Source organism: Paenibacillus sp. JL3B1040, from assembly GCF_057063165.1.
Window position 1 is genome coordinate 1,843,946 of record NZ_CM169317.1, and the last position, 461,373, is coordinate 2,305,318.

The 461,373-nt window shown below is 53.3% G+C and carries 392 protein-coding genes, 4 tRNA genes, 1 other RNA gene and 6 pseudogenes (1 of these 403 running past the window's edge); 300 read left to right on the forward strand and 103 right to left on the reverse strand.

What is annotated here, in order from left to right; genetic code table 11:
- The 4 genes from ACZF99_RS08205 to ACZF99_RS08220 all read left to right on the forward strand — a co-directional run.
- A protein-coding gene (locus ACZF99_RS08205) for a TetR/AcrR family transcriptional regulator (RefSeq protein ID WP_483610700.1) crosses the window boundary here: on the forward strand, nt 1-344 show its 3' portion. It extends 238 nt beyond the left edge of the window; the window shows 344 of its 582 coding nt (coding positions 239-582); the start codon falls outside the window, past its left edge; its stop codon occupies nt 342-344.
- Between the two features lie 25 nt (nt 345-369).
- Complete coding sequence (locus tag ACZF99_RS08210; protein WP_483610702.1) at nt 370-1,338, forward strand: FAD:protein FMN transferase; 969 nt, start codon at nt 370-372, stop codon at nt 1,336-1,338.
- Nucleotides 1,339-1,405: 67 nt separating this feature from the next.
- Nucleotides 1,406-1,840 (forward strand): FMN-binding protein, encoded by a 435-nt coding sequence (locus tag ACZF99_RS08215; RefSeq protein ID WP_483610704.1) that lies wholly within the window; start codon nt 1,406-1,408, stop codon nt 1,838-1,840.
- Nucleotides 1,841-1,882: 42 nt separating this feature from the next.
- Nucleotides 1,883-2,680, forward strand: a complete 798-nt coding sequence (locus ACZF99_RS08220) for an EFR1 family ferrodoxin (RefSeq protein WP_483610706.1) — start codon at nt 1,883-1,885, stop codon at nt 2,678-2,680.
- A 75-nt stretch (nt 2,681-2,755) separates the two neighbouring features.
- Here ACZF99_RS08220 and shc read toward each other — a convergent pair whose 3' ends face one another.
- Nucleotides 2,756-4,681 (reverse strand): squalene--hopene cyclase, encoded by a 1,926-nt coding sequence (gene shc, locus ACZF99_RS08225; protein WP_483610708.1) that lies wholly within the window; start codon nt 4,679-4,681, stop codon nt 2,756-2,758.
- A gap of 187 nt (nt 4,682-4,868) precedes the next feature.
- On the opposite strand from shc, the gene ACZF99_RS08230 reads away from it, so the two are divergent.
- Both ACZF99_RS08230 and ACZF99_RS08235 read left to right on the forward strand, forming a co-directional pair.
- On the forward strand, nt 4,869-6,035 hold the full coding sequence (locus ACZF99_RS08230) for an alanyl-tRNA editing protein (protein ID WP_483610710.1): 1,167 nt from the start codon (nt 4,869-4,871) through the stop codon (nt 6,033-6,035).
- 81 nt (nt 6,036-6,116) lie between these two features.
- Nucleotides 6,117-6,500, forward strand: a complete 384-nt coding sequence (locus ACZF99_RS08235; protein ID WP_483610712.1) for an ATP-binding cassette domain-containing protein — start codon at nt 6,117-6,119, stop codon at nt 6,498-6,500.
- 282 nt (nt 6,501-6,782) lie between these two features.
- On the opposite strand, the gene ACZF99_RS08240 is transcribed toward ACZF99_RS08235, so the two are convergent.
- Nucleotides 6,783-7,994 (reverse strand): MFS transporter, encoded by a 1,212-nt coding sequence (locus tag ACZF99_RS08240; RefSeq protein ID WP_483610714.1) that lies wholly within the window; start codon nt 7,992-7,994, stop codon nt 6,783-6,785.
- A 260-nt stretch (nt 7,995-8,254) separates the two neighbouring features.
- Here ACZF99_RS08240 and hemE point away from each other — a divergent pair, with 260 nt between their 5' ends.
- The 8 genes from hemE to ACZF99_RS08280 all read left to right on the forward strand — a co-directional run bounded on the left by hemE (nt 8,255) and on the right by ACZF99_RS08280 (nt 17,602).
- Complete coding sequence (gene hemE / locus ACZF99_RS08245) at nt 8,255-9,316, forward strand: uroporphyrinogen decarboxylase (protein ID WP_483610716.1); 1,062 nt, start codon at nt 8,255-8,257, stop codon at nt 9,314-9,316.
- A gap of 56 nt (nt 9,317-9,372) precedes the next feature.
- Nucleotides 9,373-10,314 (forward strand): ferrochelatase, encoded by a 942-nt coding sequence (gene hemH, locus ACZF99_RS08250; RefSeq protein ID WP_483610718.1) that lies wholly within the window; start codon nt 9,373-9,375, stop codon nt 10,312-10,314.
- A 6-nt stretch (nt 10,315-10,320) separates the two neighbouring features.
- Nucleotides 10,321-11,745: a protoporphyrinogen oxidase gene (gene hemG / locus ACZF99_RS08255; RefSeq protein WP_483610720.1), complete on the forward strand. Its 1,425-nt coding sequence runs from the start codon at nt 10,321-10,323 to the stop codon at nt 11,743-11,745.
- A 182-nt stretch (nt 11,746-11,927) separates the two neighbouring features.
- Nucleotides 11,928-13,349: a CapA family protein gene (locus ACZF99_RS08260; RefSeq protein WP_483610722.1), complete on the forward strand. Its 1,422-nt coding sequence runs from the start codon at nt 11,928-11,930 to the stop codon at nt 13,347-13,349.
- A 35-nt stretch (nt 13,350-13,384) separates the two neighbouring features.
- Nucleotides 13,385-14,185, forward strand: coding sequence for a glycerophosphodiester phosphodiesterase (locus ACZF99_RS08265; RefSeq protein ID WP_483610724.1), 801 nt, complete (start codon nt 13,385-13,387; stop codon nt 14,183-14,185).
- The gene (locus ACZF99_RS08270) at nt 14,166-14,807 is read left to right on the forward strand and encodes a fumarylacetoacetate hydrolase family protein (RefSeq protein ID WP_483610726.1); all 642 of its coding nucleotides are present in this window, start codon (nt 14,166-14,168) and stop codon (nt 14,805-14,807) included. The genes ACZF99_RS08265 and ACZF99_RS08270 overlap by 20 nt, the downstream gene beginning before the upstream one ends.
- Nucleotides 14,808-14,809: 2 nt before the next feature.
- Nucleotides 14,810-15,637 carry a DUF92 domain-containing protein gene (locus ACZF99_RS08275; protein WP_483612607.1) on the forward strand — a complete coding sequence of 276 codons (828 nt, stop codon included), beginning with the start codon at nt 14,810-14,812 and terminating at the stop codon, nt 15,635-15,637.
- 15 nt (nt 15,638-15,652) lie between these two features.
- Complete coding sequence (locus ACZF99_RS08280; protein ID WP_483610728.1) at nt 15,653-17,602, forward strand: ABC-F family ATP-binding cassette domain-containing protein; 1,950 nt, start codon at nt 15,653-15,655, stop codon at nt 17,600-17,602.
- Nucleotides 17,603-17,837: 235 nt separating this feature from the next.
- On the opposite strand, the gene ACZF99_RS08285 is transcribed toward ACZF99_RS08280, so the two are convergent.
- Nucleotides 17,838-18,767, reverse strand: a complete 930-nt coding sequence (locus tag ACZF99_RS08285) for a helix-turn-helix domain-containing protein (RefSeq protein WP_483610729.1) — start codon at nt 18,765-18,767, stop codon at nt 17,838-17,840.
- 262 nt (nt 18,768-19,029) lie between these two features.
- On the opposite strand from ACZF99_RS08285, the gene ACZF99_RS08290 reads away from it, so the two are divergent.
- The gene (locus ACZF99_RS08290; RefSeq protein WP_483610731.1) at nt 19,030-20,424 is read left to right on the forward strand and encodes an MATE family efflux transporter; all 1,395 of its coding nucleotides are present in this window, start codon (nt 19,030-19,032) and stop codon (nt 20,422-20,424) included.
- A gap of 84 nt (nt 20,425-20,508) precedes the next feature.
- Here ACZF99_RS08290 and ACZF99_RS08295 read toward each other — a convergent pair whose 3' ends face one another.
- Together ACZF99_RS08295 and ACZF99_RS08300 are read right to left on the reverse strand one after the other, a co-directional pair.
- Nucleotides 20,509-24,720 carry an acyl-CoA dehydratase activase-related protein gene (locus ACZF99_RS08295; RefSeq protein WP_483610733.1) on the reverse strand — a complete coding sequence of 1,404 codons (4,212 nt, stop codon included), beginning with the start codon at nt 24,718-24,720 and terminating at the stop codon, nt 20,509-20,511.
- Nucleotides 24,698-25,198 (reverse strand): MarR family winged helix-turn-helix transcriptional regulator, encoded by a 501-nt coding sequence (locus ACZF99_RS08300; protein ID WP_483610735.1) that lies wholly within the window; start codon nt 25,196-25,198, stop codon nt 24,698-24,700. The genes ACZF99_RS08295 and ACZF99_RS08300 overlap by 23 nt, the downstream gene beginning before the upstream one ends.
- Before the next feature lie 312 nt (nt 25,199-25,510).
- On the opposite strand from ACZF99_RS08300, the gene ACZF99_RS08305 reads away from it, so the two are divergent.
- The 7 genes from ACZF99_RS08305 (at nt 25,511) to ACZF99_RS08335 (ending at nt 31,364) form a co-directional block, all read left to right on the forward strand.
- Nucleotides 25,511-25,867, forward strand: coding sequence for a DUF1048 domain-containing protein (locus ACZF99_RS08305; protein WP_483610737.1), 357 nt, complete (start codon nt 25,511-25,513; stop codon nt 25,865-25,867).
- A 1-nt stretch (nt 25,868) separates the two neighbouring features.
- Nucleotides 25,869-26,219 carry a DUF1048 domain-containing protein gene (locus ACZF99_RS08310; protein WP_483610739.1) on the forward strand — a complete coding sequence of 117 codons (351 nt, stop codon included), beginning with the start codon at nt 25,869-25,871 and terminating at the stop codon, nt 26,217-26,219.
- A gap of 13 nt (nt 26,220-26,232) precedes the next feature.
- Complete coding sequence (locus tag ACZF99_RS08315) at nt 26,233-26,553, forward strand: PadR family transcriptional regulator (protein WP_483610741.1); 321 nt, start codon at nt 26,233-26,235, stop codon at nt 26,551-26,553.
- Nucleotides 26,554-26,707: 154 nt separating this feature from the next.
- Nucleotides 26,708-27,469 carry an ABC transporter ATP-binding protein gene (locus ACZF99_RS08320; RefSeq protein ID WP_483610743.1) on the forward strand — a complete coding sequence of 254 codons (762 nt, stop codon included), beginning with the start codon at nt 26,708-26,710 and terminating at the stop codon, nt 27,467-27,469.
- On the forward strand, nt 27,470-28,219 hold the full coding sequence (locus ACZF99_RS08325) for an ABC transporter permease (RefSeq protein ID WP_483610745.1): 750 nt from the start codon (nt 27,470-27,472) through the stop codon (nt 28,217-28,219).
- Nucleotides 28,220-28,538: 319 nt separating this feature from the next.
- The gene (locus ACZF99_RS08330) at nt 28,539-29,852 is read left to right on the forward strand and encodes a transcriptional regulator (protein ID WP_483610747.1); all 1,314 of its coding nucleotides are present in this window, start codon (nt 28,539-28,541) and stop codon (nt 29,850-29,852) included.
- A gap of 546 nt (nt 29,853-30,398) precedes the next feature.
- Nucleotides 30,399-31,364 carry a MerR family transcriptional regulator gene (locus ACZF99_RS08335; protein ID WP_483610749.1) on the forward strand — a complete coding sequence of 322 codons (966 nt, stop codon included), beginning with the start codon at nt 30,399-30,401 and terminating at the stop codon, nt 31,362-31,364.
- Between the two features lie 160 nt (nt 31,365-31,524).
- Here the strand turns inward: ACZF99_RS08335 and ACZF99_RS08340 are convergent, their stop codons facing one another.
- The 6 genes from ACZF99_RS08340 to ACZF99_RS08365 form a co-directional block, all read right to left on the reverse strand.
- Entirely contained in the window at nt 31,525-32,307 is a 783-nt protein-coding gene (locus ACZF99_RS08340; RefSeq protein ID WP_483610751.1) for a hypothetical protein, read from the reverse strand.
- Complete coding sequence (locus tag ACZF99_RS08345) at nt 32,294-33,331, reverse strand: M42 family metallopeptidase (protein WP_483610753.1); 1,038 nt, start codon at nt 33,329-33,331, stop codon at nt 32,294-32,296. The genes ACZF99_RS08340 and ACZF99_RS08345 overlap by 14 nt, the downstream gene beginning before the upstream one ends.
- Nucleotides 33,332-33,373: 42 nt before the next feature.
- Nucleotides 33,374-33,748: a LapA family protein gene (locus tag ACZF99_RS08350; RefSeq protein ID WP_483610755.1), complete on the reverse strand. Its 375-nt coding sequence runs from the start codon at nt 33,746-33,748 to the stop codon at nt 33,374-33,376.
- Between the two features lie 84 nt (nt 33,749-33,832).
- Nucleotides 33,833-35,623 (reverse strand): oligoendopeptidase F, encoded by a 1,791-nt coding sequence (pepF, locus tag ACZF99_RS08355; RefSeq protein WP_483612609.1) that lies wholly within the window; start codon nt 35,621-35,623, stop codon nt 33,833-33,835.
- Nucleotides 35,624-35,877: 254 nt separating this feature from the next.
- Entirely contained in the window at nt 35,878-36,048 is a 171-nt protein-coding gene (locus ACZF99_RS08360) for a hypothetical protein (RefSeq protein WP_483610757.1), read from the reverse strand.
- Between the two features lie 41 nt (nt 36,049-36,089).
- Nucleotides 36,090-36,323: a hypothetical protein gene (locus ACZF99_RS08365; protein WP_059045925.1), complete on the reverse strand. Its 234-nt coding sequence runs from the start codon at nt 36,321-36,323 to the stop codon at nt 36,090-36,092.
- A 239-nt stretch (nt 36,324-36,562) separates the two neighbouring features.
- Between ACZF99_RS08365 and ACZF99_RS08370 the strand changes: the two genes are divergently transcribed.
- From ACZF99_RS08370 to ACZF99_RS08385, 4 genes are all read left to right on the forward strand, one after another.
- Nucleotides 36,563-36,760 (forward strand): cold shock domain-containing protein, encoded by a 198-nt coding sequence (locus tag ACZF99_RS08370; RefSeq protein WP_009222768.1) that lies wholly within the window; start codon nt 36,563-36,565, stop codon nt 36,758-36,760.
- A gap of 195 nt (nt 36,761-36,955) precedes the next feature.
- Nucleotides 36,956-37,933, forward strand: a complete 978-nt coding sequence (locus ACZF99_RS08375) for a helix-turn-helix transcriptional regulator (protein WP_483610760.1) — start codon at nt 36,956-36,958, stop codon at nt 37,931-37,933.
- The gene (locus ACZF99_RS08380; protein ID WP_483610762.1) at nt 37,930-38,352 is read left to right on the forward strand and encodes a VOC family protein; all 423 of its coding nucleotides are present in this window, start codon (nt 37,930-37,932) and stop codon (nt 38,350-38,352) included. The genes ACZF99_RS08375 and ACZF99_RS08380 overlap by 4 nt, the downstream gene beginning before the upstream one ends.
- A 13-nt stretch (nt 38,353-38,365) precedes the next feature.
- Nucleotides 38,366-39,262 (forward strand): hypothetical protein, encoded by an 897-nt coding sequence (locus ACZF99_RS08385; protein ID WP_483610764.1) that lies wholly within the window; start codon nt 38,366-38,368, stop codon nt 39,260-39,262.
- A 62-nt stretch (nt 39,263-39,324) separates the two neighbouring features.
- On the opposite strand, the gene ACZF99_RS08390 is transcribed toward ACZF99_RS08385, so the two are convergent.
- Nucleotides 39,325-39,972: a nitroreductase family protein gene (locus tag ACZF99_RS08390; protein ID WP_483610766.1), complete on the reverse strand. Its 648-nt coding sequence runs from the start codon at nt 39,970-39,972 to the stop codon at nt 39,325-39,327.
- A gap of 108 nt (nt 39,973-40,080) precedes the next feature.
- Nucleotides 40,081-41,274 carry an MFS transporter gene (locus ACZF99_RS08395; RefSeq protein WP_483610768.1) on the reverse strand — a complete coding sequence of 398 codons (1,194 nt, stop codon included), beginning with the start codon at nt 41,272-41,274 and terminating at the stop codon, nt 40,081-40,083.
- Between the two features lie 154 nt (nt 41,275-41,428).
- On the opposite strand from ACZF99_RS08395, the gene ACZF99_RS08400 reads away from it, so the two are divergent.
- The 5 genes from ACZF99_RS08400 to ACZF99_RS08420 all read left to right on the forward strand — a co-directional run bounded on the left by ACZF99_RS08400 (nt 41,429) and on the right by ACZF99_RS08420 (nt 46,508).
- Nucleotides 41,429-41,746, forward strand: coding sequence for a hypothetical protein (locus ACZF99_RS08400; RefSeq protein ID WP_483610770.1), 318 nt, complete (start codon nt 41,429-41,431; stop codon nt 41,744-41,746).
- Between the two features lie 91 nt (nt 41,747-41,837).
- Nucleotides 41,838-42,917: a tetraprenyl-beta-curcumene synthase family protein gene (locus tag ACZF99_RS08405; RefSeq protein ID WP_483610772.1), complete on the forward strand. Its 1,080-nt coding sequence runs from the start codon at nt 41,838-41,840 to the stop codon at nt 42,915-42,917.
- 58 nt (nt 42,918-42,975) lie between these two features.
- Nucleotides 42,976-43,947 carry a 6-phosphofructokinase gene (gene pfkA / locus ACZF99_RS08410; RefSeq protein ID WP_483610774.1) on the forward strand — a complete coding sequence of 324 codons (972 nt, stop codon included), beginning with the start codon at nt 42,976-42,978 and terminating at the stop codon, nt 43,945-43,947.
- A 495-nt stretch (nt 43,948-44,442) separates the two neighbouring features.
- The gene (gene ltrA / locus ACZF99_RS08415; RefSeq protein WP_483606585.1) at nt 44,443-45,828 is read left to right on the forward strand and encodes a group II intron reverse transcriptase/maturase; all 1,386 of its coding nucleotides are present in this window, start codon (nt 44,443-44,445) and stop codon (nt 45,826-45,828) included.
- 464 nt (nt 45,829-46,292) lie between these two features.
- Nucleotides 46,293-46,508 carry a DUF3906 family protein gene (locus tag ACZF99_RS08420; protein ID WP_483610776.1) on the forward strand — a complete coding sequence of 72 codons (216 nt, stop codon included), beginning with the start codon at nt 46,293-46,295 and terminating at the stop codon, nt 46,506-46,508.
- A 53-nt stretch (nt 46,509-46,561) separates the two neighbouring features.
- Here the strand turns inward: ACZF99_RS08420 and ACZF99_RS08425 are convergent, their stop codons facing one another.
- From ACZF99_RS08425 to ACZF99_RS08440, 4 genes are all read right to left on the reverse strand, one after another.
- A complete protein-coding gene (locus tag ACZF99_RS08425) occupies nt 46,562-47,935 on the reverse strand; it encodes an MATE family efflux transporter (RefSeq protein WP_483610778.1) in 1,374 nt (457 codons plus the stop codon).
- A gap of 102 nt (nt 47,936-48,037) precedes the next feature.
- Nucleotides 48,038-49,225: a putative glycoside hydrolase gene (locus ACZF99_RS08430; RefSeq protein ID WP_483610780.1), complete on the reverse strand. Its 1,188-nt coding sequence runs from the start codon at nt 49,223-49,225 to the stop codon at nt 48,038-48,040.
- Between the two features lie 182 nt (nt 49,226-49,407).
- Nucleotides 49,408-49,602: a hypothetical protein gene (locus ACZF99_RS08435; RefSeq protein WP_068786563.1), complete on the reverse strand. Its 195-nt coding sequence runs from the start codon at nt 49,600-49,602 to the stop codon at nt 49,408-49,410.
- 184 nt (nt 49,603-49,786) lie between these two features.
- Nucleotides 49,787-50,617 (reverse strand): YitT family protein, encoded by an 831-nt coding sequence (locus tag ACZF99_RS08440; protein ID WP_483610782.1) that lies wholly within the window; start codon nt 50,615-50,617, stop codon nt 49,787-49,789.
- Nucleotides 50,618-50,894: 277 nt separating this feature from the next.
- Between ACZF99_RS08440 and cshA the strand changes: the two genes are divergently transcribed.
- Nucleotides 50,895-52,463 (forward strand): degradosome RNA helicase CshA, encoded by a 1,569-nt coding sequence (cshA, locus tag ACZF99_RS08445; RefSeq protein ID WP_483610784.1) that lies wholly within the window; start codon nt 50,895-50,897, stop codon nt 52,461-52,463.
- A 69-nt stretch (nt 52,464-52,532) separates the two neighbouring features.
- Here cshA and ACZF99_RS08450 read toward each other — a convergent pair whose 3' ends face one another.
- Complete coding sequence (locus ACZF99_RS08450) at nt 52,533-52,634, reverse strand: sporulation protein YjcZ (protein ID WP_082691542.1); 102 nt, start codon at nt 52,632-52,634, stop codon at nt 52,533-52,535.
- 187 nt (nt 52,635-52,821) lie between these two features.
- On the opposite strand from ACZF99_RS08450, the gene ACZF99_RS08455 reads away from it, so the two are divergent.
- The 3 genes from ACZF99_RS08455 to ACZF99_RS08465 all read left to right on the forward strand — a co-directional run bounded on the left by ACZF99_RS08455 (nt 52,822) and on the right by ACZF99_RS08465 (nt 54,472).
- Nucleotides 52,822-53,628, forward strand: coding sequence for a YesL family protein (locus ACZF99_RS08455; RefSeq protein WP_483610786.1), 807 nt, complete (start codon nt 52,822-52,824; stop codon nt 53,626-53,628).
- Between the two features lie 75 nt (nt 53,629-53,703).
- A non-coding RNA gene (gene ssrS, locus ACZF99_RS08460) (6S RNA) lies at nt 53,704-53,893 on the forward strand.
- Between the two features lie 180 nt (nt 53,894-54,073).
- On the forward strand, nt 54,074-54,472 hold the full coding sequence (locus tag ACZF99_RS08465) for a DUF1499 domain-containing protein (protein ID WP_483610788.1): 399 nt from the start codon (nt 54,074-54,076) through the stop codon (nt 54,470-54,472).
- Between the two features lie 73 nt (nt 54,473-54,545).
- Here ACZF99_RS08465 and tpx read toward each other — a convergent pair whose 3' ends face one another.
- Entirely contained in the window at nt 54,546-55,067 is a 522-nt protein-coding gene (tpx, locus tag ACZF99_RS08470) for a thiol peroxidase (protein ID WP_483610790.1), read from the reverse strand.
- 109 nt (nt 55,068-55,176) lie between these two features.
- On the opposite strand from tpx, the gene ACZF99_RS08475 reads away from it, so the two are divergent.
- Nucleotides 55,177-55,791, forward strand: coding sequence for a rhomboid family intramembrane serine protease (locus ACZF99_RS08475; RefSeq protein ID WP_483610792.1), 615 nt, complete (start codon nt 55,177-55,179; stop codon nt 55,789-55,791).
- 105 nt (nt 55,792-55,896) lie between these two features.
- Nucleotides 55,897-56,808, forward strand: a complete 912-nt coding sequence (gene gltC, locus ACZF99_RS08480; protein ID WP_483610794.1) for a glutamate biosynthesis transcriptional regulator GltC — start codon at nt 55,897-55,899, stop codon at nt 56,806-56,808.
- Nucleotides 56,809-56,917: 109 nt separating this feature from the next.
- On the opposite strand, the gene ACZF99_RS08485 is transcribed toward gltC, so the two are convergent.
- On the reverse strand, nt 56,918-57,598 hold the full coding sequence (locus tag ACZF99_RS08485; RefSeq protein WP_483610796.1) for a zinc metallopeptidase: 681 nt from the start codon (nt 57,596-57,598) through the stop codon (nt 56,918-56,920).
- Between the two features lie 64 nt (nt 57,599-57,662).
- The gene (locus ACZF99_RS08490) at nt 57,663-58,070 is read right to left on the reverse strand and encodes a helix-turn-helix domain-containing protein (RefSeq protein ID WP_483610798.1); all 408 of its coding nucleotides are present in this window, start codon (nt 58,068-58,070) and stop codon (nt 57,663-57,665) included.
- 310 nt (nt 58,071-58,380) lie between these two features.
- Between ACZF99_RS08490 and ACZF99_RS08495 the strand changes: the two genes are divergently transcribed.
- From ACZF99_RS08495 to ACZF99_RS08505, 3 genes are read left to right on the forward strand one after another with little or no spacing between them, the layout of a single operon-like run.
- Complete coding sequence (locus tag ACZF99_RS08495) at nt 58,381-59,781, forward strand: ammonium transporter (RefSeq protein ID WP_483610800.1); 1,401 nt, start codon at nt 58,381-58,383, stop codon at nt 59,779-59,781.
- A gap of 29 nt (nt 59,782-59,810) precedes the next feature.
- Nucleotides 59,811-60,902: a DUF294 nucleotidyltransferase-like domain-containing protein gene (locus ACZF99_RS08500; RefSeq protein WP_483610802.1), complete on the forward strand. Its 1,092-nt coding sequence runs from the start codon at nt 59,811-59,813 to the stop codon at nt 60,900-60,902.
- Nucleotides 60,899-61,636 (forward strand): exonuclease domain-containing protein, encoded by a 738-nt coding sequence (locus ACZF99_RS08505; protein WP_483612611.1) that lies wholly within the window; start codon nt 60,899-60,901, stop codon nt 61,634-61,636. Before ACZF99_RS08500 ends, ACZF99_RS08505 begins: the two co-directional genes overlap by 4 nt.
- A gap of 25 nt (nt 61,637-61,661) precedes the next feature.
- Here the strand turns inward: ACZF99_RS08505 and ACZF99_RS08510 are convergent, their stop codons facing one another.
- The gene (locus ACZF99_RS08510) at nt 61,662-62,129 is read right to left on the reverse strand and encodes a M67 family metallopeptidase (RefSeq protein WP_483610804.1); all 468 of its coding nucleotides are present in this window, start codon (nt 62,127-62,129) and stop codon (nt 61,662-61,664) included.
- A 142-nt stretch (nt 62,130-62,271) separates the two neighbouring features.
- On the opposite strand from ACZF99_RS08510, the gene ACZF99_RS08515 reads away from it, so the two are divergent.
- Nucleotides 62,272-62,850: a TlpA family protein disulfide reductase gene (locus tag ACZF99_RS08515; RefSeq protein ID WP_483610806.1), complete on the forward strand. Its 579-nt coding sequence runs from the start codon at nt 62,272-62,274 to the stop codon at nt 62,848-62,850.
- A 71-nt stretch (nt 62,851-62,921) separates the two neighbouring features.
- Here the strand turns inward: ACZF99_RS08515 and cimA are convergent, their stop codons facing one another.
- Nucleotides 62,922-64,541, reverse strand: coding sequence for a citramalate synthase (gene cimA / locus ACZF99_RS08520; RefSeq protein WP_483610808.1), 1,620 nt, complete (start codon nt 64,539-64,541; stop codon nt 62,922-62,924).
- Between the two features lie 177 nt (nt 64,542-64,718).
- Between cimA and ACZF99_RS08525 the strand changes: the two genes are divergently transcribed.
- Together ACZF99_RS08525 and ACZF99_RS08530 are read left to right on the forward strand one after the other, a co-directional pair.
- A complete protein-coding gene (locus ACZF99_RS08525) occupies nt 64,719-66,038 on the forward strand; it encodes a DNA polymerase IV (protein ID WP_483610810.1) in 1,320 nt (439 codons plus the stop codon).
- 136 nt (nt 66,039-66,174) lie between these two features.
- A complete protein-coding gene (locus ACZF99_RS08530) occupies nt 66,175-66,417 on the forward strand; it encodes a ferredoxin (RefSeq protein WP_068786375.1) in 243 nt (80 codons plus the stop codon).
- A gap of 680 nt (nt 66,418-67,097) precedes the next feature.
- On the opposite strand, the gene ACZF99_RS08535 is transcribed toward ACZF99_RS08530, so the two are convergent.
- Nucleotides 67,098-68,000: a transposase gene (locus tag ACZF99_RS08535; RefSeq protein WP_483610812.1), complete on the reverse strand. Its 903-nt coding sequence runs from the start codon at nt 67,998-68,000 to the stop codon at nt 67,098-67,100.
- Nucleotides 68,001-68,339: 339 nt separating this feature from the next.
- Between ACZF99_RS08535 and ACZF99_RS08540 the strand changes: the two genes are divergently transcribed.
- Nucleotides 68,340-69,782: a L,D-transpeptidase family protein gene (locus tag ACZF99_RS08540; RefSeq protein ID WP_483610814.1), complete on the forward strand. Its 1,443-nt coding sequence runs from the start codon at nt 68,340-68,342 to the stop codon at nt 69,780-69,782.
- A gap of 1 nt (nt 69,783) precedes the next feature.
- On the opposite strand, the gene ACZF99_RS08545 is transcribed toward ACZF99_RS08540, so the two are convergent.
- Nucleotides 69,784-69,915: a hypothetical protein gene (locus ACZF99_RS08545; protein ID WP_483610816.1), complete on the reverse strand. Its 132-nt coding sequence runs from the start codon at nt 69,913-69,915 to the stop codon at nt 69,784-69,786.
- Nucleotides 69,916-70,117: 202 nt separating this feature from the next.
- Here ACZF99_RS08545 and ACZF99_RS08550 point away from each other — a divergent pair, with 202 nt between their 5' ends.
- The 6 genes from ACZF99_RS08550 to ACZF99_RS08575 all read left to right on the forward strand — a co-directional run bounded on the left by ACZF99_RS08550 (nt 70,118) and on the right by ACZF99_RS08575 (nt 76,286).
- The gene (locus tag ACZF99_RS08550) at nt 70,118-71,212 is read left to right on the forward strand and encodes a quinone-dependent dihydroorotate dehydrogenase (protein ID WP_483610818.1); all 1,095 of its coding nucleotides are present in this window, start codon (nt 70,118-70,120) and stop codon (nt 71,210-71,212) included.
- 50 nt (nt 71,213-71,262) lie between these two features.
- A complete protein-coding gene (gene yjbM, locus ACZF99_RS08555) occupies nt 71,263-72,078 on the forward strand; it encodes a GTP diphosphokinase (RefSeq protein ID WP_483610820.1) in 816 nt (271 codons plus the stop codon).
- Nucleotides 72,068-72,559, forward strand: coding sequence for a DUF309 domain-containing protein (locus ACZF99_RS08560; protein ID WP_483610822.1), 492 nt, complete (start codon nt 72,068-72,070; stop codon nt 72,557-72,559). Before yjbM ends, ACZF99_RS08560 begins: the two co-directional genes overlap by 11 nt.
- Nucleotides 72,560-72,647: 88 nt before the next feature.
- On the forward strand, nt 72,648-74,186 hold the full coding sequence (locus ACZF99_RS08565; protein WP_483610824.1) for an RsmB/NOP family class I SAM-dependent RNA methyltransferase: 1,539 nt from the start codon (nt 72,648-72,650) through the stop codon (nt 74,184-74,186).
- Between the two features lies 1 nt (nt 74,187).
- Nucleotides 74,188-74,961, forward strand: coding sequence for a pseudouridine synthase (locus ACZF99_RS08570; protein WP_483610826.1), 774 nt, complete (start codon nt 74,188-74,190; stop codon nt 74,959-74,961).
- Between the two features lie 512 nt (nt 74,962-75,473).
- Nucleotides 75,474-76,286 (forward strand): Cof-type HAD-IIB family hydrolase, encoded by an 813-nt coding sequence (locus tag ACZF99_RS08575; protein ID WP_483610828.1) that lies wholly within the window; start codon nt 75,474-75,476, stop codon nt 76,284-76,286.
- 63 nt (nt 76,287-76,349) lie between these two features.
- Here the strand turns inward: ACZF99_RS08575 and ACZF99_RS08580 are convergent, their stop codons facing one another.
- From ACZF99_RS08580 to ACZF99_RS08595, 4 genes are all read right to left on the reverse strand, one after another.
- Nucleotides 76,350-77,588, reverse strand: coding sequence for an MFS transporter (locus ACZF99_RS08580; protein ID WP_483610830.1), 1,239 nt, complete (start codon nt 77,586-77,588; stop codon nt 76,350-76,352).
- A gap of 138 nt (nt 77,589-77,726) precedes the next feature.
- On the reverse strand, nt 77,727-78,311 hold the full coding sequence (locus ACZF99_RS08585; protein WP_483610832.1) for a DUF2087 domain-containing protein: 585 nt from the start codon (nt 78,309-78,311) through the stop codon (nt 77,727-77,729).
- Nucleotides 78,312-78,455: 144 nt separating this feature from the next.
- The gene (locus ACZF99_RS08590; RefSeq protein WP_193415011.1) at nt 78,456-78,551 is read right to left on the reverse strand and encodes a sporulation protein YjcZ; all 96 of its coding nucleotides are present in this window, start codon (nt 78,549-78,551) and stop codon (nt 78,456-78,458) included.
- A gap of 124 nt (nt 78,552-78,675) precedes the next feature.
- The gene (locus ACZF99_RS08595) at nt 78,676-80,118 is read right to left on the reverse strand and encodes an RsmB/NOP family class I SAM-dependent RNA methyltransferase (protein ID WP_483610834.1); all 1,443 of its coding nucleotides are present in this window, start codon (nt 80,116-80,118) and stop codon (nt 78,676-78,678) included.
- 168 nt (nt 80,119-80,286) lie between these two features.
- On the opposite strand from ACZF99_RS08595, the gene ACZF99_RS08600 reads away from it, so the two are divergent.
- Genes ACZF99_RS08600 through ACZF99_RS08610 form a run of 3 tightly spaced genes read left to right on the forward strand, consistent with a single transcriptional unit; the run spans nt 80,287 to nt 85,996 of the window.
- Entirely contained in the window at nt 80,287-81,408 is a 1,122-nt protein-coding gene (locus ACZF99_RS08600) for a glycosyltransferase family 4 protein (protein WP_483610836.1), read from the forward strand.
- A 35-nt stretch (nt 81,409-81,443) separates the two neighbouring features.
- Nucleotides 81,444-82,796 (forward strand): metallophosphoesterase family protein, encoded by a 1,353-nt coding sequence (locus ACZF99_RS08605; protein WP_483610838.1) that lies wholly within the window; start codon nt 81,444-81,446, stop codon nt 82,794-82,796.
- Nucleotides 82,793-85,996, forward strand: a complete 3,204-nt coding sequence (locus ACZF99_RS08610; RefSeq protein WP_483610840.1) for an AAA family ATPase — start codon at nt 82,793-82,795, stop codon at nt 85,994-85,996. The genes ACZF99_RS08605 and ACZF99_RS08610 overlap by 4 nt, the downstream gene beginning before the upstream one ends.
- Nucleotides 85,997-86,039: 43 nt before the next feature.
- Here the strand turns inward: ACZF99_RS08610 and ACZF99_RS08615 are convergent, their stop codons facing one another.
- Entirely contained in the window at nt 86,040-87,086 is a 1,047-nt protein-coding gene (locus ACZF99_RS08615) for a YkvI family membrane protein (RefSeq protein ID WP_483610842.1), read from the reverse strand.
- Nucleotides 87,087-87,381: 295 nt separating this feature from the next.
- Between ACZF99_RS08615 and xpt the strand changes: the two genes are divergently transcribed.
- The 6 genes from xpt to ACZF99_RS08645 all read left to right on the forward strand — a co-directional run bounded on the left by xpt (nt 87,382) and on the right by ACZF99_RS08645 (nt 91,328).
- Nucleotides 87,382-87,954, forward strand: coding sequence for a xanthine phosphoribosyltransferase (xpt, locus tag ACZF99_RS08620; RefSeq protein WP_483610844.1), 573 nt, complete (start codon nt 87,382-87,384; stop codon nt 87,952-87,954).
- 101 nt (nt 87,955-88,055) lie between these two features.
- The gene (locus ACZF99_RS08625) at nt 88,056-88,388 is read left to right on the forward strand and encodes a hypothetical protein (RefSeq protein WP_178022909.1); all 333 of its coding nucleotides are present in this window, start codon (nt 88,056-88,058) and stop codon (nt 88,386-88,388) included.
- 481 nt (nt 88,389-88,869) lie between these two features.
- Entirely contained in the window at nt 88,870-89,085 is a 216-nt protein-coding gene (locus ACZF99_RS08630; protein WP_270406205.1) for a hypothetical protein, read from the forward strand.
- Nucleotides 89,086-89,163: 78 nt separating this feature from the next.
- Entirely contained in the window at nt 89,164-89,508 is a 345-nt protein-coding gene (locus ACZF99_RS08635; RefSeq protein ID WP_483610847.1) for a carboxymuconolactone decarboxylase family protein, read from the forward strand.
- A 122-nt stretch (nt 89,509-89,630) separates the two neighbouring features.
- On the forward strand, nt 89,631-90,449 hold the full coding sequence (locus tag ACZF99_RS08640; protein WP_483610849.1) for a MerR family transcriptional regulator: 819 nt from the start codon (nt 89,631-89,633) through the stop codon (nt 90,447-90,449).
- 177 nt (nt 90,450-90,626) lie between these two features.
- On the forward strand, nt 90,627-91,328 hold the full coding sequence (locus tag ACZF99_RS08645) for a B3/B4 domain-containing protein (RefSeq protein ID WP_483610851.1): 702 nt from the start codon (nt 90,627-90,629) through the stop codon (nt 91,326-91,328).
- Between the two features lie 64 nt (nt 91,329-91,392).
- Here ACZF99_RS08645 and ACZF99_RS08650 read toward each other — a convergent pair whose 3' ends face one another.
- Nucleotides 91,393-91,860, reverse strand: coding sequence for a YhjD family protein (locus ACZF99_RS08650; RefSeq protein ID WP_483610853.1), 468 nt, complete (start codon nt 91,858-91,860; stop codon nt 91,393-91,395).
- A gap of 160 nt (nt 91,861-92,020) precedes the next feature.
- Here ACZF99_RS08650 and ACZF99_RS08655 point away from each other — a divergent pair.
- Nucleotides 92,021-92,105, forward strand: a tRNA-Leu gene (locus ACZF99_RS08655).
- A 224-nt stretch (nt 92,106-92,329) separates the two neighbouring features.
- Nucleotides 92,330-95,224 (forward strand): glycosyl hydrolase 115 family protein, encoded by a 2,895-nt coding sequence (locus ACZF99_RS08660; RefSeq protein ID WP_483610855.1) that lies wholly within the window; start codon nt 92,330-92,332, stop codon nt 95,222-95,224.
- Here the strand turns inward: ACZF99_RS08660 and ACZF99_RS08665 are convergent.
- Both ACZF99_RS08665 and ACZF99_RS08670 read right to left on the reverse strand, forming a co-directional pair.
- A complete protein-coding gene (locus tag ACZF99_RS08665) occupies nt 95,206-96,060 on the reverse strand; it encodes a helix-turn-helix domain-containing protein (protein ID WP_483610857.1) in 855 nt (284 codons plus the stop codon). The genes ACZF99_RS08660 and ACZF99_RS08665 overlap by 19 nt on opposite strands.
- A 335-nt stretch (nt 96,061-96,395) precedes the next feature.
- Nucleotides 96,396-98,405 carry a hypothetical protein gene (locus ACZF99_RS08670; RefSeq protein WP_483610859.1) on the reverse strand — a complete coding sequence of 670 codons (2,010 nt, stop codon included), beginning with the start codon at nt 98,403-98,405 and terminating at the stop codon, nt 96,396-96,398.
- Between the two features lie 139 nt (nt 98,406-98,544).
- Here ACZF99_RS08670 and ACZF99_RS08675 point away from each other — a divergent pair, with 139 nt between their 5' ends.
- From ACZF99_RS08675 to ACZF99_RS08710, 8 genes and pseudogenes are all read left to right on the forward strand, one after another.
- On the forward strand, nt 98,545-99,492 hold the full coding sequence (locus tag ACZF99_RS08675; protein WP_483610861.1) for an AraC family transcriptional regulator: 948 nt from the start codon (nt 98,545-98,547) through the stop codon (nt 99,490-99,492).
- A 206-nt stretch (nt 99,493-99,698) separates the two neighbouring features.
- Nucleotides 99,699-101,378 carry an extracellular solute-binding protein gene (locus tag ACZF99_RS08680; RefSeq protein WP_483610863.1) on the forward strand — a complete coding sequence of 560 codons (1,680 nt, stop codon included), beginning with the start codon at nt 99,699-99,701 and terminating at the stop codon, nt 101,376-101,378.
- Nucleotides 101,379-101,448: 70 nt separating this feature from the next.
- Nucleotides 101,449-102,339, forward strand: coding sequence for an ABC transporter permease (locus ACZF99_RS08685; protein WP_483610864.1), 891 nt, complete (start codon nt 101,449-101,451; stop codon nt 102,337-102,339).
- A 13-nt stretch (nt 102,340-102,352) separates the two neighbouring features.
- Nucleotides 102,353-103,237, forward strand: coding sequence for a carbohydrate ABC transporter permease (locus tag ACZF99_RS08690; protein WP_483610866.1), 885 nt, complete (start codon nt 102,353-102,355; stop codon nt 103,235-103,237).
- Between the two features lie 79 nt (nt 103,238-103,316).
- Nucleotides 103,317-103,688, forward strand: a pseudogene (locus ACZF99_RS08695) (response regulator); the annotation flags it as partial.
- A gap of 453 nt (nt 103,689-104,141) precedes the next feature.
- On the forward strand, nt 104,142-104,387 hold the full coding sequence (locus ACZF99_RS08700; protein WP_483612613.1) for a helix-turn-helix transcriptional regulator: 246 nt from the start codon (nt 104,142-104,144) through the stop codon (nt 104,385-104,387).
- Nucleotides 104,384-106,099, forward strand: a complete 1,716-nt coding sequence (locus tag ACZF99_RS08705) for a sensor histidine kinase (protein ID WP_483610868.1) — start codon at nt 104,384-104,386, stop codon at nt 106,097-106,099. Before ACZF99_RS08700 ends, ACZF99_RS08705 begins: the two co-directional genes overlap by 4 nt.
- 22 nt (nt 106,100-106,121) lie before the next feature.
- Nucleotides 106,122-106,196, forward strand: a tRNA-Leu gene (locus tag ACZF99_RS08710).
- 306 nt (nt 106,197-106,502) lie between these two features.
- Here ACZF99_RS08710 and ACZF99_RS08715 read toward each other — a convergent pair.
- Nucleotides 106,503-106,673, reverse strand: coding sequence for a hypothetical protein (locus ACZF99_RS08715; protein ID WP_483610870.1), 171 nt, complete (start codon nt 106,671-106,673; stop codon nt 106,503-106,505).
- 16 nt (nt 106,674-106,689) lie between these two features.
- On the opposite strand from ACZF99_RS08715, the gene ACZF99_RS08720 reads away from it, so the two are divergent.
- The 5 genes from ACZF99_RS08720 to ACZF99_RS08740 are packed head-to-tail and all read left to right on the forward strand — an operon-like array spanning nt 106,690 to nt 113,088.
- On the forward strand, nt 106,690-108,141 hold the full coding sequence (locus ACZF99_RS08720) for a type 2 periplasmic-binding domain-containing protein (protein ID WP_483610872.1): 1,452 nt from the start codon (nt 106,690-106,692) through the stop codon (nt 108,139-108,141).
- 2 nt (nt 108,142-108,143) lie between these two features.
- The gene (locus tag ACZF99_RS08725; RefSeq protein WP_483610874.1) at nt 108,144-109,097 is read left to right on the forward strand and encodes an ABC transporter permease; all 954 of its coding nucleotides are present in this window, start codon (nt 108,144-108,146) and stop codon (nt 109,095-109,097) included.
- Between the two features lie 13 nt (nt 109,098-109,110).
- The gene (locus ACZF99_RS08730) at nt 109,111-110,040 is read left to right on the forward strand and encodes a carbohydrate ABC transporter permease (RefSeq protein ID WP_483610876.1); all 930 of its coding nucleotides are present in this window, start codon (nt 109,111-109,113) and stop codon (nt 110,038-110,040) included.
- A 45-nt stretch (nt 110,041-110,085) separates the two neighbouring features.
- Nucleotides 110,086-111,060, forward strand: coding sequence for an AraC family transcriptional regulator (locus tag ACZF99_RS08735; protein ID WP_483610878.1), 975 nt, complete (start codon nt 110,086-110,088; stop codon nt 111,058-111,060).
- Between the two features lie 30 nt (nt 111,061-111,090).
- Nucleotides 111,091-113,088: a glycoside hydrolase family 31 protein gene (locus tag ACZF99_RS08740; protein ID WP_483610880.1), complete on the forward strand. Its 1,998-nt coding sequence runs from the start codon at nt 111,091-111,093 to the stop codon at nt 113,086-113,088.
- 73 nt (nt 113,089-113,161) lie between these two features.
- On the opposite strand, the gene ACZF99_RS08745 is transcribed toward ACZF99_RS08740, so the two are convergent.
- Nucleotides 113,162-113,833, reverse strand: coding sequence for a GntR family transcriptional regulator (locus ACZF99_RS08745; RefSeq protein ID WP_483610882.1), 672 nt, complete (start codon nt 113,831-113,833; stop codon nt 113,162-113,164).
- Between the two features lie 166 nt (nt 113,834-113,999).
- On the opposite strand from ACZF99_RS08745, the gene uxuA reads away from it, so the two are divergent.
- The 3 genes from uxuA (at nt 114,000) to ACZF99_RS08760 (ending at nt 118,229) form a co-directional block, all read left to right on the forward strand.
- Nucleotides 114,000-115,076 (forward strand): mannonate dehydratase, encoded by a 1,077-nt coding sequence (gene uxuA / locus ACZF99_RS08750; protein ID WP_483610884.1) that lies wholly within the window; start codon nt 114,000-114,002, stop codon nt 115,074-115,076.
- Nucleotides 115,076-116,683, forward strand: a complete 1,608-nt coding sequence (locus tag ACZF99_RS08755; RefSeq protein ID WP_483610886.1) for a mannitol dehydrogenase family protein — start codon at nt 115,076-115,078, stop codon at nt 116,681-116,683. Before uxuA ends, ACZF99_RS08755 begins: the two co-directional genes overlap by 1 nt.
- Nucleotides 116,684-116,885: 202 nt before the next feature.
- Nucleotides 116,886-118,229 carry a GH1 family beta-glucosidase gene (locus ACZF99_RS08760; RefSeq protein WP_483610888.1) on the forward strand — a complete coding sequence of 448 codons (1,344 nt, stop codon included), beginning with the start codon at nt 116,886-116,888 and terminating at the stop codon, nt 118,227-118,229.
- Nucleotides 118,230-118,360: 131 nt separating this feature from the next.
- On the opposite strand, the gene ACZF99_RS08765 is transcribed toward ACZF99_RS08760, so the two are convergent.
- Nucleotides 118,361-120,925: a glycoside hydrolase family 3 N-terminal domain-containing protein gene (locus ACZF99_RS08765; protein ID WP_483610890.1), complete on the reverse strand. Its 2,565-nt coding sequence runs from the start codon at nt 120,923-120,925 to the stop codon at nt 118,361-118,363.
- A gap of 163 nt (nt 120,926-121,088) precedes the next feature.
- Between ACZF99_RS08765 and ACZF99_RS08770 the strand changes: the two genes are divergently transcribed.
- From ACZF99_RS08770 to ACZF99_RS08800, 7 genes are all read left to right on the forward strand, one after another.
- Complete coding sequence (locus ACZF99_RS08770) at nt 121,089-121,928, forward strand: helix-turn-helix domain-containing protein (RefSeq protein WP_483610892.1); 840 nt, start codon at nt 121,089-121,091, stop codon at nt 121,926-121,928.
- A gap of 272 nt (nt 121,929-122,200) precedes the next feature.
- Nucleotides 122,201-123,967 (forward strand): cache domain-containing sensor histidine kinase, encoded by a 1,767-nt coding sequence (locus ACZF99_RS08775; protein WP_483610894.1) that lies wholly within the window; start codon nt 122,201-122,203, stop codon nt 123,965-123,967.
- Between the two features lie 40 nt (nt 123,968-124,007).
- Nucleotides 124,008-125,591, forward strand: a complete 1,584-nt coding sequence (locus ACZF99_RS08780) for a response regulator (RefSeq protein WP_483610896.1) — start codon at nt 124,008-124,010, stop codon at nt 125,589-125,591.
- Between the two features lie 341 nt (nt 125,592-125,932).
- On the forward strand, nt 125,933-126,838 hold the full coding sequence (locus tag ACZF99_RS08785) for an ABC transporter permease (protein ID WP_483610898.1): 906 nt from the start codon (nt 125,933-125,935) through the stop codon (nt 126,836-126,838).
- Between the two features lie 2 nt (nt 126,839-126,840).
- Nucleotides 126,841-127,710, forward strand: a complete 870-nt coding sequence (locus tag ACZF99_RS08790; protein WP_483610900.1) for a carbohydrate ABC transporter permease — start codon at nt 126,841-126,843, stop codon at nt 127,708-127,710.
- Between the two features lie 19 nt (nt 127,711-127,729).
- A complete protein-coding gene (locus tag ACZF99_RS08795) occupies nt 127,730-129,313 on the forward strand; it encodes a type 2 periplasmic-binding domain-containing protein (protein ID WP_483610902.1) in 1,584 nt (527 codons plus the stop codon).
- A gap of 150 nt (nt 129,314-129,463) precedes the next feature.
- Complete coding sequence (locus ACZF99_RS08800; RefSeq protein ID WP_483610904.1) at nt 129,464-131,038, forward strand: glycoside hydrolase family 43 protein; 1,575 nt, start codon at nt 129,464-129,466, stop codon at nt 131,036-131,038.
- 106 nt (nt 131,039-131,144) lie between these two features.
- On the opposite strand, the gene ACZF99_RS08805 is transcribed toward ACZF99_RS08800, so the two are convergent.
- Nucleotides 131,145-133,463 (reverse strand): helix-turn-helix transcriptional regulator, encoded by a 2,319-nt coding sequence (locus tag ACZF99_RS08805; RefSeq protein ID WP_483610906.1) that lies wholly within the window; start codon nt 133,461-133,463, stop codon nt 131,145-131,147.
- Between the two features lie 296 nt (nt 133,464-133,759).
- On the opposite strand from ACZF99_RS08805, the gene ACZF99_RS08810 reads away from it, so the two are divergent.
- From ACZF99_RS08810 to ACZF99_RS08855, 10 genes are all read left to right on the forward strand, one after another.
- Complete coding sequence (locus ACZF99_RS08810) at nt 133,760-135,400, forward strand: type 2 periplasmic-binding domain-containing protein (RefSeq protein ID WP_483610908.1); 1,641 nt, start codon at nt 133,760-133,762, stop codon at nt 135,398-135,400.
- A gap of 68 nt (nt 135,401-135,468) precedes the next feature.
- Nucleotides 135,469-136,434, forward strand: coding sequence for an ABC transporter permease (locus tag ACZF99_RS08815; RefSeq protein WP_483610910.1), 966 nt, complete (start codon nt 135,469-135,471; stop codon nt 136,432-136,434).
- Nucleotides 136,435-136,453: 19 nt separating this feature from the next.
- Nucleotides 136,454-137,332 (forward strand): carbohydrate ABC transporter permease, encoded by an 879-nt coding sequence (locus tag ACZF99_RS08820; RefSeq protein ID WP_483610912.1) that lies wholly within the window; start codon nt 136,454-136,456, stop codon nt 137,330-137,332.
- Between the two features lie 273 nt (nt 137,333-137,605).
- Nucleotides 137,606-139,201: a response regulator gene (locus ACZF99_RS08825; RefSeq protein ID WP_483610914.1), complete on the forward strand. Its 1,596-nt coding sequence runs from the start codon at nt 137,606-137,608 to the stop codon at nt 139,199-139,201.
- Between the two features lie 11 nt (nt 139,202-139,212).
- A complete protein-coding gene (locus ACZF99_RS08830) occupies nt 139,213-140,994 on the forward strand; it encodes a cache domain-containing sensor histidine kinase (protein ID WP_483610916.1) in 1,782 nt (593 codons plus the stop codon).
- 195 nt (nt 140,995-141,189) lie between these two features.
- Nucleotides 141,190-142,536 carry an ABC transporter substrate-binding protein gene (locus tag ACZF99_RS08835; RefSeq protein ID WP_483610918.1) on the forward strand — a complete coding sequence of 449 codons (1,347 nt, stop codon included), beginning with the start codon at nt 141,190-141,192 and terminating at the stop codon, nt 142,534-142,536.
- Between the two features lie 78 nt (nt 142,537-142,614).
- On the forward strand, nt 142,615-143,541 hold the full coding sequence (locus tag ACZF99_RS08840; protein WP_483610920.1) for a carbohydrate ABC transporter permease: 927 nt from the start codon (nt 142,615-142,617) through the stop codon (nt 143,539-143,541).
- Complete coding sequence (locus tag ACZF99_RS08845) at nt 143,541-144,377, forward strand: carbohydrate ABC transporter permease (protein ID WP_483610922.1); 837 nt, start codon at nt 143,541-143,543, stop codon at nt 144,375-144,377. The genes ACZF99_RS08840 and ACZF99_RS08845 overlap by 1 nt, the downstream gene beginning before the upstream one ends.
- 81 nt (nt 144,378-144,458) lie before the next feature.
- Complete coding sequence (locus ACZF99_RS08850; protein WP_483610924.1) at nt 144,459-145,613, forward strand: glycoside hydrolase family 88 protein; 1,155 nt, start codon at nt 144,459-144,461, stop codon at nt 145,611-145,613.
- 18 nt (nt 145,614-145,631) lie between these two features.
- Entirely contained in the window at nt 145,632-147,248 is a 1,617-nt protein-coding gene (locus tag ACZF99_RS08855) for a glycoside hydrolase family 43 protein (RefSeq protein WP_483610926.1), read from the forward strand.
- 207 nt (nt 147,249-147,455) lie between these two features.
- On the opposite strand, the gene ACZF99_RS08860 is transcribed toward ACZF99_RS08855, so the two are convergent.
- Nucleotides 147,456-149,768, reverse strand: a complete 2,313-nt coding sequence (locus ACZF99_RS08860; RefSeq protein WP_483610928.1) for a helix-turn-helix domain-containing protein — start codon at nt 149,766-149,768, stop codon at nt 147,456-147,458.
- A gap of 175 nt (nt 149,769-149,943) precedes the next feature.
- Between ACZF99_RS08860 and ACZF99_RS08865 the strand changes: the two genes are divergently transcribed.
- The 6 genes from ACZF99_RS08865 (at nt 149,944) to ACZF99_RS08890 (ending at nt 157,527) form a co-directional block, all read left to right on the forward strand.
- Nucleotides 149,944-151,452, forward strand: coding sequence for an extracellular solute-binding protein (locus ACZF99_RS08865; protein ID WP_483610930.1), 1,509 nt, complete (start codon nt 149,944-149,946; stop codon nt 151,450-151,452).
- A 118-nt stretch (nt 151,453-151,570) separates the two neighbouring features.
- Nucleotides 151,571-153,124: an extracellular solute-binding protein gene (locus tag ACZF99_RS08870; RefSeq protein WP_483610932.1), complete on the forward strand. Its 1,554-nt coding sequence runs from the start codon at nt 151,571-151,573 to the stop codon at nt 153,122-153,124.
- 15 nt (nt 153,125-153,139) lie between these two features.
- Nucleotides 153,140-154,108: an ABC transporter permease gene (locus ACZF99_RS08875; protein ID WP_483610934.1), complete on the forward strand. Its 969-nt coding sequence runs from the start codon at nt 153,140-153,142 to the stop codon at nt 154,106-154,108.
- A complete protein-coding gene (locus tag ACZF99_RS08880; protein WP_483610936.1) occupies nt 154,108-154,983 on the forward strand; it encodes a carbohydrate ABC transporter permease in 876 nt (291 codons plus the stop codon). The genes ACZF99_RS08875 and ACZF99_RS08880 overlap by 1 nt, the downstream gene beginning before the upstream one ends.
- A gap of 56 nt (nt 154,984-155,039) precedes the next feature.
- On the forward strand, nt 155,040-156,167 hold the full coding sequence (locus ACZF99_RS08885) for a glycoside hydrolase family 88/105 protein (RefSeq protein WP_483610938.1): 1,128 nt from the start codon (nt 155,040-155,042) through the stop codon (nt 156,165-156,167).
- On the forward strand, nt 156,154-157,527 hold the full coding sequence (locus tag ACZF99_RS08890) for a glycoside hydrolase family 28 protein (RefSeq protein WP_483610940.1): 1,374 nt from the start codon (nt 156,154-156,156) through the stop codon (nt 157,525-157,527). The genes ACZF99_RS08885 and ACZF99_RS08890 overlap by 14 nt, the downstream gene beginning before the upstream one ends.
- 12 nt (nt 157,528-157,539) lie before the next feature.
- On the opposite strand, the gene ACZF99_RS08895 is transcribed toward ACZF99_RS08890, so the two are convergent.
- Complete coding sequence (locus ACZF99_RS08895; protein WP_483610942.1) at nt 157,540-158,322, reverse strand: glycosyltransferase; 783 nt, start codon at nt 158,320-158,322, stop codon at nt 157,540-157,542.
- A 230-nt stretch (nt 158,323-158,552) separates the two neighbouring features.
- Between ACZF99_RS08895 and ACZF99_RS08900 the strand changes: the two genes are divergently transcribed.
- The 3 genes from ACZF99_RS08900 (at nt 158,553) to ACZF99_RS08910 (ending at nt 160,203) form a co-directional block, all read left to right on the forward strand.
- Complete coding sequence (locus tag ACZF99_RS08900) at nt 158,553-158,675, forward strand: hypothetical protein (RefSeq protein ID WP_483610944.1); 123 nt, start codon at nt 158,553-158,555, stop codon at nt 158,673-158,675.
- 61 nt (nt 158,676-158,736) lie between these two features.
- Nucleotides 158,737-158,821 (forward strand) — tRNA-Leu (locus ACZF99_RS08905).
- 290 nt (nt 158,822-159,111) lie between these two features.
- Nucleotides 159,112-160,203, forward strand: coding sequence for a nuclear transport factor 2 family protein (locus tag ACZF99_RS08910; RefSeq protein ID WP_483610946.1), 1,092 nt, complete (start codon nt 159,112-159,114; stop codon nt 160,201-160,203).
- Between the two features lie 136 nt (nt 160,204-160,339).
- On the opposite strand, the gene ACZF99_RS08915 is transcribed toward ACZF99_RS08910, so the two are convergent.
- The 5 genes from ACZF99_RS08915 to ACZF99_RS08935 form a co-directional block, all read right to left on the reverse strand.
- Nucleotides 160,340-160,654 (reverse strand): DMT family transporter, encoded by a 315-nt coding sequence (locus ACZF99_RS08915; protein ID WP_483610948.1) that lies wholly within the window; start codon nt 160,652-160,654, stop codon nt 160,340-160,342.
- Nucleotide 160,655: 1 nt separating this feature from the next.
- On the reverse strand, nt 160,656-161,003 hold the full coding sequence (locus ACZF99_RS08920) for a DMT family transporter (protein ID WP_483610950.1): 348 nt from the start codon (nt 161,001-161,003) through the stop codon (nt 160,656-160,658).
- Between the two features lie 90 nt (nt 161,004-161,093).
- Nucleotides 161,094-161,678: a TetR/AcrR family transcriptional regulator gene (locus tag ACZF99_RS08925; protein WP_483610952.1), complete on the reverse strand. Its 585-nt coding sequence runs from the start codon at nt 161,676-161,678 to the stop codon at nt 161,094-161,096.
- Nucleotides 161,679-161,752: 74 nt separating this feature from the next.
- Nucleotides 161,753-163,657: a BglG family transcription antiterminator gene (locus ACZF99_RS08930; protein ID WP_483610954.1), complete on the reverse strand. Its 1,905-nt coding sequence runs from the start codon at nt 163,655-163,657 to the stop codon at nt 161,753-161,755.
- Nucleotides 163,658-163,780: 123 nt separating this feature from the next.
- On the reverse strand, nt 163,781-165,268 hold the full coding sequence (locus tag ACZF99_RS08935; protein WP_483610956.1) for an IS1182 family transposase: 1,488 nt from the start codon (nt 165,266-165,268) through the stop codon (nt 163,781-163,783).
- Nucleotides 165,269-165,504: 236 nt separating this feature from the next.
- On the opposite strand from ACZF99_RS08935, the gene ACZF99_RS08940 reads away from it, so the two are divergent.
- The 11 genes from ACZF99_RS08940 to ACZF99_RS08990 all read left to right on the forward strand — a co-directional run bounded on the left by ACZF99_RS08940 (nt 165,505) and on the right by ACZF99_RS08990 (nt 177,978).
- The gene (locus ACZF99_RS08940; protein ID WP_483612615.1) at nt 165,505-165,813 is read left to right on the forward strand and encodes a PTS sugar transporter subunit IIB; all 309 of its coding nucleotides are present in this window, start codon (nt 165,505-165,507) and stop codon (nt 165,811-165,813) included.
- Between the two features lie 16 nt (nt 165,814-165,829).
- The gene (locus ACZF99_RS08945; protein WP_483610958.1) at nt 165,830-167,059 is read left to right on the forward strand and encodes a PTS sugar transporter subunit IIC; all 1,230 of its coding nucleotides are present in this window, start codon (nt 165,830-165,832) and stop codon (nt 167,057-167,059) included.
- 21 nt (nt 167,060-167,080) lie between these two features.
- On the forward strand, nt 167,081-167,428 hold the full coding sequence (locus ACZF99_RS08950) for a PTS lactose/cellobiose transporter subunit IIA (protein WP_483610960.1): 348 nt from the start codon (nt 167,081-167,083) through the stop codon (nt 167,426-167,428).
- A gap of 24 nt (nt 167,429-167,452) precedes the next feature.
- Nucleotides 167,453-168,892 (forward strand): glycoside hydrolase family 1 protein, encoded by a 1,440-nt coding sequence (locus ACZF99_RS08955; protein ID WP_483610962.1) that lies wholly within the window; start codon nt 167,453-167,455, stop codon nt 168,890-168,892.
- A gap of 50 nt (nt 168,893-168,942) precedes the next feature.
- Nucleotides 168,943-169,518: a DUF6198 family protein gene (locus tag ACZF99_RS08960; RefSeq protein WP_483612617.1), complete on the forward strand. Its 576-nt coding sequence runs from the start codon at nt 168,943-168,945 to the stop codon at nt 169,516-169,518.
- A 36-nt stretch (nt 169,519-169,554) separates the two neighbouring features.
- Nucleotides 169,555-169,833, forward strand: coding sequence for a phosphocarrier protein HPr (locus ACZF99_RS08965; protein ID WP_483612619.1), 279 nt, complete (start codon nt 169,555-169,557; stop codon nt 169,831-169,833).
- A complete protein-coding gene (gene ptsP / locus ACZF99_RS08970; protein ID WP_483610964.1) occupies nt 169,818-171,533 on the forward strand; it encodes a phosphoenolpyruvate--protein phosphotransferase in 1,716 nt (571 codons plus the stop codon). Before ACZF99_RS08965 ends, ptsP begins: the two co-directional genes overlap by 16 nt.
- A 315-nt stretch (nt 171,534-171,848) precedes the next feature.
- Entirely contained in the window at nt 171,849-172,406 is a 558-nt protein-coding gene (locus tag ACZF99_RS08975; protein WP_483610966.1) for a sigma-70 family RNA polymerase sigma factor, read from the forward strand.
- A complete protein-coding gene (locus ACZF99_RS08980) occupies nt 172,393-173,604 on the forward strand; it encodes a DUF4179 domain-containing protein (protein ID WP_483610968.1) in 1,212 nt (403 codons plus the stop codon). The genes ACZF99_RS08975 and ACZF99_RS08980 overlap by 14 nt, the downstream gene beginning before the upstream one ends.
- Before the next feature lie 16 nt (nt 173,605-173,620).
- Nucleotides 173,621-174,592, forward strand: coding sequence for a DUF5643 domain-containing protein (locus tag ACZF99_RS08985; protein WP_483610970.1), 972 nt, complete (start codon nt 173,621-173,623; stop codon nt 174,590-174,592).
- Nucleotides 174,593-174,873: 281 nt separating this feature from the next.
- Nucleotides 174,874-177,978, forward strand: a complete 3,105-nt coding sequence (locus ACZF99_RS08990; protein WP_483610972.1) for a X2-like carbohydrate binding domain-containing protein — start codon at nt 174,874-174,876, stop codon at nt 177,976-177,978.
- A 189-nt stretch (nt 177,979-178,167) separates the two neighbouring features.
- On the opposite strand, the gene ACZF99_RS08995 is transcribed toward ACZF99_RS08990, so the two are convergent.
- The gene (locus ACZF99_RS08995) at nt 178,168-179,067 is read right to left on the reverse strand and encodes a LysR substrate-binding domain-containing protein (protein ID WP_483610974.1); all 900 of its coding nucleotides are present in this window, start codon (nt 179,065-179,067) and stop codon (nt 178,168-178,170) included.
- 242 nt (nt 179,068-179,309) lie between these two features.
- Between ACZF99_RS08995 and ACZF99_RS09000 the strand changes: the two genes are divergently transcribed.
- From ACZF99_RS09000 to ACZF99_RS09015, 4 genes are read left to right on the forward strand one after another with little or no spacing between them, the layout of a single operon-like run.
- Nucleotides 179,310-180,335 carry an ABC transporter ATP-binding protein gene (locus ACZF99_RS09000; protein ID WP_483610976.1) on the forward strand — a complete coding sequence of 342 codons (1,026 nt, stop codon included), beginning with the start codon at nt 179,310-179,312 and terminating at the stop codon, nt 180,333-180,335.
- 21 nt (nt 180,336-180,356) lie between these two features.
- Nucleotides 180,357-181,421: an ABC transporter substrate-binding protein gene (locus tag ACZF99_RS09005; RefSeq protein ID WP_483610978.1), complete on the forward strand. Its 1,065-nt coding sequence runs from the start codon at nt 180,357-180,359 to the stop codon at nt 181,419-181,421.
- Between the two features lie 40 nt (nt 181,422-181,461).
- On the forward strand, nt 181,462-183,147 hold the full coding sequence (locus ACZF99_RS09010) for an ABC transporter permease (protein ID WP_483610980.1): 1,686 nt from the start codon (nt 181,462-181,464) through the stop codon (nt 183,145-183,147).
- Nucleotides 183,144-184,520: an MBL fold metallo-hydrolase gene (locus tag ACZF99_RS09015; RefSeq protein ID WP_483610982.1), complete on the forward strand. Its 1,377-nt coding sequence runs from the start codon at nt 183,144-183,146 to the stop codon at nt 184,518-184,520. The genes ACZF99_RS09010 and ACZF99_RS09015 overlap by 4 nt, the downstream gene beginning before the upstream one ends.
- Nucleotides 184,521-184,672: 152 nt before the next feature.
- Here the strand turns inward: ACZF99_RS09015 and ACZF99_RS09020 are convergent, their stop codons facing one another.
- Both ACZF99_RS09020 and hxlR read right to left on the reverse strand, forming a co-directional pair.
- Nucleotides 184,673-184,858 carry a carbohydrate-binding protein gene (locus ACZF99_RS09020; RefSeq protein WP_483610984.1) on the reverse strand — a complete coding sequence of 62 codons (186 nt, stop codon included), beginning with the start codon at nt 184,856-184,858 and terminating at the stop codon, nt 184,673-184,675.
- Nucleotides 184,859-184,937: 79 nt separating this feature from the next.
- Nucleotides 184,938-185,294, reverse strand: coding sequence for a transcriptional activator HxlR (gene hxlR, locus ACZF99_RS09025; protein WP_483610989.1), 357 nt, complete (start codon nt 185,292-185,294; stop codon nt 184,938-184,940).
- A 219-nt stretch (nt 185,295-185,513) separates the two neighbouring features.
- Here hxlR and hxlA point away from each other — a divergent pair, with 219 nt between their 5' ends.
- Nucleotides 185,514-186,146, forward strand: a complete 633-nt coding sequence (hxlA, locus tag ACZF99_RS09030) for a 3-hexulose-6-phosphate synthase (protein ID WP_483610991.1) — start codon at nt 185,514-185,516, stop codon at nt 186,144-186,146.
- A 7-nt stretch (nt 186,147-186,153) separates the two neighbouring features.
- A complete protein-coding gene (hxlB, locus tag ACZF99_RS09035) occupies nt 186,154-186,711 on the forward strand; it encodes a 6-phospho-3-hexuloisomerase (protein ID WP_483610993.1) in 558 nt (185 codons plus the stop codon).
- Nucleotides 186,712-186,770: 59 nt separating this feature from the next.
- Here hxlB and ACZF99_RS09040 read toward each other — a convergent pair whose 3' ends face one another.
- Complete coding sequence (locus ACZF99_RS09040) at nt 186,771-187,682, reverse strand: helix-turn-helix domain-containing protein (RefSeq protein WP_483610995.1); 912 nt, start codon at nt 187,680-187,682, stop codon at nt 186,771-186,773.
- A gap of 157 nt (nt 187,683-187,839) precedes the next feature.
- Here ACZF99_RS09040 and ACZF99_RS09045 point away from each other — a divergent pair, with 157 nt between their 5' ends.
- The 11 genes from ACZF99_RS09045 to ACZF99_RS09095 all read left to right on the forward strand — a co-directional run bounded on the left by ACZF99_RS09045 (nt 187,840) and on the right by ACZF99_RS09095 (nt 200,052).
- Nucleotides 187,840-188,697: a sugar phosphate isomerase/epimerase family protein gene (locus ACZF99_RS09045; RefSeq protein WP_483610997.1), complete on the forward strand. Its 858-nt coding sequence runs from the start codon at nt 187,840-187,842 to the stop codon at nt 188,695-188,697.
- The gene (locus ACZF99_RS09050) at nt 188,691-189,707 is read left to right on the forward strand and encodes a Gfo/Idh/MocA family protein (protein ID WP_483610999.1); all 1,017 of its coding nucleotides are present in this window, start codon (nt 188,691-188,693) and stop codon (nt 189,705-189,707) included. Before ACZF99_RS09045 ends, ACZF99_RS09050 begins: the two co-directional genes overlap by 7 nt.
- 455 nt (nt 189,708-190,162) lie before the next feature.
- Nucleotides 190,163-191,188 (forward strand): ABC transporter substrate-binding protein, encoded by a 1,026-nt coding sequence (locus ACZF99_RS09055; RefSeq protein ID WP_483611000.1) that lies wholly within the window; start codon nt 190,163-190,165, stop codon nt 191,186-191,188.
- Nucleotides 191,172-191,948 carry an ABC transporter ATP-binding protein gene (locus ACZF99_RS09060; RefSeq protein ID WP_483611002.1) on the forward strand — a complete coding sequence of 259 codons (777 nt, stop codon included), beginning with the start codon at nt 191,172-191,174 and terminating at the stop codon, nt 191,946-191,948. Before ACZF99_RS09055 ends, ACZF99_RS09060 begins: the two co-directional genes overlap by 17 nt.
- The gene (locus ACZF99_RS09065; RefSeq protein ID WP_483611004.1) at nt 191,942-192,697 is read left to right on the forward strand and encodes an ABC transporter permease; all 756 of its coding nucleotides are present in this window, start codon (nt 191,942-191,944) and stop codon (nt 192,695-192,697) included. Before ACZF99_RS09060 ends, ACZF99_RS09065 begins: the two co-directional genes overlap by 7 nt.
- A gap of 109 nt (nt 192,698-192,806) precedes the next feature.
- Nucleotides 192,807-193,250 (forward strand): hypothetical protein, encoded by a 444-nt coding sequence (locus ACZF99_RS09070; RefSeq protein ID WP_483611006.1) that lies wholly within the window; start codon nt 192,807-192,809, stop codon nt 193,248-193,250.
- Nucleotides 193,251-193,447: 197 nt separating this feature from the next.
- Nucleotides 193,448-194,866 carry a beta/gamma crystallin-related protein gene (locus ACZF99_RS09075; protein ID WP_483611008.1) on the forward strand — a complete coding sequence of 473 codons (1,419 nt, stop codon included), beginning with the start codon at nt 193,448-193,450 and terminating at the stop codon, nt 194,864-194,866.
- A gap of 260 nt (nt 194,867-195,126) precedes the next feature.
- Entirely contained in the window at nt 195,127-196,479 is a 1,353-nt protein-coding gene (locus ACZF99_RS09080; RefSeq protein ID WP_483611010.1) for a citrate transporter, read from the forward strand.
- Nucleotides 196,480-196,538: 59 nt separating this feature from the next.
- Entirely contained in the window at nt 196,539-198,671 is a 2,133-nt protein-coding gene (locus tag ACZF99_RS09085; RefSeq protein WP_483611012.1) for a hydantoinase/oxoprolinase family protein, read from the forward strand.
- A gap of 21 nt (nt 198,672-198,692) precedes the next feature.
- Complete coding sequence (locus ACZF99_RS09090; protein WP_483611014.1) at nt 198,693-199,400, forward strand: hypothetical protein; 708 nt, start codon at nt 198,693-198,695, stop codon at nt 199,398-199,400.
- Nucleotides 199,390-200,052, forward strand: coding sequence for a GntR family transcriptional regulator (locus ACZF99_RS09095; RefSeq protein ID WP_483611016.1), 663 nt, complete (start codon nt 199,390-199,392; stop codon nt 200,050-200,052). Before ACZF99_RS09090 ends, ACZF99_RS09095 begins: the two co-directional genes overlap by 11 nt.
- A gap of 123 nt (nt 200,053-200,175) precedes the next feature.
- Here the strand turns inward: ACZF99_RS09095 and ACZF99_RS09100 are convergent, their stop codons facing one another.
- From ACZF99_RS09100 to ACZF99_RS09120, 5 genes are all read right to left on the reverse strand, one after another.
- Nucleotides 200,176-201,054: a carbohydrate ABC transporter permease gene (locus ACZF99_RS09100; protein WP_483611018.1), complete on the reverse strand. Its 879-nt coding sequence runs from the start codon at nt 201,052-201,054 to the stop codon at nt 200,176-200,178.
- Nucleotides 201,055-201,069: 15 nt separating this feature from the next.
- Nucleotides 201,070-201,927, reverse strand: coding sequence for an ABC transporter permease (locus ACZF99_RS09105; protein ID WP_483612621.1), 858 nt, complete (start codon nt 201,925-201,927; stop codon nt 201,070-201,072).
- Nucleotides 201,928-202,247: 320 nt separating this feature from the next.
- Nucleotides 202,248-203,891, reverse strand: coding sequence for a type 2 periplasmic-binding domain-containing protein (locus ACZF99_RS09110; RefSeq protein ID WP_483612623.1), 1,644 nt, complete (start codon nt 203,889-203,891; stop codon nt 202,248-202,250).
- A gap of 159 nt (nt 203,892-204,050) precedes the next feature.
- Nucleotides 204,051-205,691, reverse strand: a complete 1,641-nt coding sequence (locus tag ACZF99_RS09115; protein ID WP_483611020.1) for a response regulator — start codon at nt 205,689-205,691, stop codon at nt 204,051-204,053.
- The gene (locus ACZF99_RS09120; RefSeq protein ID WP_483611022.1) at nt 205,684-207,435 is read right to left on the reverse strand and encodes a sensor histidine kinase; all 1,752 of its coding nucleotides are present in this window, start codon (nt 207,433-207,435) and stop codon (nt 205,684-205,686) included. Before ACZF99_RS09120 ends, ACZF99_RS09115 begins: the two co-directional genes overlap by 8 nt.
- Before the next feature lie 201 nt (nt 207,436-207,636).
- Between ACZF99_RS09120 and ACZF99_RS09125 the strand changes: the two genes are divergently transcribed.
- The 11 genes and pseudogenes from ACZF99_RS09125 to ACZF99_RS09175 all read left to right on the forward strand — a co-directional run bounded on the left by ACZF99_RS09125 (nt 207,637) and on the right by ACZF99_RS09175 (nt 219,776).
- Nucleotides 207,637-207,912, forward strand: a complete 276-nt coding sequence (locus ACZF99_RS09125) for a hypothetical protein (RefSeq protein ID WP_483611024.1) — start codon at nt 207,637-207,639, stop codon at nt 207,910-207,912.
- The gene (locus tag ACZF99_RS09130; protein WP_483611026.1) at nt 207,860-209,512 is read left to right on the forward strand and encodes a PucR family transcriptional regulator; all 1,653 of its coding nucleotides are present in this window, start codon (nt 207,860-207,862) and stop codon (nt 209,510-209,512) included. Before ACZF99_RS09125 ends, ACZF99_RS09130 begins: the two co-directional genes overlap by 53 nt.
- Nucleotides 209,513-209,655: 143 nt before the next feature.
- A complete protein-coding gene (locus tag ACZF99_RS09135) occupies nt 209,656-210,897 on the forward strand; it encodes a hypothetical protein (RefSeq protein ID WP_483611028.1) in 1,242 nt (413 codons plus the stop codon).
- Nucleotides 210,898-210,941: 44 nt separating this feature from the next.
- Complete coding sequence (gene atzD, locus ACZF99_RS09140) at nt 210,942-212,045, forward strand: cyanuric acid amidohydrolase (RefSeq protein WP_483611030.1); 1,104 nt, start codon at nt 210,942-210,944, stop codon at nt 212,043-212,045.
- 51 nt (nt 212,046-212,096) lie between these two features.
- Complete coding sequence (locus ACZF99_RS09145) at nt 212,097-213,404, forward strand: nucleobase:cation symporter-2 family protein (protein WP_483611032.1); 1,308 nt, start codon at nt 212,097-212,099, stop codon at nt 213,402-213,404.
- A gap of 7 nt (nt 213,405-213,411) precedes the next feature.
- Nucleotides 213,412-214,365 (forward strand): oxamate carbamoyltransferase subunit AllH family protein, encoded by a 954-nt coding sequence (locus tag ACZF99_RS09150; RefSeq protein WP_483611034.1) that lies wholly within the window; start codon nt 213,412-213,414, stop codon nt 214,363-214,365.
- Nucleotides 214,355-215,920 (forward strand): acyl-CoA synthetase FdrA, encoded by a 1,566-nt coding sequence (gene fdrA / locus ACZF99_RS09155; RefSeq protein ID WP_483611036.1) that lies wholly within the window; start codon nt 214,355-214,357, stop codon nt 215,918-215,920. The genes ACZF99_RS09150 and fdrA overlap by 11 nt, the downstream gene beginning before the upstream one ends.
- Nucleotides 215,921-217,339 carry a YlbE family protein gene (locus tag ACZF99_RS09160; RefSeq protein ID WP_483611038.1) on the forward strand — a complete coding sequence of 473 codons (1,419 nt, stop codon included), beginning with the start codon at nt 215,921-215,923 and terminating at the stop codon, nt 217,337-217,339.
- A gap of 5 nt (nt 217,340-217,344) precedes the next feature.
- Entirely contained in the window at nt 217,345-218,334 is a 990-nt protein-coding gene (arcC, locus tag ACZF99_RS09165) for a carbamate kinase (RefSeq protein ID WP_483611040.1), read from the forward strand.
- Nucleotides 218,335-218,481: 147 nt separating this feature from the next.
- Nucleotides 218,482-218,724, forward strand: a pseudogene (locus ACZF99_RS09170) (multidrug ABC transporter ATP-binding protein); the annotation flags it as partial.
- Between the two features lie 74 nt (nt 218,725-218,798).
- On the forward strand, nt 218,799-219,776 hold the full coding sequence (locus tag ACZF99_RS09175; RefSeq protein ID WP_483611042.1) for an ABC transporter substrate-binding protein: 978 nt from the start codon (nt 218,799-218,801) through the stop codon (nt 219,774-219,776).
- A gap of 244 nt (nt 219,777-220,020) precedes the next feature.
- On the opposite strand, the gene ACZF99_RS09180 is transcribed toward ACZF99_RS09175, so the two are convergent.
- Nucleotides 220,021-222,093, reverse strand: a complete 2,073-nt coding sequence (locus tag ACZF99_RS09180; RefSeq protein ID WP_483611044.1) for an RICIN domain-containing protein — start codon at nt 222,091-222,093, stop codon at nt 220,021-220,023.
- A 390-nt stretch (nt 222,094-222,483) separates the two neighbouring features.
- On the opposite strand from ACZF99_RS09180, the gene ACZF99_RS09185 reads away from it, so the two are divergent.
- Complete coding sequence (locus ACZF99_RS09185; RefSeq protein WP_483611046.1) at nt 222,484-224,232, forward strand: methyl-accepting chemotaxis protein; 1,749 nt, start codon at nt 222,484-222,486, stop codon at nt 224,230-224,232.
- Between the two features lie 439 nt (nt 224,233-224,671).
- On the opposite strand, the gene ACZF99_RS09190 is transcribed toward ACZF99_RS09185, so the two are convergent.
- Nucleotides 224,672-225,514: a hypothetical protein gene (locus ACZF99_RS09190; protein WP_483611048.1), complete on the reverse strand. Its 843-nt coding sequence runs from the start codon at nt 225,512-225,514 to the stop codon at nt 224,672-224,674.
- Nucleotides 225,515-225,796: 282 nt separating this feature from the next.
- Here ACZF99_RS09190 and ACZF99_RS09195 point away from each other — a divergent pair, with 282 nt between their 5' ends.
- The 9 genes from ACZF99_RS09195 to ACZF99_RS09235 all read left to right on the forward strand — a co-directional run bounded on the left by ACZF99_RS09195 (nt 225,797) and on the right by ACZF99_RS09235 (nt 243,019).
- Nucleotides 225,797-228,247 (forward strand): glycoside hydrolase family 3 N-terminal domain-containing protein, encoded by a 2,451-nt coding sequence (locus ACZF99_RS09195; RefSeq protein WP_483611050.1) that lies wholly within the window; start codon nt 225,797-225,799, stop codon nt 228,245-228,247.
- 151 nt (nt 228,248-228,398) lie between these two features.
- The gene (locus ACZF99_RS09200) at nt 228,399-230,066 is read left to right on the forward strand and encodes a family 43 glycosylhydrolase (protein WP_483611052.1); all 1,668 of its coding nucleotides are present in this window, start codon (nt 228,399-228,401) and stop codon (nt 230,064-230,066) included.
- Between the two features lie 198 nt (nt 230,067-230,264).
- Entirely contained in the window at nt 230,265-232,712 is a 2,448-nt protein-coding gene (locus ACZF99_RS09205; protein ID WP_483611054.1) for a glycoside hydrolase family 2 TIM barrel-domain containing protein, read from the forward strand.
- A 37-nt stretch (nt 232,713-232,749) separates the two neighbouring features.
- Complete coding sequence (locus ACZF99_RS09210) at nt 232,750-236,439, forward strand: FAD-binding protein (protein WP_483611056.1); 3,690 nt, start codon at nt 232,750-232,752, stop codon at nt 236,437-236,439.
- 152 nt (nt 236,440-236,591) lie between these two features.
- Nucleotides 236,592-237,392, forward strand: coding sequence for a MurR/RpiR family transcriptional regulator (locus tag ACZF99_RS09215; protein WP_483611058.1), 801 nt, complete (start codon nt 236,592-236,594; stop codon nt 237,390-237,392).
- Nucleotides 237,393-237,557: 165 nt separating this feature from the next.
- On the forward strand, nt 237,558-238,562 hold the full coding sequence (locus ACZF99_RS09220) for an NAD-dependent epimerase/dehydratase family protein (RefSeq protein WP_483609489.1): 1,005 nt from the start codon (nt 237,558-237,560) through the stop codon (nt 238,560-238,562).
- 284 nt (nt 238,563-238,846) lie between these two features.
- Nucleotides 238,847-239,599, forward strand: coding sequence for a LytR/AlgR family response regulator transcription factor (locus ACZF99_RS09225; RefSeq protein ID WP_483611060.1), 753 nt, complete (start codon nt 238,847-238,849; stop codon nt 239,597-239,599).
- Nucleotides 239,586-240,866 (forward strand): ATP-binding protein, encoded by a 1,281-nt coding sequence (locus ACZF99_RS09230; RefSeq protein ID WP_483612625.1) that lies wholly within the window; start codon nt 239,586-239,588, stop codon nt 240,864-240,866. The genes ACZF99_RS09225 and ACZF99_RS09230 overlap by 14 nt, the downstream gene beginning before the upstream one ends.
- Before the next feature lie 98 nt (nt 240,867-240,964).
- On the forward strand, nt 240,965-243,019 hold the full coding sequence (locus ACZF99_RS09235; protein WP_483611062.1) for a serine hydrolase domain-containing protein: 2,055 nt from the start codon (nt 240,965-240,967) through the stop codon (nt 243,017-243,019).
- A gap of 113 nt (nt 243,020-243,132) precedes the next feature.
- Here the strand turns inward: ACZF99_RS09235 and ACZF99_RS09240 are convergent, their stop codons facing one another.
- Entirely contained in the window at nt 243,133-243,921 is a 789-nt protein-coding gene (locus ACZF99_RS09240; RefSeq protein ID WP_483611064.1) for a lipase family protein, read from the reverse strand.
- Nucleotides 243,922-243,982: 61 nt separating this feature from the next.
- Nucleotides 243,983-244,711 (reverse strand): sensor histidine kinase, encoded by a 729-nt coding sequence (locus tag ACZF99_RS09245; protein WP_483611066.1) that lies wholly within the window; start codon nt 244,709-244,711, stop codon nt 243,983-243,985.
- Between the two features lie 72 nt (nt 244,712-244,783).
- Here ACZF99_RS09245 and ACZF99_RS09250 point away from each other — a divergent pair, with 72 nt between their 5' ends.
- A complete protein-coding gene (locus tag ACZF99_RS09250) occupies nt 244,784-244,975 on the forward strand; it encodes a hypothetical protein (RefSeq protein WP_483611068.1) in 192 nt (63 codons plus the stop codon).
- Nucleotides 244,976-245,037: 62 nt separating this feature from the next.
- Complete coding sequence (locus ACZF99_RS09255) at nt 245,038-245,235, forward strand: hypothetical protein (protein WP_483611070.1); 198 nt, start codon at nt 245,038-245,040, stop codon at nt 245,233-245,235.
- On the opposite strand, the gene ACZF99_RS09260 is transcribed toward ACZF99_RS09255, so the two are convergent.
- A complete protein-coding gene (locus ACZF99_RS09260) occupies nt 245,228-246,178 on the reverse strand; it encodes an amidohydrolase family protein (protein WP_483611072.1) in 951 nt (316 codons plus the stop codon). The genes ACZF99_RS09255 and ACZF99_RS09260 overlap by 8 nt on opposite strands.
- 519 nt (nt 246,179-246,697) lie before the next feature.
- Nucleotides 246,698-248,161: an IS66 family transposase gene (gene tnpC, locus ACZF99_RS09265; protein WP_483606239.1), complete on the reverse strand. Its 1,464-nt coding sequence runs from the start codon at nt 248,159-248,161 to the stop codon at nt 246,698-246,700.
- Between the two features lie 196 nt (nt 248,162-248,357).
- On the opposite strand from tnpC, the gene ACZF99_RS09270 reads away from it, so the two are divergent.
- From ACZF99_RS09270 to ACZF99_RS09295, 6 genes are all read left to right on the forward strand, one after another.
- Complete coding sequence (locus ACZF99_RS09270; protein WP_483611074.1) at nt 248,358-249,923, forward strand: response regulator; 1,566 nt, start codon at nt 248,358-248,360, stop codon at nt 249,921-249,923.
- Nucleotides 249,920-251,710: a cache domain-containing sensor histidine kinase gene (locus ACZF99_RS09275; protein ID WP_483611076.1), complete on the forward strand. Its 1,791-nt coding sequence runs from the start codon at nt 249,920-249,922 to the stop codon at nt 251,708-251,710. Before ACZF99_RS09270 ends, ACZF99_RS09275 begins: the two co-directional genes overlap by 4 nt.
- A 192-nt stretch (nt 251,711-251,902) precedes the next feature.
- Nucleotides 251,903-253,252 carry an ABC transporter substrate-binding protein gene (locus ACZF99_RS09280; protein WP_483611078.1) on the forward strand — a complete coding sequence of 450 codons (1,350 nt, stop codon included), beginning with the start codon at nt 251,903-251,905 and terminating at the stop codon, nt 253,250-253,252.
- Complete coding sequence (locus ACZF99_RS09285) at nt 253,249-254,148, forward strand: carbohydrate ABC transporter permease (RefSeq protein ID WP_483611080.1); 900 nt, start codon at nt 253,249-253,251, stop codon at nt 254,146-254,148. Before ACZF99_RS09280 ends, ACZF99_RS09285 begins: the two co-directional genes overlap by 4 nt.
- Nucleotides 254,141-254,965 (forward strand): carbohydrate ABC transporter permease, encoded by an 825-nt coding sequence (locus ACZF99_RS09290; RefSeq protein ID WP_483611082.1) that lies wholly within the window; start codon nt 254,141-254,143, stop codon nt 254,963-254,965. The genes ACZF99_RS09285 and ACZF99_RS09290 overlap by 8 nt, the downstream gene beginning before the upstream one ends.
- A gap of 160 nt (nt 254,966-255,125) precedes the next feature.
- Entirely contained in the window at nt 255,126-256,619 is a 1,494-nt protein-coding gene (locus tag ACZF99_RS09295; RefSeq protein ID WP_483611084.1) for a diguanylate cyclase, read from the forward strand.
- Nucleotides 256,620-256,678: 59 nt separating this feature from the next.
- Here the strand turns inward: ACZF99_RS09295 and melA are convergent, their stop codons facing one another.
- Nucleotides 256,679-257,977, reverse strand: a complete 1,299-nt coding sequence (gene melA / locus ACZF99_RS09300; RefSeq protein ID WP_483611086.1) for an alpha-galactosidase — start codon at nt 257,975-257,977, stop codon at nt 256,679-256,681.
- Between the two features lie 255 nt (nt 257,978-258,232).
- On the opposite strand from melA, the gene ACZF99_RS09305 reads away from it, so the two are divergent.
- From ACZF99_RS09305 to ACZF99_RS09315, 3 genes are all read left to right on the forward strand, one after another.
- A complete protein-coding gene (locus ACZF99_RS09305; protein WP_483611088.1) occupies nt 258,233-259,099 on the forward strand; it encodes a helix-turn-helix transcriptional regulator in 867 nt (288 codons plus the stop codon).
- A gap of 423 nt (nt 259,100-259,522) precedes the next feature.
- Nucleotides 259,523-261,049: an ABC-F family ATP-binding cassette domain-containing protein gene (locus tag ACZF99_RS09310; protein WP_483611090.1), complete on the forward strand. Its 1,527-nt coding sequence runs from the start codon at nt 259,523-259,525 to the stop codon at nt 261,047-261,049.
- A 639-nt stretch (nt 261,050-261,688) separates the two neighbouring features.
- Nucleotides 261,689-262,714: a LacI family DNA-binding transcriptional regulator gene (locus ACZF99_RS09315; RefSeq protein WP_483612627.1), complete on the forward strand. Its 1,026-nt coding sequence runs from the start codon at nt 261,689-261,691 to the stop codon at nt 262,712-262,714.
- 12 nt (nt 262,715-262,726) lie between these two features.
- Here the strand turns inward: ACZF99_RS09315 and ACZF99_RS09320 are convergent, their stop codons facing one another.
- Nucleotides 262,727-263,686, reverse strand: coding sequence for a sugar kinase (locus tag ACZF99_RS09320; RefSeq protein WP_483611092.1), 960 nt, complete (start codon nt 263,684-263,686; stop codon nt 262,727-262,729).
- A gap of 252 nt (nt 263,687-263,938) precedes the next feature.
- On the opposite strand from ACZF99_RS09320, the gene ACZF99_RS09325 reads away from it, so the two are divergent.
- Nucleotides 263,939-264,595, forward strand: a complete 657-nt coding sequence (locus ACZF99_RS09325; protein ID WP_483611094.1) for a bifunctional 2-keto-4-hydroxyglutarate aldolase/2-keto-3-deoxy-6-phosphogluconate aldolase — start codon at nt 263,939-263,941, stop codon at nt 264,593-264,595.
- A 102-nt stretch (nt 264,596-264,697) separates the two neighbouring features.
- Here ACZF99_RS09325 and ACZF99_RS09330 read toward each other — a convergent pair whose 3' ends face one another.
- Nucleotides 264,698-265,948, reverse strand: a complete 1,251-nt coding sequence (locus ACZF99_RS09330) for an anaerobic sulfatase maturase (protein WP_483611096.1) — start codon at nt 265,946-265,948, stop codon at nt 264,698-264,700.
- Nucleotides 265,949-266,179: 231 nt separating this feature from the next.
- Here ACZF99_RS09330 and ACZF99_RS09335 point away from each other — a divergent pair, with 231 nt between their 5' ends.
- The 7 genes from ACZF99_RS09335 to pgmB all read left to right on the forward strand — a co-directional run bounded on the left by ACZF99_RS09335 (nt 266,180) and on the right by pgmB (nt 276,393).
- Complete coding sequence (locus tag ACZF99_RS09335; RefSeq protein WP_483611098.1) at nt 266,180-267,199, forward strand: response regulator transcription factor; 1,020 nt, start codon at nt 266,180-266,182, stop codon at nt 267,197-267,199.
- Entirely contained in the window at nt 267,196-268,998 is a 1,803-nt protein-coding gene (locus ACZF99_RS09340) for a sensor histidine kinase (protein WP_483611100.1), read from the forward strand. Before ACZF99_RS09335 ends, ACZF99_RS09340 begins: the two co-directional genes overlap by 4 nt.
- Nucleotides 268,999-269,023: 25 nt before the next feature.
- The gene (locus tag ACZF99_RS09345) at nt 269,024-270,538 is read left to right on the forward strand and encodes an extracellular solute-binding protein (protein WP_483611102.1); all 1,515 of its coding nucleotides are present in this window, start codon (nt 269,024-269,026) and stop codon (nt 270,536-270,538) included.
- Nucleotides 270,539-270,828: 290 nt separating this feature from the next.
- Nucleotides 270,829-272,178, forward strand: coding sequence for a glycoside-pentoside-hexuronide (GPH):cation symporter (locus ACZF99_RS09350; RefSeq protein WP_483611104.1), 1,350 nt, complete (start codon nt 270,829-270,831; stop codon nt 272,176-272,178).
- Between the two features lie 234 nt (nt 272,179-272,412).
- Nucleotides 272,413-273,963 carry a sulfatase family protein gene (locus ACZF99_RS09355; protein ID WP_483611106.1) on the forward strand — a complete coding sequence of 517 codons (1,551 nt, stop codon included), beginning with the start codon at nt 272,413-272,415 and terminating at the stop codon, nt 273,961-273,963.
- Nucleotides 273,964-274,001: 38 nt separating this feature from the next.
- Nucleotides 274,002-275,708 (forward strand): glycoside hydrolase family 3 protein, encoded by a 1,707-nt coding sequence (locus tag ACZF99_RS09360; RefSeq protein ID WP_483611108.1) that lies wholly within the window; start codon nt 274,002-274,004, stop codon nt 275,706-275,708.
- Between the two features lie 43 nt (nt 275,709-275,751).
- On the forward strand, nt 275,752-276,393 hold the full coding sequence (gene pgmB / locus ACZF99_RS09365) for a beta-phosphoglucomutase (RefSeq protein ID WP_483611110.1): 642 nt from the start codon (nt 275,752-275,754) through the stop codon (nt 276,391-276,393).
- A gap of 114 nt (nt 276,394-276,507) precedes the next feature.
- Here the strand turns inward: pgmB and ACZF99_RS09370 are convergent, their stop codons facing one another.
- Entirely contained in the window at nt 276,508-277,701 is a 1,194-nt protein-coding gene (locus tag ACZF99_RS09370) for an ROK family protein (RefSeq protein ID WP_483611112.1), read from the reverse strand.
- A 273-nt stretch (nt 277,702-277,974) separates the two neighbouring features.
- Between ACZF99_RS09370 and ACZF99_RS09375 the strand changes: the two genes are divergently transcribed.
- Together ACZF99_RS09375 and ACZF99_RS09380 are read left to right on the forward strand one after the other, a co-directional pair.
- Complete coding sequence (locus ACZF99_RS09375) at nt 277,975-278,610, forward strand: chromate transporter (protein WP_483611114.1); 636 nt, start codon at nt 277,975-277,977, stop codon at nt 278,608-278,610.
- A 13-nt stretch (nt 278,611-278,623) separates the two neighbouring features.
- Nucleotides 278,624-279,157, forward strand: a complete 534-nt coding sequence (locus ACZF99_RS09380) for a chromate transporter (RefSeq protein WP_483611116.1) — start codon at nt 278,624-278,626, stop codon at nt 279,155-279,157.
- Nucleotides 279,158-279,209: 52 nt separating this feature from the next.
- Here the strand turns inward: ACZF99_RS09380 and ACZF99_RS09385 are convergent, their stop codons facing one another.
- From ACZF99_RS09385 to ACZF99_RS09400, 4 genes are all read right to left on the reverse strand, one after another.
- The gene (locus ACZF99_RS09385) at nt 279,210-280,652 is read right to left on the reverse strand and encodes an erythromycin esterase family protein (protein WP_483611118.1); all 1,443 of its coding nucleotides are present in this window, start codon (nt 280,650-280,652) and stop codon (nt 279,210-279,212) included.
- 46 nt (nt 280,653-280,698) lie between these two features.
- Complete coding sequence (locus ACZF99_RS09390; RefSeq protein WP_483611120.1) at nt 280,699-280,902, reverse strand: helix-turn-helix transcriptional regulator; 204 nt, start codon at nt 280,900-280,902, stop codon at nt 280,699-280,701.
- A 36-nt stretch (nt 280,903-280,938) separates the two neighbouring features.
- Entirely contained in the window at nt 280,939-281,439 is a 501-nt protein-coding gene (locus ACZF99_RS09395; RefSeq protein WP_483611122.1) for a DUF6773 family protein, read from the reverse strand.
- 321 nt (nt 281,440-281,760) lie between these two features.
- Complete coding sequence (locus tag ACZF99_RS09400) at nt 281,761-283,008, reverse strand: helix-turn-helix domain-containing protein (RefSeq protein WP_483611124.1); 1,248 nt, start codon at nt 283,006-283,008, stop codon at nt 281,761-281,763.
- A gap of 137 nt (nt 283,009-283,145) precedes the next feature.
- Here ACZF99_RS09400 and ACZF99_RS09405 point away from each other — a divergent pair, with 137 nt between their 5' ends.
- Nucleotides 283,146-285,431 (forward strand): glycoside hydrolase family 3 C-terminal domain-containing protein, encoded by a 2,286-nt coding sequence (locus tag ACZF99_RS09405; RefSeq protein ID WP_483611125.1) that lies wholly within the window; start codon nt 283,146-283,148, stop codon nt 285,429-285,431.
- 269 nt (nt 285,432-285,700) lie between these two features.
- Here ACZF99_RS09405 and ACZF99_RS09410 read toward each other — a convergent pair whose 3' ends face one another.
- On the reverse strand, nt 285,701-287,239 hold the full coding sequence (locus ACZF99_RS09410; protein WP_483611127.1) for a sulfatase family protein: 1,539 nt from the start codon (nt 287,237-287,239) through the stop codon (nt 285,701-285,703).
- Nucleotides 287,240-287,361: 122 nt separating this feature from the next.
- Between ACZF99_RS09410 and ACZF99_RS09415 the strand changes: the two genes are divergently transcribed.
- The 11 genes from ACZF99_RS09415 (at nt 287,362) to ACZF99_RS09465 (ending at nt 302,428) form a co-directional block, all read left to right on the forward strand.
- Nucleotides 287,362-288,225, forward strand: coding sequence for an AraC family transcriptional regulator (locus ACZF99_RS09415; RefSeq protein ID WP_483611129.1), 864 nt, complete (start codon nt 287,362-287,364; stop codon nt 288,223-288,225).
- Between the two features lie 81 nt (nt 288,226-288,306).
- Complete coding sequence (locus ACZF99_RS09420) at nt 288,307-290,118, forward strand: sensor histidine kinase (protein WP_483611131.1); 1,812 nt, start codon at nt 288,307-288,309, stop codon at nt 290,116-290,118.
- Nucleotides 290,096-291,682, forward strand: a complete 1,587-nt coding sequence (locus ACZF99_RS09425; protein ID WP_483611133.1) for a response regulator transcription factor — start codon at nt 290,096-290,098, stop codon at nt 291,680-291,682. The genes ACZF99_RS09420 and ACZF99_RS09425 overlap by 23 nt, the downstream gene beginning before the upstream one ends.
- A 129-nt stretch (nt 291,683-291,811) precedes the next feature.
- Nucleotides 291,812-293,386 carry an extracellular solute-binding protein gene (locus ACZF99_RS09430; RefSeq protein ID WP_483611135.1) on the forward strand — a complete coding sequence of 525 codons (1,575 nt, stop codon included), beginning with the start codon at nt 291,812-291,814 and terminating at the stop codon, nt 293,384-293,386.
- A gap of 33 nt (nt 293,387-293,419) precedes the next feature.
- A complete protein-coding gene (locus ACZF99_RS09435; RefSeq protein WP_483611137.1) occupies nt 293,420-294,379 on the forward strand; it encodes an ABC transporter permease in 960 nt (319 codons plus the stop codon).
- A gap of 12 nt (nt 294,380-294,391) precedes the next feature.
- Nucleotides 294,392-295,297, forward strand: a complete 906-nt coding sequence (locus ACZF99_RS09440) for a carbohydrate ABC transporter permease (protein WP_483611138.1) — start codon at nt 294,392-294,394, stop codon at nt 295,295-295,297.
- A gap of 19 nt (nt 295,298-295,316) precedes the next feature.
- Nucleotides 295,317-297,329, forward strand: coding sequence for an alpha-L-arabinofuranosidase C-terminal domain-containing protein (locus ACZF99_RS09445; RefSeq protein WP_483611140.1), 2,013 nt, complete (start codon nt 295,317-295,319; stop codon nt 297,327-297,329).
- A 377-nt stretch (nt 297,330-297,706) separates the two neighbouring features.
- Nucleotides 297,707-299,470: a glycoside hydrolase family 2 protein gene (locus ACZF99_RS09450; RefSeq protein ID WP_483611141.1), complete on the forward strand. Its 1,764-nt coding sequence runs from the start codon at nt 297,707-297,709 to the stop codon at nt 299,468-299,470.
- 149 nt (nt 299,471-299,619) lie between these two features.
- Nucleotides 299,620-299,703, forward strand: a tRNA-Leu gene (locus tag ACZF99_RS09455).
- Between the two features lie 241 nt (nt 299,704-299,944).
- Complete coding sequence (locus ACZF99_RS09460; protein WP_483611143.1) at nt 299,945-301,204, forward strand: HipA domain-containing protein; 1,260 nt, start codon at nt 299,945-299,947, stop codon at nt 301,202-301,204.
- 405 nt (nt 301,205-301,609) lie between these two features.
- On the forward strand, nt 301,610-302,428 hold the full coding sequence (locus tag ACZF99_RS09465; protein WP_483611145.1) for an ABC transporter ATP-binding protein: 819 nt from the start codon (nt 301,610-301,612) through the stop codon (nt 302,426-302,428).
- 152 nt (nt 302,429-302,580) lie between these two features.
- On the opposite strand, the gene ACZF99_RS09470 is transcribed toward ACZF99_RS09465, so the two are convergent.
- Nucleotides 302,581-303,036: an NADPH-dependent FMN reductase gene (locus ACZF99_RS09470; protein ID WP_483611147.1), complete on the reverse strand. Its 456-nt coding sequence runs from the start codon at nt 303,034-303,036 to the stop codon at nt 302,581-302,583.
- 267 nt (nt 303,037-303,303) lie between these two features.
- On the opposite strand from ACZF99_RS09470, the gene ACZF99_RS09475 reads away from it, so the two are divergent.
- The 6 genes and pseudogenes from ACZF99_RS09475 to ACZF99_RS09500 all read left to right on the forward strand — a co-directional run.
- Complete coding sequence (locus tag ACZF99_RS09475; RefSeq protein WP_483611149.1) at nt 303,304-303,525, forward strand: hypothetical protein; 222 nt, start codon at nt 303,304-303,306, stop codon at nt 303,523-303,525.
- A 93-nt stretch (nt 303,526-303,618) separates the two neighbouring features.
- Nucleotides 303,619-304,686: an ABC transporter substrate-binding protein gene (locus ACZF99_RS09480; protein WP_483611151.1), complete on the forward strand. Its 1,068-nt coding sequence runs from the start codon at nt 303,619-303,621 to the stop codon at nt 304,684-304,686.
- A 59-nt stretch (nt 304,687-304,745) separates the two neighbouring features.
- A complete protein-coding gene (locus ACZF99_RS09485; RefSeq protein WP_483611153.1) occupies nt 304,746-305,726 on the forward strand; it encodes a FecCD family ABC transporter permease in 981 nt (326 codons plus the stop codon).
- Nucleotides 305,713-306,756, forward strand: a complete 1,044-nt coding sequence (locus ACZF99_RS09490) for a FecCD family ABC transporter permease (protein ID WP_483611155.1) — start codon at nt 305,713-305,715, stop codon at nt 306,754-306,756. Before ACZF99_RS09485 ends, ACZF99_RS09490 begins: the two co-directional genes overlap by 14 nt.
- A gap of 87 nt (nt 306,757-306,843) precedes the next feature.
- Nucleotides 306,844-306,955 (forward strand): annotated as a pseudogene (gene rpmG, locus ACZF99_RS09495) (50S ribosomal protein L33); the annotation flags it as partial.
- Nucleotides 306,956-307,093: 138 nt separating this feature from the next.
- Nucleotides 307,094-307,222, forward strand: a pseudogene (locus ACZF99_RS09500) (uS14 family ribosomal protein); the annotation flags it as partial.
- A gap of 215 nt (nt 307,223-307,437) precedes the next feature.
- Here ACZF99_RS09500 and ACZF99_RS09505 read toward each other — a convergent pair.
- Nucleotides 307,438-308,433, reverse strand: a complete 996-nt coding sequence (locus tag ACZF99_RS09505; RefSeq protein WP_483611157.1) for an AraC family transcriptional regulator — start codon at nt 308,431-308,433, stop codon at nt 307,438-307,440.
- Nucleotides 308,434-308,555: 122 nt separating this feature from the next.
- Between ACZF99_RS09505 and ACZF99_RS09510 the strand changes: the two genes are divergently transcribed.
- The 14 genes from ACZF99_RS09510 to rpsN all read left to right on the forward strand — a co-directional run bounded on the left by ACZF99_RS09510 (nt 308,556) and on the right by rpsN (nt 321,459).
- Nucleotides 308,556-310,025: a glycoside hydrolase family 1 protein gene (locus ACZF99_RS09510; RefSeq protein ID WP_483611159.1), complete on the forward strand. Its 1,470-nt coding sequence runs from the start codon at nt 308,556-308,558 to the stop codon at nt 310,023-310,025.
- A gap of 24 nt (nt 310,026-310,049) precedes the next feature.
- Nucleotides 310,050-311,438 carry a PTS transporter subunit EIIC gene (locus ACZF99_RS09515; protein WP_483611161.1) on the forward strand — a complete coding sequence of 463 codons (1,389 nt, stop codon included), beginning with the start codon at nt 310,050-310,052 and terminating at the stop codon, nt 311,436-311,438.
- A 24-nt stretch (nt 311,439-311,462) separates the two neighbouring features.
- Entirely contained in the window at nt 311,463-311,954 is a 492-nt protein-coding gene (locus ACZF99_RS09520) for a PTS sugar transporter subunit IIA (RefSeq protein ID WP_483611163.1), read from the forward strand.
- Between the two features lie 284 nt (nt 311,955-312,238).
- A complete protein-coding gene (locus ACZF99_RS09525) occupies nt 312,239-312,679 on the forward strand; it encodes an OsmC family protein (protein ID WP_483611165.1) in 441 nt (146 codons plus the stop codon).
- A gap of 61 nt (nt 312,680-312,740) precedes the next feature.
- Complete coding sequence (gene lpdA, locus ACZF99_RS09530) at nt 312,741-314,426, forward strand: dihydrolipoyl dehydrogenase (RefSeq protein WP_483611167.1); 1,686 nt, start codon at nt 312,741-312,743, stop codon at nt 314,424-314,426.
- A 214-nt stretch (nt 314,427-314,640) separates the two neighbouring features.
- Nucleotides 314,641-314,982 (forward strand): MarR family winged helix-turn-helix transcriptional regulator, encoded by a 342-nt coding sequence (locus ACZF99_RS09535; RefSeq protein WP_483611169.1) that lies wholly within the window; start codon nt 314,641-314,643, stop codon nt 314,980-314,982.
- 208 nt (nt 314,983-315,190) lie between these two features.
- Entirely contained in the window at nt 315,191-316,393 is a 1,203-nt protein-coding gene (locus ACZF99_RS09540) for a MalY/PatB family protein (protein ID WP_483611171.1), read from the forward strand.
- A gap of 244 nt (nt 316,394-316,637) precedes the next feature.
- Entirely contained in the window at nt 316,638-316,787 is a 150-nt protein-coding gene (rpmG, locus tag ACZF99_RS09545; RefSeq protein WP_128634965.1) for a 50S ribosomal protein L33, read from the forward strand.
- 10 nt (nt 316,788-316,797) lie between these two features.
- Nucleotides 316,798-318,003 (forward strand): GTP-binding protein, encoded by a 1,206-nt coding sequence (locus ACZF99_RS09550; RefSeq protein WP_483611174.1) that lies wholly within the window; start codon nt 316,798-316,800, stop codon nt 318,001-318,003.
- Nucleotides 318,004-318,097: 94 nt separating this feature from the next.
- Entirely contained in the window at nt 318,098-318,805 is a 708-nt protein-coding gene (locus tag ACZF99_RS09555) for a metal ABC transporter ATP-binding protein (RefSeq protein ID WP_483611176.1), read from the forward strand.
- Entirely contained in the window at nt 318,751-319,623 is an 873-nt protein-coding gene (locus tag ACZF99_RS09560) for a metal ABC transporter permease (protein ID WP_483611178.1), read from the forward strand. Before ACZF99_RS09555 ends, ACZF99_RS09560 begins: the two co-directional genes overlap by 55 nt.
- A complete protein-coding gene (locus ACZF99_RS09565; protein ID WP_483611180.1) occupies nt 319,604-320,701 on the forward strand; it encodes a metal ABC transporter substrate-binding protein in 1,098 nt (365 codons plus the stop codon). Before ACZF99_RS09560 ends, ACZF99_RS09565 begins: the two co-directional genes overlap by 20 nt.
- A gap of 49 nt (nt 320,702-320,750) precedes the next feature.
- A complete protein-coding gene (locus tag ACZF99_RS09570; RefSeq protein ID WP_483611182.1) occupies nt 320,751-321,173 on the forward strand; it encodes a Fur family transcriptional regulator in 423 nt (140 codons plus the stop codon).
- Between the two features lie 16 nt (nt 321,174-321,189).
- Nucleotides 321,190-321,459, forward strand: a complete 270-nt coding sequence (gene rpsN, locus ACZF99_RS09575; protein WP_483611184.1) for a 30S ribosomal protein S14 — start codon at nt 321,190-321,192, stop codon at nt 321,457-321,459.
- A gap of 458 nt (nt 321,460-321,917) precedes the next feature.
- On the opposite strand, the gene ACZF99_RS09580 is transcribed toward rpsN, so the two are convergent.
- The 3 genes from ACZF99_RS09580 to ACZF99_RS09590 are packed head-to-tail and all read right to left on the reverse strand — an operon-like array spanning nt 321,918 to nt 324,902.
- A complete protein-coding gene (locus tag ACZF99_RS09580) occupies nt 321,918-322,925 on the reverse strand; it encodes a CobW family GTP-binding protein (protein ID WP_483611186.1) in 1,008 nt (335 codons plus the stop codon).
- 29 nt (nt 322,926-322,954) lie between these two features.
- On the reverse strand, nt 322,955-323,956 hold the full coding sequence (locus tag ACZF99_RS09585; protein ID WP_483611187.1) for a TIGR03943 family putative permease subunit: 1,002 nt from the start codon (nt 323,954-323,956) through the stop codon (nt 322,955-322,957).
- Nucleotides 323,957-323,978: 22 nt separating this feature from the next.
- The gene (locus tag ACZF99_RS09590) at nt 323,979-324,902 is read right to left on the reverse strand and encodes a permease (RefSeq protein ID WP_483611189.1); all 924 of its coding nucleotides are present in this window, start codon (nt 324,900-324,902) and stop codon (nt 323,979-323,981) included.
- A 264-nt stretch (nt 324,903-325,166) separates the two neighbouring features.
- Here ACZF99_RS09590 and ACZF99_RS09595 point away from each other — a divergent pair, with 264 nt between their 5' ends.
- The 9 genes from ACZF99_RS09595 to ACZF99_RS09635 all read left to right on the forward strand — a co-directional run bounded on the left by ACZF99_RS09595 (nt 325,167) and on the right by ACZF99_RS09635 (nt 332,863).
- A complete protein-coding gene (locus ACZF99_RS09595) occupies nt 325,167-325,253 on the forward strand; it encodes a hypothetical protein (RefSeq protein ID WP_483612629.1) in 87 nt (28 codons plus the stop codon).
- 34 nt (nt 325,254-325,287) lie between these two features.
- Entirely contained in the window at nt 325,288-326,100 is an 813-nt protein-coding gene (locus ACZF99_RS09600) for an AAA family ATPase (RefSeq protein ID WP_483611191.1), read from the forward strand.
- A 221-nt stretch (nt 326,101-326,321) separates the two neighbouring features.
- Nucleotides 326,322-326,774, forward strand: a complete 453-nt coding sequence (locus tag ACZF99_RS09605; RefSeq protein ID WP_483611193.1) for a Fur family transcriptional regulator — start codon at nt 326,322-326,324, stop codon at nt 326,772-326,774.
- 234 nt (nt 326,775-327,008) lie between these two features.
- Nucleotides 327,009-327,752, forward strand: a complete 744-nt coding sequence (locus tag ACZF99_RS09610; RefSeq protein WP_483611195.1) for a class I SAM-dependent methyltransferase — start codon at nt 327,009-327,011, stop codon at nt 327,750-327,752.
- A gap of 62 nt (nt 327,753-327,814) precedes the next feature.
- Nucleotides 327,815-328,834: a FecCD family ABC transporter permease gene (locus ACZF99_RS09615; protein ID WP_483612631.1), complete on the forward strand. Its 1,020-nt coding sequence runs from the start codon at nt 327,815-327,817 to the stop codon at nt 328,832-328,834.
- Nucleotides 328,831-329,610: an ABC transporter ATP-binding protein gene (locus ACZF99_RS09620; RefSeq protein WP_483611197.1), complete on the forward strand. Its 780-nt coding sequence runs from the start codon at nt 328,831-328,833 to the stop codon at nt 329,608-329,610. Before ACZF99_RS09615 ends, ACZF99_RS09620 begins: the two co-directional genes overlap by 4 nt.
- A 16-nt stretch (nt 329,611-329,626) precedes the next feature.
- Nucleotides 329,627-330,700 (forward strand): methyltransferase domain-containing protein, encoded by a 1,074-nt coding sequence (locus tag ACZF99_RS09625; RefSeq protein WP_483611199.1) that lies wholly within the window; start codon nt 329,627-329,629, stop codon nt 330,698-330,700.
- A 35-nt stretch (nt 330,701-330,735) separates the two neighbouring features.
- A complete protein-coding gene (locus ACZF99_RS09630; protein WP_483611201.1) occupies nt 330,736-331,749 on the forward strand; it encodes an ABC transporter substrate-binding protein in 1,014 nt (337 codons plus the stop codon).
- 49 nt (nt 331,750-331,798) lie between these two features.
- Nucleotides 331,799-332,863, forward strand: a complete 1,065-nt coding sequence (locus ACZF99_RS09635; RefSeq protein ID WP_483611203.1) for a CobW family GTP-binding protein — start codon at nt 331,799-331,801, stop codon at nt 332,861-332,863.
- 66 nt (nt 332,864-332,929) lie between these two features.
- Here the strand turns inward: ACZF99_RS09635 and ACZF99_RS09640 are convergent, their stop codons facing one another.
- The 5 genes from ACZF99_RS09640 to ACZF99_RS09660 all read right to left on the reverse strand — a co-directional run bounded on the left by ACZF99_RS09640 (nt 332,930) and on the right by ACZF99_RS09660 (nt 337,553).
- A complete protein-coding gene (locus ACZF99_RS09640) occupies nt 332,930-333,928 on the reverse strand; it encodes a CobW family GTP-binding protein (RefSeq protein WP_483611205.1) in 999 nt (332 codons plus the stop codon).
- Nucleotides 333,929-334,048: 120 nt separating this feature from the next.
- Nucleotides 334,049-335,074 carry an SLC13 family permease gene (locus ACZF99_RS09645; protein WP_483611207.1) on the reverse strand — a complete coding sequence of 342 codons (1,026 nt, stop codon included), beginning with the start codon at nt 335,072-335,074 and terminating at the stop codon, nt 334,049-334,051.
- A complete protein-coding gene (locus tag ACZF99_RS09650) occupies nt 334,968-335,459 on the reverse strand; it encodes an anion permease (protein ID WP_483611208.1) in 492 nt (163 codons plus the stop codon). The genes ACZF99_RS09645 and ACZF99_RS09650 overlap by 107 nt, the downstream gene beginning before the upstream one ends.
- 9 nt (nt 335,460-335,468) lie before the next feature.
- Entirely contained in the window at nt 335,469-336,455 is a 987-nt protein-coding gene (locus tag ACZF99_RS09655) for a hydroxyacid dehydrogenase (protein ID WP_483611210.1), read from the reverse strand.
- A gap of 237 nt (nt 336,456-336,692) precedes the next feature.
- Nucleotides 336,693-337,553: a MerR family transcriptional regulator gene (locus tag ACZF99_RS09660; RefSeq protein WP_483611212.1), complete on the reverse strand. Its 861-nt coding sequence runs from the start codon at nt 337,551-337,553 to the stop codon at nt 336,693-336,695.
- 178 nt (nt 337,554-337,731) lie between these two features.
- Between ACZF99_RS09660 and ACZF99_RS09665 the strand changes: the two genes are divergently transcribed.
- The 3 genes from ACZF99_RS09665 (at nt 337,732) to ACZF99_RS09675 (ending at nt 341,082) form a co-directional block, all read left to right on the forward strand.
- Nucleotides 337,732-339,291, forward strand: a complete 1,560-nt coding sequence (locus tag ACZF99_RS09665) for a histidine kinase N-terminal 7TM domain-containing diguanylate cyclase (protein ID WP_483611214.1) — start codon at nt 337,732-337,734, stop codon at nt 339,289-339,291.
- 204 nt (nt 339,292-339,495) lie between these two features.
- Nucleotides 339,496-340,455, forward strand: a complete 960-nt coding sequence (locus ACZF99_RS09670; RefSeq protein WP_483611215.1) for a LacI family DNA-binding transcriptional regulator — start codon at nt 339,496-339,498, stop codon at nt 340,453-340,455.
- 102 nt (nt 340,456-340,557) lie between these two features.
- Entirely contained in the window at nt 340,558-341,082 is a 525-nt protein-coding gene (locus ACZF99_RS09675; RefSeq protein WP_483611217.1) for a putative ABC transporter permease, read from the forward strand.
- Between the two features lie 45 nt (nt 341,083-341,127).
- On the opposite strand, the gene ACZF99_RS09680 is transcribed toward ACZF99_RS09675, so the two are convergent.
- The gene (locus ACZF99_RS09680) at nt 341,128-341,829 is read right to left on the reverse strand and encodes an N-acetylmuramoyl-L-alanine amidase family protein (RefSeq protein ID WP_483611219.1); all 702 of its coding nucleotides are present in this window, start codon (nt 341,827-341,829) and stop codon (nt 341,128-341,130) included.
- 169 nt (nt 341,830-341,998) lie between these two features.
- Between ACZF99_RS09680 and ACZF99_RS09685 the strand changes: the two genes are divergently transcribed.
- Entirely contained in the window at nt 341,999-342,229 is a 231-nt protein-coding gene (locus ACZF99_RS09685; protein ID WP_483611221.1) for a YqzE family protein, read from the forward strand.
- 254 nt (nt 342,230-342,483) lie between these two features.
- Here ACZF99_RS09685 and ACZF99_RS09690 read toward each other — a convergent pair whose 3' ends face one another.
- Entirely contained in the window at nt 342,484-343,902 is a 1,419-nt protein-coding gene (locus ACZF99_RS09690; RefSeq protein WP_483612633.1) for an aminotransferase-like domain-containing protein, read from the reverse strand.
- A gap of 127 nt (nt 343,903-344,029) precedes the next feature.
- Between ACZF99_RS09690 and ACZF99_RS09695 the strand changes: the two genes are divergently transcribed.
- Nucleotides 344,030-345,004 (forward strand): DMT family transporter, encoded by a 975-nt coding sequence (locus ACZF99_RS09695; protein WP_483611223.1) that lies wholly within the window; start codon nt 344,030-344,032, stop codon nt 345,002-345,004.
- 69 nt (nt 345,005-345,073) lie between these two features.
- Here ACZF99_RS09695 and ACZF99_RS09700 read toward each other — a convergent pair whose 3' ends face one another.
- The 3 genes from ACZF99_RS09700 to ACZF99_RS09710 form a co-directional block, all read right to left on the reverse strand.
- Entirely contained in the window at nt 345,074-346,153 is a 1,080-nt protein-coding gene (locus tag ACZF99_RS09700; protein ID WP_483611225.1) for a hypothetical protein, read from the reverse strand.
- Nucleotides 346,154-346,314: 161 nt separating this feature from the next.
- Nucleotides 346,315-347,280: a YqhG family protein gene (locus ACZF99_RS09705; RefSeq protein WP_483611226.1), complete on the reverse strand. Its 966-nt coding sequence runs from the start codon at nt 347,278-347,280 to the stop codon at nt 346,315-346,317.
- A 9-nt stretch (nt 347,281-347,289) separates the two neighbouring features.
- The gene (locus ACZF99_RS09710; RefSeq protein WP_483611227.1) at nt 347,290-349,065 is read right to left on the reverse strand and encodes a DEAD/DEAH box helicase; all 1,776 of its coding nucleotides are present in this window, start codon (nt 349,063-349,065) and stop codon (nt 347,290-347,292) included.
- A 653-nt stretch (nt 349,066-349,718) separates the two neighbouring features.
- Between ACZF99_RS09710 and ACZF99_RS09715 the strand changes: the two genes are divergently transcribed.
- Entirely contained in the window at nt 349,719-352,310 is a 2,592-nt protein-coding gene (locus ACZF99_RS09715; RefSeq protein ID WP_483611229.1) for an adenosylcobalamin-dependent ribonucleoside-diphosphate reductase, read from the forward strand.
- 114 nt (nt 352,311-352,424) lie between these two features.
- On the opposite strand, the gene ACZF99_RS09720 is transcribed toward ACZF99_RS09715, so the two are convergent.
- Nucleotides 352,425-353,600, reverse strand: coding sequence for an ROK family protein (locus ACZF99_RS09720; RefSeq protein ID WP_483611231.1), 1,176 nt, complete (start codon nt 353,598-353,600; stop codon nt 352,425-352,427).
- Nucleotides 353,601-353,923: 323 nt separating this feature from the next.
- On the opposite strand from ACZF99_RS09720, the gene ACZF99_RS09725 reads away from it, so the two are divergent.
- The 13 genes from ACZF99_RS09725 to ACZF99_RS09785 all read left to right on the forward strand — a co-directional run bounded on the left by ACZF99_RS09725 (nt 353,924) and on the right by ACZF99_RS09785 (nt 370,317).
- Nucleotides 353,924-354,892 carry an ROK family protein gene (locus ACZF99_RS09725; RefSeq protein WP_483612635.1) on the forward strand — a complete coding sequence of 323 codons (969 nt, stop codon included), beginning with the start codon at nt 353,924-353,926 and terminating at the stop codon, nt 354,890-354,892.
- Nucleotides 354,893-354,987: 95 nt separating this feature from the next.
- Nucleotides 354,988-356,274: an ABC transporter substrate-binding protein gene (locus ACZF99_RS09730; RefSeq protein WP_483611233.1), complete on the forward strand. Its 1,287-nt coding sequence runs from the start codon at nt 354,988-354,990 to the stop codon at nt 356,272-356,274.
- A 14-nt stretch (nt 356,275-356,288) separates the two neighbouring features.
- Nucleotides 356,289-357,161, forward strand: coding sequence for a carbohydrate ABC transporter permease (locus tag ACZF99_RS09735; protein WP_483611234.1), 873 nt, complete (start codon nt 356,289-356,291; stop codon nt 357,159-357,161).
- A gap of 27 nt (nt 357,162-357,188) precedes the next feature.
- Nucleotides 357,189-358,007: a carbohydrate ABC transporter permease gene (locus ACZF99_RS09740; RefSeq protein WP_483611236.1), complete on the forward strand. Its 819-nt coding sequence runs from the start codon at nt 357,189-357,191 to the stop codon at nt 358,005-358,007.
- Between the two features lie 23 nt (nt 358,008-358,030).
- The gene (locus ACZF99_RS09745) at nt 358,031-360,493 is read left to right on the forward strand and encodes a glycoside hydrolase family 38 N-terminal domain-containing protein (RefSeq protein ID WP_483611238.1); all 2,463 of its coding nucleotides are present in this window, start codon (nt 358,031-358,033) and stop codon (nt 360,491-360,493) included.
- 21 nt (nt 360,494-360,514) lie between these two features.
- On the forward strand, nt 360,515-362,260 hold the full coding sequence (locus ACZF99_RS09750; RefSeq protein ID WP_483611240.1) for a class I mannose-6-phosphate isomerase: 1,746 nt from the start codon (nt 360,515-360,517) through the stop codon (nt 362,258-362,260).
- A gap of 299 nt (nt 362,261-362,559) precedes the next feature.
- Nucleotides 362,560-363,468, forward strand: coding sequence for an ABC transporter permease (locus ACZF99_RS09755; protein WP_483611242.1), 909 nt, complete (start codon nt 362,560-362,562; stop codon nt 363,466-363,468).
- 32 nt (nt 363,469-363,500) lie between these two features.
- Nucleotides 363,501-364,421, forward strand: a complete 921-nt coding sequence (locus ACZF99_RS09760) for a carbohydrate ABC transporter permease (RefSeq protein WP_483611246.1) — start codon at nt 363,501-363,503, stop codon at nt 364,419-364,421.
- A 94-nt stretch (nt 364,422-364,515) separates the two neighbouring features.
- Nucleotides 364,516-366,180: an extracellular solute-binding protein gene (locus ACZF99_RS09765; protein ID WP_483611248.1), complete on the forward strand. Its 1,665-nt coding sequence runs from the start codon at nt 364,516-364,518 to the stop codon at nt 366,178-366,180.
- Nucleotides 366,181-366,215: 35 nt separating this feature from the next.
- Nucleotides 366,216-367,199, forward strand: a complete 984-nt coding sequence (locus ACZF99_RS09770; protein ID WP_483611250.1) for a Gfo/Idh/MocA family protein — start codon at nt 366,216-366,218, stop codon at nt 367,197-367,199.
- Between the two features lie 17 nt (nt 367,200-367,216).
- Nucleotides 367,217-368,299 carry a Gfo/Idh/MocA family protein gene (locus tag ACZF99_RS09775; protein WP_483611252.1) on the forward strand — a complete coding sequence of 361 codons (1,083 nt, stop codon included), beginning with the start codon at nt 367,217-367,219 and terminating at the stop codon, nt 368,297-368,299.
- A gap of 160 nt (nt 368,300-368,459) precedes the next feature.
- Nucleotides 368,460-369,104 carry a GntR family transcriptional regulator gene (locus ACZF99_RS09780; protein ID WP_483611254.1) on the forward strand — a complete coding sequence of 215 codons (645 nt, stop codon included), beginning with the start codon at nt 368,460-368,462 and terminating at the stop codon, nt 369,102-369,104.
- 43 nt (nt 369,105-369,147) lie between these two features.
- The gene (locus ACZF99_RS09785) at nt 369,148-370,317 is read left to right on the forward strand and encodes a helix-turn-helix domain-containing protein (RefSeq protein ID WP_483611256.1); all 1,170 of its coding nucleotides are present in this window, start codon (nt 369,148-369,150) and stop codon (nt 370,315-370,317) included.
- Between the two features lie 47 nt (nt 370,318-370,364).
- Here the strand turns inward: ACZF99_RS09785 and ACZF99_RS09790 are convergent, their stop codons facing one another.
- Nucleotides 370,365-371,270, reverse strand: coding sequence for an RraA family protein (locus ACZF99_RS09790; RefSeq protein WP_483611258.1), 906 nt, complete (start codon nt 371,268-371,270; stop codon nt 370,365-370,367).
- Between the two features lie 279 nt (nt 371,271-371,549).
- Here ACZF99_RS09790 and ACZF99_RS09795 point away from each other — a divergent pair, with 279 nt between their 5' ends.
- The 4 genes from ACZF99_RS09795 (at nt 371,550) to ACZF99_RS09810 (ending at nt 375,742) form a co-directional block, all read left to right on the forward strand.
- Nucleotides 371,550-372,506: a carbohydrate ABC transporter permease gene (locus ACZF99_RS09795; protein ID WP_483611260.1), complete on the forward strand. Its 957-nt coding sequence runs from the start codon at nt 371,550-371,552 to the stop codon at nt 372,504-372,506.
- A complete protein-coding gene (locus ACZF99_RS09800) occupies nt 372,503-373,330 on the forward strand; it encodes a carbohydrate ABC transporter permease (protein ID WP_483611262.1) in 828 nt (275 codons plus the stop codon). The genes ACZF99_RS09795 and ACZF99_RS09800 overlap by 4 nt, the downstream gene beginning before the upstream one ends.
- A gap of 62 nt (nt 373,331-373,392) precedes the next feature.
- Nucleotides 373,393-374,733, forward strand: coding sequence for an ABC transporter substrate-binding protein (locus ACZF99_RS09805; RefSeq protein WP_483611264.1), 1,341 nt, complete (start codon nt 373,393-373,395; stop codon nt 374,731-374,733).
- A 25-nt stretch (nt 374,734-374,758) separates the two neighbouring features.
- Nucleotides 374,759-375,742 (forward strand): mannonate dehydratase, encoded by a 984-nt coding sequence (locus tag ACZF99_RS09810; protein WP_483611266.1) that lies wholly within the window; start codon nt 374,759-374,761, stop codon nt 375,740-375,742.
- Nucleotides 375,743-375,828: 86 nt separating this feature from the next.
- Here ACZF99_RS09810 and ACZF99_RS09815 read toward each other — a convergent pair whose 3' ends face one another.
- Genes ACZF99_RS09815 through ACZF99_RS09825 form a run of 3 tightly spaced genes read right to left on the reverse strand, consistent with a single transcriptional unit; the run spans nt 375,829 to nt 378,826 of the window.
- Complete coding sequence (locus ACZF99_RS09815; protein ID WP_483611268.1) at nt 375,829-377,217, reverse strand: mandelate racemase/muconate lactonizing enzyme family protein; 1,389 nt, start codon at nt 377,215-377,217, stop codon at nt 375,829-375,831.
- Between the two features lie 38 nt (nt 377,218-377,255).
- Nucleotides 377,256-378,032, reverse strand: coding sequence for an SDR family NAD(P)-dependent oxidoreductase (locus ACZF99_RS09820; RefSeq protein WP_483611270.1), 777 nt, complete (start codon nt 378,030-378,032; stop codon nt 377,256-377,258).
- Nucleotides 378,029-378,826, reverse strand: a complete 798-nt coding sequence (locus ACZF99_RS09825) for an SDR family NAD(P)-dependent oxidoreductase (protein ID WP_483611272.1) — start codon at nt 378,824-378,826, stop codon at nt 378,029-378,031. Before ACZF99_RS09825 ends, ACZF99_RS09820 begins: the two co-directional genes overlap by 4 nt.
- A 177-nt stretch (nt 378,827-379,003) precedes the next feature.
- On the opposite strand from ACZF99_RS09825, the gene ACZF99_RS09830 reads away from it, so the two are divergent.
- Both ACZF99_RS09830 and ACZF99_RS09835 read left to right on the forward strand, forming a co-directional pair.
- Nucleotides 379,004-379,897 (forward strand): RCC1 domain-containing protein, encoded by an 894-nt coding sequence (locus ACZF99_RS09830; protein ID WP_483611274.1) that lies wholly within the window; start codon nt 379,004-379,006, stop codon nt 379,895-379,897.
- 14 nt (nt 379,898-379,911) lie between these two features.
- Nucleotides 379,912-380,015 (forward strand): annotated as a pseudogene (locus ACZF99_RS09835) (arsenate reductase); the annotation flags it as partial.
- A 429-nt stretch (nt 380,016-380,444) separates the two neighbouring features.
- Here the strand turns inward: ACZF99_RS09835 and ACZF99_RS09840 are convergent.
- From ACZF99_RS09840 to ACZF99_RS09850, 3 genes and pseudogenes are all read right to left on the reverse strand, one after another.
- A complete protein-coding gene (locus tag ACZF99_RS09840; protein ID WP_483611276.1) occupies nt 380,445-380,630 on the reverse strand; it encodes a hypothetical protein in 186 nt (61 codons plus the stop codon).
- Between the two features lie 141 nt (nt 380,631-380,771).
- Complete coding sequence (locus ACZF99_RS09845; protein ID WP_483612637.1) at nt 380,772-381,482, reverse strand: nucleotide sugar dehydrogenase; 711 nt, start codon at nt 381,480-381,482, stop codon at nt 380,772-380,774.
- Between the two features lie 12 nt (nt 381,483-381,494).
- A pseudogene (locus ACZF99_RS09850) lies at nt 381,495-381,937 on the reverse strand (UDP-glucose 6-dehydrogenase family protein); the annotation flags it as partial.
- Nucleotides 381,938-382,714: 777 nt separating this feature from the next.
- Between ACZF99_RS09850 and ACZF99_RS09855 the strand changes: the two are divergent.
- The 4 genes from ACZF99_RS09855 to ACZF99_RS09870 are packed head-to-tail and all read left to right on the forward strand — an operon-like array spanning nt 382,715 to nt 386,732.
- Nucleotides 382,715-383,608: a glycosyltransferase family 2 protein gene (locus ACZF99_RS09855; RefSeq protein ID WP_483611278.1), complete on the forward strand. Its 894-nt coding sequence runs from the start codon at nt 382,715-382,717 to the stop codon at nt 383,606-383,608.
- A gap of 14 nt (nt 383,609-383,622) precedes the next feature.
- On the forward strand, nt 383,623-384,111 hold the full coding sequence (locus ACZF99_RS09860) for a radical SAM protein (RefSeq protein ID WP_483611280.1): 489 nt from the start codon (nt 383,623-383,625) through the stop codon (nt 384,109-384,111).
- A gap of 39 nt (nt 384,112-384,150) precedes the next feature.
- On the forward strand, nt 384,151-385,716 hold the full coding sequence (locus tag ACZF99_RS09865) for a B12-binding domain-containing radical SAM protein (RefSeq protein ID WP_483611282.1): 1,566 nt from the start codon (nt 384,151-384,153) through the stop codon (nt 385,714-385,716).
- A gap of 59 nt (nt 385,717-385,775) precedes the next feature.
- Nucleotides 385,776-386,732 (forward strand): glycosyltransferase family 2 protein, encoded by a 957-nt coding sequence (locus ACZF99_RS09870; RefSeq protein ID WP_483611284.1) that lies wholly within the window; start codon nt 385,776-385,778, stop codon nt 386,730-386,732.
- Between the two features lie 185 nt (nt 386,733-386,917).
- On the opposite strand, the gene ACZF99_RS09875 is transcribed toward ACZF99_RS09870, so the two are convergent.
- From ACZF99_RS09875 to ACZF99_RS09895, 5 genes are all read right to left on the reverse strand, one after another.
- Nucleotides 386,918-388,678, reverse strand: a complete 1,761-nt coding sequence (locus ACZF99_RS09875; protein WP_483611286.1) for an ABC transporter ATP-binding protein — start codon at nt 388,676-388,678, stop codon at nt 386,918-386,920.
- A complete protein-coding gene (locus tag ACZF99_RS09880; RefSeq protein WP_483611288.1) occupies nt 388,678-390,429 on the reverse strand; it encodes an ABC transporter ATP-binding protein in 1,752 nt (583 codons plus the stop codon). The genes ACZF99_RS09875 and ACZF99_RS09880 overlap by 1 nt, the downstream gene beginning before the upstream one ends.
- Nucleotides 390,430-390,610: 181 nt before the next feature.
- Nucleotides 390,611-391,645 (reverse strand): HAMP domain-containing sensor histidine kinase, encoded by a 1,035-nt coding sequence (locus ACZF99_RS09885; protein ID WP_483611290.1) that lies wholly within the window; start codon nt 391,643-391,645, stop codon nt 390,611-390,613.
- A 17-nt stretch (nt 391,646-391,662) separates the two neighbouring features.
- On the reverse strand, nt 391,663-392,337 hold the full coding sequence (locus ACZF99_RS09890; RefSeq protein ID WP_483611292.1) for a response regulator transcription factor: 675 nt from the start codon (nt 392,335-392,337) through the stop codon (nt 391,663-391,665).
- Between the two features lie 515 nt (nt 392,338-392,852).
- A complete protein-coding gene (locus ACZF99_RS09895; protein WP_483611294.1) occupies nt 392,853-393,755 on the reverse strand; it encodes a transposase in 903 nt (300 codons plus the stop codon).
- A 454-nt stretch (nt 393,756-394,209) separates the two neighbouring features.
- Here ACZF99_RS09895 and ACZF99_RS09900 point away from each other — a divergent pair, with 454 nt between their 5' ends.
- The 10 genes from ACZF99_RS09900 to ACZF99_RS09945 all read left to right on the forward strand — a co-directional run bounded on the left by ACZF99_RS09900 (nt 394,210) and on the right by ACZF99_RS09945 (nt 408,837).
- On the forward strand, nt 394,210-395,145 hold the full coding sequence (locus ACZF99_RS09900) for an ABC transporter permease (protein WP_483611296.1): 936 nt from the start codon (nt 394,210-394,212) through the stop codon (nt 395,143-395,145).
- A gap of 18 nt (nt 395,146-395,163) precedes the next feature.
- Complete coding sequence (locus ACZF99_RS09905) at nt 395,164-396,054, forward strand: carbohydrate ABC transporter permease (protein ID WP_483611297.1); 891 nt, start codon at nt 395,164-395,166, stop codon at nt 396,052-396,054.
- A 115-nt stretch (nt 396,055-396,169) separates the two neighbouring features.
- Nucleotides 396,170-397,855, forward strand: coding sequence for an extracellular solute-binding protein (locus tag ACZF99_RS09910; RefSeq protein ID WP_483612639.1), 1,686 nt, complete (start codon nt 396,170-396,172; stop codon nt 397,853-397,855).
- A 72-nt stretch (nt 397,856-397,927) separates the two neighbouring features.
- A complete protein-coding gene (locus tag ACZF99_RS09915; RefSeq protein WP_483611299.1) occupies nt 397,928-399,844 on the forward strand; it encodes a cache domain-containing sensor histidine kinase in 1,917 nt (638 codons plus the stop codon).
- Entirely contained in the window at nt 399,819-401,417 is a 1,599-nt protein-coding gene (locus ACZF99_RS09920; protein ID WP_483611301.1) for a response regulator, read from the forward strand. Before ACZF99_RS09915 ends, ACZF99_RS09920 begins: the two co-directional genes overlap by 26 nt.
- A gap of 288 nt (nt 401,418-401,705) precedes the next feature.
- A complete protein-coding gene (locus ACZF99_RS09925; RefSeq protein ID WP_483611303.1) occupies nt 401,706-403,979 on the forward strand; it encodes a helix-turn-helix domain-containing protein in 2,274 nt (757 codons plus the stop codon).
- 309 nt (nt 403,980-404,288) lie between these two features.
- Complete coding sequence (locus ACZF99_RS09930) at nt 404,289-405,197, forward strand: ABC transporter permease (protein ID WP_483612641.1); 909 nt, start codon at nt 404,289-404,291, stop codon at nt 405,195-405,197.
- Between the two features lie 15 nt (nt 405,198-405,212).
- On the forward strand, nt 405,213-406,112 hold the full coding sequence (locus tag ACZF99_RS09935; protein WP_483611305.1) for a carbohydrate ABC transporter permease: 900 nt from the start codon (nt 405,213-405,215) through the stop codon (nt 406,110-406,112).
- Between the two features lie 26 nt (nt 406,113-406,138).
- Nucleotides 406,139-407,779, forward strand: a complete 1,641-nt coding sequence (locus tag ACZF99_RS09940; protein WP_483611307.1) for a type 2 periplasmic-binding domain-containing protein — start codon at nt 406,139-406,141, stop codon at nt 407,777-407,779.
- Between the two features lie 23 nt (nt 407,780-407,802).
- Complete coding sequence (locus tag ACZF99_RS09945) at nt 407,803-408,837, forward strand: glycoside hydrolase family 88/105 protein (protein WP_483611309.1); 1,035 nt, start codon at nt 407,803-407,805, stop codon at nt 408,835-408,837.
- A gap of 102 nt (nt 408,838-408,939) precedes the next feature.
- Here the strand turns inward: ACZF99_RS09945 and ACZF99_RS09950 are convergent, their stop codons facing one another.
- Nucleotides 408,940-409,539, reverse strand: a complete 600-nt coding sequence (locus ACZF99_RS09950) for a TetR/AcrR family transcriptional regulator (RefSeq protein ID WP_483611311.1) — start codon at nt 409,537-409,539, stop codon at nt 408,940-408,942.
- Between the two features lie 173 nt (nt 409,540-409,712).
- Here ACZF99_RS09950 and ACZF99_RS09955 point away from each other — a divergent pair, with 173 nt between their 5' ends.
- From ACZF99_RS09955 to ACZF99_RS10050, 20 genes are all read left to right on the forward strand, one after another.
- On the forward strand, nt 409,713-410,471 hold the full coding sequence (locus ACZF99_RS09955) for an SDR family oxidoreductase (RefSeq protein ID WP_483611313.1): 759 nt from the start codon (nt 409,713-409,715) through the stop codon (nt 410,469-410,471).
- A gap of 98 nt (nt 410,472-410,569) precedes the next feature.
- Nucleotides 410,570-410,740: a hypothetical protein gene (locus tag ACZF99_RS09960; RefSeq protein ID WP_483611315.1), complete on the forward strand. Its 171-nt coding sequence runs from the start codon at nt 410,570-410,572 to the stop codon at nt 410,738-410,740.
- A gap of 146 nt (nt 410,741-410,886) precedes the next feature.
- Nucleotides 410,887-412,374, forward strand: a complete 1,488-nt coding sequence (locus tag ACZF99_RS09965; protein ID WP_483606049.1) for an IS1182 family transposase — start codon at nt 410,887-410,889, stop codon at nt 412,372-412,374.
- 224 nt (nt 412,375-412,598) lie between these two features.
- Entirely contained in the window at nt 412,599-413,090 is a 492-nt protein-coding gene (locus ACZF99_RS09970) for a nitroreductase family protein (RefSeq protein WP_483611317.1), read from the forward strand.
- A 232-nt stretch (nt 413,091-413,322) separates the two neighbouring features.
- Complete coding sequence (gene helD / locus ACZF99_RS09975; RefSeq protein ID WP_483611319.1) at nt 413,323-415,686, forward strand: RNA polymerase recycling motor HelD; 2,364 nt, start codon at nt 413,323-413,325, stop codon at nt 415,684-415,686.
- 198 nt (nt 415,687-415,884) lie between these two features.
- The gene (locus tag ACZF99_RS09980; protein ID WP_483611321.1) at nt 415,885-416,892 is read left to right on the forward strand and encodes a hypothetical protein; all 1,008 of its coding nucleotides are present in this window, start codon (nt 415,885-415,887) and stop codon (nt 416,890-416,892) included.
- Nucleotides 416,893-416,906: 14 nt separating this feature from the next.
- Complete coding sequence (locus ACZF99_RS09985) at nt 416,907-417,167, forward strand: helix-turn-helix domain-containing protein (RefSeq protein WP_483611323.1); 261 nt, start codon at nt 416,907-416,909, stop codon at nt 417,165-417,167.
- 143 nt (nt 417,168-417,310) lie between these two features.
- Nucleotides 417,311-417,640 (forward strand): hypothetical protein, encoded by a 330-nt coding sequence (locus ACZF99_RS09990; protein ID WP_483611325.1) that lies wholly within the window; start codon nt 417,311-417,313, stop codon nt 417,638-417,640.
- 411 nt (nt 417,641-418,051) lie between these two features.
- Nucleotides 418,052-418,522, forward strand: a complete 471-nt coding sequence (locus tag ACZF99_RS09995; RefSeq protein ID WP_483611327.1) for a DUF5680 domain-containing protein — start codon at nt 418,052-418,054, stop codon at nt 418,520-418,522.
- Between the two features lie 60 nt (nt 418,523-418,582).
- Nucleotides 418,583-419,572 carry a LamG domain-containing protein gene (locus tag ACZF99_RS10000; protein ID WP_483611329.1) on the forward strand — a complete coding sequence of 330 codons (990 nt, stop codon included), beginning with the start codon at nt 418,583-418,585 and terminating at the stop codon, nt 419,570-419,572.
- A 190-nt stretch (nt 419,573-419,762) separates the two neighbouring features.
- On the forward strand, nt 419,763-420,371 hold the full coding sequence (locus tag ACZF99_RS10005; RefSeq protein ID WP_483611331.1) for a uracil-DNA glycosylase family protein: 609 nt from the start codon (nt 419,763-419,765) through the stop codon (nt 420,369-420,371).
- Entirely contained in the window at nt 420,349-420,732 is a 384-nt protein-coding gene (locus tag ACZF99_RS10010; RefSeq protein WP_483611333.1) for a nuclear transport factor 2 family protein, read from the forward strand. The genes ACZF99_RS10005 and ACZF99_RS10010 overlap by 23 nt, the downstream gene beginning before the upstream one ends.
- Before the next feature lie 82 nt (nt 420,733-420,814).
- Nucleotides 420,815-421,486, forward strand: a complete 672-nt coding sequence (locus ACZF99_RS10015; RefSeq protein WP_483611335.1) for a GNAT family N-acetyltransferase — start codon at nt 420,815-420,817, stop codon at nt 421,484-421,486.
- Between the two features lie 263 nt (nt 421,487-421,749).
- On the forward strand, nt 421,750-423,255 hold the full coding sequence (locus ACZF99_RS10020) for an extracellular solute-binding protein (protein WP_483611337.1): 1,506 nt from the start codon (nt 421,750-421,752) through the stop codon (nt 423,253-423,255).
- A gap of 33 nt (nt 423,256-423,288) precedes the next feature.
- A complete protein-coding gene (locus ACZF99_RS10025) occupies nt 423,289-425,085 on the forward strand; it encodes a sensor histidine kinase (RefSeq protein WP_483611338.1) in 1,797 nt (598 codons plus the stop codon).
- Nucleotides 425,060-426,655 carry a response regulator transcription factor gene (locus tag ACZF99_RS10030; protein WP_483611340.1) on the forward strand — a complete coding sequence of 532 codons (1,596 nt, stop codon included), beginning with the start codon at nt 425,060-425,062 and terminating at the stop codon, nt 426,653-426,655. The genes ACZF99_RS10025 and ACZF99_RS10030 overlap by 26 nt, the downstream gene beginning before the upstream one ends.
- Nucleotides 426,656-427,212: 557 nt before the next feature.
- On the forward strand, nt 427,213-428,181 hold the full coding sequence (locus ACZF99_RS10035; RefSeq protein ID WP_483611342.1) for an ABC transporter permease: 969 nt from the start codon (nt 427,213-427,215) through the stop codon (nt 428,179-428,181).
- 18 nt (nt 428,182-428,199) lie between these two features.
- Nucleotides 428,200-429,117 (forward strand): carbohydrate ABC transporter permease, encoded by a 918-nt coding sequence (locus tag ACZF99_RS10040; protein WP_483611344.1) that lies wholly within the window; start codon nt 428,200-428,202, stop codon nt 429,115-429,117.
- 101 nt (nt 429,118-429,218) lie between these two features.
- Nucleotides 429,219-430,754, forward strand: a complete 1,536-nt coding sequence (locus ACZF99_RS10045) for an extracellular solute-binding protein (protein WP_483611346.1) — start codon at nt 429,219-429,221, stop codon at nt 430,752-430,754.
- A 27-nt stretch (nt 430,755-430,781) separates the two neighbouring features.
- Nucleotides 430,782-435,512: an S-layer homology domain-containing protein gene (locus ACZF99_RS10050; protein WP_483611348.1), complete on the forward strand. Its 4,731-nt coding sequence runs from the start codon at nt 430,782-430,784 to the stop codon at nt 435,510-435,512.
- Nucleotides 435,513-435,688: 176 nt separating this feature from the next.
- Here ACZF99_RS10050 and ACZF99_RS10055 read toward each other — a convergent pair whose 3' ends face one another.
- Nucleotides 435,689-437,266, reverse strand: a complete 1,578-nt coding sequence (locus tag ACZF99_RS10055) for an FAD-dependent oxidoreductase (protein WP_483611350.1) — start codon at nt 437,264-437,266, stop codon at nt 435,689-435,691.
- A gap of 229 nt (nt 437,267-437,495) precedes the next feature.
- Between ACZF99_RS10055 and ACZF99_RS10060 the strand changes: the two genes are divergently transcribed.
- The 5 genes from ACZF99_RS10060 (at nt 437,496) to ACZF99_RS10080 (ending at nt 440,950) form a co-directional block, all read left to right on the forward strand.
- Nucleotides 437,496-438,557, forward strand: a complete 1,062-nt coding sequence (locus ACZF99_RS10060; protein ID WP_483611352.1) for a Gfo/Idh/MocA family protein — start codon at nt 437,496-437,498, stop codon at nt 438,555-438,557.
- Nucleotides 438,554-439,393, forward strand: coding sequence for a Gfo/Idh/MocA family oxidoreductase (locus tag ACZF99_RS10065; RefSeq protein WP_483611354.1), 840 nt, complete (start codon nt 438,554-438,556; stop codon nt 439,391-439,393). Before ACZF99_RS10060 ends, ACZF99_RS10065 begins: the two co-directional genes overlap by 4 nt.
- Before the next feature lie 135 nt (nt 439,394-439,528).
- Nucleotides 439,529-440,122 carry a hypothetical protein gene (locus ACZF99_RS10070; protein WP_483611355.1) on the forward strand — a complete coding sequence of 198 codons (594 nt, stop codon included), beginning with the start codon at nt 439,529-439,531 and terminating at the stop codon, nt 440,120-440,122.
- 37 nt (nt 440,123-440,159) lie between these two features.
- Nucleotides 440,160-440,696, forward strand: coding sequence for a hypothetical protein (locus tag ACZF99_RS10075; RefSeq protein ID WP_483611357.1), 537 nt, complete (start codon nt 440,160-440,162; stop codon nt 440,694-440,696).
- A 38-nt stretch (nt 440,697-440,734) separates the two neighbouring features.
- Nucleotides 440,735-440,950, forward strand: a complete 216-nt coding sequence (locus ACZF99_RS10080; RefSeq protein ID WP_483611359.1) for a GNAT family N-acetyltransferase — start codon at nt 440,735-440,737, stop codon at nt 440,948-440,950.
- A 77-nt stretch (nt 440,951-441,027) separates the two neighbouring features.
- On the opposite strand, the gene murI is transcribed toward ACZF99_RS10080, so the two are convergent.
- The gene (gene murI / locus ACZF99_RS10085) at nt 441,028-441,807 is read right to left on the reverse strand and encodes a glutamate racemase (protein ID WP_483611361.1); all 780 of its coding nucleotides are present in this window, start codon (nt 441,805-441,807) and stop codon (nt 441,028-441,030) included.
- Nucleotides 441,788-442,486, reverse strand: coding sequence for an HD domain-containing protein (locus ACZF99_RS10090; protein WP_483611363.1), 699 nt, complete (start codon nt 442,484-442,486; stop codon nt 441,788-441,790). Before ACZF99_RS10090 ends, murI begins: the two co-directional genes overlap by 20 nt.
- Before the next feature lie 214 nt (nt 442,487-442,700).
- Here ACZF99_RS10090 and ACZF99_RS10095 point away from each other — a divergent pair, with 214 nt between their 5' ends.
- Together ACZF99_RS10095 and ACZF99_RS10100 are read left to right on the forward strand one after the other, a co-directional pair.
- A complete protein-coding gene (locus ACZF99_RS10095) occupies nt 442,701-443,528 on the forward strand; it encodes a VOC family protein (protein ID WP_483611365.1) in 828 nt (275 codons plus the stop codon).
- Nucleotides 443,529-443,632: 104 nt separating this feature from the next.
- On the forward strand, nt 443,633-444,175 hold the full coding sequence (locus ACZF99_RS10100) for a hypothetical protein (protein WP_483611367.1): 543 nt from the start codon (nt 443,633-443,635) through the stop codon (nt 444,173-444,175).
- A gap of 9 nt (nt 444,176-444,184) precedes the next feature.
- On the opposite strand, the gene ACZF99_RS10105 is transcribed toward ACZF99_RS10100, so the two are convergent.
- Entirely contained in the window at nt 444,185-444,895 is a 711-nt protein-coding gene (locus ACZF99_RS10105; protein WP_483611369.1) for a M50 family metallopeptidase, read from the reverse strand.
- A gap of 125 nt (nt 444,896-445,020) precedes the next feature.
- Here ACZF99_RS10105 and ACZF99_RS10110 point away from each other — a divergent pair, with 125 nt between their 5' ends.
- Genes ACZF99_RS10110 through ACZF99_RS10130 form a run of 5 tightly spaced genes read left to right on the forward strand, consistent with a single transcriptional unit; the run spans nt 445,021 to nt 451,913 of the window.
- Nucleotides 445,021-446,817 carry a TerB N-terminal domain-containing protein gene (locus ACZF99_RS10110; protein WP_483611371.1) on the forward strand — a complete coding sequence of 599 codons (1,797 nt, stop codon included), beginning with the start codon at nt 445,021-445,023 and terminating at the stop codon, nt 446,815-446,817.
- A gap of 18 nt (nt 446,818-446,835) precedes the next feature.
- A complete protein-coding gene (locus ACZF99_RS10115; RefSeq protein ID WP_483611373.1) occupies nt 446,836-448,182 on the forward strand; it encodes an ATP-binding protein in 1,347 nt (448 codons plus the stop codon).
- On the forward strand, nt 448,179-450,398 hold the full coding sequence (locus tag ACZF99_RS10120; protein WP_483611375.1) for a DEAD/DEAH box helicase: 2,220 nt from the start codon (nt 448,179-448,181) through the stop codon (nt 450,396-450,398). Before ACZF99_RS10115 ends, ACZF99_RS10120 begins: the two co-directional genes overlap by 4 nt.
- A 16-nt stretch (nt 450,399-450,414) precedes the next feature.
- Nucleotides 450,415-451,272, forward strand: a complete 858-nt coding sequence (locus ACZF99_RS10125; RefSeq protein WP_483611377.1) for a nucleotidyltransferase domain-containing protein — start codon at nt 450,415-450,417, stop codon at nt 451,270-451,272.
- A complete protein-coding gene (locus tag ACZF99_RS10130; RefSeq protein ID WP_483611379.1) occupies nt 451,272-451,913 on the forward strand; it encodes a pentapeptide repeat-containing protein in 642 nt (213 codons plus the stop codon). Before ACZF99_RS10125 ends, ACZF99_RS10130 begins: the two co-directional genes overlap by 1 nt.
- A gap of 95 nt (nt 451,914-452,008) precedes the next feature.
- Here the strand turns inward: ACZF99_RS10130 and ACZF99_RS10135 are convergent, their stop codons facing one another.
- Nucleotides 452,009-452,383, reverse strand: coding sequence for a GNAT family N-acetyltransferase (locus tag ACZF99_RS10135; RefSeq protein ID WP_483612643.1), 375 nt, complete (start codon nt 452,381-452,383; stop codon nt 452,009-452,011).
- Here ACZF99_RS10135 and ACZF99_RS10140 point away from each other — a divergent pair.
- Nucleotides 452,317-452,490 carry a DUF6886 family protein gene (locus tag ACZF99_RS10140; RefSeq protein WP_483611380.1) on the forward strand — a complete coding sequence of 58 codons (174 nt, stop codon included), beginning with the start codon at nt 452,317-452,319 and terminating at the stop codon, nt 452,488-452,490. The genes ACZF99_RS10135 and ACZF99_RS10140 overlap by 67 nt on opposite strands.
- A 198-nt stretch (nt 452,491-452,688) precedes the next feature.
- Here the strand turns inward: ACZF99_RS10140 and ACZF99_RS10145 are convergent, their stop codons facing one another.
- A complete protein-coding gene (locus ACZF99_RS10145; RefSeq protein ID WP_483612645.1) occupies nt 452,689-453,936 on the reverse strand; it encodes an RICIN domain-containing protein in 1,248 nt (415 codons plus the stop codon).
- A gap of 212 nt (nt 453,937-454,148) precedes the next feature.
- Here ACZF99_RS10145 and ACZF99_RS10150 point away from each other — a divergent pair, with 212 nt between their 5' ends.
- The 14 genes from ACZF99_RS10150 (at nt 454,149) to ACZF99_RS10215 (ending at nt 461,340) form a co-directional block, all read left to right on the forward strand.
- The gene (locus ACZF99_RS10150) at nt 454,149-454,655 is read left to right on the forward strand and encodes an N-acetyltransferase family protein (RefSeq protein WP_483611382.1); all 507 of its coding nucleotides are present in this window, start codon (nt 454,149-454,151) and stop codon (nt 454,653-454,655) included.
- 164 nt (nt 454,656-454,819) lie between these two features.
- Complete coding sequence (locus tag ACZF99_RS10155; RefSeq protein ID WP_483611384.1) at nt 454,820-455,389, forward strand: GNAT family N-acetyltransferase; 570 nt, start codon at nt 454,820-454,822, stop codon at nt 455,387-455,389.
- A gap of 78 nt (nt 455,390-455,467) precedes the next feature.
- Complete coding sequence (locus ACZF99_RS10160; protein ID WP_483611385.1) at nt 455,468-456,028, forward strand: DEAD/DEAH box helicase family protein; 561 nt, start codon at nt 455,468-455,470, stop codon at nt 456,026-456,028.
- 42 nt (nt 456,029-456,070) lie between these two features.
- Complete coding sequence (locus ACZF99_RS10165; RefSeq protein ID WP_483611387.1) at nt 456,071-456,310, forward strand: hypothetical protein; 240 nt, start codon at nt 456,071-456,073, stop codon at nt 456,308-456,310.
- A 55-nt stretch (nt 456,311-456,365) separates the two neighbouring features.
- A complete protein-coding gene (locus tag ACZF99_RS10170) occupies nt 456,366-456,491 on the forward strand; it encodes a hypothetical protein (RefSeq protein WP_483611389.1) in 126 nt (41 codons plus the stop codon).
- Nucleotides 456,492-456,606: 115 nt separating this feature from the next.
- Entirely contained in the window at nt 456,607-457,071 is a 465-nt protein-coding gene (locus ACZF99_RS10175) for a putative immunity protein (protein ID WP_483611391.1), read from the forward strand.
- Between the two features lie 75 nt (nt 457,072-457,146).
- Nucleotides 457,147-457,608 (forward strand): N-acetyltransferase family protein, encoded by a 462-nt coding sequence (locus ACZF99_RS10180; RefSeq protein WP_483611393.1) that lies wholly within the window; start codon nt 457,147-457,149, stop codon nt 457,606-457,608.
- A 147-nt stretch (nt 457,609-457,755) separates the two neighbouring features.
- Nucleotides 457,756-457,962 carry a hypothetical protein gene (locus tag ACZF99_RS10185; protein WP_483611395.1) on the forward strand — a complete coding sequence of 69 codons (207 nt, stop codon included), beginning with the start codon at nt 457,756-457,758 and terminating at the stop codon, nt 457,960-457,962.
- Nucleotides 457,963-458,096: 134 nt separating this feature from the next.
- Nucleotides 458,097-458,285 (forward strand): hypothetical protein, encoded by a 189-nt coding sequence (locus tag ACZF99_RS10190; RefSeq protein ID WP_483611397.1) that lies wholly within the window; start codon nt 458,097-458,099, stop codon nt 458,283-458,285.
- Nucleotides 458,286-458,625: 340 nt separating this feature from the next.
- On the forward strand, nt 458,626-459,045 hold the full coding sequence (locus tag ACZF99_RS10195) for a hypothetical protein (RefSeq protein WP_483611399.1): 420 nt from the start codon (nt 458,626-458,628) through the stop codon (nt 459,043-459,045).
- 125 nt (nt 459,046-459,170) lie between these two features.
- Entirely contained in the window at nt 459,171-460,061 is an 891-nt protein-coding gene (locus ACZF99_RS10200) for a pentapeptide repeat-containing protein (RefSeq protein ID WP_483611401.1), read from the forward strand.
- Entirely contained in the window at nt 460,061-460,477 is a 417-nt protein-coding gene (locus ACZF99_RS10205) for a helix-turn-helix domain-containing protein (RefSeq protein ID WP_483612647.1), read from the forward strand. The genes ACZF99_RS10200 and ACZF99_RS10205 overlap by 1 nt, the downstream gene beginning before the upstream one ends.
- Before the next feature lie 18 nt (nt 460,478-460,495).
- Entirely contained in the window at nt 460,496-460,975 is a 480-nt protein-coding gene (locus tag ACZF99_RS10210) for an AraC family transcriptional regulator (protein ID WP_483611403.1), read from the forward strand.
- Nucleotides 460,976-460,989: 14 nt separating this feature from the next.
- Entirely contained in the window at nt 460,990-461,340 is a 351-nt protein-coding gene (locus ACZF99_RS10215; protein WP_483611405.1) for a VOC family protein, read from the forward strand.
- The last annotated feature ends 33 nt before the right edge of the window (nt 461,341-461,373 follow it).

Below are 461,373 nucleotides of genomic sequence, written 5' to 3' on the forward strand. Positions count from 1 at the left end.
TTCAAGGGTTTCTGGCGCGCAATCAGGAGGGCATGAGGTCGCACCCGATCCTGAAGGAGTGGTATAACCGCGACGTGTTTGGTCGAATCGAAAAGCTGTATCGCGAAGAAAACGGCCAGAATGCCGTCGATTTCGTTTACGGCGACTCGCTTGAGCTGGTGAAACGGTGGCAGGCGGAAGGGAAGATACGGGCCGATATCGACAGCGGGATGATTATGGCGATGTTTGCGGGCATCATTCATATTGATACGCACAAGGAAGAGATCGGGCTCGATTATTTTCCGCAACTGCTGGATTATATGACGGAGTTTATCATGGACGGATTAACCCGTCGTCCTCGATAACGCAATGAACGAAAGGGGAGCGGCGATGAACGGCTCAATTTCAACCGAAGCGGTGGACACCGCAGGTTTGGGGATGGGAACCGGGTTGTTCCACAGAGCTTACGGCAAACATGCGCAACAAGCGCTTGAGGCGGTCAGTGCGGAAGCTCAGCGCTTGGAGCGATTGCTAAGCCGTTTCGTTCCCGGAAGCGACATCGCCAAGATCAACGGACTGGCGGGAGGAGGGCAGGCCGAACTTAGTCCGGAAGCGTTCGAGGTACTGATGCTGGCCCGCTGTTTTTCGGATCTTTCCCGCGGAACGTTTGACGTTACCGTCGGTCCGCTGGTTGAGCTGTGGACTGATAGGAATGCCGACGGGGTACCAGATTTTGAAAGGATCAGGGAGGCGGTTGCTCTGGTGAATGATGCGGATCTGCATTTGGAGCCGGCATCCCGGACGGCCGGACTTCGCCGTAAGGGCCAGTCCGTAGATCTGGGCGCGATCGGCAAAGGATACGCCAGCGACAAGCTGCTCGGAGTGTTCCGCCGTTTCGGCGTGGCCTCCGCATTCAGCAATCTCGGCGGGAACGTGGCCGTCCTGGGCGCCAAACCGGATGGTTCGCCGTGGCGCGTCGGCATCCGCCACCCGAGACGGGAACACCGCTTAATCGGCGCGGTTGACGTCGTTGACCAAGCGGTCGTAACGTCGGGGGACGATCAGCGTTATTTTATCGACGCCATGGGAATAAGGCGGCATCATCTTCTCGATCCGGCGACCGGGTATCCTGCGGATCGCGGCTTAATCAGCGTCACCATCGTCGCGGACAGCGCCGCGGCGGCCGACGCTTTGGCGACGACGGCGTTTGTGGCCGGGATCGAGCGGGGGCTGGCGATCCTCCGCGGCTTCCCCGGAGCGGAAGCCGTTTTCGTTGACCGACACCTCCAGGTATACGTTACATCGGGATTAAAGGATCGTTTTCTGGCGCTGGCGGGAACGGCCGTGGTTTTCATTTAAAGGCGAGTTCAAATGAAGTGCAAGCTCAGAAAGGCAGCTTTTCAGGACCGAGGGAGGAGGGGAAAGCATGAACGGAAAGGCCAACCCAAAAAAGCGGAAAGGAAAGATGATCATGTGGATCCTTGCGGTAATCATATTGCTTGCGGGAAGTGCCGGAGGCGCTCTTCTGTTTACGGCCGGAGAGCGGAGGGAAGGGAAAAATCTCCCGATCCGGACCGTGGATTTTCACAATCTGAAAGACGGCATATATATCGGGGAATACGAAGGCGGAAAGTACAAATGGAGAGCCAATCGGGTTCAAGTCAACGTGTCTACGGGGAAAGTGACGGATATCCAGCTGTTGATGCACAAGGAGAACCAATCGCCGGATTTTACCGGCAAATTATACGGCAGGGTGATCGCAACGCAGTCGCTGCAGGTAGACACAATCAGCGGGGCGACGATCACCTCCAAAGCGTATCTCAAATCGGTGGAGAACGCGCTTGGCCAAGCGCAGCCATAGGAAGCTATTGCGGTTCCCAAAGCGGAAGGGAGAGGTCATTTGATGATTTTTTATTTTACTGGAACGGGCAATTCGCTGTACGCGGCGAAAACGATTGCGAGCCGGCAAGGGGAGGAACTGATCTCCATCGCGGCGGCAGCCGCAAGCGGCAGGGACGTTTATGAGTACGACCTACGGGACGACGAGGTCATAGGATTTGTGCACCCGGTGCACGCTTGGGGCCCGCCGCCGATCGTGTTGGAATTCATCCGGAGACTAAAGCTGCGGAATTTTCGCGGAAATTATGTGTTTGTCGTCGCCACTTGCGGCGGAAGCGCGGGAAACGCGATGAAGGTAATGGCCCGCTCCCTGCGAGCGCAAGGATTTCCATTGAACGGCGGTTTTTCCTTAATTATGCCGAACAATTACATCATGATGGGGGACGTGGATTCCGAAGAGGTTCGGCGGGAGAAGCTGGCGGCGGCGGACAAAGTCTTGCAGGACATCAACGCTGCGGTCGCGGGGAGAGCGGAGGAGATGAAGGTCAGCCAAGGCCGGCTGCCCTGGTTGACGACGGGGCTGATTTATCCGATATTCGCGAAGAGCACCGTGAATACGGCGAAATTCCATGTTACGGATCGCTGCACCGGCTGCGGAATTTGCGCCAAGGTATGCAATTGCGGCAATATTCGGATGCGCAGCGAGAAGCCGGAGTGGGGGGAGAACTGCACGCAATGTTCGGCTTGCCTCCATTATTGCCCCACCCAAGCCGTCCAGTATGGAAAGGCCACCGGGAACAAAGGGAGGTACGTCAATCCTAACGTCAGCATCGCCGAAATTGGCAAAGGCAAGGTGCTTTAGCCAATTTGAGAACGGATGAGAATTTAAGCGGCTGCCGATTGCGCGGATATGAACGCGAAGGGGACGAAGACGCCGTTAAGGCGATGCGTCCCCGTATTTTTTCGCATAATGCGAGAGCGCCAGAAGCGGCCAGATATACCGGTAGCTGTGATAGTGGACGTAAAAATATCCCGGCAGCCCGGCTCCGGTCGGATAAACGGCCGTCCAGCCGTCCTCGTGCAGCAGTTCGATCAAGCGGGCGGCGCCCCGCTCCAGCGCGGGCGTGGGCCGGTCGTGCACCGCGGTCAGCGCGTCCAGCGCCCAGGCCGTCTGCGACGGCGTGCTGGCCAGAAGCGGAACATATCGCTCCGCTTGATCGCTGCGGCAGGATTCTCCCCAGCCGCCGTCGTCATTTTGAATGCCGAGCAGCCAGTCGGCGCCTTTGATGATGGCCGGGTGGTCGGCGGGCATGCCTACCGCAATCAATCCCGTCAAGGCCGCCCAGGTGCCGTAGATGTAGCAGATTCCCCAGCGGCCGTACCACGATCCATCCGCCTGCTGATGGCTTAGCAGCCAATCTCCCCCGCGCGCGACCCGGTCGTGACGAACGTCAAGATGGGCGAAGTTCCCCAAATACTCCAGCGTCCGTCCGGTCAGGTCCGCTTCCGAAGGATCGGTCGCTGCGGATTTCGCCCCTTCGATGGCCAGCCAGGTGAGCATGACCTTATCGGTGTTTTTTTCGAAAGCCGGCCAGCCGCCGTCGTTGTTTTGCATCGACCAGACCCAATTCAGCCCGCGGTTCCACGTTTCCAGGAAAACGGGATCGCCGTCGCGCAAAGCATGGATGGCACGCAGAGCGGCAGTGGTGTCGTCGACGTCGGGGACGATCGTATTCGTTTCGGAAAACCCCCAGCCGCCGGGAACGGCATAGGGATTATGGATTCGCCAATCCCCGGGGCGGCGGTGCTGGCGGTCTCGCAGGTAAGCGGCGGCTTGGCGGATGACCGGATGGGCAGGCGGGACCCCCGCTTCCTGAAGGGCATAGGAGAGGAGTGCCGTGTCCCATACGGTGGAAGGGGAGTTTTGGATCGTGGTGTAGCCGCCGGTGCTGCCTGCCCCGTCTCTAACCGTAAACCGCAGGTTGGACAGTCCTTCGACGGCGTTCCGGATAACCGGATGCTGCGGCTCGTAACCGAGGGCAAGCAAGGCGAACACCATCAGCACCGTGCAGCTCGCGTAGGTGTATAACGTCCCGTCGCCTTCGATCCGGTCGAGCAGGTATCGCTCGGCCTGCTTGACGGCGGCTTGGCGGATGCGCTGCGGCGTGCCGACCAGATGGCTGAGCGCCGACTGGATTTGCTCCAGCGGTTCCCGGCTCTCCCGGGACAGTGGAAGGCGTTCTTCATCCGCGTCGCGGTTCAAGTACAGCTCGCCAAGATCGGGCGTACGGGCGGTTCTGGCCCGGTAATTCCGCTCGGCCAGGATCAGCAGCGGCACGAGATGAACCCGCGAATAGCCGGAGAAGTCGTAAAAATTGAGCGGAAACGATTCGGGTAGCAGCAGGATCTCGAGCGGAATGAGCGACAAGGACTTCGGCCATTCCCTTTGCCCGGTGGCCGCCAGGATTGCCTTGGTAAGCAGGCTTTTTGCCTGTCCGATGCCACCTCGTTCCAGAATGTAGCGCTTCGCCCGCTGCAGCGGTTCGTCTTCCGCCCGGCTGTACCCGGAGTACAGCAAGGCGTAATACGCCTCGACCGTAGCGGACAGATGCCCCTCCTCGTCGTCCGGGTACCATCGCCAGCAGCCCTCCGGCTGCTGGGCGGCCAGGATGCGATCGTGCAGTTGCCGGATCAGCTCCTCCCGGCCCGCGTTTAATGTGCGAAAAAGGATAATCGTGCCTGCGTCCAGCGTGATGCCGTTTTCGAAGCAAAACCGCCAACTGCCGTCCGGTTGCTGCCGCCGGATGAGTTCCTCGGTTAAGCGTTGAATTTCGCTCTGGATGCCGGTGATGATTTGGCCCATCCCTGCTCCCTCCTTGTTCTCGTCACCCCATTATATGAGGGCGGCGGGAGGTGCATGATGCGCGGTGCCGGACGATTTCGCCGCATCCGGTTTGGGGGCCAGGCCGCAGCATCACGAAAGGGACTGCGGATTGCGGCGATTTTCCGGTATAGTAGAGGAAAGAACCGAAAAAGAGAGGAACGATGAGATGACGAAAAGACTTTATTTTGACGATGCCTATTTAACCCGTTGGACGACGCGCGTGCGGGACCGGTTGGAACGGGAGGACGGCGCTTACGTCGTGCTGGAGGAAAGCGCCTTTTACCCGCATGGGGGAGGACAGCCGAACGATACGGGGTGGATTGACGGCGTTCCGGTGCTCGATGTCATCAGCGAAAACGAAGCGGTGCTCCACAAGGTGGAACGATTCCCGGAAGCAAGCGAGGTTGTTTGCGAAATCGATTGGGAACGGCGTTTCGACCATATGCAGCAGCATAGCGGACAGCATCTGCTGTCGGCCGTCTGCCGCGAGCTATACGGGGCGATGACTTTAAGCTTCCACCTTGGCGCGGACTATTGCACAATCGACGTGGACCAGCCGGAGCTGTCGGCCGAGCGGCTTGCCGCGATCGAACGCGAAGTCAACCGGCAGATTTACCTGAATCACCGGATTACGAGCTACTTCGTGACGGGGGAGGAAGCGTCCCGGTTGCCGCTCGTGAAGCCGCCGAAGGTGAAGGACCGCGTCCGCATCGTAGAGACGGAAGGCGTGGAGTACAACGGCTGCGGCGGGACGCATGTCTCGGCGACCGGCGCGATCGGCATGATCAAGCTGCTGAAGACCGAGAAGCAAAAAGGAAACGTGCGGATCGTTTTCAAATGCGGGTTTCGCGCGCTCACCGAGTTTCAGGAGCAACAGCGGGCGTTGGGGTTGGTGACCGCCCGGCTGAAGACGGGCCGGGACGGCATCCTGGAGCGCCTGGACAAATGGGAAGACGAGCAGAAGCGGTTGCAGTTGGAATTGGACGCACTCCAAGACGCTTTGGACGAAGCGGCGGTCCGGGAACTGCTCGCCAAGCGGGACGGCGGCCTCATTGCGCAGATCTACGCGGACAAGCCCCTCAAAGATCTGCAAAGCTTGGCGCAGAAACTGACCGGCCAAATCGAAGCCCCGGTGCTGCTGGCAACGCAGTCGGAGCAGAAGATCGTGTTGGCCCATAGCGGCAGTCACCCCGTTTCCTGCGGGGCTTTCTTCAAAGAGCATCTGGCTGCGCATAACGGCAAGGGCGGCGGCAGCGACAAGCTGGCGCAGGCCGGGTTCGGCTCGTGGGAGGATGCGCTGGCTTTTTACGAGTTTGCCAAGCGTAGCTTGTAAGTTGAGGGGGGGGGCGACCTGAACGATAGGAGCACTTGAAAAAAACAACCATTTTTCGGAAGAATTGGAGACGTTGAAAAAGTGATTGAATTCACGAATGTTACCAAGTATTACGCCAAGCAGGGTTCACCAGCGCTGGATCAAGTAAGCCTGCGTATTGACGATAGGGATATCGTGGGCGTGATCGGCCATAACGGAGCGGGAAAAACGACGTTATTCCTGCTAGCGAACGGGCTAACCCGAATCAGCAAAGGCGATATTTTTCTGAATGGTTTTTCAATAAGAGAGCAAGGCGGATGCTGTGCGTTTTTGCGGGTAAAAGCCGAGCCAAGTCGGCCGGAATCGCATGCGTTTTGGAAAGCCGTAGCGCTGCGCCTTCTCCGATTTGGCGCAAAAAGTGGGACGGGTTTTCCGGGGATGCGTCAAAGCAAGTTAGTTGGAAATCCTCCATCTATTTTTGGATGAACGAGCGGGATTCAAACAACTAAGTGGAAAAGTTTCATCTATTTTTGGCGCAATAAGCTCAAAACCAACCATTTCCGCAAAAGGAAATGGAGGTTTTCCACTTAAGTTAGTCAATACGGCCGATTTGCGCGAAATTAACTGGAGGATTTCCACTTAGCGGTGCGAAATGACGCTATGACGCATGACGCCATGACGCATAACGCATAACGCATCGCACAACGCACACCCTACACCCCACACCCCACAACCCACAACACCGCCGGGAAGACGCCTCTGGCCGGCCTACTTGAACTGCGCCGCCTTCGGCTTGGCGTACAGTTTGATGCGCACCCACAGCGTGTTGATCAGCAGCAGAATGCCGGAGATGATGAACAGCCCCTCGATGCCGATGTATCCGGCGAGAAAACCGCCGATCAGCGAGCCCATCATATTGCCGAGGGCCAGCGTGCTGCTGTTGAAGCCAAACGCCCGGCTCTCCATTCCGTCCCGCGTGTAAAAGCGGATCAGCGCGTTCACGCTCGGCAGCAGCCCGCCCATGAACACGCCCATCAGGAAGCGGACGGCGATCAGTTGCCAGACCGTCTGCACGAACGCCTGCGGGATCAGCGTGGCCGCCGCCCCGATCAGACAAAATGTCAAAATGCGGTGCGCCCCCAGCTTATCGCTGACCTTGCCGAGGATCGGCGAGGTGATCATGTTGGAAATGCCGGTGACGGCGCTGACGAACCCGGCCCAGAAGGCTACGTTCGCCGCTTGGCCATGCAGCTTCTCCACGTACAGCGGCAGCAGCGACATCGGGCTCAGCATGGCGAATTGCAGCAGGAACGTCACGGCGAACAGCGCGGTCAACTGCGGCGTTTTGTTCAACTCCAGGAACCCTTGCAGGACCGATGGCTGGGGCGTATGCAACGCTTCCTCGCGGTCAAACTTTTCGCGTACGAACAGCAGCGCCAACAGCGAAGCGATAAACAACAGGCTGCCGGTAATGTAAAAAATCGGCCGAAATCCGATCCACTCCGCCAGCAACCCGCCGATCAGAGGGCCGAGGATGGTGCCGGCGACGTTGCCCGACTGGATCGTGCCCATCGCGAAGCCCATTCGCTCCTTTGGCGCCGTCCCGGAAATCAGCGCCACGGAGGCCGGATTAAAGCCGGAAATCGTGCCGTTGAGCAGCCGGAGCGCCAGTAGGTGCCAGGGCTGGGTAGCGAAGCCCATCAGCGTTATGACGATGGCCATGCCGAAGCCGGAGCGCAGCAGCATGATTTTGCGGCCGTACTTGTCGGCGAGCTTGCCCCAAATCGGCTGAAAAATGAACGATGTGGCGAAATTGGCGGCAAAGATCATCCCGGCCCACAGAGCGATCGCCCGTTCTCCTTGCACATGCAAATCCCGCGCCAGATACAGCGAGAGAAACGGCGTGAGCATCGTCATCCCGGCGTTGACCAGAAACTGTCCGAACCAAAGCACAATGAGATTCACCTTCCAGGTTTTCAATGTGCTTTCACTTCCTTTCGCGGGGTCTCTAGAATACTTCAAACAAAACAAAAGTTATACTAGTATATCACTATTGGAAAAGCCGGGTCTCGGACATTCTTCATGGCATCTTCATCCGATTGTCAAAGGTTCGCCATTCGTTCGGTCGTTGTGACAGTTGTTACTTACTTTTAAGTAGGGCATAATGTAAATTAGAATGTTTATAGTGTAGTTCATAGTTTTGATCAAAAAGGTTTCTATGAGTATTGGAGGCGTGCGGCTTGGTTTACAATGATCGCTTGATCCGGGCCCTGCGGAAGCAGGAGGTGGATCGCCTACCGGTTTGGTACATGCGCCAGGCGGGCAGGTATGATCCCGAATACCGGAAAATCAAAGAAAAGTACAGCTTATTGGAGATATGCCGGCAGCCGGAGCTGGCGGCGGAAATCACCATGATGCCCGTCCGCAAGCTTGGCGTGGATGCGGCTATTTTGTATTCCGACATCATGAATCCGGTTGCTTCGCTTGGCGTGCGATTCGATATCGTCAAGAACATCGGTCCGGTCATCGAACGGCCGATCCGTACGCTGGCCGACATCGAACGGCTGAAGCCGATCGACGTCCACCGGGATCTGTCGCATATTTTGAAAACGATCTCGCTTTTGGACCGGGAACTCGACGTTCCGCTGATCACATTTGCCGGCGCGCCGTTTACGATCGCCAGCTACTTGATCGAGGGGCGGCCGTCCAAGAGCTATATCCGCACTAAAGCGATGATGTACGGCGAACCGGAAGCTTGGTTTAAGCTGATGGACAAACTGGGCGATATGGTCGTCGATTACTTGCGGGCTCACGTCCAGAGCGGCGGCAAAGCATTCCAGTTGTTCGACAGTTGGGCAGGGGCGCTCGCACCCAAGGACTTCGAGAAATATGTACTCCCGACGATCACCCGTATTTTTGCCGAACTTCGGGATTTGGATGTACCGAAGATTTATTTTCCCGGCGTGAGTTCCGGAGAACTGCTGCCGACGTTGACCGGCATCGCTGCCGACGCCGTTGGCCTCGATTGGCGTGTGTCGATCGCGGAAGGCCGGCGCCGGACGGGCGGAAAGTTTGCGATGCAGGGCAATTTGGATCCCTATATTCTGACCGCACCGATGGAAGTCATTAAGCAGCAGGCGAAAATAATCATCGACGACGGCTTAACGGCCCCCGGATTTGTGTTTAACCTGGGACACGGCTTGTTCCCCGAGGCTTCCTTGGGCAAGCTGCGGGAGTTGACGGAATTCGTGCACGAATATTCTGCCGAAGCGATTCTGCATCAACCCGCACCGCGTGCGTAATGCTATATCCCATACAGGAGAGCAACCCAATTATCGACTAGAGGTGAACTGGAATCGTGAAATCGAAAATCGGAGTGTTGGTGATGTCTTACGGCACGCCGCAAAGTCTGGACCAGGTCGAGGCGTATTATACGCATATCCGGCGCGGCCATCCCCCCGCCGCGGAACAGCTCCAAGAGCTGGTCGATCGTTACGAGGCGATCGTAGGCGGGGTATTTCCGCTGCGCGCCAATACCGACAAGCAAGTTGCCGCTTTGCAGGAAACGCTGAACCGCATGAACGCGGACAAAGACACGGAGTTCGTTTGTTATCAGGGACTTAAGCATGCCCATCCGTTTATTGAGGACGGCGTGGCGCAAATGGCGGAGGACGGCATCCGCGAAGCGGTCGGCATCGTGCTTGCGCCGCATTATTCGATCATGAGCATCGGCGGTTACATCAAACGGGCGGAAGCCAAGGCGCAGGAGCTGGGGGTTGCGATGCGATTTGTGGAGAGCTATCATCTGCATCCAAAGCTGATTGAGGCTTTTGCCGCGCGGGTATCCGCCAAGCTGGATCAATTCGAGGAGGCCGGTGCCCTGCGGGACCAGGTTCGGGTGCTGTTCAGCGCCCACAGCCTGCCGGAGAAAATTCTGCAAATGGGCGACCCGTACCGGGACCAGTTGCTGGAGACGTCCCGAGCCGTCGCCGAGAAGGCCGGCGTGACGAACTGGCAGTTCACCTGGCAAAGTGCGGGGCGTACCGCCGACCCGTGGCTGGGGCCGGATATCCTGGACACGCTGAAAGACTTGAGCGAGGAGCAGGTGGAAGACGTGCTGGTCGCTCCGGTCGGCTTCGTGTCGGACCATCTGGAAGTGCTGTACGACTTGGACATCGAAGCCAAAACGATCGCCAAAGAGCTGGATATGCGGCTGGAGCGGATTGAATCGCTGAACACCGAACCTTTGTACATGGAGGCGCTCGGCGACGTCATTATCAAATCTTGGGAAAAGAGATGAGAGGACATGCGTGATTCTTCACGTCAGGTTGTCATAATCGGCGGGGGGCTGACCGGATTGTCCGCGGCCTTTTACGTTCGCAAGTTCTACAAGGAGCGGGGCATCACCCCGCAAATGACACTGCTGGAAAAAAGCAACGCCCTCGGCGGCAAAATCGAAACACTGGAGAAGGACGATTTTGTCATCGAGAAAGGTCCCGATTCCTTCCTGGCCCGCAAAACGGCCATGACCGACCTGGCGAAGGAGCTGGGGTTGGAAGGCGAACTGGTCTCGATGAATCCGGACGCCAAGAAAACGTACATCGTCAGCGGCGGCAAGCTGCATCCGATGCCCGCGGGTCTGGTATTGGGCATTCCGACCGAGCTTGGGCCGTTCCTGCGCAGCGGACTCGTCTCCTGGAGCGGCAAAGCCCGGGCGATGCTGGACCTGGTGATGCCGCCGCGGCCCAGTGAGGAGGACGAGTCGCTGGGGGCGTTCATCGAACGCCGACTCGGCGCCGAGGTGCTGGAAAATGTAACCGAACCGCTGCTCGCCGGCATTTATGCGGGCGACACCTACAAGCTCAGCCTGCAATCGACCTTCCCGCAGTTTGGCGAGGTCGAGCGGGCCTACGGCAGCTTGATCAAGGGCATGATGACCGGCAAAAAGCCGGTGGAGACGCACACGGGCACGAAGCGCAGCGCGTTCCTGACGTTCCGCAAAGGCCTGAAGACGCTGGTAGGCGGGCTGGCTTCGTCCTTGTCCGACGTGGACTGCCGCCTGGAGACCGAGGTGGTCGAACTCCGCCGTACGGGACCGGAGGCGTACGAAGTCGTATTGGCCTCGGGCGAGGCTCTCCCGGCGGATGACGTGATCGTCACTGTGCCAGCGTTCGCCGCCGCCGATCTGCTGCGGCCGCATGTCGATGTGGCCGCGCTGGACGCGATCAACTACGTGTCCGTCGCCAACGTCGTCATGGCGTTTGACCGCAAGGATGTCACCGGCCTGTTCGACGGTTCGGGCTTCCTGGTGCCGCGCAAGGAAGGCCTGAACATCACCGCCTGCACGTGGACCGGCATCAAGTGGCTGCATACGAGCCCGAACGACAAAATGCTGCTGCGCTGCTACGTCGGCCGTTCCGGCGACGAGGAGAAGCCGTTTCTGCCCGAGGAGGAGCTGACGGAGCTCGTCCTTGGAGACTTAAAGCGGCTGATGAACATTACGGCCCGGCCGCTGTTCACGGAGATTACCCGCCTGCCGAAATCGATGCCGCAGTATCCGGTGGGCCATCTGCAGCAGGTTGCCGAGCTGAACGGCCGGCTGGCGTCGTCGCTGCCGGGCGTTTATGCCACCGGTGCGGCCTTTTACGGCGTCGGCCTGCCCGACTGCATCAAGCAGGCGAAGGAGCTGGCCGAGCGGATGACGGAGAAATTGAAGGTCGCCCAGGTTTAAGCGGACGGCCGCTGCAAGACTCAATATAGGACTTCCTGACCCCTTGCCGGCAAAATAGGCGAGGGGTTCTATTTATTTGCGGAGACCTGATATAATAAAATCAAACGGTCAGCTTTTGAACACGAAGGAATCGACATCGAGCCTTCATCGAAACGATAGATCAGCGCACAAAGGAGTTTGTAATGTACCCACCAAGGTCGGAAAAAAACAAAAAGAAGCAGCAGGAGAAAAGGCGGCGGCAACACCGGATTTGGCTCCTGCTTAACTTGACTCTCATCACTTTAATCTTCGTGCTGGGAGCTTACTTTTATATGGAGGAACGCATCGGGCAAGCCGGTCCGAAAGCGGGAACCGAGCAATTGCCGGGCGTTTCGGGCCAACCGGCGCCGGATAAGGACGATTCGCGAGCCGGCGAGACGACGGATGCGCCGCCGGAGAATGGCGATCGCGCACAAACCGGGACGGAGAAGGAGAACGATCAGGATAACGGCGTAACGGGCGACGTTTTTCCGGGAGAAGATAACGATGACCCGGCCGGCGAGGGAGAAATCGGCTTAACCGATCCGCCGTCCGGAACGGATTTCGGCAAGGAGGAGAACGACGATGCGGAGCGGCTGCTGATTCATTTTGCGGGCGACACGATTTTTTCCGGCAAGGTTGAGGAACGGCTGGAAAAAGCGGGATACGAGCTTCCGTACGAATACGTCCGCGGGTTGTTTCAGAATGACGACTTAAGCGTCTTGAATCTGGAGACGCCCGTAACGACAGGCGGAGAGCCGGCGGAAGATAAGACCTTCGTGTTCAAGTCGCCGCCGAAGGCGATCGGACCGATGGCCCAGGCCGGCGTGGACGCGGTCAATTTGGCCAACAATCATATCCTGGACCAGGGCGTGCCCGGACTCCGGGATACGATGAAGGCGCTGCGGAAGCATAACGTGATGTATGTCGGCGCCGGCAAGAACAGCAAAGAAGCTTATGCCCCGGTCTATCTCGAACGCAAAGGGATCAAGATCGCCCTGTTCGGCTTCAGCCGGGTGGTGCCGGAGCCGGGATGGGTCGCGGGAGCGAACAAACCGGGGGTAGCCTCCGCGTACGCGCCGGAACCGGCGTTGAACGCGATTCAGGCGGCCCGCGGCAACGCCGACCTGGTGTTCGTCATGACCCATTGGGGCAAGGAGCGGACGACGAAGCTGGAGGACCATCAGCAGGAGCTGGCGCACGCGTTCATCGATGCCGGAGCTGACCTGGTCATCGGCGGCCATCCGCATGTGATGCAAGGACTGGAACAATACAAAGGCAAGTGGATTGCCTACAGTACGGGCAACTTTATTTTTACCAAGTCGAAGGATCCGAAAACGTGGGAGACCGCGGTGTTTGCCGCTTCATGCACGCGCGGCGGGGATTGCGAACTTAAGCTGATCCCGTATCGCACGGAGCTGGGGCAACCCGTGCCGATGAGCCCCGAAGACGGAAGCCGGTTGCTGAAGGAAATCGAGGGCTTTTCGCCGGGGGTCCGGATTTCGGAGGACGGTGAGGTGAGCGTCTCCAGGACGGGGATGGGCTCAATGCCCGGTATACCGCGACAGACGGATCGCCGCACGTAAGGGAAGTCCGTTTCCGACAGAAGGGAGGCGAGAGAGTGCGTAATCCATGCGTGGCCCATCGCGGCTTTTCCGGGATCGCCCCGGAGAACACGATGGCCGCGGTCCAGCTCGCCCTGCAGCAGGAAGATGTCCGCTGGATCGAAGTTGATGTACAATGTTCAAAGGACGGCGTGCCTTTATTGATTCATGATTTTACGCTGAACCGCACGACAAACGGCCGGGGACCGGTCAAGGACAAGACCTGGGCGGAGCTCCAAACGCTGGACGCCGGCAGTTGGAAGTCCGAGGCTTACCGCGGAGAACGCCTGCCGAGCCTCGATGAGTTTCTGGACGCGATCGCCGGACGGCTGCGTGCCAATCTGGAGATCAAGACCGAAGGCAACATGTACCCGGGCCTGGAGGAGAAGGTCATCTCCGCTGTCAAACGGCGGCATATGGAGCACGAGGTCGTGCTGACTTCGTTTGAACCAAGGGTACTGGCGAAGATCAAGGAGGTCGGCCGCGGCATTCGCACGGGTCTGATCATCGACGGGCGGCCGAAGGATTTGCTGCTGCGGCTCAAGCTGTTGCGTTGCTCGTTCTTATCGATTCATTATCGCTCGTTAACCGCCGAGTTGGCGGAAAAAGCGTTCAAGCATGGGATCGAGGTTATGGCCTGGACGATGGACGATGTCAAGACGCTGCGGAAGGTTGCGGCGCTGCATGCCGATATCCTGCTCTGCACGAACCGGCCGGATGTATGGCGGCAGGCGATCGGAAGCGGGAAATTTACAAACTCGATTGTGAAATCACAATCCCCTGGAGGAGAAAATGACGATGAACAAAATGATCGCTAATGTCTACTGCGTTGGGCGGAATTACCGGGCGCATGCCGAGGAACTCGGCAACGAGGTGCCGACCGAGCCGATGATCTTCCTGAAACCGTCGCATGCGGTGACGGCGATGGACGGACGGGGCCTTGCGCTTCCGGCCGACCGCGGATCGGTGCATTATGAAGCCGAGCTGGTGCTGCGCATCGCCCGCGATTACAAGCCGGGGATGACGGTGGACGATTTGGTGGACGTCATTGCGTTCGGGATCGATTTCACGCTGCGCGATGTGCAGAACATCGTCAGAGACAAGGGCAATCCGTGGACGCCGGCCAAGGGCTTCCTGCAATCGGCGCCGATCACGCCTTATCTCGCGTTCCCCGGTGCGGCGGAAACGGCGAACGAAGATTTCGTGCTGCGGAAGAACGGGGAGGTTGTGCAGCGCGGCAACATCAGCCGGATGATTTTCCCGCTGCAGCAAATCGTCGATTATATCGCCGAGCATTACGGTTTGGGCGAAGGGGACTTGATTTTTACCGGGACGCCTGAAGGCGTAGGCCCGGTTGTTCAAGGGGACAAGCTGGAGTTATCCTATGGCTCCCAGGTGTTGGGCAGTTGCACAGTCGCTTCCGGCCCGGCCGCAAAATGAATATGAATTGGATCGTAGGGGCGCTTTGCGCCCTGATCGTGTCTGGGGCGGCCTATAAGAAGCGATCGTTATCCCTGTCGGGAATGCTGGCGGCGTTCGTGATGGGCACGGTGTATTACGGCGCCGGCAATTTGTTCTGGTTTGGGATCTTGCTGCTGTTTTTCGTCAGTTCGTCGGTTTTCTCGCATTTTCGCGGCGAACGTAAGGCGGAGCTAGAGAAATCGTATGCCAAAAGCGGACGCCGGGACGCCGGCCAGGTGTTGGCGAACGGCGGGCTGGGCATGGTGGCCTGCCTTGGCAATCTGTTCTGGCCCGATCCGGCGTGGGCGTACTTTTTCGTCGGGACGATGGCCGCAGTGACTGCGGACACGTGGGCGACGGAATGGGGCGGCCTCAGCAAACGCGAGCCGCGTTCGATCCTGAACGGCCGCCGGGTTCCCCCGGGAACGTCGGGCGGGGTAACGCTGCTGGGCAGCACGGCGGCGCTGGCCGGTGCGGCGTGCATCGGCGGGGCCGCATGGCTGCTGCGGATGTGGACGGGGGACGACGCTTATTCCGAGGTAGGTCCCGCGTTGCTGGCGCTGGTGAAATGGGGGCTGATCGGCGGAATTTCCGGCTTGGCCGGAGCCTTCGCCGATTCCTGGTTGGGCGCGACCGTTCAGGACATGCAGCGCTGCACCGTGTGCGGCAAAGCGGTTGAGGTGGCGGAGCATTGCGGCCGGAGAACCGAGCATTTGCGCGGTTACCGCTGGATGAATAACGATAGGGTGAATTTACTCAGTTCCCTGGCAGCCGGGTTCCTGGCTTGGGGAATCGGGATGATAGGATAAAGTAGGGGTTAACGAATGAACATACTGACGGTGGAACAACTGACGAAAACTTATGGGGAGAAAGTGCTGTTTCAGGACGCTTCCTTCGGCATGGACGAAAACGATAAAATCGGCGTGATCGGCGTCAACGGGACGGGCAAATCCACGTTCCTGAAGGTCATCGCCGGCCTTACACAAGCCGATTCCGGCAAGGTCGCCATCAATCGGGACGTCCGCGTGACATTCCTGGCGCAAAATCCCGAATATGCCCCGGACATTTCCGTTCTGCGCGGCGTGTTCCAAGGCGGCGGACCTGAGCTTCAGGTCGTATCCGCTTATATGGAGGCCGAGGAAGCGCTGGAACGGGAGCCGGAAAATGCCGCACGGCAGGCGGAACTGGCGCGGTTGTCACAGGAGATGGACCGGCTGCAAACGTGGACGCTGGTCAGCGATGCCAAAAGCGTCCTGTCCAAGCTAGGCATTACCGACTTCGCCCAGCGTATGGGCAGCTTGTCCGGGGGCCAGCGCAAGCGCGTGGCGCTCGCTTCGGCTCTAATCCTCCCTTCGGAGCTGCTGATTATGGACGAGCCCACCAACCACATCGACAACGATACGGTCGCCTGGCTCGAGGCGTACTTGCAGAAACGGCGCGGCGCGCTGCTGCTCATAACGCACGATCGTTATTTTCTGGATCGCGTCTGCAACGTTATGCTGGAGCTTGATCGCGGCCGGCTGTTCCGTTATGAAGCGAATTACAGCCGCTTCCTGGAGCTGAAGAGCGAACGCGAAGAGCGCGAAGCCGCCTCCGAACAGAAACGGCAAAATCTGCTGCGGAACGAGCTTGCCTGGATCCGCCGCGGGGCCAAAGCGCGCTCGACCAAGCAGAAAGCGCGGATCGAACGGTTCGAGCAGTTGCAAGCGGCAAAGACGGAATATAAGAGCGATAATCTCGAAATCTCGGTCGCTTCCACTCGGCTGGGCCGCAAAATCCTGGAGATCGACGGGCTTCGCAAGTCGATTGAAGGCCGGCTGCTGATCGGGGAGCTGACTTACACGGCGGTGCCGGGCGATCGCGTTGGCATTGTGGGACCCAACGGGAGCGGCAAGTCGACGCTGCTGAACATGATCGCCGGGCGGATCGAGCCGGATGGCGGCGAAATCGTGCTGGGCCAAACGGTGAAGCTGGGGTATTTTACCCAGGAGCATCAGGAAATGGACAGCCAGCAGCGGGCGATCGAATATATCAAGGAAGCGGCGGAGGTGGTGACGACGGCGGACGGCACGCGGATTACCGCGGCGCAAATGCTGGAGCGGTTCCTGTTCCCGCCGGACATGCAGTGGACGCCGATCGGTAAACTGTCGGGGGGAGAGAAGCGGCGGCTGTATCTGCTGCGCGTGCTGATGGGCTCTCCAAACGTGTTGCTGCTGGACGAACCGACGAACGATCTCGACATCCAGACGCTGACGGTGCTGGAAGCGTATTTGGACGAGTTCCCCGGGGCTGTGTTTGTCGTCTCCCATGACCGCTATTTCCTCGACCGGACCGTAGACAAGATCATGGCGTTTGAGGGCGGCGGCGGAGTTGCTGTGCACGTCGGCGATTATAGCGACTATGAGGAGCGCACGCAGCAGGCGGTTGGACAAACTGCTCCGGATTCGCGCAAGACAGGCACCGATCGGTCTGACCGGAGCGACGCCGGACCGCAATCTGCTTCCGGCAGCCGCGACCCGGGCCGCGGAGAGAAGCTGAAGTTCAGCTATAACGAGCAACGCGAATACGAAACGATCGACGCGACCATCGAAGCGGCCGAGCAGCGCCTTGCGGCGATTTCCGGGGAAATGGAATCCGCCGCGAGCGACGCCGTCCGCCTGCAAGAACTGATGCAGCAGCAGCAGGAGGCGGAGGCCGAGTTGGAACGCCTGATGGAACGCTGGACGTATCTGAACGAGCTGGCGGAGAAGATCGAAGCCCAGCGGAATTCGTAAGCTGCGGAAGGATCACCATTGACCCTAGATCCCCGTGCGCCACTTCGGTAGTTTAATTCTTTGTTATTCAGGTGGCCCTTGCGTGAACCGATGCCGCGTTGGCCACCTCAAGTCATTATCGGGAGGAAATGTTGTGCAAAATACAATTTGGGGGATGAAGATGTAAATCAAATCATCCCTTATTGTTCATCCCCCGCCATTCCGCACCCTTCGCTTTCTATTGCACCCTTTGCCCCTAAATCTTCATATCCGCTTCTGGTTTTTCCGTTTCGGGCACGACCCAAATTTCCATGCCGGTCGTATCTGGTTCGTGGCTGGCATAACGCTCGATCGAAAAGGGCTTGATAGTAATGCCGTGATTCGGCAGCCAGGTGCCAAACAGGTACTGTTGAGCTTTGTACAAGGCGTCCATCACGAGATGCGTGAAATCTTCCGCCGCAAAAGAGCAAACGATGTATTCGCCTTCCGCAAGCGTCCAGGCGGTGAACCCTTCCGGGGGCTCGGCCGCGTGCGCTTCGGCTCCCGCAAAGTAACGATAATAGCCCGGATTCGTACCGGGATAAGCGACGCCAAGCTCGTCCCCGCCGGCTTTCAATTCGCGAATCCCCGGTTTCTTCTCGTGAAAATCGTCCCACAACAAGCCCAATGTATCGATGCCGGTTGCTCCGCTGCCGGGCAGCTGCCCCATCGGCTCTTCCACGGACAGACCGATAAAATATTCGGTCGCCGACGATCGCCGCCGCCCGATTTCGATCATGATGCCGTCGACGACCAAAGGGACATTTTCGTCAACCGTCGTGTAATTCAGCAGCAGTTGGGGTTTCGCGAAACGGTTCAACCCGACCGGATTGGCCCGGTATTCCTCCGGCGTAAGGCCAAACGCGCTTTTGAAGGACCGGGTAAAATATTCGTGGGAGGAAAAGCCGAAATCCAAAGCGACATCCATGATCCGCCGGTCATTCAAGGGCAGGGCTTCGGCGGCTCGGGCCAGCCGGCGCTGCTTGATGTATTCGCTGACGGGCTTTTTGATGAGCCGGCTAAACAGCCGCTGGTAATAAAACGGCGACAACGCCGCCATCCTAGCCAGAGCTTCGATCTGCAACTCCTCGGAAAGATGTTCTTCGATATAGTCGATCGTGAGTTGGATTTGTTCCCATGCGTGCATCCTGCGCACCTCCTTGTGATTAGATTAACATGGAAGCGGCAGTGGCGGCTTGACGCTCTCTGCTCTTTTTTAGCGAAGCGTTCCAGCGGGAGAGAGTAATCTATCTCTACCGATCTGTGCTATAATACTATCGAATGTTTTTTTGCAATGTGCTAGGCAGGTTCATAGTTCTCTCTGTAAACTCTTCGCCCGACGAAGGGTCTTTCTTTTTTTCGGTCGATGGACGGTTGCCTGCGAAATTTCATGAAAAAGAAGTGATAACGTGGCAAGTGCAGCAATAAGAGCAACAACGCGTCGCTTTTTGGATCGGCATTTTTCCGGCCAATCGATCGATTACCGGCAAATTATCGCACTCATTATCCCGATTTTGATCGACCAGGCGTTTATCATCGGCCTGAATCTGGTCAACACCGCCATGATCAGCTCCTCCGGGGTAGCGGCGGTGAGCGCCGTCAATATGGTCGATTCGCTGAATATTTTCCTGATCAACGTGTTTGTCGCCGTGGCGACAGGGGGGACTGTCGTGGTCGCGCAGTATAAGGGCAGCCGGAATGACGCGATGGTATCCAAGGCTTCCTCGGGATCCGTCTCCTCGGTCGTGCTGCTGGCACTTGCGATCAGCCTGTTGATCATCGCTTTGCATTCGCCCACCTTGAACCTGTTGTTTGGTTCGGCAGCAGCCGACGTGTTTCAAAATGCCAAATCGTATCTGATCGGCAGCAGCCTGTCGTTTTGCGGGATCGCGATCGTTGAAGCGGTGTGCGGGGTGCTGCGGGGGATCGGAAAATCGCGGGCCTCCTTGATGCTGTCGCTGATCATGAACCTCTCCTACGTCGCGCTGAATTTTATCTTGATCCAACTGGCGGACATGGGAATCATGGGAATGAACATCTCCGTCAATGTATCCCGCTATCTGGCCGCGGCCTGCGCCATTTATTATCTGGTCAAAATGGACGAGTCGCTGAGGGTTCGCCTGCGGGATATGCTGCAAGTCAACTGGACGATGCTCAAAAAAATTCTCTCAATCGGCATGCCGTTTGCGGCGGAGCAGATGTTCTTTAACGGCGGCAAAATACTGACGCAAATTTTCATCGTCAGCCTGGGCACCTACGCCATTGCCGCCAATGCGATCAGCGCTTCGCTGGCGATGGTGATTCAAATCCCGGCCAACGCGTTGTCCATCGCGATCGTAACCGTGGTTGGGCAATGCATCGGACGCCGGGAGATCGAGGATGCCCGGAAGCTGACGCGCTCGTTTCTGTGGCTCTCCTCGGCGACCTTCGTCGTGATGGGGCTCATCATCCTTCCGCTGTTCCATCCGCTGGTATCGCTGTTTCACCCGCCGGCGGAGATCGTGGATGATATCTTTACCATCGTGCTGATCAATACGATCGCGCAAATTCCGCTGTGGGCGATCAGCTTCATTACGCCTTCGGCGCTGCGGGCGGCCGGAGACGCAAAATATACGTCCGTCGTATCGATGTTGTCGATGTGGCTGTTCCGTGTCGTGCTCGGCTATATTTTAGGCGTCGTGCTGCCGTTTGGCGTCGTTGGCGTCTGGCTGGCCATGGACATCGAATGGGGGATCCGCGGATTGATCTTCCTGCGCCGCTTCCGCGGAACCAAGTGGTACCGGCATCGATTGGTGGAGGACTGACAACGGCCTTTACATAAAATAAACCTTTAAGCCTTACATCGCCCAAACATGGGCAGACCTAGGCTTAAAGGTTTTTTTACTAGCTCAGCACAGCACGCCGCTGGCTACCGACATCATCAGCTTGATGCGGTTGATCTGGTTCACTTCGCTGGCGCCGGCGTCGTAGTCGATGGCCGCGATGTTGGCGTCCGGATACATCTCCTTCAGCCCTTTGATCATCCCGCGCCCGGTGATGTGGTTTGGTAGGCAGGCAAATGGCTGAATGCAGACGATGTTGTTCACGCCGTGATCGAGCAGCTCCATCATCTCCGCCGTGAGGAACCAGCCTTCCCCCATCTGATTGCCGACCGATACCAAGCGTCCGGCTTTTTCCGCCAGCTTGTAGATACTCTCCGGCGGGGTTAAATAGCGGCTCGCTTCCAGCGCTTGTTTCATCGGCTTGCGGTACAGTTCGATATAGCGGATGACCATCGGGTTCACGAGGCCTAGCATTTTACTTTTGCCCAAGTGATCCGCCTTATAAATCGGATTGTATAAGCAATAGAACATGAAATCGAGGAAATCGGGCACGACCGCTTCGCCGCCCTCGGCTTCGATCACCTCCACGATCCGGTTATTGGCATCGGGATGGAATTTGATCAGGATTTCGCCGACGATGCCGACCCGCGGTTTGGATGCCCCCGTTTGCGGCAGCGCTTCGAATTCCGCGACCATGTCCCGGACATTTTTCTTGTATTCATGGAACGAAAACTCCTGCAGGGAATGCTTGCACAGCGTCATCCATTGGCGGAACAGCAGCTCGGTATCGCCGGCGTTCCGCTCATACGGCCGGAAGCGGTACAAGAGCCGCATCAGCAGATCGCCGTAGCAGGCCGCCGCGATCAACCGGTTGATCAGCTTTACATTCAGCTTGAAGCCCGGCTGATATTCCATCCCCGAGGCATTCAAGGAAATGACCGGGATCTGCGCCATTCCCGCTTCTTTCAGCGCCTTGCGCAGCAAAGCGATATAATTCGTCGCCCGGCAGCCACCGCCGGTTTGGGTCAGAATCACCGCCGTCCGGTTCGGATCGTAGTCTCCGCCCCGCAGGGCCGCCATGATTTGCCCGATCGTCACGATCGCCGGATAACAAGCATCGTTGTTCACGAATTTCAAGCCCTCGTCGGTAGTTTGCGCGCTGGCTTTCTCCAGCACCTTCAGCCGGTAACCGGCCCCGCGGAACACCGTCTCGAACAATTCGAAGTGAATCGGCGAGAGCTGCGGGGCAAGAATTGTATATTCGCTTTTCATCTCCTTGGTAAAAGCGGCCGGCGAAGCCGGCGCGGACGCCGTCCGGGCGGTAACCTGCGCCTGTTCGCGCTCCTTCATCGCCGCCAGTAACGAGCGCAGCCGGATGCGCGCCGCTCCCAAATTGCTGATCTCATCCACTTTAATTAAGGTGAAGGTCTTCTGGTGACGCTCCAGAATCTCCTGAATCGTATCCGCGGTGATCGCATCGATGCCGCAGCCGAACGAGGTCAACTGCACCAGCTCCAGGTCGTCCCGGCCGCTGACGAAATAAGCCGCGCGGTACATTCGCCCGTGGTACGTCCATTGATTGACGACAGGCAGGGGATGTTTGACGGCGCCAAGGTGGCACACCGCATCCTCCGTCAACACCGCCAGCCCCATCCCGGTTATCAGGTCGGCGATGCCGTGATTGATCTCGGGATCGCTGTGGTAGGGATGGCCGCAGAGCACGACTCCCTTGGCTCCGGCCTCCTCCAGCAGCTTCAGCGTTGCTTCGCCCTGAGCGCGGATATCGCTGCGAGCCCGCTCGGCCTCCTGCAGCCCCGCATCGACCGCCGCGTCCAGCTCTTCCGCCGGAATGTGCGCGAACGTGGCTTGCAGCGTCTTTTTCAAGGCCGGCACATGATCGATGTTCAGGAACGGACTCACCAGCGGGATGCCCTGCTCCTTCAACCGGTCCATATTGGTTCGGATGACCTCGGGATACGAGGCGACGACCGGACAGTTGAAATGGTTGTCGGCCGAAGCGTCCTCCTTCTTCTCATAGACAACGGCAGGATAGAAGATGAAGTCGACCTTGCTGCGAATGAGGCTTTCGATGTGGCCGTGCACCAGCTTGGCGGGATAACAGACGGACTCCGACGGAATCGTCTCCATGCCGGTTTCGTACAGCTTCTTTGATGATTTGGGCGACAGCACAACCTTGTATCCCAGCCGGGTAAAAAACGTATGCCAAAACGGATAGTTTTCGAATAGATTCAACACCCGCGGCAAGCCTACCGTCCCCCGGACCGCCTGCTCCGCAGGGAGCGGAGCGTAGTCAAACATCCGCTCGTATTTGTATTCGACAAGATTGGGGAGACCGGTCTTCGTTTTCTTCTGCGTCGCGCCGCGCTCGCAGCGGTTGCCGCTGACGTGGAAGCTCTTGTCGGGAAATCGGCTGATCGTCATCGCACAGTTGTTGCTGCATAAGGAGCAGCGGGCATGCGAGACCTCATAGGTGAACGAGTGCAGCTCCTCGCCCGGCAGCAGGCTGCTGCGGCCCGCTCCGTCATATTGCTCGCGGGCCAGCAGCGCGCAGCCGTAAGCGCCCATGATGCCGGCGATGTCGGGACGAACGACCTCCCGGCCGGTGAGCAGCTCGAAGGCGCGCAGCACCGCATCGTTGTAGAAGGTACCGCCCTGTACAACGATGCGCCGCCCGAGCTCCTCGGGATTGCGGACTTTGATCACTTTTTGCAGCGCGTTCTTCACGACGGAATAAGCCAGCCCGGCCGAAAGATCGGGCAGGGAGGCGCCCTCCTTCTGCACCTGCTTGACCTTGGAGTTCATGAACACCGTGCAGCGCGAGCCAAGATCGACCGGACGGACCGACTTCACCGCCGCGTCCGCGAACTCGGCGATGCCCAGCCCCAGCGCACCGGCAAAGCTCTCGAGGAAAGAGCCGCAGCCCGCCGAACAGGCTTCGTTCAACAGCAGGCTATCTATTGCGCCGCCGCGGATTTTGATGCATTTCATATCCTGCCCGCCGATATCGAGAATGAAGTCGACGTCCGGCAGGAAGCGGGCAGCCGCTTTATAGTGGGCGACCGTCTCCACTTCGCCGACATCGATGCGGAACGCCGCTTTCGTCAAACCTTCGCCGTAACCCGTGACGCAGGCGCGCGCGATATAACAGCTTTCCGGCAGCCGGGCGTACATTTCCTGCAGCGCTTCCGCGAGGGAAGCGAGCGGGCTCCCTTTATTGCCGCGATAAAACGTATGTAAGATTTGGTCCTCGGAACCGGTCAGCACCAGCTTGGTCGTGGTCGATCCGGCATCGATGCCGAGGAAGCAGGGACCGCTGTACCCCGCCAGATCCGCCCGGGCTGCGGTTGCCGCAGCGTGCCGCTTTCGGAAGGCGTCGTATTCCCGCTCGTCCGCGAACAGGGGGGCGAGCCGATGTTCGCCATCGGGCGCGGCCGTCCACTCTGCGGTCTCCATCCGGTTCAGCCATTCGCCGAGCGGACGCGAAGGTCCGCCCGCGCCATGCAGACCGGCGCCGATCGCCACGAAATACTGGGCATCGTCCGGGAATACGACATCGTCCGGCGCGAGTTGGAGCGTGGCAATGAACCGCTCCCGCAATTGCGGCAGGAACGTGAGCGGCCCGCCAAGAAAAGCCACCTTGCCGCGGATCGGCCGGCCGCAGGCCAGACCGCTGATCGTCTGCGTCACGATGCTCTGGAAGATGGAGGCGGCGATATCCTCGCGGCGCGCCCCTTCGTTCAGCAGCGGCTGCACGTCCGTCTTGGCGAACACCCCGCAGCGCGAAGCGATCGGGTAGATCGTCTCGCAGCGGGCGGCCCATTCGTCCAGTCCCGCCGGATCCGTCTCCAGCAGCGCGGCCATCTGATCGATAAACGCACCGGTTCCTCCGGCGCAGGCGTTATTCATCCGCTGTTCGATGCCGCCGCGCAAGTAAATGATCTTGGCATCCTCACCGCCAAGCTCGATCGCGGTGTCCGTCTCCGGCGCCAGCCGCTGGATCGCCTTCGTACAGGCGACGACCTCCTGCAGAAACGGAATGCCGGTCAGTTCGGCCAGCTTCAGCCCGGACGAACCGCTGATGCAAAGGCCGGCCTCCGCGCCGGGAAACCGGTCCATGACCTGCCGCCACAGCGCCGGCACCGCCGTACGGATATCCGAATAATGGCGGACGTACGCCCGGTGCACGATGACCTCTTCGCGTAACGCAACGATTTTGGCCGTGGTGGAGCCGATATCAAGTCCGATCTGCAGCCGCATGATGTTCCTCCGTCCCCGTTGCCATGAACGTTGTATCGAAAGCCGTGCTCTTCGCGACAAACTTGTCTCGGATCGTCTGCAGCGACTGCAGGAACACCAGCAGCTGTTCCTCGGGAAAATCGCCGAGAATCGCTTGAAAGACTTGGTTGCGTTTGGCGATCATGGCTTCAAGCACCGCTCGCCCCTTTGCCGTCAAATCGATCCAGCAGATGCGTTTGTCCTCACGGTCCCGAACACGGTCCAGCAGGCCGTCCTTGACCATTTTGTTGATGGCGATCGTATTGGCGCTGGAGGATAAGCCAACCTGTTCGGCAATTTGCGTCACCGTCGATTTCCCGTTCCGGTAAACCGCCAGCAGAATAAAAAACTTGCTGGGCAAAATCTGCTCCCCGTCGTTAAAAAACAACCGGCCCATGTTATGAGCAATGTCGAGCGTGGTCTCGCAGATTCCGTCGCACATTTCTTGAGGGTCCTTCATCGTCTTGTCTGCCTCCCCATCCAAATAAAGTTTTACGATAAAACTTTATACTCAAACCATATCATCGGGCGGGAGCGCAGGAATATAATAAATGTAATATAGACAAGAAAATCCGTTAACAAAATTTCGTTAGGGAACCGATTGACACTTCGGCTACTCGGTGTTACAATGTACCTGTAGTCAGCGATACTGAATAGCGAAAGCAAGAGCTTTCACCCGCTATTCGGTTCCTTTTTCCACCGGTACTAAGTTATACAGAATATTAGTCAGACAGAATAGCTTGGAAAACAATCGAGATAAAGGAGAAGAGCCATGAATTTTTGGGACAAAATCACAGGCAATGACATGACGAGAGAATTCAAAGGGTTTGAAGCGCGGGCTCAAAAGCTGCCGGCGGATTACCAAGCGGCATGGGAGGAAATTAAAGTGAATCTTTGGCAGCACTCCGACTTCACCGGTCGCAACCTCATGCCCATCCTGGACGGTGCGCTGAGTTGGCTTGAAGAAACGGCGGCGGACGGTCAGCGCGTTCAAGAGGTGCTGGGTGACGATATCCAAGGCTTCTGTTCGGCGCTGGCCGGAGAAGAAGGGGCCAAGTCGCTTCGTGACAAGTGGCGCGAGCAGCTCAACAAGAATGTCGCCAAAAAATTAGGGAAGCTGGAGGGATAACATGAATATTCAAGAAATGCTTCAAGGCAAAAAAGAATGGCGGGCCCACGTCGCGCGCGTTAAAGCACTCCCGCAGGATTATCAAATCGTCTATAACGAGATTCAGAAATATCTCTTTCGGGTCGGACCCGTTGAACTCAGTAATGGGATCGGCTTGCTCTCGGGGATTGTGGATTTGTTTGAGGAGGGCGCGAGTCTCGGGAAAGGAGTTCTCGAGGTGACGGGGCGCGACGTTGCGGCTTTCTGCGACGAACTCATCAAAGACTCCAAAACGTACACCGATATCTACGAAGACTCCGTTAACCACGCAATGAACAAGGCTATGAAAAAGGTGACCGACAAAACGAAATAAAAGGGTGTAAAACATGGACAATTTAACTGAAATGCTGAAGGGCTCGCTGGAAGGGTGCGTGTTGGAAATCATCAGCCGCCGTGAAACGTACGGTTACGAGATTACCCGGCGCCTGAACGAGCTGGGGTTTACCGAAGTCGTGGAAGGGACGGTTTATACCATCCTCGTGCGATTAGAGAAGAAAAACCTGGTCAATATCGAAAAGAAACCGTCGGATATGGGACCGCCCCGCAAGTTTTACACCCTGAATGAGGCTGGCCGTCAAGAACTCGCTTCGTTTTGGGAAAAGTGGGATTTCCTATCGTCAAAAATTAATGCTTTGAAGTCCAATTAAGTAAATGAGGAACCTGGATCCTACCGCAGACGATCCCGACTGAATGGCTGGTTACGAATGTGAATTTCCACCTTCGCTGTTCAGTTTTATTTTAGTCAGGTAGTAAGTGATACAGGTTACCAGTCATACTAAATAGCTGATGGGAGGAAACAAGATGAGCAAGGCAGCGATTTCCGTAAAAGGGTTACAAAAATCCTTTCAAGACAAGGAGGTCTTAAAGGGGGTGGATTTTGAGGTGCGGCGAGGCGAGATATTTGCCCTGCTGGGCTCCAATGGAGCGGGCAAGACGACGACGGTCAACATCCTCTCGACGCTGATGAAGCCCGATGGCGGGGAAGCAAGTGTTTGCGGCTCTGACGTCCAACGTCAACCGGATCATGTTCGCCAGAGCATCAGCCTGACCGGGCAGTTTGCAGCTATAGACGGCATGCATACAGGAAGGGAAAACCTGATAATGATCGCCAAGCTGCGGGGAGTTTCCCATCCCGCTCAAGTCGCCGACAATCTGCTTGCTAAATTCAGCCTGACCGATGCGGCGGGCCGCCGGGCGGACCAGTATTCCGGCGGGATGAAGCGCCGGCTTGACATCGCCATGAGCCTGATCGGGAGTCCGGCAGTCATTTTTCTCGATGAACCGACGACAGGACTTGACCCCGAAGCGCGGATTGAAGTCTGGAATACCGTCAAGGAGCTTGCCGGTAGCGGAACGACCATCTTGCTGACGACCCAGTATCTGGAGGAAGCCGAACAACTGGCGGACCGGATCGCCATCCTACATGGCGGAAAAATCATCACGACCGGTACCCTTGCCGAACTCAAAGAGATGTTCCCGCCAGCGAAAGTGGAGTACGTTGAGAAGCAGCCGACGTTGGAGGAAATCTTCCTCGCGATCATCGGCAAAAAGGAGGAGAAGTAAATGAAAAGCAAAACAGGGGTATTACTAGGACGTTTAATGCGCAATATCATGCGCAGCCCGGATACGATTATCACGGTAGCGATTACGCCAATTGCGATGATGCTGTTATTTGTCTACGTATTTGGCGGCGCCATAGAATCAGGTACGGACAATTACGTCAATTATTTATTGCCGGGAATCTTGCTGATGGCGATTGCATCCGGCATCTCTTACACGGCTTTCCGGCTGTTTGGGGATATAAAGAGCGGGTTGATGGCGCGTTTCATTACCATGCCGATCAAGCGCTCGTCGGTATTATGGGCTCATGTATTGACATCGCTTGTTTCCAATGCGCTTACTGTCGTGGTGGTTTTCCTCGTCGCGCTTTTGATGGGCTTTCGTTCAAGCGCCGGTATCCTGGAATGGCTCGCGGTAGCCGGGATCCTCGGGTTGTTTACGCTGGCGCTGACCTGGCTGGCGGTCATTCCCGGCCTGACAGCAAAGACAATGGAAGGGGCAACGGCCTTCTCGTACCCGTTGATCTTCCTGCCGTTTATCAGTTCGGCCTTCGTCCCTACCGAAACCATGCCTAAAATTGTTCGGGTGTTCGCCGAGAACCAGCCCGTGACTTCCATCGTGAATGCGATTCGGGCCCTCCTCTATGAAGGTACGGTGGGCAACGAGATCTGGGTCGCGCTAGCCTGGTGCGTCGGCATTATGATCATCGCCTACTTCTTCGCCGGCAGAGTTTTTAAAAGCAAGTTAGGGTAAGCCCAAATCGCTTATCCCAAGGCCGAAATTTGTATGATATCGTATGAATCTGGTTTCTTTTGAATAGATTGGAAGCTAAACAGAACTAAAAGCAAGTTTAGCAGTAGATAAGTTGTCCTTGCACTCCCCTCAAAAGGGGAAGGTAGGGACATTTTTTTATTTACGCTTTAGAAGTTTAATTGACCACAGTATGAAAAGAAGATATATTAATTTCATACATATAATTCCAGACATAATGATTATGAGGAATGTGTGGTGATGATCGATGAGTGCATCTACGATCCTGGAGGAAGTTCATTGTTTTATCCGAGAAAATGAATTGAATTTGACTCAATTCTCGACGAGGTTAAAAATTAACGCGGGAACGCTGAGCTATATATTAAACGGCAACCGAGCCTTAACCATCGATCATCTGGACCGGATTTCGGAGGTCATGGGCGTACCCAAAGGGCATTATTACGAGAAATATATCGAGGATTATCTTCAGGAACGGGACCCCAATTGGCGGAGAGTAGGCCCTTTTCTTCGGAAATGCGCGAAATTGGACAAGCTGGATTGCATACGAAGAACGGTAAGCCTGTTGTTGGATAATTTGGCGTACGCTACGTCCTTATTTGAGCTGGCCGAGGAGTTTTTTGAGAAGGAACTATACGGGGCCGCAGAGATTCTCTATGAAAATGTGGCGTTGAGCGAAACGAGGCAGTATTCCGAGCGGTTGGCTGTATGTCAGTATCGGTTGTTTAAAATCCGGATCGGAACGGACCAAGCCCATAACCTTAAAATCGCACACCAATTCGAACCGTTTGTGGATCGGCTGGATGAAGTCCTGCAACTGGACGCTCTCAAGGATTTGGCTAACCTATACCGCTCGCTTCGGGAGTGGGACCGACTTGAAGTGTTGGCCAAGGAGATGGAGCACAAAGCGAGTATTATATATTTCAGGGAAAGACGAGCGGAAGAGGAGTTTCAGAAAATACAAAAACGGCTTAGCAGGCCCGTTTTTTTATATATCGCCTATGCCAAACTATTGTGTGCAGCAGTATATGACGGCAGAGGAGACTATGCAAAGTCGATGGAATACACTTATCAATACGCTGACTTAAGCTGGGTACGAGAAACGGATTTGGATACGAAGTATTACGTAGATCAATTTCAAATATGGTCACGGGCTAATCTTTATGCTAATAAAATTATGAGTGGAGAAATTGAGGTATTATCTGAATACGTGGCGTATATTCTGGATAATCCGGATGAGATGATAACGGGGCTATCTAACATTATGTATGCCGCTAACCGGTATCATTTTGATGTTGATCACATCCTTCAAGAATTTCATTCTAAATTAGAGGAGTACGAACACTCTCAAAGGGATGATAATATAAGTATAGGCATTGTATACACCGATACTTACAACAAACTTCTCTATAATCTAACTTATTACTATATTCATAAAGATGATAGTCTAACTGGATTCAATTATTTAATGCGCGGGTTGGAAAATTCCGTTATAATTAATAAGAATGCTAACATCATTAAGTTTATGGTTTTATTTGAACAACATAGAAATGAAGCTCCAGAGGAAATTATCTTGAAATACAAAAATATCATTAGCGAGGTGTCTAGGGAAGTATGAAAATGATGATCGCCGCCTTAGCCGTTTTTCTATCCCTTGTATTTGTTTCTCCTAGCGTGGGTTCTGTTAATCACAACCCCATTACCACGTTCGATCAACATGGTGTATCCTAAGATAAAAAAACGCCTATTCGTTGAATTTAAACGAATAGGCGTTTTTTCAAGATGTCAAACACCCGCTGGCGGACGCTTATCACGATTATCCCCTTTGATCAGATCGTCGAGAACTGGAGAAGAGCTCGCCTCATTCACGGCCCCGGGCCACCCTGAATGAAAGGGATAATCGCGCAAAGGGCAGCATTAGAGGGATATCAAGGCCAAGGCACATCAGCAATCAACACCCGTTCTTGGACGCTTAACACGATTATCCCCTTTAATCAGTTCGCCGAGAACTGGAGAAGAGCACGCCTCATTCCAGGTTCCGAGCCCTCCTGCGAAGCGGTCAATGCCGTGATTGTACTGCCATCGGATTATGATGACGGGCATTGACTCTGCCGTTGCGGAACAGTTTACACTATATTAAAACCCGACAGGAGGAAAATGTTGAATGGTTGATTTAATCAAAATTAGAGATGTGTCAACCCAATATGATATATCTGCCCGAACTCTTCGCTATTATGAAGACATGGGCCTGATAAGCAGCACTCGCAGCGATGATTATGCTTACAGGATGTATGATGAAGTCGCTGTTAAAAGACTTGAGCAAATTTTGATTCTGCGCAAGCTAAATATTAGTATCAAAGATATACAGCGCATTTTTAACACTTCTGGTTCAGAGGTCGTTTTGGAGGTGTTAGGCAAAAAAGTTGATGATATCGATGGGGAAGTATCTCTTTTGCATGTGTTGAAAGAAATTGTTTTAGAATTTATCCGCCAGATTGAAAATGCCGATTTCGGTAAGGATTCCGATGTGAAGATGCTGTATGAAAAGGCGAAAGGAATTGAAAATCAACTTGTAAATGTAGATTATAACGGCAACCCTTCCAATGTGAACCGGTTGCTGGAGGCTGCGGAAAAACTGGAACGGGAACCGGACATTCTCATCGTTGAAATGCCCCCCTGCCGAATGGTGACTTCGGGGCTGCTGGAGGATGATAACGAGTTCAACCGATTTGACGCAATGTGGATGCGCCTTGGTTCTCGGATTGCCGACAAGATCAATCCTCGTGATTTTATGTATCATGACGATGAATTTAATAAAAATGTCTGGTTATTTTTAATAGAGGACTGGATGACCGAAGCTGACACCGAGGGGTATAAAATTATCACGTTCGACGGCGGCTTGTTTGCGGTAGCGATTGCGGAGAGTTGGGAATATAACGAATATGACCGCGTATACAAAGGTATAAAGGCATGGCTAAAACGGCAGGAACATCTTGAACTTGATGAAGGAGCCAACCGCCATCTGTTATACCACTTTGCAGGACCTCACTCGGCACAGATGAAGGAGTGGAATTACGGCAAGGTTCGTTATTTTGTGCCGATTAAATTGAAAGAAGAAAAAAACACTTGATCCGGATATAAAGTAGATCAACACCCGCTGGCCGGACGCTTATCACGATTATCCCCTTTGATCAGATCACCGAGAACTGGGAGAAGAGCACGCCAAATTCCGTGCTCCGGGCCTCCCTGAATGAAAGGGATAATCGCGCAAAGGCAGCATGAGAGGGACATCATGGCACATGTCTGATCACAATAACCTGCCGCAAATCGCGGGAATCGCCGTTCAGCTTGGTTTCGGCGGCGTTCAGTTGCGCCGAGCCGTCGCCGTCGAGGAAGATGCCGTCGACGAGTTGGCCGCCGGCGAGCGTCGCCTGGACGTCGGCGCGGAACGCCTCCGCCGTGCAGCGCGTAGGCGTGACGATCAGCCACAGCCGGCCGTCCGCGTCATAGGCGAGACCGGAGCGGAGCCGGTTCTCATCGGGATTCGGCAGGTGCTCGGCCTCCACCGCCGCCGCGCGCCAACCGGCGTCATCCTGCAGCTTCATGCTGACGCCGCCTTGGGCGAAGTAGCGGGAGCGATCCGTGACGGCGAGCTCGTCTGCCGCAGAAACCACCTGCACCGAGAAGCCGCCCGCAGCGCCGTCCCATACGAGCGTGCCGCGGGCGTATTTGGCGTTGAACCAGCCGGAGCCGTAAGCGCCTGCCTTGTCTTGAACCGGCTGGTCATGGTTCACCGCGATCGACAATATGGCGTCATTGTAGAAAAAGCCGCCGTTGATGCCGTACACGCGGTAACGCCCCAACGGCCGGTCGGCCGCCCGCAGCTCGATCCGCTCCGGATCGACGACCAAGGCATGCAGCTTGACGCCGTTCCTCGCGGTGAGTTCATGATATTCATAGTTGTGCGGGAGCAGGTAGCGGCTGCCCCAGCCGATCATCAGCAGAATGCCGAGAAAGATGGCCATGGCCGAAGCCGCGGCAATCCCCCAGCGCCGCCAATCAATCGGCAACATAAGCGGCCAACAGGCGGGTCGTATTAAGGATCGCCTGCTTATGGGTCCGTTCCATGGCGTGCGAAGCGTGCACGCCCGGTCCGATGAGCGCGGCGCGGATATTGTGGCCGCCGTGCAGCGCAGCCGAGGCATCGGAGCCGTAATGCGGATAGATATCGACCGCATGCGGAATGCCAAGGCCTCGGGCCAGCTCGATCAACCGGCTGGTCATTTCATAGTCGTACGGGCCGGTGGAATCCTTCGCGCAAATCGAGACGTCGGTCTCTTTGCAGCTCAGGTCGTCGCCCATGGCGCCCATGTCGACGGCGATCATTTCGTTCACGCCGTCCGGTATCCAAGATGCGCCGTGCCCGACTTCTTCATAGTTGGAGATAAGGAAGATAAGGTCATGCTGCGGCGTCCAGCCTTCGCGGCGGCTCGACTCGAGGAGCCCGAACAAGGCGGCCACGCTGGCCTTGTCGTCCAGATGGCGGGACTTGATATATCCGCTTGGCGTCACGACGGCGCGGGCATCAAACGAAATGAAATCGCCGACGGCAATGCCAAGCTTCAGCACATCGTCCTTATTTTCCACGAGCTCGTCGATCCGCACTTCCATGTTCTTCTCTTCGCGCTTGAACTCGCGCGCATCACTGTACACGTGAACGGAAGGGTGGGTCGAGAGGATCGTGCCGGTGTATACCCGGCCGCTGCGAGTGTGAATCTGGCAGTATTCGTTCTCGATACTGTGCATCATAAACCCGCCGACCGACGTGATCGCCAGCGTCCCGTTCGGGCGGACGGCGCGTACCATGGCCCCCAGCGTGTCGACGTGGGCGCTGAGCGCGATGCGCCGGGATGAATCGCGGCCGGGCAGGGTCAAGATGGCGCCGCCTTTTTCATTAAAGCTGCAAGGGACGCCCAACGCTTCGGCTTCGCGGTCGATCAGCGTCATGATGCCGCGCGTAAAGCCGCTGGGGCTTGGCGTATCTAGTAATGTTTTCAGAAAATTTAATATATAGGTTTCATTCGGTTGAATATTCATGGGAGACCTCCTTGGGGTTTGGGGCATGTGCTTCCGATTCGATTACGGCTGAATGGGATCTTCCTCTGCCGGACCGGCTCCATTATCGGTTTGCGTGTCGGTTTCGTCGGTTTTCTTCTTCTTGCCGCGTTCCGGCCTCTCCGGTTCCGGGAAAATATAGCCGGTCGCTTCTTGAATATGTACAAGCTTGGCATGCAAGCCTTTGACTTCGCGCTGCAGCCGGTAGCCGCGGTAAATGCCAAACGACCCGACGATGATGCCGCCGAGCAGCGTACTGCCGAGGATCAGCAAAATCAGCGGGAGGCTGACCGAGCCGAACAACAGATTCACCCGCACCGGATCGACGTTGATCACGGCAAACACGGCGGTAATCAAGGCGAAGATCAGCGCCAAAATCAGGGACCATTGAATCTTCATGAGGGTACACCTCCTTCTAGGACAGTATAAAATCCCTTGTCCGTTAAGGGCAAGGGATTTTATGGTAGCCATTGGTCAAGGACGTTAGTTCGTCAATTGCTCCATTTGCGCGATGACGTTCTCGAACACGCTCATCGCTTCGCGGATCGGCTGTGGCGAGGACATGTCGACCCCGGCTTTTTTCAGGATATTGATCGAATAGTCGCTGCCGCCGCTCTTCAGGAATCCGAGGTAACGATCCACCGCCGGCTTACCTTCCTCAAGAATTTGCTTGGAGAAGCTCGTCGCCGCGGAGAAGCCGGTGGCGTATTTGTACACGTAGAAGCTCGTGTAGAAATGAGGAATCCGCGCCCATTCCATCTCGATATCCCGGTCGACGACCATATCTTTGCCGTGGTATTTCACGTTCAAATCGTAATAAATCTCCGACAGTTCCTGCGGCGTGAGCGACTCGCCGGCTTCGGCGCGCTCGTGGATCAGCTTCTCGAATTCGGCGAACATCGTTTGCCGGAATAACGTCGTCCGGAACTGATCGGCGTAGTAGGTTAGCAGGTACAGCTTTTGCTTCGGATCGGTCGATTTCTTGAGCAGATAATCCATCAGCAGCGCTTCGTTGGTCGTCGAGGCGACCTCGGCCAGGAAGATGGTGTATTGTGCGTCCCGATATTTCAAGGCTTCGTCCGAAAAATAGGAATGCAGCGCGTGGCCCATCTCATGCGCCAGCGTGAACATGCTGTTCAGATTGTCCTTGTGGTTGAGCAGCACGTAAGGATGGGTGCCGTAAGCGCCCCAACTGTAAGCGCCGGTGCGTTTGCCCTCGTTTTCGTATACGTCGATCCAGCGATTGTCGAAGCCTTCGCGCAGCACCTTCAGGTATTCCTCGCCCAGCGGCTGCAGCCCTTCCTCGACCATGTTCTTCGCTTGCTCGTAAGAGATATCCCACTTGTATTCCTCTACGAGCGGGGCGAACAGATCGTACATATGCAGCTCGTCAACGCCCAGCAGCTTCTTGCGCAGCTTCATGTAACGCTGCAGGAGCGGGAGGCTTTCATGGACAGCGTCGATCAGGTTCGTGTACACTTCCTTCGGAATATTGTCGCCGTACAGGGACATTTCCAGCACGGAAGGGTATTTGCGCACCCTTGAATAAAACATGTTCTTATTCACATTTGCGCTCAGCGTGGAGGCAATGGTATTTTTCTGCTTGCGGTACGTTTCGTAGACGGCTTTGAACGCCCGTTCGCGCACTTCGCGGTTCGGGTTCTCCAGGAACTGGATGTAGCTGCCGTGGGTCAAATCGACTTCGTTCCCGTGTTCGTCCTTGATCTTCGGGAACTTCATATCTGCGTTGTTGATCATGCCGTAAATTTGCTGCGGCGCTTGCGATAAATTGCCGACCTGGGCGAGCAGCGCTTCTTCCGTTTTGCTCAGCACATGCGCTTTCTCGCGTTTGATTTCCTGCAAGGTGAACTTGTAATCCGCAAGCAAGGGATCGCTAATCAGCTTGTCGAGCTCCTGCTCCGGCATGGCCAGAATTTCCGGGGTAATAAAAGACAAGGCCTCGCTGACTTCCACGCTTAATTTTTTGGCTTTTTGCACCAGGGCCTGGTATGTAGGGTTCGTCGTGTCCTCATCGTGATTGAGATGGGCGTATACGTAAAGCCGCTCGATTCGCAAAGACAAATCGTCCTCCAGCTCGAATACGGCTTTGATGCTCTCGGCACTGTTCAGCTTGCCTTCGAATTCGGCGGCTTTGTCCTTCAGCGCTTTCAGTTCGTTGTAGGATTTGTCCCAAGCGGCTTGGTCGGGAAAAAGATCCTGCAGCTTCCAGGTATTCTCCTGCGGGACCTCGGTACGTTTCAATACAGTGCTCATCGGAATCCTCCTTTGGGTTGGGTAAGATGAAGATGCGGTTGCAGGCAGGCCTGTCGCGGCGCTGCCCGGAAATGCGGCTGCCAGCAGGCAGCCGGTCAGCAGCAGGGGGATCGCGCGTTGGATGCGCTTGGATCGCATACCGGAATACCTCCCATCATCATGTCGGGAGCCCTGGGCTTTGCCGGAACCGAAGGTCCGGCCGGCTTTGGGCATTTTCCTAGTATGACCGCCTGCTGCGGGAAATATAGGGGTCGTCAAGCAAGGAAGCTGTAAATCAACAGCCCAAACGCCACCACAATCAAAACGACGGAGGCCAAGGCAAGGCCGCGCCTAATGCGAGGCTCCAGGCGATCTTTATTCAAGATGACCACGGCGCCAAGCGCAAATGCGCAAATGATGAAAATCAGGAGGCTGGAACTATCCATAATCAATGCTCCGTTTCGTACTAAAATGGTCAGACGGCGGGCTAGACCTGCTTGAATGCGTTCATGATCTCATCCCATTCCGCCTCGTTGCCGGCATATTCCTCTTTGGGGAACCGGCGCTTCACCCAATCCATCAAGGCGGGGCGGCTGAGGAACGTATGCGACTCCTCGCCCCACTGGTCGGATATTTCGCGGAGAACGATGTATTTTCCTTGAACCTCTACCGTCATCATATTCCATTTGTCTTTTTTGTATATTTCGTGTTTTTTGATCATCTCTGGTGTTCTCCATTCTTTGGCTTTGCGTCCGCAGGTATGAAACCCGCGGAAATATGGTAATATTTTATGTAAAATGATAACTCACGCCCCCGAGGAAAGCAAATGAAACCGTACGTTTCGACGCGGGTTTTGGCCCGCGAAGGATTGGGCGAACTGGCACGTTGCATTGTCGGTGGGCATAGAGTATAATATGAGTATTCGTCAATGATGACGATTATTTTTAGGAGGTTGTTCATTTGAAAGGTACAGTTAAATGGTTTAACGCAGAAAAAGGCTATGGCTTCATCCAAGTTGAAGGTGGCGAAGACGTATTCGTACACTTCTCCGCGATTCAAGGCGAAGGATTCAAAACTCTAGAAGAAGGCCAAGCCGTTGAGTTCGAAATCACTGACGGCAACCGTGGTCCTCAAGCTGCTAACGTAATCAAATTATAAGATCACTTCCGTTTAACGGATCACTTATAAAGTTTGGTTCCAAGCGCGATAATGAAAGGCACAGCTCTTTATAGGGCTGTGTTTTTTTGTATACATAGGAAGTTAACCGCATGGTCGAACGAATTTCAGAATTGGTGACAATCCGTTGTCACCATTGCTCTGTTATAGTGAATTTAACGGGAGGGAACAAACGCGATGAAGCGGATGGACCGGATGATGGCGATCGTGCTGGCGCTGCAGCAGCGCCCGGAAACGGCGCAGTCCTTGGCGGACAAGCTGGAGGTGTCCAAGAGGACGGTGCTTCGCGATATGCAGGCCTTGACGGAAATCGGCATCCCGTTGGTTGCGCTGTCAGGGCCAGGCGGCGGCTACCGCCTTATGGACGGCTTCCGGCTGCCGCCGCTGCAGCTCGACGCCGGCGAGGCGCTGACCGTCCTGCTGGCCTTGGACGGCATGGGCAAATACGGCGGCAGTCCCTTCCGCGAGGCGAAATGGACGGTCGCCGACAAGATCCGTTCCGCTTTGCCCGAGCAGATGCTGGGGCAAATTGCTCCGCTGCTCCGGCATGTGGAGATGGAGGTGCCGGAGCGCGGCATCCAGGCGCCGTTCCTCAGCGCCTTGATGGATTACGCCGCCGGCGGGAAGTGGATTCGAGCGGAGTACCGCTCGATGAATTCTCGCCGGCAGTTGACGCTGAAACCCGTGCGCGTGTACGCCGCGCACGGGTTCTGGTATTGCGAAGCCGAGTCGCTGGAGCACGGGGAGAAGCGAACGTTCCGCGTCGATCGCTTCGTGGAGGCTGCCGAGACGTCTCCCCCACCGGATGCGGATGCCGATAGGGGAGCGGAAGCCAAGAAGGGGGATACCGCTGCGGCAGCCGACAGGGAAGATTTCCGGATACAGGTGAAACTGACGTACCGGGGATCGCTGCTGGCGGAGCAGGATCCGCATTTTGGCCAGGAGGTTCAGCAAGCCGGGGAGGAAGAATGGCGATTGGACTGCATCCTGCCGGGCTCGGAGTGGGACTGGGCGGTTTCCTATTTCTTCGCTCTCGGCATGGATGCAGAAGTTCTCGAACCTCAGACGCTGCGTGAGGAGCTTCATCGGCGGGCTGCGGAGCTGGCCGAGCTGTACCGGACTTCGTATGTGAAAGGATGGGAGGGATGCAATTGAAACCAAGAATGACGGTATTAACGATCGGTGTGGAGGATTTGGAGAGCGCGCTTCGATTTTACCGGGATGGTCTCGGCTGGGCGACGGACGGGATCGTTGGCCAAGAGTTCGAGCACGGGGCCGTCGCCTTTTTCGATTTGCAGGCGGGACTCAAGCTGGCGCTGTGGAAGCGGGAAGATATCGCACATGATACCGGCCTGACGCTCGATGCTCCAAGTTCGACGGAGTTTACGCTGGGGTATAATGTGGCCGCGAAATCGGAAGTGGATCAGGTGATGGAGCAGGCCAAGTCGGCGGGGGCCAAGATCGTCGTTCCGCCCCACGATACGTTTTGGGGCGGGTACTCGGGGTATTTTCAAGATCCCGACGGGCACTTATGGGAAGTGGTCTGGAATCCGGATTGGGTATTCGAAGCCTAAATGGGGAAGGGAAATGAGGAGTATGAAAGAGCGGGACGCGTTGGAACGAGCCGGTACCTTTATTTATTCACATGCCCGGCTGTTGGATCGCAAACGGTTTGCTTACCATTTTGAAGGAGGGGCTGCGGGGGAGGTGCTGGGTGCGCTTCGCCCGTACCAGAACGAGGATGGAGGCTTCGGCCATGCGCTCGAGCCGGATATGCGCGGCCCGCACAGCCAGCCGGTGGCCACCGAGACGGCGCTCCTGGTGCTGCGCGAGGTCGGCGGGTTGGGATCGGATCTGCTGGACGGGGTGATCCGCTATTTGCGGAGCATGACGCTTCCTGGCGGCGGTCTGCCGCGGGCGACGACGGAAGTGAACCGCTATCCGCACGCGCCTTGGTGGACCACCGAGCAGGATGGGGTTCCTTCAATCAACCCCACCGGCAGTATTGTCGGCATGCTGTTGGAGCAGCGGGAACGGACCGATTTTGTCAGCGAGGACTGGTTCCAAAGCCATATCGCCTTCCTGTGGGACAAGGTGGAACAGGGGCTTCCCGGCGATTATCACGATGCCGCGCAGTGGATCGCTTTCCTGCAGCATGTTCCCGATCGGGAGCGGGCGGCGCCGCATCGATCCCGGCTGGATGCGTGGCTGACGGGTCCAAACGGAATCGAGACCGATCCGCGGGCGGAAGGGTACGTCCACAAGGTGCTGGACTACGCCCCGACGCCGGACAGTTATGCGGCCAAACTCGTCTCCGAGCCGGAGGTGCAGCGGCATTTGGATTGGCTGCTCGACACGCAGCAGGAAGACGGCGGCTGGGCATTGACGTTTCCGGCGGTGAGCCCGGCCGGCGAGCAGGAATGGCGCGGCTGGCTGACCGTTGAGAATTTGAAGACGTTGAAGGCTTACGGCCGTTTGTCCTAGATTGGATCAAAAAGAGGCTCTTTCCGTTACATTGCGGAAAAGAGCCTCTTTGAGCTTCAAGCTTAATCGACGATCCGCAAAATATCGGCGACTTCCTTCCGAGGCACCGGCTTCGGCGAAATCGCCGGATGGCCCAGCGCGATCACCATGTTCACGCCGCGGTCGGCGGGAATGTCGAGAAATTCGCGGAGCTTGTCTTCCGCCAGCAGCACCGGTCCGGTCATTGGGCAGGTGGCGAGGCCTTTGGCGTGCGCGGCGAGCATCAGGTTCTGCGCGGCCAGACAGCTGCTCTTCAGGCCTTCCTCTTCCCAAACCTCGGAAGCGACGAAAGCAATCGGGTCAAAAATTTTCTCGCGGAACTTGGACGTATACGGCGTGGACAAACATACGATCAACGCCGGCGCGCCGGAAAAGGCGGTAGCGTAAGGACCGAACGATTTCACGAGCAGCTTGGCCTCTCGCTCCAGCCCTTGTTCCGCAGCGCGCGCTGCGGTTTCATGCAGGCGGTCCCAGGTGAAGTCCTCGATCTGTTTGATTTTGTCGGCGTTCATGACGACGACGAATTCCCAGGTTTGCGAATTCGTATCGCTGGGCGCATAACGGGCGCAGTCGATGAGATCCTCGATATCGGAGAGGCTGACGGCTTCTTCAGTAAATTCCCGGATGCTGCGGCGGGCTTGAAGGATGTCCCGGAACAAAGCGAACTCCATGCGTTTTCACCTGCTTTTTCATATTTAATACCAGGTACTATCATCTGATAATAACTATTATATAGGAAGACTTGTCCTTTGAACAGGGATAGCGTCGATCGAACTTTCTTAGGCTTTATGTTCGTGTTTCGAGCGGGCATTCTCGCCCGGTTCCTTCTGGAAATAGCGGCTGGCAAATCCGATGAACGCAACCAGCGAAGCGCCCATCGCCGCCAGGTAGAACGGCTGCCGGCCCAGTTGTTCGAACATCACGCCGCCGAAGGTCCCGCTGAGAAGCCCGGCCAAGCTGGACCAGACGATGGTGTACAACGCCATGCCGGTGGCCCGGAATTCGTCGGGAATCAGCCGGGTGAGCATGCGGATGGCCGTGACGTAGAAGATGCCGAACGTCACGCCGTGCATCGCCTGGATGGCGAGGATGCCGTAAGCCGATCCGGTCAGCCCCATCAGCAGGAACCGGACGGCGAACAGCAGGCTGGCCAGCAGCAGGAGCGGCAGCTCCTTATATTTCTCCCCATGGAAGCTAAGGTAGATGAATACGGGAATTTCCGACAGCGAGGAGGCGAGCATCGCCCAGCCGATGAGATTTTCACCTGCGCCGAGCTCCTTCAGACTGATCGAGATGAACGCCTCGTTCATCCGCATGCCGATCGCCAGGCAGAAAACGCAGCCGAAGAACCATAGCAGCTCTTTTTGCCGCAGGATCGCCCAAATGCCGGACAGATCCATCTTGGACACGGACGTCGGTTGGTCCTTCACGAACAGGATGAACACCAGCGCGAGTCCGGCGATGGCGATCGATACCCACATCGTATTCGAGGAGCCGACCCGGGCCAGCACATAACCGATGACCAGGGCAAAGAAGGCATATCCGAACGAGCCGAACAGGCGGATGGAGATGAAATGGATGCCATGCTGCTTGGCCGTCGAGATGACGATCGTGTCCGACAGCGGAAAAACGGGATAGAAGAAGAAGTAAAACACCGTAATGACCGCCATGATGACGGAAAACGAGGTGGAGGCGGACAAAATAAACGTCAACGCAATTTGGCCGACCAGCAAGAGAAGCAGGATCTTCTTGATCGTTCGGTAACGGTCGCTGGCCAGGCTCCACAGCAAATTGGATACGAGCGAGATCATCGGACCCAACGCGTACAGCAAGCCGATTTGGCTGGTCGTAAATCCAAGCTGGGCGTAAAATAGCGGGAAATAGGAGGAAACAAGGACACTTGTTCCGTATATTGTAAAGGTAAAGGCGCGCAGCCATCCGATATCGGTGCGGGCCGTGGTTTTCCGGTTCATCGGGTTTCGTACTCCGTTTCTGCAGTCAAATCGTTGTGCCTTTTTGGTCGGTATGCTTGCAAGTATACCAGAAAACAAGGGGGGCGGCGGCAACAAATTTACGTTCCGTTTGCCTAATCCCTTATACTGTTCTTATAAGGAGGAGGCTATCGTCATGAATGATTGTTTTGTTTACGATGCGCGGCTGGACATTCACGTGCCTGTGCTGGAGCGTCCCTTTGACGAATACGAGCTGGAGGAACGGCTGGCGATGATCGCCTATTGGGAGGAGATCCGCGGGCGGATCCCCAGCAAAGTCATGTTGCTGGAACGGTCGATCGAGGATATGCTGGGCGAAATGAGCAATGAGTCCGATTTCGAGCGCAGTTGCCGCCTCAACGGCGAAATCGCCGAGCTGGCCAGCCGGATCAACGACCTGCATATCTGGTACCGCACGACCCAGGAGGAGCCCTCCGTCAAAAGGCATTTGTGATTTTGTTTATTTGTGCTAAAAGTTGGATCATATTATAATATAGATTGGTTTTCAGATAGGCCGTATTTAACAACGCAGTGGAGGCAGGCCATTGATTGAACTTGAGCAAAGCCGAAACCAATTCCCGAAGGAACCGATTCGGCTGATGAGCCGGGTATATAAGTTTATTTTGCCGGATGTCCGTCAGCAGTTGGATAGCTGGAAGAAGGAAGCCGAAGCGATCCCCGACCCTGAGCTTAGGCGGCAGGCTTTGGCCAGCATCGCCACGAAAGAGTTCCATTGCCAGGGCGGCGCCGTCTATGCGGCCGCGAACTTGCCGATGCGCCACGTATTGATTCCACTCATCGTTGCATTTCAAACCATCAGCGATTATTTGGACAATTTATGCGACCGGAGCACTTCCAAGGATCCTGAGGATTTCCGGCTCTTGCACCAGAGCATGCTCGATGCGGTGAACCCTGGCGCCGCGCTGCGGAACTACTACGCCCTGCGCGACGAGCAGGACGACGGCGGTTACCTGCACCGGCTGGTCGGGACTTGCCAGGCGTATATCGCCGAGCTTCGCGGCTACTCGGCGGCGATGCCGTACGTCGTCGATTTAGTAGGACTTTATACCGACTTGCAGGTGTACAAGCATATCGATCCGCTGGAGCGCGAAGCCAAGCTGTTGGGCTGGTGGGCGAACCACGAGTATCGTGCGCCGCATTTGCGCTGGAACGAATTTGCGGCAGCTACGGGTTCAACCCTCGGGGTGTTTATGCTGTTTTTGGCGGCAAGCCACGACGAGCTGGACGAGAAAAGCGCAAAAACGATCCACGACGCTTATTTTCCGCATGTGTGCGGGTTACATATTATGCTGGATTACCTGATCGATCAAGCGGAGGATGAAATTGGCGGGGATTTGAATTTTTGCAGTTATTACGACAGCAAGGAAACGATGTTGGGCCGAATCACGTTGATCGTCGAGGGGGCGCGGCGGGATATCCGCACGCTGCCCGCTTCCTCGTTTCATAGAATGATCATTGAAGGCTTGCTGGCCCTTTATTTGTCCGACCCGAAGGTCAGCCAGCAGAACGAAATTCGCGAGGTTTCCAAACGGTTGATGCGCCGGAGCCCGCTGATGCGATTGTTCTTCTTCGCTAACAGCCTGTGGATTCGCAAGCATCTTTAGCATCTTTAGCATCTTGTGCAGAGTTCACTTACTTATAACCGAATTAGGAGGAATTATTATGTCAGCAGTTAAAAAAATCGCAGTGCTTACCAGCGGAGGAGATTCCCAGGGCATGAACGCGGCCGTACGCGCCGTCGTACGGAGCGGGTTGTTTTACGGCCTGGAAGTGTTCGGCATTCAACGCGGCTATCAGGGGTTGCTCAACAATGACATCTTCCAAATGGACATCCGCAGCGTCGGCGATATCATCCAGCGCGGGGGAACGATTCTCCAGTCCGCCCGCTGCCTGGAGTTCAAGACGCCGGAAGGCCAACAGCGAGGCGCGGAAATTTTGCGCGAGCACGGCATCGACGGCCTGGTCGTCATCGGTGGCGACGGTTCCTATAAAGGGGCCGAGAGGCTGAGCAAGCTGGGCATCAAAACGATGGGGCTGCCGGGAACGATCGACAATGACATTTCGTATACGGACTACACGATCGGGTTCGATACGGCGGTCGGCATTGTGGTGGACGCGGTCAACAAGCTGCGCGACACGATGTCCTCCCATGAGCGGGCTTCGGTCGTGGAAGTTATGGGCCGTCATTGCGGCGATATCGCGCTGCATGCCGGATTGGCCGCAGGCGCGGAAACGATCCTCGTGCCGGAGGTGCCGTTTGACTTGAACGAAGTGGCAGACCGCATGAAGCAGAACTTCGAGAAAGGCAAACGCCACAGCATCGTGATCGTGGCCGAAGGCGTCGGCAGCGGCGAGGATGTCGTGCAAGCGATCAAGCAACGCCAGCCTTCCGTAGAACCGCGCGCCACGGTGCTCGGCCATATCCAACGCGGCGGTTCGCCAACGCCGTTCGACCGCAACTTGGCCAGCCGTCTCGGCGACTTCGCCGTGCGCAGCTTGATTGCGGGCGAGTCGAACAAGGCCTGCGGCATGATCGGCGGCGAAATGGTGCTGACCGACATCGAGAAGGTGGTCGGCAACAAGAAGCCGTTTAATATGGAATTGTACGAGTTGGCGTCGCGGTTGTCGCAATAAATCGTTGGGATAGATCGCTAGACAAGAAGCCGAACCGGGTGTACTCCCGGTTCGGCTTCTTTGGCGTGTGCGCCCGGCATGGGCGATAACTAGGCGGTGAAAGTCCGCTACAGGCTTGGCAGTAGGAACTGTTAGCTGAAGGCAAGGGTGTCGGTCGCGAGGCCGAATCTGAAGGAAGCCGGAGGCAAACCCTCGGTCTGACGAACAGAAATCACATATAAGGCATGATGAGACGGACGAGCTTGCACGTCAAAGTAAAGTCCAATACTGCCCGAATCTCATCATGTAGATGTGGCAAATGGATGAGGGGAAAGTTATCGCCCTTACCCGGGGAGGTCTCACAGACGTGGAGTAGGAAGAAAAAAAAAATCCGAAACATGGAGTAAAGCTTGCTGTGAGAAGTCAGCAGACGCCATAGTACGCTTGCCGCGACGGCGAGCGGAAGGGCTGAACAATCGTAAGTCTTGAGTACAGACCGAAAGGAGAGTCGACGCGATGAAAGCAGAATACCGAAAGGGCTGCCGGCAAAGAGATAGCGTGGAACGCGAAGGGTATGCAGGAGTGCGGAGCATCGAAGCTCGGGAAGGTAGAGAAAGAGACGGTGCAACCGAACTGATGGAACGCATCCTGGACAGAGAGAATCTGAACCGAGCGTACAAACAGGTCAAGCGCAACCACGGAGCGCCCGGAATCGATGGGATGACTGTCGAAGCGGCACTGCCATGGCTGCGTGAAAACAGAGAGGAACTCCTACAAAGTATCCGGAATGGAAGTTATCGACCGAGCCCGGTACGGCGAAAGGAAATCCCCAAACCAGATGGAAGCGGCGTGCGAAAGCTAGGCATTCCGACGGTCGTAGATCGGGTGATTCAGCAAGCCATCGCTCAAGAGCTGCAACCCTTGTTCGAGCCGCGCTTCTCGGAAGGCAGTTACGGCTACCGCCCGGGGCGAAGCGCGCAGCAAGCCATTCGAAAAGTAAAAGCGTATGCGGAGCAGGGCTATGGACAAGCGGTCGAAATTGACCTGTCAAAATACTTCGATACGCTGAACCACGAGCTTCTGTTGAATCTCTTGCGCAAACAAATCCAGGACAAACGCGTCATTGATCTGATCAAGAAGTACCTGAAAAGCGGAGTCATGGAGAACGGCGTGTGCCGGGCAACGGAGGAAGGTTCTCCCCAGGGCGGCCCGTTGTCCCCGCTGTTGGCCAACATCTACCTGAACGAATTTGATCAGGAGATGGAAAGCCGAGGCGTGAGGGTCATCCGCTATGCGGATGACATCGTGGTATTGGCGAAGAGCAAACGAGCAGCCATACGGCTGCTGGAATCGAGCCGGACCTATTTGGAACAGAAGCTAAAGCTTCAAATGAACACGCAGAAGAGCAAGGTCGTCAGTGTTGTGGCGCAGAAGCACTTCAAATTCCTCGGATTTGCCTTGGGGAAGAACGGAAGGGGCATATACGTACGCGTACATCGTCAAGCGCTGACCAAGGCGAAGAAGAAGCTGAAAGAGCTAACGGGTCGAAGCCAAGGCAGGAATGCGCGGCAGGTGATGGAAAACGTAAAGGTCTACATTCGCGGATGGATCGGCTATTTCTACGTAGCGGATATGAAGCGGATTCTGCAAAACTGGAATGAATGGCTGCGAAGACGGATGCGGATGTACATCTGGAAACAGTGGAAGAGACCGAAAACGAAGGTGCAAAACCTGCGCAAGCTGGGGGTGCCGAAGTGGCAGGCCTACCAATGGGGGAACACAAGGCTGGGCTACTGGCGAATAGCCGGAAGCGCAGTATTGAATCGCTCTGTAACAAACGAAAGGCTCGCACAGGCGGGTTATTATGACTTCCCTGCCCAATACGAGCGTCTACGTCAATAGCACTCAATGCGATTGAACCGCCGTGTACCGAACGGTATGCACGGTGGTGTGGAAGGTCGGCTACTCAATTAATGGGTAGCCTCCTATCCGATTGAGGCAGGCTGTGTTCGCCGAAATAAGCCTCAGCCTTGTTTTGGGGAATTGTTTTGAGAGTTGTTATAGGGAAGTGTTGTAGGAAATGTTGTATTTTTTACAGCATTTTTCTACGGTTCCTGGGGCGGATGGCCACAATATTGCATAACGTACAACAATCCAGCCGCAACCAGTCGAATTCGCTCCAATTTGTTGTACGAAATACAACAATCAGCGATTTTTAAGGTGCTTTGTACCTGAAATGTTGTATGCAATACAACATTTGACGGTCTCTTGAGCGAAGAGTTCTTGCCTCTGCCTGACCAGGCTAGGCGAGCCCTCCGGCTTCTGCTACAATCGAACGATAGAGATGCTGAAGGGGGAAGCTAAGCATGTATCTGTATCGCTTGGAGGCCGACACCTCCGCCGGTCCGTTTGTGATCGTCATCGCGGCTGAAGGGGAGGCGCAGGCGTTTGCCGCGGCCGAAGCGCATGTGCAGCGGCAATTGCTGTCTGCCCCGGCGGTGACGGAGCTGTCGATCGTGGAGAAGAAGCGGATCGCGCCAGGGGCCGGCTACGTGGTGGCAGCCGGAAACGAGCAGCGTTAGCGCTGAAGAGACGAAGCCCGTGACCATCTATCGGTCGCGGGCTTCGTCGCATTTTATCGGGCGTCCGCCGGATGAACCTGACGGCTGGCGAAGCGGCGCTGGATCACCACCAGGCGATACAGGAGCAGAACGGCGGCAACAGCCAGGCCGGTGATGAGACCGATCCAGTAACCGTAAGGTCCCTGCGACGTGTAGTTGGCCAGGACGAACCCCAGCGGCAGTCCGATGATCCAGTAAGCCAGCAGGGAAATCCAGAAGCCGGGGCTGACGTCTTTATAACCGCGCAGCACGCCTTGCGTTGGTGTGGCGATGGCGTCGGAGATCTGGAAGAAGATGGCGTACACCAAGAAGTGCTTAATCAGCGAGACGACCTCCGGTTCGCTCGAGTAGAGCTGCGCGACGCCCTGGCGGAACAACATCAGCAGGACGGCGGTCGCGAGCGCCAGGCCCGCGGCGGTTCCGACGCCAAGGGCCGCGTATTGCCGGGCGTCCTTCAGCCGGGCGGCGCCAGTCTCGAAGCCGACGAGAATCGTCAGCGCCAGGCAGATGCTGAGAGGGATCATATAGAGCGTCGAGGCGAAATTGTTCGCCGCTTGATGGGCGGCGATCGTCAGCGTGTCGAATCGGCTCATCAGCAGCGTCACGGCGGCGAAGACCGCCGTTTCGAAGAAGATGGCGAAGCCGATCGGCACGCCGAGATTCATCAGCTCGCGCCATTTGGCCAGCGAGACGCGATGTAGCTTGCGGAAGACGCCGTACGAGGCGAACGGTTCCTGCCGATGCACGATCCACAAAGCGATGAGAAAGATGCACCAGTACGTAAAGGCCGTGGCGATCCCGGAGCCGATCCCGCCGAGGCGGGGAAAGCCGCCGTGTCCGAAAATGAGCAGATACCCGGCGCCCACGTTTAACGGAAGCGAGATTAGCGTGATCATCATCGATATCCGAGTTTGTCCGAGCGCGTCGATAAACGAGCGCAGCACGATATAACCGAACAAAGGGACAATTCCCGTGGAAATCGCGACCAGAAAATAGAAAGCGACATGATGCACCTTGGGTTCCAGATCCATCGTGTTCAGCAAGGGAGAGATCGAAAATGCCCCGGCGAGCAGCACAACCAGACTCACGGCCACAGACAGCCAGATCGCTTGGAGGACGTGATAGCCCACCTTGTCTCTCTGTCCGGCGCCAACCAGTTGCGAAACGATCGGCGTAATGCCCATCAGGATGCCGCTGAGTCCGGTTTGCACCGGGACCCACAGGCTTGAGCCGATGGCCGTGCCCGCAAGATCGGCCGGACTGGCGTGGCCGGACATCATCGTATCGAAGAAGGTCATCAGTGACATCGTCACCTGGGTGATGAGGATCGGGATCAAAATGCGTAAAAATTGCGCGTACTTTTGCTTTAAGGTATAGGTTTGATTCATAAGCCGACATAACTCCGATCATCAAAGGTTTGCGTCTTGAAGTCAAAAGCAGCCAAACCAAACCCGGGCATAAAGGCCCGGGTTTGTCGGCTTGCAGCTTGATTATTCATAAGCGACGCCGGAAGTATAACGGTTGGAGGCGTTCCATAGCAGAAACTCCTCCACCTTCATTTCCTTCAGCGCGCGAATTTGTTCTTCCACTTCATGCTTTCCGTATTTGATATAATGGCCGCTGCCCAGCCAACTGGCGGTAAAGTCCTGAATCCACGGCCGAATGATCGGCTGATCATCGCCCAGCTCGGCGAGCTTCGTCTGCGTATCCTGCACCGCGCCCTTAATCGTCTGGTAAGGGGCTTTGTCGGGATCCTTGGCGTTAAACCAGCCGGTCGTATAATGGCTGGGGTAGATCATTGGACATATCACATCGACGTTGTCGGAGATGCTCACGAAGTCCTGACCGATCCCTTCGGCCGCAGGCACCGATGCCGCGTACCCGAAGATATCAACGGAGACCCGGATACCCAACGGTTCCAGCTCCTCTTTGGCATATTTGACGAAGGAGGAGACGGCGTCGACGCGGCTCATCTCATTTTTTGCATAGCTTAGACTGTCCGCCCGTTTCTCGAAGCCTTCGGGGAAACGCACGTAGTCAAATTGAATTTCCTTGAAGCCAAGCTTGACCGCTTCCTTGGCGATGGCGATATTATAATCCCAAACTTCTTTGCTGTAGGGGTTCACGAAGCTGTCGCCCTTGCCGTTGCTCCACACGGATCCATCCTTGTGGCGGAACGAGAGCTCCGGGTGTTTCTTGGCCAAAATGGTATCCTTAAACACGACGATTCGGGCGATCGGATAAATATCATGCTTCTGCAAACGGGCCATCAACGCGTCGATGTCGCGAATGAACGGCTGGGGTTTCCCCAGTTTGTTGAGCTCCGGGTTATCCGTCTTGTACGTGATGTACCCCAGATCATCCTTGATATCGATAACCATCGCGTTCAGCTCGGTATTGTCGACGAGATCGACCAGTTGGTTCATGCGAGAACCCCCGGCGCTATAAGCCGTGACATAAATGCCTTTGACTTTGGGGGCATCGACCTGTGGGTCTACTTTCAAATCCGCAGGTTTGATAGGATTGTCCAGACGTCCTTCCGCTAGATTCGCCGAAAAGGTGCGAGCCACGGACGCCAGCATGGGGTTGGCCGGAACGTTCCCGGCGGCTTGCTCCTGCGGCGCGGCTCCGCTGCCCGTACTCAAGGCCAGAAGTAGTAGTGTCCAGATGATGTTCATGATATCTCTCCCTTGTTTGCACTCGCTATTCATTATATCGGAAGTAGGGCTTTCAGAAGGAACAGGAATGTCACAATTGGTAAAAAGTTTCAGAGATTCATAGCGGAAAAAAACGCAAAAAAGTCGTTTCCTTTGCCGGGGCAAAAGAAACGACTTCGTCCTGCATGAAAGCGTTACATATTTTAATGAAGAAACGCCGGGTTTTGATGCTCGCAGATGCTGAATTGAATAATCTCCAGCGCGTCCTGCGGTTCCAAGATGGTCAGGCCATCCCGGAGAAGGATCGTCGAATTCAGTTCCCTTTGGTTCAGAAAAGGCAGCATATCCGGAAACCATTTCTTGACGATCTGTTCCAGTTTTACCGTTTCCATTTCCATTTCCACATCCATCACCCTTTCCTTTCAGATTTATTCGCCGCGGAATCAATCCTAAATCGGAAAAGCAAAAAGCCTGTGAAATACGGGGTAAAGCTGAACCCTTATGAAGTTGCGTAGGAACCGCTGTGATTATTATAACAAAGAAGCGGCCGTTTGAAAACGCCGCTTCTTTCAGAGAAAACGTTTAACGGCGGCGGAACGAGCCCATCACCCCGACGGTTTCCACGATATTCACGAAGGCGGCAGGATCGGTTTGCTTAATGATTTCGCGTAATTCGGCCAGTTCATAACGGGTCGTGACGGTCATCAGCATATCTTTTTCCTTATGGGAAAAAGCGCCCTGGGTCTTCATCAGCGTCACCCCGCGAGGCAGCGTCAGCAGCCGTTCGAGCATCGCTTCGGTCTTGTCGGTGATGATGAACAACGTCACCTTGATATGGCTGATGTGGATCAAGTCGACGACCTTGCCCGAAATGTAGATGGATACCATCGAAGCCAAGGCCAAGTCCCAATTGCCTTCGAGGTAACCCATGGCCAAAATGACGATGCCGTTAAGTCCGACGATCACGTTGCCGACCGGAAAATCGCGGAAGCGGGTTACGATCGATCCGATGATGTCGAAGCCGCCGGACGATCCGCCGACGCGGAACGAGATGCCGCTGCCGATGCCGACCAGCACGCCGCCGAACACGGCGGACAACAGCGAATCCGACGACAGCAGCTTGTCCGGCGTCGGGATCAGGGCGATGAACCAGGTCGTGGCCGCAACGGATAAGATGCTTAGCCCGATAAACCGTCTCCCGAGCATAAACAATCCGGCAATTAATATCGGCACGTTATAGGCCAGATACATCGTGCTGATGCTGAGCGGAGAGAAGTAAGCGGTCAGCATCGCCAACCCCGAAACGCCGCCGCTGAGCAAATGGAGCGGCACGAGGAACAAATTGAAACCGGCGGCTATCATCGCGGCCCCAAGCACAATGACTGCCGCATTCCTGATTTCCTTGAACACCATCTTTCACCTCACGAAAATAAAGGAAGTATCCCAACCTGCTTGCTGGTATTCCATTTATGTTTTGTGCTATAATGTTTGAGATATTCTTGAGTAGGTACTCATTTCCATTTTTTAAGCTAGACCTATGCAAAATTTACAGGCGGATTGGACAGCCTATAAACGATTGAAATGGAGTTCAAAAGGTCAGTCTGATATGGCTTCGAACACCTTTTAAACGCTACTTAAGAATACCGTTAAGCCGGTGGAATGTCCACTAAATAGAAGGGGTATGAATACATTGAACACATTCGCAGATTTCGGCCTAGAGCCTAAAGTTTTGCAAGCTATTACCGAACTTGGATTTGAAGAAGCGACGCCGATTCAGGCCAAATCGATCCCGATCGCTTTGACGGGGCGCGATTTGATCGGTCAAGCTCAGACCGGGACAGGGAAAACCGCAGCCTTCGGATTGCCGCTCATCAACAAAATCCCGAAAGAAGAAGATCGAATCGTCGCGCTGATTATGACGCCAACCCGGGAGTTGGCCATTCAGGTCGCCGAGGAAATCGGCAAGCTCTCCCGCTTTAAAGGCACGCGTTCTCTTCCTATCTACGGCGGACAAGACATCGTACGCCAAATTCGCGCATTGAAGAAGAAGCCCCAAATTATTATCGGTACACCGGGCCGTTTGCTTGACCACATCAACCGGAAAACGATCAAGCTTGACGATGTGCAAACCGTCGTTCTCGACGAAGCCGATGAAATGCTGGACATGGGCTTTATGGAGGATATTCAATCGATCCTGAAGCTGGTACCCGAGGAACGTCAAACGATGCTGTTCTCCGCGACGATGCCTACGAATATTCAGAAGCTGGCCCAACAGTTCCTGAAAGATCCGGAGCATGTGTCCGTGATTCCCAAGCAGGTTAGCGCACCGCTGATCGACCAAGCTTACATCGAGGTGCATGAACGTCAGAAATTCGACGCTTTGACCCGTTTGCTGGACATGGAGTCGCCGGAGCTGGCCATCGTGTTCGGCCGGACGAAACGCCGCGTCGACGAATTGTCCGAAGCCTTGCAGAAGCAAGGTTATTCCGCCGACGGCCTGCACGGAGACTTGTCGCAGAACCAGCGCGACAACGTGATGCGCAAATTCCGCGACGGCAGCATTGACGTGCTGGTCGCAACCGACGTGGCCGCACGCGGTTTGGACGTCTCCGGCGTAACCCATGTCGTGAACTTTGACCTGCCGCAGGATCCGGAAAGCTATGTACACCGGATCGGCCGTACCGGCCGCGCCGGGAAAGAAGGGGCGGCCTGGTCTTTCGTTACGCCGCGCGAAATCGATCACTTGCGCTTCATCGAACGGATTACGCGTCATAAAATTGCCCGTAAGCCGTTGCCGAGCATTGCCGAAGCAATCGAAGGCAAGCAGCGCATTATTGCCGAACGTTTGATCGAGCTGGTGGAAAACGGCGAGCTGAACGAAAATAAAGGCATCGCCATCCAACTGCTGGAGCAATACGATTCGGTAAACTTGCTGGCGGCCGCATTTAAGCTGATCACGGGCGACAAGAACGAGAAAACCAACGTTGAGTTGACGCCGGAAGAACCGATTCGCGTGAAACGCCGCAATCCGGATATCCGTTCCAGCGGCCGGAAGCCGTCGGGTTACGGCAATCGCGGCGGAGGTGGCTACCGTCGCGATTCCCAAGGCAACCGCGGCGGTTACAATAAAAGCGGCGGCGGATATAACCGCGACGGCCGCGATTCCTACCGTTCCTCCGACCGCAAGCCGCGTACCGGCTCGGGCGGCGGAGAGCGCAAGCCTTCCAAATACAATGACAATTCCTCGTACGACAACTAAGATGGGTTTGTCATAATATTCCAAAAAAAGAAGACGGAGGGATCTCCGTCTTCTTCATTTTTTATTCAGTTACAGAAGGATCGTACGGCTCACGATAACGAGCAGAATGAACAATACCAGAATCGTACCCGTAGAGGTCCAGAAACCTCCGCCATATCCTACACCGGACATGTGACAACCTCCTTTGATGATGGTGATGTTTTGAATTTACGGTATATACTATGGCACAGGGGCCCCCTTAGATTAGACGCTTACCTATGGCGGCACAAATTAGGCGCTGGAACGAGCTGAACGAATCATGTATAGTTAATATAGGCGGAATTATTGCACTATACAATGCTTGAGAGGAGATCTTTACTTGGAATACAAAGGTTTAATGGGCGGATTTTACAAAATAACCGAATGGATCATGCGGATCGCCGGCAGCAACCTGTTGTGGCTGCTGTGTTCATCGCCGTTTATGATCGTGCTTGCGATGAAGCTGCTGCTGGTGCTGCAATCGCCAACCCCTCAGCCGGAGACGTTGACGATTTGGGTTATGGGCATTTTGGCACCGTTTACACTGTTTCCGGCAACGGCCGCTTTATTCTCCGTGACCCGCAAATGGGTGATGGGGGAGAGCGATTTAAGCATTATTAAGGTTTATTTCAAAGGTTACAAAGAAAACTATAAGCAAAGCATGATCGGCGGCATCTTTTATACGCTCTTGTTCGCGATTATGTACGTGGATTATGAAGTCTACATGAACCAGATGAACAATCTGCAGATGATCGGCATGGTGATGCTGTTCTTCCTGCTGATCCTGTCCCTGTCGCTGTTTAACTTCTTTTCGCTTGTTGCGCATTACCACCTGGGCTCGATTCAACTGATTAAGAACGCCATCCTGTTTACGATCCTGCGGCCGTTCCGGACGTTGTCCACGCTGATTTGCGCGGGGGTGCTTGGAGTTTTGACCCTGCGTTTCGGTTGGCTGATTTTCTTCGGCTTCGGCAGCTTGACCGCTTTCGTCGCGTTCTACAATTTCTTTATCGCTTACAACAAGATCCAGGAGAAGGTGGAACGGATGCGCCAGTCCGATGAGGCGCAAAATGGCGGCGGTTCCGCACAGGACGACGAGGATCTGTCCCTTGACCTTCCCGCGAGCGAAGAGAAAGAAAAGGATTGATCCTAAGGCCCGGTTTGCCGTGATCTTCCTTGCCCGGCGAGTTTACAATTGCTTAACGAAGCCGTATAATAGGTTTACGTCCTGCGATGTGCGTTTCGGTTTCAGTTATTTTGAACCAATGACGGTTATCTCGGGAGACCTACATTGCGCCGCCGCTGAAAGGCCCTATCCACGGGATGAGGGGACTTCAAAATCGTCGCTGCGGTCACCCACCTGCGGGTGCAGGTTCGAGATGACGTAATCGGACGGCATAGGCGGGTCTATGATCAAGCATGTGAATGGCACCTTGTGCCCTTTTCGTTAAGCGATAAGGGACAAGGTGCTTTTTTGTTTGCGCCGAAATGCTCAGGCTCGCTTTTGTTTGTTCGCCAAGAATGTTAAACTAAGAAGTAAGAAAACGCATACCCATATCCATGGGGCCAGGACCGTGAAGGAGGAAGGACCGTTGTCATTCAAGAGAACGCTAACCGGCATTTTCCGCAGCCAGGAAGGAACCAGCGACCGCGCGAAGATGCCCGAACTCAAAACCAGGTATTATCAATTATCCAAAGAGAAATGCTGGGAGGAGGTTTCCTCCACCCTAAAGAAAATCCCCGGCTATAAGGTGCTGCATGAAGTGCCGTCCGTCGGCGAAATTACGCTGGAGAAGCGGACCAGCTTAGGACGCGTGATGGATATTACGGTATCGATCGTATCTACCGGCCCGGTACGGAGTGCGATCGACATTTATTCGGCGACGCGCGGATCGATGGGGGACCTCGGCGCGAATTACCGCAACATCCTTCATCTCTTCTCCGTGCTGGACAAGAAGCTGGCGGCTTATAAAGTGTCCTCGAACTTGTAACATCCGTTAGGCAACGCCAAAAAAGCGAGCAGGGAGAAGCTTCTCCCACTCGCTTTTCGTTTGTGCCCGGCGTTTAGGAAAGCAGCGCTTTAACGGCAGCCACCGGTTTTTCGTAATCCGGATGCTCGGTCATTTCCTTCAATACTTCCACGTATTGGATTTTGTTGTCTTTATCCAGCACAAACACGGCACGCATGTCGAGTGCGAACTCTTTGATGAGCACGCCATAGGCTTTGCCGAAGGAGTTGTCTTTGTAATCCGACAAGGTGACGACCCGGTCGACGCCGGCGGCGCCGCACCAGCGGGCTTGGGCAAAAGGAAGGTCGGCGCTGACGGTCAGCACGATCACGTCGTCGCCAAGGCCGGCGGCCTCCTGGTTGAAGCGGCGGGTTTGCGCGTCGCAGACGCCCGTATCCAGCGAGGGAACGACGCTGATCAGCTTGATTTTGCCAGCGAAATCCTGCAGGGTTGCTTCTTCGAGCAGATTTTTATTCAAGCGGAAATCGGGTGCGGTATCGCCGACTTTGAGTTCCGGACCGATCAAGGTGATCGGATTGCCTTTAAATGTTGCTGCGTTTGCGCGTTCTTGGGCCATGTGTATTTCCTCCTAAATAGATGGATTTATTCATTCAAATTTAATTATAATCGTTTTAAAAAGAAAATGTCCAACATCAGGAAAAAAACAAAGACAAAGGAAGGTTCCGATGATATTTATACGATATGAAAACTGGAAAAGCTACCTGCGGTACTATCCCGTGACTTGCCTGCTCTTGGCCGCCAATATCATTATGTTCATCGTACTTGCGGTCACCGGGGGTTCGACGAATCCGTATACGCTGCTTAAGTACGGAGCCATGACCAATATTCCGGAGTTAGCCGGCGAGAGTTGGCGGTTGTTCGCCTCCATGTTTCTTCACCGGGGGTTCGACCACCTATTTTCGAACGCATTTGCGATCCTGGTGTTCGCGCCCCCGCTGGAGCGTCTGCTGGGCTGGTGGCGGTATGGACTGCTCTATTTGGGCAGCGGCTTGGTGGGGAACCTGATTAGCATGGGACTCCATCCCGTCGGTACGGAGATTCATATCTCCGTCGGGGCGTCAGGCGCCGTCTACGGGGTTTATGGCGCATTTCTGTACATCGCCTTGCTGCAGCGTCACGTGATGGATGAAAGCTCGCGAAAAACGCTGTACAGCCTGTTGATCATCGGCGTGATCTATTCGGTATTGGTTCCCCAGATCAACCTGGCCGCGCATCTTGGCGGACTCGTTGGCGGCTTCTTTATCTATGGGCTGATCATCCGCTTATTAAAACGGCGTTGAACCAAAGGAATGTAAATGGTACATTAAATTTAGAATATTAGGCTTGACTGTGTAATGTTCGATGTTCGATGTTCGGAGCACAGGCGAAATGGAGCGATCAGATTCGTGGAATTAAGACAACTGCAATATTTTGTGAAAGTGGCGAAAAAAGAGCACGTGACTCAGGCGGCCGAGGAGCTGCACGTCGCCCAATCGGCGGTAAGCCGGCAAATTCACCAGCTCGAGCAGGAGCTTGGCGTCAATTTGTTTATGCAGAAGGGCAGGAATCTCCATCTCACCGCTGTCGGACAGCTGTTCTGCAGCCGGGTGGAGATGATTCTGAAGGATCTTGACCGGGCCGTGAGCGAAGTGCACGAATTTCTCGATCCGGAGCAGGGGGAAATCCGTTTAGGATTTCCGAACAGTTTAGGCATCCATATGATTCCCAGCGTCGTGGCGGAGTTCCGCAAGCTGTACCCCAACGTGAAGTTTCGTTTCAGACAAGGCACTTATCCTACATTAATTCGCGATGTCGTGTCCGGGGAAATCGATTTGGCCTTTATTTCCCCGTTTCCGGAAAATCATGATCAAGTGACCGGGAACGTGGTTTTGACGGAGGATTTGGTGGCGATCCTCCCGCCGGGTCATCCTTTGGCCGGTGAGCAAAGCATCAAGCTGAACCAATTGAAGGACGAGAAGTTCATTTTGTTCAGCAAAGGGTATTCGCTGCGGCCGATCGTTTGGCATGCCTGCCTGGAGGCGGGGTTTACGCCGAAAATCGCTTTCGAAGGCGAAGAGACCGATACGATTCGCGGCCTGGTTGCCGCCGGGATGGGCGTCAGCCTGCTCCCGGAGATGGCGCTGTTTCAGAGCTTCACGCTTCAGCCGATCCGCGTGCGAATCTCCGAACCGAAGGTCACGCGCACGATCGGTTTGATCCATCGCGCAGACGAGAAGCTGCCGCTGGTGGCGCAATCGTTCCGTATGTTCTTGTTGGAATACTTTGGCCTACAGGTCGATACGCCGCCGAAGCAGTGAGCGAATAAAGATGTAACCGTTTGCGTTCTAGGCGATGAACCGCAAAAAGGCTGCACGATCCCGAGCCGAGGGGCTCGGGAACCGTGCAGCCTTTTTGGCGTTCTGCCGATTATTCGCGGTTGCTCGTAAAAATCAGAATGTAGCGCAGCAGTTCCAGAATGGAGATCAAAGCGGCCGCTACATAAGTTAAAGCCGCGGCATTCAGCACTTTACCGACTCCGCGCGATTCGTTCGGCGAAATAAAGCCCTGTTCGAGCATTACCTTGCGGGCCCGGCTGCTGGCGTTAAATTCAACCGGCAGCGTGACGATCTGGAACAAGACGGCGGCCGAGAAGAAGATAATCCCGATGCCGATCAGGTTCAGCGCGCCGAAGAGAAAGCCGGCCAAGAGCAAGAAAGGGGCGATCCCGGATGCGAAATTCACCACCGGGAACATCCGATGGCGCAGTACCAGCATCGGGTATTTCTGTTTGTGCTGGATTGCGTGTCCTACCTCGTGGCAGGCAACGGCGACCGCGGAGATGGAGCTCTCGTAGTACACCGGCTCCGACAAGCGGACGACGCGGTGAATCGGATCGTAATGGTCCGTCAAAGCGCCGCGCACCGGCTCGATCGGGACATCGTAAAGGCCGTTGGCGTCGAGCATGCGTCTTGCGGCGTCATGGCCGGTTAAGCCGTAGAGGTTCGATACCTTCGACCATTTGTTGAAAGTGCCTTTGACCCGAAACTGCGCCCACAGGGAGAGCCCGAAGGCAAGCAATATAGGGATCAACATCACGTCTGAATACATGAATCATTCCTCCATTAAGATTTAATTGTCAAGGAAGCGAACAGAGGTTGATTAGAAATACAAGTTAGGAAAAAGGTCCGTGGTTCATCAACAACCGAATGGCTTCCATGCAGGCCAGGCTTTGCGGCAACAGATTCGCGAATGCGCGTTTGGCCTGATTAGGCTGCATACTGGAAATGAGCGGTTCCAGTTCCTTCACCTCGCGTTCCAGCTGTTGCATATGAAGCTCCAGCGAACTCAGCTTCTCGGTCACTTGATCCTCGTGGGTTATCCGGTTCCACTGATCCAGCTTCTCGCGGATCTCTTCCAACGTATATTTCTCCTGTTTCATTTGATTAATACGTTCCAGCCGGGTCAAGGTTTCAGCGCTGTATAAACGATAGTTCTTCTGCGTGCGCTTCACCGGAGCGATAAGCCCGAGCTTGGTGTAATAATCGATCGTCCGCTCACTGACGTCGGCAGCTTTAGCCAATTCTCCGATCCGGTACAGTTTCTTTACTCCAACTCCATCACCTCTTTCGCCTGATCCAAGTGATTCCTTCAATATCTATTTTATTTATCCTCATGATACTTAACAACAAGCATACAGTCAAACGTTATGCTTTATTTTTTCTAGTAACTATAGGACAGTCTGGTTATATATCTAACATAATATGTTATATAATATGCGAACGATCTACTTTTTTTTCAAAAAACTATTGTCATCCCCTTGTATTTCGTCTTATAATCACATTAATAATTCATTTTGTGTAAGGAAACTTAACATTAGGGGAGTGTTAAAGATGAAGAAGAAGTGGCTTTACGGTGTACTCATTTTTCTCGCATCATTTGCTTTTCCGGTCTCGGTATTCGCAGCGGAGGGAGAGGTTACGGCTCCGGTCCTGGAGTTGGGCCTGAATTCGCTTTTCGTATTCGTTGCAGCCATGTTGGTATTCTTTATGCAAGCCGGTTTCGCTTTGCTTGAAGCAGGGACGGTACGGATGAAGAACGCCGGGCACGTAGCCGGCAAAACGGTCCTCACATTGGGGATTTCCGTTCTAGCTTGGTGGCTGATCGGCTTCGGGTTCGCTTTCGGTGACGGCAACAGCTTCCTGGGGACGACCGGCTTTCTGTTTGGCGGTGAAGGCGATATCGGTTCCTTCAGCGTATTCGCCGAGATCGGCGTCCCGTTGAATCTGATGTTCCTGTTCCAAATGGCGTTTGCGGCCGTTTCGCTGGCGATCGCTTGCGGCGGGATGGCGGAACGCGCCAAACTTAGCGTCTATATCATCTTCGGCACCATCTTTATCGTTCTGATTTATCCCATCGTCGCTCACTGGGTATGGGGCGGCGGCTGGCTTGGCAACCTGGGGATGCAGGACTACGCCGGTTCGACGGTAGTTCACCTTACTGGCGCTACGGCGGCTCTCGCAGCCACTATTTTGCTTAAACCGCGTCTTGGCAAATACAATAAGGACGGGAAACCAAACAGCATTCCGGGTCATAACCAAGTGCTGACGGTACTCGGCGTCATTATCCTGTGGATCGGCTGGTTCGGTTTCAACCCGGGGAGTGCATTGACTCCTTTGGGCGACGGATTCTTCGGTTATGTCTTGATGACGACCAACCTGGCCGCAGCGGCCGGTGCCGTTGCCGCACTGCTCATTTCCTGGGCGGTTATCGGCAAATCGGACATTCCGAGTATGCTGAACGGCGTTTTGGCTGCACTTGTAGCCATCACTGGCTCTTGTGCTTTCGTTGATGCTTGGGCAGCCGTCATTATCGGTGCGGTTGCCGGTATTCTGACCTTCTTTACGGCAAGATGGTTTGAACGCGCCGGATTGGACGATCCGATCTACGCTTTCTCCGTACACGGGATTGCCGGGGTATGGGGCGCCATTTCCACCGGTTTGTTCGCAACGCCGGAGTTGGTTGAGAAAACGGGCGTGGGCGACGCAGGATTGTTTTACGGCGGTGGCTTTGGGCAATTGGGGGTACAACTGCTTGGGGTTATCGGAACCTTCGCCTTCGTCCTGGTGCTGTCGTTCCTGATTCTCGGAATTATGAAATGGACGATGGGTCTGCGCGTTACCGAGGAAGAAGAAACCATGGGTCTCGACATCAGTGAGCATGGCACCTATGGCTATCCGGAACAAATGAACCTGTTGAACAAAAATACTTCATCCGGCATTCCTGCCGAATAATTGAAGACGGAAGAAAGGAAGTAGGGGTTATGAGTCATGACACGGCCATGAACAACGCAAGCTTAAGCGCGATTCGGTCTGCCGCGACTCCCGGTCTGCTGAAGGCGGCCAGAATCGATGAGCAGAACCGCTTGTACGGCAAGCTGTCGTCGATGCCGATTCAGGCGTGGAACCGGGAAGTCTCGGACCTCCATGATGCCGTCATGACCCAAGCTTGCCGATGCTGCGAAGAAGATTTAATCCGGGAGGGCTTCGGCCCTCCTCCTTCGCATTATGCCTTTATTGCTTTTGGGAGCGCAGGCCGGGCGGAACCGACGTTATGGAGCGACCAGGACAACGGATTGATCTACGGAGAAGGCGATCCGGAGCGGTTGGAGGCCTACTTTGAGCGCTTTAGCCGCAAGCTGTCGGAGATTCTCGAACGGGTCGGTTACCCCCCTTGTCCTGGCAATGTAATGTTGTCCAATCCGCTTTGGCGCGGGAATCTCGCTTCATGGGAGAGGCAATTGCTGGAATGGCGGGATATATTGGCCTGGGAACAGGTCCGGTATTTAATGATTGCCGCCGATATGCGCCATATCTGCGGCGATGCGAAGCTGTCGGCCGAATTGCGCAACTCCATGAAGAAGATCATGGAGGCGAATCAAGGCAGCGATCGCGACGTCGTGACGGCGATCCTGCGAAATACCGTCCGTCATAAAGCGGCGCTGAATATTCTGGGCCAGGTGATCACGGAACAAAGCGGCGAACATGCCGGAGATTTTGACGTCAAGTACGGGCTGTACATTCCGATCGTCAATGCCGTGCGTTATTTGGCTTTGCAATACGGGGTGGAATCCTCGTCCACCTGGGAACGGATTGCCCAATTGGTTCAGCTTGAGGCGGTTCCCAGCCGCTGGTTGGAATCCTGCAGTCGGGCGTTCGAGACGGCGGTGAAGCTCAGATCCCTTGTCCCGCCGGAAACCGAAAACGGGCTGTTGACGGGGACCCACTATCTGCCCCAAGAGATGTTAAAACAGAAAGAGCTCCGGCGCGAGCTGCGGGAATCTCTCGGCACGGTCAAGGTGATGTACCGCACACTTCAAAGGCTGCACCGGTATGCGGAAAGGAAATGGCTATGAAAGAACCGATGAAGGGAAACGGTGGTTTTTGGGATGCTTTCAAGGGCGGCGGAGTGTCGCCAAGGATCGCCTCGATGCTTGGCGCGCCAAGCGCACAGCAGATCGCATTCGTTCGTTCTTTGACCAAAGGGCAGCGTCGTCCGGAGACGCTTCATGTTCCGCTGACTGAATTGAAAACGGCGGTCTTCGACCTGGAGACAACAGGATTTCATTACCATTATGGTGATGAAATTTTGTCCTTTGGAGCCGTCAAGGTGGAGGGGGATCGGATCAGCGAAGAAGTGTATTATTCGCTCGCCAAACCGGCTTGCCAAATTCCCGAAGGGATCATCGAATTAACCGGGATTACGTCGGAGATGGTCCAGTCCGCCCCTACGCTGCTGGAGGCACTGCGCGAATTCATGGCTTTCGTCGATGACCGGGTGCTCGTCGCACACGGCAGCGCACACGATAAAGCCTTTCTGGACGTGGCGTTATGGAAAACAACCAAGGCCCATCTCGGGCACCGGGTGTTGGATACGATGATGATCGCCCGCAAATTGGAACCGGACCGCCGCATTTCGGGCGGGCTGGACGAATGGTTGGCGGTATATGGCATTCCGGTCACCCGGCGCCATCACGCGCTGGAGGACTCCAAGATGACCGCTCGTCTGTGGACGGCGTTAATTGATCGGTTGAAGGAGCAGGACGTTTTGACTTTGGGCGATCTGTACACCTTTTTGAGCAAAACGTAACTTTCGCCGCAATCGCAGTTTGAACTTATTCTCCGTCCTGTTCTTCCCGAAGCTTTACGGGGAGGAGGGAGTAATTCCCGCCATCGGATTGAATGCCATACGCTTGAATACTGAAGCCGCCCGGTCTGCCGGGCGGCTTATCGTTTGTCGGACTCGGCCGGCCGCCTATCAAGTAGAGGCGAATTTGGGCGGCGAAGTTCGGCAACTGCCGCAGATCCTCCGGCGAAGGCAGCGGCGGCGAGCCGGGGTGGGTATGGTAAAGGCCGATCAACTGCCGATCGAAGCAGCTTCGGACCCAGACGGCGGGGTCCAATTCGAAGGCATGCAGCGGTGCCTCGGAAAGATTGGTCACGGAAAGATAACGCTCGATGATTCCGGTGCGGCCGTCGAACGTTCCGAATAGCAGGCCGCACGCTTCATGCGGATGACGTTGAAATCCGTCCCGCAGCAACTCGTCCCGAATGGCCGGAGGCAATATCCAAACCTGATCCATATGGCCAGCTCCCGTCATTGAATTGAGATTCATGGCAGACCTTTTTCTCGATCCATTGTAACAAATCGTTAAAAAAGGGTACAATATTTACGGTAAACGTAATCTTAAAACCATTTGCAGACCTACAAAGGATGGACACGGGATGAAACGAAATCGATGGATAATCGCTGCGCTGTTGCTGCTGCTGGCTGTCGCCTTGCTGGATCGGGGCGGGCAGGAAGGCTGGTTTGCGGACGTCTTCGCGGGCTCTAAAGGGAAGGGCAACGAACCTTCCATCAGCGCGCTGGCGGCGCAGGGAGCGCCCAAACCCGGAACGGCAGCACCGGCTTTTTCGTTGCCGGGCCTGGACGGGAAGACGTATGAAGTCGGCGGCAAGCGGGACAAAGTGCTGCTGCTGAACTTTTGGGCTTCTTGGTGCGATCCTTGCAAGGATGAAGCGCCCGAGCTTAAGGCGCTTGCTGAGAAATACAAGGATTCGCTGGATATTTATGCCGTTAACGTAACGTTATACGACAAGCTGGATGAGGCTAAGGCGTTCGTCAAAAAATACGGCTATACCTTTCCCGTGCTATTGGATGAGAAAGAGGAGGTTTACCGTAAATTTAATGGCATTGCTTTCCCGACCAACGTGCTGATCGACGAACAAGGCGTTATACGGGACGTGATTGTTGGAGTCATTCCGCCGGAGGAACTCGAAGCCAAAATCAAAGGCTTGATTTAACGCGAACAAAGGCCCGAATCACCACGTCACACGGTGATTCGGGCCTGCTTGCTTACGGCGGTTATTTAATATTAATGGTTGACCAATCCCCAACCGGCGGAAGGAATTTCTTCGTAATCTTCGCGTTTCGTTTGCCCCAGCAAGGCGTAACGGATACTGTCGACGAGCGCTTCCCAGCTCGCTTCGATCACGTTGCTAGAGACGCCGACAGTGTTCCAGGAATTATGGAAATCCTGGGACTCGATCAGTACGCGAACCTTCGATGCGGTGGCGTCTTTGTCGTCCAGCACGCGCACTTTGTAGTCGGACAGATGCATTTCCTTCAAGCCCGGGTAATAGGTGATCAGCGCTTTGCGGAGCGCATTGTCGAGCGCGTTAACCGGACCGTTGCCCTCCGCTGCGGTATAGATGCTGGCCCCGTCAATCCTCAGCTTGACGAAAGCTTCGGATACGACCGGCCGGTCGGCGGTTTTCTCCACCAGCATTTTAAACGATTCGAACACGAACAGTTCTTTCAGATCGCCATTCGCCTGGCGCAGCAGCAGCTCAAGCGACGCGTCCGCGCCTTCGAATTGATATCCCTGATGCTCCAGCTCTTTGATTTTGGCGATGACCTGCTTGGTGTTTTCGTTTTCGGGATCGAAGTCGATACCCATCTCCTGCGCTTTGGACAAAATATTGCTTTGTCCCGCCAATTCGGACACGAGCACGCGCTGGCGGTTGCCGACCAGCTCGGGAGCGATATGCTCGTACGTCCGCGAATCGCGAAGGATCGCGGAGACATGAATGCCGCCTTTGTGGGCGAACGCCGCGTTCCCTACGTACGGCTGGTTGACCGGCATATGCACATTGGCGATTTCGCTGATGTAGCGGGCGGTATTCGTCAACTGCTTTAACCGATCGGCTTCAAGCACGTCGTAACCCAGCTTCAACTGCAGATTCGGGATGATCGAGCAGAGGTTGGCATTGCCGCAGCGCTCGCCGTATCCGTTCATCGTGCCCTGGATTTGCGTAGCTCCGGCGCGGACGGCGCTAATCGAGTTGGCGACCGCCAGCTCGCAGTCGTTATGGGTATGGATGCCCAGCTGAGCGCCGGGGATCGCTCCCAACAATGCACTGACGATATCGTAGACCTCATGCGGCATCGTGCCGCCGTTCGTGTCGCACATCACCAGCCAGTCGGCACCGGCTTCCTGCGCTTTGCGCATGACGGAAAAAGCGTATTCGGGGTTGTTTTTGTACCCGTCAAAAAAATGCTCGGCGTCAAATACGACCTCAAGCCCCTGGCGCTTCAGATAAGCGATCGAATCGAAAATCATCGCGAGGTTTTCCTCCAGGGTCGTTTGCAGGGCGGTATGCACGTGGAAATCCCAAGATTTCCCGACCAGGGTCGCCGCCTGGACGCCAGCTTCCACCATCCGGTTTAGATTGGCGTCATGTTCGGCCAAGCTGTCTTTCCGGCGCGTGCTGCCAAAAGCGGTAATCTTGGCCTGCAGGTGCAGTTCCTTGACCCGCTTGAAAAACTCGATGTCTTTCCCGTTGCTGCCCGGAATTCCACCTTCAATGTAATGGACTCCGAGCAGGTCCAGCTTTTTGGCGATCTTCAGCTTGTCGTCCGCCGAAAGGCTGATGCCCTCGCCCTGTGTACCGTCGCGCAAGGTTGTGTCGAAGATGGATATAGGCTTTGACATGATCGAAGTATCCCCCTTTAGCAATGGATGAGGGTGGTTAGCTCTCACTGCATGTTTGGTTTTTAATTAATAATTATAACACCTACATTTTAAATATAACACGCTTTTTTGCGAAAGGGGACGGGCTCATATTGACCGGCTCTGCGGGGAAAGGTATGCTGAACTTAAGAGTAACGTATGATAAACGAGGGGAAGAAAGTGAAAGATACCGCCGATTTTTACCCTGTACGGGGAAGGGTCGTTTTGCACGTCGACATGAACGCTTTTTATTGCTCGGTTCATGAGGCGGAAGAACCCGGCAAATACCTGAACCGCCCCACTGCGGTAGCCGGAAGTGTGGAGATGCGCAAAGGCGTGATCGTCACCTGCTCGTATACCGCGCGCAAAATGGGGGTTTCAACCGGGATGACCGTCAGCCAGGGGCTGAAGAAATGTCCCGAGCTCATCGTCATCCAGCCGGACTTCCACCTGTACCGCAAGTATTCCAGGGCGTTCATGGACATCGCGTATGAATACACGCCGCTCCTCCAGGCTGTTTCGATTGACGAATGTTATCTGGATATCACCGGTTCCAAGCAATTCGGAACCCCGCTCGAGATCGCGAACGAAATCCAGCGGCGGATTCGTCACGAACTGGGCCTCCCCTGCTCAATCGGGATCGCCCCGAACAAGCTGCTCGCCAAGATGGCTTCGGACATGAAGAAGCCCAACGGCATTACCGTCTTGCGCATACGCGACGTGCCTAAGCTGCTTTGGGATAAACCGTGCAGCGATCTGTTCGGCATCGGAAGGAAGACGGCCGATAAGCTGAAGACAATGCGGATTTATACGATCGGGCAGCTTGCGGCCGCGGATGAACGAAAGCTGATCGAACGCTTTGGGGTGGCCGGTTCCTGGATGAAGCGGGCAGCGAACGGGATCGACGAATCGCCGGTTAGCGATGAACGCGAAAAAAACAAGTCCATCGGCCATACAACAACGCTTCCGCGCGACATTAGCCGGATGGAGGATGTGCAGCGGGTGCTGTTGAACATCGCCGACCAGGTAGCGCGGCGGCTGCGGCGGCAAAACCTTATGGCGCAAACGATCCAGATTACGATCCGCACCCCGGACATGAAGACGATCACCCGCTCGCAGAGCCTGGATACGGTGACCGAGCAGGCGGAGGAAATCTACCGTGAAGCCCGCGAGTTGTACCGCCGCCATTGGAGCGAAGACAAGCCGGTTCGTCTGCTTGGGATTACGCTGCAAAATTTGGTTCCCAAAGAAGAGTCCGCGCTGCAGTTGGATTTGTTCGAATACGAACGCCAGCCCAAAAAAGAGTCGCTGACGCGCACGATGGACATGCTAAGAGACAAGTTCGGCGAAGACGCAGTACTGACGGCCGGCATGCTGACCGACGATCCGTCGGCTTTGATCCGCAATCATCGGATTCGCGGGACATCGCTGCAGACGGACTTCCTTCGCGAGAACCGGGACGATGCGGAAGGCCCCTGATCAGTCATGGATTGATCACGTTTTGGAATTGGAATAATACGGAAAACGCATTGAAATTGTAAACTATTTATATTATATTGGTCATGGTGATATAAAAAACACCGGACTCGTACCGTTTATTCAGGAGGCAGATAAGATGGCGAAATATACTTGGGTTGAGAAAGACACTTGCATCGCTTGTGGCGCTTGCGGCGCGACGGCACCGGATATCTACGATTATGACGATGAGGGTTTGGCCGAAGTCATTTACGGCGAAGACGGCAATCGCGGGGTTACGGAGATTCCGGAAGATTTGTACGACGATCTCCAGGACGCTTGCGACGGCTGCCCGACGGACTCCATCAAAATTGCGGATGAGCCGTTCAATAAAGAAGGCTAAAAGAAGGCTAAACTTTAGAATAACTGGAACAAGGAGCGCCCAACGCTGTATTGCGGGGTGCTCTTTTTTTGCCCAAGCTGCATGCCTCGCCCTCCGCTGCCCCGCTCCGTTGTCCCAGTCCGCTGTTCTCGGTCTGCTGTGTCTCGTTCCGCTGCCCCGTTCCGCTGGCCCGTTCCCCTGCCCCTTGTCTCGTCCCCTCTCTTTACGCGATTATCCCGTTTGATCAGGTTCTTGTTGGCAGTGGATAAAACGACAAGCTGGAGGATCCTTATTTAAGGAACTTTATAACTTTATTAAGGAACTTAATTTTAATGAAGAAGATCATACTTGGTGTGAAGAGGGAAGGTCTTTATGGGAAGAGAGAGTGTATGTCTTGCGAGAAGGAGAGCGTCTTTTATGGTAGATAGAAAAGTACGGGTAAGTAGATCGAAAGTTTCGAGTTAGTAGATAGAAATGTTTGAGTAAGATGAAAGGGGGAGTTAAAGAAGCGAGTTTTGGGTTTTGGAGATGCGAAACAGACCCGCGGGTAGGATAAGGTTAAAGTACGGTGCGGTGGAACGAGGAAACTGTAATCAGCCCCCTTCCGTTTGTTGCAATGCCGTACAGTTAATGTTCGCCGCGCGATTAAATTAAACGAAACGAAATGAATGGATCAAGCAAACTTCGTTCAAGCACCGTGATCAGGCCGCAGCCGCAAGGGGGAGATTCGCTTGGTGTGCGACCAGTTGACGGTAAGGGATCGCCGGTGTCGCCGCACACATGCGCAGCAATTTCCGGCGCATCGTCTCTTGCGCTCCAGACAGGCGCAGACGCCGACGCACGGTGTACTCGTTCAGGTACGCCTGCAAATGCTTTGCTCCCAAGGATACATAGGTACTCGTCAGCGATTTCCATGCCTCACGCACCACTTTCCGCAAGGGCAAATACAGCCGATAGGCCAGAGGAAACGACTGTACCGCAGATGTACGAACCTCCACATGTTCGGTGATGAACGAAGCGAGTTCGCGACGGTTAGCCCTTTGTCCTTCTCCTCTCTTCTGCGGCAACAGGTGGATCTTGACGTGCTCGGGCTCGCCCGATTCCGTCACGGTGCACCCCGCTACGACCGCCGTGGCATACGGATGCGGAAACTGATATCGGTGCGGATTGCATCCATACAGATCGCTGTTTACCTTCACGTCCCCTTTGAGCAGTTCCCGGGCATCGAACTCTCCGATGGCATGGCGTATTTTCTGAAGCATCAGCCAGGCGGTCTTGTAGGTGACCCGGATCACCTGGCACAGCCGCATCGCCGAGATGCCGTCGGGCAGCAGGAACAACTCCAGAGCCTGAAACCACTTCAACAAGGGCAGATGGGTTCCTTCAAATATTGTGCCGACCAAAGCCGACGTTTGATGCGCGCACTTTGCGCATTCGAACAAGGGAATGCGACGGGAGGTCAGACGGCTGCACCCAGTATGAGCGCAGCGCGGGCAGACAAAACCGTTTGGCCACTTCATCGCGATCAGCGCCTCCATGCAATCCTCCTCGCTATGAAAACGACTGCTGATTGATTGCAGCACCGTTTCGGCATTGACTTCCATGTCCGATTCCTCCTTCAAAAGAACAAAAGTGGCATACATGGGTTCCCTTTAATTGGATTATACCAAACACGCGTTCCCTTTTCAAGCTTGAATTTTGCCTGAGCCCTATCATTTTTTTCTCAATAGTTTCCTGATCGAAGGGGATAATCATGCAAAGCGTGGGGCAAAAGACACCAATCCACCAACGACACAAAGATACGAATGCTCGCTTTGGGACCTGTTAGGTATTAAGTAGCAAAATTGCGGATTTGGCGAATTTCAAGTTAGAATCGCTGCGCTCTCTGCCGATATAGTAAGTAAATAATGGCGATTTTTTGACCACCCTGTACGGAGGAAAAGATGGGGAACTCAGCATATCTCAAAAAATACGTGGAAAACCACCCGAACAATAAAATGGCCTGGTATTTGCTCGGCAAGGAATACGAAGCGAGCGGGCAAGCCGGGAAAGCACAGTACTGCTATATTCAAGCGGGGAACGTGTACGAAGCGTTCGAATCCAGCAAAATCCCGCTGCCGGAGGAGGTGCTGTCCGGTTATAAGGAAGGGCTGATGAAGGAGACGCACCGGCGGGAGAAGCGGAGCCGCTTCATGCGAAAATTCAGCCTGGCGCTGCTGATCGCACTGCTGATGTGGATTCCTTCGGCCCATGCGCCGGGGGATCGGCAGGCGACGGTACCCGTGTCGGTCGGCGCCGATCCTGGGGAGGCGCCGGCCGAAGTGCCGGAGCCCGCGGCGGACCCGGCGGGCGGAGGCCCTCCTCCGGCGGCGCCGGCCTTCACGGGGCCGGCGTTCACCGCCATCGGCTACGGCCGCGATCCCGCCGGGACGCAGGCGGAGGCCGTGGGCGGTTTGCTCGCGCTGCAGCGGCAAACCGCCGTTCCCCCGCTCCATGCCGCGGCGCTTGGCATGGAGCGGGCCGGCGACTGGCTGGTCTGGTCGGACGACCTGCCCGTCGTGTTCGGCTTGGAGCAAAGTCCGGACGATGGCCGGACGACGCTCCAAGCCTATGATCCGGCGGCATGCGAGTGCACGCCGCCGGATCCGGCCGCGCTGCAGCAGCGCGCGCGGGAGTGGATTCCCCAGCAGGAATCGCTGGGCACGCTGGCTTCGGCGATGATCCATTACAAGCAGGCTAAGGGGACCTGGCCTGCCAGCCTGCAGGATCTGGCCGGGCCGTACCCCGACAACTGGATCGCCGGGACCGATCCGACGATGGTGCAGGCGTTTGACCCGCTGCTTGCGCAGCTTGACGGCTCGGTTTTATCCTCGCAGAAGCCGAGCGGCGTGCTTACCACGGCCTTGGCGGAGGGAATGGCTCCGGGGCAGCGGCCGTTTTTTGCCGAGCCGTATGAAATTATCGTCGATACGAAGGAGCATGTACTGGCGGTGGTCAGCGGAAATGTATTGATTCGGAGTTATCCGGTTGGGCTTGGCGGCGAGCGGACGCCGGAGGGCACGTTTGCCATTTCGGAGAAAGTGGTGAACCCAAATGGGAAGGATGACGGGGAGTTTGGCAGCCGCGGCATGCAGCTGTCGGATACGAATTACGCGATTCACGGAACGAACGAGCCGGACAGCATCGGGAAGGACGAGTCGCTCGGCTGCATTCGGATGGGCCGGAAGGACGTAGAGGAGCTGTTCGATCTTGTTCCAAAGGGAACGAAGGTGAGGATCGGGAAGGGGATATTGCCGAAGCTGAACAACGTCCCGGCGGAGCGTTTCGCCCTGGGCGACAGACAGGATCAGACCAATCCCCACCGCACATACCATTGGCTGGACTAGTTTAGGTTACGATCAAAAGGACGGCAGTCACGATGACGAGCGCGGCAACGATGGATATCGACCAGATGAGCGCTTTCTTGTTGACTTTGTCCTTTTTTTGCTGGAGTGTAGGCGGTTTGCGTTTGGTTGACATGGATATTTCCCCTCTCTAACCTAGTCTTAAGCGATATTGGAGGTGCTTTCTCCCTTATTGTAATGGCTTTCATCGCAAAATTCCATCACCTTGTTGCTTCTTTCACATACCAATTAGGTTAAACTTTTCTTTTCCAACGGAAACGGCTAAACTGAGAATAGCAAATTCATGCAAAGCGTAAGATCGGAGTGAACGTAAAAACGTGTTGTATCGCGCATTGGGAAAACCGGTGTTTTTCCGGATGGATCCGGAGAATGCCCATCATCTTGTTATCGATGGATTACATACTGCCGCTGCCATCCCCGGAATGATTCCAATTTTGCGCGGGATGTACGGCGTGCCGGAATCGCCGGAGCTGGCGACGGAATTATTCGGAATTCATTTTCCTTCCCCGGTGGGATTAGCTGCCGGTCTTGATAAAAATGCCGATGCGGTGCCGGGTTTTTCCGCGATCGGATTTGGATTTATGGAAGTCGGCACGGTGACCCCGCTGGGGCAACCCGGCAACGACCGGCCCCGGTTGTTCCGCCTGCCTCCCGAGGAGGCGCTGATTAACCGGATGGGATTCAACAACCGCGGGACGGAGGAGATGGCGAAGCGGCTGCAGGCGCTGACGCGGCGTCCGATTCCGATTGCCGTCAACATCGGCAAGAATAAAACGACGCCAAACGAAGAAGCTTTTCGCGATTATGAGAAATGCATTTCGGCTTTATACGAATACGCCGATTTTTTCGTCGTGAACATCAGTTCACCAAATACGCCGGACCTGCGTAAATTGCAGCATGGAAACGAGCTCGCTTCGCTGCTGGCCGCCGTGACGGACCGAATGGCGGCCGAGGCGGAGCGGCACGGGAAATCGAAGGCGGTGCTGGTCAAAATCGCGCCGGACGTCAGCTTTGACGAGCTGGAATTTATGGTCGATACGATCCGAAACAGCGGGGTCTCCGGATTGATCGCCACGAACACGACGTTGTCCCGGGAAGGGATTACGCACCCGAACGCTCGGGAAGCCGGAGGCTTGAGCGGCAAGCCGCTTGGCGCGCGATCGACGGAGATCATCTCCCGCGTCTATCGGCAAACGGGCGGTCAGTTGCCGATCATCGGGTCGGGCGGGATTTTTACGGCGGACGATGCCTACGCCAAAATCCGGGCCGGCGCCAGCCTGGTTGAAATCTACACCGCGCTGATTTACGAGGGGCCGGAAATCAATCGCAAGCTGCACCGCGGACTGCGGGAACTGCTGCGGCGGGACGGATATCGCCATATTCCCGAGGCGGTCGGGGCGGACCATCGTTAAGCGGACCGGCTGAAATCAAGCCGGGGGGACAGAAGACAGGAGGCACAAGGATGGACAATAGAGATTGGGGAACATTTTTGCTTCCATATGAACAAGCCGTGGAGGAGCTGAAGGTCAAATTCAAGACGATGCGCTCCGAATTGAAAAAACGCGAAGAATATGCGCCGATCGAATTCGTGACCGGGCGGGTCAAGAAAATATCCAGCATCCTGGACAAGGCGAAACGTTTGAACGTGGCTTTGGAGGATCTGGAAACCGGGATCGAGGATATCGCCGGCATTCGCATCATGTGCCAGTTCGTGGAGGATATCCGCCGGGTGGCGGAATACATTCGAATGCGCAAGGACCTCAAGGTATTATACGAAAAAGACTATATTACCAATTATAAAGAAAGCGGTTATCGCAGCTTTCATATGATCGTGGAATATCCGGTGCAAACCGCGCTCGGCCAAAAGCAAGTGCTGGCGGAAATCCAGATTCGCACGCTGGCGATGAATTTCTGGGCGACGATCGAGCATTCCTTGAACTACAAGTACCGGGAAAGCCTCCCCGAGGAGATGCGGGGCCGCCTCAAAAAGGCCGCTGAAGCCGCGTTCGTGCTCGACAACGAGATGTCCAGCATCCGGCAGGAGATATTGGCCGCGCAGAAGAGCTTCGAGGACGACTCCAACATCGTATCCTCGGTGCTTACGTCGATTCATCAGTTATACTTTTACCATCTGGTTTCCGAAGCGATTGAGGCCCAGGAGCGGTTCAACCGGCTGTGGGAAGCGAAGGATTTCGAGGGGCTGAAGCAACTGATGGGTGAAGTGAAAGGCCTCATCAAGCAGCACAAAAAAGTGGAGGAGCCCGGGGATGAGTTATGAGCCGCTGTTTGTGGCGTACCTAGTGTACTTCAACCGGGACCGCGACTACTTCGAGTGCCATGAGGTGCTTGAAGAGCTGTGGCTGGAGCGGGGGCGTGATCCGCTGTACAAAGGGCTGCTGCAGATCGCCGTCGGCCTGTTTCATGCGCGGCGCGGCAACTTGTCCGGGGGGCGGAAGATGCTGCTGTCCGCACTAGACCGGTTGTCCGCGTACCCGGAACAGACGCTCGGCATCGATCTGGGGAAGCTGCGTCGGGACACCGAAGTGTACGTCAGGAAGTTGGACGACGGAGGAAAGCAGGCGTTTGCCTATTACGATCTGACGATCCGTATGCTGGACCCGGAGCTGGTACGCGCGGTTGCAGCAGCGTCGGAGAATATTGCCCCCAATTTCCCGCAGCGGCGCACGCCGCAGCGCGGAGCTAAGCATGAGGAACGACAACAGAAGCTTGCGCAGCGGGAATCACGTCAGCAAGGCTGATTTCGGCCCGCCCCCCCGGTGTTGGGGAGGCGGGCGTTTTGCGGCATGAAGCGATAATTGACCGATACGAAGGATGGATGGGACAGGCATGGCGGTACAACCACCGAAGGTATTTTTGGAACGCATGCGGGAGCTGCTGGGAACGGAATATGCTGCTTTTTACGCGTCTTATGACGATCCCCGGTTTGCGGGAATCCGCGTCAACACGCTGAAAATCGATCCGGCTGCCTTCAGGGAGGTTGCGCCGTTCGAACTGCGGCCGATTCCCTGGTGCAACACGGGATACTATGTGGAAGAGCGGAGCAAGCCGGGCAAACATCCGTATTATCATGCCGGGCTGTATTACATTCAAGAACCAAGCGCCATGGCGCCCGTGGAGCTGCTGGACGTGGTTCCCGGGGAGCGGGTGCTCGACCTGTGCGCCGCCCCGGGCGGAAAGTCCACGCAAATCGCGGCTAAACTGGGGGGCAGCGGCATGCTCGTAACGAACGATATTAATGCGGAGCGGACCAAAGCTCTAGCCAAAAATATCGAGCTGTACGGCGTCCGGAACGCGGTCGTGCTGGCGGAGTCGCCGGAGCGGATCGCGCGGGCGTTTCCGTATTTTTTCGATAAAATTCTGATCGATGCGCCTTGCTCGGGCGAGGGCATGTTTCGGAAGGACGAGGATATGGCCCGGCAGTGGGAACCGGAATGGGTTCGGAAATATGCCGGCATGCAGCGGGAAATCTTGAAATCGGCCGCGTCTTTGCTGGCGCCGGGCGGAAGAATCGTATACTCCACTTGCACGTTTGCGCCGGAGGAGAACGAGGCGACGATCGCGGATTTCCTGATGGAGCATCCGGAGTTCCGGGTTGTGCCGCTGGGGCCGGACCCCTGCATCTCTCCCGGGCGGCCGGACTGGCTGGCATGGCTGAACGAGCGGGGAGGCGGGCGGATGTATCCGCCGGAAGTCGCTGCGCAAACCGCCGGCTGCGGCCGGCTTTGGCCGCATCAGGTGGAGGGCGAGGGGCATTTTCTCGCCGTGTTGGAGCGGCAGGAGGGCGTCGAGCCTCGGGAGGAAACCGGAGGAAATGGGGCAAGCTCTCCGGATGGGGACGGCTCATTCCGGAGCAAACGGGATTCCCGTCACGGCCATCGGACCCGCCCCGGCGCCGGGCGCGTGCCCAATGGAGCGAACGAGCGGGAACTGCTGGAAAGCTGGCGTGTCTTTGCCCGGGAGCATCTCAACGAGGTGGAGCTGCCGGGGGAACCGCTGCTGTTTGGCGGGAACGTCTACCTGTCGCCGCTGGGGAAAGAGCGCCTTGACGGTTTAAAGGTGGTCCGTCCGGGCTGGTACGTCGGAACCGTGAAGAACGGGCGGTTAACGCCCGGACAGCCTTTAGCAACGGCGTTATCTCCGGCGGAAGCGGTTCGGGTGCTGGATTTGCCCGCATCGGACGGCGAAGCGGTCCGATATCTGAAGGGAGAAACGCTGCAGGTTGGAGCGGAGCGGATTCGCTGCCGCGAGGGCGCCAGCCTGAAGGGATATGTTCTGGTTACGGTCGACCGCTATTCACTCGGCTGGGGCAAATGGCAGGATGGGTTGCTGAAGAACGAATATCCCGCCGGGTGGAGGTGGACGTAACATGAGTACCGGCAAAAAAACGCAACGACTGGATAAAATTCTGGGCCATCTCGGCTATGGAACCCGATCGGAGATTAAAAAATACGTCAAACAAGGCCGGGTCGCGATCAACGGTGCGGTCGTCAAGGACAGCGGCATTCAGTGCGATCCCGGTGCCGATGTCGTGGAGCTGGACGGGGAGCGGATCTTTTACCGCGAGTTCGTATATTTGATGCTACATAAGCCGCCGGGCGTCATCTCGGCCACTGAGGATACGCGGGAGAAAACCGTGCTGGATTTGCTTCCGGCGGCGTTTCGGGTGTTTTCCCCGTTTCCGGTCGGCCGGTTGGACAAGGATACGGAGGGCCTGTTGCTGCTGACCAACGACGGCCAGTTGGCCCACGACTTACTGTCCCCGCGCAAGCATGTGCCTAAAACCTACGAGGCCATTGTCCTCGGCCATGTCGGCGACGAGGAAGCCTCCCGGTTTCGGGAGGGCGTCGAGCTCGACGACGGCTACGTCACCATGCCAGCCGAGTTGACCGTGCTGGAGCGCGGTGCCGAAGCGGACGGTACCCGCATCTCCCGCATCCAATTGACCATCTCGGAGGGGAAATTCCATCAGGTCAAGCGGATGTTCGAAGCCGTCGGCTCTCGGGTCACCTACCTGAAACGCCTGTCGATGGGCCCGCTCGTCCTCGACGATAGCTTGCCGCTCGGCGCCTTCCGCGAGTTGACCGAGTCCGAGCTGGAGTCGCTGCGTACGTATAAAAGCCCTGCCTTAAAAAGTAATTAACGATCCGCTCTACCGTGAGCGATTCCCGCAGGGAGAGCGCCGGGTTGCTGGCATGAAGCCAAGAAGCACGCAGTAGCCCCCAACAAACCAGCGGTTTGCACAGCAGTGAGCGATTCCCGCAGGGAGAGCGTCCTACCTGCACGAAGTTGAAGGAAATAGGCGAAACATTGCAGTCGCCGCATGCAGGAGCGCTCGATGTAGAGCGTGCCCGTAGGGCGACAAGCGGCTCATCACGCTTGCCCGCCCGGGTGCGCCGACGGGAGCAGGGATGAGCAGCACGGTTTACCAGGTTGATCGGGAGCGCCCAAAGTAAGACGTACCCGAAGGGGGAAAAGCGTTCCACGAGCCCAAGGTAAGCGAATCCCCGGAGGGGAGAGCGTGCGGGAGCGCCTCATGCACTCCCGCGTTCCTCCCCTTTGCGGGAGACCAGAGGGCAGCAGGCCCTCGGGCCCCCTCCCTTACGGTAAGGGAGAGATGGGGAGGGTTGAGAAAGAAAGGAGAGACCACCACACATGAAATATAAACTGATCGCTTTGGATGTAGACGGCACCCTGCTCACCGACGACCACGTGCTGACCCCGGGAACGATCGAAACGATCCGGGCCATTGCGGAGCAAGGCACGGAGTTCGTATTATGTACCGGCCGGGCTCCCCGGAGCTCGATTCCCTATATGCGCAAGCTTGGACTGGGCGGTTATGTCATTTGCCATAACGGAGCGGCGACGGTCGACGTGCGGACCGGGGAAATTGTCCATGAATTCCCATTGAATCCGCACGGGTTGGAATCGTATATGGAGTATTGCCGCAGCAACAACGTCCATTTTGACGTGAATACCACCTTTGCGCTGTATGTGGAAAATGCGGCGGGGCTCACCAAGGAAGCGCTGGACATGTACCATCAGTTTCTGATGGAGCCGGAGGATATGCCGGGCTGGGCCGATTTTAGCGAACCGATTGTGAAATTTACCGCCGCCGGCGAAATGGACCAGTTGGATCGCGTATACGCGGACTGGAGCCGGTGGACGCAGGAGTTCAATATGCTGCGCAGCGGGGATTTCTTCATCGATTTGATGCATAAGGAGGCGTCCAAAGGCGCTGCCCTGCAAAAGCTGGCCGAAAAGCGCGGCATCCCGGCCGAAAATGTCATGGCGATCGGCAATTATTATAATGACTTGACGATGCTCAGATATGCTGGGTTGGGGGTAGCCATGGACAATTCCCCGCTGGACGTGAAAGCGGCGGCCAATGCCGTGACGGCCTCGAACAATGAGGAAGGCGTGAGGCAGGCCCTGGAAAAATACGTATTGGAAGAGCAACTGCGCTGAGATCTAGCTGAGATCTAAAGGATGATGAAGGAGGCCGCACCCGAAATGGATGCGGTCTTTTTGCTATCGGAAATGTTCAACGGTCCTTGGGCGATGCAGCAGCCAGGCCAGGCTTAGCCCTAAGCCAAGCAAGGCGAGAAACAATCCTCCGGAGAGCCCCAAGGTTCTAGGCGTCACGGCTTCCAGCAGGAAACCGGAGGCAAGCATGACGGCGCCCATCACGGTATTTTGCAAGGTGGCCAGTCCGCCGAAGAACCGCCCCTGCCATTCGGTTGGGATCAGCTGCATCAGGACCGTTTCGTTGCAAGCGTTGCCCACGCTGGTGATGACGGCCGATAAGACAAGCAGTCCCAAAAGCAGGAGGAACGAAGGCGATTGGCTGATCATTATTTGAAATATACCTTCAAGCAGCAATGCCAGGACGGCGGCCGTTCGCATCCGGCGGGCCATTCTGCCGGCGAGCCCGGAGCCGGCCAGCATCCCGGCCCCCAGCGCCCCATAGAGAAGCCCGATGCCGATATCCCCCATATGGAACACCTCGGCGGCATATACGCTGATGAGCACGTTAAATATCCCGTCCCCGATCGGCCAGACGGCGAACACGACCAGCATGATCCGCAAAAAGAAAGAATGGGCCGCCAGCCGGCGCAGCTCGGGCGTACGGCGGAACGCCGGTTTCGGCATCGGCTTCGCCTCGACGGCCCCCGCTTCCTCAACCGCGGGCTGCCCGGCTGGGTCCAGTCGAAGAAGCAGCAGACCGGAGATCAGGAAGGATATCGCGTTAAGCGCAAACGACACCTGCCCGCCCACTGCGGCCGCAAGAATGCCGCCCGTGACGGAGCCGCCGATCAGCACGAAGCCGACCATCGCCTGCTCCAGGCTGTTTACCGCCAACAGGTGTTCCCGGCGCACCAGCCGGGGGATCAACGACATGCGGGCCGGGGCGTAGACGGCTTCCCCGGCGGACAAGGCAAACGCGCTGACATAGATGATCCAGACGTCTCCGGAATCGCGAACCAGGAGCGGAGTTAGCGCAAAAAATAAGCGGACGACGTCGGTGAAGACCATGATCGTTTTTTTGGAGAAACGGTCGGCGAGCAGCCCGCCAAGCGGTCCGAAGACCAGGTACGGGAACAGGCGGACCGCAAAGGTAATCCCGACGGCCAGGCCCGAGCCGGTCAGCGATAATAACAAGCCAAGGATCGCCACCTGGCTGAACCGGTCGCCAATGCCGTTGACGAGCCCGGCCGCAAACAGGCGGCGGTAGGATGGTTCCTGGCGCAGGATCCGCAGAGAATTCATTTGAAGAGGACACTCCTTTTTTTAGGTAAAGTAAATATTACATCCATCTAATTAAACATATATCTAATTAGTTGGGCAAAAAAAGGCAACGAGGCGAAAGGCGATGCCTCATTGCTCGGGGAACTCAGGCCGCCGCGATCAAGGTGTGCTCTTGCCCCAGAGCTCCGGCGGGTTCAGCTCGTAAATGTCATTTTCGCGATACATGAAATGGTTCATGATAAACTCACGGCGGATCGTGGCGTAATCTCCATGGAAATTCTGGATGTATTCGTTGATTTCTTTCTCCGAATACTTGCGGTTCGGCTCCAGCCCCTTGACGAGGCGTTCGAGCACGATCAGCTTCTTCTTGCGTTGGGCCGGCAAATGTTTCAAAGTGCCGTCTTTGTTGAAGAAGATGTCCAGGACCGCGGCTTTGCGAGCCGCGTCTTCGTGCTTGTCCTCGGCCGCCGGAAGCGCCTTGCCGATTTTCAGGATCGCTTGGGCCTGAAGGGTGAGGCTCTTTTCATTCAAGTAAAAATAGATCGTATTCTTGTCGCGGCGCTCGTAAACCAAATCGGCTTCCCGCAGCTTGGTCATGTGATGCGTGATCGTCGGCGGCGTGACGCCAAGCTTCCCCGCCAGCGCCTGACCGTGCAGGGGGCCGTTCTGAAGCAACGCGATGATGCGGATGCGGGTGACATCGCCCACCGCTTTATGGAAATTGACCAACCGGTCCAGCTGCATAATCATCCCTCACTAATTCGATGATTGTATAATTAGATGATCGTATTATTCCATGGACCGCTTCTCTTTGTCAAGGGAAAGACAAAAAAATAACGGCGGAATCCGGCAGGATTCCAGCCGCTTGTACAGGCATGCCGTGGCATTTTATACCAGAAGGGTACGGGAAACGATAACGAGCAAGATGAACAGCACCAGAATAGCTCCCGTCGAAGTGAAGCCTCCTCCGTAGATTTCACCCATTGTTATTCCTCCCTTGCGTCAGGATAGGTTTCCCGTTAATCACGAGATAGTGTATTGTATGCTGGCTGGGAGGGCCCGGTCTGGACGAATGTCCGGATGGGGGACAATTGGGCGCGGTAATGAATTAATGTCGGAGCCCCTTGGGCAAGTGGTTCTTCAACTGCCCGCCGCTGGCTTTGCCCCAGCCCAGCGGGTATTGTCCGCCGCCGCAGGCAAGGGTCACGAGGTGCCAGCCGCGCAAGTCGGCGGGCACTTCCAGCGTTTCGCCGCGCAAGTAAGCGGCGGCGAGGGGCGAATCCTCGCCCAGCGTCCACAGGCGCGGGGCGGCTTCGGCCGCGTCAAGCGCCATGGCCAGCGCATGGGCGGGCTCGAACCGGCCTTTGCGGACGTCGCCGAGGTGCAGCCCGGCGCGCGGAACCTTCAGGCCGGTCAGGTGATCCGGCGTCAGCGCCAAGCCGCCGCCGGACGGCAGCAGGTACAGCGCCTCGCCGAACAGAAGCGGGGTGCCGCCGGCGGGAGGCGCGAAGGCCGGCAGCTCGTCCGCCGCCCAAGCGCGGAAGCTGTCCCAGGCCGCGGCGGCGTTTCGCTCCGCCGCGCCGGAGCGGCCCCCGCGCCCACGCCCGCGTTCCCGTTCGCGTCCGCTGCCGCTTACCGCGCTGGCGCCGCTGCGTCCGCCGCTGCCATAGGCTGCCGTGCCGTCCTTCTCCGCATTATCCCGCTCAATCAGGGCGACGTAATGGCCTTCGCCCTGCTCGCGGTGCGGCCAGATCCGCTTCTCGGCGATCAGCGTCAGGAAAGGATAGGCCGCCAGCAAGCGGGCGATCGTATCCTCGTTCTCGCGGCGGTTAAACGTACAGGTGGAGTAGGCGAGCCTCCCGCCGGGCTTCAGCATCGCCACCGCGTCCTGCAGGATGTCCCACTGCCGCGCGGCGCAGAGCTCCACCGTATCCGGCGACCACTCGCGAATCGCCTCCGGGTCCTTGCGGAACATGCCCTCGCCCGAGCAGGGGGCGTCCAGCATGATCCGGTCGAAGGCGAGCGGGAAGCGGGCCGCCAACGCCGGCGGCGCCGCCTGCGTCACGACGGCGTTCCGGATGCCGAGGCGCTCCACGTTTTCGGCCAGAATGCGCGCGCGCTGCGGGTGGATCTCGTTGCTGATCAGCAGGCCTTGTCCGGCCATTTTCGCGGCGATTTGGGTCGTTTTTCCGCCGGGCGCGGCGGCCAGGTCCAGCACCGTATGCCCGGGCTGCGGGTCCAGCAGCTCCACGGCGGACATTGCCGAAGGCTCCTGAATATAATATAGTCCGGCGGCGTGGTAGGGATGTTTCCCCGGCCGGGTCGACTCTTCGTAATAATAGCCCGTCCCGCACCAAGGCACCGGGCGCAAGCCGAACAACTCCGCAAGCCTGCCGGCAGCCGACGAGGCTTTGTCGATTTTAAGAGCGTTAAGTCTCAGTCCGTAAGCGCGGGGCGCGGCATAGCTTGCCAAAAACGCCTCCGCCTCGTCCGGGCCGAGCATGGCCGTCACCGCTTCCCGATAAGCGGCCGGCAGGGATGGGATATTCATAATTGCTGCTCCTTCCGTTGGGCCGGATGATCCGTCTCACTTCAGCAGTTTATCATATCGCTTTTTATTCTCAAAAGGGGAATGGATGTTCCTTCCTGCCTATGGCATAATGGAAAAAGAGACGGTCTTTATCGTAAAATCGTAAACGACATGCAAAGGAGAACCGCAATGAAACTGCTGCAGGCTTTATTTTTTCCGCCGGAACAGCCCGGGGGCGTATCGTCGATGATTCCGTACCTGCAAGACCGGTTTAATCCTCCCCATTGGGAGATGGAATTATTTTCGCTGCCGAAACGAATCCGCTCCAAAGGGAGCGATCCCGTCCTATTTCATACCTTTGATTGGCAGGAGTACGGGGAGAGCCCGATCGTGCAAAAATACGTCCAGACGTACCGCGACTACTTGTGGTGGACGAAGCTGCGGTTGAAGCAACCCTACGATCTGATCCATGCGCATCATCCGATCGCGGGGCTGGCGATGAAAGAAGTGTTCCCGCAAACCCCGGTCATCCAGAGCATTCACTCCAGTTATGAAAAAGAACTGATATTGAACGGCCGCATCCGGGAGAACGGGCCCGAGCACCGTTTCCTCACTTCGCTGTACCGCGAGCTGGAGCATCGCGCCGACCGGCTGTATACCGTATCGCAATCTTTTGCCGACTATTTGGCGCCTTACGTGGACGATCCCGCGGCCATCGGCGTGATCCCCAACGGCTTTGACGAGAAGCGGTTTAAGCCGATTCCCCACGACAACGAAGTCGCCCAATTGGTGACCGTCTGCCGCCTCGTGCCGGCCAAAGGGCTGGATACGCTGCTGCACGCCTGCGCTGAACTGAAGAAGCGCGGCCACAACTATGTGTTGCACATCATCGGCGACGGTCCGATTCGCCAAGAATTGGAGCAGCTGGCGCAACGTCTGGGTATTTATGACGAGACGATATTTTACGGATACACGCTGCATCCGGAGGAATTCATGCCGTTCTTCGACATCTTTGTGCTGTCGTCCCGGGCGGAAGCGTTCGGTTCCGTGTTTGCCGAAGCCGCGCTCTGCAGCCTGGCGCTCGTCGGAACGCGGATCGGCGGGATTGCCGAGCAAATCGAGGACGGCGTAAACGGGCTATTGGTGCCGCCGGAGGATGCGATGGGCTTGGCCGAGGCGCTGGAGAAGGTCATCGTTGATCCGGATTACCGTTACCAGTTGGCCCGCACCGGGTCGGAGAAGGCCAAAGCCCAATACTCGCTGAACCGGGTGGTGCACGAGCTGAAAAAGCTGTATCTGCAATTCAAGTAACCTGCAATTCACATAAGGAAAGAGTTGTTGCACGAATGGAAGCCTTTCGTTTTCTTCACGCGGCCGATTTGCATCTGGATACCCCCTTTTCGGGGATGTCCGGGGTGCCGGATCGGCTGCGCGGGTTTTTGCGGGAATCGACTTTCGCCGCATTTGACCGGCTGGTCCGGCTTGCGGTCGAGGAAGCCGTCGATTTCGTCGTGATCGGCGGGGATATTTACGACGCGTCGGATTCCTCGCTGCGCGCGCAGCTCCGCCTGCGGGAAGGCTGGGACAAGCTGGGAAAGCACGGTATCCCGGTCTATCTGATCCGCGGCAACCATGACCCTTTGTCCGGCCGAAGGCTGCGGTTGGCGCTGCCCGGGCATGTCACGGAGTTCGGCCCTCGGGCGCAAAGCGTAACCGCCGTCCGGCGCCGGGACGGGGAGCCGGTCGCGGTGCTGACCGGGGTATCTTATCCCGCTCCGGCGGTGCACGACAATCTGGCCTTGCAGTACCGGCGCGAGCCGGGCTCGTCGCTCTACCACATCGGGCTGCTGCATGGCAACGTGGACGGCCAGGAGGGGCATGACGCTTACGCGCCGTGCTCGCTCCGCGATCTGCAGGCCTCGGGCTACGACTATTGGGCGCTGGGGCATATCCATAAGCGGCAGATCCTCTGCGAGTCGCCGTGGGTCGTATACCCCGGCAACATTCAAGGACGCAGCTTGAAGGAGACCGGCCCGAAGGGCTGTTATCTCGTCGAGGTGGCGGAGAACGGGGAAGCGCAGTTGTCGTTTCGGCGCCTCGATCAGGTGCTGTGGCTCGAAAGCAAGCTTGCGATCGACGGGTTGGCCACCGAAGAAGCGTGGAAGGCGAGCGTGGAGGAACGGCTGGACGAACTGCGGGAAGCCGAGCCCGGCCGCATCACGGTGGTCCGGCTAACGTTTACCGGACGGGGGCCGCTGCATCCGCTGCTTCAGTCCGGACCGGAAGCGTCCGAGCTGCTGCAGGAACTGCGGCGCAAGGAAAGTGAACGGCTCGAGGGAGCCGGCTTCGGTACGGGTACGGATGCGGACGGTCTGCTGCCGGGCGAGGGGATCGTTTGGCCGGCAGGCTTTAAGCTCGAGACCGGCATGGAGCTGGACCGCGAAGGGCTGCTGTCGGAAGACAGCTTCCTTGGCGAACTGTTTCGGCTGGGCAAGCGAACGGCGGCTGAGCCCGAATGCGTGGAGGAACTGGTTGGCACCGCGCTGGCTCCGCTCTCGGACAACCGCCGACTTCGCCGGCTGCTTACGGAGCTGGCCCCGGCGGCTAGGCTGGATTTATTACGCCGGGCCGAGGAACTGGCGGCTGCCCTGCTGAACGAGGAGACGCCGCCGCTGCGGGAAGGGAGAGGAGCTCCATGAAGTTGGAACGGATGCAGGTCAGCGGCTTTGGCCGCCTGAACGGGCTGGACGTGGAGCTGCCCGGCCAAGTGACGGTGCTGTACGGTCCCAATGAGGCGGGAAAAAGCACGCTGCTTGGCTTCGTCCGGGCGATGCTGTTCGGCATTCCTTCCCGCGCGCTGGCGGCCGAGCGGTATGAACCGCTGCGGGGCGGGACGCACGGCGGGGCGCTGACGATTCTGGGCGACGACGGGGCGCGCTGGTTGATCGAGCGCTACGCGCAGCCGCCGGAAGGGCGGAATTTGCCCGGCACGCGCGGCGACCGGCTGCGGATCACGCGCAGCGACGTGCGCGGCGAAGTGCGTGAGGCGACGCAGGAAGAGATGCAGCGGGAGCTGCTCGGCGGCATGTCCAAAGCGATGTTCAAGCAGCTGTTCGCCGTGTCGTTGACGGAGCTGCAGGAAGTGGGCGCTTTGCAGTCGGAGGAGCTCAGCCGCTATTTGTTCCACGCCGGTATCGGCGGCGGGGCCGCGGTCCTGCGCGGGGAGAAAAGACTGGTCCAGGACATGGACAAGCTGTATCGCCCGCGCGGGCGGACGCAGGAAATCGCCCAGCTCCTTCAGGCGGTGGAGCGGCTGGAAAGCGAGGCCGAGGCGGCCAAAGCGCTGCTGCCGCGCTACAACGACGTGCTGGAGGAGCTGGAGCGGCTGGCAGCGCAGCTGGCGGAAGCCGAAGCGGCCCGCGCGGAGCGGGGCCGGGAGACGGCCCGCCTGCAGAAGGCGGCGGACAGCCGGGCCGATTGGCTGCAGCGCGAGGCGATCCGCGCGGAGCTGGCCGCGCTGCCGCCGGTCGCCCGCTTCCCCGCGCAGGGCGCGGCGCGCTGGCAGGCGCTGCAGGCGGAGCGCGAGCGCCTGCAGCTGGAGCGCGGCGAGTGGGCCCGGCGGCGGGAGGCGCTGCAGGCGGAGCTGGCGCGGCACCGCCCGGATGCGGCGGTGCTGGCGCAGGAGCCGGCGCTGCGGCAGCTGGCCGGCCGCCTGCCGGGCTACGAGGCCCGGCAGGGCGAGCTCGCGGAGCTGGCGGCGGAGGCGCTCCAGCTCGAGGGCCGGCTGGCCGAGTGCCTGCGCAGCATCAACCCGGCATGGGGCGCGGCGGAGCTGCGCGCTTTTGCCGGGACGGTCGGCGAACGGGAGAGCGTTCGCCGGTTTGCGTCGCGGTTCGCCGCGTACGACAAGGAGATGGAGCTGCTGCGGAGCGAGCGCGCCAAGCTGGAGCGGGCCGCGGCCGCCGCGGAGAAGACCGCCGCGGCGGCGGTCGCGCGGGTCGAGGACAGCGCGGCGGAGGGGCGGCGGCAGTTCGCCATGCTCGTCCCGCAGCAGCCGAGCGACATCCGCGCGCTCTGGACCGAGCTGCGCGGCGAGCTGGACCGCTGGCGGGACGGCGTGAGCCGGCTGGCGTCCGAGCAGCGGGCGGCGGATGCCAAGGCGCTGGCCGCGGCGCAGATGCGGGCGCTGTACCGCAAGCTGCTCGCCGGCTGCGGCGTGCTGACGGCGGCGCTGCCCGCCATCCTGTGGCTCACGGCGGATGCGCCTTGGGGCGCCGCGGCCGCGGCCGTCGTGCTGCTTGGCCTGGACGCCGCTTTAGCGCTGGCCGCCTTCCGCAGCGCGCCGGCGGCCGGCTCACGGCGCATGCGCCCCGGTCCGGCCGCGTTCGGCGCCGAGGACGCCGGCCCGGAGGCGCGCCTCGGCGCGTTGCTGTCCCGGCTCGTCCGCCATCCGCAAAGCGCCGCGGCCGCTTCCCGGTCGCGCAGCGGGGCCGCCTCTTCGTCCGGTCCGTTGGACTGGGACGAAGAGGAGCGGCAACTGCGCCGGCTAATGGAGGCCTGGCTGCTCTGGGACCAGCGCCATGCCGCGCTGGAGGGCGAAGCGGAAACCGCCCTTAGCCGGGCATCCGCTGCCCGGGACGAGCTTGCGGCCAACCATCGCGAGCTGACCCGGCGCGAAGCGGCCTTTGCGGAGCTGGCCGGGGAGTGGGAAGCGTGGCTGACGGAGCGGAGATTGTCGGCCGATTTGTCCCCGGAGGCGGCGTCGGACGTGTTCCGGCTAGCGGAGCAAGGCCGGGATTGGCTGGCCCGGCTCGACGGTCTGGCGGCCAAGATGGCCGCGCTGCGCGCGGAGAATGAGCGGTTTGAGCAGGAATGCCTTGCCTATGGAGACGAGGCAAAGCCCGGGTTGCAGGCGAGTGCGGTGCTGCGAGCGGCGCTGGCCCGGCTGGAAAGCGCGCTTGAAGCGCAAAGCCGGTTGGACCAGCTGTCCGCCAAGCTGCTGCCGCTGGAGGAGGAAGGTCAGCGCTTGGACGACCGCCTGCGTCAGGTGCTTGAATCGGAGCGGGCGTTGCTCGCCGAAGCCGGCGCCGCAGACGGCGAGGAACTGCTCCGGCGGGGCGCCGCGAGGGAACGGCGGGAGGCTTTGGAACGCGATCTTCGCCAATTGGAACTGATGTTGTTCGCCGGCCTGAACGAAGCCAAGCGGGCCGAGTTGGAGCGTCTCTTGCAAACGACCGAGGAAGCGGAGCTCCGGCAGCGGCTGGAGACGTCGGAGCAGGAATTGTCGCAAGCGGAAGCGCTGCTTGGACAGCTGCAGGAAAAACGCGGCCGCCTGCTGCAGGAGCAGGAAAGCTTAGCGGCTCGTTGTCAGCGGGACGATCTAATGCAGCAGTTGGAGGAACAGCGGGCGGCTTTAATCGACCGCCTCGACCAGTATGCGGTCATGGCCGTATGCCATGAGTTGATCGGCCGCGCGCGCCGGGTTTACGAAGAGGAGCGGCAGCCGGCCGTGCTGCAGGCCGCCTCGGGGTATTTTGCGGAAATGACCGGCGGCACTTACCGGCGCATCGTCATGAAAATGGGCACGCAGGAGCTCATGGCCGAGCATACGGAACTTGGGCCGATCGAAATCGCGTTCCTTAGCCGGGGTACGGCGGAGCAGTTGTATTTGGCCATGCGGCTGGCCTTGTCCGAAGCGGTCTCGGGACAAAGCCCCCTGCCGCTGCTGCTCGACGACCTGTTCGTCAACTTTGATGAAGGCCGCCTGGAAGGGGCGTTGTCGGTGCTGCGGACAGTGGCCGATCGCCAGCAGATTCTGATGATGACCTGCCATGAGCATGTCGTTCGCCGTGTCCAAGCGCTGCTGCCGGCGGCAAATATTGTGCGAATGCAGGCATAAATGCAGGGAATCGCAACTATCGAAGACCCCCGGGGCTTAGGACTTAGCCCCCGGGGTTTTCTTTTCGCCGGTACAAGCCCAACATCAGCGCCCATAACAAACTGAACAAGCCAAATACGGGATAAAGTACGGATAGCAGCGAACTGAAGCCGAACTGACTGGTGATATAACAGATAAATAAGATCGTAACCGAAATCAGCATCGGCGGCACCTGGATTCTCTGCTGCAACTGGAGCGTCACGCCATATACGTCGGCGACGAAGGTGCTGAAGATTTCCATGAAGATGAGCAGGACGTAAATCAGCTGAATGGCTGTCCCCAATTGCTGCGCGATGCTGCCCATCGGGATTTCGTATTGCACGATGCCCGGCATGTAGGCCGACAAGGCAAAATGCCCCGCCATCAACATAAAACCTACCCCCAGCCCGCCGAGAATGCCGCCCAAAACAATGACGCGGCGGCTTTCGGTATGACTGCCGATCGGTACGAGCACGGCCTGGGCCATCGACAGGTTAAAGGCGGAATACATCAACGGCGACGCCCAGGCCGCCACCAGCGCAGCATCGGTTTCCCTCGTCAAAAAGCGAGTCGCTCCCGGCGAACCGGCCGTATTCGAAATGATCGCGAGCGACAAAATCAGCATCATCGGCACGACGATCGAGTTGAGCTGCAGCACCCCTTTAATTCCCTTGCCCAGCAGAAGATAGGTGAAAATCAAGGTGATCCATAGGCCTGTCTGATAATGAAGCCCCAAATGTTCCATAAATACGGAGCCGGCTCCCGCGAGCATCACGCTGTTGACGCCGATCAGCACGATCAAGGTAAATAGGCTGAGCGCCCTGCCGATCCGTTCTCCAAACAGGCGGCGATTCAGATCTTCATAAGAAGCGGCTTTTATGTCGCGGGCAAGGAGCATCATTTTGGTTCCGAGCCAGACGAACAGCAGCGTCGACAACAGAATCGTCAATACGCCCCATTTGCCGTACCGGGTGAAAAACTGAAGAATTTCCTGTCCCGTCGCGAAGCCGGCGCCAACGACGGTGCCGATATAGGTGAAGGCGATCTGCAGAACTTTTACGGCATTTTTCAATGGTTTTCCCCCCGGTTCTTGTGCTATATATAGTACAGGGTATGTTGTCCAAGAACGGGACATGACTTAAACCTAGGAACGAAGTCGTCCAAAGAGTCGTGGAACGTGGAGACCTTATTTGGAGCAACCACTGCGAAATAAGTACGAAAAATTGCCCAATAAGGTCTCTCAGTTCCGTTACAGCGGGAAATGGCCGGGAAATGAGCAAATAAGGGCAATACGGTTCGTTAAGGTTGTTCCAAATGTCATCGGGGATGAACCGGAATTAATGATTTTGATCTTTGGAGGAAATCAGATGGAGTTGTTAAAACAAAAGATCGTAGAGCAAGGGGTCATCGTCTCGGACCAGGTGCTGAAGCTTGACGGACTGCTCAATCATCAGGTCGATCCGCAACTGACGATGCGGATGGGCCGGGAATTTGCCAAGCGGTTTCGCGATCAAGGCGTCACCCGTGTTATTACCGTCGAGTCGTCGGGGATTGCCGTGGCGTTTGCCACCGCTTACGAACTGGGCGTTCCGCTCGTGTTCGCGCGGCGGAAGAAAACGCTGCTGGCCGAGCCGGACATGCTGTGCGAACGGGTGCCTTCGTTTACGAAAGGCATTGTCACGGACATCTTGGTGTCGCGCGATTTTCTTGGGCAGAACGACCGGGTGCTGTTCATCGACGATATTATCGCCAACGGCGACGCCGCGCGGGGATTAATCAAAATCATCGCCCGTTCCGGAGCCGAGCTGGTGGGGGCGGGGATCGTGATCGAGAAGTGCTTTCAGCCCGGTGCGCAGGCGATTCGCGACCAAGGCATTCGGCTCGAGACGCTGGCGCGCATCACTTCCCTGGAGGGCGGCCGAATTACGTTTGCCGACTAGGACAAAGGGGCAAAGAAAAAGGTGCCAAATTTCGGTTAATCCTTTGCAGGCCCCTTTTTTTTCGCTATAATGAGGATTACTAGGGAGAGGAGGCTTAAAATATGGGGAAAGAATTGGCAGTAGATGCGGAGTTTTTTCTTTCGAAATTGTCCGAAGCGAAGGTTACTTTTGAACGTGCCCTGGATTGCAAACATACCGAGTTTGATGACCTTTATCCCTATATGCTTGAACATCCCCAGTTTTTCTGGTACAAACGCTATGTAGCATGGTCGCAATTGTTGACGATAGCCGGGCTGTGCCAAGAGCTCGAGGTGCCCTGGAAGGAACAGTTCAGTCCGCAACAGGTAGGGTATTTGGAACAGAGGGTCATGTCGGCAAAAGTGCTTGATTTCTGGTTCGAAACGAATGACAGCCGGGAGCATGCTTCGCGATAAGCGGTTACCGTGCTGATTCCGCAAGCGGCCTGATCTTAACGGCGGCGCCGTACCGGTTGATGTAGGCATTCGAAGTCCCGTTGGTTCGCCGGCGGGGCTTTTTTTGCGCTTGGCGTCAGGTCAACCCTCGCTGTCCGGCTTTGAACGATAATCCCGTTTAATCAGGTAGCAGAGAACAAGACCGACTCGAAGAAGAAATTTGGCGGCGAAACCGAACGGTTCGATCATGAGACGGACTTAAGCCTATGCGTCAGGCTGGAGGCGGATAGGATGGCGTTACCGCTGTCGGATGGGATCGGATTGGATTAAAAACCCGTTTTTCGTTTCTAACGCGTCTGTCCCTGCTATCCGTCCGGTGGCTTCGCTTCGACCAACCTCGATCCATGCACACTGAACAAAAGGGATAATGGTGCAAAGCGGCATTGCAGAGGATAACTAGTATAATAGAGGTTGTTCCCTAAATCAGGAGGTGGGAAATTCGATGATATCAGATGAAGCGCTGGATCAATACCGGCTGTCCGGAGAAAAAGTGCGCGTCGTACGCGACGGCATTCCGGAAAACGATGTGCGGGGGATCGTAGTGGCCTGGGACGACACGCACGTGTTAATCCGCAAGCCGAACCGCAACGTGGTCAAGCTGGATCGCAATTACATTTACCAGCCTGCGAGCGAGCCTAGGATTTCGCCGCTGGATTAAGCATATTTTTTGCGGGTCGGGACATCGTATAAAGTGAGCGTTTTTGCAGATATCCTCTACAGGAAAGGATGTTCCGCCATGTCGCTGGTCAGCGATAAAATAAAAGCTTACAAAGACGAGATCAACCGTTTCGGGGAAGCCTTGCCGAAGATAACGGAAGCGTACCATACGTTCACTGGCGAAAGCCTGTCGGACGGCACGCTGGACGCTAAAACGAAGCAGTTGATCGCGCTCGGGATCGCTTTGTCCACCAATAACGAAATCTGTACGTTCTACCATGCCGAGGAGGCAAAGTCGAAGGGAGCGACCGATGCGGAGATTTTGGAAACGGTCGCCGTGGCTTCCGCGGCCCTGGCCGGCAACGCGTTGTCGCAGGGTGTAACCCGCGTGCAGCAGGCTTTGTCCTCGCTGCCTGTGCAATAACGGAGAAAGGGCCCTTCAGGGTATGGACCACACCTTGGAGGGTCTCTTTTTTTGCTGGGTTTGCCGGGAAGGCGCCATCGCCCGCCGCCGCTGCCTATCCATACATAAAAAAGAGGTGCATTATGAATGAACTATTTTCAATAGGAGAAGTTTCCAAACTGTTTAATATAGATGTCCGCCTGCTTCGGCACTACGACAAAATATCCTTGCTGAAGCCGGAGTTTATCAATGAAGAAAATGGTTACCGGTATTATTCTACACGCCAATTTGAGTGCCTGAATACGATCCGTTATCTTCGCTCTTTAAATGTTCCGCTTCCCAAAATCCGCGAGTTTTTTGAAAATCGCGACGATAAAAAAATGCTTGAAATTCTAATGGAACAAAAAAGACAGGTAGATGAAGAGCGGAAACGACTGGATCGGATAGAAAAAAAGATTCACAGGAGGATTCTGCAAATTGAAGATGCCTCACAAACTGAATATGGCAGAATAGAAGAACGCAAGCTGAACGATAGAACGCTTGTCATGCTGAAGAAAGAAATCTCCGTTGCAGAAGATTTGGAACATCCTATCCGAGAATTGGAGCAAAAGAATTCTCTCAACTCCGTTATGTTTCTCGGAAAGGTCGGTGTCTCGATTTCATCCGAAAATCTATTGAAACGGAATTTTGATAAATTTTCTGCCATTTTTGTTGTTCTTGAGCCAGGGGATGATGATGTGAAAGAGGCATGTTGTCTGCCGGGGGGATGTTATCTTACGCTGCGCTTTCATGGCACACACAAGGATGCGGAGCCTGCCTACGTCAAAATGTTTCAGTACATGGAACAAAAGGGGTATATTCTTGCAGGTGATTCACTTGAATTTGCTTTAATAGATTACGGACTCACCAACGATCCTACCAAATTGACTACTGAAATACAAATTCCATATACAACAACTTGACCCTCCAACTATTGGAGGGTTTATTGTGTTTCATATAAAGGAGAGAAATGAAGGTTAGGTCTGAAGAAAGGAATAGGTGAAAAACATCATCCATTTTGGGCCCGGTGGAAAGTGCTCTTCATGGTGTCTGTGGCTCTTCATAAAAACTGTAATCTAACCCATAAGGAGGAAGTTGTCGTGAAATTTATTGTTCAACCGGGGGTTTTTCAAGTTCTGAATGATGTCTGCTTTGCAGTAGTTTCGGCATCTGGCATTGATAATACGCAGAAGTTACCTGAAATCGAAGAACTGCTGCAAAAAAGGATCCTGTGTTGCGAAAATGATTTTGCAAACAAAGAAGTAAAGAACAGCGAGGAAATCAGCTGTTATCGGAATGCATTTCGCGCAATGGATGTAAATCCCAACAAATATATGTGCTCAATAGAGGCATTGCTGACCCGAATCTCCAAAAGGAAGGGTCTTCCATCTATAAATCCTATTGTTGATTTGGGAAATGCCATTTCATTAAAATATAAAGTTCCCATTGGTGCGCATGATCTTAACAGTTCTAACGAGGATTTTTACGTTCGTCTCTCTCAAGAGGGAGATATCTTTATCCCATTTGGCGAAACCGCAGGCGAGCGGATGGATATTGGTGAGATCGTATATGCTACCGGGCATTCTGTTCGTACTCGAAGATGGATTTGGCGACAAAGTGAACTAGGTAAGATCACTAGTGGAACCAATAGCGTAATATTCCCTATTGATGGCTTTGAGCATGCCAATAAAGAACAGCTTTTGTCCGCACAAGATGAACTTGCAACTTTGCTGAAACGATATTTCAATTGCAAGGTACAGACAGGTTGGGTTGATTCTGAAAATAGAATGTTTAATGTTTAAACGATTTCTTGACATGTTGATCTCATTTTTACTACCTCTTCCAGCTATATAAAAAAGAGGGGATTCATTGCCACTTAAAGGGTCCCTTTTTTGCCGCAACTTGCAGGGGAGGAGACGTCGCCGCTTCCCGGCTGGCGGTTTCGGAGGATAGCCGCTCCTTGGCGGAGGCGCCCCCGCTGCCGAGATAAGCGCGCATCCGGGTGGACACCTCACGCTGCAAGCCGGCCCACAAAATCCGCATCTTGCCATGGTATCCCCGGCAGCGGTAGTCCGCCTGAATGCCGTTCTCGTCTTGACGAATCCGTTCGATTTCAATGTTCCGTTCGCGGAATTTGCCTTGAATCTCCGAGAGGACCAACGCGACACGGCGCTCGCCGCCGCGGATGAGATCGACGTAAGCTTCCGGGCTCTTCAGCAGCCCGCTTTGTTCGAGAATTCGGGCGTCCCGCTCGAATACCTTCTGTAAGAAACCGAGCAGCAGCGCGCTCTTGATGAGCGCCAGTTCTTCTTCCTTGATGCCGGGAACGGCCATGGAACAACACTCCTTTACGCGAACTTATGTTCTTATCATACCCTAGCGCAACGTTTTTAATCAAGGGGTCCCATGAAACTTTTCCATTGACTTCTCAATGCAGGGCGTGGTATGATCTATCTTGTCGCTGCAAAATGTATTTTTGCTCGATACCCATTATGCGGTCGTGGCGGAATTGGCAGACGCGCACGGTTCAGGTCCGTGTGGGCTAACCCCCCGTGGAGGTTCGAGTCCTCTCGACCGCATCAATCTAACAATGAACAAGCTCTTGAGTTTCCTGTAGCGGAAATTCAGGAGCTTTTTTGCATATTCGTAATTTGCAAGGTACCGCTTCAGTGATCTGAAAGATTGTGCGATGTTTGAATTCCGAGCAATAAATTTAATGATTAGCGCAATGAAAATGTTGTGAAATGAATGTATGATGAAGTCGAGATAGATAATTTGAGAATTAAGATTAGAGGAGGAAGACATGGACTTTACAATTAACCGGAGCGTATTGAGTCGAGGCGCATTTTTTCTTCATGAAAAGGAGGCGTACAGCGGGGTTCACAAAATTGCCGACAAGGTGATGCATGATATAGAATTGGTCTTTGGCATTAGGCCAACCTCATCTGAGGAATTCAATAAATTGAGCTCCTGTGCGGTGATCTATGGAACCCTTGATCGCAGTCCCGTTCTGGAAAATCTGGCGGAGAAGGGGATCATCGATACGGAAGAGATTCGCGGAAAGAATGAAACGTATTTATTTCAGATTATCGACGCTCCTTGGACAGGAGTAGATAAAGCGCTTGTGATCGCCGGCAGTGATAAGAGAGGGACGATCTACGGTCTGTTCCATCTGTCAGAGGTACTGGGGGTCTCGCCGTTTGTCGATTGGAACGGTGTCAAGCCGCAGCGCCAGAATGAAGTTGTCTTGGAGCATAGCTCCCGGTTTGTTTCAAAAGAGCCGTCGGTCCGTTTCAGAGGTTTCTTCATTAATGATGAATGGCCTGCTTTTGGAACTTGGTGCAATCACAATTTTGGCGGATTCAATGCGAAGGCCTATGATCATGTATTTGAACTGCTGCTTCGTCTGAAAGGGAATTACTTATGGCCGGCGATGTGGTCGGCAAGATTTTACGACGATGGCCCTGGGCTTGCCAATGCGGAACTGGCGGATGAGTACGGGGTCGTGATTGGCGCTTCCCATCACGAACCATGTCTGCGTCAGGGAGAGGAGTACAAGTACTTACGGGGGAAGGACTCCATTTATGGCGATGCATGGAATTTTAGAACCAATGAAGAAGGGATCACCCGTTTTTGGGCGGATGGTCTGAAACGAAGCGGAAAGTTTGAAAATGTAATCACCGTCGGGATGCGCGGCGAGGCGGATACTTCGATTATGGGCAAGGATTCCACTCTTGCCGACAATATTGACCTGCTTCGCGATGTTTTGCGGACACAAAACCGTCTGATCAAGGAGCATGTGAACCCTGATCTGGAGCAAGTGCCCAAAATGCTGGCGTTGTACAAAGAGGTGGAACCCTTCTTCTATGGGGATGATAAGACGCCCGGCTTGATTGGCTCGGAAGAGTTGGAGCATGTTATTCTGATGCTTTGCGATGATAACTTCGGAAACTTGCGGACCTTGCCGACCGAGGAAATGCGTTCGCATAAGGGCGGCTACGGCATGTATTATCATTTTGACTATCATGGCTGGCCGATATCCTATGAGTGGATTAACAGTTCCTATTTACCGAAAATATGGGAGCAGATGAGCACAGCCTATGATTTTGGAATCCGTGATCTGTGGGTAGTCAATGTAGGTGACATTGGCACGCAAGAATTCCCTTTAGCTTATTTTTTGGATCTGGCCTATGATTTTGATCAGTGGGGAACAAGTGCTATCAATAAGACGGATGAATATACACGGCTTTGGGTTGAGAAGCAATTTGGGGGAAGATTCGAAGAGATCGATCTGAAAAAAATTCAAACTATTCTGAACGGGTACACCAAAATTGCCCATAATCGTAGACCTGAAGCCATGAATGCGGAGGTTTATCATCCCGTTCATTATCAGGAGACCGATAACCTGCTGGCCGAGATTGACCGCTTGATGGATCTGGCCGATGAGTTATACAGGAAGATGGATGACGAGGTGATGCCCGGCTTCTTCTCCTTGGTGTATTATCCGGCTATCGGAAACCTGAATTTGCAGAAAATGCAGCTGCTGACCGGCAAAAATCATTATGCGGCAAAGCTGAATTGTATGGAAGCGAATCAACTGGCAGAGCAAATCAGAGCTTGTATGCAGAGGGATCAAGAACTTGTGGACGAATATCACACCCTGGCTGACGGGAAATGGTACGGCATGGGCTTGTCCGAGCATATCGGCTTCACGCAATGGAATGAAGAGGAAAGCAGATATCCAGTTCTAATGCAAGTCATGCCTGTCAGGAAGCCAAGATTGTTAGTCTCGATCGACGGTACCGCACAGCGTTCGGAGGGCAGCAGCTGGCATACCCATACACTTTATTTGAAGGACTTCAAAAATCCGGATATTGTGGAGGCTTCCTTAACCATTAGCAGCTTGAGCGACTTGGATGCTCCCTACGAGATGGTTTGCGAAGCTCCATGGTTATCCTGTTCCAGTTATAAGGGAATCCTGGGCGGAAACACCAAAACAGTGGAAAAGATCAGGGTGCGCATTGACCGAAGCAAAATGAACCAGGAAACCGAAGCTAATATTATAGTGAAAATACCTAAAGGAAAATGCACGATTATTGTAGATGCCAAGCAGCCTGAGTTAAGCGGATTACCGGAAAAAACGTACGTGAATACCCACGGCTATATTTCCATCGAAGCTGAACACTATTTTGCAAAATCTGATGTCGGGCAAGGAGAAACAGCAGCAGGCTTTCAGGTGATTGAGGGATATGGCAAGACTTTGTCGGCCATGAAGGTCTTTCCGACTACCCGGTATTTTACCGCAGGTCAAGATGCGCCGTATTTGGAATACCAATTTGTTGTTCATGAAGCCGGGACCTATGAAGTAGAATTGTATATGCAGCCCTCCAATCCGGTGACCGTAGATAATACGATATATTATGGAATTCAAGTGAATGACGGACAGATTGCTGTAAATAATTCGATCCCCAAAGGCCAACAAGTAGGAGATTTAGGGTTCGAATGGGCTGCTGGAGTACTGGACAATATTCGTTACCATCGTCATACGGCCACCTGCAGCGCCGGACTGAACAAGCTTAGGATCTATGCGGTGAGTCCCGGATTTGTACTTGAGAAGCTGGTCATCCATTTGGCAGGGAAGAAACCTGACGAGAGCTATTTGGGACCGCCAGAGACTTATTATGTCAGAAAAGCATGATAAGCCCGCTTATACTTCCCGGGGGATATTCCTTCTGCTTTCTTAAAGGTGCGCACAAAATTAGCATAATCATTAAAACCGGATAAATAGCAGGCCTCCGTCACATTTTTGCCTTCTAACAATAGGGTTTTGGCACGGGCCAGCTTGCGATCCAGGAGAAAAGCACGCAGGGTAATTCCTGTGTGCTTTTTGAATTCCTGGCTCAAATAACGCCCGTTTAAACGGAATTTCTCCTCCAGTAGAGCAAGGTCTAGACGTTTATCCAGATTCTGTTCGAGATATTGCATCGTTTCAAGAATGTAGTTTGGCATAATATTGGTGTACGAATTTGTCCTATGACAAAACAGATTGTGAACAAACAGGAGAAGAAGAGAGGCATAGGCATCCCGCTTGATCGAATAACCATATTCTTTATGGTCTACAGTATGTTGCAAACTTTTGGTTAAATGAAGGAATTCCTGAACTTGATCCGTCGTCATAGACAATATATTGTTCTTGCCGATGGGACGCTGGTAAAAGCATGCCGATAAATTTATGCCAGGGTGGGATAACTGATGGATGTAATGTTTCTCCAGGTTAATGGTAACTCGCTCATAAAGGGACTCGTCATCGCAAACAATGCGGTGCATTTCATTCGGGTTAAGGATGATCAAATCATTCGCCGATAATTTATAGCAAAACTTTTCAATATAAAAACGAACATTTCCCTGTAAAAACAGAAAAATCTCACAGGAGCTATGACGATGATAGGAATAGCTGGCATCCCCGGTAGAACGTTTATGGGCGATGGCCAGGCAAGTATCCATGGTATGTGCATAGGAACTACTGTTCATCATAGGAAGATCCTTTCTGCTGTCTTGGGCTAACTTATCCTCTTCAGAAATGACGCACTCTTCATTCTGTTGATTTAATGCTATAATAGCATATTTTTTTTGCTGCTGTTTACTCCTCTATTAACGTCATTTATTTCACGTGTACAAAGCCGCCTACACATGGTCATCGGATTGCGCTACGCAGCCTGCAATGGCGCTCGTCCACAACGAAAATTTAAAAAACTGACCCCATTGGAGTACCGACGCAGCTTGCCGCCTAAGGGCTTTTTTTCAATGTCCGCCAAATGTAAACCGGAAAGAAGACCGATCCCTAAGAAAGAGTAATAAAAGCTCGGTTATCAGAAAGTCGATGGAAGAAACTTCAAGGCATACAGTAACGCCCAGTCCTGATCGTTTGCCCAAGGGTCCATATATTGGCCTCTCACACCGTTGATGGAGAAAGGATAAACATAGGCAGATGAGCCGAATCCGTCCCGGTCAAACAAACACAGGTTGTTCCGCAAAATGGTATTTGCCTGCCGGTCGTATTCCGTTTCTCCCGTTGCCTGATAGTAGTATTTGTAGGCAACGGCCGTAAGTGTACTCCAGTAGTGCGGGAATGTGTCGCCGTAAAGCCGCCTTTTGCCAAACCAATAGCCGTCCCAATGCCGGATCGCGACCCGGTTCAGGCGGTAATCCGGCTGCTCTCCGTTAAACAGCGACAAGATGCGGATGTGCTGTTTGGCCGAATGCAAATAACGTTCCTCGCCAGTTAGCAAATACATCTCTGCCGTGTAGCTGGCGGCCGGCGCCACAATGCTCTGTTCGTAATTGACTTCATGTGGCGGGTAATGGATGCCGTTGTCTACAATCATGTCGGCATGCTTTTGGTACAACGCTAACAGGTTGTTGCTTTCTACCGTCATCCCTTGCTCGTTAAGCAACTGAACGGATTCCAGCATCGGCATGCCGATGCAGTAAAACTTGTGTCCGTCGTTGCGGTAATAAGCCAGAATAGTTTGGACCATGTGCTCCAGATATTTCTTTTCTCCTTTCAGCTTGAACAATTCCATCTGCAATACGGCGATCCAAGGATAGTTATACAGCCGGTGCCACTCGGCATTTCGGCCTACGTTATTATAAACGGCGCCGGAATGCTCGTCATACAGTTCTCGCCGGATGAAGTTGTAGTAGAGATCAAGGCTTTGCTCCAGTTCGGAATGGTCCGTTCGAGCCCCTTTCATTCGGCTCAAATAAAGAGCGATTAACGCTCCCATCCCGACTCTTTCGCGCCCTGCATTGTAATCGTGCCGTTGCCCGTAATACGTCGAATTCGTCTCCTTATCGTATATCAGGTAAGCGCCTTGCAGGGGACTGCTTTCATCAATGTATTGCTGTCTTCCGGCAATATATCGGCAACGAGCGCCAGCAATCTCTTCCAAAGTCGGCAGGCAAATCCCCTTGATGAACGTTCTGTCATTCCCGATCCGGAACGTAAAGGTATATTCTCCCGGTTGGTCCGGCCTAAACGCGGCGGCAACCGAATCGTTCCCAATCACGTAATCAAGTTGTTGGTTATTGACGGTCAGCTTCAGAGCGTTCCAATCCCGTTTGGACTCAGCCGAAACCGAGAACGTCTCTCCAGGGAATATCGCATACTCGTCGGCCAGGGTCTTGATAAAACCCGGGACGGATGAAGCTTTGCGATAAAAGTCGTCCGCTCCGTCATGCCAGAACATAACCCAGGAAAGTTCATAGGCTTCATTCGGCTTTAATGAAAACAGGGAAGGCAGCAAAATGAAGTCTCCGCGATCGTTGGAGTTCTCCTCGCGCCATACGCTGTACCCAAACAGGCGGCCGGATGTCAGAACCAGCCCGAGATGGGGGGCCTCTCCTCCCATCCGCAAGGCACAAACATAACTGGTGCTTTCGCCGCACCAGATATGCGTATGGCAACGTCCGGTATGACAAGTGCCGGCATCCTGATAGTTATCATTGAAGGTGGCGAAAATACCCAGATCGCCAGGTCCGAACGATTGGGGAAGGCTCGTTTGGTTGACAAAAGTAATTTTTTCCTGGAATATGCCTTGGGATTGGAATCCGCGTTCCACCTTGATCGACATACCAGGGGATGTATAGGTGGAGACGGAGGCAATGCTGCCAGTCACCAGCGTTTCCACATGTGCAGGCGCCGAATTCCGATTGGCGGGGTCCCCAAAGGTGAAGCTTCCCCATAATTGTTTGCCTTCCACCCAATTCATCCCGTGTGGATCGTGCGGATGAACGAACGACCGGATCCCTCCGGTTTCCGTATCGATTTCGATCCGGTAATCCGCCGCCTGCAAGACGGCTGAATTCTGATTATTCATGTTCATACTCTCCTTCGCTCTGTACTTCAAATATTTGCAGCGTCTCTATTCTATAATTATAGCTGCCTATTTCGGTTTGATATTGTATGATTATAGTCAATGTCTGGTAGGATTCTGTTAGTTTGCAGGAGGGAATAGTATGGAACCAATTTACTTCGAAGCATCCAATACGCATACCGCTTCGCCGATACGTATGTACTTGAATAAGCGATTCTACCCCGCCCTGAATCACGATTGTTTCTTAAAGTGGCATTGGCACGCCGAACTGGAAATCATTTATGTCGTGAGCCAAAAGGCGGTATTTTATATTGATTCGAGCCGGATTGAACTTAAACAAGGCCAGGCGGGGATCGTAAATGTCGGGCAACTGCATGCCGGTTATTTTGCCGACAAACGGGACGTTGAATTCTACGGTATATTGATTGACCCGCGAATATTATCTCTCCATATGGAGGATACCTGTCAGGTCAACTACATTGATCCGCTGCAGCGTCATCTGACGAAGTTTCCGTGCGCAATCACGGGGGATCAGCCGCATGAAACCGAGATGCTGCAGCAGATCGTCAAAATGATCGATGTGATCCAAGAACAAAAGGCGGGGTATGAACTCGCCGTCAAAGCGTGCATGTTTAATTTGTTATATGAATGTTTGGCGAACGGAAGGATGGAGGAGCGGCAGGCGATGGGAACGAAGGGGATGCCCCGGAAAATTCACCAGTTCAGGAGGATTCTTGCTTACATGGAAGAACATTATCAGGAAAAATGGTCCGTCCAAACGCTTGCCTCGCTGGTTAACATGAGCACCGATCATTTTTACAAATTTTTCAAATCTTTTACTGGCATGTCGCCCATTGAATATGCGAACGACCTGCGAATACAGAAAGCGAAGATTTTGCTGGTTAAAGACCGGAGCAAATCCGTTACGGAAATTGCGCTGCAGACCGGATTTTGCGATGCGAGTTATTTTTCGAAGCAATTCAAGAAGTTTGCCGGCTGTACGCCGCTTGAATTCAAACGCGAAGCAATTGGACTTAACTTCGTTTGGGACGATAATCAAGGGTTGTCCAAAGGGGAACAGGATTTATAAGTCTGACGTTTTTTATAAATGTAGACAATTGTCGTTTGAAAGGTAGACAATCGTCCGAATCGGTTGTTTAAACTAGTCCGATAAACGGAAGCCAAAGGGCATTTGTCCCACTAAACCTAAAACCGCATTCTGCACATGAAAGCGGTTTTTTTATGTTATCTTGAATAAGCAAGTTCCAATACAAAAGGGGAAAGAAGGGGTGCGGGTTGAAACGAAAACAGATTTCGCTCGTTTTGCTGGTTGTCATTTTAATCGCTCTGAGTGCCTGCAGCAGCAACGAGAAAGTAGAGAATATCTCTCCGAACAGCAGTTCCGAAACGGCCGATCCGTTCGGAAAGTATGACCAGACGGTTACTATTAATATCGGTAAAGGAGTCGACCCAACGGACAAAACTTTGCCAACCGGCGATACGCCGGAGAATAACGATTATACTCGTTACATTAAGGAACAAATAAATATCGATACCAAGATCGCCTGGATGGCCGCCAACGGTAAAGATTACGATCAGAAAGTAAATCTGTCCATTGCCAGCAACTCGCTTCCCGATGCCATGATCGTAAATGAAATTCAATTGCGGCAAATGGTCAAAGCCGACATGCTGGAGGACCTGACGCAGACATATAACGATTATGCGTCACCGCAGATGAAGAATCTCATGGATAAGACGGAAGGCCGAGCGCTGCAAACGGCCACGTTTGACGGGAAGTTATATGCCATCCCGAATATTAACCCCCAATCGGACGGCGTTCATACGGTGTGGATTCGCAAAGATTGGCTGGATAAGCTTGGCCTGGAAGTGCCCCGGACGCTGGAGGATCTGGAAAAGGTAGCGTTGGCCTTCGTGGAGGAGGATCCGGACGGCAACGGTGAGAAGGATACGATTGGCATCTCCGGCCCGCAAGGCGGGGGCAGTCTTTACACAAGCGGCACCAACAACACTTACGGATTCGATCCGATCTTCAGCTCTTTGCATGCGTATCCGGGATACTGGCTTGAGGACGCAGAAGGAAAGCCGGTTTACGGATCCATTCAGCCGGAAACGAAAACGGCGCTGGCCAAGTTGCGGGATCTGTACGCCAAAGGCCTGATCGATCCGGAGATGGGAGTCCGCAAAGACGCGACGGAACCGGTCGTTTCCGGCAAAACCGGTATTCTTTTCGGCCCCTGGTGGCTGGGCTACTGGCCGTTTCCGGATGTGCTGAAGAACGATCCAAAGGCGAATTGGCAGGCATACATGGCGCCGCTTGACGAGAATGGAGAATTTAATGCCCACATGGGCTCTACCACCACACAATGGCTTGTCGTCCGCAAAGGCTATGAGCATCCCGAAGCACCTGTGAAGATGCTGAATTTGCTCCTCCGTGATGAAGGTACGGTATTTGCCTCATGGACGGTGAACGCCTCCAACTATCCGCTGCGTATCGTTCAAGCGGCGGTGGATGAGACCGAGTTTACAGCTCGGGCGCTTCGGGAGGTGCTGGCGGGAACGAAACAGCCGGCGGATTACGACAATACGACGGAATATAAGCTGCTGAAGAACGACATAGCGAACATTAAAAAAGTAAAGCTGGAGCCATATGACGACCTGGATATCGACGCATGGAATCCATCTGCCGATCTGGCCAACTGGAGCCGTCTATACTCGCTCATGGTCGGAATTCCGTATTACAAAGAGGATTACAACAAGATTTACAGTCTGTTCTACTCGCAGACCAAGACCATGGAAAGTCGCTGGGCAAACCTGAAGAAGCTCGAAGATGAGACATTCCTCAAGATCATCATGGGAACGACGTCGCTGGATGATTTCGATAAGTTCGTGAGCGATTGGAAGAGTCAGGGTGGAGATCAGATTACGCAGGAAGTAGCGGAAGCGATTCAGCAATAAGGCTAAGTTTGAATGAAGAAGGCGCCGGCATGGCCGGCGCCTTTGCTTAAGAGTGAAAGGAGTGATGAGCTTGAGAAACAGCGGTTTTACAAAACACTATTACATTATGCTTCTGCCTGGCTTCGCTTGGCTGATCCTATTTAGTATCGTTCCGATGTTCGGAATCGCCATCGCTTTCCAGGATTTCACCCCCGGCCGTGGATTTTTTGGCTCGGACTGGATCCAATTGGAAAATTTTAAGTATTTATTTTCACTCAATGACAGCAGGACAATATTCATCAATACGATCGTCATTGCGGTTGGAAAAATCGTTGCGAATCTGATTGTTCCCCTGACGTTCGCATTAATGCTGAACGAGCTGCGAGTGACCGTGTTGAAGCGTTGGATTCAAACCATCGTCTACATGCCGCACTTTTTGTCCTGGGTCATCCTGTCGGGGATTTTGCTGGACGTATTTTCTTATCATGGACCCGTTAATGGATTATTGTCCATATTCGGCGTGGATCCGATACTCTTCTTCGCAAAACCCGGTTTATTCCCCTTCTTGGTCATCGGAAGCGACACTTGGAAGGAGTTTGGGTTCAATACCATCATTTATTTAGCCGCGTTAACCGGCATCAATCCTGCGCTCTATGAAGCTGCCGCCATGGATGGCGCCAACCGGTTTCAGCGCTTACTGCATGTCACGCTGCCGGGGATATCGACAACGATAGTTCTTCTGGCCGTCCTCAGCTTAGGGAATGTGCTGAACGCCGGCTTCGACCAAATTTTCAATCTTTACAATCCGATGGTATATTCAACGGGCGATGTCATTGACACCTGGGTGTATCGAACCGGGTTACTGAATTTGCAATACGGACTGGCAACCGCAGCAGGTTTGCTGAAATCTGCCGTCAGCTTTGTCCTCATCGTTCTCTCCTATACGCTCGCATCCAAATTCGCCAACTACCGTATTTTCTAAGGGGGAACAGGATATGGTTCTTGAAAAATCTTCTTTATCCAAACTGATCGATGTCTTGCTAATCGTTATCTTAATCTTCATCGCGATTCTCTGCGTATTGCCGTTGTGGTACACGCTTGCCGTCTCGCTTAGCGACAAAGCTGCGGCCGCCGCGGGGAACGTGCGATTATGGCCGGTAGGCCTCAATTTCAACTCGTACGAGCAAATTATCGGCGATGCGAAGTTCTTTCGTGCGTTTCTAATTTCAGTGGAGCGAGTCGTATTATCCGTGATCGTCAGCCTTGCCGTAATCGTGCTGATGGCTTATCCTCTTTCAAAGAGTACGCAAGAATTCCGGCTTCGCAATGTGTTCATGTGGATCTTGGTCTTCACGATGATATTTAATGGGGGCTTGGTTCCCTGGTACATGACCATCAAATCCCTACATCTCATCGACAACATCTGGGGGCTTGTGCTTGCCGGCGGTCTCCCGGTCTTTAACGTTATTCTTGTCGTCAACTTTTTTCGCAATTTGCCTAAAGAGATGGAAGAGGCCGCTTTGGTGGATGGTTCGGGCCCCTGGCTCATGTTGATTAGGATATTTATCCCTGTATCCGTGCCGGTTCTCGCTACCATCGCCTTATTTACGATCGTGTTCCATTGGAATGAATTTTTCAACGGTCTTGTACTGACATCGAATGCGGCCAATTATCCGCTCCAAACGTATATCCAGCAGTTGGTGGTCGTGATTAATACGCAGAACATGACAGAGGATCAGCTCAAGACGCTGAATGAAATGTCCAATCAAACGCTGAATGCGGCGAAAATCTTCATCGCGATGATGCCTGTGCTGGTGGTTTATCCGTTTCTGCAACGGTTCTTCATCCATGGAATCACGCTGGGAGCCGTCAAGGAATGATTGGATCCGATTTAGACAATGAAAAAGGGGCGTGAATCGATTATGATTTAACTAACAGCAAGAAGGAGGCGGTTCTGGCGTGATCAAAGTCCTCGTGGTGGATGACGACCGCTTGGTCCGAAAGGGAATCATCTCGGCCATGCCGTGGCGGAATTTCGGCATGGAGGTAATTGGGGAAGCGTCCAACGGCAGCAATGCTTTAGAGTTCTTGGAGACCTGTGAAGTGGATCTGTTGCTGACGGATTTAGCTATGCCGGTCATGACAGGGATCGAATTGATGCGGGAGGTGCGTAAGCGATATCCATATGTTCATATTGTCGTGCTAACGCTGCACCAGGATTTCGAATATATACAAGAAGCGCTGCGTCTGGGGGCAATTGATTATATCGCGAAAGTTCAACTCGAACAGGAAAAATTCGATGAAGTACTGGAACGAATTGCAACCAGAATCCGAACATCACGGCCAATGAGAAACGGAAGGGAAGCGCTCGAAACCAATAACAGCCTTCATGAGGTTTCGGAAGAAACTCTGGACAGGTGGAAAGAGGGTCTCCGATCTTTAGAATGGCTCCCCAATGAAACGTTGTTTCGTAAGATCCTGGAGGAGTGGAAAGGGGTGCAGTTGCCGCAGACCAAGTGGATCGCTTTGCTGGCCGAATGGGTATACGAATGGAACCGAATGTTCGGGACGGATGACATATTGAAAATTGAGCTTCCGGATACAATCGTAAACGGAGAAGAGGCATGCCAATGGCTTTGCCGGATTCGGCAAAGTATCCGCGACCTTATCAAGAAGCGGAACGTTTCCCTGGAAGTAAGCGGAGCCATCATGAAAGCCATCGACTTCATGCAAGACGATCTAAGCCGGCAGATCACCGCCGCAGATATCGCTTCCCGAGTTAATATGAGCAGAAGTTATTTCAGCCAGTGCTTTAAGGATATCATGGGTGTCACCTTTAACGAATATTTGCGGAATATTCGAATCGAGAAAGCGAAGGCGTACTTGATCGGAACCGGCAAAACCGTTCAATGGATAGCCGAACATACGGGATATATGGACGAAAGGTATTTTAGCCGGATCTTCCGCGACCAAACCGGGAGTTTGCCCAGCGAGTTCCGGAAGTCGTTTCGAGAGGGGGGATTGCGATGACCTTGAAGAAGCGAATCGCGATCTTTTTTCTGCTGTGCTCCATGATTCCGTTTGTCAGCATCTCTCTAATTTCATTATTGACTATGGACTCTATTCTCTCCAATAAGGTCAGAAAAGGGTACGAGAACAACTTGGTGCAGGTAAAGATATCCTTCGAGAATACATTCAGCAACTTGAATCATGTTTCGCAGCAGTTGGCTTTCGAAGGAACGATCGGCCAACAGTTAAATCAGCTTTTGTTCACTCGGGAGCCGTTTGAACGATCGCAAATCACGAAGCAATTAAAAAGCCAATTAAGCCTTGTTACGTTTACGAATCCGAACATTGGGATGGTTCTGTATTATTTCACTTCGGATAAAAGCATCATGTTCGAGAATTTTCCCGTAAAAGATGGTTTCAATCCGGATAAGCTCCCTTTGCTCGCCCATTATTACGGCATCAGCTATTACGGCCCTCATAACAGCAACAGCAGGTTCGATAACCAGTTCGTCCTGTCGGCGCTCCGGAAAGTGGATTTGCCGGATCATGACGATGTCTATATTTATATCGAGAGCGGGCTGCATCTTACTCAAAATTTGCTCGAGAGCAATCAGTACGGCAACGCGCTCTCCCATCTTATACTGGACAACGACGGCAGGATCGCTTATAGCGAAATACCAGATCAGTATAGAAGAAATGAAATTTTTCCGGACCATCGCAGCGGGCTGGTGTCCGGCTCGGATAAAGCGAACTATTGGTTCAAGATCAAAAGTGCGCAAGGCTGGAGCATAGTCTCGATCGTACCCAAAACAATTTACAACAAAGAAATTCACCGGTGGTACATTCAAATGGCATTTTTCTCTTTTTTCTTCGTTTTGATCGCTTCCGTTTTGGCTTTGTTGCTATGGAAGATGATATACAAACCTTTGAATTCATTCAACAGGGAGATTAAGTATTTTTCTCAAAATTCGCCTCAGATTAAAGTGACGACTGTTGCGACCCGAATTCCCGAATTCGATCATCTGCTCCTGCAGTTGAGGTCAATGAAGGAACAAATCTGGAATCTGTTCAGTGAAATTGAGCAGAAGGAGAGAGTCAGGGCGGATTTGGAAGTCGAGAAATTGCTTTATCAGATTAATCCTCATTTTCTCATGAATACCCTGGACACGGTTCATTGGCTTGCCGTTATGAATGGGCAAGCTGAGATCGACAGGCTTGTCCTGGCGTTGAATAAGCTTCTGCATTATAACTTGGGCAAACTTGGGCAAACTTCGACGATCGGAGAAGAAGTGGAGGCCTTAAAACAGTATTTGATTCTTCAGCAAATTCGGTATGATTTTCAATTCGACGTGCAAATTCTGGTGGACGAGGATACGATGAACACAGTGATTCCCCGCTTTATTTTACAGCCGCTTGTGGAAAACTCGCTTTATCATGGTTTAAGCGACGATGGGTATATCCGCGTGCAAATTCGGATGACGGATCAAATTGAGATCCAGGTTCAGGATAATGGCGCCGGCATGTCGCCGGAAAAGATCTGTCAATTGTTGAATACAACGTCGTCAGCTCAACGTAAAGCGGGATTGGGAATCGGAATGAATTACGTCAAGCGGGTGCTTGCCGCTAAGTACGGAGAAGCGGCCAAGCTGGACATTCAAAGCGAACCTGGCGTTGGAACGATAATTGTGATGCTGTTGCCGGTGGGAGAATCCAAAGGAGAGCAGGATTCGTAATAGTCTGTTTCCCCTAATAAACGGGGTCGTGGCGGAATTGGCAGACGCGCACGGTTCAGGTCCGTGTGGGCTACCCCCCGGAGTCCTCTCGACCGCATCAATATAACAATGAACGAGCTCTTGAGTTTCCTATAGCGGAAATTCAGGAGCTTTTTGCATACTCGGGAATTCATAGGTATTGCTCATCTACCTAAAAAAGGCTAATATCCGATGATTACAAGGTAATATACGATGAGACAATTATCCAAAGAGAAGTTACTATAAGTATAGCGTTTAAACGCTTTCATGGTGATTGCGCACACCAACTCATGACGATGATTTCCCTTTTCATTGCATAAGAAAAGGTAAAAAACAGGGGGGAATCGTTGAACACGTTTCTTGGATATTTATTCAATAAGGAGGGTTATGGGATGCTTTTTAAAAGAATAATGGCCGTCTCATTGGCGGGATGTTTGGTTGGCGCAGCATTGACGGGCTGTGGAGGAGAAAGCGAATCCAGCGCAAACAGCAATGGAAGCGCTTCAAATAATGGGCCGACGAAACTGACCGCTATAATCGTAAAAAACTCGCTCACGAAGGATGTTAATGAGATGCAGTGGCTTTCCGATTTGGAGAAGAAAGCCAATGTAGATATCGAATGGCAGCAAATTTCTGCGGACTGGGACCAGAAGAAGAGCGCTTTGTTTGCCAGCGGCGAAATTCCGGATTTGCTTTTCAATGCAACAAGCAATTCCGATTTCGTACAATTTAGTGGATTGTTTGAAGACCTTAGCCCATTAATTGAGAAGGATGCGCCTAACATTCAAAAAATGTATAGCGATATCCCCGAATTAAAAACGCTTTCCACTCAAAAGGACGGAAATATCTACAGTACGCCCAGATACAAAAGCCTCTGGCCCAATGCCACAGCGACGATGTTTATCAATAAAACCTGGCTTGACAATCTGGGCATGAAAGTCCCCACAACTTGGGATGAGCTGGAGGAGACGCTGATCGCTTTTCGCGACGGTGACCCGAATCAGAATGGCGACACCAAGGACGAGGTTCCGATGGATTTTAACCCGATAGGATGGGAGTATACGCCAAAACTTCTGCTCGGCAGCCTGGGCTTGCCGTTGTCCAATAATATGGGGGATGGTTACTTTACGGAAGACGCGCAGGTTAAGAATTTTTTTGTGGATGAACGTTTCAAAACATTGATGCAGTTTTTGCAGAAGTTGTACAGCGAAAATCTCATCAATAAGGAAGTTATTACGCAGGATTATTCCAAATATCAGTCCCTCGCACGGGGCAACGGTTCCACCGCAAAAGTGGGCTTTACTTGGGGGTGGGAGTCCGGTGACCGGTTTGGCAACGATTTGAAGGACCAATATATTGCGTTGCCACAGCTCAAGCAGCATGCTGATTCGACGAATCAACTCTACTGGAGTAATGACTATTATTACCAGAACTTCGGGGACAATGCGGTTGCCATGAGCGCCAAATGCAAGAACAAGGATGCGGCGATGCGATTTATCGATGCTTTTTACGAGCCCACCGTCAGTCTCCAAGTGTTGTTCGGCGGCATGAACAACACCGACAAAGGCATTAAAGATAACGGGGATGAGACGTACCGAGTTCTTCCTCCGGCCGACCCTTCGCTGGATCCCGGCTCCTGGAAATGGACCAACACGTTTGCGGACATAGGACCGATGTATATTGCCGACGATTTGAAGAATAAATTGACGCTCGGCACTGATATGCAGAGCGTATTGAAGGAGAAATCGGTCTATAACGATTTGCTTGCCAAGGCGGACCCGAAAACGAATGTCTATCCGCAGACATTCATGAAATACAGTACCGAAGACATCAATACGATGGCCATGAACCAGGCCAATATCAACAACATTACAGATCAGCAATGGGCGCGTTGGATGATGACGGATGCCGATATTGAGAAGGAATGGGGAGAATATATCGCCAAAGTCAATAACTCCGGTCTCAAGCAGAACCTGGAAATTCGCCAGAAGGCCTATGAGGAGTACTTGAAAAAGGGGAGATAGGAATGAAGCAAGCAGAGACCACCCAGTGGTCTTTCCCTGTCCGCAAAGGAAAGAGTTTGGGAAAGTACCTGGGGAACTATCAATTATGGATCATGGTTCTCCCTGCGGTAGTTTATATTGCGATTTTCTGTTACGGACCGATGTACGGCATTCAGCTTGCTTTCCGGGAATTTGACTTTAGCAAAGGGATTACAGGAGGGGATTGGGCCGGTTTTAAGTACTTTGAGCAATATTTCAACAGTCCGATGTTCTGGCCCACGCTCAGGAACACGTTCGTTATTGCCTTTTTTTCGCTAGTACTTGGATTCCCGATGCCGATATTGCTGGCGCTGGTCATCAATTCCATCCGAAATCACAAGCGCAAACGCGTGCTGCAGACGACGGTCTACATGCCTTATTTTATTTCAACCGTAGTTATGGTCGCTTTATTGCAAATTATGCTTTCTCCCACAACGGGCTTGCTCAGCAACTTGCTGAAATGGCTTCATCTCATTTCTGCAGATGCAAATCTCCTTGGCGATTCTGGAGCATTTGTCCCGGTCTATGTCCTTTCCGGAATTTGGCAGTTGTGCGGTTGGAACAGCATTATTTTTATCGCTGCGCTATCCTCGGTGGATACCCAGCTTTACGAAGCTTCCAGAATTGACGGGGCTAACCGCTGGCAAATCGTCCGGCATGTGGAATTTCCGGCGATTCTGCCCACGATTATTATTTTGCTGATCATGAATATGGGCAGTATCCTGAGCGTTGGCTTTGAAAAAACCTTCCTGATGCAGAACAGCCTCAACAAGTCCGTGTCGGAAGTCATCTCAACCTATGTGTTTAACGTCGGAGTTAAATCCAACCAGTTCAGCTTCGGCTCGGCCGTCGGCTTGTTTAATACAGCTGTCAACTTCCTGTTTCTTATGCTGGCTAACCAGCTTGGAAAGAAGTCGTCGAACATCAGTTTAATGTAAGGGAGGCGAAGTCATGTCTTGCTGGAACATACAAAATTCGCAGAGTATAGCCCGTTCGAGCAGCTTGGCTGACCGGTTGTACACGGCTGTCGTGGTTGTTATCAGCATCTTTTCGTTTATTATTGTGGCCTATCCGCTTTACTTTATCATCATCGCTTCATTCAGCAATTCCATGCTGGTTAGTCAGGGCGAAGTTATCCTGTGGCCAAAAGGAATCAACTTTTACGGTTACGAACAAATTTTTCGCGACGGACGTATTTGGCAAGGGTATCTGAACACGATCATTTATACGGTACTGGGTACTTTGCTGAATTTGGCGATTACGATGCCGGCGGCTTATGCGCTTTCCCAAAGGGGATTCATCGCACGCAAAGTCATTATGCCGCTGTTTGTGTTCACGATGTATTTTGGCGGCGGAATGATTCCTACGTATCTGCTGATCCGTGACCTGCATTTGCTTAATACCCCCTGGGTCATGATTGTGAACGGGGCGCTGAGTGTCTACAATTTAATTATTACCCGGACATTTATTGAAAGCTCGATTCCGGAAGAGCTCTATGAAGCGGCAACGCTGGATGGGTGCTCGCATTTTCGCTATTTCATTTCTGTTGTGATGCCCTTATCTAAAGCGGTTATTTCGGTCATTTCCCTGTATTATATGGTAGGCCACTGGAACGATTTTTTTAACGCGCTGCTCTATATTAACAAGGATGAGCTCCAACCGCTTCAGATCGTTCTGCGCAATATTTTGTTGTCGAATCAGGCCTTTGCGGGCGGAGCTGGGTCCGGCGCGGGCGCGGGTGCAGGCAGCTATGCCCAGCAGTTTGCGGATCAGATCAAATATGCGGTCATTATCGTATCGACGGTACCTGTATTGATGGTGTATCCGTTTATACAGAAGTATTTCGAAAAAGGGGTTATGATCGGCGCGGTCAAAGGCTGATGCGTATCTAGGCGTATATCCTTACCGGATTGGGGGAGGTAGCTGATGAAGAAAAGTCTAGAACTATTGGAATCCTTCGGTGAGCCGGTTTCACGGGATATGAAGGAAACGCTGGCTCACGGGAGCAGACAGTTTCGCATGAGCGTACACATGACGAGAGTTCCTCCAATCAACAACGTTGTGTTGTATTCGCATTGGCATGAGGAACTGGAGTTCTTGTTTCTGGCAAAGGGAAGCGCACTGGTTCATATCGGTCAGGAAAAAGTTACGGTACGAAGCGGCGAGGTTGTTTTCATCCCGATGAACCTTCTGCATTCCGCGAGCCGGCTGGATCAGGAGGAAATCATTTTTTATGCCGTGCTGGTGCACTTCAATTTTCTCTCCAGCCTGGAAAACGACCAAGTTCAACAGCAATATGTTTTGCCGCTATTTATGCAGAACTGCCGCTACCCCAACCTGATTACGCGCGAGATGGACGCAGAGTTGCGTCTCTACCCGCTATTGGAAGAAATACGCGATGTCTATGAACAAGAACCGCCCGGTTACGAGTTGCTGGTCAAAGCCAAACTTTTTGAGGTTTTGTACCGCTTGCAAAAGTGTGCAGTCCCTGACGATCTGAATATTGGGAAACCGAGAGGCAGCAACTCTTTACTGGCCAAAAAAGTGCTGGCCTTCGTTCAGCAAAATTACGGAAAGCGCATCACCCTTGCGGATATGGCGCAGCACGTGAACCTGAGCCCGGCTTACTTTTGCCGCTTTATGAAAAAACAATTTGACCTCTCGCCAATGGATTTTTTGAACGAATATAGGATATCCGAAGCGATAAGCTTGATGGAGACTACTGACAAAAAGATGACGGAAATTTCCGAAATGACGGGTTTTTGCAACATCAACCGGTTTACGGAGACCTTTAAGAAATTTTACGGCTGCACGCCTGCCTATTACCGGAAAACTATTCGGAATCATGCGCGGGACGGACAACATGCCGTAAGGCGTGACGCCGATTTGAAATCAAATTAATCCAACACAGGGAGAAGGGAAAATAGCACAATGGCCTTTTTTTCGAGACAAGGAAACCAGTTGATTTGGCAGGGCAACGGGGAGACGCTTTGCCTTGATCCTTGGGGACATGACAGCTTGCGCGTTCGCAGCGCAATGATGGGCGAGGTTCTTGATACGGATTACGCCTTGCTGACGCGGGAGCTCCAGGGTGCGGAGATCGTGATCGAAGACAATGAGGCATTCATTAGAAATGGGAAAATCAAAGCGGTTTTGAAGTTTAACGTCTGGACGAGAAATTGTCGGATCAGCTTTTTTGATCAAGAGGGGCGTTTGTTGTTGCAGGAACTGGACAGCCATGGCTGCCTCAACCTGTCCGCACGCAAGTTCAAGCCTATTATCGGCGGAGATTTCCGTTTGACCGCCAGTTTTGAGTCCAACGATGAAGAGAAGCTGTACGGCATGGGGCAGTATCAGCAGGAGATCCTTAACATCAAGCATTGCAACCTTGAGCTTGCGCATCGTAATTCGCAGGCCAGTGTTCCGTTTGTGCTGTCGAGCCAAGGCTACGGATTTTTATGGCACAATCCCGCCGTGGGAAGGGCCAGCTTCGGCAAAAACGTGACCGAGTGGTACGCCGAAAGCACGAAGCAGCTTGACTACTGGATCACAGCGGGTGATACTCCGGCCGAAATTGTAAGCAATTACGCCAGCGTGACCGGTTATGTTCCGATGATGCCGGAATACGGGCTTGGCTTCTGGCAATGCAAATTGCGTTATTGGAACCAGGAGCAGCTGTTGGAGGTAGCTCGGGAGTATAAACGGCGCAATCTTCCGATCGACGTGATCGTGTGCGACTTTTTCCATTGGCCGAAGATGGGCGATTTCCGTTTCGAAGAGGAGTTTTTCCCTGATCCGAAAGCGATGGTGGATGAGCTTAAAAATCTGGGGATCGAACTTATGGTATCCGTATGGCCGCAGATCGACTTGCAAAGCGAAAATTTTGAAGAAATGCAGCAAAGAAACATGCTGGTCAAACCTGAAATGGGCGTCAATATTTGCATGCGTTTCGGGGGCGAAAGCGTATTCTACGACGCGACAAATCCGGAAGCGCGCAAATATGTCTGGGAGAAGTGTAAAAAGAACTATTACGATCACGGCATCCAGGTCTTCTGGCTGGACGAAGCGGAACCGGAATACAGTGTATACGATTTTGACAATTATCGCTACAAGATGGGGCCGAATGTGCAGATCGGCAATGTCTACCCGCAGCTCTTTTCCCGTACGTTTTATGACGGTATGACGGCAGAGGGACAACAAAATGTGGTGAATCTCGTTCGCTGCGCCTGGGCAGGTAGTCAGCGTTACGGCGCACTGGTATGGTCGGGAGATATCCACTGCTCGTGGGAGGCTTTCAGACGGCAAATTTGCGCGGGACTGAATATGGGGATTGCCGGCATCCCATGGTGGACCACGGATATTGGGGGATTTGGCGGCGGTGATCCCGAAAGCGAGAGCTTCCGTGAGTTGTTGGTACGGTGGTTTCAATACGGCGCGTTCTGCCCGGTTATGCGTCTCCATGGCGACCGTCAGCCTACGCGGAAAGTATACCGCAAGGACGGCTCGGAAGCCTTGTTCTCCGGCAGCGACAACGAGGTTTGGAGCTTCGGCGAGGAAGTGTACCCGATCCTGGTAAAATATATGAATTTACGTGAAGCGATGCGCCCATATACCCGAAGATTGATGCAGGAAGCGCATGAGCAGGGCTCACCGGTGATGCGGCCGATGTTCTATGAGTTCCCGAAAGAGGAGATTTGCTGGGACTTGAAGGATCAGTACATGTTTGGGCCGGACCTTCTGGTGGCGCCTGTTCTGCAGGAGGGTTCCACCGAGCGCGGGGTGTATCTGCCTGCAGGGGCCGAATGGACCGAACTGCGTAGCGGACGCGTCTACAAAGGCGGCAAGACGATCACCGCCGCCGCTCCGCTTGAGGTGATCCCGGTATTTCTGAAAAACGGGGCTTACCCGGAATGGGTTGGCACGATTTAATTTGAGCGTTGCTTCTTTCCGGCCAATATGCAGTTAATGGCGTCCAATACTTGAGTTTCCTGTCGCGAAGGATTCAGGAGCTTTTTGGCGTGGAAGCCTTAATATATTCCGAGAAATTTTTTTGCAAGTACATGGAATTAATATCCTCTCTCAAATGATGATGGATAAGTGCGTCCAGTTGATCCATTTCCTGATTCATCATCAATTCGAGAATGGTGCTATGCTCTTGATGGAGTTCCGCCAGCTTTTCCTTTCTCAACATATGCAGCCTGCGGTATCTGGCGTAATGGACGCTCAACTGCTGAATCAAATTCCACAGGAACTCCCTTCCGGCCAGCCGAAACAGGGATTGGTGAAAAGCGTCGTCCAGATTCATAAATCGTTCGCTGCCTTCGTCTTCATGGATGGCGGTTAGCTGCTTGTCCAAAATCTCCTTGAGCTCATGAACGCCTGTGAGCGGAAGGTGGGAGGACAAATCTTTGGTAATTTCCTTTTCCAGTAGGCTGCGCAAATAAATGATCTGTTCCACCGAATCCAAGTCAATAAAGGAAACAAGATTGCCTTTCTTCGGATAGATATCGATATAGGACTCCAAGCTGAGCTGCTTCAGCACATCGCGAAGCGGGGTCCTTGAGATTTGGAAACGTTCGGATAGGGCGGTCTCGCTCAAAATGGTGCCGGGCTTTAGTTGTAGAGTCAGGATTTCGTTTTTTAATGAATGCATAATCTCTTCTTTAATCGACATGGAGTCTCCTGCTTTGCTTTTTTTAACTAGTATACATGATTGATACCATGAATAAAAGTTTTAAGCGGTTGATGAGTGTATTGACAAGTGGTTTCCTATATTTTATGATCAAGGCAATCTTGTATACAAGGTTGTCTTGATCACATGATAGGGAGGGGTTTTTGAAATGAACATGACTTGGAGATGGTATGGGGAAGGGAATGACAACATTACCCTTGACCATATCCGGCAAATTCCCGGGGTTATGGGAATCGTCTGGTCCTTGCACGACAAAGTGGCTGGCGAAGTATGGGAAATGGAACGGATTCAGGAAGTGGCCGACCAAATTACAAGCAAAGGCTTCAGTACGGCGGTCGTGGAAAGCGTCAACGTTCATGATGATATTAAAATCGGCTTGCCGACGCGCGACAAATATATCGATATCTATATCGATACCATTCGTAAATTGTCCAAAGTCGGCGTTAAAGTGATCTGCTATAATTTTATGCCGGTCTTTGACTGGACGCGTACGGAGCTGTACAAAGAGCTTCCCGACGGCTCGAACGCGCTCTTTTATGAAAAGGCTGCCATTACGGATAATCCGCGGGAGATGGTGGATCGGATTCTGAAAGGCGCCGGAGATTTCACGATGCCGGGATGGGAACCGGAACGGCTGGCGAAGCTGGATGAGCTGTTCGCCGCCTATGCGGATGTGACGGAAGAGAAGCTGTTTGAGAACCTGAAGTATTTTCTGGAGCGTATTATACCGGTATGTGAAGAAGTGGATATCAAGATGGCGATCCACCCCGATGATCCGGCTTGGCCGATTTTTGGTCTGCCGCGCATTATTCGCAGCCGGGACACGATCCGCCGGATGCTGGATGCCGTGGACAGTCCGTATAACGGCCTGACCTTCTGCACGGGGTCGCTGGGAACGAACCCCGAGAACGATCTCCCGGCGATGATCCGCGAGTTCCATGACCGGATTCATTTTGCCCATATCCGCAATGTGAAAGTGTTCGATAACGGAGACTTTATCGAGGTGTCCCACCGGGGGCGTGACGGCAGCGTAGATATCGCGGAAGTCGTTAAGGCCTATCACGAGAACGGATACACCGGTTATGTGCGTCCCGATCACGGCCGGCATTTGTGGGGAGAAGAGAAGAACTGCCGTCCGGGCTATGGCCTGTATGACCGGGCGCTGGGCGTCATGTATTTGCTGGGCGTTTGGGACAGCCTGGAAAATGTGAAGGAGACAAAATAATGCTTCGACTATCCTTAAACCATATTTCCGATACATCGGCATGGACGGCTGCAGGCGTGGAACTTCCTCGGTTTGATATCGCGCAGGTGAAGAAGAATACGAGTTCAAAGCCGGAATGGGTTCACTTCGGCGCAGGCAACATCTTCCGGGGGTTTGTGGCGAATGCTCACCAAAAACTGCTGGACAGCGGCAAAGCGGATACGGGCATCATCGCCGCGGAATCGTTTGATTTTGAGATGATCGACAAGGTCTACAAGCCTTATGACAATTTGACACTGCTGGTACTGATGAATGCTCGCGGTGAATTTCAGAAGAAAGTGGTCGCAAGCATTGTTGAGGCGATTACGGCGGACAAAAACCGGGAAACGGATTACAGCCGCCTAATCGAAATCTTTGAGCATCCGAGTCTGCAAATGGCCAGCTTCACCATTACGGAAAAAGGATATTCCCTGACCGGCCCGGACGGTCATTTCCTAGGCATTGTGGAGAAGGACATGGAAGCAGGCCCCGTACAGCCGATTCACGTGATGAGCATTGTCGCCTCGCTGGCTTACCGCCGCTTTTTGAAGGGCCGATATCCGATGACTTTCGTCAGCATGGATAACTGCTCGCATAACGGTGACAAGCTGAAGCACGCGGTATTGACGATTGTCAAGGAGTGGGCGAAGAGAGGGTTGGTCGAACCGGGCTTCATCGACTATCTTGAAGATGAACGCAAAATCTCGTTCCCGTTGTCCATGATCGACAAAATTACGCCGCGTCCGTCGGAAACGGTGCAGGCCGCGCTGTTGGAACAGGGCGTCGGCGAAATGGATGTGATCGTCACCTCCAAGAACACCTATACCGCGCCTTTCGTGAATGCGGAGATCAGCGAATATCTGGTGATCGAGGACAAGTTCACCAACGGCCGGCCGCAGCTTGAAGAGGCAGGGATTATTTTTACGGATAGAGACACCGTAAATAAAGTGGAGACGATGAAGGTTACGACCTGCTTGAATCCTCTCCACACCGCCCTCGCCGTATCCGGCTGTCTGCTTGGGTTTACGTTGATTGCGAATGAGATGAAGGACGATACGCTGCGCAGATTCGTGGAAGCGATCGGCTACGCCGAGGGGCTGCCGGTCGTAGTTGATCCCGGCATTTTGAATCCCAAGCAATTCCTGGACGAAGTGCTGCAGGAACGTTTCTCCAATCCGTTTATTCCCGATACGCCGCAGCGGATCGCCACCGATACCTCGCAGAAAGTGGGGATTCGTTTCGGCGAAACGATCAAATCGTACATTCGCCGGGAGGACCTTGACCCGGCCGAGTTAACGGCCATCCCGCTGGCGATTGCCGCTTGGTGCCGTTATTTGCTGGGCGTGGACGATGAAGGCAAGCCGTTCGCATTGAGTCCGGACCCGCTGCTGGAAACGTTGCAAGGGCATTTGGCAGGGGTAAGGCTGGGAGATAAAGTCTCGGGAGTTCGCGCTATCCTTGAGGATGAGAGCATTTTCGGCGTTCCTTTGTACGCGATCGGACTTGGGGAGAAGATCGAGCGCATGTTTTATGAAATGCTGGAAGGTCCGGGGGCCGTACGCAAAACGCTGGAGAAATATTTGAAATAAGAGCAAGGAAATGGGACGGAACGAGGCGGAAGCACAGCTGTCCTAAAGAGATGGCCCTGTATAGATCAGGGGCCATCTTTTTTTCTTAAAAATGACAGCTTATAAACTTAAATATGCCCGATTGAATGCGGTTTCGAATCGTCGTAGAGTATTTGTATTACGAATTCTATCGATGCAATTAACGTGAAAGGATCGATGAAAATTGGCCATTATACAGTTTCCGAACGACTTTAGTTGGGGAGCCGCGACAGCGGCTTTTCAGGTAGAAGGGGCAATAAACGAAGATGGACGCGGCATATCGATTTGGGATACCTACACGCGTATTCCGGGAAATATACGCAACGGAGACAATGGCGATGTTGCCTGTGACAGCTACCATCGCTATGATGAAGATATTACTTATATGAAGAAACTCGGGATTAAAACCTATCGATTTTCGATATCCTGGCCCAGAATTTTCCCTGACGGAGCGGGTGAGGTTAATGAAAAAGGGCTAAACTATTATCACTGTTTAGTAGACAAATTGCTTGAAAACGGGATTGAACCGTTTTGTACCTTATATCATTGGGATCTTCCGCAGGCTCTTCAGGATTTGGGGGGCTGGAAAAATCGGGAGACCATCGATGCCTTTGTACGTTATGCCGAAAGGATGTTCAGGGAATTTAAAGGAAAAATTAGATACTGGGTCACCTTTAATGAGCCTTGGTGCGTCTCTTTTAAGGCCCACTACATCGGAGACTTGGCTCCCGGAGAGAAAAACCTGCAAAGCGCGCTTGACGTTGCCCATCACTTGATGATTGCCCACGGCAAGACCGTCCGGCTATTCCGACAATTAGGGTATCCCGGGCAGATCGGCTATGCTCCTAACGTGAGCTGGCATGAACCGTTTAGCTCCAAACAAGAGGATATCGATGCCTGCCGCCGAAGAATCGGATGGATGGTGGAATGGTTTATGGATCCCGTTTTTAAAGGCGAATATCCTGATTTCCTGACCGAGACCTTTGCCGCTCTGGGAGCGAAGGTGCCTATTGAACCGGGTGACATGGAAGCTATTCACCAGCCGATCGATTTTTTGGGGATAAATTATTATACCGGTTCTTTGGGGCGTTACAAGCAGGGCGAAGGCTTGTTTGAAATAGAAGATACGGATGAAGGATATGATCGAACCGATTTTAACTGGACGATTTATCCCAGTGGCCTGTACAAGGTACTCCTTCATATTACGAATCGCTATGGTCAAGTTCCGATCTATATCACGGAAAATGGAGCCTGCTATAATGACGAACCCGTTGATGGGAAAGTGCGGGATGAAAAACGGATTGACTATCTACGGAAGCATTTACTCCAGTTGAGCCGGGCGATTGAATCCGGTGTCCCGGTTAAGGGGTACATTACCTGGTCACTGCTGGATAATTTTGAGTGGGCCGACGGATACGGCAGGCGTTTCGGGTTAATCCATGTGGATTTTGATACTTTGATTCGAACGCCAAAAGACAGCTTTTTCTGGTATAAAAAAGTTATCGCTAACGGCTGGTTGGAGGTTTGAATAAGGGATGGAGTGATATTGAATCTTGAGCCGCCGGGGGGCATCCCCTGGCGGCTTTTTCTGCTGTTGAGCGTTCAACATCGTTATTTTTGTATTTTGGATGATTCAAACTGGCAAATACGAGAAATCAGCTACAGCAACTCCGCTTGAGCAACGGAGAAAAAGACTTTATCTTGGATGATTTTCTTGTTCTCGCCGATGATTTCAAATACACCTTGTTCTCTGATGTCATGGCTGGATCCCCCGACAAAGACGGCTATTTTCCCCGGTTCCACTACGTAATTCATATTCTCGTCATAAAAGCCAAGCAGATTTACCGGTAAAATAAAGCTTACCTCCGCTTGCTGTCCTTTTTCCAAGGTGAATCTTTTGAAGCCGTATAGCTGCTTTACCGGTCTTGTAACATTGGCTTCGAGATCTTGCAGATAAAGTTGGACAACTTCATCCCCTTTACATGACCCCGTATTTTTAACGGTAACCCTAATTTTGATCTCATCGTCAAATGAGACTTCGGTATGCTCCATGAATAAATTGCTGTACTCGAATTCCGTATAACTCAAGCCGTAGCCGAATTCGAACAGCGGCTTCGTATCGATTTCCACATAGTCTTCGTGCCAATGAGAACGCCCGCCGGACGGTTTGTGGTTATAGAAAACGGGCACCTGGCCTACGGTTTTAGGTACGGAGATCGGCAATCTTCCTCCCGGGTTATAGTCTCCGAATAGGACTTCCGTTATCGCCATTGCTCCTTCTTCTCCGGGAAGCCATGCTTCGATAATCGCATCCAGATTCTCGTTTTCCCATAAAGCCGAAACGGGTCGTCCATTGATCAAAACCAACACCACCGGAGTCCCGGTCTTATGAATTTCTTTTATCAATTCCAACTGGTGGCCGGGAAGATTCAAATCCGCTCTATCCCGGGCTTCCCCTGATGTGGATCCCTTATCGAGCCCCGATTTATCCCCCACGACCATAACCGCAACTTCGGATGCCCTTGCCGCCTCGATCGCTTCGGCAAATCCGTCCTTTGTCCCGCCGATGACTTCACATCCTTTGGCATAACGAATCACCGTATCCGAACTCAGGTATCCTTCAAGCGCTTCTTTAAGACTTATAATTTCCGTACAGCTCTTGACCATTCCGTTCAAGCCCTGTTCCCGCATGTACTGAATGGATTTTTTTAGCTTTTTCTGCGAATCCCTCGTCTTCTCTTCCTGCAATTTAGGCATAAGCGCCAGAAGCATATCTATGGGCACATCGTCTATTTTCTTGTAATCCGTGCCCGTAGCCTGAACAATAGACGGCAAAACAAAAGATTCATAGTGCCTGCATGTTTCCAATATCTCTTCGATATCGGTCACATCCTCCGCCTTTCTGCTGAAGGACTCGAACATGCCGACCTGACCTTCCAGATTGGACGCATAATTGTAATCCCCGAGAAGATTCCTCACACTGTCTGCACTGGGACCGATTAAGGCCAAGGATTTGATCTGTTTATGCAACGGCAGGAGGTTATTTTTATTTTTGAGAAGGATGATCGATTCTCTTGCCGTTTTTCGCGCAATCGCTTTATTTTCCTTTGCATTGTAAACCTCGTGGATCCGCTCAGGGAGTACACGAGCCTGATCAAGCAACCCCAATTGGATTTTTTTCAACAAGACTCTCATAACGGAACGGTTGATCACTTCTTCTTCGACTTTGCCTTCTTTGACCGCCTCGATGAGGTTATCGCCGTAGCATAAGGTAAATGGAAGCTCCATATCCATACCGGCGCGAATCGCTTTGATTCCCGCATCTTTCATATCGACCGCCGCACGATGATAGGTGCTAACCGTATCAATTGCACCGTAATCCGAGACAACGATTCCTTTAAATTGAAATTCGTCTCTTAAAATATCCGTGAGCAACTCTCTTGAGATCGTGCAGGGAACGCCGTCAATTTCCGAATAGGAATTCATAATCGAACCCAAGTCGGCTTCTTTAATCACCGCCTCAAAGGGGCGGCCATATATTTCTCTTAATTCTCTATAGTTAATATGAACAGGCGCCTGATTCATTCCGCCCTCCGATGCTCCGTAACCCAAAAAGTGTTTGGCCGTAGCCAGAACTCCTTCAGTTAAATCATTCCCCTGCAGCCCTTTCACATAGGCAGTGCCGATTTTGGAGATCAGATACGGATCTTCCCCGTAGGTCTCCTCCGTGCGCCCCCATCGGGGATCTCTTACCACATCCAAAACAGGCGCCAATCCCTGAGTGGCTCCTTTGGCTCTCAATTGCTTTCGAAGACAGTCCCCTATTGAAAATACAGTATCTTCATTCCAGGTGCTGGCAACGCCAATGCTTTGCGGAAATACAGTTGCATGTCTGGCCTGAACGCCATTTAGGCATTCCTCATGCAAAATGGCCGGAATACCGAGCCTTGTTGAGGTAACTAAATACTCCTGGATTTGATTGATCAAATCGGTCGCATCTTCAATTTCGATTTCTCCCAGCATCCAGGCGGCTCTTGAGATGTGGCCGCAACCGTATTTTAAATGCGCCGTAAGTTTCTCATGAACCATGTTGTTATTGTCATCCACTAAATCATTCACGATAACAGAACCCAATTGCGCAACCTTCTCTTCCAAGGTTAAGCGGGACAATAAATCCGCAGCCCTCTCTTCAGCCGAAAACTTGGAATTCTTATACATCTCCATGGAAATCGCTCCTCTTTCATCATCGTTTCGTGCTTGTTCAGTTTAATTATCCTCCTTGCTGGTGCCGATTGCTCGTCACAAACCTTGCTTAAGTGGACAGATTTTGCTAACTTTAAAAAATCGAAACATTCGTTCACGACCATGTCATTAGGGTGGGATTCAAATGAAGGCTTTTCATGAACAGCGGAAATACCATTCCGGTCTTCCCTTTTCTGCATGGACTCCGAGAGACATCACCTTTCTTGCTCACTGGCACCATGATCTGGAGTTCATCTATATTTGCGAAGGCGAGGTGCAAGTGGGGATTAACTCTGAAATGCGTCTGCTTCGCAGGGGAGAGCTGGCTCTATGCGGCAGTGGGGATATTCATTATTACGACAGCACGGCTCTAACGTCAAAAGCTTTGATCGTTACTTTTCATCCTCAGCTTATCGGTTATCCGGGAGGATGGCCGCAGGGAATTCGTTTCAATTCTCCCTTTGTCGGGAGAGCGGAGGTGGAGAGCGGCTATATAGACGACATACAAGTAAAGAGCCTGATCGGGATGATGAATCGCTTGTTAACCGAATGGACGGGACAGCAACAACACTACGAGTTGTTTGTCTCAGGTATCCTGCATGAGCTTTGCGGGACCCTTCTGAGAACGATTCCCTATGAGATTGCCGATTCCAAGCGCGACAAACGCCGTATGATCAACACCAAAATGATGCAGGAAATCTTGGATTATATCGAGGAGAACTATATGAACCCCGTGAGTCTGGAGGAGGCTGCCCACCATTGCAACATGAGCAAGTTTCACTTTGCCCGTTTTTTCAAGAGTACCGCCGGATTAAGTTTCATATCCTATGTAAACAGCTTGCGCGTACAACAAGCGGAGCAGCTTATCGTCACAACAAATAAGCCGATTATCGACATTGCTGCCGAATGCGGTTTTTCGAGCATTAGAACGTTTAACCGGTTGTTTAAACAAATAAAAAATTGTAGACCGAGCGATTTAAGATAAACAACGTTAGGCTGCCCAGCCGAGTTCAGGCGATGTTTTTGAAATAGCGGTGAATGGGAAAATCCTCAAAAATGACCTGGCGGAAACTTAAAAAGGCCCTCTTTATGTCCTTGTCACAAGAGATATAATTAAGGTTTGAAAGCGGATACGAATAATGGAGTCATATAGTGAAGGCTGGTTTTGGGGCAACATCGTGCAAACACTCATTCAAGAAAGGACTGGAAATGAAGCATAATCGTTGGATTCGCAGAGCAGCTTTGGGACTTAAAAACATGAAGTTCCGAAACAAATTAATGTTGGGTTATTTGCTCATTTGCGTTATTCCGCTCATCGCTGTAAGCGTAATCATCTTTCGCCAGTCGGCAGCGGGACTGGAGGATTCCTCTCAAGAGTTCGCTGCTTTGTACACGTCCCAGATCCGAACTTCTTTGAACGAACTGATGAAAGAATACGACAAGATCACCAAGTCGGTACTTATCGACGGTGAGCTGATCTATAGACTTGGAGACGAGCGGGACAGGCCTATGGATGAATTGATCGTACAAAGGATGGCTGTCCAGCGATTGCTTATGCGGGTGGCTTTCCTTAAGCCGGAGATCGGTACCGTAATGCTGATCGGCCGCGATAACAGCGTTTATCAGTATAGCACGACCACAAGCGTGGTCAACGAGAACGCGCTGCTATCCCGGAAATGGTACGAGCGGCTCCGCAGTCAGGATGAAACCTTTTTTGTCACCGGGCTGCATGATCGTTCCTATTACGATGACAAAGGAGAAGGCGCCATTGTAACGGTAGGCCGAGTGCTCCTTAACTCGGAGGGAGCGTACGCAGGGATCCTGCTCATCGATCTGGATCCGTTTGCTTTACTGCAGTTGGATCAAGATTTCGTCTCGGCCCGGGACAAATACGGCATGAGCGTCACCATAAGCAATCGCCATGGGGAAATCGTCTATCAATCCGACGCGGCCAGCGGCCGGCTGTCCTGGCAGCAGGTGATGGAATCCGGCGAAACTTACGACAAGGCTGCAGGCAGCAAGAACCGGATTGTGTTATCGGGAACCACCGAACTCGGCAATTTGTTGATCCGGACGGAGATCCCCCGCGAGAAGCTGCTGGCCAAGATCAATCAGATCCAAGGGGTGACCGTGATCGTCATCCTGACGAGTTGTTTGATCATCGCGCTCATATCCCTTGGCTTAAGCTACACGATCACCAAGCCGATCATGGCTCTCCGCAAGAGCATGAAGCAAGCGGAGTTAGGCCAATACTTGCCTATCGAGAAAAAACAGGCCAATGACGAGATCGGCAGTCTGGTCCATAGTTACAACAAAATGATTGTTACGATTCGCACCTTGATTGAGGATGTGTATATCGGAGAGATTAAGCATCGCCGAGCCAAATTCATCGCCCTCCAAAACCAAATCAATCCGCACATGCTGTACAACACCTTGGAATCCATCCGCATGAAGGCACTGGTGAACGATGACGAGGAGACCGCCGCAATGATCAAGATTCTGGCTCGTATGTTTAGGCTTGTATTGGGGAAGGAAGGCCGCCAACATTCGGTAAAGCATGAGTTGGAGTATACGGCGAATTATGTGCAGCTCCAGAACTTGCGGTTCGATCATAAGTTCCGTCTGGATATTCGCATTCCCGAGGAAATACAGCAATGCGGCATCATTCCCCTGGTTTTTCAGCCTATTGTAGAGAATAGCATTAACCATGGGTTCGAAGACTACAACCGGACGATGAATATCACGATCGAAGGAGGTTTTACGGAAGCGGGCGAGATCCTGATCCGAATTACGGACGATGGAATCGGGATGTCCGAGGAAAGGCAAAAGAAGCTGTCCGCTCTCTTGGAGATGGCGGAATCCGACAAATATAAGTTGGAAACGACGGATGAACCGAACGGTAAAGGGCTAGGCCTTAAAAACATAGCGGAGCGCATCAAACTCCATTATGGAGATCACTATGGTCTAACCATCCGTTCCGACGAAAAAGGGACGACGGTTGAAATCTTAATCCCCAAGATCTGAAAAGGCAACATAGCGCGAATGGAAAAGAGAGGTGCTTGGGATGAAGCTGTTTTTGGTTGATGACGAGAAAGGAATCGTGGACGGCCTAAAAAAAATGATTGACCGCTATATCCCGGACGTCGTGGTTGTCGGCACGGCTTATAACGGTGTCGAAGGGTTCCGTTTAATTCAAAAAAGGCAGCCGGATATCGTGATTAGGGATATTCGGATGCCGCAGGCGGATGGCCTTCAGATGATCAAAATGTTGAAAGACGCAGGCAACCGGGCTAAATTCATTCTGTTAAGCGGATATGCCGACTTCGAATATGCTCGAAGAGGCATCCAACTGGGAGTGCAATTCTACATCAACAAGCCGGTGGAGGAAGAGGAGCTTCGCGACTGCGTCGGTCAGGTCATGGACGACATTCGCAAGGAAAGGGCCAAACTTCAGGAAGTAGACGACTTGAAGCAGGAGGCACGCCGCCGCATGCAGGAAAATGTATTGCGGGACATCCTGGATAACGCCATCGATAGTACGGTTCAGGTGGATGAAGCCCTGCGGATCGCCGAGATACGAACGGAGCGCGCCAGTTTCATATGTGCCTTGCTGGAATTCGACAATGGGTTCGGAGGCTTAAAAGAATTCGGTCTCAGACCGGTGTTTCAGCAAATTGACCGGGCCTTGGAACGATACGGGGCCATCTATCGATTTCGTTATACCGGATCCCAGGTGGCCATCGCAGCTATCCATAACGGGACTACCGGGTACGATGAATGGGTTCGTGCCATCCATGGGCTGAAGGACGCGCTGTTTCGTGAACTGAATCTGTCCGTTACGGTCGGAATCGGTACTTTCCAGGAAAGGGCGGCGGGAATCAGCCGATCTTTTGAGGAGGCCCGTTATGCCTTAAGCTATCAGGTCATCAAGGGGGAGGGAGCCGTGATCCCGTATCCCGAAACGATCAATTTGACGGGACGACGCCATCCCTTACCGGAAGAATGGATCAACAAACTGGAAGCGGAGCTCGATAATATGAATGAAGAGCGCTGCGTTGAGATTATCCGCGAGATTTTCCGGGGCATGGAAGTTCAGCGAGGCATGAGCCCTACGGATCTCCAATTGCATTGCATCAACATCATTTTGTCGAGTGTGCGGAAGATGTCGTTTCAGCAGCTTCAGCAAAATGACTTTCTGGGGCGCAATATCCTGTCCCTGGAGGCCATATCCAGCTTTCGCACGCTGGAGCGCTTGGAGAAGTGGATGATTCAGGTGATCCGGTGCATCATTATTTTTAAGATCGAACATCATGTGCCCAAGAAGAAGGATATCATCGCCGAGGTCAAGGAATACGTAACGCAGCACTACAGAGATCCGATCACCCTTGCGGATTTGGCCTCTCGCTTTTTTATCAGCCCCTACTATTTAAGCCAGTTATTCAAGCAAAAGACGGGGGATACCTATATCAACTTTCTGGCGCGGGTTCGAATCGGCAAGGCCAAGGAGCTGCTGGAGCGAACGGATCTGAAAGTGTATGAAATTTGCGAGCGGGTGGGATATTCGGATACGCAGCATTTTGCGCGGCTGTTCGAGAAATTGACGGGTTTTAAACCCAGCGAATACCGAAAGAACCAATCGCGCGGTTAATTGAACGCGCGTAATATTGTAGTCCATATTAAGGCCACTCCGAACAGGAGTGGCTTCATTTTATCCTAAAAATGACCGGGTATGAACTTAAAAATGACCGATTGGAGACGGAGGGCGTCGATTGTATAGTAAAAATGTAAGCGGATTCAACGATTAGAGATTGAGGGGGGACGTAATTGAAAACCGTTCTATTTCATCGGATGAAGGTCTATTAAGCGAGCGGAAGTATCCCAAAAATGACCGGGTACGAACTTAAAAACGACCGATTGAGCAAGGGTTCCCCGAATTGTATAGTTACGATGTAAACGAATTCAACAGCTAGATTTCAAGGGGGGAACAAATTGAAGACAGTCTCAATTCATCGCATGAAGGTGTATTGGCCGCTGTATGTGATGGCGATTCCGGGAATCGTTTTTCTCATCGTATTCAAATTCATTCCGCTGGCCGGTTCTGTAATCGCCTTCAAGGATTATTCGGTTTTCCAAGGTTTCATCGATAGTCCGTGGGCAGGCTTCAAACATTTCAGCACGCTGCTTCACCATCCGGACTTTGCCCGAGTGTTCGGCAATACCCTGATGCTGGGATTTTTCAAGCTCGTATTGATTTTTCCGGTACCCGTCTTGCTGGCGCTGATGATCAACGAGATTCGAAAATCGGCGCTCAAGAAAGGGGTCCAGACCGCTCTGTACATTCCGCACTTTTTGTCCTGGGTTATCGTTGGAGGTATCCTCTTCGACTTCTTTTCGTTAAGCGGTTTGTTCAACATTATCATCGGGTGGTTTGGTCATGAGCCGGTATTGGCCATGCAAGAGAGCGCATACTTTAGGCCGATTTACGTGCTGGCTTCAATCTGGAGAGATGCCGGATGGGGGACCGTGGTGTATATGGCTGCCATTAGCGCGATCGATCCGCAGCTTTATGAATCGGCGATGATCGACGGAGCCTCCAAATTCAGGCAAATCCGTCACATCACATTTCCGCTTCTCTTGCCAACCGTGCTCGTTTTGTTTTTGCTCGAAATCGGTAATTTCCTGGATCTTGGCTTTGATCAAGTGTATAATTTGCTCACTCCGATGACTTATAGCGTAGGGGATATCCTGGACACGTACGTGTTCCGGACGGGCATACAACAGGCGCAGTACAGTTTTGCTACAGCAGTAGGGCTGTTTCAATCGGTAATCGGGTTTGTGATGGTGTACACCTTCAACAAACTGTCGCAGAAAGTATCGGATGGGGGGCTCTGGTAGGTATGCTTGAATCGAGAGGGGAAAAAATATTCGTTACGACCATCACCGTTTTTCTCGTCCTGTTTTCCATCATAGCGATCATACCGCTTCTGTCCGTAATTGCGACCTCATTTAGTTCCAGAAGTGCCGTGGACATGAACCTGGTTACGTTATGGCCGAAGGATTTTACTTTCGACTCCTGGAAGTATATCGTCGCTCGTCCCGAGTTATGGAAATCCTTCTTCCTGACGGTTGGCACAACGTTAATCGGTACGGTATTGGCGCTTCTGATGACCGCCTTGTTCGCCTACCCGCTGTCGAAACCCGAGTTTCGCTGGGGTCCCGTGATTATGGTGGCCGTGGTGATCGCCATGATCTTTAAGGCGCCGATTATCCCATATTTCCTGACGGTCCGCGGCATTGGCCTTTACGATAATCCGTTAGTTTTGGTCTTGCCGCATATTCTGAATCCATTCAATTTAATTATCATGAGGACCTTCTTTAAGCAATTCTCCAAAGATTTGGAGGAAGCCGCTTTTCTTGAGGGCTGCGGATATTTCCGAATGCTGTTCCAATTCGTGCTTCCGCTTTCCAAAGCAGTACTGGCAACCCTTGCTTTATTCTACGGTGTGGTGTTATGGAATCAATTTCAGCATCCGCTGTTCTTCCTGCAGGATCCGGACTGGTTTCCGCTGCAGATTAAGATCCGTCAGTTTATCACCGACGGCAACGTAATTATGGCCGGCGCTCCGACTACAGTTGACCTTAACTATAATGAGCGAACCTTGAGAGCGGCAACGGTGATCTTTGCCATCATTCCGATCATTTTGGTATATCCTTTCCTGCAGAAATATTTCGTGAAAGGCGCCATGATCGGCTCCGTAAAAGGGTAATTGAAAAGGGGGAAAACCTATGAAATTTAAAAAAATCAGCCTATGGCTGGCGACAAGCGTCCTTGCGATGACTACAGTATTAACGGGGTGCGGCGGAAACAATAACACTTCCGAAGGTTCGGCGGCCACAAACCAGAACCAGGCTTCCGGCGGAGATGAGATTGTCGATATTGAAGTGTGGGGCACCAACATCGGATATAAACCGATCGAAAAGGGAAGCAAGCTGTATGAATTTTATAAGGAAAAGCTTGGCGTTGGCGTCATCCATCCGTATGTGGAATGGAACGGAGGCACCAACTATCTGAATCAGTTGAACTTGAAGATTGCCGCTAACGAAATGCCCGACCTGTTCCTGCCTCAGCAGGGCATTGAAGACAGCTTGGCCAAGAACGGGGCCATTGCGGATCTGACGGAATTGCTGCCGAAATATGCGCCGAATTTATGGGAGGCCATTCCGGAGGATATGTGGAATATTGTCAAGGCGAACGATCCTACCGGTCAGGGTAAAATCTATTATATCCCTGGTGTGGTGGATTACGGAAGATATGCCGGCATGATCCGTCAGGATTGGCTGGATAAGTTGGGCTTGCAGATGCCGAAGACCCAAGCCGAATACGTCAAGGTTCTGGAGGCGTTCCGCGATCAGGATCCGAACGGCAATGGACAGAAGGACGAGCTTCCGACGGGCGGCCGGGAGCAAGCCCGCTGGATGGATCACCTGTTCGCCATGTACGGGGTGGCCATGTTCGAAGGTTATCCGGACTGGGATATCTACGACGGCGAGATGACTTATTCCGCGGTTACTCCGAATATGAAAGCGGCACTGGAATTCCTGTCTGAACTGTACAAGGAAGGATTAATCGATAAGGAGTCGCTTCTGAACACAAAGGACAAATGGGACGGTAAGATTCATTCGGATAAGGTTGGGAACTATTTCCATTGGGCGGAGACCGGTTATTTGGCTTTAGAAAATTTGCACAATAACACAGGCGTGAAGGCCGAATACAACATACTTCCCGTACCGGAAGTCGAAGGCTATGAAGGCTTCTATACGTGGAAGAGATTTACGCCCCCAGCCTGGGTAGTCAAGAACAACAAGGATGAGAAGAAGCTGATGGCTACCATGAAGCTGTTGAACAATATGTACGACAAGAACATTTGGAAGGATCTGTACCTTGGCGTGGAAGGAATGCATCATACCCTAAAGGATGGCATAGCGACCTTGCTTCCGGACGACAAGAGCACGCAGGAAAACCGGGTTCTCGATCCGTATCTCAAAATCTCCACGCTGGATTTCATGATCGATCTGAACAAAAGTACCGCATCGGAAGATAGAATGTGGGCGATTGATCAGGTCAATCGAAATATGGAGGAGGCTCAGAAATACGCCAAAGTCATCGCCGGGGACGGCATGCCGGCCAGCGTTTACGACGGTTACCCGGATATCATTAACCGTACGCTGTACGTGGAGTACGCCACGAAAATTATCATCGGCCAATATCCGATCAGCAAATTCGACGAGTTCGTCGATAAGTGGTATCAATCGGGCGGTGAAGAAGTGACGAAGCGTGCCAGAGAATGGTATGAAAAAGTGCAGAAATAAATAAATCCTATAGGATCCGCCCGGCATTCGTTTGAAGTCGGGCGGATATTTCAATCGGAGCAAAAAAATGATAAGCGCAAATTGCTTACGGGAAAAGTCCGGCAAGGCGCTTTCACAATCCAGAGGATGAAACGATTTAGGAGGAATCCAATGAGCTACCTTATAAACCCGATATTACGCGGCTTTAACCCCGATCCATCGATCGTTCGCGTCGGAGACGATTATTATATCGCCACATCGACCTTCGAGTGGTTTCCCGGGATTCAAATTCATCATTCCAGGGATTTGATTCACTGGAGAGTGTTGACCCATCCGCTCCATCGGACCTCTCAGCTCGATATGCTCGGTAACGTAAATTCCGGGGGAGTCTGGGCGCCTTGTCTGAGTTACGACAACGGGATTTTTTACTTGATTTATACGGATGTCAAGTCGCGGAAAGGGGCCTTCAAGGATACGCATAACTATTTGGTGACTTCCACGGATATCATGGGACCGTGGTCGGAACCGATCTATTTAAACAGCAGCGGCTTTGATCCTTCTTTATTTCATGACGATGACGGCCGCAAGTGGCTGTTGAATATGAGATGGGACTTCCGCAAAGGGAGAAACCCGTTCGCCGGGATTGTCATTCAAGAATACGCTCCAGCGGAGAAAAAATTGATCGGCCCGGTGACCTCCATTTTTCAAGGAACCGAACTTGGGCGTACGGAAGGTCCGCATCTCTACAAACGTAATGGCTATTACTATCTGCTCACCGCCGAAGGCGGGACGAAATACGAGCATGCCGCCACCCTGGCCAGATCGACTTCCCTGTTCGGACCTTATGAAGTAGCGCCCCATAACCCGATCCTGACCAGCTATGGCCATCCCGAGTTGCCGCTCCAGAAGGCGGGGCACGCGGCATTGGTCGAAACTCAAGCGGGCGAGTGGTATTTGGCGCATCTTTGCGCAAGGCCTACGGCGGAGCACTATTGCACCTTGGGCCGGGAAACGGCGCTGCAGCGCTGCTATTGGGACGAGGACGATTGGCTGCGGCTCGATGGCGGAGGAAATACGCCAAGCGTAAAGGTGCAAGCTCCGAATTTGCCGGCTCATCCGTTTGAGAGCGAAGCCGAGAAGGACGATTTTGACGAACCACAGCTTCGTATCGAGTGGAATACGCTTCGTATCCCGCCGGACCCAAGCTGGCTCTCCCTAGGTGAAAGAAAAGGATACTTGCGTCTAAGGGGGATGGAATCGTTAAGTTCATGGCACAGGCAAAGCCTTGTGGCTCGGAGGCAGCAAGCCCATTGCTGCGAGGCCGAGACGGAGCTTGAGTTCGACCCGGAGCATTTTCAGCAAATGGCCGGCTTAATTCTCTATTATGATACGGATGATTATGTGTACTTGAGAATTACGCATTTGGAAGAGACAGGAAGAGTGCTCGGCATCATTCAAACCGTGCAAGGGGAGTACGACGAGCTGCTTGAAGCGGAGGTCTCCCTTCCCAGCGAAGGGCCTGTCAAGCTCAAGGCGAGGGTACACCGGGAGAAACTGCAGTTTTCGTATGCTCCCGCGGGATGCGAATGGAAGCCGGTGGGCCCGGAAATCGAGATCCACCATCTTTCGGACGACAGCGCCACTCCGCTCCGGTTCACGGGAACCTTTATCGGAATGTGCGTACAGGACTTAAGCGGTGCCCGCAAACATGCCGATTTTAATTATTTTGTCTACAGAGAGTTATAATTTTTACTTCCGAATTTTACAATAGGCCGAGATACGCGGAAAAGGCGGATTTCGGCCTATTTGGCATTATTTCCTCAGCAACGAAAATGGGCTCCTACGCGATTAACTAGCTCTGCAGCTTGCGGAATACTCCGGGGGTAATGCCTTCGTATTTTTTAAAGGTTTTTATCAGGGCGCTGCTTCCCAAGAACCCCGTTTGTATTGCGATATCTTCGACGGTTAACGAGGAACCCAGCAACAGCCGCTTGGCATTTTCAATGCGCACTTTGTACAAGTAGTCGAGCAGTGCGATGCCTTTTTGGTCTTTAAACAATTTGGCCAGATACGAACGGGAAATATGAAGTTCGTCGGCAATGGTGCTGTTGTTGACATTGGGGTCCATATAGTTCTCCAGCACATAAATTTCGGCGGCATCGCAAATCGAATGCTTCTCCTGTTTCTTTTTCTGATGCTCCCTTAAAGTATACAAGGCTTGAACCAGAATCGCCCTAAAATCATCGAAGGTTTCCGCATTCAGCATACCGTGAATAAACCGAATCTCGCTGTCGAGATGAGCGGCGTCAATTTGCAGCATAATTTTCTTGATGCTGTTGATGATATCGTATTTGAAGCATACGATCGTCTCCAGCGAAACCTCCTCGGAATCGAATGAAGATTCGAGAATCCTTTGGACCATGGCATAGCCGTCTTTATGGAGTTCACCCCTGTCGTCCGTGATATATTGCAGCAACAGCTTCCCGATCTTGGAATCCGCATCGCTGTTGTAAGCGAATTTCTTATCGGCAATGTCCCGGTACAAGATGATGCTTTCTTTGCCGAGAGAAAATCGGTATTTCATGGCCTGGACCGTTTCCTCATACGTTTCGCGGATACCCGTGAGTCCGGAGTGAGTTTGGCTGATGGCGACGGTGCAGCTTATTCGGAAATATTGCTTCAAATAATTGGTGCAGTTCTGCGCAATCGAGAATAATTCATACTCGCGGTCCTGCTTTTCATTTGCCGTGAAATTGACAAGGCAGGCATACATATCCGGCGTCAAATTTACCACAAAGCCTTGATGCTGGGCAACGGCGCAAAGCTCTTCAACAATGTTGGACATGATGAACATCTTCATATAGGGCTGCTTGGAATCGTTAGCGGCTCCTACAACCTTCTCGTCGACCTCCTCGATCCGAAACAGAATGAGACCGAATGAATTCGACAAAAGCGTGATATTGTTTGCGGAAAAGACGTCATCGCCGTTATCCTCTTTGGTTGCCGTTCCCTGTATGGCGCGCAAGAGAAAACTGTGCCGTAATTTATCGACGCCGGCCTTCATCCTCGTACTCAAAATATTGTTTTTTTCGAGGGAATTTTGAAGCACGCTTTCGATATATTCGATTTCGTTCCGGTATAGTTCCCTCCAGTGATGTTCGGGCTTCGTATTATCCACAATCGTGTTTAAGAGGGAAGTAATGGGATTATAGTTCCGCTTGGCGAGGCTACTTGCGACGATGATGCTGATCATGGCGCATAAAGCCATGCTGATGACGGTTACGGTGCGTTGGGTATTGAGTTTTTCCCAGAACACTCTTGTCGGTATGGCGGAAACATAGGTTGCGTCCACCACATTGGAGCGGAAGATCTGCAGAACATATTTTTCTCCGTTAAAAGTGTCGTAGTAAAGGGTGTCGGAGCCGTTATAGGACGAGAGATCAATCCTGGCTTCCATCGGCTTAGACGAAGCCAGCAGTTCATTATCGGCGCCGAAGATCATGATGATACTGTCATTATGAAAATTGACGCTCTTATAGAGTTGGTACAGCCGCTCCTGATTAAAGACGACATAAGAGGTTACATCAGGGGGACCGAAGATATGGCTTTGGTTCGCGGACAATCGGACCGCCAGCATGGCGCTGGATTTATCCGAGCCCATGGACACGAGCCTGGGCACATAATTCTCCGAATTGGCGTTCATCATTCCGGCAAATTCTTGATAGGACAGCCGGTTCTTATAAAAGGCTTCATAAAAAAAACGACTTCCCAGACCGCTTTTCATCCCGACGATCTGATCAAGCCGGTGGAAATTGACGAAAACATCGTCAAACCGGCTATTTTTAAAATTGAGCAGATATTTTTGCAGTTCGTAAGTTTCATATAAGGGCACAGACGATTCATCCAGGCTTCGATAGGCTCTCTGCTGCGTGACTTCGGTATTGAGCACGGCGAAATTGATATCGCTCATTTCCGACACTTGGGTATCCACGACATTAAAGAACTGATAGAGACTGTTGGAGCTGGCTTTGATGATCTCGTCTTCAATGGCGTTTTTCGTGGAAAAGTAAGTGAATATGATCGCGCAAAAAGGGATCAGCGATATCAGCAGATAGGAGGCAAGAAATCGCCAATAAAACGTCCTGGCAAGAAAACGCTTTCTCTTTATCATAGACCTCGCCCTCTTTACCGTTTTTTGTGAATCTATTTTAACAGCGGCAAGGGGCGGTCGCAATGTTCCGATTGGCAAAACCAACGACGATTCATTTAGCAAATGAGCAATTTACAGTAAACCCATTTATCCTGTTTTTTCTGCATATCGGCAACTCATTTTGTGATCCGGCCATTCATTTTCGATATGATCTCGGCTATTCTATTGCTTGCAATCGATTGCGCCAACTGCCCCGGCCAGGCATTCATAGCAGATCCAGCTGTATCGTGTTATCAAGAAGGAGGGTTAAGCTTTTTATGAAAATTAAAAAAATAATGAGCCTGATAATTGCAATCGGTGTAGCTGCAAACCTGCTCGCCGGCTGCAATCAATCCGGCAACAGCGCGTCTTCGGGGAAGAAGGAGACAAACGAAACGGCAAGCCCGTCGCCGGCAGTGCTTGGCGAACAATTTTCCGGTTATCCGATGAACGAGCTTGACAAGACCCTATCCATTTGGGCGGGGGTTTGGGACAACAACATTGTCAGCACTTGGAAGGAACATCCCTGGCTAAGCGGTTTGGCCGAACAGGTTGGGGTGACGGTAGATTGGCAGTATGGCGCCGCCGGCACGGACGTCAATCAGGCCTTTAACCAGTTGCTGGCTGGCAAAGATCTTCCCGACATTTTGTGGCACAACGACATTATGCCTCAGGCGGGCCAGTTGTTAGCCGACGGAGTGATCCGCGATATTCCTGAAGACATGCTGGAGAAGTATGCTCCGAATTTTTATAAGTACGTAAAAGAAGACGAATACCGGGATAAATCGATGAAGACGGACGAAGGCCAATATTACGGCTTCGGCTTCTTCCGCGAGAGCCCGTGGCAATCCTCCTATATGGGCCCTATGGTTCGCAAGGATTGGCTGGATGAGCAAAACCTCGCCATTCCCGAAACCATTGCCGAGTTCGAAAATGTCATACGGGTATTCAAAGAAAAGTACAACGCCAAATTCGCTTTTGCCCCGAACTGGCGCATTACTCCCGGTCCTGCCGGCGCTTTCGGCGCGTATGGTTCCTTCGAGACGGTTCAATATATCGACAAGAACGATAAAGTACAAATTACACAAACCCAACCGGAATTCAAAGAATATATGACGTGGATGAACAAATTGAACAAAGAAAATCTGATCGATCCCGACGTGGTGACCCTGGACGACCAAGGATTGCGTACGAAAGTCGCCAACAATCAAGTCGGCATTACTTTTACCAGCTTGGGCAACATGAACGGCTACATTGGAGACGCCGCGCAAGCCGGCAGCCCCGCCAAGTGGATCGGCATTCCCTATCCGGTAATGAATAAAGGCGACAAGGTGACCGCCATCTTTGCCGAAGATATCACCGTTCCCCGCGTAGCCGCCATTACCGCCAACTGTCCGGACGACAAAGTACCGCTTGCTTTGCGTTTCCTTGACTATGCCTTTAGCGAACCGGGCTATTACTACTGGAACTTCGGCAAGGAAGGCGAAAGCTGGACGATGGTTAACCAAGTGCCTACCTTTACGGAGCTGGTGACCAAACACGAGCTTGGATTAAACGATGCCTCCGGTCTTTACAGCGGCAACACCGGTTGGGGACTTGGCGTACAGTCTCTGGCCCTGGTGCAGCAAAGACTTGCGCCGGAAGCCAAGGAAGCGGGAGACGCCTGGTTTAACGGAAACGAAGAAGCCACCAAATACATTTACCCTACAGGCGTCACCATGAAGGCCTCGGAACAATCGGAATATAGCATGCTGAGAACCACGATCGATGCTTACATTAAGGAAACGACGTTGAAATTCCTGACCGGCGAGGAACCTTTGGACAACTTCGACAAATTCGTTGACGATCTAAAAGGAATGGGACTTGACCGCATGCTGGAGCTGCGTCAAGCCGCCTATGACCGCTTCCTGGCCAGATAATGTATTTATCCGGCGGTCTGCTCGCAGTTGGACCGCCGGACTAGTTCATCACGGAGGGAGATTCCTGAATGGCAAGGCATGCTAATTTACAGACGGGCGCTTCGATAGCTCTCGGCGCCAAGAAACCTCTGACGGCTCGATTAGCCCGGGATTTCAAGCAGAACAAATACAAATACCTGATGATCATCCCCGTTATCCTTTATTTCTACTTTTTTCATTACCGGGCGATGTACGGCATCGTGATCGCATTCAAGGATTATCGCCCGTCGATTACGATTTCCGGCGCCGAATGGGTGGGCTTCAAGCATTTTACGGCTTTTTTCGGCGACCCGAATTTTTGGCGGATTTTGAAAAACACGGTGCAAATCAGCTTGCTGACGCTGCTTTTCGGCTTTCCCGCACCGATCCTGTTAGCTTTGCTGATCAATGAAATCAGACATTCCTTCTTCAAACGGATGGTTCAGACCATTTCCTATATGCCGTATTTCATCTCGATGGTTATCGTGTGCAGTCTTATCAAAACGTTCACCCAGACGGACGGCCTCATTAACGATATATTCGCCCTATTTGGCAGCACGCCGACCAACCTGCTGGCCGACAAGAACATGTTCATTCCGATCTATATTATCTCCCACATCTGGCAGTATATCGGCTGGGACTCGATCATCTTCATCGCGGCGTTGGCTTCCATTGATCAGGAGCAATACGAAGCCGCCAAAATCGACGGCGCCGGACGCCTTCGCCAGATGTGGAACGTTACGCTGCCCGGAATCATGCCGACCATTATCATTCTTTTGATTCTGCGCATGGGCGGCATCTTGAACGTAGGTTTTGAGAAAATTTTGCTGCTGTATTCACCCACCACCTATTCCGTGGCCGATGTGATCTCGACTTATGTATACCGGGTGGGGATTATCCAAAACAACTACAGCTATACGTCCGCCATCGGTCTGTTTAATTCCGTCATTAATATCGCCTTCCTGGTGGCTACGAATGCCATAAGCCGGAAAGTAAGCGAAAGCAGTTTGTACTGACAGGCGGGAGGAGAAAAAAATGTACAAAAAAACATTCGGCGACCATATGTTTAATCTTGTCCTTGCGGTCATGATGATCGGTTTGGTGGTTGTCACCTTTTATCCGGTCTATTACATTGTGATCGCCTCCGTCAGTAGCAGTGCGGCGGTCATTGCCAACCCGGGCACTTTGATCTGGCCCGTTGACTTCAACTTTGGCGCCTATGCCAAAGCGTTCGATCATCCCTTGATCCTCAGCGGCTTCAAAAACTCGATTCTCATCATTGCCCTTTCTTTGCCGATCAACATGCTGCTTACATTATTTTGCGGTTACTTTATGGCAGCGAAAAATGTATTCTTCAAAAAACCGATCATTATTTACATGTTGTTTACGATGTTTTTTAGTGGCGGCTTGATTCCCACTTACTTGAACCAACGCTCGCTGGGGCTGGTGGACACTTTGTGGGCTTTGATTATTCCCAGCGCGCTCAGCCTGTTCAACGCCATCATCTGCAAAACGGCTATCGAAAACATCCCGGAATCGTTAACGGAATCCGCCAACATCGACGGGGCGAATGATTTTGTTATTTTGTTCCGTATCGTTACGCCGGTGATCATGCCGACCATCGCCGTGCTGTTATTGTTTTATGGGGTTAGCCACTGGAACGGCTGGTTTAGTGCTACGCTGTATATTTCCAAGAACGAACTGCTGCCGATCCAGAACATTTTGCGGGCGGTGCTCATCGCCAATAACAAAATACTTGAGCAGGCCAGTTCCAATGCGGAAGAAGTCAACGATTACGCGGAAACCATTAAATATGCCGCCATTGTCATTACGACGCTTCCTATCCTCTTTATCTACCCGTTTTTGCAAAGATATTTCGTTAAGGGCGTTATGATCGGTGCAGTCAAAGGGTAGGAAGGTCACCGTGACGCAAGACGGCATTACCGTCCGATTGCCCGAAGGTAAAGTATTGGAGATTAAGCGGGGATTCGCGGAAGGTTAAAGTATGAATCGGCAGATGTTCAGGCCAGCGAACGAATTGATCGTCAAATCGGTTAAAAAAGCATACATCTTCCTAAAAAAACTTGAGTTAAGCTGTCAATAGCTGCATGTTACAGTTAATAACGAGAGGCGGTATAATGGGGGTACCCGACATCCCGACATCCGTGCCGTTAGGAGGAGAGAGACATGCAGATCAGAGTATTGCTGGCGGATGACGAGCCGGTCATATTGCGAGGGTTGAAGAAGCTGATTTCTTGGGAAGAGCTGGGGTTAGCCATCGTAGGCGAAGCCAATGACGGGAATGAGCTGAGGCAGCTGATCCGCGATGGCCGTCCCGATCTGGTCATCAGCGATATCAGCATGCCCGGCTGCAGCGGAATTGATATTATCCGGGAGATTCATGAGCAGAACCGCCAGGTGAAAGTGGTGTTTATCAGCGCCTACCAGGAATTTGCCTATGCCCGCCAAGCCATCCAATACGGAGCGATCGATTATCTGGTCAAACCGGTAAGCAAAAAGCATCTGGAGGACGTCGTCAACAAGGCGGCCGCGCTCATCCGCGAGGAAAGCGAAGGGGAACGGGCCAAGGAAATGCTGGACCATTACGAGCGCAAAAAACGCACCGTTACGATCGAGGAGCTGCTCGACGGCCTGATGGACGGGAACAAGCGGGCGGCCGGCGAACTCATCCGCATGGGGGCCGTAGCGTTGAGTCGGCATACTTGCGTTTGCATGCTGGAAACGGACGAGGAGCCGGGCGGGGATTCCCGCTGGGCGGAACGGGAGCGGAAGCTCGTTCAATTTGCGCTGAACAATATTATGAAAGAAACGCTGGAAAGCCGCGGAAACTGTCTGATGTTCCATAAAGACGGAAGAGTCGGCATTCTGATTCAATATGAACAGCCGTATGAGCCGCGCAAGCTGGCCGAAGATCTACACGGGAAAATCAACGCGTTTCTGAAGCTCAAGGTGTCGGTAGGCATCGGCCTGCCGGTCTCCGGCATCGAGGCGGCGGACGAGTCGTACCGCACTGCATTGGAAGCGCTTAATGCGAGATATTTTACCGGATTGAACCGGATTGTCGAAGCGGGGACGATAGATACGGCCCCGGCCCCAGAAATGCCCGGCATCGCTGAACTGCGGGGCGAAATCGTCAAGGCGCTTGCGTCGCGAAACAAAGAGGAACTTACGCAACTGACCGCTCGGCTGCTGGATGCCGTTAAACGTTTGGCCGGAGGCAGCAAACAGCTCGCCATTACGAACGTGTATAACACGATATTGCTGCTGGAGCAGGAAATGGCCAAAATCGGAGTGCATATCGGCTGTTCCCCGGGGAGCCCAGGCTCGCTGCTGGAGAAATTGGCCGGCCATTCGACTTTCGCGGGCGTGGCGGACGAGTTTTCGTCCGTCGTGGATCAGGCGTTCGAGCAGTTCGCCAGCAAACTGGCGCACAAGGAAATCGCCGAGCTGCGCCGGGTCAAAGCGTACATGGAGGAGCATTACGCCGAAAACATCACGCTGGAGTCGATGGCGGCGATGATTTATATGAATCCGTACTATTTCAGCAGCTTTTTCAAAAAGCATACGGGGAAAAATTTCAAGCAGTACTTGACGGAGGAACGGATGAAGCATGCGCTCCGCCTGCTTTTGGAGACCGATCTGATGATCTATGAAATCGCCGAGCGCGTCGGCTATAACAACGCCCGCCATTTCAGCGACATGTTCAAAAAAAGGTACGGCAAGCTGCCGCAGGAATACCGGCAATCCGCCAGTGTGGAATAGGAGAAGGGCAGATGCGCTTACGCAGCAAAAAATTCACCAGCCTATTCGTTAAATTTGCGGGCTCCTTCATTTTGGTCGGACTGGTTCCATTGTTTACGCTCAGCCTTTTTTCGGTCAACACGTTTACGGGATATGTGGAGCGGTATACCACCGGAAATTTGCAGCAGATGATCACCTACATGAGTTATAACCTGAACACCGCCTTCGATGAATACAATGAAGTATCGAAGCTGATGTATACCGGCAAATACGAAGGTTTCATCGAAAGCTCCAGCCAAAACCAGACTTATAATGTCGATGAACTGGAGCAAATCAACAATATTCCGGTCAATTCGTTCCTGAAGACGGTGCTGTACAGCGACAATTACATCAGCAGCGTGTATTTTGTCCGGGAGCGGGACGGGAAACTGTATTACCAGGAAAGAGAAAACAGGTGGATGGACGAGGAGCTGCCGCCCTATAAAAAATGGATCGGACAAATGAAGTCCAATCCTGCGAAAGTGGCGATCTTTCCGACGCATGCCGACGATTATTATCCGTCATCGGACCGCAACGTGTTTACCATCGGCCGCAATCTGATCGATATTTCCGGCAGGGTGACGGCCGAACCGAAGATCGTCGGCACGTTGTTCCTGGACGTGGATGCCGCGATTTTCGATCAGTATATCAAAGAGCTTAATCTGCGGGAGCAGGATGAACTGGTGCTGCTCGACGGAGACGGCAACGTCTATTTCAGCAATCGGGAGGAGGAGGCCCTTTCGCCCGCGGGACAAAATCGACCTGAGCGGGATAAAGAGATGATGGTGATCTCGGAGCCGATCCCGTTTCTGAACGGCAGCCTTACCGCGCGGATTCACCGCCCCTCGTTGTTCGAGCAGTTGCTGTCGGTGCGCATGACCGTGTTTATCGTCATCGGGCTGTGCGCCGTCTCACTGGTCGTGATGGGCGCCTGGTTCTCCCGGCGATTGTCCGCGCCGATCCTGAAGCTGATGAAGCAAATGGCCAAAGTCGAGTCGGGAAACCTCGATACTCAGGTGGAGGTGCGCAGCAACGACGAGCTTGGCCGGCTCAGCCACAGCTTCAACCGGATGGTCGAGCGTTTGAAGGCGTACATCGACGAAGCTTACGTAGCGCAAATTAAACAGAAGCAGACGGAATTAAACGCGCTGAAAAGCCAAATCCGGCCGCATTTTTTGTACAACACGCTTGAGGTGATCCGAATGAGCGCGGTGGATAAAGACGATCATGAAGTGGCCGACATGATTCTCTCCCTGTCCAATCAGTTGAAATACGTCATCGATTACGGCGAGGAGAAAGTCAGCATCCGCAGCGAACTGGACAATATCAGGGACTATTTTTACATTATTTCGGTCCGCTACGATCAGCGTTTTGAGTTCAACTGCCATGTGGCTCCGGAAGTGGATGTCAATTGGCAAATTTTAAAGCTCTCCCTGCAGCCGATCGTCGAGAACGCGATCCAACACGGGTTAAAGCAGCGGGGAAAAGGCACGGTCGGGCTTACCGTCGAAAGACGCGAGCGCGATCTGGTCATCACGGTTTACGATGACGGCGTGGGGATGGATTCCGACACATTGAACCGCTTGAACCGTGCGCTGAACGATCCCGAAGCTCCCGGCAAAAACGTCGGGCTCAAAAACGTGCACGAACGGATCAAATCGGTCTTCGGCGAAGCCTATGGAATTGTCATCAACAGCCGGGAGCATCTCGGCACTTCCATCGTGCTTACCTTTCCCGTTGTGGAGGAGACGGCGGCAGAACGAACGGAAACGTGAGACTTTCCGTTCGTTTTTTTTGTGGGCAGATGCCTTTTGGGTTCTTAAAAACGGCGCATGCCGAGCTTAAAAAAGTTCATTCAGCCGCGATCAGGCAAATGTTATGCTTGAACCAGGGAAACGGTTTCAAAGCGGTGATGCGCACATCGTTGTTTCGTTTCCGGTTTGCAGAAACAAAGGGAGGTTACCCAAAAGATGACGAAGACGAGATGGTTAAAACTTTCCGCCGTGGTTTTGGCGGCATCCATGGTGCTGAGCGCTTGCGGCGGAGGCAACTCCAACGGAAGCGCGGCGACAACGCCTTCATCCGGAGGCAATGGAAACGCCGCCGGGGGAGATGCTCCGAAAGAGGTCGGCTTTACGATCGGCTACGCTACCGGCGATCCCGCCACGAAAAAGGCGATCGCCGATACGGTGCAACGGTTTATGGAGGCGAACCCGCATATCAAAATCAAAGATATCAGCGAAACGTCGTCCGCGGCTTATCTGGACTGGCTGAAAACGAAGGACGCGGTCGGCGAATTCCCGGACCTGGTGGAAATGCGCGATACGGAAGTGTTCGCCGACGCGGGCAAAATCGTCGAGCTGCCGTCCGATCTGCTGGAGTTGTTCAGCGACCCGCCTAAGGTGGACGGCAAGGTATGGAACGCGCCGATGCAGGTGAACTCGCCGCAGGGGATCATTTACAGCAAGAAAGCGTATGAAGAAGCGGGAATCACCGAGCTGCCGAAAACGTACGACGAATTCATCGAAATCCAGGAAAAGCTGAAGGCCAGCGGCATCTCGCCGATCGTGGTCGGCGGCAAAGATATTTTCCATATGGGCTTTTGGGTCAACAAATTCCTGATCGACCAGGTATACGCCAACGATCCGGATTGGAACTCGAAACGCACGGCCAAACAGGTGAGCTTCACCGACGCCAACGTCGTGCAGGCGATGACGGATTACAAAGAACTGTTCCAAAATTACGTCGATAAAGGCTGGCTCAGCACGGGCGACAATCAGACGGCTTCCTTCCTCGTCACCGGAAAAGCGGCACAGCTGTACTCCGGAACGTGGATGTTCACGCAAATCGCCGAAGCCGACCCGAACTTCGAATTCGGCTTCTACGCCATTCCCGATCGGGAAGGCAAGGTGAACGTCATCGGTCTGCCGTCCCCGGCCGGCTGGTCCATTTCGACGGAAGCGTCCAAGGACGCGGACAAGGTAGAGGCGATCAAGCAGTTTATCCGCTACTTCTTCGAGCCGGAAAACTATTCGATGTACTTAGCCAGCATCAACGCGATTCCTTCGACCAAGGAGCCGGTCTCCTACGAGTCCAGCGAGCAGATGAAGGTGGCGCTCGATCTGATGGCCGACCCGAATGTCAAAAAATCGCTGGCGATCAACAACTGGTGGGGCGAAAACCAGATTCCTCCGCAGTTCCGCAATTGGTATTACAAGCTGCTTCAGGAGTTGGTCGCCAAGGATGGGGACGTCTTGGAATACATGAAGCAAGCGGACACGGAATACGACAACGAAGTTAAAGCCAACGCGATGTAAGGGAATCCGGCAAAACCGCAGGAACCTCCTTCGGGGGTTCCTCTTTAATCTCACGCGTTCCGAAGGAGGGAGACAACCATGGCTGCATCTGTCGTCAATTCCGGAAATGCGCATGCTGCTGCGAAAAAGAAGAAAAAATGGCAGTCTTATGCGCTGTTTTTCATTTTGCCGTCCTTTATTTTGTATACGCTGTTCGTGATCGTTCCGACAATCGGCAGCGTCTACTACAGCTTCACGTCATGGGACGGCATCAGCGCCGACGTGCGCTTTATTGGGCTTGCCAATTTCGTGGAAATTTGGAACAGTCCGCGCGTTCATAACGCGCTGCAAAACACGTTGATTTTAACGCTTGGCCTTGTCGTTCTCGAGAACTTGTTTGCCATCTTGCTTGCCATGCTGGTCGATAAAGTACGGTGGCTGAGCAATTTATTTCGCAGCATCTTTTATTTCCCTACACTGCTTAGCGGCATCGTCATGGGGTTCGTTTGGGCGATGATGCTGAATTACAACTTCGGCGTCGTCAATCAACTGCTGGCCAAGCTCGGCCTTGGGGCCGTTGCGGTCGACTGGCTCGGCGATCCGCGCTTCGCCATGCTGGCGATTCTTTTATCCACGGTTTGGAAAGGCGCCGGTTATTATATGATCATTTATTTGGCCGGATTACAGGGCATACCGCAGGAATTGAACGAAGCCGCCAGCATCGACGGCGCGAACGGCTGGCAGCAGTTCCGGCATATTACGTTTCCGCTGCTGGCCGGATCGGTGACCGTATGCATGGTCTTGTCGATGATCAGCGCGCTGAAAATTTTCGATCAGATCGCGGTCATGACGGACGGCGGCCCCGGTTTTGAAACCGAAACGTTAACCTATCTGATCTATAAGGTCGGGTTCGGCGAGCTGCGCCAAGGGTTTGGGACGGCGCTGGCGATGGTGTTGTTTTTCATTATCTTGATCATCACCGTGTTTCAGGTGAAAATCCTCCAAAAAAGGGAGGTCGAAATGTAATGTCGCTGCGAACACGTAAACTTGCGATAGATCTCTTGATTTTATTGGTGACGGTCATCTTGGCGGTAATTTTCTTCTTCCCGATCTTCTTTAATATCATGTCCGCCTTTAAGAGCAATGCGGAAATCATGAGGGACGCGGTCGCTCTTCCGACATCGCTTTATTTGGAAAGCTTTAAATACCTGCTGACCGAAACGAACTACCCGCAGGCGATTGCAAACAGTTTGATTTTGACGGCCTTGTCGATCGTGTTCCAGGTGCTGTTCATCCCGATGGCCGGATACGCCATTCAGCGCCGGAACGCCGGATGGACGAGACTTGTCTTCCTGTATTTCCTCGCCGGAATGATGATTCCGTTCCAGGCCTACATGATCCCCCTGTTCAAGGAGCTGAAGATGCTGGGGCTTTACGGCAGCCTGGCGGGACCGATCATGATTTACATCGCCGGTTCGGTCGGCTTCGGCAGCTTGCTGTATTCCAGCTTCGTCAAGGGGATTCCGGCGGAAATCGAGGAAGCGGCGGAAATCGACGGCTGCTCCAAGGTGCGGATTTTCTGGAACATCGTGTTCCCGCTGCTCGGCCCGGTGACGGCCAGCATGGTCGTCCTGAACGGCCTGGGCATCTGGAACGACTTCCTGCTGCCGATGCTCGTCCTGCCGTCCGGCGAACCGAAGACGATGGTCGTGGAAATTTACCGCTACATCGGCGAGTTCTCCTCCCGTTGGGACATGATTTTCGCCGGGACGACGATGTCGGTCGTACCCGTGCTGATCGCCTTTATTTTCCTGCAAAAGTACTTCGTCAAGGGGATCGCGGCGGGAGCGACGAAAGGATAAGAGCGTGGACGGCAACAGCCTGCCGAGGGCGCGGCAGGTTCCTTCAATAGATAAAATCATGATGAAAGGCAGGAACCTCCCTTGTTAAACGATACAGACCAGCAATGGCTGAATGACGTCATCGCCAAAGTGACGGTGAAGATGGACGCGGTCAGCGAGCGTTCACGGAACAAAATTCCTTATACGACCGTAAACGGCGTCCATGACGACCGGGCGACGGAGAATCCGTCGGGGGACGTTACGGACGGCATCAACTGGTGGACGAACGGCTTCTGGGCCGGCATGTTATGGTTAATGCACTATGAAACCGGTGACGAAAAATACAAAGAAATCGCGCAACTCTCCGAAGCGAAGCTGGACCGGTGCTTCGAGGAATTTTACGGCCTGCATCATGACGTTGGTTTCATGTGGCTGCCGACCAGCGTCGCGAATTACCGGGTGACGGGGAATCCGGAATCCCGCAAGCGGGCGCTGCATGCTGCAAATCTGCTAGCCGGTCGGTTCAATTTGGCGGGAGGCTTCATTCGTGCCTGGAACGACCTGAAGGATGGGGATACGCGGGGTTGGGCGATCATCGACTGCATGCTCAACATCCCTCTGCTGTACTGGGCTACGGAAGAAACGGGCGACCCGCGATTCAAGCAAATCGCGATAAAGCATGCGGACACGGCCATGTCGGCGTTTGTCCGTCCCGACGGCTCCGTCAACCACATCGTCGAATTCGATCCTGTTAACGGCGGCGTGGTTCGCACGCACGGCGGGCAGGGCTACGGCGAAGGCTCCTCCTGGACGCGCGGACAGACCTGGGCGTTATACGGGTTTATGATGAGCTATATTCATACCGGGAAAGACGAGTATTTGCAGACGGCCAAGCGGGTAGCGCATTATTTTATGGCGAACATTCCGAAGGACGGGATCATCCCGGTCGATTTCCGGCAGCCGGAGGAGCCGAAACTGGCGGACGATACGGCCGCGGCCATCGCGGCCTGCGGGCTGATCGAGATCGCCAAAGCCGTAGGCGGACACGAAAGCCGATCTTATACGGCGGCGGCGGTGAAAATGTTGAGGACGCTGGATGAATCCAGAATTGATTGGTCGACGGATACCGATCATTTCCTGCTTTACGGTACGGGGGCCTATCATTCCAAGGTGCATCACCACCCGATTATTTATGGTGATTATTATTTTATCGAAGCCCTGTTCAAGCTGAAGGGCAACGATCTATATTTGTGGTAGTAGAAGGAGATTCCGGTGATGAACTCGATCAAAAATCCGATCTTAAGAGGCTTTAATCCCGATCCGTCCATCATTCGGGCGGGCGACGACTATTATATCGCCACTTCCACATTTGAATGGTTTCCCGGCGTCCAAATTCATCATTCCAGGGATTTGGTTCATTGGAAGCTCATTACCCGCCCGCTGAACCGGGTATCCCAACTGGACCTTAGGGGGATTGGGTCGTCGCAAGGAGTTTGGGCCCCGTGTTTGACTTACCATGAGGGCGTTTATTATTTGCTTTACACCGTCGTCAATTCCTTTTATGTCAAAATGTACGACACGCCCAATTATTTGGTGACGGCGACGGATATTCGCGGGGAATGGTCGGAGCCGGTTTTTCTGCACAGCTACGGGTTTGATCCGTCCCTGTTCCATGACGACGACGGACGCAAATATGTCGTCAGCATGGTTACGGATCATCGGGTAACGAAACGGTACAAAGGGCATCTGGTCATTCAGGAATATTCCGAGCGGGAACGGCGTTTGGTCGGCGAACCCGTGACCATATATGCCAGCCGCGATACTTATTTGGAAGGCCCGCATATTTACAAGCGAAACGGTTATTACTATTTGTTTGCGGCGGATACGGGGACGGGGGAAGGACACGGGCAGTCGATGCTCAGATCGAAGGATCTGTTTGGCCCTTACGAGGCCTATCCGGGCAACTCGTTAATGACGTCGAGGAAGCATCCCGATCTCCTGCTGCAAAAAGCGGGGCACGGCGATCTGGTCGAAACGCAAAACGGCGAGTGGTATATGGTTCATCTTTGCGGACGGGCGCTGGAAAACCGGACCGAGAAAGGCGACCGAAAGTATACGTTGGGCCGGGAAACGGCGATCCAAAAGGTGGAATGGACCGAAGACGGCTGGCTTCGCCTGGCGAACGGCACCGTACTGCCGGATGCGGAGGTGGAAGCGCCCGATCTTCCGCCGCATCCCTTCTCGAACCGGCCGGTACGGGACGATTTTGACGGCGCTACGTTGGACATCCACTTCCAGTCGCTGCGCGTGCCGCTCGACGATACGTTCTATTCGCTGACGGCGCGGAAAGGTTACCTTCGGCTTTACGGAAGGGAAGGACTCGGCTCGAAGTACAGGCAAAGCCTTGTCGCCAGACGGTGGCAGGAGTTTAAATTTACGGCCAGCACCTGCCTCGAATTCGAACCGACGAGCTTCAAGCAATTGGCCGGTTTGATTTGCCTTTACGACACGCATAATTACTACTACTTGCACGTGACCTACGATGAAGACCTGGGCCGCTGCATCAGCATCCTGTCCGCCGTCAACAATGTGTACGCGGCTCCTGCCGGATCCGTTCCATTGCCGGCGGAAGCGGAGCGGATTTGGCTGCGCGCCGAGGTGGATTACGACAAGCTTCAGTTTTCATATTCCACGGAAGGGGGAGGGGCGTACCGAACCTTCGGTCCGGTTCTGGACGCCAGCACGTTATCCGACGAAGCCTGCGACGAGGGCTGGTTTACGGGCGCCTTCGTCGGCCTGTGCTGCCAGGACCTGACCGGCTTCCGCAAGCCTGCGGATTTCGATTACTTTGAATACCTGGAACACGCAACAACAGCTCGCAAGTTACTATAACGTAACTGCGAGCTGTTGTTGAACCCAGGGCGGCTCATAAACTTTTCCGATTGCCTTGAGGGTTTATAGGATCGTATCCAGTTGATTCAGGATGACAAGGCCTCCATTTTCGTTGTCTACAGCCTACATCCTTGCGTCATAAGCAGATAATCCCTTGCATCTGCTCTATGGTCTGCCGCAGGTTCAAGCGACATGCATGATTTACTCTTAAACGGTCTCGCGAACCTTCCCGGATACTGGTGCGGGAGCCGTTTCCCGATATTGCCCCGGCGTCAATCCCTCCACCTTGCGGAAGGAACGGATAAAGTTCTGCGAGTTGTTGTACCCGAGCTTGGCGGCGATCTCTTTGACGGGCATCTCCGTGTCGCGCAGCCACTGCTTCGCCATCTTGAACCGGTACATTGTCAGGTATTCGCTGAACGAATATCCCGTTTCCTTCCGGAAAATGCTGCTGATATAATTCGCATTGTAATGAAGGCGGGCGGCGCAGGCTTCCAGGGTCAACTCGGCGTCGTATTCGTGCTGGATCAAATCGATGATTTTCTCCGAGATATTCTGATACTGGGCGTTCTGCCGGTTATTGAAAATGCGGATCATCGGGTGAATGACCGTCGTCCAGAACCAATCTTCAATTTCGGCTCTGGTGTGCAGACTCAGCATTTCTTCAAACAACGAGCCGCCGGCGGGCTGGATTTGATGCAAGGCGATCCCCGCTTCCTGCATCATCACCAGCAAATTGTTCAGCAGGCGGGTCAGCGGAAGCTGATATTCTTGCGGCGAGAGCTCCTGTCCGAACAAGGAGTCGAACAGCCGGCCGGTGAGTTCCTTGGCTTTCTCCGTCTCCGCCAGCTTGATTGCGTCCAGCAGCTCGCTTTCTTTATGCGTCGGGTAGTTCACATTGAGCACATGCTTGCCGGAGTTGATGTTCTCGTATTGAATAATGACCCCGGTGCCCAGCTTGATCCGGTATTTCAGCGCCTCGATCCCTTCGCGGTAAGCGATGGACAGCTTGGGGATGGACTGGAAGGGCAGGCTTAAGCCGATGCTGGCCTGCAGCTTCAGACACTGATGAATTTCAAGCTGCAGCTTTTCGGTCCAAGCATATACGGCTTGGCGAAAAGAATCGGGCTCCCCGTCCGGACTTCCGATCAACGTCACGATCGTCTGGTCCATGACGACCGGAGCGAACCGGCTTTGGGGATTGAGCAGCTCTTCGATGATATTTTGCGCGGCGAACAGAAGCAGGTTGAGGTCCTTCTTGACGTAAGCGGAATCCTCCGAGAAATCGAGGGCCAAGGTGAAGACCGCCATCGTTTGCCAGGTTTCGATTTGCTCGCTGTAGCCGTATTGCTCCAGCTTCTCGAGCAATTGGCGTTTGGTGTAGCGACCCTGGAACGCTTCGATCAAGGAGAAGGTTCGCACCTGCCGAATATGCTGGCGGACCTCCGTTTCGAGCTGCGATTTGGATTGGAACAGGCGGTGGTACTCTTCGCCGATCAGTTCGAATTCGTCGGCATGCCCCCTGCGGACATCGGTTTTCCGCCGGCCGATCAGATGCAGAAGGCGTTCGATCGGCGAGTACATCCGCCGCGAACCAAACCAGGCCAATCCGATCGACAGGATCAGCATCAGCAGGCAGACATAAAACGTGTAAAGCCCGATTTTCCCTGCCTCCCGGGTAAGACTGCCCATGGAGGTCATGGAGAGATACACCCATCCGTTCAGTTGGGAACGAAAATAAGTGACGGCATATTCCTTCTTGCCGATGTACGTCTGAAATTGCCCGGCGGGCTGCGTCTCGTCCGCGATGAGGGACGTTTCTTCCCATCCGGTTTCCTCCAACTGCCGGCCGATGAGCGTCGGATCGGGGTGCATCAGAATTTGCCGGCTTTCGTTAACGACGATCACGTTGTCCGGCGACTCGCTGTCGATCGCCACCACGTCCTGCAGGCTGCAGGCGGGAATATTGGCCAGCGCCAGTCCGTATTTGTGCAAACCGGCGACAGGCAGCTTCTTGATCAGGCTGATGCTGTAATTGCACGGTGCCGAATCGGCGTTTTCCTCGCTGTAAAACCAGGAGGACGGGGTTAAGATCCAGGAGGTATCGTCGGGCGTGTCCATCAGCCGTTCGAGCCCCTCGCGATCCTTATATTCGCTCATCCGGTACAAACCCGAGTTCTTCACCATCCAGTTCTGCTCCAGGTTGATCAATACGACATCCTCCAGCTTCGTATCGAAGGACTGCATGTTTCGGATTTCGTTGCGCAGGTCGTTATACAATTTGAAATCGCTTTCATTCAACGGGTTTTGAAGAGCTTTTTTCAGTACGGTCGAATTGACCACTTGGTTTAAGGTTTGGTTGACAGTCGTCAACTTACGTTCTACATTTGAGTTAATTTGAGAAATCAGCTCAATTTTGCTTCGATTGACATTTTTTTGGATTTCCCGAGTCGAAGTCAGATAGGAGTAACTACCGATGAACAGAACGGGCAGCGTACTCACGACGATCGTAAAAATCATCAGTTTGCTTAAGAAACTTAAGGGTTTCACCAATATCAGCACCTGACCTTATCGATGAGAAGTTCGATGAGAAGTCGTTCTTTTCAAGTGTAAGACGTCTGTAAAATAATAGCAATAATCATCTTGTGAGGCAATAATCATTTTGTATCATCTTCGATTTGGGGGGCTTAGACCAATGTTCAGAACCAAAAGCGGTACCCGCAATTTATCCGCGCTTGTCCTTCTCCTGATCGTCATTTCCTTGCTGTGCGGCTGCATGAGCCGGGAAACGAAACTCAAGGCCGCCGGCGAGGACCTGCCGTATTTATCGATTTTGGCGCCGCTTCATTTTCCGCAGCCGCCGTCCAAGGAGCTTATGGCGAAGATTGAGGAGCTGACCGGCGTTCGGTTGGATCTTAGGTGGGTGCCGGAGGGAGTATACACCGATAAAATGATGACCGGGCTAACCACGAATTCCCTAGCTAAGGTCAGCTTCGTGAAGTTTTCCGATTACCACCTGGTCAAGAACGCGATTCGCTCGGACGTTTTCTGGGAAATCGGGCCTTATTTAGCCGAGTTTTCGAATCTGAGCAAGCTGGACGCGGAAATCTTGGATCAGGCTGCCGTTGACGGAAAGATTTACGGCTTGTATACCGAGCGTCCTTCTTCGCGTCAGGGAATGATTTTGCGTCAGGATTGGCTGGACCGTCTCGGCTTGGAGAAGCCGCAGACGCTGGACGAGCTTTATGAAGTGCTGCGGCAGTTTACCTATGGCGATCCGGACGGCAACGGCAAACCGGACACGCTTGGCGTCGTGGATCGGAACGATCTGGTGTACGGCATTTTTAAGACGTTAAGTTCGTATTTCGGAACGCCGAACAATTGGAAGATCGAGGACGGCCGGGTCATTCCGGAATTTATGACGGACGAATACATGAATACGATGAATTATGTGAAGCGGCTGTACGACGAGAAGCTGATCAACCCGGACTTTCCGCTCACAAGCAAAGAGGTGCAGCGAGACCGGTTCATTCGCGGCGAGGCGGGCGTATTGATCGGAAGCATGACCGATGTGCAACGCCTCTCCATTGAAGCTCGGGCGATCAACCCGGCCGCCGAATTCACCCTCGTTAACCGCATCAAAGGCCCGTACGGATACAAGGTATGGTCGATTCCAAACTTTAACGGCCTGTATTTGTTTTCCAAGAAGATGATTCCGACGGAGCAGGAGCTGAAGGACGCGCTTGGCTTCTTCGACCGGACGATGGATAAAGATGTCGCCAATTTAATGATGTACGGCTTGGAGGGAAGACACTATAAGACGGAAAACGGGAAGGTCATTCTGCCGGAGGAAACTTCGCAGCTGCGGGTCAATGAGGTGAATCCTCTATATTCGCTGATGATTGCCGATATCGGCAACCCCAATCTGATGGAAGTCGCGCAAAAAGAGCATCTGACCCAAATCGCCGAACAGCTTAGTCAAGACAACGAAGCCTTCCTGGTTGACGATCCGACGGTTGGTCTCAGTTCGCCGACCTATGACGAGAAGAGCGCGGAGCTGTCGACGATCATCGGCGATGCCACATACAATTACATCCTGGGGTTCATCGACGTCGAGGGCTTTCAGCAGGAGATTGAACGGTGGAAACGAAGCGGGGGCCAGGCCGTGATCCGCGAATTCGAGGCCGCGTTATCACACCCATAATCATTTGATCAGGTTCAACGCGTCACACTGCCGTTATGAGGAAATGATTGTTTCCGTTATGCCGCGATGACGGTACCTTGGAAGGGTAAGCTATCCTAACCATGGGAGGTCCAAAGGTATGAAAAAAAAGTCATTCATCCTCATCCTGACCGCACTGTTATCGCTTAGCGTTGTACTGGCCGGTTGTGGAAGCGCTAACAACAAGGGGGACGTCAGCCCGGCGGCGACTGATCCTGCCGCGTCCACCGCGGACAATGGCGGGAACGCACCCGCAGAGTCGGAGAAACCGACGGAAATCACGGTCATGCTGCCGCTAAATACGTCGGAGACGCCGCCGGACACGATCAAGACCGAGCTGGAGAAGCTGACGAACACGAAGCTGACCTATCAGTTTTTCCCGGCGGACACGTATGAAGAGAAGCTGAACACCGCGTTTGCCACAAGCTCGCTGCCCCAAGTCACTTACCTCAAAAACCAGACCACGTTCATTCAGATGAAGGAAGCGATCAAGGACGGGCAGTTTTGGGAGATCGGTCCTTATTTGAGCGAGTTCCCGAACCTAAATAAGTTGAAGCCGGAAATTCTAGGCAACACGAAGGTGGACGGCAAGCTGTACTCCCTCTATATCGGCAGGCCGTTGGCGCGCCAGGGCATCATTTACCGCAAGGATTGGGCGGACAAGTTAGGACTATCCGCACCGGCCAATGTGGACGAATTGTTTGAAATGGCCAAGGCGTTTACGGAGAAAGATCCGGACGGCAACGGCCAGAAGGATACGACGGGGATCGCCGACCGGAACGAGCTGGTCTACGGCGCGTTCAAGACGGTTTCGGCCTGGTTCGGCACGCCGAACAACTGGGGCGAGAAGGACGGCCAGCTTCTGCCGGAATTCATGTTCCCGCAATATATCGATACGATGGATTTCTTCAAGAAGCTGCGGGATAACGGTTATATGAACCAAGATTTTGCGGCGACAAGCAAAACCGATGCCGTCAATATGTTCACGAGCGGGAAAGCCGGACTCTATATCGGCGGGTCCATGCAGGATATCGATTCGCTCCATAAAGATCTGATCAAGAACGTGCCGGACGCCGTGGTCGATACGCACAGCATGGTTGCCGGTCCGGACGGGAAATTCGCCCAATGGATGATTCCGGGGTACAACAATATCGTCCTGTTCCCGAAATCGGCGGTCAAGGATGAAGCGGAGCTTAAGAAGATTCTCGCGTTCTTTGACAAGATGATGACGCCGGAAGTGGCCAATTTGATGTATTGGGGCATTGAGGGCACGCACTATACCGTTGTGGAAGGCAAAGCCAAGGTCGCGGACGACAAGGAATTGATCGAACGCGAAGTGAAGCCGTTCAAAGACAGCGTCATCGGCGAACCCGAAACGAACGGCATGTACGAAAGCTACAACACGCTGCCGGGTCGAATCCATGCCGAAGAATTAATCAAGGAAAACGTCAAGGTGGGCGTTCCCGATCCGACCGCGGCCCTGGATTCGCAAACCTATACGGACAAGGGCGTGGAGCTGCAGCAGCTGATTACGGATGCCACTTATCAATACATCTACGGCCAAATCGACAAGGCCGGCTTCGAGAAGGCGGTCGAGCAGTGGAAGAGCCGGGGCGGCTCGAAGATTATCGAGGAATATAACGCGGCGAGATAAGAGAGGAAGATACGTATGCAAGAAGCAACCGCTCCGTCCTCCGTCAAGCCGACGATTCCGCCCGGAAGACGCACGAAGACGGGACACCTCCGCAAGCGGCTGTGGAGAAATAAATGGCTGTACGTCATGCTGCTGCCGGGCGTGCTGTATTTTATCATCTTCAAATATTTGCCGATGTACGGGCTGATCATATCCTTTCAGGATTACAAGCCGTATAACGGAATCACGGGCAGCGACTGGGTCGGATTGGAGCATTTCAGACGGCTGTTTGCCGAGCCGGATTTTATGGTCATTTTGAAAAACACGGTCATTTTGTTTGCGCTGAACCTGTTTATCTATTTTCCGGTGCCGATCATTCTGGCGCTGATGTTGAACGAACTGAGGGGGAATTTCTTCAAAAGGCTGTTCCAGACGTTCGTCTATTTGCCGCACTTTATGTCCTGGGTCATCATCGTGTCGATTACTTACGTCATGGTGACGATGGACGGCGGGATCATCAACGAGCTGCTGGTGTATTTCGGGTTCGAGAAAATCAATTTTCTGTTGAATCCCGATTGGTTCCGGCCGATGTATATCCTTCAGGTCATCTGGCGGGAGGCCGGCTGGGGGACGATTATTTACCTGGCGGGCATGGCGGCCATCGATCCGGGATTGTACGAAGCGGCGCGGATGGATGGAGCCGGGCGGATGCGCCAGATCTGGCATATTACGCTTCCGTCGATCCGGGGCGTGATTATTACGCTGTTTATTTTGAAAATCGGGCATGTGTTGGATCTGGGCTTCGAGCACGTCTATCTGCTGCTGAACTCCATGAACCGGCAGGTCGCGGAGATCATCGACACGTATGTATACACCGCGGGGCTGCGGCAGGGGCAATACAGCTACAGCACGGCGATTGGCTTCTTCAAGTCCGTCATTGGCCTGATCCTGGTGATGCTCGTGAATAAGCTATCCAAGAAAATCGGGGAGGAGGGCGTTTACTGATGGTGGAGGACCGATCTGTCAGCGGTAGGATTTACGCTGCCATTAATTTTACGCTGCTGGCCATCATAGCGCTGATTACGGTGCTGCCTTTCGTGCATGTCGTGGCCGGTTCGTTTACGACGAACGCCGAGCTGGCCGCCAATAAATTCGTGCTGATTCCTAAGGTATGGAGTCTGGAAGCCTACAGATTCATTTTCTCGACGAATACGATCTTTAAGGCGATGGGCGTCTCGGTCGGCGTGACGCTGATCGGCACGCTGTTCAGCATGCTGCTGACGGCGCTGATGGCTTACGGGCTGGCCCGCAAAGACCTCGATGGCCGGAGAACGATCAATTTTCTGGTCGTCTTCACGATGTTGTTTAACGGGGGGCTGATTCCGACTTTTCTGGTTGTCAAGGAGCTGGGAATGATCGATACGTACGCCTCCCTGATCATTCCTTCTTCGATCAGTGCGTTTAATATGATCATTCTTAAGAACTTCTTTCAGAACATTCCGGAGGGGCTGGAGGAATCCGCACGAATCGATGGCTGCAACGATTTCGGCATCCTGTTCAAAATCGTGCTGCCGCTGTCGATGCCCGCGATCGCTACGATCTCGCTGTTCTATGCGGTAACGTACTGGAACACGTATATGTCGGCCATTTTGTATCTCAACGACAGCGCGAAGTGGCCGATCCAGGTGCTGCTGCGGCAAATCGTCGTGCTGGCGAGCGGGCTGGACCACGGCACCGAGCTGGACGGGACCGTGCCGCCGCCGGATCAGACGATCAAGATGGCGGTCATCGTGGTCGCTACCCTGCCGATCTTGCTCGTTTATCCGTATCTCCAGAAGCATTTTGCCAAAGGGGCTTTGCTGGGGTCGATGAAGGGTTGAACCCGGCTACGCTTACGGTCAACGGCCATCCAATTTGAATCGGAAGGAGCTTGGGAATGACGATGCAATATCCGGATAGACCGATCGAATGGGCGAGGAGGGCGTGCGATTCGCTGATGGATATCTACGCTCGCGCGGGAAGCTTGCCTCCCGCCCATCGTTGGCATTATCATCAAGGCGTTTTCCTCTGCGGCATGGAGCAGCTGTGGGAAGCCGTTCGGGAAGAGAAGTACATCAAGTACATCCAACAATACGTCGATGATCTGGTCGATGAGCAGGGCAATTTGGTCTTCGCCCGCGATGAGCTGGATGCCGTACAGGCCGGTTTGCTTCTGTTCACGTTATATGAGCGGACCGGGGCGGCCAAATACCGCGTTGCGGCGGGCAAGCTGAGAAACCTGCTGCTGACGCTGAACCGTACGTCCGAGGGCGGGTATTGGCACAAAGATAAGTATCCGTATCAAATGTGGCTGGACGGGTTGTATATGGCGGGCGTGTTTTCGCTGAAATATGCCAATGCGTTCGGAGAACCGGAGCTTCGGGCAGAGGTGCTGCGTCAGGAGAAGCTGATGCGCAAATACATGCGCGATGCAAATACCGGCTTGCTGTACCATGCCTGGGACGAAAGCCGGCGGATGCCTTGGGCCGATCCAGAGACCGGCTGTTCTCCGGAATTTTGGAGCCGCTCGCTCGGCTGGTACGGATTGGCGTTGTCTCAATTTCTGGATTTGCTGCCGGCGGAGGAGCCTGGGAGAGAGGAACTGACAGGCGCTTTGTCGAGTTTCGTAGATGCGCTGATCCGTTATCAGGACAAGGAGAGCGGGCTCTGGTACCAGGTCGTCGACAAAGGCGATCGGCCCGACAACTGGCTGGAAACGTCGGGCTCCTGCCTGTTTGTATTTACGTTGGCCAAGGCGGTGCAGTGCGGCATCGCCGGCAAGGCGGCAAGGCAGGCCGCGATCCGGGGATATGAAGGACTGACCCGGGTCGCGGAGTGGGACGAGCAAGGTCGGCTGGTCGTCCCGGATATCTGTATCGGCACGTCTGCCGGCGATTACGATCATTACGCCGCGCGCCCTAAAGTGAACAACGATCTGCACGGTGTCGGCGCGTTCGTGATGGCCTGCACGCAAATGGAAAATTTCCTCAGCAGAACGGAGAATCAAGCCGATGTGCATGTATAATATCGTCGATTACGGCGCGATTCGGGATAGCGGGGTGCCGGCAACCGCCGCCATCGCCGCCGCGATCGCGGCGGCAAGCGAAGCCGGGGGAGGCACAGTGGTCGTGCCGGCCGGGACGTTCGTGACGGGCGCGATCTTCCTGAAGAGCCATATCGAGCTTAGGCTGAGTCCCGGAGCGGTGTTGTCCTTCAGCACCAACCCGGACGATTATCCGATAGTGATATCCCGCTGGGAAGGGGTTCAACGAGAGGTTCATGCTTCCTGTATTTACGGGGAGGAGCTCGAAAATGTATCCGTTACGGGGAGCGGTTGCCTGAACGGGAACGGGCAGCCCTGGTGGGAGAAGCATCGAAACCGTCCGGAGGAGCTGCACTATCCGCGCCCGAAGCTGATTAGTTTCGACCGCTGCCGGAGGGTGACGATCCAGGATCTAAGGCTGGCCGACTCTCCCGGTTGGACGGTGAATCCGATTCGCTGCCGCGATGTGACAATCGACAACGTATCGATCCTGAATCCGGCGGATTCGCCGAATACGGATGGGATCAACCCGGAATCGTGCTTGAATGTCCGGATCAGCAACTGCCATATCGATGTCGGGGACGATTGCATCGCCATCAAGGCCGGTACGGAGGAGACGGCGGAGCGGGTTCCCTGCGAGAACATTACGATTACGAACTGCACGATGATCCATGGCCATGGCGGCGTCGTCATCGGCAGCGAGATGAGCGGGAATGTCCGGAACGTGACGATCTCGAATTGCGTCTTTCAACAAACGGACCGCGGGATTCGGCTCAAATCCCGGCGGGGCCGCGGGGGGATCGTCGAAAATGTCCGCATCAGCAACATCGTGATGGAAAACGTGATTTGTCCGTTTATCATGAATCTCTATTACTTCTGCGGTCCGCGCGGCAAGGAGAAATACGTATGGGATAAACGTCCTTATCCCGTCACGGAGGAAACCCCGCATTTCCGCCGCATTCATTTCTCCAACATCACGGCGCGCGAGGTTCATGCCTCCGCCGGTTTTCTGTACGGATTGGCGGAACGGTACATTTCGGAAGTCACCTTCGATCATATCGAGATCTCCATGGCGAAGGAGGCGATTCCCGGCCGCCCGGCCATGATGGCCGGAATCCGGGATATGGCGCGGCGCGGCTTCTATTTGGGGAATGTGCGGGACGTGCGGTTCAGCCAGGTGACGATCGAAAACCACGAAGGGCCGGCCTTCTACATCGAAAACGGGGAGGACGTCGAGCTGACGGCTTGCCGGTCCAAGCATACCGCCAAGCCGGAGAAATTGGTAGAACAGGTGACGCTTTCATCCTTTGAACCAGGCTTCAACGGGGAGCCAACGGAATAACCCGGGCGGCCGTCAGAAAAAGTCGGACAACACCCGTCTGATTTGGCTCGGACCAGCGATTTCCGGGCCGAAACAGGCTTTGATTTGTCGGCTGTTCGTCCAGGGTTCCAAGTCGCAAGCGTCTTGCACGCCCCGGATCGTCCATGAGCGAACCTTTTCGAAGGAGATGCCCGTATTGTAAGCGTGGATATGATTAATCCAAATCGGTTCCTTGAGATGGATAAATTCGTGAGGAACCTTTAAGGCGTCGCGCCAGGTGAGCTTGGGCTCCTGGCCCTTCAAATATTTCCCGACGTCATGGATCGTTACGCCGTAGCTCGGCAGCCAAAAAAAGAACTTGCCGAGCCGGTTCTGCACGGAGTCGTAGACATAGCCATATTGGGGCACCAGCGCAAGCGTCTCTTTTTTCGGCGTCCATGTCCGCAGTTTTCGGATGAACTCCTTATGGTACATATCGTCGCTGGAGAGGTAGACGCGGTAGAAGCGGTGATAACCGGCGATGTCTTTCGCGACATGGGCATGATAGGCCTTCGGGGCAACAAAGCGAATGTTATTCGGCAGCGGCGCGTAACGGCCCAGGGCCTCCCGGATCGTTCGTTCGGACGCCGGATCGTACAGCACGTAACAGGAGAAATCCTGAGAGGTTTGCAGCTGCAAACTTTTTCGCGTGTACGTCATGAACAGGGCCAGCCTGTTTTCGATCCACGTTTGGGTTAAACGGTCCGGCGTTCCGCCCCAATCGTTAAAGTGAATCTCGATCATCAGTTTTACACGATTTCGTAAGTCTTCCGGCATAATGGATCAACCTCCTCTATTCCATGCGGCGTTGCGATTCAAGCTTCTCTAGCAGTTTATGCTAGCCTGTTGTTTCGGCATGGACGTTTTGGTAGACGAAGGGGAATTCCGCATTTGAAGAGGCTTGCCTTGAATGGCCGCGATTTTCGGGTCAAGGTCGCAAATATCGGACGGCTCAGTTTCGAAACCAATAGTTGCGACAAAACCGAAACAGCGGGAGGAGACTAACGATGCACGATAAAACGGATCGATCGCGGGTGAAAGGATTTTTGCGCGCGGATGGAACAAGAATCGCGAACGATGTCGGGGAGGAAATTCTGCTTGCGGGGGTTGACTCTTTTCGCGGCGCATGATATTTTATATCTTGTCGCTGCGAAAAAAAGCTTATAACTTTTCGCGGATACCCGATGCTAAGCGGTCGTGGCGGAATTGGCAGACGCGCACGGTTCAGGTCCGTGTGGGCTAACCCCCCGTGGAGGTTCGAGTCCTCTCGACCGCATTATAGATTTAAGCCAGTAAATCCGCACCTTTCAAGGGCTTTCACTGTAAAAAGTGGAAGCCCTTTTTTCATGGGTTTTTTCAGAGAACCAGCTAATTTCAAGGGCGTGTTTTTATGTCTGGTTGACAGCCAATGAGATCGGCACCTAATTCATTATTAATAAAACATAAACAATTCGCAATCATTTCAAAAACAACTGAACGGTAAAATACGATCACCAACGGCCGCGGGCAGTAAACCTATCGACTTGATAAAAATTATGAGAGGAGACAATTATGAAAAAGAATAGGATGAAATTATTGAAGGTGAGTGTGGCGGTTCTGGCCATCTGGGTAGTGGCTGTAGGTTGTGGAGCCAATACGGACTCGAGCCCTGCCGGGAATGCAGTAAGTTCTAACGCAGTTGAGCCTTCGATTGATATTTCTGATTCCTACGATAACACGGAAGAACTTGCGGCTGTTTTCCCAGTCATCAATCCCACCCCCATCGACACGGAAATGGAAAAGAACATTCAGAATCGGCTGCTGAACGGTTTTGAAAACTGGAACAGAGGCTATGATGCTTGGGAAGCATGGGGCGACATTCTGTACACCGAGGATTCCCTTTATAACGTTCACGGCGTGAAACTCACCTTGAAGGAATATCAGTCTTCCATGAAAGCGACGCTGGCGTCCAATGATATTCAGATGGGTAACTTCAATAATATGATCATCTGTGACGACTGGACTGCAATTCGATATGACATTACAACGATCAACCGACAGACTCAAAAATCTTCGGACGGAAGCGTGATGGAGTTTGTCCACTTCAAGGACTATGGAGATGAGCTGGGCACTCGAGTGGTGGAAGGCTGGGCCGGAACAAAGGGCGCAGATTTTGAAGGTTTGACAAGTTTCCAGACCGACGAGGCGAAAGCGGAACAGCAGGCCGCATTGGATGCCATCGTCAACGCGACGATCCCTGATACAACGGATCTTGAAGCCAAGTATCCTGTTACCTATCCCACGCCGATCGATACCGATATGGCCAAGAAGATTCAGAACGCTATATTGAACGATTTTGAAAACTGGAATCAGGGTTTCGATGCTTGGGCGGCATGGGCAGATACCTATTACGACAGCAATCTGCAGTATCATACGAATGACGACACCTTGACCCTAGCGGAATATAAGGCTTCCGTAAAGAACACCGCCGATTCGACCGAAGTAAAGCGTATTTGCTTTGATAATATGCTAATTAGCGGAGACTGGGCGGCCATTCATTATAGAATCACCAATCAGGACACAACGACCGGCGAGAAGAATGCCGGTGACGTAATGCAGTTCCTGCACTTCGCGGAGGATGGCGACAGCGTGAAAGTGATTGAGTGCTGGACGAAATAAGTCCATGGCTGATCCGTTCCCTTCCCTCTCAACCCCTAAACCTCGGATCCCACAGCATAGTCCTGCCCCCTGAGCGAAAGGGATAATCCCGCAAAGGGGCGAGCAGGGAGGGGAACAAGCCCCGGCCTCGGACCACTTATGAAACAGCCTTCAATCCAACCACGCCCACGACAATGATGATGAGACTGATAATACGCCCGATACTTTTGGATTCACCAAAAAAGATCATGTTGACCAGAACGGCCGCCGAAGTCCCTAATCCAATCCAGACCGCATAGGCGACGCTGACTTGAAGATAGCTAAATGAAGCGTAAAGAAACGCAAAAGATCCTCCAAAACCGCCAAAGAACATCAGCAAATTCATTATCGATTTTCTTTGGCTGAATTTTTTTAAACCGATGACTCCAACCAACTCCAACAGCGCAGCAACAAACACGAATAACCAACCCATATTATCGAGCTCCTTTTGCCGATTCGGATTCCGGCTTGTTATCGGATAGTTTCAAGGCAATTACCCCAATGACCAGAATCCCCATAAACAGGCCTTTGGCCACGCTGAATTCCGCATCGAAAATAAGGATATCCATAAGCGCCGTACCCACGGTGCCGGCTGCGGCAAAGACAGCATATACGGTGCCTGTCGGCAATGACTCGCATGCTTTGGAAAGAACGTACATGTCAATGAGAATCACCGCTACGATGATCCCCCAATGCCACCAAGTATCGGCAACATTAAAGCCAAACACCCAAAGCAACTCAAGCAGCGAAGTTAAAAGGACATAAATCCAACCTTTGTTCATCAGTCTCGATTCCTTTCCGTAAAAAAAATGAATGAATGTCAGTCATTTTATTGCAAAAAATAATTGAGGAGGTTATTCGGGACTCTTTCTTCAGGTTGCCCGTAATGATCTTTGGATAAATTGAAATACCCGGGTCTTATAGACGTCCAGAGGTTCCTCTTGTTCAAGGCCGATATAGAATCGTTCGGCTGCATTTTCAATCAGATTGATCAGCAGTTTGGCCGTCCATTTGGCATGAAGGTCAGGGATAATCTCATGGTTGCCGGCGGCCTTCGACAAGATGTCCCCGAGCCAATCATAGTAAGGAGCATAGATGGCTTCCCATTTCTCCATGGAATGCTCGATCGCAAGGCCGGAGTAACATAGCACCAGGATTTCCTTGTAGGAATCGGTGATGCTGAAAGTCTCGTCGATGACGATCTCCAACACGTCCCATATGCTCGCTTGATCCAGTGCTTTATTTTTGATTTTGCCGAAAGTTAGGGATAGAAGATGATCGGCAATCGCCGGAATTAACGCTTTCTTGGAGGGGAAATACAAATAAAACGTACCTTGGGCAACCCCCGCCTTTTTTACGATATCGGAAATGACCGTCTTCTCGTATCCTTTTTCCGTAATGACTTCCATGGCCGCGTTCAGAAGGAGCTTGTATTTTCCATCCGTGGGCTTTGCCAAATGTTTCCCCCTCCTCGGTTATTTATGAATGATTGTCATTCATTATAGGGAGGGGGGATAAGATTGTCAACAAATTATTCCCAGCAAGCGATGAGTTGAGCGATAAAATCATCAAAATGATCAAGGGAGGACAACAGATTCACGTTTTTATCGTCCGTCAATATGGTGGCAAGCGCATCGAACACGTCGCGGAAGATTTTTCGATCCTCCCCGCTGACGGTGATTAACAAAACAATTTTCACGGTGGAATGATCCCACTTGATGCCATTTGGGTTCAAATAAATGAACATGCCCGTTTTGCGGGATTCCATTTTGATCGCATGCGGGATGGCAACGTGTCCGAACGCCGTAGACGACATGGCTTCCCGCTCCATAATCTTGTCCCAAAAATCCTCGTTCGTATAACCATCCTGATGCATAATTTGACAGATAAAACGTAAAACTTCTTCTTTCTCCGACCTTTCTGTGGAGTTGTAAAAATGCCTTTCGTCCAGAAAAGTTTTTAATTGGAGCTCAAATTGATTTTTCTTTTTTTGCTCTTTTAACTCAAAGATTTTGTCCGACACTTTTTCCCGGTCGCTTTCGATAAAAAACGGAGTAATCACGACATACGGGACTTCCGGAATTTTGTGCAATTGCGCGGAAGAAATAATAAAATCGCTGGAGGCATAATTCAAATCGCTTTCGTCCGTCACAATCGAATGAATGGAAATGTCGTCGCCAAAATATTGCTGCAATTTATTGATCATTTGCACATTCATGTTGTAGTAGAGCGGAAACAGCACCGTGCACGAAATTTTTACGTTCGTCTGCCGCTGCAATTCAATGGCATACCCCAAGTGAAAAGCCAAATAAGCGATTTCATCGTCGCTGATGCGATAGCCTGTTTTTTCTTTAATCACATGGGAAGCATGCACGGCGCAGTCGTAAATGAGCGGGCATTCCCTTTTGATCGAGTTGGTGAGCGGATTTTTCGTCGAATGATTGTTTTTTAACCGCATCAGCAAGTTTTTGACATGCAGCGTAAAACGAGTAATAAAATCGGCATCGGCAATACTGATATAGTAATACTTGTCCAAATCGAAGGCGATTTCGCTGACCAAATCAATACAGTCTTTCCCGGCAATCCGTTCCAGGTCGCTGACTTCTATTTGCGTAAAGTTGACGTTCGTCCCATTGCACGCAATCAAGAGCGCCAAATCGGCGATCTCCTCTTCCGAATATTGGACGTGAAAATTAGATTCCAATTTAGAGACAATTTCCTTGGCAATAATCAACGCGTTGTTGTCGGCAATATAATTCACGGTATGGTTCAAAAACTGGAAATCGCGTTTCATTCGGTCCAAGGCAATGGTGATGTGAATGACCACATTGGTCAAATAAAAATCATTGGTGAAAAAGTGATGCGAAGAAAAGGTTTCGACCACAACTTCCCGGATGTAATCCACATTTAATTCATGGTAAAACCTTTTGATTTTATCGATGTCGATGAAGCTTCCGTCAGCCTCTTCGTATAAAATGCTGCTCATCAGCTTGCGCTTGTCCTTTTCCTTGCCGAGCAAACTTAGATGGTCCTTGGTCAAACTCAATTCCAGATTATTTTTGGCCAACTTCTCCTTAATCAGCTTTAAATCCAGTCTCAGCGTGGACTCGCTGATAAACAGGGCGTCGCTCAAATCATAAAGATGAATCGGCTGACCCGTGTGCACCAGCTTTTTCAGAAGGTAAGCGATTCGTTCGGATTGCGTTTGCGGGAGAGCTTTTTGCTCGTTGGCCAGAAAAGTGTTTACCTGATCCGTATCGACTTTATAGCCTTTATTCGACGATCGGATCAACCCGCGGTGAAGCTGATTAATCTCACCGACATAAGATTTGATGGTACGCTTGGACACGCCATACTTGTCCGCCAAACTTTGTGACGAAACCCACTGGTTGCAGGCGCTTAAGTATTGAATTAAATCGATAAACTGTGTTTTCATAGGCGCTTCCTCGCTTTAAAAAGTTGCACCTTAGGGAGAGCCCTGCAAAAGCCTCGTTTCTAGGTTATTGGGGGCTCGGAACTGGAAAATAAATTCGATAAAACGGAAAAAGCAGCTTCATCCTCACCCGAGGATGGGCTGCTTTTGCTCTTTTAACTTCACCATCCGTTTTACGTTTACAACAAACGCGGTGAGGTAGGCTTGTATTCGCATGCGGAAGAGACCCCGGTACCTGGCTGTATCCATACCGTGGAATCTCTTCATTTCCGCGTTCTTGTGTTCAATGATCGGTCTGCGCTTGATTCGTTCCTTGAACGTATCACTGAACTCGAACTCGATCTGTTCCTTATAATGTTCGGCGATGATCCGAATCGAGTAAGTCTTACTCTTGGCGCCCGGCTTGTAGCATCCTTCGCGCAGCGGACAGGTTTTGCATTTCTCGACGTCAAAGTAAAAGACGAGTGATCGGCTCTCTCCGCTGGTCTTGCTGCCTTGAATCGCCTTCCGTTTGTTTCGCTCACCGGCCGGACAAACGACGAAATCGGCATCCTTGTTATACTCGAATCCTTCTTGACGCTCGCCCCCTTCGTGGACAATTGGGTTTAAGGGCACGACAGGCGATATGGTTTCCTTTTTCATTCTCGCCAGATTATCCTTGCCCGAATAGGCGGTATCCGCAATGATTTCGTTTACGGTTACACCGTTTGCTGTGGTTTGTTCGAGCAATGCCGGTAATTGCTTGCCGTCGTCAGTGCTTCCCGGTGTTACCTCCAGCGCGGTAATGATCTCTTCCTCCGTCATGGCGATATGTTCTTTGTAGCCAAAGAACGATTTGCTACTACTCTTCCAGCCGAAACGTGCATCCGGGTCGATGGCGGAGAGAATCCCCTTTTGTGAGAGGAGTCGCTCATCCTCGATGATTTGTTTGGCGATGCCCAGTTTCTCACTCACCGCTCCTTCATGGTCCGGAAGCAGTTCCTCCACGGTCTCTCCCAGTTGCGCCAAGTAGGTCAGCATGGTTTTCTCCGCTTCCGTATCTTCGCTTTTAACGGAGGGCAGCTTAGGTAGTTTCTTCTCCAACTTGGGGTGGCGTTTGACTACGACGCGAAACAGACGCTTGGCCGCGTCACGCAGCACGTCGAACGGCTTTTGTTTTGGGCTGCCGGCCCGTGTATGCGTGGCATCCAGGATAATGGTTTTGCTTTTGACTAAGCCTTGCTCAATGCATTGACTGACTACATGCTTCAGTACGTCTTCGACCTGACTTGCTCCTAGCCGGTGATTACGAAACCGCGACAGCTGGGAGGCGTCTGGCAGCGGATCCTCCGGATTGATCCCGAGAAACCACTTGTAAGCCAGATTCACCTCAGCTTCCTGAATCATTCGCTCATTCGAGAGGTTGTACAGGATCTGTAAGAACAGCAGGCGAAACAACAGTTCCGGCTCGTTTGCCGGTCTGCCGTAATACTTGCAGTAGGAATCCTCCACTAGTTCGTATACAAATCCGAAATCCACCGCAGCATCGATCTTGCGAAGCAGATGGTCTTCCGGCACAAGCTGATATAGCTCCGCATGGAATGATGCGGTTAGTTGTCTGGCTGGCTGCAGCAAAACGGCTCAACTCGCTTCTCTTTTTCTTCCAGTATACAGCAAACCCAGCACCGAAGGGGTACTGGGTTGCTTTTTACAGAAACTGTATTCGTTTTGCAGGGCTCTCCTTAGGGGTGCAGTTTTTTATTTGAGACCGGTTTTGCATTTGTACTATAGTTTGGTTGTAGCAATGACAGCGCTGTCACACACGATTATATAGAAAAGCGAGGAGGATTACCATGGCAAATGCAGGCGAAATGCTAAACGTGTTATTAATCTGCGGGTCGGGAGCAAGTTCCGGCTTTATGGCTGCCAATATCCGCAAAGCCGCTAAAAAAAGAAACTTGAATATGGACATCAAGGCCAGAGGGGAAGCGGAAATCGAAAATTACATCAACGATATCGACGCTTTATTGGTCGGCCCCCACTTGGCTTATATTATGGAAGACATCAACGATCTTACTCAAGATACCGATGTCAAAGTGCTCTTGATGAAGCCTTCTTATTACTCCACTTTGGATGGGGAAGCGGCTTTAGATGATTTATTGAATGAGCTAAACGGCTAATAAGGGGATAAGAACAATGAATAAATTAATGGAATGGCTGAAAAACGACTTCTCTCCGAAGATGAATAAAGTCAATAACAATGTATGGATCGTCACGCTCAAGGATTCCGTCATGCAGCTGTTGCCATTCATTCTTTTGGGATCGGTCTTTTGCTTGCTCACCATCCCCGGCGATGTTTATCAAATCAAGAACTATCCTAATTTTTGGGTTCCGTTCGGATGGACGATGGGGATGCTTTCGCTGCTGGTTTCTTTCCTGATCCCGTTCAATTTGATGGAGAAAAAGAAGTTAAGAAAGCAGCGCTTTATCGCCGGATGCACCAGTCTGATTGTATTCTTGATTGTTATCAGTCCCCAGGTAGTTAAAGACGGCACGGTCGGTTTTTCCCATAGCTCTTTGGGAACCGGGGGGATGTTCGTTGCCATCATCGCCGCTCTGTTCACCGGATTTATCATGAGTCTGTTCGGTAAATTCTCCTTTTTCAAAGAGGATTCCGTCATTCCGGACTTTGTCAGAGCCTGGTTCGACTCCATGCTGCCCATCGGGATCACGTTGGTTGCGGCTTGGATCTTGGTCGATATCGTTCATGTGGATATCTACAATATCATAATAAATATTTTTATGCCGTTGGCCAACATTGTGGAGACGCCTTGGGGATTCATGCTGATTATTTTTATCTACTGTTTCCTCTACTCCATGGGGATCTCCAGTTGGGTGTTAACCCCGGTTACCAAACCGATTTTTCTGGCGGCCATTACCGCCAACGCGACCATGGGAGCGCATAATCTCGTCACGTCCGAAACGATTTTTTCGGCCTACTTGTTTGTAGGCGGCGTGGGCTGTACGTTACCCCTGGTTATCATGCATGCGTTCTCCAAAAGCACCAAGCTCAAAGCGCTGGGCCGGGCAAGCTTTGTACCTGCCGTCTTTAATATCAACGAACCTTTGGTATTCGGTTCGATCGTATGGAATCCCTTGTTGATGCTGCCGATGTGGATCATCGGGATCATCTTGCCGGCGCTCGTTTGGATCGGAACCAAGGTTATTCCTTTCGGCACCATCCCGAAAGTGATTTTCGATCTGTGGTACGTTCCGTTTCCGATCGCCACGTGGATTACGACAGGGACGATCACAGGGATGATTTTGATGCTCATCTGCGTCGCGGTAGCAACGCTGATCTGGTACCCGTTCTTCAAAACCTACGAAAAACAAGAACTTGAAAAAGAATTGCCGCAAGCTAATTAAATGATTAAGGGGAAGTTAACCATGACATCGGAACAAGTGGCTCAAGAGGCGATGCAAATCATTTTGCACGCCGGGGAAGCAAGAAAGCATTGTACGGATGCGTTAAAGGATATTGAGAATAGCGACTTTGCCGCAGCAAAGGAGAAGATGAAATTAGCCAACGATGAAATCGTGATCGCCCATCGCGTGCAAACGAATTGCATCCAAAAAGAAACGGAAGGCGAACAAGGCGAGTACTCGGTATTATTTGCCCATGCACAGGACACGCTCATGACGATTTATAGTGAAATTAATATCGCCAAGCGGCTGATCGACATTTTCGGGCGCTTTGATCAGCGGCTGACTCAATTGGAAACGACCAGTAAATAAAAATAGAGGGAGGAAACATACGAAATGAAGAGTATTCCAACAGGATTTCCGGCCGATTTTTTGTGGGGAGGAGCCATCGCCGCCAATCAGGCGGAAGGGGCTTACGATGTAAACGGAAAAGGGTTAAGTGTAGCGGATATTAATGAATTTACGGATAAGGTTCCTTTAGAAAAAAAGTACAACTTGGAGCTAACAACGGACTATGTGAAGGAAGCGATACAAAGCGAGGACCGCGTTTTTCCGAAACGTTGGGGCATCGATTTCTATCACACTTATAAAGAAGACCTGAAAATGCTCAGCGAACTTGGACTCAAAACGTTCCGCACCTCGATCAATTGGACAAGAATTTTTCCGAATGGCGACGAAACGGAGCCCAATGAAGAAGGCTTGAAATTTTATGATGATCTGATCGACGAAATTATTGCAAACGGCATGGAACCGATGATCACCTTGTCCCATTATGAAATGCCGCTGCATTTGACCCTGGCCTATAAAGGGTGGTACTCCAGAGAAATGATCGATTTCTTCGTTCGCTTTAGCCAAGTCATCCTGGATCGTTACCACAAAAAGGTAAAATACTGGATTATTGTTAATCAAATCAATTTAATCGTTCACGAATCCTTTAACCATCTGGGCATTGCGGAAGATGTAGTGGATGATTTAACCTCCGCCAAATATCAAGGCGTACACCATGAATTTGTGGCTTGCGGTCTCGTCACGAAATATGCCAAAAGCCTCGATCTGGATCTGCAAATCGGAATGATGCTATGCGGCGGACCGGCGTATCCGGCGACCTGCAAACCGGAGGACGTATTCGCCACCGTTCGCCATAATCAAATGGAGTACTTCTTCTCCGACGTGCTGCTGCGCGGATATTATCCCGGTTACGCGTTCCGCTATTTCCATGACAACGGGATTACCGTCGAATTTGCAGATGGCGACGAAGAAGCATTGAAGCATACGGCCGACTTTATGTCTTTCTCCTATTACTACACTCGTATTGTCGATGAAGAGAGCATGAAAAACAGAACAGGCTCCTACCGCAATACCGAACTTCCGGCCAATCCTTGGGGATGGACGATTGATCCGATCGGTCTGCGCACTTTTCTCAATCTGTTCTATGACCGGTACCAGTGTCCGATTTATATCACGGAGAACGGGATCGGCTATCATGACCAATTGGAAGAAGACGATACCATCCATGATCCCTATCGGGTCGACTATTACCGGGCCCATATCGAGCAAATGAAAGAAGCCATTAAGGATGGAGTGGATCTCAGAGGCTATTATGCATGGGGGCCGATTGATATCGTGAGCTGTTCTTCTTCGGAAATGAGCAAGCGCTACGGCTTTATTTACGTGGATCAGGACGATTACGGCAAAGGCAGCAAAAAGCGCCTCCGGAAAGACAGCTTTTACTGGATGCAAAAAGTGATCGCTTCCAATGGAGAAGACTTGGATTGAGGTTGCGTTATCTCCCGGCCCTGGGGAAAATCGGCGGGCGTTTGATCATTGTGGTTATTGCCACGATGTTCAGCGCCCTAGCCGTCAATTTATTTATCGAGTGCAATATTGGGTCCGATACATTAACGGTGTTGTTGGATGGACTGCATCAAAGCTTCGGTGTCAGCGTCGGTCTTGCCAGTTTTAGTGTAAGTATTGTTTTTCTGGCTATGGGGCTATTGCTGAATCGCAAATCGATCGGTTTTTCTTCCATTATGTATTCCTTTTTGATTGGGCCTTTCATCAATTGGATTCATCCGTGGATTGCCCGTATGGAACTCGCGGATTTATCACTATTTAACAAGATCATTATTGTCATTCTGGCTAACTTTTGTTTCTCCATCACTTATGTGTTGTTGATGAATTTTGGCAACGGAATGTACGCCTTGGACGCAATTTTGCGTTATACGGAATCCAAATTCGGAATCAGGTATGATCTTGGTAGAATCTGCGCGGATGCCGTGTTTCTAAGCAGCGGATTTTTATTCGGCGGGATCGTGGGGATCGGAACGGGAATTGCATTTGCTTTAACGGGGCCGGGGACTTTGCTGCTCGAGAAGATGCTATTTGCTCGTGTACATCATTAGTTCAATCTATATAGAGGAGAGGAGCTAGAAACTATGGTGAAAAAAATATTTACAGTTATTGACGAGGTAGGCATTCACACGCGTCCGGCTTCCATCCTGGTCCAAGCCGCAAGTCAATACAAGGCGGAGGTGAACATCGAATATAACGGCCGAACCGTGAACCTGAAGTCGATTGTGGGCGTGATGTCTCTGGGGGTTCCGCATGGAGCGCAGATTCAAATTGCTGCGGCCGGAGCCGATGCGGACCAGGCGATCCAGGGGATTGAAGCGGCATTGAAAAACGAAGGGCTTGGCGAACCATGCGAAATCATCTGAATGGCATCGCCGCTTCCGCCGGGATCGCGATCGCCAAAGCTTACCGCCTGGAGGAGCCGAAGCTGCACATCGACAAACGGATCGTCGTTGACAAGGAAGCCGAAAAACGGCGCTTGGAGCAAGCCATCAGCCGCTCCAAAGCGGAGTTGGAGAAAATTACGGATTACGCCAAACGCGAGCTGGGCGCCGAGAAAGCGGAGATTCTTGCCGCGCAGCTGTTGGTGTTAAACGATCCGGAACTGTTGAACCCGGTGTTCGAGCGGATCGGCTCGGAAGGCGTCAACGCGGAATTTGCCTTAAAAGAGTCGGCCGACGGGTTCGTTTCCATGCTGGAGTCGATGGACAGCGAATATATGCGGGAACGCGCCAAAGACATCCGCGATGTCACGAATCGGGTGACCGCGCATTTATTGGGCGTGCCGATTCCCGACCCAAGCTTGATTTCCGAAGAAGTCGTCATTATTTCCGAGGATTTGACGCCTTCGGATACCGCACAGTTAAACCGCCGGTATGTAAAAGGGTTTGCGACGGATATCGGCGGCCGTACTTCCCATTCGGCGATCATGGCCCGCACGCTGGAAATCCCGGCCGTTGTCGGTGCAAGGCTCGCCACGTCCAGGATCGAGCACGGCACCGTGGTGATTGTCGACGGGCTGGAGGGGGAAGTGATTATCGACCCGTCACCGGAAACGATGGTCCAATATGAAGCGAAAAAGGCACAATACGAAACGCAAAAGGCAGAGTGGGCGAAACTGGTTCAGGAGCCGACGGTAACAAAGGACGGGAAACGCGTCGAGTTGGCCGCGAACATCGGCACGCCCGCTGACGTGAACAGCGTGCTGGAAAACGGTGGGGAAGCGGTTGGGCTTTACCGGACGGAGTTCCTCTACATGGGCAAAGACCGGCTTCCGACAGAGGAAGAGCAGTATACCGCTTATAAAACCGTTCTGGAAAAAATGAACGGGAAGCCGGTGGTGGTCCGTACTTTGGACATCGGCGGCGATAAAGAGCTGCCTTACTTGAAGCTTCCCAAAGAAATGAATCCGTTTTTGGGCTTTAGAGCGATTCGTTTATGTTTGGAAGAACAGGCGATTTTCCGCACCCAATTACGCGCCTTGTTGCGGGCGAGCGTCCACGGCAATTTGAAAATCATGTTCCCGATGATCGCTACGCTTTCCGAATTCAGGGCAGCCAAGGCCGTTCTTGTGGAGGAAAAAGAAAAGCTGGCGGCCGAAGGGGTCGAAACGGCCGAGCAAATGGAAGTCGGCATCATGGTGGAAATCCCGTCTACGGCCGTATTGGCCGATCAATTTGCCCAAGAAGTCGACTTCTTCAGCATCGGCACCAATGACCTCATCCAATATACGATGGCCGCCGACCGTATGAACGAACGCGTATCCTACTTGTATCAACCCTTCAACCCGGCGGTTCTGCGCTTGATCTCCATGGTCATCAACGCGGCGCATAAGGAAGGGAAATGGGTCGGCATGTGCGGGGAGATGGCCAGCGATCCGATGGCCGTTCCGATCTTGCTCGGGCTGGGGCTGGATGAGTTCTCCATGAGCGCAACATCCATACTTCCGGCGCGTGCGCAAATCAAAGAGCTGAACAGCGAACGGGCAAAAAGCGTAAAAGAGGCCGTGTTGTCCATGAAAACGGCGGAAGAAGTGATTGAGTTCGTAAATGGGACCTTGAATTAATAACGATTGCATTGCAACTTTGGGTTAAAGCTTGAAAGGCGAACTTGCCGGATACTTTGGCGGGAGCGCCTTTTTTTTTATGTTCCAGCGGAGCTGAACGATTCCGGCCAGCGCTATGGGAGTGATGACGAAGCCCCCTTTCATAATATACAAATGATTAAGTTTAGAGATTTTCTCCCGCGCGCTTTTGGCGTTGAAAGCGTAGATTTACCATGTTCAAAATAACCACGTTGAACTTTTATTGAAGCAGATATAACATTTTGGGAGGCCGGCCCATCTAATCTTACAGAGGGCCCTCAAAAGGAGTTGAAATTCTTGCAACAAGATATGGTACTGGAAGTCAAGCGCGCGCAGCGGGGGGATCGTGAGGCGTTTATCCGGCTCTTCCGGAGGCTGGAACCCGAACTGTATGGCTTGGCGAAGTCCATTGTGAGACGTGATGAAGACTGTGCGGACGCATTTCAGGAAACGACGCTTAAAGTTTATAAATCCATAACCACATTGCGCAATCCGAAGTATTTTAAAACCTGGGTGATTCGGATTTTGATTAATGAATGCAACCAGTTGCTGCGCATGCGAAGCAGAACGGTCGTGATGGCGGAGCTTCCGGAGCCGGCGGGAGAGGCGCAGTTTACCGGGGAGTATGAAGAGAACCGCAAGCAGGATCTCCGCGAGGCGGTGGAACATTTGGACGAAACTTTAAGGATCGTCATCCATCTTTTTTATTATCAGGATTTGCCGATCAAAGAGATTGCGAGTGTGCTGGAAATTTCGGAGGTAGCTGTTCGGGGGCGCCTGCATCGGGCCAGAGGAATATTGGCCGACAAGGTTGAGCAAATGGGAAAGGAGGAACTGGCTTATGGAAACGCGTGACCTTGAAAAAGCGCTGCGCGACATCGGCAAGGAACGGTTAAACGGGGGCGGCGAGGTTCCCGACATCATTCGCCGCCGTCAGGATGAGGTTTACGCTTCCCTGGCCGATCTTCCCCTCCAGAGCCGAGCCGACCGCAACCGCCGTTCTGCCGGGGCGCGGATCGCGGTCGGAACGGCCGCAGCCGCTATAATCGTCTTCCTCGGCGGGTGGGCCGGCGCCATGGTGTCGCCGGCGATGGCTGAGTCGCTGAAAAATATGCCGCTGCTCGGCGGTATTTTCCGACTGGCCGACGATCTGGGGTTGCGGACGGCGGAGGAACGCGGTCTGACGTACGACGCGAACGCCAGCGTTACCCGCGAAGGAATTACGTTGCGCATTCCGCAGGTCGTATATGACGGAGTTCGGCTTTCCCTGGCCATTAAGCGCGATGGCACCGGGTTTACGGGGGGAATGCTGGATTTCGAGACAGCGGACAATGGGGAAGAGATTTACGCGAAAGGCACAATCGCTTCCGCAGACTTGATGGTCGACGGGGCTCCCATTCGCGACTATTCCGTCAGCGTGGTCAGAAAACCGACACCCGATCCCGATGCCGTGATATTCGAAGCCACTCCTTTTTCCGGATTGAGTGCGGGAGTGAAGCCATTGCCGGACCGGTTTGTTCTAACGATCAATATCAAGCTCGAGGGTGTCGCCGAACCGTTTGCCTTCGAACTGCCCATTCACAAAAATACAAACTCCCTGACCGTCTCTCCTCAAGTGACGAGAGAGTGGGGAGAAATGATACTCACACTGGAGCGGCTGCAATTTACGCCAATTACCACAAATGTCAGTTTTAGCCTTGCCTCCGACGATAAGGAGAGTCGATTGATGGGAAACGGGTTATCTTACGAGCTCTGGGATGATCGCGGCAGAGAGCTTGGATTTGTCGGCGGCGCCGGTTCCTACGGCGAAGACGGGCGGATGATGTACGAATTTACGTTCGACCGCTTCTTGGATGCGCCGAAAGCAGTAACGTTCAAGGTGTTTTTACCGGAAATGGAGGAGCCCGGAGCCCGTTTTGGAAGATATAAACTCGATAGTCAAGGAAATGTCATTAAGCATTATCTGAAGGAATTGGAAATCACCGTTCCGGTCGACCGGGCCGGGTTGGAAAAACTGTATGACGATCAAGGGCAACATGATGCCGAAAAATAACGGGGAGGCTTTTACGATGAATAAAGGTTATAAAGTGATGACTACGGCGGCTTTGACCGGCATGCTGCTCGGCGGAGCGGCCTGGGGAACGGCGGAAGCGGCAAGCCTGGCGGCGGCGAAAGCCCCTGCCAAAAGCAGCGGAACACAAAACGCGGCCCCGGCCGCCAGCGTTACGCAAAACGGGATTACCCTGGGGATCTCCCAGGCGCTGTATGACGGAAACCTGGTCAAGCTTACGCTGAAACGGAGCGGCGGCGGACTTGACGGCGGCATCACCGAGAGAAAATTCGATGACAATACGCAAGAATACGTGATGGAAAAGGGCGCCATCGAGAAGATGGACATCCTGATCAACGGCAAAGAACTCAACAAGTTCGGCAAAGGAACGGGGGGCACGATGCCGAATATGGTTTGGGGACCCGGAGCCACTCCGGACACCGCCGTCGTTAGGCTGATCGATGCATCCTGGCTTGGCGACAAGATCGAGGCCTTCCCGGATAAGTTCAAGCTCACCGCCAAAGTGACGCTGGCCGGTGTAGCCAAGCCGTTTACTTTACATGTTCAGATGCAAAAAAGCGCGGCCAAGCCGATTTTCTTGAAACCAAACCTAACGAAAAAATCGGGGAAATTTAGCACCACACTCAGCAAATTGAACCTGACGAACAGCTCGGTCCGCTTTCAATTTATTGAAAAAGGGCGGGAAAAAGGCAAACCGTCCAATATCAGCTATGAATTCGTGGATGATCAAGGAAAAGAGCTTAAAATGCTGGAGGGCTTCGGCACCGACGAGAGTAACAAGAACGGCGATTGGTACATGAATTTTGTGACGGACGCCGTAAGCAAGGACGCCAAGTCGATCATCGTTAAACCTTATTCGCCTGTATTTGAAGAGGCTGGGGCCACATCGGGCAAATATAAGCTCGACAGCGACGGGAAGGTCGTCAAAAACTATTTGAAAGAGCTGGAAATGACGGTGAAAGTGAGATAATCCTCTTTAATAGATTTGCTCCGGGCCGAATAGGGCTCGGAGCAAATCTATTTTTGGACATGGAAATATATGAAAAGTATTATATTACATTGAATTATATGGCAATATTAGGTAATCTATAATCGAAAACCTTAAACAATCCTAGATTCTAGCTGCCGGAGGATGACAGAAACGAAATGCGGTAAGGAGGGATGCGCAAAAACGATGATCGCCTGGTTGCTGTCTACCGGAATGTCCGAGACTCCAAAAGTAGTCCAATAACTGATTAGGGAGGTTTCTTAATGGGGAAGCGAAAAAATCGGTTTAAAAAACTGTCTATGCTGGTGATTGCGTTTGTGATCGCCGGAACCTCGTATTCCGGCTTCGCGCCGCCGACGATGGCGGCAGCCGTCGAGCCTGCGGCCAGCGAACCTTACGTGTGGAAGCACGTGAAGACCGGAGGCGGAGGCGGCTTTATACCGGGCATCGTATTCAACGCCAGCGAACCCAATCTCATCTATGCCCGTACGGACATCGGGGGCGCCTACCGCTGGGATCAGAGCACCGGCGCTTGGAAGCAGTTGCTTGCCTGGGTAGGCATGGACGATTGGAGCAAGAGCGGCGTCGACGCGCTGGCGACGGATCCGGTCGATCCGGACCGGCTGTATCTCGCAGTCGGCACGTATACGAACAGTTGGGATCCGCATAACGGGCGGATTTTGCGCTCCGCCGACCGCGGCGAGACCTGGGAAGAGGCGGAGCTGCCGTTCAAGATCGGCGGCAATATGCCGGGCCGGTCGATGGGCGAACGGCTGGCGGTCGATCCGAACCGGAACGGCATCCTATACTTCGGCGCCCGCAGCGGTAACGGATTGTGGAGAAGCAGCGATTACGGAGCGACCTGGAGCAAAGTAAGCGCCTTTCCGAATCCCGGCACTTATGTGGAAAATCCCGATAATGAATATCAGAGCGATATCGTCGGTATCGCCTGGATCACGTTTGATCCTTCCTCCGGCTCGCCAGGCCAGCCGACACGCACGATTTACGTCGGCGTTGCCGACAAAAATGAAAGCGTATACCGTTCGACGGACGGGGGAGTGAGCTGGGAAGCGGTGCCGGGCCAGCCGAACGGGTATTTGCCGCATCACGGCGTGCTTGCTTCCGACGGCTCCCTGTATATTTCGTACAGCGACGGCGCCGGGCCGTACGACGGAACGAAGGGCGAAGTGTGGAAGCTGAATACGTCCACCGGGGTATGGACGGATATCAGCCCCGTTCCGAGCGGCAGCGAAGACAATTATTACGGGTATGGCGGACTAGCGGTCGATGCCCGGAATCCCGGAACCGTTATGGTGGCTACGTTGAACTCCTGGTGGCCCGACGCGATTATTTTCCGCAGCATCGACGGCGGAGCGACCTGGAGCCGCATCTGGGACTGGGACGGCTATCCGGGCCGCGCTTTGCGTTACAACCTCGACATTTCCGCCGCGCCCTGGCTCGATTTCGGGAATCATCCGTCGCCGCCGGAGATCAGCCCGAAGCTCGGCTGGATGATCGGCGATTTGGAAATCGATCCGTTTAATTCCGACCGCATGATGTACGGAACGGGGGCGACCATTTACGGGACCGACAATTTAACGGAATGGGATCGGGGCGGCAAAATCGACCTGGAGGTGAAAGCCGTGGGGATTGAAGAAACTTCGGTGACCGCCCTGATCAGCCCGCCGTCCGGGGCTCATCTGCTCAGCGGGATGCTTGACGTGACCGGCTTCCGCCACGACGATCTGAATCGGGCGCCGGCGAAGATGTTCACAAATCCCGGCGGGACGGCGGATATGGATTACGCCGAGCTTGATCCCGGCTTCATCGTACGCGTCGCTCCGGTCAACCGTGCGGAGGACCCGAACGCCAGGGCGATCGGCTATTCCCGCGACGGCGGCGCGAACTGGTATGCCGGCAACAGCGAGCCGCCGGGCACTTCCGGCGGGGGCAAGATCGCCTTGTCCGCCCGCGGCGACCATCTCGTCTGGAGCACCTCCGACATGGGCGTGTACTACTCCAACAACGGCGGCAATTCCTGGACCGCCAGCCGCGGCGTGCCCGCCGGAGCTTTGGTCGCTTCGGACCGGGCCGATTCCGGCCTGTTTTACGCGCTCTCCGGCGGCAGCTTTTTCGTCAGCCGCGACGGCGGCGCCAGCTTTACGCGATCGAACGCGGCAGGATTACCCGCCTCCGGCGATCTTGACCTGAAGGCGATGCCCGGACGGGCAGGGGAGGTCTGGATCGCCGGCGGCCGCGCCGACGGCGGATCAACCGGCCTGTGGCGCTCCAGCGACGGCGGCGCTTCCTTCACGAAGCTGGCCAACGTAGCGGAGGCAAGCGCCGTCGGATTTGGCAAGGCCGCTCCGGGGCGGGACGTCATGGCGCTGTATACGAGTGCCAAAATCGGCGGTGTGCGGGGCTTCTTCCGCTCCGATGACGGCGGCGCCAACTGGGTCCGGATCAACGACGACCGGCATCAGTATGCTTCCGCCAATACGGCGATTACCGGCGACCCGCGCATCTTTGGCCGGGTATATATCGGTACCAACGGATACGGGATCGTATACGGCGACACGGCCCGGCTGCCGGGAGAACCGGAGGAACCGGAACAGCCGGGACAAAACTCCGCGATTTCGCCGACTTCGGCCGTTTTTGACCGAAAACCGGACAACCAGTCGGACATCTCCGTCGTTTTAACGCTGAACGGCAATACGTTGTCCGGCATTTACAACGGCTCCGCGCCGCTAAGGGAAGGTACGGATTACCTTGTATCCGGGTCCCGGGTGACGGTACTTCGCGAATTTTTGGCCGCCCAGCCAAAGGGGGTTGTGCGCCTTGATTTCCGCTTCAGCTCGGGGGCCGATGCGCAACTGAACGTCACGATCACCGACACGGCGACAGCACCGGCCGGCAGCGTGCGGATCGAGGCCTATAACGGCACGCTGCAGCCCACGGCCAATACGCTGAATCCCCGGATCAAGCTGAGCAATACCGGAACGGAGGCGCTGCCGCTCAAAGACGTCACATTGCGGTATTACTATACGGCCGACGGGGAGCAAGCGCAAAGCTTCTTCTGCGACTGGAGCCAGGTCGGCAGCGCCAACGTGACCGGCCGTTTTGTCCGATTGCCCGCGGCGGTGGCCGGCGCCGATCATTACGCGGAGATCGGCTTCACGGAAGCGGCAGGAATACTGGCGGCCGGGCAGAGCATCGACTTGCATGTCCGCATTTCCAAAGCGGATTGGAGCAACTACAGCCAGAGCAACGACTATTCCTTTGACGCCGAGGCTACGGCTTATGCCGAAACGCTGAAAATTACCGGGTATCTAGGCGGGGATCTGCAATGGGGCATCGAGCCTTTGTGAATTACGAGACATCTCCAAAATGTTAAGCACGGCGCGGCTTCCGAATTTTTCGGAAGCCGCGCTTTTTTTACGCAAGTGTGTAAGTTTAAACTGGAATTATTTGTATCTTTCCGTAGAATTTTTGAATGGCTGCTCCCATTTTTTGTAACCGGGTCGATGGCGGCTTAAACCTGCTCCTCTGCTTTTTGGTTACATTGTGCCTTGTTCCGCCTCCGACCCGATTCCCTTCAGCATCTCTTCAAAGCGGCTAACTTGAACGGACGACAGGCGGTCGGTATTATGCACACTGTAAATATACCGGGACGCCCGGTGCCCTGGAATCGGGAGAGTATGCAGCCAGCCCTGCTCCCGCTCCCGGCGTACAGCCATTCGCGATATAAATGAAATATGGTGTCCTAACAGGACCAACTGCTTGATCGCTTCGAGGGAATCCAACTCCACGGTGCTGCGCAGCCGCACGCCGTGCCGGCGGGCCCATTGATCCGTTAATTGCCGCGTGCTCGAATCGGCTCCATGAAGGGCAAACGGCGTGCGGGCAATCTGTTCGGGATCAAGCGTGTCCGATTGGGATAGTGGATGAGCGGCGGCGCAGACGAGCACCAAATTATCGGAACACAAAGCTTCCGCTAACAGGCTCTGCTCGGTGAAGGGCTCTGACGAGATAATCCCGAGATCAAGCTGATGGCGGCTGAGCATCTCCCGGATCACGGGCGAAGGCTTGACGGACAAGGAGATGCGAATGCCGGGAAATTCCCGTGTATAAGCGTTCAAAATGCGCGGAAGCAAGTAGGTGGCAGGCACATAACTAGCGCCGATGTGCAGCGTGCCGCGATACAGGCTGTCGTATTCTCTGACCACGCGCTTTGACTCTTGGGCTAGAGCGTTCATTTTGACGGCGTAGTGCAGCAGGGCCTGTCCGGCTTCGGTGAGAAAGGTTTTGCCGCTGCGGGATTCAAACAGCTTCACCTTCATCTCTTCCTCCAGAGACTTCATATGAAATGTAACCGTAGGCTGCTTAATGCCTAAAATTTCCGCGACGAGGGTCATATTATGATGGCGGTCGATCAGTTCCACAATTCGTAACTTCATCAGATTCACGGTTCAACTCTCCTCTATCGGTTTCCTTAATAGACATCCATGCTGCTCGCAGCACCCTAAGATCATGAAAATTAGGAAGCCCTTGCAGGATAGATGCCTCACTATAGATTTAATCTATGAATATCAACAGAATTCAAACAAAAAGTTAATTCCGTGTTTACATCCGTCTAATACAATGCTTGAACGCAACCGTTACACTAAAAACAGCTTAAAAAGAACAGGCAGGGATCGGCATGGAGATTGAAATACAAGGGATCCATAAATCGTTTGCAGGCACCCCCGCGCTGCTGCCGACCGATTTGACACTGCGGCAGGGCGGGTTCACCACGCTGCTTGGGCCGTCCGGCTGCGGCAAAACAACCCTCCTGCGCATGATTGCCGGGCTGGAGCAGCCTGACGGCGGGGAGATTTATGCGGCCGGCAAGTGCATCTACTCCGCAAGAAACCGAGTTGACGTAGCTGTGCATAAGCGCCGGTTCGGGATGGTGTTTCAGGATTTTGCGCTGTGGCCGCACATGACCGTGTTTGAAAATGTCGCCTTCGGCCTAAAGGCCGCGAAGCAGCGCGGCGGTCTTAAGGAAAAAGTAACCGAAGCGTTGGCTATGGTCAGGCTGCAGGGAATGGAGGACCGTTACCCCCATCAACTGTCCGGCGGACAGCAGCAGCGGGTCGCTTTTGCCAGAGCGGTTGCGATTCGCCCGGCTTTGGTGCTGTTTGACGAGCCGCTGAGCGCGCTTGATGCCGTACTAAGGGAGGAAATGCGGGTCGAAATGATGTCGCTCGTGAAAGACATGGGGCTAACCGCGCTGTACGTCACCCATGATCAGTTGGAGGCGATGTCGATGTCCGATGAAATCGTGGTGATGCGTAAAGGCGAGGTGCTGCAGCGGGGAACTCCTGAAGCGGTATATAAAAGACCGGGTCACCCTTTTGTCGCTTCGTTCATCGGCAAGTCAAACTGGCTTGAGCCGGAGCGCGCCATGGTCCGTCCGGAGCAGGTGCAATGGAGCAGAAGCTCGGAGGATGACAGGAGAGTTGCGGCAACGGTCCGGCATGTCAGCTATGTCGGCGAGCGCTACGAGGTCCGGCTGCAGGTGGACGGGCTGGAGGAATGGACGGCGTATTCGCAGGCAAGAATGGCTGTCGGCGAGCGCGTCGAGCTTTACGTCTCCCCGCAGTCCATTTGCTGGATGCAGGGAGCCGATAGGCATATTGAACAGCGGCAACATCCAGATCTTGAGCCGGTAGCATTAGGTTAACGAATAAGGGAGATGATCTAAATGAAAAAAAAGACATTGCGGAAAAAGGGGGCGCTGATGCTGCTGGCGTCTCTCATGAGCATCAGTATGTTCGGATGCGGTAGCGCGCCAGGAGGGGGCCAGTCGGCCGAGCCTGCCAGCGGACAAGCCGCACCTGCGGAAGAGGGGAATGCCGTTGGCGGAAAGCTTGTACTGTACAGCGCAGGTCCGCAGAAGCTGGCGGATAACCTGGTCAGCGGTTTTGAAGCCAAGACGGGAGTCAAGGTTGAGATGTTCCAAGGAACGACAGGAAAAATCCTGGCCAGACTGGAAGCGGAGAAAGGAAATCCGGTTGCGGATGTCGTCATTCTGGCTTCCCTCCCGTCGGCGCAAGCACTGAAAGCGGATGGACTAACGATGCCGTTTCCGGACGCAGTAAACCGTGACAAGCTGAATAAAGAATGGTCGGATGCGGACGGGCACTATTTCAGCACAAGCGCATCGGCGCTAGGTATCGTCTATAATACAAATCTGGTATCGAATCCGCCGCAAAGCTGGAGCGATCTGGGACTGCCGGAGTGGAAGGATGCCGTAAACATTCCGGACCCGACGTTGTCAGGCTCGGCCCTTGACTTTATTACCGGCTATTTAAGCGTGAAGGGCGAGGCTGGATGGTCCCTGTTTGAGAACTATAAAGCCAACGGCGTGGCGATGGCAGGAGCGAACCAGGAAGCGCTCGATCCGGTCATTACCGGGGCCAAGAGCATCGTCGCGGCCGGCGTGGATTATATGACGTATTCGGCAAAAGCCAAAGGCGAGCCTGTGGACATTGTATATCCTGCGGAAGGAACGGTAGTTAGCCCTAGGCCGGCAGCCATTTTGAACTCCAGCCAAAACGTGGACAACGCCAAAGCTTTTATCGATTACCTGCTGTCCGATGAAGCGCAGAATTTTGTTGCAAAAGCGCATCTTATTCCGGGCCGGGAAGACATCGAGGCTGAGGGGCGGACGAATCTGAAGGATATTCCGCTTCTGCCTGTGGATTGGACATGGATGAATGATCATGGAGATGAGACGGCAGCGCGTTTTTCCGAAGTGTTTAAGTAAGCGTCAAGAAGCATAGGAAGGCAATGTGAGGTGAGCAGCAGTGAAACCTGTCTTCAAAGGCAGCCCTGGCTTCTTTCGCAATATCGGAATTATACTTGCTTTACTTCTGCTTGTTATAGGCATCGTCATACCGCTGCTGCTGATTTTTTGGCAGAGCGTATTTACGAAGCGGGGCTTGGATCTGCTGGCGCCGCTTCGAACGATTGCCGGACACGATCTGTCCGGTGTGCTTTTTCACACGGTGTGGCTCGGGATCTGTGTGGTGGCGGGGACAACGCTGTTAGCTCTGCCCCTGGCCTGGATCATGGCGAAGACGCGGCTAGGCCGGCATCGCTGGATCGATGTGGTGCTCCTGATTCCGTTCATGACCCCTCCCTATATCGGCTCGATGGGCTGGATTCTGTTTATGCAAAAAGGCGGTTACCTGCAGCAGTGGTTGCCGGGAAGCGCGGTATTAAGCGACTCCTTCTTCAGCTTCGGGGGAATGGTGCTGATCATGTGTCTGCATTTGTTTCCGTTCCTGTATTTGCTGCTGCGCGATGCGATGATTCGCATCGGCGGCAATCTGGAAGAGGCGGGGGCGGTTCACGGGGCAAGCAGCGGATACCGCTTCAGGAAAATTATGCTGCCGTTGCTGCTGTCTTCGTACGGCATGGGCACCATGCTGATCTTCGTCAAGACGATAGCCGAGTTCGGCACACCTGCGACGTTTGGCCGGCGTATCGGTTACTACGTGATGACCTCGGAGATTCACAAGTATATTTCCAGCTGGCCGATCGATTTCGGGAAAGCAACCTCGCTGGCCTCGATTCTGCTGTCCGTCTGTCTGGTAATGTGGTATATGCAATCCGCCGTGAGCCGGCGCTTTACTTACCGCTTGGTCGGAGGCAAAGGTCAACGCTCCTCAAGATATGCTTTGCGCGGCCTGACAGGCATAGCGTGTGCAGTATATCTGGGTCTGCTGCTGGTGTTTTCCGTAGGCATACCTTACTTTTCGGTGATCGCGGCCTCGCTGATGAAGCTTCGGGGAGCGGGCTTGTCTTGGGACAACCTAACCTTGGAGCATTACCGGGATCTGTTGTCCTGGGGTTCGGTTAGCCTGAAGGCGCTGGGAAACAGCCTGGGCTTGTCGCTGGCCGCATCCACGATTGCGGTGCTGCTCGGCACCGGCTTCGCCCTGGCGGTCGGGAAATCGCAGAGACGGACACAGCGGGTTATTGACTTGTTCAGTTTATTGCCAAACACCGTGCCAGGCATCGTGATGGTGGTCGGACTGATTTTGTTCTGGAATTCGCCATGGCTGCCGGCGACCTTGTATAACACCTACGGGATGGTCGTGCTTACCTACGTAGTGCTCTTTCTCCCTTACACGGTGCAGTATGTGAAGGCTAATTTTACGCAAATTGACGGAACTCTTTTTCAAGCGGGTCAAGTATTCGGAGGAGGCCCTTGGCTGATTCTGCGGCGCATTTTGCTCCCGCTGATTGTGCCGGGGATGCTGGCGGGTTGGATCATGACGTTTACGATCTCGGTACGGGAACTGGTCGGTTCTTTACTGATCCTGCCTCCTTCGATGCAGACGTCCGCCACGTATATATTCGCTCAGTTTGAACAGGGGCAAGTATCGCTTGGCATGGCGATGGCTGTCGTATCCGTCGGCATGACCGTGGTGCTGCTGCTGGCGGTTGAAGCGCTCAAAACTAACGGAAAGTGGAATGCATCATGATGAAGCTCAAAGTTTGGGGCGGCGCCGGCGAACACGGCCGCTCCGCTTATGTCTTGAGCGGCAGCAGAATCCATCTGCTGCTGGACTGCGGCGTCAAAAGAGAAAGCGCCGGGGAGTATCCCCTGATGGAACCGGATTTGGTTCCCCGGCTGGACGCCGTGTTCCTGTCCCATGCCCATGAAGATCATTCCGCAGCGATCCCGATGCTGTACCGGCTAGGTTATCGAGGGGAAGTATGGACGACCCGGGAGACCGCGGCCCAGGCGGAGTCTTACTTTGAGAGCTGGCGGGCATTTACGAAGCGATCGGGGGGACCGACGCCTTACGAGGAAACGGATTATCAAGCGATCCGCTACCGATTCCTTGACGAAGCGGCTGCCAAGCTGACGTGGTTTGAAGTTGTCCCCGGCGTCGAGGCCATGTGGGGGCGAAGCGGGCATATGGCCGGATCGGTGTGGCTCTTGATCCGGGCCGAGGGCAAGGAAATATTTTATTCCGGAGATTATACAGCCGAATCTCTGCTGCTGGAGAACGACAGCCCGAGTGAGGTGCGGAAGGCGGGGGCGCTCGATTCGGGAGGAAAGACCGCTAACGAATGGGCTCCTCCTTCCGAAAGCTATGCGGACTTGGCTATTATTGACGCAGCTTACGGCACGGATGCGGATGCTCAAGCCGCCAAGCTGAAGCTGTTGGAGAAGACCATTAGCAGCGTACTGCAGCAGGGCGGCAAGGTTCTGCTTCCGGTACCGGCGACGGGCCGGGGGCAGGAGATGCTGCTGTGGGCATACCAGGCTTATCGGGATACGCCGATTGTCATCGAGCGGGGCCTGCTAGGCGGAATGGAGCGGCTGCTGCGCCGCCCCGAATGGCTGCGTGAGGTCGATGACCATACGGGCCGGGATATCAAAGGCCAGGTCGAAAGCTTCCTTCGGCGAGACGATCTGCTCGTTCCGGGGAGCGAGGGGAATCGAACCTATCTGCTTAACAAGTTGGACGCCTCAATATGGTTTATAACCGACGGCATGATGCAGTCGGAGCTCGCCCGGCGGTACTATGACCATTTACGCCATGATCCGAAGCATCTCGTATTGCTGACCGGGCATGTCTCCAAGGGAACCTTCGCCGAACGGCTGCTGCGGCAGCCGAATGCATACGGAGCTTGTGCCATAAAAAAACTGAAGTATAAAGTGCATCAAGGCTGCGAGGATGTCCGGCGGATGATGTCGGCCATGCCGGCGCGGCATAACGTGCTCGTTCATGCTGCTAAGGAAGAAACCGACAGGATGCGCAGCCGACTGCTTGAGGAGACACCGCCGGGGCATCATCCAGTGCAGATTCATTCGTTGTCCGCCGGGGAGGAGTTGCGGTTTTAATAATCGGACCGGACAAGGCTTTAGCCTTGCCGGTCCGATTTACATTGGTTAATAAGTTGGTACCTTGAATCACCACAACTGGATTTGTTTTCTTCTGCATTTAAAACAGAAGCCTATGATTTTTACGCAAAACTCAGGAAGCGTGAGCCCGTTTATTCACGAGCCGGCACATCGCCGATCAGCTTCCACGGACCCCACTCTTCTGTCGTTCCCGGTTCCTGTCCCCGGGTCCACCACAGGGCTTGCCAGAACTGCCCGTTGTGCACAACGATTTCACCTTCGGTATAAATTCTGACGGGATTCGGGTCCCAGTCTTTTTTCGTAATATAATAATCCAATGTCCGAAATTCGTTGGGGGACATCACCGGCGAAATTCCGGAAAAGTTAAATTATTTAATTTGACGGCAGGGATCGCGCTTACTCCGCAATAACCTCCTGATTTTTTAACACATTGACTTTATAATTCATGCCCCATTCATACATGGACTCCAAGATCGGCATCAGGCTTTGGCCGTGTTCGGTGAGCGTATACTCCACTTTGGGCGGAACCACGGGATACACCTCGCGATGGACAATGAGATCCTCCTCCAGCTCCCGCAGCTGATTAACGAGCATTCGCTGGGTAATTCCGGGGATGAGGGAACGGAGCTCGTTGAACCGTTTGGTTCCTTCCTTGCCAAGATGCCACATAATGAGCATTTTCCATTTCCCTCCAATGATATGCAGGGTCAGCTCCTTTTCGCAGTTAAACGTTTTTTCATCAAATCTTCCCACGTTATCTCACCTCCAATCCCATCCTACCACACGGTTCCCTATTTGACACTATTCCACGAAAGAGGGAGTACGGTATACTTCGGGTCACTAGGTGCTAACTAGATGTGTATAGTTATTTTCAAATCACTATATGTGTTTAAAGTGCGTACTTACATCGTTTGCGGTTCGCGGTTATGATGGGCTTACGTACACCACATTCTTAATCATGGAGTGATAATAATGGAATTGCAATTGGCGCTTGATCTTGTCAACATCCCCGAAGGCAAACAAATTGTCGCCGAGGTGCAGGAACATATCGATATCGTGGAAATCGGAACCCCTGTGGTCATCAACGAAGGTCTGCGCGCGGTCAAAGAAATGAAGGAACAGTTCCCGTCGTTAAAAGTGTTGGCCGATTTGAAAGTGATGGATGCCGGCGCTTACGAAGTGATGAAAGCCGCGGAAGCCGGCGCGGATATCGTAACCGTTCTGGGAGCAACGGACGACGCTACGATCCGGGGCGCTGTGGAAGAAGCCAAAAAACATAACACGAAAATATTGGTGGATATGATCAACGTAAAAGATATCGAAACCCGCGCCCGGGAAATCGACGCATTGGGCGTGGACTACATCTGCGTTCATACCGGTTACGATTTGCAGGCGGAAGGCCAAAGTCCGTTTGAACAACTGCGGATCATCAAGAGCGTCGTGAAAAATTCCAAAACGGCGGTGGCCGGCGGAATTAAGCTGGAAACCCTGCCCGACGTAGTCAAGGCCAATCCCGATCTTGTCATTGTCGGCGGAGGAATTACCGGACAGGCCGACAAAAAGGCCGTGGCCGCAGAAATGCAAAGATTGGTCGCTCAGGGGTAAGAAGCGGATGGATACCGTGCAATACGCCGCAAAAATTATCGAAGAGCTGCAACATGCCGTCTCCTTTATTCAGGAAGCCGAAGCAGATCGGTTGGCGGACCGTCTGCTTCAGGCCGATAAAGTGTTTGTGGCCGGCGCGGGCCGCTCCGGGTTCATGGCGAAATCGTTTGCCATGCGGCTGATGCAAATGGGCCATAACGCCTATGTCGTCGGCGAAACGGTAACCCCAAGCATCGGCAAGGGCGACTTGCTTGTCATCGGCTCCGGCTCCGGAGAGACGAAAGCGCTGGTCAGCATGGCACAAAAGGCGAACACGCTGGAAGCCGGGGTGGCGCTCGTCACGATATTCCCCGAATCCGCCATCGGGAAATTAGCCGATGTGATCGTGCGCCTGCCGGGCTCTCCGAAGGATAAGGAGATTAACCGTTACAATACGATTCAGCCTATGGCCTCCTTGTTTGAACAAACGCTGTTGATTTTTTATGACGCGGTCATTTTAAAATGCATGGAACGCAAAGGAATCACGGACAGTGAGATGTACGGCAGGCACGCAAACCTGGAATAACGCCGCAAAGCAGGTCGTCCATAGGTACGACCTGCTTTCTTTAATTGATAGGCGATACCTTAGAGGATGCGGGAAAGTTTGCGGTAAGCGCGCGGCGATATCCCTTCATTGATGTGAAATAAACGGCTGAAATAGTGAATATCCGAATACCCCACATGAGCTCCCACCTCTTCAATCGTCCAGTCCGTATCCCGAAGCAGCTTGCATGCTTCGCGATGCCGGACGGTACGCAGGAACTCTCCGGGAGGCACGCCGATGATCTGCCGGAACAGCTTCGCGGCATGATCCACGCTCATCTGCAGTTCAGCGGCAATCCGCGGATTGGACCAATTCTCCGCAGGAGCGGCGTCCATCCGCTCCGCCAGGCGCTTGATGCGTTCCCCATGTTCCGAGACTCCGGCGATCCGGCGGGCCATTTGGGAACGCAGCAATTGCGCAAGAATCTCCAGCATCAACCCCTTGCATACCAGCTCATACCCAAGCGGACGTCTGGCAAATTCATGGATGAGCTGTTCCATCGCCTGTACGCATTCCACGGACGGCGAATAGATGGGATCGGCGGAAAAGTATAGTCCGCGGTCCGTTCCGGTCGCCGGCTCTGCGGCAAGTTTGTCCCAAACCATTTCCTCCTCGGGGGCCAGCAAGTCCTCCTCCTTTTGAATCGTAACCTCGCCGAAAAAATCAAAGTGAATCCCCATCAGCTTGGCCTCGGGCTCGGAAACGATTTCGTTTTGGTGATAGACCCCGGAAGGCAGAAAAATAAGTTGGCCGGCCGAAAGCAAATAACGCTGCCCGTTCATGGTCGTGGCCATTTCCCCGTGGCAGACATAAATCAGCTCGAAATCGTACAGCCTCCTCACGGGAAAACGACATGGAGGGAGCGTCTGGAATTGGGCGTAATGGATGCTTGGCGACCAGGTCGCGAAGGGCGCGTTTCGCGTTTTTGGCGATAAAAAACAATGCTCGCTCATATGAAAAACCTCCCTATCACGGAATAAGATAAAAATTAACTTTTTTCGCTAAATAAATTAGTTCCTTAAATCAATATAATAAGGCTATATACAGAAAAATGAGACATTATATTTATGGTATCATTCAGACGGAAAAATGCAAATTGGAGGAATGGCGATGAAGAAGGGGATTAACATCTGGTCCTTTCGTGAAGGGACAACCATTGCGGAAAGCGTACGCCTGGCCAAGGCGGCCGGATTTGAAGGGATTGAGCTGTCCTTGGATGAGGATGGGGAGCTTAATCTGCAGACGACGGACAAAGCAGCCGGCCAAATCCGTCGGCACGTGGAGGAAGCGGGTCTGGAAATCGCCGGTCTGGCTACCGGTTTGTATTGGTCTTATTCCATGACCAGTGAACAGGAGGCTGTCCGGAGCAAGGCGACCGATATCTGCAAGAAACAATTGGAGCTGGCAGCTGCGCTCGGGGTCGACGCGATTTTAGTGATTCCGGGGGCGGTCGGCGTGGACTTTATTCCCGGCTCCGAGGTGGTGCCCTACGACAAAGCGTACGACCGCGCTTTGGAAGCGATCGGTAAACTGGCGGTAGAAGCGGAGAAGGCGGGCGTCTCCATCGGCATCGAAAATGTGTGGAACAAATTCCTGTTGTCGCCTCTGGAAATGCGCGGTTTTATTGACGCCGTGGGCTCGCCTTACGTCGGTTCGTATTTGGATATCGGCAACGTGCTGTACGCGGGGTATCCCGAGCATTGGGTGCGTATCCTGGGTTCGCGCATCAAGAAGGTCCACTTCAAGGATTATCGCCGCGAAGCCGGCGGGCTGCATGGATTCGTAGACCTCTTGGCCGGTAATGTCGATTATCCCGCCGTCATGGCCGCGCTGCGCGAGGTCGGCTACACCAATTACGTCACGGCCGAAATGATCCCGCATTATGAACATCATTCCGAACAGATCATCTTTAATACCTCGGCGGCGATAGATGCCATTCTCGGGCGGGGAGGGGCTGCGCAATGCTGAAAATTGGATTGGTTGGCTTCGGGTTTATGGGCCGGATGCATTTTGACAATTATGTTCGACTGATGGCCGAAGGGGAGCCGATTGAACTTGTGGCCGTCTGCGACCTGATTATCGACGAATTGAAGCACAGCAAAGCGAACGGCAATATGGCGACGGGGCGGGAGATTTATGACCTGTCTGCCTACCGGTTATATGATCATTTGGAGAAAATGCTCGCCGCGGAGCAGCTCGACATGATCGATCTTGCCGTTCCCACCTATCTGCATGCGGAAATGGCGTGTTCCCTGCTGGAACGCGGGTACCACGTATTTTGCGAAAAGCCGATGGCCCGGTATTCGGCCGATGCCCGCCGCATGGCCGAAACCGCCAAGCAGCACGGCAAAAAGCTGATGATTGGACAGTGCCTGCGCTTTTGGCCGGGTTATGAGTACCTGAAAGAAGCGATTGAGGAAGGACGTTTTGGCCGACCGACGGCCGGTTATTTCTACCGCGGCTCGGGCGCGCCGAAAAACTGGTTTCTCACGGAGGAATTAAGCGGCGCTGCGCTGCTGGATATGCATATTCACGATTCCGATATGATTCAATGGCTGTTCGGAACTCCGGAGAGGGTATCGACGATCGGGCGCAATGTCATCCCGGGCAGTGGCTACGACATCGCGTCTACCCACTACGTCTACCCGGACGGCAAGGTGATCCATTCCCAGGTCGACTGGACGCTGGAGGGGGACTTCGGTTTTTATATGGGATACCGGGTTAACTTTGAACGGGGCAACATCGTCTTCGACGGCAGCTCCGTCACCGTAAATCCCAACGACCAGCCGGGCTTTAAAGCGAAATTGCCCTCGGATGACGGGTACTATCGGGAGTTGAAGCATTTCATTGGGGCGATTGTTCAAGATCAACCGATCGTCATTTGCACGCCGGAAAGCGCCGCCGATTCGGTGGCGCTGGTCGAGGCGGAACAGGAGTCGGCGAATGCCGGCGGGGCCTGGGTTAACCTGAAGGCATAGATCAACACACGTTGTCCGGACGCTTTGCATGATTATCCCCTTTGATCAGATAGCAGAAAAATGGCCAAGAACTCCCTCGCTTCCAGACCTATAGCCCCCTGAACGAAAGGGATAATCGTGCTAAGACGGCATGAGGGAAACCAAGGCGAATACTTAACTTCATGACGAAGATACAACGAGCCACCGTTTGAGGTGGCTCGTTTGTCATCGTTTGCGGCTTTTGAAGAGCTAAGTGAGTCGGAGCAAGATATATTTTGCCAATTATTTAAATTTGCAAATATACAAAATGCGGTGATAGGTGTAAAATGACAGTACTTGAGGCTGCTGGCCGAGCATTTAGCCCAGGTACAACACAATTTGTGAATAAATGTGCAAAGTTGCGGGAGGCGTCTCAAGTAAAGCAGGCACATGGCTATGCCAATTGATATAGAACACATAGGGGAGATGGAACAACCATGAGATTTGGGGCAACCGGAAGAAGAATGATGCTACTGTTGGCGTTGGTGCTTGTCGTCAGCATCCTGAGCGTGGCGTGCGGAAGCAAGACGAATCACGCCGGCACAGGCGGCGAAGGCAATGCAGTGGCGGCGCAGCCGGCCGGAGACGCGCGAGGCGGAGACACAGCGGCGGAGCTGCCGGAGCTGTCATTGGGCCTCCTGCCTTCGATCGATGCGATTCCGTTCATTATAGCCCATGAACAGGGCTTTGATCAGAAACGCGGGGTCTATCTGAACATCCAGACCTTCAAAAGTGCCAAAGACCGCGATGTCGCGTTTCAAGCCGGTAAGGTTGACGGGTTAAGCGCCGATCTGGTCGCTATTTCAATCTATAATGAAGCGGGGCTGAACGTCAAAATCACCAGCACGACCTTCGGGGAATTCGATCTGCTGACCGGCAATGACGAAATTCGGGACGTGAAGGATCTGAAGGGCAAAACCGTGATCCTGTCGAAAAATACCTCCACGCAGTACACGGTTGCCATGATGCTGAAACAAGCCGGTCTGACGGAGGAGGATATCAAAGTAACGGAAGTGCCGCAGATTCCAACCCGGCTGGAGCTGCTGAAAAACAACAAAGCGGACGCTGCGGTTTTGCCGGAGCCGTTCGTCACGATGGGGAAAGCGTCCGGCTTACGCGTGCTTAGCTCCACGAATCAGGCTCAGGTGAACCCGTTCGTGCTGGCCTTCCCGCAAAGCGCGATCGATGCCAAGCCGGAAGCGATCCGCGCGATGTACGCGGCCTATGACGATGCGGTAGCGTACATGCAAACCCACGACCAGAAGGATTACATCGATTTGGTGATCAAGGAGGTCGGCTACCCGGAAACGGTGAAGGACCAAATTGAGGTGCCGGCTTACATCCCGGCCAACCAGGTCGATGTTAAGGAAGTCGAAGCGGCGTTTGCCTGGGCCCGCGAGCAGGGTCTGCTGAGCCGTAACCTCACCCCCGAAGAAGTGATCTCCGATGTCCAGTTCAAGTAATAACGGGCTAACCGTAAAGGAGCTTGAGGTCGAGTATAAGAGCGGGGAATTGGCGCTGGGCCGGGTGGATTTCACTCTGCCGGAGCATGGGATCTACACCATTTTGGGACCTTCGGGGAGCGGAAAATCCACGCTGCTGCGTGCCGTGTCCGGCCTCCTGCCGGATTATCGGGGCGAGCTGCTGTTCAATGGGCGATCCTTGCGCGGACAGGATATTTTGATTGGCCTGGTGCCGCAAAATTACGGCCTGCTGCCCTGGAAGACGGTGAGGGCCAACATCAGGGTGGCGATGAAGATCGCAAATCCGATGGGGCGGGACAAGCAAGCCCGGGAGGCCCAAATTGACCGGTGGATGTCTGCGATGGGCATTGCGGAGCTGGCGGAACGTTACCCGTTATCGCTGAGCGGGGGACAGCAGCAGCGGGTGGCCATTGCGCGGGCGTTTGCGATTATGCCGTCCATTTTATTGCTGGACGAGCCGTTCTCTGCGCTGGATGCCCTGACGCGGGAAGCGCTGCAGCAGTTGTTCCTGGAGCATTGGCGGGACAATCCCGCCACAGCGCTGTTCGTGACGCATGATGTGGATGAGGCCGTTCTGCTGGGACAGAAGATCATCGTACTCCCGTCCAACAAGCGCGAGGCGCCGGAGATCATCGAAAATGAGGCGGTATTCGGGCTGGAATACGAGGAGAAGCGGGCGAGCAACGCTTTTTTTGACCAGATCAAGAGAATCAGAAAGGTTATGCAGACGAAATGGTGAATCAACGGCGGCTTATTTATATATTCCGATTATTGCTGGTGTTCCTGGGGATAAACGCGGTATGGTACGCGGCGTATTTGCTGGTGAATCATCCGATCTTGCCCGGTCCGTCGGAAGTCTATCGGGCCATGGGACAGCTCGGCGGAAGGGATGTCGCGTTGAATGTCGGCTACAGTTTGATGCGCATTTTTGCCGGTGTCCTGCTGGCGCTGGTCGCCGGTTTGCTGATCGGACTTCTGATGGGGCGTTCGCCGCTCTGGAATAAACTGCTGGACCCGGTGGTGTATTTGACGTACCCGGTGCCGAAGATTGCGCTGCTCCCGGTGGCGATGTTGTTCTTCGGGCTTGGCGAGACGTCCAAGATCCTCATGATCATGCTGATCCTGCTGTTCCAGATTATCATTTCCGTTCGGGACGGGGTCAAAGCGATTCCCGCGAGCGCCTATGAGGTGCTGACAACCATCGGCGCCGGGGCCGGCCAGAAATTTTGGCATATCACCCTTCCCGGCGCGTTGTCCGTGATCCTCAGCACCATCCGCATCTCGCTGGGCACGGCGATTTCGGTCCTGTTCTTCACGGAAATCTATGGCACCGAGCATGGCATGGGTTTCTTTATTATGGACGCCTGGCTTAGGCTCGATTATCCGCAAATGTACGCCGGCATCCTGCTGTTCAGTCTGGTCGGCTTCGTCCTGTTCCTGCTGGTGGACTTGCTGGACTACCGTTTCATGAAGTGGCGGAACAATTGAATTAAGGGCACTTTATGCGGAATCCGCAGAAGAACCCGAATATTGACATGCGAACGCATGTTTGTTACGATCCTTTATAGGAATATGACTTTGCACAGGGAGGTACACAATGTCCGAGGATAGACTGGATCGCATCGAGGATATGCTCTCTCAACTGATTGGGATGGTTGGCAAGGTGGTTACTGAACAGCAGAGTATGAAGGCAGACATGGTCGTGATGAAATCAGATATGAACGAATTAAAGGCGGACGTGAATGAATTAAAGGCAGACATGACTGTGATGAAAGCGGACGTGAATGAATTAAAGGCGGATATGACTGTGATGAAAGCGGACGTGAATGAATTGAAGGCGGACATGACTGTGATGAAAGCAGACATGGATGATATGAAGGCGGATATGGACGAATTGAAAGGTGTTGTCCATTCTGTAGACGAGCGGCTGGCGCGGATCGAATCGGAGCCGGCTAACGTTCCCGAGACCATGAGGTACTTGATGAACAAGACCTCGGAGCATGATCGCGATATTTTTTTATTAAAGGAAAAAATTCTATAAATTCTAGATATCCAACAAATCGAGTCAAGTTAGCATTAACCTACATCTGTGCCTAGCAGATGTTTTTTTATTTTTCTCAAAGTAGTATATTTTGAGGTTGCATTATCTACCAAAATTAAGTAATCTATGTCATGTAATGTAATAATATTACAAAATATAAAAATTAAAGTAAATGAACCAACGAGGAGGAATGTATTGTGAAGAAATCATGGGTTTTCTTTATGGTGTTGGTCATCGTTTTATGTTCCCTTCCACAAGCTCCGGCAAGTGCTGCGAGCGCTCCGCCTCCAACCTGGCAAGAGCACTGGTTTGAGCATAAGGAGCTGCTCAAGCTGGCTTACTACAATGATGAGGTGGCGGTTTATGTAGATGAGGATATCGATCCGAATCAAATTGGCTGGATTCATTCTACCGCCGCCGATGTATGGAGATATACCAAGCAAACTTATGGCCCGATGGGCGGGGATGGTCGGCTTTATGTCGTTGTCCATAATAAAAAGTATAGCGGCGGCCACCCAGGCTACGCTTATAACGCCGACCACGACTACCGCAATGTCATCGACATCGGCGGCTCCGACTTCAAAAGTCCAAGCGGCTGGAATTTGGATATCCTGGTTCATGAGGTGGCCCATATCGTGGAATTCGCGGCCAATGACACGAAGGGTTCCCCAGCCTTCAGACTGTGGGGAGACAGCAAGTGGGCCGAAATTTATCAATATGATGTTTATAAAGCATTAGGATTAAACGGCGAAGCTCAGCGAATTTACAATAGCTTCTCCAGCAAGGCGGAAGATTTCCCGCAAGCAGGAACCTACTGGTTTAAAAACTGGTATTATCCGATTTATAGCAACTACGGGGAAAATCAAGTGCTGACGAGATATTTCCAGTTGCTGGCTCAATACTACCCCAAAAATTCATCCGGTCAGTATACGAGAAATATGAACATGGGCGAGTACGTGCACTTTATGAGTGGCGCGGCTAAAGCTGATTTAAAAGCTCTGGCCGTCACTGCCTTCGGCTGGCCCAGTGAATTCGAAAGCCAATACCAGGCAGCACGCCGAGAATTCCCTCAAGTCACCTATGGGGAGACGATCTCGGAGGGGGCCATCTTCTACGGAAATGCCAACTACGGGGGGTATGCCGTAACGCTTGGGGCGGGCTCTTACAACTACAATGAAATGGTTGCGGCCGGTATTGCCAACGATACGCTTTCTTCGTTGAAAGTGACTCCCGGCATTAAGGTCACCCTCTATGAACATTTGAATTTTGGCGGTGCGCAAATGGTGGTTACGTCGGACGCTGCATCTCTCGGTGATTTTAATGATAAGACGTCCTCCCTCAAGATTGAAAGAATACCTGTCGTTTATAGGGATGCCAATTACAAGGGAGCCGCTGTCAGCCTGGATGTTGGCAGTTATAACGTAAGTGATCTTGTCGCTAAGGGAATCCCTAACGACTCCATCTCTTCCCTAAAAGTACCGAGCGGCTACAAGGTTACCCTTTATGAGCATGGGGATTTCCAGGGAGCAACCAAAGTCTTGCTGGGGGATACTTCCTATCTCGGTAACGACTTCAACGACAAGACTTCTTCCATAAAAGTAGAGAGGACCTCTTAATATCGCGTCATGGGTTACGGGAAACTATGAGTCTTTCATGGTTTCCCTTTTTTTATTTCATATTAAGAAAAGCAACGTACCGTTTAAAGAACGGGACAAACCTTGGTCGTGTGCGGAAACACTATGTGCGGAAACCTATTGACGTGATCTAGACGACATGGTAATATTTCACCGAACAACTAACATGTCAGTAATGGAAATGGCATGTTAGTATGTTAGTTGCCGTTGTTTTATTCCTATTTTTTTGAGGAGGGCATTTTGTGGATGCAGCCAATGTTGTAATCGGTTTCATGATGGTCCTGTCGTTTTTTGGGCTCGTGTGGTACTGCGTGAAGGGGTATAACCTGATGGTTGGCTTCTTTATCATGTCGGTTCTATGGACAGCGATCGCTTTGATCGGCAACGCCATTTCGCCGAACTCCATGATGGAGGGACAGACCTGGGTTTCCGTGCTGACGAATGTGTTTCAGACGGGACCCGAAAACTATGGCAAGGCCATACTTGTAAACGTTTTCTTCGGTGCGTTCTTCGGCAGAATCTTGATCGACACCGGCATTGCCGCCACTTTAATTCGCAAAGTGGTGGAATTGGGCGGAGACAAACCGCGAGTGACCATGTCGCTGCTCTGTATTGTGACAGCCGTGATTTTCACCTCCATGACCGGCATCGGGCCGGTGATATCCATCGCCGTCATCGTCTTGCCGATCATGCTGTCGCTCGGCATTCCTTCGCCGATCGCCCTATTTTCCTTCATGGGCTCCATTATGGCCGGGATATTCGGAAATATCGTGAACTTTAAGCAATATCAGGCCTTCTTCGCTACCGCCAACGAAAGCTATGCCAGCTACGATTATAACGACTATTTCACCTTCGGCATGATCGCGATGGGCGTCTCGCTAATTATTGTGCTCGTTGTGGCCAACCTCGCCATGAACACCAAGAAGCTCTCCCGCGCCTGGGCGGCGGAGACGCCCGAAGAGCAAAAAACCAGCGATGCGCCGGCCATTTCCTGGATTGCGATCATCCTGCCGGTCATCGGCGTGGTCCTGTTCAAAATTCCGATTATTTTCGGATTTATTTTTGCCGGCCTGTTCGCTTTGCTGACCTGCGGCAAATTAAAAGGCGGGTTCGCCGGCATTTGCCGCATGCTGTCGAAGCAGTTTGCGGACGGGGCGATCGATGTGGCGCCTATGATCGGGTTCCTGCTGACGCTCGCCATGTTCAATAACGCGGCTACATATGCTTCCCCTTATTTTAAAATCCTGTTCGGCGGAGTGATGCCGCAGACGGCGCTCTTGCTCTGTATCGTATTTGCCGTCTTAACGCCGCTCGGCTTCTTCCGCGGACCGATGAATCTGGTCGGATCGGGGGCGGCGATTCTGGCCGTGGTCGTAGCGACGGCCGCCTGGCCGGTGCAATTCTTGTATCCATTATTCGCCGTGACGACGGTTGCGCCGCAGCACTTGGACGTGACCCAGTCCTGGGTCGCCTGGGGCTTCGGCTACACGAAGGTGCCGGCCAGAGATTACATGAAGATGTCCATTCCTACGGGCTGGATCATCGGGATTATTCTTTGCGCCGTCGTGTACGTGATGTACGGCAGTTTGGTTTAACAGAGCAGCCGGCTGCCGCATTTGGGGCGGGAGCCGGCGATTCGGATTGGAGGACAAACATGAGCAGAATGATTCGCATGGGGATTGACGTAGGAGGGACGCATACCAAAGCCGTGGCCATCGACAACGACACCCACGAGATTATCGGCAAATCGTCCGTGAAGACGACGCATGACGATGTTCGGGGCGTGGCCGCCGGGGTCGTAAAATGCTTCCAAAACTGTTTGACGGAGAATCACATCCGGCCGGAGGATGTCGTGTTCGTCGCGCACAGTACGACGCAAGCGACCAACGCGCTGATTGAGGGCGATATCGCCCAGGTCGGCATTATCGGCATGGGCAAAGGCGGATTCGAAGGTTTTTTGGCCAAAAAACAGACGAAATTGTCCAATATCGATTTGGGGAACAACAAGCAGATTCAAATTTACAACCGCTTTATCAATGTCAAAAAAATAGAAAAGGAAACCGTGCTGCAGGTCATCGAAGAGCTGGAACGGATGGGAGCGCAGGTGATTGTCCCGTCCATGGCCTTTGGCGTCGATCACGGCGGACCCGAGCAGCTCGTGTATGAGGAAGCGGAGAAAAAAGGGCTTCCCACCACGATGGCGTCCGATATCACGAAATTGTACGGGCTGACCCGCCGCACCCGAACGGCGGCGATTAACGCCAGCATTCTTCCCAAAATGCTGGATACGGCAAATTCCACGGAGCGATCCGTTCGGGAAGCTGGCGTGCACGTGCCCTTGATGATCATGCGCGGCGACGGCGGGGTCATGGAGATCAGCGAAATGAAGAAGCGCCCGATTCTTACGATGCTGTCCGGACCGGCCGCTTCGGTCATGGGCTCTTTGATGTATTTAAGAGCCTCCAACGGGGTGTATTTCGAGGTGGGCGGCACGACAACCAATATCGGCGTCATCAAGAACGGCCGCCCGGCGATCGATTACTCGATTGTCGGCGGTCATCCCACTTATGTCAATTCACTGGATGTGCGGGTGCTCGGCGTGGCCGGAGGATCGATGGTGCGCGCCGACAAAAACGGGGTGATTGACGTCGGTCCGCGGTCCGCGCACATCGCCGGGCTTGATTATGCGGTATTCACCGATCCGGCCAATATCAAAGGGCCCAAGGTTGAATTTTTCTCGCCCAAACCCGGCGATCCGGCGGATTATGTGGCGATCCGGCTGGAGAGCGGCGAGCGGGTGACGATTACGAATTCCTGCGCGGCCAATGTGCTTGGACTAGTGAAGGAAGAGCACTTTTCCTACGGCAATGCGGAAGCGGCGCGGAAGGCGATGCAGGCCCTGGCCGATTATTGCGGCACGTCGGCCGAGGATATCGCCGAGCAAATCATGGCGAAGGCGTATGCGAAGATCGAACCGGTCATTTTGGCGTTGGCGGAAAAATACAAACTGGAGAAAGATCAGATTTCGCTGGTTGGCGTCGGGGGCGGGGCGGCTTCGCTGATCGTCTATTTTGCGGACAAAATGGGGCTAAAATACAGCATTCCCGAAAACGCCGAGGTCATCTCTTCGATCGGCGTCGCTCTCGCCATGGTCAGGGACGTGGTGGAGCGGATCATTCCGTCGCCGACCAAAGAGCAGATCGGCGCCATCAAAATGGAAGCGATGAATAAAGCGATTCAAAGCGGGGCGACGCCGGAGAGCGTGGAAATCCATATCGATATCGATCCGCAGACGTCGAAGGTCACGGCGATCGCCACCGGTTCCACGGAAGTGAAAACCAATGAGCTGCTGAAGGAGTGCAGCGAGGAGGAACTTCGGGAAATCGCCGCAAACGATATGCGGATTCCCGTCGATCGGACGCAATTGCTGGAGAAGACGCGGTATTTTCATATCTTCGGCGAACAGGTCGACAAAGCGGGAGACGCCGGCGCCATCCGGATTCTGGACAGCAAAGGATTCATCAAAATTCAACGCGGCCGCGCCATGGCCATCAAGACGACCGCCGGCGAGTATTTGCGCGCCGTGAAAAAACTGTGGGAAGACATGGCCGTCTACCGGACGGAGCTGATTGCCCGGCCGGACTATTATTTGTGCATCGGCGCGCGGGTGATGGATTTTACGGCATCCGAATTTGAACAATTGGAGCTGCTCATGGAGATCGAAGTGTCCACCTTTGAACCGGATACGGAGATGATCGTGATCGCCGCCAATATGAAGCAAAGTTGACGTGCCGAAAGGGAGGGGAGCATGCGGGAGCCGAACCGGTTGGAAGATAAGCTTGGGACGTTGTTGCGGGTGGACGACGACACTTGGGGAGCGTATGCCTTATCCAGAGATCCGCTAAGCCGCCGGATCCGGCCGAGACAAACCGCGGAGCTGACGTCCAAAGCGGCGCTTTGCGGCAAACAATACGCCCGGCGTATGATCGAGGAATACGGCTGTACGGATGTACGCCGGCTTGCCGAAAAACTAAAGTTAAAGATCGAGCTCAAGGAAGTCTCCATGACGGGAAAACGCCTCCTGTTCGCCTGCTATACGCCGCCGGACAACATCGTCATGATGACGGAACCCGCGCGCCGGGCGGCGCAGCGGGTGTCCGAGGAGGCAGCGGGTTTGGTTGATCTATTTCGGCAAGATGATATAATGAATACTATCTTGGGGCATGAAATTTTTCATGCTGTGGAAGATCGGTTTGCAACCGAAATTTACACGCGAACCGAGAAAATTCGCTTATGGCATTTTCTCGGGTTCAAGAACTATTCTACGATCCGCGCTTTGAGTGAAATCGGCGCCATGGCGTTTACCCGGGAACTGAACGGACTGAACCATTCTCCGTTTGTTCTGGATTATCTATTGTATTGGAGTTACGATTCTTCCGGTGCGGAGAGCATCTATCGTGATGTTTTAGGAGTGAGTTCGGGAAGGTGTAGGGAAGCCGTTGAAGATGATGAATAACAGCAGTTCATTGAATGACGTAACTTACAATAAAATCAAAGAAGACATTATGAATATGACGTTGGAGCCGGGCATGGATGTGAGCGTTCAAAAGCTGTCCGAACGTTACGGCGTCAGCCGGACGCCGGTGCGGGAAGCCGTCGTGCGCCTGCAGCAGTCCGGGTTGGTGGAAATTTATCCGCAGCGCAAAACGGTGGTATCCAAAATCGATTTGCAGCGGGTGCGCGAGGAATGGTTTATTCGAACTTCGCTCGAATCCGCCGTGGTGGATGAATTCATCCGCAAGTGCAGCGAGCTGGTGGCGGACACGCTGCAGGAATTGATCAGCAAACAGAAGAAATATATGGACAAGAAGCATTTTATCGAATTTTATCATAAGGATAACCGTTTCCATCAGCTTATTTTTGAGACGGCGGGGGAGTCGCTGGCCTGGGATACGATCGAATCGGTAGCTTCCCATTACAATCGTATCTGTCTGTTGCACGGCAAGATGGAAGGCGCTCTGCCCTCCCAGATCGAGCAGCACGAAAGTATGGTTGCGGCCATTCGCCGCCGGGATGCGGGAGCTCTGCGCCAAGCCGTGACGGAGCATTCGGGCAGCCTGCTGGAGCAGGTGAACCGCATGGCCAAGCAATACCCGCAATTTTTTTGAAATCCAGCGGAAATTAGGAACCGCAGCGAATCCCGCGATAAGGGAGCTGCGGTTTTTTGGTGCTCTGCGGATCAGTGAAAAGCTGGCGGTGTAACGATGAGGATAGGATGCCTGAAAATTTTCCTATTCTTTAACCGAACCCATTACAAGCCCCTTGACGAAGTAACGCTGCAGGAACGGATAGACCAGAAGAATGGGCAGGGCACCGATGAAGATCTGCGCCGCTTGAACGGTAGTCTGCGAGATCAGGTCCAAATCGGTAGGCTCGATGTTCATCGTGGTCATATCGTTCTGGATAATGACCGTCTGCAGGAACGTGGCCAGGGGGTACCCGCTGGGATCGCCGATATAGAGCAGCCCGTCAAACCAGGAGTTCCAGTGGCTCACCATGCTGAACAGTGAAATCGTCGCTATGGAAGGAAGCGATACCGGCAGGTAGATACTGAACAGGGTGCGGAAATGGCCGGCGCCGTCAATCAGTGCGGCTTCCTCCATCTCCTTGGGAATACCGCGGAAGAAATTGAGCATGAGAATCGTCAGGAAGACGTTAACCGCACCGGGAAGTACAAGCACCCAGAAGCTGTTCATGAGCCCTATGCGCTGAATAACCATATAGAAGGGAACCAGCCCGCCGTTAAACAGCATGGTGAAGACGAAAATCCAGGCGTAGATATTGCGGCCACGGAACGCGGATGTTTCTTTGGAGAGCGGGTACGCGGCCAGAAACGACAGAATCAATGTTAATCCTGTCCCGATCACCGTACGCTGTACCGAAGTCCATATCGATTTCAGAAAAGCGGGGTTATTCGTTGTTATCCGGTAGGCGCTTAATGTGAAGTCCACGGGCCATAATCCCACGATGTTCGCGTCGGCGGCCGCCCGCGAGCTCAGCGATACAGCAAGGACGTGGATCAGCGGAATAACACACAGCAGCGCCAGGACGATCAGCAGAATGGTATTGAAAACATTGAAGACCTTATACGATGCAGATTTATAATACATGCAGCCCGCCCCTTTTTAGAAAATTCGATAATTGGCCCATTTATATGCCATCCGGTATGCGGCCACAATCAGCACGAAACTGATTACGGATTTAAACAATCCGATTGCGGTCCCAAAGCCCATCTCTCCGTTCAGGATGGCTGCCCGGTAGACGAACGTGTCTATTATATCGCCCTTGGCATAAACGAGCGGGTTGTACAAGTTAAAGATCTGGTCAAAGCCTGCGTTAAGCACGTTACCGAGCGACAGGGTGCCCAGGACAATGGTGATCGGCAGCATCGCGGGAATGGTAATATGCAGGGTCTGCTTCCAGCGGTTGGCCCCATCCACCTCAGCCGCTTCGTAAAGTGCCGGATTCACCCCTGCCAGTGCGGCCAGAAACACAATCGTGCCGAAGCCGAATTCCTTCCACACATCGGAGACAATGACAGTGAAGCGGAACCAGTCACCGTTGCCGAGAAAAAAGATGGGCTCGATACCGAACACCCCCAGCACCCGGTTGACGAGGCCGCCGTCTGTCGATAGCAGGTTGGTGAGGATCCCGCCGAGAATAACCCATGACAGAAAGTGCGGAAGATAGACCAGAGTTTGGATAAACCGCTTCAGCGTATGCCTGCGGATCTCGTTCAGCAATATGGCAAAAAGAAAAGGCGCCAGCAAATTGAGAACCATCTTGAAGACGGCAATAATCAGCGTGTTCCAGATGACCTGCACCGAGTCCTCTCGTTCAAACAGATAGCGGAACTGGTCCAGCCCGACCCATTCGGATCCGCCCAGCCCAAGCCAGGGCTTAAAGTCCTGGAAGGCCATCACCAATCCGCCCATCGGGACATAAGCGAATAGGATCAAGAAGATCAGGGATGGAAGGACCATCGCGTGAAAAGGCCATTGTGTGGCTAAATAATACGTGAATGAACGTCGTTTTGGCCGTATCGGCCTAGTCTCTGCCCCGTCGGCGGCCATCGGTGTTTGTGTCTGCTCCATATAGGCTCTTTCCCCCTGCGCATTTAGGATATGATTTCAGTATAACAACGGCTTTTCCGGGCCATAACCGGGCAAAATCCAACATATAGGGCACAATTGCAACCACTTTTGTCTATCTCTAAAGCGGGCCGCAAGCACTGGCTTCACCCCTTATTTTTCACATGTGAAAAGCCCCTGTGCGGGGGCACAGGGACAGCGGGAATCAAGGCTTATTGTACGCTTTGATACCATTCATTGACTTCCCGGGTGATGGCGTCGCCCCCGGAAGATTTCCAGTTGGCCACGAACTCATCGAACGCTTCGATGGGCTTTTCGCCGAAAATAATCTCATTGAAGGTCTGGGCTTCAATTTTGTTAAGGTAATCCATACGGGTCTTCATGGTATCCGTCGGCGGACCGGAGAACATGTTAATCTTGGAGATGTCCTCCTGCTGCATGACCACGGTAGCGGCAAGCGGGGTTTCCGGACCGTACTGGTTGACGACCTCTCTCTCCCTAAAGGTGGTTGGCTCCTTCCCTTCCGCCAGCGCGAGCAGCGCTTTGAACTGGGCATCGGGAATCCGGGCGCCATCACGTACGAGGAAGTAGCGCAGAACGCCGTTGACCGCTTTCCCTGGAACATCATCGAGATAAACGGGGTTGCCATCGGCATCGTAGGCAAAGTCGTAGCCCTCGAAAATGCCGTCTTTAAACTCGCTGTCTTCCTGCGGGTCGGCCAGATTGTCAAACAGATAGTTTTGATAAGTGAAGAATGCCTCCGGATGCTCCATGTCTTTGTGAATCAGAGTCACACCGGCAGAGAAAGGCGTGCCGTGTCGCATGGCTGTACCGTCAGGGCCTGCCGGAATCACATGTGGCTTCCATACCGCACCTTCTGCATTTTCATCGGTACCGTCCAGCGGCCATCCGCTCATCCAATAAGGGCCGGGGATAATGCCGGCCGTGCCCGCGCTTGCAGGCTCCGCTGTTTTGTTGGCATCCCACAATGCCGCTTCCTTAGGGATATATCCTTTGTCGCGCCATTCTTTCAGCTTCACAAGGCCTTCCTTCATCCCCTCGTGTATGGAGCCGTACACCAGACTTCCGTCCTCAGCTTCGTTCCACTGGTTCGGGATGGTGCCATAGGCTCCGAAAATCCAGGACGGATCACCCATCCATGTTTTCATGGAATCCTTGAAGCCGATGCTGAGCGGTGTCACCTGGTTCGGACGGAGGCCTTGCGGATTGTTGTTGCGGAACTGGTCCATCACATGCTCCAGCTCTTCGATCGTTTTGGGTCCTTCCAGACCAAGCGCGTCCAGCCAATCCTGGCGGATCCAGAGCAAATAATCATTGTTGTAGGCATAGCCGAGAACAGGGATGCCCATCCGCACGCCGTCTTTGGTGTAAGCATTCCATACGTTCGGGTCCAGTGCCATAGCTTCTTTCCAGGTATCATTTGCATACTTGTCGAACAGGGCGCCGGCATCCTGGAAGAGACCGGAGTCAATCAGATCCTTCACAAGCAGCTGATCATTAACCGTCACGATATCCGGCATTTGCTGGCCGGAAGTCATGGACAGACGAAGCTTCGTGACATAAGCGTTATTGGTGTCGGTTACCGACCACAGGGACTTGATCTCAATACCTAACCGCTCCTTGGCCCAGCGTGTGGCGACGTTATTCTCCTGGGACTCCCCGTCGCGAAATGTAACCGCAGGGTCCACGCCCCAAACCGTGGAGATGGTAACGGGCGGATCATACTTATCCTTGTACGGGTTCGCTTCACTGTTGGTCGTGCCTGTATTCGCCGAACCGGTGTTAGCCGGTTCATTGTTTGTACCGCTGTCCCCGCATGCAGCCAGCATGGACATGCTCAGCAGCAGGCTAAGTGTGAAAGCGATTCCTCTTTTTTTGATACTCATGTAACCCCCCCTTAAGTAATGCGTTTACATGAATAATTATAGAAGGGCGAGAGCGGCTAGCCTATGTCACAATACGAACATATCTGCACCTTTTGCAACCTGTTTGGTCTACTGCTCCCGGAACTCCTGCGGCGTGACGCCATAATACTTTTTAAAGGTTTTGCTGAAATACTGGGGGTTCTGATAGCCGAGCTCGCTGGTAATCTCATAGATTTTTTTGTTGGTGCGTTTGAGCAGGTACAGCGCACGCTCCATTTTGAAGCCAATTATCCAATCGCTTAGACTCTCGCCCGTTTCGGCCTTGAATACCTTGGAGAGGTATACAGGATGCAAGTATACCCGGTCCGCAATGCTCTTGACTGACGTATCGTGACTCAGATTGCCCGCTACGATTTCCTGCACCTGCTTGACGATGAAGCTTTTGGTGCTTTCATCCTTTCGGGTCAATTCCTGCTCCAGCTTGTCCAGCACGTTGTCGGACCAGGCCTGCAGCCGTTCGGTGGAGAGGACGACCGTCTGATCGAGAATGAAATCGATCCCCAGCTCTTCAATCTGTGTAACATAATAGCCCTGCCGGTGAGCGATATACAGATAAGCATTGGTTAAGGCCAGGTACACTTCGTACAGGTGCTCCCTTGAAAACCCGGTTTTCCGCAGGTCGACGAACACTTCGCCGATTTTCTCGCGCACCGATTCCCAACGTTTGGCCTCCAGCAGTGTAATTAAGGTAGGCGGTTTGTACAGACTCTCCAGCGATTTAACGTAATCCCGTTCGTGTCCGGCCTGATCCTCCAGGTAGTAAATGGTGTGCTGATCCTGGTGGACAATTCGGAACATCGTGCCCAGCCCGGTACGATAGGCGGCAGAGATGGACTCGGGAAAAGGGAACCACTTGGTTACGACGATGGAAATATCACCCTTCAGATAATTACATACATTGGTCCGGAAAATAACGGCTTTCTCTTCCAGCAGCTGTCTGCGCCTGCTTCGGGCCTCCAGGCTGTATTGCACACTTGGCGGTGCATCGTTGATCGGCTGCAGAACCAGAACGAGATATTCATGGGGTGCCTTGCCGTGCCATACCCGAAACTCTCCGGCGAAGGACTCCTCTGCAATATTGCCTATGGCAAACTCCATCAGCGATACGGAGTTGAAATCCAGATGCAGAAACTGGCGTCCTAATTGAACAAGCATCAGCAAGGCCGGCTTCTCAGGCTGCAACGGAATCTCGTAGTGCGTCAGCTTTTCCTGAAGCGTCTTGGGTGAGAGCTGACGGCCCAGCACCAGATCAAGCAGCAGGTTGGCCCGCAGTACTTTGAGGTCGCTTTTTCTGCTGTACTGTAGTCGGTGTACTTTTTCGGCCTGCTCCCACTCATCCTTTAAAGCATCGATCGCTCCGGAGAGGGTCTGAACGAACGCTTCATCGTTGAGCGGCTTTAGAATATAATCAAAGGCTTGCAGTTGCACGGCCTTGCGGGCGTATTCAAAATCGGAATGGCCTGTCAGCAAAATGCTCTTGATATGCGGCCAACGTTCTCCGATGACCTGCAGCAGCGCCAGGCCGTCCATTTCGGGCATGGCAATATCCGTTACGACGATGTCTACCGGCGTTTCTTCAAGAATGGCCAGCGCCTCATGGGCGGAGGCGGCCTGATAGACATTTCTGACATCCAGGGACGGCCACGGAATTGTCTTGGCCAAACTGGAGGTCACGTATACCTCATCATCCACCAGCAAAATATCAATCATGTTCATTCTCCTCTCCGGCAGGAGTCAACTGCCAGGTTATCGTCACGCGCAGGCCCCCGAGGGGTGAAGGTTCAAAGGTAAGTCCGCTGCTGTAGCGAAAACGGAGCCTCATCCGCTGATGCACATTCCATAGGCCGCAGCCCATTTCCTCCTCCATAGGGCTGTGCATTTTATCCCGGAGTGCCTGGAGGGCGTCCGGCGTCATCCCTTTGCCGTCATCTTCCACCGTAAGTGCAGCCCCTTCGGCTGTCCACGTCCCGGTAATGCTGACAGTGGTAGCGCTGGCGCTTGATTCGATGCCGTGCAGAACCGCGTTTTCGACCAGGGGCTGCAGAATGAGCGACGGTACCTCCAGCCGAAGCATCTCATGCGGAATGAACTGATTGTACCGGATCCGCGGCATCCGCATTTTCTGGATCTCCAGATAGCTGGTGACAAACTGAACCTCCTCCGACAAGGTGACCAGCTCACGCTCCTGCCTGGTTGTATACCGGTAATAGACCGACAGATGATGAGCCATTGCCACTACAGCCTGATGCTGCTCCAGCTTGGCCATACTGGAAATGAAAGAAAAGCAATTGTAGAAAAAGTGCGGATTGATCTGGGACTGCAGTTGCTTCAGCCTGGCCTCCCTGACATGGATTCTCTCCATGTAAACGGTCTCAAACAGCTCCTGAATCTGTTCTACCATCAGATTGAAACGGACAAACAGGAAGCTAAACTCCCCCGAGCCCTTCGGCTTCATGCGGATCGAATAGTCACCGTATTTGAGACGCTGAAAGCCGATAACAAGGCGTTTGATCGGAACTTGAACTTGGGCATATAACAGATAAGCGCCGATGCAGCCGATGAGCAGAAGTCCTGCGATTGAAATGTAGAACAGGCGGTTGGCCTGCTTGATGGGATAAATAATTTCTGTAATCGGGATAAAGTCAACGAGATACCAGTCGATGACCTGGGACTGGACCAGGTTCACCAGATACTCCTGGTTACCGATTTTTAGCGTCAGGCTCTCCTGCTCGCCGAGCGGCCTGCCTTTGAGCGAATCAATAACCTGATTAATCAGGACACGGTCCGCAGAGCGGTTGAAGAGCGTTTGACCTTCCGGGTTATAGTAGAAGGGGTCCGAGCGGCCGCCGCTTTTAAACTGATCCAGCATATCCAGAATGTTGTTCTGGTGAAATCGGACCTCAATGATGAGATTGTAATTCTCCGGATCGTTACCGCTGGCATACGGGGCCACGGCAAAGCGCGAGAAGGTCCATTGGGGCCATTCTTCACTCCCGGTATCGAGAAATTCCCAGTCCGGTCCCAGGCGTTCTTTAAGCTGTTCGTCATCGTAGGGCGACACATCCAGAGAAGAAATTTGCCTGCCGAGCATTGGGGCATAGATGTGCAGGGAAGTATGCCACTTCAAGGAATTCTGCTGAATGCCGAGCTTGGTCTGAATCCGGCGGATCAGAGTGGTATTCTTCAAATCCAGCTCAGGCACCTTGTTAAAAATAAAACGGAGCGAGGAAATGTCCGGGTCATGAATAAGCAAATCCGGCCACAAGGCAAGGGCGCTGATACTCGCATCCACTTCGTTCTGGAAAAACATTAATTGATTCGCATTGGATTTCGTTAATTCTTCGCTGATCAGATTGGTGCTGGTATGGTTCGAATAGAGGTAAAGGGTTAGAATGGGAATCAGCATCACTAGTGCAAGCGCTATCATTTTCGTAAATAAATTCACTTTGGGCATCCTTAAGCCTCCCAAGCCAACGGTACGAGTTGATGCAATACACTGCTGTTAAGGAGAATAAGAGCTACGCGGTGTTGAGGATTGCTTCTGCATGAATTTAATTTTCAGTGATAGAAATCCGGTTATTGTCGCATGCTTGCCTATCTTGTGATAGGTTCTCTAGTAGTTTAAGTGATATTTTTAAAAAGAGGTAGATGAAATATGGCTAAAAAAGCGATAGATTATGCTATTCATGGAAAACGCTCATATGGCATTCTGATCGCAGGGCATTATAAGGTAGCTAAGAAGCCGCAGTTGGCCCCAACTGAGGGAGCTGCGGCTTTTTGGCTGTTGCTATTGCGCGGCACGGGAGGCCCGCTTGCTTTTGGTCGCCGCAATCTTTACATTAGTAAAAACGGGACAGGCGGGTTTACGCGCCTGATTGATGGGGGGATCGGTCATCGCAGTAACAGTTGCAGACATCCTATCCCTGAGTAGTTTTGCCGACGTTTACGTGAAGGCGGGCGAAGAAGGGATGTCCAATGTGGTGGACAACGTTTTTTTCATGGAGGTTCCCGATATTTATAAATATGTCGACCCTTACGGATTGCTGCTGACGACGCTGTATCCGATTGCGGACAACGAGGAGGCGATTCGCGCCTTTATTCCCAATTTGGTCGAGAAGCAAGTGTCCTGCGTCGCTCTTAAGCTGGGGCGTTATATCCATGACGTACCGCCCATAATGATAGAGCAAGCCGACCGGTACCGGGTGCCCTTGATGATTTTGCCGAACAACGCCAATCTTTCCAAGCTTAGCAACGATATTCTTGAGCTGTTTCTCGGCAACAAGACCAGCATGCTGGAATACCGGGACAAGATCCACGGCAAATTGATGGGCCTGTTGCTGGAGGGCGCGGATTTGCACAAGCTGGTGGCGACCGTATCGGTGCTCTTCGATATGCCGGTATTGTTCGTTGACCGTTATTTCCACATCCAGTCGGCTTCGTTCGCGGGAGGCGAAGAGAGCGTATTTGTCAAGCGAAACCCGGATAAGGAATGGGCCGATTCGATCGCTGACCGGGAGCTTGCGGTGCGGACCGGCGGCCGGGAATACGAGGGCGATCAAGTGCTTCACCAACCGATCCTGGCCGGCAGCGAAAGCCTTGGTTATCTGATCGCACTGCCGGAGGAGTACAGGGACCCGACCGATCTGATCATCGGTTTGGAGCAGGCTTCCATGTTATGCGCGTTTCTGTTCCAACGCGAGCTGGCGTTTCGGCAAAACGAACGCAATTACCTGGACTCGTTCATCCGGGACTTGCTGAACCAGAAGTTCGCCCAGCAGCAGGAAGCGGTGGAGAAAGCCAAATTTTTCGATTGGGATTTGTCCTTCCCCATGGTTCTGCTGGCGGTCGAATTGCTGGAGGTCGATTCGGAGCAGCAGCGGAGCCAATATTCGGACCTGCTGACCGAGGGGATCGTGGAGCGGATCATTGCGCAGGAGCTGAATCTGACGTCCCGCAATTGTAAAATCGTGTACCAAGACGAAGTTCTGCTCTGCCTGATCAATCTTCCTTGCCGGAACGATGTTCAGGATCGGTTAAGGGAAATTTGCCACGGCGTCGCCGCGTACTATAGGCCAAAGCTTACGTTGGGATTTGGCGTCTCCAATACGGTCCATACTTTGGAGCAATTAAACAGCGCCAAGGACGAGGCCAAATTCGCGCTGGATATGACTAAAAAGCTGCAAGTCCCCGTTCCGTTCATCGCCTTTTACGACCAGACGGGCATTTACAAAATGCTGCACCGACTTTCCGAACCCCAGGTTTTGCGTCAATATGCGCAGGAGAAACTGGGGCGTCTGCTGAACAGCGGCAGCAAGGAAAACGATTTGCTGGAAACGCTGCTGTGTTTGCTTAAAAACGGCTTCAACCTGCAGAAAACGGCGAAAGAATTGTATATTCACTACAATACGCTGCGTTACCGGATGGACAAGCTGAAAGAATACGGCGTCGACACTTCCAACGGCCTGGAATTGGCGGAGCTGGCTCTCGCCTATCAAATGCATACCTATTTGCTTGTGGCGGATCAGAAATAATCCGCCGCTTTTTTTGTAGAAAAGTGATAAAAATCGGCCGGGTTTCTTGTTAAGTTGTGACATGGTTCTTGTTGGAGGCCCTCCTTATAATTAAAAGTGTAAGTGCTTACAAAACTGAATAACGAAGCGATGGAGGCCTTCTTATGCAAATCCTTGTTTTATTGCCGCTGCTGGTGATGCTGGTGCTCGTATTGCGGAACAAGCATATGATTTTGGCCGGTCTGGCCGGCGGCTTGACCGCCATGGCGATCGGCGGGATCGGGTTCGCCCAAGCGGGGCAAATCATTGCCGAATCGATTCCCGGAATGACGGGGATCATTACTCCCGTGATTTATTCCGCAGTAGCGCTGGTTCTGGCCAAATTGGGCGGCTTTGAAGCCCTGCTTGGCTTAAGCCGCAGAATGATCGGCCACAGGCAGTACCTGATCGCGGCGGCGATCGTTCTGATCCAGGCTTTGGCCACTTATGCCGCAGGGCTTGGAGCGGGAAACACGATGGTGACGGGACCGCTGGCGTTTGCCGTGATCGGTGCGGTACCGCAGCTGGTCGCCGGCATGGCCGTTGTCACGGCAGCCAGCTTTATGACTTCGCCCTCGGGAGCGGATGCGGCCGCCATTTCCAAAATTGCCGGCGTGGAGATTTCCGCCTACAGTGAAACGATGTTTCCGCTGGCCGTCGGGTTATGGGTATTGGGCATGGCGATCGCCGCCTTTGGCGTTTGGAAGCACGGCGGTATCCTGAAGGAGGAAGGGGAGGCCTCCGGCTCCGTCATCAACTTGAAGGAACAGCTGATCAAGGCCTTGCCGCCGATTTATTTTCTGATCGTTGTCGTGGCGGGCAAAAATTTGAACGGGCTCATCGACTACTCGCTGTTTACTCCCGTGTTTAATATGTTCAGTACGCTGCTGCTGGCGTTCGCCGTCTCGCGGCTGGCGCCTGGCAAGCTGGCCGAGGAGCTGGTGCAAAATTCTTCCTTTTTGTTGACCAAACTATTCTCGATCGGCATTTTTCTCGGCTTTATCAATATTTTGGCGGAGATCGGAACGTTTACCTATATCGCCGGATTCATTAAATCGGCGCCCAGCTTTATCACGGTTCCCGTCGCCGTGTTGATCGCCTTTTGCATCGCCATTCCGGCCGGGGGGTACAGTGTGGGCGTCAGCACGCTGGTGATGCCGATCATGGTGGAATCGGGGCTGTCCCTTTTTCAGATCGGCTTGGCGGCGCTCGCCGTTGGGGTTGGTACCCAAATGAGTCCGGTTCAAATTAATGTAGCTTCCCTATCCCAATCTTTTAAGCTGGAAATCCAGCGCATCGTCAAAATCAATGCGCCTTATATGGTGGCCGTGGCTGTGATCCTGTGCATTCTTGGCTTCCTCCTCTAAAAAAGGCGCGCGGCAAAATAAAACGAAAACGGAGGAAACAAACTATGCAAAAAGTCGAAGTATTCCGGATTCCAACCGCATCGCCGGATGATGTTTCCGGTTTGCGAAAATTAATCGAGGAGGGGCGGCTTGACCCCCGCGATATCATCGCCGTGCTGGGCAAAACGGAGGGGAACGGGTGCGTCAACGATTTTACCCGCGGTTTCGCCACCCAGAGCCTGTCCTACTTTATGGCTGAACAGTTGAACCTGTCGGTCAAAGAAGTGCAGAAGCGGATCGCTTTCGTCATGTCGGGCGGTACGGAAGGCGTGATGACACCGCATTTGACCGTTTTTGCCCGGACGGAAACGGACGAACCGGCAAAGGAAGGCAAACGTTTGGCCGCCGGCATTTCATTTACCCGCGATTTCCTGCCCGAGGAGATCGGCAGAATGGCGCAGGTGAAGGAGGTGGCCGCCGGCGTGCGGGCTGCCATGCAGGACGCGGGCATCAAGGATCCTCGGGACGTTCATTTCGTCCAGATCAAATGCCCGTTGCTGACGGCCGAGCGCATTGAAGATGCGAAGGAGCGCGGTCAAAGCGTCGCCGTGCACGATACCTACAAATCGATGGCTTACTCCCGCGGCGCATCCGCGCTGGGCGTCGCGCTTGCACTTGGCGAAGTCAGCGAGGACCGGCTGAGCGACGAGGCGATTTGCCGGGATTGGGACTTGTATTCCGGCGTGGCTTCCACTTCGGCCGGCGTGGAACTGCTGAAGGATGAGATCATCGTGATCGGCAACGCCGAAAATACCGCCAGCAACCTGAAAATCGGGCATGCGGTCATGCAGGACGCAATCGATATCGATGCCTTGTTTGCGGCGATGCGGCAAGCGGGTTTGGAATTTACAGGGCTGCCTCCGCAGGCGGAATTGAACAAAATCGTAAACGTTCTGGCGAAAGCGGAAGCAAGCTCGACGGGAACGGTGCGGGGCAGAAGAAACACGATGCAGGACGATTCCGACATCAACCACACCCGCTCGGCGCTCGCCGTGGTCAACGCCGCCATTGCCGCCATCACGCGGGATCCGATGGTTTACGTCTCCGGGGGAGCGGAGCATCAAGGCCCCGACGGCGGCGGGCCCGTCTGCGTGATTGCCAAAGTCTAATACCTTGAGGTATGGAGGGGATGGAGGTTTTTTTGATGAGAGGTGAGCCGAATGAATAACCGCTTTGTCGGGATTGAGGAGAAACCGCCATTCCCCTCCTTGCTTTTGCTCGGCATGCAGCATGTATTGGCATTGTTTTCCGGTCTTGTCGCCGTTCCGCTTATTGTGGGCATGGCGCTGGGCCTTCCGAGTGCGGATATCACGATTCTGGTGCAGGGCAGCCTGCTCACCAGCGGTCTCGGGACCCTGGTCCAATGCCTCGGGCTGGGCAGCCTGGGGGCCAGATTGCCGATATGTATGGGCTCGGCGTTCGTGTTTATCGCTCCGAGCATCACGGTCGGTTCGCAAATGGGGATTCAAGCCGTTTTCGGCGCTTCCATGGTGTGCGGATTGATCGCCTATTTGCTCAGTTTTGTGATCGGACGGGTGCGGAAGCTGATTCCCCCGATCGTGACGGGAACGATTGTCTCGCTGATCGGCCTCGGGCTTTTGCCGCTCGGTTTCACCTGGCTGGCGGGAGGAGACGGGGATTTTTACGGCAAACCGGCCAGCTTTATTGTCGGCGGGCTTGTGCTGGTGGTGCTGTTGGCCACGAGCCAGTCCAGAAAGGGGCTGCTGTCTTCCTTTTCCGTCATTATCGCCATTATGGCGGGGTATGTCGTATCCGCATTGTTCGGCATGCTCGATCTGGCTCATGTCAAGGAAGCGACCTGGGTTTCACTGCCCAATCTGCTGCATTTCGGTTGGCCGACGTTCTCTTATTCGGCGGTGGTGATCATGATGATCGCCCAGCTTACCGCCGTACTGGAAAGCATCGGCAACACGTACGGAACGGGAGCGGCGGTGAAACGGGAAATCACCCAAAAACATTTATCCGGAGCGGTCAGCGTGGACGGTATCGGCTCCATGATCGCGCCGTTGTTCAATGGCTTTCCGCTGACTTGCTTCGCGCAAAATATCGGGGTAATCAGCATTACTCGCGTCGCCAGCCGCTATGCGGTCGCCGCTGCGGGGGGCTTGTTGATTCTGTTGGGGCTGATTCCCAAGTTCTCGGCCGTCGTTGCGGGAATGCCTGCGCCGGTGCTCGGCGGAGCCGCGCTGATCATGTTCGGCTCGATCGTCAGTTCGGGGGTGGCGCAGATTAAAGATGCCGGACCGTTCGACCAGCGAGCCGCGATGATTTTCTCCACATCGCTTGCGCTCGGGCTTGGTTTCGGCCTGGCGCCGGATAGCGCCTTCGCCCATTTCCCGTCCGCTTTGGCGGTACTCCTGGAATCGGGGGTGGCCATCGGCGGCTTTACGGCGATTTTGCTGAACGTCATCCTCCCGCGGATCACTACTCCGGAGGCGCCGGAATGAGCGAACCATGACGCACGGGACGATTGCGCTTCGGGCCGTGGAACGGGAAGAAGAGGCGGGACTTCTTCCCGGCATGGCCGGGCGGCGGGAAGCCGTGACCGTATATGTGCATAGTGTCTTCCGTTCCACCGTCAATATCGCCGATGAGCGCGGACTGTTTCTGTCGCTCGGCAACCGCTCCTCCATGCTGGCGCCGCGAATGGCGATTATCGATCGGGATTTGGATTTTACCGGGCTGGATCCAACCCTAAAACCAGGTAAAATCATAGAAATAATCGGACATTCTTTACTGCTCTCGGACCGCGTGCGCTGCGATCTGTCCGCCGCCCGCGCAACTTCGCTGGCAATTCCTCGCGTTGCGGCGGTGGATTCCGAAAGTCTGTCCGCAGCGGTGACGGTATTGACGGAATCGTTGAAGCTGTACGGCAAACCCGGGGGAGCGGGCCGGCCCTGGCTGCGGTACGCAAGCGGAAGCGGGGCGTTGGATACTTTGCATGAGCAGGCTTTTTACCGGGAGTTGATCGGCCTCTCCCGCTTGATGCATGACGGCGGGGAACAGGGGTTATACGAGAACGCGGCCGGTTTGGTCGGCATGGGGATCGGGCTGACGCCAACTGCGGACGATTTTTTGACCGGATTTTTCGGCACCTTGCTCGCCGCCCGCGCCGCTTGCCGGGATTGGGCCGAGCTAAATCGGGACCGCTGGCTGGAAAGCGTTGCGGGGAATACGACCTTTCTGGGCTTTGAAATGCTGAAGCAGGCGCTTGAGGGCAAGGTGAACCAAGCGGCCCTCAACGTGATTCAGGCCTGCTTCGGATCGGACCGCCGCAGCCTGGAGGTTCCGATCACCCGACTGCTGGAGCTCGGCTCCACCTCGGGAACGGATATGCTGGCCGGAATCGCCTTCGGATTAACTACTTTACAGGTTTGGAAGCGGAGGGAAAGACAAATTGAAGACTAAAATTGTGATTCAGAAAAATGCATACCACGATTCGGTAGCCCTCATGTCCCTGTCCGGGAAAATCAATCAATTGGAGGGGATTGAGGAAGCCGTCGTATCGATGGGCACGACCATGAACAAGCAACTGCTGGACCAGGTCGGCATGCTGACGGAGGAAGCGGCGTCAAGCACGGAGAACGACCTGATCTTGGCGGTCCGCGCGAATTCGGATGAGGCGTTGGAGCGGGCCTATCAAACGATAGATGAACTGCTTCATGCGCAAAAAGGCAAAAAAAAGAAAGGCGAAGGCGGTGAGATTCGCTCCTGGGGAGCGGCGCTGCAGGCGCTGCCGGACGCCAATCTGGCCGTGATTTCGGTGCCGGGCGAGCACGCGGCCCGGGAAGCGCGCAAAGCGTTGGAGCAAAATATGCACGTGATGATTTTCAGCGATAACGTTTCTTTGGAGGAGGAGAAGGAGCTCAAGCTTCAGGCGGCGCAAAAGGAGCTGTTCGTCATGGGACCGGACTGCGGCACCGCGATCATTAACGGGATTGGCCTGTGCTTCGCCAATAAGGTTCGCCGGGGGGCGATCGGTCTGGTCGCCGCGTCGGGAACGGGCCTACAGGAAGTAACCGTGCAAATTCACCGGATGGGGTACGGGATTTCGCAGGCGATCGGGACGGGCGGACGGGATCTGCACGAGGAGATTGGCGGAATTATGATGCTTAAAGGCATTCGGGCGCTGCAGGCCGACGAGGCGACGGAAGTCATCGTCTTGATCTCGAAACCGCCGCAGCCGTCGGTGCAGGAAAAGATCGCGCGGGAACTGGAGGGATCCGCCAAGCCCGTCGTCGTCTGCTTCCTGGACGGAGATCCCGCTGCGCTGGAAAAACCGGGCGTTACCGCCGTATCCACGCTGCTCGATGCCGCCGAAGCGGCGGTGAAATGGCTGGCGCCGGATGCCGGCCTGTCCAACGGCGAACCGTTCCGCCGGCTTCTGGAGGAAGCCGACCGTCAAAGAACACGGCTGCAGCCGGGGCAAACGGACGTGCGCGGCTTGTTCTGCGGGGGAACGCTTACGGCGGAGGCGCTCTCGATCTTGCGCCAGGCGGGATTGGCGGTGAAAAGCAATGTGGCGAAAAAAACGGAGGAGAAGCTGCGGAGCGTGACCCAAAGCGAAGGCCACACGCTGCTTGACCTGGGAGACGATGAATTTACGCTCGGCAAACCGCATCCGATGATCGAACCGTCTCTGCGCAACGAACGGATTGTCCGGGAGGCTCTGGATCCGGCGACGGCCGTATTGTACCTCGATTTCGAGCTCGGTTACGGCTCCCACGCCGATCCTGTCGGCTCCAGCATAGCCGCCATTCGGGAAGCGAAAAAGCTGGCGGAGGCGCAGGGCCGTTACCTGCCGGTTGTTGCCTATATTTGCGGGACGGAGCTGGACAAACAGGACAAGGCGGCGCAGTTCCGCATGCTTGCGGAGGCCGGGGTGCTGGTGGCGGACAGCAACAAGGAAGCGGCGCTGCTTGCCGCCCGGTTGGCCGGCGCGGAAATAAAGGGGGGAGCCTAAATGACGCACACACGGTTTCAACAGGAGCTTAAAGTCATCAATGTAGGGACGGCCATCTTTAAGGACGATCTAGATTTGCAGCAGGCGGAAGCCGTGCAATTCGGCTGGAAACCGCCGGCTGGAGGCAATGCCGCCCTGATTGAGGCGCTGGACCGGATCGGACGGATGAAGCGGATCGATGAAGCCAATCAAGTGGCCGTGCAGCGGATCAAGGAAGCCCATCCGTTTCTGGTCGGCATGGGAACGGCGCTGGAGGTCATTCCCGGCATGCATGAGAATTTGATTCTGCACGCGGGGCCGCCCGTGGACTGGGAGGACATGTGCGGTCCGATGCAGGGCGCCGTCATCGGCGCGCTGCTCTTCGAGAAAAGGGCGAAGGATGAGGACGAGGCGCGCCGGTTGGCGGCTTCGGGAACGATTCAATTCGCCCCGTGCAACGAGCATGCGGCCGTCGGCCCGATGGCCGGCGTCATCTCCCCCTCCATGCCCGTTCATATCGTCGAAAATAAGCGGCACGGCAACAAAGCTTATTGCACGGTGAACGAGGGACTCGGCAAGGTGCTGCGGTTCGGGGCTTTCTCCCGGGAAGTGATCGACCGGTTGAACTGGATCAAGGATACGTTTGCTCCGGTGATGCAGCGGGCGCTGGCCCGGACGGAGGGGCTCGATCTGCGGACGATCATCGCCCAGGCGCTGCATATGGGGGACGAATGCCATAACCGCAACAAAGCGGCCACCTCCCTCTTTTATAAAGGGATCAGCTCGCATCTGCTGGCCGCCGGCCTGGATCAAGGCGTGCTGCGGCAAACGCTTGAATTTATCAAAGCTAACGATCACTATTTCCTGAACTTGTCGATGCCCGCCTGTAAGGTTTCGCTGGACGCCGGTCACGGCGTCGAATACGCAAGCATCGTGACGACCATGGCCCGGAACGGGGTGAACTTCGGCATCCGGGTGAGCGGAATGGGAGAAAACGAATGGTTTACTTTCGCCGCGAACCAAGTGCAAGGCCTGATGTTTCCGGGGTACAGCGAAGCGGATGCCGCCCCCGACCTGGGGGACAGCGCGATTACGGAAACGATGGGCATCGGCGGTTTCGCGATGGGAGGCGCGCCGGCCATCGTACAGTTTGTCGGCGGCGCCGTCGACGATGCAATCGCTTACAGCTCGCAAATGTATGAGATCTGTACGGCGGAGAACGGAAATTTCACCATTCCGACCTTGGATTTCCGCGGTTCGGCGTTCGGCATCGACATCCGCAAGGTGATGGAGACCGGCGTGCTGCCGGTGATCAATACGGGAATGGCTCACAAAGAGGCGGGAATTGGCCAGATCGGCGCCGGGATCGTCCATCCGCCGAAAGAGTGTTTCGAGCGGGCGTTACTTGCCTTTGCGAATCGCTATCATACGGAGGGTTGAAGCAAATGGGAAAAATCATGATTGCCCTGGGAGGAAACGCCCTGGGAAATTCCCCGGCGGAGCAGAGGCGGCTGGCCGGACATGCGGCGAAGCCGATCGCCGATCTGATCGAACAAGGGCATCGGGTCGTAATTTCGCACGGCAACGGACCGCAAGTCGGCATGATCGAATCGGCCTTTAGGCTGGCCCGCCAAGCGAACGGCAGTCTTCCGGCCGTGCCGCTGAACGATTGCGTGGCAATGAGCCAAGCCTATATCGGATATTATCTGCAAAATGCGCTGCGGGAGGAGCTTTTGCGCCGCAATATCCGCAAGCAGGTCGTGTCCGTCGTCACGCAGGTTGTGGTCAGTGAGGACGATCCGGCGTTTCTTCATCCGACCAAGCCGATCGGCAGCTTTTATTCGCGCGAGGAGGCGCAGGAGAAGGGAAAGGCGGAGAACATCCGCTTCATTGAAGATTCCGGCCGGGGCTACAGACAGGTGGTGGCGTCTCCGCAGCCGGCGCGGATCGTCGAGGCTGAAGCCGTCAAGCGGCTAGTGGAGGACGGCCACCTCGTGATTGCCGTAGGCGGAGGAGGCATCCCGGTGTTCGAGCGGGGCCGCGCCTTGGCGCCGGCCCAGGCGGTCATCGATAAGGACGCGGCCAGCGCGAAGCTGGCCGACGAGCTTGATCTGGATTATCTGTTTATCCTGACGGCGGTGGACAAAGTAGCGATCCATTACGGGAAGCCGAATCAGCGGGATCTGGATCGAGTGTCTTTGGAGGAGGCGAAAGCATGGATTGCGGAGGGGCAATTCCCCGCCGGCAGCATGCTGCCCAAAGTGGAATCGGCCGTCCGGTTCGTGGAGTCCAACCCTGCGCGGCAGGCGATTATTACCTCGCTTGAGCAGGCGGGCAAGGCCATCCGCGGCGAAACCGGAACCCTTTTTTACGACAGTACCGCTGCTGCCTCGTCTTCGTCCGTTCCTTTTTCCGGTTCCCGGAGCAGGGCTTGACGGTTGCAATCATTTATAAAATCCGTAAGAGGAAAGAGCCAGGTACGGCAAATTCGTATCCGGCTCTTTATCGTCAATGACGAAATCAAATTGACAATGAGAATCATTATCAAATAAAATAGTAGCAATCGATTGTTTTATTAATTCCTCGATGAAGCAACCTCGGCGCTGGACACGGAAACGGAGCTGGCGATCCAACCGTCGCTGGTGGAATTGTCGCATGGACGAACGACGGTGGTTATCGCGCATCGGCTAGCGACGATCAAGGAGGCGGCCCGCATTGTGATCGTGACCGATCAAGGCATTGTCGAGCAGGGACGCCACCAGGAGCTTGTGTCGGCGGAGGGGGGAGGGGACAGCCGCTTGCACCGGGCGCAATTCGAAACGTAACTTTGCGGCGGCATCAGATTCATACAAATTATAGTTAATAACATTTTGGTGATGAATGGAGTGAGACAAGCTGTATGAAACGTGCTCGTTTGATGGCTACGATCGTCGTGTATACCCTCATGTTCGCTTTGCTGGCAAGTGCTTGCACAGGCGGTAACAGGGTTGACAATGGGGGCAACGCTTCGATTGAGTCGCAAAAGGCGGAGGAAGGTTCTGCGGATCATCGGGGAACGAAGGAAAAAACGGTAGTCGATGATGCTGGCCACCAGGTCGTTGTGCCTGCCGATCCGCAGCGAATTATTGCACCCTATTTGGAAGATCCGCTGGTTGTGCTGGGCATTAAACCGGTTGCCCAGGTTTTATACGGAAATCTGGAGCAAAATTACTTAAAGGATCAGCTTTCCGGCGTGGAAATCATTGATACCACCGGTGGCGGGCTTCCTTTGGAAAAACTGTTGGCTTTGTCTCCCGACCTGATTATTTTAGGCAAGGGCATGGCGGAAGAGGGAGCCTATGAACAATATGCCAAGATCGCGCCGACCTTTGTGGTCGATAACGTGACCAAGAGCTGGCGGGAGACGCTGCTTCAGTTGGCTGAGTTGCTTGGCAAGAAACAGGCGGCGGAAGAAAAGCTGGCAACGTACGATCAAAAGGTGCAACAGACGAAAGAGCATTTGCGGCAGACGATCGGGAACAAATCGGCGGCTATCGTAGTGTTGTCGGATAAAGGATTTTATGCAATGGGGCATGTGCAAGGAGGGGCCCTGTTGTTCGATGAGCTTGGCGTGCAGCCGCATCCTCTGACGCCTGCGCAGGAAGAATGGAACACGCTGTCGCTGGAGAAATTGAGTGAACTGGATGCAGACTATATTTTTGTGATTAAGACGGAACGGTATCAGACATCGGAACTGGAGAAAAATTCGCTTTGGAAGGGACTGCCTGCGGTTCGGCAGGGCCGGGTGTTTGAGGTTGAATCCGGTACCTGGCAATATGCGGGCCTGATCTGCAACGAGCGAGTATTGGCGGATATTATGAAAGCCATACCGGAATAAGCGACAGGGAGAGATCGGGGGGGGGGGGGGAGAAAGAAACGGCTATGGCGGAAAAACTGCAATTATTTTCCCCCCGGCAGTATGTCTGCCGGAGGGAGGCATTGAAATCAGAGTCGTGAAATAAACCGACAAGTTCGAAATGGCGCCGCAGGCGAACTCCCTGCAACGCCATTTCTTTGTCTTACACGGCAAGTATTTTATTTTGCGGACGGACTCTTTCGACTAGAGCGGCGCTCCTTCCTCCTTACGGCGCCACTTCGGCAAAGGTGGCATCGGCTTGAAATGTCGCTCCGCTACCGGACTGTCCCACCATCAGGTAGTTGGAATGACGCAAATATTTGCTTGAATCTGTCCAAAGTTGGTATGAGGACTTCTTCGGGTCCGACAGTCCGGCTACGCGCCGGAAGGTGGCGTCATTGTTGTACGTGGCTGTGTTTTCGCTCTGATCCAGCCATACCTCTCCGTTTGCGCGAACCCTCAGGTACCGGCCCGGATAGTTGACGGACTCGAACGATACCCCGTTCCGATCGGCCAGGCCGGGAACGATCTGAAACAAGGCGTCCTGCGCCGGGGTTACGTTGGCATCCAGCTGGGCCCGATAGTTGCTGTGGCGAATGTAGCGGTCCGGGAAGTTATGCGATTGGAGGCGGACGTTCACGGATATGGGCTCGGGCCGCCATTGCTGGTGGCTTCCCAGCGTATACCGCCATTGATGGACCGGCGCACCTTCGGCGGTGGAGGCGTTTACCACATCGGCGGGTTTATTCGAATGCACCGGGGTGATCCGGTAATAACCGTCGCCGACGGGAATAAAGGCAAACTTCTGATTGTCCCCGTTATTGCCGCTCCAAACTTGGAATTTGGCGCCATGCTCCAGCGACCCGCTGGCAATATCGAGGGAAAGTCCGCTCTCCGCATTTTTAATACTGTATTGTCCTCCTCCAAGATGAGTCACAATCCATTGCTGACGGGCTTCGCCGGAATATGTGGATTTCCGCACTTCCGCACCATTTGTTCGGCCGCTGGCTTCCAAGGCTTTGCCGTCAAGGCGCAGAGTGAAGCGATACGTCCCGTCGGGAATATTGCCGCCCGGGAGCTTCGCCGTTCCTCCGCTGCCGGGCGGGCGGGTATAGAGCAGCGTGCCGAATCCGAGCTGGTCGAAGGTTGAGGGATATCGCGTATCGGGCCCGCCTTCAGGTCTAATCTTGGCGGCGCGGGCGGCGATGTTGGGCACGGACAGGCCCTTCCGGTTGGCGTAATGGTTGTAGATCATTTCCCAGATCGGCCGATATTCATCACGGCTTTGGCTGGATATCGCGGTATGCGTCTGCACTGCGCCATTTGTCCCGGAGCCCCATTCATAGGGGGCGAACGGTACGTTGTCCCCATTGTTGTATTTGGCCACGTATTCGGCGGCGCGCAAGAAACGGTTGTTGGCCCAGCCGTACAAATCGTCGCCTTGGTTCCAAGCCATCTCGTTAATGGTGGCCATCAAACCGATGCCGAGTTGCGTGTGCGCCTGATCGCGCCCGGACTCTTGCCATTGGGCGAGCCCGTTCGGGTGCAGAAACGGAATCGCATTATAGATCGAACCGTTGCCGGCCCCGTGTTTGAAATATTCAATGCCGATGTCATAAATATCGCGGCGGTCGCAAAAAATGCCGATCGCTACGGTGGCTGCCATGTTGGCCAAATCCCAGTTGGCCCAATAATTTTGAATGTACGCGTCATTATGATCGCGGCCGTATTCATTACCGATCAAGAACCGTTCGGCGAGCGGTTTGTAAAACACATCGATCAGCATGTTCTGCATCCGAGCAACGTCAAACCCGGGATAGTCCCGCATCAGCTCGGCCGCATTAGCCATTTGATATCCGTTTAGGCCGGAGGCCAGATAGCGGTCGGCATTGCCGGTAAGGGTCGTCAGCGTGGAGGACCAGGCGTTGAGAATGTCGCGGGCCGTGTCGCCATGAGCCGTGCTGCCGCTGATCTTCCAGCGCAGTGCATTCTGATAGGCTCGGGCGATATCGTTGTATAGAAGACCCACATTATCGCCGCTCCCGCCGCGACGGATCGTGGCCGTGGCGCGCGGAGTCCAGCCGGCTTGGGACAGCGGACTGTTCACCAATTGGTTCCAACCGTCCAAATAGGGCTGCACGCCGGCATTCACCATTTGCTTGACGCGTTCCAGATCCGCCTGGGTGTGCAATAAACCGGGATGAACAAAAGCGGCGGCTGCAGCGATTTCAGCAGCTTCCGCCTCCCGGTCGGTCACGCCGCTAAACGGACTTAATAAAAAGCTCAAGAGAATAAGCATTGTCCAACATTTCTTCATCACAAAACCTGCCTTTCTAACAAAAATTTCAAATCCATGATCAATAAAAACGGAAGCGCTTCCAAGTCTAACATAAACGATTTTAAGACAAGAATAAATTGCTAAATTATTAAAAAACATCCAATTTCTTTCGAATGCTCTCCCTAAGCCGCCGAAGTAAATGTATGGTTACGGTTTCAAAGAAATTTATAATCAATTGAAAGAATTTGAAATGGATGCCAAATCGGAACTTTGGCACTACGATAGCTTCATGCCGGATCGTAGTCTTATTCTCCCATGAGAAATTTTAATTTTAAATTATATAAATTCTAGACGGGGATGTGTCGAAATATGTATTATAATGCCGAAATATAACAAGAGGAGATACCGCTTATGATGAAAACAATCCGCTTTAACGCTTTACGTCCCAAGTTTCTTTTGCTATGTCTTTTGCTTTTGGCTGTCCCTTCGCTTCTGCTTGGCTACTTGGCGTATAATACTTCCAAGCAACAACTGGATGCGTCGGGCCAAGCCCAGTTGAAAAGCAGCGTTCGCTTGGCGATCGCCATGATCAACAATTTGGACAAAGAAGTCGAAGCGGGCCATTTAACGCTTGAACAAGCGCAGGACATGTTCCGTGAGGAGATTCTCGGGCCCAAAGGCACAGATAATACACGGCCAATTAACTCCAAATACGTGGTCGGCCAAAGCGGATACTTATATGCGGTCGATAAAAGCGGCATCTCCGTTATGAATCCCGCCAACGAGGGAGCGGACATGAATACGATCGTGACCGAAGACGGCGTAGAAATGGGCAAAACGATCATCGAACTCGGCACGGCCGGGGGAGGCTTTTACACATACATCTGGAACAATCCGATCTCCGGCGATGACGAAACTAAAATTTCTTATGTGGAAATGGACGAAAATTGGGGATGGATCGTAGGTTCAGGGGCTTACATGAGTGAATTTAATCAAGGAGCCAATCAGGTGCTGAAGATTCTTCTCCTTACCCTGACGGTAGCTTTGGTGATCGGCGCGGCCGTGGCTGGCCTGTTCGTCAACTCGATCGTGAAGCCGATCTCCGTGATGGCCCGACAAGTGGAAAAAGTAGCCGACGGCGATTTGACGATGGAGCCGCTGACGATCAAAAATAAAGACGAAGTCGGAAGACTGGCGGAAGGCTTTAACACGATGACCGCCAACCTCAGGGAACTGATTCGTCATGTGTCGAACAGTTCCGAGCAGGTGGCGACGTCATCCGAAGCGTTGAACGCAAGCGCGCAACAAACGTCCAAAGCCACCGAACAAATCGCGCTTTCCGCCCAGGAAGTCGCGGTGGGAGCGGAACAACAAGTCAAAACGGCGAACGATGCCAATGAGGTCGTCAGCGAAATTTCCAAAGGCATGGAGCAGGTCGCTTATTCGATCCAGGCGGTGGCCGAGGCGGCCATAAGCGCAAACGAGGAAACCGTAAAAGGCAATGAAGTCGTGAAGCTTACGGCGGAACAAATGAACACGGTGCAGGAACGGGTTGAAGTGACGGCCCGGGCGATTCATTCTTTAGGGGAGAAATCCGGCGAGATTGGGGAGGTTATATCCCTTATTACGGAAATAGCGGGCCAAACCAATTTGCTTGCCTTAAACGCGGCCATTGAGGCGGCCAGAGCCGGGGAAGACGGTAAGGGTTTCGCCGTGGTGGCCAGTGAAGTCCGGAAATTGGCCGAGCAGTCGTCCGCAGCCGCCGAGAAGATACGGATGATGATTCAGGACATTCAAAATGAAACACAGGGCGCGGTCACAGCTATCCAAGAGGGGATCTACGCTGTTGACGAAGGGCTGAGACAATCCCGGGAAACCGGAGACAGCTTCAGAACCATCACCAAAATGATCGGGGAGGTCTCCGCGCAGTCGCAGGAAGTTTCCGCGATTGTGCAGGAAGTTAGCGCATCCTCCCAAAACATGGTGGCGATGATCGAAGCCGTAGCGCTGATCTCCGACCAATCCGCAGGAAACTCCCAAAGTACGGCGGCAGCTTCCGAAGAGCAACTGGCGTCGATGGAAGAGATTACGACCTCCGCGGCCACGTTGGCAACTATGGCGGAAGAGCTGCAGAGCTTGGTTGCCAAGTTTAAAGTGTGATTTTTAGCGGGAGGATGCCGGCCGCGAGGCCGTGTCATCCTCCCGTTTTTATTCCCGATGAAATGCTTTTTAGCCTAAACGATGTGGCGCCAAAGGGTCGGCCTGTGCCATGCGTATTATCTCTAACGCTTGCTCAAGTGCTTATTCCGGGAAAATAGGGGAGCTTCCCATTCTAACGCTTGCCAGTGAGCTTATTAGGGGGAAAACAGCTCCTGTGTCGCCGAAATTCGGGTAATAAGCTTTCTGATCCGCGTTAGATTTGGCAGATCCCAGTTTGGGCCCAAATAGCGCCGCTAACCAGCGTTAGATCTCGCAATGTTCCTGCTGCACCCAGGTCCAAGCCCTGCTCGTCATCAACCAGCAAGACAGTTCCGTTTTCCATTTGACACACTCCACTTGAAAAATTCCTGCATCTACCATCCTACCAGTTTCGGATCGATTATAACGCTTTTCCGAGAATGAGCGCGAAATATTCGATATTTCGGGTTAAGAAGTCGTTGTTTTCAAAGGATAAGTTTTGAATTTGATCGTTCATATCCCGTAAAAACGCAGCCATATCCGAGGTGTCGACCCTTTCAAACCGGTTGTCGATTTTCGTGTTTTTCAATACCGCATCCGCCTGGTCGACTTCGGCGCGGTATTCTTTCAGCCATTTCGGGTTTTGCGCCAGCTTTTGATTAAAATCCAGCAATATTTGCGTAAAACCTGCACCGCTGCCGCCGTTTACGGCATCCTGGAGAATCTCGGCCACTTTGCGTGCCGATTCCGGATCATGCTTCTTCATCAAATAATCGGTATCGACGTAATCATCGGGTGCCCCCTCCGGTTTGCGATGGAGCTCCATATAGCGGGCTTGTCCGGTCTCCGGATCGACCGTTCTGGTTCTGGCGTACGCCGCGATCATGTCCATGGTAGACAGAAACCGCTTCGCTTCATCTTCCGTCATGTAATTGTCCGCAATGAATTTCGCTTGGGACAGCCCGCTCTCCAGCAGCGCCGCCCGTTGGCCTTCATCCGAGACGGAGCCGTCCGGAACAAAGTTGGAGCTGATCAAATAATTTACCGCTTCCTCCACTTCAGGTGGTTTTTCGGCGAGCACTTGCTCCAAGGAAGCATCGATTTCGGCAGTGAACATCGGCCGGATCGAATGATGCTTGATCGCGCCCACAGGCAATTGCCGATCGGTCATCCCGGCGGCCAGCCGCTTGCCCGCCTCGCTGATTTCCACGCTGTCGTGTCCCGGAAGGGCGGGACCGGTCTCCAGTTTGGCTTGAGGGTCCATTGAGTTGTTATCCCGATGTTGTGTGTAGAGTCTTGGTAGCGATGGGATAACATGATTTTCGATTTTCATGTTATACCTCCCTAAAATCCTGCCGCGAAAATAAAAAACTTATATCTATATTAACGGCATATCTTGTTCCGTATTTTACATACATTTATTTTCGCGAAAGTCGTGAAACCGCTATTCCGATTGTCGGCTAAAGTATAGCCTGTTCCAGCCAAGCAGCCCTAACATAAAAGGAGGTTGGATTTTTAACACGAGCATTTAGTAAGGAGGATACGGATGATCTACAGAGATACCGCCAGACCGATTTCGGAAAGAGTTGAAGATCTGCTGAGCAGAATGACCTTGCAGGAGAAGGTGGCTCAACTCACCTGCTCGCTAATCGTCGGGGAACCTAAAAACATCAAAGGAAACATTCAGAATGGCATCGGCACTTTAAGTTATCTGAACAGCTCGCTGAGTGGAGACAACGGGAAGGATAGAGAAAAATTAAGAAGCTTGCAGCAATATCTGGTAGAAGGGACGCGGCTAGGCATTCCGGCGCTGGTCCATAACGAAGGCATCGCAGGTGCCCAGATTCCGGGTGCAACAACATTTCCGCAATCGATGAATGTGGCATCCACCTGGGAGCCGGAGCTCGCGACTAAAATGGGAGAAGCGGTGCGCAAACAACTGATGGCCTTTGGCATCAGAGCTGTTCATTCCCCGCTCTTCGACCTGGCCAGAGACCCAAGATGGGGAAGAGCCGGCGAAACCTACGGGGAAGATCCTTATCTCGTTGCGCAGATGGGGGTGGCTTATGTAAAGGGGCTCCAAGGCGACCGGGAAGTCATGGCCACGGCTAAACACTTCATCGGTTACGGAAACGCCGAGGGCGGCAGAAATGGCGGCGAACAGCAAATGGCCGAGCGGAAGCTGTTCGATACGTATGGCTTTCCGTTCGAAGCGGCCATTTATGAGGCGGACCTCATGGCGGTGATGAATAGTTACGGCATTTTGAACGAGCAAGCGGTGTCCACTTCCAGATGGCTTCTGACCGATGTGTTGCGGGACAAGTTCGGTTTTAAAGGACTGGTTGTAGCGGATTACGGCAGCATTAGCCATGCCCACGCAAGATACCGGGTGGCCAAGGATCAGAAGGAAACGGCGATCTTAGCGCTTAAGGCTGGTATGGATGTCGAGCAGCCGAATAACAGCATCTATCGAACGCTAGTGCAGGCGGTCGAGCAGGGCGAGATCGAGGAGGAGGTTATCGACCGGTCCGTCAGAAGGGTGCTGGAGACGAAATTTAAGCTTGGCTTATTTGAGAAGCCGTATGAAATTGGCATTTTTGACGAAGAGATCAAGAAACCGCAATATGTGAAGCTGTCACGGGAAATCGCCGAAAAATCGATCGTTTTGGTGAAAAACGAGGATCATGTGCTGCCGTTGAAAAAAGGTTTGAAGATCGCGCTGGTCGGGCCTTCCGCCGACAGCAAAACAAACTTTTTCGGCGGCTATTCCTCCGTCAGCACGGCGAGCACGACCAGCAGCGACTTTGACCGATCTGAGGAAGACAATTTCATAAAAGCCGCTTATGCGGCGATGATTACGGAATATAAACATCATCTGGCCCAAGACGGCATCGTGTTCGAGGATAAACCCTCGCCGGAACAGAAGGAGAAAATTATCGCAAGGTTAAAGAACCGGAAAGCAGGGTCTGACAAAACGTATCAAACGGTCGAAGAGTTTGTTGAACGGTTCTATCCGGAGTGCAAATCGGTCCGAGAAATCCTGGCGGAAGCGTTTGGGGAAGAGAATATCTTTTATGCCCCGGGATGCGATCTGCGGAAGCCGATTGACGGCGGGATTGAAGCGGCGAGACAGGCCGCCTTGCAAGCGGATGTTGTCATCGCAGTGGTAGGCGGCAAGGAGAGCATGACCCACCCGGAGGCCACCGAGGGAGAGAATAAGGACAACGCCAACATTGGTCTGGAGAAAGCACAGCTTGAGATGATGGAGGAGCTGTTTAAGCTGGGCAAACCTGTCGTAACCGTCATCATCTCCGGCAGACCGCTTGCAACTCCGCTCGTCAGCCAGCAAAGCAAAGCGGTATTGTACGCATGGCTGCCAGCGCAGGAAGGGGCGAAGGCGATCGTCAACGTCTTAACCGGAGCGTGCAATCCAAGCGGTAAGCTGCCGGTGACGATCTTGAAAGACGTAAGCCAGGTTCCGATGTACCACAGCAGGCTGCCTTTTTTCGTTGAGATCGAGGATTGGGCCGAGTATATTGACTCTGATATGAACAAACCTTTATACCCATTCGGGCACGGCCTTAGCTATACCACGTTTGCCTACAGCGATCTGAAGCATGATGCCCATGTCCGGCCGGACGGGGAGCTTGCGGTTTCGTTTAAAGTTAAGAATACCGGGAGGCTGCAAGGCGATGAGGTCGTCCAGATCTATATCAGAGACTGCTTCAGCAGCATCGTTAGACCGGTTAAACAACTGGTTGGCTTCGCCAGAGTAAGCTTGGATGCGGGGGAAACCAAAGAGGTGACGGTCGCGATCGATATGAAGCAGTTAGCCTTCCATGATCTGAATATGGATCAAGTCGTAGAGCCGGGAGAAATGGATCTGTTTATCGCCGCATCCTCGCAAGATATTCGGTTGCAAGGCTCCTTCGAGATTACTGGGGAGAAGCTGAAGATCGACAGAAAGGCATTCGTTTCGAACATAACGGTTCGATAAATTGGAACGATTCTAATGCTGATGAAAGGGTGGGCTGGACATGTATGGATGTAACCCGGTCAATATTTCGTATAAATATCAGTTTCATCAAAGGCCTAGCGATCCTAAAAGGTTCACGGTATACAGAGAAGCTGCGGATCCTTCGCTTATTATGTTCAAGGGTAAGTATTATTTGTTTCCTTCAATGACGACGGGGTTTCTGGTCAGCGACAACCTGACGGATTGGGAGTTCCATCCGCTTCAAGGGTTGCCGGTTTATGACTACGCCCCTGATGTGCGGGCGATCGGCGAGTATGTCTATTTTTCGGCATCTCACCGCTCTCGAAACTGTTCTTTCTATCGAACGAAAGATCCCTTAAAGGGCGAATTCGAGAAAATCAAAGGGACGTTCCCGTTCTGGGATCCACACTTGTTCGCCGATGATGACGGCAAAGTTTATTTCTATTGGGGATGTTCCAACGAGACACCGATATACGGTGTGGAGATGGATCCTGAACAGATGATCCCGAAGACGGAGCCCATCGAACTGATCTTCGGCCAAGACACTGTCATTGGCTATGAAAGAAAAGGAGAGGATCATCAGCAAAGAACGCCGGAGGAGATCGAAGCCAGAGTGCGGGAGTTCGCGAAAGCACACCCTGGCTTGCCGGAGGAGACCTTGCAAAAGCTGAGAAATGTATTCGGCAATGCGCCATTCATTGAAGGGGCGTGGATGAACAAGCATCACGGAAAGTATTATCTGCAATATGCGACTCCGGGGACGGAGTACAACATCTATGCGGACGGCGTTTATGTGTCTGACCATCCGCTGGGACCGTTCACGCTGGCGAAGAATAATCCTTACTCCTACAAGCCGGGGGGGTTCCTGCCGGGAGCCGGACACGGATCGACGATGGAAGATAGATATGGAAACCTATGGCATGCCTCGACGATGCGGATTAGTGTGAATCATAGCTTTGAAAGGCGTCTAGGCCTATGGCCGGCAGGCTTCGACGAGGACGGAGAGCTATTCTGCAACCAGCGATATGGTGACTGGCCGATGAAATTTGTACAGGCGAAGACGGATCCATGGACTCCTCCCGAATGGATGCTGCTTTCGTATCGCAAACCGACAAAAGCCTCCTCCTTCGAAGCGAGCAAGGAGCCTTCGAGAGCGACGGATGAGAACGTCCGGACATGGTGGAAAGCCGCGTCCAATGCGCCGGGCGAATGGCTGGAAGTCGACCTTGAGCATGTCTGCAGTGTACATGCGGTTCAGGTAAACTTTGCCGATGATGGGCTGCTGCTAGCTCCTCCCGAAGGAGTGACACTTGTAGAGAATCGGTATATTGATGCACGAACACAGGCAACGAGATGGAAATTGGAAGGATCGGTTGACGGACAGCAGTATTTCGAGATTGCGGACAAATTCACTGCTGAGACGGATCTGCCGCATGATCTTATTGTTAGCGAAGCCGGGATTAAAGCGCGCTATATTCGCTGCACAATCAAAGAGCTCCCTTACCAACAACCACCCTGCATATCCGGACTCAGAGTGTTTGGAATCGGTGAGGGAAGACTGCCTGCGCAGACAAGCGGAGTGCGCACGGAGCTGATAAGCGAACTGGATCTGTCCGTAAGCTGGGACCAGGATGATGCGGTGGGGCACAATGTACTATGGGGCTATGCGCCGAATAAGCTGTACCATAGCTATATGGTGTTTGGCAGCAATTCCGTTGAGATTGGAGCATTGATCAAAGGCCAGCCGGTATTTTTGCGTGTGGATTCATTTAATGAGGCAGGAGTAACTGAAGGTTCAATTCTTAAAATCATCAACTAAAAAGCAGCGAACAGAGTATGCAGCTTTTATATGCAGCCGGGTCCGAATGGATCCGGCTTTTGTGCATACGAGCGTAATGTCGTAAAACTGCCACTCAAGTTGTCGTCAAACCGTTAGTTCGGGCGATACTTCTTAGGTACGATAAGAGTCGGAATGATGTCTCGGTATCTCGGTACATAAGGAAGGAGAGGGTGTAGGATGATTAGACAATCATTTAATCGTGATTGGTTTGTCGGGCCTCATACCAGTTTTACCAATATGCGGCCGGGCGCATCAAAGCCGGTGACGTTGCCGCATGATGCGATGATTGCGAAGGAAAGAGAACCGCAAGCAGTGAGCGGCAACAAGAAAGGCTTTTATCCTGACGGTATATATGATTATACGAAAAAGTTCTTTATCCCGGCTGAGTATAAAGATAAGCGGGTCATGTTTGAATTTGAAGGCGTTTACTCAAATGCGATGGTCTATATCAATGATGATTTTGCCGGACAGCATCCATATGGATACAGCAATTTTTATATAAAGGCGGACAGATACCTGAAGCATGGAGCGGAAAATGAAATCAAGGTTGTGGCGAGAAGTTATGACGATTCCCGTTGGTATACTGGCACGGGCATATATCGCAATGTGAAGTTGATCGTAGCTAATCCCGTTCATATCGCATTGGACGGTGTGAAAATAACGACGCCGGATATTGCGCACGGGCGTGCAATGGTCCATATCGCGACAGAGATCGAGAATGAAGGAACCTATTCCCAAGCGACTAAAGTGATCGTCGAGCTTATGGATGCAGCCGGGAGAACGGTTGCTTCCGATACGGCGCCGGTAACGGCCTTCGCAGGTGAGCGGACCGTACTCAGGCAGCGGCTCCATGTGAAGGAACCGAATTTATGGAATGTAGACATCCCTTATCTCTATACGTGCCGGATTCAAGTGATGGACGGCGAGCATCTGCTGGATGAAGAAGAGATCCCCTTCGGCCTTCGTTCATTAACGCTGGATGCAGTGGACGGACTTCGGATCAACGGAGAAGTGGTGAAGCTTCGCGGTGCTTGCATTCATCATGATAACGGAATCATCGGGGCAGCGACGATCGACCGTGCCGAGGAACGCCGGGTAGAACTGTTGAAGCAGGCCGGCTTCAATGCGCTGCGAAGCGCTCATTATCCGATGAGCAAGGCGATGCTGGATGCATGCGATCGGTTAGGGATGCTTGTGATGGACGAGGCCTTTGATGTGTGGACGATCAACAAATCCAGCTATGATTATGCGTTGCATTTCTCCGAATGGTGGGAACGGGATATTGAAGCGATGGTGAATAAAGATTTCAACCATCCAAGCGTGATCATGTATTCCATCGGCAATGAGATATCGGAGACGGGGACGCCGCATGGCGCTGCTTGGGGGCGGAAAATAGCCGAGAAAATTCGCAGCATGGACGCTGCACGATTCGTGATTAATTCGATCAATGGCATTCTGTCCGTCATGGGCAAGATGCGGGCGGCCATGACCGCTTCGGCGAACCAAGCGGCCCTAGAGAGACAACCTGGCGGCAATTTCAACAACGCGATGGTTGGCAATATGTCAGAAAGAATGAAACAAATGAACCAGTCCCAGCTCGTAACCGAAGGAACCGCCGAAGCCTTCGCTGCTGTTGATATCGCAGGCTATAACTACGGGGACTCAAGGTATGAAATGGATAAGGTGCTGTTTCCGAATCGCGTCGTTTGCGGCTCCGAGACATTCCCTCGGGAAATCGCAAAAAACTGGAAGCTGGTCAAAGAAAACGGACATGTGATTGGAGATTTTACATGGACGGGATGGGATTACTTAGGAGAAAGCGGCGCAGGAAAAGTTGTTTATGCAGGGGAAGAGGGCTATGGCCAATTTTCATTCGGCGCGGACTTCTCATGGTTGACTGCCTATACCGGGGATATCGATATTACCGGATACCGCCGTCCACAATCGTATTATCGCGAGATTGTATTCGGTTTGCGCCAGGAGCCGTATATCGCCGTTCACCGACCGGAGCGATACGGCCAGCCCGTGGAGATTTCCACCTGGGGATGGAGCGACTGTGTCGCCAGCTGGAGCTGGGAAGGATTCGAGGGCAAGCCGGTAAAGGTAGAGGTGTATTCGGATGCGGATGAAGTCGAGTTGTTGGTAAACGGGGAAGTCGTGGGTAAAGCGGCCGCAGGTGAATCCCATGCATTTAAAGCCGTGTTTGAAACGGTATATGTTCCCGGCGAGATTACAGCCGTTGCTTATATGAATGGAGGTGAGACGGCGCGTTGTATCCTGCGGTCAGCACACGATTCCCTAAGCTTGCGCGCCGAAGCGGATCGTGAAGAGATCGAAGCGAATGATCGTGATTTATCTTATATCACGGTGACTCTGACGGATCACGATGGAGTCGTTAAACCGCTTGCCGATCGGGAAGTATCTGTCACATTAGAAGGGCCTGGCGTCCTGCAGGGTTACGGAAGCGGAAATCCCAAGGCTGACGGGAATTTCCGGAGGACGACGCAAAAAACGTTCGACGGCAGGATTCTTGCGGTGATCCGTCCAACCGGCAGCGGAATCATCCGGGTGTCGTTCGAGGCGGAAGGCTGTGAGGCGAAGCAAGTGCGAATTACGGTTCGCTAATAGGATTGGAAAAACAAGTTGAAGGGAGCAAATCGCGATGAAACATGATGAATTGGATTTACAGGTTGCCGAAAAAGGACATAATCCGAAAATCGCCAGATGGGCGGCTTCTCAAGGCATGGTGTTGCTGGAAAATCGCCAACATGTCCTACCGCTTAAAACCGATAAAGTGGCGCTGTTCGGCGGCGGAGCTTGCGTAACTGTCAAAGGAGGCACCGGATCGGGCTATGTATCCTCCCAATATGAAGTGTCCGTCTATCAAGGTTTGATGAACGCCGGGATCACGGTTACATCGGAACAATGGATCCAGGATTTTCTCGCGAAGTATAAGCGAATTCAAGAGGAAGATACCACACTGACCCAACTCGACCGCGTTTGGGGCGGCCGTACCATACCGGTACCGGATCCCGTATTGACCGAGCGGGACCTTGAGGCTGCTTCGGCTGCGGATACCGCGATATACGTGATCTCCAGGGTAGCGGGCGAAGCGAAAGATCGGCAAGCGGTGAAGGGTGATTATTATTTGACAGACGATGAGATGCACAATTTAAAGATGATGGCGGAGCGATTCAAACATAGCATCGTTGTATTGAATACAAATGTGATCGATACGAAGTTCTTTCGCGACATTCAAGGACTGGATGCCCTGTTGTTAATGTCTCTTGCCGGGATGGAAGGAGGCAATGCCCTGGCGGATATTCTAACAGGCAAAGTGACGCCTTCCGGCAAACTGACCGATACTTGGTCCATCCGTTATGAAGATTATCCGGCTTCCGCCACATTCGGGACGAATGCCGGTAACGGCAAGCAACAGAATTATGAAGAGGGGATCTATGTCGGATATCGGCACTTCGACAGCTTTAATATCACGCCGGCGTATGAATTCGGATACGGGATGTCTTATACGGAGTTCACTATAGAAACGGAAGAGGTCACGCTTGTTGACCAAAGGCTGAACATACGTGTGAAAGTTGCCAATACCGGCTCCGCTTACTCGGGCAAAGAGGTGGTCCAAATCTATATATCCGCCCCACAAGGGAAGCTGGATAAGCCTTATCAGTCGTTGCTTGCGTTTGGCAAAACGGATGAGCTAGAGCCGGGTGAAAGTCAGAGATTGACCCTCACGTTCCCTGTCTCGGAGATGGCATCCTACAGTGAGCAGCTTGCCGCATGGGTGCTGGAGGCAGGCGACTATCTGGTGCGTGTTGGCAATTCTTCGCGGCATACGAAGGTGTCCGCCGTAATCAGAATGGATGAGACAAAGATCGTTGAACAGCTGAGTAATCGGCTTCCGCTTGATCAGGGCTTTGTAGATAAGTCCGGCGCAGGTGCCGCTTCTTTCAGTTATTCGACCGAGGCGGCAGAGATTGCCGTCGCGCCTGTTATCGAGCTCACGGCCAGCTGTCTCGATACGGTAAATCGAGCCTCGCAAATCAATACCTCGCAAGTTACGACTTATGTGCCGGACGGATCCGGCTATGAGTCGAAGTTTGTATCGGGATCACGCTCTGCGGGCGAACGGTATGAAGAGATCATTCAAAAGGTTCCGGCTCATCCGAATGCCAAATTATACGATGTATACAGCGGCAAGCTGACGCTTGAAGAATTCGTAGCCCAGTTGGAGCTGCCCGTCTTGGCCACGCTCGTGAACGGTCGGTTCAGCGAATCCGATGTGATGATCGAAGTCCCGCATCCAATCGAGAAAGCCATCGAAACGCCGGGCAGAGCTTCAGGAGGAACAACTCCGAACTTCGTAAGATCGCTCGGCATTCCGAACAACCATCTGCCGGACGGTCCCGCAGGCATTCATCTTCCGAATGGCGAAGCCTATACGGCGTATCCGGTCGGGACTCTGCTCGCGCAGACCTGGGACATGCCGCTGATGATTGAGATCGGCAAGTCATTCGGCAAGGAGCTTCGCGAACACAACATGACTTTCATCCTGGGGCCTGGGATGAATATTCATCGCGATCCGCTATGCGGCAGGAACTTCGAATATTTCTCGGAAGACCCGAGGTTGACCGGACTGACAGGCGCGATGTTCACGCTTGGCGTGCAATCCCACCCGGGCGTGGGGGCAGCGGTGAAGCACTTCGCGGCGAATAACCAGGAGACCGAACGCTGGGAAGGCAACAGCTCGGTTTCTGAGCGAACGCTTCGCGAGATCTACCTGAAAGGCTTCGAGATTGCGGTCAAAGCGGCACAGCCGATGACGGTGATGACGGCTTACAACAAGATCAACGGGGTCCATTGTTCGAGCTCGATGGATCTGGTTACGCATATTTTACGCGGCGAATGGGGCTTCAAAGGGATCGTTATGACCGACTGGTTCACCGCCAGCGATAACGGACAGGATATGCACGCCGGCAATGATCTGATCATGGGCGGTTCGCATATCAGCAAGCTGATCGGCGCCGTTACGGCTCCGCAGCCGAAGTTCGAACCGGACGGAAGTGTAAGCGTAACGACCATCAAGACGTTCGGGGGAATGAAGACGGAGGAACTCGAAAACTGGAACGCTTTTGTGCCGGACCGGGACGGCGAGGATTTTTATAAGACGGGTGATGGATCTTCTTACAGAAAAGAATTTCCGGACATATATGAAGAGGGCGGATCTGTAGCACTGCAGAAATTGCGTGACAAGATTGAGGCTACAGGCGGGAAGATCATGTTCGAAACGCCGGCCAAATCGCTAATCAAGGATGATAGTGGGAATGTTACAGGGGTGATTGCGGCTAAGTCAGACGGCGGACAACTAACGATTCATGCGAAATCAGTTGTATTGGCGACGGGCGGATATGGCGGCAATGCAGAAATGATGAAGGAACGGTTCGGTGAAAAAGCGGTATTGGGACAGATCGCTTCGGCAACAGGTGATGGATTGAATATGGCTTGGGATGCTGGCGCCGCTCGATATGGAGATAATCTTGCGCATTGGTTTTATCTGATGCCTAATTCCGAATTAAGCAAAAAAATGGAGGATCCCTATGCGCTATGGGATTTAAATGCACTGCCATTGTTGTGGGTAAACAAGCATGGGCAGCGCTTTGTCAACGAAGATGTCGTGTTTGATTGGGCGTATGTGGCTTCGATTGTATATGAGCAACCAGATGCAATGCAATGGACTTTGTTCGATCAACAATTCGTCGATACGGTTAAAACGAAAGGGTTGATTGAATATGCTGATTTGTTTAGTACATTTAAAGGCAAGAAGCAAGGATATATGGAATTTAATGAACCTTTCGATACGGAAACGGAATATCAGCACAGTATCACGCCGTTGAATCTGAATCCGATTCTCGATGCGGCGATTTCCTCCGGGGTGGTTGTGAAGGCAGACACGATTGAGGAATTGGCACAGAAGATGAATGTGGATCCGGCAACGCTCAAAGCACAAGTGGATCGATACAATGGATTCGCCAAGGAAGGTGTCGATAAGGATTTCTACAAAGATGCGGAGTATCTAAAACCGGTGGATAAAGGTCCATTCTACGCAATGAATACAACTACCCGATGCCTTGGCACACTTGGCGGTGTGAAGATCAATGAAGAGATCCAAGCTGTTGATGAGAACAATCGGCCGATTCCGGGTTTATGGGTAGCTGGTAATGATGCAGGCGGCATGTACGGCAATACGTACATCGGTATAGAGGGCGGTACCCTTGGTTTTGCTTATACTTCTGGCAGATTAGCAGGAGAGAATGCTGCTAAACACGCAAGCAAATAAGAGATACAGTTTGGAGGTGTTCTATTAGTCCAAGACTAAGGGACACCTCTTTTTGTTTAAGAAGATTATGAAATAATGCATATTGGCCACCATTTCTAACAGAATATACTCTAATTTATTATCTATAAAATATAAATCGGGGGACTTACTTCATGCAAAGTATATTGGCCTTGCTGCAATTTTGTAATACTTACGATCATGATGATATTAACTTTAACGTTGCAGAGAATTTTTTGTATCATACCCAGTTGGTTGCGGATTGGAGCTTGATTGAGGTAGCTGAACAGTTTCATTGTTCAACCTCTACGATTACGAGGTTTTGTCGCCTTATGTCCTATCCCAGCTATCCTGTTCTGCGAGAAGACTTGTCTCGATTAAGAAATCACTATTTCTTAGACATGCTGTCCACACAGTCGCTACTCTCGGAAGCAGGGCATGAACGAACGTTTGGCTTCGGGGGGAAGCATCTACTTGCACTGATGACTGACCGAGTAATTGACAGTTTAATGAGCGATCAAATAACAACTCTGGTTCGTAGATTTTATGAAAGCGGCAAAATTGGATTCTATGGGTACAGTCTGCCACAAGCCATATGGCTGCTGCAGATTGACTTTGTTATGGGTGGCAAGAGGACCACTGCATATTTAGATCCTAATTATCAGTTGGAGGATGTTCAATCTTTAGACCCTACATGTACGGCCGTATTCTGTCACTATACGAAGGAGGAGTCTTCTCTTATAGAACGGATGATTTCTGAAGCGATAGAACGAGGTGTATATACTGTTGTGGTTACCAATACTCCTTCACTGTTCCAGCATCTTAGTGTTCATAACGTACTTGTGTTCTCACACTATGAATTGACGCTTAGTATGATGCTCATCAATACCATCATCACAACGCTATCGCTTGAATATCAAAAGTATACTGCTCAAATGATAGAGACAAGAAATTAAAATAAGACGGACTGTAAATTAGTATGGCGACAAGCTCGATGCGGGGGCTGGAGATGTTTTTGCTCTTTAGCATTTCTTAAACATTTTAAAAGCATTTCATAAACAAGCTCAAGTTAAGGTAGAGACATGCCATTTAACTAGAGATAGGAGAGGAGATTTACATTGATGAAAGAGACGATTTATTTGCTGACGGGTGCCGCCGGATTTCTGGGCAACAACATTTCCCACAAGCTGGTTTCCGAAGGAAAAAAAGTGCGTGCGCTGGTATTGAACGGCGATCCTGCGGTAAAATACGTGCCGAGTGAGGCGGAAGTTGTGTTTGGCGATCTGACGGATAGGAGTTCGCTGGAAGCTTTCTTCGATGTGCCCCGGGACCACGAAGTCATCGTGATTCACTGTGCCAGTCTCGTGACGACGTCTCCCGAGCCCAACCCTAAAGTGTACGACGTTAATGTAACGGGGACCCAAAATATCGTAGATTTGTGCGTGGCCAAGCAGGTGAAAAAGTTGGTGCATGTCAGTTCCACCGGGGCCATTCTGGAAGAACCGCATGGACAAGTGATCCGGGAGCCGGAACAGTTTTACCCGGATCGGGTAGTCGGCTATTATGCAAAAACCAAAGCGATCGCCACGCAGTATGTTCTTGAGGCGGTGCGGAACAAGGGCCTGGATGCTTCGATTGTTTATCCTTCGGGGATAGCCGGACCGAATGACAGTGCCTTTGGTCCATTGGCGAGTTTTGTGATTCGCTATTGCCGGGGAGAAATTCGTGTGGGGGTTGAAGGCTCCTTCAATGCGGTGGATGTTCGGGATCTCGCGGACGGCATTATGGCTTGCACGGAGCAAGGACGGAAGGGAGAAGGGTACATTTTAAGCAATGAGATGGTGCCGATGCGGAAGATGTTTGATCTGATCAGCGAAGCCAGCGGCGCCAAACGGGTCGAAGCCATTCTGACGCCGGAGCAGATGCAGGCCATGTCGCAGGGAAGTATGATCGAATCCGAAGGCGGGTCCAATTTGGAGGCCTTGAAATTTGAAATTTATAACTTAACCCGGAATAACCAGTTCTCATCCGAGAAAGCGGAGAACGAGCTCGGCTTCCGCACGCGACCGTTCGAAGACACGATTGCGGACACGGTAGCCTGGCTCCGCAGCGAGGGGGTCCTTTAGCCATTTTAACCCCTTAGAGTTCCCTCGATTGTATTTATGTAACATTAAAAGCTCTTGAATTCTCATCTAGAATTCAAGAGCTTTTTGCATACTCGGAATTCGCAGTGGATTGACACTCGTACCCGTACGTTCTTTGCACTATTATCCCGTTGGATCAGAATAGAGAAAGTGAATCCCCAACCTTGCTCCCTGATCGAAGGGGATAATCATGCTAAGATGCGAGAAGGGGGGAACCATGCGTTATAATGGAAAAATGATAAGTTAGTCATGGAGGTCGGGCATACATGTATCGAGTAGCGGTTTGCGATGATGATGGGCAGCAACGAGACCAACTAAGGCATCGTTTGCTGGCGCTGTCGTTCAAAGCCAATATCGAATTTGAAATCGAGCTATTCCCTTCCGGGGAAGCGCTATTGGCCCATTATGAACAAGGTAAACCGCCGTTCCATATTCTCATTCTGGATGTGGAGATGAGCGGGATGAACGGGATTGCCGCGGCTCGAAAGATCAGAGAGCTTCAGCATCTGGACGAGCAAATCATTTTTTTGACGAGTTATCCCGAATATATGGTGGAGAGCTTTGACGTGTTTGTATTTCAATATCTGATTAAGCCGGTTGAGCCAGCGGTGCTGGAGGAGAAGGTCATCCGGTTATGCCGTTATTTTCAAGCGCAGGACAAGAAATTTCTGATCGTTCAATCCGGCTATGAGGAACTGGTGCTCCGGCATGATGAGATCATCGCCATCGAATCCGCCAAGAGCTTGACGATCAAAAATAAATTGAAGTTTATCACGGTATCTCAGGTGGTTGAAAGTAAAGGGCTCATCTCGAAGTATGCGGAGGCCTTGAAGAACAGCCATTTTTTACAGATTCATCGCTCCATTATCATCAACATGAATCATGTGAACAAGTTTGCAGGGGGCGCCGTGCAGATGTCGAACGGGCTGGAGTTGCCGATCGGACGGTCAAAAATCAAAGAAGTGAAGGATTTCTACACGAAATTTAAGGTGATGAAGGACAATGATGATTCCATTTAATTTACCGATTCTGGGCAGCCTCATCTTCGTGCTTGGTTTCCAACTGATCTTTTTCTTTGACTCGGTGTTTGGGAGAGCAGCTCGCAAACCGCAGCGGATTGTGCATTTTATCGTATTTGCATCTGTGGGGACGGTCTATCTATCCGTCGACATGGGGTGGTGGGCTGCCTCCGTAGTGGCCTTATTGTTGATTTACAGCTTGGCGGATTCCTACCGGGTGGAGCATAAGAACAAGCTGATGTACACCGTCTTGTACGCCGTGCTGATGTCCCTCGTCAGTTCGCTGTCTCTCTTTATCTTCTATACCCTCAACTCGGACGAATTTCGGGATTTTGAACCGACGAGCTTCTCGGCGTCCGCGAAAACCCTGCTGCTCTCCTGCACGTTTATGTTCATCGTGATTCAGTTGATTCGGCTCATCGCGAAACGCCGAACTTATCCGTTAAAACCCTCGTATTATCTTCTATTTCTGTTCGTACCGGTGTTCAGCATCTATCAGGTGAACATGCTGGCTGCGTTTAGCGAGAAGAACCTGCATTTCTTGATCTCGGTTATCGGATTGTTGCTGCTCAATGTGCTGGTGGTCTATATGTTTGACACGATGATCGAGAAATTTCAAATCCAACAGGAGAATTTTCAATTGCAGCGCCAAATGGACTACCAGGACGCCAACTATGAAAAAACGGTGCATAGCTTCAAATCGATCAAGCGCATCATTCATGATACCAATCAGCAATTTCTGTATATTGATGAGTGCATCAAGCGGGGGGACTCTACTTCGGCGCTGGAGCATATCCGGGTTACGCTGAATAAGGTGGAAGACGCCTATCACCGAGTAAATACGGGGCATCTTGTGGTCGACGCGCTGGTGACAAACGCCTTGAATATCGGCGAGGCGAACGGCATTCGAATCGATACGCAGCTTAGCCTTGATTCGCCGGAGATGAACATCGATCGATACGATCTCTGCGTCGTACTCGGCAATATGTTGGATAATGCTCTTGAAGCTTCCAAGAAGGTCAAGATCGCGGAGGATCGGTATATTCGGATTCGCATCCGCTCGGACAACTCTGCTCTGTCCATTCAGATCATAAATCATATGGAACATGAAGTGACCCGGTTGCTTAGCCAGAAGCCAAACCGGGAGTTTCACGGGATCGGCCTGACCAACATTTCCAGAATCTGCGACAAATATGGGGGCAACATGACGATCGAAACCGGCAGCAAGACTTTTAATAATATGGTGGTTCTGCCGTTCAGGGATTGATTATTGCGTTTCACACCCAGCAGCCTCCTTCCGGTTCTCCCTTTCCTGTACGATATAACCCGTATTCAATAGATAAGAGGTACAGGGAGGAATCGGAAATGAAGAGATGGATGATCGGTTTCCTGCTGTTCTTGCTGGTGTTCAACCTGCCGGCAGGTCAAGGAAACGTTCAAGCTGAGGCGAGTTCAGTCAAAGACAAAGCGCAAGCGCTGGCTCAAACCGTCATAGCGGAGTATGGGGTGACCAGCCTGCAATATGCCATTATGGATCAGGGTAAAATCACGCTGTCGGACAGTGCCGGGTTGTCCAACCGGGAGTTGGGAACGCCGGTTACGCGCGAGACGATGTACGGAATTGGTTCGGTCAGCAAAATGGTTGTCGCCGCAGCCACGATGCAACTGGTCGATGCGAAACTTGTCGACCTGGATGCACCGCTTACGACGTATATCAAGGACTTTCAGATGGCGGATGATCGATACCGTGAAATTACGCCGCGCATGTTGTTAAACCATTCATCCGGTTTGTACGGTTCCCATTATGAGAACAGCATGTTGTTTGATGACAATGACACGCAGAACCATGATGAACTGCTGCACAAGCTGCGGTCCGAGCGCCTGAAATCCGACCCCGGAGCTTATTCCGTCTATTGCAATGACGGCTTCACGCTGTTGGAAATTCTGGTGGAACGCGTCAGCGGGGCCAGCTATTCGGAATACGTGGACCAGCATTTCAGCAAGCCGTTGGGACTTGTGAGTACGAAAACGCCGCTGGATCCGTTTGATCGAGGGAGACTGGCGGGCGCTTATTTCCCGGGGATGGATGAGGTTTTACCTGCAGAGAATGCCAATGTGCTTGGCGCAGGCGGAATCTATTCCACCGCCGAAGAGCTGACGAAATTTGCGGAAGTCCTGATGGGGGACCGCCCGGAGCTTCTGTCCCCGACAGCGGCGAAGGCGATGCAAAGCCCTGAATACCGCAATGGAATCTGGGTGAAAGAGGAGACGAATATTTTTAACTACGGTCTCGGTTGGGATGCTGTGAAATTAGCCCCCTTCGGGGACTATGGCATCACCGCCTTATCCAAAGGCGGCGACACGATCGTATATCATGCCGGAATGATCGTTCTGCCGGAGCAGCATATTTCGATCGCCGCCCTTTCGTCAGGGGGGAGCTCCTTCTATGACAGTGCCTTCGCTGCCGCCGTGTTACTGGAATATTTACACGACAAGGGCTTGATCGACGAAATTCAGCCAGCCCCTGCTTTCGAGCCTCCTATCAAGGTGGAAATGCCAGGCAGGCTACAAGCGTACTCCGGGTTATACGGAGCTGTGGGCGAAACGATGAGAGTGGATATTCAGCCCGGGCAAGTGGAGCTGCCGGCACAAATGAGCGGACTTATACCGGCCCAGACGTATGTATATACGGGCGACGGGCGGTTTACGAGCGGAGATGGCAGCGCGTCTGTCAGCTTCGTGGAGGAAACGAACGGTAAAACCTATTTGAAACTGGACGCTGATTTGAACTTCCCGGGGCTTGGCCAAATGCGGATGGTCTCTTATGAATATCAGAAGCTGGAAGCACAGCCGCTAAGTCAAACGGTGAAAGAGAAGTGGAAAACCAGGGAGGGTAAAACGTACTTTGCGCTGGATGAAAAAATCAATTCGTTATTCTACCTGTCCACGGCGATCCTCAACAAAACGATCTCGGTTGACGCCGAATACGGGTATGCCAATGCCGCGAAGATTGGGGATGCAAACCAGGCGGTGAACGTGATGGAAATTCCGAATATGAATAGTCGGGACGCTTTCGATTTGAAATTCTCGGAAGTCGGCGGCGCGGAGTTCTTGACGGTGAATGGGCAAACTTTTATCCGTGAGGATGCGATCCCTTCCTTATATGACGGAACCCGCTCGACGATTACCATTCAACCGAACCATCCGACGAGATGGTATGTCATTCAACCTTCCATGGCCGGTCGAACGATGACGGTCGAGACGGAAGGAGACGGCGGATTCGTGGTCTATGACCAACAAGGGATGATGGTGCATTCATCGATCATTCGTCCGAAGGCTTCTGTTAAGCTGCCGGCCGGAGGAACCATCGCATTCGGCGGGCAAGCAGGAGATGTATTCCGTATTCATTTGGATAAATAAACGAAGATTCTGATCCGCTGGCCGCTAGCCGCTGTATTCATACAGCCTGGCGGCTTTGTGGTCTGCGTGGATAGATGTGTCGCTGCCTACAGCGTTCTCCTTCCTGAGATCGATTATTGGGCCGGATCCGGACAAAATGAGGGATTTGCGGAGGAGAGGTGATCGGCATAATCGGAATCGAGTTTGGCCAGTTCGACGAAATAGCTGCCGATGACATGATTGGATGATAAGGAGGTGTCGGCGAAGTACAGGGGACAGGAAGTGGGGACATGACGATAATAGTAGGACTTTTCTTGTTTTGGCAGCTTAAAAACCGTCGGAGGGAGGTGCGTCACGGCATCGAATTCGTTGTGAATTCGGTAGCTGTTGGGGACATGTTGCGTAAAGGCAGTTACGAAATCCAGGTCCCCCACACGCGGAGAACCGAACGTAAACAGGATGGGCACGCGATTCGCATTGACGGCGATATCCATCGCGCATAACGTCGCCAGCGCGGCCCCCAGGCTATGGCCCGTGAGATATAACGTCTTGTCCTGCGGCAGCCGGTGCAGCGCAGAATGAATCTGGCGGCGGGCCGAGGCGTAAATGCCGGTAAATCCTCGGTGCGATAAGCCGGCATCTTTGGCCCATTTGAACTTCTGCTGCGTTGCGATGGCATCGGCGATCCAGTTGGATGTCGAACTGGTCCCTCGAAAGGCGATCACGATCTCGTCCGCCGAATGCCATATAAACCCGAAGCGTTCCCAGATACCGATCAGGGATTTCGCTTCGAGGGTGTCGTACAGCGAATAAGGCGGCGGGAGGACAAACGTTCCGTCCGGGTTCGCGAACTGCGCGTAGGTTTGGCCGCAGACCGCGGCCAGGAACAACGCGCGCTGAACTTGAGCCTGGTTTAATTCCATCTTTTCATCCTCCCCCTTCGCTTTCCTGACTCCAATATATTAAGCGCAATGAAAGAAGATGCTATATCGCCGGGAGGGTGACCGAAAACAAAGTACCCCCGTTCGTTTGGTTAGCGGCCTCAATCCGGCCTCCGCAGCGTTCGACGATGGCCCGGGAAATGGCAAGTCCCAATCCATTCTCCCCTTCTTTTCCTTTCACGAAGCGGTGGAATAAGTGCGGCAGCAGTTCCTCAGGAATTCCCCGTCCATCGTCGGCAACCGAGATCATCACCTGATCCCGATTTAAGCTGATGCGGATCACTATCGCCCGGTTGGCGTGTCTTGCGGCATTGGCGACCACGTTCAGCAGGGCTTGGGACAATTTGTCCCGATCTGCGTTCACGGTCGCCCGTTCCGCAGTTTCGTCCGAATACTCGACAGCCAGGCTTAAGCTCCTGTCCTTAAGCAGCGGATTGACGCGTTCAGCCGTCTCCTCCAGCATTTCTTTGACGCCGACTCCCGCCGGATGGAAAATATCCGCCTCGCTGTCTAGCTTCGCCAGCAGCGTCATCTCGGAAACGATTCGTTTCAACCGGCTGCTCTCGCCGAGGATGATGTCCAGCCCTTTACGCGTGTGTTCTCCATCAATAACGCCGTCGCGGATGGCTTCCGCATATCCCGAAATCGACATCAGCGGGGTTTTCAGCTCATGGGAAGCATTTTGGAAAAATTGCTTTTGCACCTGAATATATCGATCCAACTCGCGGCGTTGCCGCTTGCGGCTTATGTTATCGTTTTTCCATAATTCCACCAATGTCCTGCCATTGCCCGGAGATACACTTGGACTTGCAAGAACAAATCCACCTTTCAAGGAGTGTTTCGAATGATGAACTACAGAACAAAAAAGCCCGTGCAAAGTATCGCCCTTTCCGCGCTGATGGTGTCCGCCTTTGCCGGCCCCGTGGCGGCGAAAACCGAGAATAAGGCATCGACCACGAGTCCGGCTAAAGCGGTAACGGCACCAGGAATGAAAGAACTGAAGCTACAAGATCCGCTGAAGATCGCCAAGAAATAATGCGCGATTGACCTAAGCTTATTATAATAGGGACAACGACTCACTCTAGGAAGGTGATGGGCATGGCATGGTTAAGCATTGTCATTATACTGATTTTGGCGTTTGCTTTGATCGCGACGGTACGGATCGGACAATCGCAAAGCAATCGGGAAGAGAATCCCGGGTACACCCAACAAACGGGCCGAAATTGGCTCCGGCTCGGCGTGATGTACGCCATCGGAGTTCTTGCGGTTGTGTTGGTGTTAGTGATGTTTATGTAGGAGGAACGGCATATTTTAACCCGGTTACCCTGATTCGGTCGAGCTCTTCTGCGGTCATGAGTCCGGATCGGTACAAGTTCAGGAACTCTTGCGAAACGCTCTGGTTGAAAATCAAAAGATCGTCGGTATTGAGGGTCACGAGGACCCCGTAGTCGTAAAGCTTGCGAAGCGGATGACTGGCGTAGCTGTCCGCCACGCGCAGCATGACGTTGCTCGTCGGGCAGACATTCAAACGGATGCGGTGATCGGCAAGCCAATTCATCACGGAGACGGAACGAGCCGCCGCGATCCCGTGGTGAACCTCATCCAGTTCAAGTTCTTCCACGGCTTCCCGAACGTCGTCCGGCGTGCCGAATTCCCCGACATGTGCTCTAAGCTTTAAGCCCGCTGCTTTGGCCACTCGGTAAACCGGCTTGAAATTGCGTATGGGCTGGGCGAATTCATCATTGCAAATGTCGATGGAGGCAAACCAGCGATACGCCAATACCTCGTCGATTTGAGCCAATAGATCTTCGATACGGCTTTCCCTGCCTAAGGATAACTCGGGAAAGAACAGCGTATCTGGAGCAAAACGGCTCCGTAATTCATCGATCACTCCCGTAAACGTCTCCATCCCGCCCAAGGCGGCGATTTCATCCAGCCCGAAACCAAGCGCGAGCACCCCGATCCGGTCGGTTTGCGCCTGGACGAAGGACGCCTCGATCCGTTTTAAGTAGCCTTGGAACCCGCGGCAATGGATTTTGATGTTGGATTCGAACCAGGCCTGCATATCCCGTAGCGAGTCGAAAGGCCGATTCGGGGGATCCATTTGGGCACCGGACCAAGCTTCGATATAGGCGATGCTGCCGCCGCGTCCGGCATGACTATGCAAATCGCTTTTCGGAATTCGCTGCAGCTCATCAAGCGCGTTATGGCGTAAGGCCTCGATAAAGGAACGGTTCATCCGCACCACCTCCATTCTGATTAACGGTATCTTAACATGACGTTGGAGATGGAGGAAGTGAGAATGGACTCAGGAAGGGTTCAAAGAGGCGGAGTACGCGGTGCATTATCGGCTGAATCTGCGGTAGGGAGAGGGAGACGGGCCGCGAAGAGCTGTCCGTTTACCGTCCCAAGCCCAGTCGACCTGTCCCCCAAACGGTTCGTATTTACGCTAACGCTTGCCAGAGTGCTTATTTGGGTAAAAAAAGGGGACTTACATTTCTAACGCTGCTCAGCGTGCTTATAGATGCGAACTCGCCTCTTTTTTGAAGAAAAACCGGGAAATAAGCTCTCTCGTAAGCGTTACAACTTGAAAGCCCCCGTTTTGGCGCAAATAGCGTTGCTCCTAAGCGTTAGATTTTCGGTTCAGGGTTTCTGTTGCTGTTCTACGAGGAAGCTGCCTTTGGTCAAGGGCAGCTTCTTTTCCATGGATTTATCTTGTGCTAGCATATATAAATTGAAGGTTACTACTTAGGTGCTGTTAGAAACTGAATTGACCTTGAAGTGCAGAAATCAGGGAGTTTAAGATGGGGAGTTGTTTTTTGCGAAACGTGGAGATGACGCCGCGGATGCGAGCGAATTGCTCCGCACCTTGCGAAGTGCGGAATCCACCAGATATCTTCGTTTTGACTTTCACCATACGGATATCTCGCTCCGCTTGGTTGTTGTCAAAAGGAATTCGGGCATCACAAAGAAAGGCGAGTACGGCGTCTTTGTACGCCAGAAACCTCCCACCTAGATTGGCTGCTTTGCTCTTGGATTTTCTTCCGCGAGGTCCCGTTTTCTCGGGCACGGCATCTTTCGCCCATTCTTCACGACCTCGCTGCAGAATATCATCATAACGGGATCTGAATGCTTGGACCACCGCATCAGATAGAGGCTGTTGAAGGCTGCGAGCTATGCGTGCAGCTTTCCAACTCTCTTGCAACAGCGTCGTCATATCGGTTGCCCATTGATGGTTATCGTACTGGGCAATTTCTTTACAATCCCGCAGCAGGTGCGCATTGCAAAGCACATGACGGAAAGCATACTGGTCTTTAAAGTAAGAGGCGTAGCAGTCATGAACGAGATTCCCCTTATAGTGGGGTAATACATTCATGGCATCCATTCCTTTGCTTCCGCGGCTGGGATGGGCGAACAAGAGTGTCCACTCTTGGTTACACACGGTATGCATCCAGTACCCTTTTCCGTTGACGCGAAATCCCGTTTCATCGGCGTGTACCACGGGGCTGGCTAACAGCTGCTCGCGAATGGTTCGCTCTAGCGGCTGAAGACGACTTGTCATCTCTTCCAGTTGAGCAAGTAAGGTGGCCTCGCTCGGGCGGTATCCCGTGAGATCGGCATAGAGCTGTCCAATACGCTCAAGCGGCAACAATTGATAGGCATGAAGATAAGCCGTCCATGCTGCCATTTCTCTTCCGTATTGCACAGGCGCTCGAACATGAGAAGGAAAGGAAGCGGTCTGTTGGACGCAGCATTGCGGGCAACATTTCTTTTCAGCCTGATGTTCGGTGATGACCATGCGAGGGGCAGGTAAGTCAAAGACTTGTCGCTTCTCTAGCTCTTGTGCGGGTACCTGTTTCAAGGAAAAACCGCAGCTGGAACAGGTTTCAAGCGGATGAACCATGACATAATCCGGGTTCGTAACCACATGCAGCGTATGACCTTCGTGACCTTGAGGAGCGCCTTTTTTCCCTCCTGGTTGGCGTAAATTGGTTGGTTTACGGAATCCGTCACTCGAAGGCGGTTTGCTGCTGTTCTGACTATTCTGGCCGAGTTGGCGCTCCAGTTCCTGAACTCGCTTCTCCAATTGTTGAATGCGTTTGGCTTGCTTCTCTACGATTTGGGTGAGCTTCTCATTTTGATCCAGCAGCGCATGAAAGTAACTGGCAATCTCCTGATCGCCTTTACAAATAGTATTGACCTGTTGTTTCGTCAGCTTCATACGGCTCACCTCATGATTCAATGGATAATATTACATTCGACGTTTGCATGGGAATTACTGCTTGAGACAAAAAAAAATCTCCTCGCGATAGGAGGAGACCTAAGTAGTAACAATTGAAGAAATGCCAAGAGCATTTCGAATATGAAAACGCTGTCAAGCCAAAGGTTGGAATTCAATCGGCAGGAGGGGGACGGACATGAACGAGTTGTGCCGAATTTTGATCGTCGATGATGAGCTGCTGGTCCGGCAGGGGATCAGACACCATCTGAATTGGGAGCAATACGGGTTTGAGATCGTCGGCGAGGCCGCGAACGGCAAGGAAGCGCTGGAGCTGATGGACCGGCTCTCGCCCCATATCGTGATTACGGATATCGTGATGCCGGTCATGGACGGGGCGGAATTCGTACGCGTGCTGAAAGCGGGGTACCCGAAGGTGGAGGTGATCGTGCTGAGCAGTTACAGTGAATTCGAATACGTGCGTTCCACGTTTCAGAGCGGGGTGGCGGATTATATCCTGAAGCCGAAACTTGAGACGGAGGGGCTGCTGCAGGCGCTGCAAAAAACCGCGCGCAAAATTCCGGGATTCGCGCTGCGGGAAGCCTTGCACGCGACTTCGCCGCTGGATCGTCTGTTGGAGCGGCTGATTGCCGGATACGAGCCGGAAGAAGAGGACGCGCGGCTGGCGGCGAATTTGCCTTATGACCGGTTGATGCTGGTCGGCGCGGACGTAAGCCGGATTGCCGGGGAGCCTGACGACGATCTGGTCGGCCTTGTGGCGGAGTTGGAGAATCAGCTGCGGGAGTCGCCGATTCAGGTGCAATCCCACACGATTTCCGCCGGGGGGAAGCAGCTGTTGCTGTTGCTGAATTTTCCCGAAGCCCAGGAGGTCGAGCTGAAGAAGACGGTCAGGGAGTTTGCGCTGGCCCAAGCGACGGCGGTGCCGGAAACGGTTTGGGCGATCGGCGGCGGCTTCGCGGAGCTGCGCAGGTTGGGCGAAGCGTACCGGGAGGAGTGGCAAAAGCTGTTATCCTACCGGTTTTATTTTCCCGGACGGATCGTTATGCAGGCGGAAGAGCTTCCCCGGGCCAAAGCGGTTCCCCCGTGCGACCTGAATGATTTGTTATCCGGACTGAAGAAAGGGCAGGCGGAGGACGTGTTTCGGAAGCTGCGGGAAATTGCGGCGGAGGCGGCCGCGAACTACCGGCAATCCCCGTTCGAATTCAAGTCGTTCCTGGGCAATGCCGTATTCCACGTAACGGTAGCCGTCGCGGAAATCCAGCGTGAAGCGAAGGATTTGGACGCGATGAAATACGCGTACTTCAAAGCGATCGACGAAGCGCAGGATGCGGCCGATGCGGTGAAGGCGCTGCACGCGTTTCTCGACGAGGCGGAGCGGCTCGTATCCGCCCGCGCCCCGTTGCCCGGCGAAGGCAATATGAAGAGGCTGCTGGAATACATCGACGAGCACTACGCCGAGCCGCTGAATTTAGGTGCGCTAAGCCGGCACTTCCACTTTAATCCTTCGTATTTATCGAGTTATTTCTCCACTCACAACGGCGAGGGGTTTAGCGAATACTTGAACCGGGTCCGGATCGCCAAAGCGATGGAGCTCCTGCGCACGGACGGATCCGCCATCTCGGAAATCAGCGATAACGTCGGTTATGCGGACCCCAGTTATTTTACCAAGGTATTCAAAAAGCTAACGGGGGTGACGCCGCGGGAATACCGCAGGCAGCAGCTCGGCAGGAGGGGACAGCGATGAACCTCTATGAGAAATTTCGCAGCTGGCGCTTGATCTCCAAATTGTTTGCCGTTATGACCGTGAGTATTGTCGCGGTATGCCTGCTTACTTCGCTGATCACGATCCGCATGGCGGAGCGGCTGTTCGCCGAAACGTTCAGCATCACCAACGGCAAAGTGCTGAACCAAATCAACACCAGCTTGGATTCCTTCAACGACTCCATCGTGAACGCAGTCACTTACGCGGCGCAGAGCGGCACGGTGAAGACCTATTTGACCGGCGGGGACCTGAATTCCGTAGCGATGTCGAAGGTGTATTACCGCATGGCCGAACAGATGAAGCAGATCACGTCCAACCTGGGGGCTTACGATGTGGCCGTCACGATCATCGGGGTGAATGGCCGCAGCTATTCGACCGATTTGAATTACTGGCCGGTTCAGGCAACGGAGCTCGCCGGCGATCCGCTGACCCGGCATACCGCGGCCGAACCGCGGCGCGTGTTGTACCAATACGATGAACGCAAAGAGGGGGAAGGGACGGAGCGGTATATCATCGCTTCCAAAGCGCTGGTCGATCGGACGAGCGGACTCAGTTACGGGATGTTATATATCGCGATCCGGGAAGCGGAGTTCAAGCGGTTTTATGCCAACTTTACCAGCGAAGGCAACGACGTGCTCGTATTGGACCCGTCCGGCATCGTCGTATCCAGCAACCGTGCGGAACTCATCGGGGGCAAGGCGCCGGAACTGCTGGGCGAAGTTCAAACGATCAGGCAGGGGCGGTCGGAATACCGGAACAGCACCGTATTCGGTAAAGAACACATCGTATTGGCCAATGCCTTGCCCTCCTATGATTTGTACCTAGTGAATCTGATCGACCGCAGCTACACGGCCGGACAGATCATCAATATCCGTCAGGTGGCGCTCATTTGCCTGATCATCATCGCGGGCGCGCTGCTCGTTGTGTTTTTGATTTCCCGCAGGCTGACGCTTTCGCTGACCCGTCTGGTCCGGCTGATGTCGACGATCACGAAAAAAGATTTCGGCAACTACATCACTGTCAGCGGCAGTTATGAGGTCAGGGAACTTAGCAAAGCGTTCAACTATATGCTGGACGAATTGAACGATTACGTCCGCAGGTTGCTGGAGACGCAGAAAGAGCAGCGGAATGCCGAGCTGGACGCGCTGCAGCGGCAGATTAACCCGCATTTTTTGTACAATACCTTGGCTTCGGTCAAAATGCTGGTGCAAAAGGGCAGCAAGGAAACCGCCGCCGAAACGATTAACGCGCTGATTTCCCTGCTGCAGAATACGATCAGCAACGCCAGCGAAACGATTACGATCGAGCAGGAACTGGAGAACCTGAAAAATTACGTGTTCATCAACCATGTCCGTTACGGCGACCGGATCAAGGCGAACTTTTTCGTTGCGCCCGATTGCCTCCATTACGAAGTGCCCAAGCTGATCCTTCAACCGTTTATCGAAAACGCCTTTTTCCATGCTTTTAACGTAAAAAACGAAGGAACGATCTACATCATGATCTCCAAGACGGATAACGCGCTCGTATGCGAGGTGGCGGACAACGGGGACGGGATGGAGCCGGGACCGGATGCCGGCCCGCCCGATAATCCGAAAAGCCGGCGCCAGCTGTTTACGGGCATCGGCATTCAAAACGTCAACAACCGGATCAAGCTGCTGTACGGGGAGTCTTACGGCGTCCATATTTCCAGCGCGAAAGGGGAAGGAACCCAAATTCGCATCGTGCTGCCGCTCCTGGGGAGGCCGGTGGCCGCCGGGGATGCCGTCTAAAGAAATTACCAAAATCCCAAAAAATGACCCGTTCGGTAAATCCGCGCTCAAGGAACGGACAATAAAAAAGCCAAACCGCACAAAGATATTCCTAACGGCTCGTTTTGCCGCGATGCTATCCTAAAAGCGAATACAGGAAGCGCTTTCTTGTCGGGCGTTTCAATCACGAATAGAGCAGGGGGATGAACGAAAATGAAAAAAAGCTTGAGGCTCATGCTCGTCGGTATGCTGCTTGTACTGGCCATGTCCGCTTGTTCCGGTGGGGGCAATGCGGGGAATTCGGGGGATGCGAGCAATACGGGCAATACGGCCGACGGAAGTGCAGGGAACGCCGGGGGCGGTTCGCAAGACAGCCAGGAAATCACCGTATGGGCATGGGATCCGAACTTTAATATCGCCGCGCTCAACCTGGCCAAAGAAAGGTATGAAGCCAAGCATCCGGATGTCAAGGTCAACATCGTGGAGTATGCGCAGGAAGACATCGTGCAGAAGCTGAACACCGGGCTGAACTCGGGCACGACCAGAGGGCTGCCGAACATCGTGCTGATCGAAGATTACCGGGCGCAAAACTTCTTGCAGGCATATCCCGATGCGTTCCGCGACATGACGGGCGTGATCAAGGCGGAGGATTTCGCGGAGTACAAAATCGGGCCGACGAGTTATAACGGCAAGCAATACGGCGTTCCGTTCGACTCCGGGGCAACGGGGCTGTACGTGCGGACGGATTATCTGGAGCAAGCGGGGTATACCGTGGACGATCTGACGAATATCGACTGGAACAAGTACATCGAAATCGGCAAGAAAATCAAGGAGACCACCGGCAAAGACATGTTGACCCAGGACCCCAACGATCTCGGGCTGATCCGCGTGATGGCGCAATCAGCGGGAACATGGTATCTGAAGGAGGACGGCAAAACGCCGAATCTGGCGGACAATCCGGTGATTAAGGAAGCCCTCGAAACGTACAAAGCGATGTTCGACGCCAATATCGTCAAAATGAATTCGGACTGGAGCCAATTCCTGGCGGCCTTCAACAACGGGGACGTTGCAACGGTGCCGACCGGCAACTGGATCACGCCTTCCGTCAAGGCGGAGGCCTCGCAATCCGGCAAATGGGCGGTCGTGCCGACGCCGAAGCTGGCGAACAACGCCGGTTCGGTGAACGCCTCCAGCTTGGGCGGCAGCTCTTGGTACGTGATGAACCTGGACGGCCAGGACGCGGCCGCGAATTTCCTGGCGGAAACGTTTGGCTCCGACAGCGAGTTTTACTCCGAGCTGCTGGAGAAGATCGGCGCGATCGGTTCGCTGAAAGCGGCGTCCAGCGGCGCGGCTTACGATAAAGCCGACGAGTTCTTCGGCGGCCAGAAGATCTATGCCGACTTCGCCAAATGGACCGAAGAGGTGCCGAAGGTCAATTACGGCCTGCACACGTACGCGATTGAGGATATTCTGGTCATCGAAATTCAGAACTACCTGAACGGCAAAGACGTGGACAGCGTCATCCGCGACGCCCAGGCCCAGGCCGAATCGCAATTGCAATGAGGGGAGGATTCGGGCCAGCTCTGCGCTTGCGCTGGAAAGCTTCCATTGTCGGATGGTCGTTTGTCATTGCGGCCGTGCTGATGATCGCGCTGTTTTATTTTTACCCGATGATTCAGGCGCTGCTGCTGTCGTTCCAGACCGGGACCGGTTCAAACCTGACTTTTAACGGGTTGGGCAATTACCGGCGGTTGTTTACGGATTCGATGTTTCTGACGGCGGTCCAAAATACGTTCATTTACCTGATCGTACAGGTGCCGCTCATGGTGCTGCTGGCGCTGGTATTATCCGTTATGCTGAATGACCGGAATTTAAAAGGGAAGAGCTTGTTCCGTACGGCGATCTTCCTGCCCTGCATCACGTCGCTCGTCGCTTATTCGGTCATTTTCAAATATATGTTTGCGGGCGACGGGCTCGTCAATAGGCTGCTGCTGCATCTGGGCGTGGTGTCCGAACCGATTCCGTGGATCACCGATCCGTTATGGGCTAAGGTTACGATCATTATCGCGATCACCTGGCGTTGGACCGGTTACAACATGATTTTTTACTTATCGGGCATCCAAAACATCGAGCCGGCGATTTACGAAGCGGCGAAGATCGACGGAGCCTCGGCGGTTACGCAGTTTTTTCGGATCACGATCCCGCTCTTGAAGCCGATCATTTTGTTTACTTCGATCACCTCGACGATCGGCACGCTGCAGCTGTTCGACGAAGTCATGAACATTACCCAAGGCGGGCCCGGGAACGCCAGCTCCACGATCTCGCAATACATTTATAATTTGTCGTTCAAATATTCGGCGGACTTCGGGTATGCGGCAACGGTGTCGTATTCCATCGTGGTTATGATCATCGTATTGTCCGTCATCCAATTCAAAGCGGCAGGTGACCGGAATGCTTAAGGCGAAACGAGGGTTTATATATCTGTTCCTGACGGTGGCGGCGTTCATCTCGATCTTTCCGTTCCTGTGGATCCTCGTCAGCTCGACGAATCCGTCCATCGACGTCACCCGAGGGCGGCTGTTGCCCGGCTCTCACTTTATGGCGAACTTGCGCAACCTGCTGGATTCCGTTGATATCTTGACCGCTTTGAAAAACTCTTTGGTCGTTTCCGTCTCCACGACGCTGCTGGCGCTGCTGATCGCTTCGCTCGCCGGCTACGGCTTTGAAATCTATCGCAGCAAGGCAAAGGACGTTGTATTTAACGTGCTGCTGCTGTCGATGATGCTTCCGTTCGCAGCCCTTATGGTGCCGCTTTACCGCATGTTCGGCAAAATCACCAATCTGGTGCCGGTCATCGGCATCGACACGTTGGCCGCGGTGGTGCTGCCGACCATGACGACGGCTTTCCTGATCTTCTTTTTCCGGCAAAGCACGAAAATGTTCCCGAAAGAGCTGCTCGAAGCGGGCCGCATCGACGGGGTGTCCGAACTGGGGATGTTCTTCCGGGTATACGTGCCGACGATGAAGACGACGTACGCGGCGGCGGCGATCATCACGTTCATGAGCAGCTGGAACAACTACATGTGGCCGCTGATCGTGCTGCAAACGCCGCGGAAGCAGACGGTGCCCCTGCTGATTTCGACGCTCGGTTCCAGCTATTCGCCGGACTACGGGCTGATCATGCTGGCGATCGTCATTTCGACGCTGCCGACGGCCATCGTTTTTTTCGTCATGCAAAAGCACTTCGTGGCCGGGATGATCGGTTCGGTCAAATAACCGAAAGAAGCCGGATGACTCGGTCCCAAATCAGCTCTTAAAATCGCTCCTGCGGCGATTTTAGGAGCTTTTTTGCATTTCGGGAGCCGGCTATAGTATCATGTTTTTATTTATTGCGAAATTTGGATCGGGGTTGGATTCTCACATCATGTTTCGGAGTATGATCGCTAACTTAGCGTTGTTAACCGCTTTTCTTTTTATTTTTAATCAGATCTATTACAGTTATTTGATCAAAAAGAACGCGATACCCGTGAAAGTGTGGATCGGACTGCTGCATGGGGTTTGCGGTTCGCTGCTGCTATTGTTCAGTTTTAAGATCAATGAAACGATCTATATCGATTTCAGGCATATCGCCATCATCAGTGCCGCCTTTTTCGGCGGAGCCGTCTCTTCGTGTATTGCCGCCGCCATCCTGATCCTGGTCCGGGCCGTCAGTTTCGGGGAGCTGACCGTATATACCTTGATCGCGATGATCACATTGACCGTAAACGGGATCGGTTCCGGTCTGGTGATGCGGTACTGCGCCGCTTATTGGCGGAAATGGCAAGTCTCCTTGGCGCTCATCACCTTGACTATTGCGCTGTCGGCTTTCCTCAAAAAAACGGATCCCGCCTATACGCTTCTGTATATTTCCCTGCTTGCGCTGGGCGGATTTTTCGCGGCGGGGTTAATCCGGGTTTTCTCGCGGCATCATCAATTATCCGAGGAGCTGACCGCCAGCGAGAAGAGATACCGCGCGCTCCATTCCCTGCAGGAGGCCGTTTTCGATTCTTTGGTCGGTACGGTCATTACGGTCGTCGACCGGGAAGGGCGGATTACGCGGATCAACAAGGCTGCCGAGCAAATGCTGGGCTACACGGTGGAAGAGCTGCTCGGCCGGTCACCTTTCCTGTTTCACGTTCCCGAGGAAATCAACGATTTTGTCCGCCCGTCTTATCGGCTGTCCGACTTCGTATCGGGTATTTTAGCGGAAGGCAAAGAATTTACCTATGTTCGCAAGGAGGGGGCCAGGCTGACCGTGCTGCTGCATGTTTCGGAGCTGTGGCTCGGGCGCGAGGTCGTCGGTTACGTGTTTTTGGCCACCGATATTTCCGAGCGAAAAGAGATGGAGGACAGGCTGTATCGGCTATCCATGATCGACGGGCTGACGGGCGCAACCAATCGCCGCTATTTTGACGAGGCCTTAGTGCAAGAGTGGGAGAAGGCGAAAGCTGCGGGCCGCTGCGGGCATGCTTTGATCCTGTTTGATATCGATCAATTTAAGGCTTATAACGATATTTACGGTCACCCCGCCGGAGACGCCTGTTTGATCAGGGTGGCGGAGATCGTTAGAAACACGTTGAACAACCCGGACTATACGATTTCCCGTTACGGAGGGGAAGAATTTGCCGTGATCTTGCCGAACACGAACGAAAGCTCGGCACTGGAAGCCGCCGAGTCCTTGAGGTTAGCGGTCTTGGAGGCCCAAATTCCCCACGAGGGATCCACAAACGGCGGGGCCTTAACGATCAGCGTAGGGGTTGCCGCGTGCGCGTATCCGCAGTCCGCATCCCCGGAATTATTGGTGTCCATGGCGGACCGAGCGTTATATCATTCCAAGGCCAGCGGACGAAATCAGGTTGCCGGTTATCGCGAGCTTGCGGAAACGGTATGAGCTTGATCCCATCCCGGGGAGGCGGGGAGGGAGAGTTGCTCCTCCCCGCGCTTTGGCCTTTAGCGATAAGCCGGCAGCCAGTCCCCATGGGCTTCGATCAAGTCGTCGCACAACGCGATGATGTCGTCCATGGACAACTCGGCGGAAGTATGGGGATCGAGCATGGCCGCATGGTAGATATGCTCCTTCTTGCCGGTGATGGCGGCTTCGATCGTCAGCAGTTGGGTGTTGATGTTCGTGCGATTCAATGCGGCGCATTGCGGTGGAAGATCACCGACATAGGTCGGGGTGATGCCGCTGGCATCCACCAGGCACGGTACTTCGACGCAGGCTTCCTTCGGCAGGTTGGTGATCAGCCCGGTGTTCATCACGTTGCCGCCGATTTTGAACGGCACATCGGTTTCCACCGCTTCCATAATATAGGAAGCGTATTCGTGCGAACGTTTGTGTTTCAGTTCCGTGTTGTTGACGAGCTTCTCCCGCATCTTCTCCCAATTGGCGATCTGCTCGACGCAGCGCCGCGGATACTCGTCCAGCGGAATTTGGAAACGTTCGATCAGCTCGGGATAGTTGCGTTTGATAAAGTAGGGATGGTATTCGGCGTTATGCTCCGACGATTCCGTGATGTAATAACCGAATTTGAGCATCATCTCAAAACGCACCATGTCATGATGGGGCGTTTTTTGTTTCTCCGCCGCGCGGCGTTTGATTTCCGGGTATAAGTCGATGCCGTCCCGGGTTACTTCCAGCAGCCAGGCCATATGGTTGATGCCGGCGATTTTCGCTTGCACTCCGGTTTTATCCATCCCTAAGCTGTCGAACAAACCGGGGATGCAGGCCTGCACGCTGTGGCAAAGCCCGACGGTGCGCACCCGGCCGTATGTGTTCATCACATTCGTCAGCACGGCCATCGGATTGGTGTAATTCAGGAACAAGGCGTCGGGACACATTTCGCGGATATCGGCCGCAAATTCCAGCATAACGGGGATGGTGCGCAAATTGCGGAAAATACCGCCGATGCCGACCGTATCGGCGATCGTCTGACGCAGCCCGTATTTTTTGGGGATTTCAAAATCCGTGATGGTGCAGGGATCGTATCCGCCGACCTGGATGGCGTTAACCACGTATTTTGCGCCCCTCAGTGCTTCCTTGCGGTCGGTGTAAGCCTTGACGACGCAGGTGCTGCCGCTGCTAAGCTTGAGATTGCTCAGCATGTTTTCCGAATCCCGCAGCCGCTGCAGATCGATATCATACAACGCCAGTTCGAACCCCTGCAGGGCGGGCGTTTGCATGCAGTCGCCCAGCACGTTTTTGGCGAACACCGTGCTTCCGGCCCCGATAAATGTAATTTTGGACATGGATCGAATCCTCCTTTATAATGCATAGCCGAGCGCTGCAGATATCGTTTATATTCGATACAAGGCGAACTTTTCCGCGTTTTCTCGGCTTGTTCTTATATTTTCAATATAGCTCAGGCCAAATTGGGACAGTATAGAGGAATCGAAGGTCTATATGGATAAATGTTGTATGTTATAGTTCTTTCGGTTAAACTGGAGGGGAATGCAGGAAATGCGCTTGAAATCCGGAGGTCCCCAGTGGTTTCAAATCATGACATGTTTAAAGTAAACATGAATCCCGATGACCGGGAAAAAGACGTTACGCTGTTGTTCAGCGGGGAAGGCCGTCCCCATCCGGCACACAAAATCGGACCGTCCGTCCATGATTATTTCCTCATCCACAGCGTGCTGGAAGGGGAAGGGGTATTTTGCTGGGGAGATCATTCCCACCGCTGCCTGCCCGGGGATACTTTCGTGATCTTTCCGGGCGTCTTGTTCTCTTATGAAGCGGATGCGCAAAAGCCGTGGCATTATGTCTGGGTTGCGCTAAAAGGAGCGGGCGTTTTGAGGCAACTGGCCGAAGTCGGCATTATGCCGGAAGCCCCGGTGTTTCATTCCGGCGATATCGAGGCATTGCACCGCCTGTACACCGAGATTCGCTCGGCGTTCCGGCAATCGGACTCCCCGCTTCTGGAGAGCCTGGAAGCGTCGGGCTGGCTGGCTTTATTGTTCCATCGATTCGGACTCGCGAACCGGGAGAAGCTGAACGCCAGGGAAACGACGGAGCCTACGATGATCGACCGGCAGGTGGAACAGGCGATCCGCTGGATTTCGCTGCAATACCACCAGCCAATCAGCATCGGCGAGCTGTCCCGTAAGCTCGGTTACCACCGCGCCCATCTGTTTCATGCTTTCAAGGCACGGACAGGTCTTTCGCCCAAACAATACTTAATGAAGGTGAGAATCGAGAAAGCCAAGGAATTGTTGGCCGGTCCGCTCACCGTGGATCAGATCGCCGCTTCGGTTGGCTTTAACGACGCCCTTTATTTTTCGCGGCAGTTCAAAAAAACGACCGGTATGCCGCCGAGCGAATATCGCCATCTCCATCGCCATGTCCAGGGCCCGGTCAGCCGGGACGGGTAGGGGGTTTGCATCGTTATTGCGGTATATGTTAATATTTCACTGTTAGGAGAGTGCTTGGAATGCTTTATATCCAATTTGTCAAACTCGTCAGAAAAATCCGCTCCGTACAAACGAACACGATGAAGCGTTGTGCGGAGCTTAATCCGGGAGCGTAAAGCTTCCCCTATTCATCGGCCGAATGGTTTTCTTATAAGCGTAGTTTGCTATGCTTATTTAAGTGTGACCATGGGCCGAGAGGATTTAAGCTTAAAGGGCCGTCGACAACGTTTTGTCGATGGCCCTTTGCATTTGGCTGCGAGTTCGCCGTACGGTTTTGCCGTTCGGCTGACTTGCGCCTTAATCATCAAGCAGAGGGCATGGCGTCCCAAGACGCCGCTCTCTGCTTTTTTGTTTCAAATTGACTAACAGAAAAGAGGAAACAAAATGAGTTTGCTTCAAGTCGAACATTTAACGCATAGCTTTGGTGATAAAAAGTTGTACGACAATGCCTCCTTTGCCTTGTTCAAAGGTGAACACATGGGGATCGTCGGCCAAAACGGGGCGGGAAAAAGCACGCTGATCCGCATTTTGCTCGGCGAAATCATCCCGGATCAGGGCAGCGTCAAGTGGCCGTCCCACATTCGGATCGGACATTTGGATCAATACGCCGAAATCGACGGGAACGAGACGATTGCCGAATATTTGAAGACGGCCTTTGCCGACCTGTTCGAAATGGAGCGCCGGATGAACCGGTTATATGAGGAGTGCGCGGCGACCGGCGATGCGGAGGCATTACTGCAGGCTGCGGAAATTCAGGAACGTTTGGAGGCACGGGACTTTTACCAGGTTGATAATCAAATTCGGAAGGTTGCTTCGGGTTTGGGCCTCGACGCCATCGGCATACACCGTAAAATCGCGGAGCTGAGCGGCGGGCAGCGGGCAAAGGTCATCCTGGCCAAGTTGTTGATTGAAGAGCCGGACGTTCTGCTGCTGGACGAACCGACCAATTTTCTGGATAAGGAGCATATCGCTTGGCTATCCGGTTACCTGGCGGCTTTTGAGGGGGCTTTTATCGTCGTATCCCATGACTTCGAGTTTTTGGAGAAAGTAACTTCCTGTATCTGCGACATCGAGTTCGGGACGATCCAAAAATATTACGGCAAATATTCCGAGTTCCTGCGGCAAAAGGAGCATCTGCGGCAGGATTACGTGCGCCGCTATCACGCCCAGCAGAAAAAGATCGAAAAGACGGAGGAATATATCCGCCGGAATATCGCCGGCGTCAACACCAGAATCGCCCAAGGGCGCAGAAAGCAGCTCGAACGGATGGAAAAGCTCGCTCCGCCCGCGTTTACTCACAAGCCGTCGATCCGTTTCCGCGAACTGCCGCTGTCCGCGCAAACCTCGTTGAAGGTCAGCGATCTGGTGGTTGGGTACGGGGCGCCGCTTTTGCCGAAAATCAACTTTTCCGTGACGGGAGGACAGAAGCTCGCGATTACCGGATTCAACGGGATCGGCAAATCGACGCTGTTGAATACGCTGGTCGGGCGGATCCCGACGGTTTCCGGACGATTCCGCTTTTCGGAGCAGACCCAGATCGGATATTATGAACAGAATCTGCAATGGAATAACGATACGCTTACTCCGCTTCAGATCCTTTCGGAGCAGTATCCTAGGCTGGGCAACAAAGAAATCCGCCGCTACTTGGCCCAGTGCGGGGTCAAAGACGACCTGGTTACGCAGGAAATCCGCACGCTGAGCGGCGGAGAACAATCGAAAGTCAAATTGTGCGGGCTGATGCTCTCGCCCTGCAATTTCCTGGTCTTGGACGAACCGACGAACCATTTGGACGCGGAAACGAAAAGCGCCTTGCTGGAAGCGTTACGGCAGTTTAACGGAAGCGTCATCCTGGTGTCCCATGAGGAACGGTTTTACCGGGAGTGGGCGGATCGCGTCATTCATTTGGGATAGGAGCTACTAGTAAAACGATCCGCACGTTGGTAGAGGGAGAGGATTGGGGGCATGGCATGCGGTAGGGTGGAGGATGGGAGTAGCGTCCCAATCGAATGGCATCGTGTATCGGGGAGGCAAGACTAAAGTGGAAAAAACACATCTATTTTGAGCGGAAAGTGAAATATTGAGGGAATTAGTTGGAAATCATGCCCACGGTATTTCAGGAACACTCTACTAGATCAACCGCAAAAGTGCATCTCATATTCCGTAAATTACGATGCTGGAACGAATGAAATGCAAAGGTGCATCTGACTTGAGGGCAACTCGATAAAAAGGGCCTTTTGCGCGAAAATGAGCTACACTTTTACACTTGAGCCACTTATTTCGGGGAATTTCGACGAAATTCGTATGCACCTTTGCATCTCGCGGGATCCGCCGCGAGGATCCGCCCGCCATGACATCATCAACATTTCTTGCATGATGCTGCTGCGCACGCCGGCCCACCGCGAACAGCCATACTTGACCGACGAGCGTCTGAATGCGTGCCCGAGTTATGCAATCGCCTTGAAGAATCGGCTTCCGATCTGTGATAATATGAAAAAGATAACAGGAACGGCGATGATTGAACAAAACCTATGGGAAAGAGCGGAGTATGAGATGAAGAGATTGACGATTGACGATGTCGCCCGCAGGGCCGGCGTTTCCAAAAGCACGGTGTCCCAATACCTGAACCAGCGGTATGAATATATGAGCGACGCGACCCGGCAGCGGATCGCCGCAGCCATTGAGGAGCTGGATTACCGGCCGAACGGCCTTGCCCGCGGCTTAAAGCAAAATCGCACGCATCTGGTCGGCGTCATTGTGGCCGATATCGATTATACTTTGTCGATCCAATGCGTCAGAGCCATCGAAAGCCAACTGCAAAGCCACGGTATTCAGGTGCTGATTTGCAACGCCGACGAAAATCCGGAGAAGGAGCGGCTCCATATCGAAACGCTGATGGCGAGGCAGGTTGACGGTTTGATCATTTTCCCCACGGGCCACCAGTCCTCCGCCTACAGTCGACTTGTCGAAGGGCGGATGCCGTTCGTCTTCATTGACCGGCTCGTGGACGGCGTCAGTACGCAGAGCTTGCTGCTGGACAACGAAATCGCCGCCAAGTTGGGAGTAGAAGAACTGGCGCATTTCGGGCATACCCGGATCGGCATGATAACGTTGCCGCTTGGGCCGCAAGGCTTAACCCCTCGCAAGGAACGGCTTGGCGGATTCCGCAAGGCGATGGAGGAAACGGGGCTGCCGTTAAGGGAAGAATATCTGGTGAGCGCTCCCGCGGAGGAGATTGCCGCACGCCTGTCGGAGTTGTTGGCGCTGCGGGAACCGCCGACGGCCCTCATCGCCGGCAACGATATCGTGCTTGCCGAACTGTTGAAGGCGTCCAACCGCTTGGGGATCTCCATCCCCAAGCAATTGTCGGTCATTGGCATCGACGATGCCAAGTTCGCCCAAATCTACAACCCTGTCATTACGACGATTTGTCAGCCTGCCTACGAGCTGGGCGTACAAGCCGCCAAAGTGATTTTGGCCGGCATCGAGGACAAGGACAACTCGGTGCCTATCGTTTACCGCTTCCCTCCTTCCCTCAAGCGAGGGGACTCGGTGAGAAAAATCGGGACAAACGGATAGATGCCGACAAACCTAGTCGACCGTGACGGCGGAAACCAAAAATGCGTCCAGCTTCGCTCGGTTTGGCAGGCCATCCATATCGCCCGGGGACATGACCGCGAGCGCGCCGAGCGCATTCCCCCTGGAGACGGCCGACCGCACGTCCAACTTCTCCAGCAGTCCGCTGATTACGCCGGCGGCGAAGCCGTCGCCCGCGCCGACCGTATCCACGACCCGCTCCACTTTGAAGCCCGGCACAAAGCCCGAACCAAGGGACGATTTATAAAAAGCCCCGCCCGGCCCCATCTTGATGACAACGAACGAGACGCCTTGATTCAGGTAGAAGTCGGCGATCTCCTCCGGCTCCGTCAGACCGGTCAATAGGCGCGCCTCGCTGATGCCGGGCAGGAACCAGTCGCTGCGGGCAGCCAATTCGTTGATGGTCCGGACCATCGTCTCGCGGTCGTCCCATAATACCGGGCGCAGGTTGGGATCGAACGAGATCGTTTTGTTCAAACCTTTCATGTAGTCCATGGCGTGACGCGAGAACTCCAGCATGGTTGGGGAGAGCGCCGCCGAAATACCCGTGACGTGCAGATGGTCGGCGCAACCAAAGTAAGCCGGGTCAAAATCGGCGATATCGAGGGTGGAGGCGGCGGAGTTTTTGCGGAAATATTCCACCTTCGGATCGCCGTCCAGCACCCTTGATTTCAGGAGCATGCCGGTTGGCCGCTCTTTGGTAAACGTGATGCAGGAAGTATCGATGCCTTCCCGCTTCTGGGCGTCCAGAATAAACCGGCCAAGACTGTCTTCGCCCAGCTTGGTCACGTAACCGGTCGGGTGGCCGAGGCGGCAAAGGCCTGTCGCTACATTGCTCTCGGCGCCGGCCAGAGCCTTGGAGAATGAAGTTGCTTCGTACAGTTCGCAGACCTCTTCGGCCCGGAACATGACCATCGGTTCGCCGAAGGTTACGGCGGCTAATTTTTTGGACATACAAAAATTCCTCCTTAATGATGACTCTAAATATAAAATATCACATAAACCCATTTAGTAGTATGTCGACTTTTGGATTAACGTTGAAAAAAAGAACGAACAGAGCGGATAAAGCTTGAGTTTCGGCAAAAAAACATTGACGGGGACAGGGTTTGTGTTTAGTATCGTTTTAAAGAGAGGCAGCTGATTTTTAGGGTGGTTTAGTAAATTATTTTAGTAAACTTTATTAAAAAGATAAGGGAGAAGAGTCCGATGAAAAAGCTGAAAGTATTGGGGAACCTGAACGAATGCGGAGTGGTAGCGGTCATCCGGGGGGGAGACGCGGAAGAGGCTTACAAAATGTCCGCAGCCTGCATTGAAGGCGGCCTGACCAATATCGAAGTGACGTTCACGACGCCGGGCGCGGAAGAAGCGATCCGCCGACTGGCGGCGGAATTTGGCGAACGGGCGGTTATTGGCGCCGGCACGGTGCTCGATCCGGTTACGGCTCGGATCGCCATTCTCGCGGGAGCGGAGTTTGTGGTCAGCCCGTCGTTCGATAAGGAGACGGCGGAGATGTGCAACCTGTACGGCATCCCGTATATGCCGGGAATTCTTACGCTGGTCGAAATCAAGGAGGCGCTGAAGCTCGGCGTTGACGTCCTGAAGCTGTTCCCGGGCAGCGCCTTCGGCCCCGATTTTGTCAAGGCCGTCAAAGGCCCGATGCCGCACGTCAGCATTATGCCGACCGGGGGCGTGGACCTGAACAACATGGAGCAATGGCTTAAAGCCGGCTGCATCGCCGTTGGCGTCGGCGGCAATTTGACCGCTCCGGCGAAGCAGGGAGACTTCGGGAAAATTACCGAGCTGGCTGCGGCTTACGTGGCCAAGTACCGGTCTTGGCGCGAAACTGTACCGAATATCGGCTAGCGGCGGAGTAAGCGGCTGAAGAATAAAGACAAGGAGACAAGAACCGGCCGGCGCCCGCCGACCGGTTCTCTTTATAAATCAGCCGATTTCCGGATCGTTCTATTAGCCTGCGGCGCAGCATGCCTTAAATTTCTTGCCGCTGCCGCAAGGGCAAGGTTCGTTGCGGCCCGGAGCTTTGCCGTCGAAATAGCGCTGCAAATTGTGGGCGTACAATTCCCGGCGCATTCGCTCGCCCAACTCCTGCATACGCTCATGGGCGTATGCATAAATCCGCATGTAGCTTTGGCAAAAATAATCCGGATCGGACTCGGTTCCTTCCGCATTCCATTTGCGGTTTCGCGGGCAGCCGCCGTAGCACAAACGCTGCCATTCGCAGGAACGGCATTTGTCCGGCAAGGCTGGCTTCATCCGGTGAAAGCGCGCGTAGTTCGGATGGGCCAGCATGTCGGCGATGGAAGAGTCGGCCACATTGCCGACGGTCCATTTCTCGTTAATAAAGAAGTCGCACGGAAACGCATCGCCGTTTTGTTCAAGCACCAGGCTTGTCGGACACGCTGCGCGATGGACGCACAGCTCCGCTTCCCGGTTAATATAAACGCTAAGCATGTTATCGAAGAAGCGTACGGAAACCTGCGGGTCACCGTCATTGTACCACTCGTCGAACACTTCGCAGAGGAAGTCGCCGTATTCCCGCGGCGTAATTTCGTATACGCCGGGCTGATCCACCTGCTGGGAACGGAAATCCATGCAGGGGATGAATTGGACGAAATTGAAATCGTTCTCACGATAAAATGCCATCAGTTCCTTGGCTTTGCCTACATTTCCCTTATGGATGACCGTCAATATATTAAAATCCACCTGATGCTTCCGCAAATGCCCGATACCGGCCATAACCCGATCAAAGCTGCCTTTGCCGTTGGAAGTCACCCGGCGGGCGTCATGGATCTCCTTGGGGCCGTCGAGGCTGACGCCGATCAGAAAGTTATACGTTTTGAAAAAAGCGGCCCAACGATCATTGATCAGTGTGGCGTTCGTCTGCAGCGAGTTGCTGATGATCGTATGCGGCGGGGCATGGAGGGCTTGCCGATAAACGACTTCCTCGAAGAACTCCATCCCGGCCAGCAGCGGTTCCCCGCCCTGCCAGGCAAAATTGGCGGCGCCTTGGCTGTGCTCCATGTAATCCTTGATGAATTTATCCAGAATAGCGGAATCGATCCGGTTGATCTTGGGTCCCGGCTTGCCTCCGCAGGTGCTGTAATAGCAGTAATCGCAGGCCAAATTGCAGTCCTCCGATACGGTTTTCCACATCACGCCGATGTGGGAATGACCGTTTGTCATGCAGCCTCCCGACATACAATCCCCTCCTGTCTATAGTGGTTTCATGATTAAATCTATAATTCATCTATCTATAATGATTTAAAAGATAACATCAAGCTTAAATAATGTCAAAATAACATAAAGTTTTGGAATAAATCGCTTTTACTAGATTTATACAGCGATAAAACTCTTGTTCTTTATTCCAATATGAAATTATCTTTGCTATAGTCAGCTTATGAAGATTATAAACTATTCCGGGGGATAGATATGTTCCATGTATTGGTTGCAGAGGATGAAGTTTGGATTCGCAACGGCATCGTGGAGATGATCGAGCGGTTTGGGCTTGATTTCAAAGTCGTGGCCCAAGCCAGCGACGGGGCGGAGGCCTGGAATTTGATCAATGAGGTGTGGCCGAACGTGATCATCACCGATATCGTCATGCCGGAGCTGGACGGGTTATCTCTGCTCGGCAAATGCGATGAATACAAGCTGGGCATCGTCCCGATCGTGATCAGCGGCTACGAGAATTTCGGTTACGCCCAACAGGCCATCCGGTACGGAGCGACCGAATATTTGCTGAAGCCGGTCGTGGCCGAGGATTTGAAGCAGGCTCTGCTGCGTTCCGTGGAACGGCTGCAAAGCTCCGCTCATCTGTATGAACCCCTGTTTAAAATCCAAGAGTACCTGGAAGGGATGGAAGTGTGGGATCATCAACGCCTGGTTTCGGAAGCCGGTCGGATCCTGAAGTCCATTTATAAGGTGAAAACGCCGAATCCCGGGATTCGAAACGGGCTGCTCCGTATTTTCTCGGACAAGCTGAACGAGCAGCTAAAGAGCATCCATCCTCAGCATCAGGAATTGAAATTTGCTGAAACATCCGACAAACGCGGCGTGGAGGCCCACTTTGCCGGCTTGTTGGAACAGTGGTCCCGCCGTTTAAACGTCGCGGCTTCCGGCAAGAACTCCCGGTTATTGTGCAAACGGGTAACCGAATACGTTCAACAAAATTACGCCAAGGAAATCACGCTGGCGCAAATCGCGGAGTTTACCGATCTGAGCGTTTCCCGGTTCTGCGTGTTGTTCAAGCGGGAATACGGAGATTCTTTCATCAATTATTTGAATAAATACAGGATCGAAACCGCGAAACAACTGCTGCTGGAACCGGATCTGAAGGTTTACGAGGTGGCCGATATGGTTGGGTTCTCCTCCTTGCCGTACTTTAACCGGCTGTTCAAAAGCCTGACAGACGAGTCGCCGGGCGAATACCGCAGGAGCCTGGGCTTATGAACTTCAAGCTTTCCCCCTTGCGTTCCATCAAGCAAAGAATGATCGCGTTGTTTTTCGGGCTAAGCCTTTTGTCGGTGTGCCTGACGGCCGGATTTTCCCACTTTTTCTACAGCAAAGCGGTTAAAGAGGAATTCGTGATGATCGCGGAAGAAGCCACGGGCCGGCTCAACCATCATCTGGAGTTTTATTTCCGGCAAATGAAAAAATCGACGAATACGTTGCTGAATACCGATCTGGTGCAAAAATGGCTGAGCGAAGGCTATACTCCCAATGTAGAGGATATCGCCGGAATTGAAAAGGAAATGAACACGTATGTGTCATTCAATTTTCGAGAGATCAACAATATGTTCCTCGTTTCGAATGATTCCCGGGTTCTTCCGCTGAACAACAGTTATATCCCGGAAGACCGGCGCGTGATAGATGCCTGGTTTAAGGACGTCCGGGAAGTTACGGTATTGCCTACCCATCGCCTGAACGAGAACGGCCCCCTGGTCATGGATATGATCATCCCGATTTACAGCACGCAAACGACGGCGATGATCGGCAAGCTGGTGCTGCAGTTTTCCATGACCGAAATCGACGCTGCCTTCGATAAATCCCGGCTGGGGAAAAGCGGTTATTTCTTCTTGCTGTCGAAGGAGGACATCGTGGTCAATCATCCCGAGAAGGAATGGGTGGGCAAGGCGCGGAAAGACACGCCGCTCGGCGGATTGAACTTGGATCTGGAAAACGCCACCGTTGCCCAAACGTGGAACGGTGATGCCTATCTGGTTTCTGTTTATGAATCGCAATACACGGGCTGGACTATCGTTTCCGTCGTCCCTTATGCCGAGATGGCCAAAGGGTTGAACTCTGCGGTTTTATCGACCTTGATCGCTTTGGCGATCCTTGGGACCTGCATCTTTTTGATCCTCCCTTTCATGGTGTCACAGTTTGTAGGCCCGATCAAGTATATGAAAACGAGGATGGAACGGGTTGCCAAGGGCAATCTGGAAGTCAGGGCGTCGCACATCTCCGGCATCCATGAATACCAGGTGCTGACCCGCAGCTTCAATTACATGGTGGAGCAGTTGAACGATCTGATGCGGGAAATCTCCGAATACAAGGTAAAAGAGGTAGAACTGCAATTAAGGCAAAGCGTGGCTACGGTCAGAGCGCTGCAAAACCAAATCAATCCGCACTTGCTGTACAATACGCTGGATATTATCAAAAGCATCGCCTATTTGGAAGATGTACCGCTGATCGAGAAAATCGCCCATAACCTTGCGGACGTATACCGGTACGCTTCCAAGGGATCGGATCAGGAAGTAACGCTTCGCGAGGAGCTAAGCGTGTTGATCAAGTATCTGGAGATCGTGCATATCCGTTATCCGAAAAAATTCGAAAGCAGCGTCCGGGTGAACGAGAAATTTATGGATTGTCCGATCATCAAGCTTACGATTCAGCCGATCGTGGAGAATGCCGTCAAATACGCGGTGGAAGCGAAAGGCGGGAATGCGGCGATTCTTGTGAACGCATACGACGAAGGGCGCGATCTGATCATTGAAATTGCGGATAACGGCCCGGGAATCCCGGAAGCGCGGCTTGCGGAGCTGGAGGATCAATTCCGCGGCAGTTCGTCCGCCGAAGATACATTCAGAGGTGAGTCCATCGGACTGGCGAATGTCCATGCCAGGATTCGATTGAAATACGGCGAACCGTATGGGATTTCCGTACATTCTTTCCCGGGACGCGGCAGCGTGGTCAGCATACGGATTCCTTTACGGAACGGAGAAAGCGATGCGGTCCGAACAGGCTAAACGTGCGAGTGAAGGGAGGATGGGCATGAAAAAATGGGGCATGATGCTGTTGTCCGCGTTTTGGCTCGTGGGGCTGCTTGGATGCTCCGGCGCTGCCGGAAGCGGATCGGCGGGGGAAGTGGAGTCTGCTCGCGGGGAGAAGGCAGCGCCCGTGGAGCTGAATTTGATGACGTTCAGCTTCGCGGGGGGCGGCTGGCCGGAGGATCATCCGGTCGTCAGAGAGCTAAATAAGCGGCTGAACATCAAGCTGAACATCGAGTGGATCCCCATGGACGTTTACGGGCAGAAGCTGAACGTACTGGCGGCCTCCAATGATTTTCCCGATGTGTTCTTGGTCGAAGGTCCGGAGTTCAACAAGTGGAAAGACAAAGGCATCTTTATGGATATCGAACCGGAGCTTGCCAAGTACCCCAATTTCGTGAAATATTTGAGCCGGGAATATTTGGAGCTCATGAATCCCAAAGGAAAAATGTACGGATTGCCGTTTTATATTACGGACACGAGGGATTCTCTGATCATTCGCAAGGATTGGCTGGACAAGCTGGGGCTTTCGGCACCTGCCACCTTGGATGAATTTCTCGAAGTGGCTAAAGCGTTTGCACAGGACGATCCCGACGGGAATGGCAAAGACGATACTTACGGGTTTTCGTTCAGCATCGTCAACGGTAAATTCACCAATCTGGACTCGATTATGGGCGCTTTCGGTTTAGGGAACGAGTGGAGCGAGCAGGAGGGGCGGCTGATCCCGCTGCAGGTGCAAACGAAGGAACTGAAGCCGTTTCTCGCTTTCCTCAGGGAGGCTTATTCGTCAGGGGCGCTCGACCCGGAATTCGCCACGAACAAGGTCAAGGATCCGCTGGCCAAATTGGAGGCCGGAAAAATTGGCATCGCCACCGTCGTTCCCAACGAATTTTATACGTCGACGCTGCCGGCATTAAAAAAGAACGCCCCCGGGGCGGAACTTGTCCAGTTGATTCCCCCGCAGGGACGGGGCGGACTCCAGGCGACGCATACGATCGGGAACACGAGCAAAATCGTCATCAACGCCCGTATCGACCCCGCCAAGCAGCAAAAAGCGCTGGAGCTGTTGAATTACCTGCTGTCCGACGAAGGTTACGATTTAATCAAAAACGGCGTTGAAGGCATTCACTACCAAAGAACCGTCGAAGGAACGTTCGAAAAGCTGCCGACGTTTGACAAAGACCGTCCGCAGCTGCTTTCCGTCTGGTTTTTCCGCCGCTACGACCCGGAAGTCCAGATCCGCAAGTGGGATGATCCGCAGTATTCCGAAAACGTCTTGAAGTTTTATGAAACCAATGCCAAGTATCGTTGGAAAAATCCGGCGGAAGGCCTGTCCAGCGAGACGTTTGATCAAAAGGGCCTCCGGCTTCTGGGGAGATGGATAGATACGATGACCAAAGTGGCCATGGGACAGCTTCCTTTAAGCGCCGTGGACGAGGCGGCCGAGGCCTGGATGCGGGACGGCGGGGATCGGATGATCCGCGAGATTAATGAGGAGTACAGGAAGACTAAGGAATAACTTTCCCGACTTGCGGGATATCACGGCTATGCGCATGGCGCATGGCCTTTTTTAGTTCATCTCCATTAGCGGCATTTCATGTACTTATTTTTTCGCTGGAATTTCTCAAGTCCCGCAAATATCCGGCAACAAACAAAAAGATCGGTTAAGGACTTTGCTGGAGAATGGATGTAGAGTAAGGAAGGGCCAAGGCATGAAGGGGTGATTCGGCAGAAAAGAGAACAGGCGGCCGCATGGTAACGAAAGCGCTTTTACGGATAGGAATAAACCGCAACGGGAGGCAGTGACGAATGAGTGAGAAAAATCAGGTTTCATTAAAAGAAAGAATCAGCTACGGGTTGGGGGATACCGCGTCCAATCTTATTTTTACCATCGTGACCACATACCTTATGTTTTTCTATACCGATGTTTACGGCCTGAATGTGGCCGCGGTAGGCACTTTGTTCTTTGTAGCGAGAATGATCGACGCTTTGGACGGTCCTATCTTTGGGGTGTTGATCGACCGTACGAGCACCAAATGGGGGAAGTCCAGACCTTATTTCCTCTGGCTATCCATTCCGTTTGGGGTCGTCGCGATATTGACATTCATGACCCCCGATTTAAGCGCGACGGGTAAAATCATCTATGCGTATGCCACGTACATCGCGTTGGGTATTTTGTATGCGGGCGTCAATATTCCGTTATCGTCGCTGCTGCCGAGCCTTACCAGCAATTCGAAGGAAAGAACTGTGGTCAATACGTATCGGATGGTCGGAGGCCAGACGGGCGCGTTTATCGTCAATGCTGCGGTGTTGCCTTTGGTCGCTTTTCTGGGTGGGGGCAATCAGCAGCAGGGCTTTCTCTACACCATGATTTTGTTTGCTGTGGTCGGCGTCGGGTTATTTTTCATTACGTTTGCAAATACGAAAGAGCGCGTCCAATCCAACGGAAATAAACCGATCCCTTTTAAAGAAGGTGTGAAAGCGATAAAGGGAAATTGGCCCTGGTGGATTTTGCTCATCGTGAACGTTCTGCTGTTTATCTCTACGATCATGATGAATCAATCGACGATCTATTACCTGAGATACAACTTGGACCGCGCGGACTTGGTGCCGGTGCTGAACGGATTGTCGAGCTTGATGCTCGTCGGGATTATTGCGGTGCCGTTTATGGCCAATAAACTCGGCAAACGCAACACGGTGCTTTTGGGGTTCATTCTGGCCGTGGCGGGACAACTGATTATCTTTGCCGGCTCGGAGTTTCTCTCGGTTCCGCTCATGGTAATCGGAAGATCGCTGGCGAAGATTGGACTTGGCGTGGTGGCCGGCATTAAATTCGCGATGATCGCCGATACGGTCGATTACGGCGAATGGAAAACCGGCGTGCGCGCGCAAGGGCTGCTGATGGCAGCTTCCACCTTTGGCGTCAAATTCGGCATGGGGCTTGGGGGAGCGATCGCCGCGTGGATTATGTCGATGGGGGGATATATTCCCAACCAGACGCAGACTTCTTCCGCATTGCTCGCCCTTCAATTCAATTTCGTGTGGGTGCCGCTGATTTGCTTCGTGCTTTCCATCGTCCTCATGATGTTTTACCGGCTTGATCAACAAGAGGAGACCATGAAGGAGGAGCTTCAGAACAATCGGATCGCCACGGCTTAAGCAGCGCGGATCGGCAGGTACGTAGAAAGGAAGCAAGACATCTCTTCAGGATGTCTTCTTTCCCTTTTTCGACCGGGGCAGAAAAATAGGGCAACAAACAAAAAGATCGGTTAAGGCGATATGGGCAGGTTGCCTGTAGAGTAAATCATGTACGTATGTCGGGAATCCGGCCATGGAGGCCGTTTACAGTGAGTGTTTGCCATTCTTAATTTCAACTTGAGAGGAGAATGCCTCATGAGAGTCTTGTTTTTGGATCTGGATTCGACTAACCCGGAACATCTAGGCTGTTATGGTTATCATCGCAATACGTCACCCAATATCGATAAAATCGCCGCTGAGGGCGTTCGTTTTACCAACTATTACACCTCGGACGCGCCTTGCGCTCCTTCCCGCACCGCGCTGATGAGCGGGCAGTTCGGGATTCGCAACGGCCTCGTCGGCCACGGCGGTACGGCGGGGGACATGAAGCCGGAAGGCGAGAAGCGGGAGCTGATGGGCAGACTTACCCGGGGCGGGGCCTTTCCGTCGTACCTGCAGCTGATCGGCGGACTTAGCACCACCTTGATCAGTCCATTCCCGCAGCGCCATTCGACGTTCGCGTTTTATGCCGGATTTAACGAAATTATCAATACGGGGCATCTCGGAAATGAGTCCGCGGATGACGTAACGCCCGTGGCGCTGGATTGGATCGAGCGGAATGCCCAAAAAGACGACTGGTTCCTCTACGTGAATTATTGGGATCCGCATACCCCTTACCGAACGCCGCTGGAATACGGAAACCCGTTCGAAAACGATCCGCTGCCGGAATGGATGACGGAAGAGGTGCTGGAGCGGCACAAGGACATGGTCGGTTCCCACAGTGCGCGGGAGCTCAACATTAATTTCAGAACCAAGAGCTACGATAATGCCACTTCCCCCGATTTTCCGCGTCATCCCGGGGAAATTCTCAATATGGATGATTTGAGAAAAACGGTTGACGGGTACGATTGCGGCGTTCGTTATATGGACGACCATCTGGGCAAGTTGTTTGCGGCGTTGGAGCAGCAGGGCGTAATGGAGGATTTGATTATTATCATCACCGCCGACCATGGCGAAAATATCGGCCAGCTCGGCATCTATGGCGAGCATGCGACCGCGGATCAGGGGACCTGCCGGATTCCGATGATTATTCGCTGGCCGGGCATGAAGCGGGGAATTGTCGACGAGCGGATGCATTACCATCTGGACTTGCTGCCGACGGTGGCCGAACTGCTCGGACAAGATCCGATGCCGGATTGGGACGGCGCCAGCTATGCACCGGTACTTCGCGACGGGGCCGATTGCGGCCGGGATTACCTCGTGGTGTCGCAGTGCGCTCATGTGGTGCAGCGCAGCGTCCGTTTCGGCGATTGGATGTATATCCGCAGCTATCACGACGGTTTCCACCTGTTTGACAAGGAAATGCTGTTCAACCTGCGGGAGGACCCGAACGAGCAGCGCAATGTCGCTTCCGAAAACCGCGACGTTTGCATGGAAGCCGTTTATCTGCTGAACCAGTGGCATGAAGAAATGATGGTCCGTTCGGGCGATGATCGCGATCCGTTATGGACGGTTATGAAAGAAGGCGGGCCTTTCCACGCCAAAGGATATCTGCCGGGATATCTGAAACGGCTGGAGGAAACCGGAAGATCCCGGCAGGCTGCGGAACTGGCGCGCAAGCATCCTCAGGAGTTTCCGCCGAAGCCGGCCACTGAAATCGAGAAGCTGGTTAGAAAGCGGCTCACGGAACAGATGGGCCCGCATTGATTCGTATCATCCATTTTTATCGCTAGGAGCTGAAAAACGTGGCTAACTTGAAAGCTAAACCGTTTTATTTATCCGATGAAGATATTGCCTGGGTACAGCAGATGATCGCCGGAATGACGCTGGATGAGAAAGTCGGGCAATTGTTCTGTCTGGTTGGCTACTCCGCTGAAGAAGAATATTTGCAGCGGCTGGCGGCCGACTACAAGGTCGGAGGTTTGATGTGCCGTCCGATGGCCGCAAGCAGCGTCGTAAATACGGTGCAAACACTGCAGCAAAACGCCAAGATTCCAATGCTGATCGCAGCCAACTTGGAGAAGGGCGGTTCGGGCATCGCCGAGGAAGGGACCACCGTCGGGTCCGTGATGCAGGTGGCCGCCACCGATGACGCCGAGATGGCCTACAAGCTGGGCCTCGTCTGCGGACGGGAAGGCGCTGCGGTTGGCTGCAACTGGGCGTTTGCGCCGATCATCGACATCGATTACAACTTCCGCAATCCGATTACCAATACGCGCACGTTCGGCTCCGATCCGGAGCGGGTACGCCGCATGGGCATCCAGTATGTCAAGGGCGTGCAGCAAAACGGCGTAGCGGCTTCCATCAAGCATTTCCCGGGTGATGGAGTGGATGAGCGAGACCAGCATCTGGTGGAAAGCATCAATTCCCTGTCCTGTGAGGAATGGGATGCGACTTACGGGGCCGTCTATAAAGCCTGTATCGAAGAAGGCGCCATGACGGTGATGGTCGGTCATATCCTGCAGCCGGCCTACAGCCGAAGACTCAATCCGGCGCTGAAGGATGAGGAGATTTTGCCGGCCTCGTTATCCTATGAATTGGTGACGAAGCTGCTGAAGGAACAGCTTGGCTTTAACGGCCTGGTGGTGACGGACGCTTCGACCATGGCCGGAATGATGATTTCGATGCCTCGCTCGCAAGCCGTACCGCGGGCGATCGCCGCCGGCTGCGATATGTTCCTGTTCTGCCGCAGCCTGGAGGAAGATTTCGGTTACATGAAGCAGGGCATCGAGGACGGCATCATCACCGAGGAGCGCCTGAACGAAGCGTTGACCCGGATTTTGGGACTCAAAGCGGCGTTGAAGCTGCACCGCAAACAGGCGGAAGGGATGCTTGTGCCCAAGCTGGAGGAAGCGCTCAAGGTGCTGGGCGCGGAGGAACACCGGCAATGGTCGGTGGAGTGCGCGGACAAGGCGGTGACTCTCGTCAAGGAAGAACAAGGAGTGCTGCCGATTCATCCCGACAAATACAAGCGCGTCCTGTTCTATGAAATCGAATCCCAACAGGGTGTGGCGTACAGCGCGCGGGTCGGAGCCGCCGAACTGTTCAAAGAGAAGCTTCGGGCTGAAGGCTTTGAGGTAAGCACGTTCGAGGTGAATCCGGGATTTGAAGGGATGATGTCGGCGCAAAGCGAAGTGCTCGGCAAATACGATCTGATGATCTATTTGGCCAACATGGTGACCAAAAGCAACCAGACGGTGGTCCGGATCGAATGGAAGCAGCCGATGGGGGCTAATGTGCCGACCTTTATGACCACCATTCCGACTTTGTTCATTTCGGTCGAGAACCCGTATCATCTGCTGGACGTACCGCGGGTGAAGACGTTTATCAACGCCTACAATTCGAACGACAACGTGCTGCAGGCGCTGATCGACAAGCTGATGGGCCGCTCGGAGTTCAAGGGGACAAGTCCGGTCGATCCATTTTGCGGCTTGTGGGACGCCAGATTATAGCTGCGGCGTAAAGAGAGAAAGCGAATCGGAAGGAGAGAACAGCATGAATCGGCGGTATGAGGCGGTTATTTTCGATCTGGACGGCGTCATTGTATCAACGGATCGTTACCATTTCCTGGCGTGGTCCCAACTGGCCTGGCAGGAGAGAATTGAATTTAATGAAGAAATCAATCACCGGCTGCGCGGCGTCAGCCGCATGGAGAGTCTGGAGATCATTTTGGAAAAGGCCAGTAAGCGTTACACGCCAGAAGAGAAGCGGGAGCTGGCCGAGCGGAAAAACGAGGTGTACCGCGGTTTGCTGGGCAGCCTGACCGCCAGCGATCTGCTCCCGGGGGTGGCGGAGACCTTGTCCGCCCTCCGCGAGCGGGGATACAAAATCGCCATCGGTTCATCCAGCAAAAATACGCCGGTGATCCTGGAACGGATCGGCTTGTCCGGCTATTTCGACGCGGTGGCGGACGGGAACGGGATCAAGCGCAGCAAACCGGACCCGGAAGTATTTCTGCTGGCGGCCGGCAAGCTGGGCGTTTCGCCCGCGGCGTGCCTGGTCGTCGAGGACGCGGAGGCGGGAATCATCGCCGCCAAACGCGGCGGCATGGCGGCAGCGGCCATCGGCGAGGCGCGAAGCTGCCAAGAAGCGGATTGCTCGCTAGAGACGATTGCGGACTTGTTGCTTTATGTGTGAACCAAACAATGACAAGGGAAGTTAGGGGTACGGGATCTGCGTACCGGAGGCGCCATTCAAACAGCGCCTCTTCTTTGTGCTTGGGACGGTGTTAATGGCATCTTCACGATCGATTCACTCGTCTCCGTCCCACTCCTGCAGCATCATCACGGCCGCTCCGGTGGCTACCGCCTCTTCGAGAAGCAGCCCCTGCGTGAAGGCCGGACTGTATTCGGGATAATGGTAGGTGTTCTTCTTGGCGATCTCCAGCGCGGTTTCGAAGACGAGCGGGTGAGCGCTGACGAGCGGACCGCCGAGAATGACGTATTCGGGATGCAGCGCATTGATCAGGTTGGCGAGCCCGATCCCCAGATAAGCGGCCGTTTCCGAAAATTGCTCCTTCACCAGCGAGTCGTCTTGCTTCAGAGCTTCGACCAGCGTGGCAAAGTTAACCTGGTCCGGCGAAATCCCGGACAGCAGGCTGCCGCGCCCAATTTTGAGCTGGGTGCGCACGCGTTCCACGAGCGCGGGAACGGATACGAACGCTTCCAATGCCCCGTAATTGCCTTTGTCCCGCAGCCGTGGTCCATTCGCCTGGATGATCATTTGGCCGATCGCCCCTTCGGTATCTACGGCTCCGCGGAGAATTTGACCGCCGGACATTGCGGCCGAGCGGATGCTCGCGCCGGCGTGAACATACAGCGCATGCTGGACATTTTCGGTGCGCAGCGCCCAATGCTCGCCGATTAAAGCGGTGTTGGCCCCGTTGTCGAGCTTGGCCGGAAAGCCCAGCCGCTCCGTCAGCATTTCGCAAATCGGCACGTTCTTCCAGGCGGGAGCGGGGAACAATTCCGGTTCAAGAATGATCCCCTTCTTCTGATCCAGCGGACCGACTGCTCCAATCCCCATGCCCAGAATGTCGGCGGGCGAGATGCCGTGCTTGGCCAGAAACTCCCGGGCGTTGTTCGCGGCATGCTCGACAAACCGGTCGGGCGTCATCCGTTCGTCCATTTTCCAGCGGGCCAGGGACAGCGTGTTACAGTGCATATCGTATAGTCCCAGCTTGGAATAAATGCGGGAAATTTCCAGTCCGAACAGGTAGCGGTAGGTGGGATTGGTCTGGAATAATATCGGCTTCCTTCCGCCTGTGGAGCTGCCGAGTCCGGAGACAACGATCAGCCCCTGGGAGGTCATCTCTTCAAGCAAGCGCGTCATACTGCTGCTGGTCAAAGAAAAATGAGTCAACAAATCGGCTTTGGAGACGGTCCCGAGGTAAGAAATTCGATCGAAAACCTGCTTCTTTATCGAAGGATTGGAATGAGTCATCATAGGTACGGTTCTCCATTTCCAAGTTAATTGGTCGGGATATCACAAGTATAGCGGCAACTTTGCATGATTTCCAGTTAATTTCATCAGAATAATCTACATAATTTCTTTTTGAAATTATGTTAGGCGATTAACGCTATGCGTAAGCCCTATTGATTAGATAAATTTAATCCTTTCTATAAAATTATCATAACTTTATTCCAAAATGAAATTAATGTGTTATAATGCTTGTAGCTTCTAGTAGAACATGTACGCGACAGAAAAGGGTGAGTTCGGATGAACCACATGCTAACCCAGCGAATGAATATTTTATGGCAAATCTTCTGCGTATTCTTAAAAATAGGGCCTTCCACGTTTGGGGGCGGCTACGCGATGATCGCGACAATCGAAGAGGAGATCGTTCATAGAAAAAGGTGGATGAACCAAGAAGAAATGGGGGACATGGTGTCCATTTCGGGATCGGCTCCCGGCGGCGTAGCCGTCAATTCCGCGGCTTTCATCGGCTATCGGCTGGGCGGAATCCCCGGCGCCGTGACGGCCGTGGCCGCGATTACGCTGCCTACGTTTATCATCGTTCTTCTCCTGAGCATATTAAGTTACATTTTCAAAGATAACGCAAAAGTGGCAGCCGCATTAAAAGGCATTCACGCCGCGGTCGTTTCCCTGATCATCGTAGCCGCCTTCAAGATGTGGAAATCCTCCGTTCTGGATACGGCCACGATGGTGATCGCGGGAATCGCGGTCGCGCTCCTCTTATTTACCGGCATTCATTCGTTTTATCTTATTCTGGGGGGGCCGATCGCCGGGATCATCGTCGTGTTGATTAAGCGAAAATGCGGGATGACCGTGCGGACGGAAAAGTCGCGGACCAAGGAGAAACAGGAGCTTCATTTCCCGGAATATTACATCTGAAGGGTGATCATCTATGCTTTGGCAGCTGTTTTTGGTCTTTATCAAGGTAGGGCTCATTTCTTTTGGCGGCGGCTACGCGGTCATGACGCTGATCCAGCGGGAGGTGGCCGCCATGGGATGGGTGGATGCCGGGGAGTTTCAGGAGATCGTCGCTTTGGCGGGAATGGCCCCGGGTTCCATCGCCACGAATGCCGCCACGCTGATCGGATATTCGCAGGCGGGCATTTGGGGAGCGATCGTGGCCACGGTTGGCATCATTTTGCCGTCGCTTTTTATCGTCATCCTGCTTACGGCCTTCTTCCTCAGACTGCAGAGCAACGATTGGGTCAAGTCGTCGTTTTACGGCTTGCGTCCGATCGTGACGGGGCTGATAATTTACGCCGCCATCCACTTCGGACTCAGCGGGCGGAGCGAACCTTTGCTGAGCTGGTCCATGGCCGGCACGCTGCTGATCGTTGCCGGAAGCCTTACCTTGGTGACCAAATACAAAGTTCATCCCTTTGCGGTCATTTTGCTGTCCGCCGTCGCGGGAATCGTGCTGTTTTAACAACAGGGGCCTCCTAATTCGCTGATTAGGAAGCCCCTGTTGTTTTTTAGCGTTAATTGGCCGCCGATTTTGATGTTAAGTACTGCGGCGGGTTCACCTTGTCGATCAGCAAAAGGCCGTCGTATTGATCGCGGGGGACCAGGCCTTCCGGAATCATGCCCCAGCTGTAAGCAAACCGCGGCTCGAACATCCAGGAGTTCCCGCGTTCCCTGCTTTGGTAACGCAAATCGATGAACGTATACGGCGTTTTGGCCGCGGACAGGATCGATTCGACCGAACCGGGCTCCAGCGGGAGAACGTCATGCACGGTTTTGGTGTTGTCCGCCGTTTTGCCGCTGGCTGGATACAGACCGATGGCATAGCTGTATTTTTTCAGCTCGTCCGGAAGCAGTTCGCCCATCAATTTCACCGGGTACGGCGTGCCCATGACTGCGCTGTGAGCTTTGCGGATATGGTCGTTATGCCCCCAGACGATAAATTTCTCGGTAGGATACACTTCGGTGGCCAGCCATATCAGATTATCGAGCATCGTCTTATCCCGCCATTCCATCGATTCGAAAAACGGGGCGTAGTCTCCTGTTTGAATGCCGAGATTGGCGCGCATCGAAATTTCGGCGTACTCTTTGGCGAAGCGGATGCGCTCGTTAAGGCTTCGCTCCAGCAGCACCGGGAGTTTGGGATTGTCCGGATACCGCTCTTTTAGAGCGGCCTGCGTTTTTGCGGATTCTAAATCTTTTAAGATATCATTATAAACCTCGATGATAGCGTTTTTGTCCTCATGGTATCCTTTCAAATCGGTACCGTTCGAATAGTCGGACAGCTTCTGCTCGGCGTCCGCCAGGCGTTCCGCCAATGCCTTGTCCTGCAGCCAGCCGCCGTCCAGCAGGGGATACTGCAGTTGTATGTCGAATCCCGTTAAGGCGAGAGGCTGCTCGCTTTTTTGCGTGGTTTTGATGTAATCAAATAACGGCAGCGTCTCCTTGGACCACCAGACACCAAAGATCGCATCCTTCATCGTCTGCTCCGCGCTTTGCGATGCCGACTTTCCGTAGGCCAGCGAGGTGTTCGCCAGTCCGCTTTCAAAAGCGAGGACATTATATCCCATTTCTTCGTGAAGGAATTGAATCAGTCTCGTTTTGGCCAGACTAAATTCCGCCACGCCGTGGGAGCTTTCCCCGAGAAAAATGATCCGTTTGTCCAGCAGCAGCGGCTTTAACATGCTCAGATCTTGAAAAGACTTGCTCCGGTCGGCGCTTGCGTCCACGGGCTGAATCGTCTCCAGCTTGTAGGCATGATCGTTTGCCCACGCTTCCCAGTCCTTGATCTTGTCCTCGGCCGTGCGGGCGGGACCGGTGGCGATGACTGTACCTTGAATACTCTGGCTACTCTCGCCGGATGCGGCCTTCGTTTCCGGAATAAGTGCAGACCCCAGAAAAATCGCCGTAATTAAACCAAGCGTAAGGGGGCGTTTGAATTTAATTGCTTGTTGTTTCATGAACAATTTCCTCCACCGTTTAAAATTGGAAACATGAACCGGATATTCAGGTTGAATCCTCTTCCCAAAACAGCTCGTCAAGCGTGCGGGACAACGCCTTGCAGATGGCGATGCACAAGCTGAGGGTAGGGTTGTATTTGCCCAATTCGATCAAGCCGATCGTTTGCCGCGACACGCCTACGATCTTCGCCAGTTCTTCCTGGGACAGGTCTTTTTCGACCCGGGCCATTTTTAACCTGATATTTTTCATGCAAAATCACCTGTCTCCCTTCCCTTGGCCGCCGGGTTACTCCTGGTCATTTTGCGATGCATTGCGGCTCAGCTTGTTGGCCATAAAATGCATCAGCGTCATGCCTCCGGCAAACAGCGGAATATACATTCCGAGCGAAGCCGCAAAGACCAGCGCAAAGTACTTTAGGTACGTGCTCTCATCGCCGTATAGGACGGCGCTCCGGATACCGATCAGCAACGCCAGCGCAAGCCCGATAGCGAGCCCGGTAAACAAAGTGCGTTTGCCGTAGGAACGTTTGCTGCTTTGTTCATAAACTTCGACCTCATCCGAGTAAATGCCGAGTGCGATGCTGCGGACGCCGTAATATAAACCGCCGGCTAGCAGGATGATGACTTCGAGCAGCATGGATTGTTCACCGCGGTACGCAAAGGTCTTCCAAAGGACGGAAATGCCGCAGATGATCGTAATCAGGACATAAATTTCCTTATAGATCCGGTTTTTCAACTGTTCGATGCGTTCGTCGCGCACCGCGCCTCTTTTGTCGAACCATTTCATCGTGATGTCTCCTTTCAGATTTGCCTAGTCATAGTATAAAACATATACCGGACATTTTGCAATATATATATGTCATTTCGCTAATAAACTATCGTCCGGCAGATCCGGCATTCATCGCATTTTTTCTGTTTGTTCGGTAAAAAAGTGAATTGAATGCGCTACCATAGCTAATATAATTGAACTATAACAACAAAAGCCCATGCTTCCGATGCGAGTTTTGCTCGATGACGACGGCAGCGGGACTTTGGAGCGCAGAAGGAAAAAATCGTTTTGCGTGGCATAAAGAAGTTATCGCCTCTAATGGCTCCGGCCCGCGTTTGTTTATGTCAGCCGGCGGTCCCGGTATTGTTTCGGCGTCATGCCGGCGTATTTCTTAAACACTTTGGTGAAATAGCTCTGGTCGTGAAACTGCAGCCGGGCGGAGATATCGGAAAGGGAGTAGGCGGACAAGGTGATTAACTGCTTCGCTTCCTCCACCCGCTGCCGTTGGATGTATTCGGTCAGGCTGCTGCCCGTTTCCCGCCGGAACAGTCGGGAGAGATGAACGGGGCTGATCCCGGAGACCTTCGCTAAAGCCGGCAGGGAAAGTTCCTCGTACAGATGGTCGAAAATATAACGCTGGCAAACCGCAATCGGGCGCGATACCCGCTGCTCGAGGCCGCTCTTTACTTTGTCGGCGAAATCGCCTAAAGCCGTAAGCAGCGCATGTTCCACCTTGGCGACTTCTCCAAGCTCCTCGATATGCTGAATGTGGATATCGCTCAGCGTGTAGGCTTCCTCCGGAAACATGCCGCCTTCCATGGCCGCCCGGGTCGCCAGTGTGATGGTGACGATCGCGATGTTTTTCTGGTGCCGCAGGGGGCTGCGTCTGGACAAAATGCCCACACCTTGGTGCGACAAAGTGGCAAAAGTGCGAAACAGCTCCTTTTTGTTCCCGTTTTTAATGTGCTTCAAAAACAGCCGTTCACTGTCCGGCGAATGATGGTAAACACCCGCTTCCCGGCTGCCGGATAGACGAAGGGAGGCCAGAAAGGCCGGCTTCGCACCGGTTTCTTCCGCGGCGGGAACGGACGCATCGATCAAATCCGCCGGAGCCAGGGATTGTCCGGTCAGCCATTCGTGGACCAGTCGTCCCGTAGACATCAGCCGGTTTCTGTCGATCACGGTCAGACTCCGGTAATAAGCGAGCCAAGCGGGGCGCTGCCGCTGCGGAACCTTCAGGTCCTGCAGCAAGCCGGTCAGCAGTTCCTCCGGCCAAATCGACGAAACCGCCGGTCCCGCGACGATCCATCCGGCATAGTCATCCGCTATGCCAACGGGAATAAGCAGGCATTGTTCCAAATAGGCGGTAGAATGCAGTACGGGAACGGCTGCGGTACGATGCTCGCCGATCCACTCCGTTATTTGCTCCTGCAGACTGCGATACATAGGATTTGGCGGGAGCGCTTCCGGATGGTGGTCCTGGAGCCGTCCCATTTTGTCCGTAAGGCTGATAGGCAGTAAAGTGACTTCATGAAGCAGGCGGCAAAAGCGGTTCAATCGCCCTTCCATATCCGGCTGTTCGGTCATCGTGATCCTCCTTGCAGGTTAAAAAAATACCGTAATTGCAAAGATTATACCATAATGATTGTGAGAACGTCCTTTAAAATAGAAGCAATCGCAGGTCTGGAAGCGATTTCAACTTTGGAAGGAGAGTGCGTGCAAGGATGAAAGCGAAGATCAAAGAAATTGTCGCCAAGCTGACATTGGAGGAAAAGGCGGGGCTCTGCTCCGGCCTGGATTTTTGGCATACGAAAGGCGTGGAGCGGCTGGGAATCCCGTCCGTTATGCTGACCGACGGCCCGCACGGCTTGCGCAAGCAAAGCGCCTCGGCGGATCACCTCGGGCTCAACGACAGCGTCCCGGCGACTTGCTTTCCGTCGGCCGCCGGGCTGGCCGCCTCTTGGAACCGCGGCTTGATCCGCCGCGTGGGCGAAGCGCTCGGCAAGGAATGCCAGGCGGAAGGCGTCGCCATGCTGCTTGGCCCGGGGACGAACATCAAGCGTTCGCCGCTGTGCGGCCGCAACTTCGAGTATTTCTCCGAGGATCCGTATTTGTCGTCGGAAATGGCCGCCCATCATATCCAAGGGGTGCAAAGCCAGGGCGTGGGCACCTCGCTGAAGCATTTTGCCGCCAACAATCAGGAGCATCGCCGAATGTCCACGGACGCGGTGGTCGACGAACGGACGCTGCATGAGATCTACTTAAGAAGCTTTGAAGGAGCGGTCGTCCAATCCCAGCCTTGGAGCGTCATGTGCTCCTACAACCGGGTGAACGGCGAATATGCCTCGGAGCATCACGATTTGCTCACGAAGATTTTGCGCGACCAATGGGGCTTTGAAGGTTTTGTCGTGTCCGACTGGGGCGCGGTTAACGACCGGGTCCGCGGGCTCGCCGCCGGTCTGGAACTGGAGATGCCGTCGAGCGGAGGAGCGGGGGACGCCAAAATCGTCGCGGCCGTCAAAGACGGAAGCTTGCCCGAAGCCACGCTGGACCTGGCGGTAGAGCGGATTCTTGCGTTCGTGTTCAAGGCGGCCGAGCATCGTAAAGAACAGGCGACTTTCGACGCGGAGGCGCACCACCGGCTGGCCCGGATCGCGGCGCAAGAGAGTATGGTGCTGCTGAAAAATGAGGGCGGCATCCTCCCGCTCCGCAAAGCGGGAACGATCGCGGTGATCGGCGGATTTGCCGAAAAGCCGCGTTATCAAGGGGGAGGGAGCTCTCACGTCAACCCGACGCGCCTGGATTTGGCTCTGGAGGAGATGGGCAAAATCGCGGGCGATCGCGCGACCCTCGTGTATTCCAAGGGGTTCGAGCTGGATCGGGACGACGTGAACGCCGAGTTGCTGCGCGATGCGGTTCGCAAAGCGGAGAACGCCGATACGGCGGTGCTGTTTATCGGCTTGCCGGACCGGTACGAATCGGAAGGCTACGACCGCACGCATATGCGGCTGCCGGCGAATCAAGTTGCGGTGCTGGAGGCGGTGGCCCAAGCGCAGCCGAATCTGGTCGTGGTACTGAGCAACGGGTCGCCGGTGGAAATGCCGTGGATCGGCAAGGCCAAGGCCGTTCTGGAAGGTTATCTGGGCGGTCAGGCGGCGGGCGGCGCCGTGGCCGATCTCCTGTTCGGCGAGGCCAATCCGAGCGGCAAGCTGGCGGAAACGTTCCCGATCAGACTGCAGGATAACCCTTCTTATTTGTTTTTCCCCGGGGAAGGGGATCGCGTGGAATACCGGGAAGGCATCTTCGTCGGATATCGTTATTACGATACGAAGGAGGTGGAACCCCTGTTTCCTTTCGGCTACGGGTTAAGCTATACGACCTTTGAATACGCCGATCTGAAGCTGGACAAAAACCGGATGCGGGACGACGAAATGCTTACGGTCAGCCTGCAGGTCACCAATACGGGGAACCGGGCGGGCCAAGAAATCGTTCAGCTCTACGTCCGGGACGTGGACAGCAGCGTCATCCGGCCGGACAAGGAGCTGAAGGGCTTTGGCAAGGTCGAACTGCAGCCGGGGGAAACGAAGACGATCGATTTCGAGTTGGATAAAAGCGCGTTTGCTTATTACAATACCGCGCTGAGCGATTGGTATGCCGAGTCCGGGGAATACCGGATTCTCATCGGCAAATCGTCCCGGGACATCGTGCTTGAAGCTGCGGTTGAGGTGGAGTCCACGACGGAGATTCCGGTCGTGTATACGGCGAACACCTTGATCGGCGATCTGCTCGGCCGCCCTGATTTGCGCAGCATTGCCCTGGAAATGATGACTGCTACCGGCTTGACGGACGCGAGCGGCGGCGAGCCCGACGCCATGATGGAGGCGATGATGAAATACATGCCGCTGCGCGGCGCCGTCGCGTTCAGCCAGGGAAAGTTTACGGAAGCGATGCTGTCCGGGCTGTTGGAGCGGCTAAATGGTGGTGCGGGAACCCAGGGGAAAGCCGAATAACTCAAAACACGCAGGAAGGTTGCCCAAAGTTGCGGGCAACCTTCGTTGTTTTTCGGAGGCCGGAGCAAATGCTGGACTTACCAGCCCCTCCCCCTGTGTGGATTGTATACGATTTTTCATATACAGTATGCTGCAGATGAAGAAAATTCCGAATTCTATTCGAATTTTCGTATAAAGAGGTCCTGAATGACCAATTGGGGTTGTCTCGGGCCATTCGTGAGCGGCTTTCCGCTCCGCTAGACATGCGCCATTCCGCCACTCTCCGCCCGCTAAGCGTGATGGATCCGCGGCATCGGCATCGGCTCTTTGCCGAGCTCGGCCCAGGCGTATTTGAGCAGCAGCTCCGTCTTCAGCCCTTCGTAACCCGGTTCGTCCCACAAATTGCGAAGCTCTCCCGGGTCCTCCTGAAGATCGAAAATCTCTCCATACGTTTGATTGTAATAAACCGTGATTTTATAGCGTTCATCGACGTACGTTTTCTGATGAATCGTCGTCGGTTCGTGCCGGAATTCGCAGATGGCGTGATCCCGCGCCTGCCCCTTCAGGCCGAGCCACACTTCCCGCTGGTCGACGCCGGTCATGGCCGGCGGGATCGGCAAGCCGCAGAAGGAGAGGAACGTCGGCGCCAGATCGACCAACGATTGGATCGCGTCCGAACGCCGCCCGGCGGGAACGCGGCCCGGGTACCGGACGATAAACGGCAGCTTGATCAAATCCTCGTAATGAAACCCTCCCTTGGCCTGAAGGCCGTGTTGGCCGAAGAAATGGCCGTGGTCCGTCGTGAACACGACGAGCGTGTCGTCCGCCAGGCCCAAATCGTCCAGCTTATCGAGAATGCGGCCGATATATTTGTCCATCAGGCTGATCATGCCGTAATAAACGGCGACCAGCTTCTTTTTGTCGTGATCGGTCAAACGTCCTTTGGCCCCGTATTCGTAATCGTGATGGGAACGGTAGCCATGGATGCCGAAGCCGGTTTCCATCAGGGCGGAAAAATCGGGATTCTCCTCCTGCGTCAGCCCGAAATGCGGCGGATTGCGGTCGTGTTCCCCCGGCGTCAGCGACGGGATCGTCAGCTTCTCCGGATCGTACATCGTATCCCAGGGCTCCGGCGCCAAATATTCCGGATGGGGGTCGAAGAAGCTGGCCCACAGGAAAAACGGTTCGTTCGCCCGCCGATGCTCCTCCAACCGGGCGTTCGTGCGCTCGGCGATCCACGTGTTGTAATGATATTTTTCAGGGATCGGCCACTTGTACGTCTGCGTCGGGTCCATCGTTCCGGTCGGCGGCAGAAAATAATCCCGCCAGTTGGTACAGCCCTGTTCCTCCAGCCATAGGGCATAATGCTGTCCGACATGGGCTTCGTTCGTATGGTTGCGGGCGAGCTCGACGTGATCGAAGCCGTAAAACGGCCCGTGGAAACCGCGCCAGTACTGCAAATCCTGCAGGATCGGGTACGCTTCTTTGGACTCATACGCCGGCGTCGATTTCAAAGGTTGAAAATGCGCTTTGCCGATCAACGAGGTCCGGTACCCCGCCGCCTTGAAGTCCTCTCCCACGGTATGGCGGTCCTCAAGCAGCTTCGTGCCCAAGGTCCACGCGCCGTGCTGGCTCGGATACATGCCCGTGATGATCGAAGACCGGCTTGGCGTGCAGGTCGGATTCGGGCAGTACGCCCGGCCGAACGTCGTGCCTTCCCGAGCCAAGCGATCCAAGTTCGGCGTGGAGATTTCGGGCTGAAACGCACCGATCGTATTCCAGTGCTGTTGATCGCTGGTGATTAGTAAAATGTTAGGTCTACTAGACAAAATTTATCCCCTCCTATTATGATAATATTGATAATACGGTAGTTTTTAAATGGCGTTCTGTTGCATGTTGTTTGTCATTTTGTTAACTGAAATAGGGTTGGATTGAACAGGAGGGGGTGAGGATGATGCAGGAATACGATCACGAGTTTGCCGAGTTCATTTATTACACGCCGGGGTTTCTGGACAAGGAAGCGCAGCTATGGCCCGTTCGGGGCGGGCGCAGCGCGGCCAAAGCCAACTATAAAGTCGGGCCGAAGCGGATTGAATGCTACAGCCTGCATTTCGTTCTTGAGGGTCGGGTGTGCCTTGAGTACGAGGACAAAAAAGTCAGCCTGCAAAAAGGCGATTTGTTCTGTTTGTTTCCGGGGCGCACCTATGATTATTACGTGCTGCCCTCGGACCCCTTGCTGCAAATGAACTGGCTGGCCGTGGACGGCAGTCGGGTGGGGACGCTGCTGGAGCTCGCGGGAATCACGCCGGAAAGGCCGTATGGGCAAGGACTCGTCTCATCCCGCGTCAGGGAAGCGATCGGGCGCGTGCTCGAAGCGTTGGCGGGAGCGGAACGATGGAACCCGTCCGTCTCCCTGGAGCTGCAGGGGCTGATTTGCGGATTGCTCGCCGGGATCATCCCCGACACGGCGCCCGTGCATGCCGACGAGCCTTCGGCTTGGATCCGCGAATGCATGCAGTTCATGGAGCTGCATGCCACGGAGGGGATTTCGGTGCAGCAGGCGGCTTCGTTTGCGGGCGTGCATCGCTCTTATTTTTCCAATGTGTTTACGAGCCAGGTCGGGGTGCCGCCGCAGAAATATTTGCAGCAAATCCGGATGGAGAAAGCCAGGCGCCTGCTGACCGAAACGGACGCTTCCGTCACGGAGATCGCGTTGTCTTTGGGTTACCCGAATTTGTATACGTTCACGCGGGCGTTCAAGAGCTACTACCAATTGTCTCCGCTGGCCATGCGGTCGGGCGGCGGGAAGCGATAACCGATACGGATCGGGAAGACCTGTTTTCGAAAGCGCTTACCCGGTCCGCGACAGGATTCCGGATGCAAAGGAGGACAAGGGATGACACGGGCAACGCAACGCAGATGGATTCCGCCGAAATGGGGCATCCAGGGCAAGCTGTTTATCGCTTTTGGATTGTTGGCGTTGCTGGCGATCGTGTCGGTCACCAGCATCGTTTACGTCAATATGCGCGACACGATCAAGCGCAACGCGATTACCTCGGTCACGGACAGCATCCGCCAGGCCGACGAATCCTTGAAGGTGATGCTCCAGGAGATCGACCGGTTGAATACGGTGGTCGCAACCAACAAGAATACGGTCATCGATACGATCCTAAGCCCCAACGAAGAGGTCAGCTACGAATGGTTTCAGGAACAGAAACGGATTACCGAATTTTTGTCGGGTCTGATCGATTATAAGCCTTACATCTCCCGCATCGCCGTCGTAAGCCTGAACGGAAAAGTGTTCTTCACCGGCAGCCCGTGGATCGACCGGACGTTCCTGAATACCGAAACGATGGATTTCATGCTCCGCGAAGGGGAGCGGCATGCGTACATCAAGCGGTCGGACACGTCGGAGGCGATCGTGGTCGGCCGCGTTCTCCGTTACAACCGCGAGACGATCGGCGTGGTGATGGTGGACCTGAATTATGAATTCATCCGGAAGACGTACGGCGTGAAGCCTACTGCGGACAGCATTTTGTATGTCCTGGATGAGCGGAAGCAGCTCGTTTATCAGTCCGATTCGGCGCCGGCCGCCGTATCCGCCGCCATGTCCCAAGCGATCTATGAGTCCGCGGGGGCGTCCGATGCGGGGGAGACGGTGGAGCGGGCCATCGACGGGAAGCCGTACATGGTCGTCAGCCGAAAGTCCGAATCTACGGGCTGGACGACGCGGGCGTTGATCCCGCTCGATTCGCTGCTCAGCGAGTCCGCGAGAATCCGCAACCTGATGGTGGCGGTGGCGGTGGCCGTGTTTATCGTCGTGCTGATCGGAACGCTGCAAATGTCCGCCCGGACCACCCTTCATATCCGCCGCTTGAAGACGATGATGATGCGGGTGAAGGACGGCAATCTGGACTTTCCGAAGACGGAAATCAACACGAAGGACGAGATCGGCGATTTGTACCGGGCGTTTATCAGCATGGTGGAGGAGTTGAAACGCTTGATGGAAGGGATCCGCACGAGCGAGCAGGCCAAACGGGAGGCGGAGCTGACCGCGCTGCAGGCGCAGATCCGTCCGCATTTTCTGTACAATTCGCTGAATACGATCAAGTATTTGGCCAAGCTGAACGGAGTGCCCAACATCGAAGAGGTATCCGGGGCGCTGGTCGAACTGATGCGGGGCGTGCTCGGGAACTCGGGCGAATTCCTGACCTTGCGGGAGGAGCTGGACTATGTCGCGAGCTACGCGGCGATCGTCAAATACCGGTTCATGGAGCCGATCCCGCTGCAGGTTCAAGTGGAAGACGAGGATTTGCTGGAGTGCCGGATCTTAAAGCTGACGCTGCAGCCGATCGTGGAAAACGCCTTGATGCACGGTTTTGACCCGTCGGCGCATGGAGGGTTCGTGATGATTCGCGTGTACGGGGAGGACGGAGACGTGAAGATCGAAGTGATGGACAACGGCAAAGGCATGAGCAAGGAAAAAATTGAGGCGTTGATGGGCGGGGACGGAGCGGCTCCCTCCCGGTTCAGCGGCATGGGCGTACGCAACGTGCATGAACGGATTCGCCGGATATTCGGCGATCCTTACGGAATCGAGCTTTACAGCGAGGAAGGGCTCTACACGAAAGTGGAGCTCCGTTTTCCGCGGCGCGGGGATCAAGAAATCGGGGGGGCTCAGGATCATGTATCAAGTATTGTTGGTTGACGACGAACCTTTGGTGCACCATCATCTGAGAACGGTGTCGGATTGGCGAACCCACGGCTTCGAGCTTTGCGGCGAGGCGTACGAAGGAGAAACGGCGCTTCGAATGATCGAACGGATCCGGCCCCATATCGTCATCCTGGACGTGAACATGCAAGGGATGAGCGGCGTGGAACTGAACCGGACGATCCGGGAGCGTTATCCCTTCGCCAAGACGATCATGCTCAGCAGTTATGACGATTACGACTATGTTCGCGACTGCTTGAAGAACGGGGCCGTCGACTACTTGCTCAAGCACCGCCTGGACGGCGACGGGCTGATGGGCGCTCTGAACAAAGCGGTCCGCGAGATGGAGGAACGCCGCGAGGAACGAAGCCCCGAGCCCGGCGGCGTCTCGGACATTCGCGAGCTTCTCGCCCGGATGTTGCGAGGGAACCCCGAGGCGGCCGAGGAGCTGGAGGCCTACGCCCGGCGGAAGGGCCTGTTTGCGGAGACGGTGTGTTATGCCGCGGCGGCGCTGCAAATTTCCTCCTTCCTGTTGCTTGCCGAATCCCGCAGCGACGTGCAAACGAACCGGCTGGTGCAACAGGCCGTGGATATGATGCAGCGCAACCTCGGCGACGTGCCGGAACGGACGGCCGCTTACGTGGAGAACGGCCGGATCGCCGTCCTGTTTGCGTTCAAGGAACACAGCGAACAGGCCGCCGCGAGCGAAGCGGAACGGCTCATGAGCCATCTCCGCCACTCGCTGGAGTTATATTTGAACTTGAAATGCACTTACGCCGTCGGTCATGTCTGCGCCAGCCTGTGCCGGCTGGAATCCAGCTACCGTACCGCGGAACGGGCCCTTGACGCTTCGCCGCTCCCGCCGTCCGTCGGCCCGCGAACCGAACGCTTGTCCCTGACCATCGAAGAGCAGAAGCAGCTGCTCCTGTCGGTGGAGAACCTGGACAGGGAAGGCGTAAGACAGGTGATCGCCTCCGCGTTTGACGGCCTTCGCCATCATCCGGTCCATGCCCAGGCGGTGCAGATGATCGTACGCGAACTGCTGTCCATCGGCGAGAAGGCGACGCAGAAATGGGTCCCGTTTGCCGGAGGCGACGATCCGGCCGGCGGACTTCCGCCGCGCGAAGACCTGGGCCGCATCGGCAGCGTCGATGAACTGAAGCGCTGGCTTCAAGCTTATTACGAGGAGCTGCTGGACCGGTTGAAGCGGCAGCGCGCCGCAGGCCACCATTCGCGGCATGTTTCGCAGGCCATCCTGCTGATCCTGGAAAAATATGCGAGCTATATTACTTTGGAACTGGCGGCGGGAGCGATCGGGCTAAATCCCTCGTACCTCAGCCGGATCTTCAAAGAGGAGACGGGCCTGACTTTCTCGGAATACGTGAACCGGGTCCGCATCGATGCCAGCCGCAAGCTGCTGGACAGCGGGCGGTATTCGGTCAAGCAAGTCAGCGTCCAGGTCGGCTTCAGCACCTACAATTACTTCTTCAAAGTGTTCAAGGAGCGGACCGGCATGACGCCGCAAGCCTACGTGCAGAGGAACCGGCCGGCGGTTCCGTAAAAAAAGTGGAGTATGTCGTCATATTTGTGGAACTCCTCCCCCGCAATCGATCGACTATAATGAATGCACACCATGGTAAACGCTTACAATGATCGTTTCGCCATTCATCAAAGGAGGTCATGCAAAAACATGCGCAAACATTGGGGGAAAACCGCAATCGGCACGATGCTGATTGCCGCGTTGGTGCTGGGAGGATGCGGTTCGGGATCCGGCCCCGGCGCGAACGCCAAAACCGCCGAGGGAGGGGCGAATGCCGCCGCCGTCAGCAAAGACGGCTTCCCGATCGTGCAGGAGCCGATCACGCTGAAGATGTTCACGCGGATCGCGCCGGTCAACGGGCCGTTCAAGGACATGCCGGTCTTTCAGGATTACGAGAAAATGAGCAACATCAAGGCGGAATTTATCGAAGCGCCGACGGACGGCTTCCAGGAGAAGAAAAACCTGCTGTTCGCCTCCAACGAGCTTCCCGACGTCTTCTACCGTTCCGGGCTCTCGCCTTTGGAATCGGTGCGCTACGGCGCGGGCGGACAGTTGATTCCGCTGGAGGACCTAATCAAGGATTACGCGCCCAACCTCACCAAGCTGATGGAAGACTATCCGGAAATTCGCGCGGCGATCACGACGCCGGAGGGACATATTTATTCGCTTCCCGGGATCGTGACGCTGGGCTCGGCACGGACGGACAAGAAGTGGATCAACACGGCGTGGTTGGATAAGCTGGGCCTGCAGGTGCCGCAGACGACGGATGAGCTGTACGACGTGCTGGTTGCGTTCCGCGATCAGGATCCGAACGGAAACGGGCAGAAGGACGAAATTCCGCTAACCGCCCGCGTCGGCTTGCATATCGTCAACATGATGAGCGGGTCGTTTGGCCTGGACCAGCAATTCGGTTACAACATCAATCTCGTGGACGATAAAGTGGAAATTTGGATGGGCAGCGAGCGCAATAAAGAAATGCTCATGTACTTAAACAAGCTGTATCAAGAGAAGCTGTTGGATTCCGAGGTGTTCTCGCATACCGAAGCGCAATATTTGGCCAAGCAGGGGTCGGGGAAAACGGGCGTTTTCTTCGATCAAACGAACAACAACTTCCTGCCGATCGCCGATCAATACGAAGGGATGGCGCCTCCCGCAGGGCCGCACGGCGACCGGCTGCAAGCCCAAGCCTCGCCGGTGCCGCGGGATCCCGGAGCCTACGCCATCTCGTCCGTGAACAAATATCCGGAGGCGTCGATGCGCTGGATCGATTATTTCTACAGCGACGAAGGTTCCACGATGCTGCGGTTCGGCCGGGAAGGCGAACATTATGTGTTGAAGGACGGCATCCCTTACTACACGGACGAATACTCGACCGCCGAGAAGCAACCTAAAATCACGCCGTATGCCGGGGGCGGAGCGCCTCACTTGATCAGCGAAAAGGTCGCTTCCTACATCAATCCGCCGCAGGTTCAAGAAGCGCAGAAGCAACTGGACCCTTATATGCCGGGGATCCGTTACGCGGCCCCCATGTTCGACGAGAAAACCGCGCAACAGGTCAATGTTTTGAGAAACGACATCGACAAGTATTACGAGGAACAAAGCACGAAATTCATTGCCGGGGCGCTGAGCTTCGATAAGTGGGATGAATTCCGGTCCACGCTGAAAAAGATGAACATCGACGAGCTGCAGCAATTGTACCAAGACGCATACGACAAGATGAAATAAGGCCATTTACCGTTGGCTAAGGAGTGGATGTTCATGGATAACAAGGCGGCCCCTTCGGGGGCCGGGATATCCCGAAACCGTACGAAACGCGGCAGCCGTCTGATCGCGCAAATGGCCAGACGATACGACCTGTACCTGATGCTGCTGCTGCCGATGGCGTGGTACCTGATTTTTCACTATGGCCCGCTTTACGGGCTGCAAATCGCCTTTAAAAACTTCAACCCGGCCAAAGGGATCATCGGCAGCGAATGGGTTGGATTCGAGCATTTCCTGCGGTTTTTCGACTCGTATTATTTCTGGCGGCTGCTGCGAAATACGCTGACCATCAATTTGATTTCGCTGTTGGTCGCATTCCCGATCCCGATTCTGCTCGCTTTGCTCATTAACGAAATCCGGAGCAAGGCGTTCAGCAAATGGCTGCAGAACGTGACTTATATTCCGCATTTCATCTCGGTCGTCGTCATCGTGGGCATCCTGACGGTTCTTCTGTCGCCTACCGGCCCGATCAACATGCTGATCCAGACGTTCGGCGGCGATCCGATCCGGTTCATGGAGGCGGCCGGCTGGTTTAAAACCGTCTTTATCGGTTCGAACATTTGGCAGAACATGGGCTGGCAGTCGATCATTTATATTGCCGCGCTCAGCGGGATCAATCCGCAGCTGTACGAGGCGGCCAAGATGGACGGAGCTTCCCGGTTGCGGCGGATCTGGCACGTTTCTTTGCCGGGGATCGTCCCCGTCGTCGTTATTTTGCTGATTCTCGACGTCGGGCAGTTCATGAACATCGGGTTCGAGAAAATCCTGCTGATGCAAAACAACTTGAATCTCGAGGCGAGCGACGTGATCTCCACGTTCGTGTACACAACCGGGATTCTGAAGGGCGAATACAGCTACACTGCGGCGATTGGGCTGTTCAACTCGGTGATCAACCTGATGCTGCTGCTGATGGTGAACCGCTTTGCCCGCAAAACATCGGAGACGAGTTTATGGTAAGGAGGGGCGCGCGTGTCCAAATCAAAGGCATTCAAGCAAACGCTGCCGGGACCGGCGGACGAACGGTGGTTTGATGCGGTGATCTATCTGATCGCCGCGGTGATCATGTTGATCGTGTTGTATCCGCTGCTGTTCGTGGTCAGCGCCTCGTTCAGCGACCCGGCAAAGGTGCTCGGCGGCGAGGTGTGGCTGCTGCCGAAAGGCGCGACGCTGGATGCGTACGCGAATATTTTGCAGAACGATAAAATCTGGATGGGCTACGGCAATTCGATATTGTATACCGTCGTCGGCACGACGATCAATATCGTTATGACGCTGCTTGCCGCGTATCCGCTGTCGCGGCCGGACCTGCCGCTTCGCAAAGGACTGATGCTGATCGTGACGCTGACGATGTTTTTCAGCGGCGGACTGATCCCGACCTACTTGCTCGTCAAGGATTTCGGAATGGTCGACACGATGTGGGCGCTGATCATCCCGGGTGCGATTTCGACGTATAATCTCATCGTCATGCGGACGTATTTCCAGTCGAGTATTCCGTGGGAGCTGCAGGAAGCGGCCCATATCGACGGCTGCTCGAACTGGCGGCTGCTCATCAGCATTATCCTGCCGCTGTCGAAGCCGATCTTGGCGGTTATGGTGCTATTCTACGCGGTGGGTCACTGGAATTCGTTTTTTAACGCGCTCATCTATATCCGGAGCGAGGATTTATACCCGCTGCAGCTGGTGCTGCGCGAAATTTTGCTAATCAGCCAAACGGACGCCGTGGACGGCCTCGTCGGTCTCGAGGACAAAGTGCTGCTGGCCGAGAGCATCAAATATGCGGTCATCATCGTGTCCAGCTTGCCGGTGCTCGTAATGTATCCTTTCGTGCAGCGGCATTTCGTGAAGGGCGTGATGATCGGCTCGATCAAAGGTTAACAAGCTGGGAGGGCTTAAGTTGAAAACAAACGCGAAGATAACCGTCGACGGCGCACGGGCCAGCGGACATACGGTGAATCCTTACCTGTTCGGGCATTTCGTGGAGGATATCCGCGACCATATGGAAGCGATGCTGGCCTACCCGCTGAAGGACATGGATTTTGAAAGCGAAGCCGAAGGGAAAACGGCGGTTTCCGGCTGCTGGAGACCTTATACGAACGGCCGGAATACCGCGTACGCGCTGGAATCGCCGGCACCGAGGCATTCGGGGCGGGCGCAGCGCATTCGATTGCTGAGCGATGACGAAGCGGATGCCGGCATCGCCCAACGGGCCGCGCTGAAGGGGCCGATGGATTATACGGTCAAGCTGGTGGCGCGGGCGTCCGTCGAGCTTCGATATTTGATCGTCGAGGCGGCGGACCGGCGCACGGACGAACGGCTCGGCCGGGCGCGCATTGATTTGACCAGCCATAACTGGCGGGAATACGAAGCGAATCTGCCCGTTTCCCGCGCTTGCGCCGACGCCGAAATCCGGGTATACGTGCCGGCGGAGCACCCCCGCTGGCCGGATCACGTGTCCACCGGCATGCTTTGGCTTGACCATGTGTCCCTGCTGCCCCGGGACAACGTTGGCGGGGTGAAGCGCGAAGTGATGGAGATGACGCGCGACTTGAACGCCGGCATGATGCGGTTGGCCGGGAATTACATCAGCGCGTATCATTTCGAACACGGGGTGGGCCCCGTCCTGGAACGGCCCGTCATGTTCAATGAAGCCTGGGGCGGCTGGACGAGCAAATATTTCGGCACCGACGAGTTTGTCCGCTTTTGCCGGGAATTGAAGGTCGAGCCGTTGATTTGCGTCAACGACGGCTCCGGCACGCCCGAAGAAGCCGCACGTTGGGTGGAGTACTGCAACGGGGGTCCCGATACTCCGATGGGCGCGCTGCGGACGGCGAACGGCCATCCGGAACCGTACCGCGTCCGTTACTGGGAAATCGGCAACGAGGTATGGGGAGGCTGGCAGGTCGGCACCTGCTCGGCGGACCGTTTTGCGGAGCGGTGCGTGTCCTTTGCCGAGGCGATGAAGGCGGCCGATCCGTCGGTCGAGATTTTGGCCTGCGGGCACACGGACCAAACCTGGAACCGGGCCGTGCTGGACATCGCCGGCGAACGGATCGATTATTTGACGCTGCATTTGTACCACGGCCTGGGCCGCTTCGGCATGGACCGGAACACGCCGGCGGAGGAGCGTTATAAAGCCATCGCGGCTTTCCCGGAATGGACCCGGGACGATATCCGCCGGACGGCAAAACAAATCCAAGCGAACGAGCAGCATCGCCACATCAAGCTGGCCGTCACGGAATACAACACGATGTATTATCCCAACACGGTGCGCAAAGGGGTGCCGGACGAACATACGCTGGGTGCGGCGGTCGCCAACGCCGCCAATCTCAACGAGATGCTGCGCGCCAGTGACCTCGTGCAGATCGGCAGCTTTTCCGACCTCGTGAACGGGTGGCTGGGAGGCTGCATTCGCGTGGGCGATTCCTACGCCGACCAATATTGCGGCAAAACGCCGGGCTGGAGCGGCCGTCCCTTAACCGTCTACGGCACGCCGACCTACGAGGTGATGAAGCTTTACGCCAACCGGGACATCAGCCGCATGCTGCCCGTCGACGTCGAATGCGGCAGCTTCTCCGTCCGGGCGAACCGGCCGGCTCCTTTCGAGCTTGACGCCCTGCCGGATTTGGATGTCGCCGCCTGTGCCAATGAGGACGGAAGCACGATCACGGTCTTTATCGTCAACCGCAGCCTGGAAGAAGTGACCGCCGAGTTGAACCTGCTTGGAGGAGCGTTTTCCGGGGAAACGACGCTGTACGAAATTACGGGCGATTCCTTCGACGCCATCAATTCCGTCTTTGAGCCGGAACGCATCGGCTGCAAGACGCTGGTGATACCGGCTGCGGCCTGGAAGCAAGGTTATCCGCTCCGTCCGGCGTCGGTGTATGCGCTGGAGTTGAAGACGGAGTAGGCCGGAGACGGATAGCAGAACGGCCGGCACGGAGGCTAGCAACGGACCTGAGCGACCTTATTCTCCCGAAAACCGGCCTTTCTCATTTCCAACGGACAGGAGAGCCGTTATTTACTCGAAAAAGCCGGGATCAGTGCACACAAAGGCCGAATAAGGTCCGCGGTGTCCGATACCGTTTCAAAACAGCCGTTTTGCACGAAGTAGCGGCACTGGAGTCCGTTAGGATTGCGATCGGATATCGTTTCATTAGGTGAGTCGAACTAAAGAAATACGGGAGTAAGGCAACAGCGATCGTAAGAACATTTCATAAGCGGGATGCCCTATCTCGTACAATCAAAAGTTTGACTTATAAGCGAACAGGAGACAGGAGGAGAACAGTGACAACCAGAGCTTATACGAAGGATTATCCCAGACCTCAATTCGTCCGGGAACAGTGGCTGAATTTGAATGGTCCTTGGGACTTCCGCTTCGACGACGACAACATCGGCGAACGGGAGAACTGGCCGAACCGGTTCTCGGGAACGCATACGATCAACGTGCCCTTTACCTACGAGACGAAAGCGAGCGGCATCGGCATCGAGGCGTTTCACCCGCAGGTCTGGTACGGCAAAACGGTGCACATCCCAAAGGAAGCCGAAGGCAAACGGGCGATCCTGCATTTTCAGGCGGTGGATTATGTCGCCAAGGTATGGGTCAACGGCAAGATGGCGGGCAGCCACCGAGGAGGGTATGCGGCTTTTGGCTTCGACATCACGCCCTATTTGGTTTACGGCGCGGACAATCAAATCACGGTCAAAGCGGAGGACAGCGACGATTGCACCCAGCCGCGGGGCAAGCAGCGCTGGACGAAGGACAATTTCGAGTGCTTTTATGTCCAGACGACCGGGATTTGGCAGACGGTTTGGCTGGAGTTCGTAGCGGAGCAGCGTCTGGATTCCGTCAAGATTACGCCGGATATCGACCGTTCCACGGTCCGTTTCGATTATCGCATCTCCGGGACCCATGCGGCGGAAACCTTGCGATTGGAGGCGATCGTGACGCTAAAGGGCAATCCGGTGAAACGGGTCGCTTTGCAGGCGGATCGTCCGAACCTGACGGTCGAGGTCGATTTGATCCATGAGGCGAACGGGCCGTGGAAAAAATGCCTGTGGTCGCCGCAGCATCCGAATCTGTTTGACGTGGAATTTGTGCTGTATGCGGCGGATCGGGTGGTCGATCGGGTCTTTTCCTATTTCGGCATGCGCAAAATATCGATTGAGAACGGACGGGTGCTGCTGAACAATACGCCGATTTACCAACGATTGATCCTGGACCAGGGATACTGGACGGACAGCCATTTAACGCCGCCGAGCGAAGAAGCGATCATCGCCGATATCGACCATATACTCGCGATGGGCTACAACGGCGTGCGCAAACACATGAAAATCGAGGACGCCCGTTTTCTCTATTGGTGCGACGTCAAAGGGCTGCTGGTCTGGTCCGAAATGGCCGCGACCTTCGAGTTTCAAGACCAAGCGGTCGAGGCGTTCACGAAGGAGTGGCTGGAAATCGTCGAACAGCAGTACAATCATCCCAGCATAATCACTTGGGTTCCTTTCAATGAATCGTGGGGCATCCCCTCCATTCTCCGCGACGTCAAGCAGCAGAAATTCACCGAAGGCATCTACCATCTGACGAAAGCGATCGATCCGTACCGTCCGGTCATTACGAATGACGGCTGGGAGCATACCGTATCCGATATTTTGACCCTGCATGATTACGTCGAAACCGGCGACGACTTTGCCAGGAGGTACCAGGATCGCAAAGAGGCCATCGTCCAGCGGGTAACGACCTGCAACCAATGGAAATACGCCCTGGCCGAAGGGTACGGATACCGCGGGCAGCCGATTATCATCAGCGAGTTCGGCGGGATCGCCTTCCGGTCCGACAAAGGTTGGGGCTACGGCCGCCAGGTCGCCACGGAGACGGAATTCCTGGAACGGTTCGAAGGGCTGACCCGGGCGATCAAAAGCGTGGACTATATATCCGGTTATTGCTATACGCAACTGACCGATGTGCAGCAGGAAATCAACGGTTTGCTGACCGAGGACCGGAAGCCGAAAATTCCGACGGACCAAATTCGGGAGATCAATTTGGCTTAAGAGGCGCGATCCGCAGGGAGGCCGATCCGTGATGACGGATTGGCCTGTGCCTGTCGGAATACAGAGGTCCGCCCCTTATGGCTTGACTCACGACTGAATTCGTGATATTATCAAATTCGTTGCTGCAAAACATTGCACCAACCATAAACGCGGTCGTGGCGGAATTGGCAGACGCGCACGGTTCAGGTCCGTGTGGGCTAACCCCCGTGGAGGTTCGAGTCCTCTCGACCGCATTGGCTTAACAATGAAAGGCTCCTGAATTGTCTTTGTGACGGTTCAGGAGTTTTTGTATTCCTGGAATTCGTAATTCTTTCCGCCGGAGAAAGTGCTGTCTGTAAGTAGGGTAAAGCTGTAATGAGCAAGCCGGAAAAGCGGTGAGGGGAGAAAAATGCAATAGTCCCGTGTTACCGATGACGAGGCTGCTGTGGACTTGGTATAATGGAAGGGAGGAACAACCGAAATGGAGTGAACGGTATGGCCGAATCCTGGAATAAATCCTACACACTCATGCACAAGAATCAACCCGTTGCTGAGATTGAGCTGGATGAAGCAACAGTTTCCATTTCAGCAATTGGACAGGTCTATGCGGTGCACCATGTGCCCGTAGGAATACCTGTCAAGAAAGGAAAAATAGACCGCGCGGCGCTGAATGAATGGTGGAGAGGTCGTGCGATTCCGGCCAGCCGGGACGGGATTAAAGAAGCGCTGCTTGAATTGAACTTGTCTACGACACAAAAACTGCTGGATAAAAGCTACGGACTCAGCTTGTCCGATCAATACTGGATCTGTCCGTCTGCATCGGATGTAAGGTGGAGCGCCATTAACTTTTTCGACAATCTCTTTTCGGAGGATGTGGGAAATGTATTGTTCGGGAAAGGTTTATCTGATGCCATGAGTCTGATGTCGCCGGATAACACCTCCGATGGCTGGCTGAAAAAGAAATGGGCAATGATCGACGCCAAACGCTGTCTGGTCAAAGGGGGAAGTGGGGCTACCCAGCAGGAGCCGTACAATGAAGTGATTGCCAGCAAGATCATGGAGCGGTTAGGCATTCCCCATGTTCCGTATACACTGATGGAGCAGGAAGATTACCCTTATAGTGTGTGTGGAAATTTCATAACGCCGCAGACAGAACTCATTACCGCTTGGTATGTGATGCACACCCGGCAAAAGCCTAATCATATCTCGGTGTATCAGCATTATGTGAACTGCTGTGAGGCGCTAGGCATTCCCGATGTTGCCCGGGCACTTGACCAGATGATAGTAGTGGACTATCTGATTGCCAATGAAGACCGGCATCAGAACAATTTTGGCGTGATTCGTCATGCGGAGACATTGGAATGGATAGGGCCAGCGCCGATTTACGATAGCGGATCGTCGCTCTGGTTCTCCAAGCCGTTAGGCTTGATTCGTGCAGACAGTAAGCTGACCTGCAAACCGTTCAAGCAGGATCACAATGAGCAGATTAAGCTGGTGACTTCCTTCGATTGGTTGGATCTGTCCGCGCTAGACGGAATTGAAGAAGAGGTGCGGAATATTTTCCGTGGTTCACTCTTTGTGGACGATGCTCGCTCGAATGCGATTTGTCAGGCTCTACGCGGGCGCATTGAACGTTTACAGGAAATCATCCATACTCGTGAGTCACAGGCGTGGTTGGATGACCGTACAACCGATGTGAAAGAGAACATAGCGTACAGTGGCCTACAGGAAAAAGAAGATGAGTGGGAGCGATAGATACAGGTACATACTCCATTTGTTTTTTGAAATGAAAAAGAGCCTGCCCTATGAGGCAAGCTCAATTTATGGTACGCCTAGCATGGGCGTCATCTCTAGGGTGAAAGTACTGCAATGTAAACTTGGGCAGGTGCGGGCGCAAGCATCTTTACTTGTGCTCATCCTATGGTTCATGATAAGAGCAGTATTCTAACTTTGGGAAAACGATTTTTTATCTGGCGCTTGACCGGATTTCGCGCAGATCGGGGAGCGGGAATGTGTCGCCTTGGTGGGAAATCCGGGGCGGGCAAAAGCGCCCTGGAATTGAACAGGTTGCGATCTTTGAGTATAATCGTATTAATTACGATTATTTTGGGAGTCATGAACCGAGCTCGGGAGCAATGACTTCCAGGAGGTACAATAGCCATGATGAAAACGTTGAACGAGCCATCCGTGTTGGTTGCCGAAGATCTGGATGTGCGCTATGCGGATGCCGCGATTGTGAGGAATTTGAGTTTATCGATCGTTTCGGGGAAAATAACGGCGCTTACCGGGACGAACGGTTCCGGCAAGTCCACGCTTTTGAAGGCCATGGCCCGGCTGCTCAAGCCGTACCAGGGAACGGTTTATTTGGATGGAGTTGCGATTTCCACCTTATCCACAGCCGCCGTGGCCCGCCAGCTTGCCGTCCTGCCGCAATCTCCGGAAATTCCGGCAAGCCTGACGGTAAGGGAGTTGGTCGAGCAGGGAAGATACCCGCATGCCGGACCGCTGCGCATGTTGAAAAGACAGGATCATTCGGCCATTGATGATGCCCTTCAACTGACGGGGATGACGGGCTTCCAGCACCGAATGCTGGACACGTTATCCGGCGGCGAGCGGCAGCGGGCCTGGATTGCCCTGTCCTTGGCGCAATCGACGCCGGTGCTCATGCTGGATGAACCGACCACTTTTCTGGACGTTCGCCATCAGCTCGAAATCCTGGAGCTGATCCGCCGGTTAAACCGGGAACGGGGGATGACCATTGTGGTGGTACTTCATGATTTGAATCAGGCAGCGAAATATGCCGATCGGATGGTCGTATTGCAGAAGGGCCGGATTGTAGCCGATGGCGAACCCGACGAGGTGCTGACGGTTCAAACCTTGGAGCAGGCTTTCGGCATTCATGCGAACGTCATCAAAGATCCGGATAACGGCAGCCCCGTTTTTTTACCTTACGCCATTGTGGGGAAAAGCGGAGAATGATCGTCGGATGACGCGCCGTCTAGCAGGGGGTTGTACGAAATAACGTACAACCCCCGTTTGCATGGATAACGCTAGCAAAGCTCCGCTAGAGATTCGGGAGAGGCTCCCCAATCAAAGTTGGATTTCGGAGCTTCTCCCTGAAGAAACCGGATTCACACGGTCGGCTGGTTGGAATGGTGTCTGCGCACCGTAACTACGGTGTCGCGGCCTAATGCATCCAGAATGGTCGACAGGTGGTAGACGGTATTGGAGGCTGAAGAATCCGCCGCTACCCCGATCACTCCGGCGATTTTGCCGCGTAAATGATCGGGGCCTAGGAAATCGAGCACATTTTTGATCGCGGCGGAATAGCTGCCGATATATTCCGGCGAGGCAAACACCAGGGCATCGGCTTGTTCAACCTGACGGCGAAGCGCATGGACGGCTTCCGGATACAGCGACGGATCGTCGCGCCCATCGCAAAAGGGCAAGGGGGACTTGCGCGGATCAAATACGGACGTTTCCGCCCCTTCTCGCCGGGCCGCCGCCAAACAGCGGGGAAGGGCCAGCTCGGTGCGTGAACGCTCGCGCAGACTTCCCAGCAAACCGAGCACATGAACGGATTTCATAAGCTTTCCATCCTTTCTGCAGTTGCCGAAGACGGCAATCTCAATATGGGGTGATAGAGGATCTCTCCGGTCATCGGCGCCAGCGTTACTTGATAGCGGTCGGGCGGGAAGCCGCGGCTCGCACTGCGCACGCTGTGCCACTCCTCCAGCAGCAGGGACAGGGTTGCGCCGAGCCAATGCTGTTCGGGACGGGTGAACGGAAGGCCGGGATAGTCGATTTTTTTCGCATGGGTCCATAAATTTTGAAGAACCTCAGGGATTCTGTTGATGGACGAAGCTACCTCGAACCTGGATGCCGACAATGAGCACAGCGTGCAGCAAGCCCTTGCCCGGGTGGCCAAAGGAAAAACGGTGATCATGATTGCCCACCGCTTATCGACGCTGCGGTTAATGGATGAAGTGTTGGTGCTTAAAGACGGAAAAATCGCGGATCGCGGCGCAAAGGAAACCTTGCTCCAGAAGGAAGAATTCGATGTATCGATGATATAGACGATGCTAAAACGTAATAATTACACTTTTAAATTGTAAAAATTACGAATATAATAGGATCGATATGATTATTGATTTGGAGGTCGAGTTGTTGTGAACAGGAAAAGAAATCGCGCGGGATTCAAATGGATTGCAGCTATATTAGTTGTGCTGGTATTGCTTGCGGGCTGCGGCCAAGTCCGGGAGGAAGGAAAGCCTTCTTCCGCAAACACGGCGGGCGCGGCGGATGATGCCGCCGGACTGTCGTCCGGGAAGGATGCGACTGACAAGGCCTCGGAGGCAAGCCCGCAGCAGAATACGGTGACGGATAGCACCGGGGCCTCCCTGGAATTGCCCGCTAAAGTTGAACGGATCGCTTGTTTGACCGAAATCTGCGTGGACAGTCTGGCGGAGCTGGGGCTTGAGCCGGTGGCTGTCGTTCCGGACAGCATCGCGTTTGAGCCGGAATTTTTCGGGGACCGCGCGTCTTCCTTTGTCCAGATCGGGGGCGGTTTCATGGAGCCGAGCCTGGAGGATATCGCCAAGGCGAACCCAGACGTGGTCATTGGACTAAAAGGCACTCACGATATGCTGCGGGACGGCTTGCAAAGCATCGCTCCGTTATATGTCGCCGAGCTTAAAACGTATGAAGATTCGCTCGCGTTTCTTGAGACGGTGGGATCCTGGACCGGCGAGGAGACGGCGGCCGCGGCTGCCAAGCAGAAATTCCTCGACAAGATCGCCGATTACAAACAAAAATCGCCGAACAACCGAAGCGCGTTGATTCTTTATGGCGCGGACGTCAACTTCGGCATCGATACGGCGGGTTCTTTGGTCGGTTCGTTGCTGGCCGAGCTTACCTCTTATCCGTGGCCGGCTCCGGCGGAAGACGGAGGTCATCAGGCGGGGGGGATGGCGTACTCGCTGGAGAAGGTGCTGGAAACGGATCCCGATCATATCTTTATCGAGACGTTCAGCTTCAGTCCGGACTCCCAGCCGTTGTCCGAACAATTTGCCGCCAACCCGCTTTGGGGCAAGCTGAAGGCCGTTAAAGGCAAAGAGATCACCGAAGTAAGGACGGCCATTTGGGCGAACGGCAGGGGCACGCGCTCGCTGGGCATCGTGCTGGATGAAGCGATGAACACTTTATATCCCGATACTTTTAAAGGGTCTGTCCAATAGTGGAAGAGGCGATTCGATCCAATAGGGGAGCAACCAGGACGGGGCGGGTGCTCCTCCTCGTGTTGCTCCTTATCGTTATTGGCGCCATCTCCATCCTGATGGCATTGAAATCGGGCTATCCGGCCGTCAGTTGGGATGAGCTGCTGAATATTTTGTTGTATCGCCACGGTTCCGAACTGGCCGTTACCTCCATTCTCGAGCTGCGGTTGCCGCGCGTTGTGCTTGGAATGTTATCCGGAGCGATGCTGGGTATTTCCGGCGTGTTGATGCAGAGCGGCCTGCGCAACCCGCTGGCGAGCCCCGATTTGATTGGTGTATCGGCCGGCAGCTCGCTGACCATCGCGATGATCACGGTGTTTCACTTGCCGATAGCTTTCAGCCTGTTTCCATTGTTCGGATTGCTTGGCGGCTTTGCCGGAGGGTTCATCGTGATCGCTTCCGTATCCGGCCGCTCGGACAGCACGAGCATAATTCTGATGGGAACGGCGGTGTCCGCCATGCTGAACGGGATGATTGTGTGGCTGATTACGATGGGGACCCAAAATGATATCAATCTATTGTATACGTATTTGATGGGCAGCTTATCGGGGCGTCATTGGCACCATGTCGGGCATTTGCTTCCGTGGGCGGCGATCGGCATTCCCGCCGCGCTGTTGTTTGCCAAGCCGTTGAATCTGCTTCGGCTCGGAGACGAGCAAGCCGAAGCGTTAGGGCAAAATGTGGGCAGGCTGCGTTTGCTGCTGCTGATCGCCAGCGGCGTGATGGTTTCGGCGGTCGTCGCTAATTGCGGTCCGATCGGTTATATCGCTTTGCTGGGGCCCTACCTGACCCGAGCTGTATTAAGAACGGAAGACGCCAGATGGGTGCTCCCTTGTTCCGCGGCGGTCGGTGCGGTGCTTCTCGTAACGGCGGATTGGTTTGCCAAAACCGTGTTCACTCCCAGAGAAATCCCGGTCGGTTTATGGACGACGATGGTCGGCGTACCGGTGCTCATCCTGATGCTTGTCATGAAGAGGAGAGGTCGCGATGATCAATCGTAACACAACAGACGGCCGATTATACGCGCGGAAGTTTCGGATATGGGGGCTGTTTCTTTTATTGGGGCTGGCGATCTTTTTTATTCTGCATATTGTGCTTGGCCAAGTGGCTTTGTCTCCGCGTGAAGTGGTGCTGGCGCTGCTGAACAACCACGATGAAACGTACCATCGCCAGATTGTGTGGGAACTGCGGCTGCCGCGCACCTTGATTGCGCTGGCCGCAGGCGCTATGCTCGGACTTGCGGGGGCGATCCTGCAGTCGGTGACGCGCAACCCGCTGGCGGAACCGGGACTGCTGGGCGTATCCGCCGGCAGCGTGCTGATGCTAGTCCTATATATGACCTATTTGGGAGGATCGGCGAGCCTTTCCCTGCAGGTCCCGTTATTTGGCCTCGCGGGAGGTATCCTTACGGTGTCGGCCATCTATCTGCTGGGCTGGTCGCGCAGAGGAGACGCGCTGCAGTTTACGGTGATCGGCCTGCTGATCTCCGCCTTTCTGTCGGCCTGCACCTCCCTGGTATTGCTCCGCCATTCGGAGGCGATCGGCAGCATTTTGCTATGGACGGTCGGATCGTTAAACGGGCGGGTATGGCTTCACTGGAATATCCTTTGGCCGTGGTTTCTGATCATGGTGCCGATCGGCCTGATGAGCGCGGGAGCGGCGAATGCGTTACAGCTCGGAGACGGCGTGGCCAGAGGAATCGGGGTGCCCGTCCGCCTTTCGAGAGCCGGATTGCTGCTTATTGCCGCCCTGTTGACGGCCGGTGCGGTGTCGATCGTGGGCGCGGTCGGCTTTATCGGATTGATCGGCCCTCACATTGCGAGACGGATCGTCGGTCAGGATGCAAGAAGATTATTTCCGTTTAGCGCCCTGGTCACCGCCTGGCTGCTTGTCGGCTCGGACATTCTGTCGCAAGGCCTGTCGATTCCTTTATTTGACGGCGGCCGACCGGCGTCGCTTCCGGTTGGCGCGGTGACGGCTTTCATGGGAGCTCCCTTCTTTATTTATTTGGCGCGCAGACATATGAAATGAGCACCGGTCGGAAGGATTGACAGGAAGGGAACGGGAGAGTACAACATCTAAATCGTAATTATTACTAATAAAAAGAGTTGTTTTGAAATGAGAGTAGTGATTACTTTGGCGTGTACCGAAACGGGTGACCGCAATTACACGACCACCAAAAATAAAAAGACGCATCCCGAAACGCATGGAATTGCGGAAATACTGCCCGCTGGACAACACGATCGATTTGCCGGAATCGTTCCAGGTCCTATCGCACAAATTCGAAATTCACGGCCTATGCGGCGCATGTGCCGCAAGTTAAGGAGGGAAGAACAGCCATGGCCAAGGAATCAAAAGGGGTACTTGGTTGCATAACGGTTGTTCGGTATCGGGGCGGCCAAGAGGATACATCAGCAAATATAAGGTGTCCCGGATCGTCTTTCGCGAACTGGCCCACCAAGGGAAAATTCCCGGCGTGAAAAAGGCCAGTTGGTAATCCGGATTGGGGAAGCTGCCGATTTGGGGCTGCATTCGATTCGGAATTGCGTATGATTGAGAATTGTCTCCCGATTGGGCGGAAAGTTACCCCGGTCTTTGTTCCTGCCGTCGCTCGATAATAGCGCCATTTTATGGTGCTCAGGCTGTCGAGAAAGTCTCGACAGCCTGATTGAAAGAAGAGTTACAGGTATGGGTCAGGCATTTTTGAGCATGTTAGCTGTGCGCCAACATTTTTCTGTATTCGGAAGGTGTTTTGTTGTAAACTTCTTTAAATTTATTATAAAAATAGGTCGGATTTTTAAGTCCTACTTGTTCTATGATCTCAGTGATTGAAAGCGACGTGTTAACTAAAAGAAATTCCGCTCGTTTTAGTTGCTGTTGAAGCTTCAATGCGGAAAAATTGCTTCCCGTCGTTGATTTAAGCAATTTGAAGATGTAACTGGTAGAAAAATGGGTATGCTGGGTGAGATCTTCTAGAGAGCAGGTTGTGAAGTTCTCCTCGATATATTTCAAGATTTTCATCATGTTTTTTTGATTTTCATCGGTTTGATAATAACTTGCAGAGTTTTGATGCAGGGTATTGATTAATTCCAGAAATAGAAGGGATAGATAATGTTCGATTAGGCTTGCATGGCAGGTGGAAGGCCAATAGTATTCGAACAAAAGCAAATTTACAATAGAAAAAAATTTAGGATTTTCTTTAGTCCGGAATACAAGGTAATTATCGTGAGATCTGTTGTCAATAATAGCATTCAGAAAGAAATCACCAAGAATCCCTTTGTCGGCCACTTCAGCCAAGAAATTCGAACTAAAAAAAGATTTGCGAAAAACAATATTAAATACGATATCGTTCTCACCTTTATACTTAGCGTTATGCATGACATCGGTGTCTATAATGCACACATCTCCCGTCGTCAGTCTTATATCATTCCCCTGAATATTAAAGGTACATTCTCCCGAATATACAATGCTAAGCTCCATATCCTTATGATAATGCAAAGGGATCTCCGTAAATCTCGATTCTCTAACTATGCCTACGGAATTCTCTTTTAATGTATTTATAAAATCAAAGCAATAGCACAGCTGACCGTTATAATATTCTTTTTTTAGTTTGTTGTAAAAAGGGCTAAACAGCCCCGGATTTTCTAAATGCCATTTTTCGCCGTCAGAAATCTTATAAATCTCGTCGTGAAGCTTCTGAATATCCATTATCTCCCTCCTCACTTCCGTGTAACGAATATGATAATGAATTATATCATATCTGCTGTATTTTAAAAGCGTTTTCTTTTGTATGATGGGCTTGTAAAGATACTGAAAGGGAGAGATCAATAGTGAAACCTACTGGATTCAATAACGAATTTCTATGGGGAGGAGCGATAGCTTGTTCTCAGGCAGATGGGGGATTTAAGGAAGGCGGAAAGGGGGTCTCTACCCAAGATCTGCGATATCTTGACCCAAGATGGACGCCGGAGGAAATTGAAGAAAAGCACCAAAACAACCCATTCTCTCTTGATGAGTTTAAAACAGCTTTACAAGATGACTCAACCGAATATTATCCGTTGCGAAGAGGAATCGATTTTTACAACAACTATAAAGAAGACTTGAAATTGATGGCCGAAATGGGCCTGAAAATTTTTAGGACATCCATTAGCTGGTCGAGAATATTCCCAAATGGTGATGATCCAGCACCTAATGAAGAAGGGGTTCAATTCTATATTAACCTGTTCTCGGAATGCAAGAAATATAACATGAAAGTCTTGGCCACCATGATCCATTACGATATCCCCGTCAACCTTGTCGTTAAATATGGCGGTTGGAAGAGTCGGGAAATCATAAAATTCTTCGAAAGATACGTAACCGTTCTGTATGAAAGACTTGGAGAGTATGTGGACTTTTGGTTGCCGTTCAACGAGATCAACGCTGCCAAATTCTCTCCTTGGGATGGAGTTTGCTTGATTCCGGGCAATGAAGAGCATATGGATCAGGAAATCTTTCAATGTTTGCATCACCAGTTCCTGTGCAGCGCAAAAGCTGTGGAATTGGGACATAAGATGGTTCCAGGCAAAAAAATTGGCGCTATGATTGCCAGATTTACCACTTACCCGGCTACATGCAAACCGGAGGATAATATGCAAGCTATTCTTGATGACCAATATTCCAACTGGTTCTACCTTGATGTGATGGCAAGAGGGAAGTACCCCAGATACATTCATCGGTACTTTGAACAGTCGAATGTTAACATCGCAATGGAAGAAGGGGATCTTGAGATTTTACAGAATGGCACCGTTGATTTTGTATCCTTCTCCTATTACTTCTCACAAGTCTCCACCAATGTTGAGGGATGGGAGAAAACAGCAGGAAACTTGATCATCGGCAAGAAGAATCCTTATTTGGAAGCTAGTGAATGGGGATGGCAAATCGATTCTGTAGGTCTACGCTTTACATTAAATCAGGTATACGATAGATATCAATTGCCGATCATTATTGCTGAAAATGGGCTTGGCGCCTACGATACACTTACAGAAAGCGGAGAAATTCATGACCCGTACAGAATTGATTACTTGAGAAAACATATTAAAGAAATGAAAGAAGCCGTAGTGGATGGAGTTGAGCTTCTTGCTTATACGATGTGGGGAATTATCGACATCGTCTCCTGCGGACCTCTTACTATGGACAAACGTTACGGAACGATTTATGTCGATCTGGATAACGGTGGAAAGGGATCCGGCAAACGATACAAAAAGGATTCGTTCTACTGGTACAAAAAATGCATTGAAAGTAATGGCGAAGATCTGGACTAAGCCCTTTCGAAAGAAGGTAATTGTATGAATAATAGAGCTACTGCAGAGCAAGTGGTCAGCTTGCTTGGCGGTAAAGATAACATCACGACTTATCTGCATTGTGTTACTAGATTACGGTTTAATATAAGGGATGGCAGCAAAGCGGATATGAAGCAAATCAACGCCGTTCCTGGAGTCATGGGCACCGCGATTCAAAATGGACAGTATCAGGTGATTATTGGGACAAACGTGGAGCAAGTTTTTAAGGAAGTGGATAAACTCTTAAAGACAGAAAATGCTCCCGATCATCATACTGAGCCTCACAGCGATCAGCCGACTAGAAAAAAGGTTTCACTAAATGCCGTTCTGGATGTTATTTCCGGTATCTTTGCACCCATCCTGCCTGCACTTGTTGCAGGTGGGATTCTCAAAGGGATTTTGGCAATTATTTTGAGCTTAAAATGGGTGAATGAAGGAAGCACAACGCTAGCACTGTTTAATCTGATTGCCGATATTCCATTTTATTTCCTGCCTTTTTTGTTAGCGATTTCATCTTCCAGAAAGTTTAAAGTTAATGAGTACTTGGGCATTTGTATGGCTGGGGCATTGCTCTATCCAAGCTTTGTGGATGCGCTTAACAATAAGGATACAGCCTTTAGTTTGCTTGGTTTGCCTATCCCTGTTTTCAATTATGCCAACTCTGTTTTTCCTGTGATTCTCGGTGTCGGTTTAATGGCTATTATTTACCGGATGGTCGATAAGTTCATTCCAAGTGTACTGAAGATGGTTGTGGTGCCTTCGGTTACATTAATCGTTTCCGTTCCTATCGCCCTTTTGGTGATTGCCCCTATAGGTGCTTATGGCGGTATATATCTTGCTGACGGCATTGTCTGGCTTTTTGACACCTTTGGTCTATTTGCAGGCTTTTTGTTGGGGTTCTTTACGCCCCTGATTGTATTAACCGGTATGCATCAATCCACGTCACCCATTCAAATACAAAATATTTCTTCGCTGGGCTATGATTACTTGTTGCCGATATCCTTTTGCCACAATATGGCTGAATCTGGAGCTGCCTTTGGAGCCGCGTTAAGGATGAAGGATAAAAAAGCCCGTTCTGTCGCACTCTCAACGAGCTTCTCTGCATTTCTTGGTATTTCTGAACCGGCGATGTATACAGTAAACTTTGTCCACAAAACACCGTTTATCAGTGCTATGATAGCTACTGGTATTGGTGGGGCACTGACAGTTGTATTTGGTGTTAAATGTTTTGCCTTTGTTATGCCTGGAATTACTTCATTACCTGTATATGCGGATCCTAAAGGCGGGCTGATTAACCTACTATTAATGGTTATCTCGATCTTATCTACTTTTGTTATCGGTTTCATTATCTCCTATCTAACGGGTTACAAAATAGCCAGAGGGGAAGAGAAGTAAGCAAACCATCTTAGGAGGAACGACATGATATTTGGTTTTAAAAGAAAGCAGACTTTGAAGATTCAAGAGATTTCGCTTCCCCTTGTTGGCAAGATTGTCCCTCTGGAACAGGTAGAGGACGAAGCGTTTTCCAGTGGAGTCATGGGACCAGGTGTAGCTATCCAACCTGAAGTGAGAAAGGTATTCTCACCATTTAAGGGCAAGGTTGTCCATTTGATGGACAAGAGTAAACATGCCATCATACTGGAAGATGAGGTTGGCCTTCAAATTCTGATTCATGTGGGGATGAATACCGTATCTCTTAAGGGAGAAGGATTTACGGCTCATGTCAAGACAGGCGATTCGATCACGGAAGGACAACTGTTGCTTGAATTTGATATTAAGGCCATTGAGCAAGCTGGTTGTCTCGTTCTTACTCCGGTGATTGTTCCAAATGGTCAGGACAAGGTCAAAGCTGTAGAGGTCAACCAGGGAAATATATCTGCAGAGTCAACACTTCGGATCCACTTGAATTAGCTGTATTTGCCGGTCTCTTGTTTGGCACAAAAAATAGCGGTGCGGGGATTACTCCCTTGCACCGCTATTTCCCTACTTCCTATATGTTTCCCGCTAAATGAGCTGTCAATTAAGTGAGGAAATTTACTTCGGGATAAGTGCGACAATTTGAAGGTGTCCAGAGTATTAAGAAACAGGATTTGCTGGACTGCTGCTCACACAAAACAAATACTTACTTAGCTAACTATTGATTTTAGGATGCAGTCATGTTACTATTTTCACAAATGGATGAGGAGGTTATATTTATGCTAACTACTTTTAAAGCAACTGCCAGAAAACTACCTAGTGGATTGCAAGTTGAAACAAATTCAAGAGGTTTTAAAATCCTTATGGACGAGCCGGAGGATTTGGGAGGAACGAATGCTGGCATGAATCCAGTTGAAACTCTTTTATGTGCGCTTGGTGCTTGTCAATCCATCGTTGCTAGCGCGTTTGCAGAGGCTAATGAATTTACCTATGAAGAATTTTATGTTGAACTTGAAGGAGACTTAGATCCGGATGGCTTCATGGGACTTGCCGACGTAAGACCCGGTTTTCAGGAAATCCGTTTTTCCATGCATTTTAGAACGAAGGAAAGCCAGGAAAAAGCGGAAGCCTTTGCGGAGTTTATTGAGAAAACATGTCCGGTGGGCGATTGCCTTGCCAATGGCGTGAAATTGGTTAAAGCAGGCGTAGTCAGACACTGATAGTCACTTGAAGAAGTTCTTTTCATGTCCTATCAGCTTCGGCTACATAAGGAGCGTACCCATGGAAATCAAAATGTCGCTCATTCCCGGCGGAAAAAAAGGGAAAGCGGGAAAAATAAATGTTAAGCTCGGCGATAAGGTCGCCAGGGGCTATGTATTGGCAGAGATCGAAACGGGTAAGGGAAATCGGGAGATCACAGCGACCGAAGACGGCACGATCATCAATATTTTATTCGAAGAAGGCGGCGAGATCGCTTCGAATCAAGTTCTATTCGAGCTGGAGACGATTCAAACGGAAGCGGCTGATCCAACCGAACGGCAGTCATCTCATGCAAACAAGCCATTTAGTGATATGAACACGGAATTGCTTATAATTGGAGCAGGTCCGGGAGGTTATGTAGCTGCCATTTATGCCGCAAAAAAAGGTCTTCAAGTAACGCTGGTTGAAAAAGAGGAATTGGGCGGTACCTGTTTGAATGTAGGCTGTATCCCCACAAAAGCACTGGTCAAATCTTCTGAAGTCTGTCACAGCGTTAAGAATTCTTCATTGTTTGGTATAAAAACAGGAAATGAACTTCAAGTCGATATGAAGCAGATTATTCGCCGTAAAGATGAAGTTAAAGAGAAGTTGGTTTCCGGCGTTGGTTTTTTAATGGAAAAAAACAAGGTTCAGGTTGTCCGTGGCCATGCTTCTTTTCTTTCACCGAATGTTGTGAATGTAGCAGGTGATATTAACTACCATATTTCGGCGAAGAACATTATTGTGGCCACAGGATCTAAAATTTCAAAAGTGAATATCCCAGGAATTGATCTGCCGTTTGTCATGAACAGTACGGAGGCGCTTTCCTGCGAAGAACTGCCGAAGAGCATCACAATTATCGGCGGCGGGGTTATTGGGATGGAATTCGCCTTCATTTACCGTAATTTGGGGGCTGAAGTGCATGTTGTGGAATTTATGGATCGTCTGCTCGCTATGCTGGACAGCGACATCTCAGAAGAAATCAAGCATATGGCCCGGCAGGCAGGGATTCATATTCACACCAACTCCAAGGTGTCCAAAATTCAACGTGCTGATGATGGTGAAGCCATTGTAACCTACGTGGATTCAAAGGGCGAGCATTTACTTGTCAGTGAAAAGGTATTGGTTGCTATTGGACGCGAGCCCAACCTTGACGGGCTGGATATTGAAAAAGCGGGGATTCAATTAAATGATAAAGGTAAAGGCATTGCCGTTGATAAACAAATGCGTACGAACTTAAAACATGTGTATGCAATTGGAGATGCCACAAACCTTATACAACTTGCCCATGTTGCTTCACATCAAGGCATTACGGCTGTAGATGCTTTGCTTGGTGAGACCAGTAGCATGCATTATTCCGCTGTACCCAATGTTATCTTTACTTCTCCCGAGATTGCCAGCGTTGGTTTATCGGAAGATGAATGCAAGCAGCGGGGAATGGAATACAGTGTGAGTAAGGTGTCATTTGAAAGTAATGGCAAGGCTTTAACGATGAATGAACCGGAAGGGTTTATCAAGCTAATCAAAGATAATAACTCTGGAAAGATCGTCGGAGGGTCCATTATTGGCCCCGATGCTTCTTCCCTGATAAGCAGTCTTACTCTTGCGATTGCCAATGGGCTTACCGAGCAGCAGATTACTCAGACGATCTTTGCTCACCCGACCACCGGAGAGGTGATTCATGAGGCGGCGTTTGGGTTAGGAATTGGAGCACTGCATCAAGCTTGAGCAACGAACAATTTGATCGTTTTGAAAAGTTTATTAAGCGGCCACAACAATATTTTGTTATAATAATTTGGAAAAGAGGAGATTAATTTTAGATAGAACAGTTGATTGGTTGGTGTAAACCTTGTTTAATTTAGATGACTGTATTGCCTTTATTACAAACCGTAGTGCAAAAATATTCGCGGAAGAATTGGAGAAGGATTTTCGACCGTATAACATGACTAGGAGCCAATGGATTGCGATGTATTATATCTATACTAGTGAATCCATTACCCAGCGTGAGCTGGCAGATAAAATGTCTATAAAAGAGCCTAGCGTTGTCAGATTGCTTCAAAAACTAGAATCCGAGGGGTTCTTGAATCGGTCAGGTATCCATACAGATAAGCGGGTCAAACGGTTGGAATTGTCGGAAAAGGGAATACAGGTCTATCTAGATTTACTGCCGGTTGCCGAAAAGTTTAAAAATGATACGATAGCTAGTATTTCTAAGGATGATCTTCTAACGTTTAAAAATGTATTGAATATCATGGTTTCAAATGTTTTAAAAGAGAAAACATAGAGTGATTACCTTAAAAGAAGAACTTCCATAAAACAGGGAGTTCTTCTTTTTTAGGTAAAACATTATGTGACAGAAAGCATATTATAATGTTTTAAAAGACGTATATCTTCTTTTGAAACTTTCAATTTATCCTCCAACTGATTATCTTCTTTTAAAATATGCCTTGAAAACCAACTTAATAATATCAAGAAAATGAAAGGATGCCACGATGTATAACTTTGATGAAATAATCGACAGAAGAAATACCAATGCTATGAATACGGATGGATTTAGAGATTACATTTTTAAAGCAGATGATTCATTTGTTTTTCCTTATAAAGATGAGGAGTTCATTCGCATGTGGGTTGCCGATATGGAATTTGCAACTCCCGATGTAGTTATCGATGGAATTAAGGAAAGACTGGAAAAAAGAATTTTTGGTTACACCAGAGTATTTTCCGATGATTATTATCAAGCTTTCTCGAAATGGTGTGAAAAAAGATACGGTTGGCATTTTGAGAAAAAGCATTTAGTGATGTCCAATGGAGTAATTCCTGCACTTTATGAACTTGTGGAATATATTTGTAAGGAAGATGAAAAAGTCCTGTTTTTAACTCCATCCTATGCCTATTTCCAATATGCCGCTGATCACAATAATAGAGAATCTGTGGTAAGTGATTTAATTAACAAGGATGGCAGATACGAAATTGATTTTGATGATTTAGAAAAGAAGGCGGCAGACAACAAAGTTGCATTATTGATTCTATGTAATCCGCATAATCCTACGGGTAGAGTTTGGACAGAAGAAGAACTGCAAAAAATCGGAGAAATATCGCTTAGACATCATCTATGGGTGATTTCGGATGAAATTCATTGCGATTTGTTAAGAAAAGGAAAACAGCATATCCCATTTGCTAAGGTATTTCCGAATTATGACAAAATCATTACTTGTATGGCCCCAAGTAAGACATTCAATTTAGCGGGCTTAATGATTTCAAATATTATTATTCCAAATGAAGAATTAAGAAAGACTTGGCTGTCCAGGCATTATAACTTTGATAATCCTTTGAGCATCGCAGCTGCACAAGCTGCTTATGAAAAAGGCGAACCTTGGCTGGAAGAACTGAGAGAATATTTGGATGAAAACTTTAGGATTACAAAAGAATATATAGACACTCATTTGCCGCAAGCTCATATTGAAATTTCTGAATCTACTTATTTGGCCTGGGTGGATGTAAGTGAATATTTTTCGGATGAAGAAAATTTACCCTTGTTCTTTGCAAATAAAGCTGGAGTTCTTTTGGAAGGAGGCAGTATGTTTGTTCGGAACTCAGACGGATTCATACGACTGAATCTTGCTTGTCCAAAATCAGTTCTTAAGGAAGGGCTAAAACGAATCTGTGAAGCTGTTCGCAACAACTCCGTGTTATAATGCCGGACGGTATCCAAGAAAATGTCACTTTTAAATGGCGCCGAGGTGACTCGCCAGAAACGGGAGGTGTTGTTTATAAAACTCTTGAATTTCCTTCGTAGGAGATTCAGGAGCTTTTTGCATATGCATAGGGAAATCATGATTGACCGCGAAAAGTTGGGGAACCGTAGGAATTGACAGACGGGCGAAGAGCGAGTAAACTAGTTAAATCGTAAAGATTACGAATAAAAGGAGTTGTTTTAAAATGAGAGTAGTGATTACTTTGGCGTGTACCGAAACGGGTGACCGCAATTACACGACCACCAAAAACAAAAAGACGCATCCCGAACGCATGGAATTGCGCAAATACTGCCCGCGGCTAAGAAGATACACGCTGCACCGCGAAACGCGTTAGGAGGGGTTCGATGTCGGCCGAACAAACCCTAAAGAAAATTCCGGTAACGGTCCTGAGCGGTTACTTGGGATCCGGGAAAACGACGTTGTTGAATCATGTTTTGCATAACAAAGACGGATTGAAGGTCGCTGTCATCGTGAATGACATGAGCGAAGTGAATGTGGACGCCAATCTGGTCAAATCGGGGAACGCCTTATCGAAAACGGAAGAAAAGCTGGTGGAGATGTCCAACGGGTGCATTTGCTGCACGCTGCGGGACGACTTGCTGCGCGAGGTGGAGAAACTGGCCGGAGAGGGGCGCTTCGATTACATTCTGATCGAATCGTCGGGCATCAGCGAGCCGATTCCGGTGGCGCAAACCTTCACTTATGCCGATTCGGATTTGGACATCGACTTAACCGCCCTGGCCAGGTTGGACACGATGGTTACTGTCGTCGATGCCAACCGCTTCTGGCACGATTTTGCGTCCGGGGAAAGCTTGCTGGACCGCAATCAGGCGGCCGGTGCAAACGATGACCGGGATATCGTGGATCTATTGATCGACCAGATCGAGACCTGCGATGTATTGCTGCTCAACAAATGCGATCTGGTGGAGGAGCGGGAACTCGTTAAGCTGGAGGCCGTGCTCAGAAAGCTGCAACCGACGGCCAAAATCATTCGCACCGTAGACGGAGTTGTGGACCCCAAAGAAATTTTGAATACGGGATTGTTTGATTTTGAAAAGACGAGCATGTCCTCAGGCTGGATTGCGGAGCTGATGAAAGAAGAGCACACTCCGGAAACCGAAGAATACGGAATCGGGTCGTTTGTGTACCGCAGCAAAATTCCGTTCCATCCTCAGCGCCTCAGCTATTTCTTAAGCAATTGGCCCGAAGAGGTCGTGCGTGCCAAAGGCTTGGTATGGATTGCGGCGCGCGGCGATATGGCGGCATCGTTAAGTCAGGCGGGTCCTTCCATTCAGTTTGGTCCGGCCGGTTACTGGCTGGCGGCTTTGCCGGAAGATCAGCAGCGTGAAGTGTTGGACAGCGAACCCGAAGTTCGGGAACGTTGGGATGAGACCTGGGGCGATCGAATGACCGAGCTGGTGTTTATCGGCATGGATATGAATCAGCAAGATATTGAGACAAGACTGTCCCGCTGCTTGTTGAATGAAGAAGAAATGAAGCTGGATTGGAACAAATTCAATAATCCGCTGCCTTGGCCGGTTGAGGTTTGAGTCGTCTTGACAATAAGGGTTTACAAATCGTAATAATTACGATATTATGTTTCTTGTAATGCGTAATGATTACGATTAAAAGGAAGAGATCGATGTGATTTTATCATCCATGCATGACGTGGTGTTTGGATACGGAAATGAGCCGGTCATTGATAATTTGACGCTGGACATCCGTGCCGGACAATTCATCGGCATCGCGGGGTCGAACGGCGCGGCCAAAACGACTTTGCTCAAGCTGATGCTGGGGCTGCTTAAGCCCTGGAGCGGTTCGGTCCGGTTGGGCGGGGTTCAGGAAGACGGTTCAAAGATGACGGTGGGCTATGTGCCGCAGCAAGTGGCTTCGTTTAATGCCGGTTTTCCCAGCAAAGTGATCGAGCTGGTCCGTTCGGGCTGCTATTCCCGCGTCGGACTGTTCGGCCGGTTCAAGGAAGAACATCGGCAGGCGGTGGAGCGCAGCTTGAAACAGGTAGGCATGTGGGAGTTTCGCCATCGCAAAGTCGGAGAGTTGTCGGGAGGTCAAAAGCAACGCGTATGCATCGCCCGCGCACTGGCCCAGGAGCCGCAGGTGCTCGTGTTGGATGAGCCCATGACGGGGATGGATGCGGCAACCCGGGCGGAGCTTTACAAACTGCTGAGAGAGAGCGTAACCGAGCAAGGTCGAACCGTGATTATGGTCACGCATGGACTTGAGGAAGCGGAGCCTTATCTTGATACATTGATTCAATTGGAGCGGAAGGAGGATGAGGGATGGCGATGTTCGGTTACGAATTTATGCAGCGCGCCTTTTGGGCAGGAGGCTTGATCGGCATCATCGCTCCGCTGCTCGGCGTTTATCTTATGCTTCGCCGTCAGGCGTTGTTGGCGGATACGCTGTCCCATGTGTCCCTTGCCGGGGTAGCTTTGGGCTCGGTGATGGCTTTGAATCCTTCCCTCAGCGGTTTTGCCGTGGCCGTTGCCGGAGGCATTGTCATCGAGCAGCTTCGCCGCTCGTACCGTACATACAGCGAGCTGCCGGTCGCGATCATCATGACTTCGGGGCTGGCGCTTGCGGTTGTGCTGATGAGCTTAAAGCAAAATTGGAGCAAAAGCTTCAGCTCCTATCTGTTCGGTTCCATTGTGGCGGTGAGCGATACCCAGTTGCTGCTGATTGCCGCCGTAGCGCTGGTCGGGCTGCTTTATTTTATCATCCTGCGGCGTCCTCTTTACAATCTGACTTTCGATGAGGAAACGGCCGCGGCATCCGGCGTCAGGGTCAAGCTGCTGTCTTTCTCCTTTGCCGTGTTGACCGGGATGACCGTCGCCGCCGCCATGCCGGTTGTAGGGGTGCTTCTGGTTTCGGCGCTGATCGTTCTGCCGGCCTCGCTGGCGTTGCGCGTTGCCTCCGGTTTTGCGGCGGCGCTTCTGATTTCCGTCGGCACCGGCCTGGCCGGCGTTTTTTCCGGCCTGACGCTATCCTATTATATCGATACGCCGCCGGGCGGGACGATTGCTCTGATTTTGCTGGCTTTCCTGCTGACGACGTTGCTGGTACAAAAGCTGCTGCGGCTTCATGGGCGGCGCAGCACCAAAAAACAATATGAAAAAAAGGGGTACATGAAGCATGAAATTTTGGAATCGTAGTTTAACGGTTTTGTCCTTATCGGTGATGCTGGTTGCGGCCGGTTGCGGCTCAAATGCAGGAACGGCAGGGAATAATGGCTCGTCCGCCGCGCCCGAGACGGGTGCGGATAAGTCTGCAGCGGAAATCCTGGAAATCAGGACGAGTTTTTATCCGATGTATGAATTTACCCGTCATGTAGCGGGGGATCTGGCTAACGTGGAGAATCTGGTGCCCGCCGGGATGGAACCGCATGATTGGGAGCCGACGCCGCAGGATATGGCCGCCATTTCCGAGGCCGATGTGCTCGTGTACAACGGAGCGGGCATGGAAGGCTGGATTGAGCAAGTCCTGGACAGCGCCAAGGGCACCGGGCTTAAAGCGATTGAAGCCAGTCACGGGATCGAGGTCATGGAAGGCTCGGGAGAGCATGATCATGGACATGAACATGGGCACGACGAGCATGCGCATGAGGAAGGCGATCATGCGCATGAAGATGGTGAACATGCTCATGAACATGGCGAACACGCTCATGAAGGTGAAGAGAGCGGACACGGCCATCACCATGATCACGGTGGCCTGGATCCTCATGTTTGGCTGTCGCCGGCATTGGCGATTCAAGAAGTTCGCAACATTGAACAAGGCTTGGCCGAAGCGGCTCCGCAATACGCGGACCAGTTTAAGGCCAACGCCGACGCTTATGTCGCCGAGTTGGAGGCGCTCGACAAGGAATTTACCGAAGGGTTGAAGGACAGTAAGCGCAAGGACTTCATTACACAGCATGCCGCATTTGGGTACCTCGCCAAACAATACGGATTGACCCAGGTTCCGATTGCCGGGTTATCCCCGGATCAAGAGCCGTCGGCGGCCCAAATGGCCGGGATTGTCGAGTTTGCCAAAGAGCATAACGTGAAGACGATCTTCTTTGAAACTTTGGTCTCTTCCAAGGTGGCCGATACGATCGCTTCCGAAATCGGGGCAAAATCGGCGGTGCTGAATCCGATAGAAGGTTTGACGGAAGAAGAGTTGGCCGGCGGCCTCGACTATATTGCGGTCATGCGGCAAAACCTGGACGCGTTGAAGACGGCGTTAAACGAATAAGGCTTGGCGAATCGGTGGCGGAAATCTGATTACCGGGGGAGATGTAAGGATGGAGAACAAACGAAATCGCTTGATTCAAGCCATGGAGTCCAAAGGGTTGCGCATAACCTCGCAGCGCAGATGGATCGCGGAGCTGTTCTCCGTCTCCACCGGGTTCGTGTTGCCGCGCCAGGTTCACGCTTATATCGCGGAGCGTCTTCCGGGGGTTAGTTACGATACGGTGTATCGAAATCTTCGTTTGCTCACGGAGATCAACCTGATTGAACAATTCGATTTTCCGGAGGGGGTCCGCTTTAAGCTGAGATGCGGGCCGGATCGTCACCACCATCATCTCATCTGCATCAAATGCCTGCAAACCTTTCCAATCGATTTTTGTCCGCTGGACAACACGATCGATTTGCCGGAATCGTTCCAGGTTCTATCGCACAAATTCGAAATTCACGGCCTATGCGGCGCATGTGCCGCAAGTTAAGGAGGGAAGAGCAGCCATGGCCAAGAAATCAAAAGTGATTAAAGAACAGAAGAGACAAGCGCTGGTGCAAAAATACGCCGAGAAACGCCGGGAACTGAAAGAAAAAGGGGATTTCGCGGCTTTGCAAAAGCTGCCCCGCGATTCGTCGCCCACTCGGTTGCATAACCGTTGTTCGGTATCGGGGCGGCCAAGAGGATACATCAGCAAATATAAGGTGTCCCGGATCGTCTTTCGCGAACTGGCCCACCAAGGGAAAATTCCCGGCGTGAGAAAGGCCAGTTGGTAATTTGGTTTTCTGCCGATTTGGGGCCGTATTCAATTCGGAATTGCCTCCGAGTAAGAATTGCGTCCGATTCGGAATTGCCTCCCGATTGGGCGGAAAGTGACCCCGGTTTTTGTTCCTGTCTTCGCTTGAGAATATAGCGCCATTTTATGGCGCTATTTGCTTTGAGCGGGGAATCGCGATTGAAAAATTGACACTTGACGAAACAAACGAGGTGGCGTCAATGAACCGACGGGTCCCGTTCGTACGCTAACGCTTGTCAGAACGCTTATATGGGCAAAAGAGCATGTTCTATCTTTCTAACGCTGATCACACGCTTTATATGGGCGAAACAGGCCCATTTCTGAAGAGAAACCGGGAAATAAGCTTTCCCGTAAGCGTTAGATGATGTACATCCCTGTTTCGCCTTAAATAACGTCGCTCCCAAGCGTTAGATTCTCACCCGCTCACCGCACACCCGCTCACCCGCTCACCTGGTTCCGCCATTCCTCCAATAGCGCGCGTTCATCCAATTCGTATCCGATGATAACCATATAGGAAGGACCTTGATATTCCGCGCGTTCATAGTCGATCCGCTTGCCCGCAAACTGAACCAGCGAGGCGCCCCGCACGCCGCCCAGCGGAACGTATCCTTTGGCACGGAGCACCTGCTTTCCTTTGGACTTTAACCATTTTTCCAACGGTTTTAGAGAAATCGGCACCGCCCCGTTGATCGGAATCAAGACGCTTTGAATGCGGGAAAAAGAAGCGTTCCCCTGCCCGTCCGGCTCTCCGGACGCGCCGATAGCAGAATGGGCATGCCGGACAGGCGCCATTTTGAGACGTCCGGTGGTTTGGGCTTGTCGTTGTAAGGGGCGAAGTCCATCCATCACGGGGTCGGGGCTGAATTTACCGAACGTGGTGTGGAAGACGGCGGCTTGATCGTTATGTTTCCGAATCATACGGACTACTTTGGAGAGATGCGGGTCGGAGACGAGGTCCCGCTTATTGACCAGGATGACGTCCGCCACCTCCAGTTGTCGGCGCAGCGTATGGACGAGCTGTTTATCGGAGGCGAATATGCTGCCGTACTCGAGCGCGTTTTCGGCATCGATCACGGTGATGATCTTGTGCAAGGTCACTTCGTTCAGCAACTCGGGTTCGGCCATGGCATCGACGACCTCCTCCGGATTGGCTACGCCGGTCAGTTCCACAAGAATCACGTCGGGGGCCAGAGCGAGCAGGCTTTTCATAGAACCGGCAATTTCGCTTTTCTTGCTGCAGCAGATGCAGCCGTCGAACAGCTTTTCCAGGGCAAGTCCCTGGACAGCTTCGGACAGGATTCGGCCGTCCACGTCGGCTTTGCCCAACTCGTTCATCAAGATTGCCGGTCTAAGCTTCCGGTCGTGCAGCGTTTGGATCAGTTCAAGCAGCAGCGTGGTTTTGCCGCTGCCCAAAAAACCGCTGATAATGATCACGGGAGTTTTCATGGGTTCCCTCCTGACTCAAGTTTCCTTATCTATTCAACGCTAACATTCAGAAAATCAAAGTTCGGATAGATATATGGGACGTCCGGTCTTTCGATCGGGGCGGATTCCGCAACATCGATTTTGATAATCGGATTTCCGTTATATTCGGTCTGGCCGAGGGTGCCTTTCAACTGCACCCAGGTGTCGTCTTTGAGGTCCGAGGCGCCGTCGAATTCGGCCAGCACCCCGTAGGGCGTCGCATCCGCGGTGCAGCATTGAACGGCGATTCTCCCGATCACCAGCTGATTATCCGCCAGACCCGGTTCGCGGTAGACGAAACCGGCGATTTCGATTTCCTTGCCGATAAAGGATTCCTTAAACACGACGATCGCAGATAAAATCTCCATATAGATTTCCGGCTTGACGTGGATCACCGGAAGCACGTAAATCCGTTTGGCCAGCTCGGCCAGTTCCCGGTCAAACTCGTCTTCCGCCGGAAACAAGCGGTCCAACGATTCGGCCGATCCGGCATCGGTTGCGGCTTCTTCCTCGTCGGGGGCCGAAGTGGGAGAGCCCTCCGATGAATTGCCGGAGGCATCGGCCGGAGCCTCGATGGAATCGACGGCCGCTGCCGTTGGCGGCGTGTAGCCCGTCGTGGCGTAAGGGGAAGGGCCGGTCCCCAGGATCATGCCTTTTTTGTTCGCAAAAGAGCCGCCAAGCACGGTATCGGGCAGCAAAAAGCCAAGCAGCAAGGGCAGGGCGAGCACCCCGTAAAGGAAGCTTGACTTGAGCCTGGGTCGGGCCGGCGGATTGCCGCAGCAATCGCAGGCGATGACGGAGCCTTTATAGCTTCTGTAGGCAATAAAGCCCTGAATGACAGCCAGCGCGTAGAGGAGCAAAGCGGCGGCTTTAACCAAGGGCATGATGCGTACGCCGATATACAGCTGCAGGCTGTCCGTTTCGACCAAATAAGCGATATATACAGAAAGGCCCAGCAACAAAACGGTTCTGACGATAGGATGAAAAAGCGTAGCCGATTTGCGTTCCTTCATCATACTCCCCTCCTTTCTTCCGTTATCTCAGCAGCCATTGATCCAGCCCGATGCTGAACACGAGCACCGTTACCGGGATCACCACCGCCAAGGTGACCACGAATTTCGTTTTGAATGCCGATAACAGCATCAGCGTTCCCTTGAGGTCAAGCATCGGCCCCAGTACCAGGAAGGTGATCAGCGACCCTGCGGAAAAGGTACTCACAAAAGAAGAAGCGACAAAGGCGTCCGAGGTCGAGCAGATCGAAAGAAGATAAGCAAAACCGGCCATCAGCAGGTGAGACGAGACGGGGCCTTGACCGTACGCCGCCAGCTGTCCCGTATTGACAAACGTATGTATCATGGCCGTAATCAATGCGCCGATAGCAAAATATTTGCTCATTTCAAAAAATTCATTTAACGCATGTACAAAAAAAGCGGTGAGTTTGCCCGTCCAGGTATCGTGTTTGCCGCTTTCGGGGGTTTCGTCATAAAGCGTTTGAAAATTCACGCGCAGCGGAGAATAGCGGACAAACCGGTATACGATCAACCCGACGGTGAAAGAAACCGCGACGGCCAGCCCCATTCTGGAGTAAATCACCTCCGGGCGATTGCGAAAAGCGGAATACGTTGCGAACAGAACCACCGGATTCAGAATCGGCCCGCTCAAGATAAAAACCGTGGCGATGTAAACCGGCATTCCCTTGGCGACAAGCCGGCGCACGACCGGAATCATACCGCATTCGCAAATGGGGAAGAGCATGCCGCCCAAACTGGCGAACAGCATGCCCAGCAAGGGGTTCCGGGGGATGATCCGCGCCAAGCGTTGCTCCGAAACAAATGATTGCAGCAATGACGAGGAAATGACCCCAAGCAAAATAAACGGCAGAGCTTCGAGAAAAATGCTGATAAACATCGTTTTAAAGGTAAACAGTTCCGCCGGAAGATGGGATTGAAGCGAAGCCATGGATAAAGTCCCTTCTATTTCTACTAATTCATGGTGATACATGGTCACTATTATTTTAATCGTAATGCTTACAAATAACAAGAAGATGAAGTCGCTTGATTTAATTGTTGACAAGAAAATGAACACATCCTTATACTGTTTACATCGTAAAAATTACGATTAGTCAGAAAAACAGCTGGCTATGGGGGGATCACGGTGGATTCGTTTACGATCCGAAGGCCTTGAAACGATGGTGGACGGCGGGACTGGGAACCGGTTCAAACCATCGCGCCCCATCCGGATTTTGAGCGCCAGTTGGAACAGGTCGAACTGGATCGCAAGGGGATCTTTTGGGTTTCATTGGCCGGATAAGAAGCCGCGAAAACGGTAAAGGAGTATGACCTTCATGAGCAAAAACAACAACACAAATTTTCGTCTTCCCCGCTCCAAGGGGACGGATATGGCCACCTATTTTATGCCAAAAGAGTGTAAAAAGAAAACCAAGCGCATCGTGCTTGCGCCTGCCAACCGGCAGATCGTTGAGGAGTTTATTGCGATACTCGGGATGAAAGAGAAATTTGAACAGTACGATGTTCCGATTCCCAATAAAATCGTCATGTTCGGACCGCCGGGCACCGGAAAAACGCTAACCGCCTTTTATCTCGCCGCTTGTCTGGAGCTCCCGTTAATTTTAGTGAGGCTGGACGCGGTGATTCATAGCCATTTGGGCGAGACGGGGAGCAATATTCGCAAAATATTTGATTACGCTAAAACCACGCCGTGCGTTTTGTTCCTGGATGAGTTCGACGCGGTCGGCAGAACGCGGGATAACAACGATGAGGTCAAGGAAATGGCCAGAGTAGTGAATACCTTGTTGCAATGCCTGGATGAATTCGAAGGAAGCAGCGTTTTCATCGCCGCTACCAATCTTGAAGCGGAATTGGATCAAGCGATTTGGCGCCGGTTTGATACGAAAATGACTTACGGCATGCCGGAAGATGCGGACAGAGAACAATTTATTCGCCTGCACCTGGAAGATTTCGAGCATGAGGGGGCGCTTCAGAAGGCGGCGTCGGATTTGCTGAGGGGGTGCAGCTTTGCCGATATGGAACAAATTCTGCTCAAGGCCAAGCGGAAGGCGATTATTGGAGATGCCCCGCTTGGCCGCGCGTATATCGAAGACGCTTATTCGGAATACAAGCCTAAAGTATGTCTTTAAACGATTGCAGAAAGGAGATCGCTTATGAGGCGTTTGAGAGCGAGGAGGTGGTTATTTCGCCGCGGTCCTTTTTTCTGGCGACGGCGCTGGAAAAAATTCGGCCAATCGGCTGTCGAGAATGAACAGAAGACGTCATGCAAAATGACAACTTCCCCCTTTCTTGCTAAAATGGAAAGATAGAATTCTTTCCGACGGAATCGAAGAAGGGAATGTGCGAAGTTATGAAAGAAAGCCAGTCCAAAGTAAGAGAGATGCTGGATACGATGGCGCGCAATGGCTGGAGAGTGACCGAACAGCGAAGAACGTTGGCGCAAATTTTTGCCGATCACGAAGGTTATCTGTCGCCCAAAGATGTTTATGATCAGATGTCCCTTCGTTATCCGAGCATGAGTCTGGACACGGTTTACCGCAATCTCCGGATGTTGAGCGAGATGGGGGTATTGGAGCATTTCTACTTTATGGATGGCGGCCTGAAATTCAAAGATAACTGTACGGCGCACCATCACCATCACTTGATTTGCGTCAATTGCGAAAAAACGCTTCCGTTTGATTATTGTCCGATGGATCATGGCCTGGAGTTGCCCGGGAACTACAAAGTGCTGCGGCATCGTTTTGAGGTTTACGGCATTTGCGAAGCTTGCCAGATGCTGCAGAGCGAAGAACCTCCAAAGTAATCGCGCGAATCGAAGGAGCCTGCCTCTTCGCGGTAAGAGGGCAGGCTGCAAAGAAGCATCGAAACAAAATTTGATTAATAATCGTAAAAATTACAATTAAGGTGGTTGGGGCTTTTTGGGCTTAAGAAGGGTGCTGCGTGCGATGGGGTAGAAAACAAGGGCGAATGAGGTTGTCGTTTAATCGTAATATTTACTATTAAAGTGAGGGGAGTGCTTATGGGAAGGGGACTGAGGATGCCTTGGTATGAAAGAAGCTTTGGCGAGGACTATTTGTTGGTTTACAAGCATCGCAATCAACGGGAAGCTGATCGCTTTGTTCAATGGGTGATGGAATGGTTACGGCTGCCGGCGGGAAGCCGGGTGCTCGACCTTTGCTGCGGAGCGGGCAGACATGCGCTGGCGCTGGCCGAAGCCGGCTATCGCGTCACGGGCGCGGATCTTTCCCCCGTACTGCTGCACAAGGCTAAGGAAGCCGATGCTGCCGGATGCGTCAGGTGGGTTGAAACCGATATGCGCGCTTTGCCGGAAGACGGCACTTTTACGGAAAACTTCGATGCGGTCGTCAATTTGTTCACTTCGTTCGGCTATTTCGAGACCGACGGCGAACAGCTGGGCGTCCTGAAGCAAATCCGGAAGGCGCTCATGCCGGGCGGCCGTTTTGTCATCGATGTGTTGAACGCCGGGTATATCCGAGATCATCTCGTTCCCTTTTCCAGGCGGGAAGAGGACGGGGCGGTGATTACCGAGAGCCGGTCGATCCAACAGGGCTTCGTGGTCAAGGATATCGTGATTGAGGAACCGGGGAGCGGGCGTCGAAGCTACAGGGAACGCGTGAAGCTCTATTCGCCGGAGGCGATGGAAAGCCTGCTGAAAAGCGCGGGACTCCGGCTGGACGCCATGCGCGGAAGTTACGACGGGGAAGCTTACGATGAGCGGCGTTCTCCGCGCATGATCCTGCTGGGGGAACGGGAGCCGTGAACAACAACCTGACGCAACCCCAAACTGCCGGAAGCCGCTTCCTGTTCTCCGGGATCGTGATCATGCTGGCCGCCTTGCTGCTGGTGTCGGTTACGGTCGCGGTGATGCTGGGGCCAGTGGCGATCGACCCGGCGACCGTCTGGAAGATCGCATTTTCCCATGTACCGGGCTTCTCTGGAGGGGTGGAGGAAACCTGGAGTGCCGGCCAAGGGCATATCGTATGGGATATCCGCTTCCCCAGGGTCCTGCTTGGCGTGATCGTCGGTGCCGGATTATCCGTTGCCGGCGTCGCCGCGCAGGCGCTCATGCGCAATTCGCTGGCCGATCCTTATATTCTTGGCGTATCGTCGGGAGCTTCGGTCGGGGCGACACTCGTCATCCTATTCGGAGCGTTTCAATTTTTCGGACAATATGCTCTGTCTCTCTCGGCTTTTCTCGGTTCGCTGGCCGCGATGGGGATGGTGTATCTGCTGGCGCGGGTAAGGGGTACCCTTTCCACCACGAGGTTATTACTGTCGGGAATCGCCATTTCCATGATGATGTCGGCGGCCACGAACTTTATCGTTACGATGGCGCCGCGGGAGGAGGGCATTCGCACGGCGCTGTATTGGATGATGGGCAGCTTAACGGGGGCGAAATGGGCGTATTTGGGCCTCCCCGCTTTCGTTGTCTTCGCCGGCGCTGCGCTGCTGTTGATCCAGTATCGGGCGTTGAACTCGCTGTTGATGGGCGATGATGCGGCCGTTACCCTGGGCGTGGACATCCAGCGTCTGCGCATCGGCTTGATCCTGATCCTGGCGCTGCTCACCGGCACGCTTGTCGCCATCAGCGGTTCCATCGGGTTTGTCGGGCTGATGATTCCGCATATCGTCAGGCTGCTTGTCGGGTCGGACCATCGCCGGGTGCTCCCGATCAGCTTGCTGCTGGGAGCCCTCTTCATCGTATGGGCGGATGTCCTGGCCAGACTCGTTCTGGCGCCGGAAGAGTTGCCGATCGGCATCGTCACCGCGTTATGCGGCGGCCCGTTTTTTATCTGGCTGCTGCGGCGCAGCTCGTATACATTCGGGGGTGGACAGGAATGAACATCAAAGTGGAGGAGTTGTCCTTCGGCATTCGGGACAAACGCTTGATCGAAGCCATTTCCCTGGAAATCCGCGAAGGGGAATTTGTCGGGCTGATCGGTCCGAACGGCAGCGGCAAATCGACACTGCTCAAAAATATGTACCGCGTGCTGAAGCCCGACATGGGCGGTGTCTACCTGAACGGACAGGATTTGTCCCGCATGACGCATAAGGAAACGGCGCGGCAGATGGCGGTCGTCAGTCAGGAAGCGAACGTCGCTTTCGATTTTACGGTCAGGGATATTGTCATGATGGGGCGCGCTCCCCATAAGCGCATGCTGGAGGCGGACTGCGCGCGGGACCGCGAGATCGCGGAGCAGGCTTTGGCGCGGGTTGGTCTGGGGCATGCCGCTTCCGGCAGCTTTTCCACCTTGTCGGGGGGCGAGAAGCAGCGCGTGCTGATCGCAAGGGCGCTGGCCCAGGAAGCCGGCTTTTTGATCCTGGACGAACCGACCAACCATCTGGATATCCGCTACCAGCTGCAGATGATGGATTTGGTCAAGACGCTCCGGTTGACCTCGCTCGCCGCGCTTCACGATTTGAATATCGCCGCCTATTACTGCGATCGCATTTATGTGCTGGAGGCCGGCAGGATCGTGGCCTCGGGGAGCCCCGATGAGGTGTTGCGGCCGGAATTGTTGCGCCGCGTGTTCGGCGTGGAGACGCAAATTTCGCGGCATCCTTATACGGGAAAACCGTCGATTACCTACTTGCCGGAGACGATCGCAAACCGATGAAGAAGGAGGGAGAAGGATGGCTTTGACCCGATGCAGCTATTGCGGATATGCGTATGACGAATGGAACGGCGAAGCGCGGAACGGCGTGCCGGCGGGAACACCGATGGCGAAGCTGGCGGGAACGGTGTGTTCGCGCTGCGGACTACAAGGCGTCCGGCATGAGCGCCAGCCGAGCCCAAAGTATGAAGGAGATGAAGCCGAGTATTACGACCAGTTTGCCGGCAAAGCGGGGATCGATTTTTACCGGAACTGGCTGGAGACCTCGGCGAAGCCGGTCAGGGTGCTGGAGCTCGGCGTCGGCAGCGGGCGTTTGGCCGCCGAGCTTGCCCCGCAGACGGAGCGGTACTGCGGCGTCGATTGGAGCCCGCGCATGCTGAAGACGGCGGAAACGAAACGAAAGCGCATCTTCAAAAGCGAAGCGGAAGAACGGCTGCAGCTGGTAGAGGCGAATGCCTTGGATTGTCGCTTCGAGTCGGCCTTTACCCACGTCCTCTGTCCTGACGGATTCCTCCAGCATTTTACGCTGATGGAGGAGCATGTCGCGTTGCTGCGCATTTTGCATCGCAGCTTGGAGGACGGGGGCCATGTCGCCGTGGATGTGCATTTGCCGCCGGCCGGCGCAGGTTGGCAAGCGCGGCAAAGGAAGCAACTGCAGCCGAATAAATGGGTCTCCCGCCAGCTGGAAGGGGAGACATCCCTGTCCCGGCAGCTGTTTCGCTGCACTGTCGATTACGAAACGTATATCGACGGTGCGATGACTTCCCGGTACCGGGTTGAACGCGAATACGCTTTGATCACGCCCAAGGAGACCGCTTTGCTGCTAACTTCGGCAGGGTTCGAAATGACCCGGGCCGTTTGGAATTTCGGCTTGTCCGAGGCCTGGCCGACGGCGCTTCCTTACGGAATAAACCGGGCGGCCGACGGACTCGGAGCGGCGGAAACGATCAAGGAAGCGATAGCGGCGGGAAAAAACGTAATGCCATACCGTCCCCATATTTGGGGAAACGGCGGATACCCGCTTGCCGGCGCAATGCCGGGCGAAGCGCCGGATGCTCCGGCAACGGTGACGCTGATTGCCCGCAAGCTTTAAAGAAACATACAACGATCCTACGAAGGAGAAAGCTCATGAAAAAGATTATCACCCCGGCGTTTTTGCTGGTTATTCTTATTTTACTCACGGTTCTGTCCGCCTGCGGCGGCGGCAAAGGTCCGTCGGCCTCCCCCGCCTCGCCCTCAAGCTCCTCCGCCGCCCCTTCAGCGGGCGGGGAGGTCCCCGTCGAATTGGAGAATATGGGAGAGAAGCTTCGTTTCCCGGAAGCGCCGAAGCGAGCCGTAACGCTCAATCAGCATGCAACCGAGGTGATGCTGGCGCTGGGTCTCGAATCGTCGATGGTGGGGACGGCTTATCTGGATGACCGCATCCTGCCCGAGTTTGAGGAAAAGTATGACCAGATCCCGGTATTATCGGATAAATATCCTTCCAAGGAAGTTTTTCTGGACGCTTCGCCCGATTTCGCTTACGCAGGATGGCAAAGCGCGTTCACGGAGGAGACGCTCGGTTCCCGGGCGGATTTGGCCGCTCAAGGCGTGATGACCTATGTGCAGGAATCCTCCAATAAGCCGAAGCCGACGCTTGAAGATGTGTACCGGGACATTTTGAACATCGGGAACATTTTCCGCGCCCAAGACCGGGCCGAAGCGCTGGTGGACGGAATTCGCGGCCAACTGGAAGAGATTCAGGCGCAAATCGGCTCCGTAGATCAGCCGCTTCAGGTTTTCGTCTATGACAGCGGGGAGGACAAGGCGTTTACGGCGGCCAATACGTACTTAACCAGCCTGATCAACCAGCTAGGCGGGAAAAATATTTTTGACGACATCGATAAGGGTTGGACGGAAGTAAGCTGGGAAGAGGTGGTGCACCGCGACCCGGATGTGATCGTGATCGTCGACTACGGGGACGAAACCGCGGAGCAGAAGAAAGAGCGCTTGCTGAATATGGTCTCGTTAGGCGATGTAAAGGCGATTCGCGACGCTCGCTTTATCGTGCTGCCGCTGTCGGCGGCGGCCGAAGGCGTCCGGGCGCCGATCGCGCTGAAAACGCTCGCCGCCGGGATGTATCCGGATCGAGTCAAACCGTAACCCAAGCAATCCATGCCTGAGATTCGCGGCGAAAGAGGGGGCAGACAAAATGAAAATCGTTCCGATTCTGATCTTATCGGGGTTCCTGGGAAGCGGAAAAACGACCTTCCTGACCCGAATGCTGGATGACTGTCTAAAAAAGGGGATCCGGCCGGCCGTCATTATGAACGAAGTGGGCGATGTCAATTTGGACGGTAAATTGGTGAATGCGGAGGTGCCGATGAGCGAAATGCTCAGCGGCTGCATCTGCTGTACGATTCGCGGCGACTTGGCCATGGAGACCCGGCGGTTGATCGATGAAGCCGCTCCCGATTTGATTTTCGTTGAAGCGACGGGGGTTGCCAACCCGATCGAAATCCTGGACGCGATCACGGAGGCGGCGATGCTTACCCCCATCGAGATTCGGGCGATGATCACCGTCGTCGACGCAGCGCATTTTCTGCAGCGCTCCCGCGGAGGAAAGGGCAAAACCTACCGGTTGATGACGGATCAAATCCGGTGCGCCTCGATGCTTGTCCTGAACAAAAGCGACCTGGCGGGCGCGGAAGAATTAAAGGAAATCCGGAAGCGCCTGACCGAGTTGAACCCGTTTGCGCCGATCGTAACCACGGCCCATTGCGAAATGGACGAGGCCGTTTGGACGCGGGTGCTGGCCGGGAAGGAAGAAGCCGGCGCCCTGGACCGCCTGCTGGCCGGGCAGCGGGAGCGGCTCGCCGCCCCTGACGCTTCCGGCGAACAGCGGTGTGAACACGGGCACGGGCATGAGCACGGCCATGACCATAAGCATGCACACGAGCACGGCGACAGCCATTCCGGGCACCTTCATTCTTACGACCATGTCATGGTATGTTCGCACTATTTTTCGGAACCGATCGATGGCGGCCGTTTGGAGCGGGTAATGAAGGATTTGCCCGCCGGGGTTTACCGGGCGAAAGGCATCTTTACCTCCAGCGGAACCGGGGAGCGGGTGATGTTCCAATATGCCTACAGGCAACTGGAGCTCATTCCGATCCGGCCGCAAGGTCAAGTCCGGGACGTAGCCGTTTTTATCGGGGAGCATTTTTCAGAGCAGGCCCTGCTCGGGCAGTTGGAGGGAGTCATGAAGTCCTCATAAGCCGGTACCACAAAAAAGAAGAAGCGGCACGCTGATGTGTCGCTTCTTCTTTGGGGTTGAGCTGTTTTAGCCGGCTACGCAGGCGGCAAATTGTTTTTGGAACCAGGCCTCGTCCAAATTCCGGCCGATCACGACGAATTCGCTGACGGGCGCCTCGCCGGGCTTCCAATCCCGGTCCGGGTATGCGCCGAACAGCATGTGAATGCCTTGGAAGACCACTCTTTTTTTGCTGCCTTTGATATTCAGCACCCCTTTATAGCGGAACGTGTCCACGCCGTGTTCAACCAGCCATTCGCTAATGAAACGTTCCACCTTCTTCAAATCGAGCGGGCGGGATTCGCGGAAAAACACGGAAGACACTTCGTCATCGTGGTCATGGTGCTCTTCTTCCAGGAATCCGGGTTCAAGCTCCAATTTTTTCTCCAAATCGAAAGCGCTGATGCCCAGAATGCGGTCGATTTCAATTTGCGACTGCCGCGTACGGTAGATCTTGGCGGCCTGATTCATCGCATGCAGGCGTCCTTCCAATTGCTCAAGCTCTTTCTCGGTAACCAGATCCGTTTTGTTGAGCAGCAGCACATCGGCGAAAGCTACCTGCTCCTGCGCTTCATGGCCCTCGTCCAGATGCTGGCCGGCATGCTTGGCGTCCACGACGGTGACGATCGCGTCCAGTTTATAGAAATTGGCGACTTCATCATCGACGAAAAAGGTTTGCGCCACCGGGGCGGGGTCGGCCAAGCCGGTGGTTTCGATCAGAACGCGGTCAAAATCGGCTTTGCGGCGGCCGCTCTGTCCGAGCTTCGCATCCTTCAAATCGGCTAGAATGCGGATGAGGTCGCCGCGCACCGTACAGCAAATACATCCGTTGTTCATTTCAAAAATTTCTTCGTCCGCACCCACGACCAGTTGGTTGTCGATGCCGACTTCGCCGAACTCGTTGACGATGACCGCGATTTTCTGGCCATGCTCCGCGGTGAGCACATGGTTCAGCAGCGTCGTCTTTCCGGCGCCGAGGAACCCGGTTAATACCGTAACGGGAATACGGGGATCTTGAATAGTGGTCATTTCGCTCGCTCCTTTGCCACAATACTGTGGTTTTATGTTAATCGTAAAATTTACTATTAATTATAGGAGCGGGTGAACGGGTTGTCAAATTCCGCCCCCCGGCGGGCGCTGTAATTGCCTTTACCCGAGCAGTCCAAACCATTGCCAAAACGGAACGCTGATCAACAGTCCGACGATATTGACCGCCATATAGATGACCGAACCCAGCATGGTTTGTTTGGCGGTCGCCATTTTTCCGTCTATAGCGTAATACGTCGTCAGGAAAGGCGGATTTTGATATTGCAAAATCCAAATATTGACGGAAGTGATCGTTGCAAATGTAATAATGAACGGATTAATGCCCGTGTTTGCCAGCAGCGGAAGCACGATCAGAATGAAGATGGTTACCGCCGCGGACAAGGAAACCAGCAGGAAGCGAATGGCGTAAACCAGTAAGGCCAATACAACTACCAGAACATAGGGATTTTGCAGGACCGGTTCGATCACGGGCGTAAGCGTGCTGCCGATCCATTTGTCGATGCCGACTTTCGGAAGAACGGTCCCGAGATTCAATGCGCAACCGATAAAAATGACGGCGTTCCAAGGGATTTTATTTTTGAAATCGGCGACAGAGATCACCTTCAGGCCCACAAGCACAGAAACCGCGAGTATGGCGATGACGGCCGACGAAATGCCGGTTCTTTTTTCCAACATCCATAAAATAAGCGTCCCGATCAAAACGACCGCCGTGATTTTTTCGTTTTTGCTCATCGCACCCAGTTCTTTTAACTGGTTCTGAAGAAAATCGCCGGGCAGCTTCGTATCGTTTTTCGGGCCAAAGAAATGCTTGATGGCAAAATAGCTGCCGACTATAAAGACGACCGCCCACGGCAGAGCATACAGGAACCAGTTCCCCCAAGTCAGTTGAGTCTGAACGGATTCGTCCAATAAACCTCTGCCGACATAGTTCATGAACGTGGCGCTCAGAAAGATCGGAGAAGCGCACACGAAACCGAAAAACATGGCAAGAAACAAGCCGGCGCTCGCTTTGCTCTTTCTTTCATATCCCATCGTATCGCTGATCGACAAGCTGAGCGGCGCGGCAATCGAGCCTTTGGCATTGGTGCTGGGAATGGTGGGGGAAACGATCAAGCCCGCCAGCAGCACGGCCAGACTTTGCCCCTCCCTTGAATGTCGTCGGGAATAACTTCATGACATGCAGGGCGATCCGTTTCATCAACCCGGTTCCGCTAACCGCAATGCCGATGCCCAAACCGCCGATGACCATCCACCAACTGGTTCCGGAAAATTGTGAAAAGGCGTCGTTAAACGGAACCACGCCCAGAACGACCCAGGAGGCGCACATCATCAAGCTTACCGCAAAATCCGGCATGACGTCGCCAATCCAGTAGACGATGGCGCAAACCAGCGTTCCCAACACGATCATGGATTTTGGGTCCAAGCCTTCAAATGGAGGAAGAAATGCAATCGCGACGGCCAACGCAAGTCCGACCATCGCGCCGATGATTTTTTTGGTATTTGAGTTTTTCAACGGGTTCACCTACTTTTCCAGAACAGTCTGATTAACGACGTAAGCCGGCGTTTTGCCAAGATGATAATCGACAATGGCCTGAGCGGCGCCGACGGAGAGATTCTCAATCGCTTCGGTTGTCGTTCCCGCGATATGAGGCGTGAGAACGACATTTTTAGCCGAGAATAGAGGATTGTCCAGCTCCGGGGGTTCGACGGAATACACGTCGACGGCGGCGCCGGCAATGATATCTTGATTCAGCGCATCCGCCAGCTCGGCTTCGTTAACGATTCCGCCGCGGCTGGCGTTAATCAAATAGGCCGTAGACTTCATTTGTTTCAGCGTCTCCAGGGTTACCAAATTTTTGGTCGCTTCCGTAAGCGGCACATTGATGGTCACGAAATCGGAAATCTCGTATAATTCTTTGGCCGTATGGACTTGAGTGACATTCGGATTGTCCGTTTTTACATATGCATCATACACATATACCGAAACGTTCAGCGATTTTACCAATTCGGCAATAAGGTTGCCGATGCTCCCGAACCCGATAATCCCCAGCTTTTTCCCATTAATTTCGCTGCCGCCCGCCTTATATCGGTTGACCAATCCGGGTAAGGAAGCTCCCGCTTCCGACAGCTTGCCCGATCTGATTAACCGGTCCGCAGGGAATAAATTTCTTCCGAGCGTCATCATGGAAGCGATAATGTACTCTGCGACAGAGTAGGCATTGGCATTCAAAACCCGACTAACCAGGATGCCGCGTTCGCTGGCGGCGTCCACATCGATATTGTCCACGCCGATTCCATGACGGGAGATGATCGACAGGTTCGGAGCGGATTCGATCACTTCCCTCGGCAGCGGGCTTGTACGAACGATGATGCCGTAGACGTCCCGGCTTAGCCGCTTCAAAGTTTCCGCATCGGTGGAAGGAGAAACGACGACCTCAAATCCGTGCCGTTCCAAAAGGGCCACCCCTTTTGGGTTTATGGCTTCGCATAACAAAATTTTTGCTGACATAAGAAACCCTCCGTTACATGTAGTAGGATGACGGCTTTTTTCGCAAAAGTATGTGAAAAAAGGTTCAAGCAACTGCATTCTAAGGGCTACAGCAACTGTACAGTCAATACTTGCTATTTCGAACAAAAAAGAAAAAGGAATGAAATCGAAATCCTAGAGATTCCGGTTCATTCCTTTTTATACCAGAATATAGTATTTTTTGTCATTATTTTTGCGGTTTCCGACTTTTCCGTACAGTTACTGTACCTTATTTTTAAAGGGAACCCATGCTTCAAAATAGCGAAATCGACCTTTTTCTCCGTTTATTCTATCGAACGTATTGGCGATGGTAACCAATTGCACGTCACCGTTCAACGCCAAGCGGTTAGCGGCCATAAACTGCTCTACGTACGCCAAATAGCTCCATTTCACCGAGTCGTACGCATCCACCTTGAAGATGGTATAAATGCAGGGCTGCGGCTCCACAAAAAAAGCGGTGGGAATCCGGTCGAATCCGTAAAATTCGGCATATTTTTGCTCCAAGGTCAAATCGCAATAAGTGGAGACCGGGTGTTCCTTCGTATCAATATCCGATTGTTTGATGCCTAAAATATGGCGGCATAAAGGCATGGCCTCCATACCGATTTTTCTGGCCAACGTACCGTTGTCCGTGTTTTCGAGTATATCCTCCCGCAAATGCAGATGATGCCATCTGGGAGGACGCACGCGGTAAAAACAGCGCTGGTAGAAGACCGGTATGGATTCCACCAGTTCTTTCAGTTGCTTCATCCCGTCCAAACAATAACGCCTCTTCAAAAGTTCTCTTTCATTTTCGGCAATTTTGACCTCCAGGCTTTCCGCCAGGTCGTTTAAATCATTTTCATTGAAAATCTTCTCCGTTTCTTCAATAGAAAAGCCCATATTCTGATATTGCTTTCGGATCATAATCATATAAACATCATAGGATGCGAATAATCTTTCGTTTTTGTGGTTTTTCTCGCCGGGTAGCACGATTCCGGCCTTGTCATAGTAACGGATCGTTTGAGGATGCATGCCGAGCATGCTTGCGACTTCGCCAATGCGATAAGTTGCCGTGAATTTCCGGTCTTTTTGTTCCATGCGCCGCAACCAACCTTTACATATATGATATGCCATTCTATCATATCCGGCCGTTTCGGAGCAGTTACCGAAATTATAGGTCTTTCGCCTTAAAAAAGATTTCTATCCGGCAAAACTTCCTGTAAAATCAAAGTTAGCAAAATTTGAGATTATGCAAAGGACATGGAGAACCAATTTGATGGGATCGGAAATCAACGTATATATTACGCTCGTCGCTACCTCAGGCGTGTTGAATTTATTCTTGGGCATTTACGCCTTTGTTCATCGGACAAGCATCCCGTATGTGCGAACCTTCCTGATTTATAACGCCGCCTTGGCCATTTACATCTTCGGCTTCGCGTTCGAGCTGTCCAGCGACTCGTTGGCAGAGATCAAGCGATGGATCGTCGTGGAATACATCGGCATGCCTTCCGCCGCGGTGTTAAGCTTGCTGCTCGTTTTCCGCTACCTGGGCAAAAACGTTTCGCGCAAGATGGTTGCGGCGATGTTCGTCATTCCCGCAATGACGTTGTTTCTGGTCGCCACAAACGATGCGCACCATCTTTTTTACAAAGACATCTATATCCGGGAATCCTCTCCGGTTCCGCTGGTCGACATTGATATCGGGGAATGGTATATCGTTCACGGCGCTTATACCTTCGGCTGCTTACTCGGGAGTTTGGTAGTGCTGCTGCGCCGCTGGCGGCATACGAAAAAAATGTACCGTCTCCAACACGCGACATTAATCGTTTCGCAAGTGATCCCGATGCTGGCCGCCTTCCTTTATTTGATGGGCGTAACGCCGTGGGGAATGGACCCCGTGCCGATGGTGCTGTGCCTCACTTCCGCCATGTACATCTGGGCGATCGTCTCCACGCGGATGCTGACGATCGTGCCGATCGCCAAGGAAAGTCTGTTCGAAAGCATGCGGGAAGGGGTTATCGTCCTTGACGGCGCGCACCGCATCGTCGATTATAACCGGGCGCTGTCCGGGCTGCTGCCGAGGGTAAGCCACCGGACGATCGGCAAAACGCTGTTCGAAGCGTGGCCGGAGCTGACGGGAGAGACGTTCCCCTTCGTCGATTCCGTCGACGGCATGGAGGAGGAGCTGCACTGGAAAACCGCCGCCGGTCCGCTTACCTGTCTGATCCGCTCTTCGCCCGTAATTAGCAAAGACGGCGACGCATTAGGGACGTTGCTGCTGCTGATCGACATCACGGAGCAGAAGCGGCTGCAGGACCAGCTTCAAAATTTGGCTTTCCAGGACGGCTTGACGGGGGTTCCGAACCGGAGACGGTTTCTCGGCCAAGGCAAGGAAATGCTGGAAGGAGCGATGGCGGCTGGGAAGCCGTTCGCCGTCATTTTGTTTGATATCGATTATTTCAAGCGGATTAACGATAAATACGGGCATGAGACGGGGGACCAGGCGCTCGTGCACGTTACCGAGGTATGCCGCCGCATTCTGCCGCCGGGGGCGTTGTTCGCCCGCTACGGCGGGGAAGAATTCGCGATAGCCTTGCCGGACGCCGCGATCGGGGAAGCGGTCGAATGGGCCGAACGGCTGCGTGCGGCCTTGAGCGCCGAGCCGCTTCCGGCCGGGACCGATTCGATCGGCATCACGGCCAGCTTTGGCGTCGCCCCTTCGCTCGGGGCCGGAGATACGCTGGAATCGCTGCTGCGGGATGCGGACGCCGCCCTTTACGATTCCAAGCGGAATGGCCGCAATGCGGTCAATCTGGCCGCCGCCGCGAAGGAGTAGATCGGCCTAATGTGTATGATCAGCGGCCGGTACTACATTCAGGATGAACGAAGCCCAACGGCAGCTTAAGTCGAACAGTTCGGCCGCCACTGTAAAGGATGAAACGCATTTCAGGTCAACCCTATCTTTTGCTTTTGCGCCGTTTGCGATAAAGTGATAATCATGGAGTCATACTGCGGAAATTTTGAGAAAGGAGACCGAGACATGGCCAATATCAAGGAGATAGCCAAACTGGCGGGAGTGTCGGTATCTACCGTTTCCCGAGTCATTAACGATCACCCTTACGTCAGCCCGGAGAAACGGGAAGCGGTCAAACGAGCCATGGAGGCGGCCAACTACGAGCGGAATATCAACGCCGTCCATTTGAGCCGGGGCAAAACGAATCTGATCGGCGTGGTCGTTCCCTCCATCCGCCGTCCTTACTACGGGATGCTGGTGGACGGGATCGCGGAGGAAGCGATGAAGGACAACTACAAGCTGGTGTTCATCCAGACCGATTACGAGGTCGAGCGGGAGTTGGATGCGTTGATGATGCTGAAGTTGAAGCAAATCGACGGGCTGATCATCGGATCAAGGTCCTGCGAGTGGGAGATCGTCGAGGAATATGCGAAGTACGGGCCGATAACGGTGCTGGAGGATGGCCGGGGCCGGAACGTTTCGTCCATTTTCTTCGACCATCACGGCAGATTTACCCGGGCGTTAACCTATTTGTGGGACAAAGGGCATCGGAAGATCGGATATTGCCTGGCCCGCAGATCCAGTCCCAACAGCTTGAGACGAACCGCAGCCTATCGGGATTTCCTTGCCGGCAGGCAGCAGGCTTACCAGCCCGATTACGTCTTCTACGAATGCGCTCTGATGGAAGACGGAGAGTGGATCATGGAACGAATCCTGCGAATGGAGAATCCGCCGACCGCACTGTTGGTGACCAGCGATCAGGTGGCCGCCGGCATATTGGCCTATTGCTCGGAACGCGGCATTGACGTACCGGACAAGCTGGCCATCGTAGGCTTTGACAACCAGCCCATCGCGAAAATGCTGAAGATTACGACGTTTGAAATCCCGCTCGCGGAGATCGGACGCAGGCTGTTCCGCCAAATTCTGGCCGGAGAGCCAACCCATATGGAAATTCCGCTACACTTGATCGAACGCTCGACGGTTTAACGCACAAGCGGTGACGACTCTGCCACAGGAGGATGAAACGGGGCCTTGGCGCATGTTTCCGGACAGGGACAGTCATACTAGCAGAAAGGAGGCTGGTATGAGATGACCGCGGAAGAACTGGGGTTTTATTTTCTGCTGTATTCGCTGTTCGGATGGCTACTGGAAAATGTATACAGTTGGTTCGCGCAGGGAGTGTTCTGGAAGGAAGGGTTTCTGAAAAGCCCGTTTAAGCCGATGTATGGCGTGGCCCCGCTGCTTCTGCTGATGTTGTGCCGCGAAAGTGCAGGGACCCGGCCATGGATTGCCGCAGCGTTATGCCTGCTCATCCCGACGATTGTCGAAGGGATCAGCGGCTACTTGCTGCTGACCCTGTTCGGGCGGAGATGGTGGGATTATTCGGGGCTCCGTTTTCAGCTCGCCGGCCATATCTGTCTGCGGTTTTCGTTGTATTGGGGCATATTGTCGGCCCTGCTGCTGAAGGTGTTGCACCCGCTGGCGGAACAGGCGTATCAAGGGGTCTCCTCGGTGTGGCCCGTGGCCGGACCGGCTCTGCTGCTGCTGTTTGCGGCCGATCTGCTGTGGACGTGCCTGACGCGGCGGCGGGAATTTCGCGGAAGCCTGATTTGACCGCCATTCAGCAAATCAGTCCCGGCATTCAGCCGAGACCGGGATTCACATTACCGTAAAATATTCGGCGATGCCGCGATACAGCGCCTCGGCGATTTTCTGTTGACCGCGCCCGTTCGTCAGAATGGCGCGGTCTTCGGCGTTGCTGAGGAACCCCATTTCCACGATCACGGCTGGACAATCGATGTGATTGAGCAAATAAAAAGGCTTGCCAAGCTCGGGGACTCGGGCATTGTCCAGGCGGTAAAGCCGCTCCAGCGACTGTTGAATGGAAGCGGCAAGCACCGCGCTTCGTCCTTCATTCTGATGGAGCACGAGCGGCCCGCGTTTCGATTTGTTCCGCCCCCAGTTGACATGCAGGCTGACGACGATCGAGGCGGGCAATTGCTCGCTGAGTTCCTTGCGCTGCGCCAGATCCCGAATATGGCGCGAACGGTTTTGAAGCCAGCGATTGTCGTCGCTTAAGGCATAATCCCCCGTCCGATTGAGGATGGCGCGGTAGCCGTGGCTTCTCAGCACAACGTAGAGCCGCCGCCCGATTTCAAGGTTAATATCCTTTTCGAGAATCTGCTCATACGATGTCCCCCCGTCAATTCCTCCGTGACCGGCATCGATCAGGATGACCGGTTCGGGGAAGGCGTACCGAAGATCCTTGCCTCCATCGGCCGCCGCCGGAGCGATTCCGAATCCCAGAGCAATGGGGATCATCATGATGGCGGCTAATAGGCCGCGTGTAATTTTACCCATCTGTCTCACCTTTCAGGCTTAGATTCCTTCTATAGAGTGAGCTTGCGGCGGAGAAATCATGCATTGCGGGAAACGAAAAACCGCTTGGGACATCCGGGTTTAAGGCGGTGGGAATCGGCGCAAACTAAAGCTAACGAAGAACGACGTATTCGGAAAGGAGTGTTCTCGAATGGCGACCAAAGGCGACGAATTGGTCAGATACATTACCGAGCGGGTCGTAGATTACGTGGAGACGCCGCGGGATATCCGCCGCGAGCGGTCGAAGGTCAAGGAACCGTGGAGCCGGCGCTGGTTCGGGATGATCCCGTTCTCCATCTCCCTGTGGGTCGGACAGCTTCCCAAACCGAAAAGGAAGGAAGCTCCCGGCAAGGAACAGGCTCCCCCCTCTCGCGAGGGTTAACGGGCCGCGCCTGCGACCGGATCCGTGTGGACAGCCGCTTTCTATCCCGAAAGGGAGGGAGCGGCTGTTTTTTTAGGATCAACACACACCGGCCGGACGCTTTGCAGCTTTATCCCTTTTGATCAGATTCGCCGAGAACTGGAGAGGAGCTTGCCCTACTCCGGGTCCCTGGCCCCCTGAATGAAAGGGATCATCGTGCAAAGGCAGCCTGAGTGACATCAAAGGCAGAAGCTTCGCCGCGCAACAGCGGCGCATCATGTTGCCGATTTGAACCCCGCCAAATCCTCCGTCAACCGGATCAATTGGCCAAGGCCTTCGCGGATCGCGGTTTCGTTCACGAACGAATAGCTGAGACGAAGCCAATCGTTCATTTCGCCCAGCGGATCGCAAATCGCTCCGGGGACGAACGTTATTCCGCGGCGGATGCTTTCGGTCAGCAGCCGATCGGCGGGAAGCCCGCCGGGGAGCCGGACCCACAAATTTAATCCGCCTTGCGGACGGTGCCACTGCCAGTCGGTGCCGGCAAGCGTTTGTTCCATCACGTCCCGGCGAATTTGCAGCGCCGTGCGGAGCTTCTTCAGGTGCTGCTGCAGCCGCTCCGACTCGAAGCAGTGCTGGAACAGCTTCTGGTTCACGAGCGGCGTACCGTTGTCGGCCAGCGATTTGGCGGTCAGCAGCGGGGCCATGATTGCCGCCCGCGCGGCAACGGCGCAAATGCGCAGCCCGGGCGCCAAATATTTGCTGAAGCTGCGAAGGTACACAACCACGCCTTCCGTATCGTACGAATAAAGCGGCGGGGGCGGCGGTTCGTCGAAATAAACGTCATGAACCGCGTCGTCCTCAACGATCAGGCAGCCGTAGCGCTCCGCCAATTCGACCAGCCGCTTGCGCTGGGCGGCCGGCACCGTATATCCCGTCGGATTGTGATATGTCGGATTTATATAGAACAGCCTCGGTTTATGACGCTTCATGCAGGCTTCGACAAGATCGAGGTCATACCCGTCCCTGCGAATCTCCACGGGCAGGAGGCGAGCGCCACGCTGACGGAAGCAGTCGAGCGCCGAGCTGTAGGTCGGGCGTTCCACCAGGACGTAATCCATGGGACGTAGAAAAACGCCGGCCAACAGGTCGATCGCTTGCTGGCCGCCGGTCGTAATCAGCAGCTCGTCGGAGGCGATCTGGAGTTTGCTTTTTCGCTGCAAATCGGCGCTGAGGAGTTCCCGCAGCTCTTCGTCGCCCTGAACGGAGGAGTAAGTGCCGAGCAGCTTGGGATGGCGATCGAACACCTGCTTCACGTGATCCGACAGGAACAGGTTTGGCAGCAGGTTCGGATCGATCAACGCTTGAGAGAACGAATACACGGCCGGGATGCGGTGGATTTCGCTTAACGTATTGTGCAGATGGCGGGCCCCTTGCCGGTCCGTTGCCGGGCGGCTCCCGGAAACATAGTAGCCGGATTTGTCTTTGACATAAACGATGCCGTGTTCCTTGAGCAGTCCGTATGCCCGAAATACCGTTAATCGATGGAGCTGCAGCTCCCCGGCCAACGCGCGGACCGAAGGCAGCTTGTCGTGCGCTTTCCATTCGCCGCGTTCGATTCGGTCCGCGAGATAATGGTAAACTTGCCGGTACAACAGGTTGGCGGGTTCCGCCGTTTTGGCCATCCGTTTCATCCCCATTCCTTGTTGGATAACAGATTCATTTTACGCGAGAACTCGGGTCATCTGTTCTGTTATGTTCAAACTGTTCTATCCTCTTTCTTGTATGATACAGATCAACAGGCGAAAGGGGAAGATGACGATGGTCGTAGTTAATTATTTGATCGTGTGCCTTGTGTTCGGTACGACGTTTTTGGCGATAAAAATCGGGGTGGATCATGCGGCGCCGCCTTTCTTCTCGGCGGGAATCCGCTTCTTCGCCGCGGGGGCGATCCTGTTCCTGTGGATGGTGGGGAGGAAGAAGACCCGCTTAGCGCTGCTGCTGCGCAAGGAGCTGCTGCGCAAGGAGCTGCTGCTGACGGGGGCGCTGCTTACCTTCGGGACGTTTGCGCTTCTGTATTGGGCCGAGCAGTACGTGGCTTCGGGCATCGCCGCCGTGTTATCGGCCACGGGACCGCTGATGATTCTGCTGCTGCAGATGGCGGTGTTGAGGCAACAACCGACAAAACGAGAGGTTTCAGGTATCTTCGTCGGCTTGGCCGGCGTCGTATTGCTCGTGCTGCCCAGCTTGGTGTCGCCGCAGGTCGGCAGCCGCTGGGGGATCGGCTGCGCGGCGATCCTGATCGGCGAAGTGTTCTATGCGGCGGGGGCCCTGTATTCCAAGCAGGTCACCGAGCGTTACCCCGAAGCTTCGCCGATCGCGCTTAACGCCGTGCAGATGATCTACGGAGGCTTGCTGCTGCTGATCCTGTCGAGCTTCACCGAACGGGGGGCGGCCGGGGACATGCTGCATCCGTCCGCATTGGGCTCGCTGCTTTATCTGACCGTCGTGGGTTCCATGGTTGGACACAGCCTGTTTTATTGGCTGGTGGCGAAGACCAACCCGGTGTTCCCGTCCACTTGGCTTTACGTGTCGCCGCTTATCGCGCTTTTGATCGGGGTATGGTTTTACGGAGAGGAGGCCGGATGGTTGGCGGTGCTGGGCGGGGTGACGATCATTGCCGGTACGGTGCTGACCAACCTGGACAGCTTGCGCCGGTTGCTCGGCAGGCCGGCGCGTCCGACCGATCAGGCGGCCGCGGGCGGCACGGGGGCGGTGAGCCCAAAGGTCCGATAGCGTTCACGCAGCAAAGGCGAGTCCCCTGGAAGCTGAACTTCCGGGGGCTCGCCTCTTTGGATGAAGGAACTAGAAGGTAACGAATTGGCCGCTGTCCATCAGCGCGTCCAGCGCGATCAGCCGGATGAAGGTGTCGGTGCCGGTGACGGCGTACACGGCCTCGGCTTCGGCACCTTCGGTCGGTTCTGCCGAAGGGCTGCCGTTCTTCCAGGTTTGATAGCCGTAAACCGGCAGAGGAAAGGAATAAGTGCGTTCGGCTCCGGAAGCGGCGTAGACGAGCTGCCGGCTCGTTTTCAGCTTGCCGATGAAGGCGTCCGGCTTCAGCGCCAGCGGTTTGGCCGTCATCCATAACAGGTTGTCGTAGGGATCGAAGCGGGATGACGTATAGACGATGGGGGCGGGCGATAACGGGGCGCGGCTGCCTGCGGCCAGCCGCGGCGGCGCGTAGCCGCCCGCCTGCTTGTCCCAGCTGCCCGTCGTTTCGGGCAGCCATTCGCCGTCGGCGGCATTGACGAACCGGGGCTCGCCGCCGTCCGGCGGGCGAACCATCCACGCGGCCAATGCCGGGCCGGCGTAGAGCGGGACGGCGGTCACCCGTCCCGCCGCGGCTGCGCCGAGGCCGCCCTGCCGGAGCGCGGCCTCGAGCAGCGACGGATCGAATACGGAATAGGTGCCCATTCCGTATTCGACCAGCTTGTAATCTCCGCTCTCCGTGGCGGAGATGATGAGATAGCCGCGCGGGGCCGGCCCGCCCGGCGGCGTCCCGGCTGCGCCGCCAAGGCCGCCGCTGCCGCTTACGCCGGCCGCCACGGTCACGAGCCAGCTGTGCGTGCCCGGCCCCAGCGGCTCGATGGCCGTGGCGGCGCCGGCCCAGGCCGTAAACGGCTCGGCCTGGGCCAGCTTGCCGACGGCCTCGGCGGCGAAGCGCCGCAGCGCTTCGGGCGCGGGCGCGTCCGCCGGCGTCCCGAGCGCCGCCAGCGCGTCCGCCCCGGTGCGCCCGCCTGCGGCTTCCGCCGCCGCGGTGGTTAAGCCGCCGGGGCCTCCCGCCAGCGGCAGACCCGCGCCCGATGCGCTATATAAGATGCTTGCGCATAAGAGAATCTTGCAGGTAATCGACAGTTTCGTTTGGGGGTTGCGTGGTGTTGGCATGAGATCGCCTCCCTAGCAATTCGTCGGGCATAAGCCCGGTTTCGGCTGCTTGTCCATTGTACCGAAGCCCGCGCAAAAAGGATGTTGCAACCTGTCGCTTGGGTTTGCGGCAAACGGCTTCTATTTTTGCGGTCTTTTAGCGAGAAAAGGTCGGATTCCCGTCACCGCGGCGAACGCAGATGAAAGATGCCGCAGCCCAAGGCGGATACGACAATTCTCGGCTCATATTGCCAGCGGATTTCCTCCCGTCTCGCTTCGTATTGCTCGCTTGCTCCCTGAGCCCGCTCCGGTTCGGGATCCTTCACGAGCTCCTTGTAGTAGGCGTCGATCAGCGCCAGTTCGTCGTTCAGCCGTTCGCGGGCCTCCTGCGCCCAGGCGTCGTCATAAGCGGCGATCCGTTCGGCGAGCCGCTGTTCCAGGGCGGTGCGCCCGGCGTCAAGGGACAGCTGGGTTGGTTCGATATGAACGTTTTCCGGCAGTCGGGGGACCAGCCGCTTCGCCGCAATCCGGGTTTGAAACGACTCGTCGACCGCGCCCGTCAGCAGGGATACCCCGTAAAAATGCAGCTCCTCGCGCTTCATATCGCAGCAGAACTCCACCTTGAAGCAAACGCCCAGCCACGGCTCATATGCGGCGGGCAGCAGAGCCATCCGCTGGCGCTGCCCCGGCTCCTCGAACAGATACACGAACCGGCCGCCCTTGCGCGCCGCTTCGAAAATCTGTTTGAGCCGCGGGCTGCCGAACGCCAGCTCCTCGCGTTGAATCCGCCCGGGGCCAAGCACCGGGAGAGGCCTTACCGCTCCGAAGTAGCGGCCGAGCAGCGTGTCTTCCCGGGCGGCTTCCATCTGCTGCTGCGGGTCCGAGCCCGCCGGTTCCCGGGCCGCTTTCGCCTCCTCGGCCGCTCGGTGCGCCTCCGGGTCAAAAATAAACGAAAACGACATTGTTTCCGGCTCCGCTCCGGTCCGTTCGATGAACCCCCAATAATAAGGGCGGTTCGTCAAATCGCGGTCCGCGCGGGGGGAGAGCTTGACCGTAACGTGGTGGTGGGATTTTTCGAGCACCTGGCATTCGGTTGCTTCCAAATACGTCATGACATAATCGCGAATCTGTTCCCGGGTCATGGACATAACCGCGGATCAACCTCCCAACAATTGCTGTAGGCCGCCTTCGTCTTCGCTTGCTTCGGCTTCCGCATCCAGCTCGGATTTAATCGTGTGGAACTCGCGCCCCAGCGAATCGACGCGGCTGGCGATTTCTTCGTCGCTGCCGGATTCGAGGATGATTTGGTAAAGGCTTTTTTCCAGCGAATGCTCTTTCTCGAACCGTTCCAAAATCACGTCCAAATGGCCGATAACCATCTCGAACATATTGATCTTCTCATGCAGCAGATGGACAATATGCTCTTCAATCGTCCCTTTGGTGGACAGATTATAGATATTGACGTCATTCGTTTGTCCCAAACGGTGGACGCGGCCGATCCGCTGCTCCACCCGCATCGGGTTCCAGGGCAGGTCGAAGTTAATCATCTGATGGCAAAACTGCAGGTTAATGCCCTCCCCGCCGGCTTCGGTTGCGATCATCACCTGGGCCCGGCCGCGGAACAGGTCCATCATCCAGTCCTTTTTGCCCCGGTTCATCCCGCCCCGGTACGGGACCGCCGTCATGCCGCGGTCGCGGAAATATTTCAGTAAGTATTCCTGCGTGGCCCGATATTCGGTGAATACGATCACTTTATCGTTCATTTCGCGGATCAGCTCCATCGCTTTTTCCGCTTTGCTGTTGGCTTTGATCTGGCGGATCAGGTCGACGAGATCCCAAATCCGGTCGCGGATCGGGGAGTCGGGAGCCAGCTTCTTCGACAGGTTGACCAGCGTGACGAACACGGCGTCGCGGCTGCTGCACACCTCGCGCTGCAGGGTGACGAGCGACAGCATGCTGTTCAGGTCGCCGGCGGCGGCGTTATATTGATCTTTAATGAAGGAAGTAACTCCGTCGTACAGATTCTTCTCTTCTTGGGATAATTCCACGTTGATGTTGCGGACGATCCGCTTCGTGAACTCCAGCTCGCCGTCGCCGCGCCGGTTGCGGATCATGACCTTGGCCAGCTCGTCCTTGAGCTGATCCTCGTTCTTCGGCAGCCGTTTGTCGACAACGAAGTTGGCGGCAAATTCGCTTTGCCCGCCCAGTTGGCCCGGCTTGAGCAGCGTGATCAGGTTGAACAGCTCGCCCAGGTCGTTTTGCACCGGGGTGGCGGTCAGGAGGAGGCAATATTTTTTCCTTAGCTGCAGCATGAACTGATAATTGGTCGTTTTCTTGTTCTTCAGCTTATGGGCCTCATCGACGATGACCAGATCGTATTCGTTGTTTAGCAAAATATTCTTATGCGGGTCGCGTTTGGCCGTGTCCATGGAAGCGACAACGACGTCGTTGTGCCAGGAATGCTCTTTTTTCTGAGCCACGGCCGGTATGCCGAACTTCTGGTTCAACTCCCGGACCCATTGCAGCACCAGGGAAGCCGGCACGAGAATCAACGCCTTCTTCACCAATCCGCGCACGATATATTCCTTTAAAATCAAGCCGGCTTCGATCGTTTTGCCGAGGCCGACCTCGTCGGCCAGAATGGCGCGTCCGCGCATTTCGAACAAGACCTTGCGGGCCGTTTCGGTTTGGTGCGGCAGCGGGGTGACGCTTTGCAGATGCTTCAAGCACTGCATTTCCTCAAAGCTCGTGACGAGCGAAGCGGTTTCAGCCTCAAGGGCAAGGTTAAACAGCTTCCAATCGTCCCAGGGGCCGCCTTTTTCATGCCTCGTTTCCAGTTCGCTGAACCAATTCCGGTCAAATTCGATCGGGATCCGCGAATTCAATTCCGGCGGTTCGGCCGGATTGGAAGGGCCGGGGGGATGAGGATTCATGATGTAAAACCTCCCTTTCGGTGCGTCGTAGGTGTAGTATGGACGAAAAAGGAGGAGTTCATAACTTTTGAGAGGAGGGGAGCATTGGCCTAATCCTATTTTGCCGGGCATTTTGCACCATTATCCCGTTGAATCAGTTCACAGGGAAGGAGCGAATTCTGTGATCTGAAGACCGGGATTTGAGACCTGTGGTCTGTGGTTAGTTCGGTCCACTTTAACTCGCTCCCTTCCGCTTCACCTTATCGAAAGGGATAATCGTTCAAAGCAGCCGCGCAATAATCCAAGAGCCAAACCCCGCTTGATTTGGAAATGGTTACATGGCGGTTTCATAGATTTAGGTCCAAAAAATAGAGAGAATCGGAGCAAACGGGTGTTTGGGCGAGCCGCATTCGGAATTAAGCCTAAAATTTCAACCTGTCCACCTGTGACAACGAGATATTGTATAGTATAATGGTATTCGCACACAATATATTGTGATTTATACATATGATAATACCGTTTATAGCGTGTGCGCGGCGGTTTTCAAGCGGGCGTATTTTCGTTTGAAACAGCGCTTTTTTCGTTTTTTTCGCCTAATTTCGGCTTTTGAAATCAGCGCGAATGACCGATATATGGATGGATCTCTGAACCAAACTTTTAGGAGGGTGTTTTCTTTGAAAACTGTGCAGAAACAGCGCCTTGAGGGGCTAAGCGAAAAAATCTTCTTGGACCGGTACGCCTGGAAAGACGCGGACCCCAGCCATGCCAAAGTCGGCGACGTCGTCCTCGTTCTGACGAAGGACGATCCGAAATTCCCGACGAAGGAAGTCGGGGAAGTCGTTGCCCGCGAAGGCCGCAAGGTAACGGTGAAGACTCGCCGGGGCGAGCTGGTCGAATCCGACGTGGAGAAACTGACCCTCAATATCGAGAAAACCCCTGAAGAAATGTGGGACCGCCTGGCCCAAGCGATGGCTTCCGTCGAGGAAACGCCGGAGCTGCAGCAGGAATGGGAAGAGAAGTTCCGCTATATTCTGGACGATTGGAAGCTGGTCCCGGGCGGACGGATCGCAGCGGGCGCCGGCGCCAGCGACGAACTGACCTTATTCAACTGCTACGTGATTCCGTCGCCAAAAGACAGCCGCGGCGGCATCATGGAAACTCTGTCGGAAATGACCGAGATCATGGCCCGCGGCGGCGGCGTAGGCATCAACCTGAGCTCCCTGCGTCCGCGCCGTGCGGTCGTGAAAGGCGTAAACGGCTCTTCGAGCGGTGCCGTATCCTGGGGCGGCTTGTTCAGCTACACCACCGGCTTGATCGAGCAGGGCGGCAGCCGCCGCGGCGCGCTGATGCTGATGATCAACGACTGGCATCCGGACGTGCTCGATTTCATCACCGTCAAGCAAACAATGGGCCAGGTGACGAACGCCAACCTGTCGGTCTGCGTGAGCAACGGCTTTATGGAAGCCGTCAAGAAAGATCTCGATTGGGAGCTGGTGTTCCCGGACACGACTTACGAGGACTACAACGAAGTGTGGGACGGCGACCTCGATAAGTGGAAAGCGGATGGGCGCAAAGTCATCCATTACCGAACCGTGAAGGCGCGCGAGATCTGGCACACGATCATCGAATCGGCCTGGAAATCCGCCGAGCCGGGCGTGGTGTTCATGGAATACTACAACCAAATGTCCAACAGCTGGTATTTTAACCCGATTATCTGTACGAATCCGTGCGGCGAGCAAGGCTTGCCGGGCTGGGGCGTCTGCAACCTGTCGGCGATGAACCTGTCCAAGTTCTACGACGAAGAGAACCACGACGTCGCTTGGGACGATCTTGCGACAACGACGCGTTATTCGGTCCGTTTCCTGGATAACGTCATCAACAAAACGCCTTATCATTTTGAAGAAAACGAGAAGAACCAGAAGAAAGAGCGCCGCGTCGGCCTCGGGACGATGGGTCTGGCCGAGCTGATGATCAAGCTGAACATCCGTTACGGCAGCCCGGAATCGCTGGAATTCCTCGATAAATTATATGGCTTCATCGCCAAGGAAGCCTACCTCGCGTCCGCGGACATCGCGGAAGAGAAAGGTTCGTTCCCGGCCTTCGAAGCGGACAAATATTTGCAAAGCGGCTTTATGAAAGTAATGACGGAAGTGTATCCGGAAGTAGGCGAAGCGGTTCGCACGAAAGGCGTCCGCAACGTCACGATCATCACCCAAGCGCCGACCGGCAGCACCGGAACGATGGTCGGTACCTCGACCGGGATCGAACCGTATTTCGCCTTCAAATATTACCGTCAAAGCCGTCTCGGCTTCGACGAGCAGTTCGTACCGATCGCGCAAGCGTGGATGGACGCGCATCCGGGCGAAACGCTGCCGGATTACTTCGTGACGGCGATGGATTTGTCGGCGGAAGACCATATCCGCGTGCAAGCGGCGATCCAGCGTTGGGTCGACAGCTCGATTTCCAAGACGGCCAACTGCCCGGCCGACTTCACCGTGGAAGAAACGAAACGCTTGTACGAGCTGGCCTTCGATTTGGGCTGCAAAGGCGTAACGATCTACCGCGACGGCAGCCGCGACGTGCAGGTTCTGCAAACGGAGAAGAAGGAAGAGAAGAAAGAGGAAGCGGCAGCTCCAACGACTCCGGCCGTCACGGAACAGCCGGCAAGCGCTCCGGTTCAAGCCAGCAGCCCGAAAACAGGCGAACAATACAAGAGACGCCCGCAAGTGCTGCATGGAGCAACTTATAAAATTAACACGCCGTTTGGGATGGCGTATATCACGATCAATGATTTGAACGGCATCCCGGGCGAAATCTTCCTGAACGTCGGCAAAGCCGGTTCCGACGTATTCGCGATGGCGGAAGCGCTTGGCCGCGTCTGCTCGTTGTTCTTGCGTTACGGCGACCACGGCGAGAAGGTCGAGCTGCTGATCAAGCATCTCAAGGGCATCGGCGGCACGGGGGCGATCGGCTTCGGTCCGAACCGCGTCGAATCGATCGCCGACGCCGTCGCCAAAGCGTTGGAGACGCACGTGCAAAACGGCCCGTACGGCGACCACGACCCGGCGCCGGTGGCCGCAACGATCGCGCATCATGACGAAGTTGCGCATGATCCTGGCACTGTTGACGGCTCGCACGGCGGCCACAACCACGGCAGCGCACCGGCCACATCCCGCGACCTCTGCCCGTCCTGCGGCTCCGCCTCGCTGATCAATATCGAGGGCTGCAAGACTTGCAGCAACTGCGGATACAGCAAGTGCTCGTAAGGAAGTTACCAATAAGATAAAATAAAAAGATCGCCTTATCTCGGCTTCTTGGCCAGGATAAAGGCGATCTTTTGCTTGTTTTGGCCTATCGCGGCTACGTTCAAGGCCGCTATCTCATCCGTTTCCATGATCTCTGCGGTACTCGAGGTTGTTTTCCATGACGAGGGCGGCGGTGCCGATGAAAAACGCGTTTCCAGGGAACTTTGAACGTGCAATCTGGACTTTACGGCGGTTGCCCGCGGCGATCATGCGGGTGTTGACCTCCTGCTCAAAATGCTGAAACAGCTGGTCTTTTGCAAACCACAGGTCGCCTCCGATAAAAATACACTCCGGATCATATAGGTTTACAATGTTGATCAAGCCGCTCACAAGATAGCGGTTCATCCGCTCCAACGCGGCGGAGCAGGTCGCATCGCCGGCTTCTGCCTTTATCAGCAGCTGCATCCAGTCCATATCGTGCGGCGCGCCGTTCTTATGAGCCCAGTTAAGGGTTGCCCGTACACTGCTCATAGCCTCCAAGCAACCGCGCTGTCCGCATGCGCATAACTCCCCGTCGGTGAGCACAATCATATGACCGATAATCGAAGCCAGCCCATTCGTGCCGGTGTACAAGCGTTGATTGAGGATAACTCCCCCGCCGATCCCGGCTGTTACACCCACATACACAAAATTGTTATACGGCTTCCCGCCTCCGTAATACATCTCTGCCAGTGCAGATACGGCCATGTCGTTTTCGATATAAACGGGAAGATTCCAACGCTCCTTAAGCCGGGGAACAATGCGGATCATGTCGATGTTAAAATCAGGCGGATCGATGATCACACCTTCCGCCATATTGATCGGGCCGATACTGGCAATGCCGATGCCCCAGACTTTCTGGAGGGGGACATTTTGCAGAATGATTTCGCACATGGCCAGCAAGCCGCTTATAAAGCTGTCCTCGGTGGTAAATTGCCCGATCGGAACCTGGTTATGAAGAACGATGGCACCGGTCAGGTTGATGATTCCAACCTGCAAAAAGTCCCGCCCTACGCTAATGCCCAGGGTCAGCAAACTGTCGGGGACCACTTCCAATAAAGTCGGGCGTCGTCCGGAGGTTGATGCGGTAGTGCCGCATTCGCGTACGATACCCTCCTGCAAAAAATCGGCAATCAGCGATGTGATGGTCATTTTGCTCAGTTGGGTTTGTTTGCTCAGCTCGATTCTGGATATTGGGCCGCATGTGGCAATGGTCTTTAAGATAAGAAACTTATTGGTTTCGATCATATTCTGATGATTTACGCCCCGCATGATGCCATCTCCATATGAATTCATAATATTTGTCCGGTCACATCTCGAAAGTATATAACTCGTATTATATCACATTGCCGCATGGTTGGTAAAACTGCGGACCTCCCAATAGTATAATAGCATTTATCCCGTTTATAAACATCAATCGTAAATATAGATTATTAATTATGATTATATACGATTATTGTATTGACATCTGATTGTAAGCGGTTTTATAATCCAATTAGTAAGAGATATTTACTATTTGTTATTCCCGTAGGGAATCGCAGCTTCTATGCTGTTTCGGATCATATGGGGATACGAATGGAGTGATGGATTTTGCTATGCGGATAGGAGTGGATATTGGCGGCACGAAGGTATCGTGTGCGCTGGTAGGAGAGGATAAGGCCATTCGTTCAAAAGTAAGCTTTGATACAAGGGGGGGACGTCCATATACGGAGGTGCTGCGCGATGTCGCGGATTCGATTTATTCCGTTCTTGATGAAGCCGGATGCCGGCTCGATGAGGTTGAAGCGGTTGGCCTTGGTTGCCCGGGAATATTGAATCAGCAAAAGGGTGAGGTGATTTACTCCAACAATATTGCCTGGGAGAATGTGCCGCTAGTAAAAACGCTGCAGAAAGATGTGCCTAAGGAAATCTACGTTGATAACGACGCCAATTGCGCGGCATTGGGAGAATATCTCTGCGGAGCGTCTCAAGGGACAAATTCGTCGGTTACGGTTACGCTCGGCACCGGCGTTGGCGGGGGGATTATCCTTGGCGGACGGATTCATAGCGGATTTAACTCGGCGGCAAACGCAATCGGACATATGGTGATCGTGTCCGGGGGGGTGCCCTGCACTTGTGGGCGGAAAGGATGCTGGGAGTCCTACGCTTCCATCACTGCGCTGGTTCGTATGGCTGAGGAGATGGCGGAGCAGTTTCCGGATTCCCTTCTGGCCGAGGTGAAGAGGCGCTCCGGCCAATTCAACGGAAAGAACATTTTTGCTGCCGCCCGGCAAAACGATGCGACGGCCTTAAAACTGCTGGACAAATACTACTATTTTGTGGCAGAGGGGATTATCGACCTCATTAATGTTTTTCAGCCCCAGATGATTGTGATTGGCGGTGGAATCAGCAGCGAGGGCGACGATCTGTTAAAGCCCATCATGGCCAATGTAAAAAAGGGCGTGTACTGCAAGCAGGTTCCGCTGCCGCAAATGGCGATCGCCAAACTGAACAATGATGCCGGAATCATTGGCGCAGCTTATCTGAAAGGGTATCAGGCAGCGGCTGTGAAGCAAGGAATCTAACGCTGATCGAAACTAAACCCATGCTTCCGAAGCAAGTTTTGTTCGAAGTTATTTCAGGAGGCTTGGGCTCACAAAACTTTGAGGAGGATGATTCGATGTCTGGTAAAAAAATGCTGACTCTATTTTTTGCCGTTTCCCTTATGGCGGGTATCCTTGCGGCATGCGGTGGAGGGAACCCCTCCGGAAACCCCGGAAATTCGGCGAAAACGGAGAATACACCGACCCAGACCAGCGGAAAAGTGGAGTTTTGGCTGGATAAACTGGGCGATGCGGAAAAGGCGGCTCGCTTGTCCGAAGCCTGGCAGAAGGATTCGGGGATCGAGGTCGTGTTCACCAATTACCCTGATGTCGCGGCCTATCAGACCTCCATCCAGCAAACGATCGACGACCCCGGCGCTCCGGGTCTGTTTACCTGGTGGAGCGGCCCCCAATTGGAAACTTTGGCCAAGAACGGCAAGCTGGCGGATCTGTCTGCGGAATGGGACCACTACATCGCCGACGGTGTTGCCGCTGACGTCAAGGAGGCTTTCACGGTGGACGGAAAGGTCTACGCCGCTCCTTACAGTCTCCGCTATGCGTCCGTGCTTTATAACGTGAAAGTATTTGAGGCTGCCGGCGTGGCGGTTCCCACCACATTCGACGAGTTTCTGGAGGCTTGCGAGAAGATTAAGGCCAGCGGCGTCACCCCCATCGGCTTGAAAAACGACTCATGGGCCAGCTTCATCTGGTTCCAGCAGTTGATTGCCGCCTATGATCCCCAGTTGTATTTGGATCTCTGCGATGGCACCAAACCCTACACCGACGATGCGGTGAAGAAAGTGATGGCGATCTGGAGAGAGATGTTCGATAAAGGCTATTTTGGGGAACCGATTGTCTACAGCGACCTCCACAAAGAGTTTGCTACGGGCGTCGTGGCCATGATGTTGGAGGACAGCCCTACCGTCACCGGTTTACAGAGCGATTACGGCATGGAGCCCGGAACGAATATCGATGCCTTTGTTCTGCCCAGCATGAACGGGGGGAAGGGGACGATCTTCTTCGAAGCCTCGCCGATTGTCGTCACCGAGGCCAGCGCCTCCAAGGAGCAGGCTCTTGCCGCTCTGCGCAGCTTCTACAAACCCGAAACCCAAACGGTGATGGTCAACGACCACGGCATTGCCAACACAAGTGCGATATCCGTGGAAAACCAGGCTATTCAGCGCATTTTGGAGATGACCGGTGATTCCGCCCATTACCAGCTCATGCTTCGCTTTTATGAAAATACGCCCGAGGATTTGCGCAATACGGCCCTTGATGAACTCTCTCGCTTTATGTATAGCGGTGCGGATATCGACGCTGTACTGAATAACATACAGGCCAAGGCGGACGAAGTATTCGGCTGAATGGAGGGGTTCCTTTGAAGAAGAGCAACTTCGTTTGGACGAACTATCTGTATCTGCTGCCGGCGGTTTTGCTGGTTTCCGTCTTCTTTGTCACGTCCATTGTGTATACCCTGCGTCTCAGCTTCTTTGAATACGACGGATTTTCCGCCATGCGGTTTGTGGGAATGGAAAACTACCGTCATCTGTTTCAGGACGCAAACTTCAAAATATCATTCATGAACACCGTCATCTGGGTCGTGTTTTCCCTTTTGTTCACATTGGCGCTGCCGCTGCTGCTGGCCATTTTGATTACGAACAGCTTTTGGGTCGGCGGGTTTAAAAATATTTTTTATTATCCTACGGCGCTGTCAGGCACCATCGGAGGCATTATCATGGTGGCCATTCTTTCGAAATATGGCATTCCCCAATTGTTTGGCCTGCTGGGATTTGAGGGGTTGGTTCGGGATTGGCTGGCCATCCCTTATGTAAATACATTTATTATGATTTTGATGGGAACATGGCAAGGCGTAGGCTTGAACACCATTCTTTTCATCACCGGGCTAACCACCATTCCCGATTCCCCCATTGAGGCGGCCAAGATTGAAGGTGCGCGGACGATCCAGCTTTACAACAAGGTGATTTTACCGCTTCTCAAGCCCACCACGGTGGTTGTGTTGCTGATGTCGCTTGTGAACAGTTTTAAGGTGTTCGACTCGATCTGGGTCATGACGAAGGGCGGTCCTTACCGAACTTCCGAAACCTTGGCGTTGACGATGTACCAGGAGTCCTTTATCCACGGCAAGTTTGGTGTGGGGGCGGCAGTGGCTGTGGTACTTACGATGATCATCCTGATCGTCTCCTATTTCAATATCCGCAACACTTTCGGAGACACCGACCGGACGGCCTGAGCGAAGCGCGAAAGGAGAGCCCTCAATATGAAAAAAGTAAGCAACGGAAGAATCGCCATCAATGCGGTGCTGATTATTCTGTCTATTCTATGGATTTTCCCGGCGGTCTTCGCTATTTTCGGGACGTTAAAGAAAAAGCAGGAATATAACCTGAGTAACTTTTGGGATCTGCCGCAGGGAATAAGTCTTGTCGAAAATGTAAAGGCACTCGCCGGCCCCTTCGGCATCGTCAAGGGAATGCTCAACAGCTTGCTGTATGCCACGGCCTCGGCCGGGGCGGCAGTCATCATCGCTACCCTGGCAGCTTATGCCATCGCCCATCTCAAGATCAAACGGCCCATGCTCTGGTTCTTATTTATCTACAGCGGGACCATCTTCCCGTTCCAGGTTTATTTGATTCCGGTTTACAAGGGATTGACGGCCACGAACCTGTACGATACCCAATTGGGGATGATTTTGTTCTATACCGCCATCTGCGTGCCTTTCTGTATGTTTGTCCTGCGAAATTATTATCTCGGCATATCCAAGGAAATCTGCGAATCGGCAAGGATCGACGGCTGCAACAGCCTGCAAATTTTGGGGCACATCTTTGTCCCGATGTCGATCGCCCCGCTGTCCGTTGTGTTCCTGACCCAGTTCAACTGGGTGTGGAATGAGCTTATGTTTGGGCTGACCTTCACCAAATCCCGGGAAATCCGTCCGGTAATGGCTGCGATTACCCTTATGGACAAAGCGAATGTGCCGGTGATTCTTATGGCCTGCGTGGTGGCCTCCATTCCCACATTGCTGCTCTTTTTCCTGCTGAACAAACACTTTGAAGCCGGGTATGCTTATCAGAGCAAATAATTTTAATGAACGGAGTTGATTTTATGAAGCTGTCGAAAAAATGGAAGGTATTTCTCATTCACCATTCACACACCGATATCGGCTACACCGAGCGGCAGGACAAAATAATCCATTATCATAGCGATTTTATAAAGCAGGCGGTGGATATTCTGCGGGAGGCGGATCGCACCGGAGATGAGGATCGCAAAGGCTTTGTTTGGCAATGTGAAAATCACTGGCAGGTCAAAAACTTTTATGACCATGCATCTGCGGAGGATATTACGGACTTTGAAAAATATGTACGGGCAGGGCGGATTGGACTATCGGGCAATTATTTGAATTTAACCGAGCTTGTCAGCCGGGAGGTTCTATACGATTGTACAATTCAAGCCAAGGCGTATGGCGAGCGGATTGGTTATCCGATCCGTAGCGGGATGAGCGCCGATATCAACGGGTTTGCCTGGGGGTATGCCGATGTGCTGCGGGAGTGCGGCGTGGAGCGCCTGTTTTCCTGCCTGCATCCCCATCACGGAATGTTCCCCCTAAACCAAAAACAGACCCCCTTTTACTGGCAGGGACCATCCGGAAAGAAGGTGCTGGTATGGAACGGTGAGCATTACCACTTTGGTAACGAGCTTTGTTTCTCGCCTCATGCGGCTTCCACCTATATGATTCACGATGAAGTGGGCAAGAAGCTCAGAGGAAGCCAGCTTATGACCACCAGCCCCGAGGATACGGAGCAAGTCGAGTTGGCCATCCTCGATGAACGGTTGGAGCGCTATCTGCAGAATCTGGAGGAGGAGGGGTACCCTGGCGATTTTGTGCCCTTCATGATTTCGGGCGCGATTACCGACAATGCCCCGCCAAACGCAAAGATTGCCGATCGGGTCGCTTGGCTGAACCGGAAGTACGCCGGAACGCTGGAAGTACACATGGCCACGCTGGACCAGTTTTTTGACCATCTGGAAGCGGCGTGGAAGGACATTCCGGTTTACCGGGGGGATTGGAACGATTGGTGGGCGGATGGTGTCGGATCCACCCCGGCGGTAGTTAAGGTGTATCGGGAAGGGCAGCGAAAGTACCATCTCTGCAAGAAGCTGGATCCGGATTCCGCCCTTGGCGATGCCGACTTGATGCGGAAAGCGGCGGAAAATCTGATCCTCTACAGCGAGCATACCTGGGGTTATTCCTCCTCCGTATCGGAACCTTGGGAAACCTTGGTCGGGGAGCTGGAGCAAAAAAAATCAGCCTACGCCATCAATGGCAATACCGAAGCGGCGGACAACTTGGACCGGATTTTAGCGAAAAAAGGAGAGGTTGCCATCCGGCAAGACCGGCCGCAGAACTTTCGGATCCTAAATCCACACGACATTCCGGTAGAGACGACCGCCAAAATCTATATTGAGTTTTGGGAGTATGTCGGCGGGTTGAACTATAGCCTTGATGTTCCGATCGAAGTGTTTGATTTGGCGACCGGTGAGGTCATCCAACATCAGGCAAAGAGAATCGCCCGCGCTTACGAGATCGAAATCCCGCTCAACCTGGGGCCCAAAGAGGAACGCAACGTCGGGGTGCGCGCGACTGGCCGGTACAATAATCAAACCTCCCGGAGCCATGCGCATATTGGCGCGGAGGGGATCGCCGATGTACTGCAGCCCGGTGTGCCGCGGGAAGATGTTGCCTGCGTGGAGACCGCGCACTACCGGGTGGAGTTTGATCAAAAACGGGGGATTACCTCGATCATAGACCGTACAAGCGGGAAGAATCTAGTTCGGCAGGATGCCGCTTACGCCCCTTTTACCGGAATTTACGAGGTTACCGATATCCGTACCACCCCGACGGAGGAGCGTCGGCGAATGGGACGCAACCGCAAGTCCCCGGCAACCAGACGGTATGAATCTCGCCTGACCGATATCCAGATTGTCGAGAGCGGGCCCTTGTTTGTTTCTCTGCAGCTCGACTACAGCCTGGAGGGCACACGGTTCTACAAAGTGTTCCTCAAGCTGTACCGGGAAATCAATAAAATCGAGGCCATGGTGCGCGTCCACAAGGATAGCGTGTGGGAGCCGGAAAACCTTTATGTGTCGCTGCCGTTCACCGCGGGCGACGAGGAGGTAAAGTATGTGGACAAAACCGGTTGCCTCTTTCGCCCGGGAATCGATCAACTGCCGGGAAGCAATATGGAATTCTATCTGATCCAAAACGGACTGGTGATGGAAGCCGGTAAACGGCAGGTCGTGGTCGCTGTCAAAGACACGCCTTTGATTACGCTTGGCTCCCTTGAAGCTAAACCGATCCGGCTTTGCGACGGCGACAATTGGGAACTGAACCGAGGGGAAACCTTCGCCTGGGCCATGAACAACTTCTGGGAGACCAACTTCAAGGTAGACTTGGGCGGCTTCTATGAATTCGCTTTTACGCTGTCCGCCCGGGAGCAGCAGACAACCGAAGCGGCAATGCGCCTTTGCGAGGCTTATAACGAGGGATTGCTCGCATTCTATATTTAACTAATGAGGAGCACTTTAGAGATGAAATACGGGAAATACCATAACTACGACTTGGAGCCGGTACTGGACATCCAGGGCTGGGATAACCATGCCTTTTCGGGATGGGGAGCCATTCGGAAAGAGTTGAGGCAACATATCGATAAATATCGGGTGTTTGTTTTTGATTTGTATCCGGGAACGGACAAGGAGGAAGTCGCTAAGGAGTTGGCGCTTCTGTCTCCGGCGCGGATGTTGGACTGTGAAACCTGCTTGTTGCCGCCGCCGCAATTGGAGCAGAGGCTTGCCCCCAGCCTGCCGCAAGACCCGGTATTCGGCGTCATGTTTTATGGCAGGTTGGAAAGTTGCTTTGACCCGGCCTCCCTCGATGCGTTGCGGACAGAAATCGAACGATCCGATGGTCCGATATTTCTCTATGGAACAGGCGCGTCGCTCGTGACCAAAGGGGATATGCTGGTCTACCTCGATTTGCCCCGTTGGGAAATCCAACAGCGCTATCGCCGGGGAATGCCGAACTGGCTGGCCGACAATCCCGATGCGCCTATCCTGGAAAAATACAAACGCGGGTTCTTTGTAGAGTGGCGCATGGCGGACCGGCATAAAACCGAGCTGCTGGGGAGCCTGGATTATCTGATCGAAACCACCTCGCCGGGCCGTCCAAACATGGTGTCCGGGAACGCCTTTCGCTCCGCTCTCAAGGCGGCGGCTTCGCGGCCGTTCCGTCTGAAGCCTTATTTTGATCCGGGGGTATGGGGCGGACAGTGGATGAAGGAGAACTTCGGGTTGCCCGAAGGACCGCCGAACTATGCCTGGAGTTTTGACGGCGTACCGGAAGAGAACAGCCTGTTGCTGCGTTTCGGGCAGGTTACTTTGGAGATTCCGGCGATGGACCTGGTGCTGTTCCGCCCCCGTCATTTGCTGGGCGAGCGGGTTCACGCCCGGTTCGGGGCGGAATTCCCGATCCGGTTCGATTTGCTGGACACGATGGGGGGCGGGAATTTGTCTCTCCAGGTCCATCCGCTGACGGAATATATCCAACAGACCTTCGGTATGCACTACACCCAAGACGAGAGCTATTATATCTTGGACGCGGCCGAAAACGGAGAGGCTTACGTTTATCTGGGACTCAAAGAAAATGTGGACAGCAAACGCATGGCGAGCGATCTGTACCGTGCGAACAGCGGGGAGGCGCCTTTCCCGGCAGAGGAGTATGTCAACAAAATCCCGGTCAACAAGCATGATCATGTGCTGATTCCTGCAGGCACCGTCCACTGTTCGGGCAAGGATACCATGGTGCTGGAGATTAGCGCGACCCCTTATATCTTTACTTTCAAGCTTTGGGATTGGGGCCGCATGGGCTTGGACGGTCTCCCTCGCCCCACCCATCTGGAGCACGGGCTAAACAATATCCAATGGGATTGGGACACGCCTTGGGTCAAGGAGAATCTCATTCATCAAGTGGAGGTGCTGGAAGAATCGGAACATCGTAAAGTGGAGCGAACCGGCCTGCATTCCCGGCAGTTCATCGAGACGATCCGCTACACCTTTTCGACGCCGGTAGAGTTGGCCTGCAAGGGCAGCGTACAGATGCTGAACCTTGTGGAAGGAGGGCAGATTACGATTTACAGCAAAACCGACGCATTTTCTCCTTTCGACGTGCACTATGCCGAAACAGCCGTTGTCCCGGCAGCGGTGGACACTTACTCGGTCCGGCCTTCGGGAATTTCGGAAGGGGAGACGGTTCGGATTATCGTTGCATCGGTGCGTTAAGTTTGTTATGCCTGAAAAGAGGGTGTTCCCAAGCTTGCTTTTGGGACGCCCTCTTTTTTATGTTGGATTTATAAATGTGCATATTAAACATACTCATTATGGATTGAGGATGATCACTTGTTGCAGCATCATTTCAGGAATTTTTCCTATAGCATATTGAATATATTCATTTATATAGAATATTTATTATTATATATGAAACCGCTTGCAAGAGAGGGGGGGAGTCGCGAGGCTGCCGGTTTTATGGATGGACCGTTCTATACAAGCGATCCGACGAAGATCCAGGAGGTGATCGGGGGATGGGGCCCAATAGATGGAGTAAAATTTGGCATTTCAGGCATATCTATTTGTTTTTGCTTCCGGCTATCCTTTGGTTTTTGGTGTTCGCTTACTATCCGATGTATGGCATTTTAATCGCCTTCAAAGATTTCAAATACAATTTGGGCATATTGGGGAGTCCGTGGGCCGGCTTTAAATATTTCGAACAGTTTTTAAACGATTCCAGTTTTTACGATGTGCTTCGCAATACATTGTCCATCAGTGCCCTGAAACTGATTTTCGGATTTCCGGCTCCGTTAATCCTTGCCTTAATGCTCAATGCCGTCATGCACGAAAAAATCAAGAGGGTGTTTCAAACGATTTCCTATTTGCCGCATTTCGTTTCGTGGGTTGTTGTCGTGACCTTGCTTCAAAAAATCCTGTCCCCGAACGTGGGGCTGATCAATGACATTCGCTATCAAATGGGGTTGGATCCGATCTTTTTTATGGGCAAGCCGGAATTATTTTATCCTTTGGTCGTCATTTCCGACATTTGGAAAGGGGTCGGTTGGGGTTCCATCATTTATTTGGCCGCGTTGACGAATATCGATCCGCACTTGTATGAAGCCGCGGAAATCGACGGGGCCGGCAGGTGGAGCAAGCTATTTAAAATTACGCTGCCGTGCCTAACGCCAACCATCGCCATCCTGCTGATCTTTTCCCTCAGCGGCATCCTGAACGCGGGCTTTGACCAAATTTGGCTGATGCAAACCCCGGCAACCCTAAGCGTTTCGGAGATCTTGGACACGTATGTGCTAAAAACCGGACTCCAACAAGGGCAATTAGCCTATTCCACGGCCATCGGCTTATTCAAATCGGCAATCTCGTTGCTTCTTATTGTGGCCGTAAATCATATTTCAAGGCGCGTGAGCGACGTATCACTATGGTAACAGGTCAACAAGGAGCATGAGGAGGTGCGCGGATGGGGGCGAAAAAGCTGACGCCGGCGGATCGAATATATATGACGCTGAACTATTCGGTGTTGTTTCTATTTTGCGCCACGGCGCTATATCCATTTATTTATTTCCTGGCCCTTTCGTTCAACGACGGCTACGATGCGATGAAGGGCGGAATCTACTTTTTCCCAAGAGTGTTTACGTTAGAAAACTATGCGAAGGCTTTTACCAACCCGCTGATCTTAAACTCGTTTTCTATTTCGGTCGCCAGGACCGTTGTGGTCACGGTGGGATCCGTCTTTCTGACGGCATTGTTAGCCTATGCGCTTGCGCGAAAAGGCTTGCCCGGAAGAAAATACATCGTTTTCTTCTTTTTCTTCACCACTTTGTTCAGCGGAGGCCTGATTCCGACCTTTATCCTGTTTCGGCAAATCCACATTCTGGATACGTTTTGGGTATTGGTGTTGCCTTCTCTTTATAACTTTTTCAATGCAATTATTATGAAAACTTTCTTTGACGGGATTCCCGAAGCTCTGTCGGAGTCGGCGCGAATCGACGGAGCCAGCGAGTTATCGGTGTTTGCCAGAATCATCCTGCCGCTCTCGATGCCGGTGCTGGCTACCATTGCTTTGTTTGTCGGGGTGGGCGTGTGGAATGACTGGTTCACCGGGCAGTTTTTTATCCAGAATGAGAAATTGCAGCCGGCGGCGACATTCCTGAACAAAATGATCAGTGAAGCGTCTTTCCAATCGATGACGTCGTCGTCGGGAAATAGCGGATCTGCGATTCAAAACATGACCGAAAGTCAGATGGAGCTGCGGGGAGTCACTCCGGAAGCCTTGAGAATGACGTTCGTCATTATTATTACGACGCCGATCATTTGTGTGTATCCGTTCCTTCAGAAATATTTCGTGAAAGGCGTCTTAGTGGGTTCGCTTAAGGAGTAGCGGGTATAAGAGGCCAAGCCTTTTATATAAAAAAAGTTCAATGAGAGGGGAGTGCAGTATGAGGAAGAACGGGTTAAGGAGTGTCCTTAGCTTCATGTTGATCGCTATATTGCTGTTGGCAACCATGACGGCATGCATGGGAACGGGCGGGAACGAGGGAGCGGGCACGGGCCCGAACGAGCCGGGGAACGCGAAAGAGCCGGGAACGGAAGAAATGAAGCCGGTCACCTTAACTTTCCTCAGCGCCTGGAACGGGGGAGGAGCCGCGTTCCCGCAGGATCAGGAGAATAATCCCGTGGCCAGGCAAATCCGGGAGCAAACCGGAGTGACCCTAAAGCTGGAATCCATCACGACAAGCGAAGTGGAAAAACTGAACACCCTGTTTGCTTCCGGCACGGTTCCGGATATCGTGAACGCCCCTTTCTGGTCGACCACAGGGGGGGAAGGGCAAGTCATCAAGAAAGCGGCGATAGAAGGACAGCTTCTGGATTTAACCCCTTATCTCGATAAATACCCGAATGTAAAAAGACTTGTGACGACCGGGATTGCCAAGGATTTTAACGAGTTCGATCTCAATGGCCCGGATTTTGCAGGAAAGACTTATCTCATTCCGACGGAAACCCCGGACGGAACCCCCGAGAGCATTCATAACTGGAATTACGGCCTTTTTGCCAGAGGAGATATTCTGAAGGCGTTAAACGTAAAAGCGGAGGATATCGATACGCAAGAAGAACTGTATGATTTATTGGTTAAAATCAGAGACGGCGGCTTTAAGGATATTGCCGGAAAGCCGGTCATCCCGGCAGGAACGATGTGGAACGGATGGGATTATGGCCAATTTCTTGCCGGTTGGACGGATTACAACATTTCGGACTACCGGGAGGTAGACGGAAAGCTGATCCACTGGACGCAATCCAAGGACCACGACGACAGACTGTTATACATGAGAAAGTTATTAACGGAAGGTTTGTTCGATCTCGAAGCCTTCAGCAATACGAGCACGACCGCGAACGAAAAGCTGACGACGGGCAAGCTTGCCGTATTCGGAGCTCAGCCCATGTTGCCCGAGTTATCCAAAACGCTATATAAGACGAATCCGGAAATGCAATACGAGCTGCTCGGACCGATGAAGAACAAGCGCGGCGAAATTCGGACGCAGGTGGAAAAGCCCGGCCGTTCCGGCTTCCCTGTCCTTTTCTTAAGCGCGAACATCAAGGATCCCGATGCGGCCTTGCGGTACATCGATTATGTCAACAGCGAGGAAGGCCGGTTGCTTTCGTATTTCGGGATCGAAGGAACGCACTACGCCCTGGAGAACGGGATTCCCCAATGGATTCCTGAGGTGAAGAAGCAGTTCGATGAAAACCCGGATCTGAAAAGAGATGCGGGGCTCAATTATCTTCCGGGAAGATTCATTGGCGCATTCTCCGATACCGTCGCTTGGCCCACGCCGGAAGATCAAAAAACGCAGTGGCAAAAGCTGGAGGAGAGCTTCTCGGCCAAAATGCCGATCAAAATTATCGATAAAGTCAGCGCCAGCTACCTTGCGAGAGAGTGGCCGAAATATCAGGAATTTATCGATAAAACGAGCAGTTTGAATTTCGATGAAGAATTTAAAAAAGCGCTGTTTGCAGGATCAGACGAAGAAGCCTTAAAGCTGCTCCATGAGGCTCAAGAAAAATTTAGAGCTGCCGGCGTGGAAGAAATGGCGGCGTTTGTGGCCCAAAAAGCGGCAGAACGAGATGATGTAGGGTTCTAACCCGATTCATCTTCAAGACGAAGGAGGGAACAGGCATGTTAAACGTTGCAATGTTAAGTAAATGGCATGTGCATGCGGAGGACTACGCTAGAAGGCTGCAATCCCATGGGAACGTGAAGCTCACGGCCGTCTGGGACGAACAACCCGAACGCGGAAGGGAATGGGCGGCCCAATTGGGCGCGGATTTCGAGGCGGATTTGGACACACTTTTGCGGCGGGAAGACATCGATGGCGTCGTGGTGGATGCTCCGACAAGCATGCACGCGGACGTCATGGTTGCCGCCGCTCAGGCGGGCAAACATATTTTCACCGAAAAAGCGATGGCGCTGACCACGGAGGAATGCAACCGGATTTCCGCAGCGGTGCGTCAAGCGGACGTCAAGTTTGGCATTTCCTTTCCCGCTCGCACGAGACCGCCCGAATTGTTTGCGAAGCGGCTGATCGAGGATCGGATTTTAGGAGACGTTACGCTTCTGCGCATTCGTAACGGCCACGACGGCGCTTTGAACAATTGGCTCCCGGAGTATTGGTATGACGAGAAGCAAACCGGGGGCGGCGCCATGATGGATTTAGGCTGCCATCCGATGTACCTCGCCAGTTGGTATCTGGGCAAGCCCAAACGAATCACCTCGATGTTTCATTATTTCACTCATCGTGCCGTGGAAGATAATGCGCAGTGCTCCATTGAGTTTGCCAACAACGCGGTCGCCCTGGTCGAAACCAGCCTGGTTACGTACCGAACGCCTTCCGCTCTTGAGATTTATGGGACGGAGGGCACTTTGATCATCTCGGATCAGTCCGTTAGAGTCACTTCAAAGCAGCTCGATTTTCCTTTTTCCGGATGGGTTTCACCGAATCAACTCCCTGCGGAGCAGCCGCTTCCGATCCTCCAATGGGTAGATGCCGTGCTTGACGATAAGCCGATGCCCTTCGGACTGGAAGAGGGAGCGAAGTTGACGGAGCTTTTGGAAGCGGCCTATGTCGCACATCTGGAAAACCGAACGGTGGAGTTCAAATAACCGGGGAGGGTGAGCCTATGAGAACTGTAAAAGTAGGGATTATCGGCTGCGGATTGATTGCGAATGACAAACATATGCCGAGTTTAGCGAAGGTGGAAAACGTGCAGATGGTAGCCTTCTGCGACTTGATCCCGGAAAGAGCCGAGGCGGCTGCGATAAAGTTCGGTACGCCGGAAGCCAAGGTGTTCACGAATTACAAGGATCTGCTGGCGATGGAAGAAATCGAAGTCGTGCATGTGTTAACCCCAAACCGTTCTCACGCCGCGATTTCCATCGATGCGCTCGAAAGCGGCAAGCATGTCATGTGCGAGAAGCCGATGGCCGTCACCGGCGCGGAGGCCAAAGCGATGTACGAGGCCCACCTGCGAACGGGCAAAAAGCTGACCGTCGGGTACCAGAGCCGGTCCAGCGCCAAAAGCCAACTGTTAAAGAAGATGATCGAAGGCGGGGAGCTGGGAGACATCTATTTCGCCAAAGCGGTCGCTACGCGGAGAAGAGGCGTGCCTACCTGGGGCGTGTTTTTGGATAAAGAGCAGCAGGGGGGCGGTCCCATGATCGATATCGGAACCCATTCCCTCGATCTGATCCTGTGGTTAATGGATAACTATGAACCGGAAAGCGTCGTCGGCAGCGTGTTCCATAAACTGAAGCATACCGAAAATGCCGCTAATGAATGGGGGTCCTGGGACCCCAATCGATTCGAGGTCGAAGACTCCGCGTTCGGCTACGTGAAATTCAAAAATGGAGCTACGGTCATCATTGAAACCAGTTGGGCCCTGAACCTTGCGGACGGCGGCGGCAATGTGCTGTGCGGAACGAACGGGGGCGCGGATTTTAGTCACAATAAACTGCGGATTAACGGCGAGCGGGACGGAAGCTTGTTTTTGAATGAGATCGAGGTGGACCCGAATGCAAGAGAACTTTTCCGGGGGGAAAAACTGACCGATTTCGAGTATGAAGCGAAACAATGGATTCACAGTATCGTAAATGACACCGAACCCTTGGTAAAACCGAGGGAAGCGATGATCGTGTCTCAAATCCTGGAGGCGGTATATCTGTCCGCCGAAACCGGGAACATCGTTTATTTGGATCGGGAATAAGAACGTGAAATAAGTTCTATCCCATGCAGTCCGCGAAGCTGGCGCTTCGCGGGCTTTTTTTGCGATCTCCGGTATCAGTTGCGAGGTTACCTTCATACAATGGAGATAAACGAATTATCGATAATCGATAAACGATAATCGAATGGAGACTGAGTAGGATATGCCAAGCAACGAGTTCGTCCCGTTGGTGAATTCCATAAGCGAACAAATTTATGTAACGTTGAAGCGGAAAATTTTAACCGGTGAGCTGTCCCCGGGAACCCGGCTCCTCGTGTTGGAGATCGCGGGCCAATTTCAGGTCAGCCAGGCGCCCGTGCGGGAGGCGCTGGAACGGATGAAGCAGGAAGGATTGATTACCGGCATTCGGAATAAAGGGTCGGTCGTAGCCAACATCACGTCGAAGGAAATCCGAGATCTGTTCGTTCTTCGCGAAATCATCGAAGGCTACGCCGTTCGCACGTCCATGCCTTTGTCGGAAGCGGATTACGCCGCGCTGGAGGCGATCATCCGGAGGATGGAGGAAGCCGTCGAACGTAACGACACACTGAGCATTCTCGAGTTGGATATGGACTTTCACGGTTTCTTCTACAGGCGCTGCGACAATCAGGCCATCCTGGAGCTGTGGAACCATATGCGGACGAAGGTGATGCGCTTTATGGCCATCTCCAATCGGCATTCAACGACAGAGATGCTGGCCGATTGGCACAGGATGCTGATTGATGCCCTCCGGACGGGGGACGGCGACATCGCCGAGGCGGCATTTATCGAGCATATGCACGCCTATAAATTCATTCATTTGGACTAGGGTTTGGCTCTCGTTCGTCATCTTATCATAAGGGGGAAGGAGTATGCTGAATGAACGTCTTTTGATGGACCACCAGGCGATCGCGACTTGGATGAGTGACCGCCTTCTGCGGTACCTGGTATCCGGGACAGCGGATTTGAAGGCGGATTTGAAGGAGAGTTTGACTCGGCTTCACTTGAATCCGTACTACACGTTTCCCACGATTGCGCTATTGGAGCCGACGGCTCCCGCCAACCATGAACACGACAAGCTGACTTATCTGGAGAGCTTGCGGGAATCGCTCCGGCAACGGATGCCGGGGAGCAGCATCGCTTTTCTTGACGGGGAAGGCCGACTCGGGCTGCTGTTCTCGTGGGTGTCCAAGGAGGTGCTTGACCGACTGCAGGATCTGCTTAAGGAACGATTCGATCCCCCCGTCAGCATCGGGATAGGGAAACCGTGCGGCCATTTGAGAGACGTGTACCTCTCCTACAGGCAGGCTGCATATGCGCTGCAGAACAAGTTCTACAGCGGAACCGGCCAAATGATCCATTTCGGCGAGCTTGTCCGTCTGGAACCGATCGGCCGCTACCCGGCGGATCGGGAGAAACAGCTGTACGGCCGTTTCCGCTCGGCGGCCTCGGAAGAGGAGATTGCGGAGGCTGTGGAATCGTTCTATTCCGCCGTGCTGGAGCAAGGACCGATCGATATCAAGTGCATGTACGAGTTAACGATCCGTCTGCTGGTCGGAATGGAGAGAAGAGTGCTCGCCGACGATGAAAATGTAGGCGCTTACAGTCCGTTCGAAGCGACCTCGCTGGTTAAGCTGGGAACGTTTGAGGAGCTGAAGCGTTACGTCTGCCGGTTTCTGACCGCATTGTGGAAGGTGGCCTCTCCCGGACAGAAAGAGAACCATCGCAGCATCATTAAGAAGACCCTTCACCACATGGAGCAAGAATGCCAATACGCTTCGCTGCAAAGCGTTGCCCGAAAGGTGTATATGACGCCGACCTATTTAAGCCTGCTCTTCAAGACGAATACCGGCAAGACGTTCATCGAGCATCTGACCGATATTCGGATCGACAAGGCGAAGGAAATGCTCCGGACGACCCACTTGAAAAATTACGAAGTCGCTGAGAAAGTCGGCTACCGGGACCCCCGTTATTTCAGCCAAATTTTCAAGAAGAAAGTCGGGGTTTCGCCTAGCGAGTATCGGGAATCGATAGGCCAATAAAAACAGGAAGCGGCACAGCGCACGCTTCCTGTTTCTTGGTTCCGCCTCTATAAACGTACGTCGGAACGGCGGCTGTCCGGATCGTTCCGGCGCGCCTCCTCGAACTCCTTCTCCCAGGTTAAATGGCGGTATTCGGCGGCCGCCTCGTCGCTTTGGAACCACCGGATGAAATCCTCCCACAGCGCGGTAGGCCAGGAAGCGTCGATCTGCGCGGTCGTATAGACGCCTTCCTTCAAACGGATGAAGCCAAACACGTCGCGGACCTGCGACTTCTCCGCCTGCTCCGCCGTCAGCTCGGCAAGGTGGGGCGGGATGAAAATGACGCCCGCCGGCGTTCCGAGCACCACGTCGCCGGGCAGGCAGATCGCCTTGCCGATCCGGGTCGGCACGTTCATGCCTACCATCGTGACATCGCCGATGGCCGTCGGGTCGCTGCCGCGGTAGTAGACGTTGATGTTCTTGATCTCGGCAACTTGCTGATTGTCGCGGATGCCTCCCCAGATCACGGCACCGCCCCGTTTGGTGCGGGTCGAAATGGCCGTGGACAGATTTCCGCCGACATAGGTGCCCAACTGGATTTTGTCGAACATATCGACAACCACGACGTCATCCTCAACCAGAGAATCGATCACCCATTGGTTAAAGAAGCCCTTCCTTCCCTCCTGCTCATGCCCGTAATTCAGCAGCGTTTCGTGAAGATCGGGCCGCTTTGGGACCATGACGGCCGTAACCGCCCGCCCCACCATCACCTGATCGGGATGGACGATCTTGAAGTCGCCTTCGAACTGAAAGGTATATCCGCGATGCCAAAGCGGCCCCCATGCTTCTTCCAGCGTAATTTTACGGATTCTACGCAGGACGTCGGCCGGTACCTTCGGCCGTCCGTTCTCAAATCGTTCGCCCTTCCACAGCGGCGTCAACTGAATGATATCTTCCGGGTTATCAAATTTCATTGAAGCGCCTCCTCTTAGCCGGGAAAATTTTGCCGTTCGACATGACTCTATTGTTAGGGACGGCCGCCGTTTTGTCGATGCGACTTTCTTAAGGCATTTGATCCGCCGAATCGTAATTTTTTCCCCGGTGTCGCCGGAGCTGCGGGGGAGAATTTCATGGATTTTAAAAAATCAAACAATATCATAATTTCGTCACCTTTAACCGTGAAAACGCATTCGCATACAGTAGTACTACAACATTTATCACATGGTGTATCGCAAGAGGGGAGGAATCCAAGGATGGCCGCACATACCAAAGCCGTTACCGAAGCGGGAAAAGCTGGACGCGCCGTCCGAAAGCGCGTAAGGACCGGCGCCAACCACCTGGCCGGTTATATTTTTATTTCCCCGTGGCTCATTGGCTTTCTATTGCTGACGTTATGGCCGATCGCGCAATCGTTGTACCTGTCCTTCACCGAATATTCGCTTTTGGAGGATCCGGTTTGGACGGGAACGAGCAACTACGTCCATATTTTTACGAACGATTCGACCTTTACGAAATCGCTTAGCGTGACCTTCACGTTCGTTTTATTCTCCGTGCCGCTCAAGCTGCTCTTTTCGCTGCTCGTCGCCATGGCGCTAAATCAGAAGCTGAAGGGGATGAACCTGTACCGGACAGCCATCTATTTTCCTTCGCTGATTGGCGGAAGCATCGCGGTCGCGGCGTTATGGCGCAATATGTTCGGGCTGGACGGCTACATCAATCAGGTGCTCGCCTGGTTCGGCATCCAGGGCGTCGGCTGGATCACCAACCCGGACACTTCGCTCGGCACGCTCATTCTGCTGAATACGTGGCAGTTCGGCTCGACGATGGTGATCTTCCTGGCCGGACTCAAGCAGATCCCGCAGGAGCTATACGAATCCGCGGCGGTGGACGGCGCTAATAAGTTCCGCCGATTTATCAGCATCACGCTGCCGATGTTGTCTCCGGTGATGTTCTTTAACTTAATTCTCGGTGTGATCGGATCTTTCCAAACCTTCACGTCCGCTTTCATCATTACGAAGGGCGGACCGGTCAATTCCACGTATGTGTACGCCTTGTTCCTGTACGAGAAGGCGTTCAAGCATTACCAAATGGGGTATGCCTCGGCGCTGGCCTGGATCTTGCTCGCCATCGTCGGGGTGCTGACCGCCATGAACTTCGCCGCATCCCGCTACTGGGTCTTCTACGAATCGGAAGGAGGAGGAACGAAATGAAGCTGGGCTCCAAGCTGACGAATCATCTGCTGCTGACCTTATTTTCGCTCCTCATGCTGTATCCGGTGATTTGGTGGGTTGGCGCTTCGCTGAAGAAGACGGAGGAGCTGAGCCTGCCGACGCTATGGCCGAAGACGCCGATGTGGGAGAACTACAGCAACGGCTGGCGGTATTCCAGCGATTACACGTTTGCCCATTTCTTCGGCAATACGCTCCTGATGGAGGCGGGGAACGTGCTCGGGGGCGTGTTGACCGCCGCCGTCGTCGCTTACGGCTTCGGCAGGCTGAACTTCAAGCTGCGGGGCTTCTGGTTCTCGGTTCTCCTGCTGACGATGATGCTGCCCGGCCAGGTGACGGTCGTTCCGCAGTATATTCTGTTCAACTCCTTCGGCTTTGTGGACAGCTATGTGCCGCTGGTGCTGCCGCATTTTTTCGGCGGAGGCGCGTTCTTTATCTTCCTGCTCGTTCAGTTCATCCGGGGGATTCCCCGCGATCTGGATATGGCGGCCAAAATCGACGGGGCGTCCGTTTACGGCATCTTCCTGTGGATCGTCTTTCCGCTGATCAAGCCGGCGCTTGTGACGGTGGCGATCTTCACCTTCATCTGGAGCTGGGACGATTTCTTCTCGCAGGTGCTGTATCTCAGTTCGGTCGACAAATTTACGGTCGGCCTGGCGCTCCGAGGATTCATCGATCAGTTTGAAATTCAGTGGGGGCAACTGCTGGCGATGTCGCTGCTGTCCGTCGTTCCTTCCGCTCTGATCTTCCTGTTCGCACAGAAGCATTTCGTGGAAGGGATCGCAACGACGGGGCTTAAAGGGTAGCTTAAGCGCCGCGGACTGAATTCATTGGCTTGCACAAGAAAAACGGAAAGGGGAAATCGATGATGAGAAAAACGAGATGGATGAGCGCGTCCGCACTCCTGCTGGCCCTGCTTCTCGCGCTGACGGCTTGCGGCGGCGGAGGAGGCAACGCCGGGGGGAATTCCGGTGGTGATTCCGGAGGAAACGGCGGCGGGAACGGCGGAAACGGGGGGGCCGGCGGTGAGAAGACGCTCAGCATCATGTGGTGGGGGACGGACGCACGCCACGAAGCGACGCTGAAAGCCTTGGACCTTTACACGCAGCAAAACCCGGGCGTTAAATTCAAGCCCGAACATATGGCTTGGGACGCTTATTGGCAGAAGCTGCCGACGTTAGCGGCATCCAAAACGATGACGGACGTGCTGCAAATGGATGCCGCTTACTTGCAGGAATACGTCAGCCGGGGACAACTGGAGGAGCTGTCGGATCTCGATTTGACCGGGATCGTCGATTCCGGCGTGATCAAGAATCTCAAGATCGACGGCAAGCTGTACGGCATTCCGCTCAGCCAGAATGCGCAGGGGACAGCGTACAACAAGGTCGAGCTGAAGCAATACGGCATCCCGCTGCCGCACAAGGACTGGACGTACGACGAGTACTTCCAATGGGCGAGGGACGCCCGCGCCAAGCTGCCGGAGGGCAAGTACCCGATCGGCGACACGACAACGTGGGATTTCTTCAACTACTACCAAACGGCGCTGGGGAAGCCGCCGATCATGTCCGACGGGGGAAAGACATTTACGCTCGACAAGGACTTGTTTATGAAGTTCTATCAAACCTACGAACAGTTCCGCAAGGATAAAATCGTGCCGCCGGCGGAGCAGTCCGCCGCCTTCCTCGAGAACGATCCGCAGGCCGACCCGATGGCAAGCGGAGTGGTGATGACCAGAGGCGCAACGACCGGCTCGGTCAGCGCGCTCGAGCAGCTCATGCCGGGCAAGGTGGGCGTCGTCAATATGCCGACCGGACCCGCTGGCGGAGGCTGGGCGCAGTCGACGATTTTCCTCAGCGTCAGCACCAATTCGAAGAACAAGGAAGAAGCCAAGAAATTCGTCAAATGGTTTATTACCGATGAAGCGGCGGGCGATGCGCTTGGTTTGACCCGCGGCATTCCGATCAATCCGGAAATTTACAAGAAGCTTGAACCGAATCTGGAGGCGAAGGATAAGCTCGGGAAAGAAATTTACGATCTGTCCGTCGATAAGGCGCTGCCGTTCTATTCGCCGGCTCCCGGCTTTACGGAATGGGTCGATGCCTATAAGAAGGAGATGGACGCGGTGACGTTTGGCCAGCAGTCCATCGAGGAAGCTTTCAACAAGATCGACAAGCTTGGCAAGGAACTGGCCGCCAAGACAGGCAATTAAGCGATAGAAAGCGGGGTTGAACGAGATGCAGCTTGCGGAATTTCTTCCGTCGCAGCCAAGCCGGCTGTGGCATTTGGCGAAACAGATGAACGTCAATTACGCGGTCAGCGGGTTGCCGTGGGAAGAAAAAACGGAGAAGCCGTGGGATTTGATGCCGCTGATTCGGATGAAGCAGCGTTATGCCGACTTTGGTCTAACGTTGTCCGTCATCGAATCGATGCCGCCAAGCAACAAGATCAAGCTGGGTGCGCCCGGCCGCGACGAGGAAATCGAGATTTTCCAGCAATTCATCGTCAATATGGGGGCCGCCGGTATTCCCGTGCTCTGTTATAACTTCATGGCGCAATTCAACTGGTTCCGCACGTCGACGACGACCCGGACGAGGGGAGGAGCGCTCGTCTCCAGCTACGACCATAGCCTGATGGCGAATGCGCCGCTGACGGAAGCCGGCATCGTCACGGAGGAGCAGTTGTGGGAGAATCTCCATTATTTCCTGGAAAAAATCGTTCCCGTTGCGGAATCGGCCCGGGTGAAGCTGGCGCTTCATCCGGACGATCCGCCGATTACGCCGATCCGCGGGGTCTCCCGGATTTTGCGGAACGCGGCGGCGCTGCAGCGGGCGATCGATCTGGTGCCAAGCGCGTACAGCGGCATTACGTTGTGTCAGGGGACGCTGGCGACGGCCGGCGAGGATATCCCGGCGGTCATTCGGCATTTCGCCGGCCAGCGGAAGCTGTTCTTCGTCCACTTCCGCGATGTGAAGGGCACGCCGGACAAATTCGAGGAGGCGTTCCACGACGACGGCCAGACGGATATGCTCGAAGCGATGAGGACGTATTACGAGGTCGGCTTTGGCGGCCCGGCCAGGCCGGACCACGTGCCGACCATGGAAGGCGAAGACAACGTGAATCCGGGGTATGAGCTGCTCGGCCGCTTGTTTGGCGTAGGTTATATTACCGGCTTGATGGAGGCGGCGGCCAAGATGAGCCGCGATTCCGCCACCCGCTAAGAATGAACGAAAAGATCGTCTTGATCGGCTTTGGAGCCGCCAGGACGATCCTTTTTTGTATAAGAGAAAGCAGTGGAAGTGGAGCGTTAACTCCACTGCCGGTCGTTTGAATAATGATGATTCCACGGATCCGTTGATTCCCAGAGACCGCCGATTTCCGGGTGAAGATGCGCGGCCAGCACCTCGTCGTTCAGATCCTCGATGCCGAGCCCGGGGGCGTCCGTCAGCGTGATGAAGCCGTTCTGAACCAGTTGATCCGGGAGGTGGCCGCCGATGACGATGTCATCCCACCAATCCACTTCACAGGAATGGTATTCGAGCGCAAGGAAGTTCTCGGTCGCAGCGGCGACGTGAGCGGCGGCCAGGCAGGCGATGGGGCTTTCCGCCATATGGATCGCCATCGCAACGCCATAGTCTTGCGCCATGTCCCCGATTTTCTTCGTTTCGAGGATGCCTCCAGCGGTCAGCACGTCGGGATGGACGACGGATACGCCGCCGGCTTCGAGCAGAGGCTTGAAGTTCTCCTTCAAATAAATGTCTTCGCCCGTACAGATCGGGGTCGTTACGGCGCGGGACAGCCGGGCGTACTGGTCCGTATACTGCCATGGAATCATATCCTCCATCCAGGCGAGGTTGAACTTATCGATGCGTCGGCCCAGCTTGATGCAGTCCTCGAGTCCGATATGGCCGAAGTGGTCGATCGCGAGCGGCACTTGGCTGCCGATGACCGATCGGACGTCGGCGACGTATTGCTCCAGCATGTCGAGCCCTTTTTCCGTGATATGAATGCCGGTGAAAGGATGCGGGATGTTGTAGAAATCGTAGTGGCGGTTCTTGATCTCGCGAAGCTCCTGTTCGTTGGGATCTCCTGCGTTCCGGGCATACCGGCGCTTCGAGATCTCCCGCATCTCCTCCAGGAAGCCAAGCGGCGCGCTTAGCGTGCCCGGCTCATCGATAAGCTGGCCGATGCCAAGGTCCATCTTCAGAAAGGTGAAGCCGGCTTCCATCCGTTTCTTGAGCGCTTCGCCCATCGCCTTGCCGGTGTCTTTGCCGACCACATCCGTATCGCAATACATGCGGATCCGCTCGCGGAACTTGCCGCCCAGCATCTGGTAGATCGGCACGCCGTACGCTTTGCCGGCCAGATCCCACAGCGCCAGCTCGATTCCGCTGACACCGCCGCCTTGGCGGGCATGGCCTCCGAACTGCTTGATCCGGCGGAACAGCTTGTCGATGTTGCAGGGATTCTCCCCGAGAAGGCGGCTTTTCAGCATGAGAGCGTAAACCTTGTCCGCGCCGTCGCGGACTTCCCCGAAGCCGACCAGCCCTTGATTCGTGTATACCTTAATCAGGCTGCTGTGGAACGGCCCGCCGACGATATCGGTGAAGCGGATATCGGTAATGCGCAGCTCCGAAGGCCTGGAGGAGGTACGGACATGGGCCAGCGTTTGTTCGTAAGCTTCTTTGTTCACCATGAAATCACTCCTAAATCGGATGGTTTGCTGCAGCCGCGTTACAGCAGCATGCTCCCGCCGTCCAGTCGGATAGCGGAACCCGTCATATATTCGCTCTCACTCGAGGCGAGGAAGCAAGCGAGATGAGCGACATCGATCGGGAGCCCGACGCGGCCCATCGGAAATTTCTCCAGATGCTGAATACGCCGTGCTTCCCGTTGCTTCTCCGCCTCCGGATCGTCCGGCGAGCTGCGATTGGATTTGCCCACATCGACGGCTCCCGGCTCGATCATGTTAACGGTAATGCCGTACGGGGCCAGCTCGATGGCGCTTTCCCGCCCGAGCATGCGAATCGCCCCTTTGGTCATGGCATAAACCGGATCGAAATCGGTCGGCCGCTTGGCATGCACCGACGAGATGAGAATGATTCGTCCGGTTCGCTTCCGCTTCATGCCGGGAACAGCGGCTTGGATGCACTGCCAATACCCCTTCACGTTCGTGTCGAACATGCGGTCAAACGTCTTGCTGTCGTGCTTGAAGAGGTCGTAGTTTAGCTGTACGGCGGCGTTGTTGACCAGGATATCGATCTCGCCGGCGCGGCTTTCGATCTGCCGGACCATTTCGGCGACATCCTTCCGAATCGAGATATCCGCCCGGACGATGAAGCTGTCGCCGCCCGCTTCGTCAATCCGCCTTTTCGTCTCGTGAACGCCGGCCTCGCTCCGGTTATAGTGGAGAGCGGCGATGGCGCCTTTTTTGGCCATCTCGACGGCGATTCCCTGACCGATGCCGGTTCCGGCTCCCGTGACGAGGACGACCTTGCCCGCGATGCTCATGGCGAATCATCACTCCTTGGCCGTTTCATTTTGTGATCCATATAATGAAGCAGGAAGCCCCCGTCCAGCCGGAGATCCGCGCCGTTCACGCAACGCGCCTCGCTTGACGCCAGGAAGCGGGCGACATTCGCGATATCCTCCGCAGTACCCAGCCGAGCGCTCGGCACTTTGGTTTCGTAACTGCGATAAAGCGTCGTCCGCGTGCTGCGGAAGCGTTCGTCGTCGCCTTCGATCGGGCCGGCCTCAATCGTAGTGACGCGGATGCCGTGCCGCCCGAGCTCAAGAGCGGCTTCCTTGGCCAGCATCTTAACGGCGCCCTTGGAGGCGCTGTAGGCGAAGGAAAATCCGCTCGGCTTCTCGGCATGGATCGACGAGATGAAGATGATGCAGCCGGACTCTCGTGCCGCCATCGCTTTCCCGGCGGCTTGCGCACATAGAAAGGCCGATTTCGCGTTCGTATTCATCACCTCTCGGAACGACGCTTCGGAGCCGGCTTCAACGGAAAGGGGAATAAGATGGTCGTTATTATGGAGAAGGACGTTCAGTCCACCAAACTCCCGCTCCGCTTGCAGGACAAGCTCGTTTGCGTTTGCGCCTATGCTCAGGTCGACATTTCTCACGATCACTTTGGAGCCGGTTGCCTTGGCCCGTTCGATCTCGGAGGAGATCGCAATGCCATCGGACGGACTGTTCAGCAGGAAATGGGCGCCATCCTCGGCAAAGCGGCGGATCATGGCTTTGCCCGCCGGATTGTCGGCGTCCGTAATCAAGATGTTTTGAGCTGGTTGATTCATACCTCACCTCCGGAGTAGGCCGTCAAGTTATGACGGCCAGCACTGTCACATTATCATCATAAGTTCGGCCGCCCCCGGGTTCGAGACGTTAAACTTATGATTTTGTTTGATTTTTTTCGATAGCTTTTCGTATGATGATGAGGTCAATATGGAACATCCATGGCAGGGAGGGAAGACATGGAACCTATTTCACAGAAGAAGCCGTTTGAGGTAAAAAGCTGGCCTAAAGCGGTCATCGCGGCAGGTCCGCGGCATTCCGTCGGGCTTCAATCGGACGGCACGGTGATGGCTGTCGGTGATTCTAAAAGTGGTCAATGTGAAGTCAGCGGCTGGCGCGAAATCGTGGCGCTGGCGGCCGGGAATGTACATATGGCGAGCAACACGGGGAATTCGCATACCGTGGGTCTTCAAGCGGATGGTACGGTGGTTGCGGCGGGTTGGAACGGACATCGCCAATGTGAAGTCGGCGAATGGAGGGAGATCGTGGCGATCACGGCGGGATGGCGCCGGACCCTCGGGCTTAGATCCGATGGTACGGTGCTGGCCGTGGGGCGGAATGCGGAAGGCCAATGCGAGGTCAGCGACTGGCAGGGGATCGTGGCGGTAGCGGCAGGCGATTGGCATACCGCCGGGTTGCGGTCGGACGGTACTGTGATCATGGCGGGGAATAATCGCTATGGTCAATGTGATGTAAGCGGCTGGCAAGAAATCGCGAAAGTGGCGGCGGGTTATCTTCATACCGTCGGTCTTCGATCGGACGGCACTGTGGTGGCTGCGGGATTGAACAAGCACCACCAATGCGAGGTTGAGACCTGGTGCGATATTGTGGCGATTGCGGCAGGAAGCTATCATACCGTCGGTCTAAAGTCAGACGGTACGGTGCTGGCGGCCGGCTGGAATCATCACGGCCAATGCGAGCTGGACCGTTGGCGCGATATTGCGGCGGTAGCCGCGGGCAGCGCTCATACGCTTGGCCTAAAGTCGGACGGCACGATGGTGGCGGCCGGCGCGAATGATTTCGGTCAATGCGAGGTCAGTGGCTGGCGCGGCATCCGGCTTCCCGGCAATTAAGAAGAGAGGCGTTCCCTGCTAAAGCGCAAGGTACGGATGAAGAGAAGTGGGCTGTATTCCAAAGAGTACGCGATGAAATTGGCGCTCGTATCAAGCAATTGCCGAAACGGGCGAGTAAAGAACAAAAATAGTGGATTGTATTCTTATTGCTCAATTATCGATTTTAGCAATTTTTTTGGCAGTAACTTGTGCTGGAAATGTATCATCACTTACTTCAAAGTACACTTCAATCGCATCATCTACTGTGTGTACAATCCCTTTCAAAACTTCATCGGTGATCAATAACAAAAAAACAAAAATAAGAGTCTATTTAAAAAAAGTGCTAGTTTTTTGAAACATGGACTTTCTCCTTTAAATGGTTACGACATTAGTTTAAAATTGGTTGCACAGGTAAAGCATTATTATTTGTACCTTGACTAAAGGAGTTGCCGGTACTTCCGCAGTGGGCGGCAGTAACAATGTACCCTGAAGTACTTCCTGATGGTTTAGCCAAAAAACCTATGCTACAGTAACCACCAGTGCTTTTGTTAATAATTTGAGTCCCTGCTTAAAGGGGATTATAAGTTGAGTTCCTATCAAGGTCATCCGAAACGATAGCAGATTCACTTATTGACAACATGTCTGCATTAAAAGCATCTTCTAGTATTCTCCTTTTTGTTTCATCAAAATCTTTCACGCCCACTTGTATTTTTTGTTCTGTTAAATCTACTAACGTATCAATTTTGCGGGACATCAACTGTCCCTCACCATAATAGTGGGGGCTCCTTACTGTAGACCTATTCCTATCGAGGCATCCACAATCTCAATGGTGAGCTAGCGTCAGTTTAAGTACAAAAAAAACGATGCCTGTTAGCATCGGAAAGCATTTAGAAATTTAGTCTCTACTAAAGATGTCTCTTGTATATACTTTTTCCTCAACATCCCAAATATCCTCAGTTAAGCGATTGGCAACTATTACATCAGATAGCTTTTTAAATTCATTCAAATCCTTGATTACTCTGGAATTATAATACATATCATCTTGAAGTGTAGGTTCGTATATTACAACCTCAATACCTTTAGTTATTATGCGCCTCATAACGCCTTGAATAGCGGAGTCCCGAAAGTTATCCGAGTCTTTTTTCATCGTCAACCGATGTATTCCCACAACGTTAGGATTTCGTTTTTGTATCATCTGTACAATATGATCTTTTCTAGTTTTGTTAGCTTCTACTATGGCGTTCAGAATATTATTGGGTACGTCAGCATAATTGGCCAACAATTGCTTCGTGTCCTTCGGCAGGCAATATCCACCATAACCAAAAGAGGGGTTATTATAGTGGGCTCCAATGCGAGGGTCCAGGCTAACACCTTCGATGATTTGTTTTGTGTTTAACCCTTTAACTTCGGCATAAGAATCCAATTCATTGAAAAACGCCACCCTCATGGCAAGATAAGTATTGGCAAATAATTTGATAGCTTCAGCTTCTGTTGCGTTTGTAAACAATACATCAACATTCTCCTTCTTTGCTCCCTCAACAAGCAAATCGGCAAAAATCCTTGCCCTTTCCGTTTGTTCGCCTACAACAATTCGCGAAGGATACAAGTTATCATAGAGCGCTTTTCCTTCTCTTAGAAATTCCGGTGAAAATATGATGTTTTCAGTATTAAATTCTCTTTTACTTTTTCAGTATATCCTACCGGAACGGTTGATTTAATAACCATAACTGCTTCAGGATTAATTGACAATACATTTGTAATTGCATCCTCAACAATTTCGGTGTTAAAATAATTTTTTTTCGGGTCATAATTGGTCGGAGTTGAGATAATTATATATTCGGCATCTTTATATGCCTTATATTTATCAGTTGTGGCAATTAATTTTAACTCTTTGGTTGCCAAGTATTCCTCAATCTCTTCATCTTTGATCGGAGATTTCCTATTATTGATCATGTCGACTCTTTCTTGAATGATGTCTAGCGCAATAATCTCATTATTCTGCGCCAGCAATACAGCATTGGACAAGCCGACATAGCCTATTCCAGCAACTGTAATCCTCATTTAATCAAATCCTTCCGCCAATATGAGTGTAACAATAACATATAATGTTATTATATCGGTCTCGGTCAGAAACTTGATTTAGAATAGTCTCGATTTATGGCAGTTGTCTTCTTCTCAATCGTCTGGAACAGATGCTGTAGAAATTCGTTCCTCAAATCATTCCTCTTCAAAACAAATTCTAATGTTGCTTGAAGAAAACCTTGCTTATCCCCGATAAAATAGCTTCTTTCATCAAATATGCTCCAATTGCCAGGTTCGGTTTGTTTAAGTAAATCAAAGATTCCAGGGATAATAGGCTATCCGCTAAAGGATGGCCTTTGAGTGGTTTATTGACGAAAGAAAGAGTAACTTCTTAACTGCAGTATAACAGTATTTAGTTGACAAACGAAACAGTTTGTTCAGCAATTGGTAAAAAATTGAAAGTTGTAATAAATTATAAGAGGGAATTCTGAATCAAAATGGAATATTCGTAATAGTGGAATATTGCCCCAATGAAAAAATGTAAAAATAGAAGATATCTTGAGGAAATAGGAAATGTGATTGTTCGACCGATAAACATGTTTACAGTTATCAATTATGTATGGATACTTCGTTTTCAGTTAATCGTAAACGCTGTCTTTTTTTAACTGGATAGAATGAAAGGAGTGATTAACATGTGATTAATAGGATCAGCTAATTGAAGTTTGAGTAGTTAGTTCCGCTGATCTCGTTATAATTAGGAGGCTGTTACTAGCGCATACCTACGATCTTAATAATGTTGTTTTAGGAGGTTATTCTTTGGAAAACAAAGACAAAATTACGATGATAGTGCCGGTTTTTAATGGAGAAGCACATATTGAAACTTGCATTAAAAGTTTGATTAATCAGTCATACAATAATTTAGAAATAATAATCGTGGATGATGGTTCTACGGATCGTACTCAAAAATATGTTGAATCTTATATGGCAGAGGATCATAGGATTTTATTATTTGAGCAGAAAAATCAAGGCGTAAGTAGTGCCAGAAATACTGGCCTTAATCATTGTACGGGGGAATTTGTTTGTTTTGTTGATTGTGATGACACCATTGATGTGAATTTTTGCAAAACTATGATTGATTATATGAATGATCATGTCGATGTAGTAGTTTGTGGTGTGAAAGTTTCGTACAACGGGGAGATTACGGAAGATCTTCCCCTTTTTAGTACCGTAACGGGAGAGGCTGCCTGTTTGAATATTCTTGAACAAAAAAATGTTTCAGGTTTTATTTGGAATAAACTGTTTAAAACATCTGTGTTTCATTCAAACAATATATCTTTTCCTGAAGGATTGATATATGAAGATCTGTTAGTTTGCTATGAATATTTTCAATGTGCAAATTCTGTACAGTATATTGATAAGTTATTATATCACTATAAAAGAAGAGCGGGTTCGTTATGTACAAATTATGATAATCCGAGAAGAATGAGTGATCTAATTGAGATTATTAAGATAATGGAAGAGAAGACGCCAAAAACTCAAGCCAATCTTAAATCATTTCTGTATTTTCTTCACAATTCACTTTTAAGACTTAATAACTATTATATAAGATCAGATTATGCTGGTAATGATATTTTATTTAAAGAATGCGCGAAATTTATAATTGAACGTATTCAGATATTAAATGGTGAGATTGAGAATATAAAGGTATAAGGAGAAATAATGAAATGGATGCAAAACTTAATTTTGTTGTAAAGCTTACTACCAGTTGTCCAGCAAACTGCAAATGTTGTACGAATCGGCAGAGAGAGTTTATAAACAAAAATGAAAAAAATAGAATATTTAACCTGCCAATATTTGAGAAAATATGTATAAAAATAAAAGAAATAGGCGGAACGTATGTTTGTTTAAGTGGAGGAGAACCAACAATAGTAGCCAATATCGATGAATATATGGAAATAGCTCAAAAAAATGATTTAGCTGTTAGGATGAACACAACGGGTTGGGGGATAACAGAAGAAAAATTGAGAAAATGGCTTTCTTTAGGTTTGGAGCAAATCGTACTATCTGTTTATAGTTTGGATAAAGACATAATTAAAAGCATTAGAGGAAACGGAGTGCTATTAAAAAAATTATTAAGCGCAACGGATATCAAAAAATTGAAAATGGAAAACTATTCCTTTGTATTCATCGTGCAGACTGAAAAAATAGATTAGTTATTGATCAACTGTGTAGTCTACATTGGGGGTGTTTCCATGCAAAAACCATTAGTTATATTAGTGACTACTGCAACATCAAGTAATAAAACTGCAGAAGAAAATTTAGGATTAGCTTATCTAGCCGCCACATGCAGAGAAAATAAAATGGAAGTTGTTATTGTTGATGGTTGGCTAGAAGAATTAACATCTGATGAGATTATTGACAGGATATTGTCCGAGAGGAAACCTCTATTGGTTGGTTTTTCATGTAATTTACTCACTGGAGATGCTGCAATAAGCATTGTGAATCAATTGAAAATGAAAAAATACCCCGCACCATTTATTGCGGGCGGATTTGCGCCAACCCTTAATCCACGAAAGTTTTTGGATTCCGGATTTGATTTTGTGGCTTTGGCGGAGGGAGAGGAGACGATCAAAGGTTTTAGTGATTATTTGCTTTACGGCAAACCTGCTGTTGCCGAAATAAGCGGATTATGTTACTACGATGAGCTGCATAACCTATGCTTCAAAAAGCCAACCTGTAGAACGGAACTGGATGAATTGCCGTTTCCCTCTAGAGATACAATGGACTATGTGATTAAACACAAGATTCCGGTCAGTATTTCTACAACAAGAGGTTGTAAGGCAAGTTGTTTATTTTGCAGCATTGCCGCTTATTGGAGAACGGCGGATGGTCCTAGGTGGCGTGGGAGAAGTGTTAACAATATAGTCGATGAATTAGAGCAGCTATATCATAAAGGGGTTCGCTATTTTAAGTTTGTTGATGATTCTTTTATTGAACCACCAAGAGGAGCGGAATGGTGTAATCGTTTTGCTGATGAAATTCATAAAAGAGGGCTGGATATCAGATTTAGAATAACGATGAGGGCCGATAGAGTTAGTGAAGAGAGCATAGCGGCTTTGTGTCGTGCGGGTTGCGATTCCATAGTATGCGGGGTAGAGAATTTCAATGATGAAGCTTTAAGACGTATGGGCAAAAAAGCGGATTCCAGGCAAAATACAGAAGCATTGGACATCTTAAAAAAGCACAATATTTATGTGCTGCATGGTTTTATTTTATTTGATTATGCAACAACCCTCGTTGAGCTCAGGGAAAATTATGAAGTGCTGAAGGAGTACTCTTGGGCGATATGTAAAGGAATCTTTTCCGAGATGTATGCTGCCACGGGTACACGTTACACAGAATTGTTAAGAAAAAAGGGTTTGATTTACAGTGATGAACGTTACGAGAACTATTCCTATGAAATTAAGGATGTTAAAGCTCAAATGGTGTATAGAGCATTAAAGGACTGGCATATAAGTCATAATAAAATTTACGATATGATGGTAGAGCCGATTAATAAACCGAGAGTTTTAAGTGATAGTGGTTTGGCTGCTTTTTATAGCCTATACATAGATGTCAGAAAACGAGATTTAGATTTTATGGGAAAAGTTTTAGATCTGGTTGAGAATAATGCAGAACAAGAACGTTTGGATGATTTTGTAAGAAAAACAATTAATGATAGTATGCATTGGTTTGAAGATTACGGAAACAAAGTTGAGCTATTGTATAATTCAGAGCAGATCGTTTATTTAGCCGAAGAAGACCCGTTCACCTATTAGCTTCTTGTAGTCCATTTCGGTCATTCTCCCTGCACCCACAATATGGAGCGATAGAAAGGATGTTAGGTTTGAAGGATGTTACCGTAGTTATACCCACTTATAATAAGGCTGAATATTTAGATTTAACTTTGGCCGGTTTTTGTATTCAAATTTATAAAGATTTCGAAATCGTGATTGTTGATGACGGCAGCTCTGACAACACCAGAGAGGTAGTATTTAAATATTCCGATAAGATAAAAATCAACTATATATATCAAGAAAATGCGGGAAGATGTGTTGCTAAAAATGCCGCTTTAAATTATTTAAATACGGAATATGTGATTTTTTCTGACGATGATCGAATCCCCGACAAAAATTTTGTATACAAGCATATCGAGTATTTAAAAGAGAATCCAAACACCGTTACCATCGGCAGTAAGTATGACGTTCTTTCATTTTGGGATGATCGGACCAGATTGTATAAATCACAAATAAACTATTTATATCGTAGAAATATTGATCATTTTGAATCTTTATTAGATAGCACCAGACTTATTTCATCAGAAATGCTCATATCATCTTTTGACAAAACGATTGATGCTTTTAGCCTTGGCGAAAGAACGGATAATTGTAGTGACGTCAGGAATAAGTATACTGATAAACTAATAGATTTTTATTTTGGATGGGCAATAACAACAACGGGTAATATGGCTCTTAAGTTTCCCACAAAAAAAGTTTTTTTCGATGAATGCCTAAAGGGATGGGGCGCAGAGGATAATGAATATGCGTATCAGCTAGCTAAACTAGGCTATACATTTGTGTTTATACCGGAGGCAGTAAATTATCATCAATTACATCAACGGGGTAACAATGAAATGGAACAATTGAAGAATAATATTAAGTACTTAATATCAAAATACCCCACTTTAGAGATGGAACTCTTTAATGAGGTTTTTAGTAAACCTAGAGGATTTGTTAGCTTTGTTGATATTAACGAAAAATATAGAGACATCAAGAACAAAGATATCACAAGGTAATGCCTTAAGACAAAACCTCAAGTAAACGAAGGATAATCTGTAAGAATCCCTTGACCTACTATGATAAGATAGTAGCCGGTCTGCCAACCGCATAATCAAATCAAGGAGGGCAAGGGAATGGATAAAAGCAGTCTAGCACATCAGGCTGTCTTTTTATGCTGTCCGATTTAATGACATCCTGCCTTTTAAGAAGCTTGCTCGAATTGGCTGTTGTACAGCTCGGCGTAGAAGCCGTTTTTGGCCAGCAGCTCGCTGTGGCTTCCGCTCTCCAGGATGTCGCCGTCCTTCAGCACCAGAATGACATCGGCATTCTTGATGGTGGAGAGCCGGTGGGCGATGACGAAGGAAGTTCGGCCTTCCATCAGCCGGTCCATCGCCTGCTGGATCAGCAGCTCCGTCCGGGTGTCGACCGAACTGGTCGCCTCGTCGAGAATCAGCATCGGCGCCTTCTTCAGCATGGCGCGGGCGATGGTCAACTGTTGCTTTTGGCCGGCGGACAGATTGACTTTGTCGTTCAATACCGTATCATAGCCGGCGCTCAAGGTCTGGATGAAATGGTGCAGTCCGACCGATTTGCAGGCGTTCTGAATCTCTTCATCGGTGATGCCGGTTTGGTTGTACACCAGATTCTCCCGGATCGTTCCTTCAAATAGCCAGGTATCCTGCAGCACCATACAGAACTGGTCATGGAGGTTCTCCCGGGTCAGGCTGCTGATCGGAGTGTCGTCGATGTAAATCTCTCCGCCGGTCAGTTCATTGAAGCGGATGAGCAGATTAACCAGCGTCGTTTTGCCGGCGCCGGTGGGACCGACGATGGCGATCTTTTGCCCGGGCTGGACCTCGGCGGAGAAGTCCTTAATGACCGGACGGTCCGTACCCTCGTAAGCGAATTTCACGTGGTCGAATTTCACTTTGCCCGTTGCCGTTTCCAGCCGTGCCGTCTTTTGGCTTTCATCGTCCATTTCTTCGGCTTCCAGAAATTCAAAGACGCGCTTGCCGGCGGCCGAAGCCGATTGCAGGCTTTGGGCAGCCTGGGCGATCTGCGAGAGCGGCTGGGTAAAGAAGCGGACATACATCATAAAGGCGACGATGACCCCGAAGGAAATATCTCCGTTCGTCGCCAGGACCGCACCCACCACACAGACGGCCACGAAGCCCAGATTTCCGATAAACATCATAATCGGCATCATCATGCCGGAGAGAAACTGCGCTTTAAATACGCTGTTTTTCAGATTGCGGTTCAAGTCTTCAAAAGCGCCGCGCATCTGCGCTTCGGCATTATAGGCTTTTATGACGGTATGTCCGGTATAGACTTCCTCTACGTGGCCGTTGATTTTGCCCAGATACTCCTGCTGACTCTGAAAATACTTCTGGGATTTCTTCATAATGACCGTCATCAGGCCAAAGCCGATGATCGTGGCGACAATCGCGGTAATCGTCATGATCCAATTCGTTTTGAGCATCATGACGATGGATCCGACGAACAGCGAGAGGGCGCTGACCAGCGTGCCGACGCTTTGATTCAAGGCTTGCCCGATCGTATCGACATCATTGGTTACCCGGGAGAGAATGTCGCCGGTCGTTGCTTTATTGTAGTAAGAGATCGGCAGTCTGTTCATTTTGTGCGACAGATCGCCTCTTAAGCGTTTGGAGACCTTTTGCGTCACCGACGACATGATAAGTCCCTGCAACAGAGACAGCAACGCGCTAATGCCGTAGATGACGACCAGAAAAAATCCGATGGAAGCGATGGCATCCATATCGATTCCGGTAGCGAGGCCTTGGGTAATCTGGTCGGTCATCTTCGAGAGCTGATCCGGCCCGAGCAAGGTCAACACGGTTCCGATCGCCGCACTGAGCACCGCTACCAGCACAACCGGAATAAACTTGCGGCAATAGCGGAGAAGCTTGCTCCAGATGCCGGGTTGTTTGTTGTTTGCAGTCATTAGGCCAATTCCTCCTTGGATAGCTGCGAATAAGCAATCTCCTGATAAACGCTGCAGGTATCCATTAATTCCTCATGTGTGCCCATGCCGGCGATGCGTCCGTCTTCCAGCACAATGATTTTGTCCGCATCTTTAATCGTGCCGATCCGCTGGGCGACAATCAGCATGGTGGTCCCGCGGGCATCCTTTTTCAGCTCGCTGCGCAGTTTGCGGTCCGTCTTGTAATCCAGCGCGGAGAACGAATCGTCGAAGATCAGAATTTCCGGACGTCGAGCGATTGCCCGGGCAATGGACAGCCGTTGCTTTTGTCCGCCGGACAGATTGGTGCCGCCCTGAGCGATGTGCGCATCATAGCTGCCTTCCATTTGCTCGACGAAATCCGAAGCCTGAGACGTATACACCGCGTCCACCACTTCAGCGGAAGTATCGCCGCCGTTATCGCCAAAGGCGATATTGGAAGTCACCGTTCCGCCGAACAACACCGCCTTTTGCGAGACATAACCCATCTTGTTGCGGAGCGCGCGCTGTTCATATTGATTGACATTGACCCCGTCGACGAGCACCTCGCCTGCAGTAGCATCATAGAAGCGGGGGATCAAATTAACGACGGTGCTTTTGCCGCAGCCGGTCGATCCGATGAAGGCGACGGTTTCGCCTTTTTTAGCCGTAAAGCTGATGTCTTTAATCACATAATCATCCGCATCGGGATATTTAAAGCTGACATTTCTGAATTCAACCTCACCGACAAGCGAGGAAGAAGGAGCGGTCAGCAATCCGTTCGTCAGGCTCGGCTTGGTATCCAGCACTTCGTTGATCCGTTTGGCCGAGACATGGGCGCGGGGCATCAGAATGAAGATCATGATGAGCATCATAAAGGCCATAACCACCTGAATGGCATAGGAAGAGAAGACGATCATATCCGAGAATAGTCCCATTTTGGCGCTCATATCGGCGGATTGAATCAGGGAAGCGCCCACCCAATAAATCGCGAGGCTAAGACCGCTCATAATCAGGGAGATGCTTGGCATAAGCACGGCCAGTACGTTGTTTGCGAACAGGTTCGTGCGGGTAAGCACATGGTTGGCTTCATTGAACTTGTCTTCCTGATAGCTTTCGGCATTATATGCGCGGATGACTCGCAGGCCAGTCAAATTCTCCCTGGACACCCGGTTCAAGTTATCCGTCAGTTGCTGCAGCTTCTGGAACTTCGGCAGCACGAGCACGACACAGATCCCAACGATCAGGATTAGCATACCGACGGCAATGCTGGTCGTCAGCGACCACTCCCAACTCTTTCCGGTAATCTTGAGCAGCGCCCACACCGCAAGGATCGGAGCCTTCACCAGCAGCTGCAATCCGATGACAATCAGCATTTGCACCTGGGTAATGTCGTTGGTCGAACGCGTAATCAGGCTGGCTGTCGAGAAGTTGTTGATTTCCTCCATGGAGAAGGACTGTACTTTATCGAACAGCTTGGAGCGGAGCCGGGAAGAGAAGTTGGCGGCGATTCTTGCGGCGAAGCCAGCTACAACGATTGAGGTTGCCAGACTGCCCAGCGCACAGAGAAGCATCCAGCCGCCGGTAGCCACAATTTCGCTCATTTCGCTTCCAGGTGTTTGGACCAGCCGGGTAATTTCGCTCATATAATCGGGAAGCTCCAGATCCAGCCATACCTGGGCAACGATGAACAGGATGCTGACGCCGAAGAGAGACCATTCTCTCGGGTTTAGGTATTTGAGTATTTTGACCATATGTCTGACTCCTTTGAATGATGATGTAAGTAGGGTACCGGAAGAACATAAACTGAAAGTTAACTTTTCTGAAAAAAAGAAAAAGCTTTGAAAAAACCTCGAGGTTCTTTCAAAGCTTTGTTTAATTTGTTACCTCCGGATTCACTTCGTGATCAAAAGCGGACTTGTTGAACAACCTCTTTTATGCTTCGGACGGAAGGGTGACGGTAAATGCGGTTCCCCGGGACGGCTCGCTTTCGCAGGCAATCGTTCCGCCGTGCAGGTTCACGATTCGCTGCACAATGGTTAGGCCGAGACCGTTGCCCGCCGTTGAATGGGATGTGTCCGCTTGATAAAATTTATCGAAGATTCTGGGGACGACCTCCGGATCGATCCCGCTTCCGGTGTTGCGGATCACCATTTCCAGTGATTTGGCGTTACGCTTCATCCCGATTGTAATCGTTCCATGCTCAGGCGTGAACTTGATCGCATTATCCAGCAGATTGAGCCAGACCTGATTGAGCAGTTCTTTATTGCCGGACAGGGAATAATCATGAAGGTCGAGATCGAGGGATAGTTGTTTTTTTTCTATTTTGGCGGCTAACAGCAATATGCACTGGCGGATCTGCTCTCCGACGTTTACCATTTGCTTGTCCGTCAGAATCGTCTGGGTTTCAATCTTTGACAGCTCCAGTACATTTGAGGCCAGCGAGGCGAGTCTGGAGGATTCCTCAATAACGATATCGAGATATTCATCCCGTTCTTCTTTAGAGAGATCATCGTTTTTCAGCATTTCGGCAAAACCTTTGATCGAGACAATGGGTGTCTTGAACTCATGGGAGAAATTATTCACGAAGTCGGTGCGCAAAATCTCGATGCTGCCGAGCTCCTCCGCCATTTGGTTAAAGTTTTCCGATAGAATTCGGTATTCGGGAGGATTCTTCATATACAAGCGCGTGGAAAAGTCGCCGGATGCGAGCCGTTTGATCGCTTCGATGAATTCGCGGATGGATTTGACCATTCTGCGGCTGGCAAAACTGGATATCGCGGTCCCGATAATAATGCAGGATATTAAAATAATGATGGGCAGTGCGGTTCCGCTTTGGGTGATACTTTCATGTAACAGTCCGAAAAAGTTCGCCAAAAAGAACAGGATGCCGGTAATCACGACGGTAATCAGGAAAATAATGAAGACCATGAGTGAAAATACGAACGACAGGGTGATTTTTTCTTTCATCCATCCCCCCAGCCTGGTCATTGATTCCGCACCGCCTTATAACCGAGGCCGCGGACGGAGACCAGTTCGAACTCGGGATACCCTTCAAACCGTTTCCGCAGGCGATTAATATGCACATTAACCGTGGTGTCCGTGCTTTCGCTTTGCATCCCCCAGATCTCGTCCATTAACTGGATGCGGGTGAAGATGCGGTCCGGATAGGACAGCAACTTGTACAGCAGGTAGAACTCTTTTTGCGGAAGGGTCTGCTTCTCTTCGCCTCGCGTTATTGTCAAGGCATCGTAATCCAGTATCACCTTGCCGACAACCAGCTTGCGGGCACTGGCAATCTGGGAACGGCGGAGCAGAGCCCCGATCCGGAGCAGCATTTCCTCGGTATCAATCGGCTTGGTCATATAATCGTCGGTCCCGAGGCGGAAGCCCTTCTTCTTATCCTCCGGGAGATGCTTGGCCGTAGCCATCAGAATCGGAATCAGGCTGCCGGCGTCCCGCAGCTCCTTGGCGAACTCGTACCCGTCCATGTTCGGCATCATAATATCAAGAACGATGAGGTCGATATGCTGCTGTTCGAGCACGCCCATGGCCTGCACACCGTCTTCAGCGGTAGTCACCAGGTATCCTTCGCGTTTCAGTACGGCTTCAAGCAGTCTTCTGGCATGCCGGTCATCTTCCACAACTAGTATATGGATCATCGGGTTCACTCCAATAGTTTGGTCATTAACCTTATCATAACCACCATGAAGAAGAATAGGCAAGAAAGGTACTAGAACATCCAGGGCGGCAGGTCAACACTCGTTATCTGGACGCTTTGCACGATTATCCCGTTTGATCAGGGGTGGCAGAGAAAGAGACAAGCTCAGGAGAAGAGAATTTTGTGAAGAAGCAGATAGGTTCGAGATAAATATACAGTTTTAGGGGAAGGAGGAGAATTCAGATAAAATAGAGTAGTTTTGGAGGGCGGATAGTTTAAGAGAATTGGAGTAGTTTAGGAGAAGGAAGCAGGTTAAGGATAAGTGAAGCAGACCGGACGGGGGATGAAGAACAAGATGCGAGGGGGACGAAAAGACTATGATTTTGCTGCACCTGAACCCTTCCGTCTGAGGCAATGCCCGCACCGCTCATGCATGCTAACCCACACTGTTCATGCCAACCCTCATCAATCAGGTTGATCCGCAGCAAGCTAACCCCCACCGTTCAAGCGCCTCAATCAGGCCGCAGCCCCAAGGGGCTGATTCGGTTGGCTCGCAATCAGCTGGCGATAAGTAATCGCCGGAATCGCCACACACATGCGCAGCAACTTCTGCCGTATCGTTTCATCCGCTCCGGGCAGGCGCAGCCGGCGGCGTCCGGCGAACTCGTTCAGGTACGCCTGCAGGTGCTTCACTCCCAAGGCTACATACGTATTCTTCAGCGATTTCCATGCCTCTCTAACCACTTTCCGCAAGGGCAAATACAACCCATAGGCCAGAGGAAACGACTGTACCGCAGATGTACGAACCTCCACATGTTCGGCGATGAACGAAGCGAGTTCGCGGCGGTTAGCCCTTTGTCCATCTCCTCTTTTCTGCGGCAATAGATGGATTTTGACGTGCTCGGGCTCACCCGATTCCGTCACAGTGCACCCTGCTACGACCGCCGTGGCATACGGATGCGGAAACTGATATCGGTGCGGATTGCATCCATACAGATCGCTGTTTACCTTCACATCCCCGCTGAGCAGTTCACGGGCATCGAACTCCCCGACGGCATGGCGTATTTTGTGCAATAATGACCAAGCTGTTTTGTAGGTGACCCGGATCACCTGGCTCAGCCGCATCGCGGAGATGCCGTCGGGCAGCAGGAACAACTCCAGCGCCTGGAACCACTTCAACAGAGGCAGATGCGTTCCTTCGAAAATCGTGCCGACTAAAGGTGATGTTTGATGCGCACATCTTCCGCACTCGAACAAGGGGATATGCCGGGAGGTCAGACGGCTGCACCGGGTGTGAGCGCAGCGCGGGCAGACGAAGCCGTTCGGCCACTTCATCGCGATCAGCGCCTCCATGCAGGCCTGCTCGCTGTTAAAACGGCTGCTGAATGACTGAAGATCCGTTCCCGCATTGACTTCCATGTCCGCTCGCCCCCAAACAAGAATTCAAGTACATATGTTCGCTTTATTTCATAATACCAAACATATGTTCCTTTTTCAAGTCGAAAATCTCACCTGAACCGCCTCATTTTTTCCTTCTCACTTTTTCTTTACCTCTTACATTAATCCCTTGCATTTGCTCCAAACCCCCGCCCCTCCACACTTCCACACCCCAACCCCTGCCCCCTGAAGAAAAGGGATAATCGTGCAAAGGAGCGTACGGGGACATCAAGACCAAGACAGAGGGGATGGGTAGGGGTTGAAGCCTGCCGCAAACCCGAAAAACGAATACATCGATACGAAATCTGGAGCATACCCCTAGGGTCCGATCCCAAGTACAATAGATGCAGATAGGTGAAAGTGCTTACATTAATAGACTAGAACAGCTTGGAGGTCAGAGGGGATGGAAATGCAGCCGTCAACGCAACCCGCAGCCATGCAAGAGATAGAAACGCCGCCCTCGTCAAGGCGAAAATGGCTGAAGAAACTCTACTCGCAAAGACATATTCAAATTATGGCTTTGCTCGGCATCGCTTGGATGATCATTTTCAACTATATTCCAATGTACGGTGTCATCATCGCTTTTAAGGATTACGACATTATTCGAACGATTGCCGAAGCTCCATGGGCCGGGCTCACGCACTTCAAGGAATTTTTGCAGGACGAGAACTTCGTCAATGTCATGAAAAATACGCTGGGAATCAGTTTGCTGAAGCTGCTGACCTTTCCGCTGCCGATCATTTTCGCTCTCTTCTTGAACGAAGTTCGTTCGCTGCGGTACAAGAAAGCCATCCAGACAATTTCGTACCTGCCGCACTTTTTATCGTGGGTCGTCCTTGGCGGGATTCTGGCTACCTGGCTGTCAGATGTGGGGATCATCAATGAAATCTTCATGGCCTTGCATATCATCGATAAGCCGATCTCTTTCCTGGCTGAGCCGAAATACTTCTGGACGATCGTCATCACCTCGGATATTTGGAAGGAGCTTGGATGGTCGGCCATCATTTATTTGGCGGCGATTACGAGCATCTCGCCCGAAATGTACGAAGCGGCAACGATTGACGGGGCCGGGCGATTCCAGCAGATGTGGTACGTTACGCTCCCGGCAATTAAAGCGACCATCAGTATTTTGTTCATCCTGGCGGTCAGCGGCGTGCTGAACTCCAACTTTGACCAAATCTTGGTATTGCGCAACTCGCTGAACGACAGCGCAAGTAATGTTATCGACTATTACGTCTACTATACGGGGATATCCTCGGGCCGTTACTCGTACTCTGCGGCAATCGGATTGTTTAAATCCGTTATAGCGCTTATCCTGCTGCTGATTGCGAACCAAGTATCCAAAAAACTCAACGACACTTCGTTGTTTTAGGCCAAGGGGGACCTGCTTATGTTTTCATTACGCCGCAGAACGAAAGGCGAAGTCGTCTTCGATACGGTTAACAATTTGGTCATGCTTCTAATTTGTTTTGTCACGCTGTATCCGATCTGGTACGTGCTGGTTAATGCCTTCAACGACGGCAAAGACGCGATGCTCGGGGGCATTTACTGGTGGCCGCGGGTGTTCAGCCTGGAGAACTTCAAAGCGGTATTCGATAATCCCGGCATTATGACCGCGATGGGACTCACCGTCGCCAAAACCGTCATCGGCGTTGTGGCGCACGTCTTCTTTACGGCGATGGTCGCTTACGCGTTCTCCCGCAGAGACCTGATTGCAGGAAAGTTCTATATTATTATGGGAACGATCACGATGATCTTCTCCGGAGGGCTTATTCCGACCTTCCTGCTCATTCGCGATCTGCATATGCTCGATAAATTTATCGTCTACATTATTCCGGTCTTGTTCAGCTTTTTTGACCTGATCATCTTCATGACCTTCTTCCGGGATATTCCCGATGGCCTGGAGGAAGCGGCCCGCATCGACGGAGCTAATGATTGGACCGTTTTCCTGCGAGTCGTGCTTCCGGTATCCTTGCCGGTTCTGGCAACGATTGCCCTGTTCCATGGGGTGTACCAATGGAATGATTACTTTACAGGGATCATTTACGTCAACAACGAGAACCTGCAGCCGATTCAGACGTTCCTATACCGGGTTGTGGCTCAGTCGAGCTCCAACATCATGACGACGGCCGTACAGGGCAGTGCCGTGACCAAGACGGTCACTTCCCAATCGATCAAGCTGGCAACCATGGTCGTGACGACCCTGCCCATCGTGTTTGCCTATCCGTTCCTGCAGCGTTATTTTGTCAAAGGGATGATGATCGGCTCGATTAAGGGCTAAGCGGACGACGCTGCCTAAGGTATCAACTCACTGCAGTAACTCCTCCGAGCCGCTCCATGCGGCTATGGAGTTGCACATATAGGATTCACACCAAATGAGAAAAGGGGTAAAAAGCATGGGCATGAAAAGCAAGTCCAAAAAAATGATGATGCTGCTGATGGCGGCCATCATGGTCCTGTCTCTGGCTGCTTGCGGCGGCAATGGTAATGCCAACAAGGAAAGTGCGAACAACACCGCCGCCAACACCAACACGCAGGAAACGACCGAGCCGGCTGCGCCACCATCGGCAGACGAACCGGGATGGAAATCCGATACGTCACCCATCACATTCGACTGGTACCTGAACTTTGCCTGGTTCCCGAATAAATGGGGCGTAGACCCGACTTCCCAATATGTAACGAAGAAAACAGGGGTTGACATCAACTTCATTGTTCCTGCCGGTAATGAGAACGAGAAGCTGAACACGCTGATCGCCTCCGGCAAGCTGCCTGATTTCATTACGCTGGGCTGGTATGAGGACGGCGTGAAGAAGATGATCGAAGGCGGACTCGTTGAACCGTTGAATAAATTGGCCGAACAATATGATCCTTACTTCTTCAATGTTGCCGACCCGGACAAACTGGGCTGGTACACGCAACCGGACGGGAACGTATACGGCTATCCGAACTCTTCCTCGTCCCCGAAAGACTACGAGAAATACGGCGATACTTATGTATCCAACCAAACGTTCGTCGTTCGCAAGGATATTTATGAAGCGATCGGCAGCCCTGACATGCGCACACCGGAAGGTTTCCTGGCGGCTCTGAAGGCGGCTCAAGAGAAATTCCCTGAGATCAACGGCCAGCCGCTGATTCCGCTGGGTCTGCATGAATTCACGGCGACCGGCAATGACTCCCTGGAAGGTTATCTGCAAAACTTCCTGGCGATTCCGCGGCAAAAAGACGGCAAGCTGTACAACCGCGAAACCGATCCGGAATATGTCTCTTGGTTAAAAACGCTGCGTAAAGCGAACGAAGAAGGCTTGCTCGCGAAGGATATCTTCATCGACAAACGTGCGCAAATGGAAGAGAAAATCGCGCAAGGACGTTACTTCGCGATGCTGTACCAACGCACGGATTTTGCCGCGCAACTGGGCACCTTGTATCAACAAGATCCGAACAAGATCTACATCGCCGTTGACGGTCCCGCGAACTCCAAACTGGATCCGCCTACGCTGAACGGTCCTTCGATTTCCGGCTGGACGGTTACCTTGATCTCCAAGGATGTGAAAGACAAAGCTCGTGCGATCAAATTCCTGAGCTACCTGATGAGCGAAGAAGGACAAAAAGACCTTTACCTGGGTGAAAAAGGCGTCAGCTATGACACGATTGACGGCAAAGACCAATTCAAGCCGGAAGTCTTCGAACTTATGAATAAAGATCGCGCCGCATTCGACAAACAATACGGTTCTTCCTTCACCTTCTGGATGATGCAAAACACCAACATCACCCAGCAATGGCAGCCTGAATCGGTGGAACCTTACAAACAATTGGAGGACTGGACTCGCGGCAAAACGATCAGCGTCTCCGAATTCGACTTGATCGATCCGCTGGCCAATTCGGAGGAAGGCATCATTCTTAGCAAAATCAAGGATTTGCGCAGCAAGACCTTGCCGAAGCTGCTGATGGCGTCATCCGATGCCGAATTCGATAAGATGTGGGCGGATTACGTCAAGAAGCAAGAAGACCTGGGACTTGCCAAAGTGCAGGCGTTCCAGCAAACGAAGTATGAAGAGAACAAGAAGAAACTTGGCATGGAATAATCGATACTGCCCCAAAAAATTGCCCGCGAATCGCGGGCTTTTGGGCGTTTATAAAAAGGAGTCGCACGGCATATGGAGAGAAGCAGGCCCTGGGCAGCTTGGTGGGAGTCATTTAAATATTGGTTTGGGCGCCGCTCGCTTCAGAGCCGCCTGATCGCATCCTATATTTTTATCATATTGGGGCCCAGTGCGATGGTGTCCTTTTATTCGTATGAAGCCATCAACAACATGTATATCCGCGATGCCGAGGACAAGAATACCTCATTGCTGGAAATGGAAGTCCAGCATATCGACACGCAAATCGAGTCGATGGTGCGGGCGGTGCAAGTCGCTTACGATGATATCGAAGTTCAGGATTATCTGGCGAATACAACCGAGCCCGGCACCGAAGAGCTGGTGAATTTCAACAACAACAGCTTTAAGAGCTTGACGCGAATTCAATATTACAACCCCAATGTGGAGCATCTGCGCTTGTTCTCCAGCAGCAACGTGACCGAAATTTGGCCCATTTTTTTCCGGGAGAGCCGGGTGGCGAACGAGCCCTGGTATCAGGAGGCGAAGGAACTGAAGGGCATGGAGTCCTGGTCTTTCTTGTATAATGATCCGGACATCATGGAGCGGTACCACGGGCAGACTCCTGCGCCAACCCCCAAGGTGTCCCTGCTTCGGGAAATGAGCATTCCGGCGAATCATCATGTCGGGATGGTTCAGGTGGATATGCTGCTGGAAAAGTTCAGTCCCAGAACCTACGCGGCTGCTCAGGGCAGTGACTCGCAAATGGTGCTGATGGATAGCAAAGCCCGGATTTTTACCCGGGAACGGAGCTCGTACTTTCAAGCTAACCCGGGATTGGAGCGGGCCGTCCGGGAGCGTCTGATGCGTTATAAAGAAACGGGAGAATGGGATATTCATTATAAAGAGAACGGAAAGTCATTCCTGCTGCTGCATAAGCCCATAGAGCGGATCAATGCGGATCTGCTGAATATCGTATCCATGGACGGCGTGCTCAAGGAAATTTCACATATGCGCAATATTTTGATTGGAGCAAACATCGGATTTATTACGCTCGTTACGGTTATTACTTATATTCTCAATGCGTTTATTCTCAAGAATCTCCGCGTGCTGACGGAAGAGATGAAGAAGGTGCGGCGCGGGGAAGCATACAGCGGCATCACGATTCGCGGCGGAGGCGAGGTCGGGGAGCTGGCGCATCATTTCTCCAAGCTGATGAACACGATCAACACGCTGGTAGCTCAAGCCGTATACAAGGAAGCGCTCACGAAAGAGGCGGAACTCCGTACGCTGCATAACCAAATCGATGCTCATTTTTTGTATAATACGTTAGAGAATATTAAAATGCTGGCGGAAATCGAAAACCAACGGCAAATCTCCGATGCCCTGACTTCCCTGGGCGGGATGATGCGGTATAACTTCAAATGGTCCGGGGAATACGTGAAGCTGCGCGATGAAATTCGCCATATCGAAAATTATATCGATGTCATGAATATTCGTTTTGATGAACCGATTGAGCTGCGGCTGGATATCTCGGGCGATCTCCTCGATATGGAAATGCTCAAGATGTCGCTGCAGCCCATCGTCGAAAACTCGGTAAAGCATGCATGGGCTGGGGATGAGACGGGGGCGCGGAACATCTCGATTCAGGTTCTCGAATTGCCGCAAAGCGATGTTCGAATCGTAGTCACGGACAACGGAAGAGGGGTCGACGAATCCACGCTGCACGAATTAAACCTGGAGTTGGATAAGGTTGGCCTGACCGATAAACCGGGGAATTTTGCGGCGAAGTCGTCGAACCATTACGGGATTGGTCTTCGCAATGTGCAAGAGCGCATTCGGCTATACTACGGTAAACAATATGGTCTGAAAGTATTCAGCGATCAAGGACAGTACACGCAGGTTGTGATAGTCATGCCGAAGGTGCTGTTAACAGGGAGGGTTGGGACAGATGATAAAACTATTGATCGTGGATGACGAGAGAAATATCCGCATTGGGCTAAAGACCATGATTGAACGCGATTTCCCGAGCCAATACGAGCTGACCACGGCAGCTCAAGGAGCGGAGGCCCTGGAGATGTACCTGGCCCACGGCGCTGACATCATCATTACGGATATCCGTATGCCGGTGATGGATGGGATAGCGCTGATCGAACAAGTGTCGGAAGGGCCGCAGCCGGCCGGGCAAACCGGTCGGCCGCAGATCATCATTCTTAGCGGTTACGAGGACTTTAGATATGCCAAGGCGGCGATTCGTTATCAGGCCGTCGACTATCTGTTGAAGCCGATTCGCCGGGATGAACTGTTTGCCGCGCTGCGCAAATGCCGGGACAATCTGGCGAAGCGCTCCCAAATGGCGGAGCAGTTGGCCGCTACGGAGAACTACCGGCTGAAGGTTCAATCCGTTCGTCTGCAGGAGCTTCTGCTGCAACCGAATTTGACCGGGGAGGACCTTGACGTCTGGAGTTCCGAAATCGGTTTCGATCAATATGAGGTCCCCTTTTCAATTGCGGCATTGACGTATAAGAACGTGGACGGCAGCCGGATGAAGAAAGAGGATTTGAAGTCGCTCGCGCAGCATATGTTCGAAAGCGTGGACGGAGCGCTTAGCGCTTCTTTGCTGGATCTCGAGGGGCGAATGGTCCTTGTCGGGGGGCCGCGCAGCAAGTTCGAGGACCTGTCGATGCTGGCGGCGGAACGCGAGCTGGATGGGATGCTGATCGGCGTCAGTCAAGAGGGAAGCCGGCTTACGGATCTGCCGTTGTGCTACCACCAGGCATGCGAATCGCTGAAATACACCTTTATTTATCCGAAGACCCGTTTAATCCGGTATGAGGACTTGCAGAAGAAGCGGTTGTCGTATCCCGTGCCGAGGGAAGCCATCCGTAAGCTGGGCAATATTCTGGGCACGAATCGGGAGAAGGAAATCGGGCCGCTCCTGCATGAGATTTTTCGGGTTGACCAGTTGCCTGAGCTCGATATGTCGTACCTGGAAGCGGTCAGCCGGCATATGAACGAGCAGGTGCTGGATGAAGTGTTCCGCGTTTACGGCGAAGCTTCCGTCGACGTGCTGAAGTTATACCGTAAAGTGGGGGATATGTCGAACTTCTGCCATTTTCACGACTATTTCCGATCGCTGGAGCAACTGCTGGCGGACCTCGACGAATACATCAAGGAAGTCCGATCCGCCCATAGTGAGCACGGAGATATGAAGGAAGCGGTGGCGTATATCGAGAACCACTATCACCGTCAACTGAATATGGCGATCGTCAGCAACCACGTATCGCTGAATTACTCCTATTTCAGCGAGGCGTTTAAGGCGTATACCGGCGAAAGCTTTGTGACCTATCTGAAAAAGGTAAGAATCCGCAAAGCGAAGGAGCTGCTCGAAAAGGGTTCGCTGAAGCTGTCGGAGATCGGCCATGCCGTCGGTTTTGAGAATACCCGTCATTTCTCCCGCGTCTTCAAAGAGCTGGAGGGCGTATCTCCGCAGGAGTATCGGGACAAATTGGCGGCCGGCGGCGGTCGGCTTTCGGGAGCGGACCGTTAAACCGATATAGAGACATGCGTCAACCCCAGTTAGTCAAAAAACGAACATCATCTGAAAGCTCGTGCCTCCCCGGTGCGGGCTTTTTTTCAGTTAATAAAATATTAATAAATTTCCCATGAATCGTTTATTTTTTCACCATTCGCTGTTCATTCCTTGGGTTGACCTGCCCCGAATAGACCCTAAGGCACTTATGTTGTATAATTTATCCAGGTTTTTATGTAAGCGCTTTAGTTCCGGCACCCAGAAGTCTGCTGCGGAAAGGTTAATTCGGAGGGGATGAAAGGGAAGATGAAACGAATACCGATGATGCTGCAATTGGGAGTCATCCTGTTCTGCGTAATGGCGGTGCCCGCGATTATCCTGACGTTGTACAGCGGTACGGAAATCTTGCGGTATTCGGAGCAGGCGATTGGAGAATCCTCTCTGGCGGGATTGGATGCGAACCGAAGGTTGAACGAAAATGCCTTGAACAATTTGGCTCAAGATACGGTGCGGCTGACCGCCAGCAGGGTATTCGACCGAATTCGCCCGTTCGAGACCTATGCGGAGCTGCAGGAGAAATACAATAACGTGAGCCAGGCGTTGGTCGTGCTCCGGGAACTGGTGAATTTGAATCATCGGGTGAATGGCGTGCATTCCTCTTATTTCTACCTGAGCGATGCGGATTACGTGATTTCGACTGACAAGGGGATTACCACGCTGGACCGGTATGAGTCGATCGGTTGGATTGAAGAGGCGTTGGCCGGGCGCAGAGGAATTAGCGGTGTGTGGTTCCCACGCCGATTAGCTAACGGGGAGACCGTCGTATCTTATGTTCTACCGCTGAACCGTTTATCAACGACGACCCGCGGAACGATTGTCGTTAACTTGCGGGAAAGCCAAATTGGGACATATTTGCGGTCCACAGAGCCCGGCGGACAAGGCTTCATGTTGCTCAAAGCGGACGGAACGATTCTGTCTCATAACGATAAGACGCTGCTGCTCACGGACGGGCGCCAGCAGCCCTTTATTCAAGAGATTCTGGAAAGCCCGGCGGAGGAGGGGTATTCGTTCCACGAGCTTGGAGGGGAGCGGTTGTTGTATACGTGGTCCCGTTCCGAACTGTTCGAATGGTGGAACGTGAACGTTTATTCCATGGACGCGTTGCTGACCAAAACGAACAAGCTGCAGCATAATATCGTTTGGCTGACGGCCGCCATGATTTTTGCCGGTACCGTGCTGACGGTGTTTCTCGCGACCTGGCTGTCCAAGCCGGTGCGCAAGCTGGTAAGGACCGTACGATCCAGCGGCAGCCGAGGGGTGTCGGACAAAAATGAGCTGATGTTTCTTGACGCCGTTTTTAAACGGATGCAAGAGGAGGAGCAGCAGCTCTATAAGCTGCTGCGGGAACGGGAGCAGGATGCCCGCAGCCTGGCGGTTCACCGCCTGCTGCGGGGAGAAGAGGCGCAGCAGGCGGCGGAGATGTTTCCTGAAACCTATTATCGGGTCGTCGTCATTTCTATCGACCGTTACCGAAACTACGTAGCCGCGACCAACCGTGACACTCGAAGCTACCACAGATATTTGCTCATAACGCATTGCGAGACCCTGTTCCCTCCCGGCATTATGGCACGGTGTGTCTATCAGGGCGAAGGCTGCTTCGCCGTTGTGATCAATTTCGGGCTGGAGGAAGCGGACCGCGGGTACGAAGGGATCCGGGTCGCGCTAGAGGCGCTGAGCCGCTATGCGGGCGAGCTGCTGGGTCATTCCGTGACCGTTGGCGTCAGCAGCCGGGCGGAGAGCAGCTCCGATCTTCAGGACCGCGCAGCGGAAGCTATGGAAGTCATCAAGCAGCGCATGATCGACGGCGGCGGCGGGATCTCCTTCTGGAGTGAGGAAGACGAGCGCGGCAAACATTATCTCTATCCCGTGGACAACGAAAGGCGGATTCTCAACTTCCTGGAGGCCGGAGACCTTGAACGTCTATGGGAGGAACTGACGGCAATCCGCCGGGAAATCGAAGCGGCGCCGTATATTTCATATGACAATATCATGTTTATCTATCACCAGTTGGTTGGGGTCACGATCAAGCATCTCCGGGAGAATCAAATCAATCCTACGCGAATTTTTGCGGGCCGGGGGAACATTTATTCCGCGATTGCCTCCATCGACACGTTGGATGAGCTGGATCGGTTTATGCGCGAGTTCTACCGCGACATTCACCAGTACCTTGCGCGCAAGCCGGACAATGATTCAGGGTACGGCGAACGCATCATCCGTTATCTTGAGGCGCATTATTGCGAGGAGATCGTATTTGAGGAGATGGCCAGGGAGATTGGCATCAGCTACTCTTACATGCGCAAGATCGTTTACGAGATGACGGGAACGAGTCTGATCGACTACATTAACCTGCGGCGCATCGAGAAAGCGAAACGGCTGCTGCTGGAAACCGGGATGACGGTGAAGCAAATCGCGGCGGAGGTCGGTTACGTCAACGTTCAGAGCTTTAATCGTTTTTTCCGGAAATATGAAGGGATGCCCCCGAGCAGTTATAAGGCCAGCAAGCTGCGAAGCTCGGGGTAGGGTTTCGATGGAGCTGCTTTCCGGGCGGGATAGGCCTAAGGAAACGGCTTCATTTTTGCTTTGACCCATCAGTTTTGATCATTGAGCTTGGCTGCCGATCACGCTGGGCGGGGAACGATCAAAAGTGATAGGAAGGATCAAAACTCATGATTTACGGCGGAGTGGTCGCGGAGGTATGATGGGACACAAACTCGCCATTGCTTGAGTCGCGATGGAACCGAGTCAGCTCAATCCGAATCCGTGGAGGAGGTGATTTTTGTGAAAGTTGAAAGCGCTTCAAACAAGCCGAAACCGAGGTATGACCCTGCCTTGGGTCGAGGGGCCGCGTTCCATTTTCGGCGGGACTGGGAGCTTTATTTGCTGCTATTGATCCCGCTATCCTTTGTACTCGTGTTTAAATACGCGCCGATGTCCGGGCTGGTGTTGGCCTTTAAGGATTACAAAATCGCCCGGGGGTTCTGGGGCAGCGAATGGGTGGGCTTCGAGGTATTTGCCGAGATCTTCGGCAAACATGATTTCGGACGTGCCGTCCGCAACACACTCCTGCTGAATACGCTCGATCTGATTTTTAGCTTTACGATTCCCGTCCTGCTCGCCATCCTGCTCAATGAAATCAAAAACGTGAAGTTCAAACGGATCAATCAGACGCTGCTTTATCTGCCGCACTTTCTATCCTGGATTATCATCGGCGCGATCGCGTACCAATTGTTGAGCGAAAGCAACGGGGTCATCAACAATTTGATCGAGATGATGGGCGGTAGGCGGGTCCCGTTCCTGCAAGAGGACACCAACTGGCTGATCAGCTATCTAGCCATCGGCATTTGGCAAAGCATGGGCTGGGGAACGATCATCTATCTGGCCTCCATGAGCGGCATCAACCCCGAACTGTACGAGGCGGTGACCGTGGACGGGGCCGGGAGGTGGCGGAAGGTGTGGAACGTGACGCTGCCTTCGATTCGTGCGACCATCGTGACGCTGCTGATCATGAACTTGGGCCGGGTGATGGAAGGCTCGTTCGAGCGGATATTTGCCCTGCAGAATAAGGCGACCACCGAATTCACGACGACGATTCCGGTCCTGGTGTACCGGTGGGGGATTGAGAGCGGGAACTTCAGCCGTGCCACGGCACTCGGACTGTTCCAGTCCGTGATTGGACTAGCGCTCGTCCTGCTGGCCGACCGGGTCGCCAAGAAGCTGGGCGAAGACGGACTGCTCTAAGAAAGGAGGCGAACCATGAAAGCATCCGCAAATACGCTGCCTCTCCGCCGCAAACACCGCTACGACGTCTGGGACGTTCTGATTCATCTCGCATTGATTCTCGCCTCACTTGTATGTCTGCTGCCGTTTCTTCACGTTGCCGCGAAATCGCTAAGCGATGATGCGTTTGTCATTGCGAATAAGGTGTTTCTATGGCCGAAAGGGTTTACGTTGGAGGCGTACAGCAAAATTTTTGCCGACGCCAGCATTCTGCGCTCCTTGTACGTATCGGTGGTGGTGACGATTCTGTTCACGGCACTCGGCATGATCATTACGATCTGCGCGGCTTATCCGCTGTCCCGCAAGCAACTGAAGGGCCGCACCACGCTGACGTTCCTTTTTATGTTCACCTTGTATTTCACCGGCGGGATCATCCCCGAGTACATGCTGATCAGCAATCTCGGCATGCTGGATACGTGGTCGGCGCTTATTCTGCCGCAGGCGTTCAGCGCGTTTAACCTGCTGATCATGAAGACGGCGATTTCCAGCAGCATCCCGGTCAGCCTTGAAGAATCGGCGCGGATCGACGGCGCGGGGCATTTCCGCATCCTGTGGAGTATCGTGCTTCCGCTTTCCAAGCCGATTCTGGCGACACTGTCGCTGTTTTACGCGGTCGGGCGCTGGAACGCTTATCAAGATGCGCTGTTTTACATTAAACAACGAGTGGACCTTCGGCCGCTTCAGCTTAAATTGTATTATCTCGTCATTCAGGCGAGCGAAAGCTTCCAGTTGGAGGCGACGCAGGTCTCGCTGAGCAATCCCGAGGTGTTGAAGGCTTCGTGCGTCGTATTCGCCACCCTGCCGATTTTGTGCGTGTATCCTTTTATCCAGAAGTATTTCGTGCAAGGGGTTATGCTCGGCGCCGTCAAGGAGTAATCAATAAACGATAAGGGGGAAAAGAAATGAGCAAAAAGTTCACCTGGATTCTGGTCTCCGTGATCATTGTGGGTTTATTATCGGGCTGTATGGGCGGCAGCAGCAAGAACGCCAATTCGAATAACGGTTCGGAGGAACCGTCCCCTTCCGTCAACAAAAGCGCGGATGGCAAGTACGCCGATTATTCGGCCGGTTTTCCCGAGAAGGTTACGCTTGAGCTTCCGGTTTATGAAAGGGCTTTCGAGGGCTGGAACGTGACCGACAACTACTATACGCGCTGGATTCAGCAGGAATTCGGCGATAAATATAACGTTGCCGTAAAGTTCATTCCGATCACCCGCAGCAACGAGGTGACGGACTACGAGCAACTGCTGGCGTCGCATAAGGCGCCGGATATTATTTTTCATTATGATATGCCTCAGGCTTTGGCTTACTACGGGGAAGGCGTCATGCAGGAGCTCGATTTGGATGAAATCGCCCATTATGCGCCTACGTATTGGAAAACGATGGGGGACACCATTAAACAGTACGGGGCGGTTGATAAGAAAAACGTGTTTTTCTTCGGCGAGCGCCCAAGTCTGGACAGCTTCACAACGCTGATTCGCAAGGATTGGGTCGAGAAGGTGGGCATGAAGGTGGAGGATCTGACCTCTCTCGAAAAATATAACGAGCTGCTCGCCAAGTGGAAGGAGGCAGGGCTTGGTGTCGGCGGCGAAACGTTGAAAAAGAACAACTACACGTTTAATTACGCGTTCCGCGACTGGCCGATCGACGAGAAGTACCGCGCCCTTTATTCCGACTTGGGCGTGGCGGATCTGACCACCGCCGACACTGAGCGTTACCTGCGCAACCTGAACTATCAATACAACAACGGATTGATCGATAAGGAATTTTATCTGCGCGATGATGACAATAAGATCAAAGCCGAATTTGTTGCCGGCAAGACCGGAACGTATGCCTTCTACCTTTCCAGCAATACCGACGTGATCACTTCCACCTTGAAAAACAATCCGGATGCGGAATTCGCCATACTGGATGGCCGGTATACCGTGCCGGAGGGGCGAGAGCCGCAAGGCCGCGCTTATTGGCCGTTCGGCATGATTATGGGCATTAATTATGAATCCACCGATATGGAGCGCGCCGCAGTCTGGATGTATCTGGAATGGATGAGCCAGCCGGAAAATCTGTTCTTCCTGCAAAACGGCGTCGAAGGCGAAAACTATACGCTGGATGGCGATGGGATTGCCGTGAAAAACCCGGATTTTAAAGGAGATTCGGTTCTCTCCCAAAACAACAACAAGGATTACTGGTGCCTCGTTGTCGAAACCGTGAAATACGACGATCCCGAAAAGATGCGCACTGCCTATCTCCGCAGTATGGCGCCTCCGGGATACGAATATTTGGCCGAAGATTCCTTGGACTACTATGACAAGTACGCGGAATACCGCACGCCGGATGCTCTGTTCAGCGTCGTGCTCGAGAAGGTGAACGAATACAAAGCCGATCTGAATTCGCTGTTCCAGGAGCTGTATGTTAAGATCGCGATTGCGCCGGAGAGCGAGTTCGACGCTACGTACGAGGCGGCCAAGAAAACGTATTTGGACGCGGGCTATCAGGAAATTCTCGACGAGAAGCAAGCGGCGATAGATGCCGGGAACTACAAATAGAGGCAAACGCGAGGAGGATGGAGATGTTGAAGTTGAAAACGGCCCCTTCCGAGCTGAAGCCAATCATCGAGCGTGTCGTGGAGTACACCTTCGGAATGGATCTGACCTGGGATTGGCCGTGCGGCGTGGCCTATTACGGGATCAGCCGGGCTTTTGAGGCCACCGGAGAGCCGGCCTACGTGGAGCGGATGATTCAGTGGTGCGACGAGTACATGGAGGCGGGACTCCCGGTATGGACGGTCAATGCCTGCGCGATGGGGCATATGCTGATCACTTTGTATGAAGAAACAAAGGAGCAGAAGTATCTCGACCTGATCCTGAGCAAAATCGATTACTTGCAGAACCGGGCCCCTCGGTTCGGAGACCGGGTGCTCCAGCATACGGTGTCGGCAGGCAATGACTTTCCCGAGCAATGCTGGGCCGATACGTTGTTTATGGCGGCGTATTTCATGCTCCGCGCCGGGGTAATGCTGGGCGAGAAGCCTTTGGTCGAAGATGCGCTCCATCAGTTCTACTGGCATATCAACTATTTGCAGAGCGAGCACACCGGCCTGTGGTACCACGGGTACAATCACCTCAGCCAGGATCATATGTCCGGCATCTATTGGGGCCGTGCCAACGCCTGGGCGGCTTACACCATGTCCCGTGCGGCCAAGGGATTGCCGGAGGCCTACTTATATCCGCCGATGATGCATATATGGAGCTCCCTGCGCGATCAGTTGGCCGCGCTGAAGAAGCTGCAGCATGAGGACGGCTTGTGGGGGACCGTCTTGGATTACCCGGAAGCTTACGGCGAAGTGTCCGCTACGGCGGGGATCGCGGCGGCGATGATCACCCAGGGCAATCCGCTGCACGCTAAATACGTGCAGAAGGCGCTGGATGGCGTGCTGAGCAACATCACGGAGCAGGGACGGGTCCTGAACGTATCGGGCGGGACCGCCGTGATGAAGGATGTCGAAGGATATCTTCACATCGATAGGAAATGGGCGCAGGGCTGGGGACAGGGACTGGCGCTCGCGCTGCTGGCGGCCGTGATCGAAAACGAGCAGCCGCAATAAGAGGAGACGAAGGCCGAGGTGTTGGTCCTCGGCTGCGATAGACGCATGCGCCTGCCGGTTCGCCGGCAGGCGCATGTTTGTTTTAGGCTCCTTGTACAAGCGTTAAAGCTTGCTCCTTACCTCCAACTTTACGCCGGATGGATGGTTCAGAATTCGCACCAACTGCTCCCGCATGTAAGATGGGGAGTGGACGAATCCGCCTTCGATCCAATGAAAAATCAACCCAAGCAGCGCATGCAGCGAATAGATCACCATGAGCTCCGTGTCGATCCCGTGGGTTTCGCAGCGCAGCTCCTCCAAGATGATCTGTTCGAGCGACACCAGGATCTTCTCGCGAAGTGCGGGTCGAACCTCGCTGCGGGTCAGCACGGTATAAAAATCGGCATTTCGGGCAACATGATCGAAGATCATGACCGAATGCGCGTGGAGTTCATGTGGATAAAACGCGTCGACTCTTTCGTATGGCGCCCGGAAAGCATGAAGCAAATCCTCGATTTTGCCTTCGATCATATCGTTCAGCAGTTCCTCTTTCGTGCCGTAATTGGCGTAAAACGTCCCTCGGTTATAACCGGCTTGCTTGACGATGTCCGTGATGGTGATGGAATGGAACGGTTTCTGCGCCATTAACTGCAGCAGGGCGGTGCGCAGCGCCGCTTTGCTGCGAAGGATTCTAGGGTCTGATTTGGAGGTAGTCCGGGTCATCGTTTCATCCTCTTTCTTAGGATTCCTATACAAAACAGTCAGGTGTTGTCCATTAATCAACAGTACATATAAATTTGCTGATTGCAGGCGTTTGTTGTGATTTTTATACTTGAATTATAGTGATTATTAATCAACACATGTACAGTTTACCATAAAAAATGGAGGTAAGAACGATGAAGTTAAACGAAAAAGTAGCGGTAGTTACCGGGGCCGCCTCGGGGATGGGGAAAGCGATCGCCGAGCTGTTTGCGGCAGAGGGAGCGAAAGTGGTTGTTTCCGACCTCAACCTGGAGCAAGCCGGGAAGGTAGCCCTAGGTATCGAGAGCAAGGGTGGAGTCGCCGTTGCGATTGCGGCCAACGTTGCCGTAGAGGAGGAAGTGCAGCAATTGATCAATGAGACGGTCAGCCGATTCGGCACCGTGGACATCCTGGTCAATAACGCCGGGATTATGGATAACTTTGTTCCGGCCGCCGATCTAACCGACGAGCTGTGGAACAAAGTATTCGCCGTGAACACGACGGGACCGATGCGGACGATTCGCAAGGTGCTGCCGATTTTTACAGAGAAGAAAGCCGGGGTCATTGTGAATGTCGCTTCGGCCGGCGGTTTGTTTGGTTCCCGTGCCGGTGCGGCTTATACCGCCTCCAAGCATGCGGTCATCGGATTGACGAAGAACGTGGGATTCCAATATGCGACTCTCGGGATTCGCTGCAATGCCATTGCGCCGGGGGCGGTGGAAACCAACATTTCCTCTACGCTAACAGCGGTAAATCCGTTCGGGATGGAACGGGCGCAAGTCGGGATGGGAATCAATCCGGGATTGGGCCAGCCCGAAGATATCGCGAAGGTAGCCTTGTTCCTGGCCTCCGAGGATTCCAGCTTTGTGAACGGCACGACGATTACGGCGGATGCCGGCTGGACGGCGTATTAAGCGGAAGGCTTGTCTTTTTTGCATAAAAAACGGATCCGGTCCGCACTCTAACGCCTAGACATGCAATTTGATGCAAGTAGAGGAGAGTGCTATAGGCGATGGAGAAGGAACCGATGCAACCGGCCGAATCGCGGGAGAAATCCCCGAAAGCCAAGCGGACGGCGAATTTAAAGCCGGCCCAAGATACGGAGTTTGCCGGAGAATTGACGAAAAGCGATATCCAATCGGCGTTTAAGAACCCGATTACGGGTGAGGAACGGTTGTATTAGTGTTTGAAGCCGGATAAATCGAGAAGACAGACCTCCTAGAGAGAGCCCTGCAAAACGAATACAGTTTCTGTAAAAAGCAACCCAGTACCCCTTCGGTGCTGGGTTTGCTGTATACTGGAAGAAAAAGAGAAGCGAGTTGAGCCGTTTTGCTGCAGCCAGCCAGACAACTAACCGCATCATTCCATGCGGAGCTATATCAGCTTGTGCCGGAAGACCATCTGCTTCGCAAGATCGATGCTGCGGTGGATTTCGGATTTGTATACGAACTAGTGGAGGATTCCTACTGCAAGTATTACGGCAGACCGGCAAACGAGCCGGAACTGTTGTTTCGCCTGCTGTTCTTACAGATCCTGTACAACCTCTCGGATGAGCGAATGATTCAGGAAGCTGAGGTGAATCTGGCTTACAAGTGGTTTCTCGGGATCAATCCGGAGGATCCGCTGCCAGACGCCTCCCAGCTGTCGCGGTTTCGTAATCACCGGCTAGGAGCAAGTCAGGTCGAAGACGTACTGAAGCATGTAGTCAGTCAATGCATTGAGCAAGGCTTAGTCAAAAGCAAAACCATTATCCTGGATGCCACGCATACACGGGCCGGCAGCCCAAAACAAAAGCCGTTCGACGTGCTGCGTGACGCGGCCAAGCGTCTGTTTCGCGTCGTAGTCAAACGCCACCCCAAGTTGGAGAAGAAACTACCTAAGCTGCCCTCCGTTAAAAGCGAAGATACGGAAGCGGAGAAAACCATGCTGACCTACTTGGCGCAACTGGGAGAGACCGTGGAGGAACTGCTTCCGGACCATGAAGGAGCGGTGAGTGAGAAACTGGGCATCGCCAAACAAATCATCGAGGATGAGCGACTCCTCTCACAAAAGGGGATTCTCTCCGCCATCGACCCGGATGCACGTTTCGGCTGGAAGAGTAGTAGTAAATCGTTCTTTGGCTACAAAGAACATATCGCCATGACGGAGGAAGAGATCATTACCGCGCTGGAGGTAACACCGGGAAGCACTGACGACGGCAAGCAATTACCGGCATTGCTCGAACAAACCACAGCAAACGGTGTAACCGTAAACGAAATCATTGCGGATACCGCCTATTCGGGCAAGGATAATCTGGCGAGAATGAAAAAGGAAACCATATCGCCTGTCGTGCCCTTAAACCCAATTGTCCACGAAGGGGGCGAGCGTCAAGAAGGATTCGAGTATAACAAGGATGCCGATTTCGTCGTTTGTCCGGCCGGTGAGCGAAACAAACGGAAGGCGATTCAAGGCAGCAAGACCAGCGGAGAGAGCCGATCACTCGTCTTTTACTTTGACGTCGAGAAATGCAAAACCTGTCCGCTGCGCGAAGGATGCTACAAGCCGGGCGCCAAGAGTAAGACTTACTCGATTCGGATCATCGCCGAACATTATAAGGAACAGATCGAGTTCGAGTTCAGTGATACGTTCAAGGAACGAATCAAGCGCAGACCGATCATTGAACACAAGAACGCGGAAATGAAGAGATTCCACGGTATGGATACAGCCAGGTACCGGGGTCTCTTCCGCATGCGAATACAAGCCTACCTCACCGCGTTTGTTGTAAACGTAAAACGGATGGTGAAGTTAAAAGAGCAAAAGCAGCCCATCCTCGGGTGAGGATGAAGCTGCTTTTTCCGTTTTATCGAATTTATTTTCCAGTTCCGAGCCCCCAATAACCTAGAAACGAGGCTTTTGCAGGGCTCTCCTAGAGGCTGTCTTTTTTTTTGCGCCAATGTGGCGGAGGGGGAAACTTGACAATCGATCTCTTCTTTGTATACATATGTATACGAATGAGGGATTGACGGGTTATTCATTTTGGAGCTAAAGGGAGGCCGTTATTGATGAGTATAAGTGCGATTGATCTAATCAAAAGCCGGAGAAATATCAAGGCGTTCAAACCGGATCCGGTCAACGAAGAAGCGTTGATGGGTTGGCTGGAAGCGGCCAGCTTCGCGCCGAACCATCGCTGCAATGAACCGTGGGAGCTGCTTCGCATCGGGCCGGAAACGCGGGCGAAGCTGAAGCACAAGAGCGATTTCTGGGGGGCTCCCGTCGTACTCGCGCTATTGTCCGAACCCGGAGCTACTGGAATTGAACGCGACGAGAATGTGATGGCAGCCGCTTGCTTCGCGCAAAATTTCCTGCTGGCGGCACATGAGGCGGGCGTTGGCACGTTCTGGTCGTCCATCGGCGGCTTGCCCCACAACCGGGAGCTTCTTGGCGTGACGGAGGGTTACGAGGTAATTGGGGTATTTGGCATCGGGTACCCGGCGGAAGTGCCGGCTGCGAAGCCAAGAACGCCGATCGCCAAGAAGATCACAACGTTGCCTTAATCGTGGCGGACGGCAAAAATCTGCGGAGGTTCCGATGGAATGAAAAAAAGCCGCGTCTCTTCCCTGGATTGGGGGGAGCGAGGCTTTTTTTCATTGATATACGCCAAAAAACATGCTATATTTTAATAGCATGCGTCAATAATTCTTGTGTAGATATAGATATCCTAATTTTATTGTACAGAAAAAAACGCCTTGCGTCAACCCCCATTTTTGCAAAGAAGGAGTGCTGATTATGGATAAGGAGCTAAAGCGAGAACAGGAACGGTTGGACCGCGTCATGGAGGTCCTCGCGGAGTGCATCGGCGAACTGGAGGAGGATACTTCGCGCCGCAGGAATGAGGTTGTCGAGTTCCGCAAGCATTTCTGGGAGGATGTCACGGTGAACCTGGATAACTTTGACGACTTTCTGGAGACGGTCATCAGCTTGCGCCAGCAGGCCGAGGTGTTGTCGCTAAGCCAAAGCAGCCATCGTCAAGCGGCCAAACGCCGGGCGGCGCTGCTGCGGATGCGGGAGAACCCCTACTTCGGGCGCATCGATTTCACCGAAGAAGGGGAGCCGGAAACGGAGCGGGTTTATATCGGCGTCTCCTCTTTGATGGATCCGAACGGGGAGAAGTTTCTGATCTATGACTGGCGCGCCCCGATCTCCAGCGTATATTACGATTTCGCGCCAGGCCCTGCCGAATACGTTACGCCTGGCGGGAAGATTCGCGGGGAATTGGAGCGAAAATGGCAATATCTCATTCGTCGGGGACGGATCGAATCGATGTTCGACACCTCGTTGACGATCGGGGACGAGGTGCTGCAGCAAGTGCTTGGCCAAACCGCGAATTCGCAGATGCGCAGCATCGTGGCTACCATCCAGCAGGAGCAGAACCGGATTATCCGGCATGACCGCGCCCGGCTGCTGATCGTCCAAGGTGCCGCCGGCAGCGGGAAAACCTCGGCCGCTTTGCAGCGTATCGCTTATCTGCTCTACAAATATCGGGATCGGATGACGGCGGATCAGATCGTATTATTTTCGCCGAACGTCATGTTTCAGACTTACGTCGCAGGCGTTCTCCCTGAGCTCGGCGAGGAAAACATGCAGCAGGTCACGTTCCAGGAATTCCTCAAGCATCGGCTTGGGAGCCTGTTCGAGGTCGAGGATGCTTACACGCAGTTGGAATATGCGCTGACGGCGAAGGGGAGCCCGGATTACCCGGCGCGGATGGCCGCCATCCGGGTCAAAGCGTCGGCGTCTTTTTTCGAGGCGATCCAGGCCTACCGGTTGTCGTTGGAGCAAGGCGGCATGCGGTTCCAACCTTTGCTTTTCCGGGGGGACACATGGGTCTCGGCCGAAGAAATGGCCGCCCAATTTTACGGCGGGGGCGAGACTTTGCGTTTGTCCGGGAGGATCGAACGGCTGAAGACGTGGCTGAACGAACGGATCGGCGAATTCGAGAAGCTGGAGCGCCGCAAACCATGGGTACAGGACGCGATTGAGCTGCTAAGCAACGAGCAATACGAACGGGCTTATGAGCGGATTCGAAATAAGTACGGCCTAACCGAAGATTCGGACGAGGAGATCGAAGGCGAACGCTTGGCGCGGGAGCTTGCGCGCATGGTCGTGCGCAAGAAGCTGAAGGCGGTGCGGGAGCGGATCCGCGAGCTGCGCTTCATCGACTTGACTGGCGTTTATAAGCAGTTCTTCGAGCCCCCGGTCCATGCCGGCTCCTGGCTGGAAACGGAGGCGCCGGAGGTGAGGGAAGCCTGGCCGGACATCTGCCGCGTCACGATCAAGAACCTCGAGGATGGCAAGCTGTTATATGAAGATGCCACTCCGTTTCTGCTGCTGCATGAACTGATTCTCGGGTTCCAAGCGAATGTAACGATCCGCCATGTTTTGATCGACGAGGCGCAGGATTACTCACCGCTCCAGTTTGAGTTTATCAAACGGCTGTTTCCCGCCGCTAAGCTTACGGTACTGGGCGATTTCCACCAGGCGATCTTCGCCCATGCCGCCGATACGGCGGATTTTCAAGGGCTGAATCGCCTCTACGGGCCGGAAGCGACCGAAACGATCCTGCTGCGCCGCAGCTACCGATCGACCCGACCGATCGCCGAATTTACGCGGAGTCTGATCCCCGGCGGTGATCAAATTGAACCGTTCGAGCGGAGCGGGGACATGCCGACGCTGACGCAGGTAGCCGACTTCGCCGAGCTGCACCGCCGCATTGAACGGGAGGTCGCCGGGCTGAAAGCGCGCGGAGCGGCCACGATCGCCATTGTATGCCGGTCGGCGGCGGAAAGTGCCGCCGCTTATACCTCCTTGGAACAGGAACGAGTCGGCGAGTTTAGGCTGGTAACCCGCGATTCGATCGAATACAAGCAAGGCGTGGTGGTCATTCCGGCTTATTTGGCCAAAGGCATCGAGTTTGACGCGGTGATTATTTACGATGCTTCGGTACGGGCGTATGGAGTGGAGGGCGTCCGGCGATTGTTTTACACCGCCTGCACCCGGGCGATGCACCATTTGCGGCTGTTTAGCGTCGGACCGGCGAGTCCGTTTATGGAGTCGGCGATCGCCAACGGGCTTGTGGTGCTCCAAAAGTAAGGGCAGTGGAGGAAGTTAGAAATGCGCGGATCCCCAATTGACAAAACGTTCCGAAAGGAATATGCTGTAAATAGTAAGTGGTAAGTAGTAAGTAATAAGTGATAAGCGTGGAAAAGGAAGCGGAAGCTATGGGAGTGACGTAATGACGTTACGATGGCGGAGGTCACTCGATTCCAGAACGATAGGGGGAGTTTGGCGATGGCAGAGTTTACGGAGCTTACCTTGGCCCAGCGCTTTTCGATGATCGCGCTGAATGCGCAGCGAAGCAACATGATGACGACCGTGAAGAAGATTTCGCTCCGCACGATGGCGGCGGCGGTTATTCTGGAGGTCTACCTGGAAGGCGGATTTACCGCTGTGAATGGCAAGATTGCATACGCACCGATGGCGGAAGGAAAGGGGGCGAACGAAGACCTCGCTTACCGTGAGCCGATTTTGAAGCCGATCGCTTCGAAAGCGCGCGGCCGCCATTTTAAGCTGCCGTGGTGGTTGAAGCAGGCTTCCTCCTTGTCCAAACGGAAGTTGGCCCGTTTCGAGCGCGTCATGGCGAGCAACCTTTCGGATCTGGGGAAGATGGAGGAGATTCCGAATTTGCTCGGGTGCGATATGTTTTACGAATCGGCTGGCGTGTCAACAAAGGAGTATCGCTGTCCTATCCATGAATATACGAGCATTACGGAGGAGCTCCGGGCGGAGATTCTGGAGGCTGGACCGGTCAGCGACGATACGGTTTGCCTGTTGTGGCTGCTGCGGGAAAGCGGCTGTTTGCCGGACATCTTCTCGCGGAATGAGCTGGATCTTGTGGCGGCAAGAATGAACGAGTTGGACCTGAGCAACCCGTTGGCTCACGCGATTTTTCCAATTCGAATTTATCGGGGATGGGAACTGGGGGTAAAGCATGCCCTGCGTATGAAAAAAACGTTCGTCCGCACTTCAGTCGGCACCGGAATGCTGTTCTTGTTCCCGCTGCTGGAACGGTCGCAGGCGGTGTTTATCGAGACGGAGGCCTGGTTCTCCAACTCCAAGAAACGGCTGGAGGCCGTCAAGGACCGGCTTGAGGCGCAAGGCCACGTATTTACCGTACTGAAGGAGGGGGAGATCCCCACGATCAAAATCGACAATCTGGTTTATGAAGCGGTCCCGCATTTTGTCACGGTGCGCGTGCCGATCCAAGGGGTGCGGCTGCTTCCGAAACGTCCGATCTAAAGGAGTCCTGCCCCATGTCCAGACAACGCTCGATGGAAGCTATCCTGGCCTCGGAGTTCGTCACGATCGGCGAACTGGCACGGCTGACGGCGACCCGCTACAGCACCTTAAAGTTCTATACGGAGGAAGGCATGCTGCCGTTCGAGCAGGCCGAGGAGAACCTGACGCGCCGGTATCGACGCGAGGAGACGGTGGAACGGATCGCGCGGATCAAACAACTGCGTTCCGAAGGGATGTCGGTCCCGGAGATCAAAACGAAGCTGATGGTGGAATAATTGACTCGTCAGGATAAGGGGCCTCTGCTTTTGGCAGGGGTTCTTTTTTTAATATATACTAAGGGAAGTAGGAACATGAGCGTCTTCGGATGGGACCGTTTGTTTTGATCCTTTGTTCCAGTGGACAAATAAGATGACGGAAGGTGTTGGATTTTGAAACAGGGTCATCGGTTAAATTATGGCTGGTTATGGATGACGGCATTTTTTGTGTTGTTGATATTGGGAAGCAACCATTTGTACGGATACTCCTTGCTGGACAGCTTTTTGGATTTCATTGGAGCGGGGAGCTGGACGAAGGAGGGGCGGTCGGGTTGGCATATTACATCCCTGATAACGATCCCTCTATTAGTGCTGTGTTTATACCAAACGGTTCGTTGTATGCGGGACAAATATCCAAAAATTCTGCTTATGATGTTGATCGCAGCGCTTATCTTGAGCGAGGTATACCCCCCGATAACCAAGGGGATCATTAGTGCCGGTGGATGGTTTAACTAGGAGATCACCTATTTTGCTAGAGCTTCCTCTTCAAAATCGATCTTAATAGCAATATAATAAGCAATGCGAGCCAAGAATATCCCATTCTTGTATACAATGCGGCGATGTCACCGGGGGCTGTTGGTCGATCAAAGAAAACAAAATAACCAATGAACAGTACCCACGCCATAGCTGCCATGCTCAAAATATCAATAACTCGTGTTATAAGTTCCTTTAGCATTTTATAATCAACTCTCTTTGCCAACAAGGGTTATAATATTATTCTTAAATCGATTATACACCACTTCAACAACATATACAGCCGACAACAAGCGTCCTAGCCTAAGATAAGAGCTATCTCTGGTTAGGACGTTTTGTATATAAATAAGGCAGAAAGGATGATGAGAACTGTGAATAACAAGTACTGCATGACCGATCTTGAGCAATTCATCGTAAAGGCAAAAAGCAAAACGTACGTCGGAGAAGCGAAAAAACTGTTACCTTACAGACTAGGTGCAAAGGATATACAGTTTATTGAGCATGAGTGGGCTTACCATGACAGTTATTTCGGGGAGGAGGATTTTCTCGGGCAAGAAGTGGTTTACTTTCAATCTGAGCCGATTTGGGCTATGAACTATTATGGTTACATATTGGATCCCAGCCTCATAACGTCTCAAGAAGCGGGAAGGATGATTATAGGCAGCTTAACCAAAATGTATGGCGAAGGCCGATTCCTCGGGGGATTTGATCATTCAGAAAACCATCTGCGTTACGTGGATCATAATGAAGGAGACTTCAAACATTTTCACGGTAAAGAAAAAATATTTCATAATGATGTGCAAGTATACGAATTAATTTACCATGGAGGTTTGGTGAAATAAGTAGATTTGCCAGCTGGAAGCCGGCAAAATCCAGATACGATCTTGAAGGAGATGTTTGCAATGAGCGATTTCCGGGTTGATTTAACAAAATGGAGCGAGTTCGTTTTACAGGATCAGGCGGAAGCGTCCGTTACAACTTGGCGGGGATATGAAAGTCTGCGCTTGAATGGACTGGCTATGATCCCGAATTTGTCTGTTGCTGAGGGGAGTATTGATGTCCAGATCGGTTCGGATGAAACGAGCTATTGCGGCCTGGCGTTTCGAATTGCCGACCCGTTGAATTATGAACTGGCTTATGGGCAGCCTCATACTAGCGGGAGATGGGATGCTTTGCAATATGATCCCGTATTTCGCGGAATAAACACATGGCAAATCTATCATGGGACCGGTGCGCAGCAGGCGGTTGAAGTTCCAAAGGGCGATTGGTTTCATTTAAGAGTAGACTTTAAAGATCAACGTGCCGTGATTCAATTAAACGATCAACCCCCACTTGTTGTGCCTCAATTAGCTCACGCCCATAATAAAGGACTCATCGGATTATGGAGCTATAAGCCGGCTTATTTCCGTGATTTACGCATCAGCGATACGTCCCGGAGTACTGACCTTGACTTTATTGAAACGAACCAACCCATGCCTGAAGGAGTCATAACGGAATGGTTCCTTCATGATTACGGTCGCGTTGCCTGCGAAGAGAACGGGAACTTCAATTTACATCGATTTCTCCCCGCGTCGGTGTCGGAGGCAAGACTAACTCGAAAATTCGCATTGGACAAGGAATCCACCGTCACTCTGAAGTTTGGTTTCAGCGACGAAATCAATATATTCATCGATGGAGAGATCGTGTTCGAAGGGGAAAAGAAATTTAAAGTTTCACCGGAATGGAACGATCAAGGGTACGTATCTCTAAGTAATGAATTGTCGTTACCGTTATCTTCGGGAATTCATCTCATGGATATCCGGTTAAAAAGAACGGAAATGTTTGGATTTGGATTTTGTTTGTCCCTGCTCAATGGTCAGTACGATTTACTGTCTTGCGATATAGGGGGATAAACCATTTCGTGTAAAGGGAGTTCTTCCGAGCTGGATGGCCTTCTCAAATATTTCTGAATTGTATCGATCTAAACGGCGAACAAATGTTCTTTTTAATAGTGGAAGGTCATGGTATAATTGGTGGAGGAGTTGAACTTGGGAGGTGACTAGGATTCTCGATTGTTTTATATGTGAAAAAAGTTGTAATGACGTGAATCTAGAAGCGTTTGTACCTGGGGGATGCGTACAGCATGCCAATGTCAAAGTGGTGATGATCTCGGAGGCGCTGCCCAAAGATCCGAATGATTATTTCTACACTACGGAGGAGGCCGGCTTCTTCCAAACAACGCGTCAAGCGCTTGAGGATGCGGGGTACCGCGTCCAGTCAATGAGGGAAATGAATGACCTGGGCATCTATTTAACAACCGCCTTGAAATGCAGTAAGAAAAATTATCTAGTCTCAGCGTCAACCCTCAAGAACTGCAGTCGGCTGTTAGAGCAAGAAATCGCCCCCTTTAAAGGCGTAAAGTCCATCATGTGCATGGGGGATTTTGCGATCAAAGCAGTCAACTACATCTACAAAAGGAATTATGGGGTCAATGTGATCCCAAGCGGTTCAACCTACAAAATTAGAAACGAGCCATATATCTTCGGCGGGGTCCGATTCTACCCCTCTTACACGCAAACCGGCGATAGCTTTAATATCGAGAAGAGCAAAAGAAGGATGATCGCCGAAGACATTCGAAGCGCTTTTGAATATGCAGGAATCGGCCAAGGCCGGAAGGAGGAAGATTTCCATGAACAAGAATCAAGCCGTTGAATTGATCGCGTTATATTTCGAGTCCTGGGTGGAGCAAAACTACGAAAAGTTTACGCGCACCGTCCATGAAGAGGCAATCGTTAGAGAATGCACGGGGGCCGTTATCCAAGGAAAACACGAATTGGACCGGTGGTTTACGGAATGGAATGAAAACGGAAACAAGGTGATCTATTGGAATATCCATCGGATTGGGTATGACTCCGAGAAGATGTCCGCCTTTGTTGAATGGACATTCAAATGTAGGTTTGATGGGACGGAATATGAATGGGACGGGGCCAGCGTCGTTTATTTCCGAGACTCTCTCATTGTGGAATTAAACGAATACGAAATGAAACGGGAGAAGTTCTATCCCTACAAATAAACGGAGGGGAAGGCTGTGAAGCGGATTTACCTGATTAGGCATTGCCAAGCTGGCGGTCAGGAACCCTCTGCGGAACTTACGGATGAAGGAGTTCTTCAAGCATTGCGATTGGCGGACATTCTGGGTGAACGCCCCGCGCGAGGCCATGATCCGGGGAGTCGCCGTCATCGAGGAGCTCATTCAACGGCCGGAAATGAACTTCGTTGTGGTGACGCACGGTAATTTATTGACCCTGATCTTGAAGCACTATGACGATTCATTCGGGTTTGAGGCGTGGAGTCGGCTGTCGAATCCGGATATCTACGAGCTAAGGGTTTCCGGCGATAAAGGCAGGGAAATCCAACATTTACGGATTCGGGCGGCCCAGAGGGATTTTATGAGGATCGAGAAGGCGAATCAAACCCATCTTGATGCAATAACTCATTTGGCGTTGAAACTTTGGCCGGATCATGAATGGGCGGAACTCCGAAGTGAATTCGAGGAATTACTAGCATCTCAGAAAGACAGGCTTTACCTTGCTGCCGCCAACGGCACTTACGTAGGATTCGTGCATATGTCCCTTCGGTATGATTACGTTGAGGGCTCCAGTTCAAGTCCCGTCGGGTATGTGGAAGGAATATACGTAGACGAAACCCATCGAAATCAAGGAGTCTCCAGGAAATTGGTGGAGGCGGGGGGAGCTTGGGCAAAGTCTTTAGGATGTAAAGAGATCGGCTCGGATACAGGTTTGGATAATCATGCAAGTCAAGAGTGACAGGCATATCGCCAAGCCGCGATGGGATTTCAAGGGGGGATGATACTTGTCCAAAAAACTATAGCATAGAAGTGCAGGAGGGATCGGCTGCGGCCGGTTTCCTCCTGTTTTGTGATTTCGGGCGATAAATAGAAATTGATCGTGTTGGTCACGCATATCCTGATCTTAACGAGGTTCAGATTGTCCAATAGGAGCGGTCAACTAGGGGCTGCGAAAGTCTGACAAGCAATTGTACACCAGATGGAAGGGAGTAGTGGGGGCATATGGCGAGAAGCACGCGGTTGCTATTTTTATCGGTACTGCTGGCGGTAAGTATCGCGGGGGGCATGGGATGCAGCTTCTCCGGCCATGCCGAAAAGCCGCTGCCTGCCGGAGAGCAGCGTCCTCGGCCTCAGGTCAGCATCGTCATCTCCAATCTGGGCATGACCTTTCCCGAGGGCATGGATGAGAACGACAACCGTTATTTGCGTTATATCGAAGAGCAGACCGGCCTGGATATTCAGGTCAACACGCCCCCCACCGAGGTCTACGACGAGAAATTGGACGTCATCATGTCCTCGGGGAACCTCCCCGACATGCTGCACGCCTACGAACCCGTGTGGTTTGACAATTATGTCAAACAAGGGGCGCTTTTTCCGTTGGATGATCTCATCGACCGGTACGGCCCTCACCTGAAAGCGAAGATCCCCCCTGAAGTATGGGACAGAGTCAAATACGGAGGCCAAATCTATGCCGTACCCAGCTTAAACGAAGTGACGGGCATCGAATTGATGTATGCGAGAAAAGATTGGCTGGATCGGCTAGGCCTGGACCCTCCGGAAACGCTGGACGAATACTACGAAGTGATGCGAGCCTTCACCCGGGACGACCCGGACGGTAATGGCTTGCAGGACACGATTGGCCTGACATTCACGGCGGACCTTGGACGATCCTCTCCTTTTTTCGGCGCTTTCGGTACGCAACGGGATACTTGGTTTGAACGTGACGGACGTTTGGTCTACGGGAATATTCTGCCGGAAACCAAGGAAGCGCTTGGCTTCTTGGCCCGGTTATACCAAGAAGGGCTGTTGGAACGGGAGTTTCCCTTAAACCTTCAAACGAATTTGTTCGAGAAGATCGAGTACGGGAAAGTCGGCCTCTTCTCGGCCACCTGGTATGATACGCGCGGCCCGATCGCCGCCAACATGAAGCGGGACCCGAACGCCCGCTGGATTCCTTTGGAGTATCCTACAGGGCCCAGGGGGGACAAAGGCGTATACGGCATCGACCTCATTCGCGGCTACAACGTGATTCCTGCCGATTCGGATCATGCGGCGGAGGTGATTCAAATGCTGGATTTTATCGCGAGTGATTATAAAACATTGAAGCTTGGCTTTGAGAATGAAATTTGGCGGCGGGAAGGCGATCGGATCGTGACGGATTTCGCGCTGCATGACGAAAGTCTGTACCGGGGGATTTATCAATCCCTGGTGGATGTTCCCGATGAGATGTTGTTTCAGCAGCGGCTCGACTCGCTTGGCGATTTCAACCTTTACGACAACATTCAAACGATTCACCGTAATATTATGCCTAACGCGTTTTATGGGATTCCGACGCCGGCCATGGGTAAATACAGCAGCAATTTGCACCGATTGGAGGACGTATTTGTCAAAATCATTTTAGGCATCGAGCCGCTGGATGCGTTCGATCGATATGTCGAGCGATGGACAGCGGAAGGAGGGAGTGAAATAACGAAGGAAGTCAATCGTTGGTACGAGAGCCGGAGGTAAGCCACTGCTCGGTATGGAGGGGGAACGAGTACGGTGATTCGCTGGATCATGAACCGATTTTCGCACCATATTCAATTCCGGTTGACCGGATATTTCATTCTCATCTTGCTTCCGCTGGTTTTGATCAGTTTATTTGCGGTAGAGCGATCGCGGGATATCCTCTATGCCCAGGCGGTGGAGCGTACCGAAACGGCCCTTTCCTCGGCGATGAGCCATTTGGACCTGGTCTTTCAGAACGTCGAGGAGATTTCCACGCTGATCGCCGGCGATCCCGCCATGAATGCGCTGCTGAATGAGAACGGCAGCGATTTCTCTCCGCACTCGATTATGGCTTTCTCTTATATTTTGGAACAACTGTCGAACTCGGTTTCGGTCAGCCGGTATATCTCGCAAATTTCCGTGTACCATCCCGCCTCGGGCGTACTGATCTCCACCCATTACGGGGGCAAACAGCTGGCGGGGGACGCGCAGAAGGAGTGGTTCGTGGAGACCGCCCGCCGCATCGGAACAGGCATCTCCTATGTTAAGGCGGACTATGCGGTTACGGACGGAGCGACCTTTGGGCAATTGACCAACTCCGACAGCCTCTCGCTTCTGCGGGCGATGGATTTGTACAATACCGATCGGCAGGCCCATTTGCTGGTCGTGTCGTTCAGCAAGAACAAATTACTGAAGATTATCAAAACGCTGCTGCCCTCCGATAACAGCCGAATTACCCTATTCAATGAACGGGGGGAGGCGCTGCTTGAGGTTGGCAAATCTTCGGCAGCTCCTCTCCCGGATCGGGAGATGAACGTAACCATCCATTCCTCCTATTCGACCTGGCAACTGACGCTGGTCCAACCCAAAAGCGAGCTGTACCTCGAGACCGATCAATTGCGGATGTTCACTTTTGCCATTATCGGGCTTAGCTTGATGCTTGCCTTTACCGTTTCCTGGGTCGTTTATAGCGGAATCGCCTCTCCCGTGCTGAAATTGGCCAAGGGAATGAAACGATTCGGCAATGGGGAGCTTAGCGCACATATTCGCACAAATCGAAAGGACGAGTTCGGATTTTTGATCGAATCCTTCAATCGAATGGCCATGGTGCAAAAGCGCTTGATTGAAGATCATTACGAGCAGCAACTGCGGCTGAAAACGACCGAGCTCCGATTTCTGCAATCCCAGATTAATCCGCATTTTTTATACAACACGCTGGATTCGATTTATTGGATGGCCAAAAATTACGATGCGGACGAAATCGGCGAGATGGTGATGAACCTCTCCAGCTTTTTCCGGCTGAGCCTGAACAAGGGGCGGCAGGTGTTTCCGATCGAAGAGAGCATCGTCCACTTGACCTATTATTTGCGGATTCAGCAGCTTCGCTTTATGGACAATTTTCGCGTGGAATATCGGATATCGGAGCAAAGCAAGCGGATTCCGCTGCTAAAACTGCTGCTTCAGCCCGTCGTGGAGAATGCGATCGTCCATGGCATGGAAGGCAAGGAAGCGGATGGTTGTCTGGTCATCTCCAGTTGGGTCGAACGGGAACGGACGGTGTTTATCCGCGTGGAGGACAACGGACCGGGCATCGAGGAAGGGCGGCTCCGCTACATCCGGCAGGAGCTGGACCGCATGGACCTCCGCAAGGTTTCCGCCTACTCGCAGGATGAAGAGCAGGCGAAGGATTTGTTTGGTCTGCGCAATGTGCTAAGCAGAATGAAGCTGTATTACGGACCGGAGGCGAAACTGACCGTTCAGAGCACATGGGGGGAAGGAACGGCCGTTACATTATCCATCCCGTTGGAGGGGGAGGGGGATCGCGATGAACCTGATGATTGTGGAAGATGAGCCCCGGTTGCGCCAGGCGCTTGCCTTTAACATTCTGTGGGAATCGCACGGAATCGACATGATCGGCACGGCGGCAAACGGCCTGGATGCCTTGAAGCTCATGGAGCGGAAGAAGCCGGACCTGATGCTGATCGACGTGCAAATGCCGGGCATGGACGGGTTGGCGCTGTTGCGGGTGCTGAAAGAACGCGGATGGCTCACCCGGTTGATGAAAATCGTTATTCTAAGCGGGCACGACAATTTCGAATTTGCCCAAACCGCGCTGAAACACGGGGTTTCCCGGTATTTGCTGAAGCCCGCGGGCGAGGAAGAAATTCTGGAAGCGGTCTTGGACGCCCGGCGCCAGTTGCAGCATGATCTGGAGCAATGGCGGCGCCAGGCGGCGTTGGAGAAGCAATGGCTGACCAATCTGCCGCATTTGCAAAATCTGTTTTTTCTTCAATGGGCCGGCGGGAAGGTTGGAAGGGAGGAGATTCTGGCCAAAGCCAAAGAATTGCACCTCCCGCTGCGGCAGGAAGAGCGCATCGCGGTCGCGGCGGTGGAATTGGATCCTTATCCGGATGATGGGGAAGAGACGGAGATCCAGAAATTTGCGCTGCAGCTCTTAGCTAAGGAGCTTTTGGCTCCCCCAACCTGGTGGATCGCGGCCGACTCGGACATGAATCTGATGATGGTGTTTGTGGTCGGTCCGGAGACGGAAGCCAGCGAGGCGCTGCTGCGGATGAATGCGGATTTGTCCCAACTGCTCTCCCGAGCGAAAGAAGTGCTGCATCGCACCGCCAGTGCCGGCATGTGCGCAGCGGTAGGTCCGTTGGAGCATCTGGATTCGTTATACCGGCAGGCTTGCCATGCCCTCCAGGAACGGGTCGTGTACGGGCAGGATCTCGTCATCCCGTACCGGGAAACGGCCGAGGAAAACGCCCGACCCTTTGCGATCCGGCCGAACCTGGAAAAGGAGCTGGAGATCGCGCTGGATACCGCGGACGAGGCCAAGGCCCTGGAAGCGTTGCAGGGAATATGGGATGGCCTGTTTTCAAGGATGAAATCGTCGGACGACTTTCACGAAGCGGTTCTTTTTGTGTACGGTTTGTTTATGCGGATCATCCAAAAGCGGGGCTGGACGATCAAACAGGTGCTTGGCGAAGATGCGAAGTTTATTCAAAACGTAAGTCTGCTCGGCACCCAAACGCAGACCTGGGCGCTGATGACGCGGATCGTTAACCGCATCGTGGCTTACGTGAAGGAGCGGCGCAAGGCGAACAGCCATCAGGTGATGCAGGAGATCCTCCGTTTGTTGAACGAGGACATGGGCCAGGAAATGACCCTGCACACGGTGGCGGATCGCATGTACATCAATTCCTCTTATCTAAGCCGGTTATTCAAACAGGAGATGGGCGTCGCTTTCTCGGATTATGTGCTCGAACGCAAGATGGAGCGGGCCAAGTCGCTGCTGCAGGAAGGGCATAAGGTCTATGACGCCGCCCGTTCGGTCGGTTACCGGGATGTAAGTTATTTTACCAAGGTCTTCCGCAAATATTGGGGGGTGAATCCTGGGGAGTACAGGGGCTAGATAAAGTTAGGTTTTGGCCTGAACGCTTGCGGGGGAAGGGAGCGGGAGGTGTTGGTGACAAGGCGGATAGGTGACTGGGGGCGTAGTAGAGTGCAGGTGCAGGTGTAGATCCAGGTTACAGACAAGGTGTGCTGATGAGGGGGAAATGCAGGGTGTGCAAGTGTAGGTTCAGACCCTATTTATGGGGGGCCGGCGCGACAAAGTTCAGTTCTAACGCTTGTGAGCGGCGTTATTCGGGCTCAAACGGGGATCTGCCAAATCTAACGCTGATCAGAAAGCTTATTTCCTAAATTTCGGCGAAACAGGAGCTGTTTTTCCCAAAATAAGCTCACTGGCAAGCGTTAGAATCAGAAATCCCCCTATTTTCCCGAAATAAGCACTTAAGCAAGCGTTAGCGAGAAAATGAGAAAGCCGCACGGCTTCTTTTTTTTGCCTCGAGAGGCTCAGAAACCATCAGATTACCACAAATAGTAATTGGTCTCTCCTACTCAGCCCGCCGGTCCGATTTTACAATGTGAACACAAGCGGACGAATGAAAGGGGAAAGGGGGCAAGCCGATGCGTTTGAAGTTCGGGGCCGGGGCGGAATCTACCCAAACACCCAAGCCCAAACGAGGTTACTGGAGCCGGTTGGGACTCGACATCCGGAAGGAATGGGATCTTTATTTGCTGCTCGTGCCGGGCATTTTATTTATTTTGCTGTTCAAGTACACGCCGATGTACGGGATAAGTATTGCCTTCAAAGATTTCAACATTTTCAGCGGATTTGCGGACAGCCCGTGGGTTGGCTGGAAGCATTTCGAGAAGCTGTTCACGTCGCCGGATTTTGCCCAAGTGTTCGAAAATACGGTTATCCTCAGTTTTCTGAAAATCGTCATTTTGTTTCCTTTACCCATCGTGATCGCCCTGATGCTGAATGAGCTGCGTAATATGATCTTTAAGCGGACGGTGCAAACGGTGATTTATCTCCCGCATTTTCTGTCCTGGGTGATCGTCGGCGGGTTGTTTATGGATCTCTTGTCGACGAACGGGGGGATCGTCAACAAGGCGCTGGTTGCGATGGGAATGGAGCCGATCGCTTTTTTTCTGGATAACAGTGTGTTTCGAAGCGTGCTGATCACTTCGGCAGGCTGGAAGGAGACCGGGTGGAGCACGATCGTCTACCTGGCGGCGTTCACCACGATTGATCCGATGTTGTACGAAGCGGCGAGAATGGACGGGGCCGGCCGGTGGAAGCAACTATGGCATATTACCCTGCCGGGGATTGCGCCGATTATCATCCTGATGTTTATCCTGCGGCTCGGCAATGTGCTGGAGGCCGGAACCGAACAAATCCTGGTCATGTACAATCCCGTAGTCTACCAGGTGTCCGACGTAATCGGCACGTATGTGTACCGCAGGGGGCTCGGCAGCCAGGATTACAGCTTTTCCACGGCAGTGGGGTTATTTGAAGCGGTGATCTCCTTTACGCTGGTCATTACCGGAAACGCGGCCAGCCGCAAATATTTGCAACGCGGGATTTGGTAGAAAGGGGGATAAGGCGGAATGGATCCTAAACAAGCCTTGGAAGGAGTACAAGCGCCGCGCGGAACAATAAAAACCTCGTTTTCCGAGAAATGCTTTACCGTGTTCAATTACGTCTTCTTTATCGGATTGGGACTGACGACGCTGCTTCCTTTCGTTAATTTGCTCGCCAAGTCCTTAAGCAGCGAGAGCGCCGTCATCTCCGGAAGGGTCGGTTTGCTGCCGGTCGGCTTCCAACTCGAGACTTATCGATATGTGCTTCAAGACTCCATGTTCCTGAATTCGCTTAAGGTATCCATCGTGCTGACCGTGGTCGGGACGGCGTGCAGTTTATTTCTGACTACGTTGACGGCGTATCCGTTGTCGAAGGTTCGATTGCGCGGAAGGAAGGGGCTCTTGCTGGTCTTCGTTTTTACGATGTTGTTCAGCGGCGGTCTGATTCCAACCTACCTGCTGATGCAGAACCTGAATCTGGTGAATACTTTTCCGGTCCTATTCCTCCCGGCCATGGTCAATGTGTACAACATGCTGATTATCAAAAATTACTTTGAAGGCCTTCCGGAGGAGCTGGAGGAATCGGCCAAACTGGACGGTGCGGGGAATATCCGGATCTTGGCCTCCGTCATGCTTCCCTTGTCGCTGCCGGTGCTTGCCACCATCGGATTGTTTTTTGCCGTAGCGTTCTGGAACGATTATTTTTCCGCCATGATTTACATCAGCGACCCGGCCATCAAGCCGATGCAGCTCTATTTGAAGGAGCTTCTCGTCTCGTCCAGCGGCGATTTTCTGAAGGATAACGTCGATGCCGCGATCAACACCACCCCGCAGTCGATCCAAGCCTCTTCGATCCTGCTGGCGACGATTCCGATCCTGCTCGTATATCCTTTCCTGCAAAAATACTTCGTCAAGGGCGTACTGGTCGGTTCAATCAAAGGCTGAAAAACGGAAGGGTGGATGCAGAAGGAAGTCTGCCCGAAGGAGGTGATGCGCTCCGCTTGCAGTAGTGCCCCTATAACGAATGACATAGAAGGAGGTTATTTATGATTTTCAAGCTGAAAATATCATCGGCGGTATTCACCGCCATTCTAAGTTTCGCGTTAGTGTTATCCGGCTGCGGCGGAGGGGGCGGTACGTCGGAACCGTCCGCGTCCGAGCCTTCGGGCAGTACAACCAACACATCGACGGAAGGAACAAAAGGGGAAGGAACCGCGGATAAGCCGGACCTGCGTATGATTATGCAATACGGACTGTTCGATCCGAAAACCGAATACGTGGCGAAATACATTGAGGAACGAACCGGATTTCATGTGGAATATGAATTGCTGCCGGCGGAGAATGCCGACGAAAAACTAAACTTGATGGTGTCCAGCAAAGAAAATTACGACATCGCCAAGCTGAATGCGGCCCAGTTCTACAATCTGGCTTCGGCGGGGGCGCTCGAGCCGATGGATGCGCTTCTGGAGGCCCACGGCAACTACATCAAGCAGTCGATCAAGCCGGAGTCCTTCGCCAGCGCGACGATTGACGGAAAAATCTACGGCATTCCCGAGACCGGGGCGGGCGTGAGCATCGGCGAGGAGCTTGTGGTCCGGCAGGATTGGCTGGATGAGCTCGGCTTGTCGATCCCGACCAACCGGGATGAGCTGTATACGGTGCTAAAGACGATCAAAGAGAAGAAAAACGTCATCCCGCTGACGATGAGCAAGGATTCCATTTACGGCGATATCGCCACGACGTTTGGCGTGTACACCGATTGGAAGGAAGTGGACGGCAAGCTGGTGCATCGGGCCGAGCAGCCGGAAATGAAAGAGTACATTGTCTACATGAACAAATTGTACAAGGAAGGTCTGCTGGATACCGAAACCCCGCTGAACACGGCTCAGGAATCGATTGAGAAGTTTTCCGGCGGCAGAGCGGCCATGTATAAGCTGGCCTGGTGGAACGCGGGCTCGACGATCGCCGCGCTGGAGAAGAACTTCCCGGAAGCCAAGACGACGATCATCCCTTATCTGAAGGGACCGGACGGGAAAGCCGCCGTTGGCGCCAAAGCGAACACCACCTGGTATATCGGCATTTTGAAATCCTCCAAGCATAAAGAAGCCGCTATGCAATTTCTGAACGCGAAGTTGGAGCCGGAGACGTTCAAAGGCATCGCTCTCGGCCAGGAAGGCGTTCATTATGAAGTGAAGGACGACAAGTATTATCCGATTCTGCCGATCTTCAACGATCAATTGAACAATGCGAGCAGCTTTCTGACCGGCGTCGACGAAGAGAAATATCCAATCTACTGGCAGGCGCGCGTACGCAAAGATCCGGTGCTTCAGGCTCATTTTGAAGCGTTCCAAAACAATGCGGAAGGCCTGATCGTCGTGGATCCCATGTCGACGGCTCCGCCGATTGAAGCCGTGTCCAAAAATCTGCTCAAACTAACGACGCTGCTGGATGACCACGTGCTGCAGTTTATTTCCGGGGCGAAGCCGATCGAGCAATACGACCCATTCCTGGCGCAATGGAGAGCGGAAGGCGGAGCCGACATGGTTGCTGCGGCGAACGAGTGGTTCCAGTCAACCAAATAAGTTCTGCGGATGAAAAGGGGGAAACTGATGAAGCGTGCGTTGCGGAAACGAATGGCCGGGCTGATTTGTCTCTCCTTGCTGGCGGCACTGTTCTGGGCCGGCGAGCCGATCACCTCTTCGGCCGCCGGGGCGGAAGAGATACCGAACGCGCAAGAGGCTGGAAGGGAACCGGTGCAGTTTGTCTCCGAGGATGGCGGCACCACTCTTGAATTTACGGACATTAACGTGGCGGAGGCCCAACTGAAGGAAAAGGACGATTATCTCGCCTTGTATACGAGCGGCGGCGCCACCGTAACCGACGCAGCGTATGACTCACTCGTGTCAGAGGTACAGGTCCCGGAGCTGCATGTTGCTGTCGCCGTCGATGGTGAGGGGGTCGTGCAAGAAGTCGTTGGCCCGCAAGCCGATCCTCCGATAACCCGGGATGCGGAGCGAATGCTCCCGATCCCGAAAGGGGGATACATCGTACTGGCCGGGGGACACAGCTCATGGGACGAATCGAGTTTTCGCCAAGCGCTTTATCGTCAGTATCCAGCCGGAGATCGGGTGAAGCTGATGCGAGCGGGGGTGGAGGTGACTGCGGCGGATTTTCTTCCGTCATCGCCTGGCTCTGACCCGGAACCGACTCCTGAGCTTCCACCTCTCCCCGAACCCGAACCTGATCCCGATCCGGAGCCACAGCTTCCGGCACTCCTGCTTATTACGGAGGACCGGACGATCGTGGACATTCCCGTCATCGAAGTGGTCGGATTTGTGGCCAATTATGACGAGGCGCTGGAGCTTGGCGTCACGGTGAATGGGGACCCGGCCGAGTTATCGGCAGAGGGCGTTTTTCGCGAAAATGTATATTTAAGTCCTGGAGCGAACGCAATTACGATCCAACTGCTCCAGGCCGGGGAGGAGATAGCGACGAACACGCTGACGATTGCGTATGAACCATCGGAGAATCAGGACTATATCGAAGTGGAGGCGGCGCCGAAGGACATCTCGATTGACATCGATGGGCCGCGGATCAAGATCGACTACGTCGATAAAGACGTCACGGACGTGCCGAATATCGTAGCTTTATTTACGAGAGACTACGGCGGCTCCATCGTGATTCCCCGGACGAATGTGGCGGTACAGGTTGACGCGGGCAATCGGGTCTTGCAGGTCATCAATCCGTCGATCAACGGCCAGCCCCCCGTATGGACCGGACCCACCCCGCTCGATATTCCGGAGGAAGGCTACGTGCTGATGGCGCAGGACAACAGTTATGCCGGCAACTACATCAAGCGATTCCTGGCGGAAAACTTCAAAGCCGGAGACATCATCAAGCTGCGCAAGAACGGGGAAGTCGTATCGGTGCGGGATCTGATGAGCGGTAACGGCTTGATCGCCCGGCTCCAATTGGCCAATTCGCGGACGTATACGGTGACCGAGGGCAGCACGGTCCTCTCGGGGATGATCGAGAACATCGACAATCCGGCGGCCATTCAGTTGCTGGTCAATGGGAGCTCCGTTCCTTTTGATGCGGGTGGATCTTTTAGCTATGCCTACCCGTTAACGAAAGGCACGAACTATATCGAAATCAAAGTGTTGAAAAACGGGATCGAGCAGGATCGGCGGGACCTTGCGGTGTTTGCCCGGGATCATTTGTCGGCAGACAAGGAAGTGATTCTTTGGGTAGATCAGGCCTCCAACGCCAAAAAATTTCAAACCGGCGAGCAGGTGCGGGCTTTTCTGCAGAAAGCCAAGGACAGTGGAGTAACCTCCGTCGCATTTGATGTGAAAGGCGTCGAAGGCTATGTTTCGTACAAGAAGAACGACTTGACGGGGAGGCCCTACGTCAGCGAAATTCAAGCTCCCGTGAAAGCCGGTGCCAGCCCGGACCTGGATCTGCTGCAGGAATTCATCGACCACGGCCATGCCTTGGGGCTGGAAATTCATGCGGCTATCAATGTGTTTGCCGAGGGATCGATTGCCTACAACGAGTTCGCCGTGCTGAATGACCATTTAGACTGGGAGGAACGCGTGCATTACGCGGAAAACAACGGCGAGATCAAACGGCTGCGGGAAAGCGCGAAGCAGGGCTTGGCCGCCTTCGTGAATCCGGCGAATGATGAGGTGCGCGAATACCAGCTCAAGACGTTTGAGGAGATCATCAAAAACTATAACGTGGACGGCGTGGTACACGATCGTGGGCGGTACGACAACGAAGGCGCGGATTTCAGCGAGGAGACGAGGGTCAAGTTCGAGCGGTTTTTGCTCCAGCGCGGCAAGACGTTGAACCATTGGCCCAATGATATTTTCTATTATGAAAATAACGTCAGAGTGGATGGCCCGCTGATTCAGGATTGGTGGGAGTTTCGTTCGGGGATCATTCAGAGCTTCTTCCGTGAAGTGAAGTCGCTGGTGGATTCCTACGAGATTCAAACGGGTAGAACCATCAAAGTATCCTCCTATGTCGGTTCCTGGTATGAGACGTATTATTTAAACGGGGTAAACTGGGGGAGTAAAAATTTTCGCATCCATCCCGCTTTGGGCTTGCCGGTCGAGTCCATATATACCCCGGAGTATTACGATACCGGATACATCGAATACCTGGATTTCCTGATGATCGGCGCTTATCAGACGACCAGCCAGGAGATTCAGAAATACATTACGCTCGGGAACATCGTCACGAACGGAGAAATTCCGCTCTACGCGGGAATCGCCCTGAACAACGTGCAGCTGCCCGCCGTTCAGCGCGAGGTATTCCAGGCGGGCTTGAGAACGACGAACGGTCTGATGCTGTTCGACGCCTCCCAGATCAACTGGGCGATCGCCAAGGCGGCGCTGCAGGACCGCGAATGGGTGAAGGATTATCAGCTTGGCATGAGCTTGCCCGACAGCGCCGATACGTTCCTGGAAGGTCATTACTACAATGTGAACCGGGTGGAGGGCAATATTAACGTGATGACGGAAGCTTACGGCACGACGACCGGCACCAATCACTTCGGCGTTGAGGTGGTCGTGGACAACACGGGAGCCGTCACCCGTGTAGCGAATCGAAATCAAGCGATTCACTGGAGCTGGGGAGCCCCGGAAGAGAACAATAGCGTGATTCCGCCGGGAGGCTTCGTCATATCGACGATCGATCCTTCGGGCACGAGAACGAACCGGCAGCTCGTGGCGAATGCTTATGAAGTGGGCGATCAGGTTCGTGCGGCCGTATTAAGCGGGCTGATGGACGATGAGCTGCGGGAGACGCGGGACAGCCGTTATCAATTGGAAGGAACGGTCGAAGTGCTCGGCCCGGGGACCCCTTCCGTCATAGTGAACGGAGAGTCGGCTTCCGTATCCCCAACCGGGGCATTTACGGTAAGCGTCCCGTTAACGACGGGAATCAATTTCGTCCAAGTGGACGTATATGTGGATGAGCTGAAGACCAACAGCGATTCGGTGCAAATCATTCGCACTTCCACCGGGGATGGCGGATCTAATCCCGGCCAGCCGGGTGCGCCGGGCGGCAGTTCATCGTCCTCTCCAACCCAACCCGCGAAGCCGGAGCGGCTAAGCATCGTTAAGACAACGGCAGAGAACGGGCAGCGTCTGGTTGACGCCAAAGCCGAATTGTCGCGGATGCTTGAGGAGGTGAAGAGCCTTCGCGAAAAACCGATCCAATCGCAGCTCTTGCCATATCGCTTCAATGAAGCATCCGATGTCATTACACTGCACCTGCCTACCCGGGGATTGGAGGCAGCGGCGAAGGAACTGCCGGAAGGCGTTATCCTTCTGGAGTCCTCGTTAGGAAGGCTGGAACTGCCTGTAAAGGCGTTGAGCGAATCCCTCAATCGGCGGGGGGCGGCGGACAGCTTGCAAATTCGTATCGGGATTCCCGCGAAAGCGCAGGAAGACCAACTAAACGGCTTGTTGCCGGAGCGGGCCGCACGGCTTGGATCCATGCTGGAGGTTGCCTTCTTCTGGGAACAGGGGGGCGATTTAACTGCCCTGCCGGCCTTTAAGGGAACGTACGCCAGGCTTACGGCTGCACCGCTGTCGGGAGCCGTGGATGCGGATACAACGACCGTTCTCCTTCTGGAACCTTCACTGAACCGCTATGCGTTTGTGCCTGCGGTAATCAAGCAGGAGGGCGGGAAAGCGCGGATTACGTACCGGCTGAAGGAAGGCGGCATATATGCGGCGATGGAGCACCGGAAGACCTTTACGGACATGAACGGTCACTGGGCTGCCGACGAGGTTGCGCTGCTGTCCTCCAAAACGGTCATCCAAGGCACCTCCGATGCGCGATTTGGTCCAAACGATCCAATCACGAGAGCCCAGTTTACCGCGCTGCTGGTCCGCGCCCTTGGACTAATGGGACAGGGGCAGGACTTTAACGCGGGCTTCACGGATGTAAACTCCGGTGTTTGGTATGCGGACGCGGTGTCGGTTGCGGTGAAACACGGGTTGATCGAGGGCTTTGCTGACGGGGAGTTTCGTCCAAACGAGCAAATGACGCGGGAACAGATGAGCGTGCTGCTGGTTCGAGCTTTAAAGCTGGCGGGCGCGGAGGTTGCCCCAGCCCCCGGAAACCCCGACTCCCTGCTGGCAGGGTTCAAGGATCGCCGTCATATCGGGGCCTGGGCCGAAGAAGCCGTTGCAGCCGCGGTGGATTCCGGCTTAATGAAAGGGCGCGGGATCGGCCTGTTTGCGCCCGAAGCATCGTCCACCCGTGCGGAAGCGGCGGCGGTTCTCGCCCGAATGCTGCGGCTGGCGGGGCTGATCAATCCATAGGTCGCTGAACACAAAAAAAGTTGGATGGAAGAGATGATTTTTTCCATCCAACTTTTTTGTGCTTGCAGGAAGTGACTGTGGCGCGACGCAAATGCTTTTCGTACAAGAATCCGGCAACGCTGAGCATTTGAATTGATGCCCTTTCGGGACAGCTCCCGGCATGATCTCTTTTCGGATTAGACCGGGCGCAGCTTGGGCCATTGCAGTTCAATCCCTTGATCGATAAGCCGCTGCTGAAAGTCGGATAAGGTTTCTTCAGACTTGCGGACGTCGGTCGGAAAGAGGTTGCGATCCAAGCAGAAGCTGGCGCAAGCCCCCGCCGCTTCGCCGATGTTCCATTCCACGGGATGAAGCCGGTAGCAGCCGTTCGTGATATGGGTGACCCCGATGTTTTTGCCTGCCGCCAGCACGTTTTTGACCCGTTTCGGGATCAAGCTGCCCAGCGGGATTTGAAAAGGTAATGAAGAGATATCGATATAAGGCCGGTTGCCCGTGCTCGGATGCAAGTCGATGCGGTAACAGCCGACTCCGACGGAATCCGGGAACCACTCGGCCACACCGTCCGGCCGGGGGGCCGTGGCGACATGCTGCTCCAGCACCGTGAACTCCGCTTGAATTCTTCTCGACTCGCGGGTATAGGGTGCCATGGCCAATCCGTCCTCCGTTCCGACGACGTCGCGGCGCAGGCGCAACCCCGGGTAGCCTTGCCCGCCGTCCGGCCGGGGAGCTTCGGTTTGCAGCCAATACAATAGCGACAAGCTCAGCTGTTTGGCCCGGTGCAAATGACCAGCGGCTTCCTCTTCCGGGACGTCGATAATGGAACCGAGCCAATAGTCGTTCTGCGGCCAGTTGATCAGGGAGAGCGGACGAAAGCCGAAACGGTTGTCGAAATGGGCGGGATCTAGGATTTGCCGGTATTGAAACAGCGGGAATTTATCTGTGTATCCCGGAAAAATTTCATATTCGACCGGCTCGTTCGTGGAAGGCTTGACGCCGGTTAAGCTTAACAGCCGATCCGGCCAGAAATCCGGCTTATATTGCCGCCAGAAATCGTACATCTCGGGCTTGTCGATGAGATGTTCTTCCCGCTCCGCATAATCTACGGCGAAGCAATAAGTAAAGCCCTGGATGTCCTGCGGCGCGGGGGCTCCGTCCACGGCATGGGGTTCGCCGGTTTGCGCTTTGGATTCCGCGCCGGTCACATACTCAATGCCCGCAAGCGGAAGCAAATCGCCAAGCTCAGTGGCATCGATAAAAAACGGAGCCAGAAGCACGAGCTCATCCCCGGTGCCGTGATGACGCACCGTCACGCTGTTCACAACGTCCCCGTCAGTTTCGGCTTGTTGGATTCGGCAGTTGTGCAGAATCGTCAACCGACCGCCGTGAATGTAAGGGGCCAGCATCTGCTGCAGCACGGCCAAGCCGACGCGCGGATCATGGCTGATCCGGCTGACGATGCCGCCGCCGGGATTGAGTCCGGGAAGCTCCCTTGCCGCCGGCGTCATCGGAAAATGATCCCGATAATAGCGGCGGACGCCTTCACGGAAATTCCGGTAGCGTCTCGTACAACCAAAATGCTCGATCCAGGGATGCTCGTCGGGCGGAACGGCCTGGCTGGTCAACTGTCCGCCGATCCAGAGCGTCTCCTCCGTCATGATGACGGTTTTGCCCGCAGCCGCGGCGGCCAGAGCCGCAGCGGTTCCTCCGGTTCCGCCCCCGAGAATCACGAGATCGGCCTGCATTTCGCGTTTCATCGCATGTCTTCTCCTTTGGCTTGAATTTTAGGGTTGGGCTTCAGAATACCCAAGATTGCATTCATTGTAGAGGGTTCGGCGCGAGAACGGTACGGGAGGCGGGTGACCTTTTATGGTAATCTGATGTGCGTTCGCTCCCAATCCGATCCCAATGAACGAGTGATCTGGTATGCTAGGAATCATCATAGACTTTCTTGAAGCGACTATTTCACGTTGTGGAGGTAAGCCGATGAACAAAATCACCATTGCCGTGATTGGCTGCGGCACGATTGCGAACCACGCCCACATCCCGTCCTACTTGGCCCACAAGCATGTTGAAATCAAATATTTCTGCGACATCCTGCAGGACCGGGCGGAGGCCGCCGTCGCGAAATACGCTTGCGGCCGGCCCATCCGTGATTACCGGCAGATCGTTGAAGATCCGGAGGTCGACGCCGTATCCATCTGCACGCCGAACGCTTCGCACGCTTCCATCGCCATCGATTGCCTGCGGGCGGGCAAGCATGTCCTATGCGAGAAACCGGCAGCCCGCACCTACGCGGAAGCCCTGGAGATGCAGAAGGTTCAGCATGAGACGGGCAAGATTCTGAATATCGGGGTGGTCAACCGGTACAACGAAAGCGTGAACCGCATCCGAAAAATGATTCAAAACGGCGAGCTCGGCGAGTTGTATCATGTCTATGCCAGCTTCCGCTCGCACCGGTCGATTCCGGGGTTGGGCGGCGCTTTTACCACGAAGGCCATCGCCGGCGGCGGCGCGCTGATCGATTGGGGCGTTCATTTTCTCGATATCGTCATGTATTGCGCGGGCGACCCGAAGCCCCAAACCGTTACCGGCCAGGCTTACTCCAAGCTGGGAAAAGATATGGCCAACTATACGTACCTCAAAATGTGGGCCGGCCCGCCGGACTATAGCGGCACCTATGATGTCGACGATTTCGTGGCCGCGCTGATCCGTACCGAGGGCCCTACGATCTCCTTGACCGGTGCTTGGGCCCAGAACATCGGGGTCGAGGAGATGTTTATCGACTTCCTGGGCGATAAGGGCGGCATCCGCTTGAACTACGGCGGGGACTTTACCTTCTATACGGCGGCAGACGGCGCTTTGACCGAAACGACGCCGAAATTCGTCTCCGGCAATATGTATCAGCAGGAAATCGACGGTTTTCTGAAGTGCATCCAAACGGGAGAGAAGCAGCCCTCGCATATCGACACCGTCATTCTGTCCTCCCGGATCATCCAAGCCATTTATGATTCGTCCGACAAAGGGGAGGAAATTGCGATCCCATGAAAAGAATCGGGTTTATCGACCTGCACCTCGACCAGTTCCACGCGAACAAATATCCCGGTTGGATCGAGCAGGCTACCGCTGGCGCCATGAAGGTGACTTATGCCTACGGAAAAAGAGACAAGGAGAACGGACGCACGAACGAGGCTTGGTGCAAGGAGACTGGAATCGAACGCCTGCCTTCCATCCAAGACGTCGTTGAGCGAAGCGACTACTTAATCGTGTTGTCTCCCGATAACCCGGAGGTTCACGAGGAATTGTCGCAGCTTCCGCTGCAGTCGGGCAAGCCGACCTACATCGACAAGACGTTCGCCCCGGACCGGGCGACGGCGATTCGCCTATTCGAGCTGGCCGCGAAGCACGGAACGCCGATGTATTCGTCTGCGCTGCGTTTTGCCGGCGAATATGCGGAGATCGACCCGGCAGGGATTCAAACGATCAGCAGTTGGGGGCCCGGCGCCTTCGCCAACTACTCGATCCATCAAATCGAACCTATCGTGCGCCTGATGGGGGCGGAGCCGCAGCGCGTAATGTATACCGGAACGGCGGCTTCGCCCGCGCTTCTTATCGATTTTGGGGCAGGCCGCCGCGCTACGATTCACCACCTGGGGGACAATTGCCCTTTTACGCTTGGCATCAAATACGACGACGGAACCTTTGCGCAAGCCTCCGCGGTCTCCAATTTCTTTGAGCCGTTCATTAAGAATCTGGTAACGTTCTTCAAAACCGGCCGGCCGGTTGTTGATCCAGCGGAAACCGTAGCCGTGATCACCTTGATCGAGAACGGGTTGAAGGCGGCGGAAACGCCGGAAACCTGGGTGAATCTGCCGTCTTCCTGACCGTCCATCCGAATTCCGACCCGCCTTCGCGTGAAGGTGGGTTTTTATGTAAACGAATCAGCGGCTAGTTATCCTACGGGCCACGAATGTATAATTATAGGAGGTGTTACGGGGGAGCAAACTCAGGGAGGTTCAATGAAAAAACTAACTCTAGTCGCATTAATCCTAGTTGTACTGGGGTTCGGATACGGCTGCAAAAATAACCATTATTCGTCTACACCGATTGAGGCGGTCGAAAAGGTTAGGTATGAGATGAATGGACAGCTCCTACACGAGGTCGAGACGGATCGAGGCAAGGTTCTGTTTATTGTTCGTGAACTGCAAAACGGACAAACGATCAATGCAGAATACGTGCAAAAAACGCCATTGCTGGGGTGGAAATGGGGATTTGGAGGAGGTCACACCTTGCCTTCAATCCATGAAAAGGATCCCGACAGCTTCTGGTCACATCAGTATTTTTCATCAACCAAAGGAACAGAGTATGATTCGCCATTTCCGTTTCTATTTGGCGTGATTCGTAACCCGCAAATCGATTCAATCCGTGTTTACAGCTATGCTTCAAACGAGAGCGTTAGTGCGCAAATTATAGACACGGGAGATCGATATACCAGAATCTGGTTTCTTTTTGTATCCGAAAAGCAGGGAGCCAGGTTTAAGCTGACCGCACAAGCGGAAGATCTTCAGATTATCAGCACCCAGATAGCGGAGACTACTCGGAGTGAAAACTAAGCCGTCGGAAGAAGGGGATCGTGTGTCAGGAACTTTCATGCTATATCATTATTTTGAGAAGGACCTCGGACCGTTTCGGAATCTCTCAAGCTTGCCGGTAGAGCGTGCATTGGAAGTATCCGAGCAAATCAGGCAGGACGGCAAATCGTTTGCCAGCCAAAGGTCAGCCGAGTACATGTTGATTCGAAAAGAACTCGAGGAAATCGCGAGAGAACGATTTATCGCCAAGGGCGGCCGACCCCAAAATTCGTATCCGCACTATATGACGCTGGAGGCGTGCGATTGGCTGAAGACATGGTATTCTCAGCCGGATTGGGTTCGGATCAACTGGGATGAGTTCCAGGAAACCTCGATCAGTTTTACCTACGGCGATCTTTTTCCGACCATGAGGTATCGGGAAGATAAGCCTTACCGGAGGCAAGTCTACACCAAGCGGGAAATCGTCGAAGTCATCGCGGAATACGGCTTGCCGCAAGTGTGGAATAGGCTCGGAGATCATGGGCCGGAACGGTACATCGAAGTTCAAATCTGGGATGACGAAGTGCTGCGCCAATTTATGCATCACGACAAGTGAGAGGGATTATCGATGAACCATGAAATCACAAGGGACTGATGACCGAAGCGGTCGAGGCGGTGGTGAACCATGCGTTCCAGGAGTTGCATTTGCACCGGATTGAGGCGAATATCATGCCAAGAAATCGGGCTTCGCTTCGCGTGGTCGAGAAACTTGGTTTTCGGAATGAGGGGGTATCGAGAGAGTACTTAAAGATCAACGGGAAGTGGGAAGATCATATTCATATGGTTCTATTGAATGAGGAGATGGAGTAAATCAATTCCAAGTTTATGCAGCAAAAGCCCTGTCCTGAGCGTTCATTCGCCAAGACAAGGCTTTACAGGGGGGCGCATTATAGATGATTTTGCGATTGCAGGTAATCCAACGCTCGCGCCATTTTTGCCAGATAAGCGGGATTTTCGTCCGAGCACCTAAACTCGATATGGCCCGCATACTCCCGAGCGTGGCTGGACGAATCGCCGATCAAGGCGCATAGCCGCTCCACCGTGCCGCGGCTGCCGTCGATCAGCTCGATGTGGGGCGGCAGGATTTGCTTCAGGATCCCCTTGTAATAAGGAAAATGCGTGCACCCGAGCACGATCGTGCTGTATTGCCCCAAATCGATGCCGGAAAGCTTGCGGCTGAAATAACGCTCGATTTCGTCCCGGTCGAAATGCAGTTGCTCGCAATATTGCACCAGTTCCGGCAGCGGCATGGAATCCACCACTTTGTGGTCGTCCACCCGGGCCACCAGGTCGGTATATTTCGATAGGCTTAACGTCAACGAAGTCGCAAAAACCAGCACCCGTTTGCCGGCGGCTTGGCTTCGTTTGACGGCCGGTTTAACGGCCGGTTCCATGCCGATGAGCGGAATGTCGTACATGCGCCGAAGTTCTTCGATTGCCGCGCTGGTTGCGGTATTGCAGGCCACGACCAAAGCTTTGATCTCTTCCCGCATGACGGTGCTTACCGATTCCTGAACGAATCGCTTCACCTCGGGCAGCGTTTTGGTCCCGTACGGCACGTGGAGCGTATCGGCAAAATAAAGAAAATCTTCTTTCGGCAGCTTCTTCATGGCTTCCGTCAACACGGTCAAGCCGCCGATGCCTGAATCAAAAAATGCGATTCTCACTCATATCACCTGAATTTGTTGTGGTTTGTTCGTCCTGATGTTCGTCCGCGGCATCCCATTCCCGGTAAAACTGCTCCAAAAAACGCAGCATAAACGCATGGCGCGATTCGGCCAGCTTCCGGGCATACCGGGTATTCATTAGATCTTTCAGTTTCAAAAGCTTTTCGTAAAAATGATAAATCGTCGTTTTCTCGCGGCTGCGATAATCGAAATCCGAGAAATCCCGACCGGGCTCGTGCATGGACCTGCCTCTGGAGCCGCCATAGGCAAACGTCCTAGCAATGCCGATGGCGCCAATGGCGTCAAGCCGGTCGGCATCCTGAACGATTTGTCCGGCGAGCGTGGACATCGGAGGGTTCTTTCCGCCGTTATAAGACATCGTGGAGATAATCTCCATCACCTCGCCCGTGACGGACGGATCGCCGACATGTTCATTCAGCCAGCCGCGGACACGCTGCAGCCCGGCTTCCTTGGACGGATTCAGCTTCTCGTCCGCCACGTCGTGCAGCAAAGCCGCAAGCTCACAAACGAATACATCCGCCTGTTCCTTATGGGCGATCGCCAGGGCCGTATTCCGAACCCGATGAATATGCCACCAGTCGTGGCCGCTCGCGTCGCCGCTGTGCACTTCCTGCACGAATCGTTCGGCTTGTTCAATGATTTGCTGCCGTCGGTCCATCCGCACCGTTCCTTTCCAATCTCTAGCTCATAGAAACATCGAATACCATCTTACCTCAAAATCGGTATTCTTTAAACTCGTTTTGTTATCCCCAGTCGCATTATATGAACAAAAGATTCGGATGGAAGCGGCGCTTCATGCAAATATTTTCCTTTATCATTGGGACGGGTTCGGCGATAATAGGGTTGGAAATAGGCGGGTAAAGGAGGTTCCCATGTCAACGAGCAAGGAGATCCCCGAGCTTTATTTTGATGGTCAATATATCGATGTGTTGTGGGATAATTATGACCCGGCCGTGAAGTGGTTCGAGACGTACTTCGGCTGGAAGGTGCTTCGGCAAGAAAACTGGAAGGTCGATCCCCGCTGTTCGGAAGGCAAGATGACTCAGATGGAACTCGGAACCTGGCTGGTCACCTACCTTACGAAAACCAGGCTTCCCCACCATTATGCCGAACGGGGGACCGTGGAACCCCGCCTTCGCTTGTGTTTTCGAACGAGGGAATTGGATCGCCTGCGGCGCTCCTTTGTCAGCGATGGCGTGCGGGTGTCCGCCGTGTATTCCGGACCGAAAACGAGATATTTCGATGTTTGGGCTACCGCCGAAGGCATCCGGTTAACGCTGCAGGAGGATTTGGCGCTGCCTCCCTCACCTTCCTCCGGTTTGACGCCCTCCTGGATTCGGCTGGGAGTCAACCGGCTAAACGAGTCGATTCAATGGTATGGACAACATCTGGGCATGAAGTGCGTCGAGCATCATCCGGCCAGAGGCTTCGCGGTGATGGAGCTAGGGTTAAATCATTCGGAAGACAAATCGCTTTGGGTGCTTGAACAAATAAGCGATGAGGCGTACAGCGGCAAAGTGGACGGTCAGGTGCAGCCCGTATGTTGGATTCGGGAGCGGCGGGATTTTTTCAAATACCATCAATATTTAAAACAACGCGGAATCGAAATCTCCGGGATCGGCGGTTTTCTGCAACAAGGATTAGTCGGTTTTCATTTTTATGATCCGGACGGGAACCGACTGAACATCAGCAGTATGTGAGGTGCATAATGAGAAAAAAATGGATTAACCCTATCACGGCCTGTCTTCTCCTTACCTTTTTGTTTCTCTCGGGTTGCGAAGCGGGCCGTTCGGAAACGGCTAACTTGGATAATCATCTACCGAAGAAGGAGACCGGCGCCATTGCCATTCAACCCTTGCCGATGGAGAACGAGGAATTTGCCATTCTGAAAGCGGCGGGATCCGGGAATACGATGATATTTGAGGTGAACTTGGGAGAGACCGGAGCCGATCGGATTCATTTTTGGGTCGATCCATACGTAAATGGCGAAAGCAAAGGATCCGTACTTGGGCTGGAAACTTCACTGGAACAGGTTAGCGATAACCCATTCAGGCTGTATTTAACGACTCTTGACACGAGGAACGGCGACGAAGTTCGGACGCTTGCCTTCAGGCATAAAGGAAACGTGGTCAGCTCCAAAGCGGAAAGCCCCAAAGGCGATTTTGATAGTACAATGGTCCATTCCATGCAGCCAACTACCGTAAATCCTAATGAAACGGCTGTTTTGGGCGTGATCGTGAGAAATAAGGGCAAGGACCATGTGGCATCCAGCGACGATGTCGATGCTATGATCCGTGACAACCAGGAAGTCCATGTGCTGAGATGTACGATCATGAAGGACAGGTGAGGCCAAGACTTACGGGCTGACCGAGCTTGAGCGGTTCATGCTTCTCTTCTTCCGGTTCCGTCTGGGGGCGTTCCAATACAATTGCAGCGCGGACAAGGCGCAAAGGAGTGAAATAGCCAGAAATATCAACGACCACACCAGAGGGGAAACTCCCGTGAGCCGGGCCAGATTCGTCGCGTCTCCGGCTTGGCTCGGAGAAACGATGGAATTCAGCAGCAACGTGACCGGCCCCATCACCGACTCCTCCAGGCATAAGAACGCCAGCAGCAAGTAATAGAAATTGCGAATTCGTCCCCCTAGCAGAAAGAACGCCACGTTAATCAATAGGAACAAGATTAACCATCCCCGGCCGTAGCCCGAGCGCACAAACAGCAGCAGCGATACCAAAGCAAGCATACTGATAAGGATTATCCCGGCCGCCTGATTTTGCCGGGAATAGCCGTAGAACATAGCTACCGCGAACAGCGAAGCGGTGATATAACCGGCCAAGGATACCGCCAATTGGCTCCAGCCCGATACCAACACCGAATAGGTGACGCCGCTGTGATCGGGGTTCAGTTCAATGCGGAGCACCTGTCCGGACGCAAGCAAAGTGACGACCGCATGGCCCAGTTCATGAACCATCGTATCCAGCATGCGGAACCAGTCGGAATACGGGATCAATCGGGTCAGAACGGCCGCTCCGATCAGAAACAACAAGGCCTTCAGCCATTTATTCATCAAACTTTCGCCCTCCCCGGCAACTTGCAGTTGCTTTTCATTATAAGGGAGGGCAAAATAGTATTCAAAAGGCGAACAAATTTTCGGTTCGATGATATAATGGTCGTGACGGAGGTTATGGAACGATGAACGATAGAGCGGGCGAAAATCGCGGCTTTTTCGGACAACCCCTACATAGAGATCGGGAACGACAGCCGGCTCCCGAACACCGGTTGACGTTTGCCGAGTTGGAAGTGGATGACGCCACGAGGCTAGCGAGCGGCGGCTCGGAGCCGATAAGCCGGGTCGTGGCGCCGGACCCTTGGGAGCGCGATACGGATTGGCGTCAGGATTTCCGTTGTATTTCCCGGGAACAACGGTTTGTCCAGAAGGCGAAGGAATTGGAGGCAGTCATAGAAGCGACGGCGGAGTTTGTTCCATTTCAGACTTATTGGCCGACCTATGATGAGATGCAGCCCAGGCAACTGAAATGGTATTTGTTCTGGCGGGGAGAGGTCCGTTCCGGACGTTATCCGGACACGGACCTGTCGTACCTGTTCGTCTACTTGTACGAGTTGATCCATGGGATCGGCTGGTCGGAGCCCGCAGAAGGGTACGCCTTAATGGAGCGGGTCTGGCAGGGTTACCGGCAGCGTTACCCCAAGCTTGATCTTTATGTGCGGGAGTGGTTGTACGATCTGACCTTGGTGTTCCAACTGGAGGAGCGGCCCGCCGAGCCGATGGCCAAGCTCCCGCGCAATTTGTCGATGGAGCTGAAGGAGCTGGAATGGCGCAGAAGGTTCTCGGCCGATCCGCTGGGGCTGAGTTGGGAGCTGCTGATCACGCTGATCGATTATGACGTGGAGAAAAGCCGCTTTTACCTGGAGCAAGGCCGCAAGGAACTGCGGAACTACGCGCCGAAGGTCATTGCGTTGGTCGACGGTTATCTCGCAAAAAGCATGGGAAGCCGGATTCTGGAGCTGTTTAAGCCGATGGAGAAGCAGGTATCCCGCTATTTGTTCCGCAGTGCCGTATACGACCATGATTTGTACGGACGCACCCAAACTGTCTCCATAAGGCCTTATAGCGGGCATGCGCCGCTGCGCTCATTTCTGACGCAGCTCGTTCGCCTGACGGAGAACAAGCTGCGCGAGCTGACCGGGTTTAAAGGCAAGCTGCGCGGGATCGAGGTGGGACCGGAGATCGAGCAGCTGGTCGGGCGATACTTGAGCAAGGAGTTTGAACGACGGAAGGCGGAAGAAGCGAAAGCCCGGACGCCTAAGGTGAAAATCAACACCGCCAAATTGCGCAAGCTGCAGCGGGAATCCAACGAGGTGCGAGATATGCTGCTCAGCGAGGAGCAGTTGACGCTTGCGTTTGCGCCGGATCCGCCGGGCCTTCCGTCCGAGCGCTTCGTTAGCCCGCTCGGAAAATCCGCCGCGGAACCGCTTCAACCGGCTTTTGATTTTGAGCGGGGTTATGAGGCGGCGCCGGATGAGGAAGCAAAACCGATTGTGAACGTTCCCCCGGCGCAGGACCGCCCGGAGACGGCGGCATGGGCCTCGCAATTGCCGCAGGGGACGGAGGAGGTTCTACCGCCGCTTGTCGGGGAGCGGCACCAAGCCGAGGAGACCGCGGGAGAGCCGATGGCGAACCTGCCGGAGGATTGGCGGAAGCTGTTTGCGAGCCTTACCGCGCCCCAGGCGCAGATGCTGGCCGCTTTGTTACAGGGACAGGGCGCGGCGGAACGCCAAGCCATTGCCGAGCAGGCCGGTTCCATGCCCGCGCTGTTGATCGATGAAATCAACGAGCTGGCGATGGAGCGGATCGGGGATCTCCTGATCGATGGAGATGAAGTCGCGGACGATTACCGCGCGGAGCTTGGCGTGTGGCTTTCAACCCGGCGCCAAACGAAGCGCCGGATGATATCAGACAAGTTTTAAACGATGAGGTGATGGTGGATGAAACAGGTGCAAATCCCGAAACGGCTGACCACGGCGCTCGTCAATTCCCTGACGGCCGGGGTCGTGCCACGGGTCGGGCTGGAGCATATTGCGGTCGGACGCAAACCGGAAGTGGCGTCGATCCTGCAGGATATGGACAATATTGCGGAAGGCGGGGCGGCTTTTCGCTTGATCACGGGGCGTTACGGGAGCGGCAAGAGCTTCCTGCTCCAGATGATCCGCAATTACGCCATGGACCGCGAGTTCGTGGTGGCGGACGCCGATCTGTCGCCGGAGCGCCGGCTGGTTGGCACAAAAGGGCAGGGACTGGCGACCTACCGGGAGCTGATGATGCATCTATCGACCCGCACGCGGCCGGACGGCGGCGCGCTGGAGACGATGCTGCAGAGGTGGATCGCCGCCCTCCAGCAGGAGCAAATGCAGGCCACCGGCCTGCGGCCCGGCGATCCGCAGCTGCATGAGGCGGTCGAACTGCGGATTTATGCGGTGACGAACGAAATGCAGAGTCTTGTGCATGGATTTGATTTTGCCAAGGTGCTGGCAGCCTACTGGTCGGGGTACAAGCTGGGGGATGATGACCGGAAAGCGGCGGCCATGCGCTGGCTGCGCGGCGAGGTTCCGACCAAAACGGAGGCGCGCCAGGAACTGGGCGTCGGCGTCATCATCGACGATGACAACTGGTACGACTACACGAAGCTGTGGGCGGAGTTTGCGGTGCGCATCGGATATCGCGGGCTGCTGCTGTTCATTGATGAGGGCGTGAACCTGTACAAAATCACCAACAGCGTCTCCCGCCAAAGCAATTACGAGAAGCTGCTGACGATGTTCAACGATACGATGCAGGGCAAAGCCCAGTATCTGGGCATTTATCTGGGCGGGACGCCGCAGTTCGTCGAAGACGAGCGGCGGGGGTTGTTCAGCTACGATGCTTTGCGTTCGCGGCTGATGGACGGGCGTTACAGCAGCGGAACGCGGCGCTCGTATACGTCGCCGATCCTGAAGCTGGACATGCTGTCGCATGAGGAAATTCTGCTCTTGCTGCAGAAGCTGCGCGAGATCCACGCGCTGCATTTCGGGTACGACGTGCGCCTGACCGACGAGCAGTTGATCGCGTTCATGCAGGCGGCGGTGAATCGGCTCGGCGCCGAGGAGCTGCTCACGACCCGGGAGGTCGTACGGGATTTTATGGACGTGCTGCACTTGCTGCACCAGCAGCCGGCCTTGTCGTTCGAGGCGTTGATGGGCGAACGGGAGCAGGAATACGCGGCTTCCGGAAACCGAGGGGCCACGGACAAAGGCGGCGCCGACGAGCTGGACGACTTTTTGGCGGAGTTTGAGCTATGAGCGGGGCGGGTTCTTTCTCCCGGTTGGCGCCGTTTATTCAGGAGTACATTTACCGCAAAAAATGGGACTCGCTCCGCGATGCCCAAGTAGAAGCCTGCCGCGTGCTGTTCGATACGCCACACCATTTGCTGATCGCGTCGGGGACGGCTTCCGGGAAGACGGAGGCGGCCTTTTTCCCCGCGCTTACGGAGCTTTATCATCGGCCATCGGAGTCCGTCGGCATCCTGTATATCGGACCGCTGAAGGCGCTGATCAACGATCAGTTCGAGCGGATCAAGGAGCTGCTGCGGGACGGGGAGGTGCCGGTCTGGCATTGGCACGGCGATGTGGCGCAAGCCGAGAAGACCAAGCTGATGCAGCGTCCCTGCGGCGTTCTGCAGATTACCCCCGAATCGTTGGAAGGGCTGCTCATGAACCGCCCGAATGCAATCCCGGCGTTATTTCATGACTTGCGATATATCATGATCGACGAAGTACACGCGTTTATGGGGGCGGATCGGGGCATTCAGGTGATTAGCCAGCTGACCCGGCTGGAGCGGATGGCTTCCTGCGCGCCCCGCCGCATCGGCCTGTCGGCGACCCTTGGCGACTACGACATCGCGGCCCGCTGGCTTGGCGCCGGCGCCCCGCAGCCGGTCGAAGTGGTATCCCCGCCCGGGGGGCGGAAGCTGAAGCTGTCGGTGGAGCATTTTTCGTTCCCGGACGCCCGGGACGAAAGGGAAGCCGAACATCTGGAGTTGGCCAAACAGAAGTACTACAACTTTGTTTACGACAATACGCATCGCAAAAAGGCGCTCGTCTTCACCAACAGCCGCACCGACGCCGAGCTGACCACGCTGGAGCTGCGCCGGATTGCGGCAAAGCGGGAGGAGCGCGACGTGTTCCATGTCCATCACGGGAGCATTTCCGCGATGCTGCGCGAGGAGACCGAGGCTGCGCTGCGCTCCGGCCCCGGCCCGGCGGTGGCCGCGGCGACGGTGACGCTGGAGCTGGGCATCGACCTCGGCGAGCTCGAGCGCGTGATTCAGCTTGGCGCGCCGTACAGCTGCTCCAGCTTCGTGCAGCGGCTGGGCCGCTCCGGCCGGCGCGGGGAGAAGGCATCGGAGATGATGTTCCTCTGCGCGGAAGAGGAGGACGAGGACGCCCAGCTGCCCGCGCGCATGCCGTGGACGCTGCTGCGGGCGATCGCCGTCATCGAGCTGTACGTCCGCGAGCGCTGGGTCGAGCCGGTGGATTTGCGCAAGAAGCCGGTCGGCGTGCTGTACCATCAGACGATGAGCACGCTTAAGAGCATCGGCGAGGCGGAACCGGCCGATTTGGCGCGGGCCGTGCTGACGCTGCCGGCGTTTCGCGGCGTCGAGCCCGAGGAGTACAAGGGGCTGCTGCAGTATTTGCTGCAGACCGACCATATCCAACAGACCGAGGAAGGTACGTTGATTATCGGGCTCGGCGGGGAGAAGGTGGTGAACAACTTCCGCTTTTATGCGGTGTTTAAGGACGACGAGGAGCATGTCGTCTACAACGGCTCCGAAGAAATCGGCAGCATCACCACCGTGCCGCCGCCCGGTTACTGCTTCTCGCTGGCCGGGAAGCTGTGGAAGGTCGAGGAAGTGGACAGCAAACATAAAGCGGTGTACGTCAAATCCTCCCGCGGCAAGGTGGATACGCTTTGGCTCGGTGCGGGCGGGGATGTCCATACCCGGGTCATGCAGAAGATGCGTCAGGTGTTGGAGGAGCCTACGCTGTACCCGTATCTTGCTCCTGGTGCGGTCAATCGTTTGGAGCGGGCGCGCCGGTTGGCCCGGGAGAGCGGGCTGCTGAACAGCCCGGTGATCCCGGCGGGCGGCGATTCGCTGTTTATTTTGCCGTGGGCGGGAAGCAAGCAGTTCCGTACGTTGGAGCGCCTGCTGAAGCATAATCTGACGGAGCCGCTGGGACTGCGCCAGGTGGTCCCGATGGAGCCGTATTATATGGTCGTGGCGGGGAGAACGGGGGCCAAGGAGCTGTTGTCCGCCGTTCGGACGGAACTCTCTTCCGTCCATCCGGAGGCGCTGCTGGCTGCATCGGAATCCCCCTATCTGGGGAAATACGATGAGTTTGTGCCGCCGGAGCTCGTTCGGCGCGCTTTTGCCGTGGATGGACTGGATATCCGGGGCTTGGCCGCGGCTTTGCATGCTGCGGAGCGCTCGGATGCTGGAGGCGGTATAAATTCATGAATAGGAGAATGCAGTCATGAACATCGAGCCCGTATTAGAGCGCATCGTTCGCTGCCTGCGGGGGACGGAAGGCCTGCAGGCGATCGTGTTGGGAGGATCACGCGCGACGAACAGCCATCATCCCGATTCGGATATTGATATCGGCTTGTACTATGAAGGCGAGAACGGATTGGATTTGGCCGGGTTGAACCGGAAGGCGGCTGAACTGGACGATCGGCACCGGAACCATCTGATGACGGGAATCGGCGAGTGGGGGCCGGGCGTTAACGGCGGCGGTTGGCTTGTCATCGACGGGTATCACGTAGACTTACTGTACCGGGATATGACGGCGGTCCGGCAGGCGATTGAGGATGGATGCGAAGGCAAGGTCAATATGCTCTACCAGACGGGGCATCCCCATGCTTTCCTGAACAGCATTTATATGGGGGAGGTGGCCGAGTGCCGAATCCTGTGGGAACACGAAGAGCGCTTGACCCGGTTGAAAGCCCGAACCAAGCCCTATCCGCCCCTTCTGCGGGTGGGGATGCTGCGGCAGTTTCTGTTTGAAGCGGGGTTCTCCCTCATGTTCATGGAAGCCGGGGCCGATCGCGATGATATCTCCTATGTGACCGGACATGCTTTCCGAAGCGTGTCCGGCCTGAACCAGGCGCTTTACGCCATAAACGGCCGCTATTGCCTGAATGAGAAGAAGGCGGTGCGCAACATCCAATCGTTTGCCGTCAAACCGGAACGTTACAAGGAACGAATCGATCTGGTTTACGAGAAGCTGGGTCCGGATCCGCAAGGAATCCGCGAAAGCATCCGCGAGCTCCGAGCCTTGATCGATGAAGTGAACGAGCTGGCAGAGACGTCAAACAAGGAGGGATTGGCGTGATGGCCAAACCGAAAATCATTGCCCCGCAAATCGCAAACGATTTGCGGGAAACCGATTGGGATGAACTGCTCGGGGATGAGGACCATGAACTGGCCGAAGTTACTGTAGCCGGAGCGTCTTATGAGCAAGGGCTGCTGGATAAATGCATTTTGTCCAAAGTGGTGCTCCGGGGGTGCTCTTTTTCCGGAACCGTATTCGAACGGATGGATATGACCGACGTCGTGCTTGAGAATTGCGATTTGTCCAATGCGGTGCTGGAGAAAGCCATCATCCATCGGGTGCATTTCAAGGATTGCAAGTTGACGGGGCTGAATTTGTCCAAGGTCAATGCGGGCTCCGTGACGTTCGAACATTGCGTGATGAATTTAAGCGACCTGGTGGAGGCCTCCTTGAAACAGGTAAGATTTGTGGACAGTTCCCTGCAAAACGCGAATTTTTACGGCAGCAAATTCAAGGAAGTCGAGCTGCTGAACTGTGATCTGAATGAAGCCGATTTTAACGAGACCTCGCTGAAGGGAATGGACATCAGCACTTGCACGTTTGAACGTGCGGATATCCCTGCTTATGCCATCGCAGGCTGTACGGTCTCGCAGGAGCAAGCGATCGGTTTTGCCAAACTGCTTGGTGTGATCGTAAAATAGAACAAACGAGCCCAACGGCCAACGCCCCGCCTCGACATCGCGATCCTTAGGCCGAGGCGTTTTGCCGGGCGCTTAGCGCTTGAACGTTGCGGCATTCACCGCATCTCCAACACCATCTTATAACTGCCGGGCTCGGCGCGGAAACCGAGCAAATCGCGGTTGATGCGCAGCATCGGACCATTCATGGAATCGTTATGCGTCCGCAAATAAGGCACGCCGCAGTCTGTCGCCGTTTGGATGGCCAGCAGCTTCAAGGCCAAGGCGATATGCCTGCCGCGATATTCCCGGAGCACGCCGGTGAACTCATGGTACATCGCCTGCGTTTGCTCGTTTTGCTGCAGCGTTACGACGCCGACATAACGCTCCCCGTCTTTGGCGATTCCTGATTTTGGAGGGAGACCTATTGAAGCCGGTTCGACCGGTCGCGGTGGATCGAATCGACGATTTGATTCAAGCTCTGACGCAGGCAGACATTGAGCTCAGGGTAACGCCGTCGCTCTGGCCGCTTCGGGATGCCGTCTTGGGTTCGACCGTGAATTTTTCGATGATTCGAATGAGAAATGCGTCTACCTCCTGAGCGGTCGGGAATACCGCTCATTATAGGCATCAGTGTTCGGCATCCCGGTGCCGATGGCGTCATGCGGTCCTGTATTTCATGAGCGCTTCGCTTGTGCTGAATTCAGCCCGGTTTGCGAATCCAACGTCTCCTCCTCAGAAATGACTTCACCTGAAAAAAGGGCGGAAGCCCATCCCGCCCTTTGAATCCGCATCCCGCTTAGTTCACTTTCGTAAACATCCACTTCTGCGCGTCCGTACCGTTATCCGTCCACTGCTGTATCACCGCACCGTCCGCCGTCGAGGAGCCCGACACGTCCATCACCAAACCGCTGGCTTTGGAGATCAGCTTAAAATAGCCGCCGCCCGCATCAACGATTCGCCAACGCTGCGCATCGGTGCCGTTATCGGTCCACTGCTGCAGTTGCACGCCGCTAGCCGTGCTTGAGCTGGGTACGTCCAGCACCTTGCCGCTATGGATGGCCGTCAGCTTGTAGTAACCATCACCCGTGCTATCGAGCCGAAACCGCTGATTGCTGGCGCTAAAATTGGTCCATTGCTGAATTTTGGCCCCGTCTGCGGTCGAGACATCCACCACATCCAACACCTTGCCGCTGGCTTTGGAGGCGATGGTATAGACCGCGCCGTTCTCAAGCGTAGGCGAAGTACCGGCTTGGTCCTGATAGACGCGTACATAATCCACAAGCATTTGCGCCGGGAAAGGCGTGGATCCGTCCGGGCTGCCCGGCCAATTGCCGCCGACGGCCAAATTCAGCAGCAGGAAGAACGGCTTCTGGAATTCTTCCGTGTTCCCGGTTCCGTTTGCGATATAGAACTCATTGTACTGGACACCATCAACGAACCAGCGAATATAACTTGAATCCCACTCCACGGTATACGTATGGAATTGAGAGAAATCCAGGTTGCCGGAGGTCCGGCCGTAAGAGGCGTGCCCGTTCGCATCCCAATGGACGGTGCCGTTGACAAACGCGTTATGGTTGACGCGCTCCATAATATCGATTTCGCCGCAATAAGGCCAGCGGACCGAAGTAATATTCTCGCCCAGCATCCAGAACGCCGGCCAAAGGCCTTGTCCGGTCGGTAGCTTGATTCGGGCTTCGATTTTGCCGTAAGTGAAGCTCTTTAAGCCTTGGGTTTTGATTCGCGCCGAGGTGTAGTTTCTTCCTTCATAGTTTTCCTTCCGGGCGGTAATCACCAAATTGCCGCCGGTGACTTGCAGGTTTTGCGGCCGGTCGGTGTAGTACTGGAGCTCGTTGTTTCCCCATCCGTTCGTCCCGGTCCCGATTTCGGGAGTCCAATAAGCACGATTGAGTGAGGAACCGTTAAATTCGTCGCTCCAGACGAGCTTCCAGTTGGGGGCCGCGCTCGTGGTGCTGGGCGCCGGCACAAAGACGATCAGGAGGGTAAGCAGCAGAAGGAGGAAAATCGGTTTACCGCGTTTTAGCATCATGAATTCGCTCCTTTCAAAAATTGAATGGTCAGGGCTAACTTGCCACATGCGATGTTCATACTAAACCGGTTTCGATTAATTTGATAGCGCTATCATTACATAGATTACCATTTAAAGGTTTGATTTACAACTGTTTTTTTGGAAGGTTTTTCAAATGGATTCGGTTCTGGTATTCTTGAATCAACCGACGATAGAACGGGAGGAACGCAATGGAAATTCGGTTGTTGAAAGAGGCGGATGCCGTTATCTATCAGAACCTTCGATTGCGAGGTTTGCGGGAGGACCCGGGGGCCTTCGGTTCGACTTACGAACGGGAAGCCGCTTTTTCGACCGAAACGGTGGCGGATCGCATCCAACCCAACGAAGATCGATTCGTATTGGGCGCGTTCGACGATCAAGGGACATTAACGGGCATCGTTACATTCGTAAGGGAAATCTCTCCCAAAGCTCGGCATAAAGGGTACGTATTTGGTTTATTCGTTACCCCCGGGATGCGCGGCAAAGGGGTGGGCCAAGCGCTGATGCGGGAGCTCCTTGCGAGAGCCAAGCAACTGGAGGGGGTGGAGCAGTTGAATTTAACGGTAGTATCTACAAACGCTTCGGCCCGCCGGCTCTACGAATCGATCGGGTTTCAGACTTACGGGACCGAGCGGAGAGCCTTGAAATGGGACGGGGAATATTTTGACGAGGATTACTTGGCGTTAAGATGGAACTGAATGGGGGCAGGGGGAAGTGATAACGCAAGCAGCCAAAGATGATTTGTTGAACCAATTCCGCGAATAGACCAGTTATGTCCGGGAGATAGGAATACCGGACCTGCCACGACGTTGTCGCCGGCACGAAGGTGATGCAAAGAACGGGATAGAAGGGGAGAGAACCGATGAAATATTTCAAGAAACTGGTGGGGCCCAGGCTGTATTTGTCCCCCGTGAATCCGGAGGATGTAGAGACCTATACCCGGTGGATCAACGACCTTACCGTATCCGTCAGGCTCGGCGCTTCTCGTGAAGTGTTCGGGCTGCCGCGGGAACAGAGCTTGCTGGACGATATGGCCAAAGAAGGCCAAAATTTCGCGATCGTACGGCTGGACGAGGATCAACTGCTCGGCAACTGCTCGTTGTTTGCGATTGACCCGGTCCGTAGAGTGGCGGAGGTCGGGATCTTCTTGGGTGATGAGGAGCAGCGGGGGCAAGGGTACGGAATGGAGGCACTGCAATTGATTTGCGAATACGGGTTTAAACTTTTGAACCTCAACAACCTCATGCTGCGCGTATTCGAGTTCAACAAACCGGCCATCCGGTGTTACGAAAAAGCCGGGTTCCGCGTGTTCGGCCGCCGATCGCAAAGCTATTACGTAAATGATACGTACTTCGATGAAATCTATATGGAAATGCTGCGGGACGATTGCCGGACGACTTATCTGGATGCGAAGCTGCCCCGCCGCGACTAGTATGCCGGCTGCTTCAAAGCCCGGCCCAACGCTTGCGACGAGCCGGGTCAAACTATAGGCGGAGGGGAGATGACGTAGATGAAGCTCGTGATCATTTTCGGACCACAGGCCGTAGGGAAGATGACGGTGGGCCAGGAATTGGAGAAGTTTACCGGACTAAAGCTGTTTCATAATCATATGACGATTGAGCTGGTCTCACATTTTTTTGACTACGGTTCTCCCGCCGGTAAACGGCTGGTTGGGTTGTTCCGGGAGGAAATTTTTGAGGAGGTTGCGAAAAGCGACTTGCCCGGGTTGATATTCACCTATGTCTGGGCGTTTGACCTGCCGGCCGATTGGGAATATGTCGAACACGTCAGCCGGATTTTTGAATCCCAAGGCGGAGAAGTGTACTACGTTGAACTGGAGGCCGCTTTGGCGGAGCGGTTAATCCGCAACCGTGATCCGCACCGCTTGCTGCACAAGCCGAGCAAGAGAAATCTGGCCCGTTCCGAAGGGGATCTTCTTCAAACCTTGGAGCATCATCGATTGAACTCTTTGGACGGCGAAATACGAAAGCCCAATTATATCAAAATCAACAACACCTCCTGCCCACCGGACGAGGTGGCCCGGATCATCAAGGAGCGGTTTTGGCTCTAATTGCATGGAAATTCCCCCAAAGCCGAGAGGAGTAGGGCAAGCATGAAAGCAGCCATTCTGAAATTTCCTTCCCAAGGGGTTGTTGTTTACGGCACGAAGGATGATTTGTTTCCGGCCGAACTGGCAAGCCGCCTGAAGGCGTCAAACCGGCTTAAGGTTGTGGCCATTCCCGGTGCCAACCATAGCTTGGAGACGGAACGGGTGGATGAAAGCCTGGAGATTATGCGCGAGTTAACCGTTATCTACAGGAATGTTTATGCGAGGCGGAGCATCGGGTCGTGAAGGCGGAGACATGAGGGCGAATCGACCGCCAATTTTTTAGTCAGGGGACTATACGTTGGGCCGTTGGCTCGTCAACATCGGCGTGTTTGTTCCTTTTGGCCTTTTGGTGTACGCTTTTCTGATCGGCGTCGGTTTGTTCTTGATCATTTCAGAGACCTATGCCTGTCTCAAGGGGATATAAGGCAGTTTGATCCGATAAGATTGCGATTGCCGCCGGAGTGGTTCTGGTTCTCATTTTAGTGTTCAACTGGGGGATGTTCAACTAGCTGCGTTCTGGGGAAAGGGGAAAAGCCACGTTGGAATCCAGGAAGTTTGTCGATGCGAAAATCAAGCGATCCATCGCGGACCATGCGGAGCGAACGGATCAGCGGAAGCTGGCGTTATGGGCGGCGGATTGCGCCGAACGCGCTTTGGCCTGCTTCGAGGCGAAGCGGCCGGGGGACCTGCGGCCACGGCGGGCGATCGAAGCCGCGCGCGATTGGGTGCGCGGCGAAGTCAGCATGGCCGCGGCGCGCGCGGCGGCGTTTGCGGCGCATAACGCGGCGCGCGAAGCCGGCCATGCGTCGGCCGGTGCCGCGGCCCGCGCTGCCGGCCACGCCGCAGCCACCGCGCATGTGGCGGGGCACGCGGCGCATAGCGCCACATACGCGGCCAAAGCTTTGGCCCACGCCGCGGAAGACGCGGAAGCGGCCAAGGCAAAGACCGAGCTGGAGCGGCATTGGCAGCTTCGCCGACTGCTCGAATTGGGAGCGGAACCGTGACGGCCGGGGACCTGAATTTTTTAAAAATGAAGTGTTTTACATAAGCGACCCATAATCAAATAAGGAGATGCACCTATGAACCATACACCACTCATCGTACGTCAAGCGGGGCCTGGGGATTTGGAACCGCTTGCGCGGCTGTTCGACGAGTATCGCATATTTTATGAACAAGCTGCGGATATGGAAGGAGCCCGGAGGTTTTTGGAGGAACGGTTGAGCCGGCGCGAATCCGTCGTTTTTCTGGCAGCCGAGCCGGTCAGCGGGAACCTGTCCGGGTTTACACAGCTGTATCCGTCCTTTTCCTCCATTTCGATGAAACGGGTCTGGATTTTAAACGATTTGTACGTCCGCGAGGAATACCGGAACCAAGGCGCGGCGAAGCTGCTCTTGGAAGCGGCGAAATCCCATGCCCGGCAAACGGAGGCCAAAGGCTTGGAGCTGTCGACGGCGATGACCAACACCAGGGCCCAGCGATTGTATGAAAAAAGCGGGTATGAGCGGGATACGGGTTTTTACCATTACTTTCTAAGCTTGTAGTTTGATAAGAGTTGTCGCATGACCAAAGTGATTGTAGTGGATGATGAGGCAAGCATCTCCGGGGGAGTATCTTACGTCCTTCGACGCGGTGGAGACGACGGCGGCGACAGATCCAGAGCCTAAGGCGGGAAAGGCTTAGTACTTCCGTTGGTACGCACCCTGGTGGGGAAGCGGCGGGGCTCGATCAACCTGACGGCTTCCGGGCCCGAGGGGGCGACGTTCGTCATCGAATTGCCGATCGAACGTCCGCATTATACGATGGCGGCTGGCGGCAGGGCGATTGAGCGGAATGGGTCAACTGCAAAAGCGAAAGTGCATTTCATTTCCGGGCAATTTCCCGTTTCGAGCCAATGAAATGCAAAAGCGCATCCGATATGCGGCAATGATCCGCCAAAGGACGTTTTAGGCCGAAATAAACTGCACTTTTGCATTTGAAAGGCGATTTATCGGCATTTGCCTGAAAATCGCCTGCACTTTTGCATTTGCCGATGTCGATACAAGAACGTTACAAGGCGATCGCGGACGTAATGAACATTCCGGTGAACTATGATGTCCAAAACCGTCAGGTGCAAATCGGCGGCAAAGCGACGGAAACGCCGGATGCTGGCGCGGGGTTAACCAAAGTGCTATACACAAGCCCAACTGGAGGAGATCGCCAAAGTTTCCGCCAAGTTTGAGTCCTTCGAAACGCCGTATGCGCCGCAGCAGATGAGCCAAGGGGATGCCTTCAAAACGGTTGGAGCTTCGGCAAGACGGGGGGGAGTCTGCTGTTCAACCATATGACGGTTACGGTGCCGGGCCTCTTTGCGTTAAACATAAGTCAGTCAAACGGCATTTACTTCCAGCGGCGTTCTGGCCTAAGATAGAGATATTGGGCTTTTTTGATTTGAGTTGGAGGTGCAGGTATGGAAAACGAGAAGTTGGGCGAGCTGTTTTTGAAAATTACACTGTATCGCATGACGGATATGTATCTGCGAAGTTTCGGGAAGCGTTAAGCGCTGCAGATCCGGGGGTGCTGTGGGCCGAGCCGTACCCGCGGGCAATTCGGTCGGCGGTATCTCCTTGCATGTCGCCGAGCATATAGCCAGAAGCCGTCTTAGGCTGCAACAGCGCAGCGACCAATTGAAGCCGAATTTCGAACGGTATTTTCCGTCCGGCGATCAAACCGCCAAGCAACTGATCGAGCTGATCGAACAGGAACTTCTGGCGTGGAGAAGCTTGCTGCTTGAGCGTCTCAATCATGGACCCGGGATCGATACGGAGCAGATGCATCAGCTGTATCACGTAGTCGAACATACCGGCTATCATCTGGGGCAGATCATCGACCGGATTCAGGCGGCGACCGGGAGAAAGTTTTCCTTTGTCCAAAACGGCCTGAACGAGGCGTATTTGCGGCGCAAGATCGAGGAAGGGGAGTTGGATGAAACCAATACTTGAAAAGGATGATGTCCGGCGTGTGGAGCGACCTTGGACAAATCCGCGAAAATCGTGTCTATGATTTTCCCGGCCGCTTGTTTAATATTAGATACACAACCACGAATAAATAAGTGAGGGAAATCGTCATGTCTGAGAACTTAACGGACGGGGAGACCGCTTACGGGCAACATCGCTTAACGCTGCGGGCCGATTGCGACCATTGCTTTGGCTTGTGCTGCGTCGCCCTGCCCTTCGCCGCATCGGTGGACTTCGCCGCGGACAAAGCGGCAGGACAGCCCTGTGGGCATTTGCAAAATGATTTCCGCTGCGGAGTTCACGGCCGTCTCCGGGAGTTGGGCTTCCGAGGCTGTACCGTTTACGATTGCTTCGGCGCCGGGCAACGGGTGTCGCAAGTCACATTCGCCGGCATCGATTGGCGCCGGGCGCCGGAATCGGCCAAACCGATGTTTGAAGTCTTCCCGGTGATGTGGCAGCTGCACGAATTGCTCTGGTACCTGGATGAAGCGTTGAGCCTGCCGCAGGCGCTCCCTTTGCGGGACAGACTGCGGGCCGCCTATGACGAGACGGCGCGGCTGACCGAGGCCGATGTGAACGGCTTGATCGGCTGCGATACGACGGCTCATCGCGCCAAAGTCAACGAGCTGCTGCTGGAAGTGAGCGAGCGTGTCCGTGCCGATGCGCACAAGCAGGCTCGGCCTTCGGGCGGACACCGCAGAACCTTCGGCCGGGGAGCCGACTTGATCGGCGCCAAGCTCCGGGGCGAGGATTTGCGGGGCGCCTATTTGCGAGGCGCCTATCTGATCGCCGCGGATTTGCGGGGAGCGGACCTCCGCGGCGCCGACGTGATCGGCGCAGATCTGCGGGATGCCGATTTAAGGGGGGCCGATCTGTCTCTGAGCCTGTTCCTGACCCAAGCCCAGGTCAACGCTGCAAAAGGAGATGCGGCCACCAAGCTGCCTCCGCTCCTGAAACGGCCCGCCCATTGGGAAGGGGCTTCGGGGAGGAAAGAGGCTTGATGAACGATTATCGGGAAAGGGTGGGGAGGGTCTGCAAGCATATCGACGCGCATTTGGACCGCAAGCTTACCCTGGATCAACTGGCCGAACTTTCCCACTTTTCCAAGTACCATTTTTCGCGGATTTTTGCCTCGATCACGGGACTCACGCCGTTTGCGTATATCGCCAAGCAGCGGTTGGCCCGGGCGGCCGCCTTATTGGGGGAAACCGACAAATCCGTGCTGGAAATTTCCCTGCTGTGCGGTTTTGACTCCGCCTCGAACTTCAATGCGGCATTCAAGAAATGTTATGGTATAACGCCAACCGAGATGCGCGAGCAAGCACGGCAGGATCGCAAGATTTCGCTATCGGACCGCAATTCCGAGGAAGCCGGTCCTGCGCCGAACCCTTATGATCAAACTGTAAAACACAGTTAATTGAGGAGGGTTTGGCAAATGCAAGCAACCATTGAAGAGCTTCCCATGTTGGAAGTAGCGTACGTGAGGCATGTCGGCAGTTATCTGGAAACCTATCGGGCGTGGGCCAAGTTAGGGATATGGGCGGCGCAGCATCGGCTGTTTCCGCCGGAGCAATCCTTTATCGGCATTTCCCTGGACGATCCGGCGGGGACCGAGGAGGAGGAATGCCGGTACGATGCCTGCGTAACCGTACCGAGTACGCTTAACCGAGCGGATGCGCCGCCGGAGATCCGGTTCCAGACGCTGCCTGGAGGGCTTTATGCCAAGTTTTATTTTTACGATACGCCGGATAAACTTGCGCTGCTGTACCAGAGCATATTCGGAAACTGGCTGCCGGACAGCGATTATGACCCGGACGACCGGTACTGCCTGGAGTTCAGCATGAACGATCCGGCGCAGGATCCGGAAGGCAAAGCCAAGGTGGATTTATACATTCCGATCAAAATAAAGATATGAAAGGAGAGGGCTTCTTGATTCCGATCAGCAATCAAATCGGGACGGTGTTTCTTCCGGTCAGCGACATCGAACGAGCCCGGGACTGGTACTGCGGCTTGCTTGGGCTGGCTGCCGATGAAGAAATTCTGCACGGGCATTTGTACGTGCTGCCGATGCAGGGAACAAGCCTGGTGTTGGACAGCAAAATTTACTCCAAGGAAACGACGTTTCGCGCTCCGGCATTTCATTTTAACGCCCGGGACATTGCCGAAGCTTATGCTTACATGAAGGAGCGGAACGTGGAGTTGCTGACGGGGATCGAGCATAACCACTGGTTTAATTTCAAGGACCCCGACGGAAATGTCCTGATGATATGCCAGTGTTAGCCGACATGATTACGATGCGAAGAACGCAACAGG

Excerpts from the sequence above, each read along its gene's own strand:
- ACZF99_RS08210 (WP_483610702.1), top strand. The coding sequence starts at position 370 with ATGAACGGCTCAATTTCAACCGAAGCGGTGGACACCGCAGGTTTGGGG.
- ACZF99_RS08215 (WP_483610704.1), top strand. The coding sequence starts at position 1,406 with ATGAACGGAAAGGCCAACCCAAAAAAGCGGAAAGGAAAGATGATCATG.
- ACZF99_RS08220 (WP_483610706.1), top strand. The coding sequence starts at position 1,883 with ATGATTTTTTATTTTACTGGAACGGGCAATTCGCTGTACGCGGCGAAA.
- shc (WP_483610708.1), bottom strand. The coding sequence starts at position 4,681 with ATGGGCCAAATCATCACCGGCATCCAGAGCGAAATTCAACGCTTAACC.
- ACZF99_RS08230 (WP_483610710.1), top strand. The coding sequence starts at position 4,869 with ATGACGAAAAGACTTTATTTTGACGATGCCTATTTAACCCGTTGGACG.
- hemG (WP_483610720.1), top strand. The coding sequence starts at position 10,321 with ATGCGTGATTCTTCACGTCAGGTTGTCATAATCGGCGGGGGGCTGACC.
- ACZF99_RS08260 (WP_483610722.1), top strand. The coding sequence starts at position 11,928 with ATGTACCCACCAAGGTCGGAAAAAAACAAAAAGAAGCAGCAGGAGAAA.
- ACZF99_RS08270 (WP_483610726.1), top strand. The coding sequence starts at position 14,166 with ATGAACAAAATGATCGCTAATGTCTACTGCGTTGGGCGGAATTACCGG.
- ACZF99_RS08275 (WP_483612607.1), top strand. The coding sequence starts at position 14,810 with ATGAATTGGATCGTAGGGGCGCTTTGCGCCCTGATCGTGTCTGGGGCG.
- ACZF99_RS08280 (WP_483610728.1), top strand. The coding sequence starts at position 15,653 with ATGAACATACTGACGGTGGAACAACTGACGAAAACTTATGGGGAGAAA.
- ACZF99_RS08285 (WP_483610729.1), bottom strand. The coding sequence starts at position 18,767 with ATGCACGCATGGGAACAAATCCAACTCACGATCGACTATATCGAAGAA.
- ACZF99_RS08295 (WP_483610733.1), bottom strand. The coding sequence starts at position 24,720 with ATGCGGCTGCAGATCGGACTTGATATCGGCTCCACCACGGCCAAAATC.
- ACZF99_RS08300 (WP_483610735.1), bottom strand. The coding sequence starts at position 25,198 with ATGAAGGACCCTCAAGAAATGTGCGACGGAATCTGCGAGACCACGCTC.
- ACZF99_RS08305 (WP_483610737.1), top strand. The coding sequence starts at position 25,511 with ATGAATTTTTGGGACAAAATCACAGGCAATGACATGACGAGAGAATTC.
- ACZF99_RS08310 (WP_483610739.1), top strand. The coding sequence starts at position 25,869 with ATGAATATTCAAGAAATGCTTCAAGGCAAAAAAGAATGGCGGGCCCAC.
- ACZF99_RS08315 (WP_483610741.1), top strand. The coding sequence starts at position 26,233 with ATGGACAATTTAACTGAAATGCTGAAGGGCTCGCTGGAAGGGTGCGTG.
- ACZF99_RS08320 (WP_483610743.1), top strand. The coding sequence starts at position 26,708 with ATGAGCAAGGCAGCGATTTCCGTAAAAGGGTTACAAAAATCCTTTCAA.
- ACZF99_RS08325 (WP_483610745.1), top strand. The coding sequence starts at position 27,470 with ATGAAAAGCAAAACAGGGGTATTACTAGGACGTTTAATGCGCAATATC.
- ACZF99_RS08335 (WP_483610749.1), top strand. The coding sequence starts at position 30,399 with ATGGTTGATTTAATCAAAATTAGAGATGTGTCAACCCAATATGATATA.
- ACZF99_RS08340 (WP_483610751.1), bottom strand. The coding sequence starts at position 32,307 with ATGTTGCCGATTGATTGGCGGCGCTGGGGGATTGCCGCGGCTTCGGCC.
- ACZF99_RS08345 (WP_483610753.1), bottom strand. The coding sequence starts at position 33,331 with ATGAATATTCAACCGAATGAAACCTATATATTAAATTTTCTGAAAACA.
- ACZF99_RS08350 (WP_483610755.1), bottom strand. The coding sequence starts at position 33,748 with ATGAAGATTCAATGGTCCCTGATTTTGGCGCTGATCTTCGCCTTGATT.
- pepF (WP_483612609.1), bottom strand. The coding sequence starts at position 35,623 with ATGAGCACTGTATTGAAACGTACCGAGGTCCCGCAGGAGAATACCTGG.
- ACZF99_RS08360 (WP_483610757.1), bottom strand. The coding sequence starts at position 36,048 with ATGGATAGTTCCAGCCTCCTGATTTTCATCATTTGCGCATTTGCGCTT.
- ACZF99_RS08365 (WP_059045925.1), bottom strand. The coding sequence starts at position 36,323 with ATGATCAAAAAACACGAAATATACAAAAAAGACAAATGGAATATGATG.
- ACZF99_RS08375 (WP_483610760.1), top strand. The coding sequence starts at position 36,956 with ATGAAGCGGATGGACCGGATGATGGCGATCGTGCTGGCGCTGCAGCAG.
- ACZF99_RS08385 (WP_483610764.1), top strand. The coding sequence starts at position 38,366 with ATGAGGAGTATGAAAGAGCGGGACGCGTTGGAACGAGCCGGTACCTTT.
- ACZF99_RS08390 (WP_483610766.1), bottom strand. The coding sequence starts at position 39,972 with ATGGAGTTCGCTTTGTTCCGGGACATCCTTCAAGCCCGCCGCAGCATC.
- ACZF99_RS08395 (WP_483610768.1), bottom strand. The coding sequence starts at position 41,274 with ATGAACCGGAAAACCACGGCCCGCACCGATATCGGATGGCTGCGCGCC.
- ACZF99_RS08400 (WP_483610770.1), top strand. The coding sequence starts at position 41,429 with ATGAATGATTGTTTTGTTTACGATGCGCGGCTGGACATTCACGTGCCT.
- pfkA (WP_483610774.1), top strand. The coding sequence starts at position 42,976 with ATGTCAGCAGTTAAAAAAATCGCAGTGCTTACCAGCGGAGGAGATTCC.
- ltrA (WP_483606585.1), top strand. The coding sequence starts at position 44,443 with ATGAAAGCAGAATACCGAAAGGGCTGCCGGCAAAGAGATAGCGTGGAA.
- ACZF99_RS08420 (WP_483610776.1), top strand. The coding sequence starts at position 46,293 with ATGTATCTGTATCGCTTGGAGGCCGACACCTCCGCCGGTCCGTTTGTG.
- ACZF99_RS08425 (WP_483610778.1), bottom strand. The coding sequence starts at position 47,935 with ATGAATCAAACCTATACCTTAAAGCAAAAGTACGCGCAATTTTTACGC.
- ACZF99_RS08430 (WP_483610780.1), bottom strand. The coding sequence starts at position 49,225 with ATGAACATCATCTGGACACTACTACTTCTGGCCTTGAGTACGGGCAGC.
- ACZF99_RS08435 (WP_068786563.1), bottom strand. The coding sequence starts at position 49,602 with ATGGAAATGGAAACGGTAAAACTGGAACAGATCGTCAAGAAATGGTTT.
- ACZF99_RS08440 (WP_483610782.1), bottom strand. The coding sequence starts at position 50,617 with ATGGTGTTCAAGGAAATCAGGAATGCGGCAGTCATTGTGCTTGGGGCC.
- ACZF99_RS08450 (WP_082691542.1), bottom strand. The coding sequence starts at position 52,634 with ATGTCCGGTGTAGGATATGGCGGAGGTTTCTGGACCTCTACGGGTACG.
- tpx (WP_483610790.1), bottom strand. The coding sequence starts at position 55,067 with ATGGCCCAAGAACGCGCAAACGCAGCAACATTTAAAGGCAATCCGATC.
- ACZF99_RS08475 (WP_483610792.1), top strand. The coding sequence starts at position 55,177 with ATGATATTTATACGATATGAAAACTGGAAAAGCTACCTGCGGTACTAT.
- ACZF99_RS08485 (WP_483610796.1), bottom strand. The coding sequence starts at position 57,598 with ATGTATTCAGACGTGATGTTGATCCCTATATTGCTTGCCTTCGGGCTC.
- ACZF99_RS08495 (WP_483610800.1), top strand. The coding sequence starts at position 58,381 with ATGAAGAAGAAGTGGCTTTACGGTGTACTCATTTTTCTCGCATCATTT.
- ACZF99_RS08500 (WP_483610802.1), top strand. The coding sequence starts at position 59,811 with ATGAGTCATGACACGGCCATGAACAACGCAAGCTTAAGCGCGATTCGG.
- ACZF99_RS08505 (WP_483612611.1), top strand. The coding sequence starts at position 60,899 with ATGAAAGAACCGATGAAGGGAAACGGTGGTTTTTGGGATGCTTTCAAG.
- ACZF99_RS08510 (WP_483610804.1), bottom strand. The coding sequence starts at position 62,129 with ATGGATCAGGTTTGGATATTGCCTCCGGCCATTCGGGACGAGTTGCTG.
- ACZF99_RS08515 (WP_483610806.1), top strand. The coding sequence starts at position 62,272 with ATGAAACGAAATCGATGGATAATCGCTGCGCTGTTGCTGCTGCTGGCT.
- cimA (WP_483610808.1), bottom strand. The coding sequence starts at position 64,541 with ATGTCAAAGCCTATATCCATCTTCGACACAACCTTGCGCGACGGTACA.
- ACZF99_RS08525 (WP_483610810.1), top strand. The coding sequence starts at position 64,719 with ATGATAAACGAGGGGAAGAAAGTGAAAGATACCGCCGATTTTTACCCT.
- ACZF99_RS08530 (WP_068786375.1), top strand. The coding sequence starts at position 66,175 with ATGGCGAAATATACTTGGGTTGAGAAAGACACTTGCATCGCTTGTGGC.
- ACZF99_RS08535 (WP_483610812.1), bottom strand. The coding sequence starts at position 68,000 with ATGGAAGTCAATGCCGAAACGGTGCTGCAATCAATCAGCAGTCGTTTT.
- ACZF99_RS08540 (WP_483610814.1), top strand. The coding sequence starts at position 68,340 with ATGGGGAACTCAGCATATCTCAAAAAATACGTGGAAAACCACCCGAAC.
- ACZF99_RS08545 (WP_483610816.1), bottom strand. The coding sequence starts at position 69,915 with ATGTCAACCAAACGCAAACCGCCTACACTCCAGCAAAAAAAGGACAAA.
- yjbM (WP_483610820.1), top strand. The coding sequence starts at position 71,263 with ATGGACAATAGAGATTGGGGAACATTTTTGCTTCCATATGAACAAGCC.
- ACZF99_RS08560 (WP_483610822.1), top strand. The coding sequence starts at position 72,068 with ATGAGTTATGAGCCGCTGTTTGTGGCGTACCTAGTGTACTTCAACCGG.
- ACZF99_RS08565 (WP_483610824.1), top strand. The coding sequence starts at position 72,648 with ATGGCGGTACAACCACCGAAGGTATTTTTGGAACGCATGCGGGAGCTG.
- ACZF99_RS08570 (WP_483610826.1), top strand. The coding sequence starts at position 74,188 with ATGAGTACCGGCAAAAAAACGCAACGACTGGATAAAATTCTGGGCCAT.
- ACZF99_RS08575 (WP_483610828.1), top strand. The coding sequence starts at position 75,474 with ATGAAATATAAACTGATCGCTTTGGATGTAGACGGCACCCTGCTCACC.
- ACZF99_RS08580 (WP_483610830.1), bottom strand. The coding sequence starts at position 77,588 with ATGAATTCTCTGCGGATCCTGCGCCAGGAACCATCCTACCGCCGCCTG.
- ACZF99_RS08585 (WP_483610832.1), bottom strand. The coding sequence starts at position 78,311 with ATGCAGCTGGACCGGTTGGTCAATTTCCATAAAGCGGTGGGCGATGTC.
- ACZF99_RS08590 (WP_193415011.1), bottom strand. The coding sequence starts at position 78,551 with ATGGGTGAAATCTACGGAGGAGGCTTCACTTCGACGGGAGCTATTCTG.
- ACZF99_RS08595 (WP_483610834.1), bottom strand. The coding sequence starts at position 80,118 with ATGAATATCCCATCCCTGCCGGCCGCTTATCGGGAAGCGGTGACGGCC.
- ACZF99_RS08600 (WP_483610836.1), top strand. The coding sequence starts at position 80,287 with ATGAAACTGCTGCAGGCTTTATTTTTTCCGCCGGAACAGCCCGGGGGC.
- ACZF99_RS08605 (WP_483610838.1), top strand. The coding sequence starts at position 81,444 with ATGGAAGCCTTTCGTTTTCTTCACGCGGCCGATTTGCATCTGGATACC.
- ACZF99_RS08610 (WP_483610840.1), top strand. The coding sequence starts at position 82,793 with ATGAAGTTGGAACGGATGCAGGTCAGCGGCTTTGGCCGCCTGAACGGG.
- xpt (WP_483610844.1), top strand. The coding sequence starts at position 87,382 with ATGGAGTTGTTAAAACAAAAGATCGTAGAGCAAGGGGTCATCGTCTCG.
- ACZF99_RS08625 (WP_178022909.1), top strand. The coding sequence starts at position 88,056 with ATGGGGAAAGAATTGGCAGTAGATGCGGAGTTTTTTCTTTCGAAATTG.
- ACZF99_RS08630 (WP_270406205.1), top strand. The coding sequence starts at position 88,870 with ATGATATCAGATGAAGCGCTGGATCAATACCGGCTGTCCGGAGAAAAA.
- ACZF99_RS08635 (WP_483610847.1), top strand. The coding sequence starts at position 89,164 with ATGTCGCTGGTCAGCGATAAAATAAAAGCTTACAAAGACGAGATCAAC.
- ACZF99_RS08640 (WP_483610849.1), top strand. The coding sequence starts at position 89,631 with ATGAATGAACTATTTTCAATAGGAGAAGTTTCCAAACTGTTTAATATA.
- ACZF99_RS08650 (WP_483610853.1), bottom strand. The coding sequence starts at position 91,860 with ATGGCCGTTCCCGGCATCAAGGAAGAAGAACTGGCGCTCATCAAGAGC.
- ACZF99_RS08660 (WP_483610855.1), top strand. The coding sequence starts at position 92,330 with ATGGACTTTACAATTAACCGGAGCGTATTGAGTCGAGGCGCATTTTTT.
- ACZF99_RS08665 (WP_483610857.1), bottom strand. The coding sequence starts at position 96,060 with ATGATGAACAGTAGTTCCTATGCACATACCATGGATACTTGCCTGGCC.
- ACZF99_RS08670 (WP_483610859.1), bottom strand. The coding sequence starts at position 98,405 with ATGAATAATCAGAATTCAGCCGTCTTGCAGGCGGCGGATTACCGGATC.
- ACZF99_RS08675 (WP_483610861.1), top strand. The coding sequence starts at position 98,545 with ATGGAACCAATTTACTTCGAAGCATCCAATACGCATACCGCTTCGCCG.
- ACZF99_RS08690 (WP_483610866.1), top strand. The coding sequence starts at position 102,353 with ATGGTTCTTGAAAAATCTTCTTTATCCAAACTGATCGATGTCTTGCTA.
- ACZF99_RS08700 (WP_483612613.1), top strand. The coding sequence starts at position 104,142 with ATGAGCAGAAGTTATTTCAGCCAGTGCTTTAAGGATATCATGGGTGTC.
- ACZF99_RS08705 (WP_483610868.1), top strand. The coding sequence starts at position 104,384 with ATGACCTTGAAGAAGCGAATCGCGATCTTTTTTCTGCTGTGCTCCATG.
- ACZF99_RS08720 (WP_483610872.1), top strand. The coding sequence starts at position 106,690 with ATGCAGTGGCTTTCCGATTTGGAGAAGAAAGCCAATGTAGATATCGAA.
- ACZF99_RS08725 (WP_483610874.1), top strand. The coding sequence starts at position 108,144 with ATGAAGCAAGCAGAGACCACCCAGTGGTCTTTCCCTGTCCGCAAAGGA.
- ACZF99_RS08730 (WP_483610876.1), top strand. The coding sequence starts at position 109,111 with ATGTCTTGCTGGAACATACAAAATTCGCAGAGTATAGCCCGTTCGAGC.
- ACZF99_RS08735 (WP_483610878.1), top strand. The coding sequence starts at position 110,086 with ATGAAGAAAAGTCTAGAACTATTGGAATCCTTCGGTGAGCCGGTTTCA.
- ACZF99_RS08740 (WP_483610880.1), top strand. The coding sequence starts at position 111,091 with ATGGCCTTTTTTTCGAGACAAGGAAACCAGTTGATTTGGCAGGGCAAC.
- ACZF99_RS08745 (WP_483610882.1), bottom strand. The coding sequence starts at position 113,833 with ATGTCGATTAAAGAAGAGATTATGCATTCATTAAAAAACGAAATCCTG.
- uxuA (WP_483610884.1), top strand. The coding sequence starts at position 114,000 with ATGAACATGACTTGGAGATGGTATGGGGAAGGGAATGACAACATTACC.
- ACZF99_RS08755 (WP_483610886.1), top strand. The coding sequence starts at position 115,076 with ATGCTTCGACTATCCTTAAACCATATTTCCGATACATCGGCATGGACG.
- ACZF99_RS08765 (WP_483610890.1), bottom strand. The coding sequence starts at position 120,925 with ATGGAGATGTATAAGAATTCCAAGTTTTCGGCTGAAGAGAGGGCTGCG.
- ACZF99_RS08770 (WP_483610892.1), top strand. The coding sequence starts at position 121,089 with ATGAAGGCTTTTCATGAACAGCGGAAATACCATTCCGGTCTTCCCTTT.
- ACZF99_RS08775 (WP_483610894.1), top strand. The coding sequence starts at position 122,201 with ATGAAGTTCCGAAACAAATTAATGTTGGGTTATTTGCTCATTTGCGTT.
- ACZF99_RS08780 (WP_483610896.1), top strand. The coding sequence starts at position 124,008 with ATGAAGCTGTTTTTGGTTGATGACGAGAAAGGAATCGTGGACGGCCTA.
- ACZF99_RS08790 (WP_483610900.1), top strand. The coding sequence starts at position 126,841 with ATGCTTGAATCGAGAGGGGAAAAAATATTCGTTACGACCATCACCGTT.
- ACZF99_RS08795 (WP_483610902.1), top strand. The coding sequence starts at position 127,730 with ATGAAATTTAAAAAAATCAGCCTATGGCTGGCGACAAGCGTCCTTGCG.
- ACZF99_RS08800 (WP_483610904.1), top strand. The coding sequence starts at position 129,464 with ATGAGCTACCTTATAAACCCGATATTACGCGGCTTTAACCCCGATCCA.
- ACZF99_RS08805 (WP_483610906.1), bottom strand. The coding sequence starts at position 133,463 with ATGATAAAGAGAAAGCGTTTTCTTGCCAGGACGTTTTATTGGCGATTT.
- ACZF99_RS08810 (WP_483610908.1), top strand. The coding sequence starts at position 133,760 with ATGAAAATTAAAAAAATAATGAGCCTGATAATTGCAATCGGTGTAGCT.
- ACZF99_RS08815 (WP_483610910.1), top strand. The coding sequence starts at position 135,469 with ATGGCAAGGCATGCTAATTTACAGACGGGCGCTTCGATAGCTCTCGGC.
- ACZF99_RS08820 (WP_483610912.1), top strand. The coding sequence starts at position 136,454 with ATGTACAAAAAAACATTCGGCGACCATATGTTTAATCTTGTCCTTGCG.
- ACZF99_RS08825 (WP_483610914.1), top strand. The coding sequence starts at position 137,606 with ATGCAGATCAGAGTATTGCTGGCGGATGACGAGCCGGTCATATTGCGA.
- ACZF99_RS08830 (WP_483610916.1), top strand. The coding sequence starts at position 139,213 with ATGCGCTTACGCAGCAAAAAATTCACCAGCCTATTCGTTAAATTTGCG.
- ACZF99_RS08835 (WP_483610918.1), top strand. The coding sequence starts at position 141,190 with ATGACGAAGACGAGATGGTTAAAACTTTCCGCCGTGGTTTTGGCGGCA.
- ACZF99_RS08840 (WP_483610920.1), top strand. The coding sequence starts at position 142,615 with ATGGCTGCATCTGTCGTCAATTCCGGAAATGCGCATGCTGCTGCGAAA.
- ACZF99_RS08845 (WP_483610922.1), top strand. The coding sequence starts at position 143,541 with ATGTCGCTGCGAACACGTAAACTTGCGATAGATCTCTTGATTTTATTG.
- ACZF99_RS08855 (WP_483610926.1), top strand. The coding sequence starts at position 145,632 with ATGAACTCGATCAAAAATCCGATCTTAAGAGGCTTTAATCCCGATCCG.
- ACZF99_RS08860 (WP_483610928.1), bottom strand. The coding sequence starts at position 149,768 with ATGATTTTTACGATCGTCGTGAGTACGCTGCCCGTTCTGTTCATCGGT.
- ACZF99_RS08865 (WP_483610930.1), top strand. The coding sequence starts at position 149,944 with ATGTTCAGAACCAAAAGCGGTACCCGCAATTTATCCGCGCTTGTCCTT.
- ACZF99_RS08870 (WP_483610932.1), top strand. The coding sequence starts at position 151,571 with ATGAAAAAAAAGTCATTCATCCTCATCCTGACCGCACTGTTATCGCTT.
- ACZF99_RS08875 (WP_483610934.1), top strand. The coding sequence starts at position 153,140 with ATGCAAGAAGCAACCGCTCCGTCCTCCGTCAAGCCGACGATTCCGCCC.
- ACZF99_RS08880 (WP_483610936.1), top strand. The coding sequence starts at position 154,108 with ATGGTGGAGGACCGATCTGTCAGCGGTAGGATTTACGCTGCCATTAAT.
- ACZF99_RS08885 (WP_483610938.1), top strand. The coding sequence starts at position 155,040 with ATGACGATGCAATATCCGGATAGACCGATCGAATGGGCGAGGAGGGCG.
- ACZF99_RS08890 (WP_483610940.1), top strand. The coding sequence starts at position 156,154 with ATGTGCATGTATAATATCGTCGATTACGGCGCGATTCGGGATAGCGGG.
- ACZF99_RS08895 (WP_483610942.1), bottom strand. The coding sequence starts at position 158,322 with ATGCCGGAAGACTTACGAAATCGTGTAAAACTGATGATCGAGATTCAC.
- ACZF99_RS08900 (WP_483610944.1), top strand. The coding sequence starts at position 158,553 with ATGCACGATAAAACGGATCGATCGCGGGTGAAAGGATTTTTGCGCGCG.
- ACZF99_RS08910 (WP_483610946.1), top strand. The coding sequence starts at position 159,112 with ATGAAATTATTGAAGGTGAGTGTGGCGGTTCTGGCCATCTGGGTAGTG.
- ACZF99_RS08915 (WP_483610948.1), bottom strand. The coding sequence starts at position 160,654 with ATGGGTTGGTTATTCGTGTTTGTTGCTGCGCTGTTGGAGTTGGTTGGA.
- ACZF99_RS08920 (WP_483610950.1), bottom strand. The coding sequence starts at position 161,003 with ATGAACAAAGGTTGGATTTATGTCCTTTTAACTTCGCTGCTTGAGTTG.
- ACZF99_RS08930 (WP_483610954.1), bottom strand. The coding sequence starts at position 163,657 with ATGAAAACACAGTTTATCGATTTAATTCAATACTTAAGCGCCTGCAAC.
- ACZF99_RS08940 (WP_483612615.1), top strand. The coding sequence starts at position 165,505 with ATGCTAAACGTGTTATTAATCTGCGGGTCGGGAGCAAGTTCCGGCTTT.
- ACZF99_RS08945 (WP_483610958.1), top strand. The coding sequence starts at position 165,830 with ATGAATAAATTAATGGAATGGCTGAAAAACGACTTCTCTCCGAAGATG.
- ACZF99_RS08950 (WP_483610960.1), top strand. The coding sequence starts at position 167,081 with ATGACATCGGAACAAGTGGCTCAAGAGGCGATGCAAATCATTTTGCAC.
- ACZF99_RS08955 (WP_483610962.1), top strand. The coding sequence starts at position 167,453 with ATGAAGAGTATTCCAACAGGATTTCCGGCCGATTTTTTGTGGGGAGGA.
- ptsP (WP_483610964.1), top strand. The coding sequence starts at position 169,818 with ATGCGAAATCATCTGAATGGCATCGCCGCTTCCGCCGGGATCGCGATC.
- ACZF99_RS08980 (WP_483610968.1), top strand. The coding sequence starts at position 172,393 with ATGGAAACGCGTGACCTTGAAAAAGCGCTGCGCGACATCGGCAAGGAA.
- ACZF99_RS08985 (WP_483610970.1), top strand. The coding sequence starts at position 173,621 with ATGAATAAAGGTTATAAAGTGATGACTACGGCGGCTTTGACCGGCATG.
- ACZF99_RS08990 (WP_483610972.1), top strand. The coding sequence starts at position 174,874 with ATGGGGAAGCGAAAAAATCGGTTTAAAAAACTGTCTATGCTGGTGATT.
- ACZF99_RS08995 (WP_483610974.1), bottom strand. The coding sequence starts at position 179,067 with ATGAAGTTACGAATTGTGGAACTGATCGACCGCCATCATAATATGACC.
- ACZF99_RS09000 (WP_483610976.1), top strand. The coding sequence starts at position 179,310 with ATGGAGATTGAAATACAAGGGATCCATAAATCGTTTGCAGGCACCCCC.
- ACZF99_RS09005 (WP_483610978.1), top strand. The coding sequence starts at position 180,357 with ATGAAAAAAAAGACATTGCGGAAAAAGGGGGCGCTGATGCTGCTGGCG.
- ACZF99_RS09015 (WP_483610982.1), top strand. The coding sequence starts at position 183,144 with ATGATGAAGCTCAAAGTTTGGGGCGGCGCCGGCGAACACGGCCGCTCC.
- hxlA (WP_483610991.1), top strand. The coding sequence starts at position 185,514 with ATGGAATTGCAATTGGCGCTTGATCTTGTCAACATCCCCGAAGGCAAA.
- hxlB (WP_483610993.1), top strand. The coding sequence starts at position 186,154 with ATGGATACCGTGCAATACGCCGCAAAAATTATCGAAGAGCTGCAACAT.
- ACZF99_RS09040 (WP_483610995.1), bottom strand. The coding sequence starts at position 187,682 with ATGAGCGAGCATTGTTTTTTATCGCCAAAAACGCGAAACGCGCCCTTC.
- ACZF99_RS09045 (WP_483610997.1), top strand. The coding sequence starts at position 187,840 with ATGAAGAAGGGGATTAACATCTGGTCCTTTCGTGAAGGGACAACCATT.
- ACZF99_RS09050 (WP_483610999.1), top strand. The coding sequence starts at position 188,691 with ATGCTGAAAATTGGATTGGTTGGCTTCGGGTTTATGGGCCGGATGCAT.
- ACZF99_RS09055 (WP_483611000.1), top strand. The coding sequence starts at position 190,163 with ATGAGATTTGGGGCAACCGGAAGAAGAATGATGCTACTGTTGGCGTTG.
- ACZF99_RS09060 (WP_483611002.1), top strand. The coding sequence starts at position 191,172 with ATGTCCAGTTCAAGTAATAACGGGCTAACCGTAAAGGAGCTTGAGGTC.
- ACZF99_RS09065 (WP_483611004.1), top strand. The coding sequence starts at position 191,942 with ATGGTGAATCAACGGCGGCTTATTTATATATTCCGATTATTGCTGGTG.
- ACZF99_RS09070 (WP_483611006.1), top strand. The coding sequence starts at position 192,807 with ATGTCCGAGGATAGACTGGATCGCATCGAGGATATGCTCTCTCAACTG.
- ACZF99_RS09085 (WP_483611012.1), top strand. The coding sequence starts at position 196,539 with ATGAGCAGAATGATTCGCATGGGGATTGACGTAGGAGGGACGCATACC.
- ACZF99_RS09090 (WP_483611014.1), top strand. The coding sequence starts at position 198,693 with ATGCGGGAGCCGAACCGGTTGGAAGATAAGCTTGGGACGTTGTTGCGG.
- ACZF99_RS09095 (WP_483611016.1), top strand. The coding sequence starts at position 199,390 with ATGATGAATAACAGCAGTTCATTGAATGACGTAACTTACAATAAAATC.
- ACZF99_RS09100 (WP_483611018.1), bottom strand. The coding sequence starts at position 201,054 with ATGTATTATAAATCTGCATCGTATAAGGTCTTCAATGTTTTCAATACC.
- ACZF99_RS09105 (WP_483612621.1), bottom strand. The coding sequence starts at position 201,927 with ATGGTCCTTCCATCCCTGATCTTCTTGATCCTATTCGCTTATGTCCCG.
- ACZF99_RS09110 (WP_483612623.1), bottom strand. The coding sequence starts at position 203,891 with ATGTCCATGCTGGCTGCATGCGGGGACAGCGGTACAAACAATGAACCG.
- ACZF99_RS09115 (WP_483611020.1), bottom strand. The coding sequence starts at position 205,691 with ATGATTGATATTTTGCTGGTGGATGATGAGGTATACGTGACCTCCAGT.
- ACZF99_RS09120 (WP_483611022.1), bottom strand. The coding sequence starts at position 207,435 with ATGCCCAAAGTGAATTTATTTACGAAAATGATAGCGCTTGCACTAGTG.
- ACZF99_RS09125 (WP_483611024.1), top strand. The coding sequence starts at position 207,637 with ATGGCTAAAAAAGCGATAGATTATGCTATTCATGGAAAACGCTCATAT.
- ACZF99_RS09130 (WP_483611026.1), top strand. The coding sequence starts at position 207,860 with ATGGGGGGATCGGTCATCGCAGTAACAGTTGCAGACATCCTATCCCTG.
- ACZF99_RS09135 (WP_483611028.1), top strand. The coding sequence starts at position 209,656 with ATGCAAATCCTTGTTTTATTGCCGCTGCTGGTGATGCTGGTGCTCGTA.
- atzD (WP_483611030.1), top strand. The coding sequence starts at position 210,942 with ATGCAAAAAGTCGAAGTATTCCGGATTCCAACCGCATCGCCGGATGAT.
- ACZF99_RS09145 (WP_483611032.1), top strand. The coding sequence starts at position 212,097 with ATGAATAACCGCTTTGTCGGGATTGAGGAGAAACCGCCATTCCCCTCC.
- ACZF99_RS09150 (WP_483611034.1), top strand. The coding sequence starts at position 213,412 with ATGACGCACGGGACGATTGCGCTTCGGGCCGTGGAACGGGAAGAAGAG.
- ACZF99_RS09160 (WP_483611038.1), top strand. The coding sequence starts at position 215,921 with ATGACGCACACACGGTTTCAACAGGAGCTTAAAGTCATCAATGTAGGG.
- arcC (WP_483611040.1), top strand. The coding sequence starts at position 217,345 with ATGGGAAAAATCATGATTGCCCTGGGAGGAAACGCCCTGGGAAATTCC.
- ACZF99_RS09175 (WP_483611042.1), top strand. The coding sequence starts at position 218,799 with ATGAAACGTGCTCGTTTGATGGCTACGATCGTCGTGTATACCCTCATG.
- ACZF99_RS09180 (WP_483611044.1), bottom strand. The coding sequence starts at position 222,093 with ATGCTTATTCTCTTGAGCTTTTTATTAAGTCCGTTTAGCGGCGTGACC.
- ACZF99_RS09185 (WP_483611046.1), top strand. The coding sequence starts at position 222,484 with ATGATGAAAACAATCCGCTTTAACGCTTTACGTCCCAAGTTTCTTTTG.
- ACZF99_RS09190 (WP_483611048.1), bottom strand. The coding sequence starts at position 225,514 with ATGGACCCTCAAGCCAAACTGGAGACCGGTCCCGCCCTTCCGGGACAC.
- ACZF99_RS09195 (WP_483611050.1), top strand. The coding sequence starts at position 225,797 with ATGATCTACAGAGATACCGCCAGACCGATTTCGGAAAGAGTTGAAGAT.
- ACZF99_RS09200 (WP_483611052.1), top strand. The coding sequence starts at position 228,399 with ATGTTCAAGGGTAAGTATTATTTGTTTCCTTCAATGACGACGGGGTTT.
- ACZF99_RS09205 (WP_483611054.1), top strand. The coding sequence starts at position 230,265 with ATGATTAGACAATCATTTAATCGTGATTGGTTTGTCGGGCCTCATACC.
- ACZF99_RS09210 (WP_483611056.1), top strand. The coding sequence starts at position 232,750 with ATGAAACATGATGAATTGGATTTACAGGTTGCCGAAAAAGGACATAAT.
- ACZF99_RS09215 (WP_483611058.1), top strand. The coding sequence starts at position 236,592 with ATGCAAAGTATATTGGCCTTGCTGCAATTTTGTAATACTTACGATCAT.
- ACZF99_RS09220 (WP_483609489.1), top strand. The coding sequence starts at position 237,558 with ATGAAAGAGACGATTTATTTGCTGACGGGTGCCGCCGGATTTCTGGGC.
- ACZF99_RS09225 (WP_483611060.1), top strand. The coding sequence starts at position 238,847 with ATGTATCGAGTAGCGGTTTGCGATGATGATGGGCAGCAACGAGACCAA.
- ACZF99_RS09230 (WP_483612625.1), top strand. The coding sequence starts at position 239,586 with ATGATTCCATTTAATTTACCGATTCTGGGCAGCCTCATCTTCGTGCTT.
- ACZF99_RS09235 (WP_483611062.1), top strand. The coding sequence starts at position 240,965 with ATGAAGAGATGGATGATCGGTTTCCTGCTGTTCTTGCTGGTGTTCAAC.
- ACZF99_RS09240 (WP_483611064.1), bottom strand. The coding sequence starts at position 243,921 with ATGGAATTAAACCAGGCTCAAGTTCAGCGCGCGTTGTTCCTGGCCGCG.
- ACZF99_RS09250 (WP_483611068.1), top strand. The coding sequence starts at position 244,784 with ATGATGAACTACAGAACAAAAAAGCCCGTGCAAAGTATCGCCCTTTCC.
- ACZF99_RS09255 (WP_483611070.1), top strand. The coding sequence starts at position 245,038 with ATGGCATGGTTAAGCATTGTCATTATACTGATTTTGGCGTTTGCTTTG.
- ACZF99_RS09260 (WP_483611072.1), bottom strand. The coding sequence starts at position 246,178 with ATGAACCGTTCCTTTATCGAGGCCTTACGCCATAACGCGCTTGATGAG.
- tnpC (WP_483606239.1), bottom strand. The coding sequence starts at position 248,161 with ATGAAGCTGACGAAACAACAGGTCAATACTATTTGTAAAGGCGATCAG.
- ACZF99_RS09270 (WP_483611074.1), top strand. The coding sequence starts at position 248,358 with ATGAACGAGTTGTGCCGAATTTTGATCGTCGATGATGAGCTGCTGGTC.
- ACZF99_RS09275 (WP_483611076.1), top strand. The coding sequence starts at position 249,920 with ATGAACCTCTATGAGAAATTTCGCAGCTGGCGCTTGATCTCCAAATTG.
- ACZF99_RS09280 (WP_483611078.1), top strand. The coding sequence starts at position 251,903 with ATGAAAAAAAGCTTGAGGCTCATGCTCGTCGGTATGCTGCTTGTACTG.
- ACZF99_RS09285 (WP_483611080.1), top strand. The coding sequence starts at position 253,249 with ATGAGGGGAGGATTCGGGCCAGCTCTGCGCTTGCGCTGGAAAGCTTCC.
- ACZF99_RS09290 (WP_483611082.1), top strand. The coding sequence starts at position 254,141 with ATGCTTAAGGCGAAACGAGGGTTTATATATCTGTTCCTGACGGTGGCG.
- ACZF99_RS09295 (WP_483611084.1), top strand. The coding sequence starts at position 255,126 with ATGATCGCTAACTTAGCGTTGTTAACCGCTTTTCTTTTTATTTTTAAT.
- melA (WP_483611086.1), bottom strand. The coding sequence starts at position 257,977 with ATGTCCAAAATTACATTTATCGGGGCCGGAAGCACGGTGTTCGCCAAA.
- ACZF99_RS09305 (WP_483611088.1), top strand. The coding sequence starts at position 258,233 with ATGTTTAAAGTAAACATGAATCCCGATGACCGGGAAAAAGACGTTACG.
- ACZF99_RS09310 (WP_483611090.1), top strand. The coding sequence starts at position 259,523 with ATGAGTTTGCTTCAAGTCGAACATTTAACGCATAGCTTTGGTGATAAA.
- ACZF99_RS09315 (WP_483612627.1), top strand. The coding sequence starts at position 261,689 with ATGAAGAGATTGACGATTGACGATGTCGCCCGCAGGGCCGGCGTTTCC.
- ACZF99_RS09320 (WP_483611092.1), bottom strand. The coding sequence starts at position 263,686 with ATGTCCAAAAAATTAGCCGCCGTAACCTTCGGCGAACCGATGGTCATG.
- ACZF99_RS09325 (WP_483611094.1), top strand. The coding sequence starts at position 263,939 with ATGAAAAAGCTGAAAGTATTGGGGAACCTGAACGAATGCGGAGTGGTA.
- ACZF99_RS09330 (WP_483611096.1), bottom strand. The coding sequence starts at position 265,948 with ATGTCGGGAGGCTGCATGACAAACGGTCATTCCCACATCGGCGTGATG.
- ACZF99_RS09335 (WP_483611098.1), top strand. The coding sequence starts at position 266,180 with ATGTTCCATGTATTGGTTGCAGAGGATGAAGTTTGGATTCGCAACGGC.
- ACZF99_RS09340 (WP_483611100.1), top strand. The coding sequence starts at position 267,196 with ATGAACTTCAAGCTTTCCCCCTTGCGTTCCATCAAGCAAAGAATGATC.
- ACZF99_RS09345 (WP_483611102.1), top strand. The coding sequence starts at position 269,024 with ATGAAAAAATGGGGCATGATGCTGTTGTCCGCGTTTTGGCTCGTGGGG.
- ACZF99_RS09350 (WP_483611104.1), top strand. The coding sequence starts at position 270,829 with ATGAGTGAGAAAAATCAGGTTTCATTAAAAGAAAGAATCAGCTACGGG.
- ACZF99_RS09355 (WP_483611106.1), top strand. The coding sequence starts at position 272,413 with ATGAGAGTCTTGTTTTTGGATCTGGATTCGACTAACCCGGAACATCTA.
- pgmB (WP_483611110.1), top strand. The coding sequence starts at position 275,752 with ATGAATCGGCGGTATGAGGCGGTTATTTTCGATCTGGACGGCGTCATT.
- ACZF99_RS09370 (WP_483611112.1), bottom strand. The coding sequence starts at position 277,701 with ATGATGACTCATTCCAATCCTTCGATAAAGAAGCAGGTTTTCGATCGA.
- ACZF99_RS09375 (WP_483611114.1), top strand. The coding sequence starts at position 277,975 with ATGAACCACATGCTAACCCAGCGAATGAATATTTTATGGCAAATCTTC.
- ACZF99_RS09380 (WP_483611116.1), top strand. The coding sequence starts at position 278,624 with ATGCTTTGGCAGCTGTTTTTGGTCTTTATCAAGGTAGGGCTCATTTCT.
- ACZF99_RS09385 (WP_483611118.1), bottom strand. The coding sequence starts at position 280,652 with ATGAAACAACAAGCAATTAAATTCAAACGCCCCCTTACGCTTGGTTTA.
- ACZF99_RS09390 (WP_483611120.1), bottom strand. The coding sequence starts at position 280,902 with ATGAAAAATATCAGGTTAAAAATGGCCCGGGTCGAAAAAGACCTGTCC.
- ACZF99_RS09395 (WP_483611122.1), bottom strand. The coding sequence starts at position 281,439 with ATGAAATGGTTCGACAAAAGAGGCGCGGTGCGCGACGAACGCATCGAA.
- ACZF99_RS09400 (WP_483611124.1), bottom strand. The coding sequence starts at position 283,008 with ATGACCGAACAGCCGGATATGGAAGGGCGATTGAACCGCTTTTGCCGC.
- ACZF99_RS09405 (WP_483611125.1), top strand. The coding sequence starts at position 283,146 with ATGAAAGCGAAGATCAAAGAAATTGTCGCCAAGCTGACATTGGAGGAA.
- ACZF99_RS09415 (WP_483611129.1), top strand. The coding sequence starts at position 287,362 with ATGATGCAGGAATACGATCACGAGTTTGCCGAGTTCATTTATTACACG.
- ACZF99_RS09420 (WP_483611131.1), top strand. The coding sequence starts at position 288,307 with ATGACACGGGCAACGCAACGCAGATGGATTCCGCCGAAATGGGGCATC.
- ACZF99_RS09425 (WP_483611133.1), top strand. The coding sequence starts at position 290,096 with ATGTATCAAGTATTGTTGGTTGACGACGAACCTTTGGTGCACCATCAT.
- ACZF99_RS09430 (WP_483611135.1), top strand. The coding sequence starts at position 291,812 with ATGCGCAAACATTGGGGGAAAACCGCAATCGGCACGATGCTGATTGCC.
- ACZF99_RS09435 (WP_483611137.1), top strand. The coding sequence starts at position 293,420 with ATGGATAACAAGGCGGCCCCTTCGGGGGCCGGGATATCCCGAAACCGT.
- ACZF99_RS09460 (WP_483611143.1), top strand. The coding sequence starts at position 299,945 with ATGGCCGAATCCTGGAATAAATCCTACACACTCATGCACAAGAATCAA.
- ACZF99_RS09465 (WP_483611145.1), top strand. The coding sequence starts at position 301,610 with ATGATGAAAACGTTGAACGAGCCATCCGTGTTGGTTGCCGAAGATCTG.
- ACZF99_RS09470 (WP_483611147.1), bottom strand. The coding sequence starts at position 303,036 with ATGAAATCCGTTCATGTGCTCGGTTTGCTGGGAAGTCTGCGCGAGCGT.
- ACZF99_RS09475 (WP_483611149.1), top strand. The coding sequence starts at position 303,304 with ATGGACGAAGCTACCTCGAACCTGGATGCCGACAATGAGCACAGCGTG.
- ACZF99_RS09490 (WP_483611155.1), top strand. The coding sequence starts at position 305,713 with ATGATCAATCGTAACACAACAGACGGCCGATTATACGCGCGGAAGTTT.
- ACZF99_RS09505 (WP_483611157.1), bottom strand. The coding sequence starts at position 308,433 with ATGGATATTCAGAAGCTTCACGACGAGATTTATAAGATTTCTGACGGC.
- ACZF99_RS09515 (WP_483611161.1), top strand. The coding sequence starts at position 310,050 with ATGAATAATAGAGCTACTGCAGAGCAAGTGGTCAGCTTGCTTGGCGGT.
- ACZF99_RS09520 (WP_483611163.1), top strand. The coding sequence starts at position 311,463 with ATGATATTTGGTTTTAAAAGAAAGCAGACTTTGAAGATTCAAGAGATT.
- ACZF99_RS09525 (WP_483611165.1), top strand. The coding sequence starts at position 312,239 with ATGCTAACTACTTTTAAAGCAACTGCCAGAAAACTACCTAGTGGATTG.
- lpdA (WP_483611167.1), top strand. The coding sequence starts at position 312,741 with ATGGAAATCAAAATGTCGCTCATTCCCGGCGGAAAAAAAGGGAAAGCG.
- ACZF99_RS09535 (WP_483611169.1), top strand. The coding sequence starts at position 314,641 with ATGACTAGGAGCCAATGGATTGCGATGTATTATATCTATACTAGTGAA.
- ACZF99_RS09540 (WP_483611171.1), top strand. The coding sequence starts at position 315,191 with ATGTATAACTTTGATGAAATAATCGACAGAAGAAATACCAATGCTATG.
- rpmG (WP_128634965.1), top strand. The coding sequence starts at position 316,638 with ATGAGAGTAGTGATTACTTTGGCGTGTACCGAAACGGGTGACCGCAAT.
- ACZF99_RS09550 (WP_483611174.1), top strand. The coding sequence starts at position 316,798 with ATGTCGGCCGAACAAACCCTAAAGAAAATTCCGGTAACGGTCCTGAGC.
- ACZF99_RS09560 (WP_483611178.1), top strand. The coding sequence starts at position 318,751 with ATGGCGATGTTCGGTTACGAATTTATGCAGCGCGCCTTTTGGGCAGGA.
- ACZF99_RS09565 (WP_483611180.1), top strand. The coding sequence starts at position 319,604 with ATGAAATTTTGGAATCGTAGTTTAACGGTTTTGTCCTTATCGGTGATG.
- ACZF99_RS09570 (WP_483611182.1), top strand. The coding sequence starts at position 320,751 with ATGGAGAACAAACGAAATCGCTTGATTCAAGCCATGGAGTCCAAAGGG.
- rpsN (WP_483611184.1), top strand. The coding sequence starts at position 321,190 with ATGGCCAAGAAATCAAAAGTGATTAAAGAACAGAAGAGACAAGCGCTG.
- ACZF99_RS09580 (WP_483611186.1), bottom strand. The coding sequence starts at position 322,925 with ATGAAAACTCCCGTGATCATTATCAGCGGTTTTTTGGGCAGCGGCAAA.
- ACZF99_RS09585 (WP_483611187.1), bottom strand. The coding sequence starts at position 323,956 with ATGAAGGAACGCAAATCGGCTACGCTTTTTCATCCTATCGTCAGAACC.
- ACZF99_RS09590 (WP_483611189.1), bottom strand. The coding sequence starts at position 324,902 with ATGGCTTCGCTTCAATCCCATCTTCCGGCGGAACTGTTTACCTTTAAA.
- ACZF99_RS09600 (WP_483611191.1), top strand. The coding sequence starts at position 325,288 with ATGAGCAAAAACAACAACACAAATTTTCGTCTTCCCCGCTCCAAGGGG.
- ACZF99_RS09605 (WP_483611193.1), top strand. The coding sequence starts at position 326,322 with ATGAAAGAAAGCCAGTCCAAAGTAAGAGAGATGCTGGATACGATGGCG.
- ACZF99_RS09610 (WP_483611195.1), top strand. The coding sequence starts at position 327,009 with ATGCCTTGGTATGAAAGAAGCTTTGGCGAGGACTATTTGTTGGTTTAC.
- ACZF99_RS09615 (WP_483612631.1), top strand. The coding sequence starts at position 327,815 with ATGCTGGCCGCCTTGCTGCTGGTGTCGGTTACGGTCGCGGTGATGCTG.
- ACZF99_RS09620 (WP_483611197.1), top strand. The coding sequence starts at position 328,831 with ATGAACATCAAAGTGGAGGAGTTGTCCTTCGGCATTCGGGACAAACGC.
- ACZF99_RS09625 (WP_483611199.1), top strand. The coding sequence starts at position 329,627 with ATGGCTTTGACCCGATGCAGCTATTGCGGATATGCGTATGACGAATGG.
- ACZF99_RS09630 (WP_483611201.1), top strand. The coding sequence starts at position 330,736 with ATGAAAAAGATTATCACCCCGGCGTTTTTGCTGGTTATTCTTATTTTA.
- ACZF99_RS09635 (WP_483611203.1), top strand. The coding sequence starts at position 331,799 with ATGAAAATCGTTCCGATTCTGATCTTATCGGGGTTCCTGGGAAGCGGA.
- ACZF99_RS09640 (WP_483611205.1), bottom strand. The coding sequence starts at position 333,928 with ATGACCACTATTCAAGATCCCCGTATTCCCGTTACGGTATTAACCGGG.
- ACZF99_RS09655 (WP_483611210.1), bottom strand. The coding sequence starts at position 336,455 with ATGTCAGCAAAAATTTTGTTATGCGAAGCCATAAACCCAAAAGGGGTG.
- ACZF99_RS09660 (WP_483611212.1), bottom strand. The coding sequence starts at position 337,553 with ATGGAACAAAAAGACCGGAAATTCACGGCAACTTATCGCATTGGCGAA.
- ACZF99_RS09665 (WP_483611214.1), top strand. The coding sequence starts at position 337,732 with ATGGGATCGGAAATCAACGTATATATTACGCTCGTCGCTACCTCAGGC.
- ACZF99_RS09670 (WP_483611215.1), top strand. The coding sequence starts at position 339,496 with ATGGCCAATATCAAGGAGATAGCCAAACTGGCGGGAGTGTCGGTATCT.
- ACZF99_RS09675 (WP_483611217.1), top strand. The coding sequence starts at position 340,558 with ATGACCGCGGAAGAACTGGGGTTTTATTTTCTGCTGTATTCGCTGTTC.
- ACZF99_RS09680 (WP_483611219.1), bottom strand. The coding sequence starts at position 341,829 with ATGGGTAAAATTACACGCGGCCTATTAGCCGCCATCATGATGATCCCC.
- ACZF99_RS09685 (WP_483611221.1), top strand. The coding sequence starts at position 341,999 with ATGGCGACCAAAGGCGACGAATTGGTCAGATACATTACCGAGCGGGTC.
- ACZF99_RS09690 (WP_483612633.1), bottom strand. The coding sequence starts at position 343,902 with ATGAAACGGATGGCCAAAACGGCGGAACCCGCCAACCTGTTGTACCGG.
- ACZF99_RS09695 (WP_483611223.1), top strand. The coding sequence starts at position 344,030 with ATGGTCGTAGTTAATTATTTGATCGTGTGCCTTGTGTTCGGTACGACG.
- ACZF99_RS09700 (WP_483611225.1), bottom strand. The coding sequence starts at position 346,153 with ATGCCAACACCACGCAACCCCCAAACGAAACTGTCGATTACCTGCAAG.
- ACZF99_RS09705 (WP_483611226.1), bottom strand. The coding sequence starts at position 347,280 with ATGTCCATGACCCGGGAACAGATTCGCGATTATGTCATGACGTATTTG.
- ACZF99_RS09710 (WP_483611227.1), bottom strand. The coding sequence starts at position 349,065 with ATGAATCCTCATCCCCCCGGCCCTTCCAATCCGGCCGAACCGCCGGAA.
- ACZF99_RS09720 (WP_483611231.1), bottom strand. The coding sequence starts at position 353,600 with ATGCGGGGCGTAAATCATCAGAATATGATCGAAACCAATAAGTTTCTT.
- ACZF99_RS09725 (WP_483612635.1), top strand. The coding sequence starts at position 353,924 with ATGCGGATAGGAGTGGATATTGGCGGCACGAAGGTATCGTGTGCGCTG.
- ACZF99_RS09730 (WP_483611233.1), top strand. The coding sequence starts at position 354,988 with ATGTCTGGTAAAAAAATGCTGACTCTATTTTTTGCCGTTTCCCTTATG.
- ACZF99_RS09740 (WP_483611236.1), top strand. The coding sequence starts at position 357,189 with ATGAAAAAAGTAAGCAACGGAAGAATCGCCATCAATGCGGTGCTGATT.
- ACZF99_RS09745 (WP_483611238.1), top strand. The coding sequence starts at position 358,031 with ATGAAGCTGTCGAAAAAATGGAAGGTATTTCTCATTCACCATTCACAC.
- ACZF99_RS09750 (WP_483611240.1), top strand. The coding sequence starts at position 360,515 with ATGAAATACGGGAAATACCATAACTACGACTTGGAGCCGGTACTGGAC.
- ACZF99_RS09755 (WP_483611242.1), top strand. The coding sequence starts at position 362,560 with ATGGGGCCCAATAGATGGAGTAAAATTTGGCATTTCAGGCATATCTAT.
- ACZF99_RS09760 (WP_483611246.1), top strand. The coding sequence starts at position 363,501 with ATGGGGGCGAAAAAGCTGACGCCGGCGGATCGAATATATATGACGCTG.
- ACZF99_RS09765 (WP_483611248.1), top strand. The coding sequence starts at position 364,516 with ATGTTGATCGCTATATTGCTGTTGGCAACCATGACGGCATGCATGGGA.
- ACZF99_RS09770 (WP_483611250.1), top strand. The coding sequence starts at position 366,216 with ATGTTAAACGTTGCAATGTTAAGTAAATGGCATGTGCATGCGGAGGAC.
- ACZF99_RS09775 (WP_483611252.1), top strand. The coding sequence starts at position 367,217 with ATGAGAACTGTAAAAGTAGGGATTATCGGCTGCGGATTGATTGCGAAT.
- ACZF99_RS09780 (WP_483611254.1), top strand. The coding sequence starts at position 368,460 with ATGCCAAGCAACGAGTTCGTCCCGTTGGTGAATTCCATAAGCGAACAA.
- ACZF99_RS09785 (WP_483611256.1), top strand. The coding sequence starts at position 369,148 with ATGCTGAATGAACGTCTTTTGATGGACCACCAGGCGATCGCGACTTGG.
- ACZF99_RS09790 (WP_483611258.1), bottom strand. The coding sequence starts at position 371,270 with ATGAAATTTGATAACCCGGAAGATATCATTCAGTTGACGCCGCTGTGG.
- ACZF99_RS09795 (WP_483611260.1), top strand. The coding sequence starts at position 371,550 with ATGGCCGCACATACCAAAGCCGTTACCGAAGCGGGAAAAGCTGGACGC.
- ACZF99_RS09800 (WP_483611262.1), top strand. The coding sequence starts at position 372,503 with ATGAAGCTGGGCTCCAAGCTGACGAATCATCTGCTGCTGACCTTATTT.
- ACZF99_RS09805 (WP_483611264.1), top strand. The coding sequence starts at position 373,393 with ATGAGAAAAACGAGATGGATGAGCGCGTCCGCACTCCTGCTGGCCCTG.
- ACZF99_RS09810 (WP_483611266.1), top strand. The coding sequence starts at position 374,759 with ATGCAGCTTGCGGAATTTCTTCCGTCGCAGCCAAGCCGGCTGTGGCAT.
- ACZF99_RS09815 (WP_483611268.1), bottom strand. The coding sequence starts at position 377,217 with ATGGTGAACAAAGAAGCTTACGAACAAACGCTGGCCCATGTCCGTACC.
- ACZF99_RS09820 (WP_483611270.1), bottom strand. The coding sequence starts at position 378,032 with ATGAGCATCGCGGGCAAGGTCGTCCTCGTCACGGGAGCCGGAACCGGC.
- ACZF99_RS09825 (WP_483611272.1), bottom strand. The coding sequence starts at position 378,826 with ATGAATCAACCAGCTCAAAACATCTTGATTACGGACGCCGACAATCCG.
- ACZF99_RS09830 (WP_483611274.1), top strand. The coding sequence starts at position 379,004 with ATGGAACCTATTTCACAGAAGAAGCCGTTTGAGGTAAAAAGCTGGCCT.
- ACZF99_RS09840 (WP_483611276.1), bottom strand. The coding sequence starts at position 380,630 with ATGTCCCGCAAAATTGATACGTTAGTAGATTTAACAGAACAAAAAATA.
- ACZF99_RS09860 (WP_483611280.1), top strand. The coding sequence starts at position 383,623 with ATGGATGCAAAACTTAATTTTGTTGTAAAGCTTACTACCAGTTGTCCA.
- ACZF99_RS09865 (WP_483611282.1), top strand. The coding sequence starts at position 384,151 with ATGCAAAAACCATTAGTTATATTAGTGACTACTGCAACATCAAGTAAT.
- ACZF99_RS09870 (WP_483611284.1), top strand. The coding sequence starts at position 385,776 with ATGTTAGGTTTGAAGGATGTTACCGTAGTTATACCCACTTATAATAAG.
- ACZF99_RS09875 (WP_483611286.1), bottom strand. The coding sequence starts at position 388,678 with ATGACTGCAAACAACAAACAACCCGGCATCTGGAGCAAGCTTCTCCGC.
- ACZF99_RS09880 (WP_483611288.1), bottom strand. The coding sequence starts at position 390,429 with ATGGTCAAAATACTCAAATACCTAAACCCGAGAGAATGGTCTCTCTTC.
- ACZF99_RS09885 (WP_483611290.1), bottom strand. The coding sequence starts at position 391,645 with ATGAAAGAAAAAATCACCCTGTCGTTCGTATTTTCACTCATGGTCTTC.
- ACZF99_RS09890 (WP_483611292.1), bottom strand. The coding sequence starts at position 392,337 with ATGATCCATATACTAGTTGTGGAAGATGACCGGCATGCCAGAAGACTG.
- ACZF99_RS09895 (WP_483611294.1), bottom strand. The coding sequence starts at position 393,755 with ATGGAAGTCAATGCGGGAACGGATCTTCAGTCATTCAGCAGCCGTTTT.
- ACZF99_RS09900 (WP_483611296.1), top strand. The coding sequence starts at position 394,210 with ATGCAAGAGATAGAAACGCCGCCCTCGTCAAGGCGAAAATGGCTGAAG.
- ACZF99_RS09905 (WP_483611297.1), top strand. The coding sequence starts at position 395,164 with ATGTTTTCATTACGCCGCAGAACGAAAGGCGAAGTCGTCTTCGATACG.
- ACZF99_RS09910 (WP_483612639.1), top strand. The coding sequence starts at position 396,170 with ATGGGCATGAAAAGCAAGTCCAAAAAAATGATGATGCTGCTGATGGCG.
- ACZF99_RS09915 (WP_483611299.1), top strand. The coding sequence starts at position 397,928 with ATGGAGAGAAGCAGGCCCTGGGCAGCTTGGTGGGAGTCATTTAAATAT.
- ACZF99_RS09920 (WP_483611301.1), top strand. The coding sequence starts at position 399,819 with ATGATAAAACTATTGATCGTGGATGACGAGAGAAATATCCGCATTGGG.
- ACZF99_RS09925 (WP_483611303.1), top strand. The coding sequence starts at position 401,706 with ATGAAACGAATACCGATGATGCTGCAATTGGGAGTCATCCTGTTCTGC.
- ACZF99_RS09935 (WP_483611305.1), top strand. The coding sequence starts at position 405,213 with ATGAAAGCATCCGCAAATACGCTGCCTCTCCGCCGCAAACACCGCTAC.
- ACZF99_RS09940 (WP_483611307.1), top strand. The coding sequence starts at position 406,139 with ATGAGCAAAAAGTTCACCTGGATTCTGGTCTCCGTGATCATTGTGGGT.
- ACZF99_RS09945 (WP_483611309.1), top strand. The coding sequence starts at position 407,803 with ATGTTGAAGTTGAAAACGGCCCCTTCCGAGCTGAAGCCAATCATCGAG.
- ACZF99_RS09950 (WP_483611311.1), bottom strand. The coding sequence starts at position 409,539 with ATGACCCGGACTACCTCCAAATCAGACCCTAGAATCCTTCGCAGCAAA.
- ACZF99_RS09955 (WP_483611313.1), top strand. The coding sequence starts at position 409,713 with ATGAAGTTAAACGAAAAAGTAGCGGTAGTTACCGGGGCCGCCTCGGGG.
- ACZF99_RS09960 (WP_483611315.1), top strand. The coding sequence starts at position 410,570 with ATGGAGAAGGAACCGATGCAACCGGCCGAATCGCGGGAGAAATCCCCG.
- ACZF99_RS09970 (WP_483611317.1), top strand. The coding sequence starts at position 412,599 with ATGAGTATAAGTGCGATTGATCTAATCAAAAGCCGGAGAAATATCAAG.
- helD (WP_483611319.1), top strand. The coding sequence starts at position 413,323 with ATGGATAAGGAGCTAAAGCGAGAACAGGAACGGTTGGACCGCGTCATG.
- ACZF99_RS09980 (WP_483611321.1), top strand. The coding sequence starts at position 415,885 with ATGGCAGAGTTTACGGAGCTTACCTTGGCCCAGCGCTTTTCGATGATC.
- ACZF99_RS09985 (WP_483611323.1), top strand. The coding sequence starts at position 416,907 with ATGTCCAGACAACGCTCGATGGAAGCTATCCTGGCCTCGGAGTTCGTC.
- ACZF99_RS10000 (WP_483611329.1), top strand. The coding sequence starts at position 418,583 with ATGAGCGATTTCCGGGTTGATTTAACAAAATGGAGCGAGTTCGTTTTA.
- ACZF99_RS10010 (WP_483611333.1), top strand. The coding sequence starts at position 420,349 with ATGAACAAGAATCAAGCCGTTGAATTGATCGCGTTATATTTCGAGTCC.
- ACZF99_RS10015 (WP_483611335.1), top strand. The coding sequence starts at position 420,815 with ATGAAGGAGTTCTTCAAGCATTGCGATTGGCGGACATTCTGGGTGAAC.
- ACZF99_RS10020 (WP_483611337.1), top strand. The coding sequence starts at position 421,750 with ATGGCGAGAAGCACGCGGTTGCTATTTTTATCGGTACTGCTGGCGGTA.
- ACZF99_RS10030 (WP_483611340.1), top strand. The coding sequence starts at position 425,060 with ATGAACCTGATGATTGTGGAAGATGAGCCCCGGTTGCGCCAGGCGCTT.
- ACZF99_RS10035 (WP_483611342.1), top strand. The coding sequence starts at position 427,213 with ATGCGTTTGAAGTTCGGGGCCGGGGCGGAATCTACCCAAACACCCAAG.
- ACZF99_RS10040 (WP_483611344.1), top strand. The coding sequence starts at position 428,200 with ATGGATCCTAAACAAGCCTTGGAAGGAGTACAAGCGCCGCGCGGAACA.
- ACZF99_RS10045 (WP_483611346.1), top strand. The coding sequence starts at position 429,219 with ATGATTTTCAAGCTGAAAATATCATCGGCGGTATTCACCGCCATTCTA.
- ACZF99_RS10050 (WP_483611348.1), top strand. The coding sequence starts at position 430,782 with ATGAAGCGTGCGTTGCGGAAACGAATGGCCGGGCTGATTTGTCTCTCC.
- ACZF99_RS10055 (WP_483611350.1), bottom strand. The coding sequence starts at position 437,266 with ATGAAACGCGAAATGCAGGCCGATCTCGTGATTCTCGGGGGCGGAACC.
- ACZF99_RS10060 (WP_483611352.1), top strand. The coding sequence starts at position 437,496 with ATGAACAAAATCACCATTGCCGTGATTGGCTGCGGCACGATTGCGAAC.
- ACZF99_RS10065 (WP_483611354.1), top strand. The coding sequence starts at position 438,554 with ATGAAAAGAATCGGGTTTATCGACCTGCACCTCGACCAGTTCCACGCG.
- ACZF99_RS10070 (WP_483611355.1), top strand. The coding sequence starts at position 439,529 with ATGAAAAAACTAACTCTAGTCGCATTAATCCTAGTTGTACTGGGGTTC.
- ACZF99_RS10075 (WP_483611357.1), top strand. The coding sequence starts at position 440,160 with ATGCTATATCATTATTTTGAGAAGGACCTCGGACCGTTTCGGAATCTC.
- ACZF99_RS10080 (WP_483611359.1), top strand. The coding sequence starts at position 440,735 with ATGACCGAAGCGGTCGAGGCGGTGGTGAACCATGCGTTCCAGGAGTTG.
- ACZF99_RS10090 (WP_483611363.1), bottom strand. The coding sequence starts at position 442,486 with ATGGACCGACGGCAGCAAATCATTGAACAAGCCGAACGATTCGTGCAG.
- ACZF99_RS10095 (WP_483611365.1), top strand. The coding sequence starts at position 442,701 with ATGTCAACGAGCAAGGAGATCCCCGAGCTTTATTTTGATGGTCAATAT.
- ACZF99_RS10105 (WP_483611369.1), bottom strand. The coding sequence starts at position 444,895 with ATGAATAAATGGCTGAAGGCCTTGTTGTTTCTGATCGGAGCGGCCGTT.
- ACZF99_RS10110 (WP_483611371.1), top strand. The coding sequence starts at position 445,021 with ATGAACGATAGAGCGGGCGAAAATCGCGGCTTTTTCGGACAACCCCTA.
- ACZF99_RS10115 (WP_483611373.1), top strand. The coding sequence starts at position 446,836 with ATGAAACAGGTGCAAATCCCGAAACGGCTGACCACGGCGCTCGTCAAT.
- ACZF99_RS10120 (WP_483611375.1), top strand. The coding sequence starts at position 448,179 with ATGAGCGGGGCGGGTTCTTTCTCCCGGTTGGCGCCGTTTATTCAGGAG.
- ACZF99_RS10125 (WP_483611377.1), top strand. The coding sequence starts at position 450,415 with ATGAACATCGAGCCCGTATTAGAGCGCATCGTTCGCTGCCTGCGGGGG.
- ACZF99_RS10130 (WP_483611379.1), top strand. The coding sequence starts at position 451,272 with ATGGCCAAACCGAAAATCATTGCCCCGCAAATCGCAAACGATTTGCGG.
- ACZF99_RS10145 (WP_483612645.1), bottom strand. The coding sequence starts at position 453,936 with ATGCTAAAACGCGGTAAACCGATTTTCCTCCTTCTGCTGCTTACCCTC.
- ACZF99_RS10150 (WP_483611382.1), top strand. The coding sequence starts at position 454,149 with ATGGAAATTCGGTTGTTGAAAGAGGCGGATGCCGTTATCTATCAGAAC.
- ACZF99_RS10155 (WP_483611384.1), top strand. The coding sequence starts at position 454,820 with ATGAAATATTTCAAGAAACTGGTGGGGCCCAGGCTGTATTTGTCCCCC.
- ACZF99_RS10160 (WP_483611385.1), top strand. The coding sequence starts at position 455,468 with ATGAAGCTCGTGATCATTTTCGGACCACAGGCCGTAGGGAAGATGACG.
- ACZF99_RS10165 (WP_483611387.1), top strand. The coding sequence starts at position 456,071 with ATGAAAGCAGCCATTCTGAAATTTCCTTCCCAAGGGGTTGTTGTTTAC.
- ACZF99_RS10180 (WP_483611393.1), top strand. The coding sequence starts at position 457,147 with ATGAACCATACACCACTCATCGTACGTCAAGCGGGGCCTGGGGATTTG.
- ACZF99_RS10190 (WP_483611397.1), top strand. The coding sequence starts at position 458,097 with ATGTCGATACAAGAACGTTACAAGGCGATCGCGGACGTAATGAACATT.
- ACZF99_RS10200 (WP_483611401.1), top strand. The coding sequence starts at position 459,171 with ATGTCTGAGAACTTAACGGACGGGGAGACCGCTTACGGGCAACATCGC.
- ACZF99_RS10205 (WP_483612647.1), top strand. The coding sequence starts at position 460,061 with ATGAACGATTATCGGGAAAGGGTGGGGAGGGTCTGCAAGCATATCGAC.
- ACZF99_RS10210 (WP_483611403.1), top strand. The coding sequence starts at position 460,496 with ATGCAAGCAACCATTGAAGAGCTTCCCATGTTGGAAGTAGCGTACGTG.